Consider the following 456673-nt stretch of genomic DNA (forward strand, 5'->3'; position numbering starts at 1 on the left):
TGCGAAGGCCATGTATTCGTTGAATTAAACTATCCCCACCTTATCGGTATTTCAGGGTATGAACGGCATCACGATGTGGCGAGAATGTCATCCCGACCACATCTCACGATATGTGCACCAAACGTGCCAGATTGAAGGTAGGAAACTTTAAGGCAAACAATGGCGAAGCAAGGGCAGAGCGATTCCGGCAGTGAAACTACGGGCCCTGGAACGAGGGGCCTCGGAGGCAAGGGCCTCGAAGGACTGACCACTGCCGCCAATCAAGCCGCGACATCGGGTCCAGCCGGACGCAAGGGCCTGCCGCCGGTTCATCTATGGAATCCGCCGTTCTGCGGTGATCTCGACATGCGAATCGCGCCCGACGGCACCTGGTTCTACATGGGAACGCCGATCGGCCGTCCCGCGCTGGTGCGGCTGTTCTCCACGATCCTGAAGCGCGAGGACGGCAAGCACTTTCTCGTGACACCGGTGGAGAAGGTCGGCATCCGCGTCGATGACGCGCCGTTCCTCGCCGTGGAAATGCAGACGGACGAAGACGCGCGCGGCCGGTTGCTCAGGTTCCGCACCAATGTCGACGACTGGGTCGATTGCGAGAAGGGCCACGGCCTCAGATTCGAGGCCGCCGAGGATGGCGGCTTGACGCCCTATCTGCATGTCCGCGCCGACCTGTGGGCGAAGGTCACTCGCGCGCTCTACTACGATCTGGTTGACATGGGCGAGGAGCGGATGGTCGATGGTCAGGAGATGTTCGGCATCGAGTCCGGCGGCGAGTTCTTCGCGATGGCCGATGCCAGCCAGGTGAGGGGCGCACTTTGAACGAGCCGTTGCTGAAGGTGAAGCCGGCGACGATCAGCTCGACGGAATTCTTCGCGCGAGCCGGCACGCGGCTCAATTTCGAAGTGCCGCCGGGCCTGGTCGATCCGCATATCATTCCGCGCACCGGAGATTCCGGCAACGATCGCATGCTCGAGATCGTTGCCCAGGAGCAGCCGGTGCGGCCGGCCGCGGTGCTGATCCCGGTGGTCGATCATCCCGAGCCGACCGTGCTGTTGACACAGCGCTCGCCCAATCTGTCGAGCCATGCCGGCCAGATCTCGTTTCCCGGCGGCAAGATCGACGCCACCGACGCCTCGCCGCTCGACGCGGCGCTGCGCGAAGCCTGTGAAGAAGTCGGGCTGAAGCGGGAATTCATCGACCCTGTCGGCTATCTCGACCTTTATGGCACTGCGTTCGGCTTCCGCATCCTGCCGACGGTCGCCAAGGTGAAGCCGGGATTCACCTTGGAGATCAACGAGGCCGAGGTCGTCGATGCGTTCGAGGTGCCGCTCGCCTTCCTGATGAACCCCGAGAATCATCAGATCCACACCAAGGAATTCCGCGGCATGGACCGGTCCTACTACGCGATGCCGTTCGCCGAGCGCTACATCTGGGGCGCGACCGCGGGAATCCTGCGGGTGCTGTATGAGCGGATCTATCTGTCATGATCCGCACGGTGTTGACCGAGATCGGAATCTTTCTGATCCCCTTCGCGGTCTATGCCATCTTCCTTATCGCGACGCGGTCCGGCGTGACGCTGCCGGCATCATGGCCGCTCGACATGATCGCGAAGCTGACGCTGGCGGCGCTGGTGATGGTGATCGTGAGCTTCGTGCTGCTCGCCGAATTGACCGGCGCGCCGCCGAACTCGACCTACGTTCCCGCCCATATCGAGAACGGCAGGCTGGTGCCGGGAGCTGAGAAATGAGCGAGGAGCGCCTGTTGTCCGACGCGCCGTGGCTCGCTTCGGGGCCTGCGGCGCGCGTGCTCGGCCTGCTCAATGCGGACGGCGAGGAAGCGCGGGTGATCGGCGGCGCCGTGCGCAACGCCTTGATGCGGATTCCGCTCGCCGACATCGACATCGCGACCACGGCATTGCCGGAGGAGGTGATCCGCCGCGCCAAGCGGGCGGCGATCAAGAGCGTGCCGACCGGCATCGAGCACGGCACGGTGACCCTGGTGGTCGACGGCCAGCCGTTCGAGGTGACGACGCTGCGCGAGGACACCGAGACCTACGGCCGCAAGGCCAAGGTGGCGTTCGGGCGCGACTGGGTTCGCGACGCCGAGCGGCGCGACTTCACCATCAACGGCCTGTCGGTCGACGCTTCCGGTGTCGTGCATGATCACGTCGGCGGCCTCGCCGACATCGCGGCGCGGCGCGTGCGCTTCATCGGCGATCCCGCGCAGCGGATCGCCGAGGATTACTTGCGCATCCTGCGCTTCTTCCGCTTCCATGCCGCCTATGGCGCGGGCGAGGTGGATCGCGCCGGCTATCTCGCCTGCATCAGCGGGCGCGCCGGACTTGCCGGTCTGTCGGCCGAGCGCATCCGCATGGAGATGCTCAAGCTCGTGGTCGCGAACGGCGCCGCCGGCGCGGTGGTCGCGATGGGCGATGGCGGATTGCTGCAGCCGCTGTTTGGCGGCGTCGCCTATACCGGGCCGTTCGCAGCGATGATCGAGATCGAGCAGCTAATGGCGCTCGCGCCGAGCGCAACGCGCCGGCTCGCCGCGCTGACGGTTGCCGTGACCGAGGACGCGCGGCGCATCGCGAGCCGGCTGCGGCTCTCCAACGCCGAGGCCAAGGCGCTCGATTCGATGGGCCATCGCTGGTGGCGATTGCCGGGCATGGACGAGGCGCATGCCAAGCGCCGGCTGTACCGGCTCGACGAGGAGCCCTACCGCGACCGCTTGCTGCTTGCCTGGGCGCGGACCGGCGCGGGCCGCGATGTCGAGCAGTGGCGCGCGCTCGCCACGCTGCCACAACGCTGGCGCGCGCCTCACTTTCCCTTGAGGGCGTCGGATTTCATCGCGCGCGGGATTGCCGAGGGACCGGCATTGGGGCATGTACTGACCTTGGCCGAGGATGCTTGGCTAGCCGCGGATTTTCCGCTCGATCCGCAGGTGTTGTCTGGCATCGCCGACCAGACCGTCTCCCGTTTCACCCGCGACCATCGGCTTTGAATTTCCTTTCCGGCTTCGCAGACATCTCGCTCCTGCAAATTCTGCTCGTCGCAGCCGTTGCGCTGTTTGCTTCCGTGATCGGAGGCCTCGCCGGCTACGGCACTGGCGCCTTGATGCCGCTGGTGCTGGTGCCGATGGTCGGCGCCGAGCCGGTCGTGCCGATCATCGCGATCTCGTCGATCTTCACCAACTCCAGCCGCTTCGTCGCCTTCGTCAGATTCGCCGATCGCCGCAAGGCGATCATCGTGATCGCGGCGGCGCTGCTCTCCACGGCGCTCGGCGCTTACGGCTACACGCGGCTGACCAGCGCCGGCGCCTCGCTGGTGATCGGAAGCATGCTGATCCTGAGCGTCCCGCTCAGGCGGCTACTGCGCAAGCACAGCGTCAGGATCGGCGAGCGGGGGCTTGCGGCCGGCGCTGTCGGCTATGGCGTCGTGGTCGGCGGCACCGCGGGCTCTGGCGTCATCCTGCTCTCGCTGTTGATGGCGGCGGGCCTCGAAGGCGCGGCCGTGGTCGCGACCGATGCGGTGATCTCGCTGACGAGCGCCGCGGTGAAGATTTCGGTGTTCGGCCTGACCGGCGTCATCACCGCGCAGGTGCTGGCCTTTGCGCTGCTGATCGGCCTGGTCGCCATACCCGGCGCGTTCCTCGCCAAGGCCTTTGTCGAACGGATGCCGGTGCATATCCACACCGCGATCCTCGATGCCGCCGTGATCACCGGCGGTGCGGTGATGATCTCGAGCGCGCTGCGCGCATTTTGACCGGAAGCGGAAGCGATGCGCCGGCGGCTTGCCGGGCAGCATCGCCTGAGAAATCTTACGCCGCCTTGCGCTTCTTCTTGCGGTCGCCGTCGTCGTCCTCGTCCTCTTCTTCCTCGTCGTCGTCCTCGTCTTCGTCGTCTTCCTCTTCATCGTCCTCCGGATCGATCTCGGTCGATTCGAGTGCGACGAGCGGCAGGGTTTCGCGAAACAGGTCGCCGTCCGTGCCCATCCACAGGCACTCGACCTTGTCCTCGTCGATTTCCACCACCGTGATCGGATGGCCGCCGGATTTCAGCATGACGACATCGCCTGGTTTCAGTTCCATGATTTTCCCTCCGCGCTGGATGACGCGGACGGCAGGCTAGCGACCAGTGATGACAGTCAAATCACGGCCGGCGCCTGGCGCGGCGGATTTGCCGTGAAAACCGCCGCTGCGTTATTTTCGCGCGACCGGAACCAACTCGCTCAGCGAGCGGATGATGCGGTCCGGCTTGATCGTTGAACCCTCCGGCAGGCCAACGCCGTGCACGTCCATCCAGATCGCGTAGATGCCAAGCCGCTGCGGCGCCACGACTTCCCACTCCAGATTGTCGCCGATCATCCAGGTGTCTGACGCCGTGACGCCAAGTGCCTGCATCGCGTGCAGATAGGCGCGCTCCTCGGGCTTGCCGAAACCGTGCTCGCCCTCGATCTGGATGTGATCGAAGCGATGGCCGAGCGCGAAGCGCTCGACCTTGGCGCGCTGCATGTCGGCGGCGCCGTTGGTGACCAGCGCGAGCTTGATGCCGAGCGCCTTGAACGCATCGATCGCTTCATGCGCGCCGGGGAAGACGAACATCTCCTCCTCGCGATAGGCGGTGAAGCGATCGGCGATGCGGTCCGCGAGATCGTCCGGCAGCGCGCGATGGCCGGCCGCCGCGAGCGCCGCGAAGCCGCCCTTCACCGTGAGCCGCCGCGCCTCGCCGAGCTTGATCCGCCAGATCGGCTCGGCGGTCGACCAGAATTGCCGCGCATAGGCCAGCAGCGCAGTCGCGACCTGATCCGGGGGCAGGGGCGCGAGCTCCGCGGCGAACTCGGCGGTGATCGTGTTCCAGGCGATCTCGGGGCGTCCATAGGCCGACAGGATGGTGTCATCCATGTCGATCAGCATCGCGCGCGGCAGCTTCGTTACGGCCATTTCACCTCCGGCGGCAGCGACGACAGGATCGAATCCACATTGCCGCCGGTCTTCAGGCCAAAGATGGTGCCGCGATCGTAGAGCAGGTTGAATTCGACATAGCGCCCGCGGCGGATCAGCTGCTCGTCGCGATCCTCCGCGCTCCAGTCGGCCTCGAAATTGCGCCGCACGAGGTCAGGATAGATCTTCAGGAAGCTGCGCCCGACGTCCTGGGTGAAAGCCAGATCGGCCTCCCAGTCGCCGCTGTCGTGCCAGTCATAGAAGATGCCGCCGATGCCGCGGGCTTCCTTGCGGTGTGGCAGGTAGAAATAGTCGTCGCACCATTTCTTGTACTTGTCGTAGTCGGCGACGCCGTTCGGTCCGCTGCAGGCCTCTTTCATCGCAGCATGGAAGGCGACCGTATCGGGGTCTTCCTGGGTGCGCCGCCGGTTCAGCACCGGCGTCAGGTCGGCGCCGCCGCCGAACCACGCTTTGGTCGTGACGACGAAGCGGGTGTTCATGTGCACGGCGGGCACGTTCGGATTGCGCAGATGCGCGATCAGCGAAATGCCCGAGGCCCAAAAGCGTGGGTCGTCGGCGGCACCGGGAATCTGGGCGCGGAATTCGGGAGCGAATTCGCCATGCACGGTCGAGCAGTGCACGCCGACCTTCTCGAACAGCCGGCCCTTCATGATCGACATCACGCCGCCGCCGCCGGGCTTGCCGGTGTGATCGGTGCGGTCCCAGGGCGTGCGCACGAAGCGGCCGGCATTGCCGGGATAGAGGGCGGAGGGGGCGTCGTCCTCGAGCCTCTCGAAGGCCGCGCAGATGTCGTTGCGCAGCGCCTCGAACCAGCCACGCGCACGCGCCTTGCGGTCCTCGATGATGGCGGGGTCTGTTGGCAGCATGGCTAACCTTGCGGGCCGAAATAGGTGCAGCTCTCGCTGCAGCTGTCGCGATGGACGCTGACGCGGGTCAGCTTGCCCGCGTGTTGCAACCGCTCCCAGATGAAGCGCGAGAGATTCTCCAGTGTCGGCACCCCGATCGCCTCGATCTTGTTGAGGAACTTGTGGTCGAGGGTCTTCTGCACCTCGGCCATGGCGCGTTCGAGCAGGCCGAGATCGACCACCATTCCGGTTTTCGGGTCGGGCGTGCCGCGCACCGTGACTTCAGCGCGGAAGGAGTGACCGTGAATCTCCTCGCTGGCGGTGCCAAAGGTCGTTCCGGACAGCGCATGCGCAGCCTCGAACCGAAACGCTTTCGTCAATTCCCACATCTCGTTCAACAATCCAGTTCTGAGTAGTTCATCATCTAATGCCGAGCGTCTTGTGCGTCTGCACGCTGAGGCGCCATTGCGGGTGCTTCAGGCAGTATGCGATCGCGCGCTCGGTATTCTCGATCACATCGGGGCCGTCCATCGGCTGCAGCGAGAAGCGCTCGAAGGCGAGCCCGGCAAAATCCTCCGGCGCGTTCTCCGGCTGCGGATAGACCAGCTTGAGCTCGTGCCCCTTGCGCACCACGAGCTCGGAGGCGGCCTTCGGGCTGACGCAGATCCAGTCGAGCCCGTCGGGCGGGGCGATGGTGCCGTTGGTCTCGATCGCGATCGCAAAGCCGTGGCCGTGCAGGGCTTCGATCAGCGCCGTGTCGACCTGCAGCAACGGCTCGCCGCCGGTCAGCACCACATAGCGGTCGGCGTGGCCCCCGGTCCATTGCGCCGCAATGGTGCCGGCCAGCTCCTCGGCGGTCGTATAGCGACCGCCCAGCGTGCCGTCGGTGCCGATGAAATCGGTGTCGCAGAACCGGCAGACGGCGCCTGCGCGGTCCTGCTCGCGGCCGCTCCAGAGGTTGCAGCCGGCGAAGCGGCAGAACACGGAGGCCCGGCCCGCTTGGGCGCCTTCGCCCTGCAGGGTGAGAAAGATCTCCTTGACCGCGTAGCTCACCAAAAATCCCTTAAGTTGCCGAACCGGCAATTCCTGAACCGGCAAATCCTGTCTGTCGCAGCGCCTCACCGACTGCCATGGCCACGGTGACCGCCACATTGAGCGAGCGCAAACTCGGCTTGATCGGAATCAGCAGCCGCGCGTCCGCGACGGCCGCCACCGCGTCGGTCACCCCTGCCGTTTCGCGCCCGAACAGCAGCACATCGGAGGCCGAATACGCGAAATCAAGGTATGATTTCGCCGCTTTGGTCGTGAACAGGACCAGTCGGCATCCGGCCTCGGCCCGCCATTCCTCGAATTTCGACCATGAGTCGTGACGCTTCAACCGCACATGGTCGAGATAGTCCATACCCGCCCGGCGGAAATTCCGGTCCGAGGTGTCGAATCCCGCCGGTTCGATGATATGGGCTGCGACGTCCAGGCAGGCGCAGAGGCGCAGAATCGTCCCTGTATTCTGGGGGATGTCGGGCTGGAACAGCGCGATCTGCATGGTGCGGGCGACCTGTGAAATCCGGATGAAATTGTCTCAATAAAACATCGCTCGGCGCGGATTTCGTGCATTGCACGTGTGCGAGCCGATAGCGGGCTTGCGCTCGTCCGGCAAGGGTGCCAATAGAACGATTCTGGACTGCTGTTCCGCCATTTGGGGTGGGGAATAGCGGTTTTCTGCCGCCGCGGGGGCCGCGGGCGCCGGCAGCCTTTCTTGGGGCGCGTCCTGCGTCTCCGGGGCGGTTCCACCGGCTGCAGAAAAGAAAGGGCTAGGAATCGTGACGACAGCGTCTTCGGCGGACCATCCGACACGCCGTGATTTTCTCTTTGTTGCAACCGGAGCTGCCGCCGCGGTCGGCGCAGCCGCCACCGTCTGGCCGCTGGTTGCCCAGATGAACCCGGACGCCGCCACGATCGCGGCCGGCGCGCCGATCCAGGTCGATCTGACGCCGATCGCCGAGGGCCAGGACATCAAGGTCTTCTGGCGCGGCAAGCCGATCTACATCAGCCATCGCACCAAGAAGCAGATCCAGGAGGCCCAGAGCGTGGCGCTCTCGAGCCTGCCCGATCCGCAGCCCGACTCGGCCCGCGTCAAGGCAGGCCATGACCAGTGGCTGGTCGTGATCGGCATCTGCACCCATCTCGGCTGCATCCCGATCGCCCATGAGGGCAATTACGACGGCTTCTTCTGCCCCTGCCACGGCTCGCAGTACGACTCCTCTGGTCGTATCCGCCAGGGGCCGGCGCCCGCCAACCTGGCGGTGCCGCCCTACGCCTTCCTTTCCGACACCAAAATCCAGATCGGCTAAGTCCCGGACCCTCCGGGATTTCGGCTTCCCCTTGGACCCATCGCGTCGTTTTTCTTCTTCAGGATCGCATCAATGAGCGGACCATCTGATTTCCAACCGAGCAACCCCGCCTTGAAGTGGATCGAACGGCGTCTTCCGATCTTCGGCCTGATCCACTCCTCCTTCGTGGCCTATCCGACGCCGCGCAACCTGAACTACTGGTGGACCTTCGGCGCCATCCTTTCGATGATGCTGGCGCTGCAGATCCTGACCGGCGTGATCCTGGCGATGCACTACACGCCGCACGCCGATCTCGCCTTCAAGTCGGTCGAGCTGATCGTCCGCGACGTCAACTACGGCTGGCTGCTGCGCAACATGCATGCCTGCGGCGCGTCGATGTTCTTCTTCGCCGTCTACATCCACATGTTCCGCGGTCTCTATTACGGGTCGTACAAGGAGCCGCGCGAGGTGCTGTGGATCCTCGGCGTCATCATCTACCTCTTGATGATGGCGACCGGCTTCATGGGCTACGTGCTGCCGTGGGGCCAGATGAGCTTCTGGGGCGCCACCGTCATCACCAACCTGTTCTCGGCCGTGCCGTATTTCGGCGAGAGCATCGTGACCCTGCTGTGGGGCGGCTATTCGGTCGGCAACCCGACACTGAACCGCTTCTTCTCGCTGCACTATCTGCTGCCGTTCGTGATCGCCGGCGTGGTCGTGCTGCACGTCTGGGCGCTGCACGTCGCGGGTCAGAACAACCCGGCCGGCGTCGAGGCCAAGACCGAGAAGGACACCGTTCCGTTCACGCCCTATGCGACGATCAAGGACGCGTTCGGTGTGTCGTGCTTCCTGATCTTCTTCGCCTGGTTCATCTTCTACATGCCGAACTACCTCGGCGACGCCGACAACTACATCCCGGCGAACCCGGGCGTGACCCCGGCGCACATCGTGCCTGAATGGTACTACCTGCCGTTCTACGCGATCCTGCGCTCGATCCCGAACAAGCTCGCCGGCGTCGTGGCGATGTTCTCGGCGATCATCATTCTGTGCTTCCTGCCCTGGCTCGACAGCGCACGGACCCGTTCGTCGAAGTATCGTCCGCTGGCCAAGCAGTTCTTCTGGATCTTCGTGGTGGTCTGCATCCTGCTCGGTTATCTCGGCTCGCAGCCGCCGGAAGGCATCTACGTGATCGCCGGCCGCATCCTGACGGTGTGCTACTTCGCCTACTTCCTGATCGTGCTGCCGCTGCTCGCCCGCATCGAGACGCCGCGCCCGGTGCCGAACTCGATCGCCGACGACGTGCTGGCGAAGAGCAAGGGCAGGGCCGTGACCGCAGCCTCGGTGATGCTCGCGCTGGTGGTGGCCGGTGGCCTGTTTGCCGGTAGCACCCAGAACGCCAGGGCCGAGGAGGGCGGCGACACCCCGCCGGCCCAGAGCTGGTCGTTCTCCGGTCCTCTCGGCACGTATGACCGCGGCTCGCTGCAGCGTGGCCTGAAGGTCTACAAGGAGGTCTGCTCGGCCTGCCACGGCCTCTCCTATGTCGCGTTCCGCAACCTCGCCGATGCCGGCGGCCCCGGCTATTCCGAGGCGCAGGCGGCCGCGTTCGCGTCCGAGTACAAGATCAAGGACGGCCCGAACGACCAGGGCGAGATGTTCGAGCGCCCGGGCCGCCCGGCGGATTACTTCCCGTCGCCGTTTCCGAACGAGCAGGCCGCACGCGCAGCCAATGGCGGCGCGGCGCCGCCCGACCTCTCGCTGATCACCAAGGCGCGGTCCTACAAACGCGGTTTCCCGCAGTTCGTGATCGACTTCTTCAGCCAGTACCAGGAGCAGGGCCCCGACTACGTCGACGCGATCCTGCAGGGCTTCGAGGACAAGGCTCCGGCCGGCGTCACGATCCCGGAAGGCTCGTACTACAACAAGTACTTCCCCGGCCACGCCATCAAGATGCCGAAGCCACTGTCCGACGGTCAGGTGACCTTCGACGACGGCTCGCCGGCGACGGTCAAGCAGTACGCGCATGACGTCACCACCTTCCTGATGTGGGCCGCCGAGCCGCACATGGAAGCGCGCAAGCGGATCGGCATGCAGGTGTTCTTCTTCCTGGTGGTGTTCGCCATCCTGATGTACTTCACCAAGCGCAAGGTCTGGGCCGACGCTCACTGAGCTCAACCGTCGCGCGTTTGAAAAAGCCCCTTCGGGGGCTTTTTTGTTTGTGCGTGTTCGAGGCTTGGTTTGCGGGAAGCGCGCTCGTGCTTCCGCAGTCATGACGAGTGCGCGAGGGGGCGGCAGGGCGATTGCGTCCGCCATCGAGTACGGACAAAATGCCGGCCAATCAGCCGGCAAACATTGCGGAGGAACTCATGGGTACCAGCATCAACTTCAAGCGTCCGGACGGCAAGGAAGCGTCAGGCTATCTCGCCAATGCCGCGCGCGGCAACGCGCCCGGGGTGGTCGTGATCCAGGAGTGGTGGGGGCTGCAGGACCAGATCAAGGGCATGTGCGACCGCTTCGCACGGGCCGGTTTCGATGCGCTGGCGCCCGATCTCTACAAGGGCAAGGTGGTGCCGTATCACGACACCGACGCGGCCGGCAAAGAGATGAACTCGCTCGACTTCATGGACGCCACCACGCAGACGGTGCGCGGCGCCGCGCAATATCTCGGCAAGAACGGCGCCAAGGTCGGCCTGACCGGCTTCTGCCTCGGCGGCGCCGTGACCATCATCGGCGCCACCAAGATACCGGAATTGACGGCCGGTGTGGTGTTCTACGGCATTCCGCCGGAGCAGGCGGCCAAGCCGGCGGACGTTCGGATTCCGCTGCAGGGCCATTTCGCCACCAAGGACGATTGGTGCACGCCGGCGCTGGTCGATGGTTTCGAGAAGGCGATGAAGGCCGCCGGCAAATCGCTGGAGCTGTACCGTTATGACGCCGAGCACGGCTTCGGCAACGAGCAGCGCCTGTCGGTGCACGACCGGCAGTGTGCGGAACTGGCCTGGGACCGTGCGACGGACTTCTTCAAGAAGCATCTGGGGTAGGCGGCGTTCGCGATCACCATCGTCGTCCCGGCCTTCGCCGGGACGACGATGGTGAGTCAACTCTCCGCCTTCACCCCGTCCCACCACGGGCAGGTGCCCGACATCAGCTTGAAATTGCCTTCCAGCACCTGCACCGGGGCGCGCTTGCCCTCGGCGGCGGCGCGCATCCGCATCTCGCGCGCGACGGCGCGGTCCTCCGCCGACAGCCAGACCCGTTCGTGGCCCCAAAGGCTTGGGCCGTCATACATCTCGAACGGCGTCCAGCTCGCAGGATCGATCTCGCGGCCGCCCCAGCCGCACTCGACCATGAAGGCTGACGGCGACTTGGCGTAGAACGACGTCATCAGATCGTTGGTGTGGCGGCCGAGCGTGACGTTGACCCGGTCCTCCTTCATCGCGATGTCGTAGGCCTGACCGACATCGTCGAGCGAGAACAATTCCACCATCAGATGATGCATGCCGTTGGTCCCGGTCTCGATCAGCGCCAGCGAATGGTGACGCGCATTGACGTGGAAGAAATAGGCGCGGAACGGTTTTTCGATGTAGTCGCTGAGGCCGAAGCCGAGCACGTCGACATAGAAGCTCATGACCGGTGCGATGTTCTCGACGGTCAGCACCGCGTGGCCGAGCCCGAGCGCGCCGGTACGGAAGCCGGAGATCGAGCGTCCCGGCTTGAACGGCGTGTCGTCGATCTCGGGGCCATGGAACGCCTCCAGACGGTTGCCCGCCGGGTCCTGGAACGAGATCAATCCGCGGACCCGCCGGCTATCTGCGAGCGCCTGCGGCTCGGCGGTGACGGCAACGCCGGCGCGCTCCAGCCGAGCCGCCAGCGCGTCGAGCGCTGCGGCGTCCGCCAGCTCCCAGCCGAAGAACCTCGTCCCTTCGCCCTGCGCGCGGTCGATCACGATGCGTTGCTTGCGGTCGTCCATCCGGAAGGCGAGCAGCGAGTTGCCGCGCTCGATCGCCTGCAGCCCGACCAGGCCGGTGCCGAATTGCCGCCAGTCGTCCAGCGCGTCGGAGCCGAAGCCGGCATATCCGAGACCCAAAATCGGCATCTGCGTCTCCACCATTCTGTCTGTTTTTTGGGCGGCTGACCGGCCGCCATTTCGACAAATCCTACGCGGATTCCGGTCGCTTCAAACCCCGAAAATGCCGTCCCGCCTTGGGGCAGGGGAATGGGCGATCCCTTGACACGGCGCGCGGCGGGTGGTGAGTAACGGCCATGAGCACCGTTGCCAGTCCATCCCGTCGTTGGTGGCCCACCTTCTCATAGGTGGCCGGTGCGTTTTCTTTTTTCACAAACGTCGAAGGTCGCCATCGCAGTGCGACGGTCCCTTCGTTTGTCCTGTGTGGCGCTCTCTTCCCAAGTCTCGTAAGAGGATCACATGAACAGGACAGTCTTCTCCCTGCCGGCCAAGAGCGAATACCTGACCAATGGCGGCCTTGCGGTCGCGCGCGTGGTCGAGCAATTCACCGGCGGCGCCAACCGCCTCGACGACCTGATCGCGCTCTTGGACCGCCGCCGCGGCGTGGTGCTGTCCTCGGGCACGACAGTGCCCGGCCGCTACGAGAGCTTTGACCTCGGCTTCGCCGATCCGCCGCTGGTGCTGGAGACCTCAGGCACCGACTTTTCGTTGCAGGCGCTCAACCCGCGCGGCGAGGTGCTGATCGCCTTCCTCGGCGACGTCTTGCGCGAGCCCTGCGTCGTGATCTCGGAGCGGAGCGCAACGCGGCTCGCCGGTCATATCATCCGCGGCGCCGCGCCGGTCGAGGAGGATCAGCGCACCCGCCGCGCCAGCGTGATGTCGCTGGTGCGCGACATGGTGGCGGCGTTGTCATCCAATGCCGATCCGCTGCTCGGCCTGTTCGGCGCCTTCGCCTACGACCTCGTGTTCCAGATCGAGGACCTCGTGCAGAAGCGCGCCCGCGAGGCCGACCAGCGCGACATCGTGCTCTACGTGCCGGACCGGTTGCTGGCCTATGACCGCGCCACCGGCCGCGGCGTGGCGCTGAATTACGAGTTCGCGTGGAAGGGCAAATCCACCGCCGGCCTGTCGAACGAAACCGCGCCGAGCCTCTACGCCAAGACCGGGCGGCAGGGCTTTGCCGATCACGCGCCGGGTGAATACCAGGCGACCGTCGAGGTCGCCCGCGCGGCGTTCGCCCGCGGCGACCTGTTCGAGGCGGTGCCCGGGCAATTGTTTGCCGAGCCCTGCGAGCGTTCGCCGGCGGAAGTGTTCCAGCGGCTCTGCCGGATCAACCCGTCGCCCTATGGCGCGCTGATGAATCTCGGCGACGGCGAATTCCTGGTCTCCGCGTCGCCCGAGATGTTCGTGCGCTCCGACGGCCGCCGGGTCGAGACCTGCCCGATCTCCGGCACCATCGCGCGCGGCTCGGATTCGATCGGCGATGCCGAGCAGATCCGTAAACTGTTGAACTCGGAGAAGGATGAGTTCGAGCTCAACATGTGCACCGACGTCGACCGCAACGACAAGGCGCGCGTCTGCGTGCCCGGCACCATCAAGGTGCTGGCGCGGCGGCAGATCGAGACCTACTCAAAACTGTTCCACACCGTCGACCACGTCGAGGGCATGCTGCGGCCGGGCTTCGATTCGCTCGACGCCTTCCTGACCCATGCCTGGGCCGTGACCGTGACCGGCGCGCCGAAATTGTGGGCGATGCAATTCGTCGAGGATCATGAGCGGTCGCCGCGGCGCTGGTACGCCGGCGCGATCGGCTGCGTCAATTTCGACGGCAGCATCAACACCGGCCTCACCATCCGCACCATCCGCATGAAGGACGGCCTCGCCGAGGTGCGCGTCGGCGCCACCTGCCTGTTCGACTCCGATCCCGCGGCCGAGGACCGCGAGTGCCAGGTCAAGGCCGCGGCGCTGTTTCAGGCGCTGCGCGGCGATCCGCCGAAGCCGCTGTCGGACTTCGCGCCCGACGCTACCGGCTCGGGCAAGAACGTGCTCTTGATCGACCACGACGACAGCTTCGTGCACATGCTGGCGGATTACTTCCGCCAGGTCGGCGCCAACGTCACCGTGGTCCGGCACATCCATGCCCAGGACATGCTGAAGAAGAAGGGCTGGGATCTGCTGGTGCTGTCGCCCGGGCCGGGTCGCCCGGAGGATTTCGGCATCGCCAAGACCATCGACACCGCGCTGGAGAAGAAGCTGCCGATCTTCGGCGTCTGTCTCGGCGTGCAGGCGATCGGCGAATATTTCGGCGGGGAGCTCGGCCAGCTCGGCCAGCCCGCGCATGGCCGTCCCTCGCGTGTCCTGGTGCGCGGCGGCAGGCTGATGCACAATTTGCCGAATGAGATCGTGATCGGCCGCTACCACTCGCTCTATGTCGAGCGCGACAGCGTGCCCGAGGTGCTGGCGGTGACCGCGACCACCGAAGACGGCGTCGCGATGGTGATCGAGCACAAGACCCTGCCGGTCGGCGGCGTGCAATTCCATCCGGAATCGCTGATGTCGCTCGGCAACGAGGTGGGCCTGCGCATTGTCGAGAATGCATTCCGGCTTAATCCGCCGGCCAATTGAGGATTGCGAGATCAATGACCTTCGACCACGACATCAAGGCGACCGTTCGCACCATCCCGGACTACCCGAAGAAGGGCATCCTGTTTCGCGACATCACGACGCTGCTCGCGGACGCCCGTGCCTTCCGCCGCGCGGTCGATGAGCTGGTGCACCCCTGGGCGGGGGCGAAGGTCGACAAGGTCGCAGGCATCGAGGCCCGCGGCTTCATCCTCGGCGGCGCGGTGGCGCATCAGCTCTCCGCCGGCTTCGTGCCGATCCGCAAGAAGGGCAAGCTGCCGCACACCACGGTGCGGATTGCCTATTCGCTGGAATACGGCATCGACGAGATGGAGATGCACGCCGACGCCGTGCAGCCCGGCGAGCGCGTGATCCTGGTCGACGATCTGATCGCGACCGGCGGCACCGCGGAGGGCGCGGTGAAGCTGCTGCGCCAGATCGGTGCCAACGTGGTTGCCGCCTGCTTCATCGTCGACCTGCCCGATCTCGGCGGTGCGGCCAAGCTGCGCGCCATGGACGTGCCGGTGCGCACGCTGATGGCGTTCGAGGGGCACTAATCTTCTCTTGCCTCGCCCCGCTTGAGGGGAGAGGCCGGATCGCATGGCAATGCGATCCGGGTGAGGGGGAGTCTCCGCGCGCTCCAAGCCTGATTGTATTTGCGGAGCTAAAGCGTGATGGCATTAGGTTCGATAGCCTGAGTTTTTCAGGTAGTTGGCGCATTCCACGGATGTGAAGGCCTCGAGTGCGTGACCGATTGCGGCGCAGACCGCGTCGACGGTTCGCGCGGCAGCTTTGCGGACGAGTTGCTTGAGCTTGGCAAAGACCTGTTCGATCGGATTCAGATCGGGCGAGTATTTTGGCAGGAAGAAGAGTTTGGCGCCGACCGAACGGATGAGTTGGCGAACCGCCTTGCTCCTGTGGCTGCCGAGGTTGTCCAAGATGACGATATCGCCGGGTCGAAGGACAGGCAGAAGAACCTTCTCGACATAGGTGCGAAAGCTCACGCCGTCGATTGGCCCCTCGATGAACCATGGCGCATCGATCCGGTCATGGCGCAGGGCCGCCAGGAAGGTCATGGTCTTCCAGCGGCCGTGGGGGACCTTGGCGTGAAGTCTGCGCCCGCGCGGCGCCCATCCCCGCAAGGGCGCCATATCGGTCCGGGTCCAGGTCTCGTCGATGAAGACCAGCCGCTCAGCTTCGACGCGATCTTGATACTTTGCCCACTGGGCTCGCCGCCGCGCGACCTCGGGTCGATCGCGTTCCCCAGCCGCCACGCTTTTTTTTGAAGCTGAGCTTCTCGGCATGCACGAAGTCCCACACCGAGTGGTAGTCGACCTTCAGACCACGTCCGGCAAGCTCGGCGACGAGACCACGTATGGTGAAATCGCCGTCCTTGATCCGTTGTGACAGCCAGACCGCATGCTCGCCCGAAATTGCCTTCGGCTTGTAGCCGCCGATCTGGCCAGGCTCAACGCTGCCGGTCTCATCGACCCGCTTCATCCAACCGATGGCCGTGCTGATCGCCACCCCAAACTGCTTGGCGGCCTGATTGCGGGACATTCCGCCCTCAATCGCGGCTACCACACGCTTGCGAAGATCCAGAGAATACGGCTTGCCCATCCATGCTGGCCTCCGTCCAGCCAGCATGATGAATCAGAAACCAGCTGATTTGGGAATCCCAAATCGATTCAGACTAAACTCATCCCGCTTTAGCCCCTCACCCCAACCCTCTCCCCGCAAGAGCGGGGCGAGGGAGTAGCGTTATCCCCGCTGCAGCAGCATGCTCAGTTCGAGATCGCGGAACGTGGTGTAATTCCGCCGGATCCACTGATGCAGTTCGGTCGATGAGTCCTTCTCCTGCCGCAGATAGCCGGTGAAGGAGAAGGTCAGCCGGTCGATATAGGTCTTCAGGAACACCGGCAGCGCGCGGAAGCGCAGCACCCGACTGGCGGTCATGACCGGCGGCAGCTCGCCACGCACCACGAACTCGTTGTCGATGACGATGAGCGAGTTCGGCGGGATCATGCCGGCCAGCGTCTGGTAGCCGTGCACCGAGGCGCGGTCGGTATCGGCGACGTACAGGATGACCGGCGAGACGCGGCGGCGCAGCGCCTCCTTCATCAGCCCGATCTGGTCGCACATCTTGAAGAATTCATCGAAGGCGTGGTAGCCGAGGTCGATCACCTTGGCGATGCCGTCATTGACGATGACGCGGTCCATCAGCTGCATCTTGCCGTAGGTGTCGATCACGTCGGCGGTTTCCGTGATCCGCGGCAGATAGTCGAGCAGCGACGGCTCCTTCAGGTTGATGTCGTAGCAGACGACGTCGCCGTTCTTGAGCAGCAGGAATTCACCGAGCAGCCGCGCGATCAGCGTCTTGCCGACCTGCGGGCGGGGCGAGCAGATGATGTAAACGGGCGTGGACGACATCGTCCGCTATATCAGGCCAAATTTTCGCCTAATCCAGCCCCATCGCCGCCCCCGGACGCGATTTTTTCGCTGGCCCCCGGCGCGACTTTTTCGCTGCGTTGCGCGCGGTTATTTTTCGCCCTTGGCCGCCTTGGCGCCGACCAGGTCGGTCAGCTTGATCCGGTCGTACTCGCTCCAGACATTGGCGAGCCAGTGCCGGACATAGCCGCGCAGCACGAAGGAGTAGTTCGCGGCGTCGTCGTTGATGCCCTTGTTGGCGACGAACTTCAGGAACGGAACCGAGGAGACTTCGACCTGCTCATAGGCCATTTCGTTGAGCTTCGGGATGGTCAGGTCCACCGCATCCTTGATGCGATGGAAGTAGGAATTGTAGGTCGCCTGGTCCCACTGGAAGAACTGGGTGTCGTTGATGAAGTTCTTCACCAGGAAATATTTCGCGCCGCCCATGAAGTTGGCGGTCTCGGCGATCTCGTCCAGCGAGGCGATCGACGGGCCGAGGATGTGGAACACGGCGAAGGTGATCTGGCCGGAGCGCGCGGCGTCGAGGAAGCCGATGTCGCGCAGCGAGGCCAGCGCGGGCGACAGCAGGCCGGCGCGGACGTCGATCACGGTGACCGCCGGGCCCGAGTTGAGCGTATCGAAGATCTTCATCTGGTCCGCGGTCGTCGTCATGTCGACGATCTCGGTGATCTCGGGGTGGAAGCGCTTCAGCGTGCCGCGCGGCGACTCGGTGTCGAACGCCCGGGTCTGCACGTTGTTGGCACTGAAATAGTCCAGGAGCGTCCGCGAGACGGTGGTCTTGCCGACCCCGCCCTTGTCAGCGCCCACCACGATCACAACCGGCTTTGCCATGGAAATCCCTTGAAAGCGCGCTCCCGACCGCGATGGCGATCGGCAAGTCCCCACACTGCTTTGGGCGCGAACATGGCAGAAACGAGGGAGAATTCAATTCCTTAAGGCGCCCACGGTCGGTTTGGTGGGGATTTCCTTAATGGACTGAGTAGCCTAGGGGCATGATCCGGAAATGTGCGAAGCGGCTTTCCTCGCGACAAACGCCACGTTTGCACGGAGATCATGCCCGATCAAAGAGCTGGCGCGCTCAGCGGCGGCGGCCCCACGGTCCTTGAAGCGGTCCCTGGAGCGGACCGAGCGGTCCCAATGGTCCCTGTGCGGGACCGGCGCCGGGTAGCGGCGGCGGATTGTTCGGTTGTGCGGGCGGCGTGTCGCCCCATGGACCGTGAGTTGGGCCGTGGGTGACCGGCGGCGGGTCGCCTGCCGCGGACGGCTGGTCCTGCGGCCCCGCCTCATCCGGCAACGCCAGCGGTCCGGGATCGTGGCCGCCGGCATATTTCACCAGCGCATCGACCCGGGACTTCACCGACGGGTGGGTGGCGAACAGGTCGGCAAAACCCTCGCGCGGATTGTCGACGCAGAGTTCCATCACCGCCGAGGTGGCGTCCGGCAGCTCGCCGCGGTTCTCGATCTTGCGCAGCGCCGAGATCATCGCATCGGGGTTCTTGGTGAGCTCGACCGATCCGGCATCGGCGAGAAATTCGCGCGAGCGCGACAATGCGAGCTTGACCACCTGCGACAGCAGCCAGGCCAGCATGATCAGCGCGACCGCGATGATGATCACGACGATCGCGCCGCCGCCCGAGCCCTTGCTGTCGCGGTCCGAGGAAGACCTCGATGACGAGGAGGATGACGACGACCAGCCGCCTCCGCTGCCGCCGCTCGAGTTCCACGACAGGTTCGTGAACAGGCGGAAGAACAGCTCGCCGAAGAAGCCGACCACGCCGGCGATGATCACCGCGATCACCATCAGCTGCACGTCGCCGTTCTTGATATGGGTGAGCTCATGGCCGAGCACGGCCTCGATCTCCTGGTCGTTCAGTGCTCTTAGCAGACCCGTGGTGACCGTGATGGCGTATTGCCGCGGGTTCAGCCCGGTCGCGAACGCGTTCAACGCCGGGCTGTCCATCACCTTCAGTTTCGGCATCGGGATGCCGCGCGAGATGCAGAGGTTTTCCAGGAGATTGTAGAGCCGCGGCTGCTGTTGCCGCGTCACGCTCTCGCCGCCGGTGACGGCGTCGATCATCTTCTGGTGGAAGAAATAGGCGATCACGATCCAGGCCACCGCCGCGACCGTCGCCCAGGGCAAAGCGGAGACGAGATCGCGCGAGGCGTGCGCCAGGTAATAGTCGACCGTGCGGCCGCTATCGATCAACACCTCCGCGACCAGCGCGCCGGCATAGACCAGCACGTAGATCAGTAGGAACAGGCCGGCGAGCAGCAGCATCGAACGAAACTTGTTCGATGCGATATGCGTGTAGAGACCATAGGCGGCCATGACCGAGCAGCCTCTCGCCGGCGCGCGTTGCGCCTCAGAACTTCACGCTCGGTGCCGCCTCGACCTCCGTGCGGCTGGCGCCGAGGTCGAAGAAATCCTTGCGGGTGAAGCCGAACATGCCGGCGAATAGGGCAGCCGGCATCTGCTGGATGCCGGTGTTGTATTCCTGGACCGCGTTGTTGAAGAAGCGGCGGCTGGCGGCGATCTTGTTCTCGAGATCGGATAGCTCGGAGGCGAGCTGCTGGAAATTGGCGTTGGCCTTGAGGTCCGGATAGGCCTCCGACAGCGCGATCAGCCGGCCGAGCGCGCCGGAGAGCTGGTTCTCCGCCGCCGACACCTGGGCCGGACCCTGCGCCGAGATCGCCGAGTTGCGTGCCTTGATGACGTCGTCGAGCGTGCCGCGCTCATGCGCGGCATAGCCCTTCACGGTTTCGACCAGGTTCGGGATCAGGTCGTGGCGCTGCTTGAGTTGCACATCGATGTCGGCAAAGGCCTGGCTGACCCGCTGGCCAAGCGCGACGAGGCGGTTGTAGGCGCCGAACGCAAACAGCACGAGAAGCACGATGACGCCGATAACGATCCAGCTGGTCGACATGACAGGGCAGCTCCTGATGGACGAAACGGCGGCACCGTAACCCAAGATCGGGGCGCAGGGCAGCCCGCCGCGGAAAGGTGGGCATTGTCTTGGTCGGAAGAGCACCGGGATTGGTTCAATTATGCTGAGTCGTCCCGGCGAAGGCCGGGACCCATAACCACCAATCTTGATGATGAAGCAAAGCCGACGCCGCTTGTGCCCCTTCCGCGGGCCGCGGCGTATCGGTCCCGGCCTTCGCCGGGACGACGCAAGTAGATGGCTAAACCGCATCGCCCCAGCGCCAGCGCCGCGCGCTGGCGTAATCGGCCTTGGCACGGCGGGGCACCCTGGCGACGACGACGCCCTCGGGCGTGCACAGCTTTGCCGCAACCTCGACCTTGCCGACATCCGGCTGCGCCAGCACGCGCGACCGCCTGTTCTCAACGCGCGCGCGGCTCAGCGCGACATAGGCGAAGCGCTCGTCCTCGAACGGAGCGTCGGCGCCCTTGACCTGCTTGTGCGCGCGCGAGCGTTGCAAGCGCTGCGAGAAATGGCACCAATCGGGCGCGACCAGCGGGCAGCCGCCGTCATGTGGGCAGGGGGCTGTGACATTCGCGCCGGCGGCGATCAATCGTGCGCGCAATGCGATGATCCGCGCATAGCCCGCGGGCGTGCCGGGTTCGACGACCAGCAGCGTGTCGGTGGTTTTTGACCACAGCGCATCGGCCAGTGCCGTGCGCTCGGCGTCGCCGAGCTCGCCGATCATGTAGCTGGCGATCACGAGATCGGCCGGGTCGGCTTTGTCCAGCAAGGCGCGGGCCTGGCCGAGTTGATAGCTGGTGCCGTGCAGGCGGATGCTGCCGTGAAACAGCCCCTCGGCCAGCGTCCGCAATGCGCCATTGGCGTCGAGCAGGGTGAAGCCCTTGAGCGAAGTGAACGCCTCCGCGGCCGCCCAGGTCGCGGTCCCCGGACCGGCGCCGACATCGAGCAGGCTCGCCGGCGCGAAGTTTGGCCTGATCTCGGTGAGTGCATTGAGGCTCGCCACCACGGCAGCGTACGTCGCCGGCATCCGCGCCAGCGCGTAGGCCAGCGCATCGGTCTCGGTCCGGATCGTCCCGGAGCCGCCGCCCTCCCGATAGGTCTGCGAGATCACCGCAGCGCGGCCCGCGGCGTCGCTGCGCGATAGGCCTTCGAGCCGGACGTTGAGGGCTGCGCGCAGTTCGGCGGGAAGATCAGGAGAGGTCATGTGACGGACTATCCCACGTCATTGCGAGCGGAGCGAAGCAATCCATCGCGCCGGGTGCTGAGGCATGGATTGCTTCGTCGCTATCGCTCCTCGCAATGACGAGACCAAGAGGCCTCGCATCGGCCCGAGGTGTTCCGACGTCGGCCTACGCCACGTTCTGGTCGAGGATATCGACCGCGCCCTGCAGGTCGACCGACACCAGCTGCGACACGCCGCGCTCGGCCATCGTGACGCCGAACAGCCGGTTCATCCGCGCCATCGTGATCGGATTGTGCGTGATGATGATGAAGCGGGTCTCGGTCGAGCCGGTCATCTCGTTCAGCAGGGTGCAGAACCGCTCGACGTTGTGGTCGTCGAGCGGCGCGTCGACTTCGTCCAGCACGCAGATCGGCGACGGGTTGGTGAGGAACACCGCGAAGATCAGCGCCAGCGCCGTCAGCGCCTGCTCACCGCCTGACAGCAGCGACAGCGTCTGCGGCTTCTTGCCGGGCGGCTTGGCGATGATCTCGAGGCCGGCCTCGAGCGGATCGTCACTCTCGATCAGATGCAGCGCCGCTTCGCCGCCGCCGAACAGCTCGGTGAACAGCCGCTTGAAGTGGTTGTTGACGGTCTCGAACGAGGTCAAGAGGCGCTCGCGCGCTTCGCGGTTGAGGCTCTGGATGCCCTGGCGCAGCCGCTTGATCGCCTCGACGAGGTCGTCGCGTTCGGTGGTCAGCGCAGTGTGCTGGGTCTCGACTTCCTTGAGTTCTTCCTCGGCGCGCAGGTTGACGGCACCCAGCCGCTCGCGGTCGCGCCGCAGCTTCTCGAGTTCCTCCTCGACCTGCGTGACCGGCGGCAGCTCCTGGCCCGGCTCGATCTCGGCGAGGCCCACGACCGCGCTCGGCTCGACCTCGAGCATGTCGTGGATTTCGCGCTCGATATCGGCGAGACGGCGGCGGGTGCCTTCCATGCGCTCCTCGGCGCGCGCGGTTGCCTCACGGGAATAGGAGAGGGCTTCGAGCGTAGCCTTGGCGACGCGGTCGGTTTCGGCCATCGCGGCTTCGGCGGTCGCCAGCGCGTCGGCGGCGATGCGGCGATCGCCCTCGGCGTGCTCGATCTCCGTGATCAGCGCGCTGCGCTTCTCGGCGAACACCTCCGGCGCGTTGGCGAGTTCCTCGCGCTCGGCCGACACTTCGGCGATGCGGGCCTCGACGGTCTCGACCTGGGACGCGGCGCTGGTCTTGCGGTTCTGCCATTCATTGCGCTCGGCAACGATCGCCTGGACGCGGCGGTCGGCGAGTTCGGCTTCGCGGGCCAGCGCCTGCGCTTCGGCGCGGACCTGCGCTGCGGCACGGCGCTGATTGTCGATCTCGGCGCGAACCGCCGCAAGCTGGGCTTCGGTCTCGACACCAGGCGGCAGTTCGGACAGCGCGGCAACTGCGCTCTCATGCGCGGCTTCAGCCTCGGCGCGGTCGGCGGCGACGCGGCTGTGCGCTTCGGTCAGCGCCGATTTGCGCGCGGAGTGGCGGTTGATCTCGCGTTCGGTCGCGGCATGGCACTCACGCGCGGCGTCGGTCTCGCGGCGGGCGGCGCGCACGGCTTCGCGCGAAGCACCCTCGGCGGCGGATGCCGAGCGCAGTTCTTCCTCAGCCGTCTCCAGCGCCTGGCGCTTGGCGGCGGCATCGATACGGGCCTGTTCCAGCTCATGCTCGATATCGACCAGGCGGGCGCGCTCGGCGAGGCGGCGGGCGGCGCCGGTCGGCGCATGCGCGTCGGCGACAAAGCCGTCCCAGCGCCAGACGTCGCCTTCGAGCGACACCAGCCGCTGGCCGGTCTTCAGCTGCGACACCAGCTCAGCGCCGCGCTCCTTGGCCACCACGCCGATCTGGGCCAGACGACGGGCCAGTTCCGGCGGCGCCTGGACATGATCGGCCAGCCGTTCGACGCCATCGGGCAGCGACGGATCATCAGCGGCTTCGCCGACATTGGTCCAGCGCATCGGCGCCGACGAATCCACCGGCGCGTCGAGATCGTCGCCGAGCACGGCGCCGATCGCCTTCTCATAGCCCTTGGCGACCGTGATGCCGTCGATGATCGGTGGCCACAGATTCTTGGTCTCGCTGGTGACGAGCTTGGAGATGGTGCGGGCTTCGGTCTCGAGCCGCTGCACGCGCTTCTCCGCTTCGACGAGCGGATTGCGGGAGGCTTCCAGCGTCTGCCGCGCGGCGGCGTGATGCGCCTCGCTTTCCTGCACCGCGGCCTCGGATTCGGCGAGCGTCTGCTGCGCCATCTCCATGGCGGCGGCGAGCGCGTCGATGTCGCCGAGATTGCCGGTCTCCTGCGCGAGCCTGGTTTCCTCGGCCTGGACGCTGGCGATCTCCTGATCGAGCCGCGCCAGCCGGTCGCGATGCGTGCGCACGCCGGCTTCGAGCTGGTTGCGCTTGGCGGTGAGGTCGGCGAGCTGGGTGGTGAGTTCGGAGAACTGGCGCTCGGTCGCGGCCAGGATCTCCTCGGCCTCGGAGACGCGCTCGTCGACGCCGGAGCGCTTCTCGACCCGCGACTTGATCTCTTCCTTCAGCTCGGCGTCTTCGGTGTCGAGCCGCTGCAGCGCGATGTCGGCATCCGAGGTCTGCTGCTGCTCGCGCGCGATGTCCTGGGCGAACTGGGTGAGGCGGCGATCGAGCTCGCCGACGCGCTCCTTGGCACGCTGTTCCTCGCGGTCGAGCATCTCGCGCGCATTGGTGAGGCGCTGCAGGCCGGCAGCGGCGCGGGCCTCGGCGTCGCGCAGCGCCGGCAGTTCGGTGGCGCGGATCGCCTGGATGCGCGCGGCTTCCGCTTGATGCTGGGTGCGCTCCGCCATCTCGCGCACGGCGAGGTCATGGGTGTGCGCGGCGTCGTTGACGTCGGCATTGGCCCCGATCCAGCGCAGGTGGAACAGCATGGCTTCGGACTTGCGCACCTTGGCCGCAACCTCGCGGTAGCGGATCGCCTGGCGCGCCTGCTTCTTCAGGCCTTCCATCTGGCCGGTGAGCTGGCCGATCACGTCCTCGACGCGGGTGAGGTTGGTTTCGGCCGCCTTGAGCCGCAGTTCCGCCTCGTGACGGCGGGCATGCAGGCCGGCGACGCCGGCGGCGTCTTCCAGTACGCGGCGGCGCTGCTCGGGCTTGGCTTGGATGATTTCGCCGATCTTGCCCTGGTGGACGAGGGCCGGCGAGCGCGCGCCGGTGGCGGCGTCGGCGAACAGGATCTGCACGTCGCGGGCGCGTACATCGCGGCCGTTGATGCGGTAGACCGAGCCGGCCTCGCGCTCGATGCGGCGGGAGATTTCGAGGATCTGGCTGTCGTTGACAGCGGCCGGTGCGGAGCGATCGGAATTGTCGATCGTCATCACCACTTCGGCGTGGTTGCGCGCCGGGCGGTTGCCGGAACCGGCGAAGATCACCGCATCCATGTCGGCGGCGCGCAGCGACTTGTGCGAGGTCTCGCCCATCGCCCAGCGCAGCGCTTCGACGAGATTGGATTTGCCGCAGCCGTTCGGTCCGACGACGCCGGTCAGGCCCGGCTCGATCATGAAATCGGTGGGTTCAACGAACGACTTGAAACCGTGCAGGCGGAGGCGCGTGAGCTTCATGTACACAAATCTCGTTTGGCCGGGCGCGAATCTCCCTGCCGTGACAATACCATGGAAGGCAATGTCGGTGTCTGGGGTGAATAGCTGCGTGCAGCTCTCATGAGCGGCGACAATGGCGATGCGAGTGCGTCAGGGCAACCGCTCGACCAAGCTTTTCCCAAGGGATTTACAAGGGATTTGCAGGGCTTTTGTGGCCTCTGCATGTCCTCGAAGATTCGCATCGCGCGAATCAGGTTTTCAACAGCGAAATAATGCGACGGCCGCATGCCGTCATCGCAAGTCATCCACAATTATCGTGCCCGACCCGAATCGGGCACGACGACGTCAGATTCGCAAGGGAGCCTGATCAGCTCTTCAGCAGCGGATCGATGTGCTTGCTGAACTCCTCGAACGAGGTCTCGCCCTTCAGCATTTCGCCATTGACGAAGAAGGTCGGCGTCGAGTTCACCTTCAGCACCTCGTTGGCGTATTTCTGGTCGGCGGCGATCTTGTCGAGCAGCGTCTGATCCTTCAGGCAGTCCTCGACCTGCTGCTGGCTCAGGCCGGCCTGCTTGCCGATCCGCGTCAGCGTCTCGGTGGTGTTCTTGACCACCCAGTCATTCTGCTGGCGGAACAGCAGGTCGATCACGGCGAAGAATTTCGGCGCGTCGTCCTTGGCGATGCAGCGCGCCAGCATCGAGCCGGCGGCAGCCTTGATGTCGAGCGGGAATTCGCGGAACACGTAACGGACCTTGCCCGAGTCGATGTAGGTCGACTTGATCTTCGGGAACACGGTCTCGTTGAAATTGGCGCAATGCGGGCAAGTCATCGAGGCGTATTCGATGATCGTCACCTTGGCGTCAGCCGGACCGAGCCCCATGTCCGGCAGCGACTGCGGCTTGGCGACCTCGGCGGCGGTCTGCGCGAACGCGTCCGTGATCAGCCGCAGCGGCGACAGGCCGGCGAGGGCGGCAAGCCCGGTCAGCGAAAGAGCGGTGGTGAAAGCGCGGCGCGTGATGATCAAGGTCAGCTCCCGGATTGGCGCGTTCACGCCACAATGAAGGGGGTCCCGAAAAAGAAGCCTTCGCTAGCTTGAAACGACCATTGTGGCAATGCCGGGGTCTCGCGGCCGTGCCTGCGAAAAGCGTCAATTTCGCTTGATCGAGGCGCCCAGCCGGGCCAGCGCTGCGCGCAGATCGGCGTCCTCCACGGCCTCGAGCTTTGCCGCCTCCCGGGCCACGATTTTGGCGTCGGGCGGGCGCGGCCGGGCGGGGCGGCTGCGGCGCGACAGCGGCGCCTGCCGAATGGTCAAGCGGCCGACCGCGTGCCAGCCGAAGAAGCGGTTGACCCGCTCCAGGATGACGTCGGATGAATGCTGGATCTCCAGCGCCATCGGTCCCTCGACCCGCAGCACCAAGGTCGCCGGCTCCTGCGGCTGCCCCTCCACCGGGCGCGGCCACTGGATCTTCAGGGGTTCGCAATAGGGCGCGATCCTCTCGCCCGCGATCTCGGTCCAGCGCGTCACCAGTTCGCGCGCGGCAAATCCCTGCTTGGCATAGGCGTCCTTGAAGACGTCGTTGAGCAGGATCGACAGGGGTTTTGCGCTGATCGGACCGGGTTTGGACATGAAGAGCTTATAGCAGCGGTGGCGATGGTGCCGAAACCGTGTTCATCAATGTGGCCGCGCTTCAGTCCAGGATAAGAAAGGCGTGGATGCCCGGGCCAAGTCCGGGCATGACGTCGCGGGATGTGCCTTAAGATAGGTCCATGAGCTCTCGCGCGGCCGCCAAGACCAAATCGACCGACCAGCAAGCCAGCCGCCCGGCGCGGCTGCTCGCCTGGTACGACCGGCATCGCCGGACGCTGCCGTGGCGCGCCGCGGCCGGGGAGCGGGCGGATCCGTACCGCGTCTGGCTGTCGGAGATCATGCTGCAGCAGACCACGGTCAGGGCGGTCGGGCCCTATTTCGAGAAATTCCTGTCGCGTTGGCCAACCGTCACGGCGCTCGGCCGCGCCTCGCTCGACGACGTCTTAAGGATGTGGGCCGGGCTCGGCTATTATTCGCGGGCGCGCAACCTGCATGCCTGCGCAGTCGCGGTGCTGAGCGAGCATGGTGGGGTCTTTCCGGACACCGAGGAGGGCCTGCGCGCGCTGCCGGGCATCGGGCCCTACACCGCGGCGGCGATCGCCGCGATCGCGTTCGACCGCCGCACCATGCCGGTCGACGGCAATATCGAGCGCGTGGTCACCAGGCTCTACGCCATCGAGGAGGCGCTGCCGCAGGCCAAGCCGCTGATCAAGGAGATGGCCGCGACATTGCTCGGCCCGTCCCGCGCCGGCGACGGGAACGCTCGCGCCGGCGACAGCGCCCAGGCGCTGATGGACCTCGGCGCCACGATCTGCACGCCGAAGAAGCCGGCCTGCGCATTGTGTCCGCTGAATGACGATTGCGCGGCCCGCATCCGCGGCGACCAGGAGACGTTCCCGCGCAAGGCACCGAAGAAGACCGGCACGCTCCGCCGCGGCGCCGCCTTCGTGGTGACGCGCGGCGACGAGCTTTTGGTGCGTTCGCGCCCGGACAAGGGCCTGCTCGGCGGCATGACCGAGGTGCCGGGCTCGCAATGGCTGGCCGGGCAGGCGGATGCTGCCGCGCTGGCACAGGCGCCGGAACTCAAGGGCGTCACGCGCTGGCACCGCAGGACCGGCGTCGTCACTCACGTGTTCACGCATTTTCCATTGGAGCTCGTGATCTACACCGCCAGCGTTCCAGCGCGGACCCGCGCGCCGGAGGGCATGCGCTGGGTGCCGGTGGCGACGCTGGACGGCGAGGCGTTTCCCAACGTGATGCGCAAGGCCATCGCGCACGGGCTGGATCTCTGACGCCGGCTCATTTTTTTGAGCATGATCTCTTCGGAAAACCGGTTCCCATTTTTCCGGATCATGCGCTGATCTGCTGACACCATGCTGGCAGCAGGTCTCGGTTACGACTTCCAAAACGGAGGCCGCCATGATCGCAACCGCACTCGACCGCATCCCGATGCCGCCAGTCGCAAAGCTGCTGGGTTGGCACGTGGCCGACGCACGCCCGCAGGACGGCTGGATCAGGATCGTGTTCGACGGCAAGCCGGACTTCTGCAATCCGGCCGGCTTCATCCAGGGTGGCATGCTGTCTTCGATGCTCGACGACACGATGGGCCCGGCGGTGTTCATCATGACCGAGGGCAGGCTGTTCACCACGACCATCACGATGACGGTGAATTTCCTGGCGCCGGCCAAGCCCGGGCCGATCACCGGCGAGGCGACCGTGACGCAGCTCGGCAAGACCATCGCCTTTGTCGAGGGCCGGCTGACCGCGGAAGACGGCACGTTGCTGGCGACGGCGAGCAGCAGCATCCGCCTGGTGGAGGCGGCGCGGGCGTTGCGGTAGGGCCGCTTGCGCTCAAGCATGTCCCGTCACCCCTGAGGAGGCCGCGTAGCGGCCGTCTCGAAGGGTCGACGGCCACCGGCCGGGCCGTGCACCCTTCGAGACGCCGCTTCGCGGCTCCTCAGGGTGACGGAATCATAGAGCGGCGCTTTAATGCACGCAGCAGTTACGCACCTGCCCGCCGCACGATTGGCGGCTTGGCGTTCAGTCCCTCGACCTGGAAGCCGGCGACGCGCTTGTAGTTGGCGGCGATGTCTTCCAGTTCCTGCTGCGACAGCACCTCGGTGACGACGCCAAAGCCGTTGGGCGCGCGCTCCTCGACCAGCTGCATCACCTGCTCCGGGCCGTTGCGGCGGTTCAGCATTACGAGATCAGTGGTCGCCGGCCGCCGTTCGGCTTCATAGGCTGACAGCGCCGCCTGCGTCGGGCCATGTGCCAAAATCTCGCGCGTCAGCGTGCGCGCATCCAGAATCGCCTGCGAGGCGCCGTTGGAGCCGATCGGGTACATCGGATGCGCGGCGTCGCCCATCAGCGTGACGCGGCCGAAGGTCCATTGTGGGATCGGATCGCGATCGACCAGCGGATATTCGTAGGCGTGCGGACAGTTCCGGATCAGCCCGGGCACATCGAGCCAGTCGAAATTCCAGCTCTCGAACCACGGCAGGAACTCGTCGAGTTTTGCCGTGCGGTTATAGTCCTCGCGGCGCCATTGATAGGTCGGCGGCATGTGGCGCTCGGCGACCCAGTTGATGTCGAACTTGCCGTCGGCGCCGGCCTCCTTCGAGATCGGATAGCAGACGAATTTCAGGCTCTCGTGGCCCGCCATGATCATGGTGCGGCCGGTCAGGAAGGCATTGCCGCGGGTGATGCCGCGCCACAGGATGCGGCCGTTCCAGATCGGCGGCCCTTCCTGCGGATAAAGCTTCTCGCGCACCGCCGAATGGATGCCGTCGGCGGCGATCAGCACCGCGCCGTCATAACTGCCGGCGGGCTTGCCGGTCGCCTTGTCGATGAAGTCGGCGCGTACGCCGCCCGTGGTCTCGGTCCAGCCGGTGAGGTGATGGCTGGTCAGGATGTTCGCAGCGCCCAGCCGTTCGGTCGCGGCGTCGAGCAGCAGCTGCTGCAACCGGCCGCGATGGATTGAGAATTGCGGCCATTTATAGCCGGCCTCGAGCCCGCGCGGCTCGCTCCAAATCGGCTTGCCGTGCTTGGAGAAATAGGCGAGCTCGCGGGTGCGCACCGCGGATGCGTCGAGCACGTCGTGTAAGCCGAGCTCGATCAGTTCGCGCACCGCATGCGGCAGCACGTTGATGCCGACGCCGAGCGGCCTGAGCTCAGGCACGCTTTCGAACACGCGGCACGGCACGCCGATCTGGTGCAGGCTGAGCGCCAGCGTCAGCCCGCCAATTCCGCCACCTGCAATGAGCACAGTCATGAGAAGCCTCCCGATTGGCCAAGGTCATCGCATGGCGGCCCCGCCGCGGGCAAGGTCCGCGGCACGGCGCGGGGTGGACGGCAAGGGGGGCTGCCGCTAACGTCCGCCGCATCTCATAACAAGCCAGGCCGGGTTCGCAACGAACCGACAAGGCCCGCAGAGGACAACGACATGCTCAAGCTCTACACCGCCCCCGGCACCTGCGCCCTCGCGTCCCACATCGCACTGGCCGAGGCCGGCGCGCCCTATTCGGTCGAGCGGCTCGATTTCAAGGTCAACCAGCAGAACAGCCCGGAATATCTGAAGATCAATCCGAAGGGCCGCGTGCCGTCGCTGGTGACCGATCGCGGCGTGCTGACGGAGACGCCGGCGATGCTGGCCTACATCGCGCAGACCTATCCGCAGGCCAAGCTCGCGCCGCTCGACGACGCCTTCGAATTCGCCAGGATGCAGGCCTTCAATTCCTATCTCTGCTCGACGGTGCATGTCTGCCACGCCCACAAGATGCGCGGCGCGCGCTGGGCGACGCAGGAAACGTCGTTCGCCGACATGAAGGGGATGGTGCCGAAGACCATGGGCGCCTGCTTCAACCTGATCGAGCGCGACATGCTGAAGGGGCCGTGGGTGATGGGCGAGAACTACACCGTGGGCGATGCTTATCTCTACACGCTCACGCTCTGGCTCGACGGCGACGGGGTCGACATCGCGACCTTGCCCAAGGTGAAGGCGCATCGCGCGGCGATGGAGCAGCGCCCTGCGGTGCAGAAGGTGCTGGCCGAGCAGAGGGTGTAGGGCAGAGCGCTAAGCGGAAGCCAATAACTCGGTGTCGTCCCGGCGAAGGCCGGGACCCATAACCACAAATCTCAGTTGTGGCGCGACGCTGGGGCCACAGCCCTTCATATCCAATTCACAATTGGGGTTATGGGTCCCGGCCTTCGCCGGGACGACGTGTGGAGAGAGCGCGCCGTCATACCTTCCGCGTCTCCAGCTCCCGTCCAGTCTCCAGCATCAGCCGGCGTAGCCAGATCGAACCGGGATCCATCTGGGCCCGGGTCGGATAGAACATGTGCTGCTCGTCGATCCCGGGATCGAGCGGCGGCGTCACCGTCAGCAGCGATAATTGTTTCGCCAGCGCGGCGATCAGCCGGCGCGGCACGAAGGCGACGAGGTCGGTGCGCGCGGTGACGTGCAGCGCCTCGATATAGCCCGGCACCACCAGCGCGATCCGCCGCTGGATGCCCTTGGTGCGCAGCCAGGTATCGATCAGATCCTCGTTGTGGCCGCGGATGATCACGGCGACATGGCGCGCAGCGAGGAACGCTTCGCGCTTCCTGAGCTTGCTGCCGACGGGATGGCCGCGCCGCACCGCGAGCGCATCGATGTCGGTGTAGAGGCGCTGGCGGTGAAAGCCCTTGAAGGAATTGCCGATCGAGATCACGAGATCGATGGTGCGGGCGAAGTCCGGCGTGAAGATCGTGGAGCTCCGCCATGGCACGACGTCGATGGTGACGTTTGGCGCCAGCTGCGTCACCTTCTCCATCAGCGGTGGCATCAACAGCTCGACCGCGAGGTCGGGCATCATCAGGCGGAAATGCCGCTCGCTGCGCGCGGGGTCGAAATCATCGGAGACGAACAGCGTGCGCACCTGGTCGAGCGCCTGTGCCAGTGGCGAACGCAGCGCCTGTGCCCGCGGCGTCAGCTCCATCCGCGCGCCGTTGCGCACCAGGAGCGGATCGCCGATCAGGTCGCGCAGCCGCTGCAATGCGTGGCTGGTCGCCGGCTGCGACAAATTGAGCCGCATCGCGGCGCGGCTGACATTGGCGTCGCGCAGCAGGGCGTCGAGCGCAACCAACAGATTGAGGTCAAGCGAATTCAAATTCATCAGGTGAATATATATCATACCACATATCGATTGGAAGAATGTGGATTGGAGCCGCATGGTTGGCAGGTAAGGCGTTTTGACGCGAAGCGGTTACCGGTTCGCGTGAGCAAGCGCCTGACGTCAGAGCCAACCCAATCGCAAGGAGACGCGCCATGAGCGCAGCCGACAACAAGAAACTGGTGCAGGAGATATTCGTGGTCGCGAGCAATCCCGATCCCGCGGTGCGCGAGAAATCGCTGTTCATGACGACGCTTGCCGACGATGCAACCTGGACCGTGACCGGGCAATATTCCTGGTCGCGCACCTTCACCGGCAAGCAGTCGATCATGAACGATCTGCATGGGCACGTCCGCTCCCGGCTGGTGGAACGGACCCGCACCGTCGCTCATCGCATCATCGCCGACGGCGATATCGTCGTGGTCGAGGCCAAGGGCAATAACCTGACCAAGGAAGGCCAGCGTTACGACAACGACTACTGCCTGGTGTTCCGCTTCGACGGCGGCCGGATCAAGGAGGTGCGGGAATATTGCGATTCGGTGCTGACCGAGAAGGCGCTCGGCCCGTTTCCGGCGGCCGCGGTTCGCGCGGCGGGTTGAAGCGCTGATGGCCGCGGCAGCGCTGGCCTCGATCCGGCGATGGCGTGAGGACCGGCGCGCATGGCGGCAACTCGCTGCCATGCACGAACGCGAACTGCAAGACATCGGCCTCTGCCGCGCCGACATCTGCCATCGTGACCGGGATGGCGCGCGCAGGCCGTACTGGCCGCCGTAAGATGCGATGCGAAATGCACAAGGTGGGCAACGCGCAAGCGTGCCCACCCTGTGTCGCGTTGAGTGATGGCTTACGCCACCTTGGACTTGAGGTGGCCGAACATGATGTTGCGGGCCGCGTCGTCCATCTCGGCCTTGAAGGTGTGCTTGTCCTTCAGCGCGATCGCGCGCGCCGCTGCCGGGCGCGCCGAAATCTCGTCGACCAGCCGCTTCACGTTCGGATACTTCGCGTAGCCTTCCTCGCCGAGGATGAACGGCGCCATCCGCGCCCAGCCCCAGAACGCCATGTCGACGATCGTGTAGCTGTCGCCGACCATGTAGCGCGATTTCGCCAGATGATCGTCGAGGATCTTGTAGTGGCGATGCGCCTCGTACTGGTAGCGGTTGTTGGCGTAGTCGAGGTCCTTCGGCGCGAAATGCTTGAAGTGCACCGCCTGGCCGGAATATGGGCCGAGGCCGGTCGCGATGAACATCAGCCAGGACAGCGTCGCGGCGCGGTTGGCCGGAGTGTTGGCGGGCAGGAATTTGCCGTTCTCCTCGGCAAGGTAGAGCAGGATGGCGTTGCTATCGAACACCAGCACGCCGTCATCGTCGATCGCCGGGACCTTGCCGTTCGGGTTGACCTTCAAAAATTCCGGCGCGAACTGCTCGCCCTTGCGGGTGTCGACCGGGATCGCCTCGAACGGCAGGCCGGATTCTTCCAGGAACAGCGCGACCTTGTTCGGGTTCGGCGCACCGTTGAAATAGAATTTGATCATGAAGGGACTCCCTTGGTTCTTGTAACCGCGAGATCGGGACGCGGCGGGGGAAGGCCGCAGACCGGCTCCTCTTGCGCAAATTTCGCTGCGCTGCGCAAGCGACGAGTTTGTGAATCAGGGTCGCGTGGCGCGCTGGTCAGCCGGCCCAGAAGAAGCCCAGGATACCCGCGACGACCAGCGCAAGTCCCGCGACCTCCAGCACGGCGGCGGAGCGGATCGCAGCATGCAGGTTGGAAAGCTGCGTCGCGCGCTCGGAGCCGCGGGCATAGCCGTGCACGATGACCTCTTCATTGAACTCGCCATGCGCCTCGAGGCCGAGCGTCAGCCCGACGCAGATCAGCAGGATGCCGAAAATGATCAGGCCGAAGAATCCGAGCAGGCCGATCAGCAGCATCGGAAACATGCCGAGCAGGAAGACCGGCAGCAGCGGCACCAGCAGCAAGGTCTCGGATTGTCTTCGCATCGGGCGACCAATCGAAACGGCAAGTGACGGAGGTCAATGTAGGCCCGAGGCCGCGGCGCAACAAGGCGGCCTGCGTTCAAGACGGCGTCATCCTCGTCATCCTCGTCATCCCCGATGCGCAATTGCGCATCTGTGGGCGCCGCGAAGCGGCGAGCGCGGCCCAATGGATTCCGGGCTCTCGCTTCGCGAGCCCGCGGAATGACGAGAAAGATCAGTCGGCTTGCTCAGCCCACCGCCATCTCGGAGCGGATCTCGGCGCGCAGCTCGTCGATCAGCCTGAGGCCGTTCTTGGTCTCGACGTGCCAGAAGGTCCAGCCGTTGCAGGCGCCGGAGCCTTGCGCGACCGCGCCGATGCGGTGGATCGAGCCGACCTTGTCGCCGAGCATGATGGCGCCGTCGGCGCGCACCAGTGCGCCATGGCGCTTCTTGGCATCGACGAGCTTCGCGCCGGGGACGATCATACCGCGTTCGATCAGTTCGGAGAACGCGACGCGAGGCGCCTCGCGCGCGGTCATGAACGGCGCCAGCGTCGCTTCCGGCAGCGGCTCGATCGCGGCGATGCGGGCTTCGGCTGCGGCGGCATAGGTCCGGTCGCGTTCGAAGCCGATATAGTTGCGGCCGAGGCGCTTGGCGACGGCGCCGGTGGTGCCGGTGCCGTTGAACGGATCGATCACGAGATCGCCCGGCTTGGACGACGACAGCAGCACGCGGGCAAGCAGCTGCTCGGGCTTCTGCGTCGGATGGACCTTCTTGCCGTCGTCGCCCTTGAGGCGTTCCTCGCCGGTGCACAGCGGGATCAGCCAGTCGGAGCGCGCCTGCACGTCCTCGTTGGAGGCCTTCAGCGCTTCGTAGTTGAAGGTGTAGCCCTTGGCTTTCTCGTCGCGCGCGGCCCAGATCATGGTCTCGTGCGCGTTGGTGAAGCGGCGGCCGCGGAAGTTCGGCATCGGATTGGACTTGCGCCACACGATGTCGTTCAGGAGCCAGAAGCCGAGGTCCTGCATGATCGCGCCGACGCGGAAGATATTGTGATAGGAACCGATCACCCACAAAGTTGCCGACGGCTTCATCACGCGGCGGCAGGCCAAGAGCCAGGCGCGGGTGAAATCGTCATAGGCAGCGAACGACGAGAACTTGTCCCAGTCGTCGTTGACGGCATCGACATGCGATTCGTCAGGGCGCTTGAGATCGCCTTTGAGCTGCAGATTGTAGGGAGGATCCGCGAAGACCAGGTCGACCGAGCCGGCCTGAAGCTTCGACAACTCGGCCACGCAATCGCCAATGACGATGTGGCTCGACGGGGCACTCTCAAATTTAGTGCGGGGCGCCCTTGCAGACGCCCCGCGACGCGACACTACCATGACTCAAGAACTCTGACTCAGGCGACGCTGTCGGCGACGCGGGACTAAACAACCGACTGGCGTCACATTGACCCGGCAAAGTAAAAATCGACTTAATTGGAAATGTTCATGCAAAAGATTGCAGCATCTTTTGCGTGGCATGGCGCAGTGTGGTCGGCGTTGTGCTGCAACATCAGCGCGTTCGGCGAAAAATTTTGCGGATCATCAAACCGGCACGATTCGGCCGGTAGATTTGCCGTCATATGCAGCCGTTCGCACCGCAGCGGATGCGCGTCTACGGGCTAGGCAATTTTTGCCGGGCAGGATATTGATTAACAGAATGGAAATTTTAGGTTGGTGTGTCCCGCATTGGGGCGCCGACTGGAATGAAGGGAAACCGCCATGCGCTATGATGATTTCCGCCGCAGCGACGACATCGAAGACCGTCGCGACGAAGGCGGAATGGGCGGAGGCGGTGGTGGCGGCTTCGGCATTCCGATGGGCGGCGGTGGCGGGCTCGGCATCGGCACCATCATCGTGCTCGGCCTGCTCGGTTATGCCTTCGGCATCGACCCGCGCATCTTGATCGGCGGCGCCGAGATTCTCACCGGCGGTGGCCAGGCGCCGACCTATCAGACCGATCGGCAGTCGTCGGGCGGGCAGGCCAAGCGCGGCGCGCCCACCGACGAGATGGGCAGCATGATATCAGGCATACTCGGCGAGATCGACGATCGCTGGAGCGAGATATTCCAGGCCTCGGGCCAGACCTACACCGGTCCGAAGATCGTGCTGTTCCGCAACGCCACCAATGGCGGGCGCTGCGGCATGGCGCAGTCGGCGATGGGACCGTTCTACTGCCCGCCGGACAAGACCATCTTCCTCGACACCGGCTTCTTCCGCGAAGTCGAGACACGCTTCCGCGGCTGCTCGGGCAACGCCTGCAAATTCACCGCGGCCTATATCATCGCGCATGAAGCCGGCCATCACATCCAGAATCTGCTCGGCATCATCCCGCGCGTGAACCGGTTGCAGCAGCAGGCCGGCAGCAAGGCCGAGGCCAATGCGCTGCAGGTCAAGGTCGAGCTGCAGGCCGATTGTCTCTCCGGCGTCTGGGTCAACCGCGAGGAGAAGAAGCGGCCGGGCTTCCTCGAGGCTGGCGACATCGACGCCGCGCTGACCACCGCAAACGCGATCGGCGACGACACGCTGCAACGGCAAGCGACGGGCAGGGTGGTGCCTGACTCCTTCACCCACGGCTCCGCCGCGCAGCGCAAGCAATGGTTCATGACCGGCTACCAGCAGGGCACCGTGCAGGCCTGCAACACGTTCGGTGGCGGCTAACCGCGTTGATTGATCGCCGGGGCGTAGCCGCAGTTCTCGGTTCACCTCTCCCGCTTGCGGGGGAGGTCGCATCGCATCGAAGATGCGATGCGGGTGGGGGCTCTCTCCACTATATGACTTGCGGTGACACCCCCACCCCAACCCTCCCCCGCAAGCGGGAGAGGGAGTGAGAGAGCAGGCCATGTCTTCGATCGACGAATCCAAAGCCTTCATCCCGCTCAACATCGCGGTGCTGACGATTTCCGACACCCGCTCGCTGGCGGATGACAAGTCGGGCACCACGCTGGCCGACCGTCTCACCGCGGCCGGCCACAAGCTCGCGGCGCGCGAGATCGTCACCGACGATGTCGAGGCGATCCGCGCCGTGATCCGGCGCTGGATCGCGGACCCCGGCGTCGATGCAGTCATCACCACCGGCGGCACAGGCTTTACCGGCCGCGACGTGACGCCGGAGGCGGTCGAGCCGCTGTTCGAGAAGCGGATGGACGGCTTTTCGATCGCCTTCCACATGCTGAGCCACGCCAAGATCGGGGCCTCGACGATCCAGAGCCGCGCCACCGCCGGCGTTGCCGGCGCGACCTTCATTTTCTGCCTGCCCGGTTCGCCCGGCGCCTGCCGCGACGGCTGGGACGGCATCCTGGCCGCGCAGCTCGACTACCGCACGCGGCCATGCAATTTCGTCGAGATCATGCCGCGGCTCGACGAGCACCTGCGCCGCCCGAAGGCGAAAGGGTCGAGCGCGTAGGTCGCTCCATCCGGGCTACGCGTTCTCCCACGTCATTCCGGGCTCGCGCTAGGCGCGCCCTCAGGCGCGCAATTGCGCGTCGGGGAATGACGAGTGCAGATTGATCAACTGCCGCCGCAGATCACCTTGACCAGACCGCGCCACAGCGCCCGAACGGCGTCGCGATACGCCTCGGCCCGCAGGGCGTGGGCCCTGCGCGTGTAGAATGTGATCAGCTCAGCCGTCACGCGCCGCGCGTCCTCGCGGCGCTGCGGCTTCACAGCTCAAGCTCCCAGGTCTCGCCGACCAGATCGACGCCAAAGCTGTGGTGCTTCTCTTCCTTCACCCGCTGGAAGCCGGCGCGGGCGTAGATGCCGCGTGCGGCGAGCAGGATGCTCTGGGTCCACAGCGTCATCTTCTTGTAGCCCTTCTCGCGCGCGGCGCGGATGCATTGCTCCACCAGGGCGCGGCCGACGCCGAGCCCGCGCGCTTTCTCCTCGACCAGCAACAGCCGCAGCTTCGCGACACCGTCGCCGCCGTTGACAAGGAAGATCGAACCGACCGGCTCGCCGTCGACCTCGGCGATCCAGCAATGCTCGCGGACCGGATCGAACGATCTGAGAAATTGCGCGCAGATCTCCGCCACCAATGCCTCGTAGCTGATGTCCCAGCCATATTCCTCGGCATAGGCCTGTCCCTGTCGCGAGACCACCCAGCCCATGTCACCGACACGGTGGCTGCGCAGCAGGAAGCTGGTGGGTTTCTGCATCGTCGGCTCCAACGCTTGTTCGATCGTACTCATCGCTCGCACCACCGCCGCGCGGCGGTTGCCGTCGATCTGCTTCAACAGTGTGGCGACCTCCTCGCGCGAACGGCTTTCGAGGTCGGTCGACGCGGCGCGGCCCTTGGCGGTCAGCGCCACCTCGTTGACACGCTTGTCGGTCTTCGACGGCTTGCGCGTCACGATCTGGCGGCGCTGCAGCGCTTGTAGCGTGCGGCTGACAAAGCCGGCGTCGAGGTCGAGGTCGCGCACCAGGTCGGTCGCGGTGCAGTGATCGCGATGCGCGAGCTCGTAGATGATCCGCGCTTCCTGCAGCGTGAACGGCGAGTGCAGCAGCTTCGGCTCGATGATGCCGAGCTTGCGGGTATAGAACCGGCTGAAGCCGCGGACCGCGGCAACCTGGCTGTCGAGGGTGGCATCCGAGATGTTTGATTTCATCAAATATATTATTTGACGGAATCAAATAAATGGCAAGGGCTTTTGTCGCGCGTTCTCACCCGCGTCCTTCAGGCGAGCCGTGGGATTGCTGGAAAACGCGCTAAGCGACCATGATCCGGCTGCGCAGCATGGTGCGCGAGGAGCGGCCGAGCCGGCGTAGCAGGCGCGCCTCGGAGCGGCGTGCGTCCGGCCGGTAGCCGCCGATCCGCTCGTAGTGCTCGCGGGCGATCAGCAGGCCCTGTTCGGCCGAGGGCCCGGTGATCATCCGGGCGACGAATTTGAGGCCGTCGCGCAGGCCGGGGTCGGTGTAGGGCGCGCGGGCGTAGCGGAAGATGCCGGCGCGGTCCTTGCCGCTTGCCGCCACCATCTGGATGAACTGGGTGGTCTCCTCGATCCAGCCGGCATCGAGCACCGCGCCCGGATGCAGGAACATCAGCCAGGGCGAACGCGCCTGCCGTGCGCCCGCCGCCAGCGCTGCGGCGCGCGTGCCCTCGAAGCGCAGGAAGCCGCAGCCGGCGACGTCGGCAACGCGCTCCATCACGTCGCTGTCGGTACGGTCGACCAGCAGCACCTCGCGGATGACACCGGCGGCCGCGCCCGGCACCAGCGCCGCCAATGTTGCGACCGCGGTGCGCTCGATCCCGTCGGTTGGAATGATCACGCTCAACATGATTTGAGGCTTCGGTGGCTCAAACGGTTCGAGAAACTCCGGCCGTGTTATCACCTTGTCATATTCAAAGCAGCCTGTTCGCCTGCGGAATTTTGCAGCAAGGTTCTGTGGAATTTCTCCGCTCGTGTTCTTGATTTGTTCTAGCGCTGTGCTAGCTTCAGAGCATGAGCCGAGCATCCTCTCATGCCCTCAAGCACCCGCCGGTAACGGCGCCCTCCGATAACCCGGCGGGTGCACCTTCACCTGTTCCTGCCCCATTTCCCGAGCTTGCGGTCGCGATCGAGCGCCAGCGGCGGCGCGGCCGCGGTGCGCAGTCCAACGCCAGCGGCCGCTACGAGGCCGAGGCCCGGGTCGCCTTCGACGACGGCTGGCAGAGCCTCGAAGACCTGCCGCCGTTCACGACCAGCGTCGCGCTCGACACCTCGCGCAAGGTGATCACCCGCAACGAGTCGCCCGACATCGGCTTCGACCGCTCGATCAACCCCTATCGCGGCTGCGAGCATGGCTGTGTCTATTGCTTCGCGCGGCCGACCCACGCCTATCTCGGGCTGTCTCCCGGGCTCGATTTCGAGTCGAAACTGTTCGCCAAGCCCGATGCGCCCGCGCTGCTCGAGAAGGAGCTGGCGGCGCCCGATTACGAGGCGCGGATGATCGCGATCGGCACCAACACCGATCCCTACCAGCCGATCGAGCGCGACCGGAAGATCATGCGCGGCATCCTCGAGGTGCTGGAGCGCGCCGGGCATCCGGTCGGCATCGTGACCAAGTCGGCGCTGGTGACCCGCGACATCGACATCCTGGCGCGGATGGCCAAGCGCAATCTTGCCAAGGTCGCGCTCTCGGTGACGACGCTCGATCCGAAGCTTGCCCGCACCATGGAGCCGCGCGCCTCGACGCCGCCGAAGCGGCTCGAGGCGATCAAGCGGCTGGCGGAGGCCGGCATCCCGACCACGGTGATGGTCGCGCCGGTGATCCCGGCGCTGAACGATTCCGAGATCGAGCGCATCCTCGATGCCGCAGCCCATGCCGGCGCCAGGGAGGCGAGCTACGTGCTGCTGCGGCTGCCGCTCGAGGTCCGCGACCTGTTCCGCGAATGGCTGATGGCGAACTATCCCGACCGCTACCGCCACGTCTTCACGCTGATCCGCGACATGCGTGGCGGCCGCGACTACGATTCGCAATGGGGCACGCGGATGAAGGGCACCGGCCCGATGGCCTGGATGATCGGCCGTCGCTTCGAGATCGCCTGCGAGAAGCTCGGGCTCAACAAGCGGCGCACCAAGCTGACCACCGATCACTTCGCCAAGCCGAAGCGCAGCGGACAGCAGCTCAGTTTGTTCTAGGTGAGATGGCGTAGCCCGGATGGAGCGAAGCGAAATCCGGGATCTTGTGCCGGCGGTGAGACTTTCCCGGATTACGCTTCGCTCCATCCGGGCTACGAAGAAGCAAGCTGGCGACAACACCATAAGCAAAGTGAGTGCAACAATGAGTAACGCCCCGACCGCCCGCTTCACCGTCCTCACGCTCGGCGTCAGCGACATGCGCGCCAGCATCGCTTTCTATGAGTCCCTCGGCTTCACCAGGAAGATGCGCGCGACCGGCGAGGAGGTCGCCTTCTTCGAGACCGGCGGCACCGTGCTCGGGCTGTTCCCGTGGCATCTGCTCGCCGACGACGCCGGACTGCCAGATCAGCCGCGCCCGGCCGCATTCCACGGTGTCGCGATCGCCTGGAACTGCAACGACGATATCGAGGTCGATCGCGTGATGGCATTCGCGCTGTCGAAGGGCGCCACATTGCTGAAACCGGCGCAGCCGACCAGCTATGGCGGCTATTGCGGTTATTTCGGCGATCCCGACGGCCACGCCTGGGAAGTGGTGCGCGCGCCGGGCTTTGAGGTTCTCGATAGCGGGCGGGTGTCGATCCCGGATTAGAGAGAGCTGGATTGAATAGCGGGGAAGGGGAGCGGGTTCCCGGTTGCGCCGGGGGCCTTGCTTGATCACGATCGCCGCATGATTCGGGATAAGTCCAAAAGCGCATCAAAGAGCGTGTCGAAGAAGAAGTCGGCTGAACCGGCCGTGCCGGCCAAGCGCGTCATCGCGGTGACGCGCCCGAGCTTTCGGCGCGAGCGCGCGCTGATCAAGCGCGGCGTCTGGCCGGTCGCCGGCTGCGACGAGGCCGGGCGCGGCCCGCTGGCCGGACCCGTGGTCGCCGCCGCCGTGGTGCTCGACCCCGATCGCGTCCCAAAAGGCCTCGATGATTCCAAGCGGCTGACCGCCGAGCGCCGTGAGGAACTGTTCGAGGAGATTTGCGCGACCGCTGCGTTCGCGGTTGCGGTGGCCTCGCCGGCGCGAATCGACCGCGACAATATCCTGCGCGCCTCGCTGTGGGCGCTGGCCCGTGCCGTGCACGCGCTGCCGGAGATGCCGAAGCACGTCTTCGTCGACGGCCGCGACAAACTCGCCACGCCCTGCGACTGCGATGCCGTGATCGGCGGCGACGGCATCGTGGCCTCGATCGCGGCGGCCTCGATCATCGCCAAGGTGACGCGCGACCGCCTGATGTGCGCGCTGGCGCTGGATTGCCCCGGCTACGGTTTCGAGCAGCACAAAGGCTACGGCGTCCCCGAGCACCTCGAGGCGCTGGAGAGGCTCGGGCCGAGCAGCCATCACCGCAGTTTCTTCGCCCCCGTCGTCGCCGCGCGGCTGAAGCATTTCCCGGTCGCGGCTGAGCCCGACCTGTTCACGGTGGACGCGACAAGCGAGGCCGCGGCGTCCGAAGCGGCGTAGCGCGCGACCGCGCCGCACTCTCGGCTGTCATCGCCCGGTTTCGCGGGTGATGACAGCGGAGATTGACTTAGCAGGGGGCACTCACCGGCCCCGGTTGCCTCCATCGCCGCCGCCGTTTATCAAAACCTCAGGGATCAGATGGCGCCGCTTTGTTTGAGCATGGTCTTTTCGGAAAGCCGCTTCGCACTTTTCCGGATCATGCTCGACTGACAAGTGGCTGGGGCATTTCAGGCGTTTCATGCGGTTTACCTCCCTGGTTGTCGAACTGATCCGCGCCCGGCCGCGCCTCGTGGTGTGGGTCGTGGTGCTGGTGCAGGCCGCGATCTGGCTGCTGCTGCCGCTGATCTTCTACGGCAGCCCGCCCGGCAATCTCGCCACCGTCCTCGCCTTCGGACGCGAATATCAGGTCGGCACCGACATGGGGCCGCCGCTTTCGTTCTGGCTCGCAGACATCGCCTTCCGCGCCGCCGGCAACCACGTGTTCGGCGTCTATCTGCTGGCGCAGGTCTGCGAGATCGTCACCTTCATCGCCTTCTACCAACTGGCACGCGCCATCGTCGGCGGCCCGCAGGGCGTGCTGGCGGTGCTGCTGTCGATGACGGTGGTGGTGTTCTCCTCGCCGAGCGTCGAGTTCGGGCCGCTGATCCTGGCGCGTCCGCTGTGGGCGCTCCTGCTACTGCATTCCTGGCAATTGATCGGGCAGAACCGGCGCGCCGCCTGGTTCGCCTGGTCGATCGATTGCGGACTCTTGCTGCTGACGACGCCGGCAGCGATCGGCATGATCCTGCTGGTTGTCGGCTTTGCGCTCGCAACCGAGCGCGGGCGGCGCACGCTGCGCGCGGTGGACCCGCTCTATGCGCTGCTGGTCGTCATCGTGCTGGCGCTGCCCTATCTGATCTGGCTGGTCCGCGCCGACGCGCTGGCGCTGCCGGCCTTGCCGGCGCTTGCCGAGCTCAAGGCGCGCGCGCTGCGCTGGGGCGTCGTGCTCGGCGGGCTGATCGTGGCGACCGCCGCAATCGCCGTGCTCGCGATCCTCAATTCACGCTGGTTCGCCCGCGACGGTGAGGATGCCCCGATCATCTACCGTCCGCCGGTCAGTCCGCTGGCGCAGCAGTTCGTTTACTTCTTCGCGTTCGCGCCGGCGATCGTGAGCAGCTTCGTCTCCGGGCTGTTCGATCTCGACCGCGCCTTCGGCGGCGCCGGCGTGGCGCTTTTGATGTCGGGGCTCGCGGTCGTCGTCGCAACCGGCGATCTGATCCATCTCAGGCGGCAACGGCTGCTGCGCTCGGTATGGGCCTTCGCCATCGCGGCGCCCGCCGCGCTCGCGCTGGCGGCGGCGTTGTTCCTGCCCTGGACCAGCACCACCGAGGTGCCGACCTCGCTGCCGGCAACCGCGATGGGGCGCTTCTTCGACGACAGCTACGAGCGCCGCACCAACCAGCGCCTGCGCGCGGTGGCCGGCGATCCTGAAATCGCCAGCCTGATTGCGATGAACGGGCGCCGTCCGCATCTGTTGCTCGACGCCGCGCCGCAACGGACGCCCTGGCTGACGGTCGCAAGGTTCAACGAGACCGGCGGCGTCGTGGTCTGGCGCGCGCAGGACACCGCCGGCACGCCGCCGCCCGATCTTGCGCAACGCTTCCCTGGCCTCGTGCCGGAAGTGCCGCGTTCGTTCGACCGCCTGGTCAACGGCCGGCAGCCGGTGCTGCGGATCGGCTGGGCGATCGTGCGGCCGAAGGGGTAGGGATTCGTAAATTTGTAGGATGGGTAGAGCGAAGCGAAACCCATCAACTCGTATCCGCGGCGCGAAATGACGGGTTTCGCTGCGCTCTACCCATCCTACTAAGCTACCCCGCCGCCGGCTGCAGCACCTTCGCGATCGCGCGCAGATCCTGCCACGACAACCGCTTGTAGGACGGCGAGCGCAACAGATACGCCGGATGGAAGGTGGCGACGGCGCGGATCGTGCGCGTGCCGGTGTCGTAGTCGATCCATTTGCCGCGCGTGCGCATGATGCCTTCGCGCGTGCCGAGCAGCGCCTGGGTCGAGGGATTGCCGAGCGTCACCAGCACATCGGGATTCACCAGCTCGATATGGCGCTGGATGAAGGGTAGGCACACCTGCGTCTCCTGCGGCGTCGGCGTGCGGTTGCCCGGTGGCCGCCACGGGATGACATTGGCGATATAGGCTTTGCTGCGGTCGAGCCCGATTGCCGCTATCATGCGGTCGAGCAGCTTGCCGGAGCGGCCGACGAACGGCAGTCCCTCGATGTCCTCGTCGCGGCCCGGCGCTTCGCCGACGAACATCACGCGCGCCTCGGGGTTGCCATCGGCGAACACCAGCCGGGTCGCGGTGTGCTTCAGCGCGCAGCCGTCGAATGTCTCCATCAGCGTGCGCAGCGCTTCCAGCGTCGGCGCGGTGCGTGCGGCCTCGCGCGCGGAGGCGATCGCGGCGTCCGGCGCGATGGTGATTTCGCTGCGCGGAACGGCGGGTATCGGCGGGGGCCGCAGCGGATTGAGTGCAACTGACGGACGGGGCGCTGTGGGGGCGGGAACTGGCTCGGGCTCTTCCAGCCGGTTGATCGGCTCGTCGCCGAGCGCGCAATCGACCCCGGCCTCGAGGTAAAAGGCCAGCAATTGCTGCAGTGTAGGGGTGGGCTCGGGCGGCAGGGCTATCATGGATGTAATTTTAGCATGAACGGGAAAAGTGGAGGCTGGTTTTTGGAAAGATTATGCTCCTGTGGCGCCGCGGCCGCGCGAAACCTGGCCAAGCGCAATTCCATGGTTGTCCTTCCGCCAAAAATCGGAAACAACGACTTTTGAAAAGCTTAGAAGCGTTCTCAATGGGCTGAGATCAAGATCATGAGTGCTGAAGACCTTCCCCCGCGCGAGTCTATGGAATTCGATGTCGTCATCGTCGGCGCCGGCCCGTCGGGCCTGTCGGCCGCGATCCGGCTGAAGCAGCTCAATCCCGAGCTCTCGATCGTCGTGGTGGAGAAGGGCTCCGAGGTCGGCGCGCACATCCTCTCGGGTGCGGTGATCGATCCGGCTGGGCTCGACAAGCTCGTTCCGGACTGGCGCGAGGACGCCGACTGTCCGCTGAAGACGCAGGTCAAGGAAGACCGCTTCTACTGGACGACGTCGCAAGGCTGGTTCCGGATTCCGAACTTCATCATGCCGCCGTTGATGCACAATCATCACAACTACATCGGCTCGCTCGGCAATGTCTGCCGCTGGCTGGCGCCGAAGGCGGAAGCGCTCGGCGTCGAGATCTATCCGGGCTTTGCCGCCACGGAGGTGCTCTATGACGACAAGGGCGCGGTGCGGGGCATCGCGACCGGCGACATGGGCATCGCCAAGGACGGCAGTCACAAGGATTCCTACACCCGCGGCATGGAGCTGCTCGGCAAGTACACGCTGTTCGCCGAAGGCGCGCGGGGCTCGCTGTCGAAGCAGCTGATCGCGAAGTTCAAGCTCGACGCCAACTCCGAGCCGCCGAAATTCGGCATCGGGCTGAAGGAGGTCTGGCAGATCGATCCGGCCAAGCACCGCAAGGGGCGGGTTCAGCATACGCTGGGATGGCCGCTGAACGACAAGACCGGCGGCGGCTCGTTCCTCTATCACTACGACGACAACCGCGTCGCGGTCGGCTTCGTCGTGCATCTGAACTACAACGACCCGTATCTGTCGCCGTTCGACGAATTCCAGCGCATGAAGACGCATCCCGACATCCGCGAGCTGTTCGAAGGCGGCAAGCGGCTCGCTTATGGTGCGCGCGCCATCACCGAGGGCGGCTACCAGTCGGTGCCGCGGCTCTCCTTCGCGGGCGGCGCGCTGATCGGCTGCGCGGCCGGCTTCGTCAACGTCCCGCGCATCAAGGGCGTCCACAATGCGATGGGCTCCGGCATGCTCGCCGCCGAGCATGTCGCGGCCGCGCTCGGCGCCGGACGCGCCAATGACGAGCTGATCGAGTACGAGAATGCCTGGCGCTCGTCCTCGATCGGCAAGGACCTGTTCAAGGTCCGTAATGCCAAGCCGCTGCTGTCGAAGTTCGGCAACCTGCTCGGAATGGCGCTCTCCGGCTTCGACATGTGGTGCAACACGCTCGGCTTCTCGCTGTTCGGCACCCAGTCGCACGCCAAGCCGGACCGCAAGACGCTCGATCCGTCCAAGCAGCACCAGCCGATCGCCTATCCGAAGCCGGACGGCAAGATCTCGTTCGACAAGCTGTCGTCGGTGTTCCTGTCCAACACCAATCATGAGGAGGACCAGCCGGTCCATCTCAAGGTCGCCGACATGAACCTGCAGAAGACCTCCGAGCACGACGTGTTCGCCGGTCCCTCCAACCGCTATTGCCCCGCCGGCGTCTACGAGTGGGTCGAGGAATCGGCAGGCCCGCGCTTCCAGATCAACGCCCAGAATTGCGTCCACTGCAAAACTTGCGACGTGAAGGACCCCAACGGCAACATCACCTGGGTTCCTCCGGAGGGCGGCGGCGGTCCGAACTACGAGGCGATGTAAGGAGGGCGAAGGCGGCCGACCACATTTGCGTGAGGCCGTCCGCAGCCTGCCGCAACCTCCGCCTGGCCTCTCCTTGTGTGGAGGGGCCGGGTTGCAGCGCCGGATACAGTTGAAGACGCGGAACAGGGCGCCGCGGCGCCCGTATCCGGCGCTTTTTGCTTCTGCACGCGAATATGCCGGGCCCGGTCACGATACCGCCATAGTGGGAGCGTCTTGCGGTGGGCTGGCTGGATCGGAGGGCGTAAGGGCCTAATCTGCCAATTGATTCGGCATGGGTTACCTCCGGGCGATCCTTGCGGATAAATGCCAAAAGCGGCATTGTCGCTCGCCGTGATGCCGCCGCTTGGGTTCGCATTTTGAGACTGATCGCAGGATCTTGTCGCGAAGATCTCGTCGCGAAGATCTTGGCCGTAAATCCTTCGTGGCCTTAAACCCCTGGAGCAAGGCGAACGTGATGCTGTCCACCCGTTTCAACCGCCTGACGATTGCCGTTCTTGCTGCCGCGGCGCTTGCCGTGCCTGCGCAGCTCGCGGCGCAGACGCCCGACCATCCGACCGACAATGCCGCCCAGTTCCCGAGCAAGAACGACCTGAAGTCGCTGACCACGGCCGGCAGCTATCTCGCCGCCCGCCACGCCAGTGTCGAGCGCGATGCGGCCTCCGCCGCGGCGTTCTACCGCTCGGCGCTGCGCACCGACCCGAAGAATTCCGAGCTGCTCGACCGCGCCTTCATCTCCTCGCTCGCCGACGGCGACATCGAAGAGGCGGTGAAGCTCGCCGACCGCATCCTGACCCAGGACAAGTCCAACCGCGTCGCGCGCCTCGTCGTCGGCGTGCGCGACCTCAAGCTGAAGAAATACGCCGCCGCGCAGTCCAACATCAACCAGTCGGTGCGCGGCCCGATCACCGACCTCGTGGCGACGCTGCTGTCGGCCTGGGCGGCCTATGGCGCCGGCGACGGCAAGGGCGCGGTCGCCTCGATCGACAAGCTGACCGGCCCCGAATGGTATCCGATCTTCAAGGATCTGCACGCCGGCATGATCTACGAGCTGTCCGGCAAGGAGAAGGACGCCGGCGCCCGCTTCGAGAAGGTCTACAAGCTCGACGATTCGATGCTGCGCACGGTCGACGAATATGCCCGCTGGACCTCGCGCAACAAGGATGCCGCCGCCGCGACCGCGATGTACGAGGCGTTCGACAAGAAGCTGCCGCGTCATCCGCTGGTGCTGGAAGGCATCAAGGAGACCAAGGCCGGCAAGAAGCTGCCGCCGCTGATCGATTCGCCACAGGCCGGCGCCGCCGAGGCGCTGTACGGTATTGGCGCGACGCTGACCCGCCGCGGCGGCGAGGACCTCGCGCTGGTCTATTTGCAGCTCGCGCTCTACCTGCAGCCGAACCATCCGCTGGCGCTGCTGTCGCTCGCCGATCTCTATGAATCGGTGAAGAAGCCGCAGATGGCGATCAAGGTCTATGAGCGGATGCCGGCGTCCTCGCCGCTGAAGCGCAACGCGCAGATCCAGCTAGCGACCAATCTCGACGCCGCCGACCGCAGCGACGAAGCGATCAAGATCCTCAAGGAAGTCACATCGGATCAGCCGAAGGACATCGAAGCGATCCTGGCGCTCGGCAACATCGAGCGTGGCCGCAAGAAGTTCGCCGACTGCGCCACCACCTATTCGCAGGCGATCGACGCGCTGCCGGCCGGCAGTGGCGACAAGAACGCCTGGGTCACCTACTACTACCGCGGCATCTGCGAGGAGCGCTCCAAGCAGTGGAACAAGGCCGAGGCCGACATGCGCAAGGCACTCGAGCTGCAGCCCGAGCAGCCGCACGTACTGAACTATCTCGGCTATTCCTGGATCGACCAGGGCATCAACCTCGACGAGGGCATGAAGATGATCAAGCGTGCCGTCGATCAGCGCCCTGACGATGGCTACATCGTCGACTCCCTCGGCTGGGCCTATTACCGGATCGGCAATTACGACGAGGCGGTGAAGAACCTCGAGCGCGCGATCGACCTGAAGCCGGAAGATCCGACCATCAACGACCATCTCGGCGACGCCTATTGGCGCGTCGGCCGCACCCTGGAAGCCAAGTTCCAGTGGGCGCATGCCCGCGACCTCAAGCCCGAGCCGGAAGAGCTGCCGAAGATCCAGGCCAAGATCGACAACGGCCTGCCGGACGACACCTCGAACGCCGCCGCCGCCGACAAGAAGAAGGACGACGACGGCAAGGGCGGCTGAGCCCGGTATAACCGCCAGCCTGCATTGCCAATTGAGACGTGATGCCCGGGCCTTGTCCCGGGCATTTTGCGCCTATCCACCCGCTTCCGTCATTCAGGGGCGCCCGAAGGGCGAACCCGGAATCTCGAGATTCCGGGTTCGATGCTGCGCATCGCCCCGGAATGACGGGGCAGGAGAGACACGAAATGTCTGGGCCCGGGCATGACGGCACGGGGCGGAATTTCCATGCAAACAAAGGGATAGGATCGTGCGGCGATTTACGCTAATCGCAACACGATGTTTGTTTTTTTAGGGGTTTATCGCCGTGCCGGCGCTGATTGAAGAAGGGCGTGCCAAGGTCAACCTGACGCTGAAGGTTGTCGGACGGCGCGTCGATGGGTTTCACGACCTGGAGAGCGTCGTCGCGTTTGCCGATTGCGCCGATCGTCTCACGCTCGAGCCGGGGCCCGAGCTGTCGCTGTCGATGCTGGGGCCGCTGGCCGATGCCTGCGGCGATACATCTGATAATCTGGTGCTCAAGGCCGCGCGGCTGCTCGGCGAGCGCGTCGCCGACCTTGAGGTCGGCCACTTCACGCTGGAGAAGGTGCTGCCCGTTGCGGCCGGCATCGGCGGCGGTTCGGCGGATGCCGCGGCGGCGCTGCGGCTGCTGGCGCGGCTCAACGAGCTCTCGCTCGACGACAGCAGGATCATGGAGGTCGCGCTGCAGACCGGCGCCGACGTGCCAGTCTGCGTCGCCTCGCGCGCCTGCGACATGACCGGCGTCGGCGAGGGCCTGCTGCCGCTGGATTTGCCGAAAATGCCCTGCGTGCTGGTCAATCCGCGCGTGCCGGTTGCGACCAAGGACGTCTTCAACGCACTCGGCCTGCGCCATGGCGAGCTTTTGATCGGTGCCACCGATGTGGTGATGCAGGCGCCGGACTGGCCGGACGCCGGCCGTGCGGTCGACGACTGGATTGCGGCGCTGTCGCGCGGCACCAACGATCTCGAAGGCCCCGCCGCGCGCATCGAGCCCGTCATCAGCGACGTGTTGTCCGCGCTGCGTGCGACCGAGGCCGTTCGCCTGGTGCGCATGTCGGGCTCCGGCGCGACCTGTTTTGCCGTGTTCGGAACCGACGCCGACGCCGAGGCCGCCGGCGAGAAGCTCCGAGTTGCGCACCCCGGCTGGTGGGTGCATGCGGGTGCGCTGAGCTAGCGCGATCGCGGGGCCGCGACTTTCCTATCCATCGTCATTCCCCGGTGCGCAATTCGGTGGCCCAATGGATTCCGGGCTCGCGCCAAGTGACGCGCCCCGGAATGACATCTGGAGAGATGCGACAAGAACGCTAAGCTGCGTCCCCAACTTCAACTGTCGTCGCCCGGCTCGAACCGGGCGATCCAGTACGCCGCGGCTTCTCGGTTCAAGCACTGCCGTCTCTAGAATACTGGATCACCCGCTTTCGCGAGGGCTTTGCGAAAGTCGAACAGCTCGACGGGGCCGGACGGCTGTTGTTTGGGCCGGTTAGCGGCTGGACGGGCCAGCCATGATGGCTGGGTGCCTCGTTTGGTTAGGCGATGTGGGGTGGCGTCCTGGCCCATCGCTGGAGATTGATCGCGGTCGCGGCGAGCTGGAAAGCTGCGGCATTGCGTATCAGGCCCCGATAGCGGGCACGCGCAAGGCCGTAGACGCGCTTGAGCAATGCGAACAACGGTTCGATCGGCGCGCGTCGATGCGAGATGACCGCGTTACGACGCACCGCCCAAGGCCCCAAGCGAAGCCAGCGGTTGTGTCTGCGCATAATGCCGTCGCGAATATCCATCTGCTTCAGCCGCCCACGTCGCGCGATGGTATCGTAGGCTTTGTCAGCGTAGACTGTTGCCTCGTCGCCGCAGATCAGCTCGTCGGCGGGCACGGTGTCGTTGACATTGGCTGGCGTAAAGGCAAGGCGCCGGATGATGCGACTGCCTTGGTCCATCGCCACGTGCATCTTGTAGCCGAAGGCATATTTGCCGTCCTTCCTGGTCCAGGCGGCGTCAGGATCGTGAGGGCTTTTGACCAGCTTGCTGGCGGGGCGCCCGTCCGCATCCGGGGGCAAATCGGGATCCGGTGGTTCGGGCGGATTAACCGCCGAGCGGATCAGCGAAGCGTCAATCAATGTGCCGCGCTTCAAGACGAAGCCGGACTTCTCGATCTGCGCCGTAATCAGGGCAAAAGCGCGCTCCGCCAGCCCGCTCCTGGCCAGCTGTTCGCGGAAACGCCACAGCGTGGAATGATCCGGTACCGGCTCACTCAGCGACAGGCCCAGGAAGCGCCGGAACGACAGGCGGTCCACCAGCGCCTCCTCAAGGCCCGGATCGGACAACCCATACCATTGCTGCAGCAACAGCGCCTTAAACAGCGCCAGCGACGGGTAAGCGGGCGCTCCCATCGACCCGCTACGCAAGCCGCTCAGCAGCGCTTCAATCGCGCTCCAGTCGACCAGTTCCGATACTCGCTGCAAAGGCGCGTTGGCTCGAGCCGCGTCATTCACCAGCCCGTCGGTAAAGCTCAATTGACCAATCTGCCGCTCCGCCATCCGTTCCTCCGGCGAATCCTTCACCAAAGAGAATCATCCCGGCAGACTTCTGCAAAGCCCTCGCTTTCGCGGGTGATGACACCGGTGGCTATTCTGCATGATGCCGAGCGGCATTGCAGCGCTTCCCACCTCAACGCCGGGCAGCCTTGCGCCCCGGATTGCTTGGCAAGCTAAATCCCGTTTGCCATAACAGGATGAACAACAACGTTGCGCGTGCGGGACCGTTCGGAATCTGCCTGCAGCCAATGAGCCGGGAGGATGCCATGGCCAATATCCGAGTTCTCGCCACCGATCTCGAGTTTCCCGAAGGTCCCGTCGTCATGCCCGATGGTTCGGTCGTGCTGGTCGAGATCCGGGGCCAGCGTCTGACCCGCGTCTATCCCGACGGGCGCAAGGAGATCGTCGCCAAGGTGCCGGGCGGCCCGAACGGCGCGGCGCTCGGCCCCGACGGCAAGATGTACGTCTGCAACAATGGCGGCTTCTCCTGGATTCCGACCCGCAACATGATCATGCCGGGACCGCAGCCGGAGGATTATCTCGGCGGCTCGATCCAGCGCGTCGATCTGCAATCCGGCAAGGTCGAGACCGTGGTGACGAAGTGCGGCGAGCACGAGCTGCGCGGGCCCAACGACCTGGTGTTCGACAGGCAAGGCGGCCTGTGGTTCTCCGATCTCGGCAAGCGCCGTGCCCGCGAGATGGATGTCGGCGCGTTCTATTATCTGAAGCCCGGCATGAACGAGATCGTCGAGGCGGTGCACGGCATCCTGCCGGCCAACGGCATCGGCCTGTCGCCGGACGAGAAGACCGTCTACATCGCGGAGACGCCGACGGCGCGGCTGTGGGCTTACGAAGTGTCCGAGCCCGGCACCATCAAGCCGCGCGACGTGATCTATCGCGGCGAGCGCGGCAAGCCGATCGCCGGCCTCGGCGGCTACCAGATGTTCGACTCGCTCGCCGTCGAAGCGAACGGCAATGTCTGCGTCGCGACGCTGATCTCGGGCTGCATCTCGGTGATCGCGCCCGACGGCACCGTGGTCGAGCAGGTGCCGACCGGCGACCGCGTCACCACCAACATCGCCTTCGGCGGCCCCGACCTGAAGACCGCCTACATCACGCTGTCCGGCAAGGGCGAGCTGATCGCGATGGACTGGTCGCGGCCGGGATTGCCGCTGAATTTTCTGAACAAGTGACGATTGCGCAAAAGCGCAATCGTCATCCCGGGGCATCGCGCAGCGATGAACCCCAATTCGCAATTGCGAATTGTGGGATCTCGAGATTCCGGTCTGGTGCTAACGCACCATCCCGGAATGACAAAGATGGAGAAGTCTCGAATGCCCTGGCTTGAACCGGTCACCCTTCGCGGCGCGCATGCGCGGCTCGAACCGCTGTCGCATGATCATCGCGACGGTCTCGTCGAAGCCGTGAAGGACGGCGAGCTGTCGAAGCTCTGGTACACCTCTGTCCCGCAGCCGGAGAACATGGGCAAGGAGATCGACCGCCGGCTCGGCCTCCAGGCCGCGGGCTCGATGCTGCCGTTCACGGTGTTCGATGCCGACGGCAAGATTTCCGGCATGACGACCTACATGAACGTCGACACGCCGAACCGCCGCGTCGAGATCGGCTCGACCTGGTACGCCAGGCGTGTGCAGCGCAGCGCGGTCAACACGCAGTGCAAACTGCTGCTGCTGCAACATGCCTTCGAGAAGCTCGATTGCATCGCGGTCGAGTTCCGCACGCATTTCTTCAATCACCAGAGCCGGCGCGGCATCGAGCGGTTGGGTGCCAAGCAGGACGGCATCCTGCGCAGCCATCAGATCGCGCCCAACGGCACGTTGCGCGACACCGTGGTTTACAGCATCATCGCGAGCGAATGGCCGACGGTGAAGGCGCATCTCAACTATCAACTCAACGAAAAGCCGCGCTGACACGTCGGTCAGCGCCAGAAGCGAGACGATGGAAACGTTCGATTATGTGATCATCGGCGCAGGCTCCGCCGGGAGCGTGCTGACCAACCGGTTGAGCGAAGACGCAGGGACCAGGGTGTGCGTGCTCGAGGCGGGGCCGAGCGACTGGCATCCCTACATCCATCTGCCGGCCGGCTTCATCAAGACCTTCCACATGAAGAGCGTGAACTGGGCCTACCAGCAGGAGGTGGGCCCTTATACCGGCGGGCGCAGCATCTACGCGCCGCGCGGCAAGACGCTCGGCGGCTCATCCTCGATCAACGGCCATATCTACAATCGCGGCCAGCGCCAGGATTTCGACACCTGGGCGCAACTCGGCAATCGCGGCTGGGGCTATCCCGACGTGCTGCCGTACTTCCGGCGCATGGAGCGACGGATCGGTGAGGGCGACGACACTTATCGTGGTCGGAATGGCAACCTCACCGTCACCACGATGGACTGGCAGGATCCGCTCTGCGAGGCCTTCATGGCAGGCGCGGTCTCGCTCGGCATTCCGCGCAACCCTGACTACAACGGCCAGATCCAGGAGGGCGTGTCGTACTGCCAGCGCACTATCCTGAACGGCCTCCGGGTCAGCGCCGCGACCGCGTTCCTGCATCCGGCGCGAAAGCGACCGAATGTCGACGTGCGCACCCATGCCCATGTCACCGGCATCATCTTCGAGGGCAAGCGCGCGGTCGGCGTGCGCTATAACCGCGGCGGCAAGCACGGTGATCCCTTGGAGATCCGCGCCACCAAGGAGGTCATCCTGTCCGGCGGCGCCTACAACTCGCCGCAGCTGTTGCAGCTCTCCGGCGTCGGTTCGCCCGACCTGCTGCAGTCGCACGGCATCGAGGTGCGCCACGCGCTGCCGGGCGTCGGTGAAGGCCTGCAGGATCACTACGCGCCGCGCTCGGTGGCGCGGGTCAAGAACATCAGGACCATCAACGAAATGCGCCGCGGCCTTAGCCTGTGGGGCGAGGCGATCAAATGGGCGACGACGCGGCGCGGATTGCTGTCGCTGTCGCCGACCATGGTCTACTGCTTCTGGCATTCCGGCGAGACCACCGAGAGTTCCGACCTGCAGCTCACCTTCACGCCGGCGAGCTACAAGGAAGGCGTGCAGGGCCAGCTCGAGGACGAGCCCGGCATGACGGTGGCCTCATGGCAGCAGCGGCCGGAGAGCCGCGGCTATGTCCGCATCCGTTCCGCCGATCCGTTCGCGCCGCCGATCATCCAGACCAACTACCTTGCCGAGGAAATCGACCGCCGCGTCGTCGTCGCCGGCATGAAGCTAGCGCGCCGGCTGCTCGCCTCCGAGCCGCTCAGCCCGTATTTCGCCTATGAGGACTTTCCGGGTCCGAAAGTGCAGAGCGACGAGGAGCTGCTCGCGGCCGCAACCCAGCGCGGCACCACCACCTTCCATCCCGGCTGCACCTGCCGGATGGGCCCGGCCGATGCGCCGTGGGCGGTGGTCGACGACCAGCTCCGGGTCCATGGCATGGAAGGCCTGCGCGTGATCGACGCCTCGATCATGCCGCGGATGATCTCCGCCAATCTCAACGCCTCGACCTTGATGATCGCCGACAAGGCCTCCGACATGATCCGCGGCAAGACGCCCGAGGCCGCCGCGAAGCTGCCGGAATATGCGTGAGGGCGAGGTGAGCGCGACGCTCGTTCTCGATCAGCGCGCTCGATCCATCACCGTCATCCTGAGGAGGCCGCGTAGCGGCCGTCTCGAAGGGTCGACGGCCACCAGCGGGGCCGTGCACCCTTCGAGGCTCGCTTCGCGAGCACCTCAGGGTGACGGGACCAGCAGCGGATGAGAAGTAGCTCAGCCGTAGACGAAGGCCTTGTCCTTGAGGTCGATCGCCGGGAATTCGTCCTTCTCGGCCCAGTAGTCCTGGTTGTGTTGCCATTCCGGCTTGTCGCCGCGCTTCGGCAGCAGGTGCATGCCGCGCATCATGTAGCCGGGGTTGAAGTTCTCCGGATCGATCCACGGCAGCAGCGGCATGTTGTGGTCTTCGGGGCGCAGCGCCGGCGTCACCTTATTCACGCCGGTCGCCTTCATGTGCTTGATCATGCGGCAGACGAAGTCGCCGACCAGATCGACGCGCAAGGTCCAGCTGGCGCGGAAATAGCCGAACACCCAGACGAGGTTCGGCACGCCGGTGAACATCATGCCGCGATAGGTCACGGTGTCCTTGAAGTCGAGCGGCTTGCCGTCGATCGCGAAGTCGATGCCGCCATTGGCGGAGAGGTGGAAGCCGGTCGCGGTGATGATGATGTCGGCCTCGAGCTCCTTGCCGGACTTGAGCAGGATGCCCTTCTCGGTGAAGCGGTCGATCTCGTCGGTGACGACGGACGCCTTGCCGCCCTTGATGGCGTGGAACAGGTCGGCATCCGGAATGAAGGCGATGCGCTGCCGCCACGGCCGGTAGCGCGGCGTGAAGTGGGTGGCGATGTCGTAGTCCTTGCCGAGAACGGCTTCGACCGCCGCCAGCAGGTCCTTCTTGGCGCCCTCCGGCTCGGCGAAGGTCCGCCTGGTGAAGGCGTCCTGCTCGAACAGGATCTTGCGGCGGGTGATCTCGTGGATCCAGGCCTCGTCGACCTGCAGCCTGCGCAGTTCCTCGGCGATCTCGATCGCGTTGCGGCCAGTGCGGAAATAGGTCGGCGAGCGCTGCAGCATGGTGACGTGGCCGGCATCCTTGGCCATCGCCGGGATCAGGGTTGCGGCGGTGGCGCCGGAGCCGATCACGACCACGCGCTTGCCCTTGTAGTCGAGGTCGTCGGGCCAGGTCTGCGGATGCACCACCGTGCCCTTGAACTTCGCCATGTCGGTCCATTCGGGCGTGTAACCCGCATCGTGGCGGTAGTAGCCCTGGCACATCCAGAAGAAGTTGGTGGTGAAGCGCAGCCGTTCGCCGGTGTCGATACGGGTCGCATCGATGGTCCAGAGATTGGTCTCGTTCGACCACTCCGCCGCGGTGATGGTGTGGCGATAGCGGATGTGGCGGGCGAGATCGTTTTCCTCGATCACTTCGCCCATGTATTTCAGGATCTCGGCCGCGCTGGCGATCGGCGCGCTGGTCCACGGCTTGAAGCGATAGCCGAAAGTGTGCAGGTCGCTGTCGGAGCGGATGCCGGGATAGCGGTGGGTGGACCAGGTGCCGCCAAAGGTCTTCTGCGTCTCCAGCACCACGAAGCTGGTGCCCGGGCATTGCGTGGTGAGGTGGTAGGCGGCGCCGACGCCGGAGATGCCGGCGCCCGCGATCAGGACGTCGAAATGCTCTGTGGTGACGGGCTCGGCGGCGCGGATCTGGGTCTGGACGTTCATCTTCCCTGGTCTTCTTGTTTGTTGGATTGCTTGTTGAGCTGCAGAAGCAAAACGCCGAAGCGAATGCCCCGGCGTTTGCGTGAACTAGACTTCGCGGCGGCTGAGGAACGCCAGCCGCTCGAACAGGTGCACGTCCTGCTCGTTCTTGAGCAGCGCGCCGTGCAGCGGCGGGATCAGCTTGCGCGGGTCGCGCTCCCTGAGCATCTCGGGCGTGATGTCCTCGTTCAAGAGCAGCTTGAGCCAGTCGAGCAGCTCGGAGGTCGAGGGCTTCTTCTTCAGGCCCGGCACCTCGCGGACCTCGAAGAAGATTCGCAGCGCCTCTTCCACCAGCCGCTTCTTGATGCCGGGGAAGTGCACGTCGACGATCTTGCCCATGGTGTCGGCGTCGGGGAACTTGATGTAGTGGAAGAAGCAGCGGCGCAGGAACGCGTCCGGCAGTTCCTTTTCGTTGTTCGACGTGATCATCACGATCGGGCGCAGCTTCGCCTTGATGGTCTCGCCGGTCTCGTAGACATGGAACTCCATGCGATCGAGCTCGAGCAAGAGGTCGTTCGGGAATTCGATGTCGGCCTTGTCGATCTCGTCGATCAGCAGCACCGGGCGCTTCTCGTTGGTGAAGGCCTCCCACAGCTTGCCGCGCTTGATGTAGTTCTTGATGTCGGACACCCGCGCATCGCCGAGCTGGCTGTCGCGCAGGCGCGACACCGCATCGTATTCGTAGAGGCCCTGCTGCGCCTTGGTGGTCGACTTGATGTGCCAGGTCAGCAGCGGCGCGTCGATCGCCTTGGCGACTTCCTCGGCCAGCACGGTCTTGCCGGTGCCGGGCTCGCCCTTCACCAACAGCGGGCGCTCCAGCACGATGGCGGCATTGACGGCGACCTTGAGGTCATCGGTGGCGACGTAGTCCTTGGTACCCGTGAATTTCATCTATCTGTTTGCCTTGCTTCGTTCGTTGGCCGGTTCGGCCTCAACATGAAACGACCGCTCTCGCAGCGGCCGTCGGGAATGCAAATTGTCCGATCAGGCTCGCCTGATCAGCGACAGGATCACCAGCACGACAATGGCACCGATGGTCGCGTTGACGATGTCGCGGATCGCGCTGCTGCCGAGGCCGACGCCAAGGCGCGGCAACAGCCAGCTTGCCACCAGCGCGCCGATGATGCCGACGACGATGTTGCCGATCAGCCCGAAGCCCGCGCCGCGCACGATCAGCCCCGCGAGCCAGCCGGCAATCGCACCGATCACCAGTGCCGCAATGATGCCCATTCAAACGTCCTGCCCAATGTCTTGTCAGGTGCAATTGTAATTGAAAAAGCCGGGCGGTCTAGCGCGGATTCCGCAGCGCAGCGGTACCCTGAACGGCACCGGGCGCATAGTATGTCAGGCGTACTGTTTCCGCCCCGCGGAATGATTGTCACCCGCCAGCGACGAGGCCAGCACCGTGCGGTCGCGGCCTGCGCGTTTCGCCTCGTAGAGCGCGAGGTCGGCCTGGCCGAGCAATTCGCTCTCGCTCGCGGTCGCAGCCGATCGGCTGGCGATTCCGAGACTGATCGAAACCACGCCGCGCCGCGCGGCCGGATTGGCGATCGCCAGCGATCGCACCGTGAGGCGCATCGCTTCGGCGACCTTCAGTGCATCCTGTTCGCCGACGCCGGGCAGGATGATCGCGAACTCCTCGCCGCCATATCGCGCCGCCATGGCCGTGGTGTTGATGGTCGCGTCCGCGATCACGCGGGCCACGCGCCTCAGGCATTCGTCGCCGGCTTGATGGCCCCGCGTGTCGTTGAAGCCCTTGAAGTGATCGATATCGAGCATGATGAGGGAGATCAGCTCGCGGTCGCGGAACTCGCGCGGCAGCGCGCTGTCGAAGCTGCGGCGGTTGGCGAGGGCGGTCAGGCCATCGGTCGTCGCAAGCTCCGACAGACGGATGTTCAGCGCGTTGAGCTCGTCCTCCATCTTGCGGCGTTCGGTCACGTCGCGCAGCACGCCGACGACCTCGATGGCATGGTGGTCCTCAGCGAGCCCGGCAAGCTTGAAGTTGATCTCGACCCAGACCTCGGTCCCGTCGGCGCGGAAGGTCTTGAATTCGACGGTCTTGGTGGTCGTCCAGTTGGTCAATTCCGCTGTCGCCCTGGCGACGTCGGCGAGGTGATCGGGGTGCACGAACTCGAAGCAGGACTTGCCGATCAGATCGTCCGGCTTGCGGCCGAGGATGGTCTCGACCGACTGCGACACGAACAGGAAGCGGCCGTCGCGGTCCAAGAGGATCACGACGTCGGCGATGTTGTCGGCAAGCAGCCGGTAACGCGCCTCGCGTTCCCTGAGCATCCGCGCGACCCTGGTTCGCTTGGCGAACTCCTTGCCCAGCAGGATCGCGAACAGGATGACGCTTCCCATCAGGATCACGGCGACAAACAGATCGTTGCGCAGGTCCTCATGCCATGCGGCGAGCACCTGGGCTTCCGGCAGCGCGACCGTCACCACGATCGGATATTGCGATGCGCGCTCGAAGCCGAGATATTTGACGCGTCCATCGAATGGCGACGTGGTCTTGGTGTAGCCGGTCCGGTCCTGCCCGATCTGCGCCTTGAAGGCCGCGGACACCTCCTTGTTCCACTTGCCCGCCGGCCAATGCGCCAGGACGATGCCGTCGAGGCGAAGCAGGGTAATTCCGGCGTGCGGACCGAACTTGAAGGCCTGGTAGAAATTGTCGAAGTAGCTGCTCTCGATGGTTGCGAACAATACGCCGCCGAAGCTGCCGTCTTCCCTGGTGACACGGCGCGACAGCACGATGGTCGGATGCCCGGTCAGCCGCGATTGCAGCGGCTCGCTGATATGCAGCGTCGCATCCGGCGAGTCGCGATGGCTGATGAAGTAGCCGCGATCGGCGTTGTTGTGGGCCGGCAACTCCGCGGCCGACGAGTAGATCCGGTTGCCATCGGGATCGATCACGCCGATTTCCCTGATCTGCGGCAGCGCGTCGGCGGTCTTGCGCAGGGCCGCGTTGAAGCGGTCGACGCGCGGCTTCTGGTATTTCAGCAGGTCGACCATGGCGTTCATGGCGACATCGATCGCCTGGACCGAATGCGAGGCGTGTTCCGCCAGCGAATGGGTGAGGTTGCGGATGTCGCGCTCGCCCTGGGCGAGCGCCATGGTGCGCGCCTCGACCGCCTTCCAGATCAACAGGCCGAGCACGAATATGCTCATCGCCGTCACCACGGCGGCGACGATCGCCGTCGGCGAGAACAGTTTCGGCAGCTTGGCAGGGCTGTTGGGCAATCCGGTCGGGTCCACGGGCGGCGTGCTACCTCCAGTGATCAACGTCCCATCTTAACGTCACGTTTCGCCGCCGGGAGCCGAAGCTGGCCGGGGTGGTTAAGTGAAAGTGAATGGCTGATCCGCAGCCGCAACCGGGGCAGGGGCCCTTGACGGCACCGGCAGGGCGCGCGATTTAAGTAAATATGTTCCTGCAGTTCTTCACATCGCTGCGCGACGCCCAGGTCCCCGTGACGCTACGGGAATATCTGACCTTGATGGAAGCGCTTGACGCCGATCTCGCCGAACAGACCGTCGAGAACTTCTACTATTTGTCGCGCGCCGCCCTGGTGAAGGACGAGCGTAATCTCGACAAGTTCGACCGCGTGTTCGGCACCGTGTTCAAGGGGCTCGAGAGCCTGCTCGACGCCATGGGCAAGGCGGAGATCCCCGAGGAGTGGCTGAAGAAGCTCGCCGAGAAATATCTCACCGAGGAAGAGAAGAAGCAGATCGAGGCCATGGGCTGGGACAAGCTCATGGAGACCTTGAAGAAGCGCCTCGAGGAACAGAAGGGCCGTCACCAGGGCGGCAGCAAGTGGATCGGCACCGCCGGCACCTCGCCGTTCGGCGCCCACGGCTATAATCCCGAGGGCGTGCGGATTGGGCAGGAGAAGAACCGCAACAACCGCGCCGTGAAGGTGTGGGACAAGCGCGAGTTCAAGGATCTCGACGGCAATGTCGAGCTCGGCATCCGCAACATCAAGGTCGCGCTCAGGCGGCTGCGCAAGTTCGCGCGCACCGGCGCGCCTGACGAACTCGACCTCGACACCACGATCAAGGAGACCGCCAACCACGGTTATCTCGACGTGCACATGCGCCCCGAGCGGCGCAATGCGGTCAAGGTGCTGGTGTTCTTCGATATCGGCGGCTCGATGGATTCGCATATCGAGCAGGTTGAGGAACTGTTCTCGGCCGCCAAGAGCGAATTCAAGCACATGGAATATTTCTACTTCCACAACTGCCTCTATGAAGGCGTCTGGAAGCAGAACAAGCGGCGCTTCACCGATCGCACGCCGACCTGGGACGTGCTGCACAAGTACCCGCACGACTACAAGGTGGTGTTCGTCGGCGACGCCTCGATGTCGCCCTACGAGATCATGGTGCCGGGCGGCTCGGTCGAGCACGTCAACGAAGAAGCCGGCTCGGTCTGGCTCGACCGCATCACCCGCACCTATCCGCACGCGGTGTGGCTCAATCCGGTGGCGCAGAAGCACTGGGATTATTCGGAATCCACCACCATCATCCGCCGCCTGTTCTCCGAGCGCATGTATCCGATCACGATCGAGGGTCTGGAGAACGCGATGCGGGAGCTGGTGCGATAGGCAACACCGTCATTCCGGACGGACGCGAAGCGGCTGATCCGGAATCTCGAGATTCCGGGTTCGATGCTCTCGCATCGCCCCGGAATGACGAACAACAAGAAGCCAGGGAGAGCCCCATGCCCCAGAACATCCATCGCGGCATCAAGGTGATGATCGACGAGGCCAATGCCGAGATCGAGACCATCAGCGCGGCCGATGCGATCACGATGATCGGCAAGAACGACGTCGTGATCGTCGACATCCGCGATCCGCGCGAGATCGAGCGCGACGGCAAGATCCCCGGCGCGTTCTCCTGCACCCGCGGCATGCTGGAGTTCTGGATCGATCCGAACAGCCCCTACGCCAAGCCGATCTTCCAGGAAGACAAGAAGTTCATCTTCCACTGCGCCGGCGGCCTGCGCTCGGCGCTCGCCGCCAAGACCGCGAAGGACATGGGCCTGAAGCCGGTCGCGCATATGGGCGGCGGCTTCGCCGCCTGGCGCGAGGCCGGCGGGCCGATCGAGGCCTGGGAGCCGAAGATGAAGGGCTAAGCAGGATGTCACACGCGGGCTTGACCCGCGTGTCCATCGTTTGAAAGCAAGATGGATTGCCGGATCAAGTCCGGCAATGACGATGGAGAGACTCGCAAATGACGACCACCGACGATCCGCTCGTTTCGACCGAATGGCTGGCTGCGCATCTCGGCGATGCCAACGTCAAGGTGCTCGACGCGACCTTCAAGCTGCCCGGCGTGCTGCCGCTGCCGAAGGACGACTATCTCGCCGCGCATCTGCCCGGCGCCGTATTCTTCGACGTCGATGCGGTGTCCGATCATTCCAATCCACTGCCGCACATGTTCCCGAGCGCCGAGCAATTCGGCCGCGATATCGGCGGGCTCGGCGTCAGCAATGCCGACACCGTGGTGATCTATGATTCCGGCGGCTGGGTCGCGGCACCGCGCGCCTGGTGGATGTTCCTGTCCTACGGCCATCGCAACGTGCGCATCCTCAACGGCGGCCTGAAGAAGTGGCGCGCCGAGGGCCGGGCGGTCGAGAGCGGCGAGGTGACGGCGAAGCCCGCGACCTTCAGGGCGAGCTACGATGCGAAGCGCGTGCGCAGCATCGAGCAGATGATCGCCAATGTCGAAAGCCGTGCCGAGCAGGTGATCGATGCGCGCGCCGCCGATCGCTTCGAGGGCCGCGCGGCTGAGCCGCGGCCGGGCATCCGTGCGGGCCACATCCCGGGCGCCCGCAACGTGCCCTACAATCAATTGTTCGATGCCGCGACCGGCGAGATGAAGCCGCTCGACGATCTGCGCAAGTCGTTCAGTGGTGCCGGCGTGAAACTCGATGCGCCGATCGTGACGAGCTGCGGCTCCGGCGTCTCCGCCGGCGTGCTGACGCTTGCGCTGTACCGGCTCGGCGTCACGAACACCGCGCTCTATGACGGCTCGTGGTCGGAATGGGGACAGGCGAGCGGCCCGCCGATCGCGACGGGGCCGGCTTGAGCTGCGGGATCAACGCCGCGTAAGCGGCACCGGATTGCCGAACGGGTCGAGCTGCTGCTGCTGAACCGCTTGCCGAACCGGCCGCGCGCGGACGATCCGCCGCCGCTCCTTGCGATGCGCGGGCTTGCTGGTCGCACTGCGCTCCGGCTTCTTCTTCACCTCGGTGGCCTTCGGCGCCGCCGGCACTTCGACGACAACTTCGGGGCCGCCCAGCGTCGCGATCCTGGTCGCGGCGGCGACGGCCTCGGGTGACGGCGGCGATGCCGGCTCGGGTGCAGCGATCGCTGGTGCTGCCGCGGCGGGCGCGGGCTCGTTGGGTGGGGCAGGCGGATCGGCCACGGCGGCGACCTTCGCCTCGGTTGGCGCCTGGGCCGTTTCCGTGGAAACCGGTGCGGGCTGCGATGCGGGCAAGGGATCCACGGCGGGGGCCTGCGCAGCGACCTCGGCGGACTGCGTCGGTGCCGGCGACTCCACGGCCTGAGGTTCTGGCTTGGGCAGGGCGGCCGGGGACGAATCATCCGCCTTCACCGCGGCGACCTTCTCCGGCTCGGCAGCAGGCGCGGCTGCGGCGGGAGCAGCAGGCGCGGCTGCGGCGGGAGCAGCCGGCTCGGATGCGGCGGCTGGCTCGGACGGTGTCGATGGCGCCGGGCTGTCGGCAATGGGCTTGTCAGGGGCTGATGGCTCGACCCGCACCATGGCAAGCACCGGCGTCGGCTCGGCCTGCTGCGCGAATTGCGGCTCGGGCGGGGCCGGGCGGGCCGGTATGCTGGCGAATTCCTCATGCGCCGCGCGAAACAGCGCGGCTGCGCCCAACCCGAACACCAGAAGTGAGGTCGCCAGCACGATCGCAGCGAACAGAAAACGAAGGCCGGGGAGCATGGGCGCGGGTTCCCCCTTCTGCGGGAGGGTCTTCGATGTCGAGGGAACGCGGTGACCACACAAGAAAGCCGGCGTCGCGAGCGCGAATCAGGCCGATTCGAAGATATCGCAACCCCCGGAGACTGTTTGTTACAAAATGCGGGTGATTGATGACTTTGGGCACGTAGACAAACATTCCCGGCCCATGAGACATCTTTGCCGCAGCGTTGATGCCAAATCACAAAAGCCCGAAATGGCCCGGATTTCGCGGATTTGTCTTGAATGCGCCGCTATCTTCCTGCATTGGGCCGTTAACGGTCCGGTGTGGCTTGGGGACTATAACAGAGCAATGATGATCAACCGCATTCTGACGATTTGCGCTGCCGCGGCTCTCGGCGTGGCGGGAACCTCGCTTGCGCGTGCGCAGCAGGGGTATCCGGTTCCTCAGGGCCCGGCCTATTCGGCCGCGCCGCAGCCCTATCCGCAGGGCAGCATGCCGGATTTCGACTCGCTCGACGATGAAGACGCGCCGCGCAATTCGGCCGCGCTGCCGCCGCCCGGCCCGGTGATGTCGCCTGATGACCCGCGTTATGGCCGCCCGATGAATGCGCCGGTCTATTCCGATCGCGGTGCGCCGACCGGTCCCGTGATGTCGCCGGACGATCCGCGCTACGGCCGTCCGATGAATGCTCCCCCGGTCTATTCCGACCGCGGCGCGCCGACCGGTCCGGTGATGTCCCCCGATGATCCGCGCTATGGCCGTCCGATGGGGCCGCCGCCGGTGATCTACGGCGACCGTCCGGGTGCGCAGCAAGCCAATCGCGACAATGGCGTTCCTGCCGCCGGTGTGTCCTATGGCGACGATCGCGGCGGCATGCGTCCGCCCGAGGGCGTGACAGGAGCGGTGCCGCAGCAGCAGGCGCCGGTCGATGCCAATGGCAAGCCGGTGCAGATCGCGGCGCTGCCGCCGGACGAGCAGCCGGAAGACGGCACGGCGCAACTGGCCCCCAATCTGCGTCGCCAGGAAGTGGCGTTCGCGACCAAAGAGCCGGCCGGCACGATCGTCGTCGATACGCCGAACACCTACCTCTATTACATCCTGGGCAATGGCCGGGCGATCCGCTACGGCGTCCGCGTCGGCCGCGACGGCTTCACCTGGACCGGCGTGCAGAAGATCACCCGCAAGGCCGAGTGGCCGGATTGGCATCCGCCGACCGAGATGATCGAGCGTCAGCCCTATCTGCCGCGCTTCATGGCCGGCGGACCCGGCAACCCGCTCGGCGCCCGCGCGATGTATCTCGGCTCGACCGTGTACCGGATTCACGGCACCAACCAGCCGTCGACCATCGGCAAGTTCGTCTCGTCGGGCTGCATCGGCATGCTGAACGACGACGTCTCGGACCTGTTCGAGCGCGCCAAGGTCGGCACCCGCGTGGTCGTGCTGCCCGGTGGCCCGCCGCCGGGAACGACGACGGCTTCCGCCGCGCCGCCGCCCAATCCGATGGCGCCCGCGCCGACACAGGCTCAGGCCGCGCCGCTGCCCGGCACGCAGCCGACCTCGGTGCAACCGCTGCCCGCGCCGGTCACGGTGCGCTAAGCCAACCGGCAAACAATCATCGAAAAAGGCGCGCCAACGGCGCGCCTTTTTGTTGGCCGATCGATGTTCGATCTCAGGCCAGCCGTCGCGGCGGCTCGCTGCCCTTGGTGAAGGCATCGATGCACGCCACCATCTGTTGATAGTGCGTCTGCAGGCTCTCGCGCGTCGCATAGCCCAGATGCGGCGTGATCACGACATTGTCGAGCTTGCGGAGCGGGTGATCGATCGGTAGCGGCTCGACCGAGAACACGTCGATGCCGGCGCCGGCGATCTTCTTGTCACGCAGTGCGACAAGCAGGGCGTCTTCGTCGACGATCGGCCCGCGCGCGGTGTTGACGAGATAGGCCGATGGCTTCATGCGGGCGAGATTGGCCGCGCCGACGAGCCCGCGCGAGCGCGGGCTCAGCACGACATGGATGGTGATGATGTCTGATGCGGCAAACAACTCGTCCTTGCTCGCGTAGCCGACGCCGGCCTCCTTGCATTTCTCCGGCGTCAAATTGGGGCTCCAGGCGATCACGTTCATGCCGAACGCCTTGGCCATGCCGGCGACCTTGCTGCCGAGCTTGCCGAGGCCGATGACACCGAGCGTCTTGCCCTCGATCTCGGTGCCGGCAAAGCTCTGCCAGGGCTCGCCGGCGTGCATGCGCGCATTCTCGCGGCCGATGCCTCGGGTCAACTCCAGGATCAGGCCCATGGTCAGGGGCGCGGTGGGATCGCGGCTATATTGGGTGCCGCACACGACCACGTTGCGCGCCTTGGCGGCCTCCATGTCGATCGCGGCGTTGCGCATGCCCGAGGTGATCAGGAGCTTCAGTTTGGGCAGCGCATCGAACACGCTGCGCGGGAACGGCGTGCGCTCGCGCATCGCGCAGATGATCTCGAATTCCCTGAGCTTGGCCGCCGCTTCCGCCTCGCTCGCGAACGGCTTGTCGAACACGGTGACCTCGACGCGGTCCTTGACCTGTGGCCAGTCGGCCAGAGAGAGCGCGATGTCGAAATAGTCGTCGAGGATTGCACAGCGGAGCCGCGTCATCGGAAGATCCATTCAGGGTGAGGGCGACGGCGGAAAATCAACCGTCGGGGATCCCCGGATGGTCGCGCGCAATCGGCAGGTGCGCAAGCGGCCGCGATTTCAAAAGGCGGCGATTGCCGCGCCGCTCAGGATGGCTTGCGCGTCTTCGCGGTGCGGATGTCGGCGAGCATCGACCGGACCGCCGGCGACAGCGCCCTCTGCTTGGCACGGCAGGCCGGACCCGGGCCGCGCATATAGTGCAGTTCCGGCCGGTAGGGATTGAAAGCCTTGGCAACGAAAGCCCGCCAGAAGGCGCGGAATTCGGCGAACAGCGTCGCCTCGCCTTTGATCGCCGGGCGCGAAAGAGGGGCTGAAATGATGGTAGCCATGGTGTGGCCTCAACTGTTTTGGTCGCGGTTCTGCCGCGAAAATCGCCGTTTTCCGGCGTTGAGAACGAGTTTTGGCCTGATTTATTAAAAGATGGTTTCAATTGTCGTGATTCGACGCACACATGGCGTTGAACCCGTAATCACCCGTGGCGAATGGATGGAACGTGGTGAACGGATGGAAAACGCTAGCCCCGCGGTTGCGCTTTCGAGGGCCGGCCGTTACATCGGCGGCAGCAAAATTTCCTCTAAATCGGATCAATTCCAGGGACAGCGGATGGCTCGCCAGTTCATCTATTTCATGCAGGGTCTGACCAAGGCGTATCCGACCCGCAAGGTGCTCGATAACATCCATCTGAGCTTCTATCCGGACGCCAAGATCGGCGTGCTCGGCGTCAACGGTTCGGGCAAGTCGACGCTGCTCAAGATCATGGCCGGCCTCGACAAGGAGTATAACGGCGAGGCCTGGGTCGCCGAGGGCGCCCGTGTCGGCTATCTCGAGCAGGAGCCGCACCTCGACCCCGCACTCAACGTCCGTGAGAACGTCATGCTCGGCGTCGCCAAGCAGAAGGCGATCCTCGACCGCTACAATGAGCTCGCCGTCAACTATTCGGACGAGACCGCCGACGAGATGACCAAGCTGCAGGACGAGATCGAGGCGCAGGGCCTGTGGGATCTCGACAGCAAGGTCGACCAGGCGATGGACGCGCTGCGCTGCCCGCCCGACGATGCCGATGTCACGAAACTGTCGGGCGGTGAACGCCGCCGCGTCGCGCTGTGCCGCCTGCTGCTCGACCAGCCGGAATTGCTGCTGCTGGACGAACCGACCAACCATCTCGACGCCGAGTCGGTGTCATGGCTGGAAGGCCATCTGCGCAACTATCCCGGCGCGATCCTGATCGTCACCCACGATCGCTACTTCCTCGACAACGTCACCGGCTGGATTCTCGAGCTCGACCGCGGCCGCGGCATTCCCTACGAGGGCAACTACTCGTCCTGGCTGGTGCAGAAGCAGAAGCGGCTCGAGCAGGAGGGGCGCGAAGACGCCGCGCACCAGAAGACGCTGGCCCGCGAGCAGGAATGGGTGGCGTCCTCGCCGAAGGCCCGCCAGGCCAAGTCGAAGGCACGCTACCAGCGCTATGAGGAGCTGCTCAAGAAGGCGAGCGAGAAGCAGACCCAGACCGCGCAGATCATCATTCCGGTCGCCGAGCGGCTCGGCGCCAACGTCGTCGACTTCGAGGGCCTCAGCAAGGGCTTTGGCGATCGCCTGCTGATCGACGATCTCACCTTCAAGCTGCCGCCCGGCGGCATCGTCGGCGTGATCGGCGCAAACGGTGCCGGCAAGACCACGCTGTTCAAGATGATCACCGAGCAGGAGACGCCCGACAAGGGCACCATCACGGTCGGCGAGACCGTGCATCTCGGCTATGTCGACCAGTCGCGCGACGCGCTCGAGGGCAACAAGACGGTGTGGGAGGAGATCTCCGGCGGCAACGAGCTGATCCTGCTCGGCAAGAAGGAAGTCAATTCGCGCGGCTATTGCTCGGCGTTCAACTTCAAGGGCGCCGACCAGCAGAAGAAGGTCGGCGCGCTGTCCGGCGGTGAGCGCAACCGCGTCCATCTCGCCAAGATGCTGAAGTCGGGCGCCAACGTGCTGCTGCTCGACGAACCGACCAACGATCTCGACGTCGACACGCTGCGCGCGCTGGAAGAGGCGCTGGAGGATTTTGCCGGTTGCGCCGTCATCATCAGCCACGATCGCTGGTTCCTCGACCGCATCGCGACCCACATCCTGGCTTTCGAGGGCGACAGCCATGTCGAATGGTTCGAGGGCAACTTCCAGGATTACGAAAAGGACAAGATGCGCCGGCTCGGCCAGGACAGCATCATTCCGCACCGCGTGAAGTACAAGAAGCTGACGCGGTGATGTGAGCAGGGGGCGGCGATGAAATGTGTAGTCGCCGCCAGCTTGTTCGGATTTGGACTATGGCTAGGTGCGCTCTCCGGGGCGTCCGCCAACGACTCGATGGCCATGTTCGGCGCGGGTGGCCTTCAGTTCCAGAAGACCGATGAACTACAGATGATGAGCGAGGAGCTCTATCTGAGTGCGGAGGAAATTCGCGTCACCTACAACTTCCGCAATCTGACCGATCACGACGTCAGCGGAACTGTCGCCTTCCCGATGCCGGAGATTTCCGTCGAAGGGATGAGCGAAACGCCGCACAGATTCCACAAGTCGGCTCTGGATGGCGACATCTTCGACTTCCATGTCGAGGTCGGCGGACGATTGATCAAGCCGGAAGCTGACGTTCGTGCCTTCGTCAGGAGTTCCGGAGGTGTCGAAAAGGATGTGACTGAGCTGCTGAAGAAGTATCAGCTGCCTCTGGTTGATCCGGAAAATCGATACAGCGCTCTCGATGCCACTGCGATCAAGGCTCTCGTGGCCGCCGGAGTGATGGAGGACGATGATGAGCATCATCCGCGTTGGTCGGTGCGCACGAACTTCCACTGGCAGCAAGTCTTCCCTGCCGAGCAAGCGATACTGATTACCCACCGTTACAAACCGGTCATAGGAAGTACCTATGTGGACGCGGATGTCGCCCAGGTGCCCGATCTCGCGTCAACCTGTCCCGACAAGGCCTTTGCCAACTCCATGAAAGCGCTGCCGGCCGACCAAAACAAAATGCTTCTGGGAGCTCAGCTTGAGTACGTCCTCGAGACGGGTGCCAATTGGGCTGGGCCTATCGGCCGTTTCCATTTGGAGATCGACAAGACTGGGGCGGATCTGGTGTCGTTGTGTCCGATCCCTGGGCTCAAACTGCAACGGCACGGGAAATCGTTTGTCGCCGACGCTTCGCAATATGTGCCAACAACCGATATCAAGCTTCTGTTCGTTTATCGGGCTTGCGACAAGAGTCCATGTGGCATCAATGCGAATTGGCCGGGCTATCCGCACTAAATCCAGCACCGCGTGAAGTACAAGAAGCTGACGCGGTGATCGGTTCACGCGGTCGATGCGGCCATCGCGCCGCGTTCGATCGTTCCCCGTTTGCAGGATCGTGACGGCATCGCGGCGCAATCTGCGGCCAGTTGTCGCTTTTCAAGCGCGCGGGAATGCGTAGATAGAGCGCTCCGCAATTCTCAATTCCGCGAGCACTCCAACATGTCCGCTGTATCAGACGCGCGTGCCCCCCTGAAGGGCCGCTCGCTGCGTCCCGTTCCGATGCTGATCTTCGGATCGCGCTGGCTGCAATTGCCGCTCTATGTCGGCCTGATCATCGCCCAGGGCGTCTATGTCGTGCTGTTCCTGAAGGAACTGTGGCACCTGTTCGCCCATGCTTTCGATTTCAGCGAACAGCAGATCATGCTCGCCGTCCTCGGCCTGATCGACGTCGTGATGATCTCGAACCTGCTGGTGATGGTGATCGTCGGCGGCTACGAGACCTTCGTGTCCCGGCTCAATCTGCAGGGACATCCCGACGAGCCGGAATGGCTCAGCCACGTCAACGCCAGCGTGCTGAAGATCAAGCTGGCGATGGCGATCATCGGCATCTCGTCGATCCATCTGCTGCGCACCTTCATCGAGGCCGGCGCGCTGTCGTCGGGCAAGGGCAACTACACCGAGACCGGCGTGATGTGGCAGACCATCATCCACTGCGTCTTCATCCTGTCGGCGATCGGCATCGCCATCGTCGACAAGCTGTCGAACGACTCGATCGAGGGCGCCAAGCAGCACTCCGGGCACTAGAGCATGATCCGGAAAAGCGCGAAGCGGTTTTCCGAAAAGATCATGCGCAAACAAAAAGCTAAGGCGCGATGAGAATTCAACCTATCCCATCGCGCTTTAGGAATGGCAGCGCGGCGTCATCGCGCCGCGCGTGAACCAAACAGAGCGGGCGCGGTGATCTTGCGGAGCCATTCCGGGATCTGCGCGGCGCCGCGCGGGAAGCCGCGTGCCATCGCGAGGATGAAGATCGGCTGCCAGACGCCGAACAGCACCAGCCAGGCCAGCCAGTCCGGAAATTTGACGATCGCGCCGTAAACGGCTCCGGCAGCTATGGCCGCGATCCAGTTCACGACGACGCTGTCGAGCCGCCTGTAACCGGGATTGGTCAGCAGCACGGCAAGGATCGTGATCCCGCCGCCGACGGCTCCTCCGACGCAGCCGATGACGTAGCCCATGAATGGATTGTTGCCGAGCGTGTCCCTGACTTCAGCGGCTTGTATGGTGGTCGTGTCGGCGGCACTCGTGTTGGCGATACTTGTGTCAGCGGCGGCGGTGGCGACGGCTTTCGAATACTGGCCGAGCGACTGAAGCGTGACACTGCTGGCATCGTAGGCCGCGATCCAGGCCGCTGCCGTAACCGCAACCACCAATGCCAGCTGGAACCGGTCCTTGACGCCAAATATGAAATTGCAGGTCGCGATCGCCAGTCCAAATATCACACCGGGCAGGATCGTTACTCCGCCGGTTGGCCCGGAATCGACGAAGGAATATTGCAGAACATTGGTGGCATACCTCACGGCAATGAAGCTGCCGACAATCGAAAACAGCGCCAGCACGAGGAACGGCAAAATGGACCGGCCATGTGACAGCGCGCTTTCGGCCGCCAGCATGCGATCCACCGCGGCCCGCGTCTCGGCGGCGGCGCTGCCCTGCGGCTCCAGGATCGTGACCGCCTTCAGATAGGTCGGGACCTGGTCGAGCGGGGTCGGCGCCATCATCACCGGCAGCACGCGATTGCTCGGGTTCGGCCATTTCCCCTTGGCAAAGGCGAGTTCGCTCAAGGTGTAGCGTCCTTTGGTCACCGATTCCGGACTGATCAGGAACACCATAAAATCGCTGCTTTCGATGGCTTTTTCGACGCGCGCATCGAAGCTGTCGCCCGGCGGGAGATCGTCGTGCGAAAAGAAAACCTCATGGTCGCAATTGCGCAGGGACTGAGCGATGTTGTCAGCCTGCGATTCCAGTTCGGAGGGAAATGACAAAAATATGCGCATGGCAAAATTTACCACCCAGAATTGAATTCTGACATTGCCGAATCCACGTTGCAATGCCTGTTTCCGTTAGGGTGAGATCGATCATGAAATGGCCAGCCACCATCGTCGCATGCGCGGTGCTGCTTAGTGCGCCGCTGCAGCGGCCCGCCGACGCCGCCGACGCCGCGTTCTCCCAGTTCATCGCCTCGCTGTGGCCGGAGGCCAAGGCGGCCGGCGTGTCGCGCGAAACCTTCGATCGCGAGACGAGCGGGCTCGAGCCCGACTACAAGCTGCCCGACCTGATCCTGCCCGGGCGTCCGAAAACCGGCGCGCCGGCGCAGGCCGAGTTCGTGCAGGTGCCGGCCGACTACATCAAGGAAGCCTCGATCGCGCGGCTCGCGACCGAGGGGCAGCGGCTGTTGCAGAAGTATCGCTCGTCGCTGGATGCGATCGAGAAGCGGTTCGGCGTTCCTCCCACCATCGTGCTGGCGATCTGGGGCCGCGAGACCGATTACGGCCGCTATTCGCTGCCCTACGACACGCTGCGCGTGGTGGCGACGCAGGCCTATGTCGGCCGCCGCAAGGATCAGTACCGCACCGAGTTCATCCTGGCGCTGAAGATCCTCGGCGAGGGCGCTGTGACCCGCAAGGAGCTGCGCTCATCCTGGGCGGGGGCGACCGGCTACACCCAGTTCCTGCCGTCGGAGTATTACAAGCACGGCGTCGACCTCGACGGCGACGGCAAGGTCGACATCTGGCACTCAGTGCCGGATGCACTCGCCTCGGCCGCGCAACAGCTCGTCAACAAGGGCTGGCAGCCCGGCGTGCGCTGGGCCTACGAGGTCACGGCACCCGCCAATGCCGACTGCACGATGGGCGTGCCCGAGGTGACAAAACCGATCAGCCAGTGGCTGCGGGCGGGCTTCGTGCCGGTGCGCGGCGCAAGGCTCAGCGCCACCGAGCAGGCGCAATCGGCCTCGCTGCTGCAGCCTGAAGGCATCTACGGTCCGGCCTTCCTGACCACGCCGAACTACTTCGTGATCAAGGAGTACAATTTCTCCGACCTCTATGTGCTGTTCGTCGGCCATCTCGCCGACCGCATGACGAGCCCGCAGCCGTTCGCGACGCCATGGTCGGCCTCGAAGCAGCTGCGCTCCGCCGATGTCGAGGCGATGCAGCAGCAGCTGACGAAGATCGGTCTCTACAAGGACAAGCTCGACGGCAAGGCCGGGATGCAGACCCGCGCGGCGCTCGGCGCCTATCAGAAGCAGGCCGGGCTGAAGGTCGATTGCTGGCCGAGCGAGGCGGTGCTGCGTGCGATGAACGGGCAGCGGTGATCGGAAAACAAAAACCCGGCCGCAAGGCCGGGTTTTCGAGTGTGATGCTGAAACCGTATTGGTCGATCAGTCGCAAACCTGGATGCGACGGAAGCGCCAGCCGTAGCCGTCCCAGAAGCGCTCACGAACCCAGCGGCACGGAGCTTCTTCGACGTAGGTCGGGGCCGGTGCAACATAGACCGGAGCCGGGCGAGCGCCGGCGATCGCGCCGCCCAGCAGGGCGCCGCCGATCAGGCCACCGGCAACGCCGGCCGCGACGGCGCCGCCGTCACCAGCCTTGGCAGCCGGAGCAACGGCCAGCGAACCGGCAATCGTGGTAACGGCGACAAGGGCAGCTAAAGTCTTCTTCATGTCTTTGGCTCTCCTGGAAGGTGGTGGCGTCGTGGTCCGACGCCGGGTTTAGGTGACTCACACGCTGATCTCGAACTGCTGTCTTGCTAAACAGCGCAGAACAGTCAACCGAAAGTAAACGTCCGCAGGCTCATCGCGCAGAAAAGCGGTTTTTTCTGGCCATCTACAGCAGACGTCCCGGAGAAACAGTCGGTTTTCCGGGACATCTGGTTCGAATTAATCGAGATGAACGGCGATCAGTCGCAAACGCGGACGCGGCGAACGCGCCAGGTGTAGCCGTCCCAGAAGCGCTGGCGCTGCCAGAAGCAATCGGGACCGTAACCGGGCTCGGCGACATAGGCCGGGCCCGGCGCGTAGTAGCCGTAGCCGGGACCGTAGTAGCCGTTCTGCGAAGCGATCGCGCCGCCGACGATGGCGCCACCGATCAATCCCGCAGCGACGCCAGCGGCGACGCCGCGTTGTGCCTGGGCGGGGGCGGGCACCGCCACAGCCGAAACCGCCAGAGTGGCAGCGGCGCAAAGCGCCAGCAATGTCTTCTTCATGACCTCACCTTTCTCACGGGAGCTTGGACAGCGAACGTTGGCGATCTGTCTCGCCCTTGAGGGTTCCATATTCCGCTTGAATGATCAATGAACGACGCTGCCGTATCTGTGTCCAAATGCTTGCAGCTTTTGGCATATCTTGCAACGCACAAGCCTGTGGTGCTGCAGTTCACCGGTAGCTGCGGCGACGGAAGCTGGATTGGCGCGGTAGATCCGCCTGGCCGGTTTCATATTCCCGAAAGCCGGGATCAGCCGATTTAGATTCATTCCAATATGAATCCCGCATCAGTTTGGAATTGCTACAAGAACGGCTTTTTCCTTTTGCATCCGGCCGGGGTCGACAATATCCATATTGCCAAGCATCACCCGTTGGACCCGCCTCCTCTGATGATTGTCTGTTCCTGTAACGTCCTCAGCGACCACGATGTCCGCAATGCCGTCAATGGCGGCGGGTCTGTGACACGAAACGCAAAGCAGGTTTATGGCTGCCTCGGCTGTAGCGCCGAATGCGGCCGCTGCGCGCGCACCATCAAGGCGATCATTGACGAGGCGCTTGGCCCCTGCGCCAAGGCCTGCTGCTCCGGCTGCCCCCACAGCGGCCATCCGCACGCCGCCAACGAGGACGCCGAGCCGGCCGAATTCGCGCTCGCGGCCTGCTAAGGCCATCTCCCGGTTCTGGTGACCCGGAACCGCCCTCGGCTTCTTGCCCTGACCTGTTTTCTTCAAGCGAGCCGGCTTCCATCGCGCCGGAAGCGGTCGCGCTTCGCCAAATCCCCCGAATCCGGTTACCCACGCGCTGCTTCCGCGAAGGGTTGCTCTCTCCGGTAATCTGATTTAGAAGCGTTCTAAATTCAGTGCTGGCCAGATTTGGCCACGACAGGTGGAGTGGATCATGCAAGGCGACCCGAAGGTCATCGATTATCTGAACAAGGGGCTGCGCAGCGAACTGACCGCCATCAATCAGTACTGGCTGCACTACCGGATGCTCAACAATTGGGGCCTCCTGGAGATGGCCAAGGTCTGGCGCAAGGAGTCCATCGAGGAGATGGAGCACGCCGACAAATTCGTCGATCGGATCCTGTTCCTCGACGGCTTCCCGAACCTGCAGGTGCTCGATCCCCTGAAGATCGGCCAGGACGTCAAGGAGATCATCGAGTGTGACCTGGCTGCCGAGATCGGCGCCCGCACGCTCTATCAGGAGGCGGCGACCTACTGCCACGGCGTCAAGGACTATGTCAGCCGCGACCTGTTCGAGCAGCTGATGAAGGACGAGGAAGACCACATCGACTTCCTCGAGACCCAGCTCGACCTGATCAAGCGCATCGGCCTTGAGCTCTACACCCAGAAGCACGTCGGCCATCTGAAGGGCGAGGAGTCCTGAGCCACCTTAGCCGGCTCGGAGACTGGCTCCAGAAATGCGAGAGGCCGTCCTTGCGGACGGCCTCTTTCGTTTTTTCGATCCGGATCGAGTGACCGGTCAGTAGCAGCGGATGATGTTGATGGTGCGATCGCCGTCCCGGCCGGGCACCGTGACGCTCTCGGTGGGGCAGCTCGACACATAGGGCCGATCCGACGGCACCACGGCCGGCGGATAGCGATGCGCCCAATCCCAGGGCACGTCCTGGGTGTAGGTGTAGCGAACGTCGTTCGAGACCGGCGCCGGGACCTCGGCGGCGTAGGGAACGGCGGCCGCGCCATCATAATATCCGCCGCCGTCCGGCAACACGATGCCGGGCACGCGCACGTGATGGCGGAAGGCCGGATGATGCGAGGTGAACGTGCCGCGCGGCGCCGTTCCGGATCTCGCATAGGTCTCGGTCGGGGAAGCAAGCAGCAGCGCTGCAACGCCAAGGGAAGCCAACAGGGACGCCGTCGGCGCCCGATATGTTCGATACGCCATCCTTCGAAAGCTCATGGTACGCACCAACCCGCGGTTACGGAGCATTGTGCGGACGCTAGGCCGGGCCGCGTAGCGCCCGCAAACTCATCCTTAATTATTGGTTAAAAAGTAAGGTTAACAGGGAGTAATTGTCTCAAATTGGCGCGATCGCGCGCGCGACGTCCTGCAGGCGGCGCGCGCCGTTCAGACCGCGTCCGCCGGAACGAAACAGCTGATGATGATGTTGCCGCGGTGGTGCACGTACCACACCACAGCCTCGCCGACCGGATTGCCGCGGTCGCGGATGATCGCGCGCTCCGGCACCATCATCCATTCGCCCTCGATCGGCACCCAATAGGCGCCGCCCCGAACGTCATAGCTCGTGCGATGGCCGTCGGAGATGTCGCAGCACGGCACGCCGTTCGGCGCGATCACGCTCTTGAACCAGGCGCGGATATCTGGCGGCACGTTGTCGTATTGACCGTTGTCGAACGCCAGCGCCGCGCCCGCCATCATGGCGAGCCACGCAAGCACCGCGCCATGCGCGAGCCTTCGCATTGCATCCCTCCGCGACGACCTTGAGCGTGACGCGCGCGCATCGTCTCGCGCGCGAATCCGGTGTTGGTGCGATTAGGCACGAACCGCGCACGAGATGCATGCTCAAAGAATGAGCGAGCCGGCGCGGTCGTTCGTGATGCAGTGCGGCATCGCGGTGCTCAGACCGGCTTCTTCGCGCGTGCCTTGTTCGCAGGCTTTGCCGCGATATTGTCCCGCGCCATCGTGAGCGCACCGCGCAAACTGACCTGATCGGCTTTGGCGAGGCGGACATTGGTGCTGCCGCTCTTGCCCCCATGCGCGGCACGTTCGTCCAGCCGCGTCGCTGCAAGCCTCGCATGAGGGAAATCGTTGTCCGAGTGCTGCGCCGCGCGCCTGGCGAAGTTGTGTTCAGCTCTGCTTGAGCACGTTCAGCGCATACCATCCCCAATAGACCCGGTGGCGCTGGATCAAGCCGTCCCTGATCTCCATGACCTCGACGAGATCCATCTGGTCGCCGTTCGGGGACTGGCGCGGATATTCCCAGGTCAGAATCCGGCCGTCGCTGAAGAAGCCCTGCTTGAAGCGCCGCCGCTGCGGCGGGTTGGTACGGAACACGCGCGTGACGAACTCGCGCAGTGCCTCCCGGCCCTGGACGATCCCGTCCTTGGTCTGCATCAAATGCTGGACCAGCGGGCTTTCGATCGAAGCATCCTGCGCATAGAGCGCCAGCGCCGCCTCGAGATCCTTGTTGCCGAGGGCCTCGTCCCAAAGCCTGTAGATACGTTCCGCGTCGTGGTTGCCTTCTGTCATGATTGTTCCTTGCGCTTTGTCTGATGGCACCGACTTGAGCGGCAGAGGCCGTCACGACGTTTCAGGAAAATCTGAAATGAGTTCCACGACGCGGCGAATGCGGCTAGGACGTTTCTGCGCAATCCGGAGGACGATGCGGTGAGATCATCCCAATCCGTGCAAACGGGATTTTCCCGGATCGCCGAGGCATTGGGCGATCCCGTGCGCGAGGCCATGGTCAGCGCGCTGGCCGACGGCAAAGCTTTGCCCGCGGGCGAGCTTGCCGCGGTGGCCGGCATTTCGCCGCAGGGCGCCAGCGCGCATCTGCAGAAGCTGGTCGATGCGCGCGTGCTGTCGGTGTGGGCGCAGGGCCGCTTCAGATATTACCGGATCAGGGACGACGACGTCGCGGCGCTGATCGAGAACCTGGTCGATCTCGCGGCGAAAACCACTGCCGGGCGCAAGCGGGCGATGCCCGCCGAGCAGCTCAGGCAATCGCGCACCTGCTACCATCATCTGGCAGGCCAGCTCGGCGTGCTGCTGTCGAATGCGCTGGTGCGCCGTCGCCTCGTCGTCATCGACGGCCGCGATGGGCGTGTGACCGAGCAGGGGCTGGCCTGGTGCCGCGCCGAAGGGATCGAATTCGATCCGGCGCGGCCGCCGCATCTGCGGCTGTGCAATGACTGGACCGAGCGTGTGCCGCATCTGGCAGGTCCCTTTGCCAATGCCGTGCTGGCGCGGCTGGTCGAGATGCGCGGCGTTGCACCGCACCGGATTCCGCGCGCGTTGCGGATCACCGACCGTGGACGGGCGTTCTTCGATCGGCTCGGTGTGCAGATTCCCTTCTGAGAGCGGGTGAATGAACTAGCGGCCGTCCTCGACCTCGGTCTCCGGGCGGTCGTTGCCGGAGGCGGTTTCGGTCAGCCATTTGCCGTCCGAGGTCTCGTACTGGATCGCCTCGGTGCGGCCGGGAACGCGCTGTTCGTTGGCGGCGCGCCGGGCGGCGGCAAGGGCCGCGGCATGGGTCGGAAACGGTTCCGAAAACACCCCGTTGACAGTGTAAGCCCAGCCACCATCGTGCTGGACCACCTTGTAGATCACGTGGCTCATCCGGAACCTCGCTTCCTCCGTGGACGATGAGGCTGCCAGAATAGACCACGATGTCGTATTTTGCAGCAGCCGATCGTCCTTGAGACACAAGCCCCGAGGTGCGGGCGAGGGAAACTGACATGTGCCGTAACATCAAGACGCTGTTCAACTTCGAGCCGCCCGCCACCGAGGACGAGATCCACGCCTCGGCGCTGCAATTCGTGCGCAAATTGTCCGGCTTCAACAAGCCGTCGCAGTCCAATGAGGCCGCCTTCAATCTTGCCGTGACCGAGGTCTCGGATGCCGCGCGCAGGCTGCTGATCTCGCTGCACACCACGGCGCCGGCGCGCGATCGCGAGGTGGAGGCGGAGAAGGCGAGGGAGCGTTCGCGGCTGCGCTTCGGCTGAGGCAAGCCAAGGGCCAGGCATTCCGTGATGCAGGTCACGGTACGGCGCCATGCCTGCCGGCCATCATGGCCGTTCACCCCGGTCTCCGGAGCAAACGCCATGAAGCCTGCCGCCCTGCTCACACTTTGTTCGATTGCGTTCGCCGTTCTTTGGACCTGCGGCATGCTGTGGTCGAGCGGCACGATCGACCTCGCCAACGTCGTCATCCTGTCGGCCTGCGGGGCGTTCGCGGGCGTCGCCTGGTACTACGCGATGCGCTGGGTCTTCCAGCTCATGCAACTCGCCCGGCCTTCCGATCCTCCGGCCAATCCGGGCGCGGAGCGGTAAAGCATCGGGCGCGACACGGACATAGCCGGTCGTGTCGCTGCGCGATGACAGGAAGGGTTACTTCTTGTCCTTCTTGCGGTGCTTCTTCTTTTTCTTGTGATCGTCGTCCTCGTCGTCTTCGTCAGCGAAATCGATCGCGTCGACCTCGAGCGCGATCGCCTCGGCTGCCGCGCGCTCGGCCGCGTCGCGTTCGGCGAGCTCTGCGGCTTCACGCTCCTTGGTGCGCTTGTAGTCTTCCCAGGCGTCGAAGATCATGTGCAGCCACGGCATCACCTGCTCGATCGATGGCAATTGGCCGGGCGGTCCGGCTTCACCGCGCGGGCCGGCCGGACCCTGCGGGCCCTGTGGACCAGCTTCGCCGCGCGGACCCTGCACGCCAGCCTTGCCTTGCACCCCCGGCTTGCCCTGAGCGCCGGCCTTTCCGACCGCTCCGACCTTGCCCTGAGGACCCGGCTTGCCGCGCGCACCTTCCGGCCCCGGCCGCCCCGGATGTCCCTGCGGACCGGGCCGTCCCGGCTCGCCCTGACGGCCCTGCGGCCCCTGCGCCCCTCGCGACCCCTGGCGGGAAACTGTCTCGTCAGCCACTGATATGCTCCGTCTCGATTTGAAGCCGCTTGTAACAGAGGTTGGACGACGGCTTCAATTCTGCCCGGCGACGCCGATGCAAGCGATCAACAGTCATAATTCGATGCGAAGATTGTGACGGAGGACGCGTTGCGGTTTCTGAGCGGCAGGTACGGCGCAGCTGCGGGCGAGGGATCGCAACCGCTCGACATCGTCATGACGCGGCACGACGTGCTTGATGAGGTGGCCTTTCGCAGCACGGGTGTGCTCGAACTCTATGAGGAGCTGTTTCCACCAACCGAGCGCGACAGCTCCGAAGATATCGTGCGCTGGGTGCTGTCGGACGATGTCGGCGAGCGGCGACAGCTCAGAGTCGGCAGTCAGGCAATCTCATATCGCCTCGACTCGCGCTGCTTCATCCTGCGCGCCGGCGCCGGCCGCGCGGTCGGGCTCGGCTTCTTCACCTACGATCACGCCAGCGACCTGATTTTTTGCAACCATGTCGGCGTCGCCAAGGCGTGGCGGGGCGGCGGTCTGGCGCGCGCATTCTATCGCGAGACGGTCGCGGTGCTCGACGCGCTGTTTCCGCGCAACATCGGCGTGGTGCTCGAGGTCGAGCCATTCGATCGCGATCGCGTGGCCGCGATCATCGCCGATCTCGAGCAGACATGCAGGCGACAGCTCGCTGCGGACGAGCAAGGCCAGATCCGCCGATTGCTGCGCGCGCGGTGGTACGACAAGCTCGACTATGCCGCGTTCTGCGACGCGCGGACGATGCAGCCACTGCTGTGCCGCTCGCCATGCCTTGATCCGTGCCTGCCGTCGTCGGATTGGGCAGGAGGCGAAGAAGATTACTGGCTGATGTGGCAGGCACGGACCGGCGCGCACTCCGCAAAGAGGCGCGCGAGCGAGTTCTGGCAAAATGCCGTCACCGCGATCTACGTCGAGATCCTCGCAAAGTCCCTCGTCGATGACGATCCGGATGGACGGCTCGACTATTGGGACTATGCGTGCGCGCTGGTGGCCGAGACGCTGCAACGGACCGCGACGACCGACGTGTATCTCGCGCGCTGCCTCGGTGACGAGGACAGCGCGTTGCTGTCGCGCTGGCGGCGTCTTGCCATCGACCTGCCGATCTGAGCTAGAGCATGATCCGGAAAAGTTCGTAGCGGTTTCCGAAAAGATCATGCTCAAACAACAAGCTAAAGCGCGATGACGATTCAACCCAATCGCATCGCGCTTTAGGCCGCGGCGTGCTCGCTGTGCGGCACGTCGATGCCGTCGGCCGAATATTCGCGGATCTTGTTCCGCAACGTCCGGACCGACAGTCCGAGCACGCGCGCGGCGCGGGTGCGGTTGCCGTCGCAGCGCGCGAGCGTTTGCAGCACCAGTTCCCGCTCAACTTCATCGACGGTCGCGCCGATCAGCAATGGGACGATTTCATTTGGAGCCAGCGACGGCAGCAGTGCTTCCGGCGACGGTACGGTGGACGCGTAAGACATGAACTCCTCCCGATCAACGCCCGCCTCCTCGATGAGGCGGAGACATCGAGAACCAACTACCCCGTAGAATCCACGGTGTGCCGGTTTGGTTAACAAGTCCTTAACGCGCCGCTAACTCCCTGCTTTGTAAGCAAAATACCCCGAAATCGCCACGATTGCGGTTCCATCGGTCACAGTGTGCGGTAGCCGCCGTCGACCATCACGATCGATCCCGAGACATAGGCCGACAGATCCGAGGCGAGGAAGATCGCGGGGCCGACGATGTCCTCTGGCTTGCCGGCCCGGCCGAGCGGGGTGTGATCCATGAAGACCTTCACGAGGTCGGGATTGGTGGCGCGCACCTTCTCGTTCAGCGGCGTCTCGATGAAGCCGGGGCCGATCGCGTTGACGCGCACGCCGTCCTTGCCGAGCTCGGCGGCCAATGCCTTGGTGAAGCCGAGCACGCCGTGCTTGGAGCGGTGTAGGCCGGCGAGCTCGGCGTGCGCAGATGCACGAAGGACTGGATCGAACCGATGTTGACGATGCGTCCCTTGTTCTTGCGTAGCGGCGCGAGGAAGGAATGCGTCACGTTGAAGACGCCGGTGAGATTGATCGAGATGATGTCTTCCCAATCCTTGATCACGGCTTCGTCGGTTCCGAGCATGCCGTTGCGGCGCGCGATGCCGGCATTGTTGACCAGGATCGAGACAGCTCCGACCTTGTCGGCGATCTGTCTCGCCATTGCGACGCAGGCGTCGCGATCGGTCACGTCGAGCGCGAAGCTCTCTGCCTTGCCGCCGGCGTTCCTGATCTCCCTGGCCGCTTCCGCCGCCGCATCGCCGTTCATGTCGAGCAGCACCACGCGCGCGCCCTCGCGGCCATAGCCCAGTGCGATGGCACGACCGATGCCCGAGCCTGCGCCGGTGATGACGGCGATGTGATTGTCGAGAAGGGCCATGGCGTTTCCTCGTTCTGATTTGTGAGCGTTGCCGACAACACTATTCAAAACTGCGCCAAGCGAAACGCCAAGCGGCGTTTGCGCGTTGCTGTTATCCGGATTCGGATGACAGTACGGACCGATCATGGACCCGCATATCAGACACTGGAAAGTTGCGATCGAGCGCTTCTGCGCGGCGCCTGATCCAGATTATCGGGAAATCGCCAAAATGATCGCCGAGATCGCTACCACCGACATCGACGAGACGCTGCGGCATGCGGCCGCACAGGTGCTGCCGATCCTGCGCCAGGCCGCGCTGAAATCGGCCGACCGCCGGACCAAGTCGATGGCGCAGCGCCGCCTCGGCATCGTCAGCGATGCGCTGCACATGCTGTCCGCGCCGCAGTTCGGCCGGCGTGGCTTGATGCCGAAGGCGCTGACGCAGGAAGAGCGTTACCGGCAATTGCTTGGCCTGCCGTTCGGCCGCCGCCTCGCAGCGACCGAGGTCCATCAGGCGTTCAAGCGCGCCGCCAAGACGGTGCATCCCGACGGCGGCGGCAACGGCGCGGCGTTCCTCGAACTTGCCGCCGCGCGCGACGCGCTGATCAAGCATCACTGACGCCAGATCGCGTCATGCCCGACAGCATGAGGGCGGACGCCGCGCTGTTGCCGCGGGTCCGCCCTGTGCGTGATCGGAGGGCGCTCAGAACGAGCAGGTGCCGTTGTTGAGCAGGCCGGTCTTGTAGGTGAACGCGGCGTCGAAGGTCGGCAGCTCCTCGCTGACGACGGCGAAATTCGCCGGCCATGGCGTGGTCGGAATGCTCTGGTCCCAGATCTGGCAGAAGCCGGTGTCCTGCCAGCGGATCAGATGATAGGGCGTGGCGCTGGCCGGGCTCGCCGCGGCAAGCACGGACACGGTGGCGGCAATGGTGGCGCAGGCGATCGCAAGTCGACGCATGGGAAATCTCCGGTTTGAAAACGTCAATGCTCCGCGGGGCAATCCTGGAGCTCAGGGGCCGATCGCCCCGGACATGCAGTGAGTGTTGCAACCCGGGGAACAGGTTCAACACCGGTTGTGCTGAAATATCCGTCAGCAAATGGCCGGCACTGTGCCAAATTGCGCCTGGTTGCTTGCTACAGTCGCGCATTGCGATTCGCAGCCGTGTCGCGACGCAGGCAAATCGATGTGAGCAAATCGACTGAGAAAGTCTTGGGGAGACTGCACATGAAACTTTCATCCACCCTTCGCGCCGCGCTGGTCGCGCTGCTGGCATTGACGGGACTTGCTGTCTCTTCCGCCGCTCGCGCCGACAGCGGCTTCGTGACGCTCACGATCTACAAGGCCGGGTGGATCATCGGCGGCTCCGGCGGGAGCGGTGTGCTGACGTTCCGCGGCCGCTCCTATCGGCTGTCCACCGGCGGTCTCGATTACGGCCTGGTCTTCGGCGGCTCCAAGACCGTGCTGCGCGGCCGCGTCAGCAACATCAATCGTCCGTCCGACGTCGCCGGCGTCTACGGCGCGGCGGGCGCCGGGCTTGCCGTTGGTCGCGGTGCACGCGCGATCGTGCTGACCAATCAGAAGGGCGCCGTGCTCGAACTGACCGGCCACCAGGTCGGCCTGATGGCCAATGCCGATCTGAGCGGGCTTGCGATCACGATGCAGTAGAGTTGACGGTGTGGAGCGGCGCTAGCGACAGCTGATCGTCGAGCCGGATTCAGACCATCCCCGTCATCCTGAGGAGGCCGCAGCGCGGCCGTCTCGAAGGATGAATCGGCCACCAGCGGGGCCGTCGATTCTTCGAGGCTCGCTCCGCTCACACCTCAGGATGACGGAGCTAGAGCATTATGGCTCCAGGGGCCAGCGTGCGTCTGTGTGATTTCGGAATATTGGAAGCGTATCGGTGAGTTGCCCGACGTGTCAAGTCGAGCGCCGGTCACCGCCGGCTACTTTGCATGGGGTTGTTTTCGATATTTTGTCTAGCTGATGGCGCGAGCCGCCTCGGTCCGGGCCGGGACGCGGCGGCATTCACCTGAACAGATGCAGCGCGGCGTATTGCAGCAGCATGATGGTCTTGGCGTCGACGATGCGGCCATCGCTGATCATGGCGAGCGCGTCGTCGATCGCAAGCTCCAGCACCTCGATGTCCTCGCCCTCGTCGGCGAGCCCGCCGCCGTCGCTGACACGCATCGCGGCGTCGTATTCGGCGATGAAGAAATGCAGCTTCTCGGTCACCGCGCCCGGCGTCATGAAGGCTTCGAATACCTTGCGCACATGCGTGAGCCGGTAGCCGATTTCTTCCTCCGCCTCGGCGCGAATGCGCATCTCCGGCGCGGCATCGTCGAGCATGCCGGCGGCGGCCTCGATCAGGAGATCGTCATAGCCGTTGGCGAAAGCCGGGTAGCGGAACTGGCGCACCAGCACGACGCTGCGGGTACTGAGATTGTAGGGCAACAGCACCGCGCCGTTGCCGCGGTCGTAGACCTCGCGCACCTGGGTCTGCCATTCGCCGTTGCTGCGGCGGTAGTCGAAGGTCGCGCTCTTCAGCTCGTAGCGGCGTTTGGAAAGCAGCTCGACGTCCTTGACGCGGACGCGGTCGGCGATGCTCATGCTGATATCCTCAACGCTGTCACGGCGTGGCTTCGCGGCCGTCGAGCCATTTGGCCAGCATCACCGAGGTCGACTCCTCATAGCCGAGCGATTGGTAGAAAGCGCCGGCCTTGGCGTTCTCCCGCCGTACCAGCAATTGCAGCTTCGGCACGCCGGCATTGCGCAGCCAGTCTTCGGCCGCCGCCATGATGGTGCGGCCAAGCCCCTTGCCCTGGCGGTTGGGATCGACCGCGACGTAATAGACCCAGCCGCGATGGCCGTCATGGCCGACCATCGCGGTTGCCACGATCGCGCCGGCGTTGCGGCCGACCAGCACGGCCGAGCTCGGACCGCGCCGCGCCAGCGCGATGTCGGCCGAGGGATCGTTCCACGGCCGCGTCAGGCCGCAGGCCTGCCACAGCGCGACGACATCGGCGATATCGGCGTCGGTGATTGGTGCAATGGCGAGTGAAGGGGAGGGCGTTGTCGCCTGCACGGTCACAGCACCTTGCCCGGATTCATGATGCCGAGCGGATCGAGCATCGCCTTGACCTGCCGCATCAGCTCGATCGCGACCTTGTCCTTGACGTCGGGCAGTTCGTCGCGCTTGAGCACGCCGATGCCGTGCTCGGCCGAGATCGAGCCGCCCATCCGCAGCACGATCTCGAACACGACGGCATTGACGTCGTGCCAGCGCGCCAGGAAGTCGGCTGCATTGGCGCCGACCGGCTGGCTGACATTGTAGTGGATGTTGCCGTCGCCGAGATGGCCGAACGGCACCGGCCGGGCGCCCGGGATCAGCTTCACGACCGCCGCATTGGCCTCCGCGATGAAGGCAGGCACGGCCGCGACCGGTACCGAGATGTCGTGCTTGATCGAGCCGCCCTCCGGCTTTTGCGCGGCCGACATCTCGTCGCGCAGTTTCCAGAACGCCTGGCGCTGGCTCAGATTGGCGGCGATCACAGCATCGTCGACGATGCCGTCTTCCATGCCCTGGGCGAGGATCGCCTCCAGCGCGTCGCGGGCATCGTCGCGCGATGACGATAATTCCATCAGCACGTACCAGGGGTGCTTGCTCTCCAGCGGATCGCGGATATCGATGCCGTGGCGGATCGAGAAATCGACCGCGATGTCGGCGAGCAGCTCGAAGCTCGTCAGGCTGCCGGCTGCCTCGTTGCGCGAGATCGACAGCAGCTTCAATGCCGCCGCCGGCGACTTCAGGCCGACATAGGCGGTCTCGACCGCGCGCGGCTTCGGGAACAGTTTCAACGTTGCCGCGGTGATGATGCCGAGCGTGCCTTCGGCGCCGATGAAGAGGTTGCGCAGATCGTAGCCGGTGTTGTCCTTCTTCAGCTTGGACAGGGCGTTGAGCACGCGGCCGTCGGCCAGCACGACCTCGACGCCGAGGGCCATCTCGCGCGCCACGCCGTAGGCAAGCGCGCCGGTGCCGCCGGCATTGGTCGAGAGGTTGCCGCCGATGGTGCAGCTGCCTTCGGCGCCGAGCGACAGCGGGAACAGCCGATCGACGTCGGCTGCTTTCTGCTGCGCGATTTGCAGCACCACGCCGGCCTCGCAGGTCATGGTGTTGGACTCGACGTCGATGTCGCGGATCTTGTCGAGCCGCCGCAGCGACACCACGACCTCGCCATTGTGCGGCGTCTGCCCGCCGACCAGGCCGGTGTTGCCGCCCTGCGGCACCAGCGCGATCCTGTGCTCGCTCGCAAGCTTGCAGATCGCGGCGACTTCGGCGGTCGAGCCGGGGCGCAGCACCAGCGGCGAGCGGCCGTGAAACAGGTCGCGCTCCTCGGTGACGTAAGGCTTGATGTCGGCAGGATCGGTCACCGCGTATTTCGCCCCGACGATGGCGCGGAACTTTTCAAGCAATTCGGGCGGAAGCGGCGGCACCGCTGATTGGACGATGTTCATTTTTTCTTGGTCTTTCACTCAGTCGGGATCTTTATTGTGGCCATGACCTCCGCGCAAACGCGTCGCGTTCATCGCGGCGAAAACCGGCTCGCAGGTTTCCGGGTCATGCTTGCTACCGCCCAACGGCTGCGCGGCGCAGCCGGTCGTTGATGGCTTCGCCGAGTCCGTCCTCGGGAATAGGCATCACTGCGATAGCATCCGCGTTTCTCTTGTCGAGCGTGCGAAGGTAGCCGAACAGATTGGCGGCGGCCTCGGCGAGATCGCCGCGCTCCGACAAGTTCATCTCCACGGAGGCGCATTCGCGCCGCGCGACCCTGACCGGCCCGAACGACAGCAAGGCTTCGCCGACATGGACATCGCTGGCATTGAGCCGGACCGGTGTCCGCGGCGCGTAATGCGAGGCCAGCATGCCCGGGGCGATCGGCTGGCTGTCACTCTCGGCTTCCTGCGGCGGCGATTGCAGGGGATGGCCGAGCACGCGCTCGATCTCGGCGCGCGTCAGCCCGCCAGGCCGCAGCAGCACGGGATCGGAGAAGCAGCCGACAATGGTGGATTCGACGCCGACCTCGACCGGGCCGCCGTCGACGATCATGTCGATCCGGCCCGCGAGGTCGCCGTTCACATGCTCGGCCGTGGTGGGCGAGACATGGCCGGAGAGATTGGCCGACGGTGCTACCACGGCACCGCCGAACGCCTTGATGATGTCGCGCGCCACCTTGTGGGCCGGGATGCGAACCGCGACCGTATCGAGCCCGGCGGTCGCGAGTTCCGCGACCGGGCAGGAGAGCGCCTTCGGCAGCACCAGAGTCAGGGGACCCGGCCAGAACGCCTCCGCCAGGCGCAAGGCCTGCCCGTCGAACAGGGCGATCCGGCGCGCGGCGCCGAGATCGGCGACATGGGCAATCAGCGGATTGAAGGCCGGACGGCCCTTGGCCTCGTAGAGCCGGGCGATGGCGGACGCGTTGCCGGCGTCGGCGCCGAGCCCGTAAACCGTCTCGGTCGGAAACGCCACCAGGCCGCCCTCGGCCAGAACCCCGGCGGCGGTCGCCGTGGCGGCGGCACCGGCGGGCAGAACGTGCGTTTTCAGGCCTGTATCCACTGTGACTAGATTCCTCAATTGGATGCCCTGTGGTCCCTTGCGGTCCCCGAAACCCGACGCTATAAGCCGGCCCTCAGTCGGAGTGTGGCTCAGCCCGGTAGAGCACTGCGTTCGGGACGCAGGGGTCGCAGGTTCGAATCCTGCCACTCCGACCATTCTTTCAAGCACTTATAGGTTCTGTGTTTTTTGTGCGCAACGAAATGCGCAACGATTTGAGTCTCGGCAGCCATGTCTGTCGCCCTCGAGGCAACCGTCAAGGACGTCGAACAGCGGTCCGCGGCGGCCTTGTACTGTTCTAAATCGGAAAAAAGACGATCGGGAAGCGCGAGGGAACTAGCCCCTGTCGGGATGCTACATCGAACACCATCAAGCACCACAAGTCCTCCCTTCGGACCTACGAGCTGATTTGGCGGATATCAAAGCACGAATAGCTCGCGGAGAGTAGTGGTCAGCTCAGCGCCTTGCCCCAAAAGCTTTCGCCGCCTCTTCCTGAAAGTCCGGGTGGTGATGGCCATAGTTGGCCTCTAATTGCTCAACGGTCATGCCGAGCCAGCCAGCGGCTTCCCACATGTCGACGCCCGCCTGCATCAACCATGTCGCCGCTGTATGGCGCAGTGAATGCCGGACGACGTCGTCGCCCAGCCCGGCGTCCTCCAGAATACCATTCCAGGCTGACCTGATCTTGCCAGCAAGCGGCTGGCCGTCGTGCATGCGGTTCACGACGAACCGGATTTGTTCACCGTCTCTCATAACCCCTGAGGCGCGGAGTTCTGCAGATCGAGCTTGGTCGATCCTACGCCATCGAATCAGATGCGGACGCAGGCGGCTAGCGATCTTTGCCGGCGGCCGCCGTTTCTTGGTCGACTGCTCCAGCGCCCCTTTGCCCTGGTAGACCATCGCGTCAAGGTTCATCCATGGATGGGTCGTTGTTGGTAGCCACTGGGTGCGCCGGATGGTCTCTTCGCGACGAGCACTGTAAATACCGATCAGGCAGAAGCGCGCCGCGGGATAGCGACGACGAATGATCCACCGCTCCCGTCGCGCGAGCTCGCCATCCTCGCTGCGCTTCCACGTTTCCTCCTCGGTGTCCCACACGTAGCCGATTGTTGCTCCGAGTAGGCGCGCTGCCTCGTTGCGCGTTAGCCATCGGTGTCGTCCTTCGGCTTTAGGAGGAAGAGTGATCTTTGGAACGACGGTGAGCGTATGCTCGGCGTGGTAGGCGTTCACGGCAGCGCGTAGATCTTCGAGCCGGCGTCGTGCGGTTTGATCAGAGACTGCCCCGTTGCGTGGCTTGATGCCAGCCTTCCCATGATTGTCGTTCGCAGTACCGGTGGACCAATCGACAAAGTCGCGACAAAGCTGAGCTTTAAGCTGACTGACGGTTTTATCGCCAAAAAAATTGTTAAGATCGAGCAAGCGAATGAGCAGCAGGTCATGTTGTGCCCACGCGCGTTCATCGCCCGTGTCCTTGGGCCGCTTTGAAATTTCGTAGGCAGTGAGGACGTCGGCTATCGCGAGGACGTTCGGGTCAGTTGCCCCGATGGTGCTGGTATGTCGCTCGCCGATATAGGTCTCGAGCGCCTTCGCAGCTCCGTCAATGTCGTCGCGGCTGCAGCCTGTGCGGATTTGCCGGCCACGATCGAGGATGATCCAGGTTTCATCGTCCTCTCTAAACCAGAGTCGTGGCGGCTTGGCTTTGCGGCCCGGCATGACGGCTTGACCAATTTGCAGATCGCTCGAGGGGTTGTCAGATCCTTGCCCGCAACTTTGGCGATTTCAAGAGTCCCAGTGGCCGCGGCTCTGCGCAACGATGATATTGTCAACGGACCGAGTGGGAAGAACACTGCCGCGGCCTCGACAAGGGTCATTACTTCATCCTCACCCCATTGGGCAGGATCGGGCCGCGCTTTTGCGCGAGCGAGCTTGTCGATCTTGCGCTTCGGCATTCCTTGAACGCGTTGCTCGTGGGGGCGCGCTGCCTTTGGATCGGAGCGTTAGGCCCTAAGTGTAGACGAAATCCACTCTTCGAGCAGTCCTACTGATGCGTGGATGGGGTAATCGGCGGCTTACGACTGCGAATCGGACAATTGTGCTTGCAGAGCGCAGTGGAGTGGCGGCGGCCCTTTGCTCCGGGGACAGTGGTGAGCAGCTCAATAGGCGGGAGGATCTTATTCGAGCTTGAGGTGGCGCCGCCCTATCGCAGGTTCTGCAATCTCAACAACCTGTGACAGCCGAAGCTATCCTGAGAACGAGTCTCGGCTGTCTGACATCACACTCGACTGGATGGTGGAATTCATCACCGAGAAGATTCCCGAAGCAGGGCGCGTGATCGTCGACAAGAACCTGTTACGGCTCTATCCGCCGGCCGATGGAATGATGCGCGACGAATGCATGGTCGGATGGGCGGAACCGCATTCCGTTGGTCGAAAGCGGTCCGCGACGTGCCAGAAACCGCGCAACTTCACGAGACGGTCTATCAAAGGCTTGCGATGAGCAAGGTCCGCAACTTTACGAGCTTTGGCCCGTACAGGCCAGTCGCTCTGCGAAATCATCTAAAGGCAAAGGCGTTCTTCGAACCAGCCTCGACGGAGAAGGATCTCGCCGCAAGATAACATTCCAAATGAAAAACAAACGTGCCTCGCTTTATGAGGGAGACTCAGCGGCGAAGTAGACCCCTCGCTGCCCGATAACGCCGATCACTTCGTTTCTGAATAGAGGGGGGGCAATGTAATCTGTCCAATCCAACCTATCGATCGATCGCGGCCGCAACCTCCTATTGGATAAACTAAGCCAGCGACTCCGCATCGCAAGGAGCTGCTTGGATTTGGCAAATGCTTCGCTCGCTGTCATTCCGATGGCAGGAAATTCAACTGCTGATGCAATGGAGGTCCAGCGATACACTTGTTGGACGGCTCTCGATTTTGCTATCAGAGCCGCTTGCCATTATCTTCAGCAGGCGAGTCTTCGCAACCGAGTTTTCGCCCGCATGGCAACAATCGTCGCGTTTCGCGTCAACAAAAGAATACCGCTTTCCCGGACGCGCTGAAAAAGAGTTTGGCTTGGACTCGCTCGTCCCAATTTTCTCTGAGAGTATTGGTTGCTCGCCGATGATGCTAGCGAGGGGAACGTGGATGACTTTCAAGGGCCTCTTTGACCGATCTCGAACCTGCGTTGCGCAGCTGATGTCCTATCGCGCACCGTGTTGTTGACGCACCGATTGCGCGCCGGCGCGGATCAGGGCTGCGCAAAGTTTCCCATCCCGATCTCAGTGACGGCTTGAACGAGCTGTGTCGTAACCCGCGCCAGCCGCAGCGTGAATGCATCGTGCTGCCTGCGTCACACTTGCAAATCCAAACTTCAGAAGGACATTCCTGTGACCGCGAACCATGATCAGATCAAATTCGCCTATTGGGTGCCGAACGTTTCCGGCGGCCTCGTGATCAGCAAGATCGAGCAGCGAACCGGGTGGGATATCGATTACAATCGCCGGCTGGCGCAGATCGCGGAACAGGCGGGGTTCGACTATGCCCTGAGCCAGATCCGCTTTACGGCCGGCTATGGCGCCGAGTTCCAGCACGAGCCGGTCGCCTTTAGCCACGCGCTGCTCGCGGCGACCACGAAGCTGAAAGTGATCGCGGCGCTGCTGCCCGGGCCTTGGAATCCGGCGGTCGCCGCCAAGCAGATTGCCACCATCAGCCAGCTCACCGAGGGCCGCGTTGCGGTCAATATCGTCTCTGGCTGGTTCCGTGGCGAGTTCACCGCGATCGGCGAACCCTGGCTCGATCACGACGAACGCTACCGGCGCTCGGAAGAGTTCATCCGGTCGCTACGCGGGATTTGGACTCAAGACAGCTTTACCTTCCGCGGCGATTTCTATCGCTTCAGCGACTACACGCTGAAGCCGAAGCCGGCCCAGCCGCTGCCCGAGATCTTCCAGGGCGGCAGCTCACGCGCGGCGCGCGACATGGCCGCGCGGGTGTCGGACTGGTACTTCACCAACGGCAACTCGGTCGATGAGATCAAGAAGCAGGTCGACGACATCAGGGCCAAGGCAAGGGCCAACAGCCATTCGGTCAGGATCGGCGTCAATGCGTTTGCGATCGCGCGCGATAGCGAGGCCGAGGCGCGCAGCGTCCTCAACGAAATCATCGCCAAGGCCGATCCGGAGGCCGTCGATGCCTTTGGTCACGAGGTCAAGAACGCCGGCAAGGCCTCGCCGGAAGGTCAGGGCAATTGGGCCAAATCGAGCTTCGAGGATCTCGTCCAGTACAATGACGGCTTCAAGACCAACCTGACAGGCACGCCCGAGCAGATCGCCGAGCGCATCATCGCGCTCAAGGCGGTCGGGGTCGACTTGGTGCTGCTCGGCTTCCTCCATTTCCAGGAAGAGGTCGAGTATTTCGGCCGCCGCATCATTCCGCTGGTGCGTGCACTGGAAGCGGACGCGTCGCGGCACGTCCAGGCCGCCGAGTGATCCGGGAAACATTGGCGTGACCATGATCGCAGCAAGCGCGGGTGTGCTTCCGTTGGATGGCGCCCTTGTCGAGCCGGCGCTCTCTGCGCCCTTGTCCGCGCGCGCGGACGTCGCGGACCGTGCGCTCGTGAAACGAGACAGTGGCGAGATCCAGCCGGTGCTCGCGCTTGCTGACATCTCGCTCTCGTTCGGCGGCGTCGCCGCACTGCGCGACATCGATCTCGAGGTCGCACAAGGCGAGATCCGCGCGGTGATCGGCCCCAACGGTGCCGGCAAGAGCTCGCTGCTCAATGTCATCAGCGGGCTCTACCGGCCGGACCGGGGCCGGGTCTGGCTCGGCGAGCATTCCTTCGGCCATGTACCGACGGCGCGGCTGGCGCAGCATGGTGTGGCGCGGACGTTCCAGAATCTCGCTGTGTTCAAGGGCCTCTCGGTGCGCGACAACGTTCTGATGGGACTGGCGCACCGGGTCCGCGCCGGCTTTCTGCGCCAGATCACCGGCTCGCCTCTGGCGCGGCGGATCGAAGCGGAGAACCGCGCCGCCGCAGAAGACGTCATCGGCTTCCTGCACCTTCGCGAGGTGCGCGACCGCGCCGCCGGAACCTTGCCCTATGGTTTGCAGAAGCGCGTCGAGTTGGCGCGCGCGCTGGTGGCGCGGCCGTCGCTTTTGCTGCTCGACGAGCCCTTTGCGGGCGTCACGCTCGGCGAGAAGCACGAATTGGCTGCGCATGTCCGCAACGCCCGCGACAGCTATGGCGCCACCATCGTCCTAATCGAGCATGACATCGGTGTGGTGATGCGGCTGTCCGATCGCATCGCGGTGCTCGACTATGGCCGCAAAATCGCCGACGGCACGCCGGACCAGGTGCGGTCCGACCAGGCGGTCGTCGATGCCTATCTCGGCGTCGCGCATGCGGACGAAACGGAGCTCGCACTTTGATGTTTGACTATCAATTCCTCATCGAAGTGCTGGTGGGCGGTCTGCTATCGGGCGTGATGTATTCGCTGGTCGCGATCGGCTTCGTGGTGATTTACAAGACTTCGGGCGTGCTCAACTTCGCGCAGGGCGCGATGCTGCTGTTCGCGGCGCTGACCTTCGTCAGTCTGGTCGAGCGCGGCGTCGCGCTTCCGCTCGCGCTGCTGGCGACACTCGCGATCATGGTCGCGCTCGGTGTCGCGGTCGAGCGCACGGTGTTGCGGCCGCTGGTCAACCAGCCGCCGATCACCTTGTTCATGGCGACGCTGGGGCTGTCCTATGTGATCGAAGGCGCGGCGCAGCTGTTGTGGGGCACCCAGGTCCACGGCCTCGACATCGGCATCAGCGACGTGCCGCTCGATATCGCCGGCGTCTTCATCAGCCGGTTCGACCTGTTCGCGGCGGCGGTGGCGGGCAGCCTGGTTGCGCTGTTCGCGCTGTTCTTCCGCACCACGCGGACAGGGCTGTCGTTCCGCGCCGTCGCCGACGATCCGTTTGCAGCACTTGCGGTCGGCCTTCGCCTGCCGCGGGTGTGGGCCATCGTGTGGACGGTCGCCGGCATCGTTGCGCTGGTCGCCGGATTGCTGTGGGGCGCGCGGCTCGGCGTGCAGTTCTCGCTGTCGCTGGTGGTGCTCAAGGCGCTGCCGGTGCTCGTGCTCGGCGGCTTCGATTCGATCGCCGGCGCCATCGTCGGGGGCCTCCTGATCGGCGCGATCGAGAAGCTCGCCGAGGTCTATGTCGGCCCGTTGGTCGGCGGCGGCATCGAGGCTTGGGCGGCCTATGTCGTCGCGCTGGCATTCCTATTGGTGCGGCCCTCGGGACTGTTCGGGCAGAAGCTGGTCGAGAGGGTCTAGCACATGGACGCAACCTCGAACCCGCGCCAGACCCGCCCCATCGACCGCATCCTGATCGGCATCGGCGCAGTGATTGCGTTCGGCGTTATCCCGCTCGCCGGTTCGGATTATTTGATGGACGCGGTTCTGACGCCGTTCCTCGCGCTGGGGCTCGCCGCGGTCGGGCTCAACGTCCTCACCGGCTATGCTGGGCAGGTGTCGCTCGGCTCGGCCGCGTTCCTCGCGGTCGGCGCCTATGCCGCCTACAATCTGCATCTCCGTGTGCCCGAGCTGCCGCTGCTGCTCGATCTGGTGTTGGCCGGCCTCGTCGCGGCCGCGATCGGCATCGTGTTCGGGCTGCCGAGCCTGCGGTTGCGCGGGTTCTATCTCGCGGTCTCGACGCTCGCGGCGCAGTTCTTCGTACAATGGGCGCTGACCAAGTTCGGCTGGTTCTCCAACGACAATCCGTCCGGCGTGATCGACGCGCCGGCGCTGACCATCGCCGGCTATTCCTTCACCAGCGCGGCGGGCCGCTACCTGTTCTCGCTGGCCGTCGTGACGGTGGCGACGATCCTGACCTTACTGCTGCTGCAATCGCAGACCGGCCGCAACTTCATCGCGGTCCGCGATCACGAGATCGCGGCAAAGGTGATCGGTGTGCCGCTGCTACGGACCAAGCTGCTGGCGTTCGGCGTCTCCTCGTTCCTGATCGGGGTCGCTGGGGTGCTGTGGGCCTTTGCCTACCTGCGCACGGTCGAGCCGGCCGGCTTCAATCTCGATCGCTCGTTCCAGATCCTCTTCATTATCATCATCGGTGGATTGGCATCGCTGCGCGGCGCGTTCCTCGGCGCGGCCTTCATCGTGGTGTTTCCGCTGATCCTGTCGCGGCTCGGCGCGGCGCTGCTCGGTGGCGTGTTCGACTCCGGCGTGCTGGAGATGAGCCAGCGCATCGTGGTCGGTGCGCTGATCATCGCCTTTTTGATCGCGGAGCCGCGCGGATTGATCGCGCTGTGGGACCGGTTTCGCGCGGCGTCGGCCGCGTGGACCGGCTTCCGCAAGACGTTTCCTGCAACTGACACATCAAGGAGCTGACGATGAGGTTTCGACACTTGAAATTCGCGCTGGGGGTAGTGGGTGTCCTTGCATTTGCCGGAGCACCGGCGGTCCACGCCGACGAGCAGTTCTTTCCGCTGCAAAGCTATCGGGTTGGCCCCTATGCCGCCGGCGGCACCGGCTTCTTCGGCGGCTTCATCGACTATCTGAACCTAATCAATATCCGCGACGGCGGCGTCAACGGTGTAAAACTGACCTGGGACGAGGGCGAGACCCAGTACGAGGTCGAGCGCGGCGTCGAGGTCTATGAGCGGTTGAAGAACCGGCCCGGCGTCGCAGCCTGGAATCCGCTGTCGGTCGGCATCGCCTACGCCATGATCGACCGCATCACCAAGGACAAGGTGCCGCTGATCACCGTCAACCATGGCCGCACCGATTCGACCGACGGTCGCGTCTTTCCCTACGTCTTCCCGCTGCTGCTCAATCCTTACAGCGAGACCTCTGGTATCGTGAACTACATCGCGAGCCGCGAAGGCGGCGTCGATAGGCTCAAGGACAAGAAAATCGTCGTGCTCTATCACGGTTCGCCCTACGGCAAGGAGACGATCCCGATCTACAAGCTCCTCGCGGACAAGTATCATTTCAGCGTCGAGCAGATCGAGGTGCCGCATCCCGGCAACGAGCAGCAGTCGCAGTGGCTCTCGATCCGGCGCGCCAAGCCCGACTATGTGGTGCTGCGCGGCTGGGGCGTGATGAATCCGGTGGCGCTGAAGACCGCGCAGAAGGTCGGCTTCCCGGCCGACCACATCATCGGCAATGTCTGGTCCAATTCCGAGGAAGACGTGATCCCAGCGGGCGACGCCGCCAAAGGCTATATCGCGATCACCACGCAAGCCTCCGGTGCCGAATATCCGGTGCTGCAAGAGGTGATCAAGACCGTCTATGGCGCAGGCAAGGGCAATCTCGACGACAAGAAGCGGATCGGCAGCGTCTACCACAACCTCGGCATCGTGAACGGCATCCTCAACGTCGAGGCGATCAGGATCGCGCAGGCGAAGTTCGGCGAGCGCACGCTGACCGGCGACGAGGTGCGCTGGGGCTTTGAGCATCTGCAGCTGAATCCGGCGCGGGTCGAGGCGCTCGGCGCCAAGGGGCTGTTCCATTCGATCAATGTCACTTGGGACAATCACGAGGGCGACGGCCGCGTCACCTTCCAGCAGTGGGATGGCGCGAAGTGGAAGGTGGTGTCGGACTGGATCGCGCCGGACTGGGCGTCCCTGCGGCCGATCATCGAGAAGTCCGCGGCCGCCTATGCCCAGGAGCACGGCATCAAGCCCCGCACTTCCGGCGACAATCCGGTCAGCCAGTAATTGATCGCGCCGCTGCGGGAGCCTTATGCCTCCCGCAGCCGGTAACTCGACGGATCGAACCATGAGTGAAGTCCTGCTCTCAGTCGACGGCCTGGCCGCGACCTACAATCACGCCATCCGCGCCGTCAGCGACGTGTCGCTCGTGGTGCGGCCGGGCGTAATTGTCGCCGTGCTCGGCGCCAACGGCGCCGGCAAATCGTCCACCTTGCAGGCAGTGTCGGCGCTGCTGCCCGCCCGCCGCGGCCAGATCACTGCGGGCCGCATCCTGTTCGACGGCCACGATCTTGCCGGCATATCGGCCGCCGCGCTAGTGCGGGTCGGCATCGTGCCGGTGCTCGAAGGGCGGCACTGTTTTGCGTCGCTGACGGTCGAGGAGAACCTCTTCACCGGCGCGATCGGGCGCGATGCGACCCGCGCCGAGACCGCAGATGATCTCGACCGCGTCTACACGCTGTTTCCGCGGCTGAAGGAGCGGCGCCGTTCGCTGGCCGGGCTGACCTCCGGCGGCGAACAGCAGATGACAGCGATCGGCCGCGCCCTGATGTCGCGGCCGCGGCTGCTGGTGCTCGATGAGCCGTCGATGGGGCTGGCGCCGCTCGTCGTGGAGGGGATTTTTCGCGCGCTCAAACAGCTCAATGCCGAGCAGGGTCTGTCGATCCTGGTCGCGGAGCAGAACTCGACGGTGGCGCTGCGCTTCGCCGACCACGCTGTCGTGCTCGAGAACGGCCGCAGCGTGCTCGCGGGTGCCGCCGCCGAGCTGCGGCGGCGCGGCGACATCAAGACGCTCTATCTCGGCGGATCGTCACAAGCCGATCCGAGCCGGCAGCCGACCCACGCTGTCGCTTGACATCAACCCGGACAGGAGAATGACCATGGCCCAAGAAAATCTCGCCCGAAAGATCGACGACGACGTCTATGCAAGACTCGACGCCGCGATCGACGCCACCGTAAAGGTGAACGCCGATCGCAACGACAAGGAGAGCCGGTTTCCGCGCGAGAATCTGCGTGCGCTGTCGGAGGCCGGATGGACCGGTGTGCTGAACGAGGTGCAGCATGGCGGGCTCGGCCTCGCTCACGTCGACTTCGCCGAAGCCGCCTATCGCATCGGGCAAGCCGATGCCTCGACCGGCCTCGTCTATGTGATGCATGTCGGCGCGGCCCAAACTATCAATCTGTTCGGCAGCGCCGACCAGAAGGAGCGCTGGCTCAAATCCAACAATGGCGGCCTGCTCGGCACCTATTCGACCAGCGAGCGCGCCACCGGCGGGCACTGGTGGTTCAATCTCTCGGAAGCCTCGCGCGACGGCGAGGATTATCTGGTCAATGCCGAGAAGTCGTTCACGACCAGCTCGGGCCAAGCCGATTACTATGTGGTGCAGACGCGCACGCCCGGCGCAAAGGACCAGGCCGATATCGTGTTCTTCATCGTCGACGGCAAGGCCGAAGGGATCGAATCACGGCCTTGGGATGCGCTCGGCGTGCGGGCCAATCATTCAGGCCCGATCCGCTACAGCAATGTGCGGGTGCCACGACACGACCGGCTCGGCGGCGAGGGGCAGGGCAAGGAAATCATCTATGACGGCGTGTCGCCGGTCTACCTGATCGGACTCGGCGCGGTCTGGGAAGGCGTGGCGCGCGGAGCGCTGAACGCGGCGGTGGCGCACACCACGAGCTTCGTGCACAAGGATCGGAATAAGAGCCTATCGGATTACCAGGCGATCCGGCAGGAGCTAGGCGCCGCTAAGGTGCTCGTCGAGACCTTGCGGCCGTGGCGCAACGAGCTCGCGGCGCGACTCGACGTGCTGTGGCGCGCCGGCAGGCCGCAGAGCGAGATCCTGATTCCGCTGACCGAATTCAAGGTCCACGCCGCCGAGGTCGCCAACAAGGTCGCGGCCACCGCGCTGACGGTGACCGGCGGCTATGGCTACCATCGGGGTCCGATCGAGCGATCCTATCGAGACGCGCGCGCAGCGATCGCGATGGGCCCGTCGAATGTGATCGCACGGGACTGGATCGGCAAGGCGCTGGTCGGCCTACCATTGGAGCTGTTCTACGAAGGCGGTGAGTAAGGCCTCACGGCCTCTACTCCATAGGCCGCGGATGACCGTCCACTACGTCGGTAGTTGACCGCGAACCGCGAATTTGTACAAGCTTAGGGGCCCTTCAGAAGTCGTTGGCAGTCTTTGGCTCGCTCGATCAACTTTGCAGCAAGGTGCTGGATAACGGCGTTATCTAGCCCTTCCGCTTGCGCGGTAGGGAGTGGGGTAGCACCAACAGCATTGCTTGTTTTAAAGATCGGAAAGAGTGCTGGATATCTGCAATACAGGCCATCGGAGCCAAGCAGATTGGAAGGATGCGCAGCCTGTTCTGATGGCCGATAGCTGCTCAGCGGTTACTCCTCGACGAAGGACTGATCGGTAGGCCACTTATGAATCATTGAAAAATTGATTCGGGAATCCTGATAAGAAATCCAGCAATCTGCCAAAGTAGTGCTAGTCACGTGAATCTAAAGTTCACCACATAAAGTCTGGTGAGCTTTGTGGCAGAAGCGTTTAACGGAAGCCAAAATCTGGTTGGCAGACTTTAGTCCATTTGAAGTGCTTCGGGTTTTTGTTGTGCAGCTTGCGTGGCGTCAAGACTGATGCGGAGTACGCCTCCGATGCCCTGTCCAGCATCAGATCTCCTGTCGTCCTGATCGGGTACAATCTCAGTTACAAAAAATTCAGCGTTGTCTTTCGTAGCCGAGTCTTTTCTGCCACTTCCTGACGCTCGCTAGGGCCCTCCCTACTGCTCCTTTGCTTCCATTGACGTTGAATGCGGGGCGCCTCAGGGTAGCTCCTTCGATTATGGAGGAGACGTGATCTTGATACGGCGTGGTCAGGACCTCGAAAGCAGTGTCCAAGTTGAACGTAGTGCAGCCGCAGATATGCCGGTGCCCAGCCATCTGCGTCGCCTCCCGTTTGCGCAGCGGGTGACCTGCACTGTCGCGGAGGCCTGTGAAGCGACAGGTCTCGGGCGGACCAAGATCTATGAACTAATCGGAGATGGTCGAGTTGCCACGACGACGGTCGGTCGCCGTCGTCTAGTCATTGTGCAATCTCTGTTGGCTCTGGTTGGTGTCAATGCCAAACCAGCCGACCCTGGACAGGTTCGCGGCTCCTGAGACAGCTGACGATGGCACGGCTACCATATCGATCGTGAATTGGCTCTTACCTTGGTTGTCGCCTCAGCCCGGTAAAGCCCCGAGTCTGGAAGCCTGATACTATCAGTCGTGTGGTGGAAGCCACTATAGAGTGTGCTTTTGCAGTAAGCGCCTCTTATTGATCATCCGAGCCCAACCGAATTTTCGCCGTGGCGCGGGACCAGGGAGACAACTGCCGCCCGAGCGAGATCTTCCAACGCCGTTGAGATATATTTAGCGTAATGCCGCTCAATCATTTTCACGGAAGTGTTGTGCAGCTTCGCAACGTGTTGAATAGGCAGGCGGTTTCGCAATCCGCGAACGATGCTGGAATGTCGCAACGCATAAGGAATGGCTTCTGGTAGCGCGGCGCGATCTCGGATGGCGTGCCATGGACGAGTAAGTTCTGCCGTCTTCCATGGACCGCGTTTTGACTTTCTCCAAACGATGCTGCCGGCCTCCTGCTCGTAGCTCCATCGCTCGAACAACGGCGCCTCTTTTGGGCGATCCAATATGGCTGGCAACAGGACTTGGATGACATCTTCGCCCACCGGAACTGGAACGGAGCCACCGTTGCCACCACGCCCCTTGTATGAACCTGGCACCATCAAGCGCTGCTCGTCCCATTGTGCATCACTGACGCGCATCCGTCTTGCCTGTGCAAATCGCGCACCCGTGGCTGCAAGGCACACGACAATGCGATGTAGGTCGCCTTCGAATCTCTGCTCATCGTCGATCTCGCGCGCGGCCCGAAGTAGGGTGCAGATTTGCGCATCCGTAAGGACTTGGTTGTCTCGAGCGACTGATGACTCATCATCATCATCGATGCGCTCAGCTTTAAATCCGTCTTTCACAATCGAAGGGAACGTTGGGTTCAGCTTCTTTTGCTCCGCCGACAGGCGGGGCCATGCTGCATTCAGCCCGGCCTTCAGATCATTTATGAGCCGCTGTTTTGTCGTGGCCTTCAATTCGACAGGAAGATCCTCGCGCCACGTCAAAAGATCATCTTCCCGTAGCGCGTGCAGATGCACTGCGGCGAGAGAGGCGGCCTCAACGGCTTCCTGGCTACCACGCTCCTCTTGACCAAGAACATAACGCCGCAAGCGGTGACCAGCATCGGATCGAACCTCGCGACCGGCCCGTCGGCTATCACGGGCATTACGTTCCCTGATGTACGTCTCTACAGCCGTACGCACGGTGGGTGCCGGTCCGGCCGCTTGGGCCGCCGCTTCTATTCTGAACCGGGTGACGTGTTCCCGCGCTTGGGCCGCCGCCAGCTCGAAAGTCAGCGTGCCTTCGGCAAGTTTGTCGTTGACGTCGTTGGCGATGCCGACCGGCGCCTGCTTGTAGTTGGCTCCGTCATGGTGATTGCGCCAGCGCACGAGCCAAACGCCGCTCCGCTTGCCCTTGCGGTAGCCAAGATGCGCCTCGGCATCGAGGCGGCGCCAATGCACGCCAAGCTCCAGTCTGGAGCGGGCCTTGGCAGTCGTGATCTGAGCCTCAGTGAGTGTCTTTGTCATAGTATACGACCCCCGGAGTCGTCGAATATCCGTCGAATAAGCATCGGCGTACAAGGCCGAACAGCGAAGAACGGCTTTTAGCTAAGTTATTGACAAGGCTAGATTATGACGAACGAGTGCGGACGTGGCCGGGGAGAGTTTTCAGCCCTCTCAAGGCTGAAACAGGGGTTCGATTCCCCTAGGGAGCGCCAAATCTCGGTCCGGAACGGTTCGATCCGGCATTTCTGGCTGAGCGGTTCGCCTGCCCATCGCGGCTCCCGGTGCCTTGGCCCCTCGATCTCTCCCAGCCAAATCAAAGTCCGCGATTGCGCCGTGCTGACGCGGCGAACGGCAAACTGCCGCGGCCTCGTCACGAGCCGCTCTGGTCTGAGTGAAGGTCGTGGATGCATGTGACGGGCGGTGCGGCTGGTCGCATCTCCGGATCTAGCGAATGACCACCACGCAGTTCGCTTCGGCATTCCGATCGCGTCACAGGCGTCTCATTCGCGCAGGTTGTGTTTATGTAAAATTCTCTTTTGGGTGGTTGTTTGCGGAATTTCGCGCTAAGCTCGTTTTCCATTCTCCGGCTGAAAATGTTCATCCGGAAACCAGTCAATTTTATCCGAGGAGAATTGCCGTGGACGTGAAAGAGGCGCACGCGAATTTTGAAGCCTTGGGGCCGGGGACGCTGGTCGTCGACATGACGCTCGTCGATGGCAGCAAATGGAAGGGACGCTTCTTCGTCACACCGGCGGTTCGGGCCGGTCTATCCAGCCCGGTCTTCGCTGGCGCCGCTTTTGAGGCTGATCGCCTGAAAGGGAGCAGCCTTGTCGAAATCGTTTCGATCGTCGCGTTGGGGATTGGCCCGAACGGACCTGTGTCCTTTACTTTTTCCGATGGCAGGGACCAACCTGGCCGGCCGGCCGCGCGCATCGGCGGCTTCGAGATCTTCAGCGACGGCGAGGGGGTTGTCGCCGCCGCGGGAGGTGGGACCTGGGAGCGCATCGCCTGATCGAGGCGGATGCTTTGGCATCCCGCTAAGCAGAAAGCGCGAGCGCGTCGCGCGTCCTCACGCCGCGGCGAGCACCGGTTGCGCCGGCCGTCTCGTGATCATCAGTGACAGCACGGCAGCCATGATGCCGGTCAGGCCTGCGATCATGAAGGCCTGCAGATAATCGCCCTGCGCCGAACGCAGGAAGCCAGCGAAGAACGCGGCGCAGGCGGCGCCGAGCTGATGGCCTGCCACCACCCAGCCGAACACCAGCGGTGCATTCTTGTCGCCGAACGCCTCGTTGGCGATGCGCACGGTCGGCGGCACGGTCGCGATCCAGTCGAGACCATAGAACACCGCGAACACCGACAGGCTCACCAGCGAGAAATCCGAGTAGGGCAGATAGATCAGCGACAGGCCGCGCAGCCCGTAATACAGGAACAGCAGCTTGCGCGGATCGAACCGATCGGTGAGCCAGCCCGACAGCGTGGTGCCGAACAGGTCGAAGAATCCCATCAGCGCCAGCAGGCTCGCCGCCTGCACCTCGACGATGCCATGGTCGCCGCAGAACGCGATCAGATGGGTGCCGACCAGGCCGTTGGTGGTGAAGCCGCAGATGAAGAAGGTGGCGAACAGGAACCAGAATGCCCGCGTCTTCGCCGCGCGCACGAGGTTGCTGATGGCGGCGACGAACGGATTGCCTTGCGCCGGCGGCGCGACATGATCGTCGTGGTGGCTGCCGTACGAGCGCAGGCCGACCGCGGCGGGCCGCTCGGGCACCAGGAAATACACGAGAGGGATCAGCGCCGCGCAGCATGCGGCCACCGTCAGCACCACCGGCTTCCAGCCGCCCCATGCGACCAGCGCCGCAAGGCCCGGCATGAAGATCAGGGTGCCGGTCGCGGTCGACGCCGTCAGCAGCCCCATGACGAGGCCGCGATTGGTGGTGAACCAGCGATTGACGATGGTGGCGCCGAGCACGTTGGCGACCGCGCCCGAGCCGATGCCGGAGAGCAGTCCCCAGCTCATGAACAATTGCCACGGCGCGGTCATGAAATAGCTCGCGCCGGTCGATGCCGACATCAGCACCAGCGCGCCCAGCACCGTGCGGCGGATGCCGAAGCGCTGCATCACGGCCGCGGCGAACGGGCCGGCGAGGCCATAGAGGAAGATGCCGACTGCGGCGGATGACGAGATCACGCCGACGTCCCAGCCGAACGCCTGCTGCAGCGGCAGCATCAGGACGCCCGGCGTCGCGCGCAGGCCGGCGGAGGCGAGCAGCGCGAGGAAGATCACGGCGACGACGACGAAGGCGTAGTTCTGGCCGAACGGCCGTTTCGAGGTGGAGGCGGCTTGAATGGATGGGTCTGGCATGTTACTTACCGGTACGTATTGCGATGCGTCGTGTATACGTACCGGTCAGTAACATTGTCAAGCGGGCCGCGCGGGAGGATTCGAATGGCTGCCATGAAGAAAACCGTCGAGCCGGCCGCGGAGCGTCCGGCCCGTGCCGCCGACCGGATCCGCGCCTCCGCGGCCGAGCTGTTCTATCGCGAGGGCATCCGCGCCGTCGGCGTCGACGAGGTGGTGGACCGGGCCGGCGTCACCAAGCCGAGCCTCTATCGCAGCTTCGCCTCCAAGGACGATCTCGCCGCCGCCTATATGCGCGACTATGAGGCGAACTTCTGGGAGAGTTTCGAGAAGCCCGGCGGAAAATCATACAGCGATCCGCGCGAGCACGTGCTCGCCTATATCAGGGTGTTGTCGCCGCGCGCCGTGGCCGAAGGCTATCGCGGCTGCGGGCTGAGCAACGCCACCGTGGAATATCCGTCGCGCGACAATCCGGCGCGGCAGGTCGCCGAAGCGCACAAGAAGCGGTTCCGCAAGCGGCTGCGCGAGCTCGCAGCCGGCATGGGCGCGCGTCACCCCGCGGTGCTCGGCGATGCCCTGCTGCTCTTGATCGAAGGTATCTACGTCACCGGCCAGCAGTCGGAGGAGGGGCCGGCGCAGTCGGCGCTGACGGTGGCCAAGCTCCTGATCGATGCGAGCGTGGCGAAGTGAGGCATTTGCGCGTCCGATGACCAGCGGCCGGGCCCACAGAAGGCCCGCGCGCGCGGTCGGCGAACCCCGCTCCCATATATGTAGACTTGAGATTTTAAGTCTGGTACCCCACGCCAAACTGGTGTGGACCGAGCGTATGTGGAAGCCGCTATTCGCCTGCCTGATGACGTTTTTCGTCTCTCTTCCAATGTCTGTCGCCACCGCTCAGACGACCAAAGCGCTCGACGTTGCGCGGAGCAATATCGTCGCCGCGCCGCGCGGCGAACGATTGCTGATGCTTCTGAACCTGCAGCCGGATCGCGACAAGCTGCGCGCGCTGTCCGCAGATGAAGTCAATTCGACCTTGGTCGAGACGGGCAAGCGCTATGCCACCGAGATGTTGAGCGACGAGCGCTATAAGAGCTACGCGACCGTCGAGGTGATCTTCGCGTTCGTGACCAGCATGGATGAATACGCGCGGCCCAATTACGGGGGGATGGTCAAGATCGGAACGGTGTCCTTCAAGCGGGAAGGGGCCGAGATCAGCGTGACCGCGAACAACCTCGACCCGAAGACCATCCGCTAATTCAATCTCAAAGGACCGGTTAATTGGCGGAGCTCCCATCCAGAAGGTTGCGCTCACGGAAGGCGCTGACGGTCATCGTTCTGCTGGTCGCTGCGGCCGCTGCCGCCGCGGTCATCGGTCCGCGCGTCGCCCCGAAGCTGCGCTACTATGTAGGCATCCTGAAGGCGATGCCAGGGGAGCAGTTGCGGCAGTCTGCCGTCCTCGCCAACCTCCAGGCCGAGCATGCCAAGCAGAGCTCCGAACTGGCCGCCATTCAAGCAGCGCAGTCAGAACAAACCGCGGAGATCAGGGACGAGATCCTTGACCTTCAAGATCGTCTTTCAGATCTGAAGACGGATACCGCAGGCGCCGCATCGGCGAATTCCGTGCAGGGAAGCGCGGCTCAGCTCGGTGAATGGGCATTCCTGAACGACATCGATGTCTATCAGAAGGCCGGCCTCCTCGAGGTCTACGGCGGCACGCTGACGCAAAAGCGGACCGGGCCGATCGGCGTGACATCCGCGGTCCTGACCACGAACGCGCGCAAGTCGTGGCTGGCCTGGTCGCCGGACTACACCCCTGCGATCAACGCCAGGCAGATCGAGCTCGAGCTTGACGGCGATACGATCCGGGCCGGAACCCTCACGGTCGGACTGATCCTCGATGATTACTCGTTCACCGGATGGTCGCTGCGCCTCGGTCCGGATATGCCGGTGGATCCCGCCCTCAAGCCGGCGGATGTTCCGTCCGATCTCGCCGAAGCCGTCGCGAAGGCCGGCACGCTCAAGCAACTCCGGGGCGCCGGCAGCCGCCGCTACGTCGCGACCTTGCCAAGATCGCTGAAGGCAGCGCTCGCCGGCGGTTCGGGACGCAGCGTCAAATCATGGGTCGTCATTCTGGATGGCGCGGGGCCGGGCGAACTGGCAATTCGACGCCTCGCCTTGACCGCATCGGATGCCGCAGCATCCGGCGCCGCGGCCTCGACTATCTCCGGCAAGGTCGTCGGTGGATCGGCCACCGCGGGCAAGCGCATCGAACTCGTCCTTGAAGACAACCAGACGCGATCGACCGAGCTCGGGCTCGATGGAAGCTTTGCATTTTCGGATGTCCCGACGCGCCTTGCGGCATCGTTGCGGTATCGGTTCGAAGATCAGGACTATTATGCGTCGCTCGGGCGCTGGTTTCGCCCGCTGGCCGGTGCGATGGTCGTCGATGTTCCGGTCCGCCCGGAGTTCGACAATCCCGGCCGCAAGGAACCGAACGCCGCGGAGACGGACATCAAGTCCGAGTTCGACACTGACGACCAGAAAAATCTGACCGTCTTCCGATACGCCAAGCACCGCCGTACGGTATGGCCGGGCGGCCCGGGATATCCCCGCGAGTTTGCCGGCCGGGCCTTCGCCAACAATTTCGGACACCTCGACCGCGATCGCGCAATCGACAACCGCGACCGCTGCCTGCGCATCGGCGCGGTCGGCGGCAGCACCTTCGTCGCATTGCAGGTCAAGGCCACCGAGAAGTTCAACGTGGTGCTGGAAAGCGAGCTCGGACGGCGCCTCGGTCGCTGCGTCGAGGTCATTTCCGCCGGGCGCGACAATGGCGATCTTGCGGCCAACTACCGGGCGATCCGCGACTACATCATGAAATTCAGCCCCGACGTCGTTCTGATCGAACAGATGAGCGGGCTTGCCACCCAGATGGACGCGAGGATCCTGAAGAGCACGCTCGGATGGAGCTACGAGCACAACGTGCTCGACGACTTCTATTTCGATGCCAAAGGCGCGTTGACGTTCCGGCCATGGGATCCGAGCTGGGCGCTCGACGCCGTCGCTCCGACCAACGAGCCGCTGATCAAGGGCCTCGGCATCTTCGATAGCTTCAGCATTCCCTATGCGGATTTCGCGCCGGAGGCCAAGGCGTCGTTCGATCTGTTCGCGGCGGTCGCCAGGAAGCTGAAGAGCGATTATCCCAACACGCGGTTCGTCCTGGCGAGCGGTCATGACCAGGCCGTCTGCCATGGCAGCAACAGCTGCGACGGCAAGTTCGCGATGCCGGATGGCCGCACCGTGCGCGTGGGAACCGCGCAATTGCTCGAGAACTTCGCCAGGCTGTGCGAGCAGGCGTCGATCGACTGCGTGCAGCCCCCGGTGCCGCCGGCGGAACAGCGCCTGACCTATCAGCACGATGCGCATTATTCGGTGCGCGGACATCAGTGGCTGGCGCGTCATTTCGCCGACCAGCTCGCCGCGATGCTGTCCAGGCCGGCTCTCGGAAGCGGCAAATGATACGCAGGACGCTGGCTATCTGCCTTGTCTTGATCGCGGCCGGCACGTCATCCTTTGCCGCGGACTCTCCTGCGGCGGATGTCCGCCCGCTGCCTTACCCGTTCGGCAGCATGATCACGTTCACCAGCGACGTCGACTATCAGACGCCGTGGCAGGGACATTCGATCCACCGCTACCTCAACGAAGAGCTCGGGCTTCCGATCACGGACAGCTTCTGGATCAGCAGCTCCACCGGCGGCGACAATGTCAGCGCGCTGTTCAAATCCTACACCGGTCTCAGCACGCAGCCGTCGCGGGTCGGAGAGCATTCGGTGTTCGGCTTGCTGCTGCGGCAATGGCATCGCGGCAACATCGATACGATCCATTCCTGGGCCGACGACATGCTGCCGCAGTTCCGGCGCGTGTTGCCGGAACCGTTGCCGCTGTCGGCCGGCGGAATCGCGCTGGACCTGAAGGGGGCCGGCGAGTGGATGCACGCGTTCGAGGCGTTCGGCGGCAAGGGCGCGCGCGGCTACCAGCAATTGCGGATGTTCTTCGACCGGGATCCGCCGGATGATCTGGTGGTCGAGGCGCAATTCGCCGACGGCGCGGCCTATCTGTTTCCCCGGGAAACCACGGCACGCTTCCGGATGAGCGCAGGCAAGCCGCCTGCCGCCGCACCGACCTCGGTCACCATCATCCTGAATGAGCCGTGGCCGGTCGGCGTCATGCCGGGGCGGGACGGACCGTTTCCGGAGCTGACCGGGCTGCGCATCAAGTCGGGTTCGTGCGGCGCTTCATGCGCCGTCAACCTGGTCGCGATCGAGCGCGACAATTTCAGCCGCTGGTCGGTGCTGGCCCAGAAGGACACACTCGATCTCCTCGACATCCGCCCCTCCTCGTTCACCTCGCATGGCGGCCTGAGCTATCACCCGTCATTCGAGGGACCGGGGCCGCACTACAAGCCGGACTACAAGCTTGGCGCGGACGTCCGGCAGGAGTCGATGGGGCTGGCGGGAGCGTCCGGTACGCACGGCTATTATGCCGATATCCTGAAGCAGATGGGATACCGCAGTGTCACGTCGATCTGGAACGGTGACGAGAGCGAGACGTGGTCATTCCACCGGGGCATCGCGCCGCTCGCTTCGGTCTTTCCGGGCTTCTACGCTCTTGCGAAGAGCCACGTCAATTTCGGCGAGGCCGATCAACCGATCGACGCTTCCAAGGCCGTGCTCGTGAAACTCGAACCCCGGCTCGCGGACTTCGATCTCAAGGCCTATGTCTGTACGGTCAGCATCTATTGTCGCTCGGCCTCACAGGGTGCCACCGCGGGCGGCCAGATCGCGCTCGGCCGGCATCTGATTGCAAAGGGCGCCTCGGTTCAGCACCATTGGTATACCCATTTCGGCACGGTCTACCTGGACCCGACCTTCACCGCGACACCCGAAGCGCCGTTCCCTGCGGTGACCATGCAGGAGTTTCGCAACCTCGCAGGCGACTACTACAATCCGAGCGGTGAACTGCCGGAAGCAAGACGCGTGTGGGTGCCGCCAAGCGCCGTCTGGTCGAACTACCGGATCGTGCATTCTCAAATCGCGCAGCACGTGTCGGTGAATCCGGACACCTCCGCGGTCGACATCGCGTCGTTCGTCGACCAGGTCCTGCAGGAGAAATTGCCGGACCCGAACGCCGGGACCCGCGATCTGCACGGCATCACGATCTACGTCCCGAGCTCCGATCGCGCGACGGTGTCGCTCGACGGCAAGCCGGTCACGTCCTTCACGCGAAACCCCGCCGACGCAACCGGGCGCGAGAGCATCACGATCGTCGACGACAACACGCCGACGACATTCTTCAACAGGCTGCCGCTGGAAAGCTCGGGCGAAACGCGGGTCACGGGCGGAACGTACCAATGGCACACGGCGGCCGGCGAGGGCTCCGACGTGCCGCCCGGCTATGCCAGGCTCACCGCGACCTCGCGTGAAGCCGCGCTCACATTCGCACCAAACGACCTCAAGCTCTTCAACGTCACGCATTTGTCCTGGTCCTACCGCATCCGCAGGGACGACGGCAGGACCGCGAAAGGAAAGCTCGCGATCGTCTGGCGCACCGAAGCGGGCGCGATGGTTTCGGTCGCCGAAGGCGCCGGCACCCGGCCGCCTGACGATGCCGACACCGGGCGCTGGACCAAACCGTTCGAGCGGGACGGCACATGGCACACCGTGACCGTCGCGCAGCACGATTTCCTCTGGAAGGCGGGCTTCGAGAAGTGGCGGGTGCTGCCGCTGGCGCTTGGAAAGATCAGCTCGGTCGAGATCAGGCTGGTCGACGCGGAGCCGGGCGACATCCTCGAGATCGGCGCCATGCAGGGGCTTCGGCCGACCGGAAACGCGGTTGCTCCGGATCGAAGCCTGCTGGTTGCGGGGCAGGTCGTTGCGCCGTCAGGCCGGCCGCAGCAGGGCGTCGCGATCACGCTGCGCAACGAGGATGGCTCGACCCGCACCACCGCGACCGATGCGGGCGGCTATTACATCCTCGGCAAGGTCAAGCGGGACTCGCTCGTTTCGGTGAGCGCCCGGACCGCATCCGGTCCGTGCTTTCCGAAACGCGGTGCCGAGCTGGAGCTCCGGCAGGACGAGGCCGAGCTCGACTTCGACCTGTCCGCCTGCACGAAGAAGACGAGCCTTCTCACCTTGCAGTAGCCGGGCCATTCCGGGAGGAAGCCTCGCGCGGCCCTCGTTTCCTTGCGAGGCCGCGCAAGCGGATCACGTCCAGCGCCGAAACACCAGGCTGGCGTTGACGCCGCCGAATCCAAAGCCGTTCGAGATCGCGTGTTCGATTTCCATCGGCCGCGCGACGTTGGCGACGAGGTCGATGCCCGCGGCGGCCGGATCGGCGTTCTCCAGGTTGAGCGTCGGCGGCGCCACCTGGTCGCGCAGCGCCAGGATCGTGAAGATCGCCTCGACGCCGCCGGCAGCGCCAAGCAGATGTCCGGTCGCCGACTTGGTCGCGCTGACCGCAACGCGTCCCTCGCGCCCGAACACGCGCTTGATGGCGGCGAGTTCGGAGAGGTCGCCGACCGGCGTCGAGGTCGAATGCGCGTTGAGATGCTGGATCTCGCCGGGAGGCAGCCCGGCTTGCTGCAATGCCGCCTCCATGGCGCGGGCGGCACCGTCGCCGTCCTCGGGACCTGCGGTGATGTGATAGGCATCCGCCGTCGTGCCATAGCCGGTGATCTCGGCGATCGGCTGCGCGCCGCGCCGCAGCGCGTGCTCGAGCTCCTCGATCACGAGCACGCCCGCGCCTTCGCCCATCACGAAACCGTCGCGGTCGCGGTCGAACGGCCGCGACGCCCGCGCGGGCGTGTCGTTGAACGTCGTCGACAGCGCCCGCGCCGCCGCAAAGCCGCCGAGGGCTACCGGATCGATGCAGGCCTCCGCGCCGCCGCAGATCGCGACATCCGCTTCGCCCGACCTGATCAGGCGCGCGCCGTCGCCGATCGCCTGCACGCTCGCGGCGCACGCGGTCACCGGCGCGCCGATCGGCCCCTTGTAGCCGTAGCGGATGGAGATGTGCCCGGCCGCGAGATTGGCCAGGAAGGAGGGAATCGTGAACGGCGACAGCCGGCGCAGCCCGCTGGTCTCCGCGGTGCGCACGGCGTCCGCGATCGCGGGAAACCCGCCGATCCCGGATGCGATCACGGCCGCGGTGCGCGCCTGCGCATGCGCCTCGGCCGGCAGCCAGCCGGCCTGCGCCACGGCCTCGCTTGCTGCGAGCAGCGCGAGCAGGATGAACCGGTCCATCTTCTTCTGGTCCTTGCGCGGCGCCGCGAGATCCGGATCGAACCCGCCTTCGGCATCGGCGGCCTTGTCGGGCACCTGTCCCGCGACACGCCCCGGCAGCGCCGCCGCCCAATCCGGCAATGCAGCCAGCCCGGACTGCCCCGCCAGCAGCCTCGACCAGGCCAGTTCGGTGCCACAGCCCAGCGGGGACACCGTCCCCAGGCCCGTCACAACAATTCGCCGCATGGCTCTCCTGTCGCGCCCTTGGTGCGAACCGGCGTGGCCGGGACGCGACCGCCCGGGCGTCGGGCCTGTTTTATATGATATCCGTCATCTATTGTCTCGACCGGGCGGACGTCAAGGGATTGACTTCCCTCGCAGCGCTCCCTTCGTCCGGCGGTTGGGACGCGACCCTCGCGAGGCTGAAACGGGGGGCTCCCCAGGGAGCGCCAATCGTTCGCTATTTCCACGACGTCGTCAGCCCGACCCACGAATCAAGCGGCGGGCGCTGCTGATTTCCGCTATGATCAAGCCATGACGATCGGGATTACCGGACCCGGCCGGAAGGTACCACGGCAGAGTGGCGTGGTCAGGCTGGTCGTTGCGGCCTTCGTCATCGCGATTTGCCTGATCCTGCTTTCGCTCGCGAGCGACGTCCTGGTCGATTGGCTGTGGTTTTCCTCGATCGGCTACTTGCAGGTTTTTCTGACCGCGATCGGCGCCAAGGCGAGCGTCGTTTTCGCCGTCCTGGCAGCGACCGCCGTCGTCCTCGGGTTGAACGGCGTGCTGGCGGCGCGGTTTGCCATGCCGCAGCCGCGACAGAAGGCGGCCGCCCCGTGGCAGGTGGCCGGTGTTGCGCTGTCGCCCGATCCGTCCGCGATATTGCGCGAGCGACTGACCCGGCCGTGGTTCGTCGCGCTCGGTGCGGGTTTGCTCGCGGTGCCGGTCGCCGCGAGCGAAGCCGGCAACTGGAGCATCTTCCTGCAGTTTCTCTACCATGTGCCCTATGGCGCGGAGGATCCGCTCTACAACAAGGACATCGGCTTCTATCTTTTCGCGCTGCCCGCCTATCTCGCGATCAAGAACTGGATGCTGCTCGCCATCGTCCTCAGCGCGCTGTTTGCCGGCGCGATCTACTGGGCGCGCGGCGACATCGAGTACGACCTTCACAGCCGATCGATCTCGCCGACCGCGATCGCGCATGGCTCGGCGCTGGTCGGCCTGCTGTTCGCGGTGAAGGCCTGGTCCTATGGGCTCGACCGCTATCTCCTGCTCTACGGCGACAATGGCGTCGTGGTCGGGGCGAGCTACACCGATGTTCATCTGGGGCTGCCGGCGCTGTGGCTGATGATCGGGCTCTCGATCGTCGCGGCGCTCGTCGCATGGGCCAACCTGCGGGTCCGCACCTGGCGGCTTCTTGCCGCTGCCTTCATCCTGGTCGGCACAGGTTCGGTCGTGCTGTCGAGCATCGTGCCTTCGCTGTTCCGGCACTTCGTCGTCAAGCCGACGGAGTTGCAGCTGGAGAAGCCCTACATCGAACGCAACATCGCGCTCACGAGGCAGGCCTACAATCTCGACCGGATCGCAGCCAAGCCGTTTGCCGCCGAACAGCGGCTGACCTTCAAGACGCTGGAAGCGAACAAGGCGACCATCGACAACATCCGGCTCTGGGACTGGCTGCCGCTGTCGAATACCTACGCGCAGCTGCAGGAGATCCGCACCTACTACAAATTCCACGATCTCGACGTCGATCGCTATTGGCTCGACGGCGCCTATCAGAGCGTGATGCTCTCGGCCCGCGAGCTGCGGGCCTCGCTGTTGCCCGCGAATGCCCAGACCTGGGTCAACCGCCACGTGCTGTTCACGCACGGCAACGGCGCGGTGATGAGCCCGGTCACCCGCAAGAGCCCGGAAGGACTGCCGTTCTTCTATCTGCGCGATATTCCGCCGGTTGCCGACGGCGGTCCCAGGATCGACGAACCGCGCATCTATTTCGGCGAGGAGAGCGACGACTACGTCATCGTCAAGGCCAGCATCCCGGAGTTCGATTATCCGAAGGGGAAAGACAACGTCTATGCAGCCTATGACGGCAGCGGCGGCGTGCCGATCGGCGCATTGGGATGGCAAACGCTGTTCGCCTACTACTTCAACGACGCGAACCTGGTGCTCTCGAGCTACATCACGGCCGACAGCCGGATCGTGATCCGGCGCAACATCACCGAACGGGTGCGCACGATCGCGCCGTTCCTCAGGCTCGATCATGATCCTTATCTCGTCATCAGCAACGGGCGAATGTTCTGGATGCAGGATGCCTACACCACGAGCTCCTATTTCCCCTCGGCGCAGCCGGTGCCGGAGCTCGATCTCAACTACATCAGGAATTCGGTGAAAGTCGTCGTCGATGCCTATAACGGGACGGTCGACTTTTATCTGATCGACCCGCGCGATCCCATTGCAGCGACCTACCAGCGTATCTTTCCGAGCCTGTTCAAGCCGTTCACGGCCATGCCGGCGGATTTGCAGAAGCACATCCGCTATCCGGAGGATCTGTTCCTGATTCAGGCGCGGCTGTATCAGACCTACCACATGGAGCAGGCCGAAACGTTCTACAACCGCAGGACTTCTGGCAGTTTCCGCGCCAGCCGGGCGGCGACGGCACCTCGGTGATGACTCCCTATTACATCATCATGCGGCTGCCCGGCGAGCCGCAGGCCGAGTTCTTCCTGATGGTTCCGATGGTGCCGAGCCGTCGCGACAACATGATCGCGTGGCTCGCGGCGCGTTGCGACGCGCCCGACTACGGCAAGCTGATCGTCTACGAATTCCCTAAGGACAAGCTGGTCTACGGGCCGTTTCAGATCGAGGCGAGGATCAACCAGAATACCGAGATCTCGCAGCAGCTCACGCTGTGGAATCAGATGGGCTCGCGGGTGATACGCGGCGCGAACCTCCTGGTGATCCCGATCGAGAACTCGATCCTTTATGTCTCGCCGCTCTATATGCGCGCCGAGCTTGGCCACCTGCCGGAGCTGAAGCGCGTGATCGCAGCCTACGGCGAGCATGTCGTGATGAAGGAGACGCTCGCCGACGCCCTGGCTGCGCTGTTCGCAGAGCCCGGTGCGATGCCGGCGGTTTCAAACCCAACGGAAACGGTGCCCCCTGCGGGCGGCGCGGCGAGCCCAGCGCAGCAGGCGCTCGATCGCTACAATCAGGCGGTGGAGCGATTGAAGGCCGGAGACTGGAAAGGGTTCGGCACGCAGTTCGATGGCCTGCGCGAGCCGCTGGAGGAAATGAACCGACGCTCCGTCGGCCACTGAAGGCGCGGGGGTGGGGGGCTAATGAGGCCCGGAATGCCCCGCCAGCAGCCTCGACCACACCAGTTCGGTGCCACAGCCCCGCGGGGACACCGTCCCCAGGCCCGTCACGACAATTCGACGCATGGTGCTCCTGTTGCGCCCTCGGGTGAGCCGGCTTTGCCGGGACGAGAGACTGCCCGGGCGTCTAGAGGATGAAACAAGGGGCGTTTCCTCTACAGAGCGCTAGCGGCTCCGGAAGTGCTAATTGTTCAAAAACAATCTCGCAAATAGTGCCATCGCTAGCACTCGGTGGTGGCGGATAGAGGTAGTATTGATCCGCTCTGCGTTGTTGGGCCTCGATGTTGAGATCAGAGCGTCCCTGCTGCTGGTAAGCCGATACGCGGATGTAGGTGATCAAGGGGAGCGGCCGGGCGGTTGGGTTAAATAGAACGCCTCTCGGAATCCAGAGCTTCCGATTTGCATAACTAAGGTCGCACTTGTGCCCCTTGCGAGGGAGCTCTACATTCTACACCGTAGATTGCAGCGCTAGTCAGATTATCTTTTTGGTTGGGGTAAGGGGTTGTCCGGTCTGCGTATTCCTTCCGGCTATGCGGTATTGGCGATAGTCGCTTTGGTTATCGGCACTCCGATGATTCTCCAGAATCGACAGCTTTTCCCTCAGCTGCTCAGTTTGCAGTTGCGGTGACGGTGCATTTAGCTCCTAGCGGGCAAATTATTGCACCGTCACCGTAATTCCCTGCAGCGATAGAGGATCCAAGGTGAGATCGGATGAAGTACGTCATTGCAGTGTCGGGACCGGTCGCTGTTGGCAAGACCGCTCTAACCAAAGAAATCGAACACCGTTTCGCGACACATCGTATCTCGACACGCCAGTTCCTGCTCGCGGAGGGCGCGAGCGACGACCGCGCCTCGTTGATCGAGAAGGGAAAGGAATTGGACCAACTGACCGACGGCACTTGGGTGCGCGACAAGTGTGCTCCGATCGTCGCTCAGTATGGAGCGACCGTTGACGTCGTCCTAGTCGATGCCGTGCGAACCGAGCGCCAAGTGCATCATCTGCGGCAGGCATACGGTCGCCGGTTCGTCCATATCCATCTCACAGCCAATCCTGACACGGTCAGGAAACGGTACGAGAGCCGGGCGGCGGTCAGCGATACGGTTGCTTACGACGTGGTGCGAGCCGACTCCACTGAGAGCGGGGTGTGGCAGCTTGACAAAATCGCTGATCGTGTCGTGGTCAACGAGCGTTGCGAGCCTCCGTCGCTGCTGGCGCTGGCTATCTCAGGGCTGAGCTTATTTCCGTTGAGTTCGATCCCGCTCGTCGACGTGATCATCAGCGCTCAGTACGGTAGCGAGGGAAAAGGCCAAATCTGCGCTTATCTTGCTGAAGACTATTCCTACTTGGTACGGGTCGGAGGCCCGAATGCCGGACATCAGGTTGCCGACCCGAGATACAACTACCGTCAACTGCCTTCGGGCACTGGCTCCAATCCAGCTGCCAAGATTCTGATCGCCGCCGGTTCTACCATCCAGCCCGATCTAATCCTGAAGGAGATGAAGGATCTCGGCGTCGAGAAGCGCCGCATCATCATCGACGAACAGGCGTTAGTCATCGATCAATGGGACCGTGACTTCGAAGACAAGACGGGTGGTGTCGCAACTATCGGATCGACCAAGCAGGGCGCCGGTGCGGCTCTGGCGCGCAAGATCCTCAACCGGGGAAACACACCCGTCTTCGGCGGCCCTGTATGTCTCGCAAAGGATCATCCCGTTCTCCAACCCTATGTCGGTTCGGTTGCTCGCGAGCTTGAGGATGCTTACGCGGTTGGCGGCCGCGTGATGCTCGAAGGGACGCAAGGCACATGGCTAAGCCTGCACCATGGACAGTATCCCAACGTCACAGCGCGCGAAACGACGGCAGCGGGCTGTCTAGCCGATGCCGGCATCGCGCCCGCCCGCGCAAGGCGTATCGTGATGGTGACCAGACGCTATCCGATCCGCGTGGGAGGTAAATCCGGCCCGATGGGCGTCGCCGATCACACTGGCAAAGCCGAGGGCATCGAAATCGACTTCGAGACGGTCGCAGCACGCTCCGGATTGCCGATCGACGAAATCAAGCCAGCCGAACACGGCTCGGTCTCTCGAAACCTCCGTAGAATCGCGGAATTCGATTGGGAGCAAGTGCGTCGGTCGGCAGTTCTGAACGGCGCGACCGACGTCGCGCTGACTTTTTCTGACTATATTGCAGCATCGAACAGGCAAGCGACGCGCTTCGAACAGTTGACGGATGAGACGCGAGCATTCATCGCCGAGCTTGAGCGCGTCACGAACGCTCCCGTTTCGTTGATTTCTACGCGCTTCGACCGCTTTGGGGTAATTGATCGCAGGAGCTGGCGTTGAAAGAAGCGGACCTACTCGAGCAATTCCCGCGGCTCTGGCACATGGCGGAAGACGGCAGTTGGGACTCAATTAGGAAGCATGGCCTGTTGAGCACATCTAAATTGCTCGACCTGCACAAAGTAACTGGCGACGAACGCTTCGCCCTAGAATCCCAGAGACGACCGAAGTCGGTCAAGATCACCGCGAATGGCCGAGAAGTGGCCACAGTGCGCGACAACATACCGATGCGGGATTCGCAATTGGCCAAGTGCCTCGCGCCCAACATCACGCCCAAAGAATGGTTCGAACTCCTCAACAAGCGAGCGTTCTTCTGGCTTTCGCGCGATCGCTTGAGAACGCTATTGAACGCCAAGGCCTATCGAGGCCGACCGCAAACGGTCCTCACGGTCGATACTGCAAAGCTGGTGAACGCCCACCGCGACCGAATCCAGTTGAGTCCGATCAACAGCGGAGCCACATTGTATAATCCTCAACCCCGCGGCCATGACACCTTCAAGAGCATCGCCGACTATCCATTCGACGAACGCAGAAAGACCCGCAAGATAATGGATAGCATCGCTGAACTCGTGGTGATCGACGGCGTCCCAGACGTCAAGAACCATCTTGTTGCGGTGCACGCCGTGGACAAGGGTGTTGCAACGGAGCTGTGGCGCTGTCCTGGAACGGCTGAGGATGATGGTCCTTAGGGTCAGTTGGCGGAAGCCGGATCCGACGACGCGATGCGCGAAGGCCGGTTCATCTTCCTCAACAAGTCGGCGAAGTGACTGGTGAGGCCGATCTCTCCTCGGATTCGAACTCCGACATCGTCCGGCAGCGAGTGAAGGAGCCGTCGCAGCTCTTCCAGACCTTTGGATACCTCGAACACTTCCCAACGGGATGCCTCGCCGGGAACTAGGGTCGCTGCCACGCTCGACGTGCCGCCGCGATGCAACTGCACGATCCAAACCTTCGAACCATCATGAACCCACTCGAACCGTACGGGCCCGAGCTTGCGCATTGCGGAAAGGTACGTTTCGGCGACGTCCTCAAGGACAGATTCCGGCATCCTCTCGGGGCTTTTCTTTCCGAGCATGAAGGCGTCGCCCTCGCCGGCAACGCCTTCAAGGATTGGCTTGCCCTCGCTGTCGGTGATCGCAGCGCCGGAGAATCTTGCGTGCACGGCCGCCTGCGATAGAACGGAGGAGATCGATGTGCCTTGAGGATCTTCGGCCGCGAGAAGGTCGAATGGGTCGAGCCAGCCTTTCGCGGTGGTGAACCGACCCGGCTCCTGCTCGCGAGGACACGTGCGTGTCCAAACCTCATGGGAGCCAGTGTCTTGGCCGAACGAGAAGGGTTTGACCCGTCGAGAGATCACGGTGGTCCGCGGGACCCTGAGTCCCATCGCGTCCGCTATCATAAGGCCGAAGGCCTTGTCACCTATGTGTCGGCTGAACTTGTTCGGCCATGTCAATCTAGCCTGCGCCGGCGCGCGCGTCGATTTTTCATATTCCCACATCAACGTGTGGGTTCGTCGCCAGCCCCGGGGCTTCGGATGAATACTGAATTCGAGGCGTCCTCGGCCGGCATCGACTACTTCCGGCCGAAATCCGTAGACGGAGTTCAGAAGGGCGAGTCCCAAGTCGGTCGGCAGGGAAGCCGCGCCCTCCTTCTCGACGCAACGAGGTGTATCATCGGGCGCAAACTCGATCACGTCCCCTTGGATGACCCCGGAAACGCCCCCGTCGTTCACGTCAACGGTCTCGTTGGCTATGACGAACATCCCCTCCGAAAGAAGCCGCTCCAGCAGTGACGATGCCTCTTCGGACGATTTCAAGCCGTAGTGGAATTCGCGGCTCTGAGGGCTCTCGGGCGTGAAGCTTCGCAGGTTGATGCTGCGGTCCGAGCTCGAGGCGAGAAGCTCCACCAATGCGATGCGATTGTTGGCGAACCTATTGTTCGGATCGTAACCTGCTACGCGGCTGAACTGCTGCGCATTTTTGCCCGTATCAGGAGCGAAGCTCACGAACTGAGCGACGTTGCCGATGCGTGCGAGTTCGTCGAGCGATCGGTCCTTGCGAAAGGACATGTACTACCCCCGGAGATTGGAAATGCGCCATTTCCGCGTCCATGGCGTAGGCGAGGGATTCAGGAGAGTCCAGCAGATCGACCTCTTTTCCCCCTTTTCAACGCATTCCACTTCCGGGAGTAAAGGGGCTTGAAATCTCCGACGATTTGTCCCTTCGACGGTAGAGGGCGTCGAACCTCTGCAGGAATGCACGCTTGGCGTCGGTTGGAGAGAGGTTCCGGACGGTAATAGGAGCCGGATCGACGCGCTGTCCACGAATCCATCCGTCGGTGCCCTCCGGCATAATCTGCTTCTGCTCAGCGGCCAAGACCCTAAGGTCCGCTCTCTTCACTTCGGGCGGAAGCGGGTGGGTGATGCCAAAGCGATCGAAGATCGCTCCTTCCACTTCCTTCTCGATCCTTTTAAATTCCGGCAACATCTGCTTGAGAGGACGCGTCACGTCACCAAGAAAAGCTTCCGCCGCATCGTGCATCAGTGCCTCAAACTCGAAGCCCACCGCAGTCTCGCTGACGAGGAGGCTATGCTCCGCGACCGAGTAGAAGCTTCTGCACTGTCCGGCATACCGACATATGTGCGCCAAACCATGCGCGATGTCCTCGATGGTGAAGTCGCTTGCTTGAGGAGCGCAAAAGTCGAACCAAGCTCCACTTTGCAGCATGATGGTCGGTCCAACCCCGACTTTCACCGCGACAACTCCGTTCTTCTTCCAAGCCATTAGACCCTCCAATACTGGTTCCTTCGGTCCAAGTCCACTCAAGCGGTCGCGATCATCATGCTTGAGGTTTTCGCTTGAAAACACGCGCTCATAGCATTATGCAGATTTGCATGAAAATGACAAGCCAAGGGCAGAAATTATTCCGGAGGGACGTTGCCGCTCGGCTGTCCGCCAACGGTCTTACGATTTCTAGCATAGCGAGAAAATCAGGAGTTCATCAAAGTCAGGTTAGCCGCATTCTCGCTGGCAAGTTCACGACCGTCAGTTCAAATGTTATGCAGATTTGCATGACTTTAGGATTGAAGGTTGACGACTATCTGATGCCTGTTGTCCCCTCGAACGCCGATCGCGAACGCATACAGGAGGCGGCACTCTCGGCTTGGGACGGCTCTCCGGAAGATGCGCGCGCACTGAGTTCCCTTCTCCGAACTCTTTCCGGCTTTCGGAGGTAGTGTGTGGTGCCGTTACCGTGTTCATAGGCCGCCATGTCGCCGACATCACTCCATCTCCCTCAGCAGCCTCCGCACGCCCCCCAACAACGCCCGTATCTCCCTCCGCTCCTCAATCGCTTCCCTGGTGAACAGGCCGTGCTTGCGCGCGTTCCGGTTTGCCTTCGGCGCGCCGGATCCCTGTGCGCCGCCGTGCATGCGGCAGCGCGTCTTGCCGTGCACCGCCGGCGCGCGGCAGGCGCCGCCGGGCCGGGTCTTGGCGCCGCAGCGCGGGCTCGCCCGCATCGCCCCGGTGGTTCTCACGTGACCGCTCATGCCTGAGCGTTTTGCCCGGCGTCGGCGGCATCGTGCCGTCGCCTGGCGTCCGCGGGCCTCAGTGCCCGCGCTGCGGCGGCCGGGGGCTGGTCGGAGACGATCACGCTCGCATGCTGGGTGACGTTGCCGACGATGGCGTTGCCGCCGTCCTCCACCTTCACGTTCTGCACAGTGATGGCGGGCTCGCGCTGGCTGCGGTAGCGGGTCAGCGCGTCGATCTGGGCGGGGAAGGTGCGGGTGAGCCGGCCGAGCGCCCGCGCGGCGCTGTCGTGCTGGGCGAGGTCGTCGGCATGCGCGAGGTGATGGGCGCAGCGCATCGCCATCACATGCACCGACACCATCTGCGCCACCAGCATGGCCTCGACGGAATCCCGCGGGCCAATGCTCTTCACCATCGAGATCATGAAGGCGAGGTTGACCTCGCAGGGCTTGCCGCCGCTCACGCTGGCCTTGACCAGTTGCCGCAGGATGCCGTCCATCGCGTCGCGATCGGCGGCCCCCAGCGCGTTCGCCATCAGCGCTTCGCCGAGCTTCCGGTCGGGGTGGTCGATGGCGTATCCGCGCCGCGAGAGTTTTATCCGCGGCGTCGCGGTGGCCTGGCTCAGGCCGGGGGCGGCGGGCATCGTCGGCAAGGTGATGTCAGGTGCAGTCGTCATGTCGATGGTCCTTGGGGCGCGCGCGGCACGCGCGCAGGCGATCGCTCGCTGCGGGTGCCGGTACGATGTCGATGGTGGGGAGGGGTTTCGGGCGCAGGCGCAAACGTCGCACCCGTTGTTGCGGGCGAGGTGGCGCTTGCACGATTTCGGAATATTGGAAAAATACCCCTGAGTTGCCCGACGTGTCAAGACGCGCTGTCGAGCGCCTGATACCGCCGGCTACTGTGCATGGGGTTGTTTTCGATATTTTGGTTGACGCGCCGCTGCGGCGGGGAGTTCCGCCACCGTCAGCCGCAGTCATGCCGGCAAGGCACGGGGCGATAACCGGCCGGCGGGTATCGCGTGCGGACTGGATCATTATACTGGCCGGCACGTTGCGACCGAGGCGCGGCCTGACCGTCGGCCTGCGGAGGAGATGAGATGAGCGAAACCATTGGCTACCCCGATCCCGGCCTCGATCTGTCCGATGGTTTCAAGCCGCATACCTCGCATTGGGGCGTGTTCTCGGCGCGGCTCGGCAAACAGGGTCTCGAAGTCCGGCCCTATGGCGGAGATCCCGATCCGAACGGCATCATCAACAACTTCCCCGGCGCGCTGCGCCACCAGGCACGCATCGCCCAGCCTGCGATCCGCCGTGGCTGGCTCGAGCGTGGGCCGGGTCCCGACGATCGCCGCGGCCGCGACGAGTTCGTCTCGGTGAGCTGGGAGCAGGCGCTTGATCTGCTCGGCGGCGAGCTCGCGCGCATCCGCGACACGATCGGCCCCGGCGCGGTGTTCGGCGGCTCCTATGGCTGGTCGAGCGCGGGCCGCTTCCACCACGCGCAGAGCCAGGTGCACCGCTTCCTCAACATCGCGCTCGGCGGCTATGTCCGCTCGGTGAACACCTATTCCTCGGGCGCGTCCTCGGTGCTGCTGCCGCAGATCCTCGCCGGCTACGAGGACATCACCAAGCGCAACGTCACCTGGGAGCAGATCGCGGCTGAAACCGACATCGTGCTGGCGTTCGGCGGCATGGCGCTGAAGAACTCGATGGTCGCCGGCGGCTCGATCAGCAAGCATGTCGAGCGCGGCGCGATGGAAGCGGCGCAGCGGCGCGGCTGCCAATTCATCCTGGTCAGCCCGCTGCGCGACGATCTGCCGGTCGAGGCCGGCGCCGAATGGCTGACGGCCACCCCCGGCACCGACACCGCGCTGATGCTCGGCATCGTCCACACGCTGGTCAGCGAAGGCCTGCACGATCAGGCCTTCCTCGATCGCTACACCGAGGGCTGGCCGGTGTTTTTGCGCTATCTGACCGGCGAGGCCGACGGCGTGCCGAAGAGCGCCGAATGGGCCGCGGCGATCTGCGGCATCGATGCCGGCACCATCACGACGCTGGCGCGGCGGCTCGCCGGGCGGCGTTCGCTGATCACCGTCTCGCATTCGTTGCAGCGCGCCGAGCATGGCGAGCAGCCGGTGTGGATGGGCATGGTGCTGGCGGCAGCGCTCGGCCAGATCGGGCTGCCCGGCGGCGGCTACGCCTATTCGCTCGGCGCGATCGGCTACTACGGCCGCCGCGTCAACGCGGTGCCGGGGCCGACGCTGGGGCAGGGCCGCAACGGCGTCGCCGACTTCATTCCGGTGGCGCGCATCGCCGACATGCTGCTCAATCCCGGCACGACCTATCGCTACAATGGCGAGACGCGGACCTATCCGGATATCCGCCTGGTCTATTGGGCCGGCGGCAATCCGTTCCACCATCACCAGGACCTCAACCGCCTGCGCAAGGCGTTTGCGCGGCTCGACACGCTTGTGGTGCATGAGCTGGCCTGGACCGCGACCGCGCGCCACGCCGACATCGTGCTGCCCTCGACCATGACGCTGGAGCGCGAGGACATCGGCTATTCCAGCAACGATCCCTTGATGGTCGCGATGCACCGGATCGCCGAGCCGTTCGGCCTCGCCCGTGACGACTACGAGATCTTCGCCGATCTCGCCGAGCGGCTGGGCGCCCGCGAGCCCTTCACCGAAGGGCGCACCTCGCGCGAGTGGCTGGAGCATCTCTATGAGCCGACCCGCAAGGCGCTCGCCGCGCGCGGGCTCGAGGCCCCTGACTTCGAGGAATTCTGGGCGCGCGGCAGCCTGGTCGTGCCGCAGCATCTCGACGACGGCGGCTCGCTGCGCCGCTTCCGCGAGGATCCGGTCGCGCGGCCGCTGCCGACGCCGAGCGGCCGCATCGAGATCTTCTCGCAGAAGATCGCTGGCCACGGCGATGCGGATTGTCCGGGCCATCCGGTCTGGCTCGAGAAATCAGACACGCCGAAACCTGGCTCGCCGTGCTTCCTCGTCGCCAACCAGCCGGTGACGCGCCTGCACAGCCAGCTCGATTTCGGCGGCCACTCGCTCGACGCCAAGCATCGCGGCCGCGAGGTCGCGCGCATGAACCCGCGCGATGCCAAGGCGCGTGGCATCACTGAGGGCGACATCATCCGCATCTTCAACGCGCGCGGTGCTTGTCTGGCCGCGGTGCATGTCACCGACGGCATCGCGCCCGGCGTGGTGCAGCTGCCGACCGGCGCCTGGTACGACCCGATGGATCCCGAGGAGGAAGCGCCGCTCTGCGTGCACGGCAATCCGAACGTGCTGACCCGCGACATCGGCACGTCATCTTTCGCGCAGGGCTGCACCGGCCAGCTCACGACCGTCGAGGTGGAGCGGTTCAACGGCAATCTGCCGCCGATCCGGGCGTTCGATCCGGCGTAATTTCACCGGGGATCACGAATAAATCATCGCTGTAGCGCTGGATGGCGTCCGATCGTTCGGCTACGGCATCACCAAGTCGTCCTCGAGTTCTGGATTTGCCAAGATGCACCTGAAAGCCCTGTTTCTCGCCGTCGCTGCAACCGTCGCGCTCGGTTCGTCCAACGCATCGGCGCAATCGGCCGCCGAGCCGGCCTACGGGCCGGAATTGCAGGGTTTCGACTATCCCTATCCGGTCGAGCACTACCGCTTCAGCTCGCAGGGGCAGGAGCTCGACATGGCCTATCTCGACGTCAGGCCGGCGACGCCGAACGGGCAGACCGCGGTGCTGCTGCACGGCAAGAATTTCTGTGCCGCGACCTGGGACGGCACCATCAAGGCGCTCAGCGGCGCCGGCTATCGCGTCATCGCGCTGGATCAAATCGGGTTCTGCAAATCCAGCAAGCCGGAGCGCTATCAGTTCACCTTCCAGCAGCTCGCCGGCAACAGCCGCGCGCTGCTGGCTTCACTCGGGATCGAACATTCGATCATGGTCGGCCACTCCACCGGCGGGATGCTGGCGATGCGCTACGCGCTGATGTATCCGGAGGCCACCGACCGCCTGGTGCTGGTCGATCCGATCGGGCTCGAGGACTGGAAGGCCAAGGGCGTGCCGTGGCTCAGCCTCGACGGCTGGATGCAGCGCGAGACCCGCGTCACCGCCGACAGCATCCGCGCCTATGAGCGCGCGACTTACTATGCCGACACCTGGGATCCGTCCTACGAGACCTGGGTGCAGATGCTGGCCGGCATGTATCGCGGAGAGGGCCGCGCCGCCGTGGCGTCGAGCTCGGCGCGGCTCTACGACATGATCGCGACCCAGCCGGTGTTCTACGAATTCGAGCAGATCAAGCCGCCGACCTCGCTGTTCGTCGGCGACAAGGACACCACCGCGATCGCCAAGGACACCGCGCCGCCGGAGATCCGCAAGACGCTCGGCAATTATCCGGTGCTGGGCAAGGAAGCCGCCAGGCGAATTCCGCATATCCAGCTGATCGAATTCCCCGATCTCGGCCATTCGCCGCAGATCCAGGCGCCGGCCCGCTTCCACGAGGCATTGCTCGGCTGGCTGCAGCATCCGGAAACCGGCGCGACGCTGATCAAATAGGTCCGGGTATCTAGGTCGATTCAGCGGCGCGCTTGGCGCGCTCCCGCGCGCTGGCGTGCACCGGCGACGATTTCCGGGCGCCGGGGCCCGGATGCACATGGACGTGCTTCGCGCTCAGCGGCTCGCCGCATTCCGAGCAGACCATGACAGGGTCGAACATCTTCCCGCAGGTCTTGTGTTCGTGCAGCAACGGCCGGCCGCGCGCATCGACCATGTGGATGTTGCCCCAGTGCACGATCGACATGATGATCGGATAGAGGTCGAGACCCTTCTGCGTCAGGATGTATTCGTAGCGCTTCGGCGCCTCCTGATAGGGGATCTTGCGCAGCACGCCGAAGCGCACCAGCTTCTTCAGCCGATCGGCGAGCAGATGGCGGGTGATTCCAAGCGATGCCTGGAAATCATCGAACCTGCGGATGCGCAGGAAACATTCGCGCAGGATCAACAGGCTCCAGCGGTCGCCGATCACGGCCACTGTGCGTGCCAGCGAGCACGGCTCCTCCTCGAGGGCATCCCATTTCATCAGCGTCTCCTGCGGTCTTCGACGGCATCGCACTAAAATTCTAAAACAGAACTGACGTTATTTCAATAGGATGCCTACGCATTGGCCGTCGTTCGGCCATTAGATGATAAATATCATATTGACAGTTCTAAAATAGAACTTATGGTTCGTCGACGATGAACCGGCGGCGACAGGCGATTGCCGCCAATCGAAGGGAAGGGCATTCCATGGCTGCTCCACTCAAGGTCGAATTCCACTTCGATTTCGGAAGTCCCAACGCCTATCTCGCCGAGCTCGCGCTGCCCGGGATCGAGAAGCGCACCGGAGTGAAGTTCGACTATGTCCCGGTGCTGCTCGGCGGCGTCTACAAGGCGACCGGCAACATGTCGCCCGGCGAGTCGCTGCGCGGGATCAAGAACAAGCCCGAATACAACGCGCTCGAGACCGAGCGCTTCCTGCGCCGCCACAACATCACGAAGTTCACCATGAACCCGTTCTTTCCGGTCAACACGCTGGCGCTGATGCGCGGCGCGGTGGCCGCACAGTTCGAAGGCGTGTTCGAGCCCTATTTCCGGGCGGCCTACAACCACATGTGGGTCGAGCCGAAGAAGATGGACGACCCGCAGGTGTTCCGCGAGGCGTTCCTGTCCTCGGGTCTCGACATCGACCGTCTGATCGCCCGCGCCCAGCAGGATGACGTCAAGAAGAAGCTGATCGACAACACCAGCGACGCGGTCGCGCGCGGCTCGTTCGGCTCGCCGACCTTCTATGTCGGCAACGAGATCTTCTTCGGCAAGGACAAGGTGCGCGAGGTCGAGGAAGAGATCGTCGCGCAGCTGGCTGCCGGGCAGCGCAAGACCGCCTGAGCGGAAGACCTCAACACAACAAGCCCGAAGGGTAGCGACAGGGAGGTTTCAGTGCAGGCGCCGATCCGAATTATCGAAGGAAGTGTGGAAGGCTTGCCGAACCGCATCCACGAGGTGATCGACCATCACGTCGTGGCGACGCCGGATCATCCGGCGCTGATCGACGACAACGGACAGCTGACCTATCGCGAGCTCGATCGAACGGTCGGCCGCGTCGCCGAGGCGTTGCAGGCGCTGGGCATCCGCGCCGGCGACCGCATGATGATCGTGAGCGAGAATTCGATTCCGCTGGCCTGCCTGCTGCTGGCGGCGAGCCGGCTCGATGTCTGGTCGATCGTGGTCAATCCGCGGCTGTCGCCGCGGGAGCTGGATCAGATCAGGGATCACAGCGGCGCCCGCCGCGTGTTGCTGACCGCTGACGTGTCGCAGGAAGCAGCCACCCATGCTGGGCGTTATGAGGCTGCCGTGCAGGATGTCGGGCCGCTCCGTGGCGTCGCCGTCACGGGCCTTAATCTGGCGACCGTGGCCGAGCCGGTCGCGGCCGATGGCGCCAACCAGGTGGCGGTCCTCATCTACACCTCCGGCACCACGGGCACGCCGAAGGGCGTGATGCTGACCCATCGCAATCTCCTGTTCAGCGCCCGGGGCACCGCGGGCTTCCGCAAGATGGCGGCCGACGACGTGCAGTATTGCGTGCTTCCGATCTCGCATATCGTCGGCATCTCGCTGCTGACGATGACCTTGATGGTCGGCGCCACCGTGCGCCTGGTCGCGAAGTACGATCCGGCCGCGTTGATCAAGGCGATGGCCGAAGAGGGCATCACGATCCTGAACGGCGTGCCCGCCACCTATCAGCGGCTGCTCGAATACCGCCGCAACGCCGGCCTGCCGAAGCTCGATCGCGGCCGGTTGCGGGTGATCTCGGTGGCCGGTGCGCCGCTCGATCTCGAACTCAAATCCCGGGTCGAGCAGGAACTCGGCCTGCCGCTGCTCAACGGCTATGGCATCACCGAATGCTCGCCCGGCATCTCCGGCGTGCGGCCCGACAACCCGCGGGCCGACCACGCGGTCGGCAGCGTGATGCCGGGCCTCGAGGCAAAACTGGTCAGCCGCGACCTCAAGCCGGTTGCACCCGGCGAAGTCGGCGAGCTGCATGTGCGCGGCCCCAACGTGATGCGCGGCTATTACCGCGCGCCCGATCTGACCGCCAAGGCGATCGACCCCGACGGCTGGTTCAACACCGGCGATCTGGCCCGCTTCGAGGATGACGTCCTCTACATCGTCGGGCGCACCAAGGAGATGATCATCCGCTCGGGATTCAACGTGTATCCGGCCGAGATCGAGGCGGTGCTGAGTACGCATGATGCAGTTGTGCAGTGCGCCGTGGTCGGTCGGCCGGTCGAAGGCAATGAGGAGGTCGTCGCCTTCGTGCAGCTGATCAAGGGTTCGACCGCCACCGTGCAGGACCTGATGGCTCATATTGCTCCGCAACTCACCTCGTACAAGCGCCCGTCCGAGATTATCCTGATGGACGCGCTGCCCGCGACATCGACGGGCAAGCTGCTGAAGCACAAGCTGGCGGAGTCGCTGCGCAGCTGAGGCTGCGCCGTCACCGCAAGCCAGTTCACTCAAACACGACCGGAGTACACCATGCAGAAGAGAAACAAGACGGTGGCCGTCATTGGTGCCGGTGATTTCATCGGCGGCGAGATCGCCAAGAAGTTCGCCTCCGAGGGCTTCACCGTCTTCGCCGGCCGGCGCAACGGCGACAAGCTCGCGCCGTTGGTCAAGGAGATCGAGGCGGCCGGCGGCGAAATCCACGCCCGTTCGCTCGACGCGCGCAAGGAGGAGGAGATCATCTCCTTCCTCAACGACGCCGACAAGCACGCGCCGCTCGAGGTCTGCATCTTCAACATCGGCGCCAACGTCAATTTCCCGATCCTGGAGACTACCGAGCGCGTGTTCCGCAAGGTCTGGGAGATGGCCTGCTACTCCGGCTTCCTCGCGGGGCGCGAGGCGGCGCGGCTGATGACGGCGCGCGGCGAGGGCAACATCTTCTTCACCGGCGCGACCGCATCGCTGCGCGGCGGCAGCGGCTATGCCGCCTTTGCCAGCGCCAAGTTCGGCCTCCGCGCCGTGGCGCAGGCGATGGCGCGTGAACTCGGTCCGAAGAACATCCATGTCGCGCATCTGATCATCGATTCCGGCGTCGATACCGAATGGGTGCGGCAGCGCCGCATCGAGGCGCTCGGTCCGAACGCGCTCGACAATCCCGACCTGCTGATGCCGCCCGCTTCGGTCGCGACGTCCTACTGGCAGCTCTACCAGCAGCCGAAGAGCGCCTGGACCTTCGAGCTGGAAATCCGCCCCTTCGGCGAGAAGTGGTAGGGAGCATCACAGATGGAGCTCGCGCTATCCCCTGAAGACGCGGCGTTTCGCGACGAAGTCCGCGCCTTCATCAAGGACAACTATCCGGCGGAGATGCGCGTCCCCAATCCGGAGACCGATCTCTCCAAGGAGCAGATGCTGCTGTGGCATCGGATCCTGCACAACAAGGGCTGGATCGCGCCACTCTGGCCCAAGGAATATGGCGGGCCCGGCTGGTCGATAACCCGCCGCTTCATCTTCGAGCAGGAGACGACGCGCGCCGGCACGATGCCGCCGCTGGCATTCAGCGTCACCATGGTCGGTCCCGTCATCTACACGTTCGGCAACGATGCGCAGAAGAAGAAGTTCTTGCCGCGCATCCTGTCCGGCGAGGATTGGTGGTGCCAGGGTTATTCGGAGCCGGGCTCCGGCTCCGATCTCGCCACCGTCCGCACCAAGGCGGTGCGCGACGGCGACCACTACCTCGTCAACGGGCACAAGACCTGGACCACGCTGGCGCAGCACGCCGACTGGATCTTCTGCCTGGTCCGTACCGATCCCACGGCCAAGCCGCAATCCGGCATCTCGTTCCTGCTGATCGACATGAAGTCGCCGGGCGTGACGGTGCGCCCGATCATCACCATCGACGGCTCGCACGAGGTCAACGACGTCTTCCTGGAGAACGTCCGCGTGCCCGCCGAGAACTTGATCGGTGAGGAGAACAAGGGCTGGACCTACGCCAAATTCCTGCTCGGCAATGAGCGCACCAGCATGGCCGGCATCGGCCGCTCGACGCGCTACATCGAGCGGCTGAAGAAGATCGTCAGGGCCGAGATTCCCGAGGACGATCCGGCGCATCTGGAATTCATCAGGGATATCGCCCGCGTCGAGCTCGACGTGCTGGCGCTGGAGGCGACCGAGCTGCGCGTCGTCGCCCAGATGGCGCGCGGCATCGACCCGGGGCCAGCGGCCTCGCTGTTCAAGATCCGCGGCACCGAGATCTTCCAGGATATCACCGAGCTGACGCATCGGGCGATCGGCAATTACGGCCTTGCGATCCGCGAACATCCGGTCAGCGCCAATCACTTCATGCCGGGCCCGGACTACGGCCACACGGCGTCGGAGAAATATCTCAATTCGCGCAAGCTCTCGATCTACGGGGGATCGAACGAGATCCAGCGCAACATCATCGCCAAGGCGGTGCTTGGTCTCTAGCCACAAGCAACGAGGATCGGATGGATATCCAGTTCACGGAAGAGCAGGAATTGTTGCGGTCCAGCGTCCAGCGGCTGCTGCGCGACCAGTATGATTTTGACGCCCGCCGCAAGATCGTCGCGAGCGAGGAGGGACCTAGCCGCAAGCATTGGGCTGAGTTCGCCGAGCTTGGCCTGCTCGCCGCGCCGTTCTCGGAGGCCGCCGGCGGGCTCGGCGGCGGTCCGCTGTCGACCATGATCATCATGCAGGAGTTCGGCCGCCATCTCGTGGTCGAGCCGTTCGTCGAGACTGTTGTCGTTGCCGGTGGCCTGATCGAGCAGGTGGGTTCCGGCGCGCAAAAGCAAGCCTTCATTGCCGACATCATCGCGGGATCGAAGCTGTGGGCGCTGGCCTGGACCGAGAAGGGCTCGCGGTTCGATCTTGCTACCGTTACCACCACGGCGCGCCGCGACGGTGACGGCTACGTCCTCACCGGCGAGAAGACGGCCGTGATGGCCGCGCCGTGGGCGGATTATCTGATCGTCTCCGCGCGCACCTCAGGCCATCGCCACGATCGCGGCGGCGTCAGCCTGTTCGTGGTCGATCGCCGCGCCGCCAATCTCGATCTGCAGAGCTTCAGGACCATCGACGGCCGCCGGGCGGCCGAGATTAGCCTACGCGGCGTGCGCGGAGAGCTGCTCGGCAGGGAAGGGGAGGGCGTCGCTGCGCTGGAGGCCTGCCGCAACCGGGCGATCGGCGCGCTCTGCGCCGAGGCGGTCGGCGCGATCGGCGAGTTGAACGACGCGACGCTCGACTACTCCAAGACGCGCAAGCAGTTCGGCGTCACGATCGGCAGCTTCCAGGTGCTGCAGCACCGGATGGTCGACATGTTCATCGCGCATCAGGAGGCGCTGTCCCTGATGCAGCATCTCAGCCTCAGTCTCAGCGACGACGAGGCCGGCGTCTCCCGGCTGGCCTCGGGCGCCAAGTCCAAGATCGGCTATGCCGGCAAGTTCGTGGCCGACCAGGCGGTGCAGCTGCACGGCGGCATGGGCATGACCGACGAGCTCAATGTCGGCCACTACTTCAAGCGGATTTCCTCCATCAACATCCAGTTCGGCGATCCCGCCTACCACGTGCTGCGCTACGCGCAGCTCGACGCGGCCGCCTAAGCCAGAGAGGCAAAGCATGTCACAGGATGCAGTCATCGTTTCCACCGCGCGCACCGGCGTCGGCAAGGCCTATCGCGGCGCGCTCAACAACACCGACGGCCCGACCCTGGCCGGCCATGTGATGGCCGAAGCCGTCAAGCGCGCCGGCATCGCGCCGGGCGAGGTCGAGGACGTGGTGATGGGCTGCGCCATGCAGCAGGGCACCATGGTGATGAACGTCGCGCGCAAGGGCGCGATCCGCGCCGGGCTTCCGGTCACGGTTGCCGGCACCACCATCGACCGGCAATGCGCCTCCGGCCTGCAGGCGATCGCGGTCGCCGCGCGCTCGGTGATATCAGATGGCGTCGAGATCGCGATCGGCGGCGGCATCGAGTCGATCAGCCTGGTGCAGAACGAGCACATGAACAGATTTCATGCCGTCGACGACGAGCTGATGGCGATGAAGCCCGAGATGTACATGTCGATGCTGGAGACGGCGGAGGTCGTCGCCGAGCGCTACGGCATCGGCCGCGACAAGCAGGACGAGTACAGTCTAGAGTGCCAGCGCCGCGTCGGCGCCGCGTTGCAGGGCGGCCGCTTCAACGACGAGATCATTCCGATCACGACCAAGATGGCCGTGGTCAACAAGGACACCAAGGAAGTCAGCTTCCAGCAGGTGACGCTGGCCAAGGACGAAGGTCCACGTCCGGACACCACGGCGGACGGCCTCGCCAAGATCAAGCCGGTGTTCGAGGGCAAGACCATCAGCGCCGGCAATGCCAGCCAGCTCTCGGACGGCGCCTCGGCCTGCGTGATCATGAGCGATAAGATCGCCGCGCAGAAGGGCTTGAAGCCGCTCGGCATCTTCCGCGGCTTTGTCGCGGCCGGCGTCGAGCCGGACGAGATGGGCGTCGGCCCGGTCGCCGCGATCCCGCGGCTGCTGAAGCGGCATAACCTCAAGATCGACGACATCGATCTCTGGGAGCTCAACGAGGCCTACGCGGTGCAGGTGATCTATTGCCGCGACAAGCTCGGCATCGATCCGGACAAGCTCAACGTCAACGGCGGCTCGATCGCGATCGGCCATCCCTATGGCATGACCGGCGCGCGGCTCACCGGCCACCTCCTGATCGAGGGCCGCCGGCGCAAGGCGAAATACGGCGTCGTGACCATGTGCATCGGCGGCGGCATGGGCGCCGCCGGCCTATTCGAAATCGTCCACTGATCGGCAACGCGGGAGAGACTTGTGAAGACAGCAATCACCGAACTGTTCGGCATCCAGCATCCGATCATCCAGGGCGGCATGCACTATGTCGGCTTCGCCGAGATGGCGGCCGCGGTGTCCAACGCCGGCGGCCTCGGCATTATCACCGGCCTGACCCAGCGGACGCCGGAGCTGCTGGCGAAGGAAATCGCCCGTTGCCGCGACATGACCGACAAGCCGATCGGCGTGAACCTCACCTTCCTGCCGAGCTTCACCGCGCCGCCCTATCCGGAATACATCGCTGCTATCCGCGAGGGCGGCGTCAAGGCGGTGGAGACCGCGGGCCGCAGCCCGGAGCAGTACATGCCGGCGCTGAAGGCGGCCGGCATCAAGGTGATCCACAAATGCACCTCGGTGCGGCATTCGCTGAAGGCCGAGAAGATCGGCTGCGATGCGGTCAGCGTCGACGGCTTCGAGTGCGGCGGCCACCCCGGCGAGGATGATATCCCGAACATGATCCTGCTGCCGCGTGCGGCGGACGAATTGAAGATCCCGTTCGTCGCCTCGGGCGGCATGGCGGATGCGCGCAGCCTCGTCGCCGCGCTGTCGATGGGCGCGTCCGGCATGAACATGGGCACCCGCTTCATCGCGACCAAGGAAGCCCCGGTCCATGCCAATGTGAAGCAGGCGTTGCTCGATGCCGACGAGCTCGACACCCGCCTCGTGATGCGCGCGCTGCGCAACACCGAGCGGGTGCTGAAGAACAAGGGCGTCGACGAGCTGCTCGAGATCGAGCGCGAGAGGGGCGCCAGGCTGAAGATCGAGGACATCCACGAGCAGGTCGCCGGCGTCTACCCGAAGGTGATGATCGAGGGCGAGATGGATGCCGGCGCCTGGAGCTGCGGCATGGTGGTCGGCCTGATCAACGACATTCCGACCGTCAAGGAGCTGATCGACCGCATCATGACCGAAGCCGAAGCCATCATCCGGCAGCGGCTGACCGGCTTCCTCGACGGCAAGTTTGCAACCACGGCGGCCCGCGCGGTCGCCTGACGGGAGAGTGCCATGACCGAGCATGTCAAGGTGGAAGTCGCCGCCGGCGTCATGACGCTGACGTTGCAACGGCCCGAGAAGAAGAACGCCCTGACCGCCGCGATGTATGACGCGATGTCGAATGCTCTGAAGCAGGCCGAGGCGGATCCGTCCGTCCGCGTGATCCTGTTCCAGGGCGACGGCGACAGCTTCACCGCGGGCAACGACCTGGCCGATTTCGCGAGCCAGGCGCGCGGCGAGAGCGCGGTCGATAGTCCCGCGCATCGCTTCATTGAGACCATCAGCAAGGTCGGCAAGCCGCTGGTCGCGGCCGTGCAGGGCAACGCGGTCGGCGTCGGAACCACCATGCTGCTGCATTGTGACCTGGTCTATCTCGCCGAGAACGCGCGGCTGATTACGCCGTTCGTCAATCTGGCGCTGGTGCCGGAAGCCGCATCGAGCTGGCTGCTGCCCCTGAGGATCGGGCATGCGCGCGCCTACGCGATGTTCGCGCTCGGCGAGCCGATGGACGCGCAGGGCGCGCTGGCATCGGGCCTCGCCAATGCCGTGGTGCCGCAGGCCGATCTGCGCAAGAAGGCGCACGACGCGGCGGTCGCATTGACCAAACGGCCGGCCGGCTCGCTCGGCATGACCAAGCAGCTGATGCGCGAGCAGCAGCGGATCGCGGCGCAGATCGCCGCGGAAGGCGTGCTGTTCAAGCAACGGCTGACGACGCCGGAAGCGCGCGAGGCCTTTGCCGCGTTCGCCGAACGGCGTCAGCCGGATTTCACCAAGCTGTCGGCCTGACCGGCGGCGTAATTCACGGACACATCGAGGGAGTGAAAAGCATGGGCGTCGTCGGCAGCCATCATTATCCCAGCATGGAATCCGTGATCTACGGCAAGCCGGCAGCCGAGGCGCTGCGTGAGGAGGCCGAGCGGCTCGGCGCGAAGCGGGTCTATCTGATCGCCAGCCGGACGCTGAACACCACGACCGACGAGATCGAGAAGATCCGCAAGGCGCTCGGCGATCGCCATGTCGCGACCTTCGACGGCGTGCCGCAGCACACGACGCGGGATATCGTGACGCAGATCGCGCGGCAGGCCAGCGAAGCCAAGGCGGACCTCGTCGTCGCCATCGGCGGCGGCTCGGTGGTCGATGCGGCGAAGATCGTGTTGATGTGCATGGAGCACGAGATCTTCGAGCCCGCCGGGCTCGACGGTTTCGAGACCACGCCGGACCGCCGCTTCGGACCCTTCCGCAACCCGAAGGTCCGGATGATCGCGATCCCCAGCACGCTGTCGGGCGGCGAGTACAATTCCGGCGCACTGGTCACCGACACCAGCCGCAAGCTGAAGCAGATATTCAATCACCCGATGATGATGCCGCGCAGCATCATCCTCGATCCCGCGATCACGAAGTATACGCCGGAGAAGCTCTGGCTGGGGTCAGGGACGCGCGCGATGGATCACGGCATCGAGGCGATCTGCTCCAGCCGCCCCAACGTGCTGGTCGATGCGGTGTGCCAGCAGGGACTGCGCTATCTGCATCACGGGCTGCTGCGCACCAAGGCCAATCCCGACGACGAGGCGGCGCGGCTGAGTTGCCAATTGGGCTCCTGGCTGTCGGCCTTCGGATTGCAGTCGCGGGTGCCGATGGGTGCCAGCCACGCCATCGGCCATGTGCTCGGCGGCACCTGCGACGTTCCGCACTACTTCTGCACGGCGGTGATGATGCCGAGCGTGCTGCGCTACAACCGTCCCGCGACGGAAACCGCTCAGCAGGCGATCGCCGCCGCGCTCGGCGCGCCGGGCCGTGACGCCAGCGAGGCGTTCGCCGCCTTCATCGCGGAGCTCGGCCTGCCGCGGCGGCTTGCCGATGTCGGTGTCGCTGAGGACCGCTTCGAGCTGATCGGCAAGAACGCGATGCTGTCGATCTTCACCCGCGCCAATCCGCAGCCGATCCGCGAGCCCGGCGACGTCGTCAAGATCCTGAAGCTGGCCGCCTGAGGCAACAGCACACGGAGCAGCCCATCATGGCCGCCTTGCGCATCTTCTCCTATCTGCCGAACCCGCGGGTCTGGAAGGCAACCATCGCGGCGCGGTTCTGCGGCGTCGACGTCGAGGTCAGGGGCGCATCCGGCAAGGAATTGCGCGACTGGCTGTGGGACTACGATGCCCGTCCGCTCGCGGAGGACGAACGCGCCTCGCTGTCGTCGCTGGCGCGCACCGGCCGGGTCGGACTGACCGGCGCACAGCTGTTCAAGACCGACGGGTTCATGGCGGCGCAGCCGTTCGGCAATGTGCCGGCCGCGTTCGGCGCCGACGGCGAGGTCGGTATCTTCGAATCGAACAGCATCATGCGCGCAGCGGCGCGGCTCGGCGAGGCGGCGTTCCCGCTCTATGGACGTGATGCCTATGAGGCGTCCAGGATCGACAGCTTCCTCGACGTCAGCCTGGTGTTTGCGCGGGACACGCAGATCTATCTGCTCGCGCTGTCGGGCGGTACGGTCGATGCGGCGATTCATGCCCGCGCCAAGGACGCGTTTGCGATCTATGCCTCCGGGATTGAGCAGGCGCTGGCACCACGACGAGAGGCGCTGGTCGGGAACGGCATCTCGATCGCGGACATCTGCCTGGCCGCCGAACTCGCGCTGTTCATGAACGAGCACGGGCGGGCCGAGCAACTGCGCAGGCAGGGGCTGGAGAGAATCCTGCACCCGGGGGTAAGGGACGAGTATCCGCTGATGTTTGCTCACTTCGCCAGGCTGGTCGAGCACGAGCATTTCAGGCCGGACCTCAAGCCTTACGTCGAGAAGCTGCTGGCGAAGGCGGCCGCCTGATCTCGAGAACTATTGGCTGCAATGCGGAGGATTGACTGCATGACCGCACCCGTCTGTCTGATCTCCGGCGTTGGGCCCGGCACCGGTTCGGCGCTCGCCAGGAGGTTCGCTGAAGGCGGCTATCGGGTCGCGCTGCTCGCCAGGAACGAGGAGCGTCTCGCCGCGCTGGAGAAGCAGCTGCCGGGTGCCAAGGCCTACCGATGCGATGTGTCCGATCCCGCGCAGGTCGAGGCGGTGGCTTCGGCCGTGGAGCGCGATCTCGGCAGCCCCGGCGTTGTGATCCACAACGCGGTCGGCGGCGCGTTCGGCACCTTTCGCGAGGTCGATCCTCAGATTCTCAATCGCAACTTCCAGGTCAACACGATGGGCCTGTTGTACCTGGCGCGGCGGCTTGCCCCGGCGATGATCGCTGCCGGCAAGGGCGCCATCGTTGCGACCGGCAACACGTCGGCGTTGCGCGGCAAGGCCGGCTTCGCGGGGTTCGCGCCGACCAAGGCGGCGCAGCGTATCCTGGCCGAGGCGATGGCGCGCGACCTCGGGCCGCAAGGCGTCCACGTCGCCTATCTCGTGATCGATGCGGTGATCGATCTGGAATGGACGCGCAAGCGCTGGCCGGAGCGGCCGGACGACTTCTTCATCAAGCCGAAGGCGATCGCCGACGAGGTCTGGCACGTCGCCCATCAGGACCGCAGCGCGTGGTCGTTCAATGTCGAGATCAGGCCGTTCGGCGAAGCCTGGTAGGCGGTCGCCGGAGCCGGTCAATTCATAAAAGCCAAGGGGAGTTGCATGTCGTTGAAGATGTTTGCTGTGTCCATTGCTGTTCTCGCGGCCGTTTCAGCCGCGCCGGTCCGCGCCGAAACGCCGGGCGTCTCGGAATCGGAAATCAGGATCGGGGCGACATTCCCGTTCAGCGGCCCGGCGTCTCCGCTCAGCAATACCGGCAAGGGCCTCATCGCCTACGTCCATTCCATCAATGATCGCGGCGGTATCAACGGCCGCAAGATCAACCTCATCACCTATGACGATGCCTATTCGCCGCCCAAGGCGGTCGAGCAGACCCGCAAGCTGATCGAGAGCGACGAAGTGGCGTTTCTGTTCAGCCCGCTCGGGACGCCCGGCATCGGCGCAACCATCAAATACGTGACCGCGAAGAAGGTGCCGCATTTGTTCGTTGTCAGCGGCGTGACCAAGTTCGCGAACTTCGCCGAGTTTCCGCTCACCACTACGGGACTGCCGAGCTACAACACCGAAGGAAAGATCTACGCCAAGTACATCACGCAGACGGCGCCCGATGCGAAGATCGCGATCCTCTACCAGAACGACGATCTCGGCCGCGACTTCGTGGCCGCGTTCAAGGAGACCCTGAAGGGCGAGTTCGACAAGAAGGTGGTGACATCTCCCTATGAGGTCACCGAGCCCACGATCGAATCCCGCGTGGTGACGCTGAAGGCGTCGGGTGCCCAGGCATTCCTGATCGCCGGCACGCCGAAATTTGCGGCACAGGCGATCAAGAAGGCGAGCGAGATCGGCTGGACGCCGCTCACCATCGTCAATTACGTGTCGAGCTCGGTCTCGGCGACGATCGTGCCGGCCGGCGCGGACAAGGCGGTGGGCGTCGTCGTGGCGACCATCACCAAGGATCCCAACGACAAGAAATGGGCCGACGATGCCGGCATGAAATGGTATCGCGCCCACTTCGAGAAGTATCTTCCCGGCGCCGATATCGGCGACAACAACTATCTGTTCGGGACCCAGCAGGGCCAGATCCTGGAGCAGGTGCTGAAGCAGTGCGGCGACGACCTGTCGCGCGAGAACATCGTGAAGCAGGCGCGTAGCATCAAGGCGCTGGTGCTGCCGACCTTGATGCCCGGCATCACGATCAATACCGGCCCCGCCAACAGCATGGCCTACACGCAGCTTCAGTTGCAGCGCTGGACCGGAAGCTCCTGGGAGCAGTTCGGCGGCGTGCTGAGCGCGGAGCCGAACTGAGCTGCTACACCGCGCGAGCGCGCCAGAGCATGATCCGGAAAAGTGTGTAGCGGTTTTCCGAACAGATCATGCAAAGAGACAGAGCGGGGTGATGCTTCGAAGAAGCGTCATCCCGTGCTAGTGCGGCCGCCGCGCGATCGGCTTCGCCAGCGCGCTGTGCCAATCCCACTGCGACGACCGGTCGCTCGACCGAAGGCCGGCCAGCAAGGCCGTGGTCTTCGGCTGCACCCGGGAGCCGTCGATCACTTCGAGCTGGCCGCACCTGTTGAGCGTGTGCAGCTTGCGCCCGGTCCATAGCGGCCCCGGCTTGAGCAGATGTCGAACGGCCTGCCTGTACGTCGTCGGCGACAGTTCGAGCACTTCCGCAAGGCCGAGCGCGGCGCCGTATCCGTTGGTGCAGTCCTGCACCGGCCGCCACAGTCTGCCATCGACGGTCACGAAGTTGCCGGCCGGCCGCGTGGTCGCGCGATCCATCAGGATCGGATTGGCCGCATGCGGCCGCCAGGGGCCAAGCAATTGCCCGGCGTAATAGATCGCCAGCGTGTCGGAATAGCCGCCGCTGCCGTCGCGCCAGGCGCCGAACATGTAGTGGAGGCCGTTGTGCTGCGTGATCGTCACGTCGGCAAGCTCGAGGCCGGACAGCAGCGTTGAGTGCCGCTCCCATTTGTCCGGAAAGCGGATGCATTTGTAGATCGGAACGTCCCGCTGCGCGGTGCTTTCCGGGATCATCCAGAGCTCGCCGCCATTCTCGATCAGGAACGGGTAGGACAGATGCCAGGGCTCTTCCAGCACCGGCATCGCCGTGCCGATCGGCCCGTTGCCGTCGAATTCGATCGCGGAAATGACGCCCTTGCCGGTCCGGTGGTCGAGGTCCTCGAAGAACACGAAGGTCCGGCCCTGCCATTTCACCGGGAAGGGATCGGCATAGAAATGGTTGCCGGGATCGCCGAGCACGTTCCAGGCCGGTCCCGACAGGTCACCGGTGCGCCAGATATCCGTAGTCCCGGCGAAGCGCCAACCGACATGCCAATGCGGCGCGTAGCAGCACAGGCGATAGATTTCCTTCGCGATCGAGGTCGCCACGCCACGCACGACAAAGGGCGCGGGATTTCGCGCTGCGCCGCCGTTCGCCGGAGCAGCCAGTTGTGGCACCAGCCGCGGCGCTCCCGACAAGATCGGCGGCAGCATCGCCAGCGTGCGTGCCATCACGGTGTCGAGCCCTCCGCTCAGGCCGGCCGCGATTTCCGCGGAGGGATGGCCGCGGTCCATCACCGAGCCGTCGAGCTCGTTGACGATTTCGATCACCGGCAGATCGCCGGCGAGGATGGCCGAAAGTACCGCGCTTTCTCCCACGTGCCCGTTGAACCGCGGACGGAGATAGAGCCTGGCGGAGCAGTTCGGATCCCGCGCGGCGCTGGTGAAGTCGACTACCACGTCGGGGTCGCCTGCGCGCGGACGCTCCGGGATCGTCTTCAAGTGGTCGGCGCCGCCAGCCTTGCCCTTGCGCAGGACGATGCGCTCGAGCTCGAACAGCATGTCGAGGCCGGCGGGTCGTGGCTCCGGCGTCGTGGTCCAGGCGATTTGAACGGGAATATCCTGATCGTTGATGCGCAGCGACTCACGGGACATCCAGAGCCGCGGCTGCGCGCGATCGCAGCGAAACTCGATAATCATGGCCAGCCCAACTTCCTAGTGCGCGTCCGCCCCCACGGCGTCGGCGAGAATGCGGACGTATTCCTCTATCATGGCATCCAACGAATAGCGCGACTTCAGGCCCACGGCGCTTTGCCGCAGCTGATCAATCAACACCCGATCTGTCAGGACCTGTGACACGGCGGCCGAGAATTCGGCCTCGTTCGCCGCGTCAATGAACACCGCGGCAGGCTGTCCCTGGTAGGACAGCACCTCGCGCAGCACGGGCAGATCGTTGACGACGCAGGGAATGCCGGCGCTCGCCGCCTCGACCGCGGCAAGGCCGAAGGTTTCGGCCTGCGTCGGAAATACGAAGACGTCGAGGCAGGCCAGAAAATCGGCCATCCGGCGCGGCGGGATCTCGCCGATGAAGTGCAGACGGTCCGAGACCTTGAGCTCGTCCGCGAGCGCTCTCAGCCGCCCTTCATCCGCGCCCTGGCCGGCGAGCGCAAGGTGCCAGGCTGGATCGGCAGTCAGCAGACGAATTGCCGCATCGAGCCGCTTGTGCGGGTGCAGCCTTGCCGCGCAGCCGAGCAGGGTGCGATCCGGCGGCAGCTTGAACTGCTGCCGTGCAACGTCCTTCGGCAGGCTGTGCGACTTGTCGTCGAAGCCATGCGGTACGTGCTTCATGCGCGAACGATAAGGCGCGGGATAGCGGGCGTATTCCCGCTCCATGTCGCGCGAGTTCAGCGTGATGCACTGGAAGAAGCCGGTCGAGCCCATGACGATGTCGGCGGCGCGCACCGGCATGCTCATCGACAGCGCCGAGGATACCTGGTTGGCGATCACGGGCGCGCGGCTGACGAGGCGCGACACGCCGCCGCCGATCACATTGCCGAAGTGCTGGAAGGTCAGGACGACATCGGGCTTGATGGTCCTGAGATAACCGGCGAGCGCCCACAGCATGCGCAGCAGCGCCACCGGATTTCCTGGGCGGGTCTCTGCGCAATAGAAGGTATTGGGCGGCTCGTCGAAGGAATCCGATTTGCGGAAGAAGAACAGGTTGGTGACGTCATAGCCACGCGCGGTGAGGCCGGCGCCGAGCAGCCGCGAAATCTCCTGCGCGCCGGCGTTCTCGGCCTGGGTCTGCACCAGGACGACACGCAGCTTTCGCCTGCTCTCGTTCGGTCGATGGCGCGATGCCTCGCGCAATTCTGTGCTTGGCGTGTATTGGAGCACGGATTCCTCACCCGTCGAAGGAGCGGATTCGTCTCCTTCATTTTTGCGCGCGTAACTATCACGCGAAGCGTGCTCGTGCACCGAGTAGCGCGTGTTGAGGTTACTGCTCATTTAGCAATCAGACATGTGTCGGAAATCGAGAGCTATTATCGCACAGTAGGGTACAGCCGGCTCGTTAACTAATTGGTTACGGCAGCGCGGAGAGGGGGTAACCGGCGATTAACCATAGATATTTACGTTGGAGCAGTACTGTCAGTTGAATTCGAGTCAGAACCCATGAAGTTCGGTAGCCGCTTAGGCCCGAGACGTTCCGAAGTCACGGAACCCGCAGCGTCGTGGGAAACAGCCGGCGTGCCGACCGGCCGATCCTCGGCGGAAACCACTAAGGGCGTGCTTAGCATTCCTGGCGTGTTGGCCTTTTTCCGCGAGAAAGGTCAACGCATCCTGATGCTCGCCGCAGTCATCTTCGCTGTCGGTGTCATCCTGTTGATGTTGATCCCGGCGCGCTATGCCGCGACGGCGCTCGTCGTCGTCGATCCGCGCGAGCAGCGCGTCACCACCGATCAGGACGTCCTGCCCGGGATCGGGCAAGATGCCGTAGCGCTGCAGAGCTATGTCGAGATCGCCAAATCCGATGGATTTCTCGGGCCGCTGGTCGATCAGCTCAAGGTCGCCGAGGACAGCGACGTGTCCGGTGGCACGACCGATCCTACGCGCCTGCTCGACCGGTTTCGCAAACGGCTCGACATTTCCCGGCGCGGATTAACCTATGTTATCGGCATCACGTTCACCTCAAACAATCCGCAGCGGGCAGCCTATTACGCCAATGCGGTGGCCGAGGCGTTCGTGGCCAGCCAGCGCGGAACGCGGACGGTGGCGACCGATGAAGCGGCCGACTGGCTGAAGAGCCGGCTCAAGACATTGAACGACCGGCTGCGGTCGTCGGAAGATGCCGTCGCCAAGTTCAAGCTCGAGCACCGGATCGTCAACGCCGGCAAGGAATCCACCACGCAACAATTGCGCGTCACCGACCTGACGCAGCAGGTTGCCGCGGCGCGCGCCCGCACCGAGGAGGCGAAGGCGCGCTATGAGCAGTTGCAGCGCGATCTGAAGGCCAATGTCGACGGACCGGTCAAGCAGGACCTGCTGAGCGCGCTGCGCGCCCAGCGCTCCGCGCTCAACGACCAGATTGCGCAGAAGCGCGGGGTGCTCGGGGATCGCCATCCCGACCTCGTGATGGCACTCAGCCAGTTGAGCGATCTCAACCGGCAGATCGACATCGAGCGCAAGAAGAACATCGACACCGCGAAGTCGGAATACGAGGCGCAGCGCGACCAGCAGAAGGCGCTTGAAGACCAATTGAAGGCGGTCGAGTCGCAAATCCTGGTCGACGGACAGGCGCTCGTCAAGCTCCAGGAGTTGCAGCGCGACGCCGACGCCAACAAGAACATCTACGAGCAGTTCCTCTCGCGCTACAAGACCACCGACGAGCAGCGCCTGCTGCAGAGCTCGCAGACCAAGGTCGCATCTCCGGCGACGCCGCCGATCCGCTCGACGCTTCCGCCACTACCACTGCTGCTCGTCGTGCTCGCGATCGTCTCGCTGATGACGTCGACGGCGATCGTCGCCGTTCCCGGGCTGAATCTGACGCAGCTCCCGATCAAGAGCATTCCGCCGCTTCGCCGGGCCGAGGCGCCCACAGCGCCAGCGCCAGCGGCAGCCGCACCGGCCGCGGCCTCCGCCGCGCCGCAATCTGCAATACCGCCGGGATTGCCGGTGCTGGCCCGCATTCCCAACATGGTGTCGCCGGATGCGGTCAGGAGCGTCTGGCAGACCCCGATTTCGGCGACGGCCGAGCCCGATCTCAGCCCGCATCTTCAGCTGCTGATCGAGAACATCGAGCAGCTTCCGGGCGAGCACGGCAAGGTGGCGCTGCTGCTGTCGGTCGAGGTCGGTGCGGGCGGCAGCACCGTCGCACGTTCGCTCAACCGGTCAGCCGTGAAGAACGGGATGCTCAGCGTCCTGATCGAGATGGAATCGAAGCGCGCCGAAGTCGCGCCGCCGCAAGGCTCGGGGATCATCAAGGCCGATCTGCCGTCGGTCGTCGAACTGCTGGGCGCCAGCAGCAAGGCACCGCCCTATCCGCCGGACGACATTCGCGCCGATTTCGGCCTGATCATCGTCGACGCATCGTCGCTTGCCACGCTGCCGGCCGCGCTCGCGCTGGCTGCCCATGCCGACCTCGTGATCGTGGTGGTTCGCGATGGATCCGACAATGCGGCTGCGATCGGCAAGACGCGGACCGATCTGGCGAGGTTTGGTTCGGTCCCGATTGCGCTCGTCGTCAATCGCATGGCGGTCGATACCACCGTTAGCGGGGCTCACGGCAAGGCTCTTGGATTGGCGAGCTGACGGCCTTTGAAGCCGTGCCGCAGCAGTGGGGCCGCGCATCCTTCGAGGCGCGCAAGTGCGCGCACCTCAGGATGACGGGATTGCCCAACGTAGGCTGCGTCAGCCGAAAGCGTAACACGCCCGGAAGTGGTGGGTTACGCTCGGTCTAGTCGTTGCCGTCAGCTACGCGCACCGCGTAGGCTCTGCCCTTCGACGACGCGAGATGCGACAGCACCAGAATTGACGGATCGACGCCGGTCCGCCTGCGGCACAGCACGTTGAGCGCGATAGTGGCGAGCACCAGGGAGACCGTCGCCGAGATCGCCGCCCCGAGCACGCCGAGCCAGGGGATCAGCACGACAAATCCGACCAGCCGCAACGCCACGTTGGCGGCGACCACGGGAACGTAATCGCGCTCATGCCCAGTCAACTGCAGGACAGCGGCCGACGGCCCGCCGGCGGCCTGGAAGGCCGTTCCGATCGCGAGCACGATCAATACCCACTGCTGCGCGGCGAAATGCGGTCCGAACAGGCCGAGCAAATAGGGCGCTCCGACCCAGACGATGACGAGCCCGCTGAGCACGCAGAGCGCGGTGACCTCGGCCATCAGCTTCAGCGTATGTTCGAGCTCGCGGTGATTCTTGCTGAAATACAGCGACGGCAGCCGGCGCGCGCCGAACGTATAGAGCGCAGCGGAAAGCATGGCGAAGATGTTCGCCAGACGCGAGGCGGCGAAATAGACGCCCGCGGTGGCCGGATCCAGCATCCAGTAGACCAGGATGACGTCGAAATACTGGTTTGCCGCTTCGAGAATCGATGCCAGCCAGAAGCGAAACGCGCTGCGATTCCAGCGCTTCGTCTCGAAGCGCGCCGTGACCGCACGCAGGTTCGGCAGCACGCGCACGATCGACACGATCTGCACGACCAGCCCCAGGGCCATCGCGGCCGACATTGCAGTGAACAGCTCGGCGGGCGTGAGCTGGCGGTGGCCGAACAGCATCGCGATCAGGAACAGGACGATGGCGACCCGCCAGAAGAATTCGCGGTTGCCTTCACCCATCAGGATGCTGACCAGGGATCGCGCGATCTGGCTGCCGAGCATCAGTCCGGCGTTGACGGCCGCAAAGGCCGAGACCGACAGGATCATCAACCACCATTCGCCACGAACGACGGCTACCGCCGCGATCGCGGCGATCGAGATCAGCATCCCGATCGCGGAGTATTTCAGGCTCGACAGCAGCACACCCTTGGTGAACTCGGCCTGGCCGCGCACCTCATACTCATTGAGGAAGCGAACCAACAGCAGCTCCTGGCCGACCAGGCCAACGACCGCGGCGATCTGGGCGACGGAAAGCCAGGTCGCGAAGTCGCCGAACGCGTCGGGCGTCATCGTCCGCGCCGCCAGCGAGAACAGGGCGAACGCGAGTCCGCCGCTGCCAACCTTGAGCAGGATGGTCCCGGCAACGCCGCGCGTCACATCGCGCCGTAGCATTTGAAGAACAGAGGCAATCACAAGAGACGTCTCAATATCCCGTCAGGCTGCTGACCCTAGCAATCGGTGAGGTCATGAGTGTTAATGTTCTCTTGCTAAGATTCCGTTCCTTTTGGCCGCCTCCGGGCGCCACGGCCAATATGTCGCGCTGCTCCATTCTGGAACGCTGCCGTCTTCGCTGTCTCCAAACGGCGCAGCCCGGATCTTGCTCCGGCGCTCGGTTCGACAGCACGGGCCGCGCCGTTGAAGCCGCGTTAGCGCGTCGGCGGCACCCGTCGACGCACCATAGTCGGGTTGTTGCCCCACCGGCCTGCTGCGGAGCCTCCAAAACATCGGTTTCATGGCATTGGTTGCAAGTCATATGCCGGGAACGGGCTGATCCCGGTCCGGATGCCGCCGTTAACCTCAATATTGGAACTCGTCGTATTCGTTCCGCAAGGCCGCAGGGGCAGGCAAGGAAATTGCAATCCCGTGGCCAATTAGCCGTCGGAGCGGACAAAGATGATTGCCGAGGAAAGCATGACCCAGCCGATCGCAACCAGCGAGGCTGAGACGATCGAAGCGGACGTTGCCATTGTTGGCGCCGGTCTGGCGGGCTCGCTTGCGCGGGCCGTGCTCTCGCGTGCCGGGTATCGGGTCGTCCTGATCGACAAGCGCTCGATCCCGCCGGATGAATTCCGGGTCGAAAAGATCGCCGGGCGGCAGATCGATATCTTCCGGCGCCTCGGTTTCATCGACGACCTCGAGGCCGTCGCCGCGCCCTATGACCGGGTGCTCAACATCAGAGACGGCAGACTGGTCGATATCGGCGTCGGCAGGTCCTACGGGGTTTCCTATGCCAATCTCGTCAACATGGCTCGCGGCCTGAGGCCGGATACGTCGGGCTTCCTGCTCGATCAGGTGACCAATGTCAGCTGCAGCGAAGATCGCCAGCAATTGACGCTGGCGTCCGGAAGACGCGTCGTCTCGCGCCTGGTCGTTCTGGCGACCGGCATGGCTGGCGCGCTTGGCCATCATCTCGGAATGCGCCGGCAGATGCTTGCCGAGCGCCACTCGATTTCGTTCGGGTTCACCATCGCAAAGCCGGACAACGCGCCGTTCGGCTTCGACGCGCTGACCTGCTACGGCAAGAAGGCCGCTGACGGCGTCGACTATCTCAGCCTGTTTCCGATGTCCGGCGGCATGCGGGCGAACCTGTTCATGTTCCGCGATCCGACCGATCCGATCATGCGCGAACTGCGCCGCGACACCAGACGGACGCTGCTCCGCCTGATGCCGGGACTGGAGCGCTACCTCGGCGACTTCCAGATCGTCGGCCAGGTGCACAACTGGGTCATGGACCTGTCGGTGACCGAGGGCCATTTGCAGCCGGGCGTCGTGCTGATCGGCGATGCCTATCAGACCAACTGCCCCGCGGCCGGAACCGGCGTGAGCCGCCTGCTGGTGGATGTCGAGCGTCTCTGCACCGAATATGTGCCGCGCTGGCTCGAGACCGACGGCATGGGCACCGAGAAAATTGCGCAGTTCTATTCCGATCGCGACAAGCTCGCCGCCGACGGGCATTCGCTGCAGCTGGCACGCTACCGCGAGGCCTTGACCTCCAACACCGATGTCCGCTGGACCATGCAGCGCAAGCTGCACTTCCTGCGCCGCACGATCACGCATCAGGTGGATCGGATTCATCCGGGATGGGTCATGCGCGTCCGCAGCGCGCTCCGCTAACGGGGCGCGCGCTTCTCACGCTGCTCTAGAGCCTATCCCGTTCCGATTGAATCGGAACGGGACTCCAGATTCTTGTTTTGACGCGTTTTCTTCACGCGAACCGGTATCCACCCCGCATCAAGTGCGGGGCAGGCTTCGCTCGAAAACGCTCTAAAGCGGAATGAGTTTTGCTTGAATCGGCTTGGCGCGGCCTCGGTTCGCCTCTCCCAAGGGAGAGGTGAACTTTCGACGCCGCTCCAGCTCAACCTCATCTCATCATGATCTAGCGTGTGCCGGTCGAGGGGCGGATCGGCCTGAGGTCGGTCACGCGCTTTGCCGCCTGCTTGATCCAGGGCGCCTGCTTCAACGCAAACAGGGCGAGCGATCCGGCCGCGCTGCCGGCCTGCGTCACGGCCGACATCGGCGTGGGCTGGCCTCCGAACTGCATCTTGTAGGGTTCGTCACCGATGGTGAAATCCAGCACCCGGTCGCCGCGCGCGATGCAGTCCTTGGCAACGCTTTCGAACGTCAGCGCGCCGATCGACTGGCTCTTGTATCCCTCGATGTCGAAGGCCGTCATGACGATGAGAAGGCTGCCACGATGGGAGAGGCCAAGCGCGGTGGCGATGACCTCGCCATCCATCTTCATGGCATAGAGCCGCGCAAACGAGCCCATGCCGCGGAGCGCCACGCTCGAGTAGAAATCGAAATATTCCGGACGCTGCAGCAGGTCGCCGTCGCCGTGTGCCTGGAAGCGCGGACCGCGAAACTTCCTCATCACGTCCATGGCTTCGCCGATCGAGGCGCCGTCGGTGCAGGCTGAGAAGGTGAGCGTTCCCTTCTTGTGGATCTGGCGCCATTTCTTCGCCAGTTCCTTCACATACGACTTGCCCAGCGCGTTGAGCTGCCATTGCTCGAACGGCGCGGACAGCACCGTCGCATAGGCATTGGTATCCATCAGGCTGCGGTGAGGCGCCCCGAGCAGATTCTCGATCGGCATCCTGGCGTCGAGCAGTTTGGGAATGCGCAGCAGGTCGAACGGCCGGACCAGCTTGCGAAGCGTCTCGCAGGCCTTGCGGTCCTGCAGCAGGTCGGCGAATGTCGTGGCGGCGCAGACCGGAGACAAATAGTCGGACACGCGAAGGTCGGCGAATTCGATCGTGCGCATCGGCCCGCGGCGCACGCGCAGCAGCGGCAGCACGGCCGCAAGCGCGCCGTTTGCGCGATGGCGGACGACGACGACCAGCGGCTTCGCTGCCGCGGCGGGAGCGAGCTTGCGATACAGGCTGTCGAGCCATAGCGGATGCTGGAAGGCGGTCGCGTCCGAGCCTTCAAACAATGTCGCGTATTCTTCAGACAGGAAGTCGAATGCGTCGTCGATACAAACATCGAACGCGTCATCATTCTTATTCATGTGAAACCAAACAAACGTCGTTATAAAAGCGCCGGTCAAGCCAGCGCTCCGCCGTTATAGCAAAGGCTGATGACCTCGGGCACCGGTAGAATACGATTTGTATTAATGCAGTGCCTCGACCTTTGCGCAGTGTTGCTGCTCGAACGTCGCCGGCCCTGTCGGATCCAGTGTGATGCTGTCGCCGTGCCGGGCGGCCGGAAATCGTTAACAATCCTTTACGGCCACCTCAACCCGGACCGCGGCGCGATATCGCATGCGGTCTGGACCGGATATTGCAATTTGGGGCACGTAAGTCCTGGAGCCCCGCCGAAATGTTGACTAACAGCCAAAAAGCCCGCGTTTCCGATGCTATTTCGCCCGTGCAGACCGATCGCGAGCGGCCTCGGCGTCTCAATTCGGATATGGCTGCTCCAGCTGTCCGGATTTGCGACACCTTGAGTCCGGCTTCCTCGGCGGATGTGCCAGCCGGATCGTCGATGCCGAACGGCAGGCGCGAGCGTCGTACCAATCCCGTCGGCAGGGCTGCGACCGCCAGCGTTCCGCGGGCAACCATCGGCGGGCTGCGGCTCGCCGTGCTCGATCGCGAGCAGACCGCGGACTTCATGGTCGAGGCGGTGTATCCGAACCGGCGCATCGATCGGCCGCTGTACCTGACGTCGGCCAATGGCGAGGTATTGTCGCGCTGCTCGACCGAGCCGATGACCGACCGCCTGTTCCGTGCCGCCGACCTGATCAATGCCGACGGGCAGCCGCTGGTCATGGTGTCGAAGCTGCGGTCACCGAACCCGCTTCCCGAGCGCGTTGCGACCACGGATTTGTTTCACGACGTCGCGCGTAAGGCAGAAGAGCTCGGCCTGACCTTCTACCTGTTCGGCGCGAACGAGGCCGAGAACAAAGCGGCCATCGCCAATGTCCGCCGGGCCTATCCGGCTCTCAAGATCGTCGGCCATTCGCACGGCTATCTGCGCGGCGACGCACTCCGGGCCAAGGTGGATGAGATCAACGCCCTGGCGCCGGACTTTCTCTGGGTCGCGCTCGGCGTACCCTACGAGCAGGCCTTCGTCGACGAATTCATGTCGCAGCTCGGCAATGTCGGCGTCATCAAGACGTCGGGCGGATTGTTCAACTTCCTGTCCGGATCGCGGCCTCGCGCGCCGCGATGGATGCAGATCGTCGGTCTCGAATGGGCCTGGCGGCTGTGGCTCGAGCCGCGCCGATTGTTCTGGCGCTATCTGACGACCAATCCACACGCCCTCTATCTGCTGTTCAACCGGACCCGATCCTCGTCGACCAAAGACTGAAATAGCTACCGCGTGCAATGTGCCGCTCCGATCCACCGGAGCGGCGAGCTCTTCAATGAGCGGAGTACAATTGATATGGACGGACGAGCGTTCGACAGCTCGGTCTGGCAGGCGCCGGCAATCGAAGCGGAAAACTTCGCGCGAACCGTCGTCAACTGGTCGATCACCATCAACGTCATCCTGTCGATGGGGACGTTCCACGCCGCGCTGCTTCCGACGGAAGTGACGCTGGTCCAACAGGCCGTCGCCCTCATGATGTGGGGCGTGCTGATCTATGCGAGCTTGTTCATTCGTCCGTGCCTACGGTTGGCCTTCAATCTCGACACGCTAGTGATCGTCGGATTCTATGCGTTCGCCGCGATTTCCGTGTTCTGGACCGATCTGGGCGTCGCGGCCCTGATGAAGGCCGCTGCGCTCGCGATCACGACGCTCGGCGCGTTCTGCATGGTCACCCGCGTCGACATCGACGATATCGTGAAGTCGATCACCCGCGGGCTGTTCGTCCTGATCGCGAGCTCGGCATTTTGCGCAGTCGTCCTCCCCGATATCGGCGTGGACCAGACCTGGATGCACAATGGGCAATGGCAGGGCGTCTTCGAATCGAAGCAGACGCTGGGCTTCGCCGGTGCCTATCTCATGTTCTTTGCCTGTTATCGAAAGGTAAACGGACAGGGATGGCTGCCGTTCCTCGTGATATTCGCGCTCGCCTCGACCTGCGTCGTCTTCTCGGAGTCGCGCGGCGCCGGCGCCCTGTCGCTGGTTGCCTGTGCGCTGTTGCTGACCGCCCTGTGGTCAATCAGGTGCATGCAAGTCTATGCGGTGCTGCCGTGCGCCATGTGCGTCGCGGCCGCGTTGCTGATGCTGTACTTCTACACGACCGGGTACGACGCGATCCATGTGTTCGACACGACGATCAATCTTACCGAGAGAACCTTCATCTGGCACTACGCCATCAGCCATTTCGATGATGCGCCGCTGTTCGGATTTGGCATCAACGGATTCTGGACCAGACCGGAGATCTACGACTATTTCAACCAGAACCACGGCTGGGTGCTCGACAATTACCACAACGGCTACATCGCCATTCTCGTCGAGACCGGATTCCTGGGCTATTCCTTGTTCATGGCGAGCGTTCTCCTGTTTTCCTGCAAGATGCTCTGCCTGATCGCGGGGCGGGCGATCGACCGACTGCATTGTGCGCTCATCATCGGGTTCGTCTTCCTCAACTGTCAGACCAATTTTACCGAAACGGTCTTCCTGCGTTCGACGATGTTCACATCGGTGCTGCTGATCGCCTTGTTCCTCGCGGTTTGCCGGCCCTTGCCGTCGTCGCGTGTACCGTTGCGCGAGCTGGAGCAGCCATGACCGCGTTCCGATGTCTTCCGCGGACAACCTTGAGCGCGCTGCTGGCGGCGGTGCTTGCTGCCGTGCTGATCTCGTCTGCGCGTGCGGCCGGGCAGGGAGCGTCTCCGGACCTCGCGGCGCTGGGGCGCGGCATCAATATCCTTGGCTATGACGGCATCTGGGAAGGTTACCGGAACGCGCCCTTTCGCCCGGAAAACCTCACCGCCATCCGCAAGGCAGGCTTTTCACACGTCCGGATCAACTTCTTCGGCTTCAGGCACATGGATTCCGGCAACATCCTGGATGAAGCTGTCCTGCGGCGTCTCGATGCCGTGATCGAGCAGGCGCTGGCGAGCAGGCTGATCCCGATCCTCGATGAGCACGACACCGATCTCTGTCAGCGCGACGTTCCGGAATGCACCGCGAAGCTCAAGGCGTTCTGGCGCCAGATCGCGTCGCGCTACGCGGGCAGATATCCGGCGCTGGTGTTCGATATCCTGAACGAGCCCGGTGGTAACATGACATCGGCCGAGTGGAACGCGCTGCTCGGCGAGTGCCTCGCCATCGTCAGGGGCGCCAATCCGACGCGCAATGTCATTGTCGCCATCCTGAACACCGATGAACTGCCGGTCGACGAACTGGCGCTGCCGGCCGGCGACAGGAATCTCATCGTCACGTTCCACTATTATTTGCCGCTGCAATTCACCCATCAGGGCGCGCCGTGGTCGGGGACTTTCTCGAAGATCGGCCCGTTGAGTTGGGGATCTGCGGAGGACGAAGCCAAGGCCGCCGCCGATTTCGACAAGGTCAGGTCCTGGTCGAAGAGGGAGCAGCGCCCGATCTATCTCGGCGAGTTCGGCGTCTACGAGCGCGCGCCGGCGGAGAGCCGGGCGAAATACCTGACGTTCGTGGCGAGGCGCGCTGAAAGCTTCGGCTGGGCGTGGGCCTATTGGCAATTCGATCACGATTTCGCGGCATTCGACGGCGCCCGGCAACGCTGGAACAGGGACATCCTCCGCGCAATCATTCCTCCGGTGCGATGAAGCCTTGCGGCCGACGCGCTGCAGCTGATTGAGGATCGCGAGGGACGCCATGCCTTGCCTTGCATGGGCTGAGGAATAATACTCGCTCCGCACAGCCAACCCTAAGGGAACCGAGAGCGTTGCAGGACATTGCGAGCAGGGAAGAGTTCGATGTCAAGCGCGCAGCCTTTGCCGCGACCATCGGCAACATGCTGGAGTTCTACGACTTCGTCACCTACAGCTTCTTCGCGACCGAGATCGGCCGCACCTTCTTCCCCGCGCATAGCGAATACGGCAGCCTGATGCTGTCGCTTGCAACCTTCGGCGCCGGCTTCCTGACGCGCCCCATTGGCGGCGTTGTGCTCGGCATCTTCTCCGACCGGGTTGGCCGGCGGCCGGCGATGTTGCTGAGCTTTGCGCTGATGGGGGGCGCGATCCTGACCATCGCGCTGACGCCGTCCTATGCGACGATCGGCATCGTGGCGCCGATCATTGTGATCCTGGCGCGGATGGTGCAGGGGTTCGCGCTCGGCGGCGAGGTCGGGCCGACCACGGCCTATCTGATCGAGATCGCAGCACCCAGGAATCGCGGCCTGGTGGTGGCCTGGCAGCCGGCCAGCCAGGAGATCGCGGCGACGGTCGGCGCGCTGGTCGGGGTCATCCTCAGCAGTACGATGGCGCCCGACATGCTCGAAGCCTACGGCTGGCGCGTCGCGTTCCTGCTCGGAGCGGTCTGCCTGCCGTTCGGCATATGGATGCGCCGGACGCTGCCGGAAACGGTGCCTCACGGCGAGCGCGCCGCAGCTGCAGTCGAAAGCTCGAACCATGTCGTGCTGGCGCGCCGGCATCTTCGGGTGATCCTGCTGGCCGTGATGATCCTGGCCAGCGGCACGATCTCGACCTACGTGACGCAATACATGACGACCTACGCCAAGAACACGCTGCATGTGTCGCCGTCGCTGGCGTTCACCGTATCGCTGGTGAGCAACGGACTTCAGATCATCGGCGCGGTGCTGGGCGGCTGGCTGGCCGACCGGCTCGGCCGCAAGCCGATCATGATCTGGCCGCAGCTGGTCGTGCTGGTGCTGACCTATCCGGCCTTCCTGTGGATCGTCCAGGATCCCGGCGCGTGGTCGCTGCTGTTCGGCTTCGGCATCCTGTCATTCATCGGATCGCTGCCGTTCACGGCATTCTACGCCGCCTTCACCGAGGCGCTGCCGCAGAACATTCGCGGCGGCGTGTTCGCGACGATCTACGCGGTCGCGATCGCGACCTTCGGCGGCACCGCGCAACTCGTGGTCACGTGGCTGCTGCACGTGACCGGCGATCCGCTGGCGCCATCCTGGTATCTGCTGCTCGCGGCCGCGGTCGGCATCATCGCGATGAGCCTGATGCCCGAGACCGCCCCGGTGAAGACAGGGGAGAAATAGAGCGGCGCTCAATCCATGTCGCGGAAGGCGTGGCCGTTGGCCTCGATCTCCTTCACGAGCTGCGGCGGCAGATTGGCCTGTCCGAAGGTGCCGTCGAACACCCAGTCCTTGGCATCGGCAAGATCGGGCAGACCTGCGCCCTTGCGGACGTAAAGACCGACCGACACCTTCTTCGGGTTGATGTAGAGATCGTAGTCCATTGCGCGCCTCCTCTCCGTTTCACGTTTGGCGGAAGCTCCGGCCGCGGCCGGAGACTTCCCGGATGAAGCAACGCCGGAAAGATTAGGCGGGTTTCTTCGCCTCCGGCGCAAGCACCACCGACGCTTCGCTGGTCAGCATCAGGAAGGTGATGGTCTCCTGGAAGTACAGCTGGACCGAACTCGCGGAGTGGCTGAGATAGCCGATCGAAAGGTCCTGGCCGATCGAGAGCTGGAAATCGCCGCCGCGGGTGGTGAGCAGGACGCCGCCCTCGATCGCGGGTGCCCAGATGATCTTGCCGTCGATCAGGCGCTGGATGTGCTGCAGGACGGGGTAGCCGTCGTCGGTCGCCCCGCCGATCGCGGTGTACGGCTCGGTACCGAGCAGCAGCGTATAGGGGCCGTTGACGCCGGCGAGCCGCAACTGGCTGACCGCTTGCGCAACCACGGCGGGGTAGTTCTTGATGCTCGACGGCAGCTTCAGCACCGGGTTGCTGGTGCCTTGGCGGATGCCCTGAATCCCGGCGGCGGCGTAGCCGTCGAACACCGCGCGGTCCTCGGCGAAGGCGATCTTGCGCGCGGCGTCCTTGAGCGGATCCCAGTCGGAATCATTGGAGCCGCGTTCGACATCGTCGATCGCCTGGCGCGACAGCTCGAACGGCACGCGCAGCTCGACCAGCGCGCGGACCTCGCGCTGCGTCGCCTCGACCCCGTCGCCGGGGGTCGCGATTTTCTTCAGATGGCCGGTGCCGACCGCGGCGAAATCCGTTCCCTTCGGGCCATCGACATCGACGACGCGGCGCGCCGCCAGATGGCGCTTCAACGTACGCGAGGCTTCCTCTTCGATCTGGGCCCATGCCGCGTCTGAGATGGGGGCCAGTCCCCGATGAAGATTATTCATGTCCAGCCTCTCCTTTGAGTGAGCCGATCCCGAGCGAGCCGTCGGACGGCGGTATTCTTTGTGCAGATGTGTCGTCAGCCCCGGCGTCATCCAGCGACGGCTCAGCGGACGCGGCCGCAGGCGGAGCGCTGGTGACTTCCTCGAGGAACGTCGCCGACGGGATGAAGTACAGCGTGCCGGTCACGGCGCGGCTGAAGTCGAGCAGGCGGTCGTAATTGCCCGGCGGCTTGCCGACGAACATGTTCTCCAGCATCTGCTCGATCCGGTGCGGGGACTTGGCGTAGCCGATGAAATAGGTGCCGAACTCGCCCTTGCTGATGTTGCCGAACGGCATGTTGTCGCGGACGATGTCGAGCTCCTCGCCGTTTTCGACGATCGTCGTCAGCGCGTTGTGCGCGTAGCTCGGCTTCACCGCATCGTCGAGCTCGATGTCGGACAGTTTGGTGCGGCCGATGATCTTCTCCTGCATCTCGACCGGCAGCTCGTTCCACTTCTTGAGGTCGTGCAGGTATTTTTGCACGATCACATAGCTGCCGCCGGCAAACGCCGCGTCCTCGTCGCCGATGATGGTGGCCTCGGTTGCCGCCTGGTCCTCCGGATTCTCCGTGCCGTCGACGAAGCCGAGCAGGTCGCGCTCGTCGAAATATTTGAAACCGTGCACCTCATCCGCGGTGGCAACCGCATCGCCGAGCCGCGACATGATCTGGCTCGCGAGCTCGAAGCACAGGTCCATCGGCACGGCGCGGATGTGAAACAGCAGGTCGCCCGGGGTCGCGACCGCGTGGTGGACGCCGTTGATCTCGCGGAACGGATGCAGCCCTTGCGGCTTCGGCGCGCCGAACAGCCGGTCCCATGCATCCGAGCCGATGCCCATGACGCAGGACAGCCGGCCCTCGAGATCGCGGAAGCCGACCGCGCGCACCAGCGCGGCCACGTCGGCACACAGCGACCGCACCACGGCATCAAATTCCGGATTGGGCTTGATCGTGACCGCAAGGAAGATGGCCGCGCGCGTCAGCTTCGCAGCGACCGGTTGCGGAACGGCTGATGGCACGCATCTCTCCTTAACTAACGGCTATTGCATGACGACAAAAAGGCGGGCCGGACGCCGGATCGACGTCCAGATACGGGAGAGAGGAGCATGCCACCGGAGCCTTTACAAGAGCCCGGATTGCTAGGCTTCCGCGGAGGGACCAACCGGCTTTCCGGACTTCTCTTCCTCGAGGGTCACCGCAATGGCGGCGTTGGCCGACAGCCGGACCTTGGAGCCTTCGACACCGGCGACGAAGCCGAGCTCGATATAGTGATGATGGCCCTTGTGGAAGCCGTCGCTCTCGCTCTTCTTGAGCTTGATGCGGTTGCCTTCGACGTGATCGACGGTGCCGACATGCACGCCGTCGGCGCCGATGACCTCCATGTTGTCCTTGATGTTCTGCTGCGTCATGGTGCTCTCCCTGATTGCAAGACAGCTTATGTATTCGGCTTGCATATGATGCGCCCAGGACGACGCGGCGATGACGCCGCGCCGCTGGCAATCCAGGTTTGGCTCACACCGGCTCGAATTCGTCCGCCGCCGCATTCTCCGGCTTCTTGCCGTTGAAGGTGAGGCCGGCCTTGGTGGCCGAGAGCTTCACCACCGAGCCGTCGCGGACCTCGCCGGCGAGGATCATCTCGGCCAGCGGGTCCTGCACGCTGCGCTGGATCACCCGTTTCAGCGGGCGGGCGCCATAGGCGGGATCCCAGCCCTTCTCGGCCAGCCAGTCGCGCGCCTTCGGATCGAGCTCGAGATCGATCTTGCGATCCTCGAGCAGCCTGCGCAGGCGCGAGAATTGAATCTCGACGATCCGGCCCATGTCGCTCTTTTGCAGCCGGTGGAACAGGATGATCTCGTCGATGCGGTTGAGGAATTCGGGGCGGAAGTGCGCGCGCACCATGTTCATCACCTGCTCGCGCACCGCGCTGGTCGGCTGTCCCTCCGGCTGGTTGACGAGATATTCCGCGCCGATGTTCGAGGTCATGATGATCAGCGTGTTGCGGAAATCGACGGTGCGGCCCTGGCCGTCGGTCAGCCGGCCGTCGTCGAGCACCTGCAGCAGCACGTTGAAGACGTCCGGATGCGCCTTCTCAATCTCGTCGAACAACACCACCTGGTAGGGCCGCCGCCGCACCGCCTCCGTCAATGCGCCGCCCTCGTCGTAGCCGACATAGCCGGGCGGCGCGCCGATCAGCCGCGAGACCGAGTGCTTCTCCATGTATTCGGACATGTCGAGGCGGATCATCGCGGTCTCGTCGTCGAACAGATATTCGGCGAGCGCCTTTGCCAGCTCGGTCTTGCCGACGCCGGTGGGCCCCAGGAACATGAACGAGCCGATCGGCCGGTTCGGGTCCTGCAGGCCGGCGCGGGCGCGGCGCACAGCGGTCGACACCGCACGCACGGCCTCGGCCTGGCCGACGACGCGCTTGCCGAGCATCTCCTCCATCCGCAGCAGCTTGTCCTTCTCGCCTTCCAGCATCTTGTCGACCGGTACGCCGGTCCAGCGCGACACCACCTGCGCGATGTTGTCGGCGGTCACGGTCTCGCTGGCGGACGAGGTCTCGCTGGCCTCGACCGCAGCGAGCTTCTTCTCGATCTCGGGAATGCGGCCATAGGCCAGCTCGCCCGCTTTCTGGAATTCGCCGCGACGCTGCGCATTGGCAAGCTCGGTGCGCAGCTGCTCGAGCTCGCCCTTCATCTTCTGAGCGTCGGAGAGCTTGCTCTTCTCCGACCGCCATCTCGACGTCATGTCAGCCGATTTCTTCTCGAGATCCACGAGATCCTTCTCGAGCGTTTGCAGGCGGCTCCTGGAGCCGAGATCGGTTTCCTTCTTCAGCGCCTCCTGCTCGATCTTGAGCCGGATGATCTCGCGGTCGAGCGAGTCGAGCTCCTCGGGCTTGGAATCGACCTGCATCTTCAGCCGTGCCGCGGCCTCGTCCATCAGGTCGATCGCCTTGTCGGGCAGGAAGCGGTCGGTGATGTAGCGGTTCGACAGCGTGGCGGCGGCGACCAGCGCCGAATCCGCGATGCGCACGCCGTGATGCTGCTCGTATTTGTCCTTCAGGCCGCGCAGGATCGAGATGGTATCCTCGACCGTCGGTTCGGAGACGAAAACCGGCTGGAAGCGCCGGGCCAGCGCCGGGTCCTTCTCGACATGCTTGCGGTATTCGTCGAGCGTGGTGGCGCCGATGCAGTGCAGCTCGCCGCGCGCGAGCGCAGGCTTCAAGAGGTTCGATGCATCCATCGCGCCGTCGCCCTTGCCGGCGCCGATCAGCGTATGCATCTCGTCGATGAACAGGATGATGCCGCCCTCGGCGGACGTCACCTCCTGCAGCACCGCCTTGAGCCGTTCCTCGAACTCGCCGCGATACTTTGCACCGGCGATCAACGCGCCGAGATCGAGCGCGAGCAGCGCCTTGTCCTGCAGGCTTTCCGGCACGTCGCCATTGACGATGCGCAGCGCCAGCCCCTCGACGATCGCGGTCTTGCCGACGCCGGGTTCGCCGATCAGGACGGGATTGTTCTTGGTGCGGCGTGACAGCACCTGGATGGTACGACGGATCTCCTCGTCGCGGCCGATCACCGGATCGAGCTTGCCGTCGCGCGCGGCCTGGGTGAGATCGCGGGCATATTTCTTCAGCGCGTCATAGGCATTCTCGGCCGACGCGCTGTCGGCGGTGCGGCCCTTGCGCAGCGCATTGATCGCCGCGTTCAGGTTCTGCGGATTGACGCCGCCCTTGGCGAGCAGTCTGCCGGCCTCGCTGTCCTTGTCGGCTGCGAGCGCCTGCAGCAGGCGTTCGACCGAGACAAAGCTGTCGCCGGCCTTGTCGGCGGCCTGTTCCGCTGCGGTGAATGCGCGCGCGGTTTCGGGCGCCATATAGATCTGTCCGGAGCCGGCGCCGCTGACCTTCGGCACCTTCGCCAGCGCGTCTTCGGTCGCCTTGAGGATCGCGCGCGAGTTGCCGCCGGCGCGGTCGATCAGGCCGGCCGCGAGGCCTTCGGGGTCATCGAGCAGCACCTTCAGGAGGTGGAGCGTCGAGAACTGCTGGTGCCCCTCGCGCACCGCGAGCGATTGAGCCGACTGAATGAAGCCGCGGAGGCGATCGGTATATTTTTCAATGTTCATGGTGGCACCTCAAGGCAGCACAGGCTCGTCGAGATCAAGTCATGCCACGCATTGCCGCCGGCGACAGATGGCGGAACGATGACATCCATCAAGCGTCAAGCGTCCAATCGTGCCGGGTGGAGAACCGGGCCTGACGCCACCGCTGCTCGTATCGTGTGGTCGTTTCAGGGGTGTGTCAATCGCCGAGCGCGGCCGTTGGCACTCATCCGGAGGTAATGCTACGGGATGTGCCGGCAAGGTGCGCGCACAACGCGCCGATGCTGGCTGGCCGACCACCGTGCTTGGAGAAGTCAACGGCCCGACGAGTTCGATTCACCGCAATCGTACGAAAGCTCAAATCGCATTCATGGACTCGTTTTCGAAGCGATGATCTCGCATGCAACGGAATGCACTTGATGATGCAGATGAGATGATGCCTGCGGCGCGCCGCGATGTTCCACTGAATCGCGCGATGATGAGTCACTGTACACTCTGAACTCTCGATGAATGACTGCGTGATGTGTTTCAGCCTGTTTCAGGCTGGTGTAAGGTCAAGGGTCTAGCGATGAAGTGTGTCGGTGCATTGCCGATGCACGGAACTTTGTTCCGGTTCTCACGTTGAACGTGCTCATCGAAGAGGCTCCCAATGACAACTCGTCTCCTTTCGACCGTGTCGTGTGCAGCGATTGCCGCGGCGCTGTTCTCTGCGACGGCCGTGCCGGCAATCGCGCAGGATGCGGCATGCGCGCCGGTCTCTGCCGTCGAGACCGCGCCGCCGCCGCTGCCGACCTACGATCAGCCGCCGGTGCCCGGGCCGGGCTACATGTGGTCGCCGGGCAATTGGTCGTGGGACGAGGATCGCGGTGATTACTACTGGGTGCCGGGCACCTGGGTGCAGCCGCCGCGGGTCGGGCTGTTGTGGACTCCCGGTTACTGGGGCGCGTTCGGTGGCGGCTTCATTTTCCATCAGGGCTATTGGGGCGATCGCGTCGGCTTCTACGGCGGCGTCAATTACGGCTTCGGTTACGGTGGCTCGGGCTATGAAGGCGGCCGCTGGGATCACGGCAATTTCTTCTACAATCGCACGGTGAACAATCTGCAGGGCGCGCGCATCACCAACGTCTACGAGAAGAATGTCACGATCAACCAGACCACCGTCAGCAACGTCAGCTACAATGGTGGCACCGGCGGCATCGAAGCGCGGCCGACTGCTGCCGATCGCGCGGTCGCCAAGGAGCAGCATTTCGCGGCGACGCCGTTGCAGCGCAAGCAGGTCGAGACCGCAAGCCAGGATCCGAGCCTGTTCAAACGGGCGAACAATGGCGTGCCCGCCGTCGGCGCAACCGCGCGTCCGGGCGAATTGAAGGGACCGGGCGTGGTCCGCGCGCGGCCGGCCGGCGAGGCTGCGCCTGCCACCGCCGCAAAGCCGGCGGCCGGGGAGCCGGCGCGGCCAGGGTCTCCAGCCGCACCCGCGACTGCGACTGCACCCGCGGCCTCCCACGCGCTCCCGGTCCCGGGGAAGGAAGTTCCCGCGGCACATCCGACCGCTCAGGAGAACAAGCCCGCGGTCGAGGAGAAGCACGCAGCTCCGACGCCCGAGACGAAGGTAGAGCCGCATCCTGGCGCTCCGGCGCCTGCCGCATCTCACGCGCTTCCGGTCCCCGAGAAGGGCGCTGCTGCACATCCACCCGCCGAGGTGAACAAGCCCGCGGCCGAAGAGAAGCGCGCAGCACCTGCTGCCGCGCCCAAGGTCGAACCGCGGCCTGCAACGGAAGCGGCGCGGCCTGCCGCACCGGAAGTGCGCAAGGAGGAGCCGCGGCCCGAGCCTGCCGCAAAGCCTGTTGCGCGGCCGGAGCAGGCAGCAAGGCCCGAACCGCGACCGGAGCCTGCGGCAAGGCCGGAAGCGCGACCGGAAACGATGGCACGCCCTGAGGCGCATCCGCAGCCGCCGGCCGCGCATCCGCAGCCACCCGCGGCGCACCCGCAGTCTGCGGCACGGCCGGAGCCGCATTCCGCTCCGCCGCATGGTGCGCCCGCCGCAGGTCATCCTGCGGAGGAGAAGCGGCAGGAGCAACGCTGAGTGACGGCCGCGCTCCGCTGGATTGTCCCGGCGGAGCGCGGTACTCTTCCGCCCGCGCGCAAGCGATCATCACCGGAGGTCAATCATGGCGCAGAGTCATGGTGGTAGCGGACAGCTTGACGACGGCAAGCCGCGCCTCAGCGAAGACGATATGCAGCGAGCCCTGCTTGGCCCGCGAGGCGTGCCGGGCAAGCCAGATCCCGCCAAGATGACGCCGCAGCAAGAAAAGAACATGCCGAACTATCTGGACCCCGGACATACGTCTTAGCTCGGCTGTGACGTGAGCACATGCCGCGTCGCCCGTTGCCGGGCGAGGTGCGGGCACACTTGCAAATCGCCTGCTTTTGCGCCCTCATGATTGCAGGTGCACTCACGGTGTTGCGGAGCAGGTTGTGAGAAATCCGTACGAGGTCCTTGGCGTTGCCCCGACGGCGTCCTCGGCCGATATCCAGAAGGCCTATCGAAAGCTGGCGAAGAAGCTGCATCCGGATCTCAATCCGGGTGACAAGGCCGCGGAAGAAAAGTTCAAGGAAGTCGCCGCGGCGAACGATCTGCTCTCGGATGCCGACAAGCGCAAGCGCTTCGATGCCGGCGAGATCGACGCCAGCGGCGCCGAGCGGCCGCAGCATCGCTACTACCGGGATTTCGCCACCGCGGATGGGGCGCATCCTTATGCCGACAGTTCCGGCTATGCCGATTATATGGATCAGGACGACGCGTTCGCCGAGTTGCTCCGGCGCAGCGAGCAGGCACGCGCCAACCGGCGCGGCCGCGATTTGCACTACAGTCTCGCGATCGATTTCGCGGAATCGATCACCGGCGGAAGCAAGCGCCTGACGCTTCCCGACGGCGGCACGCTCGATGTGACGATTCCGCCAGGGCTCATCGATGGACAAGTCATTCGCCTGCGCGGCAAGGGCATGCCGGGCAGCGGCAAGGGCGGTCCCGGCGACGCGCTGATCGAGGTCGAGGTTCGTCCCGATCCGCGCTTCACCCGCGAGGGCGACGACATCTCGCTGGAATTGCCGATCTCGCTGTCAGAGGCGGTGCTCGGCGGCAGGGTCAACGTGCCGACGCCGACCGGCGCGGTCACCATGACGGTTCCGAAGGGCTCGAACACCGGCACGACGATGCGGTTGCGCGGCAAGGGCGCGCCCAAGGTCGGCGGCGGTCATGGCGATGAGTTCGTCAAGCTCAAGGTGGTTCTGCCCAAGGGACCCGATCCCGCGCTCGAGGCGTTCGTGTCGAACTGGGATCGCAAGGGGTTCAATCCACGCGAGGATGGTGCATCATGAACAAGCAGCAGTTCCTCATCGATGCGGGTCTGGAGGTGCAGACCCTGGAATTCTGGATCGAGCAGCAATGGCTCGTTCCGGACGAGACCACGCGCGAGGTCAGTTTCTCCGACACCGACGTGGCGCGTGCGCATCTGATCCGGGATCTGAAGGGCGATTTCGGCGTCAACGACGAGGGGATCGACGTCATCCTGCATCTGGTCGACCAGCTGCACGGTCTGCGCCGTGCATTCGAAGAATTGCACAAGAACATCGCGTCACCACCGCGCTAGCCGCCTCGCTCACTGGGAGACGATCATGACGGACAAGCCGACGCCGCTGGCCCATGGCGAGATCGACGTTCTGATTCTACAGGCGCTGGTGCGTAAGCTGATCGCAAAGGGCGTGCTGACGCCGGACGACGTCCGCGCGATGCTGTTCGAGGCCGCGAAGAATCTGGACCTTGTCGGCAGCGAGCTGACGACGGAGGCCGCCAACATCATCGTGCAAGAGGACCTCGCGCCCGCATTCCTCGGCGGTTGATTTCTTCAGGTCTGGCCGCTGCGGTTGGAGACCAGCCGGATTTGCGTGATCTGGTCGGCATTGCCGGCGAGATAAGCCTGCGCGTCGCGCACCAGCCGCTCGATTGCAGCGGCGTCATAACTCGGATGACGCGTGTTCAGATGCAGGTCGGTCTCGATCTGCATCACATTGGTCGTGGCCTCGGCGCCGATCTCGATCGAGAACGACACCAGTGAAACGTGCGGGCTCTTGAACGCCAAATCTTGATCTCCTTCTTATCTGGCGGGGTGCGGGCGTTACGGCATTTGCCGATGAGCTCGGTTGCCTTCAGGCTGCGGAATCCTCCCTCGCATCTTGCGCGGCGACACCTGAGTGTCTGCGGTCGAGCTCCTCGATCATGCCACGGGCGATCTCGCGCTCGCCCATGATCACGATGTCGGCCCCGAGCCCCTTCAGATGATCGACCTCGGCGTCGGAATGCGCGCGCGCGATGATCTGGATGTCGGCATTGGCCGCGCGGGCCTGCTCGACGATCTGTCCGGCCTCGAACGCTTCGGGAATCGCGATGACCAGCGATCGCGCGCCGGCCGGATTGGTCGCGCGCAGCACGCTGGCGCGCGCCGCATTGCCCATCAGGGCTTCGATGCCGCGCTGCCTGAGCTTTGCGACCGTGTCGTCGGCCGCTTCGACGGCGAGGAACGGCGCATTCCGCTGATGCAGGACGTTACCCACGATGCTGCCGACCCGGCCGTAGCCGACCAGGATGGTGTGATCCTGCAACTCGGTGACGGGGATCGGTTCGGAGGTTGCGGCGGTCGGCGAGGCAGCCTGCGGTTTCTCGAGCCGCGAGGTCAGCCAGTCGACCACCGCGAACACCAGCGGGTTGAGCATGATCGAGAAGATCGCGCCGGCCAGGATCAGGTCGCGGCCTGCCTTCGGCAGCAGATTGAGCGCAACGCCGAGCTCGGCCAGGATGAAGGAGAATTCGCCGATCTGGGCGAGGCTCGCCGAGATCATCAAAGCGGTCGCCATCGGGTGGCGGAACAGCAGGACGATCAAGAGCGCGGCAAGCGACTTGCCGACCACGATGACGAACAAGGTCGCTGCGAATGGCCAGGGCTCGCGCACCACGCTGAGCGGATCGAACAGCATGCCGACGGAGACGAAGAACAGCACTGCGAAGGCGTCGCGCAGCGGCAGCGTCTCCTGGGCGGCGCGCTGGCTGAGCGGCGATTCCCGCAGCATCATCCCGGCGAAGAAGGCGCCGAGCGCCAGCGAAACCCCGAACAGCTTGGTGGCGCCGAACGCAATGCAGAGCGCGATCGCAAGCACGGTCAGCCGGAACAGCTCGCGCGAGCCGGTGTGCGCGATGTAGTGCAGCACCCATGGGATCAGCCGGCGTCCGACCACCAGCATCAGCGCGATGAACACGGCGATCTTGATCAGCGTCAGCACCAGCACGCCGGTCAACCCGAGGCCGAAGCGGGCGGCGAGCGGGTCGGAGGTCAGTGTCGCGCCGTCGCCGCCCTGGAAGCTCGCCACCGCCGGGAACAGCACCAGCGCGAGCACCATGGCGAGGTCTTCGACGATCAGCCAGCCGACCGCGATCTTGCCGCGTTCGGTGTCCATCAGCCGTCGTTCCTGCAACGCGCGCAACAACACGACGGTACTCGCGACCGACAATGCGAGCCCGAACACCAGGCCGGCGCCGACGGTCCAGCCCATCAACAGCGCGAGGCATAGGCCGAGCAGTGTGGCGACCGCGATCTGCGCAATGGCGCCGGGCATCGCGATCGCGCGCACCGACAGCAGGTCGTTCAGCGAGAAATGCAGGCCGACGCCGAACATCAGGAGGATGATACCGAGCTCCGCGAGCTCGGTCGCCAGCGCCTGGTCGGCGACGAAGCCGGGCGTGAACGGACCCACGGCGACGCCCGCGAGCAGGTAACCGACCAATGGCGGAACCCGAAAGCGCTGGGCGATGGTTCCGAAGACGAAGGCTAATCCAAGGCCCGCGACGACGGTCGCGATCAGAGGTGTGTCATGCGGCATTTCGCCTTGTCGCACAGCATGGTTGGCGGTGCACCGCGACCATTTGAGGCGCGGCATTCCGCGCGCGGAATGGTGATCTATTGCTCATGACGTGAGCATATGATCTCATGGCGGGATGGATCCGCGGCTGCCAGAGACCGATCTGGTCATCTTCGACTGTGACGGCGTGCTCGTCGACAGCGAGGAATTGAGCTGCCGTTGCCTCGCCGAGGCGATGGTTCAGGCCGGCATCGAGATGAGCACCGATCGGGCGCTCCAACTCTTCCTCGGGCGCAGCACCACGGCCCTGGTCGACTATTGCCGGGAGATGGGCAAGCCGCTGCCCGCGACCTTCCTGCCCGAATTGGCGCACCAGGTGCGCGAGACCTTCCGCGCGCAGCTCAAGCCGATCGCGGGCATCGCCGCCGTGCTCGCGGAATTGCGCCTGCCGACGTGTGTCGCCTCATCGAGCGATCTCGAGCGTGTAAAGTTTTCGCTGGAGCTGACCGGTCTCGCCGCCAGCTTCGGGCAAAGGCTCTACACCGCTCAGATGGTCTTGCATGGCAAGCCGGCGCCGGATCTGTTCCTGTTTGCCGCCGGCAGAATGGAAGCCGATCCGCGCCGCACGCTGGTCATCGAGGACAGCGTCAGCGGGGTAATGGCGGCGAAGGCCGCGGGGATGAAAGTGTGGGGATTTGTCGGTGGCGCCCACTATCGGTCGGCCGACGGCAGTGCTCTGTTGCGGCAGGCCGGGGCGGATCGAATCTTCGCGGCGATGACGGATTTCTGGAACGAAGGCTGACGCAACACGATGGCTGCGCCCGACAACGAAAAGTCTCGCTTGGACGATGCGGCGCGCGCCGGCTGGCTGTATTTCATCGCGGGCCACACCCAGGACGAAATCGCAAAGATGCTGCAGGTGTCGCGCGCCTCGGCGCAGCGCCTGGTGTCGCTGTGCCTGGCGGAGCGGCTGATCACGTTTCGTCTCGAACACCCCATTGCAGCCTGCATGGAGCTGGCGTCGCGTCTGAAGGCGCGGTTCGATCTGGTGCATTGCGACGTCGTGCCGACGGATCCGGCGGCGCCGCTGTCGAATGCCGGGATCGCCGAGCGCAGCGCCAATCTGCTGGAGATGACGCTGCGTTCGGAGACGCCGGTCATCGTCGCGCTCGGCACCGGCCGCGCGGTGCGCGCTGCGGTCGAGCGGGTCTCGCCGATCGAGCGGCCCGATCACCAGATCGTCTCGCTGGTCGGCAACATCTCCGCCGACGGTTCGGCGAGCTTCTACGACACGGTCGGGCGGCTCGCCGACCGCACCGGTGCGCGGCATTACCCGATGCCGCTGCCGTTCCTGATGTCGAGCGAGGACGAGCGCAACCGCATGGTGCGCATCGACCCGATCGCGCGGGTGAGGGCGGTCGCCGCCAAGGCCGATTTGCGGCTGATCGGCATCGGCCAGATGGACCAGAAGGCCCAGGTCCATATCGACGGCTTCGTCACCCGCGAGGAGCTGCTGGAGATGATGCGGCTCGGCGCGGTCGGCGAGGTGACCGGCTGGGCCTATGACGCCAAGGGCAAACTGATCAAGGGCGGCACCAACAAGCGCCTGACCAGCATTCCGCCGCAGATCCCCGCGGTATCGACCACGATCGCGGCGGCCGTCGGCGCCGCCAAGGTGCCGTCGATCAAGGCCGCGCTGGCGGGCCGGGTGATCAATGGCCTGATCACCGATGAGGCGACCGCGCGCGCGGTGCTGGATCGCTAGAAGTCACGAGTCGGATTTCACCTCGCCCCGCGTGCGGGGAGAGGCATAGGCCGCCCGCGGCGGCCGTTCTCAAGAACGCCGAAGCAGAGCTTCGGCTATGACGCATCGTTAGATGCGTTCCGGGTGAGGGGGAGTCTCCGCGTACTCGTCTGGTTTCGCGTCCGCGGAAAGAGCCCCTCACCCCAACCCTCTCCCCGTAAGAACGGGGCGAGGGAGCGCAGTCCCGCTGCGAGCGCAATTGGCGCTGGCTTCTCAGCGGCTCCCTTCGCTCCCGCAAAAACTCCATTCCAGCGTGCAGCGGAACCCGCAATCGCGCAGGACGGCGCACCCGCGTGCTTGACAAACTTTAACGACGGGATGAACATACGCTCAACACGTGGGCATATGCTCAACGTGACATCAGGGAGGTCACCGTGAAAAACGTCCTTTGCGCCGTTGCGGGCGCGGCCAGTCTTTTGATCTCTGCCCCCTCGATCGCCCAGACCACGCTGACGGTCGCGACCGTCAACAACAGCGACATGATCCGCATGCAGGGGCTGACCAGCGAATTCACTGCGAAGAATCCGGACATCACCGTGAAATGGGTGACGCTCGAGGAGAACGTGCTGCGCCAGCGCGTGACCACCGACATCGCCACCAAGGGCGGCCAGTTCGACGTGCTCACCATCGGCACCTACGAGGTGCCGATCTGGGCCAAGAAGAGCTGGCTGGTGCCGCTCGACAAGCTGGGCGCCGATTACGACGTCAATGACCTGCTGCCGAAGATCAAGGATGCGGTTTCGGTCGACGGCAAGCTCTACGCCGCGCCGTTCTATGGCGAGAGCTCGATGGTGATGTACCGCACCGACCTGTTCGACAAGGCCGGCCTGAAGATGCCGGAAAGCCCGACCTGGGATTTCGTGGTCGACGCGGCCAAGAAGCTGACCGACAAGTCGGGCGGCGTCTACGGCATCTGCTTGCGCGGCAAGGCAGGCTGGGGCGAGAACATGGCGTTCCTGACCGCGATGTCCAACTCGTTCGGCGCGCGCTGGTTCGACGAGAAGTGGGAGCCGCAGTTCAATTCGCCCGAATGGAAGAAGACGCTGACGACCTATGTCGACCTGATGAAGCAGGCCGGACCTCCCGGCGCCTCGTCCAACGGCTTCAACGAGAACCTCGCGCTGTTCAGCGCCGGCAAATGCGCGATGTGGATCGACGCCACGGTGGCTGCGTCCATGGTGACCAACCCGAAGGATTCCAAGGTTGCCGACAAGGTCGGCTTCGCGCTGGCCCCGAACACCGGTCTCGGCAAGAACGCCAACTGGCTGTGGGCATGGAGCCTCGCGATCCCCGCCGGCTCGAAGAAGGTCGACGCGGCCGAGAAGTTCATCGCCTGGGCGACCAGCAAGGATTACACCAAGCTCGTCGCGTCGAAGGAAGGCTGGTCCAACGTGCCGCCCGGCACGCGCACCTCGCTGTACAAGAACCCCGACTATCTCAAGGTCGCGCCCTTCGCCAAGTTGACGCTGGCCTCGATCGATGCGGCCGATCCGAACAAGCCGACGGTGAAGCCGGTGCCCTACGTGGGTGTGCAGTATGCGGCGATCCCTGAATTCCAGGGCATCGGCACCCAGGTCGGTCAGCAATTCTCGGCCGCGCTGTCCGGCTCGACCACCGTCGATGCGGCGCTCTCCGCTGCGCAGTCCGCGACCGAGCGCGAGATGAAGCGCGCGGGCTATATCAAGTAAACCACGCCTGGACCAAAGCCGGGGTGCGGTGTGCGCCCTGGCCTCCCGACCAGCTTAGACCTCCCGAGCTGGGCCACTTGCGACCATCCTGTCCCGCAGCGGGATGGTCGCTCCTTTCCGAAAGAAGGAGGCGGGGATGGCGACCCAGCAGACCCAACTGCTCGCACGCACGCTGCTCACGCCCGCCGTGGCGCTGCTGTTCATCTGGATGATCGTGCCGCTGGCGCTCACGATCTACTTCGCGACCCTGCACTACAATCTGCTCGATCCCGGCTCCGAATCCTTCGTCGGCCTGGAGAATTTCCGCTACTTCCTCACCGACCCGGCCTTCCTCGCCTCGTTGCAGAACACACTGGTGCTGGTCGGCTCGGTGCTCGCGATCACAATCATCCTCGGCGTGCCGCTGGCGCTGCTGCTCGACCAGCAGGTGGTCGGGCTCTCGATCGTCCGCCTGATGGTGATCGCGCCGTTCTTCGTGATGCCGACGGTGAGCGCGCTGGTCTGGAAGAACCTGTTGATGCATCCGGTGTCGGGCCTGTTCGCCTGGATCGCGCATCTGTTCGGGCTGCCGGCGATCGACTGGTTCAACGAGGCGCCGCTGTTCTCGGTGATCCTGATCATCTCCTGGCAGTGGCTGCCGTTCGCGACCCTGATCCTGCTCACCGCGCTGCAATCGCTCGACGAGGAGCAGAAGGAGGCCGCCGAGATGGACGGCGCGAGCGCGATCTCGACCTTCATCTATATCACGCTGCCGCATCTGGCGCGCCCAATCACGGTGGTGATCCTGATCGAGACCATCTTCCTGCTCACGGTGTTCGCGGAGATCTTCGTCACCACCGGCGGCGGCCCGGGCCTGCAGACCACCAACATCGCCTTCCTGATCTATTCGCAGGCGCTGATCCAGTACGACGTCGGCAGCGCCTCGGCGGGCGGCCTGGTCGCGGTGGTGCTCGCCAACATCGTCGCGTTCTTCCTCGTTCGTATCGTCGGCCGGAATCTGGAGGCGTAACGTCATGGCGCGGATGGTCACGACACGGAGCAAGGTGATCTCGACGGCGGCGGCCTGGCTGGTCGGCTTCCTGATCTTCTTCCCGATCCTCTGGATGGTGCTGGCAAGCTTCAAGACCGAGCTCGAAGCCTTCGCGATCCCGCCGTCATTCCTGTTCTTCCACTGGACCACGGAGAACTACGTCACGGTGCAGGAGCGCAGCGATTATCTCCATCACGCGCTCAACTCGATCATCATCGCCGGCGGCTCGACCTTGATCGCGATGCTGATTGCGATCCCGGCGGCATGGTCGATGGCATTCTCGCCGACCAAGCGGACCAAGGACGTGCTGCTCTGGATGCTCTCGACCAAGATGATGCCGCCGGTCGGCGTGCTGGTGCCGATCTACCTGATCTACCGGAATTTCGGTCTGCTCGACACAAGAAGCGGCCTGATCTTCATCCTGTGCCTCGGCAATCTGCCGATCGTGATCTGGATGCTGTTCACCTATTTCAAGGAGATCCCGAAGGACATCCTCGAAGCCGCACGCATGGACGGCGCCACCATCGGGCGCGAGCTGATCTACGTGCTGACGCCGATGGCGGTGCCGGGGCTGGCCTCGACATTGCTGCTCAATCTGATCCTGGCGTGGAACGAGGCGTTCTGGACCCTCAATCTGTCGACCCTCGAGGCGGCGCCGCTCACCGTGTTCATCGCATCCTATTCCAGCCCGGAAGGCTTGTTCTGGGCGAAATTGTCGGCGGCGTCGACGCTCGCGATCGCGCCCATTCTCGTGCTCGGCTGGTTCAGTCAGCGGCAGCTCGTCCGCGGCCTGACCTTCGGCGCGGTCAAGTAGCAGAAAGGCTTGTCCCATGGGTCAGATTACGCTGCAGGGTGTGCAAAAATCGTTCGGGCCGGTCCACATCATCAAGGGCGCCGACCTCGAGATCACCGACGGCTCCTTCGTCGTGTTCGTCGGTCCGTCCGGCTGCGGCAAGACCACGCTGCTGCGGCTGATCGCGGGGCTCGAGGACGTCACCGGCGGCGCCATCCTGATCGACGGACGCAACGTGGTCGACGTGCCGCCGGCCAAGCGCGGGCTATCGATGGTGTTCCAGTCCTATGCGCTCTATCCGCATATGAGCGTGCGCGGCAACATCGCGTTCGGCCTGAAGATGGCCGGCATCGCCAAGGATGAGATCAACCGCAAGGTCGAGGCCGCCGCGGCGACGCTCAACCTGACGCCCTATCTCGAGCGCAAGCCGCGCGAACTGTCCGGGGGCCAGCGCCAGCGCGTCGCGATCGGCCGCGCCATCGTGCGCGAGCCCAAGGCATTCCTGTTCGACGAGCCGCTGTCGAACCTCGACGCCGCGCTGCGGGTGCAGATGCGGCTCGAGGTGACGCGGTTGCAGAAGCAGCTCGGCACCACGGCGATCTACGTCACCCACGACCAGGTCGAGGCCATGACCATGGCCGACAAGATCGTGGTGCTGAACGGCGGCAAGATCGAGCAATATGGCTCGCCGCTCGAGCTTTATGAGAAGCCGGCCAATTTGTTCGTCGCCGGCTTCATCGGCTCGCCGAAAATGAATTTCGTCACCGGCGAGCTCGCCAAGCAGCAGGGTGCGACCACCATCGGCGTGCGGCCCGAGCATTTGAAGGTCGAGCGCGACGGGCAGGGCGGCTGGCACGGTACCGTCTCGGTCGCCGAGCATCTCGGCAGCGACACCTTCCTCTATGTCGATGCGGGGCCGCTCGGGATGCTGACCGCGCGCTATGTCGGCGAGCTCGACCTGCATCCGGGCGACAAGGTGTCGCTGATCCCGGACCCGGCACGTATCCATCGTTTCGACGACAGCGGAAAGTCGATCAACGGATAAGGCCCGCTCTGGCCGGGGCGGCACGCCCGCGACATGCGGGCTCTAGGCAAAGGAAGAAGAAAATGTATCTCGAGAAATTCAAGCTCGGCGGCAAGACCGCCATTATCACCGGCGCCGGTCAGGGCATCGGGCTCGCCTGCGCCGAGGCGCTGGCGGAAGCCGGCGCCAAGGTCATCATCGGCGACCGCGACGCCAAGGTCGCCAATGACGCGCAGGCGGCGCTCAAGGCCAAGGGCTTCGACGCCGACATCGCGCTGATGGACGTGACGGATTCCGGGCGCGTCTCGGCGGTCGCCGACGAACTGGTGCGCAAGTACGGCAAGGTCGACATCCTCGTCAACAATGCCGGCATCGCCCGCAGCGAGACCCCGGCCGAGACCGTGACCGACGAGCACTGGCTCAACGTCATCGACGTCAACCTGAACGGCACCTTCTGGTGCTGTCGCGCGTTCGGCAATCACATGCTGAAGGCGAAGTCCGGCACCATCGTCAATGTCGGCTCGATGTCCGGCTTCATCGTCAACAAGCCGCAGGAGCAGTGCTTCTACAATGCCTCCAAGGCCGCGGTGCACCATCTGACCAAATCGCTCGCCGCCGAATGGGGCGCGCGCGGGGTCCGGGTCAACGCCGTGGCGCCGACCTATATCGAGACGCCGCTGAACGCCTTCGTAAAGAACAGCCCCAAGATGTACGACGCCTGGATCGGTGGAACCCCGATGGCCCGGATGGGGCAGGTCGACGAGATCGCCTCCGTGGTGCTGTTCCTGGCCTCCGAGGCGGCGAGCCTGATGACAGGAAGCATCGTTCTGGTCGATGGCGGCTACACTTGCTGGTAAGCTCGCGCCGGAAATAACGGAGCGGCCATGCGGCAAGCCTATATCGGGGTGGACGTCGGGAGCACCAGCGCCCGGGCGGGCGTATTCGACGAGGCCGGAAAACTGCTGGGCTCCGCCCGGCATCCGATCCGGGTGTGGCACGAGCCTGGCGACATCGTCGAGCAATCGTCAGATGACATCTGGGCCGCCTGCGTGGCGTCCGTGCGTAACGCGATGCGCGAGGCTGCGGTCGCGGCCGAGCACGTCAAGGGCATCGGGTTTGATGCGACCTGCTCGCTGGTCGTGCTCGACAGGGCCGGCCGGCCGCTCACCGTCAGCCCGTCCGGCGATCGCGCGCGCAACGTCGTGGTCTGGATGGACCACCGCGCGATGGATGAGACCGAATTCGTCAACGCGACCGGCGACCGGGTGCTGCGCTATGTCGGCGGCGCCATCTCGCCCGAGATGGAGATCCCGAAAATCCTGTGGCTGAAGCGGCATCTGCCGGCGACGTTCGACGCGGCAGGCCACTTCTTCGATCTCGCCGACTATCTCTCGTTCCGCGCCAGCGGCTCGCTGGCGCGCTCGACCTGCACGGTCACCTGCAAATGGACCTATGTCGCGGGTGAGGGCGGCTGGAGCGAGTCTTTCCTGAAGCGGGTTGGGCTGGAGGCGCTCGCGGCCGATCGCTTCGCCCGCATCGGTACCGAGATCGTGCCGCCCGGCTCGCCGCTCGGCCGCGGGCTGTCGGAGGATGCCGCGCGCGATCTTGGCCTCGTGCCGGGAACCGCGGTCGGTGCCTCCTTGATCGATGCCCATGCCGGCGGCGTTGGCGCGATCGGTGGCCGCGACGGCTCAGGCGCTGAGGTCGATGTCTGCCAGCGGCTCGCCTATATCATGGGGACGTCGGCCTGCATCATGGCGACGACCGTCGATCCTTGTTTTGTGCCCGGCGTCTGGGGCCCGTATTTCGAAGGCATGGTGCCGGGCTTCTGGCTCAACGAAGGCGGTCAATCGGCGGCGGGCGCCGCGATCGATCATCTGCTCAAATCGCATCCGGCGCATGCCGAGGTCTTGCTGGCCGCCAGGAACGACGGCGTCGACGTCATCGAGTACCTCGAGAAGCGCATCCTGGCGCGCAGCGGCAATGCCGGTGCGGCCGCGCTGCTTGCGCGCAACGTTCATGTGCTGCCGGAATTCCTCGGCAACCGGTCGCCCTATGCCGATCCCGGCTCGCGTGCTGTGATCGCGGGGCTCGATCTCGACACCGATGTGTCGGCGCTGGAACGGTTGTTCATCGCCGGCCTGTGCGGGCTGGCCTATGGCCTCGCCGACGTCATCGAGGCGCTGCAGGCCCACGGCGTCAGTGGCAAGACCATCGTGATCGGCGGTGGCGCGAGCCGCAGCCCCCTGGTGCGCCAGATCATGGCCGACACCACCGGCTACACGGTCGCATTGCCGCAGACGCAAGAACCTGTCTTGCTGGGCGCCGCGATGCTGGGTGCGGTCGCCAGCGGCGCGCATAATTCGATCAATGCGGCGATGGCCGGCATGTCTGCGCTTGGACGGTTGAGCGAGCCGACGCGGCCCGAACTGGCCGATTTTCACCGCAGGAAGCGGGGCGTGCACAAGATGCTGCGCCAGCTCGATCGAGACAGCCGCGAGGCGATGAAGCGGGCGCCGGGCGCGGCGCCAACTTGAGGTGTTTGCATGCTGCTGAGTTGCGGAGATGCGCTGATCGATTTCCTGCCGTCGCGGACGGCGGATGGACGCGAGGCCCTGACGCCCGCGGTCGGCGGCTCCTGCCTCAACATCGCGATCGGCAGCGCCCGGCTCGACGTTCCGACCGGCTTCGTCGGCGGCATCTCGACCGACACCTTTGGTAAAATGATCGCCGATCATGCCGCAGCTTCGGGCGTCGATCTCAGCCGCGCGACGCGCAGCGACCGCCAGGCGACGCTGGCCTTTGCCCGCGTCACTGGCACCGAGACACAATACGCCTTCTATGACGCCGACACCGCGTCGCGGAACTGGACCTATCGGCGCGAGGCGATCGCGCTCGACGGCGTCACCTGCCTGCACAGCGGCTCGACCACGCTGGTCCATGACGAGGGCGCGGCCGAGACGCTGGCCTTCATCGAAGATGCGCGGCCGAAGGTGACGATCTCGCTCGATCCGAATTGCCGGCCGAACCTCGTCAAGGACAAGGACGCCTATCGCGCGCGCATGCTGGCGTTCTGCGGCAAGGCGGACATCGTGAAGATGTCCGACGTCGATTTCACCTATCTGTTCGGCAATGAGGCCTATGCGGCGCGAGCCGAGACGCTGCTCTCGGGTGGCGCATCGCTTGTCGTCATCACACGCGGCAATGATGGCGCCGCTGCCTGGCATCGCAAGGCCGGACCGATCGGGGCCGCATCGCCTGTTGTGAACGTCGTCGATACGATCGGCGCCGGCGACAGTTTTCAGGCGGCACTGCTCGCCGCGTTGCATCGGCTGGACCGGATCGCACGCCGGCGGCTCGCCGACATCTCCGCTGTCGAGCTCACCCGCGCGCTGTCCTTTGCCTGCAAATGCGCCGCATTCACCTGCACGCGTCCGGGTGCCGATCCGCCGCGCAGCCGGGAGTTGCCGGCGGACACCTGGTAGGCCATGCGCGATCGGCAGCCGCGCCGCGGGCCGTCATGCGCATGAGGCGATAGACTTGCGACACGCCGCGCGGCACCATGCTTAAGATCGACCACGTCTGACACGAGCGCCTTGTCCCAATGAGCGATGATCTCTGCCAGCTGCCTGCCGTTGAGCTTCGTGCGCGGATCGCCCGCAAGGAGGTCTCTCCGGTCGAAATCACGGCCGCGGTGCTGGCCCGCGCCGAGCGGCTGCAGCCCGAATTGAACTGCTTCATCACGCTGTGCGGCGAGGCGGCGATGGCGCAGGCGAAGCTCGCGGAGCGCCAGGTCATGGCCGGCGAGCCGCTCGGCCTGCTGCACGGCATCCCGTTCACGGTGAAGGACATCGTCAGCACCAAGGGCGTGCGCACGACCTTCGGTGCGGTGCCGTACCGGAACAACGTGCCCGATCACGATGCGGTGGCGGTGGCCCGGCTTCGTGCGCAGGGCGGAATATTGATCGGCAAGACCACGACGCCGGAGTTCGGCAGCAAGTGCCTGACCGACTCACCGCTGTTCGGCCGTACCCGCAATGCCTGGAGCGCCGAGCGTTCCAGCGGCGGATCGAGCGGCGGCGCGGCCGTGGCGGTCGCAAGCGGCATCGCGCCGCTGGCGGTTGCGACCGATGGCGGCGGCTCGACCCGGATTCCCGCGGCCTGCAACGGCGTGGTCGGGATCAAGCAAAGCAATGGCGTGATCCCGCACAGCCAGGTGCAGGACGCCTTCGGCAACCAGACCTATGTCACGCCGACCACGCGCAATGTGGCGGACACCGCACTGATGATGCAGGCAATGGCCGGCGAGGATGCGTCGGATCCCTGGTCGATCGGCGTTCCGGTGCCCGACTATCTCGATCGCGCGGCGGCGCGTGGCGATCTCCGGGGCAGGCGGGTGCTGTTCTGCGTCTCGCCGCCGGGCCGCCCGGTGACGGCGGACGTCGCCGCTAACTTCAAGGCGAGCCTCGACCGGCTGGCCAGCCTCGGTGCGGACCTTGAGGAGTTTTCCGGCGACGGTTTCGACATCGAGCCGATCTGGCGCGCCATCAATCATACTGTCTGGCGTACCCGCTTCGACAAGCTCGCGGCCGAGCATCCCGATGACCTCAGCCCGACCTTCCTGAAGCAACTCGCGCTCGCCGCCAAGGTCAGCGGCGTCGACTACCAGCAGGCGATGTTCGACCGCACTGCGCTGTTCCGTCGGATACAGGCGCTGCTCGCGCGCGGCGATCTCCTCGCAATGCCGACCATGACCCGCACGGCGCTGCCGATCGATCAGGATCTGTTCGGCACCATCGATATCGACGGCCAGAGCTTCGACAGCGTCCGGCCGCACTGGTTTCCCTGGACCATGCTGTTCAACATGACCGGGCATCCCGCGGTCAGCATTCCCTCAGGCTTCGGCCGCGACGGCTTGCCGATCGGCCTGCATCTGGTCGGCCGCTTCCGGGCCGATGCGGAACTCTTGCGCGCCGCGGCGCTGTTCGAGGAGGCGAGCGATCTGCTCGGCCGCTGGCCGGCGCTGGCATCGTGAATGGTGCGGCGAAGGGCTTGCATTCGCGCGCGAACATGTTGAAACCTGCGGCCTGTTCCCAATCCTTCGGGCGGGCATGAGTGTATTCTTCCTGCGGCGGATCCTGACCCTGGTGGCGACGCTGGTCGCGGCCTCGCTGATCATTTTCCTGGTGCTTGACGCGCTGCCCGGGAACGCCGCGCAGATGCTGATGGGCGCCGACACTTCGCCCGATGCGGTGCGCGCGCTCACCGTCAAGCTCGGCCTCGACCAGCCGCTCGCGGTTCGCTATCTGCTCTGGATCAAGGGCATGGCGGTCGGCAACCTCGGCAACAGCTATGTCTATGGCACGCCGGTGGCCGGCCTGATCGCAGAGCGGCTGGTGCTGACGATACCGCTCGCGATCATGTCGATGCTGATTACGGTGGTGCTGGCGCTCGCCGCCGGCATCTACACCGCGGCCAACCACAACAAGATCGGCGACGTCGGCGTGATGTCGCTGACCCAGATTGGCATCGCGCTGCCGAACTTCTGGTTCGCAATCCTGTTGATCCTGCTGTTCTCTGTGAAGCTGCAATTGCTGTCCGCCGGCGGGTTTGCCGGCTGGGACGACGGCATCTGGCCCGGGATCCGCTCGCTGCTGCTGCCCGCGATCTCGCTCGCCGTGGTGCAGGCCGCAATCCTCGCCCGCGTCACCCGCTCGGCGGTGCTGGAGGTGCTGCGCGAGGATTTCGTCCGCACCGCGCGCGCAAAAGGGCTCGGCAAGCGCGAGGTGCTGTGGCGCCACGTGCTGCGCAACGCCATGATCCCGGTCATGACCGTGATGGGGCTGCAATTCGCCAATCTGCTCGCCGGCACCATCGTGATCGAGAACGTGTTCTACCTGCCGGGCCTCGGCCGGCTGATCTTCCAGTCGATCGCCAACCGCGACCTGATCGTGGTGCGCAACTGCGTGATGCTGCTGGCCGCGATGGTGGTGACAGTCAATTTCGTGGTCGATGTGCTCTATGCCTTCATCGATCCGCGCATCAAGGTCGCCAACCTGTGAGCGCGCCGCCGACCGCATCCGTCACAGCGGCAATCGCACCGGGGACGAGACCCGTGACCGGCTTCTGGCGGCGCGCGCTGCGCCATCGCAGCTTCGTGCTCGGCGCGATGCTCAGCCTGTTCGTGCTCGGCGCGGCGCTGCTGTCGCTGGTCTGGACACCGTGGTCGGCCTATGACATCGACGTCGCCGCGAAGTTGCGCCCGCCGTCGGCGGCGCACTGGCTCGGCACCGACGTGCTCGGCCGCGACATCGTCTCGCTGCTGCTGGTCGGCGCGCGCTCCACCATCATGGTCGGCGTCATCGCGGTCGGCATCGGCCTGAGCTTCGGCGTCGGCCTCGGCCTGATCGCAGCGGCGCGCAAGGGCTGGACCGAGGAACTCATCATGCGGATGAGCGACTTCACCTTCGCGTTCCCCGCCGTGTTATCAGCGATCATGCTGGCGGCGGTCGCAGGTCCGGGTATGGTGACATCGATCACCGCGATCGGCATCTTCCAGATCCCGACCTTCGTCCGCGTCACCCGCGGCTCGGCCAATGCGATCTGGGCCCGCGAATTCGTGCTGGCCGCGCGAGCGGCGGGCAAGGGCTCATTCCGTATTACGATCGAGCACGTGCTGCCGAACATCCTGTCGATCCTGATCGTGCAGGCGACGATCCAGTTTGCGCTGGCGATCCTCGCCGAGGCCGCTTTGTCCTATCTCGGGCTCGGCACCCAGCCGCCGCAGCCGTCCTGGGGCCGGATGCTCAACGACGCGCAGACCTTGCTGTTCCAGTCGCCGATGCTCGCCGTCTATCCAGGAGCCGCGATCGCGGTCGCGGTGCTCGGGCTCAATCTGCTCGGCGACGGCTTGCGCGATCTGCTCGATCCCCGTCTGGCGAGTGAGCGTTGAGCATGAGCGAGGCGCCGCTGATCGAGGTGAAGGACCTGGGGGTTCGGCTCAATACCAGAAGCGGCCCGGCACAGGCCGTCCGCGGCGTCAGCTTCGCGCTTCGCCGTGGCGAGACGCTCGGGCTGGTCGGCGAATCCGGTTGCGGCAAATCGGTCACCGCGCTGGCCCTGATGGGGCTGCTGCCGGACAGTGCCGTGATCAGCGGCAGCGTCCGGCTCGACGGCGCGGAGCTGGTCGGCCTGCCCGATCCGGCTTATTGCAAGCTGCGCGGCAACCGCATCAGCATGATCTTCCAGGAGCCGATGACCGCGCTCAACCCGATGCACACGATCGGGCACCAGGTTGCCGAGCCGCTGCGGCGTCACACCGGCGTCTCGGCGGCGGAGGCGCGGCAGCAGACCATCGCCTTGCTCGATCGCGTCGGCTTGCCTGATGCGGCGAAGCGCGTCGATGCATATCCGCACCAGTTCTCAGGCGGCCAGCGCCAGCGCATCACGATCGCGATGGCGCTGGCCTGCCAGCCCGACGTCTTGATCGCCGACGAGCCGACCACGGCCCTCGACGTCACGATCCAGGGCCAGATCCTCGATCTGATCGCGGGTCTCGTCGAGGAGCGCGGCATGGCGATGATCCTGATCTCGCACGATCTCGGCGTGATCGCCGAGAACGTCGATCGGATGATGGTGATGTATGGCGGCACGGTCGTCGAAAGCGGCGCCACCGACGCCGTGTTCACGCGGATGGGCCATCCCTATACGCAGGGCCTGTTCCGCGCCCGGCCACGGCTCGGCGCGCGCAAGGGGACGCGGCTCAAGACCATCGCCGGCACCGTGCCGGAGCTCGCCGATCTGCCCGCGGGATGCACTTTCGCCGATCGCTGCGGGATCGTCGAGGCGCGTTGCCGCGCGGCGTTGCCGGCTGTCGTCGATGTCGGTGGGAGCCACGGCGTGCGTTGCATCAGGACGGACGTCTCGATGGCGGCCGGGGGCGTCGGCGCATGACGGTGCTGGAACAGCCATCATCCGCGACGCCGCTGCTCGACGTCAAAGACCTCGCGCAACGCTACACTCTGCCACGCGAAAGCCTGTTCAAGCCCGCGGCGCAGGTGCACGCGCTCAACGGCGTCACGGCGCAGGTCATGCCAGGCAAGAGCCTCGGCGTCGTCGGCGAATCCGGTTCGGGCAAATCCACCTTTGCGCGGCTGGTGATGGCGCTGGAGCGGCCGTCGTCGGGGCAGGTCGTCATGCTGGGCCGCGACCTCAACCGGATGCCGCCGGATGAACTGCGCCGCGCCCGCCGCGATTTCCAGATGGTGTTCCAGGATCCCTACGGCTCGCTCGATCCGCGCCAGACCATCGCGCGGATCGTTGCCGAGCCGCTGACTGCGCTCGGGCGGATCGATCGCGGCAGCCTGCGCGAGCGCGTCGCCAAGGTGCTGCGGCAGGTCGGGCTGCGCGATGCCGACATGGACAAGTTCCCGCATGAATTCTCCGGCGGCCAGCGCCAGCGCATCGCGATCGCGCGTGCGCTGATCACCCAGCCGAAGCTGATCGTCGCGGACGAGCCGGTCTCCGCGCTCGACGTCTCGGTGCAGGCGCAGGTGCTCAATCTGATGCAGGATCTGCAGGACGAATTCGGCCTCAGCTACATCCTGATCAGCCACGACCTCGCGGTGGTCGATCTGCTCTGCGACGAGATCGCGGTGATGTATCTCGGGCGGATCGTCGAGCAGGGGCGGCCCGCCGATCTGTTCGCCCGTAGCGCCCATCCCTATACGCGCGCACTGCTGGATGCGGTTCCGCGCGCCCGGGCCGGTGGCGTCCGGCGGCGCCGCGGCGCGCAGGCGATCGGCTCGCAGGCCGCGGCCGCGGCCGCGGCCGGCTGTCCTTATGCACCACGCTGTCCCCTGGCCGACCAGCATTGTCGCGAGACCGCGCCTGCGCTACGGAGCGTAGGCGACGCCCATCTGGCGGCCTGCCATCACGCCGAAGCGGTGATGGTGCTGCCGCCGGTGGTCGCCGAGGCCGGTTAGTCTTTAGGGTGAGGTTGACCAGGCTTGAACAAAGAGCACGTCCGGGGAGCAGACCAATGTTGAGGAAATGGTGCGTCATCGCGGCCGCTGCCGCACTCGCCGCAGCGCCGCTGCCGAGCCTCGCGCAGGGCAAGAAGGACAGCGTCGTGATGGGCATGACGCTGGAGCCGCCGGGACTCGATCCCACCAACGCGGCCGCCGCGGCAATCGCCGAGGTCACGCTCTACAACATCTATGAGACGCTGACCAAGATCAATGAGGACGGCTCGGTATCGCCGCTGCTCGCCGAGAGCTGGCAGGCCTCGCCGGATCTCAAGACCTACACCTTCAAGCTCCGCAAGGGCGTCAAATTCCACAATGGCGAGCCGTTCGATTCCGCGGCGGTGAAGTTCTCGTTCGAGCGCGCCGCGGCGCCGACCTCGACCAACAAGGACAAGAGCCTGTACCAGGCATTCGCGTCGGTGACGGCGCCCGATGCGGAGACCATCGTCGTCGCGTTGAAATATTCCGAGCCGAACCTGCCGTTCCTGCTCGGCCAGGCGTCGGGTTCGATTGTCGAGCCGAAGAGCGCGCCGACCGATGTGACGCAGCCGGTCGGCACCGGGCCCTACACGCTCGGCAGTTGGGCCAAGGGCTCGTCGATCACGCTGGTGAAATGGCCGGAGTATCGCAACGCTGCCGCGATCAAGCTCGCCAAGGTGACGATCCGCTTCATCAGCGATCCGGCCGCGCAGGTCGCGGCGCTGCTGTCGGGCGATGTCGACGCGTTTCCGCGGGTTGCGGCGGCGCGCAGCCTCGCACAGTTCAAGGCCGATCCGCGCTTCAGCGTCCTGATCGGCGGCTCGCGCACAAAAACCATCGCCGGCATCAACGAGCGCAGGAAGCCGCTCGACGACGTCCGTGTTCGCCGCGCGATCCTGGCCGCGATCGACCGCAAGGCGATGATCGACGGCGCGGTCGACGGCTTCGGCACGCCGATCGGCAGCTTCTACACGCCGGGATCGCTTGGCTATGTCGATACCACCGGTATCAATCCCTACGATCCGGAGCTCGCCAAGAAGCTGCTGGCCGAGGCGGGCGTCAAGACGCCGCTCGAGCTCAGCCTCAAGCTGCCGCCGCCGTCCTACGCGCGGCAGGGCGGCGAAATCCTCGCAGCCCAGCTCGCCAAGGTCGGCATCGTCGCCAAGATCGAGAACGTCGAATGGGCGCAATGGCTGTCGCAGGTGTTCACCGGTCCGCACAATTACGACCTCACCATCGTCGCGCATGTCGAGCCGTTCGACCTCGTGAAGCTGACCGAGCCGGATTACTATCTCGGCTACAAGTCCGAGGCGTTCAACGCGCTTTATCAGCAGATCATGGCAACGCCCGATGAGGCCGGCCGGGCAAAGCTGCTCGGCGATGCGCAGCGGATGCTGGCGACCGATGCGGTCGCCGGCTTCCTGTTCCAGCCGCAATTGATCACGATCGCCAGCAAGAAGCTGAAGGGCGTGTGGAAGGACGTGCCGCAGTTCGAGAATGATTTCTCGACCTGGGCTTGGCAGTGATTGCTTAGGGCGGTCCTGCTTCCCCGTCATCCTGAGGAGCGCGAAACGCGCGTCTCGAAGGATGAACGGCCCGGCTGGTGGCCGTCGATCCTTCGAGACGCCGCTTCGCGGCTCCTCAGGATGACGGGGATAGGGCCGCTTGACGCGGTGAACCTACCCGCTCTGCTCGGTGCTCGCGTTCGCAACCGCGCGCGCGACATTGGCGATCACCTCGTTGCACGTCTCCATCGGCGCGCTCGCCCCGGTCAAATAGACCGTTACCACGATCGGCTTGCGGCCGGGCGGCCAGAACACACCGATGTCGTTATAGGCGCCGCGCTCGCCGATGCCGGTCTTGTCGCCGACCCGCCAGTCGCGTGTGCCGCTGTCGCTTGACGTTTAGTCTCATTTTGCGTGCTGCGCCTGCGAAGGCGAATGTGTCCGGCCATGCGCGAAGACGCCGGAAGCCACCGATATTGCTCAGGTTGATGCAAGCCCGCGGTCGCAGCACTTCGAGCGCGCGAACGCATGCTGTTCCGGCTTCGCATTGAGCGCATCGGTTGTCTTTGTGAAAGACAACGCTAACATAGAACGCGTCCATCGATACCTGTCGTTGTCTTTTTTGATCACCTATTGCAGCGCAACCAAGCCACAACGGTGCGCACTCGCGACGGCGGCCAGGCCTCGAAGGGGGAGTAGCAAACATCATCCCTGATACTGCAACCAAGAAATAACGGGGGAGACTATGTACGTGAAAGGGCTTGCGGCATTCGCCGCAGCGGTCGGCGTTGGCCTGTTGTCCGGTGCTGCCATCGCACAGGAAGTCAAGCAGGAGAAGCAGTCGGTTCTAGGTAACGCCAATGTGCCGCCGGTGACCCAGGATCAGCTCAACGCCGCCGACAAGAATGCCAAGGACTTCCTGCTCACCAACGGAAATTACGCCCAGACGCGGTTTTATCCGGGCAAGCAGATCAGCCGCGACAATGTGAAGAACTTGCACGTCGCCTGGATATTCCAGACCGACGTCAAGGAGTCGCTCGAGACGTCGCCGATCGTGGTCGACGGCGTGATGTATGTCACGACGTCGTTCAGCCACGTCTATGCGCTCGACGCCAAGACCGGCCAGCAGCTCTGGCATTACGCCCACAAGATGGGCCCGATCACGATCTATTGCTGCGGTCCCAACAATCGCGGCGTGCAGGTGCTCGGCGACCGGGTCTATCTGGCGACGCTGGATTCCAAGCTGATGGCGCTGAACGCCAAGACCGGCGAGGTGGTCTGGACCACCAACATCGCCGATCCCGAACTCGGCTACAGCGAGACGATGGCGCCGACCGTGGTCAAGGACAAGGTGCTGATCGGCACCAATGGCGGCGAATACGGCATCCGCGGCTTCGTCCGCGCCTATGACGCCAAGACCGGCAAGCAGTTGTGGAATTTCAACACCATTCCGGAGAACTCGGTCGGCGTCTGGGCGACCAAGGACGCCACCGGCCGCGACATGCATCGTAATATCCAGGCCGAGAAGGACATGCTCGCCAAGATCGGCGATCCCTATGCCAAGCTCGGCGGCGGCGTGTGGCAGAACCCGTCGGTCGATCTCGCGACCAACCGGATCTACTTCGTGGTCGGCAATCCGTCGCCCGACCTCGACGGCTCCAACCGGCCCGGCGACAACCTCTACACCAACTCGCTGGTCTCGCTCGATCTCGACACCGGCAAGTATGTCTGCCATTTCCAGTACATCGCCCATGACGTCTGGGACCTCGACGCGGTCAGCCCGACCGTGCTGGTCAACGTCAAGGACAAGGACGGCAAGACGATTCCCGGCGTCATCCATGCCGGCAAGACCGGGCACATCTATGTGCACGATCGCAAGGACTGCAGCCTGATCCGCTTCTCCGAGGCGATGGTGCCGCAGGAGAACATGTGGGTGCTGCCGACCAAGGAAGGCGCGCGCATGTTGCCCGGCGCGAACGGCGGCGTCGAATGGTCGCCGATTGCGACCGACCCGGGACAGGCGCTGGCCTACGCCATCAACCTGCATCAGCCCATGCACTACCGTGTCGAGAGTTCGCCCTATCCGAACGGGAAGCTGTGGCTGGGTGGGGCCTTCACGGCAATCCCCGGTGAACAGCAGTCAGGCAACATCACCGCGGTAAACTACAACACCGGCAAGATCAAATGGCAGGTCAAGACACCCGAGCCCATGATCGGCGGCATTCTGGCTACCGCCGGCGGTCTGGTGTTCACCGGTGAAGGCAATGGCAAGTTCGCGGCCTATAATTCCTCCACGGGTAAGGAACTGTGGAGCTTCCGCGCCGGCGCCGGCGTCAATGCGCCGCCGTCGAGCTACATGGTTGGCGGCAAGCAATATGTCGTGGTCGGCGCAGGCGGTAACACCCAGGTCGACTTCAAGCGCGGCAACAACATCATCGCCTTCACGCTCGACTGAGCCAAGGCGTGAGGCAAAATCGCGCGTGCAAACATTGACAGCGAGGCGGGACCCGTTCGGTCCCGCTTCTGCTTTGTTCGGATGAAAGGTCCAACCGCGTCATTGCGAGCCAACGGGTCGCGCGGACGCGCGCCCGATGACAGGCTCCGCGAAGCAACCCATCGCGCCGCGGATGCGGAAGCATGGATTGCTTCGCCGCTTCAGCGCAAAATTGCCTTGCAATTTTGCCGCGAGCTCCTCGCAATGACCGAGGTAGACGGCTACTGCGCCTCAGGATGAGCTAATGTTCGATAAATTGATGATGTGCGGCGCCGCGCTGCTGTTGATGATGGCGGAGGTGCGTGCGGAGACGGTCGAGGAGAAGGTTGCGGTCTGCACCGGTTGCCACGGCGAGAACGGCAAGCCCGTCGACAAGACCATTCCGACGATCTGGGGCCAGCAGGCCGGCTATCTCTATATTCAGCTTCGCGATTTCAAGCGCGGCGATCGCAAGAGCGAGATCATGCAGCCGATCGCGACCCAGTTCGAGCGCGATGACATGCTGGCGATCGCCGAGTATTTCTCGCAGAAGCCGTGGCCGGATCTCGGCCAGCCGAGCGCGCCCAAGGACGTCGCAGCGAAGGCGCTCAGTGCCAGCGCTTCGGTCGGCTGCCCCGCCTGCCATCTCGATCGCTTCCAGGGCGACGGCACGGTGCCGCGGCTTGCCGGCATGGGACGGGATTACCTTGCCAGGACCATCGCCGATTTCCGCACCCGCGCACGCGGCAACAATCCCGGCATGTCCGACCTGATGCTGGCGACGTCGCCCGACGACCTCGCCGCGCTGGTGGACTATCTGGCGGGGCTGTAGCGGCGGGCAGGTTGACCCTCACGCGAGCGCAGGGCTGTCGCATATGCGTTTCTGGCGGTCGAGGTTGGGCGCCAGCGCCCGACCTCGTTCTGTACCTCTGCGCGCCAAGTTGCGGTGCCGATCAGTTCGGTCGAGACCTGGACAACACGCCTGGAACAGGAAAGGCTCGGCACATCTCGATGCACTCCGACCTGAGACGCGCGAGGACCGCATCGTCTCCATTCGCCTGTAGGGCCCCCGCAATGAACTCGCCGATACGGCGCATTTCGGAATCTCCCATGCCACGCGTGGTCGCTGCCGGTGTCCCAAGACGAATACCGCTCGGCCTGAGCGGGGGACGCGGATCGTCTGGAATAACTTGCTTGTTTGTGGTGATGGCGATGGCATCGAGCACGTCCTCGGCCGCTCGCCCGTCCAGTCCGACGGACGCTATCGTATCGACGACCATCATGTGATTGTCCGTCCCGTTCGTGACCAGCTTCATCCCGCATTCCATTAGCGTGTCGGCAAGAACCTTCGCGTTGCGCAGAACCTGTCGCGCGTAAACCTGGAAATCCGAGGTCGCCGCCTTCTTGAGCGTCACGGCAGTCCCGGCCACGACGTTCATGTGAGGTCCGCCCTGCAACCCGGGAAAGACGGAAGCATCGATCCGACCGGCATATTCCTTCCGGCACAGGATCATCCCGCCGCGGGGGCCGCGCAGTGTCTTGTGGGATGTCGTCGTCATGACGTCGAAGCCGGCATCAAGCGGATTGCGCATGACATTCGCGGCAACCAGTCCGCCATAGTGGCTCACGTCAGCCATCGTGAGCGCGCCGACTTCGTCGGCGATACTCTTGAACGCCGCATAGTCCAGGTCGCGCGGATAGGAGCTGTAGCCGCACAATACCATCTTCGGACGCGCTTCACGCGCAATCGCGCGCAATTCATCGAAATCTATCGCGCCGTTTGACGGTGCCGTCCTGTAGCGAATGAAGTTGAACAAACGCCCCATGTGGGACACCGGCGCGCCGTGGGTGAGATGACCGCCGTGCGACAGATCCATGGCGAGAATAGTGTCGCCAGGTTGCAATAGGCCGAGATAGACGGCCTGATTCATCGGTGATCCGGAAAGCGGCTGAACGTTGGCGTGCTCGGCACGAAAAAGCGAGCAGGCCCGCTGGCGTGCGAGGTTCTCGACGTCGTCCGTATACTGCTGGCCGCCGTAGTATCTGCGTCCCGGATATCCCTCGGAGTATTTATTGGTGAAGACCGATCCGAGCAGTTCAAGCACCTCCGGGTAGGTGTAATTCTCGGACGGAATCAGTTCGACGCCGTCCCGTTGACGGCGCTCTTCCCCCGCAAGGGCAGCGGCGATCTCTTGATCGTTGATGGACAGTTCGTTGCGAAACGACGGCATGATCGGGCTCCTCAACACGCTGTTTTTCCAGCAGATTGGTTGCCCAGGCGATCGGCGTCGAAACCCTTCGCGCTTCCCCGTGGTCGATTCCACGTTAGCTCGCCAGTCGCGCGATTGGACGAATGAGCACGGAGACTCTTCGCAAAAGAGAATTTACCCGACCTGCGGACCTTCCGCAACCAATGAGTCCATCGCGTCATGCTTCAGCGCGGCGTCAGCTCCTCGCGCAGCGCCGAGAGGATGGTGAGATCGGCGGCGTGTTTGCCGGCCTTGTCGGCCAGCGCCGCATCGGCGCCGTGGGTGAGCAGTGCTTTCGCAATAGCGGGATGGTTGCCCTCGGCGGCGATCATCAGTGCCGTGCGTCCGCGGGCGTCACGGTCGTCGACCCTGGCGCCAGCGTCCAGGAGATACGCGACGACCTCGAGCGCCTGTGCCTCCGGCACCGTCTCATCCGGCCCGGCCGCCCACATCAGCAGCGTCAGATCGTTGGCGTAGCGCGCGTTGATATCGATACCGAGCGCGACGAGCTGTTTGACGATGCCGAGCTGACCGCCGGCTGCCGCATAGACGACCGGCGGCTTGCCGGTGTCGTCGGCCTTGCGGCCGTCGGCGCCGTGCGCCAGCAGCGTGCGCACCACCATGTCCCTTCCGGCATAGGCGGCGGCCGCGACCGGGGAGGCACCGCTGCGGCCGGTGAAATTGACGTCGGCGCCGCGGTCGATCAGCCGTTGCACGATCGCGACATGGCCGCGTTCGGCGGCAAGATACAGCGCGGTCGATCCCGCAAGGTTACGCGCATCGACCGGCGCGCCGCGCGCCAGCAGCAGGTCGACCATGTCGAGATGGCCCGTGCGGGCGGCGTGGCTCAGCGGCCTCGCGCCGAGCCGGTCCCGCGCGTCGACCGAGGCGCCGCCGTCGAGCAGCTCGGTGGCGAGCTTGATGCAATCGGCATTGGCGGCCGCGAACAAGGTCAGCGAAATCTCGATTGCGCTGAGCTGTGCCTTGTCGGTCTCGTATTTGCGGATCAGCTCGCGGCACCGGGCCGGATCGGCCGCAGCAAGGCTGCTGGGAACGTGGCCTGCAACAAGCAGCGCGGCGAGGGCGATGCAGCGATACAAGACGTGTCCTCCGTATGGCCCGCTGATAGGTCAGCCATTCGGATTGAGCGTCGCATGATCCTTGGTTGCTGCCAAGCCGCGCAGCGAAGGCCTGCCGCGCAGCGCCGTTGGGCCGCGCGGTGTCGCGGCGTCCTAACCGGACTGCCCGGTGCTCGCATTCGCAACCGCGCGCGCGACATTGGCGATCACCTCGTTGCACTTCTCCATCGGAGCACTTGCCCCGGTCAGGTAGACCGTCACCACGATCGGCTTGCGGCCGGGCGGCCAGAACACGCCGATATCGTTATAGGTGCCGCGCTCGCCGGTGCCGGTCTTGTCGCCGACACGCCAGTCCCGCGGCACGCCGGCGCGCAGCCTCGTGTCGCCGGTCTTGTTGGCGACCATCCAGTCCACGAGCTTCTGGCGCGAGGCGGCCTGCAGGACGTCGCCGATCACCACGCGCTGCAAGCTCTTCAGCATCGCGGTCGGGCTCGTGGTGTCGCGCGGATCGCTGGGCACGGCTTCGTTCAGCTCCACCTCCCAGCGGTCCAGCCGGCTGATGTTGTCGCCGATGGTGCGGAAGAAGGCGGTGAGGCCGGCGGGGCCGCCGAGCTCGCGCAGCAGCAGGTTGGCGGCGGTGTTGTCGCTCAGCGTGATGGCGGCCTCGCAGAGCTCGGACAGCGTCATGGCCGATCCGACGTGCGCCTTGGTGACCGGTGCGTAGGCCAAGATATCCTTGGCCTCGATCTGCACGCGCTGGTCGAGGCTGGATTCCCCGCTGTCGACCCGGTGCAGCACGGCGGCCGAAGCCAACGCCTTGAAGGTGCTGCACATCGGGAACCGCTCGTCGCCGCGCCGGCTGGCGCGCAATCCGGTTTCCATGTCGAGCGCAGCGACGCCGAGCCGGCCGCTGGTCGCGAGCTCGATGCGTGCAAATTCCTGCTGCAGCCGCTGCGCCGGCTCGCCTGATCCCGCCGCGGCGTTCTGTCCTGCCGCAGCGCTTGGCCGCGGCAAGGTGCAGGACGCCGCAAGGCCCAGCGCGCGCAATCCAAATGTCCGTCTCGTCAGCATGTCGAATCTCCCGTTGGCGGCGCGAACCTGCCGGGCGGCGTGACGGCGCACAAACAATCATTTATACAACGAGGCATGAGGAAAACTTGGTCATGACGCCGTGCGCCGGCACCTTCCGTTGAACGCGCTGCGCGCCTTCGAGGCTTCCGCGCGGCTGCTCAGTTTCACCCGCGCGGGGATGGAGCTGCGCGTGACGCAGACCGCAATCAGCCACCAGGTCAAGCAGCTCGAGGAGCTGCTCGGCGCGAGCCTGTTCCGCCGGCTGCCGCGCGGGCTGGTGCTCACCGACGAGGGGCTGGCGCTGCTGCCGGTGCTATCAGATGCGCTCGACCGGATCGGGGCGGCGATCGACCGGATCGAGGCGAAGGGCACGCGCGAGGTCGTCACCGTCGGCTGCGTCACCACCTTTGCGACCGGATGGCTGCTGCAACGGGTCGACCGCTTCAAGCGCGCGCACCCCTATATCGACCTGCGCCTGCTCACCAACAACAACCGTGTCGACATCGCTGGCGACGGGCTCGATCTCGCGCTGCGTTTCGGCGACGGCTCGTGGCACGGTACCGAGGCGATCCACCTGCTGTCCGCGCCGCTGTCGCCGGTGTGCTGCGCTGATGTGGCCGGCCGGCTGCGCAAGCCGTCCGATCTCGCGCAGGAATTTTTGCTGCGCTCCTACCGCGCCGAGGAATGGCCGCTGTGGTTTGCGGTGGCGGACGCGCCGTGTCCAAAGATTCAGGGACCGATCTTCGACAGCTCCGTGGCGATGGCCGAGGCCGCTGCGCGCGGCGTCGGCGTCGGGCTGGTGCCGATCGCGATGTTCAACAACGAGTTGACCTCAGGCCGGCTGGTGCGGCCGTTCGCAGCCGAAGTCCCGGCGGGGTCCTACTGGCTGACCTGGCTGAAGTCGCGCGAGGTGACGCCCGGCATGCGCGCCTTCCGCGACTGGCTGCTGGATACGCTGCGGACGGAGGTGAGTGAGGCGGAGGACGCGGTAGCGTCTGCACCGCGGCCGAAGATCAAGGCAAAGGCCAGACCGAAGCCACGGACCAAGACCAAGCGGCGTTGACTTCTGACGACGTCATTCCAACTATCGTCGCCACTATTTCTGAATTATCGAATAATGCCGCTGAGTTGCCCGACATGTCAAGTGCCATGTCGAACACCCGCAGCCGCCGGCTACTTTGCATGGGGTTGTTTTCGATATTTTGGGCGGTGCGCCCTCGCGACGGCTGGCTATCGCATCTGGCGCACTACCTCACGCCAGATGGCACGCCACGAAATGCCCGTTGCTGCCTTCGCGCAACTCCGGCACCGTCTGGCGGCAGCGCTCTTCGGCGATCGGACATCTCGTGTGGAAGTGGCAACCCTGCGGCGGGTTCATCGGGCTCGGCACGTCGCCTTTCAGGCGGATGCGGTCGCGCTTCGCCTTCGGGTCCGCCACCGGCACCGCTGAGAGCAGCGCCTTGGTGTAGGGATGCTGCGGGTTGCGGTAGAGATCGCTGGCCTTGGCGAGCTCGACGATGCGGCCGAGATACATCACAGCGACGCGGTCGGAGATGTGCTCGACCACGGAGAGATCGTGGGCAACGAACAGATAGGTGAGATTCAGCTCGGCCTGCAGATCCTCGAGCAGGTTGATGACCTGGGCCTGGATCGAGACGTCGAGCGCCGAGACCGGCTCGTCGCACACGATCAGCTTCGGCTCCAGGGTCAGCGCGCGGGCGATCGCGATGCGCTGGCGCTGGCCGCCGGAGAATTCATGCGGATAGCGCCGCATGTGTTCGGCCTTCAGCCCGACCTTGACCAAGAGGCTTGCGACGCGGTCCTCGCGCTCGCTGGCCGAGGTCACGAGGTTATGGATGATGAAGGGCTCGCCGAGGATCGCGCCGACCGTCATGCGCGGGTTCAGCGAGGCGAACGGGTCCTGGAACACAAGCTGCATGTTGCGCCGCATGGCGCGCAGATCGCCGCTGCCGAGTCCGGTCACGCTCTGGCCGTCGAACACGACCTCGCCCGAGGTCGGTTCGATCAGGCGCAGCACGCAACGCCCGGTGGTCGACTTGCCGCAGCCGGATTCGCCGACGAGGCCAAGCGTCTCGCCGCGGTTGACCGCAAACGACACGCCGTCGACCGCATAGACCTGGCCGACCTCGCGCGAGAGCAGGCCGCCCAGCACCGGAAAATGCTTCTTCAGATTGCTGACGCGCAGCAGCGGCTCGCTCATGACGCGTCTCCGAGGTGGCAGGCCATGCGATGGCCGGGCGCGATCTCGCGCAGCCGCGGCTCCTTTTCGGTGCAGATGCGCATGGCGTGTTTGCAGCGGGGCGCAAACCGGCAGCCGGGCTTTGGATTGATCAGGATCGGCACCGAGCCGCCGATCGTCTCCAGCCTTGTCTTGTGCTCGGCGTCGAGATCGATGCGCGGGATCGAGCGGATCAGGCCCTGGGTGTAGGGATGGCGCGGATTGCCGAACAATTCGTCGACCGGCGCTTCCTCCACCACCTTGCCTGCATACATCACGACGACGCGCTGCGCGGTCTCGGCGACCACGCCCATCGCGTGCGTGATCAGCATCACCGCCATGCCGAAGCGTTCCTTCATGTCCTGCAAGAGGTCGAGGATCTGCGCCTGGATGGTGACGTCGAGCGCGGTGGTCGGCTCGTCCGCGATCACGAGCTTGGGCCGGCAGGCCAGCGCCATCGCGATCATCACGCGCTGGCGCATGCCGCCGGAGAACTGGTGCGGATAGTGATGCACGCGGCCCGCGGCATTGGGGATCTGCACCAGCTTCAGCATCTCGACGGTGCGCTCCAGCGCCTGCTTCTTGGTCACCGCCTCGTGGCGGCGCAGGCTCTCGGCGATCTGCTCGCCGATGGTCAGCACCGGGTTGAGCGAGGTCATCGGCTCCTGGAAGATGAAGCCGATCTCCTTGGCCCTGATGTCGTCGAGCTCGTGGCTGGTCAGCGGCACCAGGTCGCGGCCCTCGAACATGATCTCGCCGGCGACGATCTTGCCCGGCGGCATCGCGATCAGCTTCAGGATCGACATCGCGGTGACGGTCTTGCCGCAGCCGGATTCGCCGACCACGCACAGCGTCTCGCCGCGGTTGATGCTGATGTCGACGCCGTCGACCGCCTGGACGATGCCGTCGTCGGTGGTGAAATGGGTTTTCAGGCCCTTGATGTCGAGCAGCGCCATTCAGATCACCTTGCGGGCGTCGAGCGCGTCGCGCAGCCCGTCGCCGATGAAGTTGATGGCGACGACCGCGATGAAGATCGCGCCGCCCGGAAACAGCGCCCAGTGCGGGCCGATGTCGAGAAAGTCCTTGGCGTCATAGAGGATGCGGCCCCAGGTCGGCGTGTCGGGCGGAAAGCCGAGGCCGAGGAACGACAGCGTCGATTCGGCGATGATCGCGGCGGCGACGTCGATGGTGCCGGCGATGATCACGGGTCCGAGCGCATTGGGCAGGATGTGGCGCACCACCTGCCGCACCGGGCTCGCGCCGAGCGCGCGCGCCGCCTCGACGAATTCCTTCTCGCGCAGGGAGAGGAACTGGGCGCGCACGAGGCGGGCGACCGGCATCCAGCGCAGGCCGCCGATCACGAGCACGATCAGGATGAAGATGCCGCCCTCGGGGCCGAACGCCGCCTTGAGCCCGTCGCGGAACAGATAGATCAGCATCAGGAGCAGCGGCAGCTGCGGCAGCGACAGGAACAGGTCGGTCAGCCACATCAGCGCGTAGCCGAGCGCGCCGCGCGACATGCCGGCGAGCGCGCCGATCAGCGTGCCGACGAACACCGACACCAGCATCGCGGCGAGGCCGACCGCGAGCGAGATGCGGCCGCCATAGATCATGCGGGCGAGCAGGTCCTGGCCGAGATCGTCGGTGCCGAACGGATGCGCCAGCGAGGGGCCCTGCAGGCCCGCCAGCACGTCGATGTCGCTGATCGAGACGCGCCAGACGAACGGGCCGATCACCACGGCCGTGATCAACAGCAGCAGCAGCACGGCGCTGACCACGGCCGGCTTGTGCCGGCGGTAGCGCCGCCAGGTTTCACGCAAGGGCGAATAGCCGCGCCGCTCAGCGGAAGGAGATGCGAGGGTCAAGCCAGCCATAGAGGACATCTGCGATCAGGTTGAACAGCACCACGAGGCACGCGAAGACGAAAGTAACGGCCATCACGACCGGCGTATCGTTGGCGAGGATGGAGGAAATCAACAGCGAGCCGATACCGGGAATCCGGAAGATCTGCTCGGTGACGATGGCGCCGCCGAACACGGCAGGCATTTGCAACGCGATCAGCGTGACGACCGGGATCATCGCATTGCGCATCACATGCTTGACGATCACCTTGGCCTGCCCGAGGCCCTTGGCGCGCGCGGTGGTGACATAGTCGAGCCGGATCACGTCGAGCATCGCCGAGCGCACGAAGCGGGTCATCGACGCCGCCTGGAACAGGCCGAGCACCATCACCGGCATGATGGCCTGCCGGATCATCTCCAGCATCCAGGGAATGCCGCTGCCCGGCACGTCGGTATAGACGAACGGCAGCCAGTCGAGCTTCACCGAGAACACCAGGATGAACAGGATGCCGGTGAAGAAGGTCGGCAGCGAGAAGCCGATGAAGGCGAAGGTGTTGGCGAGCTGGTCGAACAGCGAATAGGGCCGGGTCGCGGCATAGACGCCGACCGGGATCGCGATCAGCAGCGCCAGCAGCTGCGACGAACCGACCACGTAGAGCGTGGTCGGCAGCCGCTGCAGGATCAGTGTGTCGACGTCGATCCGGCTGACAAAGGAGAAGCCCCAGTCGCCCTGCGCCATCGCCGCAAGCCAGTGCAGATAGCGGAGGTAGATCGGATCGTCGAGACCGAACTTGGTGCGCAGCGCGGCCTGCACCTCGGGCGGCACGTTCGGATTGGTCGCGAGCTCGCTGAACGGATCGCCCGGCGCGAGCGCCAGCACGACGAACAGCACGACCGAAATCCCGAGCAGGCTCGGGATCGCGATCATCAGACGGCGCAGGATATACTGACTCATCGACAGATCATCTGACTAACGCTCGCACCTTGAGCACGTTGAGTTGGCTTCCAATCGAAAGGCGAGCTTCACCTCGCCCCGCGTGCGGGGAGAGGTCGGAAATTCAAGCACCGCTTGAATTCCGGGTGAGGGGGACTCTCCACGAACTCGTCTCTCACGGTATTTGCGGTTCGAGCACCTCGCCCTAACCCTTCCCGCAAGAACGGGGAGAGGGAAGAGATGCACCGGTTCGACGCCGTACCCGTCACGTCTCAGGTTTCACGATACCAGTCTTGCAGATTGTCGGTTTGGTTGGCCCAGCCGGAGAGCGCGGGCCGCACCGTGTTGGAGCAGGCTTCCACCGCAAGGCGATGCATCACGGGGATCATCACGTTGTCCTGCCACATCAGATCGTTGCACTTGATGTAGAGATCCGCGCGCTTGATCGGATCGATCTCGGTATCGGCGGCATCGACCGCGGCGTCGTAGTCCTTGTTGACCCAGCGTGGGAAGTTCGGCCCCTGCCACTTGTTCTCCTTGGTGGCGACGTTGCGCGAGTGATAGCGGCGCATGTGAAGCGCGGGATCGGGCTGCGTCATCGGGATCTGGAACATCTCGATGTCGGCATAGAAATGCGCATAGGTGTCGGGGTTGGCGACGTCGGAGGAGAAGAACACCGAGGCCACCACCGATTTCAGCTCGACGTCGATGCCGGCCTTCTGGCAGGCCTGCTTGACGATCGCCTGGGTCTTCTGCCGCGGTCCGTTGATCGAGGTCTGGTAGAGAAGTTTGAGCTTCTTGCCGTCCTTCTCGCGGATGCCGTCGGAGCCCGCCTTCCAGCCGGCCTGCTCGAGCAGCGCGCTCGCCTTCTCGATCGAGAACTCCCATTTGGTGTTCTTGGAGACGAACTCCTCGGGGCCGTTGAGATAGTTGGCCGTGGCCCGGCCGGCGCGGCCGTAGATCACCTTCTTGATGGAGTCGCGGTCGACCAGCAGCGCGAGCGCCTGGCGCACCCGCGGATCGGACAGGATCGGATGCTTGGTCTTCATCGACGAACGCTCGCCGTCGACCTCGGTGTTGGGGTCGGTGAAATTGACGGCGATGAATTCGATGTCGCCGCCGACGGCATAGAGCGTCTTGCCCTTGCCGCCCTTCTCCAGCCGCAGCAGCACCTCGTCCTCGACCTGGATATTCCAGGCGAAATCATATTCGCCGGTCTGGATCACCGCGCGCGCCGCCGACACCGCGTCGCCGCCGCCCTTCATCTCGATCGTGTCGAAATAGGGCCGGTTCGCCATGTGGTAGTCTTGATTGATCTCGCCGCGGATCAAGTCGCCCGGCTTGAATTCGATGAACTTGTAGGGTCCGGTCCCGACCGGCTTCAGGTTGGTCAGCGCCTCGCGCGACTTGCCGCCCTTGAATTCCGCGAACAGGTGTTTCGGAATGACGCAGCCATAGGCGCCGACGAACGCGTTGGCCCAGAACGGCGTCGGATCCTTGAACTTGATGCGGACCGTGAGGTCGTCGACCTTCTCGACCGTCATGCCGGCGTAGGTCGCACTCGAGACCGCGGCGGTCGCGGGATCGCTGGCATATTCCCAGGTGAAGACGACGTCGTCGGCGCTGAACGGTTTCCCGTCATGCCATTTGACGCCGGGTTTGAGCTTCCAGACCACCGATTTGGCGTCGGCGGCGAGGCCGCCATTCTGGATCGAAGGGATCTCGGCGGCGAGGATCGGGTTGAGATGGCCGTCGACGTCCCAGCTTGCCAGCGGCTCGTAGAAGATGCGCGAGCCGTCCTGGTCCTTGGTGCCGGTGGCGAAATGCGGATTGAGCAGGGTCGGGCCCTGCCACCACAACAGCTTCAGCGGACCGCCGCCGCCGCGCTTGGTCGGCTTGTAGGGGTTGGGGCTCTGCGCCATCGCGACGCCGCCGATCGCCAGAATCTGGTTGGCCATCGGCGCGGTGAGGCCGACGGCAATCATTCGCTTGACGAAGGCGCGGCGGTCCATCCGCCCGTCCTTCACCTTGTCGATCATGCCTCGCAGATTGTTGTCGAACATTGTCCACTCGGTCCCGGCTCACGTGAGATTGCGGCGGGCCGTGGAACCGGCCGCCGTGCTGGCGGCAGATGGCACACCGAATGACCGCGAAGGTCAACGTCTCCAGCGCCACAGGGCCTAGGTCTTTTGGCTATCGCTTGTGCAGAACCGCGCTGGACCGCACATCGGTTCGGCATTTCGGTGCCAAAGCGCGGCTGCATGCGCCTCGCAGTGCGGAAAATTTGTTCGTTATCCTTTGTTCTGAGATGCTTTCTTGCCACATGGGCACGTTTTCGCGCGAACTGGCTATCGGTACGCGCGAAGCAAACGCGGCAAGACGAAACCCAAAATCCCGTTCCGATCGGATCGGGATTGGCGGTCGCCGGGTCTCGCATCGAAGCGCAGGCCCGGCCGATCAGGTGTGGCGCTCGGCGACCGACATGTCCAACGGCGGTGCAACATTCGCCGGCAGCGGGCTGACATAGGGTGTCCGCGTGGTGCGCTTCTTGAGGTCGGCCTTGGCGGCCGCGATCAGCTCCGGCTCCATCAGCGCCTTGACGCCGAGGCCGGCCATCGCCTTGGCGGCCTGCACCATCGCCTTGTGCGCGGCCGGCGCCTTGCCTTGCGCCACAACCTGCCAGGTGTGGAACGGCGTTCCGATCGCAACCGTCGGGGCATGGACCTGCACGGTCGGCACCACCCAGCTGACGTCGCCGACATCGGTCGAGCCGATCAGCGGATTGCGCTTGGCGTCGATCGGCACCAGGAAATCCGCCAGCGGCCGCTCGGTCGGTTCCATGCCGATCGCGTAATAGACCGAGGCGATGTCCTTGTCAGTCAGGGTCGCGCGGATCTTGCCGGCGAAATCCTTGTCGGCATCGTCGAAATGCGGCGGGCCGAGATCCTCCATGATCCGGTGCAGCGTCTGCTCCAGCGGGGTGTTGGGCAGGATGTTGGAGACCGCGGAGATGATCTTCATCTCGACCTTGGTCTCGGTCATCAGCGCTGCGCCCTGCGCGATCTTGTGCACGCGCTCGACCAGCTCATTCATGCCGGGCAGGTCGCGGGCACGGATCGAATAGCGCACGCGGGCATGGGCCTGCACCACATTGGGCGCGATGCCGCCGGTGTCGAGCAGCGCGTAATGCACCCGGGCATCGCTCGGCATGTGCTCCCGCATGTAGTTGACGCCGACATTCATCAATTCCACCGCATCGAGCGCGCTGCGGCCGAGATGCGGCGAGGCCGCCGCATGCGAGGTCCGCCCGGTGAAGATGAAATCGGCGCGGGTGTTGGCGAGCGATGGCGTCACCGCGACTTCCCAGAAACTGTGCGGATGCCAGGTGATGGCGATGTCGGCGTCCTCGAACGCGCCACAGCGCACCATGAAGGCCTTTGCCGCGCCGCCTTCCTCGGCCGGACAGCCGTAATAGCGCACCCGGCCCGGCACCTTGTTGGCGGCAAGCCAGTCCTTCACGGCGGTTGCCGCGAGCAGCGCGGAGGAGCCGAGCAGATTGTGGCCGCAGCCATGGCCATGGCCGCCGCTCTCGACCGGACGATGTTCCGCGATACCGGCCTCCTGGCTGAGGCCGGGCAGGGCGTCATATTCGCCGAGGAAGGCAATCACGGGCCCGCCCTCGCCCCATTCGCCCATGACAGCGGTCGGAATGTCGGCGAGGTTCTCGGTGATGCGGAAACCCTGATGGCGCAGCTCGGCCAGATGTTCGGCGGATGAGCGCGCCTCGGTGTAGCAGACCTCGGGCATCGCCCAGACCCGGTCGCTCAATTCGATGAAACGCGGCTTGATCGCGTCGACGCCGCGCCAAACATCACTACGGTTGTCCATTTGCTCCGATCCTCAAAAGGCAATCTGAAGCGCGAAAGGCTAGCAGCTTGCCGCGATGCCGCCTAGCGCGCGCCGGCAGACCTGCTTTTCCGAAAGTCACGTCTTGGTGTGCGCGGGGGGGCATTTGACACGCGCGAATGCCTGCCTTGAGCGATCGGCCTGCCTTCCTCTATGATGTGGCTCGCGAGCACGTGGTCCGACCATGCATGATGCAATTCCGTCTCTGTTGCCGAGAAATTCGGGCCACCAGTTCGTGATCTATGCCGACGCCTGCTCGGGGGTCGCAGGCGCGCTGCATGAGCGCACCTTCGCATCTGTCAACGATGTGGTTCGCCGGCTGCATCCTGCGCCCGAATTCATTCTCTTTCCCGGCGACGAGATCATCGGCCTCACCGCCGATGCCGACACGCTGCGCGCGCAGTGGCGGCATTGGCTCGACACCGAGATGGGCTGGCTCGACAGGGGCGCGGTGCCGCTATGGCACACGACCGGCAACCACACCACCTATGACGAGATGAGCGAGGCGGTGTTCCGCGAGGTGCTGAAGCTGCCGCGCAACGGCCCGCCGGGTCAGGAGGGCCTGTCCTACTGGGTGCGCCGCGACGATCTGCTGATGGTGTTCGTGCACACGCTGTGGAGCGGACTGGGCGGGGAGGGCCACGTCGAGACCGACTGGCTGGAAGCGGTCCTCGCCCAGCACAGGGATATCAGGCACAAACTGGTGCTGGGCCATCATCCGGTGTATCCGATCAATGGCTACAGCGGCTGCTATCAGCGCGAGATCGGTCATGAATACACTGCGCGCTTCTGGGATATCCTGGTTCGCGCCGGCGTGACCGCCTATCTGTGCAGTCACATCCTGGCATTCGATGTTCAGGTCCATCGCGGCGTGCTGCAGATCTGCACGGCGGGTGCTGGCACCGCGCACCGGATGCCCGAGGGCGTCGAGTATCTGCATTGCGTGCAGGCGGCGCTCGATCAGGATGGTCTTCGCTATCAGGTGCTCGACACCGAAGGCGCCGTGCGCGAGCAGCTTACATGGCCGCTGCCCTCTCTCGACCACGCCGCGTGGTCGCAGGTGCCGCGCGGGATCAGTCGCGCGCCGCTGTCCGGGGTGCCGGCGCCCGCGACGGTGGTCGCCCTGAAATTGTCGGGCCGCACCGCCGCGGGAAGCCCCGCGCCGCAGACGCTGCTCTGCACGCCGGTGCCGGACATGATCGCACCGCTCTGGCTCGGCCTGCGCGGGCCGAACCAGACGCTCACCTTGATCCTCAGGCGCGAGCACGGGCGCAGTCCGCACTATTGGGTCGGTCCGGATTTCGGCGGCGAGCGGGATTTTGATCTCGACATCGCCTTCTATCCGGACATGGGACCCGGCGGCGTGCTGTGGCGACGCCGCGGTGACATCAGCTGGACCTCGTTCGCGGCGATATCGGCGACGGGGCTCGAGCGGCTCGTGTGGCCCGCGCTCTGGAGCGTCGGGTGCGGGCAGCACGGACCGGACGACAGGCGATATGCTGGACCGCGGCTCGACGTCGCTGCGGCGATAATCGCATTGGAATGAGCGCCGAAGATTGAGCGAAGTCGGCGGCGTCGGAGCCGAATGGAATGCCCTAGTCGGTTCCCTTCGGCGTCTTCCGCTCCGCGCTCTTCAATTCGCGATCGATCAGCGTGCAGACGCGGCGCTGCGCCAGCAGGCCGAGCCGCGCGCGCGTGGTGCCACGCTTGACCTTTCCGTTGATTTCGAATGACCAGCTCCAGAGGTCGGGTTCGATGTTGGTGAGCGTGTATTGAATGTCCCGGTGACGATCGATCAGCTTCTTCATGCCGTTTCTTTTTGTTGGCTGAAGATTGCATAGCCAGATCGAGGAGGCGTCTGTATCCGGACGACTACCTACATAATTGGTCTAACCGTCCGCGCGGCGGAATTTTCGCAAGAGCTGAGTTGGGGGGCGGTGTCCAGGAGGCGTGGGACAACTCATGTTGTGAGAATGCGAAACTTTATCTCCATTCACATCTGTCTTCGCCCGGCTCGACCGGGCGATCCAGTACACCGCGGCTTCTCGGCTCAAGCACAGGCGTCTCTGGAATACTGGATCACCCGCTTTCGCGAGGGCTTTGCAGAAGTCTGCCGGGATGATTCTCTTTGGTGAAGGATTCGCCGGAGGAACGGATGGCGGAGCGGCAGATTGGTCAATTGAGCTTTACCGACGGGCTGGTGAATGACGCGGCTCGAGCCAACGCGCCTTTGCAGCGAGTATCGGAACTGGTCGACTGGAGCGCGATTGAAGCGCTGCTGAGCGGCTTGCGTAGCGGGTCGATGGGAGCGCCCGCTTACCCGTCGCTGGCGCTGTTTAAGGCGCTGTTGCTGCAGCAATGGTATGGGTTGTCCGATCCGGGCCTTGAGGAGGCGCTGGTGGACCGCCTGTCGTTCCGGCGCTTCCTGGGCCTGTCGCTGAGTGAGCCGGTACCGGATCATTCCACGCTGTGGCGTTTCCGCGAACAGCTGGCCAGGAGCGGGCTGGCGGAGCGCGCTTTTGCCCTGATTACGGCGCAGATCGAGAAGTCCGGCTTCGTCTTGAAGCGCGGCACATTGATTGACGCTTCGCTGATCCGCTCGGCGGTTAATCCGCCCGAACCACCGGATCCCGATTTGCCCCCGGATGCGGACGGGCGCCCCGCCAGCAAGCTGGTCAAAAGCCCTCACGATCCTGACGCCGCCTGGACCAGGAAGGACGGCAAATATGCCTTCGGCTACAAGATGCACGTGGCGATGGACCAAGGCAGTCGCATCATCCGGCGCCTTGCCTTTACGCCAGCCAATGTCAACGACACCGTGCCCGCCGACGAGCTGATCTGCGGCGACGAGGCAACAGTCTACGCTGACAAAGCCTACGATACCATCGCGCGACGTGGGCGGCTGAAGCAGATGGATATTCGCGACGGCATTATGCGCAGACACAACCGCTGGCTTCGCTTGGGGCCTTGGGCGGTGCGTCGTAACGCGGTCATCTCGCATCGACGCGCGCCGATCGAACCGTTGTTCGCATTGCTCAAGCGCGTCTACGGCCTTGCGCGTGCCCGCTATCGGGGCCTGATACGCAATGCCGCAGCTTTCCAGCTCGCCGCGACCGCGATCAATCTCCAGCGATGGGCCAGGACGCCACCCCACATCGCCTAACCAAACGAGGCACCCAGCCATCATGGCTGGCCCGTCCAGCCGCTAACCGGCCCAAACAACAGCCGTCCGGCCCCGTCGAGCTGTTCGACTTTCGCAAAGCCCTCGCTTTCGCGGGTGATGACACCGGTGGTGAATGACTCGCGATGGCGGCGGAACGTGGGCCTACAAATTGATCACCCCGCGCCGCGCCGCATGCGCCACCGCGTCGGTGCGGCCGGTGGCGTCGAGCTTGTCGAGCAGGGAACCGACATGAAACTTGGCGGTGTGGACGGAAATTCCGAGCCGTTGCGCGATCATCTTGTTGGATGCGCCTTCGGCCAGCAGCGCCAGCACGTCGAGCTCGCGCGGCGTCAGTTCGAAGTCGCTGCCGCCCGCGGTCTCGCGGTTGCGTGCGACGAGCGTCGCCGTCGCTTGTTCGCCCGGCGCGGCAAGCCGCAGGCCGGCGACGCCGCCGAGCAGCGTCGCCAGCCGGTCGGCGAGGGCGGGGTCGTCGATCTCGAGTGCGACGACGATATCGGCGGCAGGATCACTGCTCACGTCTCGGGCCTTTCGCCGACCGTCACCTTGAAGTTCAACGGCTCGCCGCCGCGATGCACGGTGAGCTCGACCACGGTGCCGACGCTCTGCGGCCCGAGGCCGCGCGACAGCGCCCGAACGCCCGACAGCTTTTCGCCGTTGACGGCAATGATGACGTCGCCCTGGCGGATGCCGGCGGCGGCCGAGGGGCCGGCCTTGTCGACATTCATCACCATGGCGCCGAGCCCGTCGTCGAGACGGACCGGCTGTAGCCCGACGCCGAGATATCCGCGCGCGATGCGGCCGCTCTTCTCGAGCTGCGCTGCGACCCGCTCGATGGTCGCAGCCGGGATCGTCAGCACGCGGCGCGGGCCGAGCACCGCCATGCCGAACGGCACGCCGGCGGCATTCAGCGCCAATCCGCCCTGCTGGCTATGCCGCAGCCGGACGTCGAGCTCGATCCGGGCGTCGATCTCGCCGCCGCGCAGGCTGCGCCAGGCGGCACCCGATCGCGAGACCATGCCGAGCCGCGCGATCGGTGCGCCGCGGTCAGCCGCGACGATCACCGCGAGCGATCCGAGCGCGGGGATGTCGGTCGACAACTTGATCGGCGTAGTGTCGCCGTCGACGCGCAGCAGCGCGATGTCGGTGGTGTGGTCGCGTCCGGTGACGGCGGCTTGCTTGCGGCTGCCGTCGGCAAACTGGATTTCGATCTCGCCTTCGTCGGCGAGGGCTTCGTCGGCGGTGACGATCAGGCCGGCCTTCCAGACGAAGCCGGAGGCGCGCGCGCGATGCGAATGTACGGAGACGATTGCAGGCGCCGCGCGCGCAATGGTCTCGGAAAGGACTGATGACAGCGAGGCGAGAGTGGTCGGTTCGGTCATGGGAAACTCCGTTGGCTTCCCTCAATCTGGGATGCTGCGGCGGACGGCGATACTGGCCGGATGGGCAGGGCGCGGCCCCGCCGCTCGGAACCGCCGCTCAGCTCAGCCGCTGCAAGGTCGCCTTCGGGCTCTCGCCGAACTTGGCGCGGTAGGCGCTCGCCATCCGGCTCAGATGGGTAAAGCCGAGGTCGAATGCAATATCGACGATGCGTTCGCCCGGCCGCGCCGTCTTGAGGCGGGCGTTCAGATGGGCGAGGCGGATGTCGAGCAGCATCTCGGACACGGTGGTGCCGAAGTGACGGCGGAAGCCGAGTTGCAATGCGCGGATGCCGGTGCCCGCGATCTCCGCAAGCTCGGCGAGATCCAGCGGCTCGGTCGCGCGGGTCTCGAGGTAAGCACGCACGCGCTTCAGCGCCGCCGGTTGCGCTTCGCCGCGGCCGTTGAAGACGTCGATCGCCGAACTCAGGCTGTGCCGCTGCTGGTTGAGCAGGACATTGAGAAACTGTTCGCGCCAATCGGTCGCCGCGACCGCGGATAACGACTTGCGTGGCCCGAGCTGCTCGGCCGTCGTCACGAGCTGCCCGATCCGTGCCGACAGCGTCTGCCCGAGCGGCCCGTTCAACGCGACGGCCGGATCGAACTCGACCGGACGCACCGCCACGCCGCCAAGCGCCGCGGCACGATGCTCGACCAGCTTGCGGTCGAGCAACACGATGAGCTGGGCACAGCCGTCGCGCCAGGTCATCTCGGTTGGAATCGTCGGCGACAGCAGCGAGGCACAATGTTGCGGTCCGGTGGTGAGCTCGCGTGCGGCGGTCCGGATCGCGGCCGAGCCGGACAGCGGCATCTGCAACAGGAAGAACCGGTCGAGGCAGCCGGGATTGATCGCGACCGATCCGCCATAGGCGACATAGTTGACGGAGAAGCCGTCGAACCCTGCGCAATTGTGGTGCGCTGAGAAATCGCGCTCCGAGTGATCGACCGGCGTCAGCTCGTGCGGGCAGAAGATGCGGCCGATCGCTTCCGCCGCGTCATCGACGCGATCAGTCGCGACGCGCGCGAAATCATTGAGCCTTGCCGAACTCGTTCTTGCCGAAACCTCGTTGCCAACAGCAGTCACGCCGGCCGTCCGGAGTTGTTTGAGGTCTAAAACATCAGGCAGCCTAGTGCATCCGCCGGCAAAGGGGAACGCCGTTTCGTCGCGCAATCTGCCCGATCGGCGCGCAGGCGGATGCGGCGTCCTTGGGCAGAGGCCCCGGGGCGCGATACTCCCGCATTGCAGCATGATCGCGCCGGCTGCGGATTCGTTTATCGGCTAGACAGCCTCACCGGCCGGCGACAGGCTCCGTGTCCGCAATACGCATCAAAACTGGAGAGGCTGACATGGGCACGCTCGAGAAAGGCATTACCCGCACCGGCACCGGCTACGGCGGCAAGACCTGGAATATCCTGGGCCAGGTCTACTATCCGAAGGCAGTCACCGACTCGACCTTCGCGTTCGAGACCAACAGCGACCCTGGCCAGTTCGTGCCGGTGCACATCCACCCGACCCAGGACGAGTTCATCCTGGTGCAGGAAGGCGTGCTCGACCTCAAGCTCGATGGCGTCTGGGTGCAGGCCAAGGCCGGCGACCTCGTGCGCATGCCGCGCGGCATTCCGCACGGTTATTTCAACAAGTCCGACAAGCCGGCAAGGGCGCTGTTCTGGGTGTCGCCGATGCAGAAGCTCGAGGCGCTGTTCGACAAGCTGCACAATCTGCAGGACCCGGTCGAGGTGGTGCGGATTTCCGCCGAGCACGAGGTGGACTTCCTGCCGCCGGAAGCCAACGACTAGACCGGCGAGCACGGACAATACGCGCGCGAGGCGGCAATCGCCGGAGTTGGCTCCGGCGATGACGGGAATGCGCGCGCTTTAGAAGAAATTGGACCTGTTCATTCATCGCGGAGCGGTTTCATGGTCAAGCAGAAGCATGTGTGCGTGATCGGCGCCGGCATTTCCGGGCTCGCCGCCGGCAAGGCCTTCGCCGGTCGCGGTCACAAGGTGACCATCATCGAGCGCAGCGGCGATCTCGGCGGGGTCTGGGAGCCGGCCCGCTCCTATCCCGACGTGCAGACCCAGAGCCCGAAGGAGCTCTATCGCTACACCGACAAGGCGATGCCGGAGTCCTATCCGGAGTGGCCGAAGGGTCCGCAGGTCCATGCCTACTTGCGCGAATATTCACGCAGCCACGGGCTCGATGGCGCGATGCGGTTCGACACCAAGGTCGAAGCCATGAAGCGTCGCGCCGACGGCAGGCCGGGCTGGACGCTCGAACTGCGCTCGACCGACAACGCCACGGGGCACGAGGATTTCGACTTCGTCGCGGTCTGCACCGGGCAATTCAACGAGCCGCAGTCGCTGCCGCTGCCCGGCGAGGACGCGTTCAAGGCGCAGGGAGGCCACATCCTGCACTCGTCGCAATACAGCGATCCCGATCTTGCCAAGGGCCGCAAGGTGGTCGTGCTCGGCGGCTCGAAATCGGCGACCGACATCGCCGTGAACGCGGTCAATTCCGGCGCCAGCGAAGTCACCATCGTGTTTCGCGAGCCGGTCTGGCGGATTCCCTATTTCGTCGGCGGCCTCGTCAACTTCAAGCGCATCCTCTACATCCGCGCGCAGGAGCAGATGTTCGCGAGCTGGGGCATCGGCCCGATGGCGCGGCTCGCGCATGCCGTGGCAAAGCCGTTCGTCTGGGCGAACTGGCGCGGGCTCGAGAGCATGCTGAAGATGCAGCTCAAGCTGAAGCAGTGCGGCATGGTGCCGAAAGAGCGGATCGAGGACGGCGTCAACTGCTCGGTGCCGATCGCGACCCCCGGCTTCTATCCGATGGTTGCCGATGGCCGCATCAAGGCCGTGCAGGGCACCTTCGATCATTACGACGGCAAGACCATCGTGATGAGCGGCGGCCAGCGTGTCGCGGCCGACATCGCGGTGCTCGCGATCGGCTACAAGCTCGGCGTGCCGTTCCTCCCCGAGGAGTATCAGAAGAAGCTGGTCGAGCCCGACGGGCAGTACCGGCTCTACCGGCTGATCGCCAATCCCGATCTGCCCGACATGGGCTTTGTCGGGTTCAATTCGAGTTTCTGCACCGTGCTGTGCGCGGATCTCGCCGCCAACTGGCTGGTGCGCTATGCCGATGGCCAGCTCGCACGGCAGCCGAGCGCGGCCGAGATGCACGACAACATCGCGATGATGCTGAACTTCAGGCGCGTCGAGCGTCCGGCGGCGGGCGTCTATGGCGGGCTATGCGTCGCGCCGTACCATTTCAAGCATTTCGACGAGCTGCTGGCGGACATCGGCACGAAGGCGTCGCGCCGCAATCCGCTCGTCGAAAAATTCACGCCGCCGGACGCGGATGCCTATGCGCGTTTCCTGGCGACGGCGCCGGAGTACAAGGCGGCGATGGCTTAATCGCGGCCGGCGTCGAGGAAGGCTTGCGCCAGGCGCTCGGGATTGGAGAAGCACAGCTCGTGGCTGCCCGGCACCTGGACCAGGCGGAACAGTCCGAGCTTCTCCGACAGCCGCGGATGCCAGGGCAAGCCGTGCGGCATCGCCGTATCCTCGGTGCAATTGACGTAGGACTTCGCGATCGGCATCTCGGCCGGATTGGTGCGCAGCGCGATCTTGTCCTGGAAGGTCTTCAGCGGGTGCGGGTTGAGCTTGTCATAGGCCCGCTGCGCCGTCTCGAGATCGGCGTCGTTGATGAAGGCCTCGCGCCAGATCGGGAACGGCAGCACCACCGAGCCGTCGCCGCGCTCGTCATGAATGGCGTCGAACAGCCCGACATAGTGCGGCGGCACCATGTCGTTGAGACACTCGCCATTGTTGGGCACGAAGGCGTTCCAGTACACCAGCCGGCGTATGCGGCTGGCGGCGGCGTCGGCAACGCCGGTGATGACCATGCCGCCATAGCTGTGGCCGACCAGCACGACGTCATTCAGATTGTGCTCGGCGAGGTAATCCACGATCGACTGGATCGCCTCGGCAAGGCCGGAGTCCTTGCGGTCGCCCGGCCGGTTGCCCTTGATGGTCGGGGTGTGCACGACATGGCCGGCCTTGCGGATGGCAGCCGCAACCGGTTCGAACTCGGCCCCGGTATGCCAGGCGCCATGGACGAGAACAAAGGTCGACATGTTGTACCTCCCTGTTTGCTTGGATCGATCGCGACGTCCGGGACGGCCCGGGATACGCCCAGGTTTCAAGCTCTTCCTGATGGATATTGACCTGGGCCCGCGGAACGCGCTTGGCTGTAACCGAACCGGATTGGGCTCGGAGTGAACTGATGCAGCAAATCGCCGCCGCGGATCGCTCGCGCAGGCTGAGCTGGAATACCGCGGACACACGGCCAGGCGAGCAGTTCGCCTATTATCGCGAGGCGATCTGCCAGGCCTTCATGAACCTGACGCCGGAGCCGCCGGCGACGCCGGGCTTCCTCGCACGGGTCGAGACCGTTGGACTCGGCGACGGCGCGGTCAACCGGGTCAGTTTCCCTGAGCATGTCGTGCGGCGCTCGGCCGCCGATATCGCGGCGTCCGGCCGGCGCTGCTACTACCTCAATCTCAAGCTGGCCGGCCGCTGCCGCATCCAGCAGGCCGGGCGCGAGATCAGCCTGTCGCCGGGGCAGGTCGGAATCTTCGACAGCGGGCAGCGCTTTTCGCTGCTGCACGACCGCGGCCCCGCGCTGCAGGTCGCATCGTTCTGGGTGCCGGCCGAGGCGCTCGATGAACGGCTGCCGTCGGCGCCGGAGGTGGCACCGGCGCGAGTCTCCGATGATCCCTTCGTCGGCCATCTGATCGCCGAGACGGCGCAGGTGCTGAACAGCTCGGCGTTCCGCGCGTCCGATACAGACAACGCCCGGCTGTTCGGCGTGTTGCTCGATCTGGTCGCGCTCAGCCTGTCACGCGGCAGTCGGGAAGGCGTTGCCGAGAGCATCGGTCTTGCGGATGCGACGTGGCTTGCGCTGCGTCGGGCGGTGGACCGCCGGCTGCGCGAACCCGGGCTCGGTGTTGCCACCATTGCGGCCACGATCGGCATCAGCGAGCGCTATGTTCACAAACTGTTCGCGCGGGCCGGCACCACATTCGCGAGCTATTTGATCGACCGCCGCCTCGACGGCGCCGCCCGCGATCTGAAGGATCCCGCGAGCGCCGGGCGCGCGATCGGCGACATCGCGTTCGACTGGGGCTTCTCCGATCTGTCGCATTTCACCCGGCGCTTCAGGCATCGCTTCGGCTGCACGCCGCGCGACTGGCGCCGCGGCTGACCAACCATTCTGGAAATCGCCATGGCGCAATCGTTGACCTATCAAGTCAGCCCGATGCGGGTCGTGTTCGGGACCGGCACCGTCGCGCAGCTGGCGGACGAACTCAGCCGGCTCGGCATCAGCCGCGCGCTGGTGCTCGCAAGCCGGCGGCAACAGGCCGAACTCGGCGATCTCCCAGGCCTGACCGGCGGCCGCGTGGCCGGTGCGTTCGACGGCGCTGTCGTGCACACGCCGGTCGCGGTCACCGAGCGTGCGATGCAGATGGTCGGCGAGCTCAAGCCCGACGGCGTGGTGGCGATCGGCGCGGGTGCCGCGACTGGCCTCAGCAAGGCGATCGCGCTGCGCACCGATTTGCCGCAACTGATCGTGCCGACCAGCTATGCCGGCTCCGAGATGACGCCGGTGCTCGGCGAGACCGTGGATGGCGTCAAGACCACACAATCGTCGCCGAAGATATTGCCCGAAGCCGTGATCTACGACGTCAATTTGACGGTCTCGATGCCGGCCAAATTCTCCGCGATCTCCGGCCTCAATGCGATCGCCCATGCCGCCGAGGCGCTATATGCGCGGGACGGCAATCCGATCACCTCGCTGATGGCGGAAGAGGCGATCGCAAAACTCGCGTCCTCCCTACCGGACGTGATCGCGCGGCCGCACGATCTCGACGCGCGGTCGGACGCGCTCTATGGCGCGTGGCTGTGCGCGGTCTGTCTCGGCACCGTCGGCATGGCGCTGCATCACAAGCTCTGCCACACCGTTGGCGCGCTGTTCGACCTGCCGCATGCCGAGACCCATGCGGTGCTGCTGCCGCACACCATCGCCTACAACACGCCGGCGGCACGCGATGCGATCGGCCGTGCCGCACGGGCGCTTGGAGCGTCCGATGCGGCCGATGGCCTGTTCCATCTGTCGGCAAGGCTCGGCGCGCCGCGCTCACTTGCGGAGATCGGCATGCCCGAAGACGGCATCGCAAGGGCGGCCGCGCTCGCCACCAAAAATCCCTACTGGAATCCGCGGCCGATCGAGGAGCGCGGCATCAGCGACCTCCTGCGGCGCGCATGGTCGGGCGCGCGGCCGCAGGCGGGATAGATCACACGCCGATGGCGTTGCGCGCGATCACGTCGCGATAGAACGCCGCGCTCAGTTTCGGCACCCGCGCCTGGGTCTCGAAATCCACCCGGTAGAGGCCGAAGCGCTTCGCGTAGCCGTAGATCCATTCGAAATTGTCCATCAGGCTCCACAGGAAATAGCCGTGGACCGGAACGCCGTCGGCGGTCGCGCGCTGCAATTGGGCGAGGTAGTTGCGCAGGAACATGATGCGGTCGAGGTCGTAGATCTGCCCGTCCGGCTGCACCTTGTCCTCGCCGGAGGTGCCGTTCTCGCTGATATAGATGCTCTTGATGTTCCAGAGCTTGGCGGCGATCCGCGCCGCCCAATAGATCGTCTCCGGCGCGATCCGCAGCCAGTCCGAACTCATGTGCGGGAACGAGGCCGGCATCGGCAGCGGCTTCCAGCCGGGAGCAGTGTCGGTGGCGAGCACATAGCAGTGCGGCGCGTAGATGTTGAGCCCGACGAAATCGTTGGGCTGCGCGATGATCTTCAGCTCTTCGGCGGTGAATTTGGGCGCATCGGCGCCGGCATATTGCAGGAAGGCCTCGGTGTATTTGCCTTCGAGGAGGACGCCGAGGAAACCCGCGTTCAGCTCGCGCGTCGCGATCTCGGTGGCGCGGATATTCTCCGGCGTGTTGACCGCGGGCACGCAGGCGGTGATGTTTTCGGCGGGGCCGACCCGCGTGCCCGGGCGCCCCTTGGCGCGGATCGCCTGCACCGCGAGCCCGTGCGCCAGCGCGACGCGGTGGCGCGCCTGGTTCACCTCGGCCGGCGGCAGCTTCAGTCCGGGCGCGTCGACGCCGAGCGCATAGCCGAAGGGGAGGAAACGCCCGACCTCGTTGAGGGTGAAAATGTTCTTCACCCGGTCGGTCAGCCGCTGCGCCACATAGCCGGCGTAGTCGCCGAACGCCTTCGACGTGTCGCGCGAGCGCCAGCCGCCGACCCTGTCCTGCAACGCCTGCGGCAAGTCCCAGTGATAGAGCGTGGCATAGGGCTCGATGCCGTTGGCGAGCAGCTCGTCGACCAGGCGGTTGTAGAAGTCGAGGCCCTTCGGGTTCGGCGTGCCGGTGCCGTCGGGAAACACCCGCGGCCAGGCGATCGAGAAACGATAGGCCCTGGCGCCGAGATTTTTGATGAGGCCGACATCTTCCTTGTAGCGGTGGTAGTGCTCGTTGGCGCGATCGCCGGTCGAGCCGTCCTCGATCTTGCCCGATGTATGGGTGAATGTGTCCCAGATCGACGGGCCGCGGCCGTCCTCATTGACCGCGCCCTCGACCTGGTAGGATGAGGTCGCGGTGCCCCAGACGAAGCCGGCGGGAAAGTTCGTGCCATTCGGCCGCGGCGCGTGGTTCGCAGCCTGCCCCGGGGCTGACAGGCCGAGCGCCGAAAGGCCTGCAAGGCCCGCAAACTGCCGGCGCGAGAATGTTCCGAGCATTGTTGTCCCCCGTCGCCGGACGTTGCGGCTGGAATGTCAGCCACAAGTTAGCCTTCCCACCTGCTGTTGAGCAACACGGGCCGACAGGCGAATCAACCTGGCGCTTGGCACGCCAATCGATGCGAAGCGTTGTGATCCCCATGTCGCGGAGTTGTCAGTTTTGTGGCGACATTTTCTCTACTAGATTGCCTGCCAGGTCCTGCCGGAATGCCCTCCGAAAATCACAGCGATCCCGTGAGCCGCGCGATGAACAAGCCTGCAACCCATGTCCGAACCGCGCTGCTGCGTCGTCTTGCTACGGCAATCGGCTTGCTGCTGGCGACGGCCCCTGCAGCGCAGGCCGAGCAGACATTCTCGTTCGACAGCACCCCCGGGAAGCTGCCGAAGACGGTCGTACCGCTGAGCTACGCGATCGAGCTGACACCCGATCTCACCAGCCTCGCTCTGCCCGGCGTCGAGACCATCGAAATCGAGGTGCGCGAGGCGACCGCGCAGTTGACGCTGAATGCGATCAACACGACGTTCGCCGAGGCTACCATCGATGACGGCGCGCAGCGCGCGATGGTCGTGATCGACGCCGCCGCGCAGACCGCGACGGTGGCCTTCGCCAAGCCTGTTACGGTGGGCCGGCACAAGCTCCGCATTGCCTTCACGGCGCAGATCAACAAATTCGGCACCGGCCTGTTCTCGGTCGATTATCCGACCCCGACCGGGATCAAGCGGCTGATCTCCAGCAAGCTGGAGCCGGCCGACGCAAGGCGGATTTTTCCGTGCTGGGACGAGCCGTCGTTCAAGGCGAGCTTCGCACTGACGGTCGTGATCCCGCGCAATCTGCTTGCGGTCGGCAACATGCCTGTCGCGAGCGAGGAAGCGGTCGCCGGCGATCTCAAGAAGGTCACGTTCGCGCCGACGCCGAAGATGTCGAGCTATCTCTTCGTGCTCACGGTTGGCGAGCTCGAGCGGATCACCGCGGATGCCGGCGGCGTCACGGTCGGCGTGGTGACGACGGAGGGCAAGAGCGGGCAGGGCCGGTTTGCGCTCGACAGTGCGGTGAAGCTGCTCGCCTATTACAACGATTATTTCGGCGTGAAATATCCGCTGCCGAAGCTCGATTTGATCGCCGTTCCCGGCGGGTTCGGCGGCGCGATGGAGAACTGGGGCGGCATCACCTTCTTCGAGAGCCGGCTGCTGTTCGATCCCGCGACCAATGCCGAGACGGCGCGGCGCGGCATCTTCGCCATCATCGCGCACGAGATGGCGCATATGTGGTTCGGCGATCTCGTCACCATGGCGTGGTGGGACAATCTCTGGCTCAACGAGGGCTTTGCCAGCTGGATGGCGACCAAGGCCTCGGAGCAGTTTTACCCGCAATGGCAGAGCTGGCTGAACGGCTACGGCGCCAAGCAGTTCGCCATGGCGCTCGATGCGCGCCGCACCTCGCATCCGGTGCAGCAGCCGATCGCCGATCACAGCGAAGCGGTCACGGCGTTCGATGCCATCACCTACAGCAAGGGTCAGGCTCTGATCCGGATGCTCGAGACCTGGCTCGGCGAGCGGGCGTTCGGCGACGGCATCCGCAAATACATGGCGGCGCATGCCTACAGCAATTCGACAACGGCCGATCTCTGGCAGGCGCTCGAGGCGTCCGGCGGCAAGCCGATCACCGGCATCGCCGCCTCCTTCACCGAGCAGGACGGCGTGCCGCTGGTGGTGGCCGAGACAGCCTGCGATGGCGCGGCGCAGCGCCTGACGTTGCGGCAGGACCGCTTCGTGATCGCCCCGGCCAACGATCCGCCGCTGCCGGCCCACGACTGGCAGATCCCGGCTACGGCCGGACCTGCGCACGGCAAGCCGTTTGACGAGATCCTGCTGAAGGGCAGTGCCGATATTCCGGCCGGCGCATGCGGCGATGCGATCAAGGTCAATCTCGGCGACGTCGGTTACTTCAGGGTCGAATACGGCCCCAAGAACCGCGCGGCGTTGCTGAACGCCTTCCCGCAAATGCAGGTCGCCGATCGGCTCAATGTCGTCACCGACAGCTGGGCGCTGGTGCAGGCCGGCCGCGCCGAGGCGCCGTCCTATCTTGCGCTGCTCGACGCGCTCGATGCCGGCGACCATCGCGCGGTGTGGGATCAGGTGATCTCGACCTTCGCCACGCTCAACCGCCTGTCGCGCGACCGCGGCGAACGGGGTGTGATCCAGGCCTATGCCCGCGCCAAGCTGCGCCCGGTGTTCGATCGGATCGGATGGGATGGCAGCGGCCCCGACGACGACGACACCGCGCTGCTGCGCGCGAGCCTGATCTCGACGCTTGGCGATCTTGGCGACGCGGTAATCATTGCCGAGGCGAAGCGACGCTTTGCGGCGTTCCTCGATGATCCCAGCTCGCTGCCGACCACATTGCGCGATGCGGTCACCCATGTCGTCGGCATCACCGCCGACCGGGCAACCTATGACCAACTGTTGACGCTTGCGCGCAAGAGCACGGCGACCAATGAGCGGCTGCGCTATTATTTCGCCGCAGCCAGCGCCCGCAATGCCGAACTGGCGCGCGCGACGCTGGCATTGACGCTGACCAGCGAATTGCCCGACACCATCGTCACCGGGATGATCAGCGCGGTTGCGGGCGCAGGCGAGCAGCCGCAACTCGCCTGGGACTTCGTCCGGACCAATTTCGATACGCTGCTGGCGAGGCAAGGGCCGAACTTCCGCGACCAGTTCGTGCCGAACTTCATGACCCATTTTACCGATCAGGCCCACGCGGCAGAACTCGCCGCCTTCGCCCCGTCGCAGTCCACCAGCGGCGGGCGGGTCATGGTGGCGCGCTCCTTGCAGGCGATCGCGATCTCGGCCGATCTCGCTGCGCGCGTGCTGCCCGCGGCCGACGCGTGGATCAAGGCGCACAAGCCGTGAGCTCGCGAGGGAGTTTCCGGCGGCGCGCGATGCGGCTATGCTCCGTGCGCGGCATGCAATCAACGAGGCGAGGCTGACATGGTCAAAGGTTCCGATTTGCTGGTCGCGGCCCTCGAGAATGAGGGCGTGGAACGGGTGTTCGGCGTTCCCGGCGAGGAGAATCTCGACGTCGTCGAGAGCCTGCGCAAATCCTCGATCAAGCTGATCGTGACCCGCCACGAACAGGCCGCGGCGTTCATGGCGGCGACCTATGGCCGGCTGACCGGAAAGCCCGGCGTCTGCATGACGACGCTCGGTCCCGGCGCGCTCAATCTGACCACCGGTGCGGCCTATGCGCTGCTCGGCGCGATGCCGATGGTGATGTTGACGGGCCAGAAGGGCATCCTGAGCAGCCGGCAGGCCAAGTTCCAGATCGTCGATATCGTCAACACGTTCCGGCCGCTGACCAAGCTGTCGCTGCAGATCGTCAGCGGCGCCACCATTCCGACGCTGGTGCGTGACGCCTTCCGGATCGCGACGCAGGAACGGCCGGGGCCGGTGCTGCTCGAACTGCCGGAGGACATCGCAGGCGAGGAGACCGAGCCCGTCGAGCTGGTGCATCCGCATCCGATCGAAATCCCGATCGCGCACGCCGCCGCGCTCGACCGTGCCGCCGACATGATCCTGAAAGCGCAGCGTCCGCTGATCATGCTCGGTGCTGCGGCATCGCGCCCGCGCTCGACCGCCGGGATCGGCGACTTCGTGCGGCGGACCAAGATCCCGTTCTTCACGACCCAGATGGGCAAAGGCACGGTATCGGGCGGCACCAATCAGTATATGGGGACCGCCGCGCTGAGCGAGCGCGACTATGTGCATGAGGCGATCGACCGCGCCGACCTGATCATCGCGATCGGTCACGACACGATCGAGAAGCCGCCCTTCATCATGGGCCCGAAGGGGCCGCAGGTGATCCATGTCAGCTACACGCCGGCGACTGTCGAGCAGGTCTATTTCCCGCAATGCGAGGTGATCGGCGATGTCGGGCCGAGCCTCGAGCTGCTGGCCGACCGCGTCGCGGGCAAGCTGCCGCATGCCAGCGCGCTGCTCAGCCTGCGCGAGGGCATTTTGGCGAAGATCACCGATCGCGCCACCGAGGGCCGCTGGCCGCCGACGCCGCAGCGCATCGTGCACGATGTGCGGCAGGTCATTCCCGAGGACGGTATCGTTGCGCTCGACAACGGCATGTACAAGATCTGGTTCGCGCGCAACTACCGCACGCTGCTCGCGAACTCGTTGCTGCTCGACAACGCGCTCGCCACCATGGGCGCCGGCCTGCCGTCGGCGATGATGGCCGCGATGCTCTATCCGAACAACCGCGTGCTCGCGGTCTGCGGTGACGGCGGCTTCATGATGAATTCGCAGGAGATGGAGACCGCGGTCCGTCTCAAGCTCAATCTCGTGATCCTGATCCTGGAAGATTCCGCCTATGGCATGATCCGCTGGAAGCAGGCGGTCGATCACTTCCCGGATTTCGGCCTGACCTTCGGCAATCCGGATTTCGTCAAGTACGCCGAAAGCTATGGCGCCAAGGGTTCGCGGATCGAAAGCACGGAAGCGATCGTCCCGACCCTGGAGCGTGCCTTCTCAGGCGGCGGTGTGCACCTCGTGGTGGTGCCGATCGATTATACTGAGAACAAACGGGTGCTGGTCGATGAGCTGCGCGAGAAGGTGCAGCAGATCGACGTCGAATAGCGGATTGCGGCTGACGACGGGGAACGAAAAGCCCTCGGCTTGATTGAACGTAAGCCGCCATGGTAGCACGCCCAGATATCACGCAATGCTATCACTCGTTGTGCTGATGGTCGGTGATACCAGATCTGAGAGGTCACGTGACTGCACCAAATCCTGCCGCCGGCAAACCCATCGATCCCTCAGCGCTTGCCAATGTGCCGCGGCTGGTCACGGCCTATTTCGCCGGCAAGCCTGACGCCAGCGATCCCATCCAGCGGGTTGCGTTCGGCACCTCGGGCCATCGCGGCTCGTCGCTGAAGAACTCCTTCAACGAGGACCACATCCTCGCCACCACGCAGGCGATCTGCGATTACCGGCGCGAGAAGGGTCTCACCGGACCGCTGTTCATCGGCATCGACACCCATGCGCTGGCCGAGCCGGCGCTGGCCAGCGCGGTGGAAGTGTTCGCGGCGAATGGCGTCGAGATCATGATCGACGCGCAGGGTGGCTACACCCCGACGCCTGTCATCTCGCACGCCATCCTGAGCTACAACAAGGGCCGCAGCACCGGCCTTGCCGACGGCGTCGTCATCACCCCGTCACACAACCCGCCGGAGGATGGCGGCTACAAGTATAACCCGCCGCATGGCGGCCCGGCCGACACCGATGTCACCGCGGTGGTCGAGAAGAATGCCAACCGCTACATCGAGGCCGGCCTCAAGGGCGTCGCGCGAATGCCCTATGATCGCGCGCGCAAGGCCGCGACCACGCATCTGCACGACTACATCACGCCTTACGTTGCCGATCTCGGCAATACCGTCGATCTCGCGCTGATCAAATCCGCCGGTGTCAAGATCGGCATCGATCCGCTCGGCGGCGCGGCGGTGCATTACTGGCAGCCGATCATCGCGCGCTACGGCATCAACGCGTCAGTGGTCAACAATGCGGTCGATCCGACCTTCCGCTTCATGACCGCGGATTGGGACGGCAAGATCCGGATGGACTGCTCGTCGCCCTATGCGATGGCGAGCCTGATCGGGATGCGCGACCGCTTCGACGTCGCCTTTGCCAACGACACCGATGCCGACCGCCATGGCATTGTGACCCGCTCGAACGGGCTGATGAACCCGAACCACTTCCTCGCCACCGCGATCGCCTATCTGTTTGCGCACCGGCCGCAATGGAGCAAGGACGCCGCGATCGGCAAAACCATCGTGTCGAGCTCGATCATCGATCGCATCGCGAAGAAGCTGGGCCGCAAGCTGGTCGAGACGCCGGTCGGCTTCAAATGGTTCGTCGAAGGGCTCGGCAGCGGCGGCTTCGGCTTTGCCGGTGAAGAGAGCGCCGGCGCCTCGTTCCTCAAGCGCGACGGCACGGTGTGGACCACGGACAAGGACGGCATCATCCTCGGCCTGCTGGCGGCGGAGATCATCGCCAAGACCGGCCGCGATCCCAGTGAGTTGTTCAACGAGCTGACCGCCGAACTCGGCGTTCCCTATTACGAGCGCATCGATGTCGCGGCGACGCCGAAGCAGAAGAACGCGCTAAAGGCGCTCGGGCCCGAGCGGCTCAACATGACCGAGCTTGCCGGAGATCCGGTGCGCGCGGTCCGGACCAAGGCGCCGGGCAACGATCAGCCGTTCGGCGGCATCAAGGTCGAGAGCGAGGCCGGCTGGTTTGCGGCGCGTCCCTCCGGCACCGAGGATGTCTACAAGATCTACGCCGAGAGCTTCCGCGGACCGGATCATCTGAAAAAGATCCAAAGCGACGCGCAGGCCGCGATCGCCAAGGTGTTTTAAGGGCGCGGGGCCGGGCGGAATTCATGCGCGTATTGTTGACCGGCTCTTCCGGCTGGCTCGGCCGTTTCCTTGCGCCGCGGCTTCGACAGGCCGGCCATGACGTGACCGGCCTCGATGTCGTCCCGGGCGAGGCGACTGGTGTGGTCGGTTCGGTGGCCGACCGATCGGTGGTCGACCGGGTGTTCGCCGATCGCGGCATCGAGGCCGTGATCCATGGCGGGGCTCTGCACAAGCCGGATATCGAACGGTTCGCGCCGCAGGCTTTTGTCGATGTCAACGTGTCAGGCACGCTCAACCTGCTGCAGGCCGCCGTGGCCGCCGGCCATAAGCAGTTCGTCTTCACCTCGACCACCTCGCTGATGATCTCGCAGGCGATCCGCGACGAGGAAGGTCATGCCGCGGTGTGGCTCGACGAGAGGTCGGGGCCGCTCGAGCCGCGCAACATCTACGGCGTGACAAAACTCGCCGCCGAAAACCTGTGCCGGCTGTACAGCCGCGAGCATGGGCTGAACTGTGCGGTGCTGCGCACCAGCCGCTTCTTCCCCGAGGATGACGACACGATCCGCGACATCCATGGCGAGAACCTGAAGGCGACCGAGCTGCTGTATCGCCGCCTGACCGTCGAGGATGCCGCCGGCGCCCATGTCATGGCGCTGGAGAAGATCCGCGGCTTCGAGGTCTTCGTGATCAGCGCGCCGACGCCGTTTGGACGCAGCGACGTTGCCGCCCTGAAGACCGACGCGGCCGGCGTGATCGCGCGCTACTTCCCGGAAGCACCGGCGCTGTTCGCCCGGCGCGGCTGGCACCTGCCGGCATCGATCGGCCGGATCTACGATGCCGGCAAGGCCGAACGCTTGCTCGGTTTCCGCGCGGCAACCGACTTTGCCGCGGTGCTCGGCGCCTTGCGCCGTGGCGAGCCGCTTCCCTTTGCGCACGATCCCGATTATGTCTCGCCGTCAACGAGGCTCGCAAATGGCTGACTTCCACGGCGTCTTTCCCTACCTGGTGTCCCCGGTTGATCCCGCCGGCCATGTCCGCACCGAAGTGCTGGGCCGGCTGTGCGACGATCTGGTCAAGGCCGGCGTCCACGGCCTGACGCCGCTCGGCTCGACCGGCGAGTTCGCCTATCTCAACAATGCGCAGCGGATGCAGGTGGTGGCGACCACGATCGAGGCCGCGCAGGGCCGCGTGCCCGTGGTCGCAGGCGTCGCCTCGACCTCGACGGCGGATGCGGTGGCGCAGGCCAAGGCCTATCAGAAGCGGGGTGCTGCAGGCATTCTCGCGATCCTGGAGGCGTATTTTCCGCTCAGTGACGCCCAGGTGGAATCCTATTTCCGTGCCATTGCCGATGCCGTCGACATTCCGCTCGTGATCTACACCAATCCGAATTTCCAGCGCTCCGATCTCACGCTCGACGTCATCGCGCGGCTCGCCCAGCACCCGCGCATCGGCTACATCAAGGACGCCTCGACCAACACCGGCCGGCTGCTGTCGATCATGAACCGCTGCGGCGACGGCCTGAAAGTGTTCTCGGCGTCAGCCCATATTCCGGCCGCGGTGATGCTGATCGGCGGCCATGGCTGGATGGCGGGACCGGCCTGCATCATCCCGCGGCAGAGCGTCGAGCTCTATAATCTCTGCCGCCGCGCCCGCTGGGACGAGGCGATGACCCTGCAGCGCAAGCTCTGGCGCATCAACGAAGTGTTCGCCCGCTTCAACTTGGCCGCCTGCATCAAGGCCGGGCTCGCGATCCAGGGCTACGATGTCGGCGACCCCGTGCCGCCGCAGGCGCCGCTGACCGCCGAGCAGCGCAAGGTGGTCGAGGCCGCGTTGCGCGATCTCGGCTGAAATTGGCTTGCGCGTTGCATCAGGCGCATTACGTCGTCGTTTCCGGGCGTGTTGTCTCGCGCCGAAAATCCGTTAAAACCCGCCGAAATTTCTGAAATCAAGGACCCTGCGATGAACATTCTTCCCGGCAATATGCGTTTTGGTGCGGGCCAGCCGGTCAAGCGTCTGGAAGACCAGCGGCTGCTCACCGGGAAGGGGCATTTCATCGACGACAAGCCGCAGGACGGCGCGCTCTGGCTGCACGTGCTGCGCTCGCCGCATGCCCACGCCAACATCAAGTCGATCGACGTCAAAGCGGCGCTGGAGATGCCCGGCGTCAAGGCGGTCTATACCGGCGCCGACCTCGTCAAGGACGATATCGGCACGCTGCCGACGCTGGCGATCTTCAAGCGGCCCGACGGCTCGCCGATGACCGTGCCGCCGCGGCGCCTGTTGGCGCATGAGGTCGTGCGCTATGCGGGCGAGGGTGTCGCGGCCGTGGTCGCGACCTCGCGGGTGCTGGCGCAGACCGCAGCCGAGGCGATCGAGGTCGATTACGAGGTGCTGCCTTCGGTGGTTGATCCGGTCGAGGCGATCAAGCCGGGCGCGCCGGCGGTCTGGCCGGAGGCGCCGGACAACATCGTGGCCGCGATGAGCTATGGCGACGCCGCCAAGGTCGAGGAGGCTTTCGCCAATGCCGCGCATAAAGTGTCGCTCGACCTCGTCAGCCAGCGCCTGGTGCCGTCGGCGATGGAGCCGCGCTCGACCATTGCCGAGATCGAGAAGAAGACCGGCCGGCTCATTCTCCATGTGCAGTCGCAGACCCCGGGCTCGACCCGTGATCTCCTCGCGGAATCGATCCTGAAGCGGCCGAAGGACAGCGTGCGTGTTTTGGTCGGCGATATCGGCGGCGGCTTCGGCCAGAAGACCAGCCTCTATCCCGAAGACGGCATCGTCGCCTATGCCGCGACCAAGCTGAACGAGAAGATCCGCTGGCGCGGCGATCGCACCGACGAATTCGTCGGTGGCACCCATGGCCGCGACCTCACCTCGACCGGCGAGTTCGCGCTCGACGCCAAGGGCCGCGTGCTGGCCTATCGCGTGCGGTCGATCGGCGGCACCGGCGCCTATTCGTCGGGCACCGCCAACATCATTCCGCTGGTGCTCGGCCCGTTCGTGCAGACCGGCGTCTACGATCTGCCGCTGGTGCATTTCGAGGTGAAGTCGGTGATGACCAACACCGCGCCGGTCGGCGCCTATCGCGGCGCCGGCAGGCCGGAGGCCGTGTTCATCGTTGAACGGCTGTTCGATGCCGCCGCCCGCCAGATCGGCATGGACCCGCGCACCATCCGCAAGGTCAACTACATCAAGCCGGCGCAGCTGCCCTACACCAACGCGGTCGGGCAGGTGTACGATTCCGGCGCCTTCGCCCATATGCTGGAGCGCGCGTCCGATCTGGCCGACTGGAACGGCTTTGCCGCGCGCAAGAAGGCGGCGAAGAAGAAGGGCCTGCTCTACGGCCGCGGCTTGACCAGCTACATCGAATGGACCGGCGGCCGCGCCCATACCGAGAACGTCTCGTTGCATGCGACCGCCGAGGGCCGCGTCGTCCTGTGGTCGGGTACGATGGCGATGGGGCAAGGCCTCGCCACCACCTACACCCAGATGGTGTCCGAGTCGCTCGGCATTGCGATGGACAAGATCGACGTCATCCAGGGCGACACGGACCTGGCCACCGGTTTCGGCAGCGTCGGCTCGCGCTCGCTGTTCGTCGGCGGCACCGCGGTTGCGGTCTCCGCCAACGACATGATCAACAAGGCGCGCGACAAGGCCTCAAACCTGCTCGAGGCCTCCGTCGGGGACATCGAGTATCGCGACGGCTTCCTCACCGTGGTCGGCACCGACAAGCGCATCAGCCTGTTCGAGATCGCGGCCAAGGAAAATGGAGCAAAACTCTCGGTCGAGAGCGAGGGCAATGTCGACGGCCCGAGCTGGCCGAACGGCACCCATATCTGCGAGGTCGAGATCGATCCCGAGACCGGCGTCACGCGCGTGGTGCGCTACACCACGGTCGACGACGTCGGGGTCGCGGTCAATCCGATGCTGGTGACCGGGCAGGTGCATGGCGGCGTCGTCCAGGGCATCGGCCAGGCGCTGTACGAAGGCGTGGCCTACAGCGAGGAAGGCCAACTGCTGACCGCGAGCTATCAGGACTATTGCATCCCGCGCGCCTCGGACGTTCCGCCGATCACGGTGACGCTCGATCCCTCCGCGCCCTGCAAGACCAATCCGCTTGGCGCCAAGGGCTGCGGCGAGTCGGGCGCGATCGGCGGCCCACCCTGCATCACCAACGGTGTGATGGATGCGCTGAGCGAGGTCGGGATCACCCAGCTGAATACGCCGCTGACGCCGGTGAAGATCTGGCAGGCGATCCAGGACGCCAAGGCGGGGACTTAAGCGCGCCGATGCCTTCACCCTCCCCCTCCAGGGGAGGGTAAGAGGAAGGGCGAATTCGTCCAACCGCGGCCTACAACCCCAACACCATCTTCGCGATGATGTCGCGCTGGATCTCCGACGAGCCGCCGAAGATCGTGTACGCGCGCCCGTTGAGATATTCCGGCACCACCGGCAGCAATTCTTCCGGGATCGCCGGCTCGTGGTTGAGCCGGTAGAACGGCCGTGCCGGCTCGACGGCAAGGCCATCCTGGCCGATCACGTCGACGCCGAGCCGCGTCACGGCCTGACGGATCTCGCTGACGCGGAGCTTGATCAGCGACGACACCGCGCCGGGATTCTGCCCGGTCTGCAGCGCCGACAGCACCCTAAGCTCGGTCATCTCGAGCGCGTCGATATCGACCTCGACCTCCGACATCCGCATCGCGATGTCGGGATCCTCGATCGCGCGGCCGGTGACCTCGGAGCCGGCGAGATCGGAGATCGTCTTCAGCGCCTCGCGCAGCTTTGCGGAGGCGATGCCGGAGCCGCGCTCGAACTCGAGCAGATATTTGCCGTAGGTCCAGCCCTTGCCTTCCTCGCCGACGCGATTGGCGACGGGCACACGGACGTCGTCGAAGAACACCTGGTTGACCTCGTGGTCGCCGCCGATGGTCAGGATCGGGCGCGTGGTGATGCCAGGCGTCTTCATGTCGACCAGGATGAAGCTGATGCCGTCCTGCTGCCGCTCGCCCTCATTGGTGCGCACCAGCGCGAACATGCGGTTGGCGTGATGGGCATGCGTGGTCCAGATCTTGGTGCCGTTGATGACGTAGTCGTCACCGTCGCGCACCGCGCGGGTCTTCAGCGACGAAAGATCGGAGCCCGAACCCGGCTCGGAATAGCCTTGGCACCAATAGTCTTCACCCGAGAGAATCCGCGGCAGATAGAAATTCTTCTGCTCCGGCGAGCCGAAGCCGATGATGACGGGGCCGACCATCTTCACGCCCATCACGTTGACATTCGGCACGCCGGCGCGGGCGCATTCGGCCTCGAAGATCCAGCGCTGCGCCGGTGTCCAGTCCGGCCCGCCATGTTCGACCGGCCAGCCCGGCGCGCCCCAGCCCTTCCTGTGCAGCGCGCGCTGCCAGGCCATGCCGATATCGGGGTCGGAGAACACCGACGGCGTCAGCGCGGTAGCGCGCTTCATTTCCGGCGTCAGGCTCTCGGCGATGTAGTCGCGGACTTCCTGTTCGAAGGCGCGTTCCTCGGCACTGAAGGTGAGATCCATGGTGCGCTCTCCGTTTACCCGTGGGCGCGGCCGCTCAGCGCGGCGTGGCGGCGATAATGATGGGCGCTGCCGCCGAACAGCGTGTCGAAGGCCAGCAGTCGCTTGAAATAGGCGCCGATGTCGAGCTCCTCGGTGACACCCATGGCGCCGTGCAGCTGCACCGCCTGTTCGGCGACGAAGCGCGCGCATTTGCCGATCTTCGCCTTGGCGCCGGACGCCGCGCGGCTGCGCGCCACCGGCTCTGCGTTCGCCATGAGTGCGGCGCGCAGTGCCATCGAGCGCGCCTCGTCGACCTGCATTGCGACGTCGGCGAGGCGGTGGCGGATCACCTGGTTGGCCGACAGCGGCCGGCCGAACTGCTTGCGGATTTTTGTGTATTCGAGCGTGGTGTCGAGCAGCGTCTGCATGATGCCGACCGCTTCTGCACCGAGCGCGGCCATCGCGCGGTCCACCACGGTTTCGATCGCGGGTAGCGCATCCTGGCCGTTGCCGAGCAGCGCGTCGGCGGGCAATTGCACATCCCTGAGATCGATATTGCAGCCGCGCCCGCCACCGAGCCGCGCGTAGTCGCGCAGAGTGAGGCCGGGCGCACCGGCCGGCACCAGAAACAGGCCAAGCTTGCCCGATGTGCCATTGGCATTGGCAACGCGGGCGGAGACGATGATCTGGCTGGCGGCCGCTCCATCGAGCACCGCGATCTTGCTGCCGTTCAGCCGCCAGCCGTCGGTGGCCTTGGTGGCCCTCGCGTCGATGTGGGCAAGGTCGAAGCGCGCGGCGCGCTCCGAATGCGCGAAGGCGAGTGTGAGCGCGCCCTCGGCGACCTTGGGCAGGATCGCCTGCTGCTGCGCCTCGGTGCCGCATTCGGCGACCAGCGCGGCGCCGATCACGACGGTGGAGAGGAACGGCTCCGACACCAGTCCGCGGCCGAAGGCTTCCATCAACAGCCCGACCTCGATCGCGCCGCCGCCGAGCCCGCCATGGGCTTCGGCAATCGGCAGCGCCAGCCAGCCGAGCTCGGCGAATTGCTTCCAGATCGCGGGCGAATAGCCTAGCGGATCGTTCGCTGCCATCTTGCGATGCTCTGATGTGAAGGTCTCCGCCACGAAGCGGTCGGCACTTTCGCGCAGCAGACGCTGCTCGTCGCTCAGGGTGAGGTCCATCGGGTCTACTTCACGTTGGCGGTTTTCTTGACGGAGGGATGCAGACCCGCAGGGTCCACGATCATTCCGAATTCCTGCAGGTTGTGAGCGTGGCAGAGCTGATGCAGCGCGAACGCCTGATCGATCGCGGCGGGTTGGCCCATGATGTCGATCGAGCGGTTCACCGCCTCCTTGGACAGCTTCAGCGCGAAGGCGGGCTTGGCCGCGATCCTGCGCGCCAGCGCCAGCGTGAAGGACGACAGATCGCCGCGCGGCACCACGTGATTGACCATGCCGAGACGATGCGCTTCGTCGGCGCTCCAGACGTCGGCGGTGAACAGCATCTCCTTGGCCTTGCGCGCGCCGAGCTCCCAGGGATGCACGAACCACTCGACGCCGCAGACCCCCATCGTCACCACGGGATCGCAGAACTCGGCGTCATGGCTCGCGACGATTAGGTCGCAGGCCCAGGCCAACATCAGCCCGCCGGCGATGCATTTGCCGTGGATCTCCGCGATCGTGGGCTTGGCGAGATTGCGCCAGCGCCTTGTGATCTGCAGATAGATCTCCTGTTCGCGCGCGAAGCGGCCGTGCGCATTGGGCTCGGCAAAGCCGCCCCAATTTCCGACTGGCGGGAAATCGACGCCTGCCTCGTTCTTAGCCCCAGGCCTGAGATCGTGACCGGCCGAGAAATGCGGGCCGTTGCCGGCGAGGATGATGACCTTGATCGCGTCGTCCTGCACCGCCCGGTCGAAGGCGGCGTTGAGGTCGTAGGTCATCTGCAGGTTCTGGGCGTTGCGCGCCTCGGGGCGGTTCATCACGATCCGCACAATCGCGGGATCGGGCCGCTCGACAACAATCGTCTCGAATTGTTCGGACGTCATGGATCCTCCCGCGATCGATTTTTCGCCATGATGAACGGCGCAGGGAGGGATAGGCAAGGGCCATCATCTGCAAAAGAACGCGCGAAATCCGCCGCACGGGATTATCAGGCGAAAATCTGTTACCGTGACGAGAGAATCCACCGGGAGGACGATCTTCATGCGCAAGCTTTGGACCGTGCTGGCAGCGCTGGCGACATTGAGCCTGACCAACTGCGGCTACAACGCGATCCAGACCAATGACGAGCAGGTCAAGTCGAGCTGGTCGGAGGTGGTGAACCAGTACCAGCGGCGCGCCGATCTGGTGCCGAACCTCGTCAACTCGGTGAAGGGCTTTGCGCAGCAGGAGAAGGATGTGCTGCTCGGTGTCACCAATGCGCGCGCCAAGGTCGGCAGCATCCAGGCGACGCCCGAGGTGCTCAACGATCCCGCCGCGTTTCAGAAGTTCACGCAGGCGCAGGGTGAGCTGACCAGCGCGCTGTCGCGGCTGCTGGTCGTCACCGAGAATTACCCGCAGCTGAAATCGGACGCGCTGTTCCGCGACCTGATGGCGCAGCTCGAGGGCACCGAGAACCGCATCACCGTGGCGCGCAACCGCTACATCAAGGCGGTGCAGGACTACAATGTCGGCATCCGCACCTTCCCGAACAATCTGACTGCGATGGCGTTCGGCTACAAGGAGAAGCCCAACTTCACGGTCGACAATGAGAAGGAGATCTCGACCGCGCCGAAGGTCGATTTCAATCCGGCTCCGGCGCCGGCGCCGTCGAAATAGCGCCGGCCGGCGCCGATCGCGATGACCGCCGCACGCGTCATCCTGCTCGCCTTGCTGCTGGGCTTCGTGTGCCCGGCATGGGCCGAGGTCGCCGTGCCTCAGCTCACCGGCCGCGTCGTCGACCAGACCGGGACGCTGTCGGCGAGCGACGTCGCGTCGCTGAACGACAGGTTGAAGGATCTGGAGACCCGCAAGGGCAGCCAGGTCGCGGTCCTGATCGTGCCGACCACCGGCGAAGAGACGATCGAGCAGTTCTCGATCCGCGTTGCCGAGGCATGGAAGATCGGGCGCAAGAAGATCGACGACGGAGCGTTGCTGGTCGTCGCCAAGAACGACCGGCATTTGCGCATCGAGGTCGGCTACGGCCTCGAAGGCGTGCTGAGCGACGTCGTCACCCACCGCATCATCGACGAGGACATTAAGCCGAAATTCAAGGCCGGCGATTTCGCCGGCGGCATTTCGGCGGGCGTCGACCGCATGATCCGCCTGATCAATGGCGAGCAATTGCCGGCGCCGGAGCCCGAGCATTGGCAGGGCCCCAATCTCGTCGATCTCGCCAATCCGGTGACGATCTTCATCGTCATCATCGTCGCGAGCGTGCTGCGTGCGATGCTGGGGCGGCTGCTGGGCTCGGCGGCGACCGGCAGCATCGTCGGCGTGTTCACCTGGATGGTGGCGGGCTCGCTCGCCACCGCGCTGGTGGTCGGGCTGTTTGCGGCGGTTGCGGCGCTGATCTTCGGCGGATTGAATTTCGGCGGCCCGGCGGCCGGCTCGGGACCGTACCGGCGCGGCGGCGGCTATTCGGGCGGCTGGTCCGGCGGCGGGGGCTGGAGCAGCGGCTCGAGTTCGGGCGACAGCGGCGGCTTCAGCGGTGGAGGCGGCAGCTTCGGCGGCGGCGGCGCCTCGGGGAGCTGGTAGGCACATGAGCATCAAGCGTATCGGCAAGCACCTGCTCGAGCATCGCTGGCGCGTGCGGCGCGCGTTTCCGCCGCGCGTGCTCGACGCCATCGAGCAGGCGATCAAGGCCGGGGAGGCCACGCATTCCGGCCAGATCCGCTTCGTCGTCGAGGGCGGGCTCGACGGCGTGCCGCTGTTCCGCAACCAGCCGGCGCGGGAACGCGCGCTCGACGTGTTCTCGCACTTGCGGATCTGGGACACCCATCACAACAACGGTGTTCTGATCTATCTGTTGCTCGCCGACCGCGACGTCGAAATCGTCGCCGACCGCGGCATCGATGCGAAGGTCGGCCGCGCCGGCTGGGAAGCGATTTGCCGCACGATGGAAACGGATTTTCGGGCCGGCCGGTTCGAGCAGGGTGTGATCAAGGGGATCGAGGCGGTGTCGCGGGAGCTGGCGCGGTATTTCCCGCATGCCGAGGGCGGCCCGAACGAGCTGCCGGACAAGCCGGTGGTGATTTAGGGCGGGTGCTGCCGAGATCTCATCCTCCCCTGGAGGGGGAGGATCGACGCGAATGCAATGAGCGGCGAGGTGGGGTGGAGGTCTGTCCGCGTGAACGCTGCCCGAGTGGAGAGATCACCCCACCTCGGTTCGCATTGCGCTGCGCTTCATGCGAACCGATCCTCCCCCTCCAGGGGAGGATAAGAAGACCGCCTTTACGCCTTCACCGAGGGCCGCGCGCCGACGCGGTTGAACCAGGCCACGATGTTGCCGTTCGACTGGTCCAGCGGCTGGCCGACCTGGTTGCCGAAATCGAGCCAGCAGTAGAGCAGCATGTCGGCGAGGGTGAAGCGCTTGCCGCAGATGTAGTCGCGGCCGTCGGCCATCTGGTCGTTCAACCACTTGATGCGGTTGGCGGCAATCATCTTCAGTCCGGGCGACGCCTCCGGCGCGACCGGAATGCGTTTCTCGAAGAACCTCAGCGCCTCGCCGAAGCGATAGCCGTTGGCGAGCGGCTCGGCGATGTTGAGATCGACGCGGCGCGTCCACATCCGGCATTCCGCGCGTTCTTCCGGCGTGCTGCCGATCATCGCGGGCGAGGGGTGCTTCTCCTCGAGATATTCGCAGATCGCGGTGATCTCCGAGAGGTAGTTGCCGCAGTCGAGCTCGAGCGCCGGCATCTGGCCGTGCGGATTGCGCTTCAGATGCGCTTCCTCGCGGTTCTCGCCCTTGCGCAGGTCGACGGCCTGCTTGGGGATCTCGATGCCCTTCTCGGCCATGAACATGCGCACGATGCGCGGATTGGGTCCGATCGAGTCGTAAAGCTTCATGGTCCTCGCTCCCGGTTCTTCAGCATTATTCTTGCCGCTGTTGAACAGGCCACGCGCGGATTTGTCAAATGTAGCGCTGCATGCGTGGTCGCGCACGCGCGGAGGTCATTGCGCCGGTTGCGTTGCGATTCCCGGCGCGGACGGTCGACCGCGATAGACCGACAGACCCACGAGACCCACCGCCGCGGCGAACAGGATGTAGTAGACCGGTGCAGCCTTGTCGCCCGTGACCTGGACCAGCCAGGTGTTGATGAACGGCGCCAGCCCACCGAACAGCATCACGGCGAGGTTGTACATCAGCGATGCGCCGGTCGAGCGCACGCCGACCGGAAATATCTCGGTCATGAAGGCCGGCATCGGTCCGGCCAGGGCGCCGAGCAGGATCGCGACGACCTGCAACTGCCAGAGGTTCGCCGTGGTCGGGGCGGCGACGAGCCGCTGCAGGATCACGTAAAACAGCAAGCTGTAGACGATCAGCGCTGGGACGAGCACCGCGCGACGACCGATCCGGTCGGAGAGGGCGCCGCAGGCCACCGCCACCGCCGCATTGACGAGGCTGACGACGAGCAGGCCGAGCTGCGCGTTCAGGATCGGGAGCTTCAGCTCGGCGACCGCATAGGTCGGCAGAAAGATCGCGTTGACGTAGTTGATCGCGGTACCGGCCGCGATCAGGCAGAACGAGGCGATCAACTCGCGCGGATGTTCGGAGAACAATTGGCCGAGCGTGGTCTGCCTGCTCGGTTGTGCCGTCGCGGCCCTCTCGGCGAGATACGCCTTGAATTCGGGTGACTCGTCGCACCGTTGGCGCAGGTACCATCCGGTCGGCCCGATCAGAATGCCGAGGATGAACGGCACGCGCCAACCCCAGCTCGCGAAGGCGTCGGGCGACAGGCCGAGATTGAGACCGATCGCCATCGCGGCGCCGAGGCCGAACGCCAGCGATTGCGACACCATCTGGAACGAACCGTAGAAGCCGCGTCTGCCGGGCGGCGCGAATTCGATCAGCATCGCGCTGGCGCTGCCGAACTCGCCGCCGGCGGAAAAGCCCTGGATCAGCCGCGCCAGCAGCAACAGCAGCGGCGCCGCGATTCCGATCGCGCCATAGGTCGGCAGCAGGCCGAGCAGGCCGGTGCCGACAGCCATCAGCGATATCATCACGACCAGCGCCTTCTTGCGGCCGTGCTTGTCGGAATAGAGCCCGAACACCAGGCCACCCAGCGGCCGGGCCGCAAAGGCGATTCCGAATGTCGCGAAGGTCAGCAGCAGCGAGGAATGCGGATTGTCCGCGGGAAAGAACAGCTTGCTCAGGATGCCGGCGAACAGGCCGAAGACGGTGAAGTCGAACCATTCCAGCGCATTGCCGATCGTGGAGGAGATCACCACCCGGCGGCGCATCTGCGCCATCGTGTCAGCCTGCATTGGTTTCGTCTCCTCGCTGCCGGCACGGCTTTCGTCGCCGCGCCCATGATTCTTGATCGTTGTGAACCGATCCTAATGCAAAGCCATGGCAGGCCACAACGGCCGGCTTTGCTTGGACCAAGGGTCAATCGTCGAGCTTGTTGAGGTCGCGCACCGACTGCATGATCGGCTCGAAATTCGAGCGCGCATCGAGCGCGTCGAACAGCTGCGCGGTGTCCTCGAGCAAGGCATGCGAGCGTTGCAGCGCGATCCGCACATCGTCCTGCGGCGTGTCGGATAGCCGGCCGTGACCCGACAGCAGGATCTTCGAATTGAGTCCCTTCAACCGTTCCAGCGACTGGATGTAGTCGGCGATCGAGCCGGAGCCGAACACGCCGCCCATCACGCCGCCGGGCATCAGCGTGTCGGCGGCGAACAACAGCCCCTTGTCCTGATCGAACAGCGAGATGCAGGCCGAGGTATGGCCCGGCGTGTACATCACGTTGAGGCGGAAATTGCCGAGGTCGATCAGGTTGCCTTCCTCGAGCCAGATGTCGATGTCGATCGGCACGTTCGGTTCGTTGAACATCTTGCGCAGCATCGAGAAGTCGTCGCGCAGCATGATCTTGTTGGCGGCGAGCCGGTGCGCGGCGATGTAGGCTGAGCCATGGAAATGATAGGCCGCGCCGATGTGATCGAGATGCTCGTGGCTCAGCACCACCATGTCGATCATGTCGGGCGTTACCCCGAGATGGTTGAGGCACGCGACCAGCGACGGATAATTGCTCGACAGTCCGACGTCGATCATGATGGTGCGCTTGCTGCCGCGTACGAGATAGGCGTTCGCCGCGCGGTTCTTGAAGCGGATCTGGTAAACGTCGTCGGCGGCCTGGATCAGCGTCGCGACGTCGGCGTCGAACAGCGTCTTGAACGGGCTTGGCTTGTGCTCGCTCATGGTGCGGCCGCCGTCCGATAAGTGACCGCGTTGGACGCGCGCAGGCGTTTCGACAGCGCATCCATCACCATCAGCGCGAAGGCCGGCTGTTGGCTGACGAGATAGACGAAGCGGGCGTGGTTGATCCGCATCACCCGCGTCTTGGGCGCGGAGGCAATGGCGGTTGCGGAGCGCGCCGAGCCGTCGATCACGGCCATCTCGCCGAAGAATTCGCCCTTGCCGAGGCTGACGATGACCGTCTTGTTTCCGCCATCGATCTTGGCGATGTCGACGGTGCCGTCGAGCACGACGAACAGCTCGCGGCCGGTCGAGCCTTCCTCAAAAATGACGTCATCGACACCAAATTCGTTGATGCATTTCTCGATCGTCATGGCACTCCCTCCTGCCTTCTGGCTGGAAGATGGCGGTATGTTAATCGGGAAAGCGCCGCGCGCAAACGGAGCTGACGCAGATTGCCGCATGGCAACATCGCCCAAATCCGGCCCGGAAAACTCCCTAAAATTTAGGTAATGGCCGGGTGGGGTAACCATTTCGCAAGCAATAAAAGTTACCGAATTGTCAACCCAGTCTGGAGACTTTGAACGTGAGTGAGCAGCAGAGCGAGCCGGTCAGCGGTCAAGCCGGCGCCGAGACGGCGGCGAAGAGCGAGCCCGTGGCGGCCGCGGCCGGTGCCGAGGCTGTCAGGCTTGCGCCCGAGCAGGAGGAGACGTCGCCGAAGGCGGATGCGCCCAGGATCGACGCGCCGAAGCCCGAAGCCCCCAAGGTTGAGCCGTCCCGGCTTGATCCCATGGTCGAGGCCAAGATCGACGCCAAGATCAACCCCAAGATCGACCCGACCAATATGGACGTGCCCAAGGTCGAGACCGGCAAGCGTGAAGAGCCGCGTTTCCCGGGCAAGCTGATGATCATGGCGCCCGGTGACCGGACCTGGGACCATGAGGCGACCGCCTCCAAGCCGGGCGCCGAACAGACCGCCAAACCGGCCGGCTCGCGCCGGTTCGGGGCGATGGCCGCGGTGATTGCGCTGGCGACCGTGGCAGGGGCCATCGGCGGCGCACTTGCGACCGCAGGGCTCGGCCATCTCGCCGCCCCCGCCGCTGCCTCCGTCAGGGATGTGGCTGCCAAGGACGCTGCCACGGACGCCGCTGCCAAGGAAGCGGCCGATGCCGCGCTCGCCCGGATCGAATCCGAGATCGCCGCGCTGAAGGCCAGCGTGGAGCAGACCGCCAAGGCCGGCCAGGCCCAGTTTAGCAAGGCCAGCGACCGGATCGAGAAGGTCGAGAAGGCCCAGGCCGAACCGATCGCCAAGCTCAACAAGCTCAGCGAGACCGTCGACAAGCTTCGCGCCCCGACGACGACCGTCGCCGCTGTCACGCCCGCCCGCGAGGTTACGGGCTCGATCCCGCCGGCGACTGCCGCGGCTGCGCCGGCCGCCCCCAGGCCGGAGGTCGGCCGCATGCCGGTGGTTGACGGCTGGGCGCTGCGCGACGTCGGCAATGGCGGCGCACTGATCGAGGGCCGCGGCGGCATCTACGAGGTTTATGCCGGCGATCCCGTCCCCGGCCTCGGCCGCGTCGACGCCATCCGCAAGCAGGACGGCCGTTGGGTGGTCGTCACCAGCAAGGGCCTGATCGTCTCGCGCTAGAGCATTTTCGGTTCTGATTGAATCAGAACCGAAGCTCTAGCTTGTCGTTTGGGCGCGTTTTCTTCACGCGAGCCGGCGTCCACTTCGCTCGAAAACGCTATGATCGGCGAAACACGACGATACCAAGGCGCTTCACCGCGATGTGAAGCGCCTTTTTTCTTGAATAGGGTTTGCCGTGCGGTGTTAGTGGGGCATGAGCCGCGCGTTGAAATGCCTCCTGCTGATGTCCGTTCTGCTCGGTGGCGCCGTGCCTGCACCCGCCGCGGAGGATCGCGCGGTGGAACGCGGTACGGCGGTGATCGATCCCGCGATCCTGCGCGAGCTCGATCATGGCCGCCTCGGTCTCGGCCGGATGCTCGCGCCAGAGCGCTCCGCCGATGCGCCGCTGTCCAATCGCGATCTGTTCGGAATGCCTGCGATGGCGCCGGTGCGCGAGGCACTCGATCGCGAATTCGATCGCTATGTCGCAAAGCATCAGGCGAGCCTGCCGAACGAGAGCATCGGCGTCGGCGACGGCTTTGCATTCCAGCTGTTCGATCGCGCGCTGTTTCAATCTCCTGACGTTCGCTTCGTGCTGGCCGGCATCGTCAACCGCATGGATCGCGCCTATGTGGCGCCGGCAAGCTGCGGCGAGATTCGGCTGATCTATCGGCTGACCCGCACCGACGTGCCGCTGATCGGTGAGAACGCGGTCTCGCAGCGGCTGCCGATGACGTTGAACCTGGTGCTGAAGGCGAAGGGCGACGGCAACGATGCATCGCTCAGCTGCCGCGAGATCGCACGGCGCTGGCTCGCGACCGCCAGCGCACCGCCTGCGATGGAGAAATTGTTCGGCAAGGACGGACCGCTCGACCTGATCGATGCCCGCAATATCGATCGCATCGAGACCAATCTGCAGATCGCGCACGCGCCGAAATCCGCGGTGCGCGACTTCCGGACCGACTATCTCCTGAAAGTGTTCGACTATGACGGTGCGGCGAAACGCTTTGCCGAGGCGCCGCTGGAGAACCAGATCGATCGCGATCGTATTCTGGCCGACGAGGCGCTGAAGCGCGACTTCAAGGCCTGGCTGCTCGATCCCGGGCATTTTGCCGAGCTCGATCGCGGCACCTTGCTGATCCCCGATCGTTTCCTTGCAACCGGCGCAGTCGCACCGACGCCGACCGGTTTTGATGTCAGCGACCTGGAGCCGGAGTTCGGGATGGTGCAGGGCGAGGAGGCGGCCGGCAACACGGTGTTCTCGGAAGGTGACGTGGTCGGCGCGTTGCAGAAGGCTGCGGCGAACGGGACGAACCTGCAGAACATCAAGTCGCTGGCCGGCTTCGAGCGGCGCCTCAACGATGTCACCTGTGCAGGCTGCCACCAGACCCGCGGCATTGGCGGCTTCCATTTTTCCGGCGTCGACTGGATGGCGGCGAAGCCGTCGAACTCCACCGTGGTGCCGGCCTCGCCGCATTTCTTCGGCGACCAACCACGCCGCCGCGATATCCTCGCAAGCTTCCGCGACGGCAAGGCGCCGGACTTCTCGCGCGGCTTCTCCAACCGGCCGCAACTGCGCGCCAGCGCCGAGCTTGCCGGCACCGAATACAGCAACGGCTGGGGCGCGCATTGCTATCTGCCGGGCAGCACGCCGGCCGAGACCGACCGCAGCTTTCGCAGCTGGACCTGCGCCGAGGGGCTCGCGTGTCAGGTTGCCGGCAAGACCTCCCGCATGGGCATGTGCTTCGTGAAGGGGCGGTAGTCCTGTGCCGGAACCTTTTCTCATCGCCGCCGCGCTCATGCGGGGAGAGGTGACGCGGGCAGATTGACAGTGGGCTTACCATTCGTGTTTCATCCCACCAACAATAAAGATCAGGGAATGGAAGCATGGACGAGGTCATCATCGTCGGTGCCGGTATCGGCGGTCTGACGCTCGGCCTCGCGCTGCATCAGGCCAACATTCCCTGCCGCATCTTCGAATCCGCAGCCGAGATCAGGCAGGTCGGCGTCGGCATCAACCTGCTGCCGCACGCGACCAAGGAACTTGCAGCGCTCGGACTTGAGGATGCACTTGCGAAGGTCGCGATCACGACCACCGATGCGACCTTCTTCAACCGTTTCGGCCAGTTGATCTACCAGGAGCCGCTCGGGCGGAGCGCCGGCTACGATCATCCGCAGTTCTCGATTCACCGCGGCGACCTGCAGATGGTGTTGCTGGATGCGTTCCGCGCCCGGGCCGGCGCCGATCACATCGTAACCAATCGTCACTGCGTGGCCGTGGCTCAAGACGACGATGGCGTCACTGTGTCGTTCTCCGATGGCCCCGGTGGTGCTGACCGCTTCACCGCGCGCGGTCGCGTCGCGATCGCCTGCGACGGCATCAACTCCGCGGCGCGCAAGCAATTCTTCCCCGGCGAGGGCGAGCCACGCTATTCCGGCGTCAACATGTGGCGCGGCGTCACCCGCTGGAAGCCGATGCTGTCCGGCGCCAGCATGGTGCGCGCGGGCTGGCTGTCGCACGGCAAGATGGTGATCTATCCGATCCGTCCGGCCGGCGCCGACGGCCTGCAACTCGTCAACTGGGTCGCCGAGATCGAAACGCCGAACTATCGCAAGCGCGACTGGAATCGCGCCGGCTCGCTCGACGATTTCATCTGGGCCTTTGCCGACTGGCATTTCGACTGGCTCGACGTACCCGCCTTCATCCGTGCCGCCGACAGCGTGCTCGAGTTCCCGATGGTCGATCAGGATCCGTTGCCGCGCTGGAGCTTTGGCCGCGTCACCTTGCTCGGCGATGCTGCGCATCCGATGGTGCCGCGCGGCTCGAACGGTGCGGGGCAGGCGATCCTTGACGCCCGGGCGCTGACCACGGCGTTGCTCGCGCATGACGATCCCGTCGCGGCGCTTTCGGCCTATGAGGCGCAGCGGCTGGAAGCCACCACGCGCGTCGTGCTGACCAACCGCACCAACCCGCCGGATGCGATCCTGCGCGAGGTGTTCCTTCGCACCGGGGACAAGCCGTTCCGCGCCATCGAGGACGTGATCAGCCGCGAGGAGCTGGCCGGCCTGTCCGACAGTTACAAGCGGATCGCGGGCTATTCCAGGGACGCGCTGCGCGGCTAGCCGGAAGCCTGCCGCGTCGGCGCAATCGGCGGTAGGTTCGAGAAAATGACGGCTGACAACAGCCGCAGACAGCGCGGGAGGGGACGGTCATGGCGGAGACTGAGGCAACCGACGTTGCCGACTTTATCGACCGGCAGCCCGTCGGCGGCTTCCAGATCAGGCTGCTGCTGACCTGCGCCGCGGTGCTGTTCCTCGATGGCTTCGACACGCAGGCGATCGGCTATGTCGCGCCGGCGCTCGCCAAGGAGTGGAACCTGTCGCGCGCAGCGCTCGGGCCGGTCTTCAGCGCCGGCCTGTTCGGACTGATGATCGGCGCGCTGATCTTCGGGCCGCTCGCCGATCGCGTCGGGCGCAGGAAGATCATCATCTGCTCGACGCTCGCCTTCGGCATCGGCACGCTTGCAACCGCTTTCGTCAACGACGTCACCACGCTCATGGTGATCCGCTTGCTCACCGGCATCGGGCTCGGCGGCGCGATGCCGAATGCGGTGGCAATGACGTCCGAATTCAGCCCGCACCGCCGCCGCGCCACCATGGTGATGATCATGTTCTGCGGCTTCTCGGTCGGCGCGGCGCTTGGCGGCCTGCTCGCCGCGGCCCTGATCCCGCATTATGGCTGGCGTTCGGTGTTCGTCGTCGGCGGCGCCGCGCCGTTGCTGCTGGCGCCGTTGCTCGCGTGGCGGCTGCCCGAATCCGTGCGCTTTCTCGCGCTCGGTGGCCGCGCGACTCTGCGCGTTGCCGAGCTGCTCGGCCGCATCAACGCGGGCGCCGCGCAAGCCGTGTCGGGCAGGCAGTTCGTCGTGCATGAGCCGCGGCTCGAAGGCCTGCGGGTGCGGCATCTCTTCACCGACGGCAGGATGCTGCCCACCTTGTTGCTGTGGGTTGTGTTCTTCATGAGCCTGCTCGACCTCTATTTCCTGGCGAACTGGCTGCCGACTGTGCTCAACGATCTCGGCGCCTCCGTGTCGGCCTCAGCCTTGATCGGTGCGATGCTCCAGGTCGGCGGCGTGATCGGCACGTTCGCGCTCGGAAGCGTGGTTGACCGTTTTTCGTTCCGCGCGCTGGCGCTGGTCTATTTCGTCGCCGTATTCGCGGTCGGTGCGATCGGCCAGCTCAGCCATTCGGTTGTGTTGGTCACGGTTGCGGTGTTCGCGGCCGGCTTCTGCATTATCGGTGGCCAGATCGCCGCCAATGCGCTGGCCGCGAATTTCTACCCGACCGCGATGCGCGCCACCGGCGTCGGCTGGGCGCTTGGCATCGGCCGGGTCGGCTCCATCATCGGTCCATTGATCGGCGGCGCGCTGATGAGCGCGAAATGGAGCACAGGGGAGCTGTTCATGACCGCGGCATTGGCCGCGCTGTGCGCCGCGCTGGCGGCGTTCTCGCTCAGCCGGGCCGTCCGCCTCGGCGGTGATTCCGGCGCGAGCCGGGCGTCATCATTTGATGCTACGCTGCCTGCTGCGACAAGGACCTGAAACAGCCCTTGACCGGAGACAGGCCGATGAGTGCTCCCGAGGACAACAAGCAGCGCAACCGCGAGATCGCGGCCAACGAGGCAGAGCGTCAGGCGGTGAGCGCCGTCCGCGTCAGCAGCTGGGCGATCGGGCTCGCGGTGATCATCGGCATCATCGCCGTGGCCCTGGTCTGGGCCTGGATGAAGCGCTGAGATTCCTTTGTAGCCCGGATGGAGCCAACGGGTCGCGCGTATGCGCGCCCCGTTGGTTCCATCCGGGCTACGTGTCGCGTGATTACGCCACCGCGCCGGACGCGCGCAGCTTCTGGATCGTGGCCTCGTCGTAGCCGGCCTGACGCAAGATCTCGTCGGAGTGCTCGCCGACCTCGGGCGGCTTGCGCGGCTGCACCTTCCTGGCTCCGTCGATGAAGATCGGGCTGTTGACGGTCAGCATGGTGTCGTTCTCGAAGCGTACCAGCACCTCGTTCTCGATCATCTGCTTGTCGTTCGGGATGTCGTCGAGAATGCCGACGACGCCGAACACGAGGCCATTGCCGTCGAGGATCTTGCGCCACTCGGCGAGGTCCTTGCCGGCGAACACCTCGTCGAAGATCCTGATCAGCTCGACCGAACGCGCATGGCGGTCCGCCTTGGTGGCAAAGCGCGCGTCGGCGACGAGGTCCTCGCGGCCCATGCAGCGCGCCAGGGTCGGCCACTGCCGGTCCTCGTTGAGGAGCGAGAGGATCAGCCAGCGGCCGTCCTTGCACTTGTAATGGTTGGTGACGGCGTTCAGCGCCTCTTCGCGCGGCTTGCGCTTCTTGAACTTGGCGCCGACGAGCTTGGCCTGCGCCAGCACGCCGTTGGCCCAGATGCCGTTGGCCATCAAATTGGTCGAGACATGCGAGCCCTTGCCGGTCTTTTCGCGCTGGAATAGCGCGGTGACGATCGCGCCGTAGAACGCCATCGCGCAGGGATGATCTCCCATGCCGGCGACCGAACGCGCCGGTGTGGTGTCCTCGTCGGCGCGCACCAGATCCATCAGGCCGGAGCGGGCCCAATAGGCGTTGGAGTCGAAGCCGGGCTTGTTGGCCTCTTCGCCCTTCTCGCCGTAACCGGTGAAGGAGGCATAGATCAGCCGGTCGTTGAGATGGGCAAGATGATCATAGGTGATGCCGAGCTTCGTCCGCACCTGCGGCGGCATGTTGGTGATGAACACGTCGGCCTCGGCGACCAGCTTGTACAGCACCTGCTGCGCGTCAGGCTTGGTGAGGTCGAGCGCGAGGCTCTTCTTGTTGCGGGCCTCGAGCATCCACGCGAAATTGTGCTCGCTCGCGGGATAGCCGGGCAGATTGGGCAGATTGCGGTAGGGATCACCGGCGCCCGGCGGCTCGATCTTGATGACGTCGGCGCCGAAGTCTGACAGCACGGTGGCGGCCGCGGGCGCAGCGATGAAGCTCGCGCAGTCCAGGACCTTGAGCCCGTCAAAAATGCCTTTTTCCATCGTGCCGTCGCTCCCGTGGCGCTTGTTGGTGTTTTTCCGGTAGCTGGAATTATCGTGTGCGATGATCCCGATCGGACCGCCATTTGACCCATCTCGGGGGCACGATGCAACGGCTTGTTGGGACGTCATTGCGAGCGGAGCGAAGCAATACCTCAGCTCAGGGATAGATGGATTGCTTCGTCGCTTCGCTCCTCGCAATGACGGAAACCTATTCCACCCCCGCCATCAGCGCCGCATTGCCGCCCGCGGCGGCGGTGTTGATCGTGATCGTCTGCTCGGTCGCGAAGCGCGTGAGGTAGTGCGGGCCGCCGGCCTTGGGGCCGGTGCCGGAGAGGCCGCCGCCGCCGAACGGCTGTACGCCGACGACCGCGCCGATCATGTTGCGGTTGACATAGATGTTGCCGACCTGGAGACGTTCGATCACGTGCTCGATCGTGTCGTCGATGCGCGAATGGATGCCGAGCGTCAGGCCAAATCCAGTCGCCTCGATCGCGGCCAGCACGTCGCCGAGCCGCTCGGCGCGGTAGCGCACGACATGCAGGATCGGGCCGAACACCTCTTCACGCAGCTGGCTTGCGGACGAGAGCTCGAAGATATGCGGCGCGACGAAATTGCCTGCCGGCGCCTCGCCGGCGAGATGCACCCGCGCCTCCTGCTTCATCCGCGCGATGTGTGCATCGAGTCGCTGCTTGGCCTCCGCATCGATCACCGGTCCGATATGCGTCGATGGTTCCGAGGGATCGCCGATCTTCAGTTCGCGCGCGGCGCCCGCGATCATCTCGATCATGCGGTCGGCGACGTCGTCCTGCACGAACAGCAGCCTGAGCGCCGAGCAGCGCTGGCCGGCGGAGCGGAACGCCGAGGTCACGACGTCGTCGGCGACCTGCTCGGGCAGCGCGGTGGCATCGACGATCATGGCGTTGATGCCACCGGTTTCCGCGATCAGCGGCACGATCGGGCCGTCCTTGGCCGCGAGCGTCCGGTTGATCGACCGCGCCACTTCGGTCGAGCCGGTGAAGACCACGCCGGCAATGCCGGGATGGCCGACCAGCGCGGCACCGGCCGTGCCGTCGCCCTGGACCAGATGCAGGGCTGATGCCGGTACGCCCGCCAGATGCAGCAGCGCGACCGCTTCGGCTGCGATCCGCGGGGTCTGCTCGGCCGGCTTTGCTATCACCGCATTGCCGGCCATCAGCGCCGCCGTCACCTGGCCGAGGAAGATCGCGAGCGGGAAATTCCACGGCGAGATCGCAACGAACGCGCCGCGGCCGTGCAGCTCCAGCACGTTGCTTTCGCCGGTCGGGCCCGGCATCGCTTCACCTTGCCCGAACAGCTTGCGGCCGAGCGCTGCATAGTAGCGGCAGAAGTCGATCGCCTCGCGCACCTCGGAGAGTGCGTCGTCGAGTGTCTTGCCGCCTTCGTTCTGCAGCAGAGCGAGGAAGTGCGCACGGCGCTGCTCGAGCAGGTCCGCGGCCTTGTCGAGGATTTCGGCTCGCCGCGCGGCGGGCGTGCTGTTCCACGCCTTGAAGCCGCCGCGGGCGGCGACGACCGCGGCATTGGCCTGTTCGACCGTCGACGTCGCGACCATGCCGGACGCCGCCCTGGGTTCGGTGGCGATCGAAGACGTCAGCGCATCGAGCGCCTTTCGTTCGCCGAACTCGATGCCGTGCGAATTCTCGCGCTGCGGCCGGTAGAGATCGGCCGGCAGCGGAATTCCGGAATGGGCCGCGTTGTTGTCGTCACCGATGATGTCGGCCGGGCGGCGCAGCAGGTCCACGATGGAGACGCGGTTGTCCGCCGCGAGCGCCACGAAGGACGAGTTGGCGCCGTTCTCGAGCAGCCGCCGCACCAGATAGGCGAGCAGGTCGCGGTGGCTGCCGACCGGGGCATAGGTGCGATGGGCGATCTCCGGCCTGTCGTCGCCGAGCTGGGCGTAGAGCGCTTCGCCCATGCCGTGCAGCCGCTGGAATTCGAAGCTCGTCGGATCGTCTGACAGTTCGAGGATGGTCGCGACCGTCAGCGCGTTGTGGGTGGCGAATTGCGGAAACAGCCGCGGCCGTAAGCCCAGCAGCTTTCGCGCGCAAGCGACATAATTCAGATCGGTCATCGCCTTGCGGGTGAACACCGGATAGCCGCCGAGCCCGCGCTCCTGCGCACGCTTGATCTCGGTGTCCCAATAGGCGCCCTTGACCAGGCGTACCATCATCCTGCGGTCGAGCGCGCGGGTCAGTGCATCGATATAATCGATCACGTCGGCAGCGCGCTTCTGATAGGCCTGGATCGCAAGTCCGAAGCCGTCCCAGCCGGCGAACGACGGATCGGCGAATGCCGCTGCGATGACGTCGAGCGACAGCTCCAACCGGTCGGCTTCCTCGGCATCGACGGTGAAGTTGAGGTCGAACGCCTTGGCGCGACGCGCAAGATCGATCAGTTGCGGCACCAGCTCGGCCATCACCCGCTCGTGGCTGACCGCCTCGAAGCGCGGATGCAGCGCGGAGAGTTTGACCGAGATGCCGGGCCGGTCGGGCAGGGCCTGATCGCCGGCTGCCTTGCCGATCGCGTCGATCGCGCGGGCGTAGGATTCGAAATAGCGGCGGGCATCGTCGGCGGTACGGGCGCCTTCGCCCAGCATGTCGAAGGAATAGCGCGAGCCGCGCGCGGTATGCGCTTGCGCCCGCGACAGCGCCGCCTCGATGGTCTCGCCGAGCACGAAATGGCTGCCCATCAGCCGCATCGCCTGCCGCGTCGCGGCGCGCACCGCCGGCGCGCCGAGCCGCTTGGTCAGCCGACCTATCGTTCCTTGCGGTGTTTCACCGGGCTGGATCACGCGCGCCGACATGCCGAGCGCCCAGGCCGAGGCATTGACCATGAACGCGGTCGATTTGGTCTCGTGGTTGACGAAGTCGCCCTGGCCGAGCTTGTCCTCGATGAACTGGTCGGCGGTGCGCGCGTCGGGTACCCGGAGCAGCGCCTCGGCCAGCACCATCAGCGCGAGGCCCTCCTTGGTCGACAGCGCGAACTCGCGCAGCATGTCCTCGACCCCGCCGAGCGGATCGTCATTGGCCCTGATCGCCTCGATCAGGCGCCGCGCGGTCTGGTCGACCCTGGCCTCCTGGTCGGCGCCGAGCCGCGCGTCCTGGCGCAAGCGGCCGGCGATCGCGGCATCATCCGGGGCGTACGGCGCACTGAACGGCGGTGGGAGCGGGGACGGGTCTGGCATGATGGTTCCTTGGCGGTCCTTGGCGATTCCTTGGGATTGCACGGGAACACCTACGCGCGGTCGTACCGTAGTTCGATAGACAAATTAGCAGATTTGCCTTAGAAAATCCGGATCATTTCAGATATTGCCGTGGATATGACAGAGATAGATAAGACGGACCGCAAAATCCTCTCGATCCTGCAAGGGGATGGGCGGATTGCCAATGTGGAACTGGCCGAGAGGATCGGCCTGTCGCCGACCTCCGTCGGCGAACGGCTGAAGCGGCTGCAGCGCGACGGCTTCGTCGAGGGCTACGGCGCGCGGCTCAACCCGCACCGGCTCGGCCTCGGTCTTTTGGTGTTTGTCGAGGTGCTGCTCGACAAGACCACGCCCGATGTCTTCGAGAAGTTCGCCAAAGCGGTCCAGTCCGCCCCGGAAGTGCTGGAGTGCCACATGGTGGCGGGCGGCTTCGACTATCTGGTCAAGGCGCGCGTCGCCAACATGACCGCCTATCGCAGGTTTCTCGGCGAGACCCTGCTGGCGCTGCCGGGCGTGCGCGAAACGCGAACCTACGCGGTGATGGAGGAAGTCAAGCGCGATGCGCCGCTGCCGGTCGGCTGACAGGCTCCCGATCTGATCCACAGCCATGCGCAGGATGTATTGGCATCGCGGCGCACCCGCGATAATTCTCCTCCCAATTGGGGGCCGCGACATGGACGATGCCAATCAGCCGATACGGGCGAAGCAAACCGGGATTGCCGGCGCGTTATGCGCCGCGGTCTTGTCCCTGTCGGCTATGACGCCGTCCTGCGCCGCCGAGCTCAGCTCCGGCATCATGCAGCTCTATACATCGGTCTCGATCTATCCGCCGTCGGCCTCGGCGATGACGGTGTGCTACGGCTTCGTCTGCCGGCGCCGCGAGATGCTCGACTTCGGCGCGGCCGACAGGGCGGCGCTGACCAGGATCATGGCCACCGGTCGCGCCAATGCCGCCGCCGAACGTGCCGCCGTGCAAAAGGCCGTGATCTGGTTCGACCGCCGGATGGGGCCGATCCTCGGCACCGACAAGCGCGTGGCGAAAGCGGACTTCCGCGCCAACGACGACAAGCACAATTACGATTGCTGGGACACCACGCGCAACACGACTAGCCTGATGCTGGTGATGCAGTCGTGGAACCTGTTCAAGTTCCACGACGTCGGGGATCCCCACTATCGCGGATTTTCGTTCGCGCAAACGCCGCACAACACTGCCGTTCTCGTTGAACGCGCCACCAAGGTGGAATGGGCCGTCGATCTCTGGCCCCGCGGCTATCTGCAACCGCCTGACGTCATGACCGTCGCCAAATGGGTGACGGAAGATTGAACGTGACCGCCGCGCGCACCGGTGTTGCGTCTCGATCCGCGTCGTTGACGCGGGAACCTGGCGCGAGATCCGAACAACAAGGTTCCCGAAAATACACTCCGCGCCCATCACCATAAGAACCAAGTGACGCGTTAACACCGGCAGCATTCGGTCAACCCGAGGCTACCATATGCGTTCACGTTGGACTTGCACCGATGCCGCCATCGGCGGTGTTCGTTTCCCACGATTGCCGGCGCTTGCGCTGCTGGTGTGGCCAGTGCTCGCCGGCCCGGCCCGCGCGGGTGATGTCGAGGACTGCGGCGGCCCGCCGACGGACAAGGCCGAGGCGGCGTGTTCGGGCATTATCAGCGACAGCGCTCGCTCTACGGAGGATCGGACCAAGGCCTTCACCGGCCGCTCGCGGTTCTACATCGCGCGCAACAAGATCGATCAGGCCTTGGGCGATGCCGACGCGGCGGCGCAGCTCAACGCGCAATTCGTGCCGGCGCTGATTGCGCGCGGCTATGTTTATCAGCGCAAGGGCAGCCTCGATCAGGCCCGCGCCGATTTTGATCGCGCGATCGAGCTCGAGCCGAAGAACCCGTTCGGCTTCCTGGCGCGCGGCAATCTGCGCGCCGACCAGCACGCCTGGAGCGATGCGATTTCGGACTACGGCCAGGCGATCGCGCTGCGGCAGGATCTTCCCGCCGCCCATGTCGGGCGGGCGCGGGCCTATGTCGAATCCGGACAGCCCGATGCCGCGCTAGTCGACGCCAACACCGCGATCGCCGTCAACGCGAGCACACCGAACGCGTTCTACTGGCGCGGCCAGGCCTACCGCCGCAAGGGCGACATGGATCACGCGATCGAGGATTTCTCACGTGCGATCGCGCAGGCGCCGCAGACCGAGCGCAACGCCTATTTCGCACGCGCCCAGCTTTACAGCGCCAAGGGCGATTATGTCAGGGCCATCGGCGACTTCGACAGGCTGTTGACGTTCCTTCCCGACAACAAGGAGATCCAGCAGCAGCGCCAGCAGGCGCTCGCGATGCAGGCCGAGCTGGCCAAGGCCGGTGCGGCCGCGCAGTCGCCGGCGACGCCGGGCGCGCAGGCGGCGCGACCAGCCGCGCCCGCGGCGGCCAACCAGCAGATCGAGCAGGCCAAGCAGTTCGTCGCGCAGGGCAATTACGCGGGCGCTGTCACAAATCTGACCCAGGTGCTGAGCAGCGATCCCGGTAACGAGGCTGCGCTGCGGACACGCGCGCTGGCCTATTCACGGCTCGGCCGGTTGGCCGAGGCGCGCAGCGATCTCAGCGAACTGCTCAAGCTCAAGCCGAACGATCCCCAGCTGCTGGCTTTTCGCGCGCTCAATGCCGCCGGCACGCGACAGTTCGACGAGGCCATGACTGATGCCGGCCGCGCCATCGCGCTCGATCCGAACAATTCGCTGGCCTATCTGGCGCGCGGCCTGGTCAAGTCCAGCACCGGCAAGGTGCAGGACGCGCTCGCCGACTACGACCATTCGATCTCGCTCAATGCCAAGGAGACGCTCGCCTTCACCGAGCGCGGGCTCGCCTATCTCGGCCTCAACCAGCTCGACAAGGCGCTGCTGGATTTCGATCAGGCGCTGGCGCTGGTGCCGACCAATCTGATCGCCAAATCGTGGCGCGGCCTTGCGCTGATGCTCAAAGGCCGGGCCGACGAGGGGCTGGTCGATATCAACGCCGTGCTGGAGCGCAGCCCCAACAATCCGACGGCCCAGCTCGGCCGCGGGCTCGCGATGCTGACGTCTTCCCAGTTCGACCGCGCCATCGCCGCGTTCGACCAGATCGTCACGCGGGCGCCGAACGATGCCTTCCCCCGTGTGCTGCGCGCGCGGGCCCATCTCGGGCTGAAGAGGCCGGATGATGCGATGAAGGATCTCGACTTCGTCCTCGCTGCGCGGCCCGATTTTCAGCCGGCGCTGACGCTGCGCGGCATCACCTGGTCGGCGCTGCGCAATTACGACAAGGCGGTCGAGGATCTCGACCGGTCGATCGCGCAGAAGGAGACGGTGGAAGGCCTGTTCGCCCGCGCCAAGGCCCATGAGCAGCTCAACCACACCGACAAGGCGACCGAGGACTTCCGCAAGGCGACGCAGCTCGCGCCGTCGAGCGTGTTCGACGTGCTGGCGCAGGCCGAGTCGAAGCGCAAGATCCAGGATTTGGCGAAGAAGGTGCCGTGCGGCACCGGCCAGGGCGGCACCTGTCTGTGACGCGGCAATTCAGCTGCTGCGCGCCGTCTTGGAGCAAATGATAAACGTCGGCGCGCCGGCGATGGCGGCCGCAGGAAAAATCAAAAATCGTGGCGCGCGGGCGCCGTGCCCGCTCCGCCGAACGTCACGTCGTGTGATGTTGGATCGGCCCCCACTCCCGGATGGCGTCCGAGAGTGCGCCGCTGGATCTCGCGCGGTGCGCTAGACCTTGAGGTTCTCGGCTGACGTCTTGCCGCGATTGGCGATCTCTTCATATTCAACAGATTGGCCTTCGTTGAGGCTCTGAAGCCCAGCCTTCTGAACTGCTGAAATATGCACGAAAATGTCCTTGCCGCCCGTTGCGGGCTGGATGAATCCATAACCCTTGGTCGGGTTGAACCACTTCACTGTACCTTTGGGCATTCCAGTCGTCTCCGCGGAATCAATCGAAAACAGACCAGTCGGTCCCCGCACAAACCGGCTTGTCCGTATCGCACAGGATAGCAGTTTGAAAAAAGCTGGGTAGATCAAACCACGGTGTGTTTTTGCCCGGAAACAACCCGCTTTGCAGGTTTTTGGCGTCGGATTGCCTGTTTCGTGGTCAATTGATGCGCTGCAAAACGAATTGGTCCCTCTGAAACGAATTGGATTGATGGCTCCGCGCGCGGGCTTTCGGCCGCCGCGCGGGGGGGGGGATGGACGGGCGGCGTCTCAATAGGTCGCGGAGAGATATTCGACGATCTTGCCGACGTCGGCCTGGTCGATCGGCGCGCCATAGATCTTGATCATCTTGGTCACCTCCGCCTGCCAGAAGTCCTTCTTGAACTTCTCGCCCTGCGGCTGGGTCTTGATGTAGTCGGCCGAGTGGCAACCGGTGCAGTTGCTCTGCACCACGTCGAGGTTGGGACCCGGCTTGAACGCCGCGGTCTCCTCGGGAAGCGTGTAGTTGACGGGCGCGGCCATCGTAGCGCCGATCGACAATGCGGCGATCGCGGCGACGGCGGGAAGCAGCTTGCTGGTCATGATGCTTCTCCTCACGCCGCGGTGACGCGCACGGTTTCGACGACGTTGCGCAGATAGCCGGCCGGATTCCACAACGGATCCATCGGCTGGGTGTCGCCGGCATTGTTGGTCGCGCGCACCTTCAGCTCCGAGGCGCCGCCCGGCAGCGCGACCTTCAGCTTCCATTCGCGGAACGCATATTTGCCGAGATCCTTGCCGAGCTTTGCCGGTGTCCAGCTCTTGCCGCCGTCGGTCGAGACCACGACCTCCTTGATGCCCTTGCCGCCGTCGAAGGCGATGCCGCGCAGCGTGGTGTGGCCGGCCTTCAGCTTGGCGCCGTCGGCAACGCTGGTGATGAACGAGCGCACCGTGAAACGGTTGATCGGGATCGTCGCCTTTGGTGCGGTGCCGGGTTCGACCGCGTTGTTCGGTGTGTCCGGAATCCGGTAGGCCGACTTCATCCAGAAGCCCTCGAACACGCTGTCGATCACGGTGATCTCGTTGAGGTGCTTCACCCAATAGGTGCCGTAATAGCCGGGCACCACGAGGCGGAGCGGGAAGCCGTTCAGGAACGGCAGGTCCTCGCCGTTCATGCCCCAGGCCAGCATCACCTCGCCGTCGCGTGCATGGTCGATGTCGAGCGCCTTCACGAAGTCGGGCGTCGTCTCCATCACCGGGCCGTCCATGCCGTTGAAGGTGACCTGCTTGGCGCCGGCCTGCACGCCGGCGATATCGAGCACGGCCTTCAGCGGCACGCCGTGCCAGCGCGCGCAGCCCATCGCGCCGTTGCCGAGCTGCCCGCCGGCGACGCGCGGATTGAAGAAGCCGCGGCTGTTGCCGGAGCACTGGTTGACGGCGACGAGCTCGACGGCCTTCAGCTTCCGGATATCCTTTAGCGACAGCTTCAGCGGCTTGTCGACCTTGCCCTTGATCTCGAGCGTGAACTTGTCCGGATCAAGATCGTAAGGGATGCCGGCGAGGTGATAGCGGACGAAGAACGCGTTGTTCGGTGTGAGCGGGCCGTCGTTGAAGATCGCAAACGGGGTTTCCAGCTGCGGCGGCCGGCTGGTCAGGCCGATCATCGGGCGCTTCTGCGGGTAGCGCACCAGCGGCCGTTCGCCATTGCCGAAGGGCAGCGTCACCGTGTCGAGGGCGAATGCGCCCCTTGATCCCAGCCCTGTCACCAAAGCGGCCAACCCGGCGCGCTTCATCAAGTCCCGTCGATCGAGCATTCCGCTTCCTCCGAAGCTGTTCTGTCGTGAGCCGGTCATCACCAGGCTCACTTTGCCTTGCGCGCCTTCGCATCATGGATTGCGCGCGGCGACAAATGTCGCACCTGACAACTTCAAGTCAATTGAGCTTTCGCAGCGTCCACCGGCGTTGCGACGCAACAACGAAAAGCCCCGGCCGCGTGCGGCGACCGGGGGCATTTCCATCCAGGCAGAAGGCTCGATCAGTAGCAGACGTTCACGGTGCGATAGCGATAGCCGTAGGGCGTCAGCACCAGGCGGGTGACGTAGCAGCCGGAATCGACGAAGCCGACGGAGATGCCCGGGCCACCCCAGAAGTGATGGTGGTACGGATGCCAGAAGAACGGCTTGGCGGAAGCTGCGGTCGGCGCCAGCGCGGCGGCAGCAAGCGTTGCGGCGGTAGCGAGAGCAAGCGTGACTTTGCGAAGCATGGTCGTCTCCTTCAGATGCGCGTTGAACTCTGTCGCGGCGCGGTTGCAGCGTTACCCATCGCCAGTCAGTCGCATCCGGCACGGGACGCGTTCGAGCATCGCTGCTGAACGCACCCACGGATGTGCGGCAGGTCACATTGGATGAAGGGGAGATGAACCGGTCAGGCCGCGACGGCACGCCGGTCGTCGACCAGTGCGGACAGGTCGCGCGTCGCCTCGACGGTGCGCACGGTCATCGGCTCGTTGCGGCCGCGGATCGCGACCTCCTGCGCCGGGAGGGCATTGTCAGCGAGGCCAGCGGTGGCGCGCACCTCGTCGGAGATGACCGCCTCGCAGGCCAGCGCCTTGGTCATGTCCTGCAGCCGCGCCGCGACGTTGACGGCGTCGCCGAGCGCGGTGAACACCATATGATCGCGATAGCCGATGTCGCCGACGATCACCTCGCCGCCATGGATGCCGATGCCGAAGCGGATCGGCTCGCGCAGATCGTGGCTGAGAAACTGGTTCAGCTCGTCGATATTGGCTGCGATCAGCGCCGCCGCGCGCAGCGCCTGGCGGCAGGCCACCTGGCGGTCGGTGCTGAGTCCGAACAGCGCCAGCATGCCGTCGCCGATGAACTGGTTGGGCCGCCCGCCGGCTTCCAGCACCGCCTGCGACACCGCGCCGAGGAAGCGGTTGACGATGAACACGGTGTCGAACGGCAGCCGCTTCTCGGCGAGCTGGGTCGAGCCGCGCATGTCGACGAACATGCTGACCAGATAGCGCTCCTGGCCGACCCGCGTCGGATTGGCGGCGTTGGCGTTCGCCGACATCGTGTGCGGCAGGAACAGCTGGAAGAAGGTCAGGTCGCCGGTCGGCCGCAACTGGCAGGCCAGCCGGATCGACGGATCGTCGGTGCCGACCCGGTGCAGCACGAAGGCTTCGCGCGGCGAGGGCTCGGGCAGTTGGGCATGATCGCCGATGATGCGGATGCGGCAGGTCGAGCAGCGCGCGCGGCCGCCGCAGACGCTGGCATGCGGCACGTTGTAGCGCAGGCTCGCTTCCAGTACGCTCAGCCCCTTCGGCACCCGCAGCGTGCGGCCGTTGCCGTAGGACAGCGCGATCATGCCGCCGCGGCGCTCCAGCAGGGCACGCGCGCCGCGCGCCAGCAGCACGAGGCCGAGCAGGCCGAGATAGCCGATCGTCAGGTCATCGGTGATCCTTTCGAGCGTGGTGCCCTGGGCCGCCGTCCCGAGCTTCTGCACCGAGAGCTCCTCGCGCCGCCAGTCCGGATCCTGATAGTCGGCGATGGTGGCGCGGCCGCCCTGATAGATGCCGAGCATCGCCAGCGTCGGGATCAGCACCGCCGTCGCGAGCAGGAACGGCGCGGCGCGCGGGAAGAACGGGCGCAGCCGCAGCCAGAAATACAGGCCGATACAGCCATGCACCCACGCGATCACCAGCACCGCCAGCATCGTCCAGAGCCGGTTCGGCGAGGCGATGAAGAAGGTGTACAGCTCTTGCGGATAGAGCTTCTCGTGTCCGTACAGGGTCTGGCCGAGCCGCACGCCGACGACGTGCGCGACGATCAGCATCGGGATGCTGAGGCCGAGCGTCAGCTGCAGCGGCTCGATCGCCTTCCAGTGGAACTCGCGGCGCTCATACAGCGCCCAGATCCCGAGCCCGGCATGCACCAGGCAGGCGGTGTAGAACAGGATCGCGACCGGCAGGAACTGCCAGAACTTGGTGTGGTAGTGCACCCCGATCGCCATCGCCTCCGTCGAGACATTGCCGAGCGCGTGGTTGAGGAAATGGCTGATCAGGTAGGCGAACATGATCGTCCCCGTGACCAGGCGAACCTGCCGCTGGCCGATGCCGCGGGCCAATTCCTGCAAATGTTCGCGCGAAGGGGAGGCCATGTGATTCATGATCGGCAATTCTAGTGCTTAATTCCCGCGCTGAACACCACCGCGGGTCCGGACAAGCCCCGACAGCGGGCAGCGCAGCACGTTGACACTCCGTTAAGAGTCGAACAAAAAGCGCCGTGACGATAGCCCATCCCGATAACATCAGCGTCAAGCCGGCCCGTTCGCGCGCGCCGGATTGGCGCGGCGTCATCGCCGTGATGGCCGCCATGACCGCGATGCGGCTGGTCTATGCCCATGCGCTCGATCTGCGCACCGACGAGGCCTATTACTGGACCTGGTCGAAGGAGAACGTGCTGTCGTTCCTCGACCATCCCCCGATGGTCGCCTGGTTCATCCGTTTTGGGACCGCGATCCTCGGCGACAGCAATCTCGGCGTTCGCCTCGGTGGCATCGTGGCGATGCTGGCGACCCAGCTGCTGCTCGCCGACATCGTCCGCCGCGTGACATCGAATAATATCCGCGCGGTGATGCTGGCGCTGCTGCTGCCGGAGGCCGCGCTTTATTACGGGTTGTTAATGGCCAAGGTCGCGCCCGACACGGCGCTGATCCCGTTTTCGGCGGCGATGCTGTGGTCGCTGGTGCGGCTGGCGCAGAGCAATGACGGGCGCTGGTGGCTGGCCGCGGGGTTGTTCGCCGGGCTGTCGCTGCTGTCGAAATTCACCGCGATCATGTTCGCGCCGGCGGTGCTCGCCTTCGCGTTGGTGCCGGAATGGCGCTGGCGCTGGCTGTGCAGTCCGTATCCTTACGTTGCCGCGCTGATCGCGATCGTCGTGTTCTCGCCGGTCTTGATCTGGAATGCGGAGCACGACTGGGCTTCGTTCCGCTTCCAGGCGGTGCGCGCCACCGTCGAACGCGATCTCACCTTCCGCACGCTCGGTGAGTTCATCGGCATGCAGTTCGGCCTGGTCGGCTTCGTGCTGCTGCCGGTGACGCTGTTCGGGACAGTGCTGACGGCATGGCGCGGCTATGTCAGGCGCGAGCCGGTCGCGATCCTGCTGGCGACCGCGGTGCTGGTGCCGTTCATCTATTTCCTCTGGAAGTCGCTGACCTTACGGGTCGGCGACACCTGGCCGATGTTCCTGTGGCCGGCGGGCTTTGCGGCCGTTGCCATCAACGTCACGAAGATGCCGTTCGAGGGCTGGTCGGTCGGGCTCGTCAAATCGACGGTCTCTTGGGCGCGGACTGCGATCACATCGGGCATCGTCTTCGTGGTCTGCGTCTTCCTTTATTACATGTTCGCGCCGTGGAATCTGATCGGCCGTACCGATCCGATCGGCACCGAGGCGGGCTACGATGTGGTGGCCGCGCGCACTTTGGCGCAGGTGCAGGCGACCGGCGCGACCTGGGTCGCGACCACGGATTATCGCACCTACGCGATGCTGCGCTGGTTCTTGCGCGGACGGGTGCCGGTCGTCGAGGTCAACGAGCGCGGCCGCTTCCAGGGCTTTGCCGATCCCGGCATGAGCCAGATCCGCGATCACATCGGCATCTATGTCGGGCGCGAGCCCGAGAACAATCTACCGCTGTGGAGCGAGACGTCGGCGGTGCGCCAGCCGCTGGAGCGCGTGACGCGGAGCTGGCGCGGCATGGTGATGGACATCTATGCGCTGGAGAAGATCAGCGGCTGGACGCCGGAGCTGTCGCCGCCGCCGGACACCACGTTCTTCCGCTGGCGCGTGCTGGCGATGCAGCTGGAGCCTTGCGAGATCACCTTCTCCCCTTGTGGGAGAAGGTGGCAGCCGAAGGCTGCCGGATGAGGGGTATATCTTGCGCGGGAGAGCTGCGCGTGGAGAGAAACCCCTCACCCAAGCGAGCTTGTGACAAGCAGCTGCGCTGCCCTCTCCCACAAGGGGAGAGGGCGCAACAATGGGCGCCGCTTTGGGCGGAAAATACGTAGAGCTATTCCTCTTCCTCGCGCTTGCGGATCAGGTCTTTCGCCAGATCGGTGAGGGCCGGGCGGGGCAGGGCGTTGAAGGGAAGCGGACGGGTCACGTCGATGGCGGCGAGGCCGAGGCGGGCGGTTAGCAGGCCGTTGAGCATGCCTTCGCCGAGACGTTGCGAGAGTTTTGCCGCGATGCCGTGGCCGAGCATCTGCTGGATCAGGCTGTCACTTGCCGCCATGCCGCCGGTGATCGCCAGATGCGCGATGACGTGGCGCAGCAGGCGGATCATGCCGAGCGCGCCGGGCCGGCCGCCATAGAGCCGCGCCAGCTGGCGGATCATCCGCAAGCTCGCCACGAACACGAACAGCACGTCGAACAGCGCGCGCGGGCTGACCGCGGTGACGACCGAGACGCGCTGCGCTGCCGTCGACACCAGCCGCCGCGCCTCCTCGTCGAGCGGCGTCATCAATTCGCGCTCGGCGAGGCGGATCATGTCGGCGCCGTCGATGATGTCGTCGGTGTGGCTCTGCAGCGCGCTGCGGGCGCGGGCGAGCTGCGGGGTCCGATGCGCAAGCTTGAGCAGGTCGGCAACAACAGCCCGGCTCGCGGCGCGGTCGTCGCTGATCAGCACTTCCGCGGCGCGCAGATGCAGCTTCTCGATGGTCGCAAGCCGCGCCAGGCCGACCAGCTCGCGCGTCGTGACGACGGCCAGCGCCACCGTGGCGATGAGCGCGAGCCCCAGCCCGAGAACGCCGAGACCTTCATTGCGCGCGAACAGATCCTCGACCAGGTTGATGACGCCGAGCCCGCTGCCGAGCACTACGAGGCCCGCGACCGAGCTCCAGAACAGAGTGCCCCAGCGGAAGCCGCGGCGCGCCGGCAGCAGCGGCATATCGACCGGGACCGGGAGCTGTGCGGGTTCGGCCTCCGGCACGATCTGGATCGTGCCGCGGGTGAGGCGGCCGGCCTCGTCCGGATCCATCACGACTACGCCGGGATCGTCGAGCTTGAACGTCGCCGGCCGCCGCGGGGGCGTCTTCTCGTTCATTGCAGTTTGTCTCCGATCAGGAACTGGAGAGCGCGGTCAAGGCGGATGTGAGGCAGCGTCGGCTCCGCATCGCCGTTTCGTTCCAGTTTCGGCGGGCGGAAGCGCAGGAAGCGATAGTCGGCGGCCTCGGCGCCCGAGCTGGAAAGGCCGCGGAATCCGCCGTTGAACAGCTCCTCCGGATTGTCGGGCAGATCGCCGGGAAAGGTCGCGACCTCGGTCTCGCCGTCGAGCCGCTCGCCATTGGCGAACTCGCCCGGCGCCGGTGTGCCGAGGATCGATGGCAGCCGGTCGCGGCCGCGTTGTACCTGCGCCTCGCGCGTGGCGCGCACCGCGGCGAGCGCCACCACGTCGATGGCGGCGCCGGCATATTCGGCGCGCTCGGCGGCCCTGGCCACGATCCGGCGCAGCACGGCCTCCAGCCGGTCGTGGCTCTGGTGGTGCAGATGGTCGGCCTTGGTCGCCGCGAACAGGATGCGGTCGATGCGCGGCCGGAACAGCGTGCTGAGGATCGTGCTGCGGCCGATCCGGAAGCAGTCGAGGATGCCGGCCAGCGCCGCCTCGAGGTCGTGCAGCGCCTCGGGGCCGGCATTGAACGCGGCGAGCGCATCGGCGAGCACGATCTGGCGGTCGAGCCGCGCGAAGTGATCGCGGAAGAATGGTCGCACCACGACGTCCTTGTAGGCCTCGTAGCGCCGCCGCATCATCGCCCACAGCGAGCCGTCGGGCGCGCTGCCGTCCACCGGCACGTCGAGCGGCGCGAAGGTCAGTGCCGGCGTATCGGCGAGGTTGCCCGGCATCAGGAAGCGGCCGGGCGGCAGCAGGCTCATCGCGAAGCGCTCGTCGCGGCAGGCGCGCAGATAATCGGTGAACAATCTTGCTTCGGTGCGCGCGGCCTGCTCGTCCTCCTTGGCCTCAGGCTTCAGCGTTGCCAGATGCGCGTGCCAGGGCGCCGCGAGCTTGGCGCGGAGCGGCTCGCGCGACAAGGCAAGGCTCTCCGCCGACCATTGCTCGTAGCTCTTGTTGAGCAGCGGCAGGTCGAGCAGCCACTCGCCGGGATAGTCGACGATGTCGAGGGTCAGCGTGCGGTCCGCGCCATTTTGCCGCTGATACTCGATCGCGAGCCTGAGCTCGGAGATGTCGGTGGTCGAGTTCGGCCAGCTCCGCTCCTCGATCAGGGTGCGGACATGATTCTCATAGGCAAAGCGCGGCACCGCATCGTCCGGCTGCGGCGCGAGATAGGCGCGTGCGATCCGTCCCGAGCCATAGGCCTCGAATACCGGGAAGCGGCCGCCGCGGGTCAGGCCGTGCACCAGCGCGGTGATGAACACGGTCTTGCCGGCGCGCGACAGGCCGGTGACGCCGAGCCGCACCGTCGGCTTGAGCAAACCCTCGCCATAGTCGAGCAATGCCCGCGCCGAGAGACGCGCTTCCTCGACGATATCTCGAAAACTGGGGGGCATGGAGGGTTAACGATAAACCCGGCAGGAGGGACCCAAAGGGGCGGGCGATCTCCCGCAAGGTGGCGATTATCGGGCCAAAATCAAGCTTCACATTTCCGGCGCCTTTGCAGGCGAGGGATTGCAAGGGGATTGCAAGGGGATTGAACGCATCACGCCACCCGCGCTACCCATAGTCCAACGGCCCCCAGGAAGCCTGCATGACGGTCTTTCGCCTGAAGCAACTTGCCTCGTCCTCGATCCACGCGGCCGGCGCCGCGCTGTGGAACTACGACCGTGCCGAGCTGATCGCCGACGGCGTCGTTCATCTTGTCGGCGTCGCTTTCGGGCTGGTTGCCGCCACCGCGCTGATCGTGCTGACCGCGGTTTATGCCGGCCCGTTCGACGTTGCCGTGGTGTCGGTCTATGTCGCGGGCTTGCTCGCGATGCTGACGCTGTCGGCGACCTATAATCTGTGGCCGGTGTCGCGCGCCAAATGGGTGCTGCGGCGCTTCGACCATTCCGCGATCTATCTGTTGATCGCCGCGACCTATACACCGTTCATCGTGGAACTGAAGGACAGCTATTTCGCGATCGCGCTGCTCGTCGGCGTGTGGTGTGTCGCGATCGTCGGCATCTGGCTGAAGCTGCGCTACCCCGGCCGCTTCGACCGGCTCTCGATCGGGCTCTATCTCGCGATGGGCTGGAGCGGCATCATGCTCTACGACCGCGTCGTGAAGGCGCTGCCGGCGATGGCGCTCGGGTTCGTGCTGGCGGGCGGCATTCTCTACAGCCTGGGGGTGATTTTCCACTCCTGGCGGCGGCTGCGCTTCCAGAACGCGATCTGGCACTGCTTCGTGCTGCTCGGGGCCGCCTGCCACTATACGGCCGTGTTCGACGTCGTGCTGGCGAGCTGAAGTTCTCGCCATCTGCGGCGGATGAGCTATCATGATCCTTGGCTCGCCCGCTCTCTCCCGTCTTCCTGAGGAGCGCGTACGCGCGTCTCGAAGGGTCGACGCCACCAGCCGGGCCGTGCATCCTTCGAGACGCGCTCCTCAGGATGACGGGCGGCGCACACGGTGAGCAAAGCGAAGTGTGCAAGCAAAGATATCGGGAGGATGGCCATGCAGGTGGCAGGTAAAGTCGTGGTGGTCACCGGCGGTGGCAATGGCATTGGCAAGGCGCTGTGCGAGGCGTTCCACGCCGCGGGCGCATCCAAGGTCGTGGTGGTCGACCTCGATCATGCGGCGGCCGAGAAGGTCGCGGCCTCGGTCGGCGGCGCCGCCTTCAAGTGCGATGTCGGGCAGGAGAAGAACATCCTGCACGTGATCGACGAGACCGAGCGCATGTTCGGCCCGATCGCGCTGTTCTGCTCCAATGCCGGCATCGGCGGCGGCTTCGATCCGCTGTCGAAAAATGCCGGCGGCACCTCGGACGAGCCGTGGTCGCGAAGCTGGGCGATCCATGTGATGGCGCATGTCTATGCCGCGCGGCATCTGGTGCCGCGCATGAAGGCGCGCGGCGGCGGTTATTTCCTCAACACGATCTCCGCCGCGGGCCTGTTGTCGCAGGTCGGCAGCCCAGCCTATTCGACCACCAAGCACGCCGCGGTCGGCTTTGCGGAGAACCTCGCTATCTCGCATCGTGCCGACAACATCAAGGTCTCGATCCTCTGCCCGCAAGGCGTCGATACCAACATGCTGCGCTCGATCCCGAAGGGCCCGCAATCCGGCGACGGCGATCTCACGGCGGAGCAGGTCGCGCAGGATGCGCTCAAGGGGATCGAGCAGGAGACCTTCCTGATCCTGCCGCACCCGCAGGTGCTCGGCTACATGCGCAAGAAGACCGAGAACTACGACCGCTGGATCGGCGGCATGGCCAAGATCCAGGCCAAGATGCGGGAGAGTTACGGGAAGTGACTCGCTGGCCAGACTGGCCGCGCATGTCGTTGCGATGTGAGGTGAGCACGCCAGTCAGGCTCCCTCCCCCCTTGCGGGGGAGGGCTGGGGAGAGGGGTAAGCCCCGGGCGAGATGATTGATCGAAGCGTCGCGATGGCAGTCTCGGTCGCGCGCCGTTAAGATTGAAATGAGAGAGCACCCGTGTGGCACCCCTCTCCCTAGCCCTCCCCCGCAAGGGGGGAGGGAACCCTTCCGCCGGTGCCATCCTCACTTGTGTGTGCGCAATCTCACTCCTTCGCGAGTTGCGCGATCCTGTCCCGCAGATAGGCGTCCATCAAATCGGGCGCCGAGGCGCTGAACATCCTGATGCGGCCGGTGTGCAGCAGCAGCAAGAGGCCGGTCGCGTGCGCGAAGCAGTCCACCATCACCGTGTTCGCCTTCTGCCTCGATGTGCCGAGCGCCTCGGCGGCTTCCGCGATCGGATGCAGCGCGGCCTCCAGTGCGGCGTTCAGTTCGTGGTCGCGGTCGTGACCGAGCCCGGCCGGCTTCATGCCGCCGCGGAATAGATAGAAGCCGAGATCGAGATCGCGCGGGTGGTCCGCGTAATAGCGGAAGAACGCCATGCCCGCGGCGTGCAGCTTCTGTTTGGCGCCGCGCGTCGTCACGACCGCCGCGCTGACGGCTTCGCCGAGCGCGGCCAGCGACTGCCGCAGCACCTCGGCATAGATCGCTTCCTTGGAATCGAAGTGGAAGTACAGCGCCGCCGGGGTGTAGCCGGCCCGGGTCGCGATCGCCCGCAGGCTCGCGCCTTCGAGGCCTTCCTCGGCGAATACGCTGCGTGCTGCATCGAGGATCAGCTCCCGCTTGAGGCGGCTGACCGCTTCCTTCCTGCTCTCGCGCATCTGCATGTTCGGGGGCGAATCCGTTCTTGACTCAATTCAAACAGCGTCAGATAATTTAACAGCGTTAGAATAAATGAGCAAGGGAGAAGCGCCATGCTGATGACGGCCGCGGACTACCGGGAATCCCTGCGCCGCTACAAGCCGCGTGTGTTCGTCAACGGCGAGGCGGTGGCGAGCGTCGCTGACGAGCCGTTGCTGGCGCCGGGCGTGGCGGGTGTCGGCGTCACCTACGATTTCGCGCATCGCGCCGAGCACGCGCCGATCATGACGGCGCGGCAGGGCACCTCGGGCAAGACGGTCAACCGCATGCTGCACATCAATGAGAGCTCGCAGGACCTGCTCTACAAGCTCGAGGCGGTGCGGCTGGTGTGCCGGACGTCGGGCTGCGCGCAGCGCTATCTCACCCACGATGCGCTGAACGGTCTCTATCAGGTGACCAGGCTGACCGACGATCGCCATGGCACCGACTACAGCCAGCGCTTCCTCAATTATCTGCACGAGGTGCAGGACCAGGACCTGACGCTCGGCGTCGCCATGACCGATGCCAAGGGCGACCGTTCCAAGCGGCCGGGCCTGCAGGCCAACCCGGACGTCTACGTCCATATCAAGGAGCGCCGCCCCGAAGGCATCGTGATCCGCGGCACCAAGGCGATCGTCACCGGCGCGCCCTACATGCACGAATTCCTGGTCATGCCGTGCCGTACCCATGTGCCCGATGACAGGGATTTTGCGGTCTGTTGCGCCGTGCCGGTCGACGCGCCCGGCGTCACCATCGTCGCGCGCCCGGCGGGCCGGCCCGGCGATGCATCGGCGAAATTCTCGGCGAAGTATGGCCAGTCGGTCGGCGTCGTTGTCTTCGACGACGTGTTCGTGCCGCATGACCGCGTCTTCCTCGCCGGCGAGACCGAGGAGGGCGGTGTCCTCACCACGTTCTACGCCACGCATCACCGCCATTCCTGCATCGGCGCGCGCGCCGGTTTCGGCGATCTGTTGATCGGCGCCGGCGCGCTGATGATCGAGGCCAACGGGCTCGATGCCGAGAAGCACGCCCATATCCGCGAGGCGATGGTCGAACTGATCACCATCACCGAGAGCTTCTATGCCTGCGGCGTCGCCTCCTCGGTCTATTGCACCAGGGATCCGGCCGGCTCGGTGATGCCGGATGCGGTGTTCTCCAACATCGGCAAGCTGCTGCTGGCGACCAAGATCTACGACATGCACCGCGTCGCGCATTACGTCTCCGGCGGCCTGATCGTGGCACTGCCGGGCCCCGACGAGGACCACAATCCGGAGACCCGCGCCTCGCTCGCCGCCGTGATGGGCGGACGGCCGGATATTCCGGCCGAGCAGCGCGCCGAGGTGGCGCGGCTGATCGAGGACCTCACGGTCTCGCACGAAGCCGGCTGGTACTCGGTGATCTCGTTGCACGGCGGCGGCTCGCCGGAAGCGATGAAGCGCGAGATCTGGCGCAACTATCCGGTGATGGAGAAGGCCGAGTTGGTCGAGAATCTGCTCGGCCGCGGCCTTGTCGATGAGGGACAGCGGGTCTCGAAGCAGCCCGGCCGCTGCTGCGCCACCGGCTGCGAGGTGCCGGCGCCGTCAGCGGCCGCGCTGGAGCCCGCGCTCGTCAGGTGAGCACGCTATTCAGGCTCCCTCCCCCCTTGCGGGGGAGGGTTGGGGAGAGGGGTAAGCCCCGGGTGAGATGATTGACGTGAGTCTCGCTTTCGCAATCTCGATCGCGGTACGTTGAGACTTATGCCGAGAGAGCACGTCGTTTGGCACCCCTCTCCCTAGCCCTCCCCCGCAAGGGGGGAGGGAACCCAACCGCGAGCGCGTCCCTTACAATTGCGCCGAAATTGGATTTCTTGCGCAGCTGACTGCTTCGCAAGCGATGATGGCAGTCGCGTTTGCCCTCACCCCTTCTGCGTGTAGAGCAGCGGCACCGCGGAATCCACCATCACCTCGATCAGGCTGGCGCCTTGATGCGAGAGGGCGCGCTTGTAGGCGCCGGGAAGCTCGGCCGATTTCGTCACCCGCATTGCGTCGCAGCCCATGCCTTCGGCGAGCTTGACGAAATCGATGCTGGGCAAATCGAGCCCCGGCACGTTGCGCACCTGCATGACCTGGCTGAATGAACGCATCGCGCCGTAGCCGGAATTGTTCATTATAACGACGGTCAGCGGCAGCTTGCGCTGCGCGGCCGTCCACAGCGCCTGGATCGAATACATCGCCGAGCCGTCGCCGATCAGGCAGACCGTGCGTCCCTCGCGCCGGCCGAGCGCCATGCCGACCGCGGCCGGCAGGCTGTAGCCGAGGCCGCCGCTCGCCATGGTGTAGAAACTGTCCTGGCCGCGCATCGGCATCGCCTTCTGCATCAAGGGGCGATGCGAGGGCACCTCCTCGACCAGCGCGTCATGCGGGCCCATCGCGGCCGAGAGCGCATGCAGCGCGTATTCAGCTGGGATCGGATCGCCGGCCGCGGGTGCCGCCGGCAGGATGCGGCCCGCCGGTGCGGTGCGCTTCGTCTCCGGAAGCATTTCGAGCAGTGCCGACAGTGCCGGCTTCATCGTCGCGACGATGCTGTGGCCGGTCGGCGTCATCGCGGCGGCATCGGGATCGTCGGTGATCTGGAAAATCGGAGTCGAGCCGTCGAAGATCGCGGCATGGCCCTCGACATGGAAGGTGAACACCGGCGCGCCGACCACGACGACGAGATCGTGATCGCGCAGCGCGTCGGACAGCTGGCCCGGTGCGGCATGCAGGAAGCCGGCAAACTGCGGATGCCGCTCGGGGAACGAGCAGCGCGCCGAGAACGGGCTGGCCCAGACCGCGGCCTTCGTCTTCTCGGCGACGTCAACCATGAGATCGACAGCCTCGGCGCGATCGACGGCGGGGCCGACGACGAGGGCAGGGCGCTTGGCCTCGCCGAGCGCTGCCGCCAGCGCCCGCATCGCCGACAGATCGGGGCCGACTTCGCGGCTGACCTGGCGCGCCTCGAGCGGCTGCGTCGCATGCGCCCAGTCGTCGATCGGCACCGAGACGAAGGTCGGCCCGCAGGGCGGCTGCATCGCGACGTAATAAGCGCGCGCGATCGCGGCGGGCACGTCCTCGGCGCGCGCCGGCTCGACTGCGAATTTCACGTAGGGCCGCGGGAATTCGGAGGCGCGCTCGGCGTAGAGGAAGGCCTGCAGCGGCATGATCGAGCGCGCCTGCTGGCCGGCGGTGATCACCAGCGGGGTCTGGTTGCGATAAGCATTGTAGATGTTGCCGAGCGCGTTGCCGACGCCGGCCGCCGAATGCAGGTTGACGAAACCGGCATTGCGCGTCGCGAGCGCATAGCCGTCGGCCATGCCGACGACGGAGGCCTCCTGCAGGCCGAGCACGTAGTCGATGTCGTCGGGCCAGTCGCTCAGGAACGGCAGCTCGGTCGAGCCGGGATTGCCGAACACCTTTTTGATGCCCCACGCGCGCAGGAGGCCGAAGGTGGCGTCCTTGACGGTGACGGTCTTGGCTTTGCCGGCGGCGGGTTTGCGCGAGGACATCGGGCGGCTCCCATTGCTGTCTTGTTGTGTTCCGTCATTGCGGGCGGCAAAAGCGGAAAGGCAATCCACCTGTCGATGGATTGCCTGACGATGTCAAGCCGCCGCGCGCTGATAGTTGCCGCGGCAACGGCTGAGATTTGCATGGGCGCCTATCCCGTCATCCTAGAGGTGCGAGCGGAGCGAGCCTCGAAGGATGAATCGGCCACCAGCCGGGCCGTCGATCCTTCGAGACGCGCTGCGCGCTCCTCAGGATGACGGTATGACCTTTCGCTGCGATCCCTAATTCGCCTTTTGCAGTGCGGCGGTTTGCTTGGCGAGCTGCTTGTCGAAGTCCTGCTCCAGCCCGGCCACGTAGGTGGCGTTTTCGCCTGGCTTGACGAACGGGTTCGGCGCGCCGTCCTTCATCTGGGCGCGCTTGGCCTGCATCTCGTAGACTTCCGGATGCGGTCCGAGCAGCACGTCGACCTTCATCGCCTTGACCTTGGCGAAGGTCGAGCGGTAGTCGTCGACGATGCCGGGATAGGTCGGGTGGCCGACCAGCCGGTTCAGCGCCACCGTTCCGCTGCAGAAGAACAGCACGTTGCGCTGCTGGCCGCCGTCCTTCACCGTCATCTCCCAGCTGGTGCAGCCGGGCGAATGGCCGGGTGTGGTGTGCGCGGTCAGCGTCACGTCGCCAAGCGTCACCTTGTCGCCTTCCTTGACGGTGCGGTCGACCTTGACCGGCGCAAAGGCAAGATCGGCATTGCTCTCGTCGCCCGGATAATAGCCGCCCTCAAGCAGCGGCTTGTCGCGCTCGCCGGCGATCAGCTGCGCGCCGGTCTCCTGCTTGATCTCGGCAAAGCCGCCGGTGTGGTCAAGATGGGCGTGGGTGTTGAGGATGACCTTGATGTCGCCTTCCTTGAATCCGAGCTTGGCGATGTTGTCCTTGATCATGCCGGTCGACTGCTGCATCGCCGTATCCACCAGGATCAGCCCCTGCGACGTCTTGATGATATAGACCGCGATGCCGTCGGTGCCGACGTAATAGATATTGTCGACCAGCTGGAACGGGTCGAACGGCGCGGTCCATTTCTTCATGACAACAGCCATGAAATCCTTCAGCGTCTGTGCCCGCGCACCGGTTGCGATCAGCGCGAGCGCGCACAGCGCGGCTGCGATCGTCCTCATGGTTGCCTCCCTGCTTGTTGTTGTTCGTGCACGGGGAGCACTATGCGTGCTGGCAACGCCGATCGCAAGTCAAGCCACCGGACGGACGACCGTCCGCCCGGCGCAAGCCTGTTCTGCGTTCAGCTCGCGTATTGCGCGATGCCGTTGCCGAACGACCAGTTTTCCTTAGCGACCTCGACGAGGTTGATGAAGATATCGTCCGGACGTCCCTGCAATTGGCTCTGGAAATCGTTCACGATTCGCTTGTAGAACGCCTTCTTCATCTCGACCGTCCGCCCCGCATTCAGCGTGATCTGGATGAAGACGAGATCGTCGCTGTAGCTGTTGCCGAGATAGTTGTCGGCATAGTTGAGGTCGCCGCGGTCATGCTCGGTGATGACCTGAAACTTGTCATTCTCGGGTACGTTGATCACCTCGCGCATCGCCTTGTAGACGATCTCGCCGAGGGTCTTGCGATATTCGGCGGACTTGCCGCGCTTCAGGTCGATACGAACGAATGGCATGGTGGTCTCCTGTGTTGTGCGGGGCTCGGCCGGATCGGCCCCGTGTGATCGAGACGCTGCGGTGCGAAGGCTCTCGCGTTGTCCGCTTGCGCCGGCGGCGTCGGGGGATTCAGCGGGTCGCCTTGAAGGCCTCCCAGCGCGCATCGCGCTCTCTTTGGTATTTGGGCGTCCGTTCGCCCACCAGGTCGGCGCGACGGACCGGCTCGCCACAGGACTCGCAGACCGGACCGAGCCCGGCCGGCTTGCCGCAGACGAGATGGGTGTAGTTCATTGCGCGGCCTTCCCGCGGTGACTTGCACCAGGTCTCGCCCCAGGCGCGCAGCGCCATCAACACCGGAAAGAACGCTTCGCCCTTCTCGGTGAGGTGATACTCGTGGCGCAACGGGCGCTGGTTGTAGACGTGCCGCGTCACCAGCCCGTCCGCTTCCAGCTTCTTCAGCCGTGCCGTGATCATCTGCGGCGTGCCGCCGGACTGCGCCTGGATCTCCTCGAAGCGATGATTCCGCGCGAACAGTTCGCGCAGAACCAGTACTGTCCAGCGGTCGCCCACGACGGTCTCGGCGCGAGCGACAGGACACAGCGTTTGGTCAGCCGTGTTGTCCTTCATTTTGGTCATCACGTTTTCTTCATCAGGCTTGTTACTATGATTTTCATAGTAATATGGCCCGGCATCGTCGCAAATGCAATGGGCCGTTGATAGCCCGGTCTGCATCACCAAGGAGCGAGCCATGACCACCGAACAGGGGCCGACAGCGGCCAAAGTCGATTTGAAGCTCGAAGTCGTCGTCATTCCGGTCTCGGATGTCGACCGCGCCAAGCGCTTCTACCAGGACCTGGGCTGGCGGCTCGATGCCGACTTCGTCAGGCCCGACGGTTCGCGCGCCCTGCAACTGACGCCGCCGGGCTCGCCGACCTCGATCCATCTCGGCTCGGGGCCTGCGCTGCCGCGCTTCCTGATCGTCAACGATATCGAAGCGGCGCGCGCCGAGCTGATCGCGCGCGGCGCCGATGTCAGCGAGGTGTTTCACCGCGGCGCGGAAGGCCGCATCAAGGGGCCGGATCCGGAGCGGCCGAGCTACGGGTCGCTCGCCACCTTCAACGATCCCGACGGAAACGTCTGGCTGCTGCAGCAGGTGACGCAACGCCTGCCCGGGCGGGTCGACGGCAACAGCACGAATTTCTCCTCATCGGCCGATCTCGCCGCCGCACTGCGCCGCGCGGCTACGGCCCATGGCGAGCACGAGAAGCGGACCGGTGGCCACGATGCGAACTGGCCCGATTGGTATGCCGAGTACATCATGCGCGAGCAAACCGGCAAGCCGCTGCCGGAGTGAACGGGAGCGCGTCATTGAAGCAAACCCAACCGGACGCCTGATGGCCAAGGAGCGATCGATGTCTGAGATCATCTATCCACGCGAGCGAACCGCGCTGCTTCTCGTCGATCCCTACAATGATTTCCTCTCCGAGGGCGGCATGGTCTTCCCGCGCATCAAGCCGATCGCCGACGGGGTCGGGCTGCTCGACAATCTGCGCCGGCTCGACGGCGCGGTCCGGGCCGCCGGCATCCAGGTGGTGATCGTCCCGCACCGCCGCTGGGAGCCCGGCGACTATGAGGATTGGGATCATCCCAACCCGACCCAGCACTTGATCATGCAGCGCCACAGCTTTGCGCGCGGCGAATGGGGCGGGGATTGGCATCCGGACTTTGCGCCCAAGCCCGGTGACCTGGTCGCCGGGGAGCATTGGGGGCAGAGCGGGTTCGCCAACACCAATCTCGATTTCCTGCTCAAGCAGAAGGGCATCACCCATGTGATCGTGGTCGGACTGCTGGCCAACACCTGCATCGAATCGACCGCCCGCTTCGCGATGGAGCTCGGCTACCACGTGACGCTGGTGCGCGATGCCACCGCCGCCTTCTCGCACGACATGATGCACGCCGCTCACGAGCTGAATGGTCCGACTTACGCTCATGCCATCCTGACAACCACGGAGGTGATCGCGGCATTGCCGGCGGCCTCTCGTTCCAAGGAGACAGTCAAATGACCACGACATCGAAGACGCCAGCTGCAATCGCAATGGGCCAATCGACCGAGGAGGCCATCGACCAAACCCGGCGCAGGCTGCTGACAGGCGCGGCGCTGGGCCTGGCTGCTGCCGGTGCGGCCAGCCTGTTCCCCGCGCATCCCGCTACGGCGGCAGAGAATGATGCGATCCGGCCATTCCGCATCAACATCCCCGAGGAAGACCTTGTCGACCTTCGCCGCCGCCTGGCCGCGACCCGATGGTCCGACAAGGAGACCGTGAATGACGACTCCCAGGGCGTTCCGCAGGCGATGCTGCGCGATCTCGTCCGCTACTGGCAAACCGATTACGACTGGCGGAAGGTAGAGGCGCGGCTCAACGCGCTGCCGCAGTTCATCACCGAAATCGACGGGCTGGACATCCATTTCATTCACGTTCGTTCGAAGCACGACAATGCATTGCCCCTGATCGTCACGCATGGCTGGCCGGGTTCGGTCATCGAGCAGATGAAGATCATCGACCCCCTGACCGATCCCACCGCACATGGCGGCAGCGCGTCGGATGCGTTCCATCTCGTGATCCCGTCGATGCCGGGCTACGGCTTCTCCGGCAAGCCGACCACGGTCGGCTGGGATCCCCAGCGTATCGCGCGGGCCTGGGTTCAATTGATGAAGCGGCTCGGCTACGGCAAGTTCGTGGCGCAGGGCGGCGACTGGGGTTCGCCGGTCTCCAATGAAATGGCCAAGCTGGGTGCGCCGGAACTGCTCGGCATCCACGTCAATCTGCCCGGTGTCGTTCCGCCCGAGGTCATCAAGGCGGTCAGCACCGGCGGCCCTGCGCCGGACAACATGTCCGCGGAGGAGCAGCACGCCTTCGACCAGCTCAAGCTTCAATTCGCGAAGCGGCGCGCCTACGCGCAGATCATGGGTACGCGCCCGCAGTCGCTCGCGGCCTTTGCGGATTCGCCGGCCGGCCTTGCCGCCTGGCTGCTCGATCACGGCGACGGCTATGCCCAGCCGGCCTCCGCGATGCAATCAGCCGTGCTCGGGCGCGACGTCAACGGGCATTCCGCCGGCGCACTGACCCGTGACGACGTGCTCGACAACATTACGCTCTACTGGCTGACCAACACGGCGATCTCGTCGGGGCGCCTGTACTGGGAGAACAAGACCAACCTCTATCTGCCCGCCAATGTCACGATCCCGGCCGCCGTGACCGCGTTTCCCGGCGAGAGCTTTGTGGCGCCGCGGAGCTGGGCGGAAAAGGCCTACCACAGACTGATCTACTTCCATCAGGCCGAAGCCGGCGGCCACTTCGCTGCATGGGAGCAGCCGGACATCTTCAGCCGAGAGGTTCGGGACGCGTTTCGGCCGCTGCGCAGCTGATCTGAACATTCAAAGGAACCGAAAGGAGTATTCATCATGCCGAAACTCGCACTCATCGCCACCGTCGAGGTCGCGCCGGAGAAGCGCGATCAGGTGCTGGCGCTGCTGTCGGCGCATGGCGCCCGGTCGCTCAGGGATGAACCGGGCACGCTGCACTTCGACATCCTGGTGCCGCGCGAGGATGCCGCGAAGCTCCTGATCTACGAGGTCTACCAGGATGACGCCGCGTTCGAGGCGCATCGCAACGCGCGCTCGATCGCGCAGTTTCGCGAGGAGTCCGCAGGGCTCGGCATCAGGATATCTGCGACCCGGTGCACGCCCGCCGCGTAAGCCTGACCGCTAGCGGCGTCACGCCCGGTTGAGGCTGGCGCCGCGCTCGGACAACAGCTTTTCGGCCTTCGGCGTCAGTTCGTAGAGATCGCCGTCCTTGGCGACGTACCCCTCCCTGATCAGCCGGTCGACCTCGCCTTGCACGTCGTCGGCAAAGGCAATGGATTGCGCGATGTCGCAGAGAACCGCGACCTGTTCATCTCTAAGCATGGCGTCCTCCGTCACGGCGGGGAACGCGCAGGCCGGCGTTCGGTTCCAGCGGTGGCCGAAACCGGATCAGGCCATCTGACGCAGCAGGCCGATCAGGCGGCCGCATTCATCGTCCGTGCCGACCGTGATGCGCAGGAAATCCTCGATCCGCGGCCTCTGGAAATGCCGCACCAGGACGCCGCGCTCCCGCAGTTTTGCGGCGAGATCGGCGCCACGGTGGCCGGGATGACGGGCGAATACGAAATTCGCAAGCGACGGCAGCACCTCGAAGCCGAGCTCAGCGAGGCCGCGGGTGAGCGCCTCGCGACTCCCAATGATGCGTTGCCGGGTCTCCTCGAACCACGCGTCGTCCGCGATCGCGGCGACCGCGCCTGCGATCGCGAAGCAATCCAGCGGATAGGAGTTGAAGCTGTCCTTGACGCGCTCCAGTGCCTCGATCAACGGGCGTTGGCCGATCGCGAAGCCGACGCGCAGTCCCGCCAGCGCGCGCGACTTGGACAGTGTCTGGATGACAAGCAGATTGTCGTGGCGCGCGACCAGCGGCACCGCGCTCTCGGCGCCGAAATCGACATAGGCCTCGTCGACCACCACGAGGCGGTCGGGATGCTCGGTCGCCAGTGCCTCGATCGCGGCGCGCGGCAGCGCGATGCCGGTCGGCGCGTTGGGATTGCACAGCAGGATGGCACTGCCCGGCCGCCGGTAGTCGGCAAGCTGTATCCGCATCGCGGCATCGAGCGGGATCGCCTCGTAGCCGACACCATAGAGGCGGCAGTAGACCGGGTAGAAGCTGTAGGTGATGTCGGGGAACAGTAGCGGCGCGTCATGCTTCAGCAGCGCCGGGAAGGCGTGGGCCAGCACCTCGTCCGAGCCGTTGCCGACGAACACTTCGTCCGCCGTGACGCCATAGCGCGTCGCGATCGCCGCGCGCAGGGCGGTTGCGCGCGGATCCGGATAGAGCCGCAGCCGATCGGTGGTCGCGGCGATCGCCGCCACCGCGCGCGGTGACGGCGGGTAGGGATTCTCGTTGGTGTTGAGCTTGATGAGGCCGTCGATCTTCGGCTGCTCGCCGGGCACGTAGGGCGACAGATTGTGGACGACCGAACTCCAGAAGCGACTCATGATCCCGTGATCCGTGGACGAATGCGATCACAATACGGAATACGAGGCGCTGATGAAAGCGCCTCGTTGTCCCGTCGCATTCCGATGTGGGTCGCGCTCGCGACCTACCAGGTCGCCGTGCCCTTCATGGTCGGCTGGCCCTCGGCATTCGCGGTCCACAGCTCCATGCCGCCATCCTTGTCGTTGGCATTGATCGAGAACTCGCTGCCCTCGAACAGCGGCTGCACGCCGCGATAGCTGAGCTTCTTCGGCGGCCTGCCGCCACGCAGTTTCGCGGCGAGCTCGACGATGAAGGAAGCCTGCAACGGGCCGTGGAAGATCAGGCCCGGATAGCCCTCGACCTTGGTGACGTAGTCGCGATCGTAGTGGATGCGGTGACCGTTGAAGGTCAGCGCCGAGTAACGGAACAGCAGCACCGGATCGGAGACATGGCTTTCGCGATGCTGCGCGACCGGGGGAGGCGGCGGCGCCTTGGCGGGCGCTGCAGCCTGTGTGCTCGTCATCTCGCGATAGACGATGTCCTGCCGCTCGCGGACCGCAAGCCCGCGCGAGGTCGTCACCTCGTGATTGACCGAGACGAAGCACAGCGTGCCGGTCGAGCCCGATTTCACCGTGACGTCGGCGATCTTCGAGGTCCGCTTGGCGTCGTCGCCGATGCGCAAGGCGTCGAAGAATTCGAGCTCGCCGCCGGCCCACATCCGGCGCGGCAGCGGCACCGGCGGCAGGAAGCCGCCGCGGGTCGGATGGCCGTCGGGGCCGAGCTGCGACATCGGAAACACCGGCTGCGCCAGGCACCAATGCGTGGTCCACGGTGCGGCATCGCCGGCCTTCGGCTCGCCGATCTCCTGGAACAACGTCGCGCGCAGGCCCATCACGAGATACTTCGTGACGACGTCGGAGGCCTCCGTGGTCTTGCCGATCCACTGGCGGAGATGATCGAGGTCGAGTTTATCGGTCATGATATTTGCCCGGGCAGGAGGGATCTCAGGATCGTTTGATGCGCTCGCCGATCGCGGGCACCTTGCCGTAGTGCCTGTTCTCGCCGACCACGATCGCGGCCGGCGCCGGATAGCTGACCTTGCCGTTCGGCGTGTCGACCTCGATGCGGCGCAGATGCGGATGCTTGGCAAGGTCGTCCATGCTGTTGACCTCGGCGAACGCAATGTCGGCCTCGGCGAGCTTGGCCAGCAAGTCCTCGCGCGTCAGTCTGCCAAAACTGTCGCTGACGATTCCGTCGGTCAGCGCGCGATTGCGCACGCGCTCGACCATGTTGGCAAAGCGCGGATCGTCGGGCAGGCCCGGCTGGCCCAGCACCTTGGCGCACAGCGTCTTCCACTCGCGCTCGCTCTGGATCGAGATCAGGATCTCCTTGCCGTCCCTGGAGCGGAACACGCCGTAGGGCGCGATCGAGGGATGGGCGAGGCCGATCCGCTTCGGCGACTTGCCATCCTCGGCATTGAGCAGCGGCACGGTGAGCCAGTCGGCCATCACGTCGAACATCGAGATCCGGATGTCGGCACCCTCTCCGGTGCGGCCGCGCCCGATCAGTGCTTCGAGGATCGCGGCATGCGCGGTGGCGCCGGTCGCCACGTCGACGATCGACATGCCGACGCGCGAGGCGCCCTCGGGGCCGCCGGTGATCGAGGCAAGCCCGCTTTCGGCCTGGATCAGGAGGTCATAGGCCTTGCGGTCGGCGTACGGGCCGGTGTCGCCATAGCCGGTGATGGTGCACATGATCAGCTTCGGATAGGCCTTGCGCAGCCGCTCGCGTGAGAAGCCGAGCTTGTCCATCGAACCCGGCTTCAAATTCTGCAGCAGCACGTCGGCGCCCGCGATCAGCTCCTCGAGTTGCGCGCGGCCTTCCTTGGTGGCGAGGTCGACCACCGCGGAATCCTTGCCGCGGTTGAGCCAGACGAAATAGCTGCTCTGGCCCTTCGCCGCGGCGTCGTAGCCGCGGGCGAAATCGCCCTCCGGCCGCTCGATCTTGATGACATGAGCGCCGGCGTCCGCCAAGCGTGACGAGCAGAACGGCGCGGCAACCGCCTGTTCGACGGCAACGACGGTCAATCCCTCAAGCGGCAGCATGGTCAAGCAACTCAGTAGGAGCGGGGCATGCCGAGCACGTGCTCGGCGACGAAGGACAGGATCAGATTGGTCGAGATCGGTGCCACCTGGTAGAGCCGGGTCTCGCGGAATTTGCGCTCGACGTCGTACTCCTCGGCGAAGCCGAAGCCGCCATGGGTCTGCACGCAGGCGTTGGCCGCTTCCCAGGACGCATCCGCCGCCAGCATCTTGGCCATGTTGGCCTCTGCGCCGCAGTCGAGGCCGGCTTCATATTTGCGGGTGGCTTCCTTCACCATCAGTTCGGCCGCGCGCATCGAGGCGTAGGCTTTCGCGATCGGGAACTGGATGCCCTGATTTTGGCCGATCGGCCGGCCGAACACGCTGCGCTCCTTGGCGTAATTGGTGGCCTTCTGGATGAACCACTTCGCATCGCCGACGCATTCGGCCGCGATCAGGATGCGTTCGGCATTCATGCCGGACAGGATGTAGCGGAAGCCCTTGCCTTCCTCGCCGATCAGGTTCTCCGCCGGCACCTTCATGTCGGTGAAGAACACTTCGGTCGTGGCGTGGTTCATCATGGTGCGGATCGGGCGAATCTCGAGGCCCTTGCCCTTCACCTCGCGCATGTCGACGATGAAGACCGAGAGCCCGTCGGTGCGCTTCCTGGATTGCTCCTTCGGCGTGGTGCGCGCCAAGAGGATCATCAGGTCGGAATATTCGGCGCGGCTGGTCCAGATCTTCTGGCCGTTGACGACGTAGTGGTCGCCATCGCGGCGCGCGAAGGTCTTCAGCGACGAGGTATCGGTGCCGCTGGTCGGCTCGGTGACGCCGAACGCCTGCAGCCGCAATTCGCCGGTCGCGACCTTCGGCAGATATTTCGCTTTTTGCGCGTCGTTGCCGTGCCGCAGCACGGTGCCCATCGTGTACATCTGGGCGTGGCAGCCGCCGCCGTTGCAGCCGGCGCGCTGGATCTCTTCCAGGATCGCCGCCGCCGCCGACAGCTTCAGGCCCGCGCCGCCATATTCCTCGGGGATCAGCACCGAGAGATAGCCGGCCTCCGTCAGCGCATCGACGAACTCCTTCGGATAGGCCATCTGGCGATCAAGCTTGCGCCAGTATTCGCCGGGAAACTGCGCGCAGAGCTTTGCGACGGCGTCGCGGATGTCGGAATGGTCGTCGGTGTGCTGTTCTTGTGCGGTCATGATTTCGTCTTGCCGAGAGGTTGCGCCAGGGCGTTTTCGGGCGAACTGGAAATTCGTTCGCGTGAAGAAAACGCCCGCTGTTGTGGGGCCCCGGTAAACTCCCTATGCTGTTTTGTTATAGCGTATGAACCTGCCTTCCAGGATTGGCAAGTATGGATTTCCGCCAGCTTAGGACCTTTGCGTGCGTCGCGGAACTCGGGAGTCTGAGCAAGGCGTCCGATACCTTGCGGGTCGCGCAGCCGGCGCTGAGCCGGCAGATCAAGCTGCTGGAGCACGAGCTGCGGACCGAATTGTTCACGCGCAACGGCCGAGGCATGGTGCTGACCGATGCCGGCCGGCTGCTGCTGGCGCGCACCGGCGGTATCGTGCGGCAGATCGACCAGATCCGCGACGACATCCAGTCCGCGGGCGGCGCGCCGTCCGGGCGCGTGGTGCTCGGGCTGGTGCCGACGGTGAGCTGCGTGATCTCGGCGCGGCTGGCGCGGCGCACGGTGGAACGCTATCCCGGCATCTCGCTCTGCATCGTCGAGAGCTACAGCGGCCATCTGATCGAATGGCTGCATCGCGGCGAGATGGACCTTGCGGTGATCTACGGCCCGTCGGTCGATCTGCACCTTGCGGTGCAGAGCCTCGGCCGTGATAGCATCGTCGCGGTCGGCCCGCGCGGCAGCGGGCTGAAGCAGAAGAAGCAGGTCGATATCGGCTGGCTGCTGCGCCAGCGCCTGGTGCTTCCAAGTCATTCGCACGGGCTCCGCGCCATGATCGAGCATGCGGCGGCGAAGAAGAAGGTCACGCTCGACGTCAAGCTGGAGGCGGATTCGTTCCGGGTGCTGACGAGTTTGGTCGAGGAGGGGCTCGGATACACCATGCTGCCGCCGTCCTCGGTGCGCGGCGAGGTCGCGGAGGGAAGGCTGGAGACCGCGCCGATCGCGCGGCCGGCCCCGCGGCGCGAGCTGACCCTGGCTTCCCCGGTCGAGCATCCCGGCTCCAATGCCATCACCCTGATCGCCAAATTGCTGCGCGACGAGGTCGCTGCGTGCCGCGCCGAGGGGCTCTGGGATATCCAGCTCGCCTGAGCGCGGCTGCAGTTGCTTCCGTCATTGCGAGCGAAGCGAAGCAATCCATCGCGCGGCATGCGCGGTGACATGGATTGCTTCGTCGCTGTCGCTCCTCGCAATGACGGCGGTGCGTGCATAATGATCTCAGCTCACGGCGAAGCCGAGATGGCCGCGGAAGCGGTTCTTCAGGTAGGTGCCGTCGCGCGGCGGCAGCGCGCGCTCGACTTCGCCGGCTGCGATGCGGATCCGCGCCAGCCGCGGGCCGCCGCCGAGATCGTGCATATCAGCGCGGAAGCATTCGATGCCGGCCATGTCGGCGATATCGGAAACGTTGCGGATGCCTGCGCCGCTTGCGATCACCTCCAGCTTCGCGCCGAGGCCGGAGTGGCTGAGCTGCATACCGGTCTCGCCGAAATGGCCGTTGTCGAGCACCGCGATCGAGAGATTGCCGGGCTGCTTGGTGGCGATGGTCAAGAGGCTGCCGATCCCCATCAACTGCTCGCCGTCGCCGGTGACGACCAGCACCGGGCGCTTCGGCTGCGCCAGCGCGAGGCCGAGCCCGACCATCGCGGCGCCGCCCATCGCGCCCCAGAGATAGAAATTGCTCGCATGGTCGCCGGCATCGAACACGTCGTAGGACGAGGAGCCGAGCCCGGAGATCACGAGCAGGTCGCCGCGGTCGGCGAGCAAGGCCTTCACGGCGACGCGGCGGTCGAGAGTGCCTGTTGGTGCCGACATCAATGCGTCTCCCTGGTCCACTTCTTGCGGCCGATCATGCGCTGCGAGATCAAGACGGCGACCTGCTGGTCGCCGTCATAGGCGAGCGAGGCGGCGGCCGAGATCACCTCCTCGGCGTCGTCGGGGTTGTCGAGCCGCAAGACGGTGGTGCCCATGATCTCGAAGGCCTGCGGCGTCGCGCGGCCCATCGGGATCTGCCAGGGATTGAACTCGGCCCATTCGCCGCGCATCGTCACCAGCGTGAGCAGCGGAAAGCGGCAGCTTGCCATCAGCGACAGCATGTTGACGCAGTTGCCGACACCGCTCGATTGCATCAGCAGCACCGCGCGGTCGCCGCCGAGCCAGGCGCCGGCGGAAAGCGCCACGCCCTCTTCCTCGGTGGTCAGCACCGTGGTCTTGATGTCGGCATCGGCGTGCGACAGCTTGATCAGCTTGGAATGCCCCGCGTCGGGGACGTAGGACACCTGCGCGACGCCAAAGCTCTTGAGCGTGCGGTAGATCGCGATCGGCCAGTCGGTGCTGGTCGCGCTATCCTGGTGAACGGCAATCTGGTCCATCATGGCCTCGGTACTGGACCCGCAGTGGCGCGTCCTCATTGAAGCCTTAGCGCGTTAGGACATTTAACTCCCGTCGCATCTGTGTCGCGCAGCTATGCCAGAATTGTATATCCCGTCATTGCGAGCCAACGGGTCGCGCGGACGCGCGCCCGATGACAGGCTCTGTGAAGCAATCCAACTCTCCACGCGTGGAGGGATGGATTGCTTCATCGCTTCAGCGCAAAATTGCATTGCAATTTTGTCGCGCGCTCCTCGCAATGACGAGGGGCTGGCGATATCCCGGCTCAGCCATTCGGCTGCAGAAACGTGCCGTACTGCTTGCTGGACGTGACCGCGGCGGCAGCCTCTCCGATCACCCGCATCGCCGCCATCATCGGCCACGGTCCGAGGCTGATCCTGCGAACACCGACGCGGGCGAGCTCGCCGATTTCGGGAACGCCCCGCGTCACCATGATGTTGACCGGCAGCAGCGTCAGTTGAACGAGCCGCTCGATCAGCGCGAGGTCGGTCAAGCCCGGCACAAAAATGCCGTCGGCGCCGGCCTCGGCATAGACCTTCGCGCGGCTTGCCGCTTCATCCAGGCACTCTTCCGGCGAGCCGAATTTCAGCAGGAACGGATCGGTGCGCGCATTGATGAAGAGATGAATTCCGGCCTTCTGTGCCGCGTCGCGCACGACCCTGATCTTCGCGGCGTGCTGTTCGGGATCGACGAGTTGCCGCTTGCCGCCCAAAAGCCCGTCTTCGATATTGATGCCGATCGCACCGGCTTTTAGGACACTGGCTGCTGAATTCGCCGCCGCGTCCGCTGTGTCGCCATATCCTGCCTCGAGATCGATCGATACCGGCACCGGGACGGAAGCGGTCATCCGCGAGACCAGACCTTCGATCATGTCGAGCGGGGCATTCTCGCCGTCGGCATAGCCGAGCGCGGCCGCGACCGCGCCGCTGCTGGTCGCCACCGCCGGCGAACTCTTTGCGATGGCCTTGGCGGTCGCGACGTCCCAGGCGTTGAACAGGACGAGCGGGTCGTCGTCCTTGCTGTGAAGAGCATGAAAGGCTTCGGCGTATTGCTGCTGTGTGGTGGCGTCCATTGCGCGCACTCCTGGTTAGTGAGAATTCGAGAGACTTTGTGACGCGGCTGCGGCTTGCGGCACGGCTGCTCAGCCGGCGGCGTGTGTGGTGAACCAGTCCATGATCAGACCGGTAACCTCGGCCTCACGCTCGAGGTGCGGGAAGTGCCCGACACCGGGCAGCACAACGCGCTGATGTGGCCCCTTGAAGAGTGGCTCTTCCTTGATCGAATACCGCGCTGTCGGATCGTTGCCGCCATAGATCGTCAGCGTCGGCGTATGCATGTCGTTGATCGGCAGCCGGCCCGCAACGCCCGCATCGACCAGGCCGTTGTAATATTTCAGCGCCGCCTTCATGGTGCCGGGAGCGCTAAGCGTCTCTTTGACCGAGCGGAGATGCGCTTCGTTCTCAAGGGTTGGCGACCACAGCTTCCAAAGGTAGTCGACGAAGGGTAGTCCCTCGATGTTGACCGCAGAGTGAGCGCCAGGCACCGTAAAGAAATAGACATGGAACACCGATCGAACGGCATCGGGATCGCTCCTGAGGCTCGGGATTGTGATCGGGTGCGCCGTGTTCATGACAACCGCGGCCTTGATCGCCGACGGCGCCGTGGCCAGCACCTGGAAGGTTGAGGTGCCGCCCCAATCCATGCCGACGACGTAGGCCCGTCCGTCGTCGCTCAGCGCCGCGATCAGCGCTTCGAGATCATGGCCCAGCGCGATCGGGTCGAAGATGCCGTCGGCCGGAATCTCGGTCGGCGCATAGCCCCGCAGGAATGGCGCGACCGCGCGATAGCCGCCATCCGCGAACACCTGCAGCTGCTTGCGATACGACCAGGCGTTGTCGGGAAAGCCGTGCATGAACATGACCAGCGGTCCGCTGCCCTGTTCGAGATAGGCAAATCGTACGCCGTTGGCCTGCACGTATTTCAGCGCGGGTTCGCTGCCGGTGGCGTCGGGCGTTGCCAGCGCACTGCTTCGGATCGTCATCGCTCCACTCCATTTTTTCGTCGTTGTTGCTCTCCCGGATAAATATGTGCGCAGCGCACATATCCGGTCAAGTTGTTTTTTGTGCGCAGCGCACATATTGTTCCCCGCATGGAAAACGGAATCGCCAATCTGCTGGGCGCGCTGTCGCTCGCCGTCATGGATCGGATCGAACAGGGCGCACGCGAGGTGGTCGGCCGCGGCGGCGAGACGCCTGCGGCCCTCATCGTCATCGGCTACGGCCAGGGCATGACCAACGACAAGCTGAGGCGGATCCTCGGCCTGTCGCACTCCGGAACGGTCCGCCTGGTGGATCGTCTGGTCTCGGACCGGCTGGTCGAGCGCCGTCCGGGCAAGGACGGCCGTGAGGTCGCCTTGCATCTGACGGCGTCAGGCGCTGCATCCCGCAACGAATTGCTGGCGTCGCGGATATCGGCCGTGACGTCATTGCTCGACGTGCTGTCGTCTGCCGAACGCAAGCAGCTTGCGACGCTGATCCGCGAGCTGCTGGCAAGGCAGGACACATCAGAGATGGACCGCTTCACGATCTGCCGGATGTGCGACGACAGGGTTTGTACCGATTGCCCGTTGCCGACCAACAAGGGTCAGCACGCGCGCTAGCGCGTTGCCGTCAGCCCGCGGTCTTGCCCGCCGTGAACACGTACATATCCCAGAACGTCTCGGGGTGCGCGACCTCGAAGCGGTGCCACTGCTCCAGATTGGTTTCGTCAGCGGTGCCCGGAAATTGCTTGCGGAATCGGTCGAGCATCGCCGGATCGTCGAATGGCTCGAAGCCCTGGAACGTCAGGCCGTGTTCGTTCAGGAACGCCGCGATCTCGGGGAGCGTCAGCCGATGCTCCATCACGTTGAACAGCAGATCGCGGCAGCCGCTCATGCTGTAGAAGTCCTTGGCGCCGATCAGCGGCTTCCATTGCTCGGCTTCGCGGAAGATGTCCTGGCGGCACCGCCTGATGTCCTCAGTGGTGGCGCGATAGTTGCGCGCCGCGATGCGGGCGCGGGCCTCGACGATGACGCGGCGCGCCAGTTCGCTGTAGAGCCCGATGCGCATCGTGCCGCCCGGCCGCAACAGCGAGACCAGCACGCGCCATCCGGCAAAGGGCTCGGCAAGGTGGTGCAGCACGCCGACCGACTCGATGCTGTCGAAGCTGCGGCCGATCGCACCCAATTCCAGGATGTCCGCCTGCGCATATTCGACGTTGCGGAGGCCGAGCTCGCGCGTCTTGCGGCGCGCATAGGCGAGGCTGGTCATGCTGATGTCGACCGCGAGCAGGCGGGCGTTCGGATAGACCTGCGCGATCTGGATCGCATGCGAGCCGGTGCCGCAACCCGCGATCAGGATATCCCGTTCTGCCTGCTGTTCCGCGGTCGCGACGGTCCGTCCCCGCGCCCGGTCGGCGGTGAAGGCCGTCAGCGGATTGACGGTCCAGCGCGGATAGGGATTTTCCTCATACTGGCGCATCACCTCGACCGATGTGTCGTTCCTGATCGGGGTGAGCGTCGCAATGGCGCCGCGCTCCTCCATTTCCTCGCGCGGCTCGCGAAGCTGCACCCGTAACAGGCCGGCCGTGGCCGCGGGCCAATCCCGGCGCAGCAGCGCGTCCGCTTGCGGGAGTGCGTGAAGCGGGGCGTAGGCCGCAACGACCGCCAGCGTGAGCGGCGCGATCGCGGCCCCTGACGTCAGGTCCCGCAGCAATCGATCGCGCAATGCGCCCGCGAGTTCGGTTTCCGCCTGGGTCTGTCCGTAAGCATATTCGTTGATGAAGCATTGCCGGGCGAGTGCGCAGGCGAGACCAACGGTCTCGTCGTCGACCTCGCCTTCGTTGCTCGCGAGCCGAAGCAGTTCGGCCCGCGCATATCCCAGCAGCACCTCGATCTGCATGTTAGCCAGCGTCGTCGCTTCCATCGCCGCACGCAGGAACAGGTCGCGCGCAAGTGGAGCGACGCCGTCAGTGCCGAACAATTCGTCGTTCGTGAGCGGCAGCGGCCACTTGCCGGCAATCCGCCCGACATAGCCGGCGACGGTTGGGCTCTGCAGGATGAAGCCGACGGCCTTCGCATCCATGCCGAGCGCAAGCGCATTGCTGAAATGTGCGGCCGCCTTGGCGCGATTGCCCAGCGCCTGGTAGGAATTGCCGGCGTTGTAGTGACAGGCGGCGTTCACCTCGTCCGAGGCAATTGCTTTCGTGAACATCTTCGCGGCAGCCCGGTGATCGCCGGCTGCCTGCGCCATCAGGCCGAGCAGGTTCAGGGCCTGCACATGGCCAGGCTCGCGCGCGAGGATTTGCCGGCAGATCTCCTGCGCCTCGTTGAAGCGCCGCATCCCGTAGAAGCGGCTTGCTTCCGCAGCAAGCCCGGCAATGCCGACCACTGCAGAGGCGAAAGCGGGGGCGTTTCCGGTGGGCTCGTCCCGTCGCTTACCGGCCGCACGCCGTTCTTTTCGGTTCATGGTCCGTCAACTGGCCCAATCTGCAAGATGCCGCTGGACAGCGCGCCGAAACGACGCCCGGGCTCAGCCCGGGATCCGCACCGGCAGGTTCTCGATGCCACGCACGAAGCTGGAATAGACCCGCTTCGGCTCGCCGACCACCTCGATGCGGTCGAAGCGCTTCAGCATCTCCTGCCAGACGATCTTGAGCTGCAGCTCGGCGAGGCGCATGCCGACGCAGCGGTGGATGCCGAAGCCGAACGACAGGTGGATGCGCGGCCGGGCGCGATCGATGATGAACTCGTCGGGACGGTCGATCACCTCGTCGTCGCGGTTGCCGGAGACGTACCACATCACGACGCGGTCGCCCTTTTTGATGGTCTTGCCGCCGATCTCGGTATCCTGAAGGGCGGTGCGCCGCATATGCGCCAGCGGCGTCTGCCAGCGGATCACCTCCGGCACCATGGTGTCGATCAGATCAGGGTTCTCCTTCAGCTTCCTGAATTGCTCGGGATGCTCGTGCAGCGCCAGCACCGAGCCGCTCATGGTGTTGCGCGTGGTGTCGTTGCCGCCGACGATGAGCAGGATGATGTTGCCCATCAGATTGTCGGGATCCATGTGCCGCGTGGCGTCGCTATGCGCCATCATCGACAGCAGATCGTTCTTCGGCGGCGCGTTGACGCGCTCGTTCCACAGCTTCGAGAAATAGGCGTAGCACTCGTCCATCTCCTGCCGCCGCTGTTCCGGCGAGTCGACGACGCCGCTCTTCGGCAGCGCGGTGGAGACGTCGGACCAGCGCGTCAGCTTGCGCCGCTCCTCCCAGGGGAAATCGAACAGCGTCGCCAGCATCTGGGTGGTCAATTCGATCGAGACGCGCTCGACGAAATTGAAGGTCTCGTTGCGCGGCAGATTGTCGAGCACGCTTTGCGAGCGCTGGCGGATCAGCTTCGCCAGCTCGTCGAGATGATTGGGCGTGAACATCGGCGACACGGTCTTGCGCTGATGGGCGTGCTTCGGCTGGTCCATCGCGATGAAGCTCGGATAGTCGTAGCCGGGCGGCACGTCGCGGATCGAGATGCCGCCGAGCGTGGAGTCCGAGGAGAAGATGCCGTGGCTGGTGTCGACATGCATAATGTCGTTGTACTTCACGACCGACCAATAAGGCTCAATCGGCGAGTTGGTGCAATAGTGCACCGGCTCTTCCTTGCGCAGCCGCTCGAACCACGGCCACAACGTGTCGTTCTGGAATAGTCTTGGCGCGCCGGGATGAAAATCCTTGAGCGGGGTCGCATAGGCTTCCTCGCGCGCCTGGCGCAGCAGCTCGGCCCGGTCGGCGCTGACTGCGGCATGGATGTTCATGATCTTCTCCACATAAATCTGGCAAGCCGCACGGAGGTGGTTGGGCTCTCTCCCCCCTTGCGGGGGAGAGTTGGAGAGAGGGGTGAGCCACGAGCACTGCCCGCGCGGCTTACCCCTCTCCCTAACCCTCCCCCGCAAGGGGGGAGGGAACCCATCCGATTGTTCCTTCCTAACTCAGGCCGGCGACGCAAATGGTTCGACTCAATACGGGATGCGCTTTCACGCGGCGATGCGCACCGGCAGCGTCTCGTAGCCCTTGATGAAGCTGGAATACACCCGCTGCGGCTCCTCCACCACCTCGATCGTGTCGAAGCGCTTGAGGATCTCCTCCCAGATGATCTTGAGCTGCAGCTCGGCGAGACGCAGGCCGACGCAGCGATGGATGCCGAAGCCGAACGAGATGTGGGTGCGCGGCCGGGCGCGGTCGATCAGGAACTCGTAGGGCTTCTCGATCGCCTCTTCGTCGCGGTTGCCCGAGACGTACCACATCACCACCTTGTCGCCCTTCTTGATCTGGCGGCCGCGGAACTCGAAGTCGGCGAGCGCGGTGCGCCGCATATGGGCGAGCGGCGTCTGCCAGCGGATCACCTCGGGCACGAAACTGTCGATCAGCGCCGGATTCTCCTTCAGCTTGCGGTACTGCTCCGGATGCTTGCTGAGCGCGTAGATGCTGCCGGACAGCGTGTTGCGCGTGGTGTCGTTGCCGCCGACGATCAGCAGGATCAGATTGCCGAGGAAATTCTTCGGATCCATGTTCCGCGTGGCGTCGCTATGCGCCATCATCGAGAGCAGATCGCTCTTCGGCGGCTGGCCAGAGCGCTCCTTCCACAGCCTCGCGAAATAGCTCGCGCATTCCATCAGCTCGGCCTGCCGCTCGTCCTCGGTGGCGACGAGGCCGCCGGCGCCGGGCAGGGTGGTCGCGACGTCGGACCAGCGGGTCAGCTTGCGGCGGTCCTCCCACGGGAAGTCGAACAGCACCGCGAGCATCTGCGTCGTCAGCTCGATCGAGACCTTGTCGACCCAGTCGAACACCTCGCCGCGCGGCAGGTTGTCGAGGCACTCGGTCGAGCGCCTGCGGATATTGATCGCGAGCTCGTCAAGATGCGTCGGCGTGAACATCGGCGCCACGGTCTTGCGCTGCGCCGAATGGCGCGGCTGGTCCATCGCGATGAAGCTTTCGCGGCGCAGGTCCGGCGGCACGTCGCGGATGGTGATGCCGCCGAGCGAGGCGGCCGAGGAGAACACCGCGTGATTGGTCTCGATGTCCATGATGTCGTTGTAGCGGGTGATCGACCAGTACGGGCCGAACATCGAATCCTTGCAGTAGTGCACCGGCTCCTCGCGGCGCAGCCGGTCGAAATACGGCCAGAAGGTATCGGTCTTGAACAGCTCGGGATCGCCGGGATCGTAGTCCGAAAGCGGAAGCGTGTTGGCGCGTTCGCGTGCGGCGTCCAGATTGCTGTCGTCGACCAGATCGATGGTCCCGTGCATGAGCGGCTCCTCAACCGTTTCGCTGCCGGGCATCGCCGGCGCGGCATGTTTTACCGAATTACATTCTCATTCCGCGGTTTGCGCAAGGGCTCTCAGCGCGCATTTGGCCGCATTGATGCCAGGCCAAAGCGGCCGAATCCGGGCTTTTCGGGTGATGGACGGGCCGGGGCGGCAACCAACGCCGTTTGAAACGGCGTTTGATTCAATCGGGCGGTGCGGGCGCCGGCTGTTGGCTGGCAGGCTTGTCGCAGGGGTAGGTGTCCTGCAAGCCCCAGAGCAGCAGGAGGGCGACCGCCATCTCGCCTTTGGCGGACCGCTTGTCGGCGGATTTGAGCATGATCTCTTCGGTCTGCTCGCTGCTCAGTGCGAGGTCGCCCGGCATGCAGAACAACATCTGGCCGCCATGCCGTTTCAACCAGGCATTGGAAGCCATCATGCCGCCCCTGGCGCCGTCCAGATACATATGATTGAAGATGCGAAAGTTCTCATTCTTCGGATTGCGATAGGAATCCAGCCGTACGTCGACGGCAGCGGCGGGAGCAGCCGTGAGCGCCAGGAAGCACGCCGACAATATCCATTTGATCATCGCACCTGCCCTCGTTTGCGGCGGCGTCCTTGCTGGTCGTTCCATCACCTGATCGGTAAGTATGTATTTCCCTCGTTGAGGTTCGAAGTTCGTTCTCGCCGGCCGGGGGTATCGGGACCGCGAAGGAACGACCCGGCTGGCGTCCCGTGTTGGCCAGCAGGCGGTTGATCGACAGTTTCAGGAAGTGGAAAGCCAGGGCAGGATCGGCATGGCACACCTGGGCGAGGTCGCGCTCGGTGAGCCAGAGCAGCTCGACATCGGAAATTGCCTGAGCCGTCTGGGTGCGCTCTCGCGCCGTCGAGAAAACGCCAATTTCCCCGAACAGCTCTCCGGCCCCCAGAACGAGATCGATTTCATTCAGGCGTACGCTTCCCTTTGCAAGCAGATAGATGCGGTCGGCGTGATCGCCTTGCCTGAAAATGATCTCCCCGGCCTTCCACGTCGCCGCTTTCATGAACGGACATAGCGGTTCGGTTGTGAATTCGCCCTTGGATGCCTGCTCCACAATTCGCCTGAGGCGGAGCATCTGGACTGTTCGGACGGCGTTGAGGGGCAGCAGAACCGAGTGAAGGATGAGGATCGGATACAAGCCGTCGAAGAACGCGTATGCGATGAACGCGACATTGCTCAAGATGGCCGCGATCCTGAGCGGGAGCATCGTCTTCATGCAAAACGTGGCGAAGACGAGAAACGATGCGAGATAGCCGGCAGCCTCAACCCAGGACTTCGAGCCGCAGAGCAAACCGTCTGGGCAGAGCATTTCCGCGTCCTTCTATGAACTTGCCCCTGAAGAGCGGGACGACCCCTGCACATGCGGCTCAAGGGGCCTGGAAACCGAAGCAAACGCAAGATCACATGCTGATCGGCTAGAAGAAGCCGGCACTGAGATCCAGCCCATAAGTCACCGACAGCAGCCAGACCAAGAGGGCGGCTCCGCAGAACAACGCGGTCTGCTTGAGGACGTTTGCTTGCAGTGACGATGCGGGGAATATCCGGACAAAAGCCTTCGCAATCGCAGCAGCTGCAACGGCGCGCATGATGATCTCCAGCAGGGGGCGCCAACAGCGCTCGATCAGGGAATGTCGATCGCCGGCAACGGGCCAGTAGGTCGGATCAACCCTTCGCCGGGCGGCTGCTGCACGAAGGCCGCGAGTGCAATCAAGACTACGCATGATAGGGCGATGAAAAAGCCGAGACGCCATCGCCGCTCCGTCCGGTCGTCGTCGGGCGTGTCAAGCCGGCGCGCGCCCATTGCAGTGCGCATCGTTAATCTCCGAATATCGTGACGGTGAGAAGGCCAGTCTTCCCAACACCCGCACTGAATATCGCGCCACGTGATGCGCCTGGGAACTACCTAGAAAGGTGGTCCGGTGTCTCCTATGCTTGCTCGAAGGTCGGTGACCTGCGCACTTGTTTCGGGGGGACATGTATCTATCCACGGATTCCACCAATCCGCAGAATCAAGATGTCTATGCGCTCTGGGATCGGCTGGCCGAGTTCTCCGTCGGCGACGGCGACGCCGCACTGACACATCTGCTAGCCGCACTGCGTACCATGTTGTCGGCACGCAATGTGCTATGGGGTGTTGTCGTGCGATTGCCTTCGCCGAAGCGGGCCGATCCCTTGCTCGGTTGGCGTCCGCGCCTCGTCCGGGTGCTGGACCCGATACCGGCGGTGGCAGCATCCGTGCAGAAGCAGTTCGATACGCTCTGGTCCCGCGACGTCGACCTGTCTCAGATCCTTTCCATGTCGGGAGATGAGCCGTTCCGCGTCCGCCTGTTGTTCGAAGCGCTGCCGCCGGAATGGTTCGAGGGCGAGCACTATCGGCGGCACTATTTGGACGTCGGCTTCGCCGACAGCATTTCCGTGCGCATTGCGCTCAATGACGACGTGAGGATTCGCCTGTTCGTATTTCGCGATGCGGAGGCCCCTCGCTTCTCGGCGCAGGACGGCCAGCGTCTGGGCTTCGTGATGCGCGGGTTGAGATGGTTTCACCGTCAGCAACTGCTCAGCCACGGTCTGCTGATCGCCAATGCAGCCCTGACACCTGCTGAACGCAGGGTGTTGCTCGCACTGCTCGACGGGCACACGGAAAAGCAGATCGCACAGAGGCTTGAGCAAAGTCCGAACACCACGCATTTCCACGTCAAGTCGATCTACGCCAAGTTCGGCGTGCGCAATCGCTCGGCGCTCACCGCGCTGTGGCTCGGCAAGCTGCGATAACGAGCTGCGGTCGCAGTCTCATGCGGCAAGATGCGGCGCGTTTCGGCGAGAACAGAAATCCTGGCCATCCCGGAGGACCCATCTCTGAAAGCGAACCGCGCCGGGTTTCGGAGTGCGGACACAACTACGCTGGATTTGACCTCCCTCGCATTTTTGAGCTGCAGAACCGGCGAAAAAATCGAGGCGAAATTCGCAAGTTCTTTCAGGAGGATCTGGGATCGAATTGTTCTCAAAACGAAATCGAGTCGTTCTCAAAGTGTCCGCACAGGGCGGCGGCCACCAGGCTCCGACGGTGGTCGATACGCGCATCGGGCCTGCGCGGTTTCCGGCAATCTCGTTAAGGCAAAGCCAACCGCACCCCGCCAAAAATCGCCCGCCGCTCTCGACCTCGTGTGAAACCTGGATCACACTCGCAGCGACAAACCTGTGCTTTTGATGCGCAGAGATTGTCACGTCCTGGAGCTGAACCGTGAACGACATGAGCTGGACCCCGCCGGGGCCGCCGCAGCCGCCGCCGCAACCGGTTCCGCCGCCGATGCCGGTGGCGTTTTCGGGGAGCCGGAACGAGTTCTTCCGCCTGATCGCGCGCGGCGCCGCGCTTGAGCTCGTCACGGTCGGCTTCTACCGGTTCTGGCTCACCACCGACATCCGCCGTCACCTCTGGTCGAACACCCTGATCGACGGCGATGGGCCGGAATATACCGGCCGCGGCAAGGAGCTTCTGATCGGCTTCCTGGTCGCGCTCGCCATCCTGGTGCCGGTCTATCTCGGCTACGCCCTGCTCGCCATCGAAGCCGAGCACGGCCAGACCTTCGCCTCGCTGCCGATGGTCGCCTTCTTCTATCTGTTCGGCCAGTTCGCGATCTATCGCGCGCGGCGCTACCGGTTGACCCGCACGGTGTGGCGTGGCGTCCGCTTCTGGATGAGCGGCTCGGGCTGGATCTATGCGCTGAAGGCCTCGCTATGGGGCCTGCTGGTCACGATCACGCTCGGCCTGGCGCTGCCATGGCGCGAGGCGGCGCTCGAACGCTACAAGATGCGGCATTCCTATTACGGCGACCTGCAGGGCTCGTTCGAGGGCCGCGGCTGGGACTTCTTCAAGCGCGGCTGGTGGCTCTGGCTGCTGATGCCGTTCGCGATGGTGACGATCTTCGGTCCGTTCGCCTATGCCGCGTTCAAGGCGATCGAGTGGCGCTGGTGGCTGTCGGGCATCCGCTTCGGCGAGGTCAGGCTGGAATCCACCATGCGCCGCAGCGCGCTGATCGGTCTGTACTGGAAGGTGATCGGCTGGGCCATGCTGCTCGGCACGGTGTTCTTTGCCTATCTCGTGCTCTGCACCTTCCTGGCCGCGAGCATCAACGGCTCCTCGATCGCGGACTTCTTCAGGACCGAGGCGTTTGCCAAGAGCATTCCCCTGATGGTCATGGCCGGCATCGGGTATCTTGCGCTTGCGCTGGCGATGAACGTCGTGATGCGGGTCTACCTGATGCGCGATCTCTGGGTCCGGGTGCTGTCGTCGACCATCGTGCACAACATCGAGGCGGCGGCCAACGTCACCGCGCGCGGCGAGCTCGCCAATGCGCTCGGCGAAGGTTTCGCCGACGGCCTCGACGTCGCGGGATTCTAGCGCCATGGAAGCCGATTTCAACGAGGCCAGTTCGGCGGCAGCGCCCGTGCCGGGCGTGGTGTACTTCGACGGCGCATCGAGCCGCCGGCGCATCGTCGCGCTCAAACTGTCCGACGCGCTGGAGATCAGGCAAGACGGCGAACTGCTCGCGCGCTGGGCGTTCCACGACATCCGCAGCGCCGACAGCCCGTCCGGCCTGCTGCGGCTGAGCTGCCTGGCCGCGCCGGCCCTGGCGCGGCTCGAAATCCGCGACGCGCAGCAGACGGCGGCGGTGGTCGCGCGCTGCGACCGGCTCGAGGCCGACCTGCCGAACCGCAAGGGCGTCGCCGGCATCGTCGGCTGGTCGCTGGCGGCCGCGGTGTCGATCGTGCTGGTGGTGCTGTTCGGCGTGCCGCTCGCCGCCGAACGGCTGACGCCGCTGGTGCCTGATTCTTTCGAGCGGCGTCTCGGTGACGTCGCGGAGGCGCAGGTCAAGGTGGTGTTCGACGGCACGCCGTGCAGCAACGCGGCAGGACAAGCGGCATTCGAGAAGCTGGTCGGCAAGCTCAGGCAGTCCGCGGGCCTCGATACCTCGGTGCAGTCGGGCGTGCTGGCGACGCCGGTGCCGAACGCCTTCGCGCTGCCGGGCGGCAAGGTCTATCTGTTCGAGGGGCTGCTGGAGAAGGCGGAAAATCCCGACGAGATCGCCGGCGTCCTGGCGCATGAGCTCGGCCATCTCCGTCATCGCGACAGCATGCGCGAGCTGATCCACAATGGCGGCACCTCGTTCCTGATCGGGCTGCTGTTCGGCGACATCACCGGCTCCGGCGCGCTGATCTTCGCCTCGCGCTCGCTGGTGACGTCGTCCTATTCGCGCGACGCCGAGACCAACGCCGACACCTTCGCGATCGAGACCATGCACAAGCTCGGCCGTCCGGCCAAGCCGATGGGCGAGCTGATGTTCCGCGTCACCGGCAAGGAAGGCGGCAAGGGGCTCTCGCTGGTCTCCAGCCACCCGCTGACCGAGGATCGCCTCGCGCGCATGGACAAGGCCGATGCCACGAGGCCGGCCGGCGGCCAGCCGCTGCTGTCGGCGGCCGAATGGCAGGCGCTGAAGAACATCTGCGCAGCGGGCAAGGGCAAGGTGTGACGCAGGGGATTTCGAGACCGGAGCAGTCCCATGCCAGGTGACGACAGATACTGGTTTCCCGCCAAGCGCTACGGCTGGGGCTGGGGAACTCCGAACAACTGGCAAGGCTGGGCGGTTCTCGCAGGCTTTGTGGCGCTGATCGCGGCCGGCGGCGCGATGGACCTGCCGCAGTCTCCAGCGCGCTTCATCGTCTATGCGGCCGTGCTCAGCCTGTTGCTCATCGCGGTGTGCTGGTGGAAAGGCGAGCCGCCGCGCTGGCGATGGGGCGGCGACTAGGGCCGATCGACATTCATTGCATCCAGATCATTGCGGCTGCGAGATGGATGAAGCCAGTAAAGTTGCCAGATCGCCTGTCATAACGGGTTGCCAAGCGTCGGAAGTGTTTGAGCTGGCAAAAGCAGCGCTCGATGCGGTTGCGCTGTTTGTAGGCGTCGGCGTCGTGCGGAATGATGATCCTGCGGGTGCGGTTTGACGGGATCACCGCCGTTGCGCCGATTTCCGCGATGATCGCACGCAAGGCGTTGCTGTCATAGGCCTTGTCGGCGAGCACGGCATCGCCGCTCTGGCCGTGGAGCAGTGCGGGCGCCTGGGTGATGTCATTAACTTGCCCAGCCGTGACGATGAAGCGGAGCGGACGGCCGAGCGCATCAGCCAGCATGTGGATCTTGGTGGTCAGTCCGCCTCGGGAACGCCCCAGCGCCTGATCTTTGGCCCCCCTTTTCCGCTCGTCGCCTGCTGGTGGGCGCGAACGATGGTGCTGTCGATCATCAGATACTGGTTGTCGCGATCGGCGGTCAGAGCAGCGAACACGCGCTCCCAGACGCCGGCATGGCACCAGCGGCTGAAGCGCTGATGCACCGTTTTCCACTTGCCGTACCGTTCCGGCAGGTCGCTCCAGTGTGCGCCCGATCGCAAGACCCACAAACATCCGTTGACGAACAGTCGATTGTCCGCAGCCGTCCGTCCCGGGTCGCCAGCTTTCCCCGGCAGCAGTGGCGCAACCCTCGCCCATTGCGCCTCCGTCAGCTCATATCGTTTCGCCGCCACCATCTGCTCCGTGTCTCGAATCACGGAACTCTATGAATCAGCGATCAAACCGCTTGGGAATCCTGAATGTCGATCGGTCCTAGCCTTTCCCGGGTGCCTACTTCACCAGCCTGAACTTGCCGCCCTCGACCTTGATCAGGAACGCCGACCGCTCGTCATAGCCGTTGTGGTCGGTCGGGCTCATCGTCGAGAGGCCGTTGTTCAGATAGACGTCCTTGCCGCGCTCGAGCTCGTCGCGCAGCGCGGCGCGGAATTCCGGCGTGCCGGGCTTTGCCGTCTTCAGCGCATTCGCCGCCGCGCGCTTGAACAGCGTGACGGCATCCCACAGATGCGCGCCGAAGATGTTCGGCTTTTGCCCGTTGACCTTCTCGTAGGACGACACGAATTCGTCGCGCGCCTGGCGGAACGGATCGCTCGCCGGCAGGTCGTCGGCGATGGTGAAGGCCTCGCCGGTGAAGATCGCGCCCTCGACATTGGCGCCACCGAGCTTGATGAATTCCTCCGATGCCACGCCGTGGGTCTGGAAGATCTTGCCGGCATAGCCGCGGCTGCGCAGCGCCTCCTGCGGCAGCACCGCCGGCGTGCCGGCGGAGGCGATGAACACCGCCTCCGGGTTGGTCGCGATCACCTTCAGCGCCTGGCCCATCGCGCTGGTGTCGGCGCGCGCATAGACCTCGTGGGTCGTGACGGTGAGGCCGAGCGACGGCGCCAGCCGCGACACCTCGGCGTAGTAGCCCTCGCCATAGCCGTCGGACACGCCGATATAGCCGAGCGTCTTGATGCCGGATTTCGCGATGTATTTCAGGATCGCGGCCGCCATCAGATCGTCATTGGGGACCACCTTGAACGCCCAGCGGCGGCGGTCGTCCATCGGCCGCACGATCGCGGTCGCCGCCGCGAGCGAGATGATCGGCGTCTTGCTCTCCACGGCGACGTCGAGCATCGGCATGGTCACCGGGGTGAGCGAGGAGCCGATCAGGATGTCGACGCCGTCCTGGATCACGAGGCGGCGGGCATTCTGCGTGCCCTTGGTCGGATCGGACTCGTCGTCGAGCGCGATATAGGTGACCTTCTCGCCGCCGATCTCCTTCGGCAGCGCCGCGATGGTGCGCATCTGCGGCTGGCCGAGCGCCGAGCCCGGCCCGGACGCGGACACCACGACGCCGACCTTGATGTCGGCACGCGCGTCCGGCGCAATCAGCATCGCGCCCGCGAGTACCCAGAGTCCGGCCATGGCCAGCTTCATTGCAAATCCTCCCAGCAGGTTCTTGTTCTCACGATGATAGCCGACCGGCATCCGGCTTCGCATCATATTGATTCCGCCTGATGCGTCTGTCCCCCTGATTGGGGACATCCGGCAGCGCCTGGGAAGGGCTCGCGCCTTCGAGGACGCCGCCCCCGCCGTGCAGGTTCTCGATCGGGCTGAGGCCCGGTCCTGAACCTCACGTTTACCAATCCCTTAAAGGCCGCGGGAACCAGTTTCCCTAATCGGGCGGCAATGTCTCCCTGCTATTTGAAGGATCAGAAAAGGGAGTACGAACCATGTTCAGCATTGTTCGGATCCTCGTCTTGATCGCATCTGCGTATGCGGGATCCGTGGTTGCGGGCGTGCAGTTGGACGGCGCGCCATCGTCGCAAGCGGTCGGCGTCCATGATTGAGCATCACCCGATCGCGCCCGAGCACGCGCGCGCCATTTGCGAAGAGATCGGCGAGCGGCTGCGCTATGCGCTGCGCGACGATTACGCCGATTTGCCGCCGAGGCTGCGCGAACTCGTGAACGAGCTCGCGCTGCAGGATTGCGAGGCGCCGTCGCTGGTGCCGACCATGGCGGAGATGACGCGGCCGTTGGTCATCGCCGCCTAGCATCTCAGCCTAGCTGTCGCCGAGGCCTGCCTTGGTCACCTCCAAGGATGGCAGGAGCGCGGCAAGCAGGACGAGCGCGACCCCCAGATCGATTGAAACGTCGGCGACGTTGAAGATCCAGACAAATCGAAGTTTCGAGGCGTCGAACAGGTCGACGACGGCACCCAATCGAAGACGGTCGATCGCATTTCCGGCCGCTCCGGCGCCGATCAAGGCGAATCCGAACGCGTTGATGGTCGATGTCGATCGCCGCAGGACGGACCCGAGCAGGGCCGCCGCTGCGGCAAGGCCGACGCAAGCGAGCGCCCAGCGCGACAACGCACCGTAGTCGGGAATGAGGCCGAAAGCGTTGCTGCGATTGAACACGAGCGTGAGGTCGATGGGGCCCGGCAGCTTCACGGTGGCGCTGGTATCCAGCGATTGAAGGGCCCAATGCTTTGTCAGCTGATCCAGCGCCAGCATCGCGAGTGCGACGCAGAGCGCGATGATGCGCGAGCTTCGATATCTTCTCACGAAACCGTCTCTCGCTCCGCCGCCGTCCACGCCATGAAGCAGCAACCCCGGTATCGCACCAAGGCCTCCTAGAAGGGCGCCCAGGTTCCGTTCAGAATCGTCAATGATGGTGGCGCCTGATGTCGCGGGCCGGGCTTGAACAACCCTGCGACCAAAAGATCATTGATCGCGTTCAGACGAACCGCGTCGTCTTGGACGTGGCCACCCCACTGTCGAACGCAGTGTGCCCGAAGCACTGCCTCGACCGCAGATGCGATGGAGTTTGCAGCTTGCCTGGGCTTATCAGGTTGACCTAAGTCGGAGGCGGCGGCCAGGATGCAAGCCGAGCTGAACTTGGACTCATCATGAGACTTTGATGGAAGGGTATATTCGCTTTTCATGGCAAGGAAGACGTCGGGCGCCACCCCTTCGCGTTCGCAAACGGACCAAGAGGGAGCCCACACTTCGCAGGTCAGAAACACCGCCTGACGGCCTGAGCGAAGCACTCCATTTTCAGCGTGCGTCCACTTTTGGCATCCCGGCTCATTCCAACCAATGCGTCCAAACGAAATTTTCTTTTGATTGGGTGAGCCGCTCCCCAGCGCGTCCAACTGAGTTGATCGCACCGCTACGCGATGGCGCTCTGCGTGGATTAGCGAGTTCAGTGCGCTGAATATTTGAGTCCAAGTTCGTTCAACCCACGGCGGAGCAGTCGTCGGATTTCCAAGAACGGCATAAACCTGATATTTGCGGTCTCGAAATCCCACTCGTTGCCACACCCACAGTTGCCGCGTCGAACTCTCGGACGGCGGTCATCATTAGCAGCCTCGCCAATGTCCGCAATGGGTCCTGAGTGGGCCTGCTCTTTCGATCGCCCAAGGTCGGAGCAGGATCAAGGCGGCGCGTTCCGTGGCGCGCGTCCGCGTGCGTCAGACGTTCTTCGCGACCTTGCGCGTCCGCGTCGGGCCGGCGCCGGCGATCGCCGGCTTGATATTCCACACCGCGCGCACGGCCGCGAAGGCGTGGGCGATCACCGGCTCCTGGCGGCGGGCGGCAAGGCAGGCGAACGAGAGATCGCAGGTCAGCTTCACCTTGTCGGCGACCACGAATTGGTGCGGCCGCGCCATCCGCGGCGCCAGCACGCTGTCGCGCGCGAGGGCGAGGCAGAGGCCGGATTCGACGAAGTCGATCATCGCCTCTTCCTGATCGGTGTAGCCGACGCGCTTCGGCAAGGCGCCGAGCGGGCGGAAGATGTCGTCGAGCAGCCGGCGGTGGCCGGAATGCGGCGGTGTCGCGAGCCACGGCAGCTCGGCGAGCTCGGCCCAGCCCTTGCCGATCACCCGGTCCCGCCAGCCGATCGGCGCGATGACGCGGTAGTCGTAGCTGAGCAGCGGCGCGAGCTGGTAGCGCCCGTCGGCGATGGTCCGCTCGCCGAAACTGTGATGGACCAGCTGCTCCTGGGGCGTAGCGTCGACATAATAGCCGACGTCGAGCTCGCCCCGGCCGACCTGCGCCAGCACGTCGTCGCTGACGCCATGGCGCAAGAACACTTCGGTGCGTTGCGAGGACATCGCAAGGCTGCGCACGAACGGGCCGAGCCGGGTGAATTCGGGGTCGAGGATGGTGCCGACGCGCAGCGTGCCGCGCTGCGCCTCGTTCAGCGAGTCCGCCATCGCCTTGAAGTCGGATGCCGCCGCCACCGCCCGGTGCGCCAGCGGCAGCAGTGCGGCGCCGGCCTCGGTCAGCGTGAAGCCGCTGGGCGTGCGGTTGAACAGCTGCAATCCGGTGCTTTCCTCCAGCGCCTTGAGTTGCAGGCTGACCGCCGGCTGGGTCAGTTTCAGCATCGCTGCGGCGCGCGATACGGTGCCCTCACGGGCAACCGTGATGAAGCAACGCAAGGCCTGGGTACGGGGAAGCTCGCTCATTGTGTGAGCTTATAGCACACTTTTTTGCCGTGCATCCGACCTGCGTCATGCATTGTTATGTGATTATAATACAACCAATGCGAGAAGTCAGGTTGGCTGCCACGCAACCATGCCTTCGGTGCGCGCGCGCACCTCGGGCGAGGCGAGGCAGGTCGCGACCGCTTCATAGCCTGCCGCACCCGGCACCGGCGTGACCGAGATCGGCACGCTGTGATTGGCGGGGCACAGGATGATCGCTTCATCGTCGCCGACCGCGTCGAGGTCGAGGATCGCGTTGGAGCGCGTCAGGAAGAACAGCGGCGGCGCCTCAGGTCCGCGGCGGCGCAGATGCGCGATCACGGCCTCCTGGCTGGTCGCATCGAGCCCTTGCTCGAGCATGTCGATCACCAGGATCGCGTCGCCGCCGGCTTCGAGCGCGGCGAGCAGGGTGGTCAATGCGGGCGTCTCCACCGCGCCGTCGGCGACGAGGACTGCAAGGCGCGCCTCGACCCTCGTTTTGTGCGCCGGGTCGGCGTCGAGCCGCGCGCGAACCGCAGCACCGCCGTCGGCGGAGCGGTCCAGCCCCACGAAGCTGGCGCCGGGCAGTACTTCGGCGAGCCGTTGCGCGAGGCGGGTCTTGCCGCTGCCGAGCGGGCCGACGATGTAGTTCAGCCGCTTGACGTCGCGCAATTCGAAGCGCTCGCCGCCCCACGGCCACGGCAGATCGAATGCGACGCCGATCGCGGGCCGCGCGCCGACCGCACCGACGAGGTCGCGCGGCGCGGGCATCTTGCCGCGGGCGAGGTCGGTGCGCAGCAGGCGCACCCTGGCGATGCTGTCGCCGGACTGGCGCATCCGCGCTTCGAGCGAGGCCTCGTGCGCGGCCAGCACGCGGTCGAGGATGACGGCGTCGCCGTTCAGGATCCGCGCCACTTCATTGATGCCGAGGCCGAGCGCGCGCAGCGCGACGATCTCGGCGCCGCGCGCCATCTCGGCCGCACCATAGGCGCGCCATCCCGCCGGCGTCCGGCCGGGCGCGATCAGGCCGCGCTCCTCGTAGAGCCGCAGCGCCTTGGCCGAGATTCCGAGCTGCCTTGCAGCTTCGGACGGACTGAGGAAACGGGCAGCAGGAGCATTCATCGAATCACCTCGCGTTGTCTGACCGCACCTCTATGGAGGCGGCCGCAGGGGCAAGGTCAAGCGGGAGGGTGGTGATTCCCACGTTGCGAATTGAGCAGTGTGAGGTGAGCACGCCGGTCAGGCTCCCTCCCCCCTTGTGGGGGAGGGCTGGGGAGAGGGGTGGCCCCGGGCGAGATCGATCGATGAGCGTGTCGCTCTTGCAACTTGTTCGCTTGTCATGACGACTGCGGAGAGCGCACGTCGTGTGGCACCCCTCTCCCCCAACCCTCCCCCGCAAGGGGGGAGGGAGCCCTGCTGCCGGTGCTCACCTCACGTGCGCGTTCCGCTTGATTCACAAGCGGTGCAACGTTCTCGATGTCGTCCCTGCGAAAGCAGGGACCCATAACCACGAATGGTTGTTGGTGAGCGATGTTGGTATGTCGAGTCCCTTCAATAACTCCGGCCGCGGAGTAAGGGTCCCTGCTTTCGCAGGGACGACAGCGGTGTTTGACGCGAGCGTCCGTGCCCATTGCGGCAAAGCCCACCCTCACTCCAGATGATTCACCTTCGCCACCCAGGCGCGGACGTCGGTGAGCACGGCGGGGAGCACGGCCTTGACCTCCTGCACGTTCATGCCGGGCTTGATGCGGGGGTCGTAGAGCAAATTGAGCAGGTATTGGTCGTAGACGTCGAAGAAGCCCATCGAGACGCTGTCGTTGAACATGGTCCACGGCACCGTCGCGGTGTCGTTGATCGGGCCGAGCGACTGCAGCAGCTCCTCATAGGCGCAGTCGAGGAAGACGAAATCGCCGTTGTCGACGGTGAGGATGACGTCGGAATGCTCGATCTCGTAGTTCTCGTTCTTGCGGAAGCCCGACAGGCATTGCGGATCGAGCGAGGTGCGGATCTCCTTGGCGCGCTCCTGGCCGTAGAAGGTCGCGATGGTGCGGTAGAGCTCGCGGTCGCGCACCAGCTTGACCACGACATTGGCCGCCTCGCTGTCATCGGCCATCGCGATGTCGAGATGCTGCACCTTGCTGCGGATGTCGGCGACGACCTTGGCGAGCTGGGCCTTGCGGTCGGCGCGGTTGCCGTCGGCGAACACGCGCACCGGCCTGTCGTATTTGCGGATGCGGTCGACCCGGCCGGCGAGATGATACTCGGCGCCGAACGCGGTCTTCAGGAAACCCTCGACGATCTCGGCGTCGGTGAAGACCTTCTTCTCGTTGCGCTGGCGCGAGGCGATCGCCGGAATCTCGGCGGCGGCGGGCGCGAGGCTATCGGCGAGGCCAACGGCGAGCGCTGCGGCGAGAAGGAGCAGGATCGAAGGACGGTGCTGGGACATCATGACGACGCTGCCGCAAGGTTTGCGGCAGCGCAAGGTGGGATCGGCGATCTTACCGGATGGCTGTGACTGGTTCGGTCGAAATCGTCGCGATCAGTTCTTCACCACCACGGTGGCGCCGACCGAAACGCGATCATAGAGGTCCTTGACGTCCTCATTGGTCATGCGGAAGCAGCCCGACGAGACCGCCTGGCCGATCGTCTCCGGCTCGTTCGAGCCGTGAATGCGGTACAGCGTCGAGCCGAGATACATCGCGCGCGCGCCGAGCGGGTTCTCGATGCCGCCGGCCATGTGGCGCGGCAGATCGGGGCGGCGGCGCAGCATGTCCGAGGGCGGCGTCCAGGACGGCCATTCCTTCTTCGCGGAGATGCGATGCACGCCGCTCCAGCGGAAGCCGTCGCGGCCGACGCCGATGCCGTAGCGCAGCGCCTGGCCGTTCGCCATCACCAGATACAGCCGGCGCTCGGCGGTGTTCACGATGATGGTGCCGGGGGCGTAGTTGGTCGGGTACTCGACGGTGGTGCGCGGGATCGGGCTCACCCCGCCGCCGCCGAAGAAGCTCGGGGCTTCGGACTGGTAGCCTCGGGAGTCGAAGAACTGGGCCTGGGCCTGGCCGGCACCTGCCAGGATCGTGAGCGCGGCAAACATCAAGGCAATCTTGCGCATCGTCGTCGTCCTCGCGAACAATCAAATATGCGCTCAGAGAGGCCACAATCGCCGGCGTTTCGCAAGCGACGAAGCCGTGACACCAGCCATTTTCCGACAACACGGTTTAAAAAGGCAACAGATCGGAAGCGATAGCTGCATTGTCCGGCCAAACCTTTGACGAAGCGGCTGAAGAATGGTTGATCTGGAGCGTCTTCAAGCGAAGTGGGTACCGGTTCGCGTCAAGAAAACGCGGCCAAACAAAAGCTGGAGCGTTTTCAAGCGAAGTGGCCACCGGTTCGCGTGAAGAAAACGCGACCAAACAAAAGGATACGAGCATGATCCGATTCAATCGGATCGTGCTCTGAGCGACCTCAAGAACATCTCGAAACGGGAGCGTGAGCATGAACGGTGCGGAAAGTCTGGTGCGGACATTGGTCGCGGGCGGCGTGGATGTCTGCTTCACCAACCCAGGCACCTCGGAGATGCATTTCGTCGCGGCGCTGGACAAGGTCCCGGGCATGCGCTGCGTGCTCGGCCTGTTCGAAGGTGTGGTGACCGGTGCGGCCGACGGCTATTTCCGCATGAAGGGAACGCCGGCCTCGACGCTGCTGCATCTCGGGCCCGGCCTCGCCAACGGCCTTGCCAATCTGCACAACGCCAAGAAGGCGCATTCCGGCATCGTCAACATCGTCGGCCAGCATGCCACCTACCACATCGAATACAACGCGCCGCTGACGTCCGACATCGAGGGCCTGGCACGGCCGATGTCGGCCTGGGTGCGCACCTCGCCGGACGCCAAGTCGGTCGCCCGTGATGGCGCAGCCGCAATCGCCGCCGCCAGCGGCGCGCCGCCGCAGGTTGCGACCTTGATCCTGCCTGCCGACACCGCGTGGAACGAGGCGGACGGGGTGGCGCAGGTGCCTGTGGAATCGCAGCGCCGGAACTATTCGCCACAGGCCGTCGAGAGCGCCGCCAAGGTGCTGCGCAGCGGTGAACCGACATTGCTGCTGATGACCGGCAGCGCGGTGACGGAGCCGGGGCTGGCGCTGGCGGCGCAGATCGCCGGCAAGACTGGCTGCAAGGTCATGGGTCAGCTGGCGAGCCCGCGGATGGCGCGCGGACGCGGGCGGTTTTCGATCGAGCGGGTGCCTTATGTGATCGAACTGGCACTCGCGGCGCTGAAGGGCTTTCGACACGTCGTTCTCGTCGAAGCCAACGAACCTGTCGCGTTCTTCGCCTATCCGAACAAGCCGAGCCTGCTGAAGCCGGAGGGATGCGAGGTGCATCGCATGACCTCGAGCGGGGAGAATTCGGTGGCGGCGTTGCAGGCGCTGGCCTCGGCGGTTGGTGCCAAGCCGGCCGATGTGAAGCCGCAGGCGACCGTCGAACTGGTGAAGCCGACGGGTGCCTTGAACCACGCGTCGATCGCCCAGGCGATCGCGGCCGCGGTTCCAGACAATGCCATCCTGGTCGACGAATCCATCACGACCGGGCGCGGTTTCTTCCCGCTGACGGCGAGCGCTGCTCCGCACGACTGGATTCAGAATCTGGGCGGCTCGATCGGCTATTCGACGCCGGTCGCGACCGGCGCCGCGATCGCCTGTCCGGACCGCAAGGTGATCTGCATGGTCGGCGACGGCAGCGCGATGTACACGATCCAGTCGCTGTGGACGCAGGCGCGCGAAGGGCTCAACATCGTCACCATCGTGTTCGCCAATCGCATGTATCAGATCCTGCGCGGCGAGTTCGATGGCGTCGGCGCCGGCGAACCGGGCAAGCGGGCGCAGGACATGCTGAAGATCGACCGGCCGACGCTCGATTTCGTCGCGCTCGCAAAGGGCATGGGCGTGCCGGGCAGGGCGGTGACGACAGCCGACGAGTTCAACAAGGCGCTGGCGGAAGCCGTCGCCGAACCCGGACCGCGGCTGATCGAAGTGCAGATATAGCGGGGCAATCCCAAAAGGCCGCGGCGGCGGTCCAAAGCATGATCCGGAAAAGTGCGAAGCGGTTTTCCGAAAAGATCATGCTCAAACAGGAAGCTAAAGCGCGATGATGATCCACCCGATCTCATCGCGCTTTGTCCAGTCGGAGGCGCCAATGCAGACCGAGCTGAACAAGGTGATCGCCGCCGTGCAGGAGTTCTACGCGCAGGAGACGTTCCTGCTGGAGCGCGATCTCGGCGAGCGAACGCTTACTCACCGACTGGCTGTCTATGTCGAGCGGCAGTTTCCCGGCTGGCAGATCGACTGCAACTATGATCGGCTCGGCGAGCGCACGCTGCGGCTGCCACGCGGCTCGGGAAGCTCGACCGATGACCATCTCGGCAAGTCGATCTATCCCGATATCGTCGTGCATCAGCGCGACATCCCGAACAATCTGCTGGCCATCGAGCTGCGCAAGGACAGCAATCACCAGCCGCTCGAACACGATCAGCGCAAGCTGCAGGCGCTGACCGATCCGAATGTCTGGTTTGCCTATGCGATGGGCGTGTTGGTGATCGTCGGACAGGGTGGCGTGAGCTTCTGCGAGATCTATGCCGGCGGCGCCATCGACAGCGCCTCGTCGCGCTGGTTTGCGGAGCGCATGGAAGAGAGCGGACTCGCGGGCAAGCCCGACCATGGCGTTCAGCATTAAGTCTATCGCGATGAATCGTGCTCCGCATTGCCGTGATAGCCCGTTTGGATCATGCGTGGCCGCAGCACGTACGGCAAAACAGAAGGCGCGGGAGGTGGAGCAATTCCTGGAGCTGGTGGTCAATTTTCAGAACGATCCGATGGCGGTGCGGATTATCGGCTCTGCGCCTCTTTCGCTCCCTCTCCCGCACCTCAATTCGCTGGTCCAGCTCTCGCCGGTTCAGCGCTCACTTCGACAAGCCTCACGGTCGCACGCGATCGGCGCATTTGATCTGCGACGAGCCGGGCGGAGGCAACATCCGCACCCGAGACAAAAAAGGCCGCCTGCGGGCGGCCTTTTCCGTGATGGCCAGGTTCGCGACCGGCCAGCGCGATTGTTTCTGTTTATTGCTTGGCCGCATCGTCGCCGGTCGCGGCGGCGCCGGCCTTGGCTCCCTTGGCGCTGGATTTCTTTGCGCTCTTCTTGGCTTTCTTCTTCGGCGCCATCTTGGTCGCCTCGCCCTTGGTCGCCGTGTCGCCGCTTTGCGCGGCGGGGGCCGGGCTGCTGCCGGCCTTGTCCTGCGCGAGCGCGGTGGACGAGACGAAGGCAAGCGCCGTGGCGGCGAGGATCAGTGTTCGCATCGGATGGTTCTCCCAAGTTGGTTTCCGGCGACCCTCAACGGGACAGAATGTCGCAGGGTTCCGCGGCGTCGATCAGCAGTCCGTGAGCGCTGCGTGAACGGCGCAGTTGCCGCGGCACGGCCGGAACCGGGAACCGGGAGCCGCGTTATGTCGCTGGGCAGGAGTTCCGAGGAGAGACGCCATGCGCTGGCGGTCAATGACGGAAACCACCAATACGGTACTCGACACCGCCCCCGAGGATACCTTCTACGCGGTGGGCTGGACCATCAGCGGGCTGGCGACATTGGCCACCATCGTCGCGGTCTGGATGTTCGGGATCTGAGGGCGAACGATCCGCGCAGGCAACCGGCTCGCCATCGCCGGCGGGGCGGACGCGGCCTGCGGCGGCCGGCTATTTCCGCAAGATGACCAGCGCTTCCCGGTAGAGCTGCGAGAAACCGAGCAAGAGCGCGCTCGACAACAGGAATGTCGCGATGCTGTCATAGTCGTCGGCCGTCGGCCAGGCGAACTCGAAATACGGGGGCATGAACACCCACCAGACGATCGGTAGCGTGATGATGGTGGCAAAGGCGCCGGCCGGTGCGCCGCCCATCAGGCCGGCGATCAGGATCGCCGGCACGAAGGCCGCGAAATAGAACTGCATGCCGAAGCTTGCGAACATCTCCTGGGTCGCGGTCGCGAGCACCACCGCCAGCAGGGCGACGACGAACGTCGACAACGACCAAGGCCGCAGCTTCAAAATGTAGTCGTTGCCCTTGCGCATCGAGACGTCCCGGCCTCCGCGAGTTCCGGGAAGGTAGCCGAGGAGGCTTGCAAACAAAACCCCGTACGACTCCGAGGGTCAGCGTTGTGCTGGGCACAGGGAAAAGGAACCGTCCCGGTCAAGCCGCCGCCGCATTGTCGCGCTTATTGCATTGCGGCACGGTGATGGTGGGACAACACAATGCTGGAATTTCTGATTGTCGTGCTGGTCACCGGGATCGGGTTCGCAGCCGGGTACGGCGTGCGCGAGCTGATCTCGCGCCGCAGGCGGCGCTCTCCCCGGCGCGTTCATGCGCCGAAGGTTCGCGCCGCGAATGACGACATCTCCGCCCGCGGCTGGTATCGGCCGCCCGGCGCGCAGGGCGCCGATCAAGCCACCCCGCCATCCGACGAGATCGACGGCGCCGTTCGCGACCTGCTCGGCGAACTCAGCCGGCGCAACGCCAGGCCGTCCTCCGCCCCGCAGCGCCGGAGGCGTTGAAGCCGGAATCCCGTCGCAGCCCGCCGACCGGTCGGCGCCGCTGGTCCAATGACCGGTTGATCCGACTTGTACCGGCTACTTTGCATGGGGTTGTTTTCGACATTTTTGATGAGGCGGTCCCGAAGGGCGCCGGAATGTCGACAATCGTCCGCAACCCGGCGGTTCAGGAAGGGGAATGGTGGACGCACAAGGGATCGAACCTTGGACCTCTCCCGTGTGAAGGGAACGCTCTCCCGCTGAGCTATGCGTCCGGGATCTGACGTATCAACGGCCGCCGGTTGGCGGCCGGTCGAAAAGTGGCGCTTCGTCAGAGCGTGCGATTTACGAAGTGCCGGGTAGGGGTGTCAAGCCAAACCCTGCGGGAATTAAGCCCCTTGCTGGCGGGCGCGGGAGGCGTGTGACTGCAGCGCCCGGATGCGCTCGGCGAGCGTACCGCCGCCTTCGGGCATCCCGCTGGGCGGCGAGACGCCATTTGCGGCACCGTTGGCGGGCTTGGCGGCCGCCTTGGCCGGCACGGTCGGCTCCGCCGCCAGCATGGCCTCGATCGCCGAATTGGGGCCCTCGAGCTGGATCGCGAGCTTGGCGACCTCGGCGGCGATGTCGTTGATGCGCTCGCGCAGCAGCGCGTTCTCCATCCGCTCGGTCGCCCACGAGCTCTCGGCCTGCTGCTGGATCGCATTGATGTCGCGCTGCAGCTTGCCGCGGTCGTCGCGCGCGACGCGCAGTTGCTCCTCGACGGCCGCCTTCTCCTGGCGCAGCTTCTCAAGCACGGACGATTTCCCGCCGCCCGCCGCTGCGATCTCCTCGCGCAATTCCTGCACCGTCCGCTCGGCGTTGGCGTTGGCCTGCTTGAGCTGGCCGTTCTCGAATTCGCGCTCGGCAAGCAGCTTGCCCTGGGTCGCAAGCCGGGCCTCGAGGTCGGTGACCCGGTTGCCGAGCATCTCGGCTTCCTTGACCTGGACGATCAGCTGGCGGTCGAGATCGGTGACCCGCTGGCTCAGATTCTCGACCCGGCCGCGCGCGTCGGTGAGATCGCGCGTCACGGTTTCCGACTGGCTGCGCTCCTGGGCGAGGCGGGCCTCGGTCGCCGCGAACTCCCTGGCGGCATCGCCGACGCGGTTCTTCAATTCCTCGACCTGGGTCCGCACCGCGACCAGTTCGACCTGGCGGCTGTCGGCGGTCATCGAGCGGTCGCTGAGCTCGGCGTTGATCTTGCCGAGCTCGCCCTGCTTGTCGGTCAGCGCCTGCTCGGCATTGCGCAGCAGCTCGCTCTTGGCACCGAATTCTTCCTCGGTAGCGCGCAGCTGCTCCTTCATCGCCTTCTCGCGCGCCTCCAGCGCGAAGATCGCGGCGTTCTTCTCGCCGAGCTCGATCTTCATGCGGTTGATCGCATCGGTCTTCTTGCCGAGCTCGGCGAGCTGGCTCGTGGTCTTGCTCTTGAGCTGGTCGACGCTCATCTCGAGCCGGCGGGCCGACATCGCGAACTCGGCGCGGAGCTGGTCCTTGTCGGCCTGGATCTCGGCCATCGACAGCGGGGTCGCCGCCTCCATGCGGCGCGTGGTCAGCCGCACCGCCCGGTTATGCACCAGCGGGACGATCATCAGGCCGCACAGCATCGAGATCAGGAAACCGATCGCCGCGTACATGATCGGCTCGATCATGAAGGGTCACTCCAAACGAAAGAAGGAATTCATTAATCACAATGCCACGGCGGGCCGGCCGAAGGCCAGCCCGTTCGCCGCGTTAACCTGAATCGCTAACCGTCCCGGAGCGCCCGGCACAATCGCCCGATTGGCGCGGCGACCTAGAACGGGTTCCAGGTCGCGCGCGGGGTGAATTTGAGATAGCCGACGCTGGCGCCGAGCCGCAGGCCGATGCCCGAGCGAATCGGGACCAGCACGATGTTGTTGGCGGTCAGCGCCGTCATGCCGAAACCGCCGACGATATAGGCCGAGCCGTCGATGCCGACGAAGCGCTGATAGATCGCCTGGGTCGAGGGCAGGTTGTAGACCAGCGTCATGGTCCGGGCGCCGTCGCCGCCCCAGTCGAAGCCGACCGAGGGACCCTGCCAATAGACCCGGAGGTCGCCGGCGTTCTTGGTGTAGAGCGTGCCTTCCCCGTAGCGCAGCCCGGCCACGAACGCGCCGGAGCCTTCCTCGCCGAGCACATAACCGTTGGGCAGGCCCCATTGGCTGACGGCGCGCTCGATCACCGAGGCGAGCCCGCGCGAGACGTTGCCGAAGAACTTGTGTCCGGCGCCGACCAGTTCGTCGGGCCCGTAAGTATACGGTGTCGGTTCACGCTGCGGCGGCGGATATTGCGGTGGTGGGGGCTGCTGCGCGGACGCCCCTGCGCTCCAGCACATCAGCGCGGCAAACGCGACCGCGGCAAGGCGTGATGCGAAAGTCATTAAGAACCCCTGCTATCGAAATCCGGGCGTTGCCCTTTAACCTGATGCCAACAGGCACGGCTCTAGGTTGCGCCCGGTGTCCCCTCGACTCGGATGTTATCGGTATCAACTATGACGGCACAACGGCAGGAAAGATATGGATCGTGCCGGGGCATGGCGTTTTTCGGCCTGTTGGCGGGCATTTTGGCGGCTATCTGGCCCTCTTTGCCTGTTCAGGCCACGACGACCGAGCGCGTGGTGACGAACCGCTACTCGGGCCTTGCGATCGAGGGATTCGATCCCGTCGCCTATTTCACCGACGCCGCCGCGACCCAGGGGCGGCCGGAATTCGAGGCCGCCGACAGCGGCGTGGTCTGGCGCTTCCGCAACGAAGGCAACCGCGCCTCGTTCGTCGCGCATCCGGAAATCTATGGCCCGCAGTTCGGCGGTTACGATCCGACCGACCTGGTGCGCGGCGTGACCTGCGCGGGCAATCCGCGCTTCTGGGCCGTCGTCGGGAACAGGCTTTATCTGTTCAACCGGGAACACAGCCGCGATGCCTTCGCCGCCGATCCCGCGCGCTTCCTGAAGGAAGCCGCGGCGCGCTGGCCGGAGCTGGAAGAAAATCTCGCACAGTAATCACGCCGTCGCGGACGGGTCGCCCCACGCGATGAATTCGGGCACCAGGAAGTCTTCGCGGCCTAACCCGAAATGCAATGGGCGGCCGTTCGAATCGGTCACCTTGCCGCCGGCCGCGACGACCACCGCGTGACCGGCCGCCACATCCCATTCCGACGTCGGCGAGAGGCGCGGATAGATGTCGACCTCGCCCTCGGCGACACGACCGAACTTGACGGCCGAGCCCAGCACGGCACGCACCGCGCCGCCGCGCTCGTCGATGAAGGCTTCGGTCCGCGCATCGCCGTGTGAGCGGCTGACCGCAACGGTCCAGGGCGCGCCGCGCGGCGGGCAGGGGCGGCTCTTGATCGGCACCGCCTGCGAAACCGTGCCGCCCTGCAATGTCAATCGCTCGGCGCCCTTGCCGACGATGCCGCGCCAGATCAACCCGAGCGCGGGCGCACCGACGATGCCGAGCAGCGGCACGCCGTGCGTGACCAGCGCCACATTGACGGTGAATTCGTTGCGGCCGGCGACGAACTCCTTGGTGCCGTCGAGCGGATCGATCAGGAAGAAGCTGTCCTTGTAGGGCGGCGTCGCCAGATGGACGCGCTCCTCCGAAAGCAGCGATATCCGCGGCGCAAGCCGTGCCAGCCCTTCGACGATAATGTGGTCGGCGGCGAGATCGGCCTCCGTGACCGGCGATCCGTCGCTTTTGCCGGCAACATTCATCGTGGAACGATTGACCGCAAGGATCGCCTCGCCGGCCTCGATCACCAGCCTGGTCAGCGATTCGAGCAGCGTCGCGGCGGCTTCGCAGCCAAGGGCGGGCGATTTTGCCTCATTCATGAGCGGGTCTCATATCAGCGGTCGCATATCCTGTTTGTGTTCCCTTATCAGTCCTGCCGCAAGCTGGCAGCATCCGTCTGCGCGGTGTATCAAGCCGACAGGCATGCGTGATTCGCACTCCTCGGTCGGCGTGCGGCTTTCCAGGAAACAATTGATGTCTGGCACTTCGTCTCCCGGTCCCGCTCCCGATGCGCTCGAACTCGCGGCGCTCTTGTGCTCGCGGGTCTGTCACGATCTCATCAGTCCGGTCGGCGCGATCGTCAATGGGCTTGAGGTCCTCGACGACAATCCCAAGCCTGAAGACCGCGACTTCGCGCTCGATCTGATCCGCAAGAGCGCCAAGACCGCGTCGGCGCGGCTGCAGTTCTGCCGGCTGGCGTTCGGTGCCGCGGGTTCCTCCGGTGCGCAGATCGACCTCGGCGATGCCCAGAACATGGCGAAGGGGCATATCGAGGACGGCAAGGTGACGCTGACCTGGAATTTGCCGCGGCTGCTGCTGCCCAAGAACCGGGTCAAGCTGCTGCTGAACATGCTGGTGATTGCGCAGCAGACCATTCCGCGCGGCGGCACGCTCACCATCGATCCGGTCGGCGAGGGTGAGACGATGAGCTTCCGCATCCTGGCCGCGGGCCTCAATGCGCGGGTGCCGCAGAACATCGTCGATCTGCTCAATGCAAGCTCACCAAACACGGTCGACGCGCATGCGGTGCAGCCGCATTACACGCGCCTGTTGGCGGAAGCCTGCGGGTTGAAGGTGACGCTCGCGCTCGACGGCGACAAGGTCGTTATCGCAGCGTCCTGAACGCGGCCGCCCCCACATCATTAATCAAAGGTTACGACCGGCCGCGCGATTCGATCGCGCGGCCTTATCTCTTTGTTGATCCCGTTCTTTTCCAATTACTCAACCAAACTTAAACGCTTTGCGGGGAAGCTGACCTGAGTTCCGTCCGGCGCGTCGATGTCGCGCGCCGCAGCGTTTTCGGCGTTTTTCGAAGGTTGGTTTCATGGACGATCTGTTGCGCGAGTTCCTGACGGAGAGCAGCGAGAGCCTGGATACGGTCGACAACCAGCTGGTGCAGTTCGAGCAGGATCCGAACAACGCGAAGATCCTGGACAACATTTTCCGCCTTGTGCACACGATCAAGGGGACCTGCGGCTTCCTCGGGCTGCCGCGGCTGGAAGCGCTGGCGCATGCCGGCGAGACCTTGATGGGCAAATTCCGCGACGGCATGCCGGTGAAGGCGGAAGCCGTGACGCTGATCCTGTCCTCGATCGACCGCATCAAGGAGATCCTGGGCGGGCTCGAGGCGACCGAGGCCGAGCCCGAAGGCAACGACCGCGACCTGATCGATCAGCTCGAAGCGATGGTCGAGCACGGCATGGCCGCATTGTCAGGCTCGACGCAGTCGATGCCGGCTTCTGCCGAAGACGATGTGCCTGTGGTTGAAGCCCCGTCCGTGCAGGCGGCGATGACAGAAGGCACGCTGGTGGTGCAGACGCTGGAGCGTCCGCTGCGTCCGGGCGAGGTCTCGCTCGACGAGCTCGAGCGCGCCTTCCGCGAGACCGAGACCGAAGTCGCCGCGCCCGCGCCGGCTGCGAAGCCCGCCGCTGCGCCCGCCGCCGAGCCGACTGAGGCTGCAAAGAAGCCGGCCCGCAAGGCCGCGGCCGAGGACGTCCAGGAAGGCGACAAGATCGCCAACCAGTCGATCCGGGTCAACGTCGACACCCTCGAACACCTCATGACCATGGTCTCCGAGCTGGTCTTGACCCGCAACCAGCTCCTGGAGATCTCACGGCGCAACGAGGACACCGAGTTCAAGGTGCCGCTGCAGCGGCTCTCCAACGTCACCGCCGAGCTGCAGGAAGGCGTCATGAAGACGCGCATGCAGCCGATCGGCAATGCCTGGCAGAAGCTGCCGCGCATCGTCCGCGATCTCAGTGGCGAACTCGGCAAGCAGATCGAGCTGGAGATGCACGGCGCCGACACCGAGCTCGACCGCCAGGTGCTCGACCTGATCAAGGACCCGTTGACGCACATGGTGCGCAACTCCGCCGATCATGGCCTCGAGACCACCGCCGAGCGCGTCGCCGCCGGCAAGCCGGAGCAGGGCACCATTCGCCTCTCCGCCTATCACGAAGGTGGCCACATCATCATCTGCATCGCCGACAACGGCCGCGGGCTCAACACCGAGCGGATCAAGGCCAAGGCGCTCCAGAACGGCCTCGTCACCGAGGCTGAGCTGGAGAAGATGACCGAGGCCCAGATCCACAAGTTCATCTTCGCGCCGGGCTTCTCGACCGCCGCGCAAGTGACCTCGGTGTCCGGCCGCGGCGTCGGCATGGACGTGGTGCGCACCAATATCGACCAGATCGGCGGCACCATCGACATCAAGAGCGTGGCCGGCGAGGGCGCCTCCGTCACCATCAAGATCCCGCTGACCCTGGCCATCGTCTCCGCCCTGATCGTGGAGGCCGGCGGCGACCGTTTTGCGATTCCCCAACTGTCTGTCGTCGAGCTGGTGCGGGCGCGCGCCAACTCCGAGCACCGCATCGAGCGGATCAAGGACACGGCAGTGCTGCGGCTGCGCAACAAGCTCTTGCCGCTGATCCATCTCAAGAAGCTGCTCAAGATCGACGACGGCGCCACCACGTCAGACGCCGAGAACGGCTTCATCGTGGTCACGCAAGTCGGCAGCCAGACCTTCGGCATCGTGGTCGACGGCGTGTTCCACACCGAGGAGATCGTGGTCAAGCCGATGTCCACCAAACTGCGGCACATCGACATGTTCTCCGGCAACACCATTCTGGGTGATGGCGCCGTGATCATGATCATCGATCCCAACGGCATTGCAAAAGCCTTGGGCGCGTCCGGCTCCTCGGCCCATGACATGGCCGACGACAGCGCGAGCGCCCACGCCAATAGCGGCGAGCAGCTGACCTCGCTCTTGGTGTTCCGCGCAGGTTCGAGCCAGCCCAAGGCGGTGCCGCTCGGCCTCGTCACCCGGCTGGAAGAGATCGCAACCGACAAGATCGAGCTCTCGAACGGCCGCTACATGGTGCAGTACCGCGAGCAGCTGATGCCGCTGGTGCAGATGGCAGGGGTCGAGATGCAGAGCCAGGGATCGCAGCCGATCCTGGTGTTCGCCGACGACGGCCGCTCGATGGGGCTCGTGGTCGACGAGATCATCGACATCGTCGAGGAGCGGCTCAACATCGAGGTGGCGGGCTCGCAGGACGGCATCCTCGGTTCGGCCGTGATCAAGGGCCAGGCCACCGAGGTGATCGACGTCGGCCACTTCCTCCCGATGGCGTTCGCCGACTGGTTCTCGCGCAAGGAGATGCGGCCGTCGGCCTCGGCGCAGTCGGTGCTCTTGGTCGACGACTCCGCGTTCTTCCGCAACATGCTGGCGCCGGTGCTCAAGGCCGCCGGCTACAAGGTCAGGACCGCGGGAGGCGCCCAGGAAGGGCTCGCCGCGCTGCGCTCCGGGCAGGCCTTCGACGTCGTGCTGACCGACATCGAGATGCCCGAGATGAACGGCTTTGAGTTCGCCGAGAACATCCGAAGTGACCACAATCTCAACCAGCTGCCGATCATCGCGCTGTCGGCGATGGTGTCGCCGGCGGCGATCGAGCGCGGCCGGCAGGCCGGCTTCCACGACTATGTCGCCAAGTTCGATCGTCCCGGGCTGATCGCGGCGCTGAAAGAGCAGACCGCCGAGATCCGGAAAGCGGCCTGACGGGACCGAGGGAAACAACATCGATGACCAGCAAGACCGAGACCAGTGAGGGCGCGATGGCCGAATACGTCACCGCGGTGATCGGCGGGCAGCTGTTCGGGCTGCCGATCTCGCGGGTGCAGGACGTGTTCATGCCGGAGCGGCTGACGCGGGTGCCGCTGGCCTCCAGCGAGATCGCCGGCGTGCTCAACCTGCGCGGCCGCATCGTCACCGTGGTCGACATGCGCGCCCGGCTCGGCCTGCCGAAGGCCGACGACGGCCAGCTGCCGATGGCGGTCGGCGTCGACCAGCGCGGCGAATCCTATGGCCTGCTGATCGACCAGATCGGCGAGGTGCTGCGGTTGCCCGACGACAGCCGCGAGGACAATCCGGTCAACCTCGATCCCCGCATGGCCAAGCTCGCCGGCGGCGTCCACCGCCTCGACGGCCAGCTCATGGTCGTCCTCGATGTCGATCGCGTGCTCGAACTGGTGCCTGATGCAAAGGCGGCTTGAGACGGGCCGCTCGAATTGAAGAACTGAAACATCCCACCGGGGATGAGGAAGTAGAGGTCGCAGATGAGAACGTGTCTTGTAGTCGATGACTCAAGCGTCATTCGCAAGGTCGCCCGCCGTATCCTGGAAGGGCTCGATTTCCAGATCGTCGAAGCCGAGGACGGCGCCAAGGCGCTCGAAGCCTGCAAGCGCGCGATGCCGGAAGCCGTGCTGCTCGACTGGAACATGCCTGTCATGGACGGCTACGAGTTTCTCGGCAATCTCCGTCGCATGCCCGGCGGCGATCAGCCCAAGGTCGTGTTCTGCACCACCGAGAATGACGTCGCGCATATCGCACGCGCGCTGCATGCCGGTGCCAACGAATACATCATGAAGCCGTTCGACCGGGACATCGTCACCGCGAAGTTCCAGGAAGTCGGGTTGATCTAGAGCATGATCCGGACCGGAACGGCCGCGTTAGCGCAAAGTGGGAACCGGTTTTCCCTGCGACAAACGCGAAGCGTTTGCGCGGAGATCATGCTGACTTAAGTTTCTACGTTCGATCCGGTGGCAGAAGCCTTCGGCTCAACGGTTGTTGTGCGTCGTGTTGCGTCGCTGGTGAAGTCATGAGTGTTGCGTTGACAAGTACTGCGGTCCCGACATCGACCCGTTCCGACAAGGTGCGGGTGATGGTCGTCGACGATTCCGTGGTCATCCGGGGGATGATCTCGCGCTGGATCGGCGCCGAGCCCGACATGGAGGTCGTGGCCTCGCTGCGTACCGGCCTCGACGCCGTCAACCAGCTCGAGCGTATCAACCCCGATGTCGCGGTACTCGATATCGAGATGCCCGACCTCGACGGCATCTCGGCGCTGCCGCAGCTGCTGGCGAAGAAGCGCGACCTCGTCATCATCATGGCCTCCACGCTGACTCGCCGCAACGCGGAGATCAGCCTGAAGGCGCTCTCGCTCGGCGCGTCCGATTACATTCCGAAGCCGGAGAGCACGCGCGAAGCCACCGCGGCGGAAACCTTCCGCCACGACCTGATCCAGAAGATCCGTCATCTCGGCGCCAAGGCGCGGCGCAGCACCGTGCACACCACGGCGAGCCCGCCGCTCGCGCCGGGGCACGACAAGCCGCGCACGGGGCTGGCTCCTGCCGCAACGCCGCCGGCGCCGATCGCGCGCCGTTCGTTCGGCCTGCTGCAGCCGAAGGTGCTGCTGATCGGCTCCTCCACCGGCGGCCCGCAGGCACTTATGTCGCTGGTCGCAGAGATCGGCCCTGTGATCGATCGCGTCCCGGTGCTGATCACCCAGCACATGCCGCCGACCTTCACCACCATTCTCGCCGAGCATCTGGCGCGCACCAGCAAGCGGCCGGCGCATGAGGGGATCGACGGCGAGGTCATCAAGCCGGGTCAGATCTATCTGGCGCCGGGCGGACGCCACATGCGCATCGTCCGCCACGGCATCGATGCCACGATCGTGCTCGACGACGGGCCGCCGGTCAATTTCTGCAAGCCCGCGGTGGATCCGATGTTCAGCTCCGCGATCGATGTCTGGCAGGGCAGCATCATGTCGGTGATCCTGACCGGCATGGGCTCCGATGGCATGCGCGGCGGCAAGGACATCGTCGCCGCCGGCGGCAGCGTGATCGCCCAGGACGAGGCGACCAGCGTCGTGTGGGGCATGCCCGGTGCTGCGGTCAATGCCGGCATCTGCGCGGCGGTGTTGCCGCTCAATCAGATCGCATCGAAGCTTGTTCGCGTGTTTGCGGGAGACCGTTCGTGACGCCGCTGGACTACGAGTATCTGCGTAAGCTGCTGAAGGAACGTTCCGGCCTCGATCTGTCGGCCGACAAGCAGTATCTGGTCGAGAGCCGCCTGTTGCCGCTGGCACGCCGGTCGAACCTCGCCGGCATTCCCGAGCTCGTCCAGAAGATGAAGGGCGGCGCCGAGATGCTGACGTCGGAGGTGGTCGAGGCGATGACCACCAACGAGACCTTCTTCTTTCGCGACAAGATCCCGTTCGACCATCTGAAGGACGCGGTGCTGCCGGCACTGGCGCAGGCGCGCGCCGCGCGGCGCAGCTTGCGCGTCTGGTGCGCGGCCTCGTCGACCGGCCAGGAGCCCTATTCGATCGCGATGCTGCTGAAGGAAATGACCGCGCTGTTCAGCGGCTGGCGCATCGAGATCATCGCCACCGACCTGTCGCAGGCGGTGCTGGAGAAGTCCAAGGCCGGCCTGTTCAGCCAGTTCGAGGTGCAGCGCGGCCTGCCGATCCAGCTGCTGCTCAAGCACTTCGTGCAGAAGGGCGAGCTCTGGCAGCTCAACGCCGATATCCGCGGCATGGTGCAGCACCGCCAGCTCAACCTGCTGCAGGACATCTCGCATCTCGGCACCTTCGACGTGATCTTCTGCCGCAACGTGCTGATCTATTTCGACCAGCAGACCAAGGCTTCGATCTTCGGCAAGATCTCCCGGATGCTCGAGCCCGATGGTGTGCTGGCGCTTGGCGCGGCGGAATCCGTGGTGGGCATCACCAATCTGTTCAGGCCCTATCCCGAGCGTCGCGGGCTCTATCAGCCGAGCACCGCCCCGGTCGCGCGTGCCGGCGCCGTGCATGTGCTGAAGGCGGTCGCGTCCGCGGCGCGGTGAGTGAGACCTTTCCGAAATTGAGCCCCGCTGCTGTCTATTCCGTCATCCTGAGGAGCGCGTAGCGCGTCTCGAAGGATGAACGGCCACCAGCCGGGCCGTCGATCCTTCGAGACGCCGCTGCGCGGCTCCTCAGGATGACGGGACAAAGGTTCTCAACGTCCTCTACAAAATCGCGTGCGGCAGGAAGCGCGAGGTGTTGCCGGTGATCGGATTCTCGTCCTCGCGGATCGACAGCCCGCACGGCGTGCCATTCACCAGCCAGCTGCCGATCACCGGGTACTGCCCGGAAAAATTCGGCAGCGGTGCGAGGGCCTGGCGGATAAAACCCTCGGCGCCGTAGGGGCCTTGCTCCGCGACCAGCGTGATGCCGGCGCTGACCAGTTCGACGTTGGCGCCCTCGCGCGAATAGATCGGCTTGCGCACGAAGGAACTGCCGAGCTGCGCGGCCTGCGGGTCTTCCTCGAAATAGGCCGGCAAGAGATTGGGGTGCTTTGGAAACATCTCCCACAACAGCGGCAGGATGCCCTTGTTGGAGAGGATCGCCTTCCATGGCGGCTCGATCCATTGCGTCGGCGCGGTCGAAAGGTTCTTGCCGAACGCGTCGTGGAACATCCACTCCCACGGATAGAGCTTGAACGCGAGCGCGATCGGGCGTTCGTCGAGGTCGACGAATTGGCCGTCGCCGCGCAGCCCGACCTGTTCGATGTCGAGCAGCGTGGTCTTCAGCCCGGCCTGCGCCGCGGTGTCCTCCAGATAGGCGAGCGTGCCGGCATCCTCGGCATTGCCGGTCAGTCCGGTGAGATGCAGCGGGTGGGTCGCGCCGATCGTCTTCCAGGCCTCGATCAGCGCCTCGTGGATCGAGTTGAACTGGTCGGCGCGCTTCGGGATGATGTTGCGTTCGATCGCCTGTTCGAGCCAGGTCCATTGAAACACCGCGGCCTCGAAGATCGAGGTCGGCGTGTCGGCGTTGTACTCGAGCAGCTTGGCTGGGCCGCTGCCGCTGAATTTGAGGTCGAGCCGGCCGTAGAGGCTCGGGTCCTTGCGGCGCCAGCTCGCCGCGATCAGGTCCCAGAACGCTTCCGGTATCTTCAGCCGGCGCAGATATTGTTCATCCTTGACCGCGCGTCCGGCGAGCTCGAGGCACATCGCGTCGATCTCGCCGGTCGGCGTCTCGATATCTCGCTCGATCTCGTCGAGCGTGAAGGCGTAATAGGCGCGCTCGTCCCAATAGCGTTCGCCGTCGATGGTGTGGAAGGTGAAGCCGGCGCTTTCGGCGGTTGCCTGCCAATCGTCGCGCTCGGAGCATGCGATGCGTTGCATGAAGGGGTCCGTGATCTTCAGACGATGCGTGTCGGCGCGGTGTCAGCCGCCGCCATGCGAGCGATAGCTGTCGTCGTAGCGGGCGATGGTGCGTGGCGCGCTGCCGAAGCCGCCGGACGGCGATATCTGCTCGGGCTTCCGCTTCGGTTTGTGCCCTGCATGGTGGTGATGACTGCGGGCATGGCTTGGCGTCAGGCCCATCGAGGCTGCGCCGATCGCGACGCTTCCCATCGTTTTCAGCCAGACACGTCGCGAGCGTTTCATGGACGCGATCCTTGTCCTCTGCCTCGCCAGTTGCGGAGCCGCGCCGAGTTTCCATCAGCTCCGATCGCCGGGCAAGCGAAAGCGCATGCCGACACGGCAAAGTGCGCCTCAGCCACCGCCGAAGCCGAACGCATGCGCGAACGAGCCGAAGCCGCCGCGGCTCACCGACGAGCTTGACGAAGAACTCGATGAGGATGAAGAGCCGCCGGACGAGGAGCTGCTGCTGTAGAAGCTGCTGCGCGACGAGCCGCCGCCACCACCGCTGCCGCCCGATCCCGACGATGAACTGCGCGCCGCGCAGTCGGCGCCGGGTTGCGCGGGGGCCGGCGCGGTGACGCCCGGAGGCGGCGGCGGGACGGGCTGGCAATTCTGCCGCGGCATCAGCGCGTAGGCGCCGCCGCCGACCGCGAGCGTGCCCATCATCAGCAGCGCGACATGATTGGAGCGCTTGGAAGGAGGCTCCGGCCGCGGCTGCACCGCCGGCACGCTTGGCCGCCGTTTGCCGAATTCCGGGTTGGGTTTGCGCGCCATGGTTTGGCTCAATGGCTCAGTAGATCATGCAGGCCGCGTTCAGCGCGCCTGCGGCCAGCGAGGACAGCCCGAGCCAGATCGCCGCCGCCATTTCACCCGAGGCGATCCGCGCCGACAGGTTCGGCACCGGGATCTTCACGATGTAATAGACGATGATCTGCACGATCAGCGCGATGATGCTCCAGATCAGGCAGTCCACCACATTGGCGGAATGGGCGATGGCGCTGACCACGGGCAGCACGAAGCCGAGCAGGCTGAGGCCCAGCGCAATCGCCGCCGCCGGATCATTGTCGCGGATCAGCTGGAATTCGTCGTGCGGGGTGACGCGGGTGTAGACGAAGAGGTAGGCGACCACGGCGATCAGCGCCGTGCAGAAATAGACCAGGAACGCCGGCAGGCCGGCGAGGGATTGCAGGATCATGTGATGCGCCCGAACAGCCCTAATGCGCGATGAGATTGGGTTGAATCGTCATCGCGCTTTAGATTCTTGTATCAGCATGATCTTTTCGGAAAACCGCTTCGCACTTTTCCGGATCATGCCCTAGATGGTCATTCTATAGCTGATTGGTCGCGGTTCGCGAAGCTTCGGTTCGATCCAACCTGTGGGCGACGGCGGCCGCGGACGGCCGCCGAAAAATTGCTGCGCGGCGGTGTGAGCCGCTTCACAGCGGTTTCAGCGATGGTCGTCTATACGATATGCAACCAGAAGTGCATGTCGAAAATAGGCTCGGTGATCCCGATGACGACCGGTTTTGGCAACGACATCCTGCCGATGTTTCGACCGGGCGACATCGCCTGCATGACGCCGAAGGGCGTTCGGCTCGGGGACGCCGACTGGATCTGCGACCCCGCCGGCAATGATGACTTCGCCGATCACGCCAACGCACGCCGCGTCTTCGCTGCGCTGTCGTCCGGCTTCATGCCGCCCGGTCACCGGTGGTCGCAGGACTCGCTCGACATCTATGCGAGCTGGATGGGGGACGGATTCCAACCTTGAACCGATTCAAACCTTGAACCCGATGTGGAGAGCAAGATGAGAAGGTCGATCGACACGCTGCTCGTCTGTGGTCTGCTGATGCTTCCGGCACTTCCGGCCGCGGCGCAATCGACACCGAGTCCCGCGATGACCGCGCCGGATCAGGTCGCCTGGCAGCTCTTCATCCAGGCCAACACCCGCGCCGGCGGCAGCAATTCGACGTTCGAGACCTGGGCGAGCGATACCGATCTGTTCCAGCCCAATCCGCAGTTTCCGGCAGCCGCGACGCCGCCGGCGCTGCGCCCGCCGATCCTGCCGCAGGTGGCGCGGGAAGGCGTGCAGGAGAGCGGTGGCTTGCTGCCGGCGCTGCCGCCCGGCGCCGGGCAGGGGCAGATGGAGGAAGCGCGTCACAACAAGGCGACGTTCGACTTCATCGTCAAGAACAACCTCTACAAGCGCTCGGGCTTGAAAGCCGCGTTCGGCAAGGCGCTGTCGTTTCCGGTCGATTCCGTCGAGGTGAAGGGGAATTGGATGCCGGTCAGCGCCATTCCGGGATTCACCAACAACAAGGTGACGCTGGCGCAGGTGCCGCAGCTCTATCACGTCAACAGCGCGGATGGCGTGCAATACGCCCTGGTCTCGATGCATGTGATCAGCAAGCAGGTGCCGAACTGGACCTGGGCGACGTTCGAGCACCGCTTCAATCCGGGCCGCTGCGACATCATCGGCTGTCGTGACAATTTCGGCGCGCAGACCGCGTTCGTGCCGTCGAACCGGACCGCCGGCCAGGGCTATCCGGATTGCGTGAAGACCGCCGCGCTGACGGCGATGCTGTCGAGCGCGGACATCGATCCGGTCTATAGCAATTACTGCCTGAAGGGATCGCAGGCCGATTTCGTCGACAATGTCGGGCTCGACATCAGGGTCGGCAATTCCGTCACCGAGGATGGCTTCGTCGCGACATCGTCCTGCATCACCTGCCATGGCCGCGCGGTCTTCAAGGCCGACGGCACGCCGTCGTCGCAGGCGGGATTCCTGTCGTTCGGTCCGAATGGTCCGATCGGTCCGCTCGGGCCGTTGCTGCCGGAATGGTACTGGAAGTTCTCGGGCCAGCCGCCGATCTTCGAAGGCAAGCCCGGTCTGACGCGCATCACGACCTCGGCCGATTTCGTGTGGTCGATTCCGTTCTGCGCCTACGACGATACGCAGAATCCGGTGCAGCCCACGCCATGTGGCGGCAAGTGAGATCGCATCGATGGCGGGCACCTCCGAGCGCCGGGTTCCGCTAGCGGGCAGCAACCGTGCCGCGCCAGTCGATGCGACGCTGGTCGGCGATGTCGATCCCGACGAGCGGATTCCCATCGTCGTCTACGTCAAGCGGCGCACCCCCGACAAGTTTGCACCGGGGAGTGCCGGTGATCTGGCCCGGCTGGCCAAGCCAATCACGCGGCACCAGCTCGCGACCCAGCGCCATCGCAGCCATGCCCGCGCCATCGCCCGCGTGGTGCGGCTGGCGACCGAGCGGGGCTTGACCGTCGGCCGCAGCGATGTTGTCGCGCGTACGGTCGAGCTTGAAGGCACCGCCCGGCAGATGGCCGAGATCTTCGGCGCGACGCTTCGCACCTATCGCGACGGCGAGCGCACGTTTCGCGCCCGTGTCGGCGGCCTGACGGTGCCGGCCGAGATCGCGCCGTGGACCCGTGCCATTCTCGGTTTCGATCAGCGGCCGCTGCGGCCCAGGACGCCGCTGGTGCAGGCCCAGGCTGCCCCGGGCGATGGCAACGGGCTGTGGCCGACCGACATCGCGGCCCTCTACGGCATTCCGCTGGATCACGACGTGTCGTCGATCTGTGTCGGCATCATCGCGCTTGGCGGCGGCTATCTCGCGAGCGATCTTGCCATGGCGGTGGCCGGCATGAACCGGCCGCCGCCGGTGGTCGTCAACGTGCCGCAGACCGGCAATGATGGCAGCTTCGGTGCCAACGACGTCGCCGATCAGGAGATCGCGCTCGATCTCCAGGTGCTCGCCGGCCTGCTGCCGAAGGGCAAGATCGTGGTCTACTTTGCCGAGAACTCCGCCGCCGGTCTGACGGATGCGATCCATCAGGCGGTGTTCGATGAACAGCATGCGCCGCAGGTGGTCTCGGTCAGCTGGGGCAGTGCCGAGAAATACTGGACCGAGCCGGGCCGCGACGCGATGCAGGCGGTCCTCGCCGATGCCGCGCGGCTGCGCGTCAGCGTGCTGTTCGCCTCCGGTGATCAGCTCGCGACGAGCGGCCTGACCGACGGCAAGGTCCATGTCTGGTTTCCCGCCTCGAGCCCCTATGCGACGAGCTGCGGCGGCACGCAGCCCGGGCCTGTCGCGGGCAATGGATCGGCCGCCGCGGAGGCGGTGTGGAACGCCGGCGCGATCGGCACCGGCGGCGGCATCAGCGACGCGTTTCCGGTCCCCGATTATCAGTCGCATTTGACGCTGCCGACATCGCAGAATGACGGTGCTATCAGGCGCGGCGTCCCCGACGTCGCCTGCGCGGCCGCGGCGAGCCCGGGCTACCGCATCATCGTCAACGGAGAAGCGATGGCGATGAGCGGGACCAGCGCCGCGACGCCGCTATGGGCCGCGTTGATTGCGATCGCGATCGCCGCGCGCGGCGAGCAGATCGGCTTGCTCAACGCTGCGCTTTACGCCAACCCCGGCGCATTCCGTGCGGTGGTGCAGGGCAACAACCGCGTCGGCGGCAAAGGCTACGATGCCGGCCCCGGCTGGAGCGCCTGCACCGGCCTCGGGGTTCCGAAGGGCGCGGATCTGCTCGCTGCGCTAGCCGCGATCCCGGTGGCGTAACTTGCCAAACAAAAACCCCGCCATTCGCGGCGGGGTTCAGGAGGTTTGCTGTAGAAAGCGAAGCGTCAGGCGGGAATGCGCTCGTCGGCCTCGTGCGGCTCGCGCAGCACGTAGCCGCGGCCCCACACGGTCTCGATGAAGTTGCGGCCCTCGGAGGCGTTGGCGAGCTTCTTGCGGAGCTTGCAGATGAAGACGTCGATGATCTTCAGCTCCGGCTCATCCATGCCGCCGTAGAGATGGTTGAGGAACATTTCCTTGGTGAGCGTGGTGCCCTTGCGGAGCGAGAGCAGCTCCAGCATCTGGTATTCCTTGCCGGTGAGGTGCACGCGCTGTCCGCCGACCTCGACCGTCTTGGTGTCCAGATTGACCACGAGATCGCCGGTCTGGATGACCGACTGGGCGTGACCCTTGGAGCGGCGCACGATCGCGTGGATGCGGGCGACCAGTTCGTCCTTGTGGAAGGGTTTGGTCATGTAGTCGTCGGCGCCGACGCCGAGACCCTTGACCTTGTCCTCGATGCCGGCGAGGCCGGAGAGGATCAGAATGGGAGTCTTGATCTTCGAAACCCGGAGCTGCTTGAGCACGTCGTAGCCGGACATGTCGGGCAGGTTGAGGTCGAGCAGGATGATGTCGTAGTCGTAAAGCTTGCCGAGATCGACGCCTTCTTCACCGAGGTCCGTCGTATAGACGTTGAAACTCTCGGATTTGAGCATCAATTCGATCGACTGCGCGACGGCGCTATCATCTTCAATCAGCAAAACGCGCATGCCAGTCCCCTATAGTCGCCGCTCCGGGCGTCAGGTCGGCCGCACTTGCGGCACTCACAAAACGCCTTTGAACAACTGATTCGGATCCTGACGAGATATGGTTAACAAAAACTGATTCCTCGACGCAAGCTCTAACCGTGCAATTTTTGTCGAATCGCCCTAAGATATTGCGTAGAAGAAGCTTTTCCTAACCGTGCTCGTTCAGTTTCCACATTAAGAGCCGGGCCTAACCGACTCTCGCGACTCGCCCTTCTTCTGATGGGCGAGCGACCTCAGTCACCAAAGACAGTGACGCAATGATTAATGATGCGGGTAAACACGAAGTTAAGCGGCCGGAGCAAAATTGCGGAAACTTAAGGTTTTCGCAATGAAGGCGCTCGCGGAGCAGATCGGAGATATCGACGGCGTCAATATTTATGGCCGTGTGGTCGGCGTCCGCGGGCTGATGGTCGAGATCGCAGGCCCCATCCACGCGATGTCGGTCGGCGCCCGCATCGTGATCGACGTCGGCGCCGGCCGCTCCATTCCTGCCGAGGTGATCGGCTTTTCGGGCGAGAACGCGGTGGTGATGCCGTTCGGCGGGCTCGAGGGCGTCAGGCGCGGCTGCCGCGCCGTGATTGCCAATGCGGCGAGCCAGGTGCGGCCGTCGCCGGCTTGGCTCGGCCGCGTCGTCAACGCGATGGGCGAACCGATCGACGGCAAGGGGCCGCTGGTGCAGGGCGCCTCGCCGATGTCCTACCGCAACTCGCCACCCCCTGCGCATTCGCGCAAGCGGGTCGGCCCGCCGCTCGACCTCGGCGTCCGCGGTCTTAATACTTTCCTGACCTGCTGCCGCGGCCAGCGGCTCGGCATCTTCGCCGGAAGCGGCGTCGGCAAGTCGGTGCTGCTGTCGATGCTGGCGCGCAATGTCGATGCCGCGATCTCGGTGATCGGGCTGATCGGCGAGCGCGGCCGCGAGGTGCAGGAATTCCTCCAGGAGGATCTCGGCGAGGAGGGGCTGGCGCGCTCGGTCGTCGTGGTCGCGACCTCGGACGAGCCGGCGCTGATGCGGCGCCAGGCGGCGTATCTGACGCTCGCCATCGCGGAGTATTTCCGCGACGAGGACAAGGATGTGCTTTGCCTGATGGATTCGGTGACGCGCTTTGCGATGGCGCAGCGCGAGATCGGGCTCTCGGCCGGCGAGCCGCCGACCGCCAAGGGCTACACGCCGACCGTGTTCACCGAACTGCCGAAGCTATTGGAGCGGGCAGGGCCGGGCACCGGCGACGGCACCATCACCGCGATCTTCACGGTGCTGGTCGACGGCGACGATCACAATGAGCCGATCGCCGACGCGGTGCGCGGCATCCTCGACGGCCACATCGTGATGCAGCGGGCGATCGCCGAGCGGGGCCGCTATCCCGCGGTCAACATCCTCAAGTCGGTCTCGCGCACCATGCCGAAGTCGGCCGACCCCGACTTCCTGCCCTTCATCAACAAGGCGCGGCAGGTGATGGCGACCTATGCCGACATGGAGGAACTGATCCGGCTCGGTGCCTACCGGCCGGGTTCCAGTCCCGAGGTCGACGAGGCGATCCGGCTGCACGAACCCTTGGAGAGCTTCCTGCGCCAGGCCAAGGACGAGGCGACCAATCTCGGCGACGGCTACCGGCAACTCGCTCAAATCCTGTCGGGTTTGGAAACGGAACGCTAACTTTGTCAGGCCATCATCCCCGGCACACCATAGTTATGCCGGCGGGGCCCAGCGGGGAGCCGGTTCTGTCCCGCGTTCAGATTTGGGACTTCTGGGGAGTATGAGTCGATGAAGTCACGTGAAACGCTGATCCGCCTGAAGAAGTTTCAGGTCGATGAAAAGCGCCGTCGGGTTACCCAGATCGAAGGCATGATCGCCGACTTCCAGCGCATGTCCGTCGAACTCGAGCGCGAGATCCAGACCGAGCAGGAGCGCGCCGGGATCAATGATCCCTCGCACTTCGCCTATCCCACCTACGCCAAGGCCGCGATCCAGCGCCGGGAGAACCTGACCCGTTCGGCCGACGAGCTGCGCGCCCAGCTCGACGACGCCAAGGCGCTGCTGTCGGAAGCCTTCGAGGAATTGAAGAAGGTCGAGCTGCTCGACGAGCGCGACCAGGCGCGCGAACGCGCGGAGGAGAGCGCTCGCGAGCAAGCCGACATGGATTCGATCGGCCTGATGCGGGCCCGTCTCGGCGTCATCGCCTGAACCCTCGCTCCCTCCGCTGACCAGATTGCGAGCCCGGGCCGGTCGCCCGGGCTTTTTGTTGGGCTGTCCACAAGCCGGCCTCTTGCCGGCCACTTGTTAGCCCCTTGTTAGCCCCTTGGCGGATCGTGGTGTCCCAAAATATGCTACCACCGGTCCGGACCGGACGGTGATCGGCGGCGCGGTGGCAATGAGGCGGTGGGGGATGCAGGCTTGGAGGGCGCTGAATGCTGACGCCGGCTGAGCTCGTCTGGCTGATCGCCGCCGTCGCGAAGGGGGATGAGGCCGCCTTTGAGCGGCTGTACGCCGCGACCCGCGCGAAACTCTTTGGCGTCGTGCTCCGTATCTTGAGGCGACAGGACCTCGCCGAGGAGGTCATTCAGGAGGCTTACGTCAAGATATGGAACAGCGCCGGGCAGTTCAACCCGGCCCTGTCGTCCCCGATCACGTGGATGACCTCGATCGCGCGCAACCGCGCTATCGATGTCGTGCGCAAGCGAGGCGAGTCCTCGCTGGAGGAAGAGCCGGCCGCGATGGAAGTCGCCGCCGACCAGCCTGATCCGCTGGCGCGGCGGGAAATGACGGAAGAGTTGAAGCGGTTGCTGGAGTGCGTCGGTCGTCTGGAGCCCGATCGTCAGAAGCTCGTGCTGCTCGCCTATTACAACGGCTGGAGCCGCGAGCAGCTCGCCACAAAGTTCGAGACACCGGTGAACACGGTGAAGACCTGGCTGCGCCGCAGCCTGATGGATATCCGGGAGTGTCTTGGACTCTGATTGATGGCCTATAGCGAAGACCATATCGCGCTCGCCGCGGAATATGCGCTCGGTACGCTCGATGCCGACGAGCGCACGCAGGTCGAGACCATGATGGCCGTCGACACCGAGTTCGCGGCCCTCGTGCAGGCCTGGGAGTTCAGGCTCGGGCCGCTGAACCAGATGGTCGGCCTGGTCGAGCCGCGCCCGGTGGTCTGGGAGAACATCAAGGCGGCGATCGGCCATGCCGGCGCGCCGCAGGCGCCGCTGGTGCTGCCCGAGACGCCGGCCGCGACGGTGACGCCGCCACCTGCGCCGACGACCGACGATCCCGAATTCGGCTCGGCGTTCGATCCGGAGCCGCCGCAGTCAGCCGCGATGCCGCAGCCAGCCGAGCCCCGGAGGCTGCCCGAGGCCCGGCAGCCACGGGTCATCTTCGACGAACGCAACGTGACCGCGCTTTCGAACCGCGTGAAGCGCTGGCGCGGTATCGCATCGGCTGCGACCGCGATCGCGGCCGCGCTGCTGGTCACGCTCGGCCTGCAGATCTACCGGCCCGATGCCTTGCCGAACGCGATCCGGCCGAAGCCGCGCATCCAGACCGTCGAAGTGAAGACGCCGGCGCCGGCGTTCACGCCGTCGGCGCAATATGTCGCGCTGCTGCAGGGACAGAATGGCGGGCCGGCCTTCATCATGACCATCGACGGCGCGACCAAGAATTTCACCGTCCGCAAGGTCGGCGCGGCGTCCGAGCCCGGCAAGAGCTTCGAGCTCTGGCTGATCTCCGACAAGCTGCCGCAGCCGCGCTCGCTCGGCGTGATCGGTGCCGATGATTTCACCGCGCGCCCGGTGCTGTCGGGTTACGACCCTGATGTGATCAATGGCGCCACCTACGCGGTGACCGTCGAGCAGGCCGGCGGTTCGCCGAACGGCCAACCGACCTCGGCGCCGATCTTCACCGGCAAGCTGATCGAGACCGTGCCGCCTGCGTCGGGCTCGCCGCCGCGATAGGTGCCAGTGCTTCGTGATAAGGGGCCGTGAATCGGCTGCAGCTGTCATTGCGAGGAGCGAAGCGACGAAGCAATCCATTGTCACCGAGCACGCGGAACGATGGATTGCTTCGCTGCGCTCGCAATGACGTGGATGGAGCTGCGCGTTGCGCAGGGAGTGAGTCTGATCCACCACTCGCAAAAAAAGAAAACGCCCGTGGGGAGCGGGCGTTTTCGATAGTCAACTTGGGGGTAGTTGGGGGTCTTAAATATCCACGTAGCGACTTTGGGGGGCTGTAAAGAACACCACGTGAATTCGTGAAACTCTCCTGTTAGCGGACCAGCGACGTGCCCGAACTCGTGATCGCGACCGGCTTGCCGGCCTTCATGACCCGCGCCGTCTGCGTGTATCCATCATCCGACGAATTATGTGCCGCGATGCCGAAGCCCGCGACCAGGATACCGGCGAACAACGCCACAACCACAATCTTCAGGTGCGTCATACGATCGGCGCTGTAGATCGAGTGGTTCATGGAAGTCTCCTGCCGCCTTCCTGCTCTCGGTAAATCTGTCGGTTCGGTCTGTTGTCCGGTTCAACGTCTCGTGCCCCGCTAACGTAGGATTTGCCGATTCCGTTCCCTAGAGGTCATCACAAGGGCGTGATGAGACGTGATCGATCGCGATCAAAAGCTGTCTCCAGCTCCTGAAACCAACATTAACTGCACGTAATATCAGTAACTTGCTAAGTATCCGGATCATATTACCTGAGATAGGGCCGTTCCGGACAGTTCCACATAAATCAGTTGCCTGTGGCGAGAAAGCACAGGCGAAAACGCAAATGATTTGCGACGGCTAGAGCGTTTTCGAGCGAAGCCTGTCCCGCACTTGAGGCGGGATGGACGCCGGTTCGCGTGACGAAAACGCGTCCAAACGAGAAGCTCTACACGCTGCCGACGGTCTTCAGCCGGGCCCGCGGATGGATCTCGGCCTGCGACAAAACCGTGGTCTGCGAGCGGAACCGTTCCACCAGCGAGCGAACGAACGGCCGGATCGCGGCCGACGTCACCAGCACCGGCGCCTCGCCTTCGCGCGCCGCCTGCTCGAAGGCGTTGCGCACGGCGGTCATGAACTCCGACAGCTTGGAGGGCTGCATCGCCAGGCTGCGATCGTCGCCGGTACCTACGATCGACTCGGCGAAGGCCTGTTCCCAGCGCGCCGACAGCGCGATCAGCGGCAGATAGCCGTTCGGCGAGGTGTTCTGGGCGCAGATCTGCCGCGCCAGCCGGGCACGGACATGTTCGACCATGGTGGCCGGATTGCGCGAGAACGCCAGCGCGTCGGCGATGCCCTCGAGGATGGTGGAGAGGTCGCGGATCGAAATCCGCTCGGAGAGCAGCAATTGGAGCACGCGCTGGATGCCCGACACCGTGACCTGGCTCGGCACGATGTCCTTGATCAGCTCGCCTTGCTCCTTCGGCAGGTCCTTCAGCAGCTTCTGCACCTCGCCGTAGGACAGCAAGTCCGCCATGTTGGTCTTGAGCAGCTCGGTCAGGTGGGTCGACAGCACGGTGGCGGCGTCGACCACGGTGTAGCCCTTGAGCGCGGCTTCTTCCTTCAGGCCGGCGTCGACCCAGGTTGCGGGCAGGCCGAAGGTCGGCTCGATGGTGTGGATGCCGGGCAGCTGCACCTGGTTGCCGGCGGGGTCCATGACCATGAACTGGCTCGGCCAGATCTTGCCGGAGCCGGCGTCGACTTCCTTGATCTTGATGGCGTAGCTGTTGGCCTCGAGCTGCACATTGTCGAGGATGCGCACCGCCGGCATCACAAAGCCCATCTCGATCGCGAGCGAACGGCGCAGCGCCTTGATCTGCTCGGTGAGGCGGTCGGTGCCGTCGGGTCCGTTGACCAGCGGCAGCAGCGCGTAGCCGAGCTCGATCTTGAGGTCGTCGATCTTCAGCGCGGCGGCGATCGGCTCTTCCGCGGCGGCAGCGGCGGCGGCCGCGGCTGCCGCAGGGGCGGCGGCTGCGGCCGTTTCGGCCGCCTTGGCCGCCCGCTTCTGGTTGCGGGCATTCCAGGCCAGCATCGCGGCGCCGGAGCCGAGCGCGAGGAACGGCAGGGTCGGAATGCCCGGCAACAGCGCCAGCACCAGCATGACGCCGGCCGACATGCCGAGCGCCTGCGGATAGCCGGAGAGCTGGCGCATCAGCGCCTTGTCGGCGGCGCCGGAGATGCCGGCCTTGGACACCAGGAGGCCGGCGGCGGTCGAGACGATCAGCGCCGGCACCTGGGTGACGAGGCCGTCGCCGACCGTCAGCACGGTGTAGGTGCGGGCGGCTTCGCTGAAGGAGAGGCCCTGCTGCGCGACGCCGATGATGATGCCGCCGACGATGTTGATGCCGACGATCAGGAGGCCGGCGATGGCGTCGCCGCGGACGAATTTCGAGGCACCGTCCATCGCGCCGAAAAAGCCGCTTTCGTCTTCCAGCGCCTTGCGGCGCTCCTTGGCGGTCTTCTCGTCGATCAGGCCGGCGGACAGGTCGGCGTCGATCGCCATCTGCTTGCCGGGCATCGAGTCCAACTGGAAGCGCGCCGCGACTTCGGCGATGCGGCCCGAACCCTTGGTGATGACCACGAAGTTCACGATCACCAGGATCGCGAACACGATGATGCCGATCACGAAGTTGCCGCCCATCACGAAGTTGCCGAAGGCTTCGATGACGTGGCCGGCGGCCGCCGTGCCTTCGTGGCCGTGGCTCAGGATCAGCCGGGTCGAGGCCATGTTCAGCGACAGCCGCAGCATGGTCGAGATCAGCAGGATGGTCGGGAACGACGAGAATTCCAGCGGCGCCTGGATGAACAGCGAGGTCATCAGGATCAGGATCGAGACCGTGATCGAGACCGCCAAAAAGAGGTCGAGCACGATCGAGGGCAGCGGCAGGATCAGCACCACCAGGATGGTGAGGACGCCGAGCGCCAGCGCGAGATCGCCGCGCTTTAGGATGTCGCCGATCTCGCCGAGGCTCGGCAATCCGCCCTTGCCTGCCGTGCCCTGACCTGCCGTGACGTCGACCATGGTAGCCGCTCTCCCCCGCGACTGGCGGCTGCGGCCGCCAAGCGTCTGCGCGACGGCCGCAGGGCCGCCGTTCCGAAAGTGAGGCACCGCGCTGGCGTCCACGGGGTTCTCCACCCGTCATACGCGTTCGACGACACTCGACTTCACTCGGCAATTCTTGCCGGGTGTATGGTTAGCAAAGGGTTAATAAGGGCCATCGAGGGCCCGCGCGGGAGGTCGCAGGCGGCTGGCACGCGGGATTCCCGGCCGGGGGGCGGGCGGGGGGCCGTCCGGCCGTTCCGGGGGGGCGCGGTCTATCTCAGCGCGCCGAGCACGACGCCCGATGCGGCGATGATACCGAGCGTGATCACGCTGGCGCGCCACAGCAATTGCTGCCGGGCGGCGCGCCGGTCGTGGAAGGCCAGCCAGTCGTGGACAAAGCCCGCGGGGATGTCGAACACCACGGCAAGCTCGTCGCGATGGTGCGTCTCATGCTCGCAAAACATCGTCCGGACCGTCGGCACGCCCAGCCGCTCGAGCTCGCAATGCCATTCCCAGGCATGCTTGCCGTTGGTCCAGCGATTTTCGAAAGGGATCACGTGTGATGTCATGACGAGCCTCCGGCTCACCCTGAACCCACGTGGTTAGTCTAGCTCAACATACGGATCGGCGCGAGATCGGCGTCGGCCGTCCCGGACCGATCGTGGCCGCGTCAATTGGCCGACGGCGTCCATCTGCGCCAATGCGTCGGCTGGATGTCGAGATGCCGGCTGCTGGTATGCTCGACCCATTCGGCCCCGTCCCGGTGGCACGGGAACATCAGCGCGTGGACCATGCCGTCATAGTCGAGGACACAGACCTCGAGCTCCCGGTCCGACGGCGCCGACGCAACGGGTAACCACTCTGCTGACGACGAATGCATGACGATCCTCCGACAGTGTGCGCTTCGATCCTCTACCTTGCGAGCTGCGCGCCATCCGGGCGGGATGATAGGTCCGGACGGCGAGCTGCCAATGTGAACCGGCTCGCATTGTAGCAGTTTTTTCTCATCAGCATGGATCACGGTTCGGCGGACGATATTCCCGCTCGATCGCTCTGGCCGCGAGCGCTGCGGTGCACGAGGTGGATTGAACTTTCGCGGCCCTGCCTCCGACCAAACGCCAGCAACGCCACCCATCCGCCAGAGGCATCGATGTCGAACCGGGCAGGTCGAACCGTCACAGCGGGGTTTGCCGCCGCGATCGCGCTGCTGTCGGCGCCGGCGTCCGCCGTCACGCTGCCGGACGACCGGGCGTGGATGATCCGCATGATCGCCTGCAAGGGTAACGGCGTCCAGATGGAGGTCTACCTGCCGCAATCCGTCGTCTTCGCGCATGGCGGCATGGCCGCGGGCAAGACGGCGGACGGCTACTACACACTCGATCTGACCGAGCTCAACAAGGGCAAGGACCTCGAGCCGGTGCATGTGACGATGAGCGCGGACAAGAAGTCCGTCACCATCGACCAGTACACGCGCGGCTTGCCGCCGACCCGCATACCGGTCGGCGGCGGCACCGTGGATTTCGATCAGCGCTTCGGCACCGGCGCGAAGTGCGGGCCGTTCCAGGCGCAGGATCCGAACTTCGGCAATTGAAGCGCCGCACGCATCGTTGAAAGCGATGCGTCCCCTTGCTGGCGCATGCCTAATCTCTCGGCAACGTGGCTTGACCCGGAGGCAAATGCCGACGAAGTTCCGCGTGCCGTGGTAATTTCTTCTGAATATTCCCCTGAAGCCGCAGTGTTCATTCCCGACTCGCGCCGGGCATGGCTGCGCCTTGCCGTCGCCGTCGTGATCGGCTCGCTCGGCAGCGTCGGCATGTGGTCGGTCGTGGTGGCGTTGCCGGCGGTGCAGACCGACTTCGGCGCGACCCGCGGAACGGCCTCGCTCGCCTTCACGATGGTGATGCTCGGCTTCGGCCTCGGCCAGGTCGTGACCGGCAAGATCAGCGACCGCTACGGCATCGTCGCGGCGATCGGCGCCGGGATCGGCATCCTCGGCCTCGGCTATGTCTGCGCCGGCTACGCGGCGTCGATCTGGGCCTTCATCCTGCTGCATTTCGCGATCGGCCTGTCATCGGCCGCGACCTTCGGCCCGCTGATGGCGGAAGCCTCGCACTGGTTCGAGCGCTACCGCGGCCTCGCGGTCGCGATCGCCGCCAGCGGCAATTATGTCGGCGGCACGGTGTGGCCCCCGCTGGTCAATTTCGGCATGCAGAGCGTCGGCTGGCGCACCACCCATATCGCGATCGGCATCTTCACCGCGATCGCGATGGCGGTCGCGCTCGTGGTGCTGCGTCTGCTGATGGGCGCGGCGACCCGGCGCAGCCACGTCAACGCGGCGCCGCCGCGGGTCGACATGCGGCTCTCCACCAACGCGCTGACCGCGATCCTGTCGCTGGCGTCGATCGCCTGCTGCGTGGCGATGTCGATGCCGCAGGTTCACATCGTCGCCTATTGCGGCGATCTCGGCTACGGCGTGGCGCGCGGCGCCGAGATGCTGTCGCTGATGCTCGGCTTCGGCATCATCAGCCGGATCGGCTCCGGGTTCCTCGCCGACCGGATCGGCGGCATCCGCACGCTGCTGATCGGCTCGATCGCGCAGGGCGCAGCGCTGCTGTTCTACCTGTTCTTCGACAGCCTGACCTCGCTCTACATCATCTCGGCGATGTTCGGCCTGTTCCAGGGCGGCATCGTGCCGAGCTACGCCATCATCGTGCGCGAGGCGATGCCGGCCTCCGAGGCCGCGACCCGGATCGGCATCGTGATCTTCGCCTCGGTGTTCGGCATGTCCTTTGGGGGCTGGATCTCGGGCGTGATCTTCGACGCCACCGGCTCCTATGCCGCGGCCTTCGCCAACGGCCTCGCCTGGAACCTGCTCAATGTCAGCATCATCCTGCTGCTCCTGATGCGGTCGCGGCAGCGGCTGGCGATCGCCTGATCCACTAAAGGTCGACCGAGATGCGCGCGATCGCCTTTTCCAGGCGGTTCTTGATCGAGTCCATCTTGCCGGTCAGTTGCTGCAGCTCGCGCAGGTCGAGGTCGGCATAGACGAACGCGTTCAACTCCTTGCGCTGCGCGGACAGGTTCGCCATCTGCTTCTTGGCGTGCTCGGTCAGCGACAGGTTCACGACCCGGGCATCCTCGCTCGAGTTTTTGCGGCGCAGCAGGTTCTTCTTCTCGAGCAGTTTCGACTGCGTCACCACAAACGACTGATCGACGCGCAGCGCCCGCGAAACCGCGCCGACCGGCAGGCCGACATTGCGGTCCTCGGCATTCGCCAGCACCGTCATGATCATCCATTGCGGCCCGGTGATTCCGATCATCTTGGCCCAGATGCTGCGCAACTCGTCGAGGCGGATGCTGGTCGACACGATCTCCCAAGCCAATCGTTCAGCCGCGTCCTGCACTTTGTCGGTCGATTTGCGCTCGGTCATGACGTACCTTAACAAAAATTCATCTTCACAGATATCGAGCAATTTTTGAAGCGGCCGTCCTGACGAAAATGTTCGTCGAGGCGTTGCCTGAATGACACATGGGTGCGCAAACATAGAATGACTAACTAATATAAGTTGAATATGTGACTGCCCAATTGCATTGTTCCCCGTCGTAGATGGGGGGCATCCACCATCTCACGCCTGCAGTGGCCGAGTTGACCACGAGCATCTTGAAAATGGCTGCGCCGCAGCGGTTTTCGGGAGGGGAACGTCTGTCGCTTTGCCAGCAGTGCAAGGCATCACTTGAAGGCATCAGTTGGAGGATAGCATGAAGATAGTTAAGGGCCTTTTGTTGGGCTCGGCGGCCGCTCTCGCCGCGAGCAGTGGAGCCATGGCGGCCGACCTTCCGGTCAAGGCCAAGGCAGTCGAATACGTGAAGGTCTGCTCGCTCTATGGTCCGGGCTTCTACTTTATTCCCGGTACCGACACCTGCATCAAGCTGGGCGGCTACCTGCGCGTCGACGTTCTGGCCAACACCAATTCGGATCACACCGGCAACTACGCCGGCGCCGGCGGCGCGCAGAACCGCTTCACCAACGGCTACACCTGGCGCTCGCGTGAAGACCTCAACGTCGACACCCGCACCGCGACCGAATACGGCGTGGTCCGTACCTTCTTCGATGCGACCTTCAGCTGGACCTCGGACAGCTATGGCGCGGGCGCGGCAGCAGGCTCTACGGTCTACTCGCCGATCGGAACGTCTGCCGCCCCGAACAACGCAAGTGCGGGCGGTGTCGCCGCCGGCACGGTCGGCGTCTATTACGCCTTCATCCAGTTCGCCGGCTTCACCATGGGTAAGGCGGTGTCGCAGTTCTCGGCGCCGTGGGCCAACTATCCGGGCAACAACTTCGACGGTCTCGTCGGCGGCGGCGGCACGATCACCGGCGTGAACCAGTTCACCTACACCGCGCAGTTCGGCAACGGCGTGTCGCTGTCCCTGTCGGCCCAGGATCAGTCGGCCTACTATCAGGCCGGCGTGCAGAATCTCGGTGTGCAGGGTACCGGCGCGCTCGGTCCCTACGGCGCGAGCGACTATGCCGGCACGATCGCTCCGGATCTGGTCGCTTCTCTCCGCGTCGACCAGGCCTGGGGTCTGTTCCAGGCGTCGTTCGCGGCGCATGACAACCACGCGGCCTACTATGGCGCTACCGAGTTGACCGGTCATCCGGACGACAAGTGGGGCTGGGCCGGCCAGTTGGCCCTGTCGATCAAGAACATCCCGACCGGACCTGGCGACACCATCAACTTGCAGGGCGTCTACACCAACGGTGCGACGCGCTACAACATCCAGGATCTCTCGGGTGCCGGTGCGTTCACCTACTTCGGCAACTCCAGCGTTCCCGGCGCCTATCAGAGCATCGGCTTCGGCATCGCGCCGGACAGCGTGTTCGTCAGCGGCGGCTCGCAGCAGCTCATCACGACGTACGGCGTGCGCGGTGCGTACGTCCACAACTGGAATCCCTATTGGAACACCAGCGTCTATGGTGCGTGGGCCCAGGTCAACTACAACAGCACCGCCAAAGGCTACATCTGCGGCCCGGGCGGAACTGGCGTGGGCGGATCGTTCGGCGTCCTGATCGGTGCCACCTCGAATCTGACCTCGTGCAACCCCGACTACAGCGTCGCTCAGATCGGTACGCAGACCCAGTGGACCCCGGTGAAGAACCTGACCTTCTCGGCTGACTTCACCTACACCCATCTGGATCAGAACTACGCGGGCACCATCACCTACCCGGGTAGCGCTGCGATCGGCAAGCCGGCCGCCGTGTACTCTCTCAGCAATCAGGATACCTACATGCTGCTGCTGCGCGCGCAGCGCAACTGGTAAAGCCCGGTTGATCCGGACTTGATCGCTACCAAAGCCTCGACAGAAAACTGTCGAGGCTTTGATTTTTGAAAGAAGAGTCTGTTGTATGATTTACTAACATTAGTCTATCATGTACAAACCAGATGTCGGTTGCTCTGCCGACCATGACGAGGAGATATCAGACTTCTTCATGAACTAGCCTCCAAAACCTCCGGCAATGCCCTGCCGGAGGTTTTTCATTTGAGGGAGCGCGCGCGGTGCGGGGATATGCTCCCGCGCGCACTCAAGCGGTCTGACGTCGCGAAGTCACGGCTCAGTGACTGGTGGCGTGTTTATTCTCGCGATCCCGTGAGTGCGCTGGCATCGGAAACATTACCGAGCATTTGCTCGGCAACGATTGCCGCAGCAACATTCGGCTCTCAGGCATAGCCGCAACGCATTCCTGCGCCGCCATATCGACATTTGCCGCCGCCGAATTACTTCAATTATATGAGGCAGCATTGGAATATTTTCTTGGGAGGGCCGCGTGATTGGCGGTTGCGATTTCGGCGCCAATTTTGCGCGGCGACCGAAGCGGCGGCTCGTCGACACCAACAATAAGCGGACTCGTACCGATCACGCGTACCGGCAGCGGAGCCGGGCGCGCACGAGTTGACAAAAACATGCATGAGCACTGTGGGGCGCGTGATGCCTCGTCAAGCAGCGTCGAGTTCGATGACAAGGGCTGGCCTGCCTGGCCGGGTCGAGAGGATCTGTCGGCCGAGTTCATCAAGCTTCTGGCCGCCGCGCAGGAAGGCGGCTCGACGGTCTCCGAATGCTGGCTGACCTTGAGCAAAGTCAACCTCGCTTCGGAGAGCTCATGGTCCGAACAGTGGATCAAGACCGCGGAACTGAACGAGGCGAGAGCCGAGCTTTCGTTGCTGAACGACAATCTGGTCACCGCGCGTCGCAACTGGCTTCGGGCCACCACCTACTTCCACGCCGCGGTAAGGCCTCCCGGATATGCCAACGATTTGCTGAACCGTGCCGTCGACGGCATGCGGCGATGCGCAACCAGCTTCTTGAAGAGCCGGGTTCCGGCCGGCCAGGTGCTCTCGATTCCCTGGACCGAAGACCTGTCCCTTCAAGCCTACTATCTGCCGTCGGCCGTTCGCGACGATGGACCGGTCGTCGTGTGCATTGGCGAGCCGGGTTCCTACAAGGAAGAGCTGATCACCAAATACGCAGGTCATGCCAACGAGCGCGGGTTCTCGCTTCTCGCCGTGGATCTGCTCGGCACTCAGACGGTGCTGTCGCCGGAACGGCTCGACGGCCACAAGTTCGAAGTCGCCATGAGCCGCGTCCTCGACTTTCTTTCGGAGAAACCCGGTGTCGACAGCACGCGGATCGCCATCGTGGCGGACGCCTGCAGTTCCTCGCTGGTCGCCCGGGCGGCGGCAAGTGACGCCCGGTTCGCCGCAGCGGTTTGCGATGCCGGAATTTGGGATTTGCACGAGAGAAGCTTCTTCCATCGGCAAGCAGGCGACGACACGCAGATTTGCTGGATTGAGGAAGCCAACGCGATTTCGCGAAGCATCGAATGTCCGTTGCTGGTCACTGCCGGCGAAGCCGGCTGGCTTCTGCCAGGTGCCTTGACCAAATTCGGCGACCAGTTGAGCAGCATTCATCGTGACGCCCGGCTGGTCCTGTTCCGGCGTGCCGAAACCGCGGCCATGCAGGGGCATATCGACAACCCGACCTTGGCCAATGAAGTCATCTTCGACTGGCTCGAGGACAGGCTCCGCTTAAGAAAGGGCCTGTCCTGAAGCGACTTGCCCGAGGTGACCGTTGCGGATCCGATCCGTGCGGTCACACGGCCTGGCCGGCCCTCAGCAACGAGCAGCCCGTGATCTTCAAGCTGCCGTCGGCCTGCCGCTCCAGCGTATAGAGCGCCTCCCACGCCTCGCCATTGGCGTCGACGATCTGAACGCGCTGCGCGATCCGGTCGCCGTCGCTCTGCGCCGCGCCGAACTCGAAGCTCCTGTGGCGATAGACCGGCGCGTATTGGTTCTGCACCATCGACATGAAGATATCGGCCTGCGGAAAGATCTGCTGGATCGCGGGCGCGGCATAGGAGTAGGCCGCCGCGGCGTCGTCGCGGCCGAATGCCTGCTCCTGGGCGCGGATCACGCCTTGCGCGGTGGCGACGTCATCGGCTGCTGCAGGCGCGAGCGCGCCCAGCAGAATAGCGAGGATCAGCACGATGATGCGCATGCGATGGCTCCGTCGCCAACCGGACCTTCCAGCCGCCGTAAGGCTACTCCTGCACGACTATCGCGGCAACGGAGCACGGTGCGTTCGCCGGCCAGGCCCGGGACGCGCGGTCTCAGTTGACGCGCCGGTGGCGATGCCGCAGCGCCTCGGCGGTCGGGCATCCGGCGCGCCGCGCAGAACGCGCTGCGAATGGCTCCTCGATGGTGACGATCTGGCAGCCATATCGCGCCGACACCTCGGCGATGACGTTCGACACCGCGTCGTCGATCCGCGAGCCGGGCAGATGCGCGACGATCAGGTCGCCGATGCTGAGCCGCTTGCGGACGCGCAGGTCGTTGTCGATGCGATAGCTGAACAGGGCATGGATCACCCCGCGGCGATCGCGGATCGCGATCAGCCCGGTCTCGGGCGAATTGCCGCGGCAGCGCCGGCGCACGAACCGCAGCCATTGCTCCGTGGTAATGCTGGCATCATGCATGAACACCAGCGGATAGGCCACGATCGCATGCTGATGGTCGATCAGAAGTGCTTGGAATTGCTCGTTCATCGCCGGATTCCCCGATGATGGGCGAAACTGCTGGGGAAAACGCGGCGCAGCATTGATTTGCATCAATGCCGCGGGCGGTTGATCCAGATCAAATCGCGACCGATAGTGTCGAGATTCCAGCCAGGCGGACCCCTGAAGCCATGCGCATTGCTGAACCATTGCAGGATCCGTGTGCCGGCGCGACGCCAGGTGACTGCCGGCACGGCCGCGCCACCAATGGCTGCGAAGACTGCAAGGTCAGGCTGTTCAGCGTCTGCGCCGCGCTGGAGCCGTCCGAGCTCGAGGAGCTCGACCGGATCAGCCACGCCAAGCAAGTCTCGGCAAAAACGACGCTGTTCGAGCAGAGTGCGCAGGCGGGAAGCGTGTTCAATGTCACCGACGGGGTCGTGCGACTCTACAAGTCCTTGCCCGACGGCCGCCGCCAGATCGTGGGTTTCGCGCTGCCGGGCGACTTCCTCGGGCTGGCGCTGCAGGATCGCTACGGCGTCACCGCCGAAGCGGTCAACGAGGTCGCGGTCTGCCGTTTCGCGCGATCGGCGTTTCTCGCCTATGTCGACGGCAAGCCGCATCTGCTGCGCCGCCTGCATGAATTCGCGGGGCACGAGCTGAGCCTGGCGCAGGACCAGATGCTGCTGCTCGGGCGGCGAACTGCCGAGGAAAAGATCGCCGCGTTCCTGCTCAACATGCAGACGCGATACGCCCGGATCGGAAGCATGTCCGTCACCGTGCCGTTGCCGATGAGCCGGCAGGACATCGCGGACTATCTCGGTCTGACCATCGAGACGGTGAGCCGCACCCTGACCCGCCTTGCGCGCGAGAAGGTGGTGTTGATCGTGCCCGATGGCGTGCGGCTGCTCGACCTCGAACGGCTCAGGCTGAGCGGCGCGAGCTGACGCTGCGGCGCCGACTTTTGATCCAGCACAAGGCGATGCGCGCGCAGCCGCGCTAGGTCTCTCCATCACAAGGAGACGACCCATGCCTCTCGACACCATCCTCGTCATGATCGCGGTCACCGCGATGTTCGCCACCATCGCCGCCGTCATCATGTGGGGCGACCGGCAGACCCGCGATCTGTGATCGCGTCGTGTGACGAAGGCCGTTCCGTTCCGACTTGAATCGGAACGGGGCATCCACGTCGCTTGAGAACGCTCTATCTGATCGAGCCCTTGAAATTGTTGATGTCGGGCGAGGGACGGGCGGGAAACAGCCGCGCGGTCGAGGAGTTGTCGAGCCGGCGCTTGCATTTCGCCTCGTCGGCGCTGTCTTCGGTGCCGTCCTTGCCGGTGCGCTTCTTGGCAAAGGCATCGTCCCGCCGGTTGACGATCAGCATCGCATGGTCGCGCTCGAGCGTATCCGGGTTCTTGCGCTGCTCGTCGGAGCGGAACGCGCCGCCGACCATCTTGCCCGTCATCTCGTAGTCGCAGCCGGCCTTCCAGTCGCCCTGGTCCCACTTCCACCCGACAGCCTTCAGCGTGCCGTCTTTCTCCGCGGTGACCTTGATGATGGCATTGTAGGCGAGCCAGACGCCGGCAAGCCCGCTGCGTTTGTCGTCAAAGCCGTCGAGCAGCGCCAGGCGCTCGCGCTGCAGGCCGTTGACGTGATCGCGCGCGTCGACGGTGAAGTGGACCTGCGAGCTTTGCTTGTTCCACGCCGGGTGCAGGAATTCCGGATACTCTTCGGTCTGGCTCTTCACCCAGTTGCGCTGGTCGTCGATCAAGGCGCGCCGCGTCGCCTCGTCGAGCCGCGGCTGCAACGCCCTCCAGGCGCGGTTCAGTCGCTGGTCGTTGTCGGCGAGATCAGGATCGGCGCAGATTTCCTCGTCGGTCGCGGTCTCGGGCCTGGTGCAGTCGAAGGTCGGCGCGACGAAGGCGGTGTCGGCCTTGTCGGATGCCGCGTCCTTGCCGGCGGCGAAATAGCTGCCGGTGACTTGCCACATCGACGAACAGTCGTTGAGCCCGTCCCATTCCTCATCGTCGATACTGCCGACGATCCGCAAGGTCTCGCCCTGGCGGCGGAGCTTGATTGACGGCGGCTTGGCGGGAGTGGCGGCCGTGTCGGTCTTGGGCTTGTCGGGCGGCGTCTCCGCCTCGATCACCACGGGGCCGGCGAGCCAGCCGGTCCCGGACGGCTTCAGATCGGCGGTCAGCTTGCAGCTTCGCCTGCGGTCGCCGCCATAGTCGCCGCGCAGATCGGCGGCGAGCCGATAGGCGCCTCCCTCGGTCGGCGTCAGCGTGATACTGCCGAAGGCATTGACCCAGTTGCCTGACAGGCCCGGGCGGCCGGATGCGATTCCGTCAAGTGCGGCCGCGCGGCGGCGCAAGGCCGCAGCAAAATTGGCTTTCAGCTCGTCTTCATCGGTGTCGGCGAGCACCTCGGCGGCGTCGATGATCATCTCGTTGAACCAGGTCTGGTCGCGCTTCAGCAGCGGCTTGACGTTGGACGGCATCCTGGCAAGCGCGGCGTCGAACGCCTTGTCGATCTGCGCCACGAGCTTGTCATAGCCGGCCTTCTTGCAGTCGGCGGCCTTGATCCGGTTATCGCCGCCATCGCCGCACAGGCTGATCGCGGTCGGCGCGCTGCTCGATGCGCGCAGGAAATCGTCCATCGCAAGCGACGGCGCGCAGGCAAGGATCGAGATGGCCGCGACGGCGGCGGCAAGCCGTGGGAAGCAAGGCATCGACGTCACCCGTAAGGCCGCTTCATGCGGCCCTTGCGGCTTGGGTCGCGCACCGCCTGCGCCGGGTTCAAAATGTCGGCGGCGTGCAGGCCGAAATCACCTCGCACGGCTTGGCGCCGATGCAGCGGAAGCGGTGCGGGCGGCGGCTTTCGAAGTAATAGGCGTCGCCCGCGTTGAGCACCCGCCGCTCGTCGTCGACGGTAACCTCGAGCCGGCCCGAGACCACGATGCCGCCTTCCTCGCCCTCATGCACCAGCGGCACCCGGCCGGTGTCGCTGCCGGGCTCGTAGCGCTCTTTCAGGATCTGCAACGCCCGTCCGAACAGGCTGTCGCCGATCTGGAGGTAGGAGATCGGCTTCTTGCCGATCTCGGTCAGCTCGTCGGCGCGGTAGAACGCCTTGCGCGGCCGCTCCGGCTCAATCGCGAAGAACTCCGCAAGCCCCATCGGGATGCCGTCGAGGATGCGCTTCAGCGCGCCGACCGACGGGTTCATCTGGTTGGATTCGATCAGCGAAATCGTCGAGTTGGTCACGCCGGAGCGCTTGGCGAGCTCGCGCTGCGACAGCTTGTGCCGCGCGCGGATGAATCGGAGCCGACCGCCGATGTCGACGCTCATGACAAATCCCTGTTGCAGGTGTTGCGGATCGGGCAAATCTTGGCAGACCGCCCCAACAAGATCAATGGCTTGCGGTGCGACAGAAAAGGACTTGTTGAGTGCCGGGAAGAGTGGTCCGAGTAGGCTCAGTCAGCAATGGAGCGCCGCCGTGACCGTTCATCAGATTCCGAACACCATCAAAACCGATTCGTTCTGGATGCCCTTCACGGCCAACCGGCAGTTCAAGAAGGCGCCGCGGCTGTTCTCCTCCGCCAAGGGCATGTACTACACCTCGGTCGACGGCCGGCAGGTGATCGACGGCTCCGCCGGTCTCTGGTGCGTCAACGCCGGCCACGGCCGCCCGCAGATCGCGGCCGCGGTCGAGCGCCAGCTCTCCACACTGGACTTCGCGCCGTCCTTCAACATGGGCCACCCGCTGGCGTTCGATTTCGCCGAGCGCCTCGCCGAGATCGCCCCGAAGGGGCTCGATCGGATATTCTTCACCAATTCGGGCTCTGAGTCGGTCGACACCGCGCTGAAGATCGCACTGGCCTATCACCGCGCCGCAGGCCAGCCGACCCGCACCCGCCTGATCGGCCGCGAGCGCGGCTATCACGGCGTCGGCTTCGGCGGCATGTCGGTCGGCGGCATGGTCGCCAACCGCCGCCAGTTCGCGACCCATCTGCCGGGCGTCGACCACATCCGCCATACCCATGATCTCGCCCGCAACGCCTTCGCCAAGGACCAGCCGGATCACGGCGCCGAGCTCGCCGACGACGTCGAGCGGATGGTGGCGCTGCACGGCGCGGACACCATCGCGGCGGTGATCGTCGAGCCGGTGCCCGGTTCGACCGCGGTGCTGCCGGCGCCGAAGGGCTATCTGCAGCGGCTGCGCGAGCTCTGCACCAAGCACGGCATCCTCTTGATCTTCGACGAGGTCATCACCGGCTTCGGCCGCCTCGGCACCCCGTTCGCCGCCAACTTCTACGGCGTGACGCCGGACATGATGACGACCGCCAAGGGCATCACCAACGGCACCGTGCCGTGCGGCGCGGTGTTCGCCAGCCGCCAGGTCCATGACGGGCTGATGGTCGGCCCTGATAACGCCATGGAGCTGTTCCACGGCTACACCTATTCGGCGCATCCGGTGGCCTGCGCGGCCGGCCTTGCCACGCTCGACATCTACAAGGACGAGGGTCTGTTGACCCGCGGCGCCTCGCTCTCCGACTACTGGCGCGATGGCCTGCATTCGCTGAAGGGGCTGCCCAACGTCGTCGACATCCGCAACCAGGGCCTGATGGGCGCGGTCGAGCTCGCGCCGCGTGACGGCGTCGTCGGCGTACGCGGCTACGACGTCATGGTCGATTGCTTCAATCGCGGTCTCTACTTCCGCATGAGCGGCGACTCGCTCGCGCTGTCGCCGCCTTTGATCGTCGAGAAGTCGCACATCGACGACATCGTCTCGATCCTCGGCGACGCCATCAAGCGGGTGGCCTGATAATTGCTAGCTAAACTTTAGCTAGCTTTACAAATTGCTGTCGCCGTTGCGAAGCAGAGTGGTTTCGCAGCGGCGATTGCGTTTTCGCTGCAGGATGTGAGGAAAAGTGAAGGTCCTTGTTCTCGGCAGTGGCGTGATCGGCGTCACTTCGGCCTATTACCTTGCGCGCGCCGGCCACGAGGTGACGGTGATCGATCGTCAGCCGAAACCGGCGCTCGAAACCTCCTTTGCCAATGCCGGTGAAGTGTCGCCCGGCTATTCATCGCCGTGGGCCGGGCCCGGCGTGCCGGTCAAGGCGGTGAAGTGGCTGTTGATGAAGCACGGCCCGCTGGTGATCCGCCCCAAGCTCGATCCCGTGATGTGGCTCTGGCTCTTGAAGATGCTGCGCAACTGCACCACGGCGCGCTACGCGGTGAACAAGAGCCGGATGATCCCGATCGCGGAATATAGCCGCGACTGCCTGCAGGCGCTGCGCAGCGAGATCGGCATCCGCTATGACGAGCGCGCACGCGGCACGTTGCAGCTGTTCCGTTATCAATCGCAGCTCGATGGCACCGGCGACGACATCGCGGTGCTGAAGCAATATGGCGTGCCGTTCGAGGTGCTGGATCGCGAGGGCTGCATCGCCGCCGAGCCCGCGCTCGCCGGCGTGAAGCAGAAATTCGCCGGCGGCCTGCGGCTGCCGCATGACGAGACCGGCGACTGCCACATGTTCACGCAGGCGTTAGCGCTAGAAGCCGAGAAGCTCGGCGTGCGCTTCAATTTCAGCGTCGGCATCGATGGATTGAACGCAGACGCCACCCGGATCACCGGCGTTGCGACCAGCGCCGGCCTGATGACCGCCGACGCCTACGTGCTCGCGCTCGGCAGCTACTCGCCGCACCTGGTGCGGCCGCTCGGCATCTCGCTGCCGGTCTATCCCGTGAAGGGCTATTCGATCACGGTGCCGATCAAGGATGCCTCCGGCGCGCCGGAATCCACCGTGATGGACGAGAGCTACAAGGTCGCGATCACCCGGCTCGGCGATCGCATCCGGGTTGGCGGTACTGCCGAGATCTCGGGCTATTCGACCAAGCTCTACGCCGCGCGGCGCGCGACGCTGGACCATTCGCTGACCGATCTGTTTCCGCGCGGCGGCGATCTTCCGAAGGCCACCTTCTGGTGCGGCCTGCGCCCGATGACGCCGGACGGCCCGCCGGTGATCGGCGCGACGCGCTTTGCCAATCTGCATCTCAACACCGGCCACGGCACGCTCGGCTGGACCATGGCCTGCGGCTCCGGCCGGGTGCTGGCCGACATGCTCTCCGGCAAGAAGCCCGAGATCGAGACCAAGGAGCTGTCGATCACCCGCTACGATCACAGGTTCGGTTAAGCTTCATCGTCGCGGCAAATCGCTATTCGGCGGCGTTCCTGTTCACGATCGGCTCGGCATCGTCGTCGCGCTTCGTCGCCGTCCAGCTCGACAGCGCGTTCGACAGCCGGTCGAGATAGAGATACACGACCGGCGTCGTGAACAGCGTCAGCGCCTGGCTCACGATCAGGCCGCCGACCATCGCATAGCCGAGCGGCTGGCGGATTTCCGACCCCGTCCCGGTGCCGAGCATCAGCGGCACGCCGCCGAGCAAGGCCGCCATCGTCGTCATCATGATCGGGCGGAAACGCAAGAGCGCCGCTTTCCGGATCGATTCACGCGGCGACAGATGCTCCTCGCGCTCGGCGGCGATCGCGAAGTCGACCATCATGATGCCGTTCTTCTTCACGATCCCGATCAGGAGGATGATGCCGATCAGCGCGATCAGGCTGAAATCGAATCCGAATGCCATCAGGATCGCCAGCGCACCGACCCCGGCCGACGGCAGCGTGGACAGGATCGTGAGCGGATGGATGTAGCTTTCATAGAGCATGCCGAGGATCAGATAGACCACGACCAGCGCGGCCAGGATCAGCAGCGGCACCGAGCTCAGTGATTGCTGGAAGGCCTGCGCGGTGCCCTGGAAGCTCGAGCTGAGGGTGGCCGGAGCGCCCAGATTGGCGACGGCGTCCTGGATGGCATCGGTGGCCTGGCCGAGCGCCACCCCTTGCGCGAGGTTGAAGCTGATCGTGGTCGCGGGAAACTGCCCCTGGTGGGCGATCGCGAGCGGACGCACCGGAACCGTCGTCCACTTGCAGAACACCGAGATCGGCACCTCGTCGCCCGTCGTCGGCGACTTGATGTAGAGCTTGTTGAGCGTGTCGAGCTTGCCCTGCAATTCGGGAAGGATCTCGATGATGACATGATAGCTGTTGAGCTGGGTGAAGTACTGGGTCACCTGGCGCTGGCCGAACGCGTCGTACAGCGTGTCGTCGATCAGTTGCGGCTGGATGCCGAAGCGCGAGGCGGTGTCGCGATCGATGGTCATCGTCAGCGTCGTTCCCTCGGTCTGCTGGTCGGTGGCGACGTCGCGCAATTGGGGCAGCGTTTTCATTTTGGTCAGGATTTTCGGCGCCCACTCGTTCAGCTCGGCGAGGTTCGCGTCCTGCAGGGTGTATTCGAATTGCGTGCGCGTGGCGCGGCCGCCGAGCCTGACGTCCTGCGAGGCCTGCATGTAGAGCCGGGCTCCCTCGACCGCCTCGAGCTTCGGCCGCAGCCGCGCGATGATCTGCTCGGCGCTCGCGTCGCGCTCCTCGCGCGGCTTCAGCGTGATGTACATGCGGCCGGAATTCAGCGCGGTGCCGCCGCCGCCGATGAACTCGGCCATGCTGTCGACCGCGGGATCGGCCCGGACGATCCGGCTGAGTTCTTCCTGATGCTGCTTCATGTCGGAAAACGAGATGTCCTGGGCCATCTCCGACACGGCGTTCAGGAAGCCGTTGTCCTGCTGCGGGAAGAATCCCTTGGGAATGATCACGAACAGATAGACCGACAGGGCCACCGTCGCGAAGAAGATGCACAGCGTGGTCCGGCTCCAGCCCAGCGCCAGATCGAGGCCGCGCTCATAGCCGTGCAGCATCCGGTCGAATGCCGCTTCGCTCCATTGGTAGAGCCGGCCGTGCCTGGTTTCGCCATGCGGGCGCAGGAAGCGCGATGCCATCATCGGCGTCAGCGACAGCGACACCACCAGCGAGACGAAGATCGCCATCGCGAGCGTCACCGCGAACTCGCGGAACAGCCGGCCGATGACGCCTCCCATCAGCAGCAGCGGGATCAGCACCGCGACCAGCGAAACGCTGATCGACAGGATCGTGAATCCGATCTCGCCGGCGCCCCGCAGCGCCGCGGCCAGCGGCCGTTCGCCCTGCTCGACATATCGCGTGATGTTCTCCAGCATGACGATGGCGTCGTCGACCACGAAGCCGACCGCGATCGTCAGCGCCATCAGCGAAAGATTGTCGAGCGTATAGCCGAACACCCACATCAGCGCGCAGGCGCCGAGCAGCGCGAGCGGCACGGTGACGGCGGGAATCACCGTGGCCCAGAAGCTGCGCAGGAACACGAAGATCACCATGACGACCAGCACGATGGTGATCAGCAGCGTGATCTGCACGTCCTCGACGGCGGCGCGGATCGTCAAGGTCCGGTCGCTGATGATCTTGATCTTGATGGCGGGCGGGATGGCGGCAATCAGCCTTGGAAGCTGCGCCTTGATCCGGTCGACCGTGCCGATGACGTTGGCGCCGGGTTGCTTGAAGATGACGAGGAATACGCCGCGCTTGCCGTCCGCCCAGGCGGCCTGCTTCATGTCTTCCGGCCCGGCGACGGCCTGGCCGATGTCGCGGATCCGCAACGGGCCGCCGTTGCGGTAGGCGACGATCACGTCATTCCACGCCTTGGCCTCCACCAGCTGATCGTTGGCGTAAATCGTGTAGGCGCGCGTCGTGCCGTCGATGTTGCCCTTCGGACTGTCGACCGTCGTGATGGCGATCTGGCCGCGGATATCCTCCAGCGACAGCCCCTTGGCGACCAGTTTGGCGGGATCGATCTGCACGCGGATCGCCGGCTTCTGCTGTCCGCCGATGAACACCTGCGCGACGCCGGAAATCTGGCTGATCTGCTGCCCTAGCTGGGCATCGACCGCATCGCTCACCTTGATCAGCGGCAGGGTGTCCGAGGTCGCCGACAACAGCAGGATCGGCGAGTCCGCCGGGTTGACCTTGCGATAGGTCGGCGGCGTCGGCAGGTTCTTGGGCAATTGGCCGCCTGCGGCATTGATCGCGGCCTGGATGTCGTTGGCGGCGCCGTCGATGTTGCGGTTCAGATCGAACTGGATGGTGACCGCGGTCGAGCCGAGCGAGCTCGTCGAGGTCATCTGGGCGATGCCGGGAATCTGCGCGAATTGCCGCTCCAGCGGCTGCGCCACCGAGGACGCCATGGTTTCCGGGCTGGCGCCGGGCAGGTTTGCCGAGATCTGGATGGTCGGAAAGTCGACCTGCGGCAGGGGCGCGACCGGCAGCAGCGGATAGGCGACCATGCCGACGAACAGAATGCCGGCCATCAGCAGCGAGGTGCCAATAGGGTAGCGGATAAACGGAGATGAGATGCTCTCGTTCATTTCTGCAATCCAAATGAACGGCAGGCGCATCTTTTCCCGAATGCCGGGAGTCGTCCTCGAAAAGCTCGAGCGCGAACGCGCGGTTTCCTCGCCATGGCCGATCGGCAGATCGCGGAGTTCGCGTCTACCTGTTTTTTGCCAGCATAATCACTGTTGAGGACGGCGCGCGAATGGAAACGGCGGATCGCCCATTCGACCTTCGTTCAATTGCCGGAATCCGCGCGCCCAAAACGCGTCGTCGTCGCGAAGTATGTCTTATTACGATATATCTGCGGCGGCTGGTTCGCCCTGCGAGAGGCGAGGGTCATGATCTTTCACCGGCGATTCGATTTCCCCGGTGCAGGTTGCGTTCGCAACGGCCCTAGGCGATGTCGAACTCGTCCTGCATCGCCGTCACGGTGTCGCGAAGTTGTCTCTCCTTGGCCTCATCCAGGGCGGTCTCGCGCGTGCCGCCGAGATCCCAGCTTGGCGTGTAGCCCTTGAGGCGGATCAGCTTCAGGCCCGTGACCCCGGACCGTCTTTCGAGTTCGGCCGTCAGTTCATGCTGCATCTGAAGTGTCTTCATCAGGCATCTCCGGGAAGGCTATCGGCTCAACAGGACAGAGGGCGCCGTGTTCCTCGCGTTCGCGCGAGGTGGCCCTGCAGCCTTGGAACGCCCAGCTCGCGGAACACGTTGCTCCGGTTCGAACCAGGAAAGGATTTCACATGAAGAAACTGGCAACGATCGGGTTGGCTGCGGCGATGATGCTGTCGGCGCCACTCGCCTTCGCTCAAGGAGCAGGCGGTGGATCGGCCGGCGGCGCGAGCGCGGGCGCGGGGACCGGAAGTTCGGGCACAGGAACCGGCACCGGCGCTCAGGGCACCAGCGGCACCAGCGGAATGGGGCAGGGGCCGGGACTGAGCAATCCGACCGGCAGCACCACCGGCAACATGAACAACCCGGGCACCGCGACGCCGAATTACTGGTCCGACCCGAACAACAATTCCGCGACCGGGACCGGGACATCGAACCTGCCCGGCAACAACAGCGGAACGCGGACCAACCCGCGATGATCGCGAGGGGCCCCGCTTCGAACGGGGCTTTTCGTCGCACCAGCGTTGGATCAACGAAAAGCCCGGCACGATGGCCGGGCTGGATCGCAACTATGAACTAGAGCAAATATGAGCTTGGATTTCGCAATGCTGCGATCTTGCCGAAAGCCAGTCGGTTCGTCTGTGCACTTTGGCACATTTGCCGGACGTTTCTTTCGGCTGCTCCGCTAAAGCTATGCTTGGCGTGGCGCCTTTCGCCCTGCTTTCTTCGCAGGCTGCGCCGGTGCCGCCTTGGCCGCAGGCTGCACCCGCAAGCCGTCCACGAACACATCGAGCAGCCTGAGCGCCGTGGTCTGCCAGCCCGGCTGGTCGTGCATGTAGCACATGCCGATCAGCGCGCGCAGCACGTCCTCGGCGCTGATGTCGTCGCGGATGGCGCCGGCCGCGACGGCGCGGGCGAGCAGGGTGCCGATCGCCTTGGTCAGGCGATCGAACGAATAGGCGTGCAATTCGCTCGAGCCGGCCGCCACCAGCGCGAGCGCTGCGACCATGCCCTTCTTGGTCGCGACGAATTGCACATTGGCGCGCAGCCAGCGCCGCAGCGCCTCGACCGGTTCCGGCGCGTTCACCAGCTGCTCGGCGAGATCGCCGAGCTGCTCGACCTCGCGGCGATAGACGGCCTCATACAGCGCCTCGCGGGTCGGGAAGTGGCGATACAGCGTGCCGATGCCGACGCCGGCACGGCGTGCGACCGCCTCCAGGCTCGCCTCGCTGCCGCCGGCCGAGAACACGGCCTTGGCCGCCTCCAGCACGCGCTCGCGGTTGCGCACGGCGTCGGCGCGCGGCTTGCGGACAATTTCTGGTGAGGACCCGCTCATTGCTTTTTCTTTTCACCCTCCCTTGTAAACGGAGGATGCCTCCGTATATGGCGACCAGCACCGGGCCTGACAAGGCGCGCCGATCATGCATCGGCGGCCACGGGTTCGCGTTGCCTCGATTCAACCCGACCATACACGGATCGGAGCGCCTTGCATGAATCTCCCACTCAGTCTCACCATCAACGGCGTCCGCCGGGAAATTGCTCTCGACGACCCCCGCGTTACCCTGCTCGACCTGCTGCGCGAGCGGCTCGACCTCACCGGAACCAAGAAGGGATGCGACCGCGGCCAGTGCGGCGCCTGCACCATCCTGGTCGACGGCCGCCGCATCAATTCCTGTCTCGCGCTCGCCGTCAGTCATGACGGCGCCGAGATCACCACCATCGAAGGCGTCGGGCGCGGCGGCGAGCTGCATCCTGTGCAGGCCGCCTTCATCGCCCATGACGGCTTCCAGTGCGGCTTCTGCACCCCGGGCCAGATCATGAGCGGCATCGGCCTGATCCAGGAGGGGCAGGCCGGCGACGACCCCGAGCGGGTGCGCGAATGCATGAGCGGCAACCTGTGCCGCTGCGGCGCCTATCAGGGGATCACCGAAGCCGTGCTCGAGGCACAAAGCAACATGACCGCCAGCAAGCAGAGGCGCTCCGCATGATGAACTTCGATTACGTCAGGCCGGCCAATGTCGCGGACGCGATCGCGGCGGCATCCGAGAAGGGCGCGAGCTATCTCGCCTCCGGCACCAATCTGCTCGACCTGATGAAGGGCGGCGTCAGCCGGCCGAGCCGTCTCGTCGACGTCACGCGGCTGCCCGGGCTCGATCGCATCGAGCGTCTCGCCGACGGCAGCTTGCGCATCGGCGCGCTGGTGCGCAACGCCGATCTCGCGCATGACGCCGAGTTCGCGCGCAGCTATCCGGCGGTCGCCGAGGCGCTGCTGTCGGGCGCATCCGCCCAGCTGCGCAACGCCGCGACGGTGGGCGGCAATCTGATGCAGCGGACCCGCTGCGCCTATTTCTACGACGCCGGCAGCGCCTGCAACCGGCGCTGGCCGGGCGCCGGCTGCGATGCGCTAAAGGGCGAGAACCGCCTGCACGCGGTGCTGGGCTGGAGCGAGGGCTGCATCGCGACCCATCCGTCGGATTTCTGCGTGCCGCTGGTCGCGCTCGATGCGGTCGTCGAGATCGAGGGCAAAAGCGGGCGGCACGAACTGCCGCTCGAGGCGCTGCATCGCCTGCCCGGTGAGACGCCGGAGCGGGAGACCGCGCTGGAGCGCGGCGACCTGATCGTCGCGCTGCGGCTGCCGGCCGCCGCAAAAGGCTTCGCCAAGCATGCGCGCTACATCAAGGTCCGCGAGCGCACCTCCTATGCCTTCGCCGTGGTCTCGGCCGCCGCGGCCTTGCGCATCGAGGAGGGCAGGATCCGCGAGGCGCGGCTCGCGCTCGGCGGCGTCGCGGCAAAGCCGTGGCGTTCGCGCGAGGCCGAGCAGGTGCTCGCCGGCGCCGCGCCGGATGCGACGGTCTATCGCGAGGCGGCACGCGCCGCGCTCGCCGACGCAAAGCCGTCCGGCGACAACGCCTTCAAGATCGAGCTCGCGCAGCGCATCGTCGTGCGCGCGCTCACCCTTGCCGCCGCAGGCACGCCGGATCGCATCGCCGCGCTGCCCGGCTCTCCCTTCTCCTCCGTCGCAGGAGCATAACGCATGACGGTTGAACTCAGTCTGACCCGCGACCCCGCCCATATCCGGCATGGCTCGAATATCGGCCAGTCGATGACCCGCACCGACGGCGTGCTGAAGGTCACCGGCAGGGCGCGCTATGCCGCCGACAATCATCCGCCCGGCATGGTCTATGCCGTGATCGCGACCAGTTGCATCGCGCGCGGCCGCGTCACCGCGCTCGATGTCGCCGCTGCGAAGCGCCATCCCGGCGTGATCGACGTGATGACGCCGGCGCACAAGCCCGAACTTGCCGAAGACCCCGACGCCAAGGGCAACCCGTTCGCCTTCCGCATGGAGCTATTGCAGAGCGACGAGGTGCGCTACGCCAACCAGGCGATCGCGGTCGTGATCGCCGAGACGCTGGAGGCCGCGACCGAGGGCGCGGCGCTGCTGTCGCCGCGCTACCAGGTCGAGATCGCGCGCGTCGGTCTCGACGCCGGCGAGGCCTATGCGCCGCCGGTGGTCGGCATCGGCAATCCCGCCGAGGTTCGCCACGGCGATATCGACGCCGGCACGGCTGCGGCTGCGAAGCTGACGGATTCGACCTACGAGACGCCGGCGCAATATCACAACGCGATGGAGCCGCATGCGATCGTCGCGGTGTGGGACGGCGACCGCCTGTTCATCGACACGCCGAGCCAGGGCATGGGATTCGCACAGATGCGCATCGCCGGGCTGTTCGGCATTCCGCCGGCGAACATCCACATCAACAGCCCGTTCCTCGGCGGCGGCTTCGGCTCCAAGGGGTTGATCTCCGGACCGCAGGTGCTCGGCATCATGGCCGCCAGGCTGATCGGCCGTCCGGTCAAGCTGGTGCTGCGCCGCAGCCAGATGTATGGCCCGGTCGGCCATCGTCCGCCGACCCGCCAGCGCATCCGGATCGGCACCGACGATGCCGGAGCGTTGACCGTGATCAATCACGAGGCGCGCGTCACGACGTCGAGCTTCGACGATTTCTACGAGCCCGCGGCCGACGCCTCGCACACGCTCTATGCCAGCCCCGCGATCCGCACCGCGCATCAAGCGGTGCGCGTCGACACCGGCACGCCGCTGTTCATGCGCGCGCCGGGCGAGGCCACCGGATCGATCGTGCTGGAAAGCGCGATCGACGAGGCGGCGTTCGCCTGCGGCATCGATCCGCTGGAGTTTCGGCTGAAGAACTACGCCGAGGTCGAGCCGACCACCGGCAAGCCGTTTTCCTCCAAGGCGCTGCGGCAGTGCTATGCCAAAGCCGCCGAACGCTTCGGCTGGGCGGCCCGTCCGCTGCAGCCAAGGCAGATGCGCGACGAGAACGGGTTTCTAGTCGGCTGGGGCATGGGTACTGCGACGTTCCCGGCCATCATGTTCCAGGGCAATGCGCGCGCGGTGATCCGCGCCGATGGCAAGGGCGTGATGGAGACCGGCGCGCACGACATGGGGCAGGGCGCCTGGACCGCGCTGGCGCAGATCTCGGCCGACTCGCTCGGGCTCGACTTCGATCAGCTGACGTTCCGCTCCGGTAGCTCCGATTTGCCCGATGCCGGCATCGCCGGCGGCTCGGGGCATACTGCAACTGTCGGCGCCGCGATCCACAATGCCGGTGCCGCGGTGATCGCAAAGCTCGCCGAGCTCGCGACCTCGGATGAGCGTTCGCCGTTGTTCGGCGCCGGCAATGCCGGCGTGGTGGCGCGGGCCGGGCGGCTCTATCGCCGCGACGACGATTCGCGCAGCGAAAGCTATGCCGACATCCTGGCGCGCGCCGGCCTCGCCGAGGTCGACGCCACCGGCAGCGGCGCGGCCGACGCGGCGGCGCAGTCGCAATATGCGATGCATGCGCATGGTGCGGTGTTTGCCGAGGTCAAGGTCGATCCGGAGCTCGGCCAGATCCGCGCCACGCGGCTGGTCGGCGCGTTCGCTGCGGGCCGCATCATCAATCCGTTGCTGGTCGAGAGCCAGCTGCGTGGCGGCATGATCTGGGGCCTCTCCTTCGCGCTGCACGAGGAGGCGGTGATGGACAAGCGGTCGGGGCGCATCCTCAATGCGAACCTCGCCGAGTATCATGTGCCCGTGAATGCCGACGTGCCGCCGATGGATGTCATCACGGTCGACGAGCACGATCCGCACGTCAATCCGCTCGGCATCAAGGGCGTCGGCGAGATCGGCATCACCGGCAGCGCCGGCGCCGTCGCCAACGCCGTCTTCCATGCCACCGGCATCCGGGTGCGGAATTTCCCGATCAAGATCGAGGAAGTGGTGATGGGGTTGGTAAGTTAGCGGACGTTCCGCGAGAATTATCCACGATGTCGTCCCGGCGAAAGCCGGGACCCATAACCACGAATGCAAGTTGCGGCGCGGCGCTGGGGCCACAGCTTTCTCCAGCAACACAACCCTGTGGTAATGGGTCCCGGCTTTCGCCGGGACGACGAGGGGAGAGAGCGAGCCTCACCCCGCCGCCGTCACGCAGTTCACCCACAGCACCACGGCGTTGGCATCGCGCGCCGGGTTGGAGAACCGATGCGGCCTGCGGCTGGCGAAGCGAAAACTGTCACCCTGCTTCAGCGTCCAGGTCTCGGTGTCGACCGTCAGCGTCATCTCGCCTGACAGCACGAGGCCGGCCTCCTCGCCGTCATGGGTATAGAACTCGTCGCCGGTGTTGCCGCCGGGCTCGAGATGCACCAGGAACAGATTGAGCCGGCTCTCGCTGCCCGCGGGGCTGAGCAACTGCTTCGAAATTCCGGTGCGCCACAGCTTCAGCTCGGCGCGCTGCACCTCCCGGGTGACAACACCATTGGTGTTGTCATCCCGTGGCGTCGCGCCGAACAGCGCGGCGATGCCGACGCCGAGCACGTCGGCGAGCGTTGCCAGCACGCGCAGCGAGGGCGAGGACAGGCCGCGCTCGATCTGGCTGATGAAGCCGATCGAAAGTTCGCTGCGCGCGGCAACCGTCTCCAGCGACATCTCCTTGGTGCGGCGCAGGTCCCGGATGCGGCGTCCGACCGCGAGATCCATCGCGGGCTCGGCCGGCTTCTTGACGGGCTTTTTGGCCGCGCGGCGGGCCGTCACGGGCTTCGCTGCCGCGCTCTTGCGCATTCTCCTGCCGCCGCTCACGTCAGTCCGCTTCCTTCATGTGCATGAAAACCGCTTGCATTGGCCGCGGTTTCGTGACCACAATTTCATATTGGTGAAAATAGGCCGGAACGGCGTCGTCCGCAACCAAAAGCGCCGACACAGCGGGCGAGGCGGCACCGGCGCCAGTTTGGGAGGTGGTGCGATGTCCTTTCAGCGTCTCGTTCAGGCCGCGGTGGCGGCGCTTGCCCTTGCCGTAAGCGCGCCGTCGGGCGCGCAGCAGGTGCTCAAGGTCGGCTCGACGCCGACCGGCATCCCCTTCACCTTCCTCGACACCAAGACCAATTCGATCCAGGGCATCATGGTCGATCTCGCCACCGAGATCGGCAAGGACGCCGGCTTCACCGTGCAGATCGAGCCGATGCAGTTCTCGGCGCTGATCCCCTCGCTGACCGCGAACAAGATCGACATCATCGCGGCCGCGATGTTCGCCACCGCGGCGCGCAAGGAGGTGATCGACTTCTCCGAGCCGGTCTACACCTATGGTGAAGGTTTGGTGGTGCCGAAGTCCGACACCAAGGCCTATGCTTCGCAGGAAGATCTGAAGGGCACCGTGGTCGGCGCCCAGGTCGGCACCGCCTTCGTCGATGCGCTGAAGAAGACCGGGCTGTTCAGCGAGGTCAAGGTCTACGACACCATTCCCGACATCCTGCGCGACGTGAACGCCGGCCGCCTCAAGGCCGGCTTCGCCGACTATCCGATCCTCGCCTACAATCTGCAGCAGGGCAATTTCGCCGACGTGCGGCTGGTCGACGGCTACAAGCCCGTCACCGTCGGCACGGTCGCGATCGGCGTCCGCAAGAGCGACACTGAATTGCTGGGAAAGATCAACGCTTCGCTGGCGAAGCTGAAGGCCAACGGCACGATCGCGAAGATCCTGGAGAAATGGGGCCAGAAGGCCGGCGGGTCGTGAAGGTCGGTGCTTCGGCGGAATTCAGGTGACCCGTCATCCTGAGGAGCGGCGTCTTCGCCGCGTCTCGAAGGATGCACGGCCCGGCTGGTGGCCGTCGACCCTTCGAGACGCGCTACGCGCTCCTCAGGGTGACGGAAATGATATTCGAGCATGTGAAGGGACTGGATATCTCTAGCCGATGCAAAAATTCTTCCATGACGCCGTCGAGTTCGTGCCGATCCTGTTGCAGGGTGTCTGGCTGACCATCGTCGTCACTGTCGGCTCGCTGTTGCTGTCGACCGTGCTTGGGCTCGCGTGGGCCTTGATGCGGGTGTCCGGGATTCGCATCCTGACAGGCTTCAGCGCCGCGCTGATCAACGTCATCCGGGGCATCCCGATCATCGTGCTGCTGTTCTACATCTATTTCGTGATGCCGGATTTCGGCATCGCGCTGTCGGCGTTGCAGGCCGCGATCATCGGGCTCGGCATCGCCTATTCGGCCTATCAGGCGGAGAATTTCCGCGCCGGTATCGAGGCGATCGACAAGGGGCAGATCGAGGCGGCGCAGACCATCGGGATGGGCTGGTGGCTCACCATGCGCCGCGTGGTGCTGCCGCAGGCGGTCAGGATCATCCTGCCGCCCTACGGCAACATCATGATCATGATGCTGAAGGATTCCTCGCAGGCCTCTACCATCACGGTGGCTGAACTCGCATTGCAAGGCAAGCTGATCGCCTCCTCGACCTTCAAGAACACCAGCGTGTTCACCCTGGTGGCGCTGATGTACCTCACCATGAGCATCCCGCTCATCCTGCTGGTTCGGCACTTCGAGAACAAGGCGAACCGCAAATGATCGAGCTCAACGACGTCCACAAGAGTTTTGGCAAGGTCGAGGTGCTGAAGGGCATCACCGCCTCGGTCGCCAAGAGCGAGGTGGTCTGCATCATCGGCCCGTCCGGCTCCGGCAAGTCGACTATCCTGCGCTGCATCAACGGGCTCGAGAGCTACGATCGCGGCGAGATCAGCGTCGAAGGCGCGCGCGTCGATCAGGGCGACCGCTCGATCGTGGCGATCCGCACCCAGGTCTCGATGGTGTTCCAGCGCTTCAACCTGTTTCCGCATCGCACCGCGCTCGAGAACGTCATCGAGGGGCCGCTTTACGTGAAGAAGGAGCCGCGCGAGCAGGCGATCGCCCGTGGCCGTGCGCTGCTCGCGCAGGTCGGCCTTGCCGACAAGGCCGAGGTGCATCCGCCAAAGCTCTCCGGCGGCCAGCAGCAGCGCGTCGCGATCGCACGGGCGCTGGCGATGCAGCCGAAGGCGATCCTGTTCGACGAGCCGACCTCCGCGCTCGATCCCGAACTGGTCGGCGAGGTGCTGTCGGTGATGCGCAAGCTCGCCGATGACGGCATGACCATGGTGGTCGTCACCCACGAGATGGGCTTTGCCCGCGACGTCGCCGACCGCGTGCTGTTCATCGACGGCGGCGTCATCGTCGAGCAGGGCGCCGCCAAATCCGTCCTCAACCAACCGCAGCATCCGCGCACCCAGGATTTCCTGCGCCGCGTGCTGCATCCGCTGTGATCAAAAAATGATGTCATCCGGTCGAGTCGTTACCGCATCGACGGTTCCACCTCTCCCCTTGTGGGAGAGGTCGGATTGCATCGTCAGATGCAATCCGGGTGAGGGGTTACGCTCTCTCGTGGGACCTGAACCCCTCACCCGCGCCTTCGGCGCGACCTCTCCCCGATGGGGAGAGGTGAAACGCGAGTTCCAGTCATGACCCCAACCTCGCGCCTGCCGCTGCCGCCGAGCCTCTATGCCGACACTGCGGTGGAAGCGACGCCAACACCGCCGCTCACGACCGACAAGAGCGTACCGGTCGCGATCATCGGCGGCGGCTTCACCGGCCTGTCGACCGCGCTGCATCTTGCAGAGCAGGGCGTGCTCGCGACCGTGCTCGAGGCGCAGGAGCCGGGCTGGGGCGCCTCCGGCAACAATGGCGGGCAGACCAATCCCGGGCTGAAGCACGACCCCGATCAAATCGAACAGGATTTCGGCGCCGATCTCGGCCGCCGCATGATCGACTTCTCCTACGGCACCACCAACTTCACGCATGATCTGATCCGCCGCTACCAGATTCCGTGCGAGGCCCGGCAGAACGGCACGCTGCGTGCCGCCTACAACGAAGCCAGTGCCGCCGCGATCGAGACCACGGCACAGCAGTGCATCCGGCGCGGCATGCCGGTCAAACTGCTCGACGCCGCCGAGATGCGCGCGATGACCGGCAGCGACCGCTACCTCTGCGCGATGCTGGATGCGCGCGGCGGCGATCTGCATCCGCTGAGTTACGCGCGCGGCCTGGCGCGTGCCGCGATCGGGGCCGGCGTTGCCGTCCATGGCGAGACGCCGGCGCTGTCGCTCCGCCGTGATGGTGGCCGCTGGCGGATCGAGACCCCGCGCGCGGTCGTGCATGCCGACAAGGTGCTGCTCGCGACCAATGGCTTCACGGACGATCTCTGGCCGGCGCTCCGTCGCACCATCGTGCCGGTGTTCTCGTCGATCGCGGCCACCGCGCCGCTGTCCGACGAGGTTGCGCGCGCCATCATGCCGAGCCGTCCGGTGCTCTATGAGAGCGGCCATATCACGGTCTATTACCGCATCGACCAGCACAACCGGCTGCTGATGGGCGGCCGTGGCCCAATGCGCTGGATCAGCAAGCCGACCGACGTCGCCTATCTGATCCGTTACGCCGAGCGGCTGTGGCCGCAGCTCAAGGGCGTCAGCTGGACCCACGGCTGGAACAGCCGTCTTGCCATCACCGCCGATCACTATCCGCACGTCCACGCGCCCGCGGAGAATTTGCTGATCTCGCTCGGCTGCAACGGCCGCGGCGTCGCGCTTTCGACCGCGATGGGCGCGCAACTCGCGCGCCGCCTGATCGGCGGTGCCAAGGCCGAGATCGACATGCCCGTGACCGGCATCAAGCCGATCCCGATGCACGCCTTCTGGCGCGTCGGCGTCACCACGGCAGTGCTGACCGGGCGGGTCAGGGACAAGCTCGGGGTGTAGCTATCGCGTCCCGGCCTCGCCAAGATGCGTCTTGAAGAACGCGATGGCCGCGGCGTGGAAGCGCTGATGAAACGTGACGCGGTCGAAGCCCGGTGCGTCGGTGCAGATGGTGGCCATCTTCGCGGTCTCCTCCGGCGTGCAGGTTGCGAGGAAGGAGAAGTGCTTCGCATCTGCCACCAGGTGAAATTCCGGTTTTGACGGAAGCCTGTCGTTGATGGCGGCGGCACAGCACCCGGAGAGACCGTCGCCGTTCTGCGCGGGGTCCGAGCTCCACAATTGAATCGGGATCGTCACCGCTTTCAGGTTCTCGGCCGCAAAGAACAGCACGGGAAAGGGATCGACGATGATCGCGGCCTTGATCCGCGGATCGTGGACGACCGGTCCGCTCGGCTTTTCTCCGCCTTCGAGCTCCTTACAGGCCCGCAAGCTCGATGTCTGGCAGTTCGGCAGGCTCTTGCGCAGATCGGGCTCGCCGCCAATTGCCGCAAGGCCGGTGTATCCGCCCCAGGAGAAGCCATAGAGACCGATGCGTCCTGCGTCGATGTGGGCGGCATCGCGCCAGCCTTGCAGCGCGTAGTCGATCGCGCGCTTGATGTCGGCGGGCCGCTCGACCGTGACGGCAAGGCTGTCGGTGCCGCTGGTGTCGCGTTCGGTGTCGGTCGGATGGTTGAACGTCAGCACCATGAAGCCGGCATCCGCCAGCGCAGCGGCGGTGTCGTGATGCCCGCCGAGCCATCCTCGCCGTCCGTGCGAGATCACGATGAGGGGAAGTTTTGCGCCCACGATCGGGCAGTCGCTCACGCCAAAGAACGTTCTGCCGCCGCGGCCGTCGATCGCGTGCGGCGTCTCAGCGCAGGGGCTCCATACCACCCCCCGGATCGCAGGCCCGTCAGGGCCGGCGGGAACGTCGAAGGCCCGCAGCCCGGCTGCCTGTGCAGCAGAGAGGCTGAGCAACAGCAGAGCGGACAATGCGAGGGGAAAACGGCGCATTGCTATCGCGTGTCAAGCCGTCTTCGGAAACAACGGTCTGAAGAACGAGCGATCATAGCGGGTGAAGCAGCCGGTCTCCTTCGCGAAGGCTATCGCCTTCTGAACGTCGGGATCGGCGGCGGAATCCTTCCGGTATTGCTCGTAGGCGGCAAGGCTGGGAAAGCTGAACATCGCCAGCGCGACGTCGCTCGCGCCCTCGGACGGCAAGAAGTAGCCGTGATGGATACCGCCAAACCGCGGCAGCAGATCAAGCCACATTGCAGCATAGGCTTCGAACTCGGCGAGCTTGCCCAGTCTGACCTCGTAACGCACGTAACAGGTGATCATTCTGCGGTGCTCCAAGTCGTCGTTGAACAAGCGTCTTCATTATATCCCGGCGGCGGATTCGCGCCACGTCGGTAGCGTGTTGCCGATTGAACGCGATCGACGGGCGATTCACGTCGCGAGAATGCGAAGTTACGTCCCGTCCTCAACTGTCATCGCCCGGCTCGACCGGGCGATCCAGTACGCCGCGGCCCCTCCGTTCAGGCAACCCTGTCTCTGGAATACTGGATCACCCGCTTTCGCGGGTGATGACACCGAACAAGCTGTTGGACTGGTTGAATCGAGAACCATCCTCGTCGTCCCGCCGAAGGACGGGACGACGGCGGTGATGCACTGTCCGCGCCGTCACCCCTCCGCGACCGCGTCGCTCCACGGATGAAATGGCTCGCTGGCGCCGCTGTTGGTCGTGCCGTCGCGCAGCACGATGCTGGGGCAGGCGAACTTCTTCGGCTGGGTCTGGATGCGCGCCTCCTCATAGTCGAAGCGGCCGCGCAGCGCGTCGCGCGCTGCCTGGGGCAGGCGGACATCGCCGATCACCACAGCGCCTTCGCTGGCGTCGATGCGCGGCTGGTGGATCGCGGCGTCGAGATCCATGCCGAAATCCATCACGAAGGAGAGCAGCTGCGACACCGCGGGCAGGATGCGGCGGCCGCCGGATGCGCCGGCGGCAAGACGGCGGCCGTCGGCCGCCTCGGCCACCACCGGCGTGTAGTTGGTCAGGCAGCGCTTGCCGGGCGCGAGCGAGTTCGGATTGCCTTGCGTCGGATCGAACCACATGATGCCGTTGTTCATGGTGAGGCCCGTGTTCGGCGTCACGAATTTGGAGCCGAAGGTCGACAGCAGCGTCTGCGTCACCGCGGCCATGTTGCCGTCGCGGTCGACCGCGGAGAAATGCGTGGTGCAGGATGGCGCGATCGCCTCGGCGCCGAGCGCGCGGCGGCCGTCGACATCGCCCATGTCCTTGAGCCGTTCGCGATAGGCGGCTTGCAGCGCCTCGGCATAGGCCGCGTAGGTCACAGCATCCGGGCCGCCTTGCGCGGGCGCCAACGCCTTCTGCAAAAGGCCGAGCGTGCGCGCCATGGTCGGACCCGCGGTCAGTTCCGGCGTCGCGTAGACCGTGCCGCCGCGATAGGGAATTTTGAGCGGCTCGCGCAGATGGGCGCGGAACGAGGCGAGATCGCGCACCGACAGCGCGCCGCCGGCGGCCTGGATATCGTCGGCGATGCTGCGCGCCAGGTCGCCCTCGTAGAAATCGCGCGGACCCGCCGTGGCAAGCTGCGCCATCGTCGCCTGCAGCCTGTCCTGCGGCATGCGGACCTCCGACCGGATGCCCCATTGCGCATTCGGCGGCAGGCCGTCCAGCAGATACGCCGCGGCGCTGGCGGGATAGCGCCGCAGATCGGCGGCCGAGCTTGCGATCATGTCGGTGGTCCACCAATCGACCAGCAGGCCCTCGCCGGCGAGCTTGACGCTCGGCGCCAGCAACTCCTTCCACGGCATTTTTGCGTGGCGGCGATGCGCCTCCTCCATGCCGGCGACGACACCGGGCACCGCGATCGAGCCGGGACCGTGCAGGTTGCGGTCGTCCTTGACCCGTGCCCAGGGGAACAGGTCGGAGGCCGCGCCGCCGGTCAGCGGATAATCCTCCAGGCGCAGGCCGTCGGGCGCGCGCATGCCGTAGTCGATCACCTCGACGCGGTTCTCCTTGGCGCGGTACAGCACCATTGCGCCGCCGCCGCCGGCGCCGCTCATCCACGGCTCCAGCACGCCAAGGGCAAAGGTGGTTGCAATCACGGCATCGACGCAATCGCCGCCCGCTGCCAATACCTCCGCGCCGACTTCGGCTGCCTTGCGCGATTGCGCGGCGACGATGCCGCCCTTGGCGCTGACGGCCGGCTTGCGGATCACTTGCGAGTTGGAGAACTGGTCGGACATGGCGTTGCTTTCGCTGTTCTTGTTGCGGGTGGGTCACGTTGGCGTAGCATGCCAAGCATGGCACTGTCAGTGCAACAACAAGAACCAATTTCAGGGAGCGGAAAATGAGCAGTGTGAAGCGCGAACGGGACGGCAAGATCGGCATTCTGACGCTGAACGATCCCGCCAGCCTGAACGCCATGACGCCGGAACTGCTCGGCGATCTCGCACGCGCCATCGGCGAGATGGGCATCGAACCCGGCATCCGCGCGCTGATCCTGACCGGGGAGGGGCGCGGCTTCTGCTCCGGGCAGAATCTCAAGGCGTTCAACTCGCTCGGCGACAATATCTACACCGGCGTGATGAAGCATTACTGGCCGGCGATGCAGGCCTTGCGCGAATGCCGGATGCCGGTGGTGGTCGCGGTCAACGGCGTCGCGGCCGGCGGCGGCTTCAGCCTTGCGATGTCCGGCGACATCATCCTGGCCGCGCGCTCGGCGAGCTTCATCCAGGTGTTCAGCCGGATCGGCCTTGTGCCCGACCTCGGCTCGACCTGGCTCTTGCCGCGCCTGGTCGGCCGCCAGCGCGCGCTCGAGCTGATGCTGCTGAACGAGCCGCTGTCGGCCGAGCGGGCCAAGGAGTGGGGATTGGTGCGCGACGTGGTCGACGACGCCGAGCTGCTCGACGAGGCGAAAGTGCTCGCCGGCCGCCTCGCCGATGGCCCGACGCGCGCGCTGGTCGCGACACGGCAGCTGCTCGAGGAGAGCGAGCACGCCAGCTACGCCGATCAGTTCCGCCGCGAGATCGAACTGCAGCAGGTGATCCGCGAAAGCGCCGACGCGAAGGAAGGCCGCCAGGCCTTCGTCGAGAAGCGCAAGGCGCAGTTCACGGGGCGCTAGGCCTTGATGCTGTGCAAGTCAGCCGATCGAGATGGCGATCTTGCCGAAATGCGCGCCGCTCGCCATGTGGGCGAATGCGTCCTTGGCCTGGTCGAACGCGAACACCTTGTCGATCACGGGCTTGACGCCGTGCATGCTGATGCCGTCGCACAGCGCCTGCAGGTCCTCGATCGAGCCGACGGTGACGCCCTGCAGCCGCTGCTGCTGCATCACCATCAGCGGCAGCCTGCTGTCGGACGAGGCGGGACCGGCGAGCACGCCGATGAAGGCGATGGTGCCGCCGATCTTCGTCGCGCGGATCGACTCGTTCAGCGTGCCGACGCCGCCGACCTCGACGACGAGATCGACGCCGCGCCCGGTCAGCTCGCGCGCCTTCTTGCCCCAGTCGGGCGTGGTCTTGTAGTTCAGCGTCATATCGGCGCCGAGCTCTTTCAGCCGCGCGATCTTGGCGTCGCTGGAGGAGGTCGCGATGACGCGGGCGCCGCACATCTTGGCGAATTGCAGCGCGAACAGCGAGACGCCGCCGGTGCCCTGGGTCAGCACGGTCTGTCCCGGCTTGATGTCGCCGAGCTTGACCACCGCGCTCCATGCCGTCAGCCCCGCGCATGGCAGCGCCGCGGCCTCGACGTCGCTGAGATGGTCCGGCGTGTGCACCAGCGCGTGCGCCGGGAATACGCGGTACTCGGTCAGCACGCCGTCGACGCTGCCGCCGAGTGCTGCGCGCATCCGCGCCTCGCTCGGCTCGCCGCCGAGCCAGCTTTCGAAGAAGCTGCCGATCACGCGATCGCCGGGTGCGAAACTCCTGACCCCGGCGCCGACCGCCTCGACCACACCGGCGCCGTCGGAGACCGGCACCAGCGGAAATTTCTGGCGCGAGCCGTAACCGCCCTTGACCGTCAGCAGGTCGCGATAGTTCAGCGTCGCCGCCTTCAGCCGCACCAGGACTTCGCCGGGGCCGGCCTGCGGAACCGGCTTGTCGACCAGCGCAAGCGCGTCGACGCCGCCGGGGCCTTGCAACTCATAGCATTTCACGGGACGTCTCCTGCTGGCTGTTCTCGTCTTGCGGCGCACCCGGCGCCGCCGCGCATCCACCGAGCATATGTCAGGCCCGCCGCGCGTGGCCATGGCGCGCATTGCCGCCGACGGGATGGCACCCATGCCCGAACAGTTGGCGCGATCAGGAAATACCGCCAATGTGCCGTTGATGAAGTGACCGAGCGGAGGTGACGATGGCTGCCTTGCTTGAGACGATGTGCAATCCGACCGCCGCGCTCGCGCGTGGTGCGGTCCGGGCGCTGCTTGCCGCCGCGTTGATCTGTTGCGGCGGCGCGATCGCGGCGGATGACGACCTCTACCGCGCGCAGACCGTCGTCACCGGCCAGGGCGAGCCGAACCGCGTGATCGGCTTCGGCGCATGTCTGGAGGACGTTCTGATCAAGCTCTCCGGCCAGCCGATGCTGGCAGGCGATCGTCGTCTCGCAGGCTACAAATCCAGGGCGACGGAGTTCGTCAGCAGTTTCGACTATCACGACCAGTATGCCGGCAAGCCGCATCATGACGAGCAGGGCACCCGCGATCGGCCTTACGACCTGACGGTGGCTTTCGACCAGGCCAAGGTCGACGGCATTCTCGCCAGGCTCGGCCTCAGGCCGTGGCGAGCGCAGCGGCCGACGATCGGCGTCTTCGTCGAGATGCTGCACGGCCCGAAGGATTATATCGTCACCTCGGACGGGACGCAGTCCGATCTGCAGCGCGATGCCCTCGCGGCTGCGGCCGGCAAGCGCGGCATGCGCTATGTGCTGCCCGATACGGCCGCGCTGGCGCGTGCCGGCGTCACGGCCGCCGGGCTACTGAAGATGACGCCCGCGCAGCTGGGTCCGATCGTGGCGCCGCAGGGTGACGCGGCCACCCTCGTCGGACAGCTGGTCTGGGATGACAACGATCTCGGCTGGGCCACGCAATGGCGGATGGCGTGGCGCGGCAAGGACTACAAATGGCAATTCCGCGGCGTCACCTTCGATGAGGCCTTCCGGCGCGGCATCGGCGGCGCCGCGCAGGTGCTGTCCGGCAATGGCGATCCGGGACGATCGAAATGAGGTCGCGCGCGCTATCCGGCGTAGCCGAGCGTCTGCGATGGGTACTCCCCGAACATCGCGCGATAATATTGCGAGAAGCGCCCGAGCTCGATGAAGCCCTGTTCGATCGCGACCCTGGAGACGGTGGTCTGCTCCGGCGTGCTTTCGCGCAGGATCTCGCGGACCGTGCAGAGCCGCTTGTAGCGCAGGAACGTCACCGGGCCGACGCCGAACACCTCGTGGAAGGCGCGGTGCAGGCTGCGCCGCGATAGCCGAAGCTCGGTGCAGATTTCCGAGACATGGACCGGGCGCGCGCCCGCTGCGTGCAGATAGTCCTCGACGTGGCGCACCAGCTTCATGGCCGACGGCAGATAGCTGGTTCCGTCTGACGGCAGCGACGTGACGACCGTCGCCGTCACGCAGTCGATGATCGCGCGCTTCCAGAATTCGGCCGACGCGTCCGACAAGGCGTCCGGATGCTGCGCGAGATGCGAGATGATTTGCGGCAGCCGGTCCGCGGCATTCATGCCGATCGCGCGGTCGGCGCGAAAGTGGTTCTTGACGCTCCATGTCTCGGCGTCGGCGAGCCGCGGCTCGCCGCCGAATATGTCGGGCAAATCGGCCATGTCGAAGCGGATTGCGGCATAGGACGAGGCCTTGTGGAAGACGCCGTCATGCTCGACCGAGGGAGGAATCACCAGCACGTCGGCCGGCTGCATGTCGAATGCCCAATGCGTGACGCGATCGGTGGCATTCAGCAGCATGCCGATGATCAGCTTGTCATCGGCCGAGGTCCGCTGGGTGCGGACCCCGACATTGAATGCGCCGATGCTGAGCGAGAAATCGCCGATCCCGACATGGGACAACGTCCCGCGCAGCTTGCCGCGCTCGAGCTGCATGACCTCGACATGCGAGCCTTTGACGGCGTCGTGAAGTCCCTCGAAGCCGTCAAGCTCACCGGTGTGAACCGTCAGATGCTGGCCCATATCCACGCTACCCACGGCAGAATCGTGGATGGGATTTTTGCCGGTTTTGCTCGGGAAGGCAACGCGGACGAAGCCGCGGGATCGGCGGGATCGGGACGTCGTTTTTGCCGGATCGCGCACCCTTGGGGCGAGACTGGCACAAATTGCATATCGCGCCCGCCGCATGGCGGGCAATCGCTTGATCCCAAAGCGAAATGCGCAGCTTTTGGCGGCGCCGCGCCGGGCGGTCAGGCCGCCATCAAATGCTCGAGCGCAACCGCCTGTTCGCGGGTCTGGAAGGCGATCGCGGTGTGGGTGAAGCCCGACGAGGCCTGGGTCTGCGCGATGTGATTAAGGACTTCGCTGCCCTTGACCACGTGGAGGTCCATTCCGGGGCCGGCCGGGAAGATGCCGAGCACGACGTCGTAGGCGTCGACGATGGCCTTCAGGGCGCCGCCCTTGTCTTCCGACGCGTCGATAAAGATACGAACATCCGCGGCGATACTACGAAGTTCGTCAAAGTCGATCACTGGAAGTCTCCCATACGCAACTCACTGATCAATCCTTGCTACAACTTGCTTACTGAAACATAAATTACGACCGGTTCCCTCGCGCACTCACCGCCACGTGACTCGTATTTCGATCTGCGCGCGATCGCCACCGTCCCGGCCAGCCGCTGTTAGCCGCCGCTCGGCGGTCTCCGCTTCGCGATGCGCTTGACCGGTGCGTGCGCCGGCACGGCATCTCCGGACCGGTCGGCCATGTGCGGAATGCGCTGCTCGATGTGATCGACGACACGGAAGAAGGCGTCCAGCGCCTTGGCGTCGAGGCCGGCCGTGAGGTTGCTGTGCCGGCGCAGGATTTCGTCGAGGCTACGATCGAGCAGCGCCACGCCCTGGGCGGTCAGTCGGATCTCGGTCCGGTTCCGGGCGCTGCCTCTGACCGGGGTCAGCTCGATCAGCCCTTTCTTCTTCAGCGACGTCGTCTCGCGGCTGACCACGGCCTTGTCCAGCTGCGCGTTGGTCCAGATGTCGTAGGCGCTGGCGGGCTCGTGCTCCCTGAGAAACGACAGCACCCGCCATTCCGCGAGCGATACGCCGTAGGCCTGCGGGAAGAACGCGTTGGCGTTGGCGCGCAACTTCGCGACTAGGCTCGACAGCACGGTCGGCACGTAACGTTCGAAGTCGATCACCAGTTCGGAGCGCGCGTCCCCTTGCGGGGCGCGGCGCGGGGCAGGGGCCTTGGTGCGGCTAACGGCAGTCCGGTTTTTCATTCTTTCACGAGTTGAGTGCGCGCGATCAAAACCAGGATCGCCGCGACGAGAAGAACGCCTGTTACCACGAGGAACCCGGTGGTGAAGCTGCCCGAAGCATCCTTGGCGCGTCCGATCACGATCGGGATCGTCGCGCCTCCGATGCTGCCGATCATGCCGACCAGGCCGATCGCTCCCGGCGCGCTCTGCCGCGACATGTAGGATTGCGGAATGGTCCAGAACACGGCCTGCGTACCATAGACGCCGACATTGGCAACCATGAATCCGATGATGATCCAGAGCGGCGATGTGGAAAAGGCCGCGATCGCAAAGCCCGCCGCCGCGATCACGAAGGTCGTTGCGGCATAGTAGAACCGTTCGCCGACATGGTCGGAGTGCCGCGACAATGCGATCATGCCGATCAGTCCGGCGATCGGCGGGATCGCGGTCACGAAGCCGACCTGCGAATTCGGCAGGCCGAACGACTTGATGATCTGCGGCAACCAGGGGAACAGCGATGCCAGCCCGCAGAACAGGCCGAAATTGCAGAAGCCGAACAGCAGCACCATCGGCTTGGTGATGGTTCTGAGCACGCCCTCGGCATGCACCACGCCGGTTGCCCTGGCATCGCGCTCAAGCGCGCCGGTCAGCCAGTTGCGCTGCGCCGCCGACAGCCAATTTGCCTGCTGCGGGCGATCGGTCAGGTAGAAGATGCCGACGATCCCCAGGATGATCGGCGGCACGCCCTCGAGGATGAACAGCCATTTCCATCCCGAGATGCCGAACGTTCCGTTGAGCTCGAGGATGGCGCCTGAAATCAGCGAGGCGAAGATGTAGGAGATCGGCACCGCATAGTTGAACATCGCATTGTAGCGGGCGCGGTAGCTGAACGGAAACCAGAGGCTGAGCAGCAGCATGACGCCGGGAAACAGGCCGGATTCGGCAAAGCCGAGGAAGCCGCGGAATGCATAGAGGCTGAGCGGCCCCTGTGTGAAGGCCATCAGCACCGTGGCGATGCCCCACAGGATCGCGATCCGCGTCAGCGTGATCCGTGCGCCGTATTTGCTAAGGATCAGATTGCTCGGGATCTCGAAGATGGAATAGGTGAAGTACATGATGCCGACCGCGATGCCGAACATCTCGGCATTGAGTCCGAGCTCCTTGTTCATTTGCAGCGCGGCAAAGGAGATGTTGCCGCGGTCGAGAATGGCGAGGAAGTACATCGCCATCACGAACCACATCAGGCGCAGCGCGACCTTGCGGATCGTGCTGCGTTCGATTTCCGGATCGGCGGTCGTACTCGCCGCCTTGTCCATCACGATTTCGGTCATCCCTGTTTCCCCCGACTTTTTGATTTTTGATGGTCGACTTATTCGGACACGCAGACTTCCAGCCTGTCGCCGGCCACGCGCACGGGATAGGTCCGGATGTCGATCTCCACCGGACTGGTCAGCGCCTCACCGGTCCTGATGTCGAAGCGGCCCATATGCAGCGGGCATTCGATCTCGCAGCCGTCCAGCATGCCGTCGGACAACAGCGCCTCCGCATGGGTGCAGATGTTGCTCGTGGCGTAATATTCATTGCCGACGCGATAGAGCGCGATGTGGTGTCTGCCGATTTCGATGCCGGTGGGCTCGCCTTCGTTCAGCGCGCCGAGTGCGGCAGCGTCGTGCCAGGTTCCTTCCGTCATATGCCCTCTCAGATGCTGTAGAAATCGAGCACGGTCGGGACCCGGTCATTGACCAGCGTGATGACCTTGCGCGCGATCTTCCAGGTGTCGCCGTCGCGCCTCAGCGTGTGTTGGTAGCGCCCGTGGCGCAGATGCTCCTTGGCGACGCGCGGGTCGTAGACGTGGACCGAGAACACCGACTGGCAGGTGATCTCGTCGGGTCCGGTTTCGGACGCTTCCAGGTTCGAGATCTGATGCACGGTGCGCGGCAACGGCAGCGCGGTGATCGACTTGCGCGACTCGATGCGCGCGATCCGCTCTTCCAGCCCGCGCCGTGCATCGTGGTAGAGCAACGAGACCTGCGTTTTCGGATCATCGGTGGTGGTGTATTCGTCGAGCCATCCCGGCACCCAGTAGACGGCATCCTCGCTGTACATCGCGACCCAATCGGTCCATTCGCCGCTGTCGAGCAGGCGGGCCTCGCGGTAGATGATCGCGGCGGCCACTGCGTGAGCATCCGTTTGCTTTGCGCTGCCAGCCATCACGCCGTCTCCCCCGCGGCGTGCTGCAACAGCCTGCGCCACTCGCGATAGCCGGGGTGGAAATTGGTCTCGCCGCCGAAGCTGGTGGGGCCGAACGACCATTCGGACGGGGTTACGCCGAGCTCGCGCGTGTGCGCGCTTTCGCCGTGGCCGATATCAGCTGTGCCGCGCAGGTAGCCTTGGGTGGGCGCGGCTGACGTCGCCTCATAGCCGGTCTGGCAGAATTCATACATCACGTTGTCGTCGGAGCTTGCGAGCCCGGAGGCGTTGAAGAAGTCCTCGTAGTTGCGGATACGAAGCGTGCGCGCCGCGGCGCTTTCGCCGACCGGCGCGAGGCAATGCGACACCATCTCGGTCTTGTCCGGCGCCAGCGGCCGCCAGGTCCGCACCTGCGCCGACAGGATGTCGATGACCTGCAGGTTCGGAAAAATCGTGAGGTTGCGTTGCCGAAGCATCCACTTGGCGCGGGTGCTGCCGACGCGCTGCCGCACGGCATCGAGACGCGCCGGATCCATGCCGAGCGGCCGGCCATAGAGCTGCGTGCGCTTGATCGACCAGTTGACGGCGTGGCCATAATCGAAGCTGAAGCTGCCTTGCCCTTCCTGCTCGCCTTCCGGCTCAACAGTAAATCCAGCGTCCGCTCCCGCGCTGGCATTGCGCTTCTTCAGGATGTCGACGTAGGAGCTGTGGGTGGTCGCGAAATGATAGTAGTCGAGGCCGTTCTCGAACTGCAGCTTCCAGTTCGCATCGAACGTGTAGGTGCTGGCACCCGGCACGAACTCGACTTCGCCGCTGTCGCTCTGATCGATGATGAGGTCGAGGAAGGCGCGGGTGTCGCCGAGGAATTCTTCCAGCGGTGGAACGTCGGCCGAGAGGCTCGCGAACAGGAATCCGCGATACGAGCCGAGCCGGGCGACCGGCAGCAGGTCGTGGTTCTGGTTCGAGAAGGACGGCGGATACTGCCCGCTGGCTTCCTCGGTCACCGAGATGTTGCGGCCGCTCGAATCGTAGGCCCAGCCGTGATAGCGGCAGACATGGAATTTCTGCCGACCCTGCTTGAACGGGCAGACGATCGTTCCGCGATGCCGGCAGGTGTTGAGGAAGGCGCCGACCTTGCCCTCGGCGCTGCGCATCACCAGGATCGGATGCCGGCCGATATGGGTGGTGACGAAGTCGTTGGGCCGCGCGACCTGGGATTCCAGCCCGATGAAATTCCAGGTGGCCTCGAAGATATGCCTGAGCTCGGCGTCGAACACGTCCGGATCGGTGAAGATCCGGCGATCGACTTCGAAGATGCGTTCGGCAGGGCGATCATCAATGAGCCGGGAAATCTCCCGAAGCCGTGCCGCGTGGTCCTGCGAAGCAGCGTTCATCACGTCCTCCCTTCGACTTGCCGCCGGCTGTGCCGGGCGGACCGGTTCACGGTTCGCCCGTCCACGGCGGGAACAGCCGGCTTGATCGCCAATCTTGGAATGACTCTATAGTTGTCATGACAACTATGGTCAAGCAGTTGGTTGAACCGGACGCGGTTGGGCAGGCCGGCTGCCTGGGGCCGACGGCGAAATGCGTTGGGTTCGCGCTAGCGCTACAGCGCGGAATGCGCGGGTCGTTTGGAGTGGCGGCTCAGACCTTTCGCGCCGGCGCCGTCAGGATAATCCCCTGATCGATCAGCGTGCGGCAGATCTTCTTCAAGGCGGCAATCGCTTCTCGCGTTGCCCGGCTGACCGGCCGCCCGCGCGGCAGCGCCAGCACGCGCTCGGCGCGCATCCACGGCAACAGCGCGGCCGACAGCACGCCGGCAGCCACTTCCTGGTGAATGCCGGAGAAGGGCAGCAGCGCGTAGCCGAGGCCCGATGCCACCATGCGTTTCATCGGGGTGCTGTTGTCGACCCGTACCGCGCAGAGCATCGTCGACGGGAACGGGTTGCGGCTGAGCGGGGCCACTGCGGATGGCAGGGCGTCGAACTCCTTGCGGGTCAGCCTGCCGCGCTTCAGCAGCGGATCGCGCGCCGGTCCGATCAGGAACACCTGCTCGACAACCAGCATTTCGTAGTCGAGATGGTCGTTGGGGGACGGCGTCGTCACGATCGCGAGATCAAGCTCACCCCGCAACAGGCGCTCGGATGCGTTCTCGGTCAGGCCCTCGCTCAGTTCGAGCCGCACGCGTGGAAACTGCTTCACGAAGGTTTGGGCCAGCAGCGGGTAGAGGATATCGCCGAGGCTCGGCGGCGCGCCGATCCGCACCGTGCCGCTGGGCTCGCGATTTTCCGTGCGCACCTCGGCCTTGATGTCGTCGATGGTGCCAAGCAGCCAGCGCCCGCGCGCAAGCAGCACCTTGCCCGATTCCGTGACCGAGACGCCGCGCGCGCCGCGTTCGAGCAGGGCGCCGCCCAGTTCGTCTTCGAGCTCCTTGACGTGGCGGCTGAGCGCCGACTGGGCGACGTTCAGCGTGCTCGCGGCGGCGGCAAAGCCGCCGCGCTCGGCGACGGCCACGAAATAGCGGATCTGCCGCAGGTCCATGACAGCACTCCATCTCAAATCGAGATGGATACCATATCAAACATATTCTTGTGAGATACCAAAAAAAGCGCAGTCTCTTCGCAACGATCAAACCGAGGAGAGACAAGGATGGGCATCGCCACCGATGAGGCACGCCAGACCTCCGTATTCATCGCCGGCGGCGGGCCGGTTGGGCTTGCGATGTCGCTGCTGCTCGATCGCTTCGGCATCGACTGCGTGGTGGTCGAGAAGAGCCCGACGACGACGGATCATCCCAAGTCGCGCGGCTGCTGGGTCCGCACCATGGAGATCTTCCGGCAGTGGGGGATCGAGCAGGCGATCCGCGAGCGCGGCCTGCAGGACAACTCCGACATGTTCGTGTTCCTCGACAGCATCGCGGGTCACGAATTCGGCCGCACCCGTCCCGAACCGAATGTCGGTCACACCCCCGCCTGGAAGAGCCTGGTTGCCCAGGACGCCGTCGAGGAGGAAATCCTGCGCGTGGTCGAGAAGTCCAGGCACGCCACGGTGCTGTTCAACACGGCCTGTGAATCGTTCGAGGAGACCAACAGCGGCGTCAACGTCACGACGCGTTGCGAGAAGACCGGTGAGGTGACGCAGTGGACGGCGACCTACCTGATCGCCGCCGATGGTGCCGGCAGCCAGACCCGGCGCAGCGCCGGGATCGAGATGGTCGGACCGTCGACGCTGGCGGTGATGTCGAACGAGTATTGGCGGGCCGACCTGTCGCGGCTGCCGATCGCGCGCGAGGCCGCCGGCTTCATCATCGTCCCGGAGAGGCCTGATCTGCCGCGCGCCGGCATCCTCAACACCAACGGTCGGGATCGCTGGCTGACCGTGACGCAAATCGGCCTGACCAAGGACGATCGCGAGCGGCCGTGGACCGACCAGGAGTTCATCGAGATCGCGCGCGGCCATGTCGGCATTCCCGACCTCGATGTCACGCTTCTGAACCGTTCGATCTGGCGCGTCAGCATGCAGGTGGCCGAGACCTTTCGAAAGGGCCGGGTGTTTCTGGTCGGCGACTGCGCGCATCGCTTTCCGCCGACCGGCGGCTTCGGCCTGAACTCCGGCGTTCAGGACGCGCACAATCTCGCCTGGAAGCTCGCCTTCGTGCTGAAGGGCCACGCGGACGAAAAGCTGCTCGACAGCTATTCCAGTGAGCGCCGCCCGATCGCGCAATCCAATGCCAATTTCAGTTACGGCAATCGGCTGCGCTTTGGGCTGACCGACGACGTCGTGCGATCGCGCAATCCGGACCGGATCAGGTTCTGGATCAACGACATGGACAATCACCTGCACAGCATCGGCCAGAACCTCGGCCATAATTACGAGGAGGGCGCTGTCATCCCCGATGGGACCGTCGCGAAGGCGCTGAACTCCCGCTACTACACGCCAACCGATCGTCCCGGCGCGCGCTTTCCGCATATGTGGCTCGAGCCATCGCGCAAGAAGTCGACGCTCGATTGGTTCGACAAGGAATTCACCGTCGTCACGGGTCCGCTCGGCTCTGAGTGGCTGGAGGCGGGGAAGCAGGTGTCGGAGAAGACCGGCCTGCCGCTCTCGCTGAAGCAGTTGCCGTCAGCCGATCCGGCGGACGGTTTCCAGCTCGGCATGCGTGGCGCCGTGCTGGTGCGCCCCGATGGGCATGTGGCGTGGCGGATGCCGTGGCTGCCGTCCGATCCGGCGAAGGAATTGGCCGGCGCGCTTTCAACGCTGCTGCATTGACGGAGGCTCCGATGCAATCGTTCGAATCCGGCGGCGTCGCCACGGCGTTTGAGAAGACCGGACGCGGCGAGCCGATCGTGCTGCTGCACGGCGGCGAGGCCGATCATTCGATGTTCGACGGCCTTGCGCCTGCCCTGGCGGCGCACTTCGCGGTGATCGCTTATGACCAGCGCGATTCCGGCGCCACCAAAAATCCTCCGTCGTCCTATTCGCTGGCCGACCTGGCCGACGATGCCGCCGCCTTGATCACGGGGCTCGGCTACGATCGCGCCCATGTCTTTGGGACTTCGCTCGGCGGACAGATCGCGCAGGTGCTGGCGGCCCGCCATCCCGACCGCATCGATCGCCTGATCCTTAGCAGTACCTGGAAGGTCAACAGAAGCCCGCTCGACGTCAATGCGGACGTCTTCCGCACACTCGCGTCCTACCGTGCTGATACCGCCGGCAATGCGCCGAAGATCGCTGAGTTCTTCTTTCCGCCGGACTATCTGCGCGCACGGCCCGAGCTGATCGACATCTTCCGTGGCTCCAGCCGCGACGACGGCCAGAAGGCGCGACGCGGTGCCTTGCTCGCACAGCCTGTCGCCGCCGATCTGAGCGGCTTTGATCGCCCGACCTTGCTGCTCGTCGGCGGCGACGACCGGCTGATCCCGAATGCGGAGACATTTGCGCTCGCCCGCGATCTTGCACGCGTCGAGACCAGGACCATCGCGGGCGTCGGCCATGTCGCGTCGATCCAGGCCCCCGGGCGGGTGGCGGAGGCAGTGACGGCATTCCTGAATTCAAAAAAGAAGGCGGCTTGACAACAACAGGGGGAGACCATGGCTGAGCAAGCGAGCGCTGTGCCGTTCGACGAAGCGCCGGTGACGACGCGCTATTGGCTATCGATCATCATCTTCGCCATCGCCGGTGTGGTGGATTTCTTCGATTTCTTCGTGGTCGGATTTCTGGTCTCGGTGCTGGCGCCGAAATGGCACCTGACGTTCGGCCAGACCTCGATCATGCTGATGAGCGCCGGCATCGGGGCGATGCTGGGCGCGTTCGCCGCGGGCGTCCTCGCCGATCGTTTCGGGCGCAAGCCGCTGGCGGTTGCCGGCGTTCTGCTGTGCGGCCTGACCTCGGGCGCGATCGCGTTCATCCCGGAAGACGGTTGGGTCGCGTTTGCGATCCTGCGCTTCTTCGTCGGCTTCGGCCTTGCCGCGGGGGCTGCGGCTGCGGTTCCTGCCATCGTCGAGTTTGCTCCGACCCGCCATCGCACCCTGGTCACGAGCCTCGTGGTCGTTCCTGTCGCCTTCGGCGTGTTGTCGGCGTCGGTGACGGCGAGCTTCCTGTTGCCGCTGGTCGGCTGGCGCGGATTGGCGGCGGTCGGATTCTTGCCGATCCTTCTCGGGATTCTCACCATGATCATCATGCCGGAATCGCCGCGCTGGCTGATCAGCAAGGGCCGCGTGCGCGATGCTCAGGCGAGTATCCGGAAACTCTACCGGGTCGGTGGCGAGTCATTCGAGCTGCCCGCATTGCCGCCGGCGAACCCGGCGACATTTGCCGATCTCTTCGCCGAGCAGCGGCGCTTCTGGCTGACGGTGCTGATCTGGTTCGGCGCCAGTACGGCAAATTACGGCGTGTTCCTGTGGGGACCGACGATCGTCGCGCTGCTGCTCGGCGTCGCGCCGCAGGAGGCTGCGAAGATGTTCATCTATGTCAGCCTCGCCGGCGTGCTCGGCCGGACCGGCTTTGCGTTTCTCGCGAATCGGATCGGCCGCAAGCCGTGCGGCCAGTTGATGGGCTACGGCACCGCGATCTCGCTGGCGCTGGCGGCCTATTTTCACAACGACTTTGCCGGCTCGGTGCCGCTGTTCCTGGTCTTCCTGATCGTCGGCGCCGTGTTCTTCGACGGTGGCTTCTCGAACATCGGGCCCTATCCCGCGGAGATCTTTCCGGTTCAGCTCTCGGGGCGCGCGGTCGGTCTTGCGCAGCTCTCGAACGGGGTCGGCAAGATCGTAGGTCCCCTGTGTCTCGCATTGATCGCCGGCGCGGACAATGTCGTGCATCCCAGCGCGACCGCCGCGGCGGTGATGCCGGCGTTCCTGTTTCTTGCCGGCGCAGGCCTCCTGATCGGGCTTGCCTTTACGTTCCTCGGCGTCGAGCCGCACGGGCGGCCGGTGGCGCTGTTTGGCGAGAACGCCGGCGCGAGCGCCGCACCGAAGCCACTGGCCGCAAAACCGGCAGCGGGACACTGAAAGACGAAAGGGTCATTCCATGGACACTGCGCACGACACGATCGCAACAGTGGCGCCGTTCGATACTGCCAAGCTCAATCGGCTGATGGACGAGGCGGGGCTCGACGTCCTGATCGCCACCTCGCGTCACAACGTGCAGTATTTGCTTGGCGGATATCGCTTCTTCTTCTTCGACGTCATGGAGGCGATCGGCACCAGCCGCTATCTGCCGGTGTTCGTCTATCAGAAGGGGCACCCGGAGAATTCCATCTACGTCGGTAATCGGATGGAGAAGTTCGAGCAGGAGCTCGGACGGATATGGGCGCCGACTGTCAGAGCAGAGGCGTGGGGAACGATCGATGCGGTCGGCCTCGCGATCGAGCATGTGAGAAAGCTCGGCGGCGCCGCGCGGCGTGTCGGCATCGAGACAGGTTTCCTGCCGGCCGACGCCAGGGATCAACTGCTCGCCGGCCTCGGCCACGTCGAGTTCCGCGAGGCCCATTTCACGCTCGAGCGCCTTCGCGCCATAAAATCTGCCGCCGAGCTGGACCTCATCAGGGAGGCTTCCGAACGCGTCGTCGATGCGATGATGGCGACGTTCAGGGACTGCACGCCGGGTATGACCAAAAACGAAGTCGTCGCTCGCCTGCGCCGCGAGGAGCAGCAACGCGATCTTGTTTTCGAATATTGCCTGATTGCCGCAGGCAGGAGCCATAACCGCGCGCCGTCGAACCAGCGTCTTGCGGAGGGCGACGTGATCTCGATCGATTCCGGCGGAAACTACCGGGGCTATATCGGCGATCTCAGCCGCATGGGCATCCTGGGCGAGCCCGACAGCGAGCTGCGCGAGTTGCTGCAGGAGATCGAGGACATCCAGCAGGTGGCCCGGTGCACGATCCGGCCGGGCGCCATCGGTGGCGACATCATCGCGGCGGGCGAGGCTGCCGTCAGATCGTCGCCGCATCGCGCCGTGCTCGACTTCACCGCGCATGGCATCGGGCTCGTCAGCCACGAAGCGCCGCGCCTCACCGCGACCGGCCCGGTGCCTTACGCGCCCTATGACGCCACCCAGCCGCTCCAGTGTGGAATGGTGATCTCGATCGAAACAGCGCTGCTGCATCCGGAGCGCGGCTACATCAAGCTCGAGGACACGCTGATCGTCACGGAATCGGGCTGGGAAGCGCCCGGTGACCATGGCAGGGGATGGAATTCGTCGCGTCTCATGGCGTGACGCGGTCAGCGCAGGGGCGGCATTTTGGCCGGGCCACCGATTCAGCTGCGGTGCCGCAGGCATTTGGCAGGGAATTCGGAATACTAGAAATGTACCTCTGAGTTGCCCGACGTGTCAAGTGGCCCGGTCGACGCCAGCGCCGCCGGCTACTTTGCATGGGGTTGTTTTCGATATTTTGGCAGCGGCGGTCTTTGCTTCACTCCAGCCTCCGGTCATGCGATGGTTCGAGCTGGGTGCAGCGGGCGGCTCCGTGCCGTCTGCTCGCCAGGTCGGCGCCGACGATGGGCAGGTGCAACCGATAAGGATTGCCTCCCATCGACAGCAGCGACCCGATGACCGCCAACGCGCTCCGCGACTACGCCCAAAGCATCCTGACCGCCCGTGTCTACGACGTGGCGGTCGAGACGCCGCTCGATCCGATGCCGCGGCTCTCGGAGCGCCTGTCGCGCGCCGTGTTGCTGAAGCGGGAAGACTTCCAGCCGATCTTCTCGTTCAAGCTTCGCGGCGCCTATAACAAGATCGTCAGGCTGCCGGACGCGCAGCGAAGGCTGGGCGTGATCTGCGCGTCGGCGGGCAATCACGCGCAGGGCGTGGCGCTGTCGGCGCGCAAGCTCGGCATTCCCGCGACGATCGTGATGCCGAGGACGACGCCCGCCATCAAGGTCGAGGCCGTCCGCCGTCTGGGCGGCGACGTTGTCCTGCATGGCGACACGTTTGATGACGCGCAAACCAAGGCCAGGGAGATCGAGGTCGCGCGCGGTCTGACCTTCGTGCATCCGTTCGACGATCCCGACGTGATTGCCGGCCAGGGCACCGTCGGGATGGAGATCCTGCGCCAGCATCCCGATCCGATCGAGGCGATCTTCGTGCCGATCGGCGGAGGCGGACTGGCCGCCGGCGTGGCCGCCTTCGTGAAATTCCTCAACCCGTCGATCAAGGTCGTCGGCGTCGAGCCGGCCGACGCCGCGTCGATGGCGGCCGCGCTCGCCAAGGGCAACGTCGTCGCGCTGGATCAGGTCGGACTGTTCGCCGACGGCGTCGCCGTGCGCAAGGTGGGAACCGAGACCTTCCGGCTCTGCCGCGACCTGCTCGACGAGGTCGTCACTGTTGATACCGACGCCATGTGCGCCGCCATCAAGGACATCTTCGACGATTTGCGATCGGTCGCCGAACCCTCCGGGGCATTGGCGCTCGCCGGCCTCAAGGCCTATGCCGAACGCGGCGCACTGAGCGACGGAAGCCTGATTGCCGTCAACAGCGGGGCCAACCTGAATTTCGACCGGCTGCGCACCATCGCCGACCGCGCCGAGGTCGGCGAACACCGCGAGGCGCTGCTTGCCGTGACCGTGCCGGAGAAGCCGGGCAGCTACCGGCACTTTATCCGTATCCTCGGCTCGCGGGCCATCACGGAATTCAACTACCGCTTTGCCGAGACGACCGCGCCGGCGCAGCTGTTCGTCGGCATCGCGCTGAGCCGCGGCGAAGCCGAGAAGCGCGAAGTCATGGAACTGCTGCGGCGCGAGGGCTATCCGATCCTGGATCTGAGCGAAAACGAGATGGCCAAGGACCATGTGCGCTACATGGTGGGCGGCCGCGCGCCGTTGCTCAAGGACGAGGTGATCTACCGTTTCGAGTTTCCGGAGCGTCCCGGCGCGTTGCTGAAATTCCTCGAGAGCCTGGCGCCCGACTGGAACATCTCGCTGTTCCACTACCGCAACCACGGCGCCGACTACGGACGCATCCTGGCGGGTATCGAGGTCAAACCCGGCGAGCGCGCCCGGTTCGTTCAAGCGCTCGATGCGCTCGGTTATCCCTACTGGAACGAGAGTGAGAATCCGGCCTATCGCCTGTTCCTGTCCGCCGAGAAGGGATGACGCTGCGATCAGGGCTCCGGTCAGCGATCGGCAGTCAACTGCTGGCGATAGCGCTCGGCGTCCCAGTTGAGCAACGCATGCTCGTTCTCGGCTGTCAGGTAGTTGACGCGGGCGGTCAGAGGCAGGCGACAGGTGACCAGTGCGAGACAGGTCAGCATGACTTCCGCGCCGTCGCTGGCATCCTCGCGGATAAGGCTGCCAAGTCCCGGGACGAGAAGCGCAACCGGCGGCGGCAAGCCGTCCGCGGCGGCCTGCGCGACCACGACGCTCACCTTCTCGCGATGCTCCAGGACGGGCAGGCCCGGACCAAGGAAGACGACGTGATCGGGATAGAGCGAGCCGCTGGTTGCGATCGCGCGGCTGTAGCGGTCGGTGGCGATGCCGTGGCCGCGAGGATCCCGTGGCAGGCGATAGTTCGTGCCTGTGTAGATGCTTCGGAGCGCGTCATGATCGGCTGCGGGCGCGTGACGCGGCTCCAGCGCGAGGCGTTTCTCGACCTCGGCGACCAATGCCTCCGCCGCGTCGCAGCTGGCAGCGCCGACCACCAGGCCGTGGTTGCCGAGGATCAGGACGTCGACCGCATCCTGGGCGATCGCCTCGCTGACGGCGCGTGCGAGCGGCAGTCCTGGGTGGTGATAGTCGAGATAGCGCCAGGCCAGTCCGTCCAGCCGCCGGGCAAATTCGTTGCGGGCATCGGTTCGCACCGCCCATGCGATGGTGTTGACGGAATGGACATGCAGCACGATCCGGTGCGGCATCAGCGCATGCAGCGAGGTCTCGATCGAGGCGCGCAGCGTCGTCCCGGCATTCGGCACGAGCGGCACGCGCTCATCACCTTGGGTCAGCGCCGCGCGCGCGGCCGACAAGGCGACCGGCACGAAAATGTCCTTGTCCTCGGCGTCGGCGAGCCAGGTGCCTGACGCCTTGACCCACAGCACGTCGCCATCCTTGACCGACGAATTGCCGCCGGCGCCTTGCACCAGCAGGATATTCCGGCCGACGCGTGCCGACATGCGGCGCAGTTCATCCAGCATTTGAGGCGGTCGCATCAGGGCTGTCCTCACCAGGTCAGATGGTCCATCGTCCAGTGCGGCATCCGCGCCGCTGTGCCGGCGACGGCCTTGATCGCCTGCGGCAGATCGCTCGCCTGCGACAGCGTCGCACGGTGCGCGCCGGAGCCGATCAGCAGGGTCAGCATCCCGGCGCTGCGACCGCCGGCGATATCGTGATCGAGGGAATCGCCGATGACGAGGATGCGTTGCGGCGGGGGATGTCCCAACCGATCGCGCGCGGCGGCGAACATCGGTGGATACGGCTTGCCGACGAACAGCACGGTGCCGCCGAGCGATTGATAGAATGCGGCGAGCGCGCCGGGAGCAGGGATCAGCCCCGCGACTCCGAACATCACGAGATCAGGATTGGCGCACAGCATCGGCCGTTGCCGTGCGGCGGCCGCCGTCAGTTGCGCACGCCAGCGCTCGGGCTCTGCGGCGTCGTCGTCGAGCCCGCCGAGCAGGATGAAGTCGGCGTCGTGGATATCCGAGACCACCACGAGGTCGGTGCCGTCGACGATCGAGCGGTCAGCGTCGCGCGAGATCAGGAAGCAGGCGCGGCCGAGCTCGGCAAAGGGTGCCTGCTCGCGCGCATTGAGCCCGCGCCAGGTGACTTCGCCCGAGGACAACACGCCGTCATAGGCCTCCGGCGGCAGGCCGAGTGCTGCGAGGCGCCGCCGGTTGCTGCCGGCGCGCTTGCCGGAATTGGAGAGGATCAGAATGCGCTTGCCGGCCTCGCGCAGCCGCGCCACGCAATCCAGCGCCGCGGGAAACACCGCCAGCCCCTCGTGCAGCGTGCCCCATTGGTCGAGCAGCACATGATCGAAGCGGTCGGCGATGGCGTGAAGGCCGGCGATCGCGGTCGCATCGGCCTTCATGGCGGACCTCCGTTCAGCGCCAGCAGCGCGGCGCCGTAGCTGGCTTCGGTCTGCTCGGCGACCGAGACGGGAACGCCGAGCACGCGGTGCCTGATCCGGGTCCATGCATCGTTCTTCGCGCCGCCGCCGATTCCGATGACCCGGCGCAGGCGCGGCGCGCCGAGCCGCGCAAGCTGGCGGTAGGCGAGGGCTTCGACCGACGCGATGCCTTCGAGCAGGCCCTGGAAGAAGCGGCAATCTTCTGCCGGGCGCGGCGTGATCCGTGCGGCAAGCTGTGGATCGGCGATCGGGAAGCGTTCGCCGGGTTTCGGGAGCGGATAGTAGTCGAGCCCGGTCGGCGTATCCGGCGTCACCTGCGGCGTCAGGCGCTCCATCTCGTCGGCGCTGAAATGCAACAGCAGCGCGGCGCCGCCGGAGTTCGAGGCGCCGCCGGCGAGCCAGCGCTCGCCGAGCCGGTGCGAATAGACGCCCTGGTCGCCCGCGAAGATCGGCTGGGTCGCGAGCTGCTTCACCACCAGCGTGGTGCCGAGCGAGGTGACGGCATCGCCCGGCTGATCGGCCCGCGTCGCGATGAAGGCCGCAACGCCATCGGTGGTGCCGGCGGCGACGTGGGCGGTGGCGGGCAGGCCGAGCGAGTGCGCGATCTGCGGATCCATCTCGGAAAATGGCGTTCCCGGCACCAGCACTTCGGGAAGCAGATCGTTGCGCACGCCGAGCTGTTCGAGCCAGAGCGGCCAGGCGCGCGCGACCGGGTCGTAGCCGAGCTTCAGCGCGTTGTTCTCGTCGCTGATGCCGTGATGGTTCGCGAGCCGCCCCGCGATCCAGTCCGCCTGATGAACGGCGTGCCGCGCATCGCCGATATAGCCATGATCCAGCAGATAAAGCAGCTTGGCGAGCGCGCTGCTCGCGCCGTGTGCGCCGCTCTCGAGCGGTGCGACTGCAGCCACGCGCGTCGCCTCATGGGTGGCCCGCGCATCATTGTACATCAGCCCCGCGGAGCAGGGGCGACCGGCCGCATCGACCAGCAGCAGCGTGCCCGACGTGCCGTCCACGACGATGCGCGTGATGTCGCCGAGACCGACGGTCTCGCCGAGCTTGCGGATTGCTGCGACCGTGGCCTGCCACCACAGCTCCGGCGTCTGGTCGATGGCGTTGCCGTCGACGCGCGGTGCGGGCAGCGCGACGGACGCGGAGCCGCGAATGCCGGCCTGCGGATCGATCGCGCAGGCGCGGACTCCGCCGGTTCCGACATCGATGCCGAGAAACAAACCTCCCATCCGACTTCACCGTTCTCTGGTGCGCGCGCATCGATGTTGGTTGCGCTGCAGCACGTTTGGGGGATTGACGCCCCGTTCGGCCTCTGCAATTTTTTGCAGGACGTGAAGAAATTTGCAAGCGGACTTTTCCGGACATGGCCACACCGCCCGACAGGCTGCCGACGATCGACGGCGAGGCGTCGCTCGCGACCCGCGCGGCGTGGCTGTATTTCGCGGCGGGACTGACGCAGTCGGAGGTCGCCGACCGCCTCAACATCCAGAGCACCAAGGCGCACCGCCTGATCGCGCGCGCCAGCCGCGAGGGCATGATCCGCGTTTTCGTCGAGGGGCCGGTCGCCGAATGCGTCGCGCTGGAGAACGACCTCACGCAGCGCTTCGGTCTTTCGTTCTGTCGCGTCGCGCCTGATCTCGGCGAGACCGACCTGCCGCTGAAGGCGTTGGCGCTGGAAGGCGCGAGCTTCCTGCGCCAGATCCTCGAGCGCGACGACGACAAGGTGATCGGCGTCGGCCATGGCCGCACGCTCGCCGCCGTGGTCGAGCAGATGCCGCAGACCCCGGCGCGCGACGCGCAGTTCGTCTCGCTGCTCGGCGGACTGACGCGGAAGTTCGCCGCCAATCCGTTCGACGTGATTCACCGGCTTGCCGAACGCACCGGCGCGGAAGCCTATCTGTTGCCGGTGCCCGTGTTCGCCAACTCGGTCGCCGATCGCGCCGTCCTGATGCAGCAGTTCGGCATCGCCGACGTGTTCGCGTTGGCGCGCAAGGCCTCGCTGCTGTTCGTCGGCATCGGGCAGGTCAGCCGCGACGGCTTTCTGGTGTCTAGCGGCATGATCAAGCCCGACGAGGTCGTCGAGCTGAAGCGCGTCGGCGCCTGCGCCGATCTGCTCGGACATTTCTTCAGCGCCGACGGAACGGTGCTCGACACCGATCTGTCGGCCCGCGCCACCTCCATGAGCATGGCCGATCTCAGGAAGCACCGGATCGTCGCCATCGCCGGCGGGCCGGCCAAGGTCACCGCGCTGCGCGGGGTGCTGCGCAGCGGCGTGCTGCATGGCCTCATCATCGACGAGGTGACCGCAAAGGCGCTCGCAACCGACAAGCCGGAGACCACATCCGGCAAGGCAAGAAGCAAGACCCGGAAGGACACATAAAACAAGCGTCAACAAGGAGAGGAAATACATGTTCGATCGCGAGAAGAATCTGTTCGACTCCTACGCTGCCAAACGCATCAGCCGCCGCGATCTCCTCGACGGCGCCGCCAAGCTCGGCATCGCGGGCATTGCCGCCAACGCCGCCTTCGCCTCCTCGCTATCGAAGGCGATGGCCGCGGATTTCAACTGGAAGGCCCAGAGCGGCAAGACGGTCAAGCTGCTGCTGAACAAGCACCCTTACGTCGATGCGATGATCGGCGATATCGAGGCGTTCAAGACGCTGACCGGCATGAACGTCACCTACGACATCTTCCCGGAGGACGTCTATTTCGACAAGGTGACGGCGGCGCTGTCGTCGAAGTCGGACCAGTACGACGCCTTCATGACCGGCGCCTACATGACCTGGACCTATGGTCCCGCCGGCTGGATCGAGGACCTCAACACCTACATCAAGGATCCCGCCAAGACCAATCCGGCCTTCGCCTGGGACGACGTGCTGCCGGGCCTGCGCGCCTCCACGGCGTGGGACGGCGTCGCCGGCTCCGAGCTCGGCTCGGGCAAGGCCAAGCAGTGGTGCATCCCCTGGGGCTACGAGCTCAACAACATCACCTACAACCGCAACGTCTTCGACAAGGTCGGCGTCAAGCCGCCGAAGAATCTCGACGAGATGCTGGAGGTCGCGGCCAAGATCACCAAGGACGCCGGCGGGCCCTACGGCGTCGGCGTGCGCGGCTCGCGCTCCTGGGCGACCATCCATCCGGGCTTCCTGTCGGCCTATTCGAATTTCGGCCAGAAGGATTTCGTGATGGAGGGCGGCAAGCTGAAGGCCGCGATGAACACCAAGGCCTCCAAGGAATTCCACGACAAGTGGGTCAAGATGATCCAGACCTCAGGTCCGAAGAACTGGTCGACCTACACCTGGTACCAGGTCGGCACCGATCTCGGCGCCGGCGCCTCCGGCATGATCTTCGACGCCGACATCCTCGGCTACTTCATGAACGGCGGCGACAACAAGGAGAAGGGGCATCTCGGCTACGCGCCGTTCGCCGCCAATCCGGCCGCCAAGGCGCCGACCCCGAACGTCTGGATCTGGTCGCTCGCGATGTCGACCTTCTCCAAGCAGAAGGACGCCGCATGGCTGTTCATGCAATGGGCGGCGTCCGTCGAGCATGACCTGTTCGGCGCGCGCAAGATGGACTTCGTCAATCCGGTGCGCACCTCGGTGTGGAAGGACAGCGAGTTCCGCGACCGCATCGCGAAATCCTATCCCGGTTATCTCGAGCAGCATGACATGTCGTCACCCGGCGCCAAGATCTACTTCACGGCGCAACCGTTATTCTTCGACCTGACGACGGAATGGGCCGCCTCGCTGCAGAAGATGGTGGCGAAGGAGGTCAGCGTCGACGAAGGACTCGACAAGCTCGCCGACAGCATCAACCGCCAGCTCAAGCAGGCCGGTCTCGGCTGACGATCAACTGTGCGGTGCATGATCCCCCGCACCGCACCCATCCGCCGGCTCGGACCGTTGTCCCATCCGAGCCGGCGGCGTTTGCCAGCGGAACGCGATCTCTTATCATCATGAGCATGGTCCAACTTCTCCAGACGAACGCGCAGGCAGCGCCGGCCAAGCCAAGGCCGCGCGTGCGCCTCTTGCCCTATCTGCTCAGCCTGCCGGCGCTGCTCGTTTGCGTGGCGATCCTGGTTCCGTTCGTGACTGCGGCGGTCTATTCGCTGCAGCGCTATCGGCTGAACCTGCCTTACCTGCGCGGTTTCATCGGCGCCGGCAACTACGTCGACTTCCTGTCCGATCCGGCGTTCTGGAATACGTTCCGGATCTCGATCACCTACACCGCGGTGACGGTCGTGCTTGAGCTGCTGCTCGGCCTCGGCATTGCGCTGCTGCTGCGCCGGCCGAGCCGCTTCCACAATGCGGTGTCGATCATGCTGCTGCTGCCGCTGATGACGGCGCCGGCGATCGCCGCCCTGATGTGGAAGCTGATGACCAATCCGAGCTTCGGCATCCTGTCCTATCTGGTCGGCCTGTTCGGCGTCACCGATTTCAAATGGGCGTCCGATCCGTCGAGCGCGCTGTTCACGGTCGTGCTGGTCGATGTCTGGGTCTACACGCCCTTCATCATGATCCTGCTGCTGGCGGGCCTGCGCTCGCTGCCGCGGCAGCCGTTCGAGGCGGCGGCACTCGACGGCGTGCCGGCAAGCTTCGTGTTCTTCCGCATCACGCTGCCGATGCTGGCGCCCTACATCATCACGGCCTCGCTGTTCCGCCTGCTGGATTCGATCCAGCAGTTCGACATCATCTATGCGATGACGCAGGGCGGGCCCGGCGACCGCCTGATGGTGTTCCAGGTGCAGGCCTATCTGGAGTTCTTCCAGTACACCAATGTCGGCAGGTCGGCCGCGCTGTTGATGATCCTCTGGCTGATCACCAACATCCTGTCCAACATCTTCATCAAGAACTGGCTGCGGCTGCGCGCGCGTGCGCACGGCCACGCGTGACGGGGAGAGGCGCGATGGAACATTCCAGCCTTGCCGGTCGCATCTTCCGCGGTGTGGCGCTGACGCTGATCCTGATCTTCTTCATGTTTCCGATCGTCTGGATCTTCCTGATGTCGTTCCAGACCAACGAGCAGATCTTGAGGATCCCGCCGCGGATCCTGTTCGAGCCGACGCTTGCGAATTACGAGGCGCTGATATCCGGCCAGCTGCGCACCGCGGCCGGCAATCTGCAGATCTCCTTCATGCGCAACCTCTTCAACAGCGTCGTGCTGTCGAGCGCGGCGGTGCTGCTGGCGCTGCTGCTCGGCGTGCCGGCGGCCTACGCCTTTGCGCGCTTCAAGTTCCGGCTCGGCGAGACCATCGCCTTCACGCTGCTGTCTTTCCGCTTCGCGCCGCCGCTGCTCGTGCTGCTGCCGCTGTCGCTGTACTATCAGGAGCTCGGGCTCAACGACACCTACTTCGGTATCGTCTGGGTCTATCAGCTGATCGCGCTGCCGCTGATCCTGTGGATCGTGCGCGGCTATTTCGAGGATATCAGCCCCGACATCGAGCACGCCTATCGGCTGGCCGGGCATTCCTGGCGCGAGGCCTTCACGAGGATCGCGGTGCCGCTCGCAGGACCGGGGATCGCCGCGGCCGGGCTGCTGTCGTTCATCTTCTGCTGGAACAATTTCGTCTTCGCGTTGATTTTGGCCTCCGCCGACAAGCAGCCGGTGACCGTCGGCGCGCTGGCCTTCGTCACCGCGTCGGGAATCCAGTATGGCCAGATCGCGGCGGCGATCGTGCTGTCGGTGACGCCGACTTTGTTGCTCGCGCTCTATGCGCAGCGCTATCTGGTCGAAGGTCTCTCGCTCGGCGCGGTGAAAGGCTGATCCGATGGCGCGTCTCGAGATCAATTCGGTGATCAAGGCATTCGGTGCGGCACGGCCCGCCGACGGGCTGTCGCTGGCGGTCGAGCCCGGCGAGATCGTGGCGGTGTTCGGACCCTCCGGCAGCGGAAAGACCGTGCTGCTGCGCATGATCGCGGGGATGTTCGAGCCCGACGACGGCGACATCACCATCGGCGGCCGCTCGGTGGTCGGCGCTCCGCCCGAGCGGCGCGGCATCGGCATGGCGTTCCAGAATTTTGCGCTGTTTCCGCACATGACCGCCCGCGACAATATCGCGAGCGGGCTGCGCGCGAAGGCTGGCGGCAACGAAGTCGCGGGCCGGGTTGCCGCGATCAGCAAGCTGCTCAAGATCGAGCACGTGCTCGGCCACACCCCGCGCGAATTGTCGAACGGACAGAAGCAGCGGACTGCGCTGGCGCGGGCGCTGATCGGCAATCCGGACGTGCTGCTGCTGGATGATCCCTTGCGCAACGTCGACGCCAAGCTGCGCTATGAGATGCGGCTCGAGCTGCCGAACCTGTTGCGGCGAGGAACGGCCGCGGTGCTCTACGTGACCCAGGACTATCGCGAGGCGATGGCGATCGCCGACCGGATCGCGGTGCTGATCGACGGCCGGCTCGCGCAGGTCGCAACGCCTGCCGATATCTATGCCCAGCCGGCGTCGGTCGCGATCGCGCGACTGTTCGGCGATCCGACCATCAACCTTGCCGAGGTATCTCCAGTGGCGGAGCACGGCATGCTGTCGGCCATGGTCGCCGGCGCCAGGATGCGGCTCGGTGCTGCCGATGGTGCAGCGCCTGCCGGTGCATGCTGGCTCGGCGTCCGGCCGGAGGATCTCGCGGTGTCGTCTGCGGCCACGGACGAGGCCATCCCGGCGCGCATCCTCGCGATCACGCCGATGCACGAGAAGGCGGTGCTGCTGCTCCGTCTCGCCGACGGAACGGAATGGCTGGCGGCGCTGCCGCCGGATGCGCCGCAAGGTGCGGCCGACGATAGCGTCTTCGTCCGCTTCGCGAGCGATGCTGCGATGCTGTTCGATCGCGCGACCGGGCTCCGGATCGGGCCATCGCACCGGCTCAAGGCGGCATAGGAGCGGATGGTCATGGACATGCTCAAGCTTCGAGGTATCGACAAGGTCTATCGCAGCCGCGGCAAGGTGCCGGTGCATGCTGTGCGTGCGCTCGATATGGCGGTCGAGAAGGGCGAGATCGTCGCGCTGCTGGGATCGTCGGGCTGCGGCAAGACCTCGACCCTGCGCATGATCGCGGGGTTCGAGGACGTCTCGGCCGGATCGATTGCGCTCGGCGGGCGGCGGATCCACGAGCTGCCACCGGCGCGGCGCAAGGTCGCGATGGCATTCGAGGGCTATTCGCTCTATCCCCCGCTCACGGTCCGCGAGAACATCGCGTTCGCGCTGAAATCCGCTCAGCTATCGCGCAACGAAATGACGCGTCGCGTCGACGAGATCGCCCGCCTGGTTGAGATCGAGGACATCCTCGACAGCTATCCACGCGCGATCTCCGGCGGCCAGCAGCAGCGCGTGTCGCTGGCGCGGGCCCTGGTGCGCGATGCCGACCTCTATCTGCTCGACGAGCCGATGGGACAGCTCGAACCGCAGCTGCGCGCGGTGCTGCGCGGCCGGATCAAGAGCCTGCTTGCCGAGCGCGGCATGACCGCGATCTTCGTCACCCACGACCAGACCGAAGCCAGCGCGCTGGCCGACCGCATCGCGGTCATGGAAGGCGGCGTGCTGCAGCAGTTCGCCAGCGAGAAGGAGCTGAAGGGCCGGCCTGCAAATCTGTTCGTCGCGAGCTTTATTGGCGAGCCGCCGATGAACCTGCTCGACGCCGAGGTGGCGCGGTCGGATAACGGCTTCCGCCTGTCGGTTGGAGCGGATATGCGTTTCGATATTAGTGGCGCCGGGCTCGACAATGAAGCGGCGAAGGCGCTCGCCAGCACGCCGCAGGTGCAGATCGGCATTCGTCCGCAAAAGATCGTGGTCGGGACCGGCGACGTCAGGGTCAAGGTCGTCTCCAATCAGTGGCTCGGCGATCAGTCGCATGTCGCCGGCGATTGCGGCGGCCGGATGCTGATCGCGGTCACGCCGGGCCGCGTCGCCGCGCGGCCGGGAGAGATTATCTCGTTCGCGCCGGAGCCGCGTCACCTGCACATCTTCGGCAGCGATGGGACCTGCATTCGCCATGCGGAGGTGTCCTGACCATGGCCGCCGCAAGCCGCGACGTCATCATCGGCATCGATGCCGGCACTTCGCTGATCAAGGCGGTGGCGTTTACGCTCACCGGCGAGCAGCTTGCCGATGTCTCGCAGCCGAATGCGTATAGCAGCCTGGCCGGCGGCCATGTCGAGCAGGACATGGCACGGACCTGGACCGATACGGTCGCGGTCATTCGTGCCCTCGCACAGTCGGTGCCTGACCTGTCCGCGCGGATCGCGGCAATCGCGGTGACCGGGCAGGGCGACGGCACCTGGCTGATCGACGACGACGGCCGGCCGGTTGCACCGGCGCTGCTGTGGCTCGACTCGCGCGCCGGGCGGCTGGTCGAAGAAATTCGCGCCAGCGAGCGCAATACGCCGCTTTATCGCCGCACCGGCTCCGGGCTCAACGCCTGTCAGCAAGGGCCGCAACTGGCCTGGCTGCAGGCGCACAAGCCTGAGGCGATCGCCGGCGCGACCACGGCCTTCCATTGCAAGGACTGGCTCTATTTCCTGCTCACCGGCCAGCGCGCGACCGATCCATCGGAAGCGACGTTTTCCTGTGGCGATTTCCGCAAGCGAAGCTTCGATGCGGAGACCGCGCGGTTGATCGGTATCGCCGACCTGATACGCCTGTTCCCGCCGGTCGTTGACGGTGCGGTGATGACGCATCCGCTCAGCGCGGCGGCCGCCATCGAGATTGGCCTGCCGGAAGGTGTGCCGGTCTGCCTCGGCTATGTGGACGTGATCTGCAACGCGCTCGGCGCCGGGCTCTACGATCCGTCGCCTGACGTCGGCTGCACCATCATCGGCTCGACCGGCATGCATATGCGGCTGGTCTCCAACGCAGATGCGGTGACGTTGAACCGGGAGGCGACCGGCTACACCATGCCGTTCCCGGTACCGGGGCACTATGCCCAGATGCAGTCCAACATGGCGGCGACGCTGAATATCGACTGGATGCTCGATCTCGCATGCGACCTGCTGGCGGCAGAAGGCGTGACGCGCACGCGCACTGAGCTGATCCGCCGGCTCGATGACCAGGTGCTGCGGGCGAGGCCGGGCGAGGTGCTGTTCCATCCGTTCATCTCCGATGCCGGCGAGCGTGGTCCGTTCGTGGCGCATGAGGCCAGCGCGCAATTCTTCGGCCTACGCTCGCGGCACCGCTACGGAGACTTGATGCGCGGCGTGATGGAGGGGCTCGCCTTCGCCGCACGGGATTGCTACGCCGCGATGGGGTCGCTGCCGCGCGATGTCAGGATCACGGGCGGCGCGGCGAAGAGCCGTGCGCTTGCCGTCATCCTCGGCGCCGCGCTGGATTGCGACGTCCGGATCTGCAGCCGGGCCGAGGCCGGCGCCGCAGGCGCGGCGATGATCGCGGCGGTCGCGATCGATGCCTATCCCGATATGCGCGCCTGCGCCGAGCAGTGGGTGACGCCGCATCTGAGCGCGCCGCAATCGCCTGACGCCGCGCTGGCGAAGCGTTACGCCAGCATGTTCCCGACCTATCTCGATGCAAGGCTGGCGTCGCGGCCGGTCTGGAAGCAACTCGCCGCGCTGCGCGCCGGAGGCGACCATGTCTAAGCCCATCGCCATCATCGGCGACCGCTTCATGCTGCCCTCGGTGTTCGCCGAGCACATCCGGGCCGCCTGCGGCAATGGCGTCGATCTCCGCACCCTGGAGCAGCCCTGGCCGGACGAGCCGATGGAGCACGGTTACGCCGGCTCGAAGCTCGACGGCCTGAAGGAATTCATGGGGCAGCCGGACGAGATCATCGGCTTCATCGGCGATGCCGAGTTGCTCGTCACCCACCTGGCGCCGATCTCGCGGTCGATGCTGGAGCGGCTGCCGAAGCTGAAGTTCATTGCGGTGTCGCGGGGCGGTCCGGTCAACATCGACATGCAGGCGGCGCGCGACCACGACGTGCTGGTGGTCAATACGCCCGGCCGCAATGCGAGCGCTGTGGCGGAGTTCACCATCGGCGCGATTCTGGCCGAGACCCGCCTGATCCGCAGTGGGCATGAGGCGCTGCGTGGCGGGGAGTGGCGCGGCGATCTCTATCGCGCCGACCGCACCGGGCGCGAGCTCGGCGAGATGACGGTCGGCATCGTCGGCTATGGCGCGATCGGCAGCCGCGTGGTCAAGCTGCTGAAGGCCTTCGGCTGCAAGATCCTGGTCGCCGATCCCTACGTCCAGCTCAGCGCCCAGGACCGCAATGACGGCGTCGAACATGTCGCGCTCGGCGAACTGCTCGGCCGCGCCGACGTCGTCACGCTGCACGCGCGGGTGACGCCCGAGACCACCCGCTTCATCGGGCGCGACGCGCTGGAGCGGATCAAGCCGGGCGCGTTCCTGATCAACACCGCGCGCGGTCCGCTGGTCGATTATGAGGCGCTGTACGATGCGCTGGCATCGGGACATCTCGGCGGTGCCATGCTCGACACTTTCGCGGTCGAGCCGGTCCCCGCGGACTGGCCGCTGCTGCAACTCCCCAACGTCACGCTGACGCCGCACATCGCCGGCGCCTCCGTGCGCACCGTCACCGTGGCCGCCGAGCAGGCGGCCGAAGAGGTTCGCCGCTTCCTGGCCGGCGAGCCGCCACGCAATCCGTGCTGAAGAGAAAGGCAGTCCGTATGACCCGTGAGGAACGACAATTGCGCGAGGCAATCATCGCCAAGTGCCGATGGATGAATGCGTCGGGTCTCAACCAGGGGACATCAGGCAACATCTCCGCCCGCTACAAGAACCGGATGCTGATCACGCCGTCGGCGACACCCTACGATTCGATGAAGCCGGAGATGATCGCATCGATGCCGCTCGAGGCCGACTATGGCACGTGGGAGGGGCCATTGCAGCCGTCCACCGAATGGCGCTTCCATCTCGACATCACGCGCGCCCGGCCCGATGTCGGCGCCATCGTCCATACCCACTCGACCTATGCGACCGTGCTCGCGATCGCGCGCAAGCCGATCCCGGCCTGTCATTACATGATGGCGGCATTCGGCGGCACCGACATCCGCTGCGCCGGCTATGCGCGCTACGGCACCAAGGAGTTGTCGGATCATGCGATCTCAGCGCTCGAAGGCCGCAATGGCTGCCTGCTCGCCAATCACGGCATGATCGCGCTCGGCGCCAATCTCGACAAGGCGATGTGGCTCGCGGTCGAGCTCGAGACCATCGCGCGGCAGTACTACCTCTCGCTCGCGCTCGACTCGCGGATCATCCTGAGCGACGAGGAGATCGCCGACACCGCGAAGGGCTTCTCCACCTACGGGCTGCAGGCGCCAAAGCCGAACAAGGCCCGGGCGACGGCGAAGGCGGCACCGCGCCGTGCCGAGAAACGGCGCAGCAGCAAGCGATGACGGGGACTGCGCCGGTCGCAGGCACCGATCACGGGCTGGTCGATATCGCGGTCATCGGCGGCGACATCAACGGTGCCGGCATCGCCCGCGACGCCGCCGGCCGCGGCTTGAAGGTCCTGCTCTGCGAGAAGGATGATTTTGCCGAAGGCACTTCGTCGCGTTCGGGCAAGCTGATCCATGGCGGGCTGCGCTATCTCGAATACTACGAGTTTCGTCTGGTGCGCGAGGCGCTGATCGAGCGCGAGGTGCTGCTGGCGTCCGCGCCCCACATCATCTGGCCGATGCGCTTCGTGCTGCCGCATTCGCCGGAGCAGCGGCCGGCCTGGCTGGTTCGCACCGGGCTGTTGCTCTACGACCATCTCGGTGGCCGCAAGCAGCTGCCGGCGAGCCGCAGCCTGGATCTGTCGCGGGCGCCCGAGGGCGCGCCGCTGCATCGCGAATTCCGGCGAGGCTTCGAATATTCGGATTGCTGGGTCGATGATAGCAGGCTGGTGGTCCTCAATCTGGTCGCTGCCGCGCAGGACGGCGCCCGCATCCTGCCGCGCACAAGGGCGGTGCGCGCGCGCCGCGACGGCGACGTCTGGCTGCTCGAGATGCAGGGCGACGACGGCACCGCGCAAATCGTGCGGTCGCGCGCGCTGGTCAATGCCGCTGGGCCATGGGTTCAGAATGTCATCCAGGGCGTGGCCGGACTGAACTCCGCCCAGAGCGTGCGGCTGGTCAAGGGCAGCCACATCGTGGTGCCGAAATTCTGGGACGGGCCGCAAGCCTATCTGCTGCAGAACAGCGATCGCCGTGTGATCTTCGTCAATCCCTATGAAAATGATCTCGCGTTGATCGGCACCACCGACATTCCCTATCACGGCCGCGCCGAGGACGTCGCGATCGGCGAGGACGAGGCCGATTATCTGTTGCAGGTGGTGGGCCGCTATTTCCGGGCGCCGCCGCAGGCGAGCGAGATCGTGCACGCCTTCTCCGGCGTCCGGCCGCTCTACGACGACAACGCCGACAATCCGTCGGCGGTGACACGCGACTACGTCTTCGAAGTTCACGGCGCCGAGGGCGCGCCACCGCTGCTTTCGATCTTCGGCGGCAAGATCACGACCTACCGCCGGCTGGCGGAGCAGGCGTTGCAGCGCCTCGCGCCGTGGTTTCCAAAGCTGTCGCCGGCCTGGACCGCGCATCGGCCGCTGCCGGGCGGCGACATCGGCGGCAGCTTCGATGATTTTGCAAATGGCCTTGCGCGCGACTATCCCGATCTCCCGCAGCGGCTCATCCACCACTATGCGCGTCTCTACGGGACGCGCGCGCGCGAGCTACTGGGCTCGGCCCGCACCGCGGTCGATTTGGGCCGTCATTTCGGCGGCGACTTTTATGAACGCGAGGCGGTCTATCTGCGCGATAGGGAGTGGGCGAAAAGGTCTGCCGACTACCTGGACCGGCGTACCAAGCATGGCCTGCATTTGACGCCGGCGGAGCGGCACGCGTTTGAGAGTTATATCTAGGACCGCACGCGCAGAGTCGCGAGAAGCCTGGCTCCGATTGAGCGAAGCGAGCGCAAGACGAACTGCAGATAGCCGGGCCGTTTGACGTCACCGTCAGCATAGGCAAGACTGATCGAGGTCAAACTGTGCTTGCGGGACATTTCCGGTGCTCAATTCGGTTTCTGCTTTGCCCTCGTCGATCAACTGGGCAGGCTTACGCTCTGTGGTGGTCGGGCTTTTCATAGCGTCGGCAGCTATATTCAGCGCACCTGCGTCCGCTCAAGTGACGTGGCAAATGGCAACGGAGTATCCTCGCAGCAATATCTCCGGAGTTGGCTTGGAAAAATTCGCCGAGCTCGTGTCCGCGCAGACGAACGGATACGTTACGGTCCGGAATGCGTTCGATAACGAGTTGAAGATCAGCTCCGGCGAAATGTTGCGCGCGGCTGAAGCGGGGCGGATTGCCGGCGGCGACGCGTTTGCAGGGCCGCTTGAGGCGTCCGATCCGGTGTTTGGCCTGCCGTCGCTGCCGTTTGTTGTCCAGTCCGTCGAGGCGGCGCGGTCCATCAACGAGCAGGCGCGGCCACTCTATGAGAAGGCGTTGGCCGCGCGCGGCCTCAAGCTCCTGTACATCACCATTTGGCCGTCCACCGGCCTTTGGAGTGCCCAGCCGATTTCGACGCCGGCGGACCTTCGGTCCATTGCCGCGCGGACCTATGACTACAATTCGGCCGAGGTCATGCGCGCGGTCGGCGCAACGGCGGAGTATCTTCCGTTCAACGAGGCAATCGCCAAGGTAAGAAGCCATGAGCTGAATGCCATCCTCACGTCGGGCGACGGCGGGGCCGGCCGAAAGCTCTGGCAGGATCTGACCCATTTCACGGCGATCAACTACGCGATTCCGATCTCGATTGCCTTTGTGAGGACCGATGCTTTTGATGCGCTCCCGGAAGCGGTTCAACGCCAGGTGATGCAGGTGGCTGCCGAGACGGAACAACGCCAGTTCCAGCTTCTGGCCAATCGTACGGCGGAAAATTACGCACGGATGCGCGACAACGGGGTTCAGATCGCGGAGCCGGCGCCGGCTCCCGTTCTCGCCGCGCTCAAGCAAGGCGCGTCGGCGCCGATCGCAGCGTGGAAGGCCAAGGCTCCGCCGGAAGCCGTGGCCATCGTTGATCAGGCGTTGCAGCAGCAATAGGCGGTGGTGGCATTGCACGGGCGGCGACGGGCCGCCATGGACGATGAACCAAGACGCTGTGCGCGGCGCGCAGCGTTAGTTCGTGCGTCGGCGGCGGCCTTGCGATGCATGCGCATTGACGATCGATGCGCCGACCGACGCCGATGCGGTCTCGACCCGAGGGGCCGCAAGATGCAGATTGCGTCGAATGTGAAATTCAAACGTGCCGGCGAGCGCCGTTTCGATGGCGGAGGTCTGCGCATCTCCGTCGTCGAGCAGCGCGTGGCCATGCCCCGCCGAGAACAGCGCGCCTGCGACGAAGACGGGAAAATAGGCGGTGCATCCGGCGCCGAGATCCCTGTTGTCGATGTGCCCGCTGAAACCGGTGGTTTCGTTCGGCTTGCGGCGGTCCCAGTTCGCCGGCGGCGCGACGCCAAAGTTGCCAAAGCACGGCGATAGCCTGAGTTCTCGTCCCCAAGGCAGCCGCGCGATATTGCGCGTGCGATCGAGCGGGACGTGCCGGCAGCAGAAGTCCAATGACATCTCCCGCGCCGCGCTCGGGGCCCTCATGTTCCAGCCCCAGTCGGATCGCAGGCGGACATCGAGGACACGAACCTCGAGCACGTCACCCGGTTCGGCGCCCTCGATATGGATCGGGCCGGTCAATAGCCGCGGTGCAGCCCCGTGGGAAGCGTCGATGTTGCCGCGGCCAAGCGGTTCGACCAGGTCGCTCGCGAGATCGAGTGCTTCATCCGGCTCGGCCGACAGCGTTTCGATCGTCACCCGATCACCCGAAGCAATTCTGATGACGGGACTGAGTCGACCATCCCACAGTCCCCAATGAAGATGATCTGGTGTCGAGGTAAGATAATGCTCCACGGTCCATCCTTTCTTATTGGTTCTTGTTGAAGCCTGTATGGCTGCTGCGGCGCCAGGCAACACCTTCAATCGGTGATCGCTGCGGCAGGGTGCTGCATGGCGACGCCATCGAGAGCGACGCTGACTCCATAAGCACGATCCGTGCCAAGGGCCGTGATGCCTGGCAGGACATCCCATCTTTGGACCTATGGCCCTTATGACGCCGTTTCGAACCAGCATCTTGTGCTGGCCAGGCGCAGCACTGCGACGACCTCCGTCTGCTCGCGCGGCGGATAGCGAGAGCCGTGAAGCCACGAGTATCAGGCTGCAAAGCTAGGCATTGCTCGTCTTTTTATTGTGCGCTCGGCGATCGCAAACCCACGGCGTCTCGCGCAGGTAGAATCCGTCCCACGATCGGTCGTTGTGAAGATTCCGCTAGACGTATGGGACTAACATTAGTACGATAGGTTCAATTGGCAGGAAGGGCCTGCGGTTCGCTCCTCAGCCGCTGCCGGTTGCCGACAAGGAGGATGTTTTGCCGGATACCCTGGTGGAGCCGTACACGCGGCTCAGAGAGAAGATGGCGCAGCGTGACCGCAGCCTGCGCGAGAAGGTGGTGTCGCTCGAGGAAGCGGCCGGCTTCGTCCAAGACGGCATGAAAGTGGGTATTGGCGGGTCAACCATGTCGCGCACGCCGATGGCGATGCTCTGGGAGCTGATCCGCCAGCATCGCAAGGATCTTTCGATCTCGCGCTGCATCGTCTCGACGGACGGCGACCTCGTGTTCGGATCCGGCATCGCGAACCACGTCGTCACCAGCTGGTTCGCCCAGGGGATTCTCTGGGGCCTGTCCAAGGTGATGCGGCATCATGTGGAAAATGGCGGCAAACACTATGAGGAATGGAGCCACATGGCCGTCGGCATGCGGTTTCGCGCCGGCGGCATGGGCGTTCCGTTCCTGCCGACCCGCGCCATGATGGGGTCGGATATCGTGGGCCAGCGCCCCGAGGCCAAGCAGATCGACTGTCCGTTCACGGGCGAGAAGGTGCTGCTGGTTCCAGCGCTCAATCCCGACGTCGCGCTGATCCATGTCCAGCGCTGCGATCCTTACGGCAACGCCCAGATCGACGGCCTGCAATTCATGGACATCGATCTCGCGCTCGCCGCCAACAGCGTGATCCTCACGACCGAGCGGATCGTCTCGAACGACCAGATCCGGCGTGCGCCGGACCAGACCAAAATCCCGTTCTTCTGCGTCGACGCCGTGGTCGAGGTTCCCTACGGATCGGCGCCGCACGAGTGCTACGGCCTCTATGAGCCGATGATGCGGCACATGGAAGCCTATGTCGCGCAGGTCAATTCGGATCCCGTAAAGGGGATGCAGGAATATCTCGACCGCTATTTCTACAGCCCGAAGTCCTGGAACGAATATCTCTCGCTGATCGGCATGGATGAGGTGTTGGAGGCAACGCAGAAGGGCAGGAGCATCTATAATGACTGAGGCGCAGCGCTACACCGCAAGCGAAATTCTCGCGATCTTGAGCGCGCGCCAGCTGCAGGACGGGCAGGTGGTCTTCGCCGGCATCGGCGTGCCGCTGCTCGCTGCAACCCTGGCCCAGCGCACCCGCTGTCCGGCCCTGACCATCCTGTTCGAGGGCGGCGTTGTCGGCGCCTTCGTCGAGCCGGGCAAGTTGCCGCCGTCGACCAACGACCAGCGCTGCACCAAGCGCGCCAACATGGTCCTCGGCAGCGCCGATGTGTTGCTGCTGCTCCAGCGCGGTTACGTCGATGTCGGCTTCATGGGCGGCGCCCAGATCGATCAGTTCGGCAATCTGAACTCGTCTTTCATCGGCGACCCGGCGAAGCCGAAGACGCGCCTGCCGGGCACCGGCGGCGGCAACGACATCTCCAGCCTGACCAACATGATCGTCGCGATGAAGCACGAGAAGCGCCGTTTCGTCGAAAAGGTCGATTTCATCACGAGCCCCGGGTTCATCCGCGGCGGCACCAGCCGGCGCGACTCCGGCCTGCCCAGCGGCGGCATGTGGCGCGTGATCACCGAGCTCGCGGTGTTCGGCTTCGACGACCGGACCCGCCGCATCAAGGTGCTGGCGCTCAATCCCGGCGTCAGCCGCGAGGAAGTGCAGGACAACACCGGCTTCAGGCTCGACTTCGACGAGAAGCTCCACGTCACGTCGCCGCCGACCGATCACGAACTCGAGACGCTGCGGATGCTCGATCCCGACCGTCTCTTCACCGCTTAAAGCTACACCAAGTCCGGAGATCTATCGATGACCACGCTCGCCAACACGTTTGGTATTGCCGCGCGCAATTTCACCGCCTATCCCGAAATGCCCAACGCCCGGGCGCTCGTCGAGTATGGCGTTCGGGTCGAGGAACTCGGCTACGATTCGGTCTGGGTCTGGGATCACATGCTGCTCGGCGTGGAGCCGAACTTCCCGATCATCGATTCCCTGACGACGTTGACGGGCATCGCCGCGCGCACGAAGCGGATCAAGATGGGTACCGGCATCCTGGTGCTGCCGCTGCGCAACGCCGTGGCGCTCGCCAAGCAGCTCTCGAGCATGGATCAGCTGTCCGAAGGCCGCCTGATCATGGGCATGGCGTCCGGATGGTACAAGCGCGAGTTCGACGCGCTCGGCATTCCCTTCGAAAAGCGCGGCAAGATCATGGATGAAAATCTCGAGATCATGCGCCGGCTGTGGACCGAAGAGTCGGTTTCGGGCGAATACATGCGCCACAACATCTCGAAGGCCGTGATGTACCCCAAGCCGGCGCAGCCGCAAATTCCGCTGCTGATCGGCGGATACGCCGATCCCGTGCTGAAGCGCGCCGCTCTGAACGGAGATGGCTGGCTCACCTACTTCTATCGTCCGGCCGACTTCAAGAAGTCCTGGGACAAGATCATCAACTTCGCCAAGGAGGGCGGCAAGGATCCGTCGACTTTGAAGAACGCCTCGCAATTGCCGATCATGATCGGTAAGTCGCGGCAAGCGGTCGAAGCCGACATGATGGACTGGCTCAACAAGGAGTGGGATTTCCCGGCTCACAGCGATTGCAGCCGCGAGAGCGCCATCATGGGCTCGGTCGACGAGTGCGTGGCCCAGCTTCGCGAGCACATCGCTCTGGGCGTCCAGAAGATCATCTTCGTCCCGTACAAGTATCAGGCGGACCAGGTCGAGACCATCGCGCGCGAGATCATCCCGCGCCTGCGCGCCAAGTAACGAACAGAGAAACGCTCAACACAGGCGACAAAGCAGATGACTGACTCCGTACGCAAGAAGATCCTCGACAAGGTCGACGCCTCGAAAGATCACGCGATCAAGTTCCTCCAGGATATGGTCGCGATCCCGAGCGTGACCGGCGACGAAGCCGCGATCCAGAAGCATATGCACGGCTACCTGACCGAGATCGGTCTTGACGTCGACATGTGGGAGACCAATTGGGACGAGCTGAAGAAGCATCCCGGCTACCGCCCGGTCGATCGCGGCTATGAGAATCGTCCCAACATCGTTGCGACCCTGAAGGGCACCGGCGGTGGTCGCTCGCTGCTGCTCAACGGTCATACGGACGTAATCCCGGTCGGCAACGGCGAGGGATGGAGCGACAATCCGTGGTCGGCTTCGATCAAGAACGGGCGCATCTATGGCCGCGGTTCGTGCGACATGAAGAGCGGCGTTGCCAGCCACGTGCTCGCGGTTCAGTACCTGAAGGAGCTTGGGCTCACGCCGAAGGGCGATGTCATGATCAACATCGTCATCGACGAGGAAGTCAGCGGACACGGCACGCTCGACACCGTCGTCCGCGGGTACAAGGCGGATGCCGGTATTTCCGGCGAAACCAGCGACCTGTTCGTGCAGCCGGCTTGCATCGGACGCATCTGGTTCCAGATCGACATCGAAGGCAAGCCCGCCGGTATCCAGCAGCGCTACCTCGGCATCAGCGCCATCGAGCTCGGCAACAAGATCGTGAAGGCCGTGCAGGAGCTCGAAGACGAGCGCGTTGCGAACGTCAAGCACGCGCTCTACCCGAGTGCCATCGACTCCTTGCCCTGCATCATCGGCAGCTTCCAGGCCGGCAACTATCCGAGCGCCTTCCCGGCGAGCGCCGTTCTGAAGGGATCGATCGGGACGGTGCCGAGCGAGGACCATGAGGGCGTCAAGCGGAGCCTCGTCAGGAAGATTGCCGAGGTTGCGGCTCAGGATCCCTGGATGAAGGACCATCCTCCGGTGGTGAAGTTCGTCGGCTACGATGCCGAGGCCTCGGAGATCCCGGTCCAGCATCCGATCGTGCAGACCGTCTGCGACGTCTATACGGAAGTCACCGGCAAGAAGCCGACGATCTCGGGGCGCCAGGGCGCGGCGGACACGCGGTTCCTGAACAAGTACGCCAATACGCCAACCGTGATCTTCGGGCCGGGTTCGACGGCCGTCATGCATGCGAACGACGAGTACGTTTCGATCGATGATTATCTGACGGCCATCAAGGTGATGGCGCTCAGCATCCACGACTGGTGCAATTCCGCCCCAACCAAGTAATCAGAGGGCCGGATCAATCGAAAAGGGGCCCATGGTTTGGGCCCCTTCTTTTTGGCGGCGTCGGTGGTGTGGACGCGTTATTGTCGCACGCGGGAGGGTTCTCGAGACTCGACGCTCAATCCTAGTGATGCTATCTTTGCGACAATAGAATGAATTTGATGTTCGAGCAGTCGATCGAACCGGACACGGACAATAAGAGAGGACGCGGAGTGGCAAAGCAGGGCGTCGGAGCGTCAATTCCTCGGAAGGAGGATGATCGCTTTCTTCGCGGACGAGGCGAATATGTCGGCGATATTCGCTTGCCCGGCATGCGCGACGTTGCGTTCGTCCGTAGTCCGCTTGCACATGCGCGGATCAAGGATATCCGTATCCCGCCTCATCTCCGCAGCAGCGTGTTCATTGCATCGGATATCGCGGCCGATACGCGTCCGATTCGCGCCGTGTCCGGACTGCCCGGCTTCAAACCGTCCGACCAGCCGATCCTCGCCTTCGAGAAGGTCCGTCAGGTCGGCGAACTGATCGCGATGTGCGTCGCCGATACCCGCGCGGAAGCCGAGGACATTGCGGCTGCCGTCGAGGTTGATTTCGAGGAATTGCCGGCCGTGCATGACATGCTGCTGGCGCGGCGTCCGGACTCCGCCCTGGTGCACGAGGAGTGGGGCGACAATGTCTTTCTCGAGACCTTTGTCGACATCAATATGGAAGCGGCCTATGACGCGCCGATCAAGATCACACGCGAGATATCGACCGCGCGGCAGAGCATGGCGCCGATGGAAGGCCGCGGCACGGTCGCCGTCTGGCACAAGCGGATGGATCAACTCGTCCTGTACACCGGCAATCAGCAACCGCATATCGTGCGCAACGGTCTGTCGGAGTGCCTCAACCTCGAGCAGCTGAAGATCCGCATCGTCTCGCCCGATGTCGGCGGCGGCTTCGGCTATAAGGGCATCGTGCTGACGGAGGATGTGTGTCTTGGCTGGCTCGCAATGCGCTGCGGCTATCCCGTGCGCTGGATCGAGGATCGTCGCGAGCATTTGACGGCGGGCGCGAATTGCCGCGAGCATCACTACAACATCACTGTCTACGCCGACCGCGACGGGACGTTGCGCGGTGTCGAGTGCGAGGCCTCGGTCGATTCCGGGGCCTATTCGTCCTATCCGTTTTCGGCATGCCTGGAGGCTGCGCAGATCGCCAGCATCCTGCCGGGCCCGTACGATTTCCCATCCTATCGCTGCCGCACCTGGTCGGTGTCCACCAACAAGTGCCCGATCCTGCCTTATCGCGGCGTTGCGCGCACCGGGGTCTGCTACGCCATCGAGCTGATGATGGACGCCATCGCCCACGAGTGCGGTCTCGAGCCGTACGAGGTGAGGCTGAAGAACCTGGTGCGGCCGGAGCAGATGCCGTTCGACAACATCACCAGGAAGCATTTCGACAGTGGAGACTATCCGGAATCGCTGCGGCAGGCGCTGGCAAAGATCGATCTGGCCGGTCTCCGCGCACGCCAGAAGAAGCGGGAGCCGGATGGCCGGTTGATCGGCGTCGGGCTGTCAGTCTATTGCGAGCAGGGTGCGCACGGCACGTCGGTCTACGCAGGCTGGGGCATCCCGATGGTTCCGGGACACGAACAGGCAACCGCCCGCATGACCCCCGACGGCGGCCTCGAGCTTCGCATCGGCGCGCATTCGCATGGCCAGAGCATGGAGACCACGCTTCCGCAGGTCGCGCACGAGATCCTCGGCATCGACGTCGCGCGCATCAAGCTGGTTCACGGCGACACCGAGTACACGCCTTACTCGACTGGCAGCTGGGGGTCGCGTTGCGCGGTGATGTCCGGCGGCGCGGTTGCAACCGCCTCGCGTGAACTCGCGAAGCTCATCAAGGGGATCGGTGCCCATCTGCTGCAGACCGAGATCGAGAACGTCAAACTCGAGAACGGCGCGGTCGTCGGTCCGTCCAACAGCGTGAAAATCGATGAGATTGCGCACACCTGGTATCGCAGGCCGCAGGATTTGCCGGCAACCGTCGATCCGAGGGGCCTTGAGGTCACCATCGGCTACAAGCCGGCGCGCGATTCCGGAACGTTCAGCTATGCGACCCATGTCGCGGTAGTCGCCGTCGATCCGGAGTTGGGCGATATCGAGCTGATCGACTACGTTGTGGTTGAAGACGGTGGCCAGCTGATCAACCCCATGGTCGTCGACGGGCAGATCTATGGCGGGCTGGCGCAAGGCATCGGCACCGCGATGTATGAAGAGATGAATTTCGATACGTCGGCCCAGCCGCTGGCGTCGACCTTTGCCGACTATCTGTTGCCCGGCCCGACCGAAGTGCCGGCGCCCAAGCTTGGCCATATGGAGACGTTGGCGCCCTATACGGAGTTCGGTGTCAAAGGCATCGGCGAGGGCGGTGCGATCGCGCCTCCCGGCGCGATCGGCAATGCGGTCAATGACGCGTTGCGGCCTCTTGGCGCGCAGGTCTTGCACACGCCGATGACGCCGCGGCGTGTCCTCGAAGCCATTCAGGTCGCGGCCGAGCGCCGCAAGGCGAGGGCGCCCGAATTGGCGGAAGGGTTGCCGGCGTGAAACCTGTCAATTTCGACTACGCACGACCCGATGCGGTCGACGCGGTGATCCGGCTCATCGCGGACGACAGCAGAACCGTCAAGATGATGGCCGGGAGCCAGTCGCTCGGGCCGATGTTGAACCTCAGGCTGGTGCAGCCCGATCTGATCGTCGACCTGACCGGGATCGAAGAGCTGCGCTGTTTCAGCGACGGGGCGGAAGAAATCTCGATCGGGGCTTGCGTCACGCATGCCGATATCGAGGACCTTCGTGTCACCGACGTCACGCGCGGTGCGCTGCCGACGGTAGCCAGCGGCATCGCATATCGCGCGGTGCGCAATCGCGGCACCATCGGCGGCAGCTTGACGCACGCCGATCCGTCGGCCGACTGGCACTCGATCCTCGCCGCAGTTGGGGCGAAAGTCGTGCTGCGCGGCCCGGCCGGCGAGCGGACCGTGGCGGTTGAGGACTACATGGTGGGCGCGCTTGAAGCCGACCTGCGCCCTGGCGAAGTTCTCGTTCGCGTCATGGTGCCGCGATTAAGCAAATCGGCGCGCTGGGGCTACTACAAGAGCTGCCGCAAGACGGGCGAATTCGCTCACGCGATCGGCGCCTTCATGACCGACCCCGATCGCGGCATCAGCCGTGCGGTCATCGGCGCGACGGAGAGCCGTCCGATCGTCATCGCCGAGGCAGGCAATGTGATCGGCGATGGCCGAGCTCCGCGTCTGAGCGAGCGTTTCGACGGCGGGGCTGTCGACGAGATTCTGGAGAAGGCAGGGATGGTCGATCCCCTGGACAAGCAAACCCATGTCGTCGCGCTGCGCCGCGCGATCGAGCAGGCACGGCCGCAATGAGCACCTGTAGCCTCAACGTCAACGGAAGCGCGGTCAGCGCGGAGATCCAGCCGCGGACTCACCTTGCGGATTTTCTCCGCGAGAAGCTCAATCTGACCGGCACCCATCTGGGCTGCGAGCACGGCGTCTGCGGCGCGTGCACGCTCCTCGTCGATGGTGTGCCGACGCGCTCCTGCATCACCTTCGCGTTGGCTTGCCAGCAGGCCGACGTCACGACGATCGAAGGCCTCGACGACGACGAGATCACGCGCGAACTGCGTGCGGCCTTCACGAGGGAGCACGGCCTTCAATGCGGCTATTGCACGCCGGGGATGGTCGTGTCGGCGCGCGATGTCGTGCTGCGCATGCAGGACCCGAGCGAGCGCGATATCCGCGTGGCCATGAGCGGAAACCTTTGTCGCTGCACCGGCTATGTCGGCATCGTCCGCGCAATCCAGGGTGTGATCGCAGATCGCAGGGCGCGAGGGATCGCCGCGATTCCAAACGGAAACCGGACGCGTCTTGGACCCTCTGGCTCCGGCAATGCGACCGCGGTTGCCGCCGTTTCGGCTCGGGCCAAGCCGAGGGCCGCGCCAATTGCGGAGAAGACGGAAGCGCCGGCAGCGGCCGCGGCCTCGCTCCGGGATACGAACTGGAAGCCGCAAACGACCTTCACGCAGAGCTTCACCGTCGAACATCCGGTCGATGACGTCTGGAATTTCTTCGCCGACATCGCTGCGGTCGCCGCCTGCCTGCCTGGCGCATCGCTCGCCGGAGATCCGGTCGACGGTCACGTCGACGGCCAGATCAAGATTAAGGTCGGGCCGATCTCTGCCGAATTTCAAGGCATCGCCGATGTGACGCGCGACGATGCGACCCGTACCGGCACGATTATCGGCGCAGGCAAGGACAAGCGCAGCAACTCCTCGACCCGCGGCCTGATCGGCTATGCCGTCAAGCCGGGTGACGCGGAAGACCAAACCAGGGTCGATCTCAGCATCGGCTTCACCTTGACCGGGGCCCTGGCGCAGTTCAGCCGCTCCGGCCTGATCCAGGATGTGGCCGGACGAATCATTGCCGTTTTTGTCCAGAACCTCGAGACGAGGCTGGCCCATCGATCGGGAGGCGGCGAGGGCGAGCCGGCCATGGTCAAGGAATTCGACGCCGGCGCGCTGATGCGATCGATGGCGCTGGACTACATGAAACGAGCGCTTCGATGGCTCTTGCGACGGCCTTAGTTGTCCGGCGATAGAACTCGCCTTTTGCGATGAGATGGACTATCTTACTATCATGAATAAGCTAGTCCCAAATTACGAGCGCAGCCGGGTCCCCCTCTATGTGCAGGTGGCATCGGTCATGCGTCAGCGGGTCGAGTCCGGGCGATGGCAAGAGGGCGACAAGATCTCGACCATCGAGGAGCTTGAAACCGAATTCGGCGTCGCGCGCGTTACGATCCGGCAGGCGATCGAGATGTTGCGGAGCGAGGGTCTGCTCGACGCGCAGCAGGGCCGTGGGACGTTCGTGTCCGGACGACCGAAGAATCGTCACTGGCTGAACCTGGCCAATGATTTCGAGTCGATGGTCGATTCCGTCAGAAACAACGTCCTCAAGCGCGTCTATGTCGAGGAGAATGCGGAGCTGCCCCGGCTCGCCGCGCATGAAGGGCGGCCCGCCGCCGGCTACGCATTTCTCAGAAGCGTGCAGTATAACGAGGACGAGCCGTTTTCGGTCGTCAACCTCCATCTGGCGCGCAACCTCTATCTCAAAGACCGCAAGCGCTTCACCCATACGGCCGCGCTGACCAAGATCATGGAGATGGACGACATCACGCTCGCCCACGCTCATCAGGTTGTGACGATCGGCGTAGCCGATCCCGAAACGGCCGAACTGCTCAAGATCGGCCTCGGCGAACCAACGGCCGATTGCCGCCTGGTGCTGGTCGACAGCAACGACATCGCCGTCTATGTCGCCGACATCCATTATCATCGCAGTTGCTTCGCGCTCCGTTCCGATCTTCTCGAAAAATCGAAGAAGCGAACGAAGGCCTGACGAAGGAGCGGGCGCAAGGCCCGCTCCTCATTGTCGCTAGAGCGTTTTCGAGCGAAGTGGCCACCGGTTCGCGTGAAGAAAACGCGTCAAAACAAGAATCTAGAACTTCGGTTCTGATGTAATCAGAACCGAAGCTCTAAGCGAGGATGCTCGCCGGCGAGGCTCCGACGATCTCCGTGTAGCGCTTTTGGTCGGTGGCACCTTCGGTGTTGATCAGCAGCACGCGCGATGTCTGGTTCAAGCCCAGCGCTTCACGCGCGACACTGCTCTTGGCGGCGCGCCAAAGGCCAGCTAGTCCAGCAGCGCCGCTTTCGCCGGCCACAATGGCCGGATCGTCGCCTGTCGGGTGTGCGAGCCGGCGCATCGCCACCGCGGCGCCTTCTTCGCCGACCATCATGAACGCGTCCGCCTTCCGCGACAGGATGCGCCAGGCAACGAGGGAAGGCTCGTAGCATTCGAGCATCGCCATGATCGTCGGCTCGCCGTGGGCGATCTTGATCGGCGCGCCCGCGATGGCGCTCTGATAGAGGCACGCAGCCCGCTCGGGCTCCACGACCACGAAGGTCGGGCGGCTCTTGCCAAAGACAACATCGAAGTAACCGGCGACTGCCGCTGCGAGGCCGCCGACCCCGGCCTGGACGAATACATGGGTGGGCGCCTCCGGCTGCTGCCGGAGGATCTCGTTCAGCATCGCCGTATAGCCCTGCATGACCAGCCCGGGGATGCGCTCATAGCCGGGCCAGGACGTATCCGAGACGACGATCCAATGATTGTCCTGGCAAACCTTGTCGGCAACTGCGACGGAGTCGTCGTAGGTGCCGGGCACCCGCACGATTTCCGCACCGAAGCGGGCAATTGCCTGCACGCGCTCATCCGTGACTCCGGAATGCACGAAGATGACCGCCTTGGCTCCGACCATCTGCGCGCCGGCCGCGACCGATCGTCCGTGATTTCCATCGGTGGCGCAGCCGACCGTCAGGCTGCGCGCGATCTCGCGTATGGCAGGAGTCTCGATCTCGCTGATATCCACCGCGCGGCCCAGCTTGCTGCTGGCATGCTCCAGCAGTAACCTCAATACGGCGTAGGATCCGCCCAGGGCCTTGAAGCTGCCAAGGCCGAGCCGATGCGATTCGTCCTTGATATGGATGGACTTCACCTTGAATTCGCGGGCGAGCGCCGGCAGCGATCGCAGCGGCGTTTCAGCGTGGTTCGGCCGGAAGCTGAGGAAACGCTCGACTTCGTTGGCTTCCTCGCGCGCGAGCGTAGCGGCATCCGCCGGGTCAAGCGGTTGGTCGTGAGATGAACTTGTATTCGACAGGAACATTCGAACCGGCCTTCGCGATGAGTTGTTTGGTGGGAGCAGCTGCCGCTGATCGGACGTGTCGTCGTCGGGCAGCGCAGCTTGCCAGAGAGTTGAATACATACTATCATTGGGATGATGGTTCAATACGGTTTCGCGAACCCTTATGCTGTCGTCATCGTCTAAAACCGATCTTCGGAAAAGCGGGAAAAATTATTCGGTAAAAGGATTGTCTTACTAACAATAGAACGTTATAGCTCAAGCGCACGAGGTGAAGGATGACCGTAACGATCAACTTGAACGCCGACATGGCCGAAGGGTTCGGCGCGTACGACGTCGGTGACGATGCCGGAATCCTGAAGATCATCGGATCCGCCAATATCGCCTGCGGCTTTCACGCCGGTGACCCGCGGGTGATGCGCAACGTCGTGCGCGAAGCCAAGCGCCTCGGTGTCACGATCGGTGCTCATCCCGGTTTCAATGATCTCTGGGGCTTCGGACGCCGCCGCATCGACATGCGCCCCGATGACCTCGAATACATGGTCGCCTATCAGATCGGCGCGCTGCAAGCGATGGCGGCCTACGAAGGCGAGCGGGTCACCCACCTCAAGCCGCACGGCGCGCTCAACAACATGGCCGCCGAAGACGCCGAATACGCGCTGGCCATCGGCCGCGCCATCAAGGCCGTCGATCCGCGCATCATCTATGTGGCGCTCGCGGGGTCCGAGATGGAAAAGGCCGGCCGCAAGCTCGGACTTCCCGTCGCGATCGAAGGCTTCTGCGATCGCCAGTACGACGACGACGGCAATCTGACGTCGCGCAAGATCGCGGGCTCGGTCATCAAGGACGCTGCGCTCGCGACCCGGCAGGTGCTCGATATGGTGTTGAACAACACCATCACCTCCCGCAACGGCAAGAAGATCAAATGCAAGGTCCACTCGCTGTGCGTCCATGGCGACGAGCCAACGGGTGTCGCCACGGCCCGCGCGGTGCGGGAGGGCCTCGAGAAGGCCGGCGTCAAGCTCGTGCCGCTCACCGAAATGCCCCTCGACTAATCCTGGAAAGGCCACCGAGACATGAACACGAAGCCGACGATTGCCATCCTTGGAGGAACCGGTGACTTGGGATCCGGCCTCGCGAAATGCTGGCTCGCGGCCGGTTACAAAGTCATTCTCGGTTCACGCTCCGCGGAGAAGGCCCGGAGCGCGGCGGAGACCATGACCGGCGACGTCGCGGGCGACGACAATGCCGCCGCCGCCCGGGCTGCCGACATCGTGGTCGTTGCCGTGCCGTTCGCGAGCCATGATGCGACGCTGAACGAAGTCAAGGACGTCGTTCAGGGCAAGATCGTCGTGGATGCCGCGGTCCCGCTGGTGCCGCCGAAAGTGTCCGTGGTCCAGCTTCCGTCGGCCGGCTCGGCCGCGCAGATCGCGCAGCAACTGCTCGGACTCGGCGTGCGGGTCGTCTCCGCGTTCCACAATGTGGGCGCGACCAAGCTGCACCAGGGCGGCAAGGCGGATTGCGACGTTCTGGTCTTTGGCGACGACAAGGCGGCGCGCGACATCGTTATCGGTCTTGCGAACGAAGTTGCATCCGCGGGCATCGACGGCGGCGTGCTGGCAAATTCGGCGGCGGCCGAGGCGCTCACCTCCGTGCTGATCGGGATCAATCGGCGCTACAAGGTGCCCGGCGCCGGCATCCGCATCACCGGCCTGTCCGCAAGCCCGGGTGCCTGAACCATGCCTGTGGGGACGCGAGTCGAATACATCGCCCTGCAGGACATTCGGCGCGTCGAGCCGGGCGAGGATCTTGCCGTGCTGATCAGGCAGAGCCTGGCCGGGATGTCTCTCCAGCTTCAGCGCGGCGACATCCTCGTCATTGCGCAGAAGATCGTCTCGAAATCGGAAGGGCGTTACGTTCGGTTGAGCGACGTCGAGCCGTCCCCGGAGGCACTCGAACTCGCGGCGGCGGTCGGCAAGGACCCGCGCTTCCTCGAGGTCGTGCTCCGCGAGTCCGCAGAAGTCGTCAAGACGCGGCCGAATGTCGTCATTGCCGCGCACCGGCTCGGTTTCGTCATGGCCAACGCCGGCATCGATCAATCGAACATCGAGCACCGTGAAGGCGAAGAGCGCGTCCTGCTGCTGCCCCAGGATCCCGACGGGTCCGCGCAGAGGCTGAAAGTCGCGCTGGATGCAGCCGGCGACCTCAATCTTGGGATCGTCATCAACGACAGCTTCGGCAGACCCTGGCGCAATGGTGTCGTCGGCGTGGCGATCGGCGCTGCCGGCATTCCCTCGCTGCTGAGCCAAATCGGCGTCCCCGACATGTTCGGCCGGGCAATGCGCGTCACCGAGATCGCCATCGCCGATGAGATCGCCGGCGCCGCCTCACTGCTGATGGGGCAGGCGGGCGAAGGCATGCCGATCATCCTCGTCCGTGGCCTGACGCTTGATGGGCCGGTCTCACCCGCGGCCGCGCTGGCGCGAGCCAAGAGCCAGGATATGTTCCGATGAGCGGCGGCGACCGCAATGTTGTTGCGCTTTGTGGCGGGGTCGGCGGCGCCAAGCTCGCCTATGGCCTCAATCGTTTGCTGGGTGCCAAGCTCGCCATCATCGTCAACACAGGCGACGACTTCGAGCATCTTGGTCTCACGATCTCGCCCGACATCGACACGGTCGTCTATACGCTGGGCGAACTCGCCGACGAAGAGCGTGGCTGGGGACGAACCGGCGAAAGCTGGAACTTCATGGAGGCGCTCGGCGGCCTCAAGGGCGAGACATGGTTTCGTTTGGGAGACCGTGATCTTGCCATGCATGTCTTGCGCTCGCGCGCGCTCGGCGCCGGCGTAACCTTGACCGATTTCACGGGCAGGATTGCATCGCATCTCGGCATTGAGGCGAGCATCCTGCCAATGACCGACGATCCGTTTGCAACGATCGTCGTGACCGCCGATCAGAAGCTGGCGTTTCAACGCTATTTCGTCGAGCTGCAGGCGCGGCCAGAGGTCAGGAAGATCGAATTCCAGAGCGCCAGTGGTGGAACGGCGACCAGCGCCGCATTAAGGGCCATCGGCGTAGCCGATGCCATCATTGTCTGTCCGTCGAACCCGTATCTCAGCATCGATCCGATCCTGGCTGTGCCTGGTATCCGCGCTGCCTTGGATACGACGAGGGCTCCCATCGTTGCCGTCTCGCCGCTGGTCGGCGGCCGCGCCATCAAGGGGCCGACCGCGAAGATCATGAACGAACTCGGCGTCGCGCCAAGCTGCGCCTCGATCGTCAGGCACTATGGCTTCCTCGATGGTCTGGTGATGGATCGCGAGGACCAGGCCGATGCCGATGCGGTCGGCATTCCCGTGCATGTGACGAACACGATCATGCGCTCGAAGGATGAGCGTGTTCAGTTGGCACGCGAATGTCTCCAATTTCTTGGTCGATTGAAGAGCTAAGCGAAGCGATGGACGATTTCGAAACCTGGGCGCTGGTGCCGGTCAAGCGGTTCAGTCAAGCAAAGAGCAGGCTGGGCGATATCCTGGTGGCGACCGAGCGCGCAAAACTCGCGCAAGCCATGCTGTGCGACGTTCTCGGAAACCTCCGGGATACGCGCTCGCTGGCCGGCATCGCCGTGGTGAGCGCCGATCCGGAAGCGTTTGCGATCGCCAAGCGCTTCGGCGCGGCGATGATCTTTGATGAGGTCGAGACCGGCGTCAATGCCGCGGTGCAGCGCGGCCTCGACGCATTCCAGCCGTGCGGGCGGCGGGTTCTCGTTGTGCCCGCCGACATTCCGTTTGCCCGTCCGGAGGACTTCGAACACGTCATCCGGTTGCTGGACCATACGCCGATCGTGCTCGTGCCTGCGCTTTACGACGGTGGGACAAATGCTCTGGCGATGCGCTTGCCCGACATGTTGGAGCCTCGGTTTGGCGAAGAGAGTTTCCGTGCGCACCGCGACCTGGCGCGGCAGCGGCAACTGAGCTGCAGCGTGTTCAAATCCCATGGCATCGGCAAGGATATCGACTGCCCAATTGATTTTGGTCCGTATCTGATCTCGTCGCAGAACCTCGGAACGACGGGTTCGCTTCTTGATGAGCTCAAAATTGCCGATCGTTTCGGCAGCGACGACCATCCCGTTCCCGTGAGGCTGTTCTGATGACGTCCGTCTTGAATCTTCCGTTCGACCGTCGCCTGTCCCGAAGCGAAGCCTACGAGCTTGTCGATCTTGTGGAGATCGACGAACTCCTGACGGCTGCCGCCAGGCGAAGGGATGCCGCGCACGGCGATGTCATCACCTATTCGCCCAAGGTATTCATCCCGCTCACCCAGCTTTGCCGCGATGTCTGTCACTATTGCACGTTCGCTCACGCGCCGCGTTCGAACGTCAAGCCGTATCTCTCGGTCGAGCAAGCGGTCGCGATCGCCAAGGCCGGCAAGGAGGCCGGCTGTCATGAGGCGCTATTTACGCTCGGCGACAAGCCGGAGCTTCGTTACCGCGTCGCGCGCGAGGAGCTGACAAGGCTCGGCCACGAATCCTCGCTCTCGTATCTAGCCGAAGTCGCAGGGGCGGTGTTCGAGCAGACCGGCCTGCTCCCTCACGTCAATCCTGGAATCATGAGCGAGCTCGACCTTGCCATGCTGCGCAAGGTATCGGTCTCGCAGGGCATCATGCTGGAGTCCGCGTCGGACCGGCTTTGCGCGAAGGGCGGGCCGCATTTCGGATCGCCGGACAAGGTGCCCGCCGTCAGGCTTCAGACAATCAAGACCGCCGGCGAGCAGGCCATACCCTTCACGTCCGGGATCCTGATCGGCATCGGGGAGACCAGGGCCGAACGGATCGATGCATTGCTCGCGCTGCGCGACCTGAATGATGCGCATGGACATCTGCAGGAGATCATCGTCCAGAACTTCCGGCCAAAGGTCGGGACGCGCATGGCCAATGCGCCGGCGCCGTCCGTGGACGATCATCTCTGGACCGTCGCTGTCGCCCGCTTGATATTCGAGCCGGAGATGAACATTCAGGCGCCGCCGAACCTGAGCCCGGCAGCACTGGGGCGCGTCGTCGCGGCAGGAATCAATGATTGGGGCGGCGTGTCGCCTGTCACGCCGGACCACGTCAATCCCGAAGCACCATGGCCGCATCTGCGGCTCCTGGAGGCTGCAACGCGGTCAACCGGCAAGCGGCTCGAGAAGCGGTTGCCGATCTATCCGAGCTTCGCGCGCTATCCCTCGCGCTGGCTCGACACCAAGCTGCTGAAGTCGGTCCTCGATCGGATCGACGGGGACGGCTTTCCTCGCACCGACGACTGGCATCCCGGTCATATCGGCGGACTTCCATCGCGCGAGCTCGGATGGCTGAAATTGCCACCGCGTACGGTGCACCGCAGCGAGGTGACGTCAGTCATTGCCAAAGCCCAGCGCGGCGATGAGCTTTCGGAGGGCGAGATCGTCAGGCTGTTCCGCGCTCACGAGACCGACTTCACCAGCATCTGCCGCGCGGCGGACGAATTGCGCAGCAGCGTCAACGGCGACGTGGTGTCCTACGTCGTATGCCGCAACATCAACTACACCAACATCTGCTCGTTCAAATGCCAGTTCTGCGCCTTCTCGAAGGGCAAGATGAGCGAGAATCTGCGTGGCCGGCCCTACGACCTCGAGATGTCCGAAGTCGCGCAGCGGGTCACCGAGGCCTGGGACCGCGGCGCCTCCGAGGTGTGCATGCAGGGCGGCATCCATCCTTCCTATACCGGGCAGAAGTATCTGGATATCTGTCGGGCCGTGAAGGGTGCCGTCCCTGCGATGCATCTCCATGCGTTCTCGCCGCTCGAGATCCATCAAGGGGCGCACACGCTTGGCATTTCCGTCGCCGAGTTCCTGCAGGAGCTGAAAGCGGCAGGCCTCGGCACATTGCCGGGAACGGCCGCTGAGATCCTCGACGACGAGGTGCGCGAGACGCTCTGCGCCGACAAGATCAGGACCCAGCAGTGGCTCGACGTCATGCGCACGGCGCACTCGATCGGGCTCCGGTCGACGGCCACCATCATGTTCGGCCATATCGAGCGTTACGACCATTGGGCGCGGCATCTGCTCCGGCTGCGGCGCTTGCAGACGGAGACCGGCGGATTTACCGAGCTCGTACCGTTGCCGTTCGTTCACATGGAAGCGCCGGTCTATCTCAAGGGCCGGGCGCGTCCGGGTCCGACATTCCGCGAGGCGGTCTTGATGCATGCGGTGTCGCGTCTCGTCCTCAATCCACACATCACCAATATCCAGGCATCCTGGGTCAAGATGGGACCCGAGGGGCTGCGGCACTGCCTCTCGGCCGGCGTCAACGACCTCGGCGGCACGCTGATGGATGAGAGCATCTCGCGGTCGGCCGGCGCCTCGCACGGCCAGGAAATGACGCCGCAAGAGCTCGAGTCGATCATCATTTCGGCAGGCCGTGTGCCGCGTCAGCGCACGACGACGTATGGCGTCGCGGACGGGGTTCGGAGGCAGCGCTCATTTGACGCGGTCCGCGAGCGGCAGACCGGTACGGGGATGCGATCCGCGGGGTGCTAAAGGACCGGAGCGAGGCCGAGAGAGCAGAGAACTCTCCAACAGGGATGTTTGAAATGGCGTTCGTAATCGAGCCGAATGTTGTCGACCGGAAAGGCTGGCGGCAAGCCGCGGCGCAAGCCCGCAAACTTAACCTGAAGCTGCCGACCTTCTCTCAGCTCGCGCACCCACCGCTTCCGTCGGCCAGGGTATGGGAGGACATTTCGGCGGTCGGACCGGACGAGCCGAGTGCCGCGAACCTCTGGCGCATGCACTGGTACAATGCGGAGAACCGCAGGGGCAGGGACCTGGTGCCGGGCCATATCGTACTGCCAAAGGAGATCACGGGCGTCGATGCCAAGATCATCGTGCTGCTCGGCGATCGCTTCCCGATGATCGGCGCACACAAGGTGCTGCCGGCCTACGCCGCCTTGATCGAGCAGCTTGTGACCGGGCGCTTCGATCCATCCAAACAGAAGGCTGTCTGGCCTTCCACCGGCAATTATTGTCGCGGCGGTGTTGCCGTCTCACGGATCCTCGGCTGCCGCGGCGTTGCGGTCTTGCCCGAAGGGATGAGCCGTGAGCGCTTCGAATGGCTCGAGAAGTGGGTGACGGATCCAGCCGACATCATCCGGACACCCGGCACCGAGAGCAACGTCAAGGAGATCTACGACAAGTGCGCGGAACTCAGGCGAGACGACAGCAACGTCATTCTCAACCAGTTCTCGTCATTCTCGAACTATCTCATTCACTATGAATGCACCGGGCGCGCGGCGGAGGATGCCTTCAAGGCGTTCAATCAAGACGATAACCACGAATTGGCGGCCTTCGTCTCGGCAACCGGATCGTCGGGGACGATCGCCGCGGGTGATTTTCTCAAGACCCGCTGGGGCTCGAAGGTCGTTGCCGTCGAGGCGCTGGAATGCCCGACGATGCTCAACAATGGCTATGGCGAGCACAACATCCAGGGCATCGGCGACAAGCACATCCCGCTCATTCACAACGTCATGAACCTCGACTTCGTCGTCGGGGTCTCGGACCGAACGACGGACCAGCTCAATCTGCTGTTCGGCTCGCAAGCGGGCCGGGATTATCTTGAGACGCGCCGCGGTCTCGAACCCGCGCTAGTGCGCGCCTTTGACCATGTCGGCATCTCCGGGCTCGCCAACATCGTCGCCTCGATCAAGCTCGCAAAGCAGATGAACTACGGGCCCGAGAAAGCCATCGTCACCGTGGCGACGGACAGTGCCTCCATGTACGGCAGCGAACGCAGGCAGTTCGAGGCGAAGCACTACGCACGTGGTCTTGATCAGGTGAATGCTGCCGAAATCTTCGGCGCCTGCCTGCTCGGTGCCGCCGCCGACAATGTCGTCGAGTTGACGGAGCATTCGCGCCGCGCCGTCTTCAATCTTGGCTACTACACCTGGGTCGAGCAGCAGGGAGTTTCAGTCGCCGATTTCGAGCGGCGCCGTTCGCAGTCCTTCTGGAGCAAGATCCAGGACAGCCTGAGCGAATGGGATCAACTCACCATCGAATTCAACAAGGAAGCGAATTTGGCGAACGCCTGATCGGCTCGCGCGGCATCGTGTCCGTCGAAGGAGTTTCGAAACTGGTCTAGGCGAAAGCAATCGCGCAAATGATGAGCGGCTGCGTCAATTGAGGGCACTGCGAAAACAAAAATAGAGCAGGGCGCCTGCTTGACGACGGATTAGAAGTGTCTTTAAGATACTAAGAATAGGATGATAGGATCATCATCCCAGCGGTGACGAATGGCCGGCATCCATAAGCTGGCGCGCTGCACTGGTGTTTCGTTCCCTAGGCATGGCTCTTGCGAGCACAGGAGGAAAGATGAAGCGAGCACACGGATTGATTACGGGCGCGGCCCTCGCCGCGGCAATGTCGACCGCACTGGCGACGGGCGCAGCGGCGCAGACCATCAAGATCGGTGTCAATGAGCCGCTCACCGGTCCGTTCGCCGCTTCCGGTACTTATGTCGTGAACGGCGCAAAGATTGCCGCCGACGAAATCAACGCCAAGGGCGGCTTGCTCGGTCGCAAGATCGAGCTCGTCATCGAAGACAACAAGAGTAATCCGACCGAAGCCGCCGCCGTCGCCGAGAAGCTGATCACCGGTGACAAGGTGCCCGTGATCATGGGTGCCTGGGGCTCGAGCCTGACGCTCGCCGTGATGCCGAAGCTGATGGAATACAAGGTCCCGATGGTGGTGGAAACCTCGTCCTCCAGCAAGATCACGACATCGGGCAATTCCTACATCTTCCGCATCTCGCCGCCGTCCTCGGTCGAGGCGACCGAGTTCAAGTCCATCATGCCGTCACTCGGCATCAAGAAGGCCGACTTCCTCGTCATCAACAATGACTGGGGCCGCGGATCGGCCGAGGACTTCGGCAAGATCATGAAGGCGCAGAACATCCAGGTCGGCCTCGTGGAAATCATGGACCAGGCCGCCCAGGACATGAGCGCCCAGCTTGCCAAGATCAAGGCGACCGACTCGGACACGATCATGGTCACGACCGCGGTCGAGCAGCTCACCCTGGTGTTGAAGCAGGCCGCTGCGCTCGGCATCACCAAGCGCATCGTCACCACCGGCGGTTCGCAGAACCCGGATCAGCTGATCGAGCAGGCTGGCGCCGCAGCGAACGGCTCGATGCATTTGACGACCTTCGCACCCTGGTATCCGGACAAGACCCCGGACCCGGCAGCAACGAAGTACTTCCTTGGCGAGTGGAAGAAGCGTGGCTATGCGATCGCCGGCGCGACCGAGAGCTTTCGCGGCTACGACGGTATCCGCACGATCGCCAATGCGATTCAGCGGGCCGGCAAGGCAGAGCCCGCGGCGATCACCGACGCGCTTTGGACGACCGACTTTCCCGGCCTGAACGGCCAGATCAAGTTTCAGAAGCAGGGGCCGACCGGCAAGGAAAGCGGCCAGAGCATGCCCAACCTCTATCTGATCAAAATCGAGAACGAGAAGATCGTCCTGTCGGGCTCCTGAGCTCGACGACTTGCGGAAGGCGCCACCATAACGGGTGGCGCCTTGGCATTGCCTCGCCCATAGAACATGCTCTGAAGAGAGGATCAGCGGTCTTTCGGCCGAAAAAATCAGCATGACCGAGCTTCTGCAACACATCGTCAACACGCTCATTCTGGGCAGCACCTACGCGCTGCTGGGTATTGGGCTCACGCTCATCTTTGGCATCATGCGTGTCGTCAATTTCGCGCACGGTGAGCTGTACTCCTTCGGCGCCTATGCGCTGTACTTCGTCGGCGTGATGCTCGGCCTGAACTTCTTCCTTGCACTGATCGTGGCGGTCGTGCTGGGCTGCTTTGCCGGTGCGCTGATCGAGGTCGTCTTGTTGCGTCCGATGCGTGGTGCCGACATCGATACGACCATGCTGGTCATGATCGGCGCCATGATTGTGATGCAGAATGGTGAGCAGTTCGTCTGGGGTGGCGTCGCGAAGTCGGTCTCGACACCGTTCCCGGAGCTTCCGCTCGTGATCGGTTCGATTTCGGTGTCCTGGTTGCGCCTGTTCGTCTTCTGCGCGGCCCTTGCCCTGATCGGCGTGTCCTATCTCCTGATCAACCGCACAAAGCTCGGAAAGGCGATGCGCGCGACCTTCCAGGATCGTGACGCTGCTTCGCTCATGGGCGTCAACATCCAGTTCATCTACATGGCGACGTTCGCGATCGGCTCGAGCCTCGCGGCGGCGGCGGGTGCCTTGCTCGGACCGGTCTACGTCATCTCCCCGCAAATGGGCAACCTCGCATCGCTGAAGGCTTTCGCCATCGTCATCCTGGGCGGTCTCGGCAGCATTGGCGGGGCCACCATCGGCGGCTTCCTGCTGGCGCTGGCCGAGGAGCTTGGTGCCGGATACGTTTCGTCGGGCTACCGCGATGCCATGGGCTTCCTGATCATCATCGCCGTTCTTCTCTTCAAGCCGACCGGCCTGTTTGCGCGCGCGGAGCGGATCGGATGAATCGCTTGATCCCCTATATTGCGCTCGCAGCGTTCGCATCAGTCCCGCTCTGGCTGCACGATCCGTATCTGCTGAATGCCTTCATCACGACGGGTATCCTCATTATCGCGGCGATGAGCCTCAATCTCCTGCTCGGGTACACGGGGCAGCTGAGTCTGGGTCACGTCGCCTTCTTTGGAATCGGAGCCTACACCAGCGCGCTGGTGTCGCTCGGATTCGATGTCGAGTTGATCGGCGGTATCCGCGTGGTTCACGAACCCTGGCCGGTCTGGACCGGGTTCGTGATCGGCACCCTCGTTGCCGCGCTCTGCGGCTATGCCGTCGGGAAGCTGTCCTTCAAGGTGCGAGGTGCCTACTTCGTCATCGTGACCATCAGCTTTGCGGAAGTGGTCCGGCTGATCGCGCTGAACTGGGTCGAGTTAACCCAGGGGCCGTTGGCCTTGACTTCGATCCCGCCGATGACGCTGGGGCTGCCCGGGGTCGGCTATCTCGACTTCTACAGCAAGCAATCCAACTACTACCTCGTGCTTGCCGTCCTTGTGGTGTCCTACATCGTCATCCGGCGTCTGGTTTACTCCCGCGTCGGGCGGGCCATGATCGCGCTCAAGGAGAACGAGTCGCTTGCGGTCTCGGTCGGGATCGACGTGACCCGCTATTTGGTGCTGGCCGCGGTCTTTTCGGCCGGCATTGCCGGGGCCGCCGGCAGCCTCTACGCCCATTACCTCAAGATCATCGACCCCGACGTGTTCGCGTTCCTCTACACGGTCACGATGGTGATCATGGTGATCTCGGGTGGCAAGGGCACCCTTGCGGGCCCCATCGTTGGCGGCCTCATCTTCGGATTCATTCCGGTCGCGGCCCGTTCTTTCGCCACCCCCGAGATACAGTGGATACTCTATGGCTTGCTGATGATCATCATCGTCTTCGTGTTGCCGAAGGGGATTGTCCCCGCCGTTGAGAAGTGGTTCGCGGCGCCCAGCACCCGCGTAGATCCGGAGCCTCTCCAAGCCAAGATGCACGACACGCCATGAGCACCATGCCCTCCAACACCCCGCAGCCGGTTCTGTCCGTTGAACATATCGCCGTGCATTTCGGCGGACTGATTGCGATCACCGATATGAGCTTCGTCGTCAATCAGGGTGAGATCGTCAGCCTGATTGGACCGAACGGCGCCGGCAAGACGACGGCGTTCAACGTCATCACCGGCTTTCTGCGGCCGACCAAGGGCGAAGTGCGCTACAAGAATACGTCGCTGAGTAACCTCAAGCCGCATGAAGTCACGTCACTTGGCCTGGCGCGGACCTTTCAGCGTACCAGCGTGTTCCAGAGCGTGACTGTGTTCGAGAACGTGATGATCGGCCTGCACCGGCGCAGCCGATCGACGCTGCTGGATACACTTCTGGCGCTGCCGCGCGAGCGGCAGGCGGAGGCGGAGTTGCGGAACCTGGCGCACCAACTGCTCGAGATCGTCGGGATCGCGCGCCGTGCCCACGAGCTCGCCGGGTCGCTGTCCTACGGCGACCAGCGTTTGCTCGGCGTCGCCCTTGCACTTGCATCGGACCCGTCGATGCTTTTGCTGGATGAGCCGGTGTCGGGCATGAACGCGACGGAAACCGCCCGGTTCATGGAGCTGCTCCACAAGCTGCACGGCCGCGGCATGTCGATCCTGCTGGTGGAACACGACGTGCCGATGGTCATGGGCGTCTCCGATCGCATCGTCGTGCTCAACTATGGCCGCATCATCGCCGAAGGGCCGCCTGCGGCGATCCGCGGCAATCCCGAGGTCATTCGTGCCTATCTGGGTGAAGGAGCCAGCCGGCATGCTGCACATTAACGGTCTGGTTTGCAGGTATGGCAAGGTCGAGGCTCTCAAGGGCGTCACCTTGTCGATCGGGCAGGGGCAGCTGGTCGCTCTGATCGGAGCTAACGGTGCAGGCAAAAGCACGACGTTGCGGGCGATCTCGGGAATCCTGCCTTCGGCCGCCGGACGGATTACGTTCGACGGGCACGACATCACGAAGTGCTCGGCGCGGGAAATCCTGAGCAAGGGAATCGCACATTGCCCCGAGGGGCGGCGTGTGTTCCCCGACATGACCGTCGACGAAAATCTCGATATGGGCGCCTATCTGCGGTCCGACCGGAGGGAGATCGCAGCGGATCGGGAGCGGATCTTCGGGATGTTTCCGCGATTGGCCGAGCGTCGTCACCAGGTTGCCGGCACGTTGTCCGGAGGCGAGCAGCAAATGCTGGCGATCGGGCGCGCGATCATGTCCAAGCCCAGGCTCATGATGTTCGACGAGCCATCGCTTGGCCTGGCCCCCAACATCGTTGAACAGGTGTTCTCGATCATCGATGGCATCAGGAAGTCCGGGACGACGGTCTTGATGGTCGAGCAGAACGCCTACTCGGCGCTCGAGATGTGCGACTACGCCTATCTTCTGGAGACCGGTTCGATCGTTCTGTCCGGCAGCGGCAAGGATCTGATCGACGATGAGCACGTGCGGTCCGCTTACCTGGGTGGATGACGGGAAGTGAGCAAGGATGATGCGGCCCTCACGGAGGATGCGGCAGCGCGAGCGACGAGCGACGTGCATTCGGACGAATGCCTGGCGCTCCTCGCGTCTTTCATGAGGGGGCGAGATCGCAAAGCACGCGCCGAGATCGTCAGGTTTGCGCAACGATGCGCTTATTTCGAACCCGGCGGAATTGTCTCTTTCGGGTTTGAGGCGACCCGCGACTGACGCGTCGATGTTTGCAAGCCCGAAAGTCCAGCGACGCAATCGGCAAGCCTGGGGCAAAGACGGGTCCTCTGGCGTGATGTCGTGCTTGCGTCGGTCATTAGGGGAATAGCTTCGTTGGTTCTCAAAGGTGGTGCCGTGAGCGTGAAGATCGCCGTTGCCAAGGAAATCGATGCGTCGGAGCCGCGGGTTGCGGTTTCGCCCGATACCATCAAGAAGTTCAAGGCGCTGGGCGCCGAGGTCGCGGCCGAGCCGGGCGCGGGCGTCAAGTCGGGGCTGCCCGATTCGGAGCTCACCGCGGCGGGCGCGACCGTCAGCGCCGATGCGCTCAAGGACGCCGACATCATCATCAAGGTGAAGCGGCCCGAAGCCTCCGAGCTTTCGAAGTACAAGCGCGGCGCGCTGGTCATCGCGATCATGGACCCCTATGGCAACGAGGCCGCGCTGAAGGCGATGGCCGATGCCGGCGTGTCGGCGTTCGCGATGGAGCTGATGCCGCGCATCACCCGCGCCCAGGTGATGGACGTGCTGTCCTCGCAGGCCAATCTCGCCGGCTACCGTGCGGTGATCGAGGGCGCCGAAGCGTTCGGCCGCGCCTTCCCGATGATGATGACCGCCGCCGGCACCGTGCCGGCCGCAAAAGTGTTCGTGATGGGCGTCGGCGTTGCTGGCCTGCAGGCGATCGCGACCGCGCGGCGGCTGGGTGCCGTCGTCACCGCGACCGACGTGCGCCCCGCCACCAAGGAGCAGGTGGAGAGCCTCGGCGCCAAATTCCTCGCGGTCGAGGACGAGGAGTTCAAGAACGCGCAGACCGCCGGCGGCTACGCCAAGGAGATGTCGAAAGAGTATCAGGCCAAGCAGGCCCAGCTTACCGCCGAGCACATCAAGAAGCAGGACATCGTGATCACCACCGCGCTGATCCCGGGCCGTCCGGCGCCCAAGCTCGTCTCGGGCGAGATGGTCAAGTCGATGAAGCCCGGCTCGGTGCTGGTCGATCTCGCGGTCGAGCGCGGCGGCAATGTCGAGGGCGCGAGGCCCGGCGAGGTGGTCGAGACCGACGGCATCAAGATCGTCGGCTACACCAATGTCGCCGGCCGCGTCGCCGCCTCGGCCTCGAGCCTGTATGCGCGCAACCTGTTCTCGTTCATCGAGACGATGGTCGACAAGGCCAATAAGGCGCTCGCGGTCAATTGGGACGACGAGCTGGTCAAGGCCACCGCGCTGACCAAAGACGGCGCCGTCATCCATCCCAACTTCCAGCCGAAGTAAGGAGAGAAGCCATGGAGCATCTCGCGCAGGCCGTCGATCCGTTCGTGTTCCGGCTGTCGATCTTCGTTCTTGCCGTGTTCGTCGGCTACTTCGTGGTGTGGTCGGTGACCCCCGCGCTGCACACGCCGCTGATGAGCGTGACCAACGCGATCTCCTCGGTGATCGTGGTCGGCGCGCTGCTCGCGGTCGGCGTCGGCATGGTGTCGAGCGGATCGGGCTGGGCCCGCGGCTTCGGCTTCATCGCGCTGATCTTCGCCTGCGTGAACATCTTCGGCGGCTTCCTGGTCACCCAGCGCATGCTGGCGATGTACAAGAAGAAAGCCAAGTGAACGGCTACCACCTCGGGGTGAGTCAAGAATTTGGGGGGACCTGAGATGAGCGCCAATCTCTCTGCACTGTTGTACCTCGTGGCGGGGGTGCTGTTCATCCTGTCGCTGCGCGGCCTGTCGAGCCCGGCATCGTCGCGCCAGGGCAACATGTTCGGCATGATCGGCATGGCGATCGCGGTCGGCACCACGCTGGCGAGCCATCCGCCGGCCGACGGCGTCGCCTGGCTCTTGGTGATCCTCGCGGTCGCGATCGGCGGCGGCATCGGCGCCGTGATCGCGCGCCGGGTGCCGATGACCTCGATGCCGGAACTGGTCGCCGCGTTCCATTCGCTGGTCGGCATGGCCGCGGTGCTGGTCGCCGCCGGCGCGTTCTACGCGCCGGAAGCCTTCGACATCGGCACGCCGGGCAACATCCATCCGCAGAGCCTGGTCGAGATGTCGCTCGGTGTCGCGATCGGCGCCTTGACCTTCACCGGCTCGGTGATCGCGTTCCTGAAGCTGTCGGCACGGATGAGCGGCGCGCCGATCATCCTGCCGTTCCGCCACGTCATCAACATCGTGCTGGCGCTGGCGCTGGTGTTCTTCATCGTCGGCCTCGTGCTGAGTGGCAGCGCGTTCGACTTCTGGATGATCACGATCCTGGCGCTGGCGCTCGGCGTCCTGATGATCATCCCGATCGGCGGCGCCGACATGCCGGTCGTGATCTCGATGCTGAACTCGTACTCGGGCTGGGCCGCGGCCGGCATCGGCTTCACGCTCGGCAACTCGGCGCTGATCATCACCGGCGCGCTGGTCGGCTCGTCGGGTGCGATCCTGTCCTACATCATGTGCCACGCGATGAACCGCTCGTTCATCTCGGTGATCCTCGGCGGCTTCGGCGGCGAGACCGCGGCGGCCGGCGGCGGCTCGGGCGAGCAGAAGCCGGCAAAACTCGGCTCGGCTGATGATGCCGCCTTCATCATGAAGAACGCCTCCAAGGTCATCATCGTGCCGGGCTACGGCATGGCGGTGGCGCAGGCCCAGCACGCGCTGCGCGAGATGGCCGACCTCCTCAAGAAGGAAGGCGTCGAGGTGAAATACGCCATTCACCCGGTGGCCGGGCGCATGCCCGGCCACATGAACGTGCTGCTCGCCGAAGCCAACGTGCCCTATGACGAGGTGTTCGAGCTCGAGGACATCAACTCGGAGTTCGCCCAGGCCGACATCGCCTTCGTGATCGGCGCCAACGACGTCACCAACCCGGCGGCGGAAGAAGACAAGACCTCGCCGATCTACGGCATGCCGGTGCTGCAGGTCTGGAAGGCCGGCACCGTGATGTTCATCAAGCGTTCGCTGGCCTCGGGCTACGCCGGCATCGACAACCCGCTGTTCTACCGCGACAACACCATGATGCTGCTCGGCGACGCCAAGAAGGTCACCGAGAACATCGTCAAGGCGATGTAAGGCGCGCGGAGAAACGCGCTAGCCTCGGTCAAAGCCTTTGCGAATGGCTCACCGGAAGCAGACGACCTATGAAGCGCGAGATCCGATCGGGTCTCGCGGCGACGAAGTGGGACCCAGGATCAGCTCGAGGGAAGGCCATGCCTCACCAGAGGACGAGCAAATCCACATCAGCAAGGCCTGGGGCACCGAAAGTCGACGCTCGACGTGTTGCGGATGATCCGCAACCGCCGCCTCGGCAAGCTCATTCGCTTGGACCGGGGAGCCGCTGCTACTGAAGTGAATAACGGGCATGCCGACGGAAATCGACGCGGCCACATCGATCCGCAAGGCATCCTGGTTGCAGTGCATCGTTGTCGTCGTCCTCATCAAGAGCGCGACCGAACCAGCGAATAGTCCATCTTCCCAAACATCGTACTAGGTGATGAACGACGGACAAGGACAAAGTTTCGACGTCCTCTGCCTAAGAAGGCAGCGTCTTCCAGCGGCGTGGCGGCATGGGAGCAAACGAAAAGCGGCCCGCTTCGGCAACAACGCAGGCCGCAATGGGAGTTGCGCAAGGGAAATGCCGGTCGACTAGGGCCGCTCGAGCATCCCGCCGCCGAACAGCGTCGGGATGTAACGCGGTGCCTCAATCGCAGCCATGAAGCGGTGTTTTGTCGCGACCGGGTCGAGCGAGATCGGTGGCCGCACGACGTCGACATCGGGCTCCGTCGCCAGAACCAGGACCCCGGCGCCATCGCGCCTCTCGGCCGAGGCGATGCTGGCTGCGAGTCCGCTCGGCGCATTCAGGTTCTCGGCGTGCTTGATTCCTGCGGCGCGCGCCAGCTGCGCCAGATCGAGCGTTGCGTTGGTCAAGGCCTGGCCGCCCGAAGCCGCGTGAACGCCGTTCTGGATCAGGAGGATGGTGAGATTTGACGGGTTCATCGCGCCAATCGTGACGAGCGTTCCCATATGCATGAGCAAGGCGCCGTCGCCTTCGACAGCAATGACGGGACGGTCCGGTTGAGCGATGGCCAGGCCCAGCGCCAAGGGGAGTGTCAGTCCCATGGCGTCTTCGAAGTAGAAGTTCTCCGGCGCGTGATGCAGCGATGCCCACAAATACGAAGCATTGCCGAGCGACGTCACGACGAGCGCGCGGGACGACGGCAGATTGCCGGCAAGCGCCCTATAGTAATCCGCTCGGATCGGTCGTGCATTGGTCACCACTGGATATCCTCCCGACCCATGAGCAGGGCAAACGGACACGAAGCTTCTTCCGCGTAGGTTGCGGCATGTTCGATCTGCGGACCGATCGGGCGGTATCGATCGGTGCAAGCATGGGCGAGGCCGATGCCGCGGAAGACCGGCTCCGTCGCCCGGCCCTTCGGCACATGATAGAAGACCGGATCCTCGGGCGTGCCGCGGTAGGACACCAGCATCAGAAGCGGAAATTGATAGCGCTGCGCGAGCGACACCATGCCCGCGCCCATGCTGAGTACGCCGGCATTTTGCACAAGCAGGGCGGTGCGAACGCCACCGAGCCGGCTTCCACAAGCGATCGCAAGCGCCTCCTCCTCATGAGTTGCGCGCACCAGCGTCATGCCCGGCTCCTGGTCGATGCGAATGAGGATTTCGCCCAGCCAGCTGTCGGGGACGGAGACGACGGTGCCGAAACCAAGACGCTTGAGCGTATCCAGAACGGCAGACGGCCGATGGGCCTCTAGTGCTTCCGTCGATGTCGTCATCGACTGCCTCCGTGATGTCAACCAACGTGGCGCGCAGGCTAAGCGCAAATGGTACTATTGTCGATATGATAAACCTATTGCAGGTCGATGGAGTGCCTGATAAAAGGTACTATAAAGCAGATGATAAGTTTAATTTCACGATTGCGGATTGCAGCTGGAGCCGGGCGCTGCATTCCGTCGCTGGAGGGAGACTGCACCTATGCTTCGCCTTTGGTCTGTATTGATCGCTCTTCTGATTGCGTTGCCCGCTCATGCACAAGACAAACTCGTTGTCAGTATCTGGGGCGGCAGCTGGCGTGATCTGGTGGCCGAGACGGTTGCCAGGAAATTCACCGCCGAAACGGGCGTTCCCGTCGAATTCATCACCGGCGGCACCATCGATCGACTCAACAAGGAAAAGCTCGCCAAGGGAAATCCCGTGAGTGATGTGACATTCACGACGTCGCATGTCGGGTGGCTCTATGCCAATGACGGACTGTTCGAGACGATCGATACCTCGAAGATCCCCAATGCGAAGAACCTCGCGGACGAGGCGCGTATAAGTCCTTATCACCTCGGCGCCTGGGCCTACGTTTACACGATCGGCTACCGCCCCGATCTGATCAAGGACACCAAGTTCGAGAGCTGGAGCGATCTCTGGAAGCCGGAGCTGAAGGACAAGCTCGCCGCTCCGGATTTCGATCCCGGCCACATCATTGCGGTCTCCGCCATTCTTGCCGGCGCCGACCCGGCCCATTGGGAGAAAGGCGAGGAGAAGCTCAAGGCGCTGAAGCCAAACTTCAAGGCGTTCTACACCAACGACGCCAACAGCCAGCAATTGCTCGCGAGCGGCGAGACGCCGGTGCAGATCGTACTTTCGATGAACGCCTATTACATGATAGGGCAGGGTATTCCGATCGCGCTTGCGATGCCGAAAGAGGGGGCGGTGCTGGGAATCGACACCGTCGCGATCATGAAGGGGTCGAAGAAGGTCGATCTCGCATACAAGTTCATCAACACGCTCTACGACCCGGATATCCAGGCCGAGATCTCGAAGCAGAAAAAGGGCAGCCCGGCCGTCCTCAACGCGAAGATCGATCCTGAGATCGCCAAGCTGCCGGGCGTCTTCACATCGGCGGAGCAGTGGAAGCAGCAGATCAACATCGACGCCAAGCTGCGCGCCGGCAAGACGGCGGAATGGCGCAAATGGTTCGCCGAAAACATCATGAACTGATCCGTTGCCAGATCGGTCCGCATCATGAACCAGCAGCCATTTCTGCGCATCTTCACGGCGCCGGCAACGCTCTGCGCCATCGGATTCCTCGCGGCAATGGCTGCGGTCCTGCAATACAGCCTCCGGGCCTACGTGCCGGGATCGCTCGACCCCGGCGGATTCACGCTGGCGAATTTCGCCGATCTCCTGAAACCGCTCTATGCGCGTGTGTTTCTCGATACCGTCATCGTGTGCGCGATGACCGCGGTCGTGACGTTGATCGTCGGATATCCGCTGGCCTATGCGCTTGTGCGTGTCGAACAGCCGATGCTGCGCTCCATTCTCCTCGTGATTGTCGTGACGCCGCTGTTTCTGGGCGAGGTCGTTCGTACCTATGCGTGGATCATCGTTCTGGGCAACAACGGCTTCATCAATTCCTTGCTGATGTCGCTCGGCCTCATCGGCAAGCCGCTGCAGTTGATGTTCACGCCCTTCGGCGTTGTGGTTGCTCTCGTGCACGTCACGCTGCCGGTCATGGTGATCATGCTGGCCGCCGGACTATCCCATATCGATCGCGACTATTCCCGGGCGGCTGAAAGCCTGGGAGCCGGTCCCGTTCGCGTGTTCCTGACCGTGACATTGCCGCTGTCCTTGCCAGGCGTGGTCGCCGGCACCACGACGGCATTCGCCTGGACGTTCTCGGCATTCGCCACGCCGCAACTCATCGGCGGCGGCCGCGTCAACATGATCTCCAATCTGGTCTACCAGCTTGGATTTTCGAGCTTCAACTTTCCCTTCGCCGCGACATTGTGCGTGGCCGGGCTGGCCTTGACGGCCCTGGTGCTCGGACTGCTTCAGCTTGCCTCCCGCCCGCTCCAGAAGATCGAGGTGCACTGATGACCCCGCGCTCGACCTATCAGAGGGTACTCGGCTGGATCGGGCTGCTGACGGTGCTCGTCATCGTCGCCTTTCTCGTATTGCCGGCGGCGGTCGTGACCATCGCGGCATTCAACGACAAGCCTATCCTGTCGTTTCCGCCGCAAAGCTGGTCGTGGCGATGGTTTGGTCGGGCCATCGCCTATGAAGATTTCAGGCAAGGGTTCTTCAACGGCTTGATCGTGACGGCCTGGAGTTCGACGATCGCGCTGTGCATTGGCGGCATGTTCGCTTTTGTCATCGACCGCTACAAGTTCCCGCTCAAGTCTGCCATCGAGGGAATCCTCATCTCGCCGTTGGTGATTCCGCACTTCACGGTAGGGCTCGGCTTTCTCATGCTGGCGGCGCAAGTGGGCCTGAGCCGCGGTTTCACGGTCGTGGTGATCTGCCACGTCATCCTGGTGCTGCCGTTCGTATTGCGCAGCGTGTACGTGTCGCTGAGGAATCTCGACCAGAGCTACGAACACGCCGCATCGAGCCTTGGCGCCGGACCGCTTCGCGTCCTGACTACCGTCACCTTGCCGCTGCTGCTGCCCGGGCTCGTCAGCGGCTGGCTGTTCGCGGCGATCCTCTCGTTCAACGAGTTCACGGCTTCGTTGTTCGTGACCTCGCAGCGTACCCAAACGCTTCCTGTCGCGATGTACAATTACGTGCGCGAGTTCGCTGATCCGTCGATGGCGGCTCTGTCGGTCATGTACATCGTCGGCACCGCCGCCTTGATCGCCTTTGCCAATGCGTTCCTGGGTCTCGGCAAGGTCCTCAACATCGAGCAGTCTCACTAGGGAGCACGGATTTTGAAGCCGTCTGCGAATGCCGGAGGAGGACAAACGGCGGTCCATTTCGACGCCGTGACCAAGCGATTTGACGATGTCATGGCCCTGAACGACGTTACGCTCGGCGTTGGCCGCAGCGAGTTCGTGACGCTGCTCGGTCCATCAGGATGCGGCAAGACCACGCTGCTCAAGCTGGCTGCGGGCTTCCTGGGGGCGGACGGCGGTTCGATTTCGATCGAAGGCAAGCGCGTGAATGACATTCCGACCTATCAGCGCGGCATCGGCATGATGTTTCAGAACTACGCGCTGTTTCCGCACATGAGCGTGGCGGATAATGTTGCCTACGGCCTGAAGACGCGGCGTGTTCCCAGGGCAGAGCGGGACAAGCGCGTCGCCGAAGCGCTGGCGCTGGTCAAGCTGACGGGCATGGAGAACCGCAAGCCTCGGCAATTGTCCGGTGGCCAGCAGCAGCGCGTTGCGCTCGCGCGGGCCCTCGTCATCAATCCGACCGTCCTGCTGCTCGATGAGCCGTTCTCGGCGCTGGATAAGAGCCTGCGAACTTCGATGCAGGTGGAGCTGCGGGAGATCCAGCGCAAGCTGGGCCTGACCACGATTTTCGTGACGCATGACCAAGGCGAGGCCTTGAGCATGTCCGATCGTGTGGCTGTCATGTCCGAGGGCCGTATCAGGCAACTCGGAAGCCCTGTCGACGTCTATCGCAGCCCGGCGGACCCGTTTGTGGCCAGCTTTGTCGGCGACAACAACAGGCTGCGCGGCCAGCTTGTGAGCATGCAGGCCAGCCAGGCGATCGTCGCGCTCGGCGATGCGTTGGTGAAGGTGCCGGGCGAAAGCCTTTCCGGGCTGGAGAAATCAGCCGCGGTTGACCTCTTCGTCCGCCCCGAGCAGTTCAGCGTCGTGGCGCCCGAGGAGCCGTGCGCCATCAAGGGCAGCGTTGTGGCCCAGATCTACCAGGGTGGCCACGTCGATCTTCAGATCGAGTGCTCAGGAGGCGCCGGGGACCGGTTGCTGGTGCGATCCCCAGGCGAGCAGGCTGTTCTGCGTTGGCCAATGGGGGCACCCGTCGGCATTGCCGTTCAAGCAGATCGGTGCTCTGCATTTCCCGCAGCCTGATCGCAATCGTCTTTCGCGGCGGCGTGAGGGTGGAGGAATCAGCTTGCGGTATATTGTGAGGCTTGGTCTGGTGGCGCCTGCCTCGCTGCCTCCCGCGGCGTCGTTGGCACCGCTGTCACCTGGTATCTGGTCACGCAACTCCGGAGAGAATGCTTGAGCGAGCCCCAATCGATCACAGCAGCCGAGGCGATCAGCACGTACATCGAGGCGAAGGACCGAAACCGGCCCCAGCTGATGGAGCAGGCATTCGTGCAGGACTGCGAGCTTCAGATGCAGCTCCTGACCGACGCAATCTCTTTTCCAAGCTCCGCTCACGGATTGGAGAGCGTCACCGAGGTTCTCGTACGGAGCTTCGGATTGCAGTATGAGAATGTGCGCACCTTCTGCCTCTCACGCCCTGACGCCGATCGCATTCCGCGGTTTCAATGCGACTGGCTGGTGGGGATGTCGAACAGGTCCGATGGCGACGTGCGCGTCGGTTGCGGTGAATACACCTGGGATTTTGACGCCACCGGAGACGGTCGCGTCAAGCGGTTGCTCATCAAGATCGAATTCATGTGCGTGCTGCCGGCTGTCCATCAGGCGCCTATCCTGCAGCGGCTTTCAGCCATCCCGTATCCCTGGACTTCATACGGTGAGGCGCGCACAGGTTTGCCTTCGATCGATGCCTTGACGCCGATTGCTCAATTCCTCCAGCGGAAGCTGCACAACTGACGGGCCGTTGAACGCTGCAGGGCGGCCTATTGATTTCAGGCTTCGATGGCGAAAGCACGCCCGGTCTCGCGCGAGCTAGGGGCTCCGGTCGATTTGGCCCGACTCGGCTCATGTCAGAGCTGATGCGCCTCGCAGCGGGGCATCATCGCCTCCCGTGAATAGTGTGCTGCGCCTCTACGGCGACGATTTACTGCTGCACGCACCAGGGGGCCGATGCAGCGACGCGACGCCGGAGAGTTCGGCGTCTTCCGGACATGCAGTCCCTTATATAATCAGTATATATCCTTATAAGCCTTCGCTGTTTGCCGGTGACCTACTAAACAGGGCGGTTGAATGATGGAAATATCTCTGGATTCTTCGGGCTTTTTGATTTGCTTCCCCAGAAGGGAGGCTCTGTCTTGCGTTGTCTAAAAAAGGATGTATACTGATGAAAATTCAAGGATGGTTCCGAGGCGCGGGATGGCTTGGCGAAAAGCAATTGCTGTGGACGAGCTGAAGCCGAACGGCGTCAAGCGCGTCGAGATCGACGGCAAGCCTGTCGCGCTTTATCTGCTTGATGGCGAGGTCTTCGCCACGCATGGCATATGCACGCATGCGCTCGCGTTCCTTGCCGATGGATTCGTTGATGGCGGCACGATCGAATGTCCGCTGCACCAGGGCGTCTTCGATATCAGATCGGGAAAGGCGCTCTGCTCGCCGGTCACGCGGGATCTTGAGACCTACACGGTCAAGGTCAGGGATGGCGAGGTATTTGTCGATCTCGATGGAGGTGAGAAGGCCGCGCTCAAGGATCAGGCGGGGGTCTGCACCGAGAAGGGATCGCCATCCCGTGGGGCAGTCGTCGTCGTGGGCGCCGGTCAGGCGGCTGCAGTGGCGATTCGCAGCATGCGGGCCAGTGGCTTCGCCGGCGCGATAGATCTCGTCGGAAGGGAGGGGCACCTGCCGTACGAGCGTCCACCGCTTTCAAAGGATATTCTGCTTGGAAAAGCCTCGATCGAGTCCTGCCGACGGCTGACCGACGGCGATGTGGCTTCCCTCGACGTCAAGACGCATCTCGGGTGCTCCGTTACCCGGATCGATCCAGCAGCAAGGATCGCGTTCCTGAGTAACGAGACTGAGCTTCGATATGATGCGCTTCTGCTGGCGACCGGTGGCGTTCCGCGGCGCCTTTCCATTGCCGGCGCCGATCTGCCGGGTGTGCACTATTTGCGTACGGTCGAGGATGCCAATGCCATCAGGCAATCGCTTGCAACAGCGAAGTGTCTCGTCGTCATCGGCGGCGGATTCATTGGTCTTGAACTTGCGTCGGTCGCGGCGACACTCGGGGTCGTCACCGTTCTCCTCGAGCGCGAGACCGAACTGATGGCCCGCGTGCTGCCGCCATCGCTGGGGCGCAGCTTTCGCGCGCTTGCCGAGCGCCATGGCGTCTCCGTTTCGCGGGGCGTGCAGGTCCGGGATATCCGCCGCGACGGAGAGGGTCTGGTGGTCAATACCTCCGCAGGCGCTTTCGCTGCAGACACCATTTGCGTAGGTGTCGGGTTGGCTCCCGAGACGGAATTGGCGGCCGCGGCCGGCTGCGCGGTGGATGGCGGGATCGTTGTCGACGCAGAGCAAAGGACGAGCATCGCGGGAATCTGGGCGGCGGGCGACTGCGCGCTGCATGGCCGCCCTGTCAGGGGGCGCTCCCGCCGTTTTGAGAGTTGGCACAATGCGGAGCAGCAAGGTGCAGCCGCAGGGCAATCGATTGCAGGGGCGCCGCCGAGCGCGGATGCGCAGGCTCCCTGGTTCTGGACCGACCAGTTTGGTCTGAACATCCAGATACTCGGGGTCTCGTCACCGGGTGACAAGGTCGCGCTCACCGGCCGCGACGGCGAACCTGGCGCCGTCTACCGCACGATTGATCCGAACACCGGACGGCTTACCAGCGTGGTCGCGTTTTCCGATCCTGCCGCCATACGGCAGGCGCGCAAGGACCTCGAAAACCCTGACATGTTCGATATCGCCAAGGCTTCCGCTGTTCTGCTTACCAGTGACGGCAAAGAGGAGAATACCCAGGTGGTGAATGAAAGCTCGGTGACGACGACGTCGAAGCAGTACGTCTGGCCATCCGAGGGGCTCACCAGGGTGCCTGATTGGGTCTACACGGACGACTTCATCTACCGGCGCGAAGTCGAAAAGATATTTCACGGGCGAACCTGGAATTACGTCGCGCTGGAGAGCGAGATTCCCGAAATTGGAGACTTCATCCGTTCCAATGTGGGACCGACGCCCGTGGTGGTATCGCGCGCCGAGGACGGTTCGATCAACGTCTTCGAGAATCGCTGTGCGCATCGCGCGGCCGAGTTCTGTCGCGAACTGAGCGGCAATGCCAAGGAATTCGTCTGTCCCTATCATCAGTGGTCCTATGACCTGAAGGGCAATTTGGCCGGAGTGCCGTTCCGCCGAGGGGTCGACGGCAAGGGCGGAATGCCGCGCGACTTCAAGAATGCCGACCACGGGCTCAGGCAGCTCAAAGTCACGACCCATCGTGGTGTCGTGTTCGCCTCGTACTGCGACGACATGGAGCCGTTGGCCGAATATCTCGGACCGGAAATTCTCCGCGAGTTCGAGGCGACCTTCGACGGGCGCAAACCCAAGGTGCTCGGTCATTATCGCCACAGCCTTCCGGGAAACTGGAAGCTCTATCACGAGAACCTCAAGGACCCGTATCACGCAACGCTGCTGCATACGTTCCTGGTGACGTTCGGCCTGCTGGTGGCCGGCAACAAGTCGTCCATGATCGCCGACCCATCCGGCCGGCATGGTGTGATGGCATCGGCAAAGTCGGACGTCAGCAAGCTCGACAACAACACCAAGAAGGAGATGCGCGCCTACAAGGAGGGCATGCAGCTCGAGGAGCCGCGCTTCATGGACTTCGTCAATGAGTTCGACAGTCCCTGGTCCGTCACCATGACGACGATCTGGCCCAATCTCATCGTGCAACGGGAGATGAACACGCTGGGTGTCCGTCAGATCGTTCCGACCGGGCCGAACGAGTTCATCATGAAGTGGACCATGTTCGGCTTCGAGGGTGACGACGAGGAAATGACCCGCCATCGGTTGCGGCAGGGCAATCTGATGGGGCCGGCAGGCTTCCTTGGCCTCGAAGACAACGAAGCCATCAAGTTTGTGCAGGACGGTATGCTCGCGGTTCCCGACGGCCAACATGTGGTCGAACTGGATCCCGGGGTTATCGGCACCGCAGACACCTTGATTTCCGAGGCGTCGATACGCGCGATGTATCAGCATTGGCGCAGCGCGATGGACCTCTAACGAGAGATACGGGCATTCAGATGTTGGCCACCGATCCGACCTACACGGCGCAAATTCATCAATTGCTGCTTCGGAATGCAATCGAGCAGTTCAACTGCCAGTACGCGGCCGCCCTCGACGAGCAGCGGCTCTCGGACTGGAGCGAGATGTTCACGCCGGACGCCAGCTACGTCGTTTTGTCGCGCGAGAATGAAGATCGCGGCCACCCGGTCGGTCTGATCTATTGCGAGAATAGGGGCATGATTCGCGATCGGGCGTTCGCACTGGAAAAGACCGCCATGTTCGCGCCGCGGTACCTTCGTCATTTGATCAGCAATTTGCAGTTGCTCGGCGAAGATGAGCACGGAGACATCGAGGCCCGGGCGAACTATGTCGTCTTGCAGGTCTTGTTCGATCGTCCCGATGCGACCATTCATCAGGTCGGCACCTATCACGACGTGTTTCGGCATTCCGACGGCGGCCTCAAGCTCAAGCAGCGCCGCTGCGTTTACGATAACCTGCTCGTCCCCAACGCGCTTTGCATTCCGGTGTAGAGCCGCTTGCGATCAGGGGACAATCGCTGTGAGCTTCGTGACGTTAGGAACGTTTTGGCAGAGCGCATGAGAGGATCATCATGAGCAGCGGCGTGGCGGTCGGCGAAGGTATCGGGGCGCGAACGCGGCGCAAGGAGGACGCCCGGCACTTGCGCGGCCGCGGCCGGTTCGTCGGTGACATCCAGATGCCTGGGCTGCGGGAAGTGGCTTTCCTGCGCAGTCCAGTGGCGCATGCGAATATCCTGTCGAAGACAAAATCGCCCGATCACGCCGTCGATACCTTCTTCTCCGAAGATCTCGCCGGAGTCGCGCCGATCGTGACGCGATCCTCGATTCCCGGCTACAAGGTCTCGCAATATCCGATCCTGGCCACCGACAAGGTGCGCTTCGTCGGCGAACCCGTTGCCATGTGCGTGGCAAAAAATCGCGCGATCGCGGAAGATTTGATCGAGCAGGTCGAGATCGGCTACGACGAACTGCCGGCCATCGCCTCTTGCGCGGGCGGTCGCCGGGACAACGCCGAACTTCTGCACCCGGAGTGGGGCGACAACCTGTTCCTGGAGACTTTCTTCGACAGCGGCGTCGACGAGGTCATCGCCCGAGCGCCGATCTCGGTCGAGCTCGAGATGTCATGCGCGCGGCAGACGATGCATCCCATGGAAGGCAAGGGCGTGCTGGCCTGGTGGGATGATCGCGCCGATCAGCTCGTGGTGCACACCTCCACCCAGGTGCCGCATTTGATCCGCGCCGGGCTCGCCGAGTGTCTCGGGATCGCGCAGGCGCAAATCAGGGTCGCGCCGCCGGACGTCGGAGGCGGCTTCGGCTACAAGTGCCTGTTGCAGCCGGAGGAGGTTGCCGTCGCCTGGCTGGCTGCAACCTTCAGGAAGCCATTCCGCTGGACCGAGGATCGCAGGGAGCACCTCGTCGCCGGCGCAAACGCGCGGCAGCACGAATACCATGTCAAAGCCTATGCCGATGCGAAGGGGCGGCTTCTCGCGCTGGATGCGGAAGTGTCCGTCGACACCGGCGCGTACTCGGTATGGCCGTTCACGGCCTGCCTGGAAGCTGCGCAGGCCGGTGGAAACCTCCCCGGTCCATATCATCTGGCTGCCTATCGGTGCCGCACCTATTCGGTTGCGACCAACAAGCCGCCCTTCGCGCCCTATCGCGGTGTTGCGCGGCCGGGCGTCTGCTTCGCGATGGAGCAGGTCATTGACGCGATCGCGCAGAAGGTCGGCCGGGAAGCGTGGGAGGTCCGCCGGGACAATCTGGTGCCGGCTTCGGCGATGCCGTACACCAACATCACGAACAAGCATTACGACTCCGGTGACTACCCCGAGGCGCTCGTTGCCGCCAAGAACATGATCGGTCTCGAGGCATTCCGCGCAGGACCCAGGCGTGACGACAAGGGACGTTACCTCGGCATCGGGTTTGCCAGCTTCACCGAGCAGTCCGCGCACGGCACCAAGGTGTTTGCATCCTGGGGATTGCCGCTGGTGCCGGGGTTCGATCAGGCGCATGTGAAGCTGACGCCGGATGGCGCACTGGAGGTTGCCGCAGGCATCCATACGATTGGGCAGGGTTTGGAAACGACGCTGGCGCAGATTGCGCACGAGCAGACCGGCGTTCCGCTCAAGCATATCCGGGTCACGCTCGGCGACACGGCGATGACCCCGTTCTCAACCGGTGCCTACGCATCGCGCGGGATCGTGATGTCGGGCGGCGCGGTCTCGCGGGCCGCCGAGGTCGTTGCGGGCCGGATCAAGTCAATCGCTGCCCATCTGCTGCAAGTCGAGCCGGCCGCCGTCGGATTTGCCGAGGGACGGATCTTTGCGGCCAATGCCAGTGTCTCTTATGAAGATGTCGGACGCGCCTGGTATCTTCGGCCGGACCAGCTTCCCGAGACCGTGAACACGGCGGGCCTCGAGGCGACCGAAGGCTACAAGCCCGACGTCGATACGGGCGTGTTTTCCTACGCCACGCACGCCGTTCGGCTCGCGGTCGACGCCGAGACCGGTCTTGTCGAGATCCTCGACTATGCGATCGTCGAGGACTGTGGACGCATGGTCAATCCGATGATTGTCGAGGGGCAGACCTATGGAGGGGCCGCGCAGGGTATCGGCACCGCGCTGTTCGAAGAGAGCCCGTACGACGACAACGCTCAACCGCTCGCCTCGACGCTGCTCGATTATATCCTGCCTGGTCCGACCGAGCTGCCCAGCTTTCGCATCGATCATCGCGAGACGCTGTCGCCTTACTCGGCTCACGGGATCAAGGGCGTCGGCGAGGGCGGGGCGATCGCGCCGCCTGCTGCGGTCGTCAACGCGATCAACGATGCCTTGTCGCCTCTCGGCGCTGCGATACGGCAGGTACCTGCGAGCCCGCGGCGGATTCGCGAGGCGATTCGGCGCGCGCGTCCATCGCAGGCGACGGGTTCTGAAGCGGGCTTTGCGCGATGAAATCGTCGCCTTTCGAGCTTAAGCATGCACGGACCCTTCGTGAGGCAACCGAGCTCCTCGCCGCGGCCGATGGCAACGCCAAGGTGTTGGCTGGCGGCCAGTCGCTGGTACCGATGTTGAACCTGCGACTGGCCCGGCCCAAGCTGTTGGTCGACATCAAGCGCGCGTCCGGGTTTCGGGAGCTTGCGGCCGACGACAGGGTGTTCTCGATCGGCGCCGGATGGACCCACGCCGAGATCGAGGACGGGGTCCTGGAGGATCCGACGCGCGGGCTGCTGCGATCGGTCGCACATGGAATTGCCTACAGGGCGGTGCGCAATCGCGGCACCATGGGCGGAAGCCTGGCGCATGCCGATCCGGCCGCGGACTGGGTCTCGACGCTGGCGGCACTCGGTGCCACCATCGTCGTCCAGGGCGGCGGCGAACGGCCGAAGCGCCATGCCGCCGAGAGCTTCGTCGACGGAGCGTTTGCGACCAGGCTCGGCGAGAACGAAGTGATTTCCGCGATCGAGGTGCCGCGGCTGTCGGCGGATGCATCCTGGGCCTATCACAAGATCTGCCGCAAGACCGGTGAGTTCGCCAATGCGATCGGCGTTGTCGTGCTCGACCTGAAGGCTGGCCTGCAGCGGGTGCTTGCCGGTGCGACCAGCGGTTCACCGGTGCTGCTGCCGAATACCGCCGCACGTCTAGCCGAAGCGGGGCCGCGTGCGGCATGCGAGATCGTCGCAGCGGAAATCCGCGACCTTCTGCCGAATCTTGATCTCGACACGCAGGAATTGCACGCGGTCGCCGTTCGCCGGGCTCTGGCGACCTTGGGGGAGGGGCAGCGCCGATGACGCAGGTGTCGATGACGGTCAACGGAGATGCCGTCGTGGCGGATGTCGAGCCGCGCACGCTGTTGGCGGACTTCCTGCGCGGCGAGCTGCAACTCACCGGAACGCATCTCGGATGCGAGCAGGGTGTCTGCGGCGCCTGCACCGTTGTACTCGACGGCAAGATCCAGCGGGCGTGCATCACATTCGCTGCCGATTGCAATGGCGCCAACGTCACCACGATCGAAGGCTTTGACGATGATCCAACCATGCAGGAGCTGCGCGAGGCGTTCTCCGAACATCACGCCCTGCAATGCGGATTCTGCACACCGGGAATGCTGACGACGGCACGAGATATCGTGCTTCGGCTCGGCGAGATCGATGAGCGGGCTCTGCGCGAGGAGCTCTCCGGCAATCTCTGCCGATGCACCGGCTATGTCGGGATCGTTGCCGCGGTCAAGAAAGTTGCCACAGGAAAGAAGCCCGACGTCGCGGCAGCCGTGGCTCCGGTCGTCGGCATATTCGAGGGCTCAAGGACGCCGCCTGCGCCGTCTCCAGCGACAAGTGGGCCCGTGACACGTACGTCGGTTCCCGCCATGGCGCCTTCGGTTGGCGGATCCGCGGGCAGCACGTCGATTGAGGAACGGGTGCGCGTGGCCGCGCCGGCCGAGCAGGTCTGGAGCCTGTTGTCGGACCTTCGACGGGTGGTCCCATGCGTGCCCGGAGCGGAGATCACGTCACTCGACGGAGAGGATCTTGTCGGAAAGGTCAGGATCGCGCTGGGCCCGATCAAGGTCACGTTCAACGGCCAGGCGAAGGTGGGGATGGATCCGTCCAAGCGGGAAGGATGGCTGACCGGCCGCGGGCGTGATGCCGGGCAGGGCTCGTCCGCGGAGGGCAGCGCGCGCTGGACCGTCATCGCCGACGGGGCAAGCGTGTCCGTGATTGCGGTGGTCCTGACCTGGAAGCTGAGCGGACCTCTCGCTCAGTTCAACCGAGCCGGGCTGGTGCACGATGTTGTGCGCCGGTTGGCCGCGACATTCGCCGAGAATCTCGAAGCCGCCATTACCGGGGCGGCGCCGCCTCGCCGAAAGGCAACGCTCAGTGGCTTCGGATTGATCTGGTCCGTCATCAAGGCACGCTTGTTCTCACGGAAATAGGGTCGCCGAAGCGGCCCGATCTCCCGCGCAACCGCCAGGCTCATCCGTGTAATAACGATGTATACTGATTAAAATCAGATCGCTTCCGGCTATTCGTCCCGGCTGGCCGTCGACTTCCGCCGTCCGGATGCTGAGTTGCTGTCGGGCAGGCTGTATTTGCTGTTGCCTTCGATCAGTTCGGTCACCATCGCGAGAAACGCTGCCCTGAACTCGGGCCGCAGGGGGGCGAGGAAGCGATCCTGCGCACGGCGCATGCTGTCGTGCATCTTGTCGGCGACCGCCTCGCCCTCCTTGGTCAGGAAAGCCACCATCGAACGCCGGTCGGTTTGGCTGCGTTCGCGTCGCACCAGGCCGCGCTCCGACAAGCGGTTCAAAACATCTGCAACGTTCGTGCGATCGATGCCCACTTCGCCACCCAGCGTGACCTGATCGATTCCAGGGTTGTTGAGCAGGGTCGTGATCAGGCCGTACTGCACCGGCGTGATGCCGAATTCCTGGCATTCCTCGAGAAAGATCGCCGAGTGGATCTGGTGGAGGCGGCGGACCAGGTAGCCGGGGCGCGAAGCCAGGGGCATGCGCGCCATCTCCACCTTGACCTCGGACCTCGTGGGATTGGTGGATGATTGCTTCTTCAACGTGCATTCCTTCCATTCTTTAAGCGGCCAGCGGCCAGCAAATAAGCCGAAGGCCTCTTGACGAGCCGTCTAATTACTCAGTATACATCTCTTTATCGCGGGCGGTACCGCCGAATCCAGGATTGACCTGAGAATAACAACAATAAGATGGCGGCGCGCGAGGCAAACGGAGGATGGCTCATGAACAGGCTCGCATCATCAATTCTCGCGCTGACCCTCATGTCGGGTCTGGGGCCGGCCAAGGCTGGCCCGGATGCCGTGACGATCGGTGTCCTCAACGACCTTAGCGGCGTCTACTCGGATCTCGGCGGGCCCGGCTCCGTTGCGGCCGCGGAAATCGCGGTGGAGGAGTTCGGGCCAACCGTGATCGGCAAGCCGATCAAGGTCATGTCGGGAGATCACCAGAACAAGGCAGACGTCGGTTCGCAGCTGGCGCGTCGATGGTTCGACGTTGATCACGTCGACATGATGATCGACTTCCCGAACTCGGGCGTGGCACTGGCCGTGCAGGAGGTCGCAAGAGCGAAGAAGAAGATCGCGATCTATTCGACGGCCGCAACCATGGACCTCACCGGCAAGGCCTGTTCGCCGACCGGGTTTCAATGGACCTACGACAATTATTCGAATGCTGCGGGCGTCGCCTCTGCTCTCGTGAAGAAGGGCTTCGACACCTGGTACTTCCTGACGGTCGACTATGCGTTCGGTCTTTCGCTCGAGGCGGAAGCCTCCAAAGCCGTCAAGGCTGCCGGCGGCAAGGTGGTGGGCGCTGCGCGCCATCCGCTGAACACACCGGATTTCTCCTCCTTCCTGCTTCAGGCTCAGTCCTCCAAGGCGAAAGTCATCGCGTTCGCCAATGCCGGCGGCGACACGGTCAATGCCGTGAAGCAGGCCAATGAATTCCAGATCGTGCAGGGCGGGCAGACGATCGTTACGCCGGTCACATTCATCACCGACGTGCACAGTCTCGGTCTTCAGGTCGCTCAGGGCCTCACCTTCGTGACGGGCTACTACTGGGATTTGAACGACCAGACCCGTGCGTTCGCGGAGAAGTTCTACAAGAAGCGCAAAGCGATGCCGACCATGGCGCAGGCTGGCGTCTATTCCGGCGTGCTTCACTACCTGAAGGCGGTGAAGGAGGCCGGCACCGATGACGGGCTCGCCGTCGCCGAAAAGATGCGCGAGCTGCCGGTACGGGATGCCTTTACGCAGACCGGTTCGGTGCGCGCCGACGGACGGATGATTCACGACATGTACCTCGTCGAGGTGAAGAAGCCATCGGAGTCGAAAGCGCCGTGGGACTACTACAAGGTTCTGGCGACTATCCCCGCGGCCGAGGCGTTCAAGCCCTTGGCTGAAAGCGAATGTCCCCTGGTGAAGTGATTGTCAGGGTGATCCCGGTCGCGTCCGTCGCAGTCGTGACCGGAATCCGCGCACGTCGATATCCGCAAGGAGCAGTTCATGTCGACCAGAATTCGCAAGATCGCGCTTGAAGAGCACTTCACGGCGCCGGGCTTCGAGGAATATTCGAAGGTCTTCACGAAGCACATGGACTCCGCGGCGCAAGCCAGGCTGTCGTCCCAACTTAGGGATTTCGACGATCTGCGGCTGGGCGAGATGGACCGGGCCGGAATCGACAAGGTCGTGCTGTCGCAGACTGGACCAGGCGTCCAGGGCGAAACCAACATAGACGTCGCCATCCAGCGCGCCGCCGAAGGCAATGACTATCTGGCGCAGCAGATTCAGCGGCATCCGGCCCGCTATGCCGGCTTCGCGTCGCTGCCGATGCATTCCCCGAAGGCGGCTGCGAACGAACTGACCCGTGCCGTCGACGTTCTCGGCTTCAAGGGAGCGCTGGTCAATGGTCACACGGGCGGGATCTACTATGACGATCCGGCCTACGACGCGTTCTGGGAGCGGATGCAACATCTGGATGTGCCGCTCTATCTGCATCCGACGGACCCAAGTCCGGTGCCGCAAGCCTATGACGGCCATCCCGAACTCACCGGCGCGGTGTGGGGGTGGGGCGTCGAGACCGCGACCCATGCGCTCAGGCTGCTGTTCGGGGGAGTCTTCGATCGCTTTCCGCGGTTGAAGATCATCCTCGGCCACATGGGCGAGGGACTGCCGATGCTGCTCTGGCGGTTCGACAGCCGCTTTGCGGTGTATCCGCATGGCGTTCGGCTTGCGCACAAGCCGTCCGAATATTTCGGACGCAACATCTTCATCACGACGTCGGGCGTCTGCTCGTCTGCCGCGCTTGCCTGCGCGCTTGCCGAGATGGGCAACGACGCCGTGATGTTTTCGGTCGACTACCCCTACGAGTCGACGGCGATCGCCGCTGACTTCATCGAGCGCGCGCCGATATCCGAGGTCGTCCGCGCGCAGGTGTCCTCGCGGAACGCCGAACGCATTCTGAAGCTGGCCTGATCGGCCGAGGAGACGCCACATGCAGAAGGTCTATCGCATCGGTCAGATCGTTCCGAGCTCGAACACGACCATGGAGACTGAAATTCCCGCGATGCTTGGTGCGCATTCGCTCGCACACGGCACGCGCTTCACGTTCCATTCGAGCCGGATGCGGATGAAGACGGTCAAGAAGGAGGAACTCGCGGCGATGGATAGCGAGTCCGATCGCTGCGCGCTCGAGCTCTCGGATGCGCGTGTCGACGTCCTCGGCTATGCCTGCCTGGTCGCGATCATGAGCATGGGGAAGTCGTATCACCGCGTCTCGCAGGAGCGGCTCCACGGTCGCACGGTCGAGAACGGTGCGCCAGCCCCCGTGGTGACCAGCGCCGGTGCCCTTGTCGACGCGCTGCATGTCATCGGCGCCAAGCGCATTGCCGTCGTCGCGCCGTACATGAAGCCGCTGACGCAGCTTGTCATCGACTACATCGAGCATGAGGGGATCAAGGTCTCCGATTCCCGGGCGCTCGAGATTCCGGACAACATCATGGTCGGTCGCCACGACCCGGCGAACCTGCCGAAGATCGTGGCGGGGATGGACCTCAAGGACGCCGACGCGGTCGTGTTGTCGGCGTGCGTCCAGATGCCGTCGCTGCCTTCGATCGCCGAGGTCGAGGCAAGAACCGGCAAGCCTGTGATCACCGCCGCGGTCGCGACCACTTACGCCATGCTGACGGCGCTCGATCTGAACACGCGGGTGCCGGGTGCCGGCGCATTGCTCTCGGGCGCCTTTGGTAACAAGGCCGCGGCCGGTCCCAATGCAAAACTGCAGGCCGCCGGATGAGTACATTCCGACACGGCGCAAACGTCCGGGCCAACGGAGTCCGGCTGCACTACCTGCTCTATGGGCAGGCGCGGGCAGGGCGTGATCCGGTCATCATCCTGCCGGGCATCACCAGTCCAGCCATCACCTGGGGGTTCGTCGGCGAACGGTTTGGATACGAGTTCGAGACCTACGTCCTCGATATCAGAGGCCGCGGACTGTCGCAGTCAGGCCCCGCTCTCGACTACAGCCTGGATGCGCAGGCTGCCGATCTGGCCGAGCTGGCTGCGGCGTTGAAACTGCCACGCTACACCGTGGTCGGCCACTCGATGGGGGCCCGGATTGCCGTTCGTGCGGCACGCAGCGGATTGCCCGGACTGGCGAGGCTAGTCCTGGTGGATCCGCCGGTCTCGGGACCGGGCCGGCGTGCCTATCCGGCGAAGCTCGATTGGTACGTCGATTCAATTCGGCTTGCGGTTGCCGGCTGCAGCGCTGAAAAGATGCGGGCGTTCTGCCCGACATGGACCGATGATCAGCTGAAGCTGCGTGCGGAGTGGCTGCACACCTGTGATGAGCGCGCGGTGCGCGAGAGCTTTGACGGATTCCACAAGGACGACATTCACGGCGATCTCGAACGGATCACCGTTCCCGTCCGGCTGATCGCTGCGGGACGCGGTGACGTCATTCGCGATGAGGACATCGCCGAAATCCGGCGGCTGTTGCCGAGCGCCTCGATCACGCGCGTCGTCGACGCTGGGCACATGATTCCATGGGATGACGAGATGGGGTTCTACGCCGCCTTTGAGGAGTTTCTTGGCGTTCCGCTGGACGCCGCAATCAGCAAGGAGAAGCAACATGTCGGTCAGTGATCACGATCTGATACAGGCCTGGAAGCAGGTTCTCTCGTTGTCCAAGCTGGAACGAGGCCAACTCGTCACTGTGCTCACCAGCTCGTCGACGCATCCGCAGACCCTGTCGACCGCGATCCTCGCGGCTGCCTCGATGGGTGCAATCGTCAACCGGCTCGATCTGCTGCCGGTCAACGGCGAGAAGGCCTTGAGCCGCGACTCGCTGGCCTATCTCGGGACGACGCCGCTGACGGGGAACCGCGCGGCGATCGCGGCACTAAAGGAGAGCGACCTCGTCCTCGACCTGATGACCCTGCTGTTCTCTCCCGAACAGCACGAGATCCTCAAGGCGGGAACGAAAATCCTGCTCGCCGTCGAGCCGCCGGAAGTCCTGGTTCGGATGGTGCCGACAATGGCCGACCGTGCGCGCGTCGCCGCCGCGAGTGCGAAGCTCGGCAAGGCGAAGGAGATGCATGTGACGTCGCCGGCCGGCACAGACGTCCGCTTCAAGCTCGGGCAGTTCCCGGCCATCAGCGAATATGGTTTCGTCGACGAGCCCGGGCGGTGGGATCATTGGCCGAGCGGCTTCGCCTTGACCTGGGCCAATGAGGGCGAGGCCGATGGAACGATCGTGATGGAGCGGGGCGATATCCTGCTCCCGATGAAGTCCTACATCCAAGATCGTATCCATTTCAGAATCGAGAACGGCTTTGTGACCTCGATCGAGGGCGGCGTCGATGCCGAGATTCTGAGCGAGTACATGGCCTCGTACAACGATCGAGACGCATATGCGATGTCGCATATCGGCTGGGGGCTGCAGCCGCGAGCCAAGTGGTCGACGCTCGGTCTCTATGACCGGGAGGCCACGATCGGCATGGACGCCCGGGCGTTCGAAGGCAATTTCCTGTTCTCGTTCGGCCCGAACAACGAGGCCGGAGGCAGCCGGACCACGGCCTGCCACATCGATATTCCGATGCGAAACTGCACGATTGCGCTCGACGGGGAGGAGGTCGTCCGAAACGGAAAGGTGCTCGATGGAGGACCGGTTCGGGAGGCCGCCGAATGACCGACGACAGGGCGACATATCGCCGGCAGGGCTTCGGCCAGGAGCTGGATCTTGATGCGCCATTCGGGTTGCTGATCGTCGATTTCGTCAACGGATTTCTCGATCCCGCCGTTTTCGGCGGTGGCAACATCGCTGCCGCCATGGAGAGGACGATCGGACTGCTGGGCGAAGCGCGCCGGCGAAGGTGGCCGGTCGCGCATTCGAGGATCGTATTCGCCGACGACGATGCCGACCGCAACGTGTTCGCGATGAAGGTGCCGGGGCTGCTCACGCTGAAGGAGGCGTCGTCCAACAGTGCGATCGTTCCGCAACTTGCGCCGAAGCCGGGTGAACTGGTCGTCAGAAAGACCGTGCCGTCGGCGTTCTTTGCGACAGGACTGGGACCATGGCTGACGCAGCGCGGCGTCCGCACCCTTGTGATCGCCGGTTGCGTGACCAGCGGTTGTGTGCGGTCAAGCGTCGTTGACGCGATGTCGCTGGGCTTCCTTCCGCTGGTGGTCAGGGATTGCGTCGGCGACCGCGCGATCGGTCCGCACGAGGCGAACCTGTTCGACATGTCGGAGAAGTACGCCGTCGTCATGGACCTCTCCGAAACGTTGAAGCTCGTGGAGGCCAGGACTGCCAGTTCTGCTGCCGTGACTGGCGGCACAAATACCCGCTAGCGGCAAGACATAACAAGAGAGGTGAGGGGACGATGACGGACACGCTGCATCCTGCGAGCGCCATTCGCGCGACTTCCGCAATGACCGCCGAAGAGAAAAAGGTCGTATTGGCGTCGTCCTTCGGCGCGCTTCTCGAGTGGTACGACTTCTACATCTACGCGGCTCTTGCAGTTCAGCTCGGACACCTCTTCTTTCCGAAGGGCAATGAGACGGCGGCGTTCCTCGCAAGCCTCGCAACGTTTGGTGCCGGTTTCCTCATTCGCCCGATCGGCGCGCTGTTCTTCGGTCGCCTCGGAGACATGGTCGGACGCAAGAAGACGTTTCTGGTGACCATTATCCTGATGGGCGTCGCCACGGTCGGCGTGGGGCTGCTTCCGACCTACGATCAGATCGGAATTGCTGCGACATACGGGCTCGTGCTTTGCCGCTTGCTGCAAGGCCTGGCGCTCGGCGGCGAAGTTGGCGGAGCCGTGACCTATGTCGCGGAGCACTCGCCGGTGAACCGGCGTGGAGCATACACCAGCTCACTTCAGACCACCGCGACGCTTGGGCTTCTGAGTTCCATCATTGTCGTGTTCGGGCTGAAGCTCATTCTTTCCGATACGCAGTTCCACGCTTGGGGCTGGCGCCTGCCATTCGTGCTGTCGCTGCTCTTGCTTGTCGTGTCGGTCTACTTTCGGGCGAAGCTGCACGAGTCACCTACGTTCCAGAGAATGAAGGCCGCGGGCGCAACGTCCAAGGCGCCGGTCACGGAGAGCTTTACGCGCGCGGCAAACCTCAAATACGTCGTTCTGTTGTTCGTCGTTGCTGCAGGTCTTGGCGCGATCTTCGGCACCGGGCATTTCTATTCGATGTTCTTCCTCAACAAGACCCTGAAAGTGCCGATGGACGACGTACAGCTGCTGATCGGGCCCGCCCTGGTGGTGGTCACGCCGCTCTATGTCTTCTTCGGTTGGTTGTCCGATCGCATCGGCCGCAAGCCCATCATGGCGTTGGCTTGCCTGCTGGCGGCTGTCACCATCCAGCCGATCTTCAAAGGCTTGACCCACTATGCAAATCCGGCCCTGGAGCGCTTCCTCGAGCGCACCGACATTGTCGTCACGGCGCGCGACTGCCATTTCCGTCTGTTTGTCGAGGCCACCACGGAATGCGACAAGGTCACCGGATTTCTGACAGATCTTGGCGTCCAGTATCGATCGGAGCAGGCAGCTCCGGGCGCACCGACCACGGTCAGAATCGCGGGACGGGTCGTCGAGGGGGTCAACCCCGACAGCCTCAAGCAGGCGTTGGTCTCAGCGGGGTGGCCGTCGTCCGCGGATCTTTCGAAGATCAATCGCCCCGCGGTATTCGGGCTCCTGTTCGTGCTCGTGCTCTATCTGGCGATGGTATACGGCCCGATGGCAGCCTTCATGGTCGAGCTGTTTCCGGCGCGCATTCGATATACCTCGCTCTCGTTTCCGTTCCATGTGGGCGCCGGCTGGGTCGGAGGTATGCTGTCCTTCGTCGTCTCGGCGATGAATGTGTATTCCGGCAATCCGTACTTCGGATTGTGGTATCCAGTGATCGTGTCCGGCTTCGCATTCGTCGTCGCGATCTGTTTCGTGCCGGAGACACGCGGTCGTCCGTTGGATTGAATCCACGATTGGCGGACGGTGGTGTCGGCCACCGTCCGCCGGCGTCGCTATTGCGAGACCAACTCACAGCCACCCTCGCCGAGCGGGCGGAATGCCTGCTCGGCGGGAATCGTCGCGACGATATTGTAGTAGTCCCAACGTCGGCTCGAGGCCGCCGGTGTCTTGACGCGCGCCAGGTACATGTCGTGCACGAACTGGCCGTCCGCACGGACCGTGCCGCGCGCAAACGCGTCGGCAACCGGCAATTCGCGTATCTTGGCTGCGACGGCGAGGCCATCGTCGGAATTTGCGGCCTGCACCGCACGCAAATAGTGACGGACGGCGGAATAGACGCCGGCCTGGGTCATGGTCGGCATCCGCCCAACCTTCTCAAAGAACTTGTTGGCCCACGCCCGCGACTCGGCATCGCGGTCCCAGTAGTATGCGGTGACGAACTGCAGGTTCTGCGCGGAGGCAAGACCCATCGCGTCGACGTCGGTGAGGAATACGGTCGGTGCCACCAAGGCCTGCCCGCGGGTGATGCCGAACTCGGCCGCCTGCTTCACCGAGTTGGTCATGTCGGCGCCGGCGTTGGCCAGCGCGATCACCTTGGCGCCGGACGCCTGCGCCTGCAGCAGCACCGAACTGAAGTCGGCGGTGTTGAGCGGGTGGCGCACCTCGCCGATCACCTTGCCGCCGCCGTTCTCGACCGCGCGGCGCATGTCGGCGGCGAAGGCGTGGCCGAACGAATAGTCCACCGTGATCAGGAACCAGCTGTCGAGCTTCTGCGCCGTGAGCACCCGCGCGAGGCCGTAGCCGTTGGTATAGCTGGTGTAGACCCACTGGAACGAGGTCCGGGTGCAGGCCTTGCCGGTGAAGTCCGAGGAGGCCGACGCGTTGAGCACGATCTTGTTGCGCTCCTTGGCGAGAGCGGTCACCGCGAAGCCGACGCCTGAATTGGAAATGTCAGCGATGGCATCGACCTTCTCCGTGTCGAACCAGCGCCGCACGATGCCAAGCCCGATGTCCGGCTTGTTCTGATGATCGGCCGAGACGATCTCGACCGGCACGCCGCCGATGCTGTTGCCGAACTCCTCCGCCGCCATCTTCGCTGCGACCACCGAGCCTTCGCCGCCGAGGTCGGCATAGGCGCCGGAGCGGTCGTTGAGGACTCCGATGCGGATCACATCGTCGGACATTCCCGCGTGCGCGACGTGAATGTGCAGCAACGTCGCGGTCATCGCCGCGCATAAGGTCCTGAGAGTCGTTGTCATGGTCGGGTGCTCCTCCGGAGGTCGCGTTGTTTGCCGTTTGGTTTTGTTGCGTGATACGCAATTCGCTTGCGTGCCGATGTGGAGAACCCTTGGGATTCCCCCCCCCAGCCTCAACATCAGGTGCAGCGAAAATTGCGTGTATAGCAATTTTTATTGACAGGGAAGCAAATTCGAGAGAGGGTCGGAGCAATGAAAACGCAGGACGAGACGCTGGCGAGGCTTGGAGCACGCATTCGCTCGCTGCGGGAGGAGCGTGGCATGAAGCTGAAGGAGCTGGCCGACACCACCGGGCTGTCCGCCGCCTTCGTGTCGCGCCTCGAGCGCGGTCAGGTGTCGAGCTCCGTTGCCAATCTGATTCAGATCGCGCAGGCGCTCGACATTGGCGTCAGCGAATTGTTCGCCGCGCCGCAGGACCAATCGCGCAGCCACGTCACGCTGCATCGCCACGGCGACGATGGTGAAGACCAGAGCATCCCGAGCACCGGCTATCGCTGGCGATTGTTCGCAGGCGGCATGCCGAACGACGATCTGGAGGTGTTCCACCTCTCGTTCCCGCGCAAGAACCGGATGGATCTGATGGTGTCGCATCCAGGGCAGGAATACTGCTACGTGATCAGCGGTCGCATCCGCTTCCACGTCGGCGCCGAGGTGTTCGATCTTTCGCCCGGTGAAGGCATCTTCCTCAATTCCGAGCTGCCGCATCGCGCCGACAACATCGGCGAGGACGAAGCGCGCATCCTGATGGTGGTCGCGAAGTCGCCGCAGAAGGTCGAGCATTTCGACTGGTGGCGCGTGCCGAGCGCCGCCGTCCCGCCCCGATCACCCAAGAGCAAGCCCCAAGGAGACTGATCCATGCAGACCGCAACCGCGACCGGCAGGCACCTGCCGTATGAGGCGAAGCACATCGACGATGTCGAGTGGGAGACCATCCGCTGGCCAGGCGAGACCGGCAAGATGCTGTTCCACCCGCGGCCGGAGCGGCCGACCGAGCCGAACGCGGGCATCCTGCGGCTGGAGCCGGGCGCGCATCATCCGATCCACAATCACGAGTTCGCGCAGGTCTGGTACATCCTGAGCGGCGAATTCCGGATCGACGACAATGTCTACTCGCCGGGCACGATGATCTTTCATCCCGACCCGCATTTCGAAGGCAAGTTCGAGACCGTGACCGGCGGCGATATCCTGATCGTGCAGTATCCCGGTCCGACCACCGGCGGGCGGCCGATCTATGCGGGACGCTTCAACATGGAGCAGCGTCGCGACATTGCCGAAGAACGCACCGATCTCTGATCTCTACAATGGCGCGGCGATCGCGGACAAGCTGCCGCGGCTGAGGCAGGCGCTCGGTCTGACCGATAGCGCCGACATCGCCGCGTTCTTCGATGCTCTCAATGCCGAGCTCAATCTGCCGCGCGGCCTGCGCGCCATGGGCGATCGGGATTTCCGACCGGCGCCATCGGCCGTTCGGGCAGCTCTGCGTCAGTCCTTGAGCAGCCGCCGCAACAGCTTGCCGGCCGGTGAACGCGGCAACTCGGTCACGAAGCTGACATCGCGCGGCACCTTGTAGGGCGCCATGTTCTGGCGCGCCCATGCCGCGAGCCGGGCGGTGTCCAGTTCGGCACGCGGCGCCAGCACGATGAAGGCCTTGACCACTTCGCCCTTCGTTGCGTCGGGCACGCCGATCACGGCCGACGCCGCCACGTCGGGATGCTTGTTCAGAATCGATTCGACCTCCTCCGGGAAGACGCTGTAGCCGGAGACCTTGATCATCTCCTTGAAGCGTCCCATGAAGGTCAGATAGCCGTCGGCATCGAGGCGGCCCATGTCGCCGGTGTGCAGCCAGCCATTGCGCAGCGCTTCCGCGGTCGCATCGGGACGATTGCGGTAGCCCTTGAACACCCCCGGGCCACGGATCACGATTTCGCCCGTGGCGCCGGCCGGCGTGTCCGCGCCGGAGTCAGGATCGACGATCCGGATCTCGTTGCCGGGCACCGGCCTGCCATGGGTGCCCCAGCGGATTGCGTTGCGCGGCATGAAGGTATCGACCGTGTGGGTCTCGGTCAGCCCGTACGCCGCCTCGAAACTTTCGCAGTTCGCCGCGACCGCCTGCCATTGCCTGGCAAGCGCTTCGGTCCAGTCGATGCCGAAGCTGGTCACGGGATTGACGCGGAGGCTCCCCAACCTGAAGTCGGAAATGTTCGGGAGCTGCGTGACCGCGACGTTCATCGGCGCGACGCTGTACCACCAGCTCACCTGATAGCGGTCGATCGCCTGTGCCGTCACGAGCGGGTCGAACCGGTACAGCAGCACGGACGTCGCGCCGGCGTAGACCGGTGCATTCACGCCCATCACCATGCCCGCAATGTGATAAAGCGGCGCGATCGAGAGCAGGACGTCGTCGGTGCCGATCCCGTTGCAGTTCACGGTCGCAGCCGTCTTGAAGATGACGTTGCGATAGGACAGCATCGCCCCCTTGGGCCGGCCCGTGCTGCCCGAGGTGTAGATCATCAGCGCCGTGTCGTTCATGTCGATCGCGACATCGCGGGGCGATGCACCGCTTGCAACGACGGAGAGGAAGTCCTCGACCTCGCCGGCCGTACTGGCCGGTCGGGAGCCGGATGCGAGCAGTTCGTCCGGAACGCCGATCGGCGGCTGCTCGGGCAGCAGGTCCGGGTAGCGGACCACGAAGACATGCTCGAGCTTGGTCTTGTCACGGACCTGATCCACGATCGGCAATAGCGGTTCGGCCGCGACGATCACGCGCGCGCCGAGATCGTCGAGTTGGTAGGCGAGCTCGTGCTCCTTGTTCAGCGCCCCGCAGGGCGAGGCGATGGCGCCGATCTTCTGGATGCCGTATTGCGCCATCAGGTATTGCGGACAGTTGTTCATGAACAGTGCGACCGGCTCGCCCTTGGCAACGCCGAGCTGCTGCAGGCGCGCCGCAAATGCGTCCCTCGCACGATCGAGCTCGAGAAACGTGACGGCACGGCCATACCAGATGCAAGCCGGTTTTTCCGGCCGCTCGCGGGCATGGCTGCGAAGCATCTCGTGAAGCGGGCGTTCGTGGCCGTCCCTGGAAGCGTTTGTATTGGTCATTGGCAACAGGCTCTTGTGCTCATCGTGGTTCGGAAAGGTGCAAACAGGCCGTCTCAGGGGTTATATTCGGACATCGGTGCGCTCGGCTTGCTTGATCTGGCTCCCGCGTGCAGGACTGCTGGAAGAAACGCTGCGGACCCCGATTGCGGCGAAGTCCGGATTTCTGATTGAGCGAGTGATCTGCATGAGGAACATCAAGATGCGATTCTATCCGCGTCGCGTCAACTTCGAGAGCGGGGACGTCGAGTTTCGGTTGATGGGGCCTGCCGACGAGGCCGCCGTCCTGAAATTTGCCAACGCGCTTGCCGTGCATGACATGCTTTTCCTGCCGCGGAATATCCGTGAACCGAAGGTGCTCTCGGCATGGATCAAGGAGATCGAGCGCGGCTCGATCGTCAGCCTGCTGGTGGTCAAGGACGACATCGTGGTGGGGTGCGGCACGATCGTGCGGGACCCGATGTCGTGGTCAGCCCATGTCGGCGAGATCAGGACCGTGATCTCCTCGCACGTGCGCGGCACCGGCATCGGACGGGCACTTTCCAATGAGGCCTTTGACCTCGCGCTGTCGATGGGCCTGGAACGCCTGACCGTGCAGATGACATCGGACCAGACCCGCGCGATCGCGATTTTCGAGGCACTCGGCTTCCGCGCCGAGGCGCTGTTGCGTGATCAGGTAAAGGACCTTCAGGGCAAGACGCACGACATCGTCGTGCTCGGCGTCAATGTGGCGGACGTGCAGAAGCTCGAACCGGGCGGGGCGCCCGGCGCGATCGAGTAGCACGGGGCACTATCCGAGGAACGGCTTCGCCATCCTCGCGCCGCTCGCATCCATGACGGCAACGATCGCGGTCAAGCCGGCTTTCGCCGGCCGGATATTCGTTCGGCCAATGTTGCAAAAAATGCAACAAAAACGGGATACCACGATCATTGATGCAAGGCGCCTTCTCCCCGATGCTGCACGGGCAAGTTGGTTCACCGTTCACCGCATTGCCTCGCAATCATTTTCTGGAGGTGTCCAGCACCATGACGTCGACCTCTTCTCCTTCCGCAGACCTTCCCGCCAAGGCGGTCGATCCCGCGGCTACCGGCAAGCTCACGCTGTTGGTTGCCGTTCTGATTATCGTTGCCGTCGCCGAGACGGTCGGGATCGTCCAGTTCCAGATCGGGCCGGGCAAGGTGCTGCTTCAGCCGATGGTGTGGGCGCTGCTGATCGCGGCCGCCTGGGGCCTCTCGGCACGCTTTCTGCCTGCCGCCGCGCGGATCGGGCCAGGCTTGCAGACCTACGCGGGACAATTGCTCAACGCAGGTCTGCTGCTCTTTGTAATCAAGATGGCCTTCACGGTCGGCGGCGCGCTGCCGGAGGTGCAGAAGGCCGGCTGGGCGCTGATCTTCCAGGAGCTCGGGCACACCTTCGGCACGCTGGTGCTTGGCCTGCCGATCGCGCTCCTGCTTGGGGTCAAGCGCGAAGCGGTCGGCGCGACCTTCTCGATCGGCCGTGAAGGCAACATGGTGATCATCGGCGAGAAATACGGCATGAACTCCGCCGAGGGGCGCGGTGTGCTGGCCGAGTACATCACGGGCACCGTGCTCGGCGCGCTCTTCATCGCGCTGCTGGCCGGCTTTGTCGCCAGCCTGCACATCTTCGATCCGCGGTCGCTTGCGATGGGCGCAGGCGTCGGCTCGGGCAGCATGATGGCGGCCGCGATAGGCACCATCAACGGCCACAATCCGCCCGAGATGGCGAAGGAGCTTATTGCGATCGCCTCGGCGGCGAACCTGATGACCGCCGTCCTCGGCTTCTATTTCGCCCTGTTCTTCTCGCTGCCGGTGTGCTCCTGGCTGTATGACAGGCTGGAGCCGGTGCTCGGCCGGTTCTCGAACTTCGCGTCGGGCGACCTCGGGCCCTCGATCGCCAGCGCCGCCGAGACCAAGCACGGCACGTTCGGTTTCTCCGACTCGCTGCTCGCCTGGATCACCGTCGCGGGCGGCGTCCTGATCGGAAATTCGCTCACCTACAAGGTTCCGCTGCTGGAATCGGGGGCGGGTCTCCTGGTCGTGCTCGCGGTCGTGCTGCTGGTCGACGTCCTTGCCCGTCTGCTGTCGAAAGTGCCGCACATTCTCATCCTTGTCGTGGTCACCACTGTGCTCGGCATTCCCGGCCTGCTGCCGTTCTCGAGCGCGATGATCGGCTCGGTCGACAAGCTGAACTTCCTCGCTTTCACGACGCCCGTGCTGACGCTCGCCGGCTTCTCGGTCGCCAAGGATCTTCCGATCTTCAGGAGGCTGAGCTGGCGTATCGTGGTGGTCTCGCTGACCGCCGCCGCGGGCACGTTCCTCGGCGCGACATTGATCGCAGAATTTTTCCATCGCTAGCCAACGGACAGGTGAGCCTACGCATGTCAAAGGAATATGGAATCGCCGACGATATCTGTGCCCGGATGCTGGATTGGCGTCACGACATCCATGCCAACCCGGAAACCGCGTTCCAAGAGCACCGCACCGCCCAGCTCGTCGCCGATGCGCTGATGGAGATGCAGATTCCGGTCCACCGCGGCCTCGGCGGCACCGGCGTGGTCGGAACGCTAACGAACGGCGAAGGCCCGACGATCGCGCTGCGCGCCGACATGGACGCGCTCGATCTCCAGGAACTCGGGGACCGCACCCACAAGTCGACCCGTGCCGGCAAGATGCACGGCTGTGGCCATGATGGCCACACCACAATGCTGCTTGGCGCTGCCGTGCAGCTCGCCCGTCACCGGCCGTTCCGCGGCACCGTCCATTTCGTTTTCCAGCCTGCGGAGGAGAATGAAGGCGGCGGCAAGAAGATGGTCGAGGAGGGGCTATTCAAGTTGTTTCCCGCCGATGCGGTCTACGGGATGCACAACATCCCGAATATCCCGCGCGGGAAATTCGCGATCCGGACCGGCATTGCGACGGCCTTTCTCGATACTTTCGAGATCGTGGTGACCGGAAGCGGTTGCCATGCCGCGACGCCGGAAAAGGGCATCGACTCGGTCCTGGTGTCGGCCGATCTCGTCTCCGCGCTGCAGGGCATCGTGAGCCGCCGCATCGGTGCAATGGACGCCGCTGTCGTGAGCGTCACCCAGATCCATGGCGGCGACACCTGGAACGTGGTGCCCGAAACCGTTACACTGCGCGGCACAGTCAGAACGCTGGACGCCGAGATACAGAATCAGGTCGAGGCCGCCATGAAGCAGGTCTGCGCCGGCGTGGCGCAAAGTCATGGTGCGAAGATCGATCTGAGCTACATGCGAGGTTATCCGGGAGTGATCAACACACCCGCCGAAACGAATGCCGCGGCGTCGGCCGCCGCAAATCTCGTCGGCGTTGAACAGGTGCAAACCGACATCAAGCCGGCGATGGGATCGGAGGACTTTGCGTTCATGCTGCAGGAGTGCCCGGGTGCCTATATCTGCATCGGCGCGGGCGAGACCGCCAATGATCCGCCGCTGCACAACCCGTACTATGATTTCAATGACGCCATCCTGCCGCTGGGCGCCGCGTATTGGGTCGAGCTCGTCAAGCAACAATTGCCTGCTGCCTGATGCTTTCGGTCTTCGACATATTCAAGATCGGCATCGGCCCCTCGAGTTCGCACACGGTGGGGCCGATGCGTGCGGCCGGGCAATTCGTCCGCGCGCTCGAGCGCGACGGCCTGCTTTCCAGGACGGTGCAGATACGCGCCGATCTCTATGGCTCGCTGGGCGCGACCGGGCGAGGGCATGCGACCGATCTCGGCGTGATCCTCGGCCTGCTCGGCGAAAAGCCCGATACGGTCGATCCGGCCCAGGTGGCGCCGCAGCTTGCGGACATCCGGCGCTCCGGCGAGCTGCGGCTGCTCAATGTTCATCCGGTCCCGTTCCGGCGCGGGCGCGATATCGTGTTCAAGCCCGACAGCGCACTACCGGAACATCCCAATGGAATCTGCCTCGTGGCGTTCGCGGCCGACGGCGGTCTGCTGGCGGAACGCTATTACTTCTCGGTCGGCGGCGGATTCGTGATCGAGCGTGGCCTTGGCGACGTGGCTGGCGGCGCAAGCGCCGAGCTCCCGGTCTGGCCGTATCCGTTCGGCACCGGCGCCGAGCTGGTTGCACGCGCGCAGTCGAGCGGCCGCTCGATCGCCGAGATGGTGCTGGCCAATGAGTGCGTTCATCGCACCGACGCAGACGTCCGTGCCGGCCTCCTGAAGATCTGGGAGACGATGAAGCAATGCGTCGACCGCGGCTTCGGCATCGACAATACCGGCGCGGCCGAACCGTTGCCCGGGCCGCTGAGCATTCGCCGTCGCGCACCGGCGCTCTACCGCGAACTGTCGGCCCGCAACAGCGACACCGAGAGCGTCGATCCGCTGGCGGCGATGGACTGGGTCAACGCCTTCGCGATGGCGGTGAATGAGGAGAATGCGGCGCGTGGACGGATCGTGACCGCTCCGACCAACGGCGCGGCCGGCGTGATCCCGGCGGTGCTGCACTACTACGTCAAGTTCTGTCCGGGCGCGACCGACGACGGCGTCGTGACGTTCCTGCTCACCGCGGCTGCGATCGGCATGCTCTACAAGGCGAATGCATCGATCTCCGGCGCTGAAGTTGGCTGTCAGGGCGAGGTCGGCGTGGCCTGTTCGATGGCCGCAGGCGGCCTGACGGCCGTGCTCGGCGGTGCCCCTGCCCAGGTCGAGAACGCTGCCGAGATCGGGATGGAGCACAATCTCGGTCTCACTTGCGATCCCGTTGGGGGCCTGGTGCAGATCCCTTGCATCGAGCGCAACGCGATGGGCGCCGTCAAGGCCATCAACGCCGCCCGAATGGCGCTGCGTGGTGATGGCAAGCACTATGTATCGCTTGATGCCGTCATCAAGACGATGCTGCAGACCGGCGAGGACATGAAGTCCAAATACAAGGAGACCTCGCAGGGCGGGCTCGCGGTGAACGTCGTGGAGTGCTGACCAGAAGCACGGCTGCCGGCGAAACACCGCGTTAACGAATTCGGCATGCTTGGATCCGATCCGCGCGCTGTCCCAAGACTGGAGATCCAAGGCTGGGGATAGGGGAAGCCGGCCGGCTGCTGCCGGCATTGCGAATGATTTCGATTTGAGCAAGACTTTGGGTCCAAGGAGGAAGACGACCATGAGCGCTGGAAGGCGCCTGCGCGACGCCGTGCCGGAATGTCAATTGCCGCCGGACTTCGACCAGCATGTATATTCGGCGCAGTTGATTGCTGCCATCATCGCCGAGCTCGGCAGGCAACAGGTTCGATCGTCCGTGGCGCTGGCGGGCACCGGCTTGACCGAGGATCAACTCGAAGCTCACACCACGCGTATCTCGTACCGGCAGATCGACATCGTGGTTCGCAATGCATTGCGGCTGTCGAACGAACCGACGGTTGCACTCCGCGCCGGACAGCGCATGCGCGTGACCGCGCACGGAATGTACGGATACGCCTTGCTGAGCAGCGCGACCTATGACGATGCGCGCGCCTTCGCCAATCGATACCTTCGGGTCGTCGGTCCGCTGTGCGATGCGAAATACTCGTATGACGGCGCGGCGGTCGTCTGCGCATTCGAGCCGTTGCATTGGCCGAATCCGACGCAGGACGTGCATCGCTTCGCGGCCGAGTTCGCCCTGTCGTCGCATTTGACGACGATGAAGGACCTGGCGGGCGAGTCGTTCCGGTTCTCGCAGATTTCCCTAGCCTATGGCGAACCGGCGCATGCCGGCGCCTACCAGATGATCTTCGACTGCCCGGTCCTGTTTCGCCAGCGCGGCAACGAGTACAGGTACCACCTGTCTCAGGCCGACGGTCCGGTGGCGCTGGCGGATTCCCGCACCCACGGAATGGCGCGCGAGATGTGCGAGCAGGTGCTGTCCGAGGTCAATCATGCGGGCGGGATCGCTGCCGATGTCCGGCGGGTCCTGATTGAGCAGCCCGGCAGATATCCGAACATCGAGGCGATCGCCGAGCGGCTGTCGATGCATCCGCGTGCCCTGCGGCGGAGGCTCGAAGCCGAAGATACATCGTATCGTGAACTGCTCGCCGAGGTGCGGACGCGGCTTGCGATCGAATATCTGCGCAAGACCGCGATGACCAACGAGGAGATCGCGAACCGGCTCGGCTATAGCGACGCCGCCAACTTCCGGCATGCCTTCATCCGCTGGACCGGCAAGAGCCCATCCGATTTCCGGGTCTCTTCGCCGATGTGAAGACCGTGCGGGCGGCGCAGCGCTGCACTTGACCGCTCGTTACTCGACGCTGTCCATAAGTCACCTCCGAACCGGCCTCGTCGAACCTCCTCGCGGTCGAACTCCATGCATAGATTGGCCATCGACGGCAAATGCGATGGCTCGTCAGGGAGTTGGAAGCGTGTCGGGCGCTGATCGCTTCTGCTCGGGGGCGTCCTCCGAACCTCAGCTGCGCCGCACCGCCGCTGTGGTGCCCCCCGGTTCGGGCGCCTCGAGACTGGCCGCGCCTCTCATCCGAGGGCGCGGCCTTTTCTCGTGCGCGCGGTGAAGGCGGCCGGCGTCGCCTAGCGGTCAGCGTATCATGCCAGGATCTTGCTTTCGCGCATCCCGGCGATGGCCGCGTCATCGTAACCGGCCTCGCGCAGGATCTGCGTGCTGTGCTCGCCGACCGCGGGCGCCTTGCGCGGCTTTACCTTGGTCGCACCGTCGACAAAGAACGGGCTGTCGATCGTCAGCATCTCGTCGTTCTCGAACGGCACCAGCACGCCGGCCGACAGCATTTGCCGGTCGGCGGACAGGTCGCTCATCTCGGCAACGCATTCAAAGACGATGCCTGCTTCATCGAGGCACGTACGCCATTCGTCCCGATCACGCGTCGCGAATGCCGCGTCGAACAGGGCGATCAGTTCCGCGGAACGGGCGAACCGATCGGCCTGCTTGGCAAAGCGCGGATCGGTGAGCAGGTCGTCGAGGCCGAGGCATTTCGCCACGGTCGGAAAGTCGCGCTGCTCGTTGACGATCGCGAGCAGCAGCCAGCGGCCGTCGCGGCAGCGATAGTAGCAGCCGAGCGCATTGAACAGATTTTCGCGCGGCGGCCGCGGCGTGAACGTCGCCCCGCACAACGCCGCTTGCGCCATGATGCCGTTCGACCAGACGCCGTTGGCGAGCAGCGAGGAGCCGACCTGGGTGCCGCGTCCCGTGCGCTCCCGCTGATATAGCGCCACCGCGACGGCCGCGAACAGCGAAACGCCCGACGGGTGATCGCCCATGCCGGCCAGCGCCCGCGCCGGCGGCGTGCTGGCGTCGCTCCGCACCATGTCCATCAGGCCTGAGCGCGCCCAGTAAGCCGTGACATCGAAACCCGGCTTTCCCGCCTCGTCGCCGGTCTCGCCATAGCCGGTGAACGAGGCGTAGATCAGCCGATCATTCGCCACGGCAAGCCGATCGTAGCTGATCGCGAGCTTCCTGCGTACTGCGAGCGGATAGTTGGTGATGAAGACATCGGCGGAGGAAGCGAGGCGATGCAGCACCGCCTGGCCCTCGGGCTTTGAGAGATCGAGCGCAAGGCCGCGCTTGTTGCGGTTATCGAGCAGCCAGCCATAGGGCTGATCGGATCTCGGCATGCCGGGCAGCTTCGGCACCTGACGGAACGCGTCGCCTGCGCCGGGCGGCTCGATCTTGATCACGTCGGCACCGAAGTCGCCGAGCAGCGTCGCGGCGGTTGGCGCGGCGATGAAGCTGCCGCAGTCGATGACCTTCAAACCTTCGAAGATGCTCATGTGAGTCCGTCTCCGCTTGATACCCCGGGGATCAGCTGTTGTTCGGCCAGATTGGCCTATTCCGGAACGTGGCGGCCGCCTGTGTCTGCGAGTGCGCGCAGCCCGGGGGCGAGCCGGTCATGTCCCGTTCCTGCCGTTGCGTGCCGCCAGCACGTGCAGCAGCGCCACCTGCGTGTCGTCGCGCTCGCGCTCCATCCGCGGGATCGGCGTCTTGCCGAACGATGCCGCGGCCTGGTCGATGATCCTGCGCTGCAGCGCCTCGTCGAGATCGACCTGCGGAATCACCTTGAATGACGCGGCCATGTTCTTGCCGAGATGCTGGAAGAACGACTCGAGCCCGTTCGGCCCGCCGCCCATGTGGAACGAGCTGAACGGTCCGTTCACGGCCCAGCGCAACCCGATCGAGCTGGTGACGATGTCGTCCAGCTCATCGACCGTGACGACGCCTTCCTGCACGAGATAGCAGGCCTCGCGCATGATCGCGCGCTGCAGCCGGTTGGCGACAAAGCCCTGGATTTCCTTCTTGAGCACGCGCGGCACCTTGCCGAGCGCCTCGTAGAACGCCACGGCGTCGGCGGTGGCCTCTGGATCGGTGCGTTCGCCGGGAACGACCTCGACCAGCGGGATCAGATGCGGCGGGTTGAACGGATGGCCGACCAGCAGCCGGCTTGCATCCTTCATCTCTTTCGCCTGCTCGGTGGCCGGCCGCGCCGAGCTCGACGACAGCAGCAATGCATGTTTCGGCACCGCTGCCTCGATCCGCGCCCAGAGCTGCTGCTTCCACTCGGGCTTCTCCGGGCCGTTCTCCTGCACGAGGTCGGCGCCGGCGACGGCGCGCGCAAGATCCGGCTCGAAGCGCAGGTTGCGCTCCAATCCCTCATGCGGCAGGCCGAGCTTCAGCAATGTCGGCGCGATCTTGATCAGGGCGTCCTTGACCGTGGCCTCGATGCCGGGCTGCGGATCGTTGATCACGACATTGAGGTCGTGCGCGAGGAACAGCGCCGCCCAGGAGGAGCCGATGACACCGGCCCCGATGACGCACACATTGCGATAGCGGTTGAGCGCCGCGGCGCGATCTGCGGATGATGGCATGGCTTCCTCCGACGTGCCCGCTTACCGCGGCTGATCGAGATAGTTGTGGCAGCGCTTGGCGCGGGACAGCGTCAAGTCGGTCATGATGTGGCTGCACGCGACGATCTCGCGCACCGGAAAGTCGGCCATCGGGGCCAATGCATGGGCGAACAGCTCCAGCCGGGCCGGGCCGGTCCAGGCACCCTTGACCGTGATGTCGGTGATCTCGGAGCGCAGCAGTTCGCAGATGCGCGGCTCGCCCGCCGGCTTCGGGCTGTCATAGGTCCAAAGGATCTTCAGCATGAACGTCGGTACGCAGATCTCGGCCTTTGCCTTTTCGAGATCCAGCGCGCGGTGCTTGTAACCCATCGTCGCGGTGGCTACACGCAGGCTGCCGTAATCCATGGTGCCGACCAGGGTGTCGGAATCGATATAGAGCTTCGGCTTGCCGATCACCTTGGGATAGCCGCTGATTTCGCGGCCCGACGCCAGCGCCGGCAGGTTATCGAGGTACATCGCGTGAAGGTACTCGCCCTTCTCGTCGCCGTAGCGCACCTGGACCGCCTGGCCGCATTCGGTGTAGTCGCCGAGACCGGAGGTGTCGGGCATCCGCATGATCTCCCAGCGGACCAGCGGATCATCGATCTCCAGCGGCTCGGGAACGACCGCGCGCAGCGCCTCGATGTCGGTGCGATACAGGATGTTGAGGTATTCGCGGTTGTTGAAGCGGAACGGCCCGCGGGGAAATGCCGGGGCACCGATTGGCGTCGTCAGCTGCTTGAGAACGTCTTCCCGTCGCATCCGCTCCTCCCTTGATAGCTTGTCGTGGCCCGTATGGGGCCTCCGGCTGCGTGCCGGTTGTCGAGCAAGGCATCGCGAGCCTAGCGATCTCGGGAAACGGAGAAAGGTGCGATTGGACCGCCGACCGGGTGACTTCCGGACGCGGATTGCGGGGCGCGCCGCGCGCGGATACGCGATTATTGCGTCGCGTGCGGGATCGGGCTTACGTTGGAGCGATCATCAATCGTGGAGCAGGAATGCGCGGAATGCCAGGGACATGCGGTTGCAATGACTAGGCAAGAGTCGCACCTACGCCAATCGCCGAGTCGAATGCTCCCCGGCTTCGCGCAGCGAATATTTCCGCCGCATTCGATCGCGGCCATCGCGGCCGAGCTTCGCGAGCAGGGCATTGATCCATCTGAGGTTCTGGAGGGTACCGGGCTCGTCATCGGCCAGCTCGAATCCCATACGACGCGTATATCGTATCGGCAGCTCGACACGGTGATCCGCAACGCGCTGCGGCTGGCAGGGGACCCGGCCATCGCGCTGCGCTCTGGAGCGCGAATGCATGTCACAGCCTATGGCATGTACGGATACGCGCTGCTGAGCAGTGCAACGCACGCGGAGGCGCGCGACTTCGCTGCGCGATACATCCGGGTGGTGGGTCCGTTCTGCGATTTCGGCCTGTCCTATGATCGTGAGACGGTGGTGGCGACGTTCCAGCCCATGCACTGGCCGAATCCGACCGAGAGTGTGCATCGCTTCGCGGTCGAGTTCGCGCTGGCCGCCCATCTGACGACGATTCGCGACCGCTCGGGTCAGGGCTTCGGCTTCTCGCGCGTGCTGCTCGACTATACGCCGCCGCCGTCCGCCGCGGCGTATCGTGATCTCTTCGGGTGCCCGATTCTGTTCAATCAGCATCATTGCGGATACGAATACGCGCGCAATGACGGCCCGCGGGCGCTGGCGAATCCGCGAACCCACGCCATGGCGCGGGAGATGTGCGAGGAGATCCTCGGCGAGGTGAACCGCGCCGGCGGTGTTGCCGCCGATATCCGCCGGATACTGATCGAGCGGCCGGGGCGTTATCCAAGCATCGAGGCGATCGCCGAGCAGCTCGATATCTATCCCCGCGCGCTGCGGCGCAGGCTCGAGGCAGAGGGAACCTCGTATCGCAGCTTGCTTTCCGAGGTGCGCATGCGGCTCGCGATCGAGTATCTGCGCAAGACGCGCATGACCAATGAGGAGATCGCAAGCCGCCTCGGCTACAGCGACGCAGCCAACTTCCGCCACGCCTTCTCGCGCTGGACCGGCAGAAATCCATCCGAATTCCGCGGCGAGGAGGGTCTTTGACCCCGAGATATCCAAGGGGAGCTTCGCCGGCTGTGTCCGTAGTTCACCGCCAAACTGGTTCAATCGAACCTTTTGTGCGGCCGAAGCGCGCGTAAGCTCAGCGCCGTGGTTGCGCTCGCGATCGCGTTCTCCCAACCTGGACCGCCCTCCCTCGGCGGTCTTTCTTTTGGCCGGTCTTGTCCGGAACTCACCTGCAAACGTGACCAATCGAACCTTCCGCTGCCCGGTCCGGCTGACTAGCCTCCCGGTAGCTTGCGGGGACCGGATTGCGGGACCTGAAGCAGGCGCGGAAGGCGGACGAGGACGCTCGTGTATCACCCGTCACCAAATCTCCTGCAGTGTCTCTATTCGCCGCAACGGATCGCTGCGGTTGTGGACGTCCTGGCCGAGGAGGGGATCTCGGCTTCGCGCGCGCTCGGCGCGACTAACTTGAGGCGTGCTGACCTCAGGGATTCGTCGGTGCGCGTCTCCTATCGGCAGGTCGAAACGGTCTTTCGCAATGCGATGCGGCTGTCGCGGGATCCGGCGGTTGCGTTTCGCGCTGGAGAACGAATGCATGTCATGGCTTACGGCATGTACGGCTATGCCATGCTGAGCAGCCCGACGCGGGCCGGAGTCATCGACTTTGCGGCCAAGTATGGTCGGATCCTCGGAACGGTCGCCGACATCGACTTCACCCGCAAGGGCGATACGGTGAGCTGTCTGCTCGAGCCCCTGCTTTCGCGCGATCCGGCCGATGATGTCTATCGGTTCGCGCTCGAGTTCGCCTTTGCGACCTATCAGACGCTGAGCCGCGATGTCTATGGCAGCTCGTTCCGCTTCTCGAAGCTGAGCGCCGCCTATGCGCCGCCGCCGCATGCCGGGACCTACGATCGCATTTTCCAGTGTCCGGTCGAATTCGGACAGCGCAGGAACGCGCTGGAATTCGACACAGCCTGGATCGACCGTCCGGCGGTCTGCCCCGACGAGATGACCAGGACGATGGCAGGTCGGATCTTTGATCAGCTTCTCGATCCTGTCACGCAAGACGACGGTCTTGCCGCCGACATCCGGCGACGGCTCGTCGAGCATCCCGGCCGCTTCCCGAGTATCGAGGCGATGGCGGCGGAGCTTGCAATCCATCCGCGGACGTTCCGCCGCAGGCTGCAGCTGCAGCGGAAAACCTACCGGCAGATCGTCTCCGAGGTCCGCATGCAGCTCGCGGTCGGTTATCTGCGCAACACGCAAATGACCAATGACGAGATCGCCGCGCGGCTTGACTACAGCGATGCGGCGAACTTCCGCCACGCCTTTGTCCGTTGGACCGGCAAGAGCCCGTCGGACTTCCGCGATGGCCGGGCGCCAGGCATCGCAGCAGGCGCGCAAGATTCATTGGCGGATGTCCCAAACTAACCGGTCAAGCGGGCCAATTGCACCTTTTACGGGTCTGACCTGCTCGATAGCGTTTTGAGACCAAGAAGATGCGCGGTTGCGTGATCGGGGTCTGCATGGCGCCGCTCGCGGAGCCGGGCAGCAATCATAAAATGTCGGGTTGTGCGGGACGCACCGTGCGATCCGGGAGGGGACATTCTGACATGAATACGGTCGTCGACCGCTCTGCGCCGCCGTCGCAATTGCTGCTCGCGCTCGAGGTGCGCGGGATCTGGGAGCTGCAGGCGTTCTTCGCAAGCTATCCGCTGCTTCGCCGCGCGCCGCGCGGCGACGGACATCCGGTCCTCGTCTTGCCAGGGCTCTCCGCCAGCGATATCTCGACGCGACCGTTGCGCGCCTACCTGAAGGCGCAAGGCTACGCGGTCCACGGCTGGAAGCTCGGACCCAATCGCGGACCTCGTCCCGGCGTCGAGGCCGCCATGGACGCGAGGCTGGCCGAGCTCGCCGAGCGATACGATCGCAAGGTCAGCCTGATCGGCTGGAGCCTCGGCGGTGTGTTTGCGCGCGAGATCGCGCGGCGCGCACCCGATCTGGTCCGCCAGGTGATCACGCTCGGCAGCCCGTTCGCCAACGAGCCGAAGGCGAGCAATGCCTGGCGTCTCTACGAGATCCTGAGCGAGCGCCAGGTCGACGACTGGCCCGACAGGGACATCATGAAGTCACCGCCGCCGGTACCGAGCACGGCGATCTATTCACGCACCGACGGCATCGTCTCGTGGTGGGGGTGTCGCGAGCAGCACGCCGACCGGACGCAGAACATCGAGGTCGAAGGCAGTCATTGCGGGCTCGGACACAATCCGGCGGTGCTCTATGCGATCGCGGATCGCCTCGCGCTCGGGGAGGATGAATGGTCGCCATTCGACCGCAGCGGCCTTCGCGGCATGGTGTACCCGGATCCGGATCGCGCCGATGACAGCGCCGCCCTGTTCCGGCCGCGCTGGCCGGCCGCCTGACGCGCAGTCCACGGGACGGCGGTTCGCCGCCGCAAGCCAAGTACCGCAAGGAGGACGTCAATGGGGACCGATGACAGGCAATCCGACACAGCCGGCACGGGTGCGATGCCGTGGCTCGGGGACCTGAAGAAAATGACCGAGAAGTTCGCGCTGCCCGGGTTCGATATCGCCGCGCTGGTCGAGTGGCAGCGCAAGGATATGGAGGCGTTGGTCGAGGCCAACAGGCAGGCCTACGAAGGTGTCCAGGCGCTGGTCAGCCGGCGCAACGAGATCCTGCAGGAGACGCTCGCGCAGTGGCAGGCGGCGATGAATCGCTTCGCAAGCGGTGAAGCCATGACGAAGCAGACGGAGACTGCGAGGCAGCAGGTCGAGAAGGCGGTCGCGGATTTCCGCGAGCTGTCGCAGCTCGAATCGCAGGCGCGCAACAACGCCTGGAAGGTCATGCAGGACCGCATGCAGGAGAACCTCGCGAACCTTCAGAAGCTGTTGCAGCCGAAATAGTGCTGCGCGTGTGAGGCGTAAACCATCGGGGGAAAGCCATGAGTCTGGCCAAGTTGCAGGACTTGACGGGTCGCGTTGCGCTCGTCACGGGCGGATCGCGAGGTCTCGGTCTTCAGATCGCCGAGGTGCTGGGCGAACTCGGCGCCAAGGTCGCGATCACTGCGCGCAAGCGGGATGAGCTCGATGCCGCGGCTGCTCACCTCAAAGGGCTCGGCATCGAGGCGCTTCCGGTGGTGTGCGACATGGGCAGGCTGGAGACGATCCCGCCGATGATCGAGCAGGTCGTGGCCGCGCTCGGCCCGATCGACATCCTCGTCAACAATGCCGGTACGTCCTGGGGTGCCGCCACGATCGAGCACACGCTCGACGGCTGGAACAAGGTGATCAACCTGAATGTGACCGCGATCTTCGTCGCCAGCCAGGAGGTCGGCCGCCGCTGCATGGTGCCGCGGCGGAGCGGCAAGGTGATCAACATCGCGTCGATCCAGGGGCTCACCGGCTGCTATCCGGAAGGTACCCCGACGCTGGCCTACAACGCGAGCAAGGGCGCGGTCGTCAACCTGACCCGCACGCTTGCCAATGAATGGGCGCCGCTCGGCATCAACGTCAACGCGATCGCGCCGGGCTATTTCCCGACCAAGATGACCGCGCAGCTCGACCAGAGCGCGACCGCGCATATGGCGCCGATGAATCGCGAGGGTGGCCCCGAGGACCTCAAGGGCGTCGCCGCGCTGCTTGCCTCCGATGCCTGTGCATTCATCACCGGCCAGACCATTGCGGTCGATGGCGGCGTGACCGCCGTCTGATCCGAGAGACCAGAGAAGGGAGAGATTTCATGAACGACATGCCCTGGATCCGATCCTATCCCGACGGCGTGCGTTGGGACGTCGAGATCGCTCCCGGACCCGTGCAGAAGATATTGGGCGATGCCGTTGCCAAATGGCCGGATCGTCCCGCGATCGATTTCATGGGCAAGCGGATCACCTATGCCGAGCTCGGGCGGCTGACCGATCGCGTGGCCAAGGGATTGCAGCTCCTCGGCGTCAAGCCGGGGGTTCATGTCGGCCTCTACCTGCCCAACACGCCGCACTACATCATCTCGTTTTTCGGCATCCTCAAGGCAGGCGGAACGGCGGTCAATTATTCGCCGCTGGACGCTGCCAAGGTGCTCGAACACAAGATCGAGGACAGCAAGACCGACATCCTGATCACGCTCGACATGGTTTCGCTCTATCCGCAGATGGCGGCGATGCTCGGCAAGACAAGATTGAAGAAGCTGGTGGTCGGTTCGCTTGGCGAGATCACGGCTGATCCCGACACCGTCGTCAACCAGATGAAGGCGGCCAAGCAGCTGAGCGACGTCGCTTGGGACGATCATCACATCAGCTTCGGCCAGCTGACGCACAATGATGGTGTCTACCAGGCCTATCCGATCGACAATCCGCGCGAGACGATCGCCGTGCTGCAATACACCGGCGGGACGACAGGGCTGCCGAAGGGGGCGATGCTCACCCACGCCAACCTGACCAGCGCGTGTCAGCAGTACCGGGCGACGACGGCCGGCTCGCCGCCGGTGCTGGTCGACGGGCAGGAGCGCTTCCTGGCTGTGTTGCCGCCGTTCCACATCTACGCACTTTCCGTAAATGTGCTGTTCGGCGTCCTGATGGGTGCGGAGATCATCCAGCACGTCCGGTTCGATCCGAAAGCTGCGCTCGAGGAGATCTCGACCAAGTCGGTCAGCGTCTTCTGCGGGGTGCCGACCATGTTCACCGCGCTGATCAACCATCCGGAGACGCCGAAGCACAGCCTGCGCGCGCTGAAATATTGCGGATCCGGCGGCGCGCCGTTGCCGCTCGAGGTGGCACAGCAATTCGCCTCGATCACGGGCTGCAATTTGAGCGAAGGCTGGGGCATGACCGAGACCTCGCCGAGCGGCACCTACACGCCGGCGCAGCATGGTGCCATGCGCAAGGCCGGCTCCTGCGGCATGCCGATGCCCGGAATCGTCATCAAGTTCCTCAACGTCGACGACAGCAGCAGCTATGTCCCGCTCGGTGAGCGCGGCGAGATCTGCATCAAAGGCCCGAATGTGATGAAGGGCTACTGGAACAAGCCGGACGCCACCGCCGAGGTGACGACCGCGGACGGCTACATGCGCACCGGCGACGTCGGCTACATGGATGAGGATGGCTTCATCTTCATCGTGGACCGCACCAAGGACATGCTGCTGTGCAGCGGGTTCAACGTGTATCCCCGTGTGCTCGAAGAGGCGATCTATAAATATCCGGCGGTCGAGGAGGTCGCCGTGATCGGCATCCGCGACGAGTATCGCGGCCAGTCGCCGAAGGCCTTCATCAAGCTGAAGGCGGATGCCAAGCCGTTCAAGCTGGAAGAGCTGCAGGCGTTCCTGAAGGACAAGCTCGGCAAGCACGAGATGGTGCAGGCGCTCGAAATCCGCGCCGAACTGCCGAAGACCGCGGTCGGCAAGCTTTCCAAGAAGGAGCTGTACGACGAGGAGGAGCGGGCGGCCCGGGCGCAGGCCTGAGATCGCCTGCGTGAACCGGATCGGTCGCGGCGGACAGGTGTCGGGCCCGGCCGCAATGCAATGACCGCGACGCGCCAGACATCGGCACACGGTCATCAAGACGGCGGCCGCCGTCACAACGTCATGGGAGGGAAGAATGGATCAACTCAGCAGCATGGATGCATCGTTCCTGCATCTCGAAACGCCGGAGACGCCGATGCATGTCGGCAGCCTGATGATCTTCGATCTCCCCGAGGGCTACCAGGGCGACTACTACGAGGATGTCAAGGAGATGCTCGGCAAGCGTCTCCATCTCTCGGGATTGC

424 protein-coding genes, 3 tRNA genes, 3 pseudogenes and 1 riboswitch (1 of these 431 cut by a window edge) are annotated in these 456673 nt (G+C 64.8%); of the genes and pseudogenes, 251 read left to right on the forward strand and 179 right to left on the reverse strand.

Annotation, left to right across the window (positions count from 1 at the left end; translation table 11 throughout):
- Positions 1-159 precede the first annotated feature (159 nt).
- Genes XH92_RS10175 through XH92_RS10195 form a run of 5 tightly spaced genes read left to right on the forward strand, consistent with a single transcriptional unit; the run spans position 160 to position 3758 of the window.
- Positions 160-816: a DUF1285 domain-containing protein gene (locus XH92_RS10175; RefSeq protein ID WP_246788360.1), complete on the forward strand. Its 657-nt coding sequence runs from the start codon at positions 160-162 to the stop codon at positions 814-816.
- Between the two features lie 32 nt (positions 817-848).
- Entirely contained in the window at positions 849-1484 is a 636-nt protein-coding gene (locus XH92_RS10180) for a CoA pyrophosphatase (RefSeq protein ID WP_371818072.1), read from the forward strand.
- A complete protein-coding gene (locus XH92_RS10185) occupies positions 1481-1744 on the forward strand; it encodes a DUF6111 family protein (RefSeq protein WP_050403977.1) in 264 nt (87 codons plus the stop codon). The genes XH92_RS10180 and XH92_RS10185 overlap by 4 nt, the downstream gene beginning before the upstream one ends.
- On the forward strand, positions 1741-2997 hold the full coding sequence (locus tag XH92_RS10190; RefSeq protein ID WP_194459097.1) for a CCA tRNA nucleotidyltransferase: 1257 nt from the start codon (positions 1741-1743) through the stop codon (positions 2995-2997). The genes XH92_RS10185 and XH92_RS10190 overlap by 4 nt, the downstream gene beginning before the upstream one ends.
- Positions 2994-3758 (forward strand): TSUP family transporter, encoded by a 765-nt coding sequence (locus XH92_RS10195; RefSeq protein WP_194459098.1) that lies wholly within the window; start codon positions 2994-2996, stop codon positions 3756-3758. The genes XH92_RS10190 and XH92_RS10195 overlap by 4 nt, the downstream gene beginning before the upstream one ends.
- A gap of 55 nt (positions 3759-3813) precedes the next feature.
- On the opposite strand, the gene XH92_RS10200 is transcribed toward XH92_RS10195, so the two are convergent.
- From XH92_RS10200 to XH92_RS10225, 6 genes are all read right to left on the reverse strand, one after another.
- Positions 3814-4083, reverse strand: coding sequence for a YodC family protein (locus tag XH92_RS10200; protein WP_194459099.1), 270 nt, complete (start codon positions 4081-4083; stop codon positions 3814-3816).
- Positions 4084-4194: 111 nt separating this feature from the next.
- Positions 4195-4935 carry an HAD family hydrolase gene (locus tag XH92_RS10205; protein ID WP_194459100.1) on the reverse strand — a complete coding sequence of 247 codons (741 nt, stop codon included), beginning with the start codon at positions 4933-4935 and terminating at the stop codon, positions 4195-4197.
- Positions 4926-5822, reverse strand: coding sequence for an oxygen-dependent coproporphyrinogen oxidase (gene hemF, locus XH92_RS10210; RefSeq protein ID WP_194459101.1), 897 nt, complete (start codon positions 5820-5822; stop codon positions 4926-4928). The genes XH92_RS10205 and hemF overlap by 10 nt, the downstream gene beginning before the upstream one ends.
- A gap of 2 nt (positions 5823-5824) precedes the next feature.
- Positions 5825-6190, reverse strand: a complete 366-nt coding sequence (locus tag XH92_RS10215; protein WP_194461202.1) for a 6-carboxytetrahydropterin synthase — start codon at positions 6188-6190, stop codon at positions 5825-5827.
- A gap of 31 nt (positions 6191-6221) precedes the next feature.
- Positions 6222-6854: a 7-carboxy-7-deazaguanine synthase gene (gene queE / locus XH92_RS10220; protein ID WP_194459102.1), complete on the reverse strand. Its 633-nt coding sequence runs from the start codon at positions 6852-6854 to the stop codon at positions 6222-6224.
- A 10-nt stretch (positions 6855-6864) separates the two neighbouring features.
- On the reverse strand, positions 6865-7344 hold the full coding sequence (locus XH92_RS10225; protein ID WP_194459103.1) for a tRNA (cytidine(34)-2'-O)-methyltransferase: 480 nt from the start codon (positions 7342-7344) through the stop codon (positions 6865-6867).
- 277 nt (positions 7345-7621) lie between these two features.
- Between XH92_RS10225 and petA the strand changes: the two genes are divergently transcribed.
- The 3 genes from petA (at position 7622) to XH92_RS10240 (ending at position 11169) form a co-directional block, all read left to right on the forward strand.
- Positions 7622-8152, forward strand: coding sequence for a ubiquinol-cytochrome c reductase iron-sulfur subunit (petA, locus tag XH92_RS10230; RefSeq protein WP_194459104.1), 531 nt, complete (start codon positions 7622-7624; stop codon positions 8150-8152).
- Between the two features lie 72 nt (positions 8153-8224).
- Complete coding sequence (locus tag XH92_RS10235) at positions 8225-10297, forward strand: cytochrome c1 (protein ID WP_194459105.1); 2073 nt, start codon at positions 8225-8227, stop codon at positions 10295-10297.
- Positions 10298-10494: 197 nt separating this feature from the next.
- Positions 10495-11169 (forward strand): dienelactone hydrolase family protein, encoded by a 675-nt coding sequence (locus XH92_RS10240; protein ID WP_194459106.1) that lies wholly within the window; start codon positions 10495-10497, stop codon positions 11167-11169.
- A 56-nt stretch (positions 11170-11225) separates the two neighbouring features.
- On the opposite strand, the gene XH92_RS10245 is transcribed toward XH92_RS10240, so the two are convergent.
- Complete coding sequence (locus tag XH92_RS10245) at positions 11226-12224, reverse strand: VOC family protein (RefSeq protein WP_194459107.1); 999 nt, start codon at positions 12222-12224, stop codon at positions 11226-11228.
- Positions 12225-12554: 330 nt separating this feature from the next.
- Between XH92_RS10245 and XH92_RS10250 the strand changes: the two genes are divergently transcribed.
- Both XH92_RS10250 and XH92_RS10255 read left to right on the forward strand, forming a co-directional pair.
- Positions 12555-14720 (forward strand): anthranilate synthase component I, encoded by a 2166-nt coding sequence (locus XH92_RS10250; protein WP_194459108.1) that lies wholly within the window; start codon positions 12555-12557, stop codon positions 14718-14720.
- A gap of 14 nt (positions 14721-14734) precedes the next feature.
- Positions 14735-15274 carry an adenine phosphoribosyltransferase gene (locus tag XH92_RS10255; protein WP_018273383.1) on the forward strand — a complete coding sequence of 180 codons (540 nt, stop codon included), beginning with the start codon at positions 14735-14737 and terminating at the stop codon, positions 15272-15274.
- Positions 15275-15397: 123 nt separating this feature from the next.
- Here the strand turns inward: XH92_RS10255 and XH92_RS10260 are convergent.
- The 9 genes from XH92_RS10260 to XH92_RS10300 all read right to left on the reverse strand — a co-directional run bounded on the left by XH92_RS10260 (position 15398) and on the right by XH92_RS10300 (position 26533).
- Positions 15398-16337, reverse strand: a protein-coding gene (locus tag XH92_RS10260; protein ID WP_371817871.1) for an IS630 family transposase whose coding sequence is annotated in 2 segments (ribosomal slippage) — positions 15398-16000 and positions 16002-16337 — 939 coding nt in all. Because the reading frame shifts where the segments join, the coding sequence is not laid out codon by codon here.
- 141 nt (positions 16338-16478) lie between these two features.
- On the reverse strand, positions 16479-17147 hold the full coding sequence (locus XH92_RS10265) for a hypothetical protein (protein ID WP_194459109.1): 669 nt from the start codon (positions 17145-17147) through the stop codon (positions 16479-16481).
- A 108-nt stretch (positions 17148-17255) separates the two neighbouring features.
- Entirely contained in the window at positions 17256-17999 is a 744-nt protein-coding gene (locus XH92_RS10270; protein ID WP_050403965.1) for a hypothetical protein, read from the reverse strand.
- A 247-nt stretch (positions 18000-18246) separates the two neighbouring features.
- Positions 18247-19497 carry a M48 family metallopeptidase gene (locus XH92_RS10275; RefSeq protein WP_194459110.1) on the reverse strand — a complete coding sequence of 417 codons (1251 nt, stop codon included), beginning with the start codon at positions 19495-19497 and terminating at the stop codon, positions 18247-18249.
- 34 nt (positions 19498-19531) lie between these two features.
- On the reverse strand, positions 19532-20092 hold the full coding sequence (locus XH92_RS10280; protein WP_092124555.1) for a LemA family protein: 561 nt from the start codon (positions 20090-20092) through the stop codon (positions 19532-19534).
- Between the two features lie 259 nt (positions 20093-20351).
- Positions 20352-21317, reverse strand: a complete 966-nt coding sequence (locus XH92_RS10285; protein WP_194459111.1) for a small ribosomal subunit Rsm22 family protein — start codon at positions 21315-21317, stop codon at positions 20352-20354.
- 145 nt (positions 21318-21462) lie between these two features.
- Positions 21463-24927 (reverse strand): chromosome segregation protein SMC, encoded by a 3465-nt coding sequence (smc, locus tag XH92_RS10290; RefSeq protein WP_194459112.1) that lies wholly within the window; start codon positions 24925-24927, stop codon positions 21463-21465.
- Between the two features lie 346 nt (positions 24928-25273).
- The gene (locus XH92_RS10295) at positions 25274-25930 is read right to left on the reverse strand and encodes a DsbA family protein (protein WP_194459113.1); all 657 of its coding nucleotides are present in this window, start codon (positions 25928-25930) and stop codon (positions 25274-25276) included.
- Positions 25931-26053: 123 nt separating this feature from the next.
- Positions 26054-26533 (reverse strand): DUF721 domain-containing protein, encoded by a 480-nt coding sequence (locus XH92_RS10300; protein WP_194459114.1) that lies wholly within the window; start codon positions 26531-26533, stop codon positions 26054-26056.
- Between the two features lie 140 nt (positions 26534-26673).
- Between XH92_RS10300 and mutY the strand changes: the two genes are divergently transcribed.
- Together mutY and XH92_RS10310 are read left to right on the forward strand one after the other, a co-directional pair.
- The gene (gene mutY / locus XH92_RS10305) at positions 26674-27786 is read left to right on the forward strand and encodes an A/G-specific adenine glycosylase (protein WP_194459115.1); all 1113 of its coding nucleotides are present in this window, start codon (positions 26674-26676) and stop codon (positions 27784-27786) included.
- Between the two features lie 127 nt (positions 27787-27913).
- Entirely contained in the window at positions 27914-28333 is a 420-nt protein-coding gene (locus XH92_RS10310) for a PaaI family thioesterase (RefSeq protein ID WP_194459116.1), read from the forward strand.
- A gap of 163 nt (positions 28334-28496) precedes the next feature.
- Here XH92_RS10310 and XH92_RS10315 read toward each other — a convergent pair whose 3' ends face one another.
- Entirely contained in the window at positions 28497-29765 is a 1269-nt protein-coding gene (locus XH92_RS10315; protein ID WP_194459117.1) for a flavin-dependent oxidoreductase, read from the reverse strand.
- A 171-nt stretch (positions 29766-29936) separates the two neighbouring features.
- On the opposite strand from XH92_RS10315, the gene XH92_RS10320 reads away from it, so the two are divergent.
- Positions 29937-30557, forward strand: a complete 621-nt coding sequence (locus tag XH92_RS10320) for a glutathione S-transferase family protein (protein ID WP_194459118.1) — start codon at positions 29937-29939, stop codon at positions 30555-30557.
- Positions 30558-30732: 175 nt separating this feature from the next.
- Here the strand turns inward: XH92_RS10320 and XH92_RS10325 are convergent, their stop codons facing one another.
- Positions 30733-31647, reverse strand: coding sequence for a LysR family transcriptional regulator (locus XH92_RS10325; RefSeq protein WP_194461203.1), 915 nt, complete (start codon positions 31645-31647; stop codon positions 30733-30735).
- Positions 31648-31799: 152 nt separating this feature from the next.
- Here XH92_RS10325 and XH92_RS10330 point away from each other — a divergent pair, with 152 nt between their 5' ends.
- Together XH92_RS10330 and XH92_RS10335 are read left to right on the forward strand one after the other, a co-directional pair.
- The gene (locus XH92_RS10330; protein WP_194459119.1) at positions 31800-32243 is read left to right on the forward strand and encodes a nuclear transport factor 2 family protein; all 444 of its coding nucleotides are present in this window, start codon (positions 31800-31802) and stop codon (positions 32241-32243) included.
- Between the two features lie 7 nt (positions 32244-32250).
- Entirely contained in the window at positions 32251-32418 is a 168-nt protein-coding gene (locus tag XH92_RS10335) for a DUF1127 domain-containing protein (protein WP_194459120.1), read from the forward strand.
- 70 nt (positions 32419-32488) lie between these two features.
- Here the strand turns inward: XH92_RS10335 and XH92_RS10340 are convergent, their stop codons facing one another.
- From XH92_RS10340 to XH92_RS10350, 3 genes are all read right to left on the reverse strand, one after another.
- Positions 32489-33175 (reverse strand): glutathione S-transferase family protein, encoded by a 687-nt coding sequence (locus XH92_RS10340; protein WP_194459121.1) that lies wholly within the window; start codon positions 33173-33175, stop codon positions 32489-32491.
- 136 nt (positions 33176-33311) lie between these two features.
- Complete coding sequence (locus tag XH92_RS10345) at positions 33312-33638, reverse strand: hypothetical protein (RefSeq protein WP_194459122.1); 327 nt, start codon at positions 33636-33638, stop codon at positions 33312-33314.
- 224 nt (positions 33639-33862) lie between these two features.
- Positions 33863-34996 carry a site-specific DNA-methyltransferase gene (locus tag XH92_RS10350; RefSeq protein ID WP_194459123.1) on the reverse strand — a complete coding sequence of 378 codons (1134 nt, stop codon included), beginning with the start codon at positions 34994-34996 and terminating at the stop codon, positions 33863-33865.
- 381 nt (positions 34997-35377) lie between these two features.
- Here XH92_RS10350 and XH92_RS10355 point away from each other — a divergent pair, with 381 nt between their 5' ends.
- Both XH92_RS10355 and moaB read left to right on the forward strand, forming a co-directional pair.
- Positions 35378-36316 (forward strand): neutral zinc metallopeptidase, encoded by a 939-nt coding sequence (locus XH92_RS10355; RefSeq protein ID WP_194459124.1) that lies wholly within the window; start codon positions 35378-35380, stop codon positions 36314-36316.
- A 181-nt stretch (positions 36317-36497) separates the two neighbouring features.
- Positions 36498-37061, forward strand: a complete 564-nt coding sequence (gene moaB, locus XH92_RS10360) for a molybdenum cofactor biosynthesis protein B (protein WP_194459125.1) — start codon at positions 36498-36500, stop codon at positions 37059-37061.
- 104 nt (positions 37062-37165) lie between these two features.
- Here the strand turns inward: moaB and XH92_RS10365 are convergent, their stop codons facing one another.
- From XH92_RS10365 to XH92_RS10375, 3 genes are all read right to left on the reverse strand, one after another.
- Positions 37166-37321, reverse strand: coding sequence for an RSP_7527 family protein (locus XH92_RS10365; protein WP_194459126.1), 156 nt, complete (start codon positions 37319-37321; stop codon positions 37166-37168).
- Positions 37318-38259, reverse strand: a complete 942-nt coding sequence (locus tag XH92_RS10370; RefSeq protein WP_194459127.1) for a helix-turn-helix domain-containing GNAT family N-acetyltransferase — start codon at positions 38257-38259, stop codon at positions 37318-37320. Before XH92_RS10370 ends, XH92_RS10365 begins: the two co-directional genes overlap by 4 nt.
- A gap of 100 nt (positions 38260-38359) precedes the next feature.
- Positions 38360-38929, reverse strand: coding sequence for a glycosyl transferase (locus XH92_RS10375; protein ID WP_194459128.1), 570 nt, complete (start codon positions 38927-38929; stop codon positions 38360-38362).
- 164 nt (positions 38930-39093) lie between these two features.
- Here XH92_RS10375 and XH92_RS10380 point away from each other — a divergent pair, with 164 nt between their 5' ends.
- The 3 genes from XH92_RS10380 (at position 39094) to XH92_RS10390 (ending at position 41716) form a co-directional block, all read left to right on the forward strand.
- Positions 39094-40272 carry a PA0069 family radical SAM protein gene (locus XH92_RS10380; RefSeq protein ID WP_194459129.1) on the forward strand — a complete coding sequence of 393 codons (1179 nt, stop codon included), beginning with the start codon at positions 39094-39096 and terminating at the stop codon, positions 40270-40272.
- A 142-nt stretch (positions 40273-40414) separates the two neighbouring features.
- Positions 40415-40861, forward strand: coding sequence for a VOC family protein (locus tag XH92_RS10385; RefSeq protein WP_194459130.1), 447 nt, complete (start codon positions 40415-40417; stop codon positions 40859-40861).
- Between the two features lie 78 nt (positions 40862-40939).
- The gene (locus XH92_RS10390; RefSeq protein ID WP_194459131.1) at positions 40940-41716 is read left to right on the forward strand and encodes a ribonuclease HII; all 777 of its coding nucleotides are present in this window, start codon (positions 40940-40942) and stop codon (positions 41714-41716) included.
- A gap of 81 nt (positions 41717-41797) precedes the next feature.
- Here the strand turns inward: XH92_RS10390 and XH92_RS10395 are convergent, their stop codons facing one another.
- Positions 41798-41956, reverse strand: a complete 159-nt coding sequence (locus XH92_RS10395; protein ID WP_194459132.1) for a hypothetical protein — start codon at positions 41954-41956, stop codon at positions 41798-41800.
- Here XH92_RS10395 and XH92_RS10400 point away from each other — a divergent pair.
- Positions 41955-43460 (forward strand): glycosyltransferase family 39 protein, encoded by a 1506-nt coding sequence (locus XH92_RS10400; RefSeq protein WP_194459133.1) that lies wholly within the window; start codon positions 41955-41957, stop codon positions 43458-43460. The genes XH92_RS10395 and XH92_RS10400 overlap by 2 nt on opposite strands.
- A gap of 103 nt (positions 43461-43563) precedes the next feature.
- Here the strand turns inward: XH92_RS10400 and XH92_RS10405 are convergent, their stop codons facing one another.
- A complete protein-coding gene (locus XH92_RS10405; RefSeq protein WP_371817982.1) occupies positions 43564-44394 on the reverse strand; it encodes a uracil-DNA glycosylase family protein in 831 nt (276 codons plus the stop codon).
- A 183-nt stretch (positions 44395-44577) separates the two neighbouring features.
- On the opposite strand from XH92_RS10405, the gene XH92_RS10410 reads away from it, so the two are divergent.
- From XH92_RS10410 to XH92_RS10420, 3 genes are all read left to right on the forward strand, one after another.
- The gene (locus XH92_RS10410; protein WP_194459134.1) at positions 44578-46236 is read left to right on the forward strand and encodes an electron transfer flavoprotein-ubiquinone oxidoreductase; all 1659 of its coding nucleotides are present in this window, start codon (positions 44578-44580) and stop codon (positions 46234-46236) included.
- Between the two features lie 454 nt (positions 46237-46690).
- Positions 46691-48478 carry a tetratricopeptide repeat protein gene (locus XH92_RS10415; protein WP_194459135.1) on the forward strand — a complete coding sequence of 596 codons (1788 nt, stop codon included), beginning with the start codon at positions 46691-46693 and terminating at the stop codon, positions 48476-48478.
- A 304-nt stretch (positions 48479-48782) separates the two neighbouring features.
- Positions 48783-49670 (forward strand): 4-(cytidine 5'-diphospho)-2-C-methyl-D-erythritol kinase, encoded by an 888-nt coding sequence (locus tag XH92_RS10420; RefSeq protein WP_194459136.1) that lies wholly within the window; start codon positions 48783-48785, stop codon positions 49668-49670.
- 352 nt (positions 49671-50022) lie between these two features.
- On the opposite strand, the gene XH92_RS10425 is transcribed toward XH92_RS10420, so the two are convergent.
- Positions 50023-51030 (reverse strand): IS5 family transposase, encoded by a 1008-nt coding sequence (locus tag XH92_RS10425; protein WP_194455643.1) that lies wholly within the window; start codon positions 51028-51030, stop codon positions 50023-50025.
- Between the two features lie 263 nt (positions 51031-51293).
- On the opposite strand from XH92_RS10425, the gene XH92_RS10430 reads away from it, so the two are divergent.
- From XH92_RS10430 to XH92_RS10440, 3 genes are all read left to right on the forward strand, one after another.
- Positions 51294-52220 (forward strand): SMP-30/gluconolactonase/LRE family protein, encoded by a 927-nt coding sequence (locus XH92_RS10430; protein WP_194459137.1) that lies wholly within the window; start codon positions 51294-51296, stop codon positions 52218-52220.
- Between the two features lie 141 nt (positions 52221-52361).
- On the forward strand, positions 52362-52955 hold the full coding sequence (locus XH92_RS10435) for a GNAT family N-acetyltransferase (protein WP_194459138.1): 594 nt from the start codon (positions 52362-52364) through the stop codon (positions 52953-52955).
- Between the two features lie 28 nt (positions 52956-52983).
- Positions 52984-54627 (forward strand): GMC family oxidoreductase, encoded by a 1644-nt coding sequence (locus XH92_RS10440; protein ID WP_194459139.1) that lies wholly within the window; start codon positions 52984-52986, stop codon positions 54625-54627.
- 180 nt (positions 54628-54807) lie between these two features.
- Here the strand turns inward: XH92_RS10440 and XH92_RS10445 are convergent, their stop codons facing one another.
- The 4 genes from XH92_RS10445 to XH92_RS10460 all read right to left on the reverse strand — a co-directional run bounded on the left by XH92_RS10445 (position 54808) and on the right by XH92_RS10460 (position 59589).
- The gene (locus XH92_RS10445; RefSeq protein WP_194459140.1) at positions 54808-56310 is read right to left on the reverse strand and encodes an NAD(P)/FAD-dependent oxidoreductase; all 1503 of its coding nucleotides are present in this window, start codon (positions 56308-56310) and stop codon (positions 54808-54810) included.
- Positions 56311-56394: 84 nt separating this feature from the next.
- A complete protein-coding gene (locus XH92_RS10450; RefSeq protein ID WP_050406807.1) occupies positions 56395-57237 on the reverse strand; it encodes a MoxR family ATPase in 843 nt (280 codons plus the stop codon).
- Positions 57238-57330: 93 nt separating this feature from the next.
- The gene (locus XH92_RS10455) at positions 57331-57576 is read right to left on the reverse strand and encodes a GlsB/YeaQ/YmgE family stress response membrane protein (protein WP_194459141.1); all 246 of its coding nucleotides are present in this window, start codon (positions 57574-57576) and stop codon (positions 57331-57333) included.
- A gap of 114 nt (positions 57577-57690) precedes the next feature.
- Positions 57691-59589, reverse strand: a complete 1899-nt coding sequence (locus XH92_RS10460; protein WP_246788361.1) for a diguanylate cyclase — start codon at positions 59587-59589, stop codon at positions 57691-57693.
- Positions 59590-59771: 182 nt separating this feature from the next.
- On the opposite strand from XH92_RS10460, the gene XH92_RS10465 reads away from it, so the two are divergent.
- From XH92_RS10465 to sseA, 3 genes are all read left to right on the forward strand, one after another.
- Complete coding sequence (locus tag XH92_RS10465) at positions 59772-60947, forward strand: VWA domain-containing protein (RefSeq protein ID WP_050632069.1); 1176 nt, start codon at positions 59772-59774, stop codon at positions 60945-60947.
- A 116-nt stretch (positions 60948-61063) separates the two neighbouring features.
- Positions 61064-61477, forward strand: coding sequence for a rhodanese-like domain-containing protein (locus tag XH92_RS10470; protein WP_194459143.1), 414 nt, complete (start codon positions 61064-61066; stop codon positions 61475-61477).
- 98 nt (positions 61478-61575) lie between these two features.
- Complete coding sequence (sseA, locus tag XH92_RS10475) at positions 61576-62433, forward strand: 3-mercaptopyruvate sulfurtransferase (RefSeq protein ID WP_194459144.1); 858 nt, start codon at positions 61576-61578, stop codon at positions 62431-62433.
- Positions 62434-62442: 9 nt separating this feature from the next.
- On the opposite strand, the gene XH92_RS10480 is transcribed toward sseA, so the two are convergent.
- Positions 62443-63312, reverse strand: coding sequence for a hypothetical protein (locus tag XH92_RS10480; protein ID WP_194459145.1), 870 nt, complete (start codon positions 63310-63312; stop codon positions 62443-62445).
- 328 nt (positions 63313-63640) lie between these two features.
- On the opposite strand from XH92_RS10480, the gene XH92_RS10485 reads away from it, so the two are divergent.
- Positions 63641-64888 carry a L,D-transpeptidase gene (locus XH92_RS10485; protein ID WP_194459146.1) on the forward strand — a complete coding sequence of 416 codons (1248 nt, stop codon included), beginning with the start codon at positions 63641-63643 and terminating at the stop codon, positions 64886-64888.
- A gap of 73 nt (positions 64889-64961) precedes the next feature.
- Here XH92_RS10485 and XH92_RS10490 read toward each other — a convergent pair whose 3' ends face one another.
- Entirely contained in the window at positions 64962-65924 is a 963-nt protein-coding gene (locus tag XH92_RS10490; RefSeq protein ID WP_194459147.1) for a D-2-hydroxyacid dehydrogenase family protein, read from the reverse strand.
- Positions 65925-66049: 125 nt separating this feature from the next.
- Positions 66050-66292, reverse strand: a complete 243-nt coding sequence (locus XH92_RS10495; RefSeq protein ID WP_194459148.1) for a hypothetical protein — start codon at positions 66290-66292, stop codon at positions 66050-66052.
- Between the two features lie 274 nt (positions 66293-66566).
- Here XH92_RS10495 and ettA point away from each other — a divergent pair, with 274 nt between their 5' ends.
- The 3 genes from ettA to XH92_RS10510 all read left to right on the forward strand — a co-directional run bounded on the left by ettA (position 66567) and on the right by XH92_RS10510 (position 70037).
- Complete coding sequence (gene ettA, locus XH92_RS10500) at positions 66567-68216, forward strand: energy-dependent translational throttle protein EttA (protein ID WP_194459149.1); 1650 nt, start codon at positions 66567-66569, stop codon at positions 68214-68216.
- Between the two features lie 18 nt (positions 68217-68234).
- On the forward strand, positions 68235-69248 hold the full coding sequence (locus XH92_RS10505) for a DUF4424 family protein (protein WP_194459150.1): 1014 nt from the start codon (positions 68235-68237) through the stop codon (positions 69246-69248).
- A 204-nt stretch (positions 69249-69452) separates the two neighbouring features.
- Positions 69453-70037 (forward strand): TIGR00645 family protein, encoded by a 585-nt coding sequence (locus XH92_RS10510; RefSeq protein ID WP_194459151.1) that lies wholly within the window; start codon positions 69453-69455, stop codon positions 70035-70037.
- A gap of 116 nt (positions 70038-70153) precedes the next feature.
- On the opposite strand, the gene XH92_RS10515 is transcribed toward XH92_RS10510, so the two are convergent.
- Positions 70154-71290, reverse strand: a complete 1137-nt coding sequence (locus tag XH92_RS10515) for a toll/interleukin-1 receptor domain-containing protein (RefSeq protein WP_194459152.1) — start codon at positions 71288-71290, stop codon at positions 70154-70156.
- An 83-nt stretch (positions 71291-71373) separates the two neighbouring features.
- On the opposite strand from XH92_RS10515, the gene XH92_RS10520 reads away from it, so the two are divergent.
- Positions 71374-72606, forward strand: coding sequence for a lytic murein transglycosylase (locus XH92_RS10520; protein ID WP_194459153.1), 1233 nt, complete (start codon positions 71374-71376; stop codon positions 72604-72606).
- 66 nt (positions 72607-72672) lie between these two features.
- Here the strand turns inward: XH92_RS10520 and XH92_RS10525 are convergent, their stop codons facing one another.
- Together XH92_RS10525 and XH92_RS10530 are read right to left on the reverse strand one after the other, a co-directional pair.
- On the reverse strand, positions 72673-72957 hold the full coding sequence (locus XH92_RS10525; protein ID WP_029084043.1) for a hypothetical protein: 285 nt from the start codon (positions 72955-72957) through the stop codon (positions 72673-72675).
- 236 nt (positions 72958-73193) lie between these two features.
- On the reverse strand, positions 73194-73499 hold the full coding sequence (locus XH92_RS10530; RefSeq protein WP_050422015.1) for a hypothetical protein: 306 nt from the start codon (positions 73497-73499) through the stop codon (positions 73194-73196).
- Between the two features lie 87 nt (positions 73500-73586).
- Between XH92_RS10530 and XH92_RS10535 the strand changes: the two genes are divergently transcribed.
- The 3 genes from XH92_RS10535 (at position 73587) to bfr (ending at position 74880) form a co-directional block, all read left to right on the forward strand.
- A complete protein-coding gene (locus XH92_RS10535) occupies positions 73587-73760 on the forward strand; it encodes a hypothetical protein (RefSeq protein WP_194459154.1) in 174 nt (57 codons plus the stop codon).
- A 126-nt stretch (positions 73761-73886) separates the two neighbouring features.
- Positions 73887-74159 (forward strand): bacterioferritin-associated ferredoxin, encoded by a 273-nt coding sequence (locus XH92_RS10540; protein ID WP_016843730.1) that lies wholly within the window; start codon positions 73887-73889, stop codon positions 74157-74159.
- A 232-nt stretch (positions 74160-74391) separates the two neighbouring features.
- Positions 74392-74880, forward strand: coding sequence for a bacterioferritin (bfr, locus tag XH92_RS10545; RefSeq protein WP_050406821.1), 489 nt, complete (start codon positions 74392-74394; stop codon positions 74878-74880).
- Positions 74881-74976: 96 nt separating this feature from the next.
- On the opposite strand, the gene XH92_RS10550 is transcribed toward bfr, so the two are convergent.
- From XH92_RS10550 to XH92_RS10560, 3 genes are all read right to left on the reverse strand, one after another.
- Positions 74977-75399 carry a hypothetical protein gene (locus XH92_RS10550; RefSeq protein ID WP_194459155.1) on the reverse strand — a complete coding sequence of 141 codons (423 nt, stop codon included), beginning with the start codon at positions 75397-75399 and terminating at the stop codon, positions 74977-74979.
- Between the two features lie 183 nt (positions 75400-75582).
- On the reverse strand, positions 75583-75936 hold the full coding sequence (locus XH92_RS10555; protein ID WP_194459156.1) for a hypothetical protein: 354 nt from the start codon (positions 75934-75936) through the stop codon (positions 75583-75585).
- Positions 75937-76323: 387 nt separating this feature from the next.
- The gene (locus XH92_RS10560) at positions 76324-76725 is read right to left on the reverse strand and encodes a nuclear transport factor 2 family protein (protein ID WP_194459157.1); all 402 of its coding nucleotides are present in this window, start codon (positions 76723-76725) and stop codon (positions 76324-76326) included.
- Positions 76726-76863: 138 nt separating this feature from the next.
- Between XH92_RS10560 and XH92_RS10565 the strand changes: the two genes are divergently transcribed.
- Positions 76864-77553, forward strand: coding sequence for a helix-turn-helix transcriptional regulator (locus tag XH92_RS10565; RefSeq protein WP_194459158.1), 690 nt, complete (start codon positions 76864-76866; stop codon positions 77551-77553).
- A 15-nt stretch (positions 77554-77568) separates the two neighbouring features.
- On the opposite strand, the gene XH92_RS10570 is transcribed toward XH92_RS10565, so the two are convergent.
- Positions 77569-77814, reverse strand: a complete 246-nt coding sequence (locus XH92_RS10570) for a DUF2188 domain-containing protein (RefSeq protein WP_016840968.1) — start codon at positions 77812-77814, stop codon at positions 77569-77571.
- Positions 77815-77933: 119 nt separating this feature from the next.
- Here XH92_RS10570 and XH92_RS10575 point away from each other — a divergent pair, with 119 nt between their 5' ends.
- Together XH92_RS10575 and XH92_RS10580 are read left to right on the forward strand one after the other, a co-directional pair.
- Positions 77934-78200, forward strand: a complete 267-nt coding sequence (locus XH92_RS10575) for a DUF2277 domain-containing protein (protein WP_050406827.1) — start codon at positions 77934-77936, stop codon at positions 78198-78200.
- A gap of 99 nt (positions 78201-78299) precedes the next feature.
- Positions 78300-78527, forward strand: a complete 228-nt coding sequence (locus tag XH92_RS10580) for a hypothetical protein (protein WP_194459159.1) — start codon at positions 78300-78302, stop codon at positions 78525-78527.
- A gap of 57 nt (positions 78528-78584) precedes the next feature.
- On the opposite strand, the gene XH92_RS10585 is transcribed toward XH92_RS10580, so the two are convergent.
- Complete coding sequence (locus XH92_RS10585) at positions 78585-79112, reverse strand: collagen-like protein (RefSeq protein WP_194459160.1); 528 nt, start codon at positions 79110-79112, stop codon at positions 78585-78587.
- Between the two features lie 129 nt (positions 79113-79241).
- On the opposite strand from XH92_RS10585, the gene XH92_RS10590 reads away from it, so the two are divergent.
- A complete protein-coding gene (locus XH92_RS10590) occupies positions 79242-80231 on the forward strand; it encodes a hypothetical protein (protein WP_194459161.1) in 990 nt (329 codons plus the stop codon).
- 101 nt (positions 80232-80332) lie between these two features.
- Here the strand turns inward: XH92_RS10590 and XH92_RS10595 are convergent, their stop codons facing one another.
- Positions 80333-80593 (reverse strand): helix-turn-helix domain-containing protein, encoded by a 261-nt coding sequence (locus XH92_RS10595; protein ID WP_021076090.1) that lies wholly within the window; start codon positions 80591-80593, stop codon positions 80333-80335.
- A 170-nt stretch (positions 80594-80763) separates the two neighbouring features.
- Positions 80764-81530: pseudogene (locus XH92_RS10600) on the reverse strand (SDR family NAD(P)-dependent oxidoreductase).
- A 208-nt stretch (positions 81531-81738) separates the two neighbouring features.
- On the opposite strand from XH92_RS10600, the gene XH92_RS10605 reads away from it, so the two are divergent.
- The gene (locus XH92_RS10605; protein WP_246788362.1) at positions 81739-82128 is read left to right on the forward strand and encodes a hypothetical protein; all 390 of its coding nucleotides are present in this window, start codon (positions 81739-81741) and stop codon (positions 82126-82128) included.
- Between the two features lie 84 nt (positions 82129-82212).
- On the opposite strand, the gene XH92_RS10610 is transcribed toward XH92_RS10605, so the two are convergent.
- The gene (locus XH92_RS10610; RefSeq protein WP_194459163.1) at positions 82213-82467 is read right to left on the reverse strand and encodes a hypothetical protein; all 255 of its coding nucleotides are present in this window, start codon (positions 82465-82467) and stop codon (positions 82213-82215) included.
- 267 nt (positions 82468-82734) lie between these two features.
- Between XH92_RS10610 and XH92_RS10615 the strand changes: the two genes are divergently transcribed.
- Positions 82735-83175, forward strand: a complete 441-nt coding sequence (locus tag XH92_RS10615) for a hypothetical protein (protein ID WP_194459164.1) — start codon at positions 82735-82737, stop codon at positions 83173-83175.
- A 360-nt stretch (positions 83176-83535) separates the two neighbouring features.
- Here XH92_RS10615 and XH92_RS10620 read toward each other — a convergent pair whose 3' ends face one another.
- The 4 genes from XH92_RS10620 to XH92_RS10635 form a co-directional block, all read right to left on the reverse strand.
- A complete protein-coding gene (locus tag XH92_RS10620) occupies positions 83536-84117 on the reverse strand; it encodes a GDP-mannose pyrophosphatase (protein ID WP_194459165.1) in 582 nt (193 codons plus the stop codon).
- Positions 84118-84136: 19 nt separating this feature from the next.
- On the reverse strand, positions 84137-84598 hold the full coding sequence (locus XH92_RS10625; protein WP_194459166.1) for a GNAT family acetyltransferase: 462 nt from the start codon (positions 84596-84598) through the stop codon (positions 84137-84139).
- A complete protein-coding gene (locus tag XH92_RS10630; protein ID WP_194459167.1) occupies positions 84595-86022 on the reverse strand; it encodes an FAD-binding oxidoreductase in 1428 nt (475 codons plus the stop codon). The genes XH92_RS10625 and XH92_RS10630 overlap by 4 nt, the downstream gene beginning before the upstream one ends.
- A gap of 112 nt (positions 86023-86134) precedes the next feature.
- Entirely contained in the window at positions 86135-87121 is a 987-nt protein-coding gene (locus tag XH92_RS10635; RefSeq protein ID WP_194459168.1) for an L-threonylcarbamoyladenylate synthase, read from the reverse strand.
- 78 nt (positions 87122-87199) lie between these two features.
- Between XH92_RS10635 and XH92_RS10640 the strand changes: the two genes are divergently transcribed.
- Positions 87200-87276, forward strand: a tRNA-Pro gene (locus XH92_RS10640).
- 298 nt (positions 87277-87574) lie between these two features.
- On the opposite strand, the gene XH92_RS10645 is transcribed toward XH92_RS10640, so the two are convergent.
- Positions 87575-88831 (reverse strand): hypothetical protein, encoded by a 1257-nt coding sequence (locus XH92_RS10645; RefSeq protein WP_194459169.1) that lies wholly within the window; start codon positions 88829-88831, stop codon positions 87575-87577.
- 1663 nt (positions 88832-90494) lie between these two features.
- On the opposite strand from XH92_RS10645, the gene sfnG reads away from it, so the two are divergent.
- The 7 genes from sfnG to XH92_RS10680 all read left to right on the forward strand — a co-directional run bounded on the left by sfnG (position 90495) and on the right by XH92_RS10680 (position 97896).
- Positions 90495-91595 (forward strand): dimethylsulfone monooxygenase SfnG, encoded by a 1101-nt coding sequence (gene sfnG, locus XH92_RS10650; RefSeq protein WP_194459170.1) that lies wholly within the window; start codon positions 90495-90497, stop codon positions 91593-91595.
- Positions 91596-91617: 22 nt separating this feature from the next.
- Complete coding sequence (locus XH92_RS10655; protein ID WP_194461205.1) at positions 91618-92535, forward strand: ABC transporter ATP-binding protein; 918 nt, start codon at positions 91618-91620, stop codon at positions 92533-92535.
- Positions 92535-93425, forward strand: coding sequence for a branched-chain amino acid ABC transporter permease (locus XH92_RS10660; protein ID WP_168855828.1), 891 nt, complete (start codon positions 92535-92537; stop codon positions 93423-93425). The genes XH92_RS10655 and XH92_RS10660 overlap by 1 nt, the downstream gene beginning before the upstream one ends.
- Before the next feature lie 3 nt (positions 93426-93428).
- The gene (locus XH92_RS10665) at positions 93429-94496 is read left to right on the forward strand and encodes a branched-chain amino acid ABC transporter permease (RefSeq protein WP_194459171.1); all 1068 of its coding nucleotides are present in this window, start codon (positions 93429-93431) and stop codon (positions 94494-94496) included.
- Between the two features lie 2 nt (positions 94497-94498).
- Positions 94499-95827, forward strand: a complete 1329-nt coding sequence (locus tag XH92_RS10670; RefSeq protein ID WP_246788363.1) for an ABC transporter substrate-binding protein — start codon at positions 94499-94501, stop codon at positions 95825-95827.
- Positions 95828-95888: 61 nt separating this feature from the next.
- Positions 95889-96674, forward strand: coding sequence for an ABC transporter ATP-binding protein (locus XH92_RS10675; protein WP_194459172.1), 786 nt, complete (start codon positions 95889-95891; stop codon positions 96672-96674).
- Between the two features lie 25 nt (positions 96675-96699).
- Positions 96700-97896, forward strand: coding sequence for an acyl-CoA dehydrogenase family protein (locus XH92_RS10680; protein WP_168855825.1), 1197 nt, complete (start codon positions 96700-96702; stop codon positions 97894-97896).
- A 437-nt stretch (positions 97897-98333) separates the two neighbouring features.
- Here XH92_RS10680 and XH92_RS10685 read toward each other — a convergent pair.
- A pseudogene (locus tag XH92_RS10685) lies at positions 98334-98454 on the reverse strand (IS630 family transposase); the annotation flags it as partial.
- 299 nt (positions 98455-98753) lie between these two features.
- Between XH92_RS10685 and XH92_RS43810 the strand changes: the two are divergent.
- The gene (locus XH92_RS43810; protein ID WP_168855855.1) at positions 98754-98990 is read left to right on the forward strand and encodes an excisionase family DNA-binding protein; all 237 of its coding nucleotides are present in this window, start codon (positions 98754-98756) and stop codon (positions 98988-98990) included.
- Between the two features lie 161 nt (positions 98991-99151).
- Here XH92_RS43810 and XH92_RS10695 read toward each other — a convergent pair whose 3' ends face one another.
- Complete coding sequence (locus tag XH92_RS10695; RefSeq protein ID WP_168855824.1) at positions 99152-100528, reverse strand: tyrosine-type recombinase/integrase; 1377 nt, start codon at positions 100526-100528, stop codon at positions 99152-99154.
- Positions 100529-100648: 120 nt separating this feature from the next.
- Between XH92_RS10695 and XH92_RS10700 the strand changes: the two genes are divergently transcribed.
- Positions 100649-100719 (forward strand) — tRNA-Glu (locus tag XH92_RS10700).
- Between the two features lie 239 nt (positions 100720-100958).
- Positions 100959-101519, forward strand: coding sequence for a hypothetical protein (locus XH92_RS10705; protein ID WP_194459173.1), 561 nt, complete (start codon positions 100959-100961; stop codon positions 101517-101519).
- A gap of 57 nt (positions 101520-101576) precedes the next feature.
- Here XH92_RS10705 and XH92_RS10710 read toward each other — a convergent pair whose 3' ends face one another.
- Entirely contained in the window at positions 101577-102872 is a 1296-nt protein-coding gene (locus XH92_RS10710) for an MFS transporter (protein WP_194459174.1), read from the reverse strand.
- A 93-nt stretch (positions 102873-102965) separates the two neighbouring features.
- Here XH92_RS10710 and XH92_RS10715 point away from each other — a divergent pair, with 93 nt between their 5' ends.
- Genes XH92_RS10715 through XH92_RS10730 form a run of 4 tightly spaced genes read left to right on the forward strand, consistent with a single transcriptional unit; the run spans position 102966 to position 109069 of the window.
- Positions 102966-103559 (forward strand): TetR/AcrR family transcriptional regulator, encoded by a 594-nt coding sequence (locus XH92_RS10715; protein WP_194461207.1) that lies wholly within the window; start codon positions 102966-102968, stop codon positions 103557-103559.
- A 16-nt stretch (positions 103560-103575) separates the two neighbouring features.
- Positions 103576-104124, forward strand: coding sequence for a hypothetical protein (locus XH92_RS10720; protein ID WP_194459175.1), 549 nt, complete (start codon positions 103576-103578; stop codon positions 104122-104124).
- A 47-nt stretch (positions 104125-104171) separates the two neighbouring features.
- The gene (locus XH92_RS10725) at positions 104172-106388 is read left to right on the forward strand and encodes a hypothetical protein (RefSeq protein ID WP_194459176.1); all 2217 of its coding nucleotides are present in this window, start codon (positions 104172-104174) and stop codon (positions 106386-106388) included.
- Entirely contained in the window at positions 106385-109069 is a 2685-nt protein-coding gene (locus XH92_RS10730; protein ID WP_194459177.1) for a carboxypeptidase-like regulatory domain-containing protein, read from the forward strand. The genes XH92_RS10725 and XH92_RS10730 overlap by 4 nt, the downstream gene beginning before the upstream one ends.
- A 63-nt stretch (positions 109070-109132) precedes the next feature.
- On the opposite strand, the gene fabF is transcribed toward XH92_RS10730, so the two are convergent.
- Positions 109133-110395 carry a beta-ketoacyl-ACP synthase II gene (gene fabF, locus XH92_RS10735; RefSeq protein ID WP_194459178.1) on the reverse strand — a complete coding sequence of 421 codons (1263 nt, stop codon included), beginning with the start codon at positions 110393-110395 and terminating at the stop codon, positions 109133-109135.
- 288 nt (positions 110396-110683) lie between these two features.
- On the opposite strand from fabF, the pseudogene XH92_RS10740 reads away from it, so the two are divergent.
- From XH92_RS10740 to XH92_RS10750, 3 genes and pseudogenes are all read left to right on the forward strand, one after another.
- Positions 110684-113466: pseudogene (locus XH92_RS10740) on the forward strand (UPF0182 family protein).
- Positions 113467-114234: 768 nt separating this feature from the next.
- On the forward strand, positions 114235-115866 hold the full coding sequence (locus tag XH92_RS10745) for an adenylosuccinate synthetase (RefSeq protein WP_194459179.1): 1632 nt from the start codon (positions 114235-114237) through the stop codon (positions 115864-115866).
- Positions 115863-116552 (forward strand): hypothetical protein, encoded by a 690-nt coding sequence (locus XH92_RS10750; RefSeq protein ID WP_246788365.1) that lies wholly within the window; start codon positions 115863-115865, stop codon positions 116550-116552. The genes XH92_RS10745 and XH92_RS10750 overlap by 4 nt, the downstream gene beginning before the upstream one ends.
- Before the next feature lie 2 nt (positions 116553-116554).
- On the opposite strand, the gene XH92_RS10755 is transcribed toward XH92_RS10750, so the two are convergent.
- Both XH92_RS10755 and XH92_RS10760 read right to left on the reverse strand, forming a co-directional pair.
- The gene (locus XH92_RS10755) at positions 116555-117931 is read right to left on the reverse strand and encodes a hypothetical protein (protein WP_194459180.1); all 1377 of its coding nucleotides are present in this window, start codon (positions 117929-117931) and stop codon (positions 116555-116557) included.
- A 97-nt stretch (positions 117932-118028) separates the two neighbouring features.
- Complete coding sequence (locus XH92_RS10760) at positions 118029-118646, reverse strand: hypothetical protein (protein ID WP_194459181.1); 618 nt, start codon at positions 118644-118646, stop codon at positions 118029-118031.
- Positions 118647-118762: 116 nt separating this feature from the next.
- Between XH92_RS10760 and XH92_RS43815 the strand changes: the two genes are divergently transcribed.
- The gene (locus XH92_RS43815) at positions 118763-119098 is read left to right on the forward strand and encodes a helix-turn-helix domain-containing protein (RefSeq protein ID WP_371818073.1); all 336 of its coding nucleotides are present in this window, start codon (positions 118763-118765) and stop codon (positions 119096-119098) included.
- Positions 119099-119143: 45 nt separating this feature from the next.
- Here the strand turns inward: XH92_RS43815 and XH92_RS10770 are convergent, their stop codons facing one another.
- The gene (locus tag XH92_RS10770; RefSeq protein WP_371817986.1) at positions 119144-119398 is read right to left on the reverse strand and encodes an HGGxSTG domain-containing protein; all 255 of its coding nucleotides are present in this window, start codon (positions 119396-119398) and stop codon (positions 119144-119146) included.
- An 8-nt stretch (positions 119399-119406) separates the two neighbouring features.
- The gene (locus XH92_RS10775) at positions 119407-120066 is read right to left on the reverse strand and encodes a hypothetical protein (protein ID WP_194459184.1); all 660 of its coding nucleotides are present in this window, start codon (positions 120064-120066) and stop codon (positions 119407-119409) included.
- A gap of 420 nt (positions 120067-120486) precedes the next feature.
- Here XH92_RS10775 and XH92_RS10780 point away from each other — a divergent pair, with 420 nt between their 5' ends.
- Together XH92_RS10780 and XH92_RS10785 are read left to right on the forward strand one after the other, a co-directional pair.
- The gene (locus XH92_RS10780) at positions 120487-122808 is read left to right on the forward strand and encodes a molybdopterin guanine dinucleotide-containing S/N-oxide reductase (protein WP_194459185.1); all 2322 of its coding nucleotides are present in this window, start codon (positions 120487-120489) and stop codon (positions 122806-122808) included.
- Between the two features lie 103 nt (positions 122809-122911).
- Positions 122912-123952: an alpha/beta fold hydrolase gene (locus XH92_RS10785; protein WP_194459186.1), complete on the forward strand. Its 1041-nt coding sequence runs from the start codon at positions 122912-122914 to the stop codon at positions 123950-123952.
- A gap of 10 nt (positions 123953-123962) precedes the next feature.
- Here the strand turns inward: XH92_RS10785 and XH92_RS10790 are convergent, their stop codons facing one another.
- Positions 123963-124475, reverse strand: a complete 513-nt coding sequence (locus XH92_RS10790) for a helix-turn-helix domain-containing protein (RefSeq protein WP_194459187.1) — start codon at positions 124473-124475, stop codon at positions 123963-123965.
- 206 nt (positions 124476-124681) lie between these two features.
- On the opposite strand from XH92_RS10790, the gene XH92_RS10795 reads away from it, so the two are divergent.
- Genes XH92_RS10795 through XH92_RS10850 form a run of 12 tightly spaced genes read left to right on the forward strand, consistent with a single transcriptional unit; the run spans position 124682 to position 137099 of the window.
- On the forward strand, positions 124682-125320 hold the full coding sequence (locus XH92_RS10795; RefSeq protein WP_194459188.1) for a 2-hydroxychromene-2-carboxylate isomerase: 639 nt from the start codon (positions 124682-124684) through the stop codon (positions 125318-125320).
- A gap of 51 nt (positions 125321-125371) precedes the next feature.
- Complete coding sequence (locus tag XH92_RS10800; RefSeq protein WP_246788366.1) at positions 125372-126919, forward strand: class I adenylate-forming enzyme family protein; 1548 nt, start codon at positions 125372-125374, stop codon at positions 126917-126919.
- Between the two features lie 51 nt (positions 126920-126970).
- Positions 126971-127708 carry an SDR family oxidoreductase gene (locus XH92_RS10805; protein WP_092116714.1) on the forward strand — a complete coding sequence of 246 codons (738 nt, stop codon included), beginning with the start codon at positions 126971-126973 and terminating at the stop codon, positions 127706-127708.
- A 12-nt stretch (positions 127709-127720) separates the two neighbouring features.
- Entirely contained in the window at positions 127721-128902 is a 1182-nt protein-coding gene (locus tag XH92_RS10810) for an acyl-CoA dehydrogenase family protein (RefSeq protein ID WP_194459189.1), read from the forward strand.
- Between the two features lie 20 nt (positions 128903-128922).
- Entirely contained in the window at positions 128923-130053 is a 1131-nt protein-coding gene (locus XH92_RS10815; RefSeq protein WP_194459190.1) for an acyl-CoA dehydrogenase family protein, read from the forward strand.
- Between the two features lie 16 nt (positions 130054-130069).
- Positions 130070-131257 carry an acetyl-CoA C-acyltransferase gene (locus XH92_RS10820; protein WP_194459191.1) on the forward strand — a complete coding sequence of 396 codons (1188 nt, stop codon included), beginning with the start codon at positions 130070-130072 and terminating at the stop codon, positions 131255-131257.
- Between the two features lie 21 nt (positions 131258-131278).
- A complete protein-coding gene (locus XH92_RS10825) occupies positions 131279-132289 on the forward strand; it encodes a nitronate monooxygenase family protein (RefSeq protein ID WP_194459192.1) in 1011 nt (336 codons plus the stop codon).
- A gap of 12 nt (positions 132290-132301) precedes the next feature.
- Positions 132302-133075: an enoyl-CoA hydratase-related protein gene (locus XH92_RS10830; protein WP_194459193.1), complete on the forward strand. Its 774-nt coding sequence runs from the start codon at positions 132302-132304 to the stop codon at positions 133073-133075.
- Between the two features lie 41 nt (positions 133076-133116).
- Positions 133117-134277 carry an iron-containing alcohol dehydrogenase gene (locus XH92_RS10835; protein WP_194459194.1) on the forward strand — a complete coding sequence of 387 codons (1161 nt, stop codon included), beginning with the start codon at positions 133117-133119 and terminating at the stop codon, positions 134275-134277.
- 26 nt (positions 134278-134303) lie between these two features.
- Positions 134304-135110: a glutathione S-transferase gene (locus XH92_RS10840; RefSeq protein WP_194459195.1), complete on the forward strand. Its 807-nt coding sequence runs from the start codon at positions 134304-134306 to the stop codon at positions 135108-135110.
- A gap of 39 nt (positions 135111-135149) precedes the next feature.
- Positions 135150-135851, forward strand: a complete 702-nt coding sequence (locus XH92_RS10845) for an SDR family NAD(P)-dependent oxidoreductase (protein WP_194459196.1) — start codon at positions 135150-135152, stop codon at positions 135849-135851.
- A 45-nt stretch (positions 135852-135896) separates the two neighbouring features.
- Positions 135897-137099 carry an ABC transporter substrate-binding protein gene (locus XH92_RS10850; protein ID WP_194459197.1) on the forward strand — a complete coding sequence of 401 codons (1203 nt, stop codon included), beginning with the start codon at positions 135897-135899 and terminating at the stop codon, positions 137097-137099.
- Between the two features lie 117 nt (positions 137100-137216).
- Here the strand turns inward: XH92_RS10850 and XH92_RS10855 are convergent, their stop codons facing one another.
- Both XH92_RS10855 and XH92_RS10860 read right to left on the reverse strand, forming a co-directional pair.
- Positions 137217-138773 carry a hypothetical protein gene (locus XH92_RS10855; protein WP_194459198.1) on the reverse strand — a complete coding sequence of 519 codons (1557 nt, stop codon included), beginning with the start codon at positions 138771-138773 and terminating at the stop codon, positions 137217-137219.
- A gap of 15 nt (positions 138774-138788) precedes the next feature.
- A complete protein-coding gene (locus XH92_RS10860; protein ID WP_194459199.1) occupies positions 138789-139970 on the reverse strand; it encodes a glycosyltransferase family 4 protein in 1182 nt (393 codons plus the stop codon).
- A 276-nt stretch (positions 139971-140246) separates the two neighbouring features.
- Here XH92_RS10860 and XH92_RS10865 point away from each other — a divergent pair, with 276 nt between their 5' ends.
- A complete protein-coding gene (locus tag XH92_RS10865) occupies positions 140247-142382 on the forward strand; it encodes a GumC family protein (protein WP_371817987.1) in 2136 nt (711 codons plus the stop codon).
- A 145-nt stretch (positions 142383-142527) separates the two neighbouring features.
- Here XH92_RS10865 and XH92_RS10870 read toward each other — a convergent pair whose 3' ends face one another.
- Positions 142528-143853, reverse strand: coding sequence for a lipopolysaccharide biosynthesis protein (locus tag XH92_RS10870; protein WP_371817988.1), 1326 nt, complete (start codon positions 143851-143853; stop codon positions 142528-142530).
- Positions 143854-144354: 501 nt separating this feature from the next.
- Here XH92_RS10870 and XH92_RS10875 point away from each other — a divergent pair.
- The gene (locus XH92_RS10875) at positions 144355-145575 is read left to right on the forward strand and encodes an FAD-dependent monooxygenase (RefSeq protein WP_194459202.1); all 1221 of its coding nucleotides are present in this window, start codon (positions 144355-144357) and stop codon (positions 145573-145575) included.
- 262 nt (positions 145576-145837) lie between these two features.
- On the opposite strand, the gene XH92_RS10880 is transcribed toward XH92_RS10875, so the two are convergent.
- Positions 145838-146968, reverse strand: coding sequence for a GNAT family N-acetyltransferase (locus XH92_RS10880; RefSeq protein WP_194459203.1), 1131 nt, complete (start codon positions 146966-146968; stop codon positions 145838-145840).
- 476 nt (positions 146969-147444) lie between these two features.
- Between XH92_RS10880 and XH92_RS10885 the strand changes: the two genes are divergently transcribed.
- The 4 genes from XH92_RS10885 to XH92_RS10900 all read left to right on the forward strand — a co-directional run bounded on the left by XH92_RS10885 (position 147445) and on the right by XH92_RS10900 (position 152065).
- Positions 147445-148269 (forward strand): WecB/TagA/CpsF family glycosyltransferase, encoded by an 825-nt coding sequence (locus XH92_RS10885; protein ID WP_194459204.1) that lies wholly within the window; start codon positions 147445-147447, stop codon positions 148267-148269.
- Positions 148270-148344: 75 nt separating this feature from the next.
- A complete protein-coding gene (locus tag XH92_RS10890; protein ID WP_194459205.1) occupies positions 148345-149634 on the forward strand; it encodes an O-antigen ligase in 1290 nt (429 codons plus the stop codon).
- On the forward strand, positions 149631-150656 hold the full coding sequence (locus XH92_RS10895; RefSeq protein WP_194459206.1) for a glycoside hydrolase family 5 protein: 1026 nt from the start codon (positions 149631-149633) through the stop codon (positions 150654-150656). Before XH92_RS10890 ends, XH92_RS10895 begins: the two co-directional genes overlap by 4 nt.
- A gap of 119 nt (positions 150657-150775) precedes the next feature.
- A complete protein-coding gene (locus XH92_RS10900) occupies positions 150776-152065 on the forward strand; it encodes an MFS transporter (RefSeq protein WP_194459207.1) in 1290 nt (429 codons plus the stop codon).
- Positions 152066-152073: 8 nt separating this feature from the next.
- Here the strand turns inward: XH92_RS10900 and XH92_RS10905 are convergent, their stop codons facing one another.
- The 5 genes from XH92_RS10905 to clpB all read right to left on the reverse strand — a co-directional run bounded on the left by XH92_RS10905 (position 152074) and on the right by clpB (position 157323).
- Positions 152074-152265 (reverse strand): hypothetical protein, encoded by a 192-nt coding sequence (locus tag XH92_RS10905; protein ID WP_194459208.1) that lies wholly within the window; start codon positions 152263-152265, stop codon positions 152074-152076.
- An 82-nt stretch (positions 152266-152347) separates the two neighbouring features.
- Positions 152348-153163, reverse strand: a complete 816-nt coding sequence (locus XH92_RS10910) for a family 1 encapsulin nanocompartment shell protein (protein ID WP_194459209.1) — start codon at positions 153161-153163, stop codon at positions 152348-152350.
- Positions 153156-154217 (reverse strand): Dyp-type peroxidase, encoded by a 1062-nt coding sequence (locus tag XH92_RS10915; RefSeq protein ID WP_194459210.1) that lies wholly within the window; start codon positions 154215-154217, stop codon positions 153156-153158. The genes XH92_RS10910 and XH92_RS10915 overlap by 8 nt, the downstream gene beginning before the upstream one ends.
- Positions 154218-154337: 120 nt before the next feature.
- Positions 154338-154607 carry a DUF2171 domain-containing protein gene (locus tag XH92_RS10920; RefSeq protein WP_050628119.1) on the reverse strand — a complete coding sequence of 90 codons (270 nt, stop codon included), beginning with the start codon at positions 154605-154607 and terminating at the stop codon, positions 154338-154340.
- A 103-nt stretch (positions 154608-154710) separates the two neighbouring features.
- Positions 154711-157323, reverse strand: coding sequence for an ATP-dependent chaperone ClpB (gene clpB, locus XH92_RS10925; RefSeq protein WP_194459211.1), 2613 nt, complete (start codon positions 157321-157323; stop codon positions 154711-154713).
- Positions 157324-157948: 625 nt separating this feature from the next.
- Here clpB and XH92_RS10930 point away from each other — a divergent pair.
- The 5 genes from XH92_RS10930 to XH92_RS10950 all read left to right on the forward strand — a co-directional run bounded on the left by XH92_RS10930 (position 157949) and on the right by XH92_RS10950 (position 161199).
- Positions 157949-159382, forward strand: coding sequence for a YXWGXW repeat-containing protein (locus XH92_RS10930; RefSeq protein WP_194459212.1), 1434 nt, complete (start codon positions 157949-157951; stop codon positions 159380-159382).
- 85 nt (positions 159383-159467) lie between these two features.
- Positions 159468-159650, forward strand: coding sequence for a hypothetical protein (locus tag XH92_RS10935; protein WP_194459213.1), 183 nt, complete (start codon positions 159468-159470; stop codon positions 159648-159650).
- 124 nt (positions 159651-159774) lie between these two features.
- A complete protein-coding gene (locus XH92_RS10940; RefSeq protein WP_194459214.1) occupies positions 159775-160677 on the forward strand; it encodes a DnaJ C-terminal domain-containing protein in 903 nt (300 codons plus the stop codon).
- Positions 160674-160949: a chaperone modulator CbpM gene (locus XH92_RS10945; protein WP_194459215.1), complete on the forward strand. Its 276-nt coding sequence runs from the start codon at positions 160674-160676 to the stop codon at positions 160947-160949. The genes XH92_RS10940 and XH92_RS10945 overlap by 4 nt, the downstream gene beginning before the upstream one ends.
- Before the next feature lie 25 nt (positions 160950-160974).
- A complete protein-coding gene (locus XH92_RS10950; protein ID WP_021081495.1) occupies positions 160975-161199 on the forward strand; it encodes a hypothetical protein in 225 nt (74 codons plus the stop codon).
- A gap of 5 nt (positions 161200-161204) precedes the next feature.
- Here XH92_RS10950 and XH92_RS10955 read toward each other — a convergent pair whose 3' ends face one another.
- Both XH92_RS10955 and ybaL read right to left on the reverse strand, forming a co-directional pair.
- Entirely contained in the window at positions 161205-161438 is a 234-nt protein-coding gene (locus XH92_RS10955) for a hypothetical protein (RefSeq protein WP_194459216.1), read from the reverse strand.
- Between the two features lie 67 nt (positions 161439-161505).
- On the reverse strand, positions 161506-163230 hold the full coding sequence (gene ybaL, locus XH92_RS10960; RefSeq protein ID WP_194459217.1) for a YbaL family putative K(+) efflux transporter: 1725 nt from the start codon (positions 163228-163230) through the stop codon (positions 161506-161508).
- Between the two features lie 115 nt (positions 163231-163345).
- Between ybaL and XH92_RS10965 the strand changes: the two genes are divergently transcribed.
- From XH92_RS10965 to XH92_RS11035, 15 genes are all read left to right on the forward strand, one after another.
- Entirely contained in the window at positions 163346-164011 is a 666-nt protein-coding gene (locus tag XH92_RS10965; protein ID WP_194459218.1) for an HAD family phosphatase, read from the forward strand.
- Between the two features lie 9 nt (positions 164012-164020).
- Positions 164021-164974 carry a sugar-binding transcriptional regulator gene (locus tag XH92_RS10970; RefSeq protein WP_194459219.1) on the forward strand — a complete coding sequence of 318 codons (954 nt, stop codon included), beginning with the start codon at positions 164021-164023 and terminating at the stop codon, positions 164972-164974.
- A gap of 413 nt (positions 164975-165387) precedes the next feature.
- Positions 165388-166701 carry a sugar ABC transporter substrate-binding protein gene (locus XH92_RS10975; protein ID WP_050402571.1) on the forward strand — a complete coding sequence of 438 codons (1314 nt, stop codon included), beginning with the start codon at positions 165388-165390 and terminating at the stop codon, positions 166699-166701.
- A gap of 136 nt (positions 166702-166837) precedes the next feature.
- Entirely contained in the window at positions 166838-167710 is an 873-nt protein-coding gene (locus tag XH92_RS10980; protein ID WP_194459220.1) for a carbohydrate ABC transporter permease, read from the forward strand.
- Between the two features lie 4 nt (positions 167711-167714).
- A complete protein-coding gene (locus XH92_RS10985; RefSeq protein ID WP_194459221.1) occupies positions 167715-168545 on the forward strand; it encodes a carbohydrate ABC transporter permease in 831 nt (276 codons plus the stop codon).
- A 16-nt stretch (positions 168546-168561) separates the two neighbouring features.
- Positions 168562-169569, forward strand: coding sequence for an ABC transporter ATP-binding protein (locus XH92_RS10990; RefSeq protein WP_194459222.1), 1008 nt, complete (start codon positions 168562-168564; stop codon positions 169567-169569).
- A 62-nt stretch (positions 169570-169631) separates the two neighbouring features.
- Entirely contained in the window at positions 169632-170405 is a 774-nt protein-coding gene (locus tag XH92_RS10995; RefSeq protein ID WP_194459223.1) for an SDR family NAD(P)-dependent oxidoreductase, read from the forward strand.
- A 27-nt stretch (positions 170406-170432) separates the two neighbouring features.
- Positions 170433-172085, forward strand: coding sequence for an FGGY-family carbohydrate kinase (locus XH92_RS11000; protein ID WP_194459224.1), 1653 nt, complete (start codon positions 170433-170435; stop codon positions 172083-172085).
- 9 nt (positions 172086-172094) lie between these two features.
- Positions 172095-173033: a carbohydrate kinase gene (locus XH92_RS11005; RefSeq protein WP_194459225.1), complete on the forward strand. Its 939-nt coding sequence runs from the start codon at positions 172095-172097 to the stop codon at positions 173031-173033.
- Positions 173034-173152: 119 nt separating this feature from the next.
- Positions 173153-174583, forward strand: coding sequence for an amidase (locus XH92_RS11010; protein WP_194459226.1), 1431 nt, complete (start codon positions 173153-173155; stop codon positions 174581-174583).
- Between the two features lie 76 nt (positions 174584-174659).
- The gene (locus XH92_RS11015) at positions 174660-175610 is read left to right on the forward strand and encodes an ABC transporter permease (RefSeq protein ID WP_194459227.1); all 951 of its coding nucleotides are present in this window, start codon (positions 174660-174662) and stop codon (positions 175608-175610) included.
- Entirely contained in the window at positions 175607-176500 is an 894-nt protein-coding gene (locus XH92_RS11020) for an ABC transporter permease (protein WP_371817990.1), read from the forward strand. The genes XH92_RS11015 and XH92_RS11020 overlap by 4 nt, the downstream gene beginning before the upstream one ends.
- Positions 176501-176502: 2 nt before the next feature.
- Entirely contained in the window at positions 176503-177501 is a 999-nt protein-coding gene (locus XH92_RS11025) for an ABC transporter ATP-binding protein (protein WP_194459228.1), read from the forward strand.
- Positions 177498-178532: an ABC transporter ATP-binding protein gene (locus tag XH92_RS11030; RefSeq protein ID WP_194459229.1), complete on the forward strand. Its 1035-nt coding sequence runs from the start codon at positions 177498-177500 to the stop codon at positions 178530-178532. The genes XH92_RS11025 and XH92_RS11030 overlap by 4 nt, the downstream gene beginning before the upstream one ends.
- 56 nt (positions 178533-178588) lie before the next feature.
- Entirely contained in the window at positions 178589-180079 is a 1491-nt protein-coding gene (locus XH92_RS11035) for an ABC transporter substrate-binding protein (RefSeq protein WP_194459230.1), read from the forward strand.
- Between the two features lie 153 nt (positions 180080-180232).
- Here XH92_RS11035 and XH92_RS11040 read toward each other — a convergent pair whose 3' ends face one another.
- On the reverse strand, positions 180233-180373 hold the full coding sequence (locus XH92_RS11040) for a hypothetical protein (protein WP_194459231.1): 141 nt from the start codon (positions 180371-180373) through the stop codon (positions 180233-180235).
- A 430-nt stretch (positions 180374-180803) separates the two neighbouring features.
- On the opposite strand from XH92_RS11040, the gene XH92_RS11045 reads away from it, so the two are divergent.
- Positions 180804-182513, forward strand: coding sequence for a PQQ-binding-like beta-propeller repeat protein (locus XH92_RS11045; protein WP_194459232.1), 1710 nt, complete (start codon positions 180804-180806; stop codon positions 182511-182513).
- Between the two features lie 283 nt (positions 182514-182796).
- Entirely contained in the window at positions 182797-183363 is a 567-nt protein-coding gene (locus XH92_RS11050) for a c-type cytochrome (RefSeq protein ID WP_246788368.1), read from the forward strand.
- Positions 183364-183484: 121 nt separating this feature from the next.
- Here the strand turns inward: XH92_RS11050 and glyA are convergent, their stop codons facing one another.
- The 3 genes from glyA to bla form a co-directional block, all read right to left on the reverse strand.
- Positions 183485-184762 carry a serine hydroxymethyltransferase gene (gene glyA / locus XH92_RS11055; protein WP_194459233.1) on the reverse strand — a complete coding sequence of 426 codons (1278 nt, stop codon included), beginning with the start codon at positions 184760-184762 and terminating at the stop codon, positions 183485-183487.
- 34 nt (positions 184763-184796) lie between these two features.
- A riboswitch (ZMP/ZTP riboswitch) is annotated at positions 184797-184882 on the reverse strand.
- Between the two features lie 83 nt (positions 184883-184965).
- Positions 184966-185880 (reverse strand): ankyrin repeat domain-containing protein, encoded by a 915-nt coding sequence (locus XH92_RS11060; protein ID WP_194459234.1) that lies wholly within the window; start codon positions 185878-185880, stop codon positions 184966-184968.
- Between the two features lie 132 nt (positions 185881-186012).
- Complete coding sequence (gene bla, locus XH92_RS11065) at positions 186013-186930, reverse strand: class A beta-lactamase (RefSeq protein WP_194459235.1); 918 nt, start codon at positions 186928-186930, stop codon at positions 186013-186015.
- Between the two features lie 100 nt (positions 186931-187030).
- Between bla and XH92_RS11070 the strand changes: the two genes are divergently transcribed.
- Positions 187031-187993 carry a LysR family transcriptional regulator gene (locus tag XH92_RS11070; RefSeq protein ID WP_194459236.1) on the forward strand — a complete coding sequence of 321 codons (963 nt, stop codon included), beginning with the start codon at positions 187031-187033 and terminating at the stop codon, positions 187991-187993.
- Positions 187994-188182: 189 nt separating this feature from the next.
- Here XH92_RS11070 and XH92_RS11075 read toward each other — a convergent pair whose 3' ends face one another.
- The 6 genes from XH92_RS11075 to XH92_RS11100 form a co-directional block, all read right to left on the reverse strand.
- Positions 188183-189151, reverse strand: a complete 969-nt coding sequence (locus XH92_RS11075) for an ABC transporter ATP-binding protein (RefSeq protein WP_194459237.1) — start codon at positions 189149-189151, stop codon at positions 188183-188185.
- Positions 189148-190125, reverse strand: coding sequence for an ABC transporter ATP-binding protein (locus XH92_RS11080; RefSeq protein ID WP_194459238.1), 978 nt, complete (start codon positions 190123-190125; stop codon positions 189148-189150). The genes XH92_RS11075 and XH92_RS11080 overlap by 4 nt, the downstream gene beginning before the upstream one ends.
- Positions 190126-191043: an ABC transporter permease gene (locus XH92_RS11085; RefSeq protein ID WP_194459239.1), complete on the reverse strand. Its 918-nt coding sequence runs from the start codon at positions 191041-191043 to the stop codon at positions 190126-190128.
- Entirely contained in the window at positions 191009-191965 is a 957-nt protein-coding gene (locus XH92_RS11090) for an ABC transporter permease (protein ID WP_194459240.1), read from the reverse strand. The genes XH92_RS11085 and XH92_RS11090 overlap by 35 nt, the downstream gene beginning before the upstream one ends.
- Before the next feature lie 251 nt (positions 191966-192216).
- On the reverse strand, positions 192217-194007 hold the full coding sequence (locus tag XH92_RS11095; protein ID WP_194459241.1) for a peptide ABC transporter substrate-binding protein: 1791 nt from the start codon (positions 194005-194007) through the stop codon (positions 192217-192219).
- 394 nt (positions 194008-194401) lie between these two features.
- Complete coding sequence (locus XH92_RS11100) at positions 194402-195832, reverse strand: M20 family metallopeptidase (protein WP_194459242.1); 1431 nt, start codon at positions 195830-195832, stop codon at positions 194402-194404.
- Positions 195833-196034: 202 nt separating this feature from the next.
- Here XH92_RS11100 and XH92_RS11105 point away from each other — a divergent pair, with 202 nt between their 5' ends.
- Positions 196035-197396: a metallophosphoesterase gene (locus XH92_RS11105; protein ID WP_194459243.1), complete on the forward strand. Its 1362-nt coding sequence runs from the start codon at positions 196035-196037 to the stop codon at positions 197394-197396.
- Positions 197397-197445: 49 nt separating this feature from the next.
- Here XH92_RS11105 and XH92_RS11110 read toward each other — a convergent pair whose 3' ends face one another.
- A complete protein-coding gene (locus XH92_RS11110; protein WP_194459244.1) occupies positions 197446-197658 on the reverse strand; it encodes a hypothetical protein in 213 nt (70 codons plus the stop codon).
- Between the two features lie 347 nt (positions 197659-198005).
- Here XH92_RS11110 and XH92_RS11115 point away from each other — a divergent pair, with 347 nt between their 5' ends.
- Positions 198006-199013, forward strand: coding sequence for an IS5 family transposase (locus XH92_RS11115; protein ID WP_194455643.1), 1008 nt, complete (start codon positions 198006-198008; stop codon positions 199011-199013).
- A 162-nt stretch (positions 199014-199175) separates the two neighbouring features.
- Here XH92_RS11115 and XH92_RS11120 read toward each other — a convergent pair whose 3' ends face one another.
- From XH92_RS11120 to XH92_RS11130, 3 genes are all read right to left on the reverse strand, one after another.
- Complete coding sequence (locus tag XH92_RS11120; protein ID WP_194459245.1) at positions 199176-199550, reverse strand: response regulator transcription factor; 375 nt, start codon at positions 199548-199550, stop codon at positions 199176-199178.
- Entirely contained in the window at positions 199547-200413 is an 867-nt protein-coding gene (locus tag XH92_RS11125; protein ID WP_194459246.1) for a S1C family serine protease, read from the reverse strand. Before XH92_RS11125 ends, XH92_RS11120 begins: the two co-directional genes overlap by 4 nt.
- Before the next feature lie 97 nt (positions 200414-200510).
- Positions 200511-201533, reverse strand: a complete 1023-nt coding sequence (locus XH92_RS11130) for an AraC family transcriptional regulator (RefSeq protein WP_194459247.1) — start codon at positions 201531-201533, stop codon at positions 200511-200513.
- 263 nt (positions 201534-201796) lie between these two features.
- Here XH92_RS11130 and XH92_RS11135 point away from each other — a divergent pair, with 263 nt between their 5' ends.
- Together XH92_RS11135 and XH92_RS11140 are read left to right on the forward strand one after the other, a co-directional pair.
- On the forward strand, positions 201797-202246 hold the full coding sequence (locus XH92_RS11135) for a cupin domain-containing protein (protein WP_050424788.1): 450 nt from the start codon (positions 201797-201799) through the stop codon (positions 202244-202246).
- Between the two features lie 120 nt (positions 202247-202366).
- Entirely contained in the window at positions 202367-203863 is a 1497-nt protein-coding gene (locus XH92_RS11140; RefSeq protein ID WP_194459248.1) for an NAD(P)/FAD-dependent oxidoreductase, read from the forward strand.
- Here XH92_RS11140 and XH92_RS11145 read toward each other — a convergent pair.
- Complete coding sequence (locus XH92_RS11145; protein ID WP_194459249.1) at positions 203860-204585, reverse strand: alpha/beta hydrolase; 726 nt, start codon at positions 204583-204585, stop codon at positions 203860-203862. The genes XH92_RS11140 and XH92_RS11145 overlap by 4 nt on opposite strands.
- 149 nt (positions 204586-204734) lie before the next feature.
- On the opposite strand from XH92_RS11145, the gene XH92_RS11150 reads away from it, so the two are divergent.
- Entirely contained in the window at positions 204735-205715 is a 981-nt protein-coding gene (locus XH92_RS11150) for a helix-turn-helix domain-containing protein (protein ID WP_194459250.1), read from the forward strand.
- 21 nt (positions 205716-205736) lie between these two features.
- On the forward strand, positions 205737-206804 hold the full coding sequence (locus XH92_RS11155; RefSeq protein WP_194459251.1) for a maleylacetate reductase: 1068 nt from the start codon (positions 205737-205739) through the stop codon (positions 206802-206804).
- A gap of 1 nt (position 206805) precedes the next feature.
- Here the strand turns inward: XH92_RS11155 and XH92_RS11160 are convergent, their stop codons facing one another.
- Positions 206806-208260, reverse strand: coding sequence for a GH1 family beta-glucosidase (locus XH92_RS11160; RefSeq protein WP_194459252.1), 1455 nt, complete (start codon positions 208258-208260; stop codon positions 206806-206808).
- A gap of 246 nt (positions 208261-208506) precedes the next feature.
- Between XH92_RS11160 and XH92_RS11165 the strand changes: the two genes are divergently transcribed.
- The 6 genes from XH92_RS11165 (at position 208507) to XH92_RS11190 (ending at position 218966) form a co-directional block, all read left to right on the forward strand.
- Positions 208507-211173 (forward strand): M1 family metallopeptidase, encoded by a 2667-nt coding sequence (locus XH92_RS11165; RefSeq protein ID WP_194459253.1) that lies wholly within the window; start codon positions 208507-208509, stop codon positions 211171-211173.
- A gap of 78 nt (positions 211174-211251) precedes the next feature.
- Positions 211252-212904 carry an acetolactate synthase large subunit gene (locus XH92_RS11170; protein WP_194459254.1) on the forward strand — a complete coding sequence of 551 codons (1653 nt, stop codon included), beginning with the start codon at positions 211252-211254 and terminating at the stop codon, positions 212902-212904.
- A 137-nt stretch (positions 212905-213041) separates the two neighbouring features.
- On the forward strand, positions 213042-214682 hold the full coding sequence (gene pgm, locus XH92_RS11175) for a phosphoglucomutase (alpha-D-glucose-1,6-bisphosphate-dependent) (RefSeq protein ID WP_194459255.1): 1641 nt from the start codon (positions 213042-213044) through the stop codon (positions 214680-214682).
- A gap of 23 nt (positions 214683-214705) precedes the next feature.
- Positions 214706-215662 (forward strand): NAD(P)-dependent oxidoreductase, encoded by a 957-nt coding sequence (locus tag XH92_RS11180; protein ID WP_194459256.1) that lies wholly within the window; start codon positions 214706-214708, stop codon positions 215660-215662.
- Entirely contained in the window at positions 215655-216530 is an 876-nt protein-coding gene (locus tag XH92_RS11185; RefSeq protein WP_194459257.1) for a dihydrodipicolinate synthase family protein, read from the forward strand. The genes XH92_RS11180 and XH92_RS11185 overlap by 8 nt, the downstream gene beginning before the upstream one ends.
- Positions 216531-216641: 111 nt before the next feature.
- On the forward strand, positions 216642-218966 hold the full coding sequence (locus XH92_RS11190; protein WP_194459258.1) for a xanthine dehydrogenase family protein molybdopterin-binding subunit: 2325 nt from the start codon (positions 216642-216644) through the stop codon (positions 218964-218966).
- Between the two features lie 70 nt (positions 218967-219036).
- Here XH92_RS11190 and XH92_RS11195 read toward each other — a convergent pair whose 3' ends face one another.
- From XH92_RS11195 to XH92_RS11205, 3 genes are read right to left on the reverse strand one after another with little or no spacing between them, the layout of a single operon-like run.
- Positions 219037-220233 (reverse strand): acyl-CoA dehydrogenase family protein, encoded by a 1197-nt coding sequence (locus XH92_RS11195; protein WP_194459259.1) that lies wholly within the window; start codon positions 220231-220233, stop codon positions 219037-219039.
- A gap of 14 nt (positions 220234-220247) precedes the next feature.
- Positions 220248-221393, reverse strand: coding sequence for an acyl-CoA dehydrogenase family protein (locus tag XH92_RS11200; protein ID WP_194459260.1), 1146 nt, complete (start codon positions 221391-221393; stop codon positions 220248-220250).
- 5 nt (positions 221394-221398) lie between these two features.
- Positions 221399-222256: an enoyl-CoA hydratase gene (locus XH92_RS11205; protein ID WP_194459261.1), complete on the reverse strand. Its 858-nt coding sequence runs from the start codon at positions 222254-222256 to the stop codon at positions 221399-221401.
- Between the two features lie 157 nt (positions 222257-222413).
- On the opposite strand from XH92_RS11205, the gene XH92_RS11210 reads away from it, so the two are divergent.
- The 3 genes from XH92_RS11210 to XH92_RS11220 are packed head-to-tail and all read left to right on the forward strand — an operon-like array spanning position 222414 to position 224448.
- Complete coding sequence (locus tag XH92_RS11210; RefSeq protein ID WP_050404104.1) at positions 222414-223028, forward strand: LemA family protein; 615 nt, start codon at positions 222414-222416, stop codon at positions 223026-223028.
- A 21-nt stretch (positions 223029-223049) separates the two neighbouring features.
- On the forward strand, positions 223050-223946 hold the full coding sequence (locus XH92_RS11215; RefSeq protein ID WP_194459262.1) for a YgcG family protein: 897 nt from the start codon (positions 223050-223052) through the stop codon (positions 223944-223946).
- 4 nt (positions 223947-223950) lie between these two features.
- The gene (locus XH92_RS11220) at positions 223951-224448 is read left to right on the forward strand and encodes a TPM domain-containing protein (protein ID WP_194459263.1); all 498 of its coding nucleotides are present in this window, start codon (positions 223951-223953) and stop codon (positions 224446-224448) included.
- Between the two features lie 194 nt (positions 224449-224642).
- On the opposite strand, the gene XH92_RS11225 is transcribed toward XH92_RS11220, so the two are convergent.
- The 4 genes from XH92_RS11225 to XH92_RS11240 all read right to left on the reverse strand — a co-directional run bounded on the left by XH92_RS11225 (position 224643) and on the right by XH92_RS11240 (position 227981).
- A complete protein-coding gene (locus XH92_RS11225) occupies positions 224643-225257 on the reverse strand; it encodes a glutathione S-transferase family protein (RefSeq protein WP_194459264.1) in 615 nt (204 codons plus the stop codon).
- A 105-nt stretch (positions 225258-225362) separates the two neighbouring features.
- Positions 225363-226676 (reverse strand): MFS transporter, encoded by a 1314-nt coding sequence (locus XH92_RS11230; RefSeq protein WP_246788369.1) that lies wholly within the window; start codon positions 226674-226676, stop codon positions 225363-225365.
- Positions 226677-226800: 124 nt separating this feature from the next.
- Positions 226801-227610: an MBL fold metallo-hydrolase gene (locus tag XH92_RS11235; protein WP_194459265.1), complete on the reverse strand. Its 810-nt coding sequence runs from the start codon at positions 227608-227610 to the stop codon at positions 226801-226803.
- Positions 227607-227981 (reverse strand): Crp/Fnr family transcriptional regulator, encoded by a 375-nt coding sequence (locus XH92_RS11240; protein ID WP_194459266.1) that lies wholly within the window; start codon positions 227979-227981, stop codon positions 227607-227609. Before XH92_RS11240 ends, XH92_RS11235 begins: the two co-directional genes overlap by 4 nt.
- Before the next feature lie 206 nt (positions 227982-228187).
- Here XH92_RS11240 and XH92_RS11245 point away from each other — a divergent pair, with 206 nt between their 5' ends.
- The 5 genes from XH92_RS11245 (at position 228188) to XH92_RS11265 (ending at position 234023) form a co-directional block, all read left to right on the forward strand.
- Entirely contained in the window at positions 228188-229255 is a 1068-nt protein-coding gene (locus tag XH92_RS11245; RefSeq protein ID WP_194459267.1) for a hypothetical protein, read from the forward strand.
- Between the two features lie 193 nt (positions 229256-229448).
- Complete coding sequence (locus tag XH92_RS11250; RefSeq protein ID WP_194459268.1) at positions 229449-230996, forward strand: hypothetical protein; 1548 nt, start codon at positions 229449-229451, stop codon at positions 230994-230996.
- Between the two features lie 125 nt (positions 230997-231121).
- Positions 231122-232357 (forward strand): flavin-dependent oxidoreductase, encoded by a 1236-nt coding sequence (locus tag XH92_RS11255; protein WP_194459269.1) that lies wholly within the window; start codon positions 231122-231124, stop codon positions 232355-232357.
- A gap of 89 nt (positions 232358-232446) precedes the next feature.
- Positions 232447-233832 (forward strand): MFS transporter, encoded by a 1386-nt coding sequence (locus XH92_RS11260; protein ID WP_194459270.1) that lies wholly within the window; start codon positions 232447-232449, stop codon positions 233830-233832.
- Between the two features lie 26 nt (positions 233833-233858).
- Positions 233859-234023: a hypothetical protein gene (locus XH92_RS11265; RefSeq protein WP_194459271.1), complete on the forward strand. Its 165-nt coding sequence runs from the start codon at positions 233859-233861 to the stop codon at positions 234021-234023.
- An 82-nt stretch (positions 234024-234105) separates the two neighbouring features.
- Here the strand turns inward: XH92_RS11265 and XH92_RS11270 are convergent, their stop codons facing one another.
- Entirely contained in the window at positions 234106-235311 is a 1206-nt protein-coding gene (locus XH92_RS11270) for a CaiB/BaiF CoA-transferase family protein (protein ID WP_194459272.1), read from the reverse strand.
- A 208-nt stretch (positions 235312-235519) separates the two neighbouring features.
- Positions 235520-238531, reverse strand: a complete 3012-nt coding sequence (putA, locus tag XH92_RS11275; RefSeq protein WP_194459273.1) for a bifunctional proline dehydrogenase/L-glutamate gamma-semialdehyde dehydrogenase PutA — start codon at positions 238529-238531, stop codon at positions 235520-235522.
- A 135-nt stretch (positions 238532-238666) separates the two neighbouring features.
- On the opposite strand from putA, the gene XH92_RS11280 reads away from it, so the two are divergent.
- The 3 genes from XH92_RS11280 (at position 238667) to XH92_RS11290 (ending at position 242106) form a co-directional block, all read left to right on the forward strand.
- On the forward strand, positions 238667-239131 hold the full coding sequence (locus XH92_RS11280) for an Lrp/AsnC ligand binding domain-containing protein (protein ID WP_194459274.1): 465 nt from the start codon (positions 238667-238669) through the stop codon (positions 239129-239131).
- 91 nt (positions 239132-239222) lie between these two features.
- Entirely contained in the window at positions 239223-239873 is a 651-nt protein-coding gene (locus XH92_RS11285; protein WP_194459275.1) for a hypothetical protein, read from the forward strand.
- 169 nt (positions 239874-240042) lie between these two features.
- Positions 240043-242106 (forward strand): tetratricopeptide repeat protein, encoded by a 2064-nt coding sequence (locus XH92_RS11290; RefSeq protein WP_194459276.1) that lies wholly within the window; start codon positions 240043-240045, stop codon positions 242104-242106.
- 201 nt (positions 242107-242307) lie between these two features.
- Here XH92_RS11290 and XH92_RS11295 read toward each other — a convergent pair whose 3' ends face one another.
- The 5 genes from XH92_RS11295 to XH92_RS11315 all read right to left on the reverse strand — a co-directional run bounded on the left by XH92_RS11295 (position 242308) and on the right by XH92_RS11315 (position 246675).
- Entirely contained in the window at positions 242308-242508 is a 201-nt protein-coding gene (locus XH92_RS11295) for a cold-shock protein (RefSeq protein WP_021079749.1), read from the reverse strand.
- Between the two features lie 288 nt (positions 242509-242796).
- Positions 242797-243108, reverse strand: a complete 312-nt coding sequence (locus XH92_RS11300; RefSeq protein WP_194459277.1) for a cytochrome c — start codon at positions 243106-243108, stop codon at positions 242797-242799.
- Between the two features lie 11 nt (positions 243109-243119).
- Positions 243120-244319, reverse strand: coding sequence for a molybdopterin-dependent oxidoreductase (locus XH92_RS11305; RefSeq protein ID WP_194459278.1), 1200 nt, complete (start codon positions 244317-244319; stop codon positions 243120-243122).
- Between the two features lie 221 nt (positions 244320-244540).
- Positions 244541-244768: a hypothetical protein gene (locus XH92_RS11310; protein ID WP_194459279.1), complete on the reverse strand. Its 228-nt coding sequence runs from the start codon at positions 244766-244768 to the stop codon at positions 244541-244543.
- A 161-nt stretch (positions 244769-244929) separates the two neighbouring features.
- On the reverse strand, positions 244930-246675 hold the full coding sequence (locus XH92_RS11315; protein ID WP_371817994.1) for an adenylate/guanylate cyclase domain-containing protein: 1746 nt from the start codon (positions 246673-246675) through the stop codon (positions 244930-244932).
- A gap of 197 nt (positions 246676-246872) precedes the next feature.
- On the opposite strand from XH92_RS11315, the gene XH92_RS11320 reads away from it, so the two are divergent.
- Positions 246873-248432 carry a glycosyltransferase family 39 protein gene (locus tag XH92_RS11320; protein WP_194461214.1) on the forward strand — a complete coding sequence of 520 codons (1560 nt, stop codon included), beginning with the start codon at positions 246873-246875 and terminating at the stop codon, positions 248430-248432.
- A 142-nt stretch (positions 248433-248574) separates the two neighbouring features.
- Here XH92_RS11320 and XH92_RS11325 read toward each other — a convergent pair whose 3' ends face one another.
- Positions 248575-249606 carry a YcjF family protein gene (locus XH92_RS11325; protein WP_194459280.1) on the reverse strand — a complete coding sequence of 344 codons (1032 nt, stop codon included), beginning with the start codon at positions 249604-249606 and terminating at the stop codon, positions 248575-248577.
- Positions 249603-251066: a YcjX family protein gene (locus XH92_RS11330; RefSeq protein WP_194459281.1), complete on the reverse strand. Its 1464-nt coding sequence runs from the start codon at positions 251064-251066 to the stop codon at positions 249603-249605. Before XH92_RS11330 ends, XH92_RS11325 begins: the two co-directional genes overlap by 4 nt.
- Positions 251067-251263: 197 nt before the next feature.
- Here XH92_RS11330 and XH92_RS11335 point away from each other — a divergent pair, with 197 nt between their 5' ends.
- Both XH92_RS11335 and XH92_RS11340 read left to right on the forward strand, forming a co-directional pair.
- On the forward strand, positions 251264-251959 hold the full coding sequence (locus tag XH92_RS11335; RefSeq protein ID WP_194459282.1) for a hemolysin III family protein: 696 nt from the start codon (positions 251264-251266) through the stop codon (positions 251957-251959).
- A 207-nt stretch (positions 251960-252166) separates the two neighbouring features.
- Positions 252167-252961, forward strand: coding sequence for an SDR family oxidoreductase (locus XH92_RS11340; RefSeq protein ID WP_050404122.1), 795 nt, complete (start codon positions 252167-252169; stop codon positions 252959-252961).
- A gap of 267 nt (positions 252962-253228) precedes the next feature.
- Here XH92_RS11340 and XH92_RS11345 read toward each other — a convergent pair whose 3' ends face one another.
- On the reverse strand, positions 253229-253843 hold the full coding sequence (locus tag XH92_RS11345; protein ID WP_246788370.1) for a TetR/AcrR family transcriptional regulator: 615 nt from the start codon (positions 253841-253843) through the stop codon (positions 253229-253231).
- 93 nt (positions 253844-253936) lie between these two features.
- Here XH92_RS11345 and XH92_RS11350 point away from each other — a divergent pair, with 93 nt between their 5' ends.
- Entirely contained in the window at positions 253937-255478 is a 1542-nt protein-coding gene (locus XH92_RS11350) for a 4-hydroxyphenylacetate 3-hydroxylase family protein (RefSeq protein WP_194459284.1), read from the forward strand.
- Positions 255479-255756: 278 nt separating this feature from the next.
- Here XH92_RS11350 and mdlC read toward each other — a convergent pair whose 3' ends face one another.
- The 4 genes from mdlC to XH92_RS11370 form a co-directional block, all read right to left on the reverse strand.
- Positions 255757-257385, reverse strand: coding sequence for a benzoylformate decarboxylase (gene mdlC / locus XH92_RS11355; RefSeq protein ID WP_194459285.1), 1629 nt, complete (start codon positions 257383-257385; stop codon positions 255757-255759).
- A gap of 279 nt (positions 257386-257664) precedes the next feature.
- Positions 257665-258552: a BJP family subclass B3 metallo-beta-lactamase gene (gene blaBJP / locus XH92_RS11360; protein ID WP_194459286.1), complete on the reverse strand. Its 888-nt coding sequence runs from the start codon at positions 258550-258552 to the stop codon at positions 257665-257667.
- 119 nt (positions 258553-258671) lie between these two features.
- Positions 258672-259055, reverse strand: a complete 384-nt coding sequence (locus XH92_RS11365) for a tautomerase family protein (RefSeq protein WP_194459287.1) — start codon at positions 259053-259055, stop codon at positions 258672-258674.
- Between the two features lie 109 nt (positions 259056-259164).
- On the reverse strand, positions 259165-259662 hold the full coding sequence (locus XH92_RS11370; RefSeq protein WP_194461215.1) for a helix-turn-helix domain-containing protein: 498 nt from the start codon (positions 259660-259662) through the stop codon (positions 259165-259167).
- Between the two features lie 121 nt (positions 259663-259783).
- Between XH92_RS11370 and XH92_RS11375 the strand changes: the two genes are divergently transcribed.
- From XH92_RS11375 to XH92_RS11390, 4 genes are read left to right on the forward strand one after another with little or no spacing between them, the layout of a single operon-like run.
- Complete coding sequence (locus tag XH92_RS11375; RefSeq protein ID WP_194459288.1) at positions 259784-260389, forward strand: VOC family protein; 606 nt, start codon at positions 259784-259786, stop codon at positions 260387-260389.
- Positions 260390-260447: 58 nt separating this feature from the next.
- Positions 260448-261098 (forward strand): isochorismatase family cysteine hydrolase, encoded by a 651-nt coding sequence (locus XH92_RS11380; protein WP_194459289.1) that lies wholly within the window; start codon positions 260448-260450, stop codon positions 261096-261098.
- Positions 261095-262462 carry an epoxide hydrolase family protein gene (locus XH92_RS11385; RefSeq protein WP_194459290.1) on the forward strand — a complete coding sequence of 456 codons (1368 nt, stop codon included), beginning with the start codon at positions 261095-261097 and terminating at the stop codon, positions 262460-262462. The genes XH92_RS11380 and XH92_RS11385 overlap by 4 nt, the downstream gene beginning before the upstream one ends.
- A 36-nt stretch (positions 262463-262498) precedes the next feature.
- A complete protein-coding gene (locus tag XH92_RS11390) occupies positions 262499-262792 on the forward strand; it encodes a putative quinol monooxygenase (RefSeq protein WP_194459291.1) in 294 nt (97 codons plus the stop codon).
- A gap of 18 nt (positions 262793-262810) precedes the next feature.
- Here the strand turns inward: XH92_RS11390 and XH92_RS11395 are convergent, their stop codons facing one another.
- The 5 genes from XH92_RS11395 to XH92_RS11415 form a co-directional block, all read right to left on the reverse strand.
- A complete protein-coding gene (locus tag XH92_RS11395; RefSeq protein WP_194459292.1) occupies positions 262811-263002 on the reverse strand; it encodes a hypothetical protein in 192 nt (63 codons plus the stop codon).
- Between the two features lie 66 nt (positions 263003-263068).
- On the reverse strand, positions 263069-264121 hold the full coding sequence (hisC, locus tag XH92_RS11400; RefSeq protein ID WP_194459293.1) for a histidinol-phosphate transaminase: 1053 nt from the start codon (positions 264119-264121) through the stop codon (positions 263069-263071).
- A 104-nt stretch (positions 264122-264225) separates the two neighbouring features.
- Positions 264226-265080 (reverse strand): MaoC family dehydratase N-terminal domain-containing protein, encoded by an 855-nt coding sequence (locus XH92_RS11405; protein WP_194459294.1) that lies wholly within the window; start codon positions 265078-265080, stop codon positions 264226-264228.
- Between the two features lie 25 nt (positions 265081-265105).
- The gene (locus XH92_RS11410; RefSeq protein WP_194459295.1) at positions 265106-266206 is read right to left on the reverse strand and encodes a CaiB/BaiF CoA-transferase family protein; all 1101 of its coding nucleotides are present in this window, start codon (positions 266204-266206) and stop codon (positions 265106-265108) included.
- Between the two features lie 11 nt (positions 266207-266217).
- A complete protein-coding gene (locus tag XH92_RS11415) occupies positions 266218-267387 on the reverse strand; it encodes an acyl-CoA dehydrogenase family protein (protein ID WP_194459296.1) in 1170 nt (389 codons plus the stop codon).
- 152 nt (positions 267388-267539) lie between these two features.
- Here XH92_RS11415 and XH92_RS11420 point away from each other — a divergent pair, with 152 nt between their 5' ends.
- Positions 267540-268463 carry a LysR substrate-binding domain-containing protein gene (locus XH92_RS11420; protein WP_194459297.1) on the forward strand — a complete coding sequence of 308 codons (924 nt, stop codon included), beginning with the start codon at positions 267540-267542 and terminating at the stop codon, positions 268461-268463.
- A 126-nt stretch (positions 268464-268589) separates the two neighbouring features.
- Here XH92_RS11420 and XH92_RS11425 read toward each other — a convergent pair whose 3' ends face one another.
- The 4 genes from XH92_RS11425 to XH92_RS11440 form a co-directional block, all read right to left on the reverse strand.
- A complete protein-coding gene (locus tag XH92_RS11425) occupies positions 268590-269183 on the reverse strand; it encodes a thiamine pyrophosphate-dependent enzyme (protein WP_194459298.1) in 594 nt (197 codons plus the stop codon).
- Complete coding sequence (locus XH92_RS11430) at positions 269183-269743, reverse strand: thiamine pyrophosphate-binding protein (protein ID WP_194459299.1); 561 nt, start codon at positions 269741-269743, stop codon at positions 269183-269185. Before XH92_RS11430 ends, XH92_RS11425 begins: the two co-directional genes overlap by 1 nt.
- A gap of 281 nt (positions 269744-270024) precedes the next feature.
- Positions 270025-270831, reverse strand: a complete 807-nt coding sequence (locus XH92_RS11435) for an isocitrate lyase/phosphoenolpyruvate mutase family protein (RefSeq protein ID WP_194459300.1) — start codon at positions 270829-270831, stop codon at positions 270025-270027.
- Positions 270832-270900: 69 nt separating this feature from the next.
- Positions 270901-271800 carry an alpha/beta fold hydrolase gene (locus XH92_RS11440; RefSeq protein ID WP_194459301.1) on the reverse strand — a complete coding sequence of 300 codons (900 nt, stop codon included), beginning with the start codon at positions 271798-271800 and terminating at the stop codon, positions 270901-270903.
- A 108-nt stretch (positions 271801-271908) separates the two neighbouring features.
- Between XH92_RS11440 and XH92_RS11445 the strand changes: the two genes are divergently transcribed.
- Positions 271909-272418 carry a MarR family winged helix-turn-helix transcriptional regulator gene (locus tag XH92_RS11445; protein WP_194459302.1) on the forward strand — a complete coding sequence of 170 codons (510 nt, stop codon included), beginning with the start codon at positions 271909-271911 and terminating at the stop codon, positions 272416-272418.
- A 10-nt stretch (positions 272419-272428) separates the two neighbouring features.
- On the opposite strand, the gene XH92_RS11450 is transcribed toward XH92_RS11445, so the two are convergent.
- The 7 genes from XH92_RS11450 to XH92_RS11480 all read right to left on the reverse strand — a co-directional run bounded on the left by XH92_RS11450 (position 272429) and on the right by XH92_RS11480 (position 278943).
- Complete coding sequence (locus XH92_RS11450; protein WP_246788371.1) at positions 272429-274264, reverse strand: bifunctional 2-polyprenyl-6-hydroxyphenol methylase/3-demethylubiquinol 3-O-methyltransferase UbiG; 1836 nt, start codon at positions 274262-274264, stop codon at positions 272429-272431.
- A 63-nt stretch (positions 274265-274327) separates the two neighbouring features.
- Entirely contained in the window at positions 274328-275602 is a 1275-nt protein-coding gene (locus XH92_RS11455; protein WP_194459303.1) for a cytochrome P450, read from the reverse strand.
- Positions 275603-275821: 219 nt separating this feature from the next.
- Positions 275822-277093 carry a cytochrome P450 gene (locus XH92_RS11460; RefSeq protein ID WP_194459304.1) on the reverse strand — a complete coding sequence of 424 codons (1272 nt, stop codon included), beginning with the start codon at positions 277091-277093 and terminating at the stop codon, positions 275822-275824.
- Between the two features lie 202 nt (positions 277094-277295).
- Entirely contained in the window at positions 277296-277526 is a 231-nt protein-coding gene (locus XH92_RS42945; RefSeq protein ID WP_246788372.1) for a hypothetical protein, read from the reverse strand.
- Positions 277527-277578: 52 nt separating this feature from the next.
- Entirely contained in the window at positions 277579-278439 is an 861-nt protein-coding gene (locus XH92_RS11470; RefSeq protein ID WP_194459306.1) for a cyclic nucleotide-binding domain-containing protein, read from the reverse strand.
- A 106-nt stretch (positions 278440-278545) separates the two neighbouring features.
- Positions 278546-278716 carry a hypothetical protein gene (locus XH92_RS11475; protein WP_246788373.1) on the reverse strand — a complete coding sequence of 57 codons (171 nt, stop codon included), beginning with the start codon at positions 278714-278716 and terminating at the stop codon, positions 278546-278548.
- Between the two features lie 35 nt (positions 278717-278751).
- Complete coding sequence (locus XH92_RS11480) at positions 278752-278943, reverse strand: hypothetical protein (protein ID WP_194459307.1); 192 nt, start codon at positions 278941-278943, stop codon at positions 278752-278754.
- A gap of 146 nt (positions 278944-279089) precedes the next feature.
- Between XH92_RS11480 and XH92_RS11485 the strand changes: the two genes are divergently transcribed.
- The 4 genes from XH92_RS11485 to XH92_RS11500 all read left to right on the forward strand — a co-directional run bounded on the left by XH92_RS11485 (position 279090) and on the right by XH92_RS11500 (position 282934).
- On the forward strand, positions 279090-279902 hold the full coding sequence (locus XH92_RS11485; RefSeq protein ID WP_246788374.1) for a helix-turn-helix transcriptional regulator: 813 nt from the start codon (positions 279090-279092) through the stop codon (positions 279900-279902).
- A gap of 478 nt (positions 279903-280380) precedes the next feature.
- Positions 280381-281529 (forward strand): DUF898 family protein, encoded by a 1149-nt coding sequence (locus XH92_RS11490; RefSeq protein ID WP_194461218.1) that lies wholly within the window; start codon positions 280381-280383, stop codon positions 281527-281529.
- A 4-nt stretch (positions 281530-281533) separates the two neighbouring features.
- On the forward strand, positions 281534-282658 hold the full coding sequence (locus tag XH92_RS11495; protein WP_194459309.1) for a M48 family metallopeptidase: 1125 nt from the start codon (positions 281534-281536) through the stop codon (positions 282656-282658).
- 30 nt (positions 282659-282688) lie between these two features.
- Positions 282689-282934 (forward strand): hypothetical protein, encoded by a 246-nt coding sequence (locus XH92_RS11500; RefSeq protein ID WP_194459310.1) that lies wholly within the window; start codon positions 282689-282691, stop codon positions 282932-282934.
- Positions 282935-282947: 13 nt separating this feature from the next.
- On the opposite strand, the gene XH92_RS11505 is transcribed toward XH92_RS11500, so the two are convergent.
- Positions 282948-283708 (reverse strand): IS5 family transposase gene (locus XH92_RS11505; protein ID WP_210345578.1). Its coding sequence is split into 2 segments (ribosomal slippage): positions 282948-283363 and positions 283363-283708, totalling 762 coding nucleotides; the frame shifts between segments, so codons are not numbered across the junction.
- Positions 283709-283802: 94 nt separating this feature from the next.
- Positions 283803-284951: an ABC transporter substrate-binding protein gene (locus XH92_RS11510; RefSeq protein ID WP_194459311.1), complete on the reverse strand. Its 1149-nt coding sequence runs from the start codon at positions 284949-284951 to the stop codon at positions 283803-283805.
- A 405-nt stretch (positions 284952-285356) separates the two neighbouring features.
- Between XH92_RS11510 and XH92_RS11515 the strand changes: the two genes are divergently transcribed.
- Positions 285357-285569, forward strand: a complete 213-nt coding sequence (locus XH92_RS11515; RefSeq protein ID WP_194459312.1) for a hypothetical protein — start codon at positions 285357-285359, stop codon at positions 285567-285569.
- 9 nt (positions 285570-285578) lie between these two features.
- Here the strand turns inward: XH92_RS11515 and lspA are convergent, their stop codons facing one another.
- From lspA to XH92_RS11540, 5 genes are all read right to left on the reverse strand, one after another.
- On the reverse strand, positions 285579-286082 hold the full coding sequence (gene lspA, locus XH92_RS11520) for a signal peptidase II (protein ID WP_210345548.1): 504 nt from the start codon (positions 286080-286082) through the stop codon (positions 285579-285581).
- Between the two features lie 908 nt (positions 286083-286990).
- A complete protein-coding gene (locus XH92_RS11525; RefSeq protein WP_194459314.1) occupies positions 286991-287986 on the reverse strand; it encodes a LysR family transcriptional regulator in 996 nt (331 codons plus the stop codon).
- 87 nt (positions 287987-288073) lie between these two features.
- Positions 288074-289105: a MerR family transcriptional regulator gene (locus tag XH92_RS11530; protein ID WP_194459315.1), complete on the reverse strand. Its 1032-nt coding sequence runs from the start codon at positions 289103-289105 to the stop codon at positions 288074-288076.
- 526 nt (positions 289106-289631) lie between these two features.
- Positions 289632-290429, reverse strand: a complete 798-nt coding sequence (locus XH92_RS11535; protein ID WP_194461219.1) for a DUF2927 domain-containing protein — start codon at positions 290427-290429, stop codon at positions 289632-289634.
- 93 nt (positions 290430-290522) lie between these two features.
- Complete coding sequence (locus XH92_RS11540; RefSeq protein WP_194459316.1) at positions 290523-291095, reverse strand: L,D-transpeptidase; 573 nt, start codon at positions 291093-291095, stop codon at positions 290523-290525.
- Between the two features lie 140 nt (positions 291096-291235).
- On the opposite strand from XH92_RS11540, the gene XH92_RS11545 reads away from it, so the two are divergent.
- The 3 genes from XH92_RS11545 to XH92_RS11555 all read left to right on the forward strand — a co-directional run bounded on the left by XH92_RS11545 (position 291236) and on the right by XH92_RS11555 (position 293711).
- Positions 291236-291442, forward strand: coding sequence for a hypothetical protein (locus XH92_RS11545; RefSeq protein ID WP_194459317.1), 207 nt, complete (start codon positions 291236-291238; stop codon positions 291440-291442).
- 36 nt (positions 291443-291478) lie between these two features.
- A complete protein-coding gene (locus tag XH92_RS11550; RefSeq protein WP_194459318.1) occupies positions 291479-293023 on the forward strand; it encodes an acetolactate synthase large subunit in 1545 nt (514 codons plus the stop codon).
- A 151-nt stretch (positions 293024-293174) separates the two neighbouring features.
- Positions 293175-293711, forward strand: a complete 537-nt coding sequence (locus XH92_RS11555; protein WP_194459319.1) for a hypothetical protein — start codon at positions 293175-293177, stop codon at positions 293709-293711.
- A gap of 383 nt (positions 293712-294094) precedes the next feature.
- On the opposite strand, the gene XH92_RS11560 is transcribed toward XH92_RS11555, so the two are convergent.
- Positions 294095-294331, reverse strand: coding sequence for a hypothetical protein (locus XH92_RS11560; protein ID WP_194459320.1), 237 nt, complete (start codon positions 294329-294331; stop codon positions 294095-294097).
- Between the two features lie 181 nt (positions 294332-294512).
- On the opposite strand from XH92_RS11560, the gene XH92_RS11565 reads away from it, so the two are divergent.
- Positions 294513-294653, forward strand: a complete 141-nt coding sequence (locus XH92_RS11565) for a hypothetical protein (protein ID WP_194459321.1) — start codon at positions 294513-294515, stop codon at positions 294651-294653.
- A gap of 69 nt (positions 294654-294722) precedes the next feature.
- On the opposite strand, the gene XH92_RS11570 is transcribed toward XH92_RS11565, so the two are convergent.
- Complete coding sequence (locus tag XH92_RS11570; RefSeq protein ID WP_194459322.1) at positions 294723-295094, reverse strand: DUF4118 domain-containing protein; 372 nt, start codon at positions 295092-295094, stop codon at positions 294723-294725.
- Between the two features lie 180 nt (positions 295095-295274).
- Here XH92_RS11570 and XH92_RS11575 point away from each other — a divergent pair, with 180 nt between their 5' ends.
- The gene (locus XH92_RS11575) at positions 295275-295574 is read left to right on the forward strand and encodes a hypothetical protein (protein ID WP_194459323.1); all 300 of its coding nucleotides are present in this window, start codon (positions 295275-295277) and stop codon (positions 295572-295574) included.
- Between the two features lie 176 nt (positions 295575-295750).
- Here the strand turns inward: XH92_RS11575 and XH92_RS11580 are convergent.
- The 3 genes from XH92_RS11580 to XH92_RS11590 all read right to left on the reverse strand — a co-directional run bounded on the left by XH92_RS11580 (position 295751) and on the right by XH92_RS11590 (position 297984).
- Positions 295751-295825 (reverse strand) — tRNA-Val (locus XH92_RS11580).
- 114 nt (positions 295826-295939) lie between these two features.
- Entirely contained in the window at positions 295940-297235 is a 1296-nt protein-coding gene (locus tag XH92_RS11585; RefSeq protein WP_194459324.1) for a hypothetical protein, read from the reverse strand.
- 143 nt (positions 297236-297378) lie between these two features.
- Positions 297379-297984, reverse strand: a complete 606-nt coding sequence (locus XH92_RS11590) for a DUF1134 domain-containing protein (RefSeq protein ID WP_097677239.1) — start codon at positions 297982-297984, stop codon at positions 297379-297381.
- A 153-nt stretch (positions 297985-298137) separates the two neighbouring features.
- Here XH92_RS11590 and XH92_RS11595 point away from each other — a divergent pair, with 153 nt between their 5' ends.
- Positions 298138-298602, forward strand: a complete 465-nt coding sequence (locus tag XH92_RS11595; RefSeq protein WP_194459325.1) for a YHS domain-containing (seleno)protein — start codon at positions 298138-298140, stop codon at positions 298600-298602.
- Here XH92_RS11595 and cysQ read toward each other — a convergent pair whose 3' ends face one another.
- Entirely contained in the window at positions 298603-299430 is an 828-nt protein-coding gene (gene cysQ / locus XH92_RS11600; RefSeq protein ID WP_194459326.1) for a 3'(2'),5'-bisphosphate nucleotidase CysQ, read from the reverse strand.
- 154 nt (positions 299431-299584) lie between these two features.
- Between cysQ and chpT the strand changes: the two genes are divergently transcribed.
- The 6 genes from chpT (at position 299585) to XH92_RS11630 (ending at position 306296) form a co-directional block, all read left to right on the forward strand.
- On the forward strand, positions 299585-300232 hold the full coding sequence (chpT, locus tag XH92_RS11605) for a histidine phosphotransferase ChpT (RefSeq protein WP_194459327.1): 648 nt from the start codon (positions 299585-299587) through the stop codon (positions 300230-300232).
- Between the two features lie 202 nt (positions 300233-300434).
- On the forward strand, positions 300435-303167 hold the full coding sequence (locus XH92_RS11610; protein ID WP_194459328.1) for a hybrid sensor histidine kinase/response regulator: 2733 nt from the start codon (positions 300435-300437) through the stop codon (positions 303165-303167).
- 23 nt (positions 303168-303190) lie between these two features.
- Positions 303191-303661, forward strand: coding sequence for a chemotaxis protein CheW (locus XH92_RS11615; RefSeq protein ID WP_038378930.1), 471 nt, complete (start codon positions 303191-303193; stop codon positions 303659-303661).
- A 63-nt stretch (positions 303662-303724) separates the two neighbouring features.
- A complete protein-coding gene (locus tag XH92_RS11620; RefSeq protein ID WP_018273268.1) occupies positions 303725-304090 on the forward strand; it encodes a PleD family two-component system response regulator in 366 nt (121 codons plus the stop codon).
- 176 nt (positions 304091-304266) lie between these two features.
- On the forward strand, positions 304267-305430 hold the full coding sequence (locus XH92_RS11625; RefSeq protein ID WP_194459329.1) for a chemotaxis response regulator protein-glutamate methylesterase: 1164 nt from the start codon (positions 304267-304269) through the stop codon (positions 305428-305430).
- Positions 305427-306296, forward strand: a complete 870-nt coding sequence (locus XH92_RS11630; protein ID WP_194459330.1) for a protein-glutamate O-methyltransferase CheR — start codon at positions 305427-305429, stop codon at positions 306294-306296. Before XH92_RS11625 ends, XH92_RS11630 begins: the two co-directional genes overlap by 4 nt.
- Before the next feature lie 162 nt (positions 306297-306458).
- Here the strand turns inward: XH92_RS11630 and XH92_RS11635 are convergent, their stop codons facing one another.
- The 4 genes from XH92_RS11635 to XH92_RS11650 form a co-directional block, all read right to left on the reverse strand.
- On the reverse strand, positions 306459-307616 hold the full coding sequence (locus tag XH92_RS11635; RefSeq protein WP_194459331.1) for a glutathionylspermidine synthase family protein: 1158 nt from the start codon (positions 307614-307616) through the stop codon (positions 306459-306461).
- A 42-nt stretch (positions 307617-307658) separates the two neighbouring features.
- Positions 307659-307880 carry a hypothetical protein gene (locus tag XH92_RS11640; protein WP_194459332.1) on the reverse strand — a complete coding sequence of 74 codons (222 nt, stop codon included), beginning with the start codon at positions 307878-307880 and terminating at the stop codon, positions 307659-307661.
- Positions 307881-307988: 108 nt separating this feature from the next.
- A complete protein-coding gene (locus tag XH92_RS11645) occupies positions 307989-308411 on the reverse strand; it encodes a hypothetical protein (protein ID WP_194459333.1) in 423 nt (140 codons plus the stop codon).
- Positions 308412-308427: 16 nt separating this feature from the next.
- Positions 308428-308832: a DUF350 domain-containing protein gene (locus XH92_RS11650; protein WP_024583958.1), complete on the reverse strand. Its 405-nt coding sequence runs from the start codon at positions 308830-308832 to the stop codon at positions 308428-308430.
- Between the two features lie 318 nt (positions 308833-309150).
- On the opposite strand from XH92_RS11650, the gene XH92_RS11655 reads away from it, so the two are divergent.
- Genes XH92_RS11655 through XH92_RS11665 form a run of 3 tightly spaced genes read left to right on the forward strand, consistent with a single transcriptional unit; the run spans position 309151 to position 312229 of the window.
- Positions 309151-309408, forward strand: coding sequence for a hypothetical protein (locus tag XH92_RS11655; protein ID WP_194459334.1), 258 nt, complete (start codon positions 309151-309153; stop codon positions 309406-309408).
- A gap of 36 nt (positions 309409-309444) precedes the next feature.
- Positions 309445-310632 carry a hypothetical protein gene (locus tag XH92_RS11660; RefSeq protein ID WP_194459335.1) on the forward strand — a complete coding sequence of 396 codons (1188 nt, stop codon included), beginning with the start codon at positions 309445-309447 and terminating at the stop codon, positions 310630-310632.
- Positions 310633-310642: 10 nt separating this feature from the next.
- Complete coding sequence (locus XH92_RS11665) at positions 310643-312229, forward strand: protease pro-enzyme activation domain-containing protein (protein WP_194459336.1); 1587 nt, start codon at positions 310643-310645, stop codon at positions 312227-312229.
- A gap of 65 nt (positions 312230-312294) precedes the next feature.
- Here XH92_RS11665 and ctrA read toward each other — a convergent pair whose 3' ends face one another.
- Positions 312295-312996 (reverse strand): response regulator transcription factor CtrA, encoded by a 702-nt coding sequence (gene ctrA, locus XH92_RS11670; RefSeq protein ID WP_016848562.1) that lies wholly within the window; start codon positions 312994-312996, stop codon positions 312295-312297.
- A 367-nt stretch (positions 312997-313363) separates the two neighbouring features.
- On the opposite strand from ctrA, the gene fliI reads away from it, so the two are divergent.
- From fliI to XH92_RS11690, 4 genes are all read left to right on the forward strand, one after another.
- Positions 313364-314689 (forward strand): flagellar protein export ATPase FliI, encoded by a 1326-nt coding sequence (gene fliI / locus XH92_RS11675; protein WP_194459337.1) that lies wholly within the window; start codon positions 313364-313366, stop codon positions 314687-314689.
- Positions 314690-314797: 108 nt separating this feature from the next.
- Positions 314798-315217, forward strand: a complete 420-nt coding sequence (gene fliJ / locus XH92_RS11680) for a flagellar export protein FliJ (protein WP_021081901.1) — start codon at positions 314798-314800, stop codon at positions 315215-315217.
- A 224-nt stretch (positions 315218-315441) separates the two neighbouring features.
- On the forward strand, positions 315442-315987 hold the full coding sequence (locus XH92_RS11685; protein WP_194459338.1) for a sigma-70 family RNA polymerase sigma factor: 546 nt from the start codon (positions 315442-315444) through the stop codon (positions 315985-315987).
- A gap of 3 nt (positions 315988-315990) precedes the next feature.
- Positions 315991-316977, forward strand: coding sequence for an anti-sigma factor domain-containing protein (locus XH92_RS11690; RefSeq protein ID WP_194459339.1), 987 nt, complete (start codon positions 315991-315993; stop codon positions 316975-316977).
- Between the two features lie 310 nt (positions 316978-317287).
- Here the strand turns inward: XH92_RS11690 and XH92_RS11695 are convergent, their stop codons facing one another.
- From XH92_RS11695 to XH92_RS11710, 4 genes are all read right to left on the reverse strand, one after another.
- Positions 317288-317488, reverse strand: coding sequence for a hypothetical protein (locus XH92_RS11695; RefSeq protein ID WP_050401122.1), 201 nt, complete (start codon positions 317486-317488; stop codon positions 317288-317290).
- 407 nt (positions 317489-317895) lie between these two features.
- A complete protein-coding gene (flhA, locus tag XH92_RS11700) occupies positions 317896-320028 on the reverse strand; it encodes a flagellar biosynthesis protein FlhA (protein ID WP_194459340.1) in 2133 nt (710 codons plus the stop codon).
- Positions 320029-320321: 293 nt separating this feature from the next.
- On the reverse strand, positions 320322-320618 hold the full coding sequence (locus tag XH92_RS11705) for a hypothetical protein (RefSeq protein WP_194459341.1): 297 nt from the start codon (positions 320616-320618) through the stop codon (positions 320322-320324).
- A 101-nt stretch (positions 320619-320719) separates the two neighbouring features.
- Positions 320720-320929 (reverse strand): hypothetical protein, encoded by a 210-nt coding sequence (locus XH92_RS11710; protein ID WP_194459342.1) that lies wholly within the window; start codon positions 320927-320929, stop codon positions 320720-320722.
- A 270-nt stretch (positions 320930-321199) separates the two neighbouring features.
- Between XH92_RS11710 and XH92_RS11715 the strand changes: the two genes are divergently transcribed.
- Entirely contained in the window at positions 321200-321640 is a 441-nt protein-coding gene (locus tag XH92_RS11715; protein WP_194459343.1) for a hypothetical protein, read from the forward strand.
- Positions 321641-321784: 144 nt separating this feature from the next.
- The gene (locus XH92_RS11720) at positions 321785-322984 is read left to right on the forward strand and encodes an MFS transporter (protein ID WP_246788375.1); all 1200 of its coding nucleotides are present in this window, start codon (positions 321785-321787) and stop codon (positions 322982-322984) included.
- A gap of 4 nt (positions 322985-322988) precedes the next feature.
- On the opposite strand, the gene XH92_RS11725 is transcribed toward XH92_RS11720, so the two are convergent.
- A complete protein-coding gene (locus XH92_RS11725) occupies positions 322989-323480 on the reverse strand; it encodes a MarR family winged helix-turn-helix transcriptional regulator (protein WP_194459345.1) in 492 nt (163 codons plus the stop codon).
- A 328-nt stretch (positions 323481-323808) separates the two neighbouring features.
- Here XH92_RS11725 and XH92_RS11730 point away from each other — a divergent pair, with 328 nt between their 5' ends.
- A complete protein-coding gene (locus tag XH92_RS11730; protein WP_194459346.1) occupies positions 323809-325368 on the forward strand; it encodes a porin in 1560 nt (519 codons plus the stop codon).
- Positions 325369-325877: 509 nt separating this feature from the next.
- A complete protein-coding gene (locus XH92_RS11735; RefSeq protein ID WP_194459347.1) occupies positions 325878-327152 on the forward strand; it encodes a dienelactone hydrolase in 1275 nt (424 codons plus the stop codon).
- A 43-nt stretch (positions 327153-327195) separates the two neighbouring features.
- Here the strand turns inward: XH92_RS11735 and XH92_RS11740 are convergent, their stop codons facing one another.
- A complete protein-coding gene (locus XH92_RS11740; protein WP_194459348.1) occupies positions 327196-327600 on the reverse strand; it encodes a DUF4864 domain-containing protein in 405 nt (134 codons plus the stop codon).
- A 112-nt stretch (positions 327601-327712) separates the two neighbouring features.
- Positions 327713-328147, reverse strand: a complete 435-nt coding sequence (locus tag XH92_RS11745; protein ID WP_194459349.1) for a hypothetical protein — start codon at positions 328145-328147, stop codon at positions 327713-327715.
- Between the two features lie 140 nt (positions 328148-328287).
- Between XH92_RS11745 and XH92_RS11750 the strand changes: the two genes are divergently transcribed.
- A complete protein-coding gene (locus tag XH92_RS11750) occupies positions 328288-329040 on the forward strand; it encodes a helix-turn-helix domain-containing protein (protein WP_194459350.1) in 753 nt (250 codons plus the stop codon).
- A 257-nt stretch (positions 329041-329297) separates the two neighbouring features.
- Here XH92_RS11750 and XH92_RS11755 read toward each other — a convergent pair whose 3' ends face one another.
- Both XH92_RS11755 and XH92_RS11760 read right to left on the reverse strand, forming a co-directional pair.
- Positions 329298-330824: a lysozyme inhibitor LprI family protein gene (locus XH92_RS11755; protein ID WP_194459351.1), complete on the reverse strand. Its 1527-nt coding sequence runs from the start codon at positions 330822-330824 to the stop codon at positions 329298-329300.
- A gap of 67 nt (positions 330825-330891) precedes the next feature.
- Positions 330892-331440, reverse strand: coding sequence for a cupin domain-containing protein (locus XH92_RS11760; protein WP_018273259.1), 549 nt, complete (start codon positions 331438-331440; stop codon positions 330892-330894).
- A gap of 148 nt (positions 331441-331588) precedes the next feature.
- Here XH92_RS11760 and XH92_RS11765 point away from each other — a divergent pair, with 148 nt between their 5' ends.
- Positions 331589-332917, forward strand: a complete 1329-nt coding sequence (locus tag XH92_RS11765; protein ID WP_194459352.1) for an aspartate aminotransferase family protein — start codon at positions 331589-331591, stop codon at positions 332915-332917.
- Between the two features lie 106 nt (positions 332918-333023).
- Positions 333024-334289, forward strand: a complete 1266-nt coding sequence (locus XH92_RS11770; protein WP_194459353.1) for a D-amino acid dehydrogenase — start codon at positions 333024-333026, stop codon at positions 334287-334289.
- Between the two features lie 22 nt (positions 334290-334311).
- Here the strand turns inward: XH92_RS11770 and XH92_RS11775 are convergent, their stop codons facing one another.
- Both XH92_RS11775 and XH92_RS11780 read right to left on the reverse strand, forming a co-directional pair.
- Positions 334312-337446, reverse strand: coding sequence for an efflux RND transporter permease subunit (locus XH92_RS11775; RefSeq protein WP_194459354.1), 3135 nt, complete (start codon positions 337444-337446; stop codon positions 334312-334314).
- 361 nt (positions 337447-337807) lie between these two features.
- Complete coding sequence (locus XH92_RS11780) at positions 337808-338011, reverse strand: hypothetical protein (protein WP_194459355.1); 204 nt, start codon at positions 338009-338011, stop codon at positions 337808-337810.
- A 140-nt stretch (positions 338012-338151) separates the two neighbouring features.
- Between XH92_RS11780 and XH92_RS11785 the strand changes: the two genes are divergently transcribed.
- On the forward strand, positions 338152-338499 hold the full coding sequence (locus XH92_RS11785) for a hypothetical protein (RefSeq protein ID WP_194459356.1): 348 nt from the start codon (positions 338152-338154) through the stop codon (positions 338497-338499).
- 212 nt (positions 338500-338711) lie between these two features.
- Here XH92_RS11785 and XH92_RS11790 read toward each other — a convergent pair whose 3' ends face one another.
- Positions 338712-339356 (reverse strand): TetR/AcrR family transcriptional regulator, encoded by a 645-nt coding sequence (locus XH92_RS11790; protein WP_194459357.1) that lies wholly within the window; start codon positions 339354-339356, stop codon positions 338712-338714.
- Between the two features lie 154 nt (positions 339357-339510).
- Between XH92_RS11790 and XH92_RS11795 the strand changes: the two genes are divergently transcribed.
- Genes XH92_RS11795 through XH92_RS11805 form a run of 3 tightly spaced genes read left to right on the forward strand, consistent with a single transcriptional unit; the run spans position 339511 to position 343325 of the window.
- Complete coding sequence (locus XH92_RS11795; protein WP_194459358.1) at positions 339511-340008, forward strand: (2Fe-2S)-binding protein; 498 nt, start codon at positions 339511-339513, stop codon at positions 340006-340008.
- On the forward strand, positions 340005-341051 hold the full coding sequence (locus XH92_RS11800) for a xanthine dehydrogenase family protein subunit M (RefSeq protein WP_194459359.1): 1047 nt from the start codon (positions 340005-340007) through the stop codon (positions 341049-341051). Before XH92_RS11795 ends, XH92_RS11800 begins: the two co-directional genes overlap by 4 nt.
- 3 nt (positions 341052-341054) lie before the next feature.
- Positions 341055-343325 carry a xanthine dehydrogenase family protein molybdopterin-binding subunit gene (locus XH92_RS11805; protein WP_194459360.1) on the forward strand — a complete coding sequence of 757 codons (2271 nt, stop codon included), beginning with the start codon at positions 341055-341057 and terminating at the stop codon, positions 343323-343325.
- A 168-nt stretch (positions 343326-343493) separates the two neighbouring features.
- Here XH92_RS11805 and XH92_RS11810 read toward each other — a convergent pair whose 3' ends face one another.
- The gene (locus XH92_RS11810; RefSeq protein WP_246788376.1) at positions 343494-344141 is read right to left on the reverse strand and encodes a cupin domain-containing protein; all 648 of its coding nucleotides are present in this window, start codon (positions 344139-344141) and stop codon (positions 343494-343496) included.
- A 181-nt stretch (positions 344142-344322) separates the two neighbouring features.
- On the opposite strand from XH92_RS11810, the gene XH92_RS11815 reads away from it, so the two are divergent.
- From XH92_RS11815 to XH92_RS11830, 4 genes are all read left to right on the forward strand, one after another.
- The gene (locus tag XH92_RS11815; RefSeq protein ID WP_194459362.1) at positions 344323-345090 is read left to right on the forward strand and encodes an ABC transporter substrate-binding protein; all 768 of its coding nucleotides are present in this window, start codon (positions 344323-344325) and stop codon (positions 345088-345090) included.
- Between the two features lie 178 nt (positions 345091-345268).
- Positions 345269-345922, forward strand: a complete 654-nt coding sequence (locus XH92_RS11820; protein ID WP_194459363.1) for an amino acid ABC transporter permease — start codon at positions 345269-345271, stop codon at positions 345920-345922.
- Positions 345919-346650 carry an amino acid ABC transporter ATP-binding protein gene (locus XH92_RS11825; protein WP_194459364.1) on the forward strand — a complete coding sequence of 244 codons (732 nt, stop codon included), beginning with the start codon at positions 345919-345921 and terminating at the stop codon, positions 346648-346650. Before XH92_RS11820 ends, XH92_RS11825 begins: the two co-directional genes overlap by 4 nt.
- Before the next feature lie 195 nt (positions 346651-346845).
- Entirely contained in the window at positions 346846-348138 is a 1293-nt protein-coding gene (locus XH92_RS11830; protein ID WP_194459365.1) for an FAD-binding oxidoreductase, read from the forward strand.
- On the opposite strand, the gene XH92_RS11835 is transcribed toward XH92_RS11830, so the two are convergent.
- The 3 genes from XH92_RS11835 to XH92_RS11845 form a co-directional block, all read right to left on the reverse strand.
- On the reverse strand, positions 348139-349128 hold the full coding sequence (locus XH92_RS11835) for a dienelactone hydrolase family protein (protein WP_194459366.1): 990 nt from the start codon (positions 349126-349128) through the stop codon (positions 348139-348141).
- Positions 349129-349140: 12 nt separating this feature from the next.
- A complete protein-coding gene (locus XH92_RS11840) occupies positions 349141-349455 on the reverse strand; it encodes an NIPSNAP family protein (protein ID WP_194459367.1) in 315 nt (104 codons plus the stop codon).
- A gap of 342 nt (positions 349456-349797) precedes the next feature.
- Positions 349798-351387, reverse strand: a complete 1590-nt coding sequence (locus XH92_RS11845; RefSeq protein ID WP_194459368.1) for a gamma-glutamyltransferase — start codon at positions 351385-351387, stop codon at positions 349798-349800.
- A gap of 104 nt (positions 351388-351491) precedes the next feature.
- Here XH92_RS11845 and XH92_RS11850 point away from each other — a divergent pair, with 104 nt between their 5' ends.
- Positions 351492-352265: an enoyl-CoA hydratase-related protein gene (locus tag XH92_RS11850; RefSeq protein WP_194459369.1), complete on the forward strand. Its 774-nt coding sequence runs from the start codon at positions 351492-351494 to the stop codon at positions 352263-352265.
- Positions 352266-352283: 18 nt separating this feature from the next.
- Here XH92_RS11850 and XH92_RS11855 read toward each other — a convergent pair whose 3' ends face one another.
- Positions 352284-353297, reverse strand: a complete 1014-nt coding sequence (locus XH92_RS11855) for an NAD(P)-dependent alcohol dehydrogenase (RefSeq protein WP_194459370.1) — start codon at positions 353295-353297, stop codon at positions 352284-352286.
- Positions 353298-353494: 197 nt separating this feature from the next.
- On the opposite strand from XH92_RS11855, the gene XH92_RS11860 reads away from it, so the two are divergent.
- Positions 353495-354361, forward strand: coding sequence for a DUF2066 domain-containing protein (locus XH92_RS11860; RefSeq protein ID WP_194459371.1), 867 nt, complete (start codon positions 353495-353497; stop codon positions 354359-354361).
- An 11-nt stretch (positions 354362-354372) separates the two neighbouring features.
- Here the strand turns inward: XH92_RS11860 and XH92_RS11865 are convergent, their stop codons facing one another.
- From XH92_RS11865 to XH92_RS11900, 8 genes are all read right to left on the reverse strand, one after another.
- Positions 354373-355326 carry a helix-turn-helix domain-containing protein gene (locus XH92_RS11865; protein WP_194461220.1) on the reverse strand — a complete coding sequence of 318 codons (954 nt, stop codon included), beginning with the start codon at positions 355324-355326 and terminating at the stop codon, positions 354373-354375.
- 227 nt (positions 355327-355553) lie between these two features.
- Positions 355554-355835 carry a hypothetical protein gene (locus tag XH92_RS11870; RefSeq protein ID WP_194459372.1) on the reverse strand — a complete coding sequence of 94 codons (282 nt, stop codon included), beginning with the start codon at positions 355833-355835 and terminating at the stop codon, positions 355554-355556.
- Between the two features lie 149 nt (positions 355836-355984).
- Positions 355985-356578 carry a MarR family winged helix-turn-helix transcriptional regulator gene (locus tag XH92_RS11875; RefSeq protein WP_194459373.1) on the reverse strand — a complete coding sequence of 198 codons (594 nt, stop codon included), beginning with the start codon at positions 356576-356578 and terminating at the stop codon, positions 355985-355987.
- Positions 356575-357888, reverse strand: a complete 1314-nt coding sequence (locus XH92_RS11880) for an MFS transporter (RefSeq protein WP_194459374.1) — start codon at positions 357886-357888, stop codon at positions 356575-356577. Before XH92_RS11880 ends, XH92_RS11875 begins: the two co-directional genes overlap by 4 nt.
- Positions 357889-357926: 38 nt before the next feature.
- Positions 357927-358247, reverse strand: a complete 321-nt coding sequence (locus XH92_RS11885) for a non-heme iron oxygenase ferredoxin subunit (RefSeq protein WP_194459375.1) — start codon at positions 358245-358247, stop codon at positions 357927-357929.
- A gap of 8 nt (positions 358248-358255) precedes the next feature.
- Positions 358256-358768 carry an aromatic-ring-hydroxylating dioxygenase subunit beta gene (locus tag XH92_RS11890; protein ID WP_194459376.1) on the reverse strand — a complete coding sequence of 171 codons (513 nt, stop codon included), beginning with the start codon at positions 358766-358768 and terminating at the stop codon, positions 358256-358258.
- Positions 358768-360141, reverse strand: coding sequence for an SRPBCC family protein (locus XH92_RS11895; RefSeq protein ID WP_194459377.1), 1374 nt, complete (start codon positions 360139-360141; stop codon positions 358768-358770). Before XH92_RS11895 ends, XH92_RS11890 begins: the two co-directional genes overlap by 1 nt.
- Positions 360142-360391: 250 nt before the next feature.
- Positions 360392-361288: a LysR family transcriptional regulator gene (locus tag XH92_RS11900; protein ID WP_194459378.1), complete on the reverse strand. Its 897-nt coding sequence runs from the start codon at positions 361286-361288 to the stop codon at positions 360392-360394.
- A gap of 108 nt (positions 361289-361396) precedes the next feature.
- Between XH92_RS11900 and XH92_RS11905 the strand changes: the two genes are divergently transcribed.
- The 5 genes from XH92_RS11905 to ilvA all read left to right on the forward strand — a co-directional run bounded on the left by XH92_RS11905 (position 361397) and on the right by ilvA (position 368340).
- Positions 361397-363016: an FAD-dependent monooxygenase gene (locus tag XH92_RS11905; RefSeq protein ID WP_194459379.1), complete on the forward strand. Its 1620-nt coding sequence runs from the start codon at positions 361397-361399 to the stop codon at positions 363014-363016.
- Between the two features lie 11 nt (positions 363017-363027).
- Positions 363028-363819, forward strand: a complete 792-nt coding sequence (locus XH92_RS11910; RefSeq protein WP_194459380.1) for an alpha/beta fold hydrolase — start codon at positions 363028-363030, stop codon at positions 363817-363819.
- Positions 363820-363837: 18 nt separating this feature from the next.
- The gene (locus tag XH92_RS11915) at positions 363838-365256 is read left to right on the forward strand and encodes an MFS transporter (protein ID WP_194459381.1); all 1419 of its coding nucleotides are present in this window, start codon (positions 363838-363840) and stop codon (positions 365254-365256) included.
- 19 nt (positions 365257-365275) lie between these two features.
- Positions 365276-366466, forward strand: coding sequence for a Xaa-Pro peptidase family protein (locus XH92_RS11920; protein ID WP_194459382.1), 1191 nt, complete (start codon positions 365276-365278; stop codon positions 366464-366466).
- Between the two features lie 332 nt (positions 366467-366798).
- Complete coding sequence (ilvA, locus tag XH92_RS11925) at positions 366799-368340, forward strand: threonine ammonia-lyase, biosynthetic (RefSeq protein ID WP_194459383.1); 1542 nt, start codon at positions 366799-366801, stop codon at positions 368338-368340.
- Between the two features lie 20 nt (positions 368341-368360).
- Here the strand turns inward: ilvA and XH92_RS11930 are convergent, their stop codons facing one another.
- The 3 genes from XH92_RS11930 to XH92_RS11940 are packed head-to-tail and all read right to left on the reverse strand — an operon-like array spanning position 368361 to position 371547.
- Positions 368361-369389 (reverse strand): class II aldolase/adducin family protein, encoded by a 1029-nt coding sequence (locus XH92_RS11930; protein WP_194459384.1) that lies wholly within the window; start codon positions 369387-369389, stop codon positions 368361-368363.
- Positions 369390-369400: 11 nt separating this feature from the next.
- The gene (locus XH92_RS11935) at positions 369401-370270 is read right to left on the reverse strand and encodes a TIGR01459 family HAD-type hydrolase (protein ID WP_194459385.1); all 870 of its coding nucleotides are present in this window, start codon (positions 370268-370270) and stop codon (positions 369401-369403) included.
- The gene (locus XH92_RS11940) at positions 370267-371547 is read right to left on the reverse strand and encodes an FGGY-family carbohydrate kinase (protein ID WP_194459386.1); all 1281 of its coding nucleotides are present in this window, start codon (positions 371545-371547) and stop codon (positions 370267-370269) included. Before XH92_RS11940 ends, XH92_RS11935 begins: the two co-directional genes overlap by 4 nt.
- 134 nt (positions 371548-371681) lie before the next feature.
- Here XH92_RS11940 and XH92_RS11945 point away from each other — a divergent pair, with 134 nt between their 5' ends.
- The 11 genes from XH92_RS11945 to XH92_RS11995 all read left to right on the forward strand — a co-directional run bounded on the left by XH92_RS11945 (position 371682) and on the right by XH92_RS11995 (position 384361).
- Positions 371682-372698: a sugar-binding transcriptional regulator gene (locus tag XH92_RS11945; protein ID WP_194459387.1), complete on the forward strand. Its 1017-nt coding sequence runs from the start codon at positions 371682-371684 to the stop codon at positions 372696-372698.
- A gap of 28 nt (positions 372699-372726) precedes the next feature.
- Complete coding sequence (locus tag XH92_RS11950; protein WP_194459388.1) at positions 372727-374166, forward strand: extracellular solute-binding protein; 1440 nt, start codon at positions 372727-372729, stop codon at positions 374164-374166.
- 116 nt (positions 374167-374282) lie between these two features.
- Complete coding sequence (locus tag XH92_RS11955; RefSeq protein ID WP_194459389.1) at positions 374283-375212, forward strand: carbohydrate ABC transporter permease; 930 nt, start codon at positions 374283-374285, stop codon at positions 375210-375212.
- A gap of 14 nt (positions 375213-375226) precedes the next feature.
- Positions 375227-376084 carry a carbohydrate ABC transporter permease gene (locus tag XH92_RS11960; RefSeq protein WP_028341199.1) on the forward strand — a complete coding sequence of 286 codons (858 nt, stop codon included), beginning with the start codon at positions 375227-375229 and terminating at the stop codon, positions 376082-376084.
- Between the two features lie 4 nt (positions 376085-376088).
- Positions 376089-377192, forward strand: coding sequence for an ABC transporter ATP-binding protein (locus XH92_RS11965; protein ID WP_194459390.1), 1104 nt, complete (start codon positions 376089-376091; stop codon positions 377190-377192).
- A gap of 18 nt (positions 377193-377210) precedes the next feature.
- On the forward strand, positions 377211-378320 hold the full coding sequence (locus tag XH92_RS11970; protein ID WP_194461221.1) for an ABC transporter ATP-binding protein: 1110 nt from the start codon (positions 377211-377213) through the stop codon (positions 378318-378320).
- 2 nt (positions 378321-378322) lie between these two features.
- Positions 378323-379900, forward strand: a complete 1578-nt coding sequence (locus XH92_RS11975) for an FGGY-family carbohydrate kinase (RefSeq protein ID WP_194459391.1) — start codon at positions 378323-378325, stop codon at positions 379898-379900.
- A complete protein-coding gene (locus XH92_RS11980) occupies positions 379893-380933 on the forward strand; it encodes a 2-hydroxyacid dehydrogenase (protein ID WP_194459392.1) in 1041 nt (346 codons plus the stop codon). The genes XH92_RS11975 and XH92_RS11980 overlap by 8 nt, the downstream gene beginning before the upstream one ends.
- A 17-nt stretch (positions 380934-380950) precedes the next feature.
- Positions 380951-381679, forward strand: a complete 729-nt coding sequence (locus XH92_RS11985; protein ID WP_194459393.1) for a class II aldolase/adducin family protein — start codon at positions 380951-380953, stop codon at positions 381677-381679.
- The gene (locus tag XH92_RS11990) at positions 381676-383184 is read left to right on the forward strand and encodes a glycerol-3-phosphate dehydrogenase (protein ID WP_194459394.1); all 1509 of its coding nucleotides are present in this window, start codon (positions 381676-381678) and stop codon (positions 383182-383184) included. The genes XH92_RS11985 and XH92_RS11990 overlap by 4 nt, the downstream gene beginning before the upstream one ends.
- Before the next feature lie 202 nt (positions 383185-383386).
- Complete coding sequence (locus XH92_RS11995) at positions 383387-384361, forward strand: TRAP transporter substrate-binding protein (protein ID WP_371818074.1); 975 nt, start codon at positions 383387-383389, stop codon at positions 384359-384361.
- A 75-nt stretch (positions 384362-384436) separates the two neighbouring features.
- Here XH92_RS11995 and XH92_RS12000 read toward each other — a convergent pair whose 3' ends face one another.
- Entirely contained in the window at positions 384437-385282 is an 846-nt protein-coding gene (locus XH92_RS12000) for an acetamidase/formamidase family protein (protein WP_246788544.1), read from the reverse strand.
- A 496-nt stretch (positions 385283-385778) separates the two neighbouring features.
- Between XH92_RS12000 and XH92_RS12005 the strand changes: the two genes are divergently transcribed.
- From XH92_RS12005 to XH92_RS12040, 8 genes are all read left to right on the forward strand, one after another.
- Positions 385779-386699 carry a CoA transferase subunit A gene (locus XH92_RS12005; protein ID WP_194461224.1) on the forward strand — a complete coding sequence of 307 codons (921 nt, stop codon included), beginning with the start codon at positions 385779-385781 and terminating at the stop codon, positions 386697-386699.
- Positions 386692-387462 (forward strand): CoA-transferase subunit beta, encoded by a 771-nt coding sequence (locus tag XH92_RS12010; RefSeq protein WP_194459395.1) that lies wholly within the window; start codon positions 386692-386694, stop codon positions 387460-387462. The genes XH92_RS12005 and XH92_RS12010 overlap by 8 nt, the downstream gene beginning before the upstream one ends.
- 27 nt (positions 387463-387489) lie before the next feature.
- Complete coding sequence (locus XH92_RS12015; RefSeq protein ID WP_194459396.1) at positions 387490-388443, forward strand: LLM class flavin-dependent oxidoreductase; 954 nt, start codon at positions 387490-387492, stop codon at positions 388441-388443.
- Positions 388444-388479: 36 nt separating this feature from the next.
- A complete protein-coding gene (locus XH92_RS12020) occupies positions 388480-389757 on the forward strand; it encodes an ArgE/DapE family deacylase (protein ID WP_194459397.1) in 1278 nt (425 codons plus the stop codon).
- A gap of 158 nt (positions 389758-389915) precedes the next feature.
- On the forward strand, positions 389916-392342 hold the full coding sequence (locus XH92_RS12025) for a xanthine dehydrogenase family protein molybdopterin-binding subunit (RefSeq protein WP_194461225.1): 2427 nt from the start codon (positions 389916-389918) through the stop codon (positions 392340-392342).
- Positions 392339-393178 carry a xanthine dehydrogenase family protein subunit M gene (locus tag XH92_RS12030; protein ID WP_194459398.1) on the forward strand — a complete coding sequence of 280 codons (840 nt, stop codon included), beginning with the start codon at positions 392339-392341 and terminating at the stop codon, positions 393176-393178. Before XH92_RS12025 ends, XH92_RS12030 begins: the two co-directional genes overlap by 4 nt.
- Positions 393175-394395 carry a 2Fe-2S iron-sulfur cluster-binding protein gene (locus XH92_RS12035; RefSeq protein WP_194459399.1) on the forward strand — a complete coding sequence of 407 codons (1221 nt, stop codon included), beginning with the start codon at positions 393175-393177 and terminating at the stop codon, positions 394393-394395. Before XH92_RS12030 ends, XH92_RS12035 begins: the two co-directional genes overlap by 4 nt.
- A 52-nt stretch (positions 394396-394447) precedes the next feature.
- On the forward strand, positions 394448-395206 hold the full coding sequence (locus XH92_RS12040) for a GntR family transcriptional regulator (protein WP_194459400.1): 759 nt from the start codon (positions 394448-394450) through the stop codon (positions 395204-395206).
- Positions 395207-395342: 136 nt separating this feature from the next.
- On the opposite strand, the gene XH92_RS12045 is transcribed toward XH92_RS12040, so the two are convergent.
- Positions 395343-396530, reverse strand: coding sequence for a diaminopropionate ammonia-lyase (locus tag XH92_RS12045; RefSeq protein WP_194459401.1), 1188 nt, complete (start codon positions 396528-396530; stop codon positions 395343-395345).
- A 254-nt stretch (positions 396531-396784) separates the two neighbouring features.
- On the opposite strand from XH92_RS12045, the gene XH92_RS12050 reads away from it, so the two are divergent.
- The 16 genes from XH92_RS12050 (at position 396785) to XH92_RS12125 (ending at position 412812) form a co-directional block, all read left to right on the forward strand.
- Positions 396785-397561 (forward strand): LamB/YcsF family protein, encoded by a 777-nt coding sequence (locus XH92_RS12050; RefSeq protein ID WP_194459402.1) that lies wholly within the window; start codon positions 396785-396787, stop codon positions 397559-397561.
- A 21-nt stretch (positions 397562-397582) separates the two neighbouring features.
- Positions 397583-398242 (forward strand): NADPH-dependent F420 reductase, encoded by a 660-nt coding sequence (gene npdG / locus XH92_RS12055; RefSeq protein WP_194459403.1) that lies wholly within the window; start codon positions 397583-397585, stop codon positions 398240-398242.
- A gap of 3 nt (positions 398243-398245) precedes the next feature.
- Positions 398246-399019: a coenzyme F420-0:L-glutamate ligase gene (cofE, locus tag XH92_RS12060; RefSeq protein WP_194459404.1), complete on the forward strand. Its 774-nt coding sequence runs from the start codon at positions 398246-398248 to the stop codon at positions 399017-399019.
- Positions 399016-399954 carry a 2-phospho-L-lactate transferase gene (cofD, locus tag XH92_RS12065; protein ID WP_194459405.1) on the forward strand — a complete coding sequence of 313 codons (939 nt, stop codon included), beginning with the start codon at positions 399016-399018 and terminating at the stop codon, positions 399952-399954. The genes cofE and cofD overlap by 4 nt, the downstream gene beginning before the upstream one ends.
- An 8-nt stretch (positions 399955-399962) precedes the next feature.
- Entirely contained in the window at positions 399963-400655 is a 693-nt protein-coding gene (cofC, locus tag XH92_RS12070; protein WP_194459406.1) for a 2-phospho-L-lactate guanylyltransferase, read from the forward strand.
- The gene (gene cofH / locus XH92_RS12075; protein ID WP_194459407.1) at positions 400655-403060 is read left to right on the forward strand and encodes a 5-amino-6-(D-ribitylamino)uracil--L-tyrosine 4-hydroxyphenyl transferase CofH; all 2406 of its coding nucleotides are present in this window, start codon (positions 400655-400657) and stop codon (positions 403058-403060) included. The genes cofC and cofH overlap by 1 nt, the downstream gene beginning before the upstream one ends.
- A gap of 53 nt (positions 403061-403113) precedes the next feature.
- Positions 403114-404604: a pyridoxal-phosphate dependent enzyme gene (locus XH92_RS12080; protein WP_194459408.1), complete on the forward strand. Its 1491-nt coding sequence runs from the start codon at positions 403114-403116 to the stop codon at positions 404602-404604.
- A 280-nt stretch (positions 404605-404884) separates the two neighbouring features.
- Complete coding sequence (locus XH92_RS12085) at positions 404885-406048, forward strand: ABC transporter substrate-binding protein (protein ID WP_194459409.1); 1164 nt, start codon at positions 404885-404887, stop codon at positions 406046-406048.
- Between the two features lie 112 nt (positions 406049-406160).
- Complete coding sequence (locus tag XH92_RS12090) at positions 406161-407033, forward strand: branched-chain amino acid ABC transporter permease (RefSeq protein WP_194459410.1); 873 nt, start codon at positions 406161-406163, stop codon at positions 407031-407033.
- On the forward strand, positions 407030-408064 hold the full coding sequence (locus XH92_RS12095; RefSeq protein ID WP_194459411.1) for a branched-chain amino acid ABC transporter permease: 1035 nt from the start codon (positions 407030-407032) through the stop codon (positions 408062-408064). The genes XH92_RS12090 and XH92_RS12095 overlap by 4 nt, the downstream gene beginning before the upstream one ends.
- Entirely contained in the window at positions 408061-408867 is an 807-nt protein-coding gene (locus XH92_RS12100; protein WP_246788378.1) for an ABC transporter ATP-binding protein, read from the forward strand. Before XH92_RS12095 ends, XH92_RS12100 begins: the two co-directional genes overlap by 4 nt.
- Positions 408854-409558, forward strand: coding sequence for an ABC transporter ATP-binding protein (locus XH92_RS12105; protein ID WP_092125969.1), 705 nt, complete (start codon positions 408854-408856; stop codon positions 409556-409558). The genes XH92_RS12100 and XH92_RS12105 overlap by 14 nt, the downstream gene beginning before the upstream one ends.
- Positions 409559-409564: 6 nt before the next feature.
- Positions 409565-409774, forward strand: coding sequence for a hypothetical protein (locus XH92_RS12110; protein ID WP_194459412.1), 210 nt, complete (start codon positions 409565-409567; stop codon positions 409772-409774).
- Positions 409775-409915: 141 nt separating this feature from the next.
- Complete coding sequence (locus tag XH92_RS12115) at positions 409916-411040, forward strand: Re/Si-specific NAD(P)(+) transhydrogenase subunit alpha (protein ID WP_194461227.1); 1125 nt, start codon at positions 409916-409918, stop codon at positions 411038-411040.
- An 11-nt stretch (positions 411041-411051) separates the two neighbouring features.
- Positions 411052-411369, forward strand: coding sequence for a proton-translocating transhydrogenase family protein (locus XH92_RS12120; RefSeq protein ID WP_050403072.1), 318 nt, complete (start codon positions 411052-411054; stop codon positions 411367-411369).
- A 45-nt stretch (positions 411370-411414) separates the two neighbouring features.
- Entirely contained in the window at positions 411415-412812 is a 1398-nt protein-coding gene (locus XH92_RS12125; protein WP_194456623.1) for an NAD(P)(+) transhydrogenase (Re/Si-specific) subunit beta, read from the forward strand.
- A 573-nt stretch (positions 412813-413385) separates the two neighbouring features.
- On the opposite strand, the gene XH92_RS12130 is transcribed toward XH92_RS12125, so the two are convergent.
- Positions 413386-413937, reverse strand: coding sequence for a thiamine pyrophosphate-dependent enzyme (locus tag XH92_RS12130; protein ID WP_194459413.1), 552 nt, complete (start codon positions 413935-413937; stop codon positions 413386-413388).
- Between the two features lie 74 nt (positions 413938-414011).
- Positions 414012-414536: a thiamine pyrophosphate-binding protein gene (locus XH92_RS12135; RefSeq protein ID WP_194459414.1), complete on the reverse strand. Its 525-nt coding sequence runs from the start codon at positions 414534-414536 to the stop codon at positions 414012-414014.
- 304 nt (positions 414537-414840) lie between these two features.
- Here XH92_RS12135 and XH92_RS12140 point away from each other — a divergent pair, with 304 nt between their 5' ends.
- The 10 genes from XH92_RS12140 (at position 414841) to XH92_RS12185 (ending at position 427558) form a co-directional block, all read left to right on the forward strand.
- Positions 414841-415749 carry a PotD/PotF family extracellular solute-binding protein gene (locus XH92_RS12140; RefSeq protein WP_246788379.1) on the forward strand — a complete coding sequence of 303 codons (909 nt, stop codon included), beginning with the start codon at positions 414841-414843 and terminating at the stop codon, positions 415747-415749.
- Between the two features lie 24 nt (positions 415750-415773).
- Positions 415774-416625 (forward strand): ABC transporter permease, encoded by an 852-nt coding sequence (locus XH92_RS12145; protein ID WP_194459416.1) that lies wholly within the window; start codon positions 415774-415776, stop codon positions 416623-416625.
- Positions 416625-417446, forward strand: a complete 822-nt coding sequence (locus XH92_RS12150) for an ABC transporter permease (RefSeq protein WP_194459417.1) — start codon at positions 416625-416627, stop codon at positions 417444-417446. The genes XH92_RS12145 and XH92_RS12150 overlap by 1 nt, the downstream gene beginning before the upstream one ends.
- 12 nt (positions 417447-417458) lie before the next feature.
- Positions 417459-418568 (forward strand): ABC transporter ATP-binding protein, encoded by a 1110-nt coding sequence (locus XH92_RS12155; RefSeq protein WP_246788380.1) that lies wholly within the window; start codon positions 417459-417461, stop codon positions 418566-418568.
- 153 nt (positions 418569-418721) lie between these two features.
- Positions 418722-419282, forward strand: coding sequence for a hypothetical protein (locus XH92_RS12160; protein WP_194459419.1), 561 nt, complete (start codon positions 418722-418724; stop codon positions 419280-419282).
- A gap of 459 nt (positions 419283-419741) precedes the next feature.
- Positions 419742-422594: an FAD-dependent oxidoreductase gene (locus tag XH92_RS12165; RefSeq protein ID WP_194459420.1), complete on the forward strand. Its 2853-nt coding sequence runs from the start codon at positions 419742-419744 to the stop codon at positions 422592-422594.
- A gap of 23 nt (positions 422595-422617) precedes the next feature.
- Positions 422618-423127 (forward strand): aromatic-ring-hydroxylating dioxygenase subunit beta, encoded by a 510-nt coding sequence (locus XH92_RS12170; protein WP_210345549.1) that lies wholly within the window; start codon positions 422618-422620, stop codon positions 423125-423127.
- An 80-nt stretch (positions 423128-423207) separates the two neighbouring features.
- The gene (locus XH92_RS12175; RefSeq protein WP_194459421.1) at positions 423208-425586 is read left to right on the forward strand and encodes a xanthine dehydrogenase family protein molybdopterin-binding subunit; all 2379 of its coding nucleotides are present in this window, start codon (positions 423208-423210) and stop codon (positions 425584-425586) included.
- The gene (locus tag XH92_RS12180; RefSeq protein WP_194459422.1) at positions 425583-426422 is read left to right on the forward strand and encodes a xanthine dehydrogenase family protein subunit M; all 840 of its coding nucleotides are present in this window, start codon (positions 425583-425585) and stop codon (positions 426420-426422) included. The genes XH92_RS12175 and XH92_RS12180 overlap by 4 nt, the downstream gene beginning before the upstream one ends.
- A complete protein-coding gene (locus XH92_RS12185) occupies positions 426419-427558 on the forward strand; it encodes a 2Fe-2S iron-sulfur cluster-binding protein (protein ID WP_194459423.1) in 1140 nt (379 codons plus the stop codon). Before XH92_RS12180 ends, XH92_RS12185 begins: the two co-directional genes overlap by 4 nt.
- A gap of 89 nt (positions 427559-427647) precedes the next feature.
- Here the strand turns inward: XH92_RS12185 and XH92_RS12190 are convergent, their stop codons facing one another.
- Complete coding sequence (locus tag XH92_RS12190; RefSeq protein WP_210345550.1) at positions 427648-428193, reverse strand: MarR family winged helix-turn-helix transcriptional regulator; 546 nt, start codon at positions 428191-428193, stop codon at positions 427648-427650.
- Positions 428194-428373: 180 nt separating this feature from the next.
- Between XH92_RS12190 and XH92_RS12195 the strand changes: the two genes are divergently transcribed.
- The 7 genes from XH92_RS12195 to XH92_RS12225 all read left to right on the forward strand — a co-directional run bounded on the left by XH92_RS12195 (position 428374) and on the right by XH92_RS12225 (position 435629).
- Complete coding sequence (locus XH92_RS12195; RefSeq protein WP_194459424.1) at positions 428374-429573, forward strand: ABC transporter substrate-binding protein; 1200 nt, start codon at positions 428374-428376, stop codon at positions 429571-429573.
- Positions 429574-429651: 78 nt separating this feature from the next.
- Complete coding sequence (locus tag XH92_RS12200; RefSeq protein WP_194459425.1) at positions 429652-430620, forward strand: amidohydrolase family protein; 969 nt, start codon at positions 429652-429654, stop codon at positions 430618-430620.
- A gap of 19 nt (positions 430621-430639) precedes the next feature.
- On the forward strand, positions 430640-431440 hold the full coding sequence (locus XH92_RS12205) for an Asp/Glu racemase (protein WP_305825869.1): 801 nt from the start codon (positions 430640-430642) through the stop codon (positions 431438-431440).
- Complete coding sequence (locus XH92_RS12210) at positions 431437-432288, forward strand: alpha/beta fold hydrolase (RefSeq protein WP_194459426.1); 852 nt, start codon at positions 431437-431439, stop codon at positions 432286-432288. Before XH92_RS12205 ends, XH92_RS12210 begins: the two co-directional genes overlap by 4 nt.
- Positions 432275-433333 carry a 2,5-dihydroxypyridine 5,6-dioxygenase gene (locus XH92_RS12215; RefSeq protein WP_194459427.1) on the forward strand — a complete coding sequence of 353 codons (1059 nt, stop codon included), beginning with the start codon at positions 432275-432277 and terminating at the stop codon, positions 433331-433333. Before XH92_RS12210 ends, XH92_RS12215 begins: the two co-directional genes overlap by 14 nt.
- Positions 433330-433995 (forward strand): isochorismatase family protein, encoded by a 666-nt coding sequence (locus XH92_RS12220; RefSeq protein WP_194459428.1) that lies wholly within the window; start codon positions 433330-433332, stop codon positions 433993-433995. The genes XH92_RS12215 and XH92_RS12220 overlap by 4 nt, the downstream gene beginning before the upstream one ends.
- Before the next feature lie 80 nt (positions 433996-434075).
- Complete coding sequence (locus XH92_RS12225; protein WP_210345580.1) at positions 434076-435629, forward strand: MFS transporter; 1554 nt, start codon at positions 434076-434078, stop codon at positions 435627-435629.
- A 47-nt stretch (positions 435630-435676) separates the two neighbouring features.
- On the opposite strand, the gene XH92_RS12230 is transcribed toward XH92_RS12225, so the two are convergent.
- Positions 435677-436882 (reverse strand): ABC transporter substrate-binding protein, encoded by a 1206-nt coding sequence (locus tag XH92_RS12230; RefSeq protein ID WP_194459429.1) that lies wholly within the window; start codon positions 436880-436882, stop codon positions 435677-435679.
- Positions 436883-437071: 189 nt separating this feature from the next.
- Here XH92_RS12230 and XH92_RS12235 point away from each other — a divergent pair, with 189 nt between their 5' ends.
- The gene (locus XH92_RS12235; protein WP_194459430.1) at positions 437072-437731 is read left to right on the forward strand and encodes a helix-turn-helix domain-containing protein; all 660 of its coding nucleotides are present in this window, start codon (positions 437072-437074) and stop codon (positions 437729-437731) included.
- A gap of 3 nt (positions 437732-437734) precedes the next feature.
- Positions 437735-438172: a cupin domain-containing protein gene (locus tag XH92_RS12240; RefSeq protein ID WP_194459431.1), complete on the forward strand. Its 438-nt coding sequence runs from the start codon at positions 437735-437737 to the stop codon at positions 438170-438172.
- Between the two features lie 189 nt (positions 438173-438361).
- On the opposite strand, the gene XH92_RS12245 is transcribed toward XH92_RS12240, so the two are convergent.
- A complete protein-coding gene (locus XH92_RS12245) occupies positions 438362-439978 on the reverse strand; it encodes an AMP-binding protein (protein ID WP_194459432.1) in 1617 nt (538 codons plus the stop codon).
- 199 nt (positions 439979-440177) lie between these two features.
- Here XH92_RS12245 and XH92_RS12250 point away from each other — a divergent pair, with 199 nt between their 5' ends.
- The 5 genes from XH92_RS12250 to XH92_RS12270 all read left to right on the forward strand — a co-directional run bounded on the left by XH92_RS12250 (position 440178) and on the right by XH92_RS12270 (position 446196).
- Entirely contained in the window at positions 440178-440756 is a 579-nt protein-coding gene (locus XH92_RS12250) for a GNAT family N-acetyltransferase (protein WP_246788381.1), read from the forward strand.
- A gap of 245 nt (positions 440757-441001) precedes the next feature.
- Positions 441002-442351: a DUF3100 domain-containing protein gene (locus XH92_RS12255; protein ID WP_194459434.1), complete on the forward strand. Its 1350-nt coding sequence runs from the start codon at positions 441002-441004 to the stop codon at positions 442349-442351.
- Positions 442352-442374: 23 nt separating this feature from the next.
- A complete protein-coding gene (locus XH92_RS12260; protein WP_194459435.1) occupies positions 442375-443544 on the forward strand; it encodes a M20 aminoacylase family protein in 1170 nt (389 codons plus the stop codon).
- The gene (locus tag XH92_RS12265) at positions 443541-444941 is read left to right on the forward strand and encodes an L-serine ammonia-lyase (RefSeq protein ID WP_194461232.1); all 1401 of its coding nucleotides are present in this window, start codon (positions 443541-443543) and stop codon (positions 444939-444941) included. The genes XH92_RS12260 and XH92_RS12265 overlap by 4 nt, the downstream gene beginning before the upstream one ends.
- A gap of 181 nt (positions 444942-445122) precedes the next feature.
- Positions 445123-446196 carry an AraC family transcriptional regulator gene (locus XH92_RS12270; protein ID WP_194459436.1) on the forward strand — a complete coding sequence of 358 codons (1074 nt, stop codon included), beginning with the start codon at positions 445123-445125 and terminating at the stop codon, positions 446194-446196.
- 338 nt (positions 446197-446534) lie between these two features.
- Here XH92_RS12270 and XH92_RS12275 read toward each other — a convergent pair whose 3' ends face one another.
- From XH92_RS12275 to XH92_RS12285, 3 genes are all read right to left on the reverse strand, one after another.
- The gene (locus XH92_RS12275; protein ID WP_194459437.1) at positions 446535-447734 is read right to left on the reverse strand and encodes a CaiB/BaiF CoA-transferase family protein; all 1200 of its coding nucleotides are present in this window, start codon (positions 447732-447734) and stop codon (positions 446535-446537) included.
- Positions 447735-447851: 117 nt separating this feature from the next.
- Entirely contained in the window at positions 447852-448826 is a 975-nt protein-coding gene (locus XH92_RS12280) for a 3-hydroxyacyl-CoA dehydrogenase NAD-binding domain-containing protein (RefSeq protein ID WP_194459438.1), read from the reverse strand.
- 21 nt (positions 448827-448847) lie between these two features.
- On the reverse strand, positions 448848-449606 hold the full coding sequence (locus tag XH92_RS12285) for an acetoacetate decarboxylase (RefSeq protein WP_194459439.1): 759 nt from the start codon (positions 449604-449606) through the stop codon (positions 448848-448850).
- Positions 449607-449831: 225 nt separating this feature from the next.
- On the opposite strand from XH92_RS12285, the gene XH92_RS12295 reads away from it, so the two are divergent.
- The 7 genes from XH92_RS12295 to XH92_RS12325 form a co-directional block, all read left to right on the forward strand.
- A complete protein-coding gene (locus tag XH92_RS12295; RefSeq protein ID WP_246788382.1) occupies positions 449832-450938 on the forward strand; it encodes an AraC family transcriptional regulator in 1107 nt (368 codons plus the stop codon).
- A gap of 372 nt (positions 450939-451310) precedes the next feature.
- The gene (locus tag XH92_RS12300; protein WP_246788545.1) at positions 451311-452330 is read left to right on the forward strand and encodes an AraC family transcriptional regulator; all 1020 of its coding nucleotides are present in this window, start codon (positions 451311-451313) and stop codon (positions 452328-452330) included.
- Positions 452331-452512: 182 nt separating this feature from the next.
- A complete protein-coding gene (locus XH92_RS12305; RefSeq protein ID WP_194459441.1) occupies positions 452513-453322 on the forward strand; it encodes a triacylglycerol lipase in 810 nt (269 codons plus the stop codon).
- A gap of 60 nt (positions 453323-453382) precedes the next feature.
- Positions 453383-453823 (forward strand): phasin family protein, encoded by a 441-nt coding sequence (gene phaP, locus XH92_RS12310; RefSeq protein WP_246788383.1) that lies wholly within the window; start codon positions 453383-453385, stop codon positions 453821-453823.
- Between the two features lie 38 nt (positions 453824-453861).
- Complete coding sequence (locus XH92_RS12315) at positions 453862-454629, forward strand: SDR family oxidoreductase (protein WP_194459442.1); 768 nt, start codon at positions 453862-453864, stop codon at positions 454627-454629.
- Between the two features lie 29 nt (positions 454630-454658).
- Positions 454659-456368, forward strand: a complete 1710-nt coding sequence (locus XH92_RS12320; protein WP_194459443.1) for a long-chain fatty acid--CoA ligase — start codon at positions 454659-454661, stop codon at positions 456366-456368.
- Between the two features lie 136 nt (positions 456369-456504).
- On the forward strand, positions 456505-456673 hold the 5' end (the start) of the coding sequence (locus tag XH92_RS12325; RefSeq protein WP_194459444.1) for a wax ester/triacylglycerol synthase family O-acyltransferase. It continues 1385 nt past the right edge of the window; 169 of the gene's 1554 nt are visible here — the first part of the coding sequence; its start codon is at positions 456505-456507; the stop codon falls past the right edge of the window.

The sequence above is a fragment of the Bradyrhizobium sp. CCBAU 53421 genome (assembly GCF_015291625.1).
Lineage (GTDB): Bacteria > Pseudomonadota > Alphaproteobacteria > Rhizobiales > Xanthobacteraceae > Bradyrhizobium.

Bases quoted from the DNA above. Each gene is read 5' to 3' on its own strand.
- XH92_RS10345 (WP_194459122.1), bottom strand. From the start codon at position 33,638: ATGCGAAGACAATCCGAGACCTTGCTGCTGGTGCCGCTGCTGCCGGTC.
- XH92_RS11035 (WP_194459230.1), top strand. From the start codon at position 178,589: ATGTTGAGGAAATGGTGCGTCATCGCGGCCGCTGCCGCACTCGCCGCA.
- XH92_RS10455 (WP_194459141.1), bottom strand. From the start codon at position 57,576: ATGGGCATCATTGCGGCACTGGTGATCGGTGCGATTGCCGGCTGGCTC.
- XH92_RS10205 (WP_194459100.1), bottom strand. From the start codon at position 4,935: ATGGCCGTAACGAAGCTGCCGCGCGCGATGCTGATCGACATGGATGAC.
- XH92_RS11665 (WP_194459336.1), top strand. From the start codon at position 310,643: ATGGCGGGCACCTCCGAGCGCCGGGTTCCGCTAGCGGGCAGCAACCGT.
- XH92_RS12175 (WP_194459421.1), top strand. From the start codon at position 423,208: ATGAGCAGCGGCGTGGCGGTCGGCGAAGGTATCGGGGCGCGAACGCGG.
- XH92_RS12100 (WP_246788378.1), top strand. From the start codon at position 408,061: ATGAGCACCATGCCCTCCAACACCCCGCAGCCGGTTCTGTCCGTTGAA.
- XH92_RS12185 (WP_194459423.1), top strand. From the start codon at position 426,419: ATGACGCAGGTGTCGATGACGGTCAACGGAGATGCCGTCGTGGCGGAT.
- XH92_RS12215 (WP_194459427.1), top strand. From the start codon at position 432,275: ATGTCGGTCAGTGATCACGATCTGATACAGGCCTGGAAGCAGGTTCTC.
- XH92_RS10570 (WP_016840968.1), bottom strand. From the start codon at position 77,814: ATGAGCCACGTGATCTACAAGGTGGTCCAGCACGATGGTGGCTGGGCT.
- XH92_RS11200 (WP_194459260.1), bottom strand. From the start codon at position 221,393: ATGGACCTCACCCTGAGCGACGAGCAGCGTCTGCTGCGCGAAAGTGCC.
- XH92_RS11385 (WP_194459290.1), top strand. From the start codon at position 261,095: ATGACCACGACATCGAAGACGCCAGCTGCAATCGCAATGGGCCAATCG.
- XH92_RS11085 (WP_194459239.1), bottom strand. From the start codon at position 191,043: ATGGCTGGCTTGACCCTCGCATCTCCTTCCGCTGAGCGGCGCGGCTAT.
- XH92_RS10280 (WP_092124555.1), bottom strand. From the start codon at position 20,092: ATGTCGACCAGCTGGATCGTTATCGGCGTCATCGTGCTTCTCGTGCTG.
- XH92_RS11300 (WP_194459277.1), bottom strand. From the start codon at position 243,108: ATGACCAGCAAGCTGCTTCCCGCCGTCGCCGCGATCGCCGCATTGTCG.
- XH92_RS10265 (WP_194459109.1), bottom strand. From the start codon at position 17,147: ATGTCGTCCACGCCCGTTTACATCATCTGCTCGCCCCGCCCGCAGGTC.
- XH92_RS12225 (WP_210345580.1), top strand. From the start codon at position 434,076: ATGACCGCCGAAGAGAAAAAGGTCGTATTGGCGTCGTCCTTCGGCGCG.
- XH92_RS11440 (WP_194459301.1), bottom strand. From the start codon at position 271,800: ATGACGATCCGAAGCAGTGCGCTGGCAACGCCCGACGCCACCGGCAGC.
- XH92_RS11415 (WP_194459296.1), bottom strand. From the start codon at position 267,387: ATGACCGCACAAGAACAGCACACCGACGACCATTCCGACATCCGCGAC.
- XH92_RS11115 (WP_194455643.1), top strand. From the start codon at position 198,006: ATGGCGGAGCGGCAGATTGGTCAATTGAGCTTTACCGACGGGCTGGTG.
- XH92_RS10215 (WP_194461202.1), bottom strand. From the start codon at position 6,190: ATGTGGGAATTGACGAAAGCGTTTCGGTTCGAGGCTGCGCATGCGCTG.
- XH92_RS11885 (WP_194459375.1), bottom strand. From the start codon at position 358,247: ATGACGGAAGGAACCTGGCACGACGCTGCCGCACTCGGCGCGCTGAAC.
- XH92_RS11795 (WP_194459358.1), top strand. From the start codon at position 339,511: ATGAATCTCCCACTCAGTCTCACCATCAACGGCGTCCGCCGGGAAATT.
- XH92_RS11390 (WP_194459291.1), top strand. From the start codon at position 262,499: ATGCCGAAACTCGCACTCATCGCCACCGTCGAGGTCGCGCCGGAGAAG.
- XH92_RS11110 (WP_194459244.1), bottom strand. From the start codon at position 197,658: ATGAAGAAGCTGATCGATCGTCACCGGGACATTCAATACACGCTCACC.
- XH92_RS11265 (WP_194459271.1), top strand. From the start codon at position 233,859: ATGAGTGCTCCCGAGGACAACAAGCAGCGCAACCGCGAGATCGCGGCC.
- XH92_RS11330 (WP_194459281.1), bottom strand. From the start codon at position 251,066: ATGCCCCCCAGTTTTCGAGATATCGTCGAGGAAGCGCGTCTCTCGGCG.
- XH92_RS10390 (WP_194459131.1), top strand. From the start codon at position 40,940: ATGATTCGGGATAAGTCCAAAAGCGCATCAAAGAGCGTGTCGAAGAAG.
- XH92_RS10315 (WP_194459117.1), bottom strand. From the start codon at position 29,765: ATGACTGTGCTCATTGCAGGTGGCGGAATTGGCGGGCTGACGCTGGCG.
- XH92_RS12040 (WP_194459400.1), top strand. From the start codon at position 394,448: ATGAATAAGCTAGTCCCAAATTACGAGCGCAGCCGGGTCCCCCTCTAT.
- XH92_RS11755 (WP_194459351.1), bottom strand. From the start codon at position 330,824: ATGCCTTGCTTCCCACGGCTTGCCGCCGCCGTCGCGGCCATCTCGATC.
- XH92_RS10415 (WP_194459135.1), top strand. From the start codon at position 46,691: ATGCTGTCCACCCGTTTCAACCGCCTGACGATTGCCGTTCTTGCTGCC.
- XH92_RS10320 (WP_194459118.1), top strand. From the start codon at position 29,937: ATGCTCAAGCTCTACACCGCCCCCGGCACCTGCGCCCTCGCGTCCCAC.
- XH92_RS10930 (WP_194459212.1), top strand. From the start codon at position 157,949: ATGACAACTCGTCTCCTTTCGACCGTGTCGTGTGCAGCGATTGCCGCG.
- XH92_RS10450 (WP_050406807.1), bottom strand. From the start codon at position 57,237: ATGAAATTCACGGGTACCAAGGACTACGTCGCCACCGATGACCTCAAG.
- XH92_RS10845 (WP_194459196.1), top strand. From the start codon at position 135,150: ATGACCGCACCCGTCTGTCTGATCTCCGGCGTTGGGCCCGGCACCGGT.
- XH92_RS11710 (WP_194459342.1), bottom strand. From the start codon at position 320,929: ATGCATTCGTCGTCAGCAGAGTGGTTACCCGTTGCGTCGGCGCCGTCG.
- XH92_RS10890 (WP_194459205.1), top strand. From the start codon at position 148,345: ATGGACGGACGAGCGTTCGACAGCTCGGTCTGGCAGGCGCCGGCAATC.
- XH92_RS10710 (WP_194459174.1), bottom strand. From the start codon at position 102,872: ATGCCAGACCCATCCATTCAAGCCGCCTCCACCTCGAAACGGCCGTTC.
- XH92_RS10275 (WP_194459110.1), bottom strand. From the start codon at position 19,497: ATGGCCGCCTATGGTCTCTACACGCATATCGCATCGAACAAGTTTCGT.
- XH92_RS12320 (WP_194459443.1), top strand. From the start codon at position 454,659: ATGAACGACATGCCCTGGATCCGATCCTATCCCGACGGCGTGCGTTGG.
- XH92_RS11640 (WP_194459332.1), bottom strand. From the start codon at position 307,880: ATGAAACGCTCGCGACGTGTCTGGCTGAAAACGATGGGAAGCGTCGCG.
- XH92_RS11975 (WP_194459391.1), top strand. From the start codon at position 378,323: ATGGCCGCCGCAAGCCGCGACGTCATCATCGGCATCGATGCCGGCACT.
- chpT (WP_194459327.1), top strand. From the start codon at position 299,585: ATGTCTGGCACTTCGTCTCCCGGTCCCGCTCCCGATGCGCTCGAACTC.
- XH92_RS11405 (WP_194459294.1), bottom strand. From the start codon at position 265,080: ATGACCGATAAACTCGACCTCGATCATCTCCGCCAGTGGATCGGCAAG.
- XH92_RS11810 (WP_246788376.1), bottom strand. From the start codon at position 344,141: ATGCGCAAGAGCGCGGCAGCGAAGCCCGTGACGGCCCGCCGCGCGGCC.
- XH92_RS11480 (WP_194459307.1), bottom strand. From the start codon at position 278,943: ATGCGCACTGCAATGGGCGCGCGCCGGCTTGACACGCCCGACGACGAC.
- XH92_RS42945 (WP_246788372.1), bottom strand. From the start codon at position 277,526: ATGGCTTCCAATGCCTGGTTGAAACGGCATGGCGGCCAGATGTTGTTC.
- XH92_RS10440 (WP_194459139.1), top strand. From the start codon at position 52,984: ATGGAAACGTTCGATTATGTGATCATCGGCGCAGGCTCCGCCGGGAGC.
- XH92_RS10540 (WP_016843730.1), top strand. From the start codon at position 73,887: ATGATTGTCTGTTCCTGTAACGTCCTCAGCGACCACGATGTCCGCAAT.
- XH92_RS11985 (WP_194459393.1), top strand. From the start codon at position 380,951: ATGACCCGTGAGGAACGACAATTGCGCGAGGCAATCATCGCCAAGTGC.
- XH92_RS10965 (WP_194459218.1), top strand. From the start codon at position 163,346: ATGGATCCGCGGCTGCCAGAGACCGATCTGGTCATCTTCGACTGTGAC.
- XH92_RS11805 (WP_194459360.1), top strand. From the start codon at position 341,055: ATGACGGTTGAACTCAGTCTGACCCGCGACCCCGCCCATATCCGGCAT.
- XH92_RS10355 (WP_194459124.1), top strand. From the start codon at position 35,378: ATGCGCTATGATGATTTCCGCCGCAGCGACGACATCGAAGACCGTCGC.
- XH92_RS11835 (WP_194459366.1), bottom strand. From the start codon at position 349,128: ATGCGCCGTTTTCCCCTCGCATTGTCCGCTCTGCTGTTGCTCAGCCTC.
- XH92_RS10595 (WP_021076090.1), bottom strand. From the start codon at position 80,593: ATGTCTTACGCGTCCACCGTACCGTCGCCGGAAGCACTGCTGCCGTCG.
- XH92_RS11430 (WP_194459299.1), bottom strand. From the start codon at position 269,743: ATGATGGACCAGATTGCCGTTCACCAGGATAGCGCGACCAGCACCGAC.
- XH92_RS10865 (WP_371817987.1), top strand. From the start codon at position 140,247: ATGAAGTTCGGTAGCCGCTTAGGCCCGAGACGTTCCGAAGTCACGGAA.
- XH92_RS10820 (WP_194459191.1), top strand. From the start codon at position 130,070: ATGTCACAGGATGCAGTCATCGTTTCCACCGCGCGCACCGGCGTCGGC.
- XH92_RS10870 (WP_371817988.1), bottom strand. From the start codon at position 143,853: ATGCTACGGCGCGATGTGACGCGCGGCGTTGCCGGGACCATCCTGCTC.
- XH92_RS11285 (WP_194459275.1), top strand. From the start codon at position 239,223: ATGGACGATGCCAATCAGCCGATACGGGCGAAGCAAACCGGGATTGCC.
- XH92_RS10670 (WP_246788363.1), top strand. From the start codon at position 94,499: ATGAGGTTTCGACACTTGAAATTCGCGCTGGGGGTAGTGGGTGTCCTT.
- XH92_RS10760 (WP_194459181.1), bottom strand. From the start codon at position 118,646: ATGGCTTGGAAGAAGAACGGAGTTGTCGCGGTGAAAGTCGGGGTTGGA.
- XH92_RS10510 (WP_194459151.1), top strand. From the start codon at position 69,453: ATGTCCGCTGTATCAGACGCGCGTGCCCCCCTGAAGGGCCGCTCGCTG.
- XH92_RS11000 (WP_194459224.1), top strand. From the start codon at position 170,433: ATGCGGCAAGCCTATATCGGGGTGGACGTCGGGAGCACCAGCGCCCGG.
- cofD (WP_194459405.1), top strand. From the start codon at position 399,016: ATGAGCGGCGGCGACCGCAATGTTGTTGCGCTTTGTGGCGGGGTCGGC.
- clpB (WP_194459211.1), bottom strand. From the start codon at position 157,323: ATGAACATTGAAAAATATACCGATCGCCTCCGCGGCTTCATTCAGTCG.
- XH92_RS11560 (WP_194459320.1), bottom strand. From the start codon at position 294,331: ATGCGAACACTGATCCTCGCCGCCACGGCGCTTGCCTTCGTCTCGTCC.
- fliI (WP_194459337.1), top strand. From the start codon at position 313,364: ATGAAGGCGCTCGCGGAGCAGATCGGAGATATCGACGGCGTCAATATT.
- XH92_RS11325 (WP_194459280.1), bottom strand. From the start codon at position 249,606: ATGAACGAGAAGACGCCCCCGCGGCGGCCGGCGACGTTCAAGCTCGAC.
- XH92_RS11195 (WP_194459259.1), bottom strand. From the start codon at position 220,233: ATGGATCTCACCTTCAGTGCCGAGGAACGCGCCTTCGAACAGGAAGTC.
- XH92_RS10200 (WP_194459099.1), bottom strand. From the start codon at position 4,083: ATGGAACTGAAACCAGGCGATGTCGTCATGCTGAAATCCGGCGGCCAT.
- XH92_RS11345 (WP_246788370.1), bottom strand. From the start codon at position 253,843: ATGCGCGAGAGCAGGAAGGAAGCGGTCAGCCGCCTCAAGCGGGAGCTG.
- XH92_RS12285 (WP_194459439.1), bottom strand. From the start codon at position 449,606: ATGCGACGGGAAGACGTTCTCAAGCAGCTGACGACGCCAATCGGTGCC.
- XH92_RS11980 (WP_194459392.1), top strand. From the start codon at position 379,893: ATGTCTAAGCCCATCGCCATCATCGGCGACCGCTTCATGCTGCCCTCG.
- XH92_RS12080 (WP_194459408.1), top strand. From the start codon at position 403,114: ATGGCGTTCGTAATCGAGCCGAATGTTGTCGACCGGAAAGGCTGGCGG.
- XH92_RS11550 (WP_194459318.1), top strand. From the start codon at position 291,479: ATGAACGGTGCGGAAAGTCTGGTGCGGACATTGGTCGCGGGCGGCGTG.
- XH92_RS10430 (WP_194459137.1), top strand. From the start codon at position 51,294: ATGGCCAATATCCGAGTTCTCGCCACCGATCTCGAGTTTCCCGAAGGT.
- XH92_RS10325 (WP_194461203.1), bottom strand. From the start codon at position 31,647: ATGAATTTGAATTCGCTTGACCTCAATCTGTTGGTTGCGCTCGACGCC.
- XH92_RS10340 (WP_194459121.1), bottom strand. From the start codon at position 33,175: ATGATCAAATTCTATTTCAACGGTGCGCCGAACCCGAACAAGGTCGCG.
- XH92_RS10645 (WP_194459169.1), bottom strand. From the start codon at position 88,831: ATGCCGGGCCGCAAAGCCAAGCCGCCACGACTCTGGTTTAGAGAGGAC.
- XH92_RS10555 (WP_194459156.1), bottom strand. From the start codon at position 75,936: ATGCGAAGGCTCGCGCATGGCGCGGTGCTTGCGTGGCTCGCCATGATG.
- fliJ (WP_021081901.1), top strand. From the start codon at position 314,798: ATGAAGTCACGTGAAACGCTGATCCGCCTGAAGAAGTTTCAGGTCGAT.
- mutY (WP_194459115.1), top strand. From the start codon at position 26,674: ATGAGCTCTCGCGCGGCCGCCAAGACCAAATCGACCGACCAGCAAGCC.
- mdlC (WP_194459285.1), bottom strand. From the start codon at position 257,385: ATGTCCTCGCGCAAACCCGCCGCCGGCAAAGCCAAGACCGTCACCGTC.
- XH92_RS10235 (WP_194459105.1), top strand. From the start codon at position 8,225: ATGAGCGGACCATCTGATTTCCAACCGAGCAACCCCGCCTTGAAGTGG.
- XH92_RS11655 (WP_194459334.1), top strand. From the start codon at position 309,151: ATGACGACCGGTTTTGGCAACGACATCCTGCCGATGTTTCGACCGGGC.
- XH92_RS10560 (WP_194459157.1), bottom strand. From the start codon at position 76,725: ATGACAGAAGGCAACCACGACGCGGAACGTATCTACAGGCTTTGGGAC.
- XH92_RS10755 (WP_194459180.1), bottom strand. From the start codon at position 117,931: ATGTCCTTTCGCAAGGACCGATCGCTCGACGAACTCGCACGCATCGGC.
- XH92_RS11590 (WP_097677239.1), bottom strand. From the start codon at position 297,984: ATGACTTTCGCATCACGCCTTGCCGCGGTCGCGTTTGCCGCGCTGATG.
- XH92_RS10330 (WP_194459119.1), top strand. From the start codon at position 31,800: ATGAGCGCAGCCGACAACAAGAAACTGGTGCAGGAGATATTCGTGGTC.
- XH92_RS10465 (WP_050632069.1), top strand. From the start codon at position 59,772: ATGTTCCTGCAGTTCTTCACATCGCTGCGCGACGCCCAGGTCCCCGTG.
- XH92_RS10350 (WP_194459123.1), bottom strand. From the start codon at position 34,996: ATGGTAGTGTCGCGTCGCGGGGCGTCTGCAAGGGCGCCCCGCACTAAA.
- XH92_RS11595 (WP_194459325.1), top strand. From the start codon at position 298,138: ATGGCGTTTTTCGGCCTGTTGGCGGGCATTTTGGCGGCTATCTGGCCC.
- XH92_RS10435 (WP_194459138.1), top strand. From the start codon at position 52,362: ATGCCCTGGCTTGAACCGGTCACCCTTCGCGGCGCGCATGCGCGGCTC.
- XH92_RS12220 (WP_194459428.1), top strand. From the start codon at position 433,330: ATGACCGACGACAGGGCGACATATCGCCGGCAGGGCTTCGGCCAGGAG.
- XH92_RS12305 (WP_194459441.1), top strand. From the start codon at position 452,513: ATGAATACGGTCGTCGACCGCTCTGCGCCGCCGTCGCAATTGCTGCTC.
- XH92_RS10380 (WP_194459129.1), top strand. From the start codon at position 39,094: ATGAGCCGAGCATCCTCTCATGCCCTCAAGCACCCGCCGGTAACGGCG.
- XH92_RS11895 (WP_194459377.1), bottom strand. From the start codon at position 360,141: ATGAACGCTGCTTCGCAGGACCACGCGGCACGGCTTCGGGAGATTTCC.
- XH92_RS11205 (WP_194459261.1), bottom strand. From the start codon at position 222,256: ATGACGTCCGAACAATTCGAGACGATTGTTGTCGAGCGGCCCGATCCC.
- XH92_RS12255 (WP_194459434.1), top strand. From the start codon at position 441,002: ATGACGTCGACCTCTTCTCCTTCCGCAGACCTTCCCGCCAAGGCGGTC.
- XH92_RS12090 (WP_194459410.1), top strand. From the start codon at position 406,161: ATGACCGAGCTTCTGCAACACATCGTCAACACGCTCATTCTGGGCAGC.
- XH92_RS11815 (WP_194459362.1), top strand. From the start codon at position 344,323: ATGTCCTTTCAGCGTCTCGTTCAGGCCGCGGTGGCGGCGCTTGCCCTT.
- XH92_RS10775 (WP_194459184.1), bottom strand. From the start codon at position 120,066: ATGACGACTGCACCTGACATCACCTTGCCGACGATGCCCGCCGCCCCC.
- XH92_RS11025 (WP_194459228.1), top strand. From the start codon at position 176,503: ATGAGCGAGGCGCCGCTGATCGAGGTGAAGGACCTGGGGGTTCGGCTC.
- XH92_RS12200 (WP_194459425.1), top strand. From the start codon at position 429,652: ATGTCGACCAGAATTCGCAAGATCGCGCTTGAAGAGCACTTCACGGCG.
- XH92_RS10185 (WP_050403977.1), top strand. From the start codon at position 1,481: ATGATCCGCACGGTGTTGACCGAGATCGGAATCTTTCTGATCCCCTTC.
- XH92_RS11535 (WP_194461219.1), bottom strand. From the start codon at position 290,429: ATGTCCCAGCACCGTCCTTCGATCCTGCTCCTTCTCGCCGCAGCGCTC.
- XH92_RS10190 (WP_194459097.1), top strand. From the start codon at position 1,741: ATGAGCGAGGAGCGCCTGTTGTCCGACGCGCCGTGGCTCGCTTCGGGG.
- XH92_RS10910 (WP_194459209.1), bottom strand. From the start codon at position 153,163: ATGAATAATCTTCATCGGGGACTGGCCCCCATCTCAGACGCGGCATGG.
- XH92_RS10970 (WP_194459219.1), top strand. From the start codon at position 164,021: ATGGCTGCGCCCGACAACGAAAAGTCTCGCTTGGACGATGCGGCGCGC.
- XH92_RS11240 (WP_194459266.1), bottom strand. From the start codon at position 227,981: ATGACGATCGAGAAATGCATCAACGAATTTGGTGTCGATGACGTCATT.
- XH92_RS11690 (WP_194459339.1), top strand. From the start codon at position 315,991: ATGGCCTATAGCGAAGACCATATCGCGCTCGCCGCGGAATATGCGCTC.
- XH92_RS11335 (WP_194459282.1), top strand. From the start codon at position 251,264: ATGACGGTCTTTCGCCTGAAGCAACTTGCCTCGTCCTCGATCCACGCG.
- XH92_RS11435 (WP_194459300.1), bottom strand. From the start codon at position 270,831: ATGGACGCCACCACACAGCAGCAATACGCCGAAGCCTTTCATGCTCTT.
- XH92_RS10850 (WP_194459197.1), top strand. From the start codon at position 135,897: ATGTCGTTGAAGATGTTTGCTGTGTCCATTGCTGTTCTCGCGGCCGTT.
- XH92_RS10300 (WP_194459114.1), bottom strand. From the start codon at position 26,533: ATGTCCAAACCCGGTCCGATCAGCGCAAAACCCCTGTCGATCCTGCTC.
- XH92_RS10370 (WP_194459127.1), bottom strand. From the start codon at position 38,259: ATGAAATCAAACATCTCGGATGCCACCCTCGACAGCCAGGTTGCCGCG.
- XH92_RS10705 (WP_194459173.1), top strand. From the start codon at position 100,959: ATGACCACCACGCAGTTCGCTTCGGCATTCCGATCGCGTCACAGGCGT.
- XH92_RS10885 (WP_194459204.1), top strand. From the start codon at position 147,445: ATGCCGAACGGCAGGCGCGAGCGTCGTACCAATCCCGTCGGCAGGGCT.
- XH92_RS10485 (WP_194459146.1), top strand. From the start codon at position 63,641: ATGATGATCAACCGCATTCTGACGATTTGCGCTGCCGCGGCTCTCGGC.
- cysQ (WP_194459326.1), bottom strand. From the start codon at position 299,430: ATGAATGAGGCAAAATCGCCCGCCCTTGGCTGCGAAGCCGCCGCGACG.
- XH92_RS10950 (WP_021081495.1), top strand. From the start codon at position 160,975: ATGACGGACAAGCCGACGCCGCTGGCCCATGGCGAGATCGACGTTCTG.
- XH92_RS10875 (WP_194459202.1), top strand. From the start codon at position 144,355: ATGATTGCCGAGGAAAGCATGACCCAGCCGATCGCAACCAGCGAGGCT.
- hisC (WP_194459293.1), bottom strand. From the start codon at position 264,121: ATGAGTCGCTTCTGGAGTTCGGTCGTCCACAATCTGTCGCCCTACGTG.
- XH92_RS11180 (WP_194459256.1), top strand. From the start codon at position 214,706: ATGCGCGTATTGTTGACCGGCTCTTCCGGCTGGCTCGGCCGTTTCCTT.
- XH92_RS10605 (WP_246788362.1), top strand. From the start codon at position 81,739: ATGATCGCCGAGATCGCTACCACCGACATCGACGAGACGCTGCGGCAT.
- XH92_RS10425 (WP_194455643.1), bottom strand. From the start codon at position 51,030: ATGGCGGAGCGGCAGATTGGTCAATTGAGCTTTACCGACGGGCTGGTG.
- XH92_RS10580 (WP_194459159.1), top strand. From the start codon at position 78,300: ATGAAGCCTGCCGCCCTGCTCACACTTTGTTCGATTGCGTTCGCCGTT.
- XH92_RS11610 (WP_194459328.1), top strand. From the start codon at position 300,435: ATGGACGATCTGTTGCGCGAGTTCCTGACGGAGAGCAGCGAGAGCCTG.
- XH92_RS43815 (WP_371818073.1), top strand. From the start codon at position 118,763: ATGACAAGCCAAGGGCAGAAATTATTCCGGAGGGACGTTGCCGCTCGG.
- XH92_RS11865 (WP_194461220.1), bottom strand. From the start codon at position 355,326: ATGGGCCAGCATCTGACGGTTCACACCGGTGAGCTTGACGGCTTCGAG.
- XH92_RS11625 (WP_194459329.1), top strand. From the start codon at position 304,267: ATGAGTGTTGCGTTGACAAGTACTGCGGTCCCGACATCGACCCGTTCC.
- XH92_RS10395 (WP_194459132.1), bottom strand. From the start codon at position 41,956: ATGAAACGCCTGAAATGCCCCAGCCACTTGTCAGTCGAGCATGATCCG.
- XH92_RS10895 (WP_194459206.1), top strand. From the start codon at position 149,631: ATGACCGCGTTCCGATGTCTTCCGCGGACAACCTTGAGCGCGCTGCTG.
- XH92_RS10880 (WP_194459203.1), bottom strand. From the start codon at position 146,968: ATGAATAAGAATGATGACGCGTTCGATGTTTGTATCGACGACGCATTC.
- XH92_RS10795 (WP_194459188.1), top strand. From the start codon at position 124,682: ATGGCTGCTCCACTCAAGGTCGAATTCCACTTCGATTTCGGAAGTCCC.
- XH92_RS11295 (WP_021079749.1), bottom strand. From the start codon at position 242,508: ATGCCCAAAGGTACAGTGAAGTGGTTCAACCCGACCAAGGGTTATGGA.
- XH92_RS10995 (WP_194459223.1), top strand. From the start codon at position 169,632: ATGTATCTCGAGAAATTCAAGCTCGGCGGCAAGACCGCCATTATCACC.
- XH92_RS11135 (WP_050424788.1), top strand. From the start codon at position 201,797: ATGGGCACGCTCGAGAAAGGCATTACCCGCACCGGCACCGGCTACGGC.
- XH92_RS12150 (WP_194459417.1), top strand. From the start codon at position 416,625: ATGACCCCGCGCTCGACCTATCAGAGGGTACTCGGCTGGATCGGGCTG.
- XH92_RS12280 (WP_194459438.1), bottom strand. From the start codon at position 448,826: ATGCCATCATCCGCAGATCGCGCCGCGGCGCTCAACCGCTATCGCAAT.
- XH92_RS11170 (WP_194459254.1), top strand. From the start codon at position 211,252: ATGGTCAAAGGTTCCGATTTGCTGGTCGCGGCCCTCGAGAATGAGGGC.
- XH92_RS12230 (WP_194459429.1), bottom strand. From the start codon at position 436,882: ATGACAACGACTCTCAGGACCTTATGCGCGGCGATGACCGCGACGTTG.
- XH92_RS12025 (WP_194461225.1), top strand. From the start codon at position 389,916: ATGTTCGAGCAGTCGATCGAACCGGACACGGACAATAAGAGAGGACGC.
- ctrA (WP_016848562.1), bottom strand. From the start codon at position 312,996: ATGCGCGTTTTGCTGATTGAAGATGATAGCGCCGTCGCGCAGTCGATC.
- XH92_RS11820 (WP_194459363.1), top strand. From the start codon at position 345,269: ATGCAAAAATTCTTCCATGACGCCGTCGAGTTCGTGCCGATCCTGTTG.
- XH92_RS11445 (WP_194459302.1), top strand. From the start codon at position 271,909: ATGGAAAACGGAATCGCCAATCTGCTGGGCGCGCTGTCGCTCGCCGTC.
- XH92_RS12165 (WP_194459420.1), top strand. From the start codon at position 419,742: ATGGCTTGGCGAAAAGCAATTGCTGTGGACGAGCTGAAGCCGAACGGC.
- XH92_RS12005 (WP_194461224.1), top strand. From the start codon at position 385,779: ATGGCGCAGCGTGACCGCAGCCTGCGCGAGAAGGTGGTGTCGCTCGAG.
- bla (WP_194459235.1), bottom strand. From the start codon at position 186,930: ATGCTGACGAGACGGACATTTGGATTGCGCGCGCTGGGCCTTGCGGCG.
- XH92_RS12105 (WP_092125969.1), top strand. From the start codon at position 408,854: ATGCTGCACATTAACGGTCTGGTTTGCAGGTATGGCAAGGTCGAGGCT.
- XH92_RS11525 (WP_194459314.1), bottom strand. From the start codon at position 287,986: ATGAGCGAGCTTCCCCGTACCCAGGCCTTGCGTTGCTTCATCACGGTT.
- XH92_RS11125 (WP_194459246.1), bottom strand. From the start codon at position 200,413: ATGACCGAACCGACCACTCTCGCCTCGCTGTCATCAGTCCTTTCCGAG.
- XH92_RS10245 (WP_194459107.1), bottom strand. From the start codon at position 12,224: ATGCCGATTTTGGGTCTCGGATATGCCGGCTTCGGCTCCGACGCGCTG.
- XH92_RS10575 (WP_050406827.1), top strand. From the start codon at position 77,934: ATGTGCCGTAACATCAAGACGCTGTTCAACTTCGAGCCGCCCGCCACC.
- XH92_RS10655 (WP_194461205.1), top strand. From the start codon at position 91,618: ATGATCGCAGCAAGCGCGGGTGTGCTTCCGTTGGATGGCGCCCTTGTC.
- cofE (WP_194459404.1), top strand. From the start codon at position 398,246: ATGCCTGTGGGGACGCGAGTCGAATACATCGCCCTGCAGGACATTCGG.
- XH92_RS10400 (WP_194459133.1), top strand. From the start codon at position 41,955: ATGCGGTTTACCTCCCTGGTTGTCGAACTGATCCGCGCCCGGCCGCGC.
- XH92_RS43810 (WP_168855855.1), top strand. From the start codon at position 98,754: ATGCCGGTGCCCAGCCATCTGCGTCGCCTCCCGTTTGCGCAGCGGGTG.
- XH92_RS11510 (WP_194459311.1), bottom strand. From the start codon at position 284,951: ATGAAGCTGGCCATGGCCGGACTCTGGGTACTCGCGGGCGCGATGCTG.
- XH92_RS11515 (WP_194459312.1), top strand. From the start codon at position 285,357: ATGATTGAGCATCACCCGATCGCGCCCGAGCACGCGCGCGCCATTTGC.
- XH92_RS11620 (WP_018273268.1), top strand. From the start codon at position 303,725: ATGAGAACGTGTCTTGTAGTCGATGACTCAAGCGTCATTCGCAAGGTC.
- XH92_RS10375 (WP_194459128.1), bottom strand. From the start codon at position 38,929: ATGTTGAGCGTGATCATTCCAACCGACGGGATCGAGCGCACCGCGGTC.
- XH92_RS11845 (WP_194459368.1), bottom strand. From the start codon at position 351,387: ATGTCCGACCAGTTCTCCAACTCGCAAGTGATCCGCAAGCCGGCCGTC.
- XH92_RS10310 (WP_194459116.1), top strand. From the start codon at position 27,914: ATGATCGCAACCGCACTCGACCGCATCCCGATGCCGCCAGTCGCAAAG.
- XH92_RS11960 (WP_028341199.1), top strand. From the start codon at position 375,227: ATGGAACATTCCAGCCTTGCCGGTCGCATCTTCCGCGGTGTGGCGCTG.
- XH92_RS10270 (WP_050403965.1), bottom strand. From the start codon at position 17,999: ATGGCAAAGCCGGTTGTGATCGTGGTGGGCGCTGACAAGGGCGGGGTC.
- XH92_RS10945 (WP_194459215.1), top strand. From the start codon at position 160,674: ATGAACAAGCAGCAGTTCCTCATCGATGCGGGTCTGGAGGTGCAGACC.
- XH92_RS10620 (WP_194459165.1), bottom strand. From the start codon at position 84,117: ATGAGCATCGCCGACCGCGTCCGCGTCAAGGACGTCGAGCTGCTTTCC.
- glyA (WP_194459233.1), bottom strand. From the start codon at position 184,762: ATGCCGTCGTTTCGCAACGAACTGTCCATCAACGATCAAGAGATCGCC.
- XH92_RS11045 (WP_194459232.1), top strand. From the start codon at position 180,804: ATGTACGTGAAAGGGCTTGCGGCATTCGCCGCAGCGGTCGGCGTTGGC.
- XH92_RS10335 (WP_194459120.1), top strand. From the start codon at position 32,251: ATGGCCGCGGCAGCGCTGGCCTCGATCCGGCGATGGCGTGAGGACCGG.
- XH92_RS12035 (WP_194459399.1), top strand. From the start codon at position 393,175: ATGAGCACCTGTAGCCTCAACGTCAACGGAAGCGCGGTCAGCGCGGAG.
- XH92_RS11420 (WP_194459297.1), top strand. From the start codon at position 267,540: ATGGATTTCCGCCAGCTTAGGACCTTTGCGTGCGTCGCGGAACTCGGG.
- XH92_RS11160 (WP_194459252.1), bottom strand. From the start codon at position 208,260: ATGCTCGGAACATTCTCGCGCCGGCAGTTTGCGGGCCTTGCAGGCCTT.
- XH92_RS11650 (WP_024583958.1), bottom strand. From the start codon at position 308,832: ATGATCCTGCAATCCCTCGCCGGCCTGCCGGCGTTCCTGGTCTATTTC.
- XH92_RS11790 (WP_194459357.1), bottom strand. From the start codon at position 339,356: ATGAGCGGGTCCTCACCAGAAATTGTCCGCAAGCCGCGCGCCGACGCC.
- XH92_RS11695 (WP_050401122.1), bottom strand. From the start codon at position 317,488: ATGAACCACTCGATCTACAGCGCCGATCGTATGACGCACCTGAAGATT.
- XH92_RS11010 (WP_194459226.1), top strand. From the start codon at position 173,153: ATGAGCGATGATCTCTGCCAGCTGCCTGCCGTTGAGCTTCGTGCGCGG.
- XH92_RS10255 (WP_018273383.1), top strand. From the start codon at position 14,735: ATGACCTTCGACCACGACATCAAGGCGACCGTTCGCACCATCCCGGAC.
- XH92_RS11955 (WP_194459389.1), top strand. From the start codon at position 374,283: ATGGTCCAACTTCTCCAGACGAACGCGCAGGCAGCGCCGGCCAAGCCA.
- XH92_RS11470 (WP_194459306.1), bottom strand. From the start codon at position 278,439: ATGCTCTGCCCAGACGGTTTGCTCTGCGGCTCGAAGTCCTGGGTTGAG.
- XH92_RS11005 (WP_194459225.1), top strand. From the start codon at position 172,095: ATGCTGCTGAGTTGCGGAGATGCGCTGATCGATTTCCTGCCGTCGCGG.
- XH92_RS11475 (WP_246788373.1), bottom strand. From the start codon at position 278,716: ATGCGCGCCGTTGCAGCTGCTGCGATTGCGAAGGCTTTTGTCCGGATA.
- XH92_RS11585 (WP_194459324.1), bottom strand. From the start codon at position 297,235: ATGATCGAGCCGATCATGTACGCGGCGATCGGTTTCCTGATCTCGATG.
- XH92_RS10225 (WP_194459103.1), bottom strand. From the start codon at position 7,344: ATGCAGATCGCGCTGTTCCAGCCCGACATCCCCCAGAATACAGGGACG.
- XH92_RS10990 (WP_194459222.1), top strand. From the start codon at position 168,562: ATGGGTCAGATTACGCTGCAGGGTGTGCAAAAATCGTTCGGGCCGGTC.
- XH92_RS12020 (WP_194459397.1), top strand. From the start codon at position 388,480: ATGACTGACTCCGTACGCAAGAAGATCCTCGACAAGGTCGACGCCTCG.
- moaB (WP_194459125.1), top strand. From the start codon at position 36,498: ATGTCTTCGATCGACGAATCCAAAGCCTTCATCCCGCTCAACATCGCG.
- XH92_RS11095 (WP_194459241.1), bottom strand. From the start codon at position 194,007: ATGTTCGACAACAATCTGCGAGGCATGATCGACAAGGTGAAGGACGGG.
- XH92_RS11155 (WP_194459251.1), top strand. From the start codon at position 205,737: ATGGCGCAATCGTTGACCTATCAAGTCAGCCCGATGCGGGTCGTGTTC.
- XH92_RS11320 (WP_194461214.1), top strand. From the start codon at position 246,873: ATGGCCGCCATGACCGCGATGCGGCTGGTCTATGCCCATGCGCTCGAT.
- bfr (WP_050406821.1), top strand. From the start codon at position 74,392: ATGCAAGGCGACCCGAAGGTCATCGATTATCTGAACAAGGGGCTGCGC.
- XH92_RS11750 (WP_194459350.1), top strand. From the start codon at position 328,288: ATGCGCATTGCTGAACCATTGCAGGATCCGTGTGCCGGCGCGACGCCA.
- XH92_RS10405 (WP_371817982.1), bottom strand. From the start codon at position 44,394: ATGATAGCCCTGCCGCCCGAGCCCACCCCTACACTGCAGCAATTGCTG.
- XH92_RS10515 (WP_194459152.1), bottom strand. From the start codon at position 71,290: ATGCGCATATTTTTGTCATTTCCCTCCGAACTGGAATCGCAGGCTGAC.
- XH92_RS11145 (WP_194459249.1), bottom strand. From the start codon at position 204,585: ATGTCGACCTTTGTTCTCGTCCATGGCGCCTGGCATACCGGGGCCGAG.
- XH92_RS10490 (WP_194459147.1), bottom strand. From the start codon at position 65,924: ATGACGCGGCTCCGCTGTGCAATCCTCGACGACTATTTCGACATCGCG.
- XH92_RS11635 (WP_194459331.1), bottom strand. From the start codon at position 307,616: ATGCAACGCATCGCATGCTCCGAGCGCGACGATTGGCAGGCAACCGCC.
- XH92_RS11450 (WP_246788371.1), bottom strand. From the start codon at position 274,264: ATGAACCGAAAAGAACGGCGTGCGGCCGGTAAGCGACGGGACGAGCCC.
- XH92_RS11565 (WP_194459321.1), top strand. From the start codon at position 294,513: ATGCGCTGGCGGTCAATGACGGAAACCACCAATACGGTACTCGACACC.
- XH92_RS11745 (WP_194459349.1), bottom strand. From the start codon at position 328,147: ATGAACGAGCAATTCCAAGCACTTCTGATCGACCATCAGCATGCGATC.
- XH92_RS11375 (WP_194459288.1), top strand. From the start codon at position 259,784: ATGACCACCGAACAGGGGCCGACAGCGGCCAAAGTCGATTTGAAGCTC.
- ilvA (WP_194459383.1), top strand. From the start codon at position 366,799: ATGACCGCCAACGCGCTCCGCGACTACGCCCAAAGCATCCTGACCGCC.
- fabF (WP_194459178.1), bottom strand. From the start codon at position 110,395: ATGCGGCGAATTGTTGTGACGGGCCTGGGGACGGTGTCCCCGCTGGGC.
- XH92_RS11860 (WP_194459371.1), top strand. From the start codon at position 353,495: ATGGCTGCCTTGCTTGAGACGATGTGCAATCCGACCGCCGCGCTCGCG.
- XH92_RS10720 (WP_194459175.1), top strand. From the start codon at position 103,576: ATGACCAGCGGCCGGGCCCACAGAAGGCCCGCGCGCGCGGTCGGCGAA.
- XH92_RS10805 (WP_092116714.1), top strand. From the start codon at position 126,971: ATGCAGAAGAGAAACAAGACGGTGGCCGTCATTGGTGCCGGTGATTTC.
- XH92_RS10855 (WP_194459198.1), bottom strand. From the start codon at position 138,773: ATGATTATCGAGTTTCGCTGCGATCGCGCGCAGCCGCGGCTCTGGATG.
- XH92_RS12015 (WP_194459396.1), top strand. From the start codon at position 387,490: ATGACCACGCTCGCCAACACGTTTGGTATTGCCGCGCGCAATTTCACC.
- putA (WP_194459273.1), bottom strand. From the start codon at position 238,531: ATGCCAGACCCGTCCCCGCTCCCACCGCCGTTCAGTGCGCCGTACGCC.
- phaP (WP_246788383.1), top strand. From the start codon at position 453,383: ATGGGGACCGATGACAGGCAATCCGACACAGCCGGCACGGGTGCGATG.
- XH92_RS11660 (WP_194459335.1), top strand. From the start codon at position 309,445: ATGAGAAGGTCGATCGACACGCTGCTCGTCTGTGGTCTGCTGATGCTT.
- XH92_RS10785 (WP_194459186.1), top strand. From the start codon at position 122,912: ATGCACCTGAAAGCCCTGTTTCTCGCCGTCGCTGCAACCGTCGCGCTC.
- XH92_RS12315 (WP_194459442.1), top strand. From the start codon at position 453,862: ATGAGTCTGGCCAAGTTGCAGGACTTGACGGGTCGCGTTGCGCTCGTC.
- XH92_RS11850 (WP_194459369.1), top strand. From the start codon at position 351,492: ATGAGCAGTGTGAAGCGCGAACGGGACGGCAAGATCGGCATTCTGACG.
- XH92_RS12125 (WP_194456623.1), top strand. From the start codon at position 411,415: ATGAGCGCCAATCTCTCTGCACTGTTGTACCTCGTGGCGGGGGTGCTG.
- XH92_RS11555 (WP_194459319.1), top strand. From the start codon at position 293,175: ATGCAGACCGAGCTGAACAAGGTGATCGCCGCCGTGCAGGAGTTCTAC.
- XH92_RS11235 (WP_194459265.1), bottom strand. From the start codon at position 227,610: ATGAGCGAGCACAAGCCAAGCCCGTTCAAGACGCTGTTCGACGCCGAC.
- XH92_RS11350 (WP_194459284.1), top strand. From the start codon at position 253,937: ATGCTGATGACGGCCGCGGACTACCGGGAATCCCTGCGCCGCTACAAG.
- XH92_RS10840 (WP_194459195.1), top strand. From the start codon at position 134,304: ATGGCCGCCTTGCGCATCTTCTCCTATCTGCCGAACCCGCGGGTCTGG.
- XH92_RS12085 (WP_194459409.1), top strand. From the start codon at position 404,885: ATGAAGCGAGCACACGGATTGATTACGGGCGCGGCCCTCGCCGCGGCA.
- blaBJP (WP_194459286.1), bottom strand. From the start codon at position 258,552: ATGAGGACGATCGCAGCCGCGCTGTGCGCGCTCGCGCTGATCGCAACC.
- XH92_RS11310 (WP_194459279.1), bottom strand. From the start codon at position 244,768: ATGCTTCGCAAAGTCACGCTTGCTCTCGCTACCGCCGCAACGCTTGCT.
- XH92_RS11410 (WP_194459295.1), bottom strand. From the start codon at position 266,206: ATGCTGCCGCTTGAGGGATTGACCGTCGTTGCCGTCGAACAGGCGGTT.
- XH92_RS11730 (WP_194459346.1), top strand. From the start codon at position 323,809: ATGAAGATAGTTAAGGGCCTTTTGTTGGGCTCGGCGGCCGCTCTCGCC.
- XH92_RS11825 (WP_194459364.1), top strand. From the start codon at position 345,919: ATGATCGAGCTCAACGACGTCCACAAGAGTTTTGGCAAGGTCGAGGTG.
- XH92_RS11840 (WP_194459367.1), bottom strand. From the start codon at position 349,455: ATGATCACCTGTTACGTGCGTTACGAGGTCAGACTGGGCAAGCTCGCC.
- XH92_RS10905 (WP_194459208.1), bottom strand. From the start codon at position 152,265: ATGGACTACGATCTCTACATCAACCCGAAGAAGGTGTCGGTCGGTCTT.
- XH92_RS10660 (WP_168855828.1), top strand. From the start codon at position 92,535: ATGTTTGACTATCAATTCCTCATCGAAGTGCTGGTGGGCGGTCTGCTA.
- XH92_RS11365 (WP_194459287.1), bottom strand. From the start codon at position 259,055: ATGCCATTCGTTCGTATCGACCTGAAGCGCGGCAAGTCCGCCGAATAT.
- XH92_RS11250 (WP_194459268.1), top strand. From the start codon at position 229,449: ATGAGCCGCGCGTTGAAATGCCTCCTGCTGATGTCCGTTCTGCTCGGT.
- XH92_RS11760 (WP_018273259.1), bottom strand. From the start codon at position 331,440: ATGAGCGTCGACATCGGCGGTCGGCTCCGATTCATCCGCGCGCGGCAC.
- XH92_RS11455 (WP_194459303.1), bottom strand. From the start codon at position 275,602: ATGAACATCCATGCCGCAGTCAGCGCCGACCGGGCCGAGCTGCTGCGC.
- XH92_RS11740 (WP_194459348.1), bottom strand. From the start codon at position 327,600: ATGCGCATCATCGTGCTGATCCTCGCTATTCTGCTGGGCGCGCTCGCG.
- XH92_RS10525 (WP_029084043.1), bottom strand. From the start codon at position 72,957: ATGAAGAAGACTTTAGCTGCCCTTGTCGCCGTTACCACGATTGCCGGT.
- XH92_RS10445 (WP_194459140.1), bottom strand. From the start codon at position 56,310: ATGAACGTCCAGACCCAGATCCGCGCCGCCGAGCCCGTCACCACAGAG.
- XH92_RS12045 (WP_194459401.1), bottom strand. From the start codon at position 396,530: ATGTTCCTGTCGAATACAAGTTCATCTCACGACCAACCGCTTGACCCG.
- XH92_RS12250 (WP_246788381.1), top strand. From the start codon at position 440,178: ATGCGATTCTATCCGCGTCGCGTCAACTTCGAGAGCGGGGACGTCGAG.
- XH92_RS11490 (WP_194461218.1), top strand. From the start codon at position 280,381: ATGAGCTGGACCCCGCCGGGGCCGCCGCAGCCGCCGCCGCAACCGGTT.
- XH92_RS11875 (WP_194459373.1), bottom strand. From the start codon at position 356,578: ATGAAAAACCGGACTGCCGTTAGCCGCACCAAGGCCCCTGCCCCGCGC.
- XH92_RS10835 (WP_194459194.1), top strand. From the start codon at position 133,117: ATGGGCGTCGTCGGCAGCCATCATTATCCCAGCATGGAATCCGTGATC.
- XH92_RS10505 (WP_194459150.1), top strand. From the start codon at position 68,235: ATGAAATGTGTAGTCGCCGCCAGCTTGTTCGGATTTGGACTATGGCTA.
- XH92_RS10935 (WP_194459213.1), top strand. From the start codon at position 159,468: ATGGCGCAGAGTCATGGTGGTAGCGGACAGCTTGACGACGGCAAGCCG.
- ybaL (WP_194459217.1), bottom strand. From the start codon at position 163,230: ATGCCGCATGACACACCTCTGATCGCGACCGTCGTCGCGGGCCTTGGA.
- XH92_RS11540 (WP_194459316.1), bottom strand. From the start codon at position 291,095: ATGCGCAAGATTGCCTTGATGTTTGCCGCGCTCACGATCCTGGCAGGT.
- XH92_RS11780 (WP_194459355.1), bottom strand. From the start codon at position 338,011: ATGAAGACACTTCAGATGCAGCATGAACTGACGGCCGAACTCGAAAGA.
- XH92_RS11230 (WP_246788369.1), bottom strand. From the start codon at position 226,676: ATGCAGGCTGACACGATGGCGCAGATGCGCCGCCGGGTGGTGATCTCC.
- XH92_RS11030 (WP_194459229.1), top strand. From the start codon at position 177,498: ATGACGGTGCTGGAACAGCCATCATCCGCGACGCCGCTGCTCGACGTC.
- XH92_RS11940 (WP_194459386.1), bottom strand. From the start codon at position 371,547: ATGGGAGGTTTGTTTCTCGGCATCGATGTCGGAACCGGCGGAGTCCGC.
- XH92_RS10250 (WP_194459108.1), top strand. From the start codon at position 12,555: ATGAACAGGACAGTCTTCTCCCTGCCGGCCAAGAGCGAATACCTGACC.
- sseA (WP_194459144.1), top strand. From the start codon at position 61,576: ATGACGACCACCGACGATCCGCTCGTTTCGACCGAATGGCTGGCTGCG.
- XH92_RS11190 (WP_194459258.1), top strand. From the start codon at position 216,642: ATGAACATTCTTCCCGGCAATATGCGTTTTGGTGCGGGCCAGCCGGTC.
- XH92_RS11100 (WP_194459242.1), bottom strand. From the start codon at position 195,832: ATGGACAACCGTAGTGATGTTTGGCGCGGCGTCGACGCGATCAAGCCG.
- XH92_RS11260 (WP_194459270.1), top strand. From the start codon at position 232,447: ATGGCGGAGACTGAGGCAACCGACGTTGCCGACTTTATCGACCGGCAG.
- XH92_RS10680 (WP_168855825.1), top strand. From the start codon at position 96,700: ATGGCCCAAGAAAATCTCGCCCGAAAGATCGACGACGACGTCTATGCA.
- XH92_RS11725 (WP_194459345.1), bottom strand. From the start codon at position 323,480: ATGACCGAGCGCAAATCGACCGACAAAGTGCAGGACGCGGCTGAACGA.
- XH92_RS12245 (WP_194459432.1), bottom strand. From the start codon at position 439,978: ATGACCAATACAAACGCTTCCAGGGACGGCCACGAACGCCCGCTTCAC.
- XH92_RS10745 (WP_194459179.1), top strand. From the start codon at position 114,235: ATGAAGTACGTCATTGCAGTGTCGGGACCGGTCGCTGTTGGCAAGACC.
- XH92_RS12210 (WP_194459426.1), top strand. From the start codon at position 431,437: ATGAGTACATTCCGACACGGCGCAAACGTCCGGGCCAACGGAGTCCGG.
- XH92_RS11575 (WP_194459323.1), top strand. From the start codon at position 295,275: ATGCTGGAATTTCTGATTGTCGTGCTGGTCACCGGGATCGGGTTCGCA.
- npdG (WP_194459403.1), top strand. From the start codon at position 397,583: ATGAACACGAAGCCGACGATTGCCATCCTTGGAGGAACCGGTGACTTG.
- XH92_RS10520 (WP_194459153.1), top strand. From the start codon at position 71,374: ATGAAATGGCCAGCCACCATCGTCGCATGCGCGGTGCTGCTTAGTGCG.
- XH92_RS10815 (WP_194459190.1), top strand. From the start codon at position 128,923: ATGGATATCCAGTTCACGGAAGAGCAGGAATTGTTGCGGTCCAGCGTC.
- XH92_RS11080 (WP_194459238.1), bottom strand. From the start codon at position 190,125: ATGGCGCTGCTCGACATCAAGGGCCTGAAAACCCATTTCACCACCGAC.
- XH92_RS10480 (WP_194459145.1), bottom strand. From the start codon at position 63,312: ATGCTCCCCGGCCTTCGTTTTCTGTTCGCTGCGATCGTGCTGGCGACC.
- XH92_RS10410 (WP_194459134.1), top strand. From the start codon at position 44,578: ATGAGTGCTGAAGACCTTCCCCCGCGCGAGTCTATGGAATTCGATGTC.
- XH92_RS12180 (WP_194459422.1), top strand. From the start codon at position 425,583: ATGAAATCGTCGCCTTTCGAGCTTAAGCATGCACGGACCCTTCGTGAG.
- XH92_RS12260 (WP_194459435.1), top strand. From the start codon at position 442,375: ATGTCAAAGGAATATGGAATCGCCGACGATATCTGTGCCCGGATGCTG.
- XH92_RS11945 (WP_194459387.1), top strand. From the start codon at position 371,682: ATGGCCACACCGCCCGACAGGCTGCCGACGATCGACGGCGAGGCGTCG.
- XH92_RS12145 (WP_194459416.1), top strand. From the start codon at position 415,774: ATGAACCAGCAGCCATTTCTGCGCATCTTCACGGCGCCGGCAACGCTC.
- XH92_RS11990 (WP_194459394.1), top strand. From the start codon at position 381,676: ATGACGGGGACTGCGCCGGTCGCAGGCACCGATCACGGGCTGGTCGAT.
- XH92_RS11775 (WP_194459354.1), bottom strand. From the start codon at position 337,446: ATGAACGAGAGCATCTCATCTCCGTTTATCCGCTACCCTATTGGCACC.
- XH92_RS10675 (WP_194459172.1), top strand. From the start codon at position 95,889: ATGAGTGAAGTCCTGCTCTCAGTCGACGGCCTGGCCGCGACCTACAAT.
- XH92_RS11970 (WP_194461221.1), top strand. From the start codon at position 377,211: ATGCTCAAGCTTCGAGGTATCGACAAGGTCTATCGCAGCCGCGGCAAG.
- XH92_RS10695 (WP_168855824.1), bottom strand. From the start codon at position 100,528: ATGACAAAGACACTCACTGAGGCTCAGATCACGACTGCCAAGGCCCGC.
- XH92_RS11210 (WP_050404104.1), top strand. From the start codon at position 222,414: ATGCGCAAGCTTTGGACCGTGCTGGCAGCGCTGGCGACATTGAGCCTG.
- XH92_RS10665 (WP_194459171.1), top strand. From the start codon at position 93,429: ATGGACGCAACCTCGAACCCGCGCCAGACCCGCCCCATCGACCGCATC.
- cofH (WP_194459407.1), top strand. From the start codon at position 400,655: ATGACGTCCGTCTTGAATCTTCCGTTCGACCGTCGCCTGTCCCGAAGC.
- flhA (WP_194459340.1), bottom strand. From the start codon at position 320,028: ATGGTCGACGTCACGGCAGGTCAGGGCACGGCAGGCAAGGGCGGATTG.
- XH92_RS11900 (WP_194459378.1), bottom strand. From the start codon at position 361,288: ATGGACCTGCGGCAGATCCGCTATTTCGTGGCCGTCGCCGAGCGCGGC.
- XH92_RS10630 (WP_194459167.1), bottom strand. From the start codon at position 86,022: ATGAACATCGTCCAATCAGCGGTGCCGCCGCTTCCGCCCGAATTGCTT.
- XH92_RS12120 (WP_050403072.1), top strand. From the start codon at position 411,052: ATGGAGCATCTCGCGCAGGCCGTCGATCCGTTCGTGTTCCGGCTGTCG.
- XH92_RS11015 (WP_194459227.1), top strand. From the start codon at position 174,660: ATGAGTGTATTCTTCCTGCGGCGGATCCTGACCCTGGTGGCGACGCTG.
- XH92_RS11165 (WP_194459253.1), top strand. From the start codon at position 208,507: ATGAACAAGCCTGCAACCCATGTCCGAACCGCGCTGCTGCGTCGTCTT.
- XH92_RS11315 (WP_371817994.1), bottom strand. From the start codon at position 246,675: ATGAATCACATGGCCTCCCCTTCGCGCGAACATTTGCAGGAATTGGCC.
- XH92_RS11380 (WP_194459289.1), top strand. From the start codon at position 260,448: ATGTCTGAGATCATCTATCCACGCGAGCGAACCGCGCTGCTTCTCGTC.
- XH92_RS11495 (WP_194459309.1), top strand. From the start codon at position 281,534: ATGGAAGCCGATTTCAACGAGGCCAGTTCGGCGGCAGCGCCCGTGCCG.
- XH92_RS11185 (WP_194459257.1), top strand. From the start codon at position 215,655: ATGGCTGACTTCCACGGCGTCTTTCCCTACCTGGTGTCCCCGGTTGAT.
- XH92_RS11395 (WP_194459292.1), bottom strand. From the start codon at position 263,002: ATGCTTAGAGATGAACAGGTCGCGGTTCTCTGCGACATCGCGCAATCC.
- ettA (WP_194459149.1), top strand. From the start codon at position 66,567: ATGGCTCGCCAGTTCATCTATTTCATGCAGGGTCTGACCAAGGCGTAT.
- XH92_RS12275 (WP_194459437.1), bottom strand. From the start codon at position 447,734: ATGAGCATCTTCGAAGGTTTGAAGGTCATCGACTGCGGCAGCTTCATC.
- XH92_RS11685 (WP_194459338.1), top strand. From the start codon at position 315,442: ATGCTGACGCCGGCTGAGCTCGTCTGGCTGATCGCCGCCGTCGCGAAG.
- XH92_RS11425 (WP_194459298.1), bottom strand. From the start codon at position 269,183: ATGTCGGCACCAACAGGCACTCTCGACCGCCGCGTCGCCGTGAAGGCC.
- XH92_RS12205 (WP_305825869.1), top strand. From the start codon at position 430,640: ATGCAGAAGGTCTATCGCATCGGTCAGATCGTTCCGAGCTCGAACACG.
- XH92_RS11880 (WP_194459374.1), bottom strand. From the start codon at position 357,888: ATGACCGAAATCGTGATGGACAAGGCGGCGAGTACGACCGCCGATCCG.
- XH92_RS12270 (WP_194459436.1), top strand. From the start codon at position 445,123: ATGAGCGCTGGAAGGCGCCTGCGCGACGCCGTGCCGGAATGTCAATTG.
- XH92_RS11930 (WP_194459384.1), bottom strand. From the start codon at position 369,389: ATGCGACCGCCTCAAATGCTGGATGAACTGCGCCGCATGTCGGCACGC.
- XH92_RS10810 (WP_194459189.1), top strand. From the start codon at position 127,721: ATGGAGCTCGCGCTATCCCCTGAAGACGCGGCGTTTCGCGACGAAGTC.
- XH92_RS10385 (WP_194459130.1), top strand. From the start codon at position 40,415: ATGAGTAACGCCCCGACCGCCCGCTTCACCGTCCTCACGCTCGGCGTC.
- XH92_RS11910 (WP_194459380.1), top strand. From the start codon at position 363,028: ATGCAATCGTTCGAATCCGGCGGCGTCGCCACGGCGTTTGAGAAGACC.
- XH92_RS11220 (WP_194459263.1), top strand. From the start codon at position 223,951: ATGAGCATCAAGCGTATCGGCAAGCACCTGCTCGAGCATCGCTGGCGC.
- XH92_RS10920 (WP_050628119.1), bottom strand. From the start codon at position 154,607: ATGACGCAGCAGAACATCAAGGACAACATGGAGGTCATCGGCGCCGAC.
- XH92_RS12095 (WP_194459411.1), top strand. From the start codon at position 407,030: ATGAATCGCTTGATCCCCTATATTGCGCTCGCAGCGTTCGCATCAGTC.
- XH92_RS12240 (WP_194459431.1), top strand. From the start codon at position 437,735: ATGCAGACCGCAACCGCGACCGGCAGGCACCTGCCGTATGAGGCGAAG.
- XH92_RS11305 (WP_194459278.1), bottom strand. From the start codon at position 244,319: ATGCTCGATCGACGGGACTTGATGAAGCGCGCCGGGTTGGCCGCTTTG.
- XH92_RS10985 (WP_194459221.1), top strand. From the start codon at position 167,715: ATGGCGCGGATGGTCACGACACGGAGCAAGGTGATCTCGACGGCGGCG.
- smc (WP_194459112.1), bottom strand. From the start codon at position 24,927: ATGAAGCTCACGCGCCTCCGCCTGCACGGTTTCAAGTCGTTCGTTGAA.
- XH92_RS10730 (WP_194459177.1), top strand. From the start codon at position 106,385: ATGATACGCAGGACGCTGGCTATCTGCCTTGTCTTGATCGCGGCCGGC.
- XH92_RS12050 (WP_194459402.1), top strand. From the start codon at position 396,785: ATGACCGTAACGATCAACTTGAACGCCGACATGGCCGAAGGGTTCGGC.
- XH92_RS11255 (WP_194459269.1), top strand. From the start codon at position 231,122: ATGGACGAGGTCATCATCGTCGGTGCCGGTATCGGCGGTCTGACGCTC.
- XH92_RS11225 (WP_194459264.1), bottom strand. From the start codon at position 225,257: ATGAAGCTTTACGACTCGATCGGACCCAATCCGCGCATCGTGCGCATG.
- XH92_RS10285 (WP_194459111.1), bottom strand. From the start codon at position 21,317: ATGACCTCTCCTGATCTTCCCGCCGAACTGCGCGCAGCCCTCAACGTC.
- XH92_RS11705 (WP_194459341.1), bottom strand. From the start codon at position 320,618: ATGACATCACACGTGATCCCTTTCGAAAATCGCTGGACCAACGGCAAG.
- XH92_RS10240 (WP_194459106.1), top strand. From the start codon at position 10,495: ATGGGTACCAGCATCAACTTCAAGCGTCCGGACGGCAAGGAAGCGTCA.
- XH92_RS11075 (WP_194459237.1), bottom strand. From the start codon at position 189,151: ATGAGCGAGCCGCTGCTGCGCGTCAGCAATCTGAAGAAGCATTTTCCG.
- XH92_RS11905 (WP_194459379.1), top strand. From the start codon at position 361,397: ATGGGCATCGCCACCGATGAGGCACGCCAGACCTCCGTATTCATCGCC.
- XH92_RS11530 (WP_194459315.1), bottom strand. From the start codon at position 289,105: ATGAATGCTCCTGCTGCCCGTTTCCTCAGTCCGTCCGAAGCTGCAAGG.
- XH92_RS10495 (WP_194459148.1), bottom strand. From the start codon at position 66,292: ATGGCTACCATCATTTCAGCCCCTCTTTCGCGCCCGGCGATCAAAGGC.
- XH92_RS11215 (WP_194459262.1), top strand. From the start codon at position 223,050: ATGACCGCCGCACGCGTCATCCTGCTCGCCTTGCTGCTGGGCTTCGTG.
- XH92_RS10715 (WP_194461207.1), top strand. From the start codon at position 102,966: ATGAAGAAAACCGTCGAGCCGGCCGCGGAGCGTCCGGCCCGTGCCGCC.
- XH92_RS11570 (WP_194459322.1), bottom strand. From the start codon at position 295,094: ATGCGCAAGGGCAACGACTACATTTTGAAGCTGCGGCCTTGGTCGTTG.
- XH92_RS11140 (WP_194459248.1), top strand. From the start codon at position 202,367: ATGGTCAAGCAGAAGCATGTGTGCGTGATCGGCGCCGGCATTTCCGGG.
- XH92_RS11500 (WP_194459310.1), top strand. From the start codon at position 282,689: ATGCCAGGTGACGACAGATACTGGTTTCCCGCCAAGCGCTACGGCTGG.
- XH92_RS11965 (WP_194459390.1), top strand. From the start codon at position 376,089: ATGGCGCGTCTCGAGATCAATTCGGTGATCAAGGCATTCGGTGCGGCA.
- XH92_RS11290 (WP_194459276.1), top strand. From the start codon at position 240,043: ATGCGTTCACGTTGGACTTGCACCGATGCCGCCATCGGCGGTGTTCGT.
- XH92_RS10830 (WP_194459193.1), top strand. From the start codon at position 132,302: ATGACCGAGCATGTCAAGGTGGAAGTCGCCGCCGGCGTCATGACGCTG.
- XH92_RS11090 (WP_194459240.1), bottom strand. From the start codon at position 191,965: ATGAGTCAGTATATCCTGCGCCGTCTGATGATCGCGATCCCGAGCCTG.
- XH92_RS12010 (WP_194459395.1), top strand. From the start codon at position 386,692: ATGACTGAGGCGCAGCGCTACACCGCAAGCGAAATTCTCGCGATCTTG.
- XH92_RS11915 (WP_194459381.1), top strand. From the start codon at position 363,838: ATGGCTGAGCAAGCGAGCGCTGTGCCGTTCGACGAAGCGCCGGTGACG.
- XH92_RS10175 (WP_246788360.1), top strand. From the start codon at position 160: ATGGCGAAGCAAGGGCAGAGCGATTCCGGCAGTGAAACTACGGGCCCT.
- XH92_RS11920 (WP_194459382.1), top strand. From the start codon at position 365,276: ATGGACACTGCGCACGACACGATCGCAACAGTGGCGCCGTTCGATACT.
- XH92_RS10470 (WP_194459143.1), top strand. From the start codon at position 61,064: ATGCCCCAGAACATCCATCGCGGCATCAAGGTGATGATCGACGAGGCC.
- XH92_RS11460 (WP_194459304.1), bottom strand. From the start codon at position 277,093: ATGCACGGGACCATCGATCTGGTCGACGACAGCAATCTGGACGCCGCA.
- cofC (WP_194459406.1), top strand. From the start codon at position 399,963: ATGGACGATTTCGAAACCTGGGCGCTGGTGCCGGTCAAGCGGTTCAGT.
- XH92_RS10980 (WP_194459220.1), top strand. From the start codon at position 166,838: ATGGCGACCCAGCAGACCCAACTGCTCGCACGCACGCTGCTCACGCCC.
- XH92_RS11800 (WP_194459359.1), top strand. From the start codon at position 340,005: ATGATGAACTTCGATTACGTCAGGCCGGCCAATGTCGCGGACGCGATC.
- XH92_RS11615 (WP_038378930.1), top strand. From the start codon at position 303,191: ATGACCAGCAAGACCGAGACCAGTGAGGGCGCGATGGCCGAATACGTC.
- XH92_RS10535 (WP_194459154.1), top strand. From the start codon at position 73,587: ATGAACGACGCTGCCGTATCTGTGTCCAAATGCTTGCAGCTTTTGGCA.
- XH92_RS11715 (WP_194459343.1), top strand. From the start codon at position 321,200: ATGTCGAACCGGGCAGGTCGAACCGTCACAGCGGGGTTTGCCGCCGCG.
- XH92_RS10780 (WP_194459185.1), top strand. From the start codon at position 120,487: ATGAGCGAAACCATTGGCTACCCCGATCCCGGCCTCGATCTGTCCGAT.
- XH92_RS11280 (WP_194459274.1), top strand. From the start codon at position 238,667: ATGACAGAGATAGATAAGACGGACCGCAAAATCCTCTCGATCCTGCAA.
- XH92_RS10530 (WP_050422015.1), bottom strand. From the start codon at position 73,499: ATGAAGAAGACATTGCTGGCGCTTTGCGCCGCTGCCACTCTGGCGGTT.
- XH92_RS11785 (WP_194459356.1), top strand. From the start codon at position 338,152: ATGAAGAAACTGGCAACGATCGGGTTGGCTGCGGCGATGATGCTGTCG.
- XH92_RS12235 (WP_194459430.1), top strand. From the start codon at position 437,072: ATGAAAACGCAGGACGAGACGCTGGCGAGGCTTGGAGCACGCATTCGC.
- XH92_RS11890 (WP_194459376.1), bottom strand. From the start codon at position 358,768: ATGGCTGGCAGCGCAAAGCAAACGGATGCTCACGCAGTGGCCGCCGCG.
- XH92_RS11105 (WP_194459243.1), top strand. From the start codon at position 196,035: ATGCATGATGCAATTCCGTCTCTGTTGCCGAGAAATTCGGGCCACCAG.
- XH92_RS10550 (WP_194459155.1), bottom strand. From the start codon at position 75,399: ATGGCGTATCGAACATATCGGGCGCCGACGGCGTCCCTGTTGGCTTCC.
- XH92_RS11830 (WP_194459365.1), top strand. From the start codon at position 346,846: ATGACCCCAACCTCGCGCCTGCCGCTGCCGCCGAGCCTCTATGCCGAC.
- XH92_RS10790 (WP_194459187.1), bottom strand. From the start codon at position 124,475: ATGAAATGGGATGCCCTCGAGGAGGAGCCGTGCTCGCTGGCACGCACA.
- XH92_RS11950 (WP_194459388.1), top strand. From the start codon at position 372,727: ATGTTCGATCGCGAGAAGAATCTGTTCGACTCCTACGCTGCCAAACGC.
- XH92_RS10610 (WP_194459163.1), bottom strand. From the start codon at position 82,467: ATGCGTCGACTTGCGATCGCCTGCGCCACCATTGCCGCCACCGTGTCC.
- XH92_RS11270 (WP_194459272.1), bottom strand. From the start codon at position 235,311: ATGGAAAAAGGCATTTTTGACGGGCTCAAGGTCCTGGACTGCGCGAGC.
- XH92_RS11645 (WP_194459333.1), bottom strand. From the start codon at position 308,411: ATGGCGCGCAAACCCAACCCGGAATTCGGCAAACGGCGGCCAAGCGTG.
- XH92_RS12135 (WP_194459414.1), bottom strand. From the start codon at position 414,536: ATGACGACATCGACGGAAGCACTAGAGGCCCATCGGCCGTCTGCCGTT.
- XH92_RS12195 (WP_194459424.1), top strand. From the start codon at position 428,374: ATGAACAGGCTCGCATCATCAATTCTCGCGCTGACCCTCATGTCGGGT.
- XH92_RS11150 (WP_194459250.1), top strand. From the start codon at position 204,735: ATGCAGCAAATCGCCGCCGCGGATCGCTCGCGCAGGCTGAGCTGGAAT.
- XH92_RS11370 (WP_194461215.1), bottom strand. From the start codon at position 259,662: ATGAAGGACAACACGGCTGACCAAACGCTGTGTCCTGTCGCTCGCGCC.
- XH92_RS11935 (WP_194459385.1), bottom strand. From the start codon at position 370,270: ATGAAGGCCGATGCGACCGCGATCGCCGGCCTTCACGCCATCGCCGAC.
- XH92_RS11340 (WP_050404122.1), top strand. From the start codon at position 252,167: ATGCAGGTGGCAGGTAAAGTCGTGGTGGTCACCGGCGGTGGCAATGGC.
- XH92_RS10615 (WP_194459164.1), top strand. From the start codon at position 82,735: ATGAAACTTTCATCCACCCTTCGCGCCGCGCTGGTCGCGCTGCTGGCA.
- XH92_RS11050 (WP_246788368.1), top strand. From the start codon at position 182,797: ATGTTCGATAAATTGATGATGTGCGGCGCCGCGCTGCTGTTGATGATG.
- hemF (WP_194459101.1), bottom strand. From the start codon at position 5,822: ATGCTGCCAACAGACCCCGCCATCATCGAGGACCGCAAGGCGCGTGCG.